The sequence below is a fragment of the Nocardia thraciensis genome (genome assembly GCF_054782435.1).
This window is the reverse complement of record NZ_BAAGSM010000018.1, coordinates 1-461,373: the sequence shown is the minus strand read 5'-3', so window position 1 is coordinate 461,373 and position 461,373 is coordinate 1. Positions and strand designations below refer to the sequence as shown.

Genomic DNA, 461,373 nt, shown 5'->3' with positions numbered 1-461,373 from the left:
TCGGCGTAGCGGGTCAGGGTGCCCGGGCCGATGCGGTCGGCCTGGTCGCGCATGCGCTCGAGGACATCCCCCGGGCCGGTGACCAGGTTACGATCGGCGGCGTCGGGCACCGCGCGCAGCAGAATGAGATCGCGCATACGCTCCAGCAGGTCGGTGGCGAAGCGGCGCGGATCGTGTCCGGCCTCGACCACCCGGTCCACGGCGCCGAACAGCGCGGCGCCGTCGGCAGCGGCCAGCGCCTCGACCGCCTCGTCGATCAGTGCGATATCCGTGACGCCGAGCAGCGCCAGCGCGCGCTGGTAGGCGACGCCCCCCGGCCCGGCGCCGGCCAGCAACTGGTCCAGCACGCTCAGGCTGTCGCGCGGGGAGCCGCCGCCGGCGCGGATCACCAGCGGGTACACCGCCTCCTCGACTCGCACCCCCTCCTGCTCGCAGATCTGGCCGAGCAGGCCGCGCATGGTCGCCGGGGGCAGCAGCCGGAACGGGTAGTGGTGGGTGCGCGAGCGGATCGTGGGCAGCACCTTGTCCGGCTCGGTGGTGGCGAAGACGAAGATCAGATGGGCGGGCGGCTCCTCGACGATCTTGAGCAGCGCGTTGAAGCCCGCGGTGGTGACCATGTGCGCCTCATCGACGATGAACACGCGGTAGCGCGACTCGGCCGGGGCGTAGAAGGCGCGGTCGCGTAGCTCGCGGGTGTCGTCCACACCGCCGTGGCTTGCCGCGTCGAGCTCGATGACGTCCAGGTTCCCCGGGCCGCCCGGGGCGAGCGCCACGCACGACGGGCAGACGCCGCACGGGCGGGACGTCGGCCCCTCCACGCAGTTCAGGGAGCGCGCGAGAATGCGCGCCGACGACGTCTTGCCGCAGCCGCGCGGACCCGAGAACAGGTAGGCATGACTGATCCGGCCGGTGTCGAGTGCGGTGCTCAGCGGTTCGGTGACGTGCTCCTGGCCGATCACCTCTGCGAATGTTGCCGGTCGGTACTTCCGGTACAGAGCCACGGCCCGAGGGTACCGGCGACCCCCGACTGTTTTGAATGTGCGGCTGTTTTCGCCGCTGGCACGCCGACCGCATGCCTCCCCCGCCCGTGGGGGCGGCGGGGCGGCGAAGCACGTACAACCATTCCGGCAACCCGTTAGCGCCCGGGACGACAGACCGATAAGTTCGGTTCAGATCCGAACAAATTCGACCTACAAACCAAATGCACCCGTTTGCCGAGCCACACGCGTTTCCGGACCCTCGTTTTCAAACCGACTCCCCGTTTGAATGTGATTTAGCGAACATAACGATCCCGTAACCCGATTGGCCTTCCACGCAATCGAATGGCTAACGTGAGTTTCGGCAACTTCGGTAGCCAAACCTTCATCAGGTTGGTGGCTCCGGCCGGCCCCTCATCCCGGCCGGAGCACAACCTGAAATCACAGACCTCTCGCTCTGTCCCGGAGGAAATGTCGACCGTGCAGTCGTGTGACGACATCGCCACCGCCTGGCTTTCGCATACCGATTTCGCCGGTAATCCGGACGCCGCAGGCCTGCTGAGCCGCGCGATCAATCCCCAGGAGTTCGCACTCAACCGCGACTCGCTACCGGTGGCGGCGGCCGTGGATCCGAAGACATCGTCCGCCATCCTGGAACTACTCGAACGTGGTCAAGTGCCCACAATGGCGGCCATCCGAACCCTTATCGCGCAGAACGAGATGCGTGCCGAGGCCGAACGCATCGAGCGCATGGGCAAACGCGCCCAGCGCAGTATCGACGAATTCGGGCGCATGCTGGCGACATCCACCCACGAATACTGGGCGGAACACGGAATCGGGCCGACCCGCCGCGACATTCTGCTCACCGATCCGGTGATAACTCTGATCCGCGAACGCGTGGGCGATATCGCGCCGAACGCGGTCAAACATCTGTGGCTGATCGAGCGGGCGCAGCGGGCGGGGTGGATCGCCTACAGCGCCACCCCCCGATCGCTGTGCGCGGCACGGCGGTTCCACTCCGCCAAGTACGGAAAGCGGGTGTCGCTGCGGCCGGTGAACGCCATCGGCACGCTGGTGGCGGGCTATCTCGATGAGTACGAGCGCACCCACGCCCGCCCGCCGCGCTGGTCGCTGCTGGCCCACGATCTGCGCGACGACCGCGGCCGCCGGGTCTTCAACGACACCGCCGACGCCCGCGCCCAGCAACAGTGGCTGGCGACGGCCGAATGGCTGGCCGTCGAGGACGACCTGCCGGTCCCAGGGCCGCGCGGCCGACGAGCCCTGGCGCGCAAAGGCCGCCGTCAGAACGTTCGGTAAGAGCGAGCGCGACAAAACGTAACCGGGATCACCGTGTGCTACCTCTTGCGGACCCCTGAGGTAACAGCGTTACGCTAACGGCGTTACCTTTCGGCCGCACCGAGGAGCGTCCATGCTGACCCGAATCGCTCGGATCGCCACCCGCTACCCCAAGTGGATACTGCTGGCGGCGCTCGCGCTCGCACTGCTGTGCGGCGCGTTCGGCGCGACCGTAACCGATAAGCTGAAGGGCGGCGGCTTCACCTCCGACGGAGCCGAATCCTCGCAGGTCACCAAGGTAATGGCGGACCATTTCGGCGGCGCCGAACCCAATCTGGTGCTGCTGGTCCGATCCGACCACGGCGTCGATGCGGGCGATGTGCGCGCACTGGCCACCGACATCACCGGACGGCTGCAGTCGCGCGGCGACGCCGTCGGCGTCCGGTCCTACTGGACCAGCCCGCCGCAGGTCGCCTCGGCGCTGCGCAGCACCGACGGCAAGAGTGCGCTCGTGGTCGCCTATCTCACCGGCGGTGAGGATCAGGCCCAGAAGGCAGCGGGCGAGATCGTCGAGGGCCTCGACGACACCCCGCCCGGCGTCACCGTCCGGGCGGGCGGCCTGTCGGCGCTGTACCAAGAGGTGAACTCCCAGGTCACCAAGGACCTCGCGATCGCCGAGGGGGTGGCGGTGCCGCTGACGGCGATCGTGCTGATGCTCGTGTTCGGCAGCGTGGTCGCGGCCGCGTTGCCGCTGCTCATCGGGGCCTTCGCGATCCTGGGCACGCTGGCTGTTCTGCAGGCGCTCACCGCGGTCGCCGACGTGTCGATCTACGCGCTGAACATGACCACGGCACTCGGCCTGGCCCTGGCCATCGACTACAGCCTGTTCATCGTCAGCCGTTACCGGGAAGAGCTGGCGGGCGGGCTCGCCCACCGCGACGCGGCGATCCGCGCCGTCCAGACGGCCGGGCGCACGGTGCTGTATTCGACGCTCACCGTGGTGTTGGCGCTCGCGGCGCTCGCGGTCTTCGATCTCTACTTCCTCCGGTCGGTCGCCTTCGCGGGAGTGGCCGTGGTGGCCGTCGCGGCCGCCGCCTCGATCGTGATCCTGCCCGCCGTGCTGGCGCTGCTCGGCGATCGCGTCAACGCCTGGAATCTGCGAGTTCCGCTGCGGCGCCTGCTGCGCCGTCCCGAACCGGCGCCGCGCCCCATCGAACAGTCGGCGTGGTACCGCATGGTCTCGTGGGTGATGCGGCGCGCCGCCCCGGTGGCGCTGGTGATCACCGCGATGCTGCTGGCGATCGGATCGCCGTTCCTCGGCGTGAAATTCGGCTACCCGGACGACCGGGTGCTGCCGGTCGGCGCGGAGAGCCGGGCCGTCGGCGACGTCTTGCGCAGCGACTTCCCCGGCGTCAACGCCGGTACAGCCGCCACCGTCGTACTGGACGGATATCGCGGTGATGCCGGGGGCTATGCGAGCGCGCTGTCACGGGTGAACGGGGTGTCGGCCGTGCTGTCCAATTCGGGCGTGTACGTCTCGGGCGCCCGGGTCGCGCCCACGCCGCCCGGGATGGCCAACGACAACGGCCAATACCTCACCGTCACATCGAAATTCAGCCCGTACACCGGGGACGGCCAAGACCAGCTGGAACAGCTGCGTGCCGTGCCCTCGCCCGCACCGGCACTGTTCGGCGGGTCGGCCGCGGTCAACGCCGACACCCTGCACGCGCTGGGGGCGCGGCTGCCGCTGGCGATCGCGCTGATCGTGCTGTCCACCTTCATCGTGCTGTTCCTGTTCACCGGCAGCGTCGTGCTTCCGCTGAAGGCCCTGGTACTCAACACACTCTCGCTGAGCGCCATGTTCGGGATGATGGTGTGGATCTTCCAGGAGGGGCATCTGTCCGACCTGCTGGACTTCACCGCATCCGGCTATCTGGTGGCGACGATGCCGATCCTGATGTTCTGCCTGGCATTCGGGATGTCGATGGACTACGAGGTGTTCCTGCTCTCGCGGATCCGGGAGGCGTGGCTGGCCTCCGGGCGCACGTCCGCCGACAATGTGCGGTCGGTGGCGCTCGGGGTCGCGCGCACGGGGCGGATCATCACCGCGGCCGCCGTGCTGATGGCCATCGTGTTGGGTGCCATGGTCACGTCCAAGGTGTCGTTCATGCAGATGTTCGGCCTCGGCCTCACCCTGACCGTGCTCGCCGACGCCACCATCATCCGCGGCCTGCTGGTGCCCGCCCTGATGAAACTGATGGGCCGGGCCAATTGGTGGGCGCCCGCGCCACTGGCCCGGCTGCACGCGCGGATCGGGCTGTCGGAGGAGGCATCGCAGCCGCGTGACAAGGCCGCCGAACCGGAACCGGCGGGCCGCACATGATGCGCCCGCGGCGTGCCCGGTCGGCGCGCGGCACCGGCGCCCAGCTGCGCGAGGAGATCCTCGAGGCCACCCGGGACCTGATGGCGCGCACCGGAAACGCCGACTCGGTGTCGATCCGCGAGGTGGGCAAGATCGTCGGCGTGAGTGCCCCGTCGATCTACCGGCACTTCGCCGACAAGGAAACGCTCATCGACGCGGCCCTGGCCCAGGTCTTCGAGAACCTCGACGCGGCCATCGTGGCCGCCACCGACCCCGAGCGCTCGCCGATGACGCAGATGCGTGATCAGGGCATGGCGTACGTGCGCTTCGCCCTGGAGCACCCGGGCCAGTACCGGGTCGCCACCGCCGCCACCTCGGGCCCGGGCCCCAGCGCCGTCGATCAGGTCATGAGCAGTGGTGCGTTCCAACGGTTCTCGCAGACGGTGCGGGCGGCCATGGATGCCGGGACGATCGCCGCCGGCGATCCGCTGCCCGTCGTGCTGGAGTTGTGGGCCGCCGCGCACGGCATCGCGTCGCTGCTGATCACCAAGCCCTATCTCCCGTGGGGCGACGCCGAGGCCATCGCGAATCGGGTGCTCGGCGCCGCCTGCGTTGGCCATGCGGTGGTCGACATCATGGGCGGCGAACCGCTCGAACCCGACGAGACGGCACGGTGGCTGGAGGAGCTACGGCGGCGGACCTGACTGCGCCGCAGGAGGTCAGGAGACGTCGGCCGCGGGCGCGACCCAGGTGTTGCATTGCTGGGTGCGGTTGCTGAAGTACCCGTGCTCGTACCAGGATCCGTAATTCTGTTTGGTGCCATGGTCTCTGGTGTCGCCCGGACCGTCACCGCGCGTGTAGTTGTCGCGGATGGTGCGGCCCGCCTGATCGTTGCTGATCGTCCCCACATGGTTGGACGAGCCGATGAACATGCCGCCGAAGCACTGCGCCTGCAACTCGAGCCGGCGCGAGAGTTCCAGTCCCTTGGCCGAAGTCGGCCCGGCCGCGTACCGCTCCTTGTGCGACTTCTGGGAGATGCCGCTGATCGCCTCGATGTGGTGGCCGTACTCGTGCGCGAAGACCATCAGGTAGATCACCGAATCGTCGCCGTACTCGTCGACCTGGATGGTGTCCAGCGGCATGTAGATGGTGTGGTTGGTCGAGCAGTAGAACGCGGCGAAGCTGCCGCCGGAGCTGGTGCAGGGCGAGGTCGCGCCCGACGCCCGTGCCGGAACCGATACGGTCGGGGTGGAGAACGGCAGATTGGCATCCTGCAGCACCGGCTTCCACATGTTGTCCAGGCAGGTCCTGGCGGCGTCGAAGAAGGCCTGCGCCGCCGCGACGGTGGCGCCCCACCGCGGGTAGCCGCACTCGATATTGACCAGCCCCGAATTCGGGTCGCGGAACAGCGGATTGTCCCCGGTCGCCAGGACCGGCTGCGGCCCAGCGGGTTTCGTCGAGGTCGCGGCGCGGCTGGTGGTGGACCGCGAGGTCGTCGCGCGTTCGGACGTGGTGGTCGAGCTCGCCGACGTGGTCGTGGTCGTGGTCGTCGTGGTGGTGGAACTCGGCGGTGCGAAGGTGAAGCTGGGCGTGTCGTAGGAGTACTTCGACGCGTTGTTGGTGGTGGCGCCGACGGCGGCGAAGACGACCAGCGCACCGACCACGCCGAAGACCAGCAGCACCGCGAACACCACGCCGACGGCGGCGCCGCCGCCCGAGCGCGGGGGCGGGTAGGGCCGCCCGTAGTAGCCCGGGGGCGGCAGCGGCGGACCGTACGGCGACCGCGGTAGCATGCCGGGCGGCGGCAGCGGTGCGCCGTACGGCGGTCGCTGGCCCGGCGGGCCGTAGCCGGGCGCCGCGTATCCGGGCGGCGGGCCGCCATAGCCCGGCGGCGGACCGTAGCCGGGTGGCGGGCCGTAGGGCGGCTGGCCAGGCCGCGGGCCATGCGGCGGTGGATTTCCCGGGGGCTGGTTCATGAGGGAATCAACTCACCTGACTCGCTGGGGCTTTGAATGTGTTGCACTGCGCGGACCGGTTCTGGTCGAAGCCGATGCTGAACCAGTCGCCCATGTGCTGTGCGGAGCCATGATCGCGCATATCGCCGGGGCTGTCGCCGCGACCGTAGGCGTCCTTCTTGGTGTTGCCGGTCTGGGTCGGCGTCAGCGAGCCGCCGCCCGCGGTGGCCGCCAAGAACATGCCGTCGAAACAGTTGGCCTGCAATTCGACTCGCCGCGAGAGTTCCAGCCCCCGCGCGCTGCTGGTGCCGGATTCGCGGCGCTGCTTGTTGGCCTCGAGCAGGACTCCGGACTGGGCCTGGACGTGGTGGCCGTACTCGTGGGCGAACACCGACAGGTAGATCTCCCACCGATCCTTGAACATCTCGGTCTGCAGCTGGCTCACCGGCATGTAGATGGTCTGGTTGGCGCCGCAGTAGAAGGCCGCGAAATTGCTGCTGCTGCCGGTGCAGGGCGTGCTGATCCCGGCGGTGGTCGCGGTGACGCTCAGGTTCGGGGGCGCGAACGACAGTTTCGCGGCCGACATCACCGGCCGCCATGCCTGCTCGAGGCAGGTCGCCGCGCTCTCGAAGAACTTGCGCGCGGCGTCGACCTGGGTGCCCCACGGCGCGTAGTCGCAGCGGGCGGGGCTCAGCGGCGAACCCGGATCCGCCACCAGCGGATTGGCGTCGGTCGCCGCGATCCCCGCCGTCCCCGACGACTTTCCGGTGGTCGGCGCGTAGGTGTAGCTCGGCTGGTCCCCGGAGTTCGCGACGTGCACGCCGGTGCGGATCGCGGTACGCACCAGCCCACTGGTCACCAGCAGAATGAGCACGATCAAGACCGCGGCCGAACCTCCACCCCCGCGCTTGCGCTGCGGCGGCCGCCCCGGCGGACCGTAGGGCGGCGGCGGCCCGATCGGCGGCCGATACCCCGGAACCGGCCGACGCGCACCGTAACCCGGCGGCGGTGCATAACCCGGCGGCGGTGCGGAATACCCCGAGGGCGCACCGTAGCCCAGAGGCCCCGGCGCGTACCCAGGAGGCGCAGCATGCCCCGGGGGTGCGGCGTAACCAGGTGGAGTGCCGTGGCGCGGCGCCTGCGCGGCACGACCGGGCGGAACCGCGGGATAGCCTGGCGGCGGTGCACCATAGCCGGGCGGATTCCCACCATGCCCGTAGGGTGGTTGACTCACTCCCCCGTGCCCCCAGTTCTTCCAGGTCTCCAAACAGCCGCTGACGCAGGATAGCAAGCCGTCTAAGCTACGGCCCATGCTGATCTTTCGGGGGGGCGCCCTGGGCGCTCTGTTGCTGGTTCTGGTGGGGTTGTTCGTGGCCTCGCCCGCGGCCCAGGCTCAGGAGCCGGTCGGTGGCGTCACGATCAACGCCGACATCAAGCTGAGCGAGCAGGGTTTGCTCGAGGTCGCGGAGACTGTCCAGGTGCCGCCGGGTGGCGAGTTCCATATGGCGGTGCCGCTGCGGGTCGCGTTGAAGGACAAAGGGGAACGACGCTTCAGCGTCACCGACGTCTCCGCTACCGGTCCCGGCACGGCGAAGGTGGACGGGGACCGGTTCAGCATCGACGCGCAGCCCGGCGAGTCGTCGTACCGGTACACCGTGCACAACGTGGTCAACGATGCGCCCGGCACCCAGATCTTCCGGTGGAGCGGGGTGCTCAACACCGATGTCGCATCGATCAACGCCTCGGTGATCAGCCCCAGCTATCAGATGGGCATCGTCGACTGCAAGATCGGTCCGGTGGGCACGTCGCAGCCCTGCGCCGATGTGCGGGTGGAGCCGGACGGCGTGCTGACACTGTACAAGGAGGGCCTGCGCAAGGGCGACATGATCGACCTCACGCTGCAGATGCCGCCGGGCACCGTGCCCGCCAATGCCGATATCACCGGCACGGAGCCGAGCGCCTTCGCGATCACGACGCCGGTGCTCGTCGCCTTCGGCGCGCTGCTGCTGGGCCTGGCCGCGGCCGCCGGGTACGTGGCGTGGGCGCGGCGGCAGGACGCGGCGGTGCTGGCCGGGCAGGACACGCTGGATCCGGTGCAGCAGAACGGGAATCAGGCCCAGTTCGCGTCCCCGGGCGGCGTGCTGCCGGGCGAGGCGGGACTGCTGCTCGACGGATCCGCCGATGCGAGCGATCTGGCCGCGACCGTCGTCGATCTCGCGGTGCGCCGCTACATCTGGGTCACCCAGGTCAGCGATTCGGACTGGCGGATCAGCCGCGTGAACCCGGCCGACGATCAACTGCGCGGCTACGAGCAGGCGGTGTACCGGGCGCTGCTGCCCGACGGCACCGAGTCGGTGCTGGTCTCGGAGCTGCGGCAGGCGGGCCGGGTGAGCGGCGAAGCGGCCCGCGCGGCACTGCGCGAGGATGCGCTCACGCGGGGCACGCTGGTCGATCGGACCCGGCGCGGGGCGGCGTTCTGGCTGGGCGCCGCGCTGGTGGTGATCGGGGCCGGGGTGACCGTCACGCTGGCGATCACCGGCGGCCACGCGCTGGTCGGTGTCGCGATCGCGCTCGGCGGTGTGGCGGCGCTGCTGCTGCCGCGCTACCTGCCGGTCCGCACCGCCGCCGGACGACAGCTGGCCGGGCAGGTGCGAGCCCTGCAGCGCGGGCTGGACGCCGTTGGCCCCGACCGGATTCCGCCCGCCGACCGCGAGGTGATCTTCTCCCGGGCGCTGCCGTTCACGATCGTCGGCGGGCGCACGGACAATTGGATCCGCACCTTCCGGGAGCTGAACCCCGGCGCCGACCGGCAGGCGGGCCTGTACTGGTTCGGCGGTTTCGACCGCGATCAGAACCTGCACCGGTTCGCCGGTCACTTCCCGTTCTTCATCACCGCGCTGGACGGCTTGTTCGGCACGAGCAGCCGGTGGTGACGCGCTACCGCGCGGGCGGACGGAACGCCTTGGTGAGGTAGGCCGCGGCGTCCGCGATCATGGGATACGGTGGCGCGACGTCGAATCCGACCCGATCGGTCATGATCGCCAGCACCAGCGGTGCGCCGTCGGGCGGCCAGACGACGGCGACATCGTTGGCGCGGCCGAAATCACCGTGCCCCGTCTTGTTGGCGACGGTCCAACCGGCGGGCACCCCGGCCCGGATGGTTTGCGCGCCGGTGGTGCTGCGCTGCAGCCAATCCTTCAGCAGCGCCTGCTTTTCCGGCGGCAGCGCCCCGCGGAGCACGACCTGCTGGTAGTCGGCGGCGAGCGCGCGCGGCGTGATGGTGTCGCGGGGATCGCCGGGCGGATCGCTGTTCAGCTCCGGCTCGTACTGGTCCATGCGGCCGACGGTGTCGCCCAGACTGCGCAGGTAGGCGGTCAACTGCTCCGGCCCGCCGATATCGCGCATCAGCAGGTTGCCCGCGGTGCCGTCGCTGAATCGAATTGCGGCGTCGCACAGCTCGCGGACGGTCATGCCGGTCTCGATGTGGTCCTGGGTAATCGGCGAGATCGAGTTCACCTCCTCCCGCGTGTACCGGACGACCGTGTCGAGGTAGGACATCGGACGCCGCTGCAGCACGGCGGCCGCCGCGAGCGTCTTGAACGTGGAGCAGAAGGCGAAGCGGTCGTCCGCGTGATAGGCCAGCGACACCGCCGTACCGGTCGACACGGCGTAGACACCCAGGCGCGCATCGTATTTCCGCTCCAGCGCGGCGAAATGCTCCTCGGCAGCGGCCGAGTCGACCCGAGTACTCGACACCGGATCCGCCTCGGGCGGCTGCGATGTCCGGGCGTCGGTGTCCGCGCAGGCGGCCACGGTGAGGCCCAGCGCGCCGAGCATCAGATTCCGGCGGCCTAAGCCGGTTCGCCGGAACACATTACGTTCGTCGGTCACCGTCGCACACTACCTAGCGCGCAGGCCGTCCAGCACGATATCCATCGTGCGCCGTACCGCGCGCTCGTGCGACTCGTCGGGGCGCACGTAGATCTGCAATGTCATCAGACGGGCCATGTCCTGCGCGTCCACATCGGTGCGCAGCTCGCCGTCGACCTGCGCCTGCGCGGTCATCCTGGCCATCTGCTCGGCGATATTCCCGCGAATCGCGGCGAGGCTCCGGTCCGCCTGGATGTCGGCGTGCAGCGCCGGTTCGATCGCCGACGCCGTGGCGCCCAGGCCCAGTTCGGCGCATTCGCGTAGGAAGCGCCCGAGCGCGGGCCAGGCCCGGCCCTCCTCGCGCCAGGCGGCGTCGGCCAGGTCCGCCAGCGCCTGCAGGTACGCCTGGGCCGCCGCACTGATCAGCGCACCCCGATCGGGGAAGCGCCGGTACAGCGTGCCGACTCCCACCCCGGCCCGGTCCGCGATCTCCTTCATCGGCACATCGACGCCCTGCTCCCGAAACACCACCTGGGCCGCCGCCAGGATCTGGTCGCGATTGCTGCGCGCATCGGCCCGCAGATGATCGGCCATCGCCACCACCTCCGAAAGAAATGGACGAATTTCTTCCGGTTAGTGTAGCGTTCGGCCCGTCGCGCCTCAGCGGGCGGTGCGGATGCTGCGGCGCATGGCCGACAGCGGGTCGGCGTAGAAGACGCTCAGGGCGGTCACCGCCGCGGCGTGCTCCTGGACGCGGCCACCGAACCGGCTGATCCGGAGATCGGCGGGAGGCAGGGTGGTGCCCTGCGCGAAAGCCTTGACCACGCGGTCGATTCCGGGCCGGTAACCCGTGAATGCCTGGCCGCCCAGGACGACTCGGTCCGGGTTGAACATGTCCCGCACCAGAGCCGCCGTGTGGCCGAGGATTTCGGCCCGCTCCGCCAGCAGCTCGCGCGCCGGTTCCGAACCGCCCTCGGCAGCGCGGTACAGATCGGCGATCAGCGGACGGCGCGGGGCCTCGCGCTTGGGGACGATGCCCGCCCGCACGGCCCGGCCCAGCAGCGCCGCCTCGCCGATGGTGGCCTCCAGGCAGCCGCGCCGACCGCACGAGCACTCCACGTCGGAACCGGTCGGCAGATGCGCGATGGATCCTGGCCCGTTGGTCGGGGTGTGCACGCGGTCGTGCAGCGTGACCGCGATGCCCGCTGTCTCGCGGGCGTAGATGTAGAGACTCGAACCGGGCCGCGCCTCCCCCGTCCCGTCGTGGGTGAGCAGCAGTTCGGCGGCCGCCATCGCCTCGACGTGCGCGGACACCGAGACGGGCAGGTCGAGCACCGTGCCGAAGGCCGCGGCCACCGGCGCCGTCCGCCAGCCCAGCCGCGGGTGGTCGACCACCCCGGCGGCCGGGTCCACCCGGCCCGCCAGCGCCACCCCGGTCCACAGCGGGCGGCGGCGCGGCAGGCGGTCCAGGAACGCCTTGGCGCTGCGGGCGATGATGGTGAGTGCGGCGTCGACCCCGGCCTGCGGGGTCGCGATCTCCAGGCCGCCGAGGATGCGGCCGGACAGGTCGGCGGCGATGATGCGGGTGACCGTGGCGCCGATGTGCACGCCCACGGTGGCGTAGGTGTCGGTATCGACCTCGAAGGGCACCCGGGGACGCCCGACGGCGCCGGATGCGGTGAGGTCGGCGCGTTCTCGCAGCAGCCCGGCCGAAAGCAGCGCGGACACTTGGCGATTCACCGTCGCAATGCTCAAACCCGTTGTCTGCGCGGCGGTATCGCGGAAGATCGGCCCGCGCACCGCCGCACGCAGGACCGCGGCCGCCGGGTTGTCGGCAATGCGCAATTCGGGTGGCACCGCGGGGCGCGGGGCAACGGCCCGAGAGTTCAGGGTCTGCGAGGACGATCGCTCGAGGGTGGGGCTCGTCATGTGCGTAATCCTTGTTGTGGTCCGCGGGCGCACCGCGGACGTATCGATCCGGAACAGCAACAAGGCAGCGAGAAGGGCCCGGACTCGGGAGACGAGGAGCGGTTCTCAGCTGCGCGGCAGGGAGCAACACAGCTCCCGCTGCCGCGGCAGCCGCACACCGAGCGCGACGGTCATGTACGTGACCCGCGTGGCATTCGGTCGGCTGGAGGACATGCCTTAGAAGCTAACATCCCATGTCTTCTGGACGCCAGACCGGGCGGTACGCATCGGTTGGGATCACCGTGATTTCAACCTCAGGCGACCCGGTCGGCGCCCCAGCTGCGGTGCACGTAGCCGATCACGCGGTCCAGTTCTTCGCGCTCGACCGCGGCCAGTTCGCCGGGCTCCAGCGGGTCGAAATGGAAGATGTAGAGGCGGGAGGCGAACTGCTCGAAGGGCAGGGAGGCTTCACCGAAGCGCTCGCCGTGACCGGCCGTGCCGACGACGATGCCGTCGCCCCAGTCCTGGCCGCTGTCGTTGTTGGGGTTGTAGAAGTAGACCCGCATCGTCTCCTGCGGGTCGAGACTCACGCGCAGCACGGTGATGGCGTGCCAGCCGACGAATCGGGCCGCGCTGTCGGTGACGGCGATACCGGCGGGCTGCGGGTGGATCAGCGGCTGGTTGCCGTTGTAGAAGGGGTGGTATCCGGCGTAGAAGTGCCGCAGGAATTCGTCGAGGTCGGTGAGGTTGCCCGTCGCCACGTCGACATTGATGCGGAATCCGCGGCCGGACCACCAGCCGTGGAATTCGGGATTGATCCAGCGGTGCGGGTCCCCTTCGCGACCGACACAGCGTCGTCCCATTTCCGCGTAGATCCGGTCCAGGTGCGGAACCACCAGCACCGACACCGGGTCCAGGTCCTGCGGCAGGCTGGTGGCGACACCGGCGCCGACTTCCCGCGAGGAAATCGGCTGCCCCTCGAAATGCATGACGATCTCGTCGTCGCGCGCGGCCCATGCCACGGTTTGCAGCAGATAGTCGGGGTCGTTGTAGGACCACATCGACAATGCCCGCGCCGCTTGACAAGTGGGGTTGTCACCCTGGCCGACACCCAGCGGCAATCCCAGCATCGACAACGTGCCCGCCAGTAGCCAGGCCCGGGGTTCGGGGGCGGGCCCGAACACCTCGATGATTCGCTGTTGCGAATACGGCGACAGCTGCAGCGCCAGCTGCCGCCACATCGCGGGCGCGACCGGCGGCTGATAGAGAATGCCGCGCTCCAGCATCAACGCCAGCCCGTAGATGCACTGCGCCGTTTCGACGTGTACGGCCTCCGCGATGAGGCAGCGCACCAATTCGTGGTAGCACAGCAGGCAATCGCGGCCGGTACTGGACAATCCCATCGCCTCGGCGAGCAGGTATTCGCCCCGCCCGAGCAGAAAGCGCAGCAGCACGGCGTGATAGGGCGAGACCAGGCCCGTATCGTGAATCGACCGCGCGAATCCCGCTGCCTCGTACTGCAATGCGGCATCGTCCATGGATTCCAGGCGCGCACGGTAGACCTCGACCCCGGGATCCTCCCGGCACCCGTCGGTGGTGCCGTAGAGGCTGCTGATCAGCCGGTCCGCTCCGAGGCCGCTGGCACCCAGGTCGATATCCGGATTGCTGCGGGCGACGGCGATCTGGGTGATCATCCGCTTGACGGAATCGACCTGGATGGGGCGTTGGCGCAGAATTCGCCAGATCTCGTCGACCAGGTTCTCCAGCACCTTTTCGTATCCCACCGCTTCGACGAGGTAGGCGAGCAACGACCGCGACACCTGGGCCATCCGTCCCTGCCGTTCCCGCTCCGCCTCCGACGGGGGCACGAACAGCAGGGACAGATTGATCGCCAGCACCTGGGACAGATGGTTCTGCGCATGCTCCGCGGAGACCGTCGGGTGCTGGTGTTCACCCTTGGCGATCGCGAGCATCCGCAACTCGCTCACCGTCTCCAGGACCACGGTGTGCGCGTTCGCGCTCTGCAGCGAGCCGGTGCTCAGCGACGGGATCAGGATCTGCGGCCGCGCCCAGTCGGTCCCGGCGAACAGGCCCGCGGCCTCCAGCCCGATCGCACGCGCCCGGACCGCCGCGCACCCCTCGGGGAGCAGCAGCACCCGTCGCAGCGCATCGAGAACCCTCGGCAATTTGACCTGCTTGCCGAAATCGCCCGCCTCCGCGAGGGATTGCGTGGCCTCGTCCAGGGTGGCCAGACGTCTGTCCAGGGTTGCCCTGTCGCTGCTGAGTAGACTCAATCAGGATCCTCCCCGTGAGCCGTTGCTGTCGAACGGATTAGATGTAGAAGTCGAGCTCTTCTTGCCGCTTCAGCAGATCCCGCAGAGTGTACGGGTCGTCGCCGACGAAGTACAAGAGGCCCCAATGGTTTCCGTATGCGGTGCGTTTGGTGACTTTTTCCTCTCTCGGTGCCGTGAGCTCGTGTGAATCGAAGTAATCGTGGTCCTCGGTCTCTTCCGGCAGCGACAACTGATTGACCACCCGCCGCCGCGGGTACACGCCGAAGCAGCCCGCGTGCACCTTCGCGTCCACCACTTCCCGCGGGAAGAACGACGTGATCTCCTCTTCGGTCGTCTTCGGATCGAAGGCCAGGACCAGCGCGTGGTACGCGTTGAACCCGTAGGCCCGCTCGAGCAGTTCGAATACCTTGAATCCCGGTGGACGATAGGCGACTTCGCCGAAGTACATTTCGCCGTCGCTGGTCACGAAATATTCGGGGTGTACGAATCCGAATTCGATGTCGAATGTCTTGATCAGCTTTTCCACCTGCCGGGTGATCTCCGGCCGGTACCGCTCGAGCTCCGGCGTCGCCGGGACGAAGACGGAGTAGCCGAGGGTCACGTATTCGGAGATGTTCAGGAAGCGGATCTTCCCGTCGTGTATCCACGCCTCGACCGCGAACTCCCACCCGTCCAGATGGGATTCCATCAGCACCGGGAAATCCTCGTCCGGGATCGTGTCGACCTCGTCGGGCGTGCGTATGACCCGGTGGCCGAGGCAGCCCGCCTTGTCGAATGCCTTGATGTGGATCGGGTCGTTCGGGTCGCCGTCGAGCTTCAGCAGGGTCTGGTTGACGCGGCGCAGGAATCGGATGACGTCGTCGCGCTCGTGGGCCTCCTCGAAGATTCCCACCCGAATACCGCCGAGTTGTGCACGCCGCTTCATCAGTGCCTTGTCGCGCAGCAGCATCGCCTGCCCGAACAGCCGTGGGTTGTCGAGCAGCACGGAGTTGATCGCACCGGCCCACTCGACGGTCTCCTCGAAGATGGGAATGGCTACGTCGACACCCTTCTCGAGCAGCGTTTCCGCGATCTCCAACGAACGCTCGTTGAGACGTTCGAAATTCCATGGAATATAGGGAATTCCATGCTCTGCACAGTAATCTTTCGCCCACTCCGGAGCCACCACGATATACCTGCGGTCGAATCGGTCGACCGCCTCCACCGCATTCAGACTCCACCCCAGTAGGGCTACATATCCTTTGTTCGGGTCCCGATCTCTCGTTCCCCGTGTTGCAGTTGACAAACCTGTTCCCCTCTCGACCTCTGAGCCGGTCTGGTGATCCGGGGCGTCATCTCTTATGGCGCAGCGCCTTTCCACTCGTCACTGCTCAGGAGTACCCCGGATGTGCCGAAATCAAACCGTCACTCGCCCAAAGACATTGCGGGCGTGGAGAAATATCAAGAAGCGTGTCGGTCGCTCGCCGAGTGTTGTCGGCGTGTGGATTCGGGATTGATGTGGCCGAATGCCACCAGCGTGGTGAATGCGGCTCGTTTGCGCGCGCAACCGTGGTCGCGGTGCAGTTGCAGGGCGCGGTGGGCATCGGCGAGTGTCAGTGGGCGGGTGGGCATATCGCACGTCCACGCCTGCGGCCACTCGATCGGTCGTAGCGGGCGGCGCGCCCCGGGCGGTCGAGTCGCCGGGAGCGAACGGCGCGGTTCTTCGGTGGGCCAGACGCATCCGACCGCGATCACCGCGCAGCCGCACGCGGCGAGGGTCGCCACGATGCTGGACAGCACGTACCAAATACTCACGATCAGCCCACCTCCCTCGGGCGACTCGGATTAGGATGGTGTTCGTCCCACTGTTCGGCGTTCTGTTCGGGTGCATCAGCAACGGGTCCGGTTGGCTGATTCATCGGTACCTCGGTTCGTCGTCGGTCTGGACGCCCGACCCCAAGGAGTAGGGGGGTTCGGGATTCGAATTCGTGGAGCAGCTCCCTCCGAGCGCGCAGTCAGCTCAGCTCAGAGGCGGTCGCAATGGTTGGCATTACGGGGAATCCACTCGAACCGAGGCATTTCGCGAGAGTGGCGTCCGAGCACATCGGAACAAATATCCAGAGATTCCCCAGGGCGATATCCAAATCTGAGCTCTTCGCATCCAGAGCAGGAGGTTCGATGTCCGAAACCAGCTCCACCACGCCCGGGTCCACGGTCCCCCGACGACAGCTCGGGCGGTACCTGCGAGACCTGCGACAACAGGCAGGCATGACGATCGCCGAGGTAGCCCGGCTCATCGAGCGCGGGGCGTCGACGGTGCAGCGGCTCGAGACAGGGGGCGCTGGCACCATCCAACTCGAGGACGTGGAAGCGATCTGCCAGGTCGTGGGGGCCGACCCGACGATCACGGAGGCGCTGAAAGGGTTGGCGCAGCAGGGCAGTACGACGAGTTGGTATCACCAGTACGGAGATCTGATCCCGGTGAGCTTCGATGTCTACATGGGGTTGGAGTCGGCCGCAGCCACATGGACTTCGTATGTGGAGCTGGTACCGGGCATTCTCCAGACGCCCGACTATGCCCGAGTGTTGTACCGAATCGGTCACCCGGGCGATCTCGACAACGAGATCTCCCGCCGCGTCGAGATGCGGATACGCCGTCAGATCTTGATCACACGGAAAACGCGTCCTGCCGCAGTCGATGTGATTCTCGACGAGTCGGTTCTCCATCGTATTGTCGGCAATCGGCGGATCATGGCCGCTCAACTGCGTCACCTTGCCGACCTGAGCACTCGTTCGAACATCGAGATCCGGATCCTGCCGCACTCGGCAGGCATACCTCTCGGAGAGCTGACCGGGCCGTTTATCATTCTCGACTTCGGGATCGGCCCGAATCGCTTGCCCATCGAACCGTCGGTCGTCTACGTCGAGAGTTACCGCGGTGCCCTGTATTACGAGGAGGAGCGAGATGTTCGGGCTTACCGCGACGCCCATAGGGCGCTGGGCCGTGTAGCGTTGACGACACAGACCAGCAGGGATCTGCTCAGGAAGACGGCAAGGGAGTATTCGGTATGAGCGTTGATCTTTCAGACGCCTCCTGGTTCAAGAGCAGCCGCAGCGGAGCCAACCAAGAGTGCGTGGAGGTCGCTTTCCTGGACGACGGCCACGTCGGCATCCGCGACTCCAAGAACCCCACCGGCCCCGCCCTCGTCTTCGCCCCCACCGAGTGGGATGCCCTACTGACCGGCGTGACGAACGGAGATCTCCACCGCGCCAGCTAAATTCAACAGCGACACAGGGCGGCCCCGCCCCACTGTGAGTGGAGCGGGGCCGCTCTCATGCCGAGGAAGGAACACCACCGTGACTACCGGCCCGGCCCCCATCCACTACCCCAGCGACAAGACCATTCGCGAACTCACCCACTGGATGCTCGATCAGCATCAGGGCTGGGATTCGCCGCCGCTGTTCTTCGGGCTCGCCGCGGATTCCAGCGGCGAGCTCGCCGTGCCCGCGGGACCGTTGCACAACGACGAGACCGACGCGTCCCAGATGGATCCGGTGCACTATCTCGCCGCGCAGATGAAGCATTCGGGAATTCCGCTGTGGGGCTTCGGACTTCTCTTCGAGGGCTATTGCGAGGAGTTCACCCCCGAGGAGACCGCCTCGGGCGAGATGCGCCGAATCATGCTCGAGGGCCGCCTCCCCGACCGCCCCATGGCGGAGGAGATGTGCAACGCGGTCATCTACGACGCCCGCGGCAACGAGTGGGTCGCCCTCACCTACCGCTACCTCCCCGAACGCGGCATCTCCGAATTATTCACCCCCGCAATGGAAATCACCCGACCTCCGCTCGGCTTGTCCGGCTACCTCTGGTCCGCGGCCCTCCTCCTCGATCCGGCCAACCGCCCCCGAGTCCTGGAAATGGTCGCCGCCAGCGAAGACGAGTAACCTGTCCCGGGCGTTGCCGGTGGACGCGGGTCAGGACCGGCACAGTTCGCCGACCAGTGGCGCTGCCCTCAACTAGTCGTCGGGGGAGATGCGGCGGTTGCGTTTGGTGATGCCACGCCGCTTCTTCGCGGAGATGCGCCGTTCCTGTGCCCCGCGCGTGGGCTTGGTGGCGCGGCGGACGGGTGGCGGGGCGGCAGCGGCGTCACGCAGTAACGAGGCCAGGCGTTCGCGGGCGGCCGCGCGGTTCTGCGGCTGTGCGCGCTGCTCCGATGCGGCGATGGTGAGAACCCCGTCGACCAGGCGGGTGGCCAGGCGGTCGAGCATCCGGGCGCGCAGCCGGTCCGGCACCGAGGGCGAGTTGGCGAGGTCGAACGACAGCTCGACCCGGCTGTCGGTGGTGTTGACGTGCTGCCCGCCCGGACCGGACGAGCGCGAGAAGCGCTCGCGTAGCTCGGATGCGGGTATCACCAGCGCGCGAGTAACGGCCAGGTCTGCTGCCATGATCCACCGTTCCTCCCGATCAGCGTGTCGACCGGTCTGGTCTCGACCGCCTGGTGACCTCGTCATCCACGATAGCGATGACCTTGTGGGGCCAGGGGTGAGGTAGCCCAGGCCCATGCCGAGCAGCAGGGGCAGGCCGTGGTTGTCGTGCAGGAGCGTGTCGACCACGGCGAGCACCGGGACCACGGAGAGGAGCGGGCGGGATTCATGGCATGTCATCAAGCGGCGCGCACGTGGGACAACCCCCATTCCCGCGCCAGCAGGCGATGTGAGTTCAGGCGGTCCTCGTGGCGGTGGGTCACCGAGGTGACGACCAGTTCGTCGGCGCCGGTCAATTGCTGCAGGGCCGTGAGGCGTTGGGCGACACTTGCCGGGGTGCCGACGAATTGGGTTGTGACGCGGTCGCGTACCAGGCGCTGCTGTTGTTCGGTGAGTGGGGCCGCGGTGTCGGGATCCTGGTATTCGGCCGCGCCCGCGCCGCTGCGGATGCTGTAGACCCAGTGACCGTACGTGGATGCCAGGTGCTTGGCGGCCGCATCGTCCTCGGCGACAACCACATCCGCCGACACCACCAGATACGGTTTCGGGTAGCGCTCCGAGGGTCGAAACGACTCCCGGTATGCGGCAACGGTTTCCAGGATGTTCCCCGGAGAGACGTGGTAGTTGGCGGCGAACGGCAGGCCGAGCTTCCCCGCGAGCTGCGCACTCTCACCGCCGCTCGAGCCGAACAGCCACAGGTCCAGCTCCGCGCCCTCGCCCGGCACCGCGTGCAGCGCAATGCCTTCCGCGGTGCGGTACCGCCCCTCCAGCAGCGCGCGGATCTCCTCGACCTGCTCGGTGTAGTCGATGGACTCCGCGCCCGGCAGCAGCAGCGCTTCGAATGATGCCGCGAGCCGCGAGGTGTCGAGTCGCTGCCCCGGGGTGAACGGCGGCGGCAGTACCACCCCGTCGCGCACCTCGGTCGGGCGTTCCGGCGCGGGCACCGGCGGGACCCCGGCCGAACGGAGCTGGGCGGCCCGGTGCGCCGAACGCCCGAGGCCCAGGTCGAGGCGGCCCGGATACAGCGCGTCTATGGTGCCGAACGCCTCCACCACCGACGCCGACGTGTGATGGCCGAGCTGCACGGCGGCCGAGCCGACGCGAATCGTCTTGGTGGCGGCCGCGATCAGCGCGATCAGCGTCGCGGTCGACGAGCTGGCCACCTGCACGAAATGATGCTCGGCAAGCCAGTAGCGCCGATAGCCCCAGGACTCGGCGTGCCGGGCCAGGTCGACGCTGTTGCGCAGGGCCTGCTGCGGGGTGGAGCCCGCGCTGACCGGCGACAGATCCAGAACCGACAGTGGGACGCTCATCTCGCCACCTCCGGCCGCGGGTTCTTCTCGCCCGCCTCGACGGCGACGGTGAGCCGGTTCTCCGCGGGCGCGACCGGGCAGGTGGCGTAGTCGGTGAAGGCGCACGGCAGATTCTGCGCTCGATTGAAGTCGAGCACGATGCTGCCGTCGACACTGCGCTCACCGACACGGATGGCGAGGCCCGGCGCTCCTTCGCCCGGCGTCAGCTCCGTACGGCCCGCGAGCGGCTCCCCGTTCAGGGTGAGCCCGTCCGCGTAATCCGCTGTCACAACGACGTTCTCGCCGTCGACCCGCCACCTGCCCGGAATGCCCTCGACGGCCTCGTCCGCCTCGCCGAGCCAATGCAATCCGGTCAGGCTCAGCCAGCCCAACGGCTCGCGGGCCCAGGCCTCGCGCTCGGCATGCCAGGTGTGCCATTGCTTTTCGAACTCCTCGGCGGACCTGTTCCCGCTCGCGGTGGTGACCGTGCTCATGACGCCCGTACTCCTTCGCTGCTCTGGTGGGGATGGCGCAGACCCAGGTGCTCCCGCAGGGTCGTGCCGGTGTACTCGGTCCGGAAGCTGCCGCGCTCCTGCAGTTCCGGGACGACCTTCTCGACGAATTCGTCCAACCCGCCGGGAGTCAGGTGCGGGACGAGGATGAAGCCGTCGGCGGCGTCGTTCTGCACATAGCGATCGATCTCGGCCGCCACCTCGCTCGGGGAGCCGACGAACTGCTGCCGTGCGGTGACCTCGATGATGAGTTCGCGAATGCTGAGATCGTCCGCCTCCGCCCTGGCCCGCCAGGCCTCGGCGACGGCGCGCGGATCCTTGGCGTGCCGCACCCGGCCCCGGGTGATGTCGACGTTGTCGGCCGGTTCCACCTCCGGCAGCGGCCCGTCCGGGTCGTAGCCGGAAAGGTCACGGCCCCAGACCTGTTCGAGGAAGGCGATCGCCGTCTGCGGCCCGACCTGCTGGAGCCGGATGTGCCGGGCCCGCTCCTCGGCGTCGTCGCGGTTGTCACCCAGTACGAAGGCCGCCGCGGGCAGGATCTTCAGATCGTCCCGGGCACGGCCGTATTTCGCGAGCCGTCCCTTCACGTCGGCGTAGAACTGCTGCCCGTCCTCGAGTTCGCCGTGGCGGCTGAAGATGGCGTCGGCCTTGGCGGCGCCGAATTCGCGGCCCTCGTCGGAATCGCCCGCCTGCAGCTGCACCGGATAGCCTTGCGGGCTGCGCGGCAAGACGAACCGGCCCTCGATATCGAACTGGTCGCCGTCGATGCGCACGGTCGGCGTCGGTTGCGCGAAGATCCCGCGCTCGCGGTCCACCAGCAGCGCCCGCTCGGGCCAGCTGTCCCACAGCGCCCGGGTGGCATCGACGACCTCGGCGGCCCGCACATACCGCTTGGCGTGCTCGAGGTAGCCGCCGCGGCGGAAGTTCTCGCCGGTGAACGCGTCGGAGGAGGTTACCGCATTCCACGCGGCGCGGCCGCCGGAGAGATGGTCCAAGGTGGCGAATTGCTTTGCCAGTTCGAAGGGTTCGTTGAAGGTGGTGTTGATGGTCCCGGCCAGTCCGAGATGCGTCGTCACCCCGGCGAGCGCCTCCAGCACGGTGGAGGTGTCCGGGCGTCCCACGACGTCCAGATCGAAAATGCGCCCGCGGTGCTCGCGCAGCCGCAGCCCCTCGGCGAGGAAGAAGAAGTCGAACAGGCCGCGCTCGGCGGTGCGGGCCAGATGCACGAACGAGTCGAAGTCGATCTGGCTGTGCGAGTCCGGATCGCTCCAGACCGTGGTGTTGTTGACGCCCGGGAAGTGGGCGGCGAGGTGAATCTGCTTGCGTACCTTGTTGTTAGACATGTCGTCCTCAGGCGGTGGTCGCGTAGCGGTTGGCTGGACGCGGCAGGCCGAGCCGGTCACGCAGGGTCGGGGTGAGGCGGGGCAGCTGGGCGGCGAAGGCGGCCAGCGCGAGCGGGCGCAGCACGATGCCGTCGCCCGCGCATTCGGTGCGCGCCCGCTCGATCAGCTCGCGCAAGGTCTGCGGGGTTCCGATGTGGCGCAGCGTGTTCGGCGCCGGTGTCGGAGTCCATGCCTCGAGTTGCACGATATCCGCTTCGGCTTGGTCGACTGTCCGCGCCACATGCACATCGATATCGACCAGCACCCGAACGAGATTCGGGTCGCGCCCCGCCGCCGCGGCCGCGGCCCGCAGTTCGCCGCGGAGTGTGGCGGCGCTCGCGAGATCGGCGGCGGCGATCCTGATCAGGTCGGCGCGATGCACCGCCACCCGGGTGCTGTGCGGATCCGCGGCACGGACCGCGACCAGCGGCTGTCCCTGCGGTGGGCGCGGTGTGATCGACGGGCCCTTCACCGAGAAGTTGTCTCCGGCGAAGTCGATGTAGTGCAGCCGGTCCCGATCGATGAATCGGCCCGTGGCCTGGTCGCGGATCTCGGCGTCGTCCTCCCAGCTGTCCCACAGGCGGGTCGCGACCTCGATCGCCTCGTCCGCCTCGTGCCACAGCGACGGCTCGTCCTGTTCGCCCTTGCGCCCGAACAGCTTCGACTGCTCCCGCGAGACGGTGACCTCCCAGCCCGCGCGGCCGTAAGTGGCGAAGTCCAGGCTCGCAATGGCTTTGGAGATGTGGAACGGTTCGGTGTGGGTCACGGTGGCCTGCGGGACCAGTCCGATCCGGTGCGTCGCCGCGGCGGCGCGGGCGGCGATGCCGACCGCCTCCAGTCGTCCGGCCGCGCCCTCGCTCTGCAGGGCGAACGAGTCGGGCAGACAGGCGAAATCGATACCGGCGGCGTCGGCGGCGGTGATGGCATCGAGCCAGTAACCCGCGGTGAACAGGTCCTCCGCACGGGAGTCGGCACGCCGCCACGACGCCGGATGCGCGCCGGCGCCGGACAGCTCGACACCGAGCAGGAGCGGATTCGGCAGGGTCATTCAGGCCGTCCTTTCGATCGGGGCGGGCCGGGTGTCGGCGCCCGGGATGGCCGACAGCAGCTCGCGGGTGTACTCGTGCCGCGGTGCGTCGAACAGCGCGGCGGTGGTAGCTGTTTCGACGATCCGGCCCGCGCGCATGACCGCCACCCGGTCGGCGATGCGCCGGACCACGGCCAGGTCGTGGGTGATGAACAGGTAGCTCAGCTCGAGGTCGCGCTGCAGCCGTTCGAGCAGTTCGAGGATCTGCGCCTGGACCGAGACGTCGAGGGCCGACACCGGCTCGTCGAGCACCACCAGGTCGGGGCGCAGGGCCAGGGTGCGCGCGATCGCGACCCGCTGCCGCTGGCCACCCGACAGCGCGGCGGGACGGCGGTTGCGGTAGTCGGTGGGCAGCGCGACCTGCTCGAGCAGTTCGTCCACCCGCTCGGCGCGGTCTCTTCACCTTCCGGCACAGAAGCGTCGAAGCGCAGCGCGCCCAGGACTCGGCTCGGGATGCGCTGGCGCAGAGTCGGAGCCACCTCGGACTGGAACAGTTCGAGGCTTTCTCGGTGCTGTTTGCCGGTGAGGCCGTCGCTGTCGGCGGAGAGGTGGATGACCTCGTGGCCGAACTGGTCGTGGTAGCGCTGGATCTTCTCCAGAATCTGCCGGGGGCTGCCGATCAGGGCGGGACGGAACCGCCCGCTCCACGTGACGCTGTCGCTGCCCCACAGCAACCGGAACAGTTCGTAGCCTTCATGATTACGGTCCCACTGGTCCTTGGCGGTGACGTGGAACAGCTGCGCCTGGGCCGCGCCGTTGTCCTTGCCGATGATCAGCTCCAGCCGCCCGCCGGACAGGTTGTCCAGCGTCGAGTAGTCCTCGAACGCGCGCACCGGATCGAGCAGGCTCAGCGTCGTGACGCCGGTGAACAGGGCGATCCTCGAGGTCACCGCCGCAATGTGGCTGAGCACCACCGGCGGTGCGGAGGAGATGAACGGATTCTCGTGCCGCTCACCGATGGCGAACCCGTCGTATCCGAGTTCCTCGGCGAGCCGGGCACTGTCGACCGCACGCCGCAACCGCCGGGCCGGGGACTCGACAGCGCCGGTCACGGGGTCGGGTTGATGCGTGATCAGGGTCAGCAGCAGAAACTTCATGCGGCGCTCACTTTCTCGAATGGAACCGCTCAGAGCACATGCGCGAGAAACGCCTTGGTGCGCGGATGGTCCGGGTTGTCGAACACCCGGCCGGGCGGCCCCTGCTCGATGATCTCCCCGGAGTCCAAAAGCACCACGGTGTCGGCGATCTCGCGGGCGAAGCCGATCTCGTGCGTGACGATCACCAGGGTCGCGCCGTCGCGGGCCAGGTCTCGGATCACCGCCAGCACCTCACCGACCAGCTCCGGATCCAGCGCGGAGGTGGGCTCGTCGAACAGCACCACGGCGGGACGCAGGGCCAGCGCCCGCGCGATCGCCACCCGCTGCTGCTGCCCGCCGGACAGGCGGCGCGGATACTCCGCGGCCTTATCGCCCAGGCCGACCCGCTCCAGCAGTTCCGCCGCCTCGGACTCCACCTCGGACCGCGGTCGGCCCTGCGCGGAAACCGGTGCCAGCGAGACGTTTTCGAGTGCCGTCAGATGCGGGAAGAGATTGAAGTTCTGGAAGACGAATCCGATGCGCGACCGCTGCCGCAGAATGTCCCGCTCGCTCAGCTCGTACAGCTTGGTGCCCTTGCGCCGGTAGCCGACCAGTTCGCCACCCACCCGCACGGATCCGGCATCGACCTTCTCCAGGTGGTTGATGGTGCGCAACAGGGTCGACTTGCCGGAACCGGACGGGCCGAGGATCGCCGTCACCTCTCCCGGCCGCACCGCCAGGTCGATGCCCCGCAATACCTCCGTCGCTCCGAAATGCTTTCGCAGTCCGCGTAATTCGACCGCGTACTCGCTCATCGGCGCTCCCCGGTGATCTCGGCGATCTTGCCCCGCACGCGCTGCCACGGCGTCGGCGGCAGCTCTCGCTGGCTGCCCTTGGCGAAGTGCCGTTCGATGTAGTACTGGACGATGGTCAGCACCGTGGTGAGCACGATGTACCAGACCGTGGCCACCATCAGCAGCGGCACCACCCGGCCATTGCGTCCGAAGATCACCTGCACCTGATAGAACAGCTCGGCGATGGCCATCACCGACACGATCGAGGTGCCCTTGAACAGGCTGATCACCTCGTTGGCCGCGTTGGGCAGGATGCCGCGCATCGCCTGCGGCGCGATAATGGTGAAGAACTGGCGGCGCCACGGCAGGCCCAGCGATTTCGCCGCCTCCAGCTGACCCGGATCCACCGAGATGATCCCCGCGCGAATGATCTCCGCCGAGTACGCCGCCTGATGCAGCGCCAGCCCGATGACCGCCGCGGTGAATCCACTGATCACGCCGTTGACGTCGAAGGTGAGAAATGCCGGGCCGAACGGGATTCCGATCGACAGCCGCTGATAGAGGTAGGCGATATTGAACCAGAACAGCAGCTGCACGATCAGCGGGATCGACCGGAACGCCCACACGTAGACCCAGGCGATCACCTGCAGCACAGGGATTTTCGACAGTCGGGCCACCGCCAGCCAGATGCCGAGCAGGAAGCCGACCAGCGTGCCCCAGAATGTCAACTCGACGGTCACCTTCAGGGCCTCGAGCACCGAGCGGGCGGTGAAGTAGCGCGCGAACGTCGGCCAGTCCCACCCGGGATTGGTGATCAGGCCGTGCGTGAACTGGGCCACCAGGACCAGGGCGATCGCCGCGGCCAGCCATCGCCACGGATGCCAGGTGCGCGCGACGGGCAGCGTATCCTCATCGTCCGCCGCCACGGCGCGGGTGTCGGCGGACTCGGCTGCCAGTGTGCTCATGGAAATCGCGATCCTCCATCGGTCCTGGCGGTAGCGCTGCGCACCGGTCCTGCATGCACGAACGTAAGGGAGTCCCGACCCGATGTCTGCACTCCCGATCACCGTGAATCCAACTGTTGGCGAACGGTTTTCCCCAGCGGGAACGGGAAATCCACAAACGACCGATGCCCTGTGTACACAGTTGTTCGCAATGCTCTATTGTGAACAGCGTTGTTCTCAGATCTGCTAGGAGATCCGCACATGAAAGACCTGACCGGCCGGAAATGCCTGATCACCGGCGCGGCCAGCGGCATCGGCCGGGCCACCGCGCTGGCCGCGGCGCGCGCGGGAGCGCACCTGGTCCTGACCGATATCGCCGAGCCGGGACTGCACGAGACGGTGCGGTCGGTCGAGGCCGCGGGCGGCCGGGTGCTGACGGCGCAGGCGCTCGACGTATCCGACTACGAGTCCGTCACCGCGTGGGCCGACCGCGTGCACGCCGAACACGGCAGCCTCGACGTGGTCATGAATATCGCGGGCATCGCCACCTGGGGCACTGTGGAGAACCTCGAGCACCGCCACTGGCGCTCGGTCATCGATGTGAACCTGATGGGCCCCATCCACATCATCGAGAACTTCCTGCCGCCGATGGTGCGGGCGGGGCGCGGCGGGCATCTGGTCAACGTCTCCTCGGCCGCCGGTCTGCTGGCGCTGCCGTGGCACGCCGCCTACAGCGCCAGCAAGTTCGGGCTGCGGGGCATCTCGGAGGTGCTCCGGTTCGATCTGGAGCGGCACCGCATCGGCGTGAGCCTGGTGGTGCCCGGGGCGGTGCGCACGCCGCTGGTGGGCACGGTGCAGATCATCGGCGTGGACCGCGACGACCCTCGGGTACGCAAGTTCATCGGCCTGTTCGAGGGGCACGCGGCGACGCCGGAGAAGGTCGCCGATCGGATCATCGCGGGTATCAAGCGCAACCGCTATCTCGTGCACACCTCCTTCGACATCCGCGTGGCCTATTGGTTCGCGCGCAAGTGGGCGCTGCCCTACGAGATCGTCATGCGGATCGCGAACCGCCAGTTCAGCAGGCTGCTCGCGGATCCGGAACGGGCATCCACGACCCCGTAACCCCGGTTTTGCTTGCGCAACTGTGACATTCGTGGCTCAATCCGAATGGATGTGGCAGTTGTACCGAGCGGGGACCGCCGATGATCACTCGGAATTCGCATCGCTGGGTGCCGACCGGCGAAGCGGACATGGTGGAGCTGCGTGACCCGGTGTCCGGGCGCGCGGTGCAGATCGTGCGACCCGCCTCGGACGAGTTGTCCGGCGAGCTGCTGGTCGAGACCGAGGAGCTGGTGTTCCGCTGGGCGAATCTGTCCACCCAGGCCGGCGCCGAGGCCGAACTCGACTCCCGGGACACGCCCTCGGTGCTGCGGACGCTGAGCTGGCTCGGCGCGCTGTGGGCGGTGGTCTGCGAGACCCGGCTGGGCAAGTCGGCCGACGCCATCATCCGCGATCTGGACTACCGCGGCGGGTGGCGGCAGATCCGCGGCGCCGACGAGGCCCGGCTGTGGGACGGCCTCACCCAGCGGGTGCGGCTCGGCGCGCTGGCCGCGCTGACCGAGGACCCGCGGGCGGTGGAGGCTTATCGCAGCGCGTGCGTCGATCCGCCGGACGTCGGTCCGGTCCTGGTGCAGCACACGCTCATTCACCTCGACGCCTTCAGCCAGGACATGCGGCGGCACAAGTTGCACGCGCGGGGCCTGGCGGCCGCGCTGGTGGCGCACACCGACCCCCTACCCGCCCCGCGCCGACGCCTGTGCTTCCGCCCCGCCCACCCCTACTGACCCGAGATACCCCGCCCCTCACAGGCTTTCGGGGCATCTAACCGGTAACCCCGCTTCACAGCGGAGTGGTGCCGAGGACCGCGCCGATCCACGCCGGGTTTACCCAGGACCAGTGTTTGTCATCCGAATCATCTACCGGCATAGGCGATTCGGATGCTGAGCGGCGTAGGAAGCCCGGCAACCCGGGCAGGGTGAAGGTCAGATCGTGCGAGTCAGGCCACGCCATTGCGGGCCTCCTCCGGGTGCAGGCGGCGGAAACGGCTGCCGTGGAAGACCAGCGGGTCGACCTCGGCGCGCGTGGCCAACCGACGTACCCGAAGGATGACCACGTGATGGTCCCCGGCGGGCACCTGGGTCTCGATCACGCCCTCCAGCCACGCGGAGGCACCGTCCACGAACACCGCGTGGCCCGCGCCGTGATATAGATCCAGGTCGCGGAAGCGGTCCCCGTTGCGCGAACTGAGCGAGCGGGCGGCCCCGTGCTGATCGGTGCCCAGCAGGCTCAGGCCCAGGTAGCTCGCCGCGGACAGGCGGGGCCACGTCGTGGAGCTGTTCTGCACGCAGAACGACACCAGCGGCGGATCCAGCGACACCGGAACGAAGGTGCTCACCGCCAAACCGTGTGGGGTACCGCCGATTTCGGCACAGACCGCGACGACCCCACTCGGAAAGGCGGCGAACGCTCGGCGCAGTCCGGCGCCGTCGGCGGGAATCTCGTGCAGCTCAGCCATGATTCACCAGCTCGGTCTCGGAAACGTCGGCCACGGTTCTGCTCATGTGTCGCTCCCCAGTGTGCGCCTCATATGCGCGCCGAGCGCGGCAACCTGCACCCGGCGCACCATCACTACAACATCACCCCGACCCTGCCCGCGAGGGTTTCGCTCGTCGCGATCCCATCCCGCCCACCCCGTCCGTCGGGGTTGACGCCCGGACCGCCGGCACACTTGCCGGGTCTTCCCCACCTACTTCGCCGGAGCCGGGACGAACGGCTGGTTGACGGTGGACAAGTTCAGTTAGTACTGCAACTGCACTCGCGTGATTCGGTGCTGGTAGACCTGTCGGGTGGTGTTGGATCGTGCTGTGGCCGAGCTGGATTCGTTGATGGCGAAGATCGGTGAGTGGTTCACTCGTGCCGAGCCGCGGGGCCGGGCGCGTGAGTACGTGTCCGGGCTGGTCGCGGGCCTGGAACGCAAGAATGGGTGGACGCTCGCCGAACGTTGTGGTGAGGGTAGCCCGGAGGGGATGCAGCGGCTGCTGCGCGCGGCGGATTGGGATGTCGACGGTGTCCGTGACGACGTGCGGGACTATGTGGTCGCCCATCTCGGCGACCCGGAAGCGGTGCTGGCCGGTGACGAGACCGGGTTCCTGAAGAAGGGCATGAAATCCGCTGGCGTGCAACGGCAGTACTCCGGCACGGCCGGGCGGACGGAGAATTGCCGGATCGGGGTGTTTCTGGCGTACGCGTCCAAGCACGGGCACGCTCTGGTCGACCGGGAACTGTATGTTCCCGAGTCGTGGACATCCGATCGGGACCGGTGCCGCGATGCCGGGATACCCGACGAGGTCGAGTTCGCGACCAAGCCGCGGCAGATGATCGCGATGCTCGAGCGGGCGTTGGCCGCGGAGGTGCCGTTTGCGTGGTTCACCGCCGATGAAGCCTACGGTCAGGCCGGTTACTTGCGGGGCTGGTGCGAGGACCACGACGTGTTCTATGTGATGGCCACCCGCTGCGATCACCCGCTGAGCACCCGGGCCGACCGGATCGCCCGTGCCGACGACCTCGTTGCCGAGTTCGGTGACCGCACTGGCAGCGGTTGTCGGTCGGTGCCGGCGCGCACGGCCCGCGCGAATACGACTGGGCACGACGTCAGATCGACGGCACCTGGGCCAGCGGGCGCGGGCACTGGCTGCTGGCTCGGCGCAGCATCAGCGACCCCACCGAGATCGCCTACTACCTCTGCTACGGCCCGGCCACCGCCAGGTTGGTCGATCTGGCCTGGACAGCCGGGTCGCGCTGGCACGTGGAAGAAGCATTTCAGCAGGCCAAAGGCGAGGCCGGGCTCGACCACTACCAGGTCCGCAAATGGCGGGCCTGGTATGCCCACATCACCCTGTCGATGCTCGCTCCGGCCTGGCTCGCGGCAACGAAAACTCTTGCCGCAAAGGGGGACTCGCCGACCGCGAAGTCGGCATGATCACATTCACGCTACCGGAGATCCGTCGCCTGCTCATCGCATTCGTGCTGACCCGGCTCAATCCCGCCGATCACATCTGGGGCTGGTCGACGCCGCCAGCACCAAGCCCGGTTATCGCATTACCGGCGCCGCGGCCACCCACTCACCTGAGTGCAGTTGCAGTACTAAGCGTTCGAGCGTCTGACCCTATGCCGGTGTTTGAGTGAACGACCCAGCGGTTCGAGTTCCGACCCCGTTGTCTCTCAGCGATTCTCGCGCTAGAGCCAGCATGGCAAGTCCCGCGTCGCGGATGATCAGATCCAAATCGTTCAGCACCGCCGCCAGGTCACCGGCGTTGTCGCTCAGCGACTGATCTCCGGTGGCGTCGACTCGTTGGCGGACGGCGTGCAACCGCAGCCCGGCATCGAACAAGTGCCGAACCAGACGGTCGCTGTGCTTCGCGAACGCATCATCCTGGAACGCGAAATTGGGCTCGGCGAAGGAAACTTCCACCAACGGCGAACGAACTACAGCCGCAACGGCGTTGTGCTGTGTCACTGGGGCACCTCGGTCCCACTCAGATCCCACAGCCCCCGGCCACACAACCGCAGCCAGACCGCAAGACGGATACCTGGAGTGTAGGCCCGCCGCATCCCGAACAGCAGGGTTGTCAGGTCACAACCCGCAACGATTCGCCAGACCACTGCCGAACCGCCGAATGGATTGGAGGTGCGCCGACGACGGAGCCCCGGCGCGGAGAGCTATGCTGTCCGACACCGAGGCCCATCTGTGGCCGGAGTCACATTGCTGCGATAACCGCAGGCCACGACTCCGAGAGCGTCTGTTTGCCCAGGTCAGATCACTTCCCCGGGAAAGGCGAATTGACCGTGGTGAAGTATTGCGCAGCGGCCAGGATGGCCACGGGGGCGGTGACCAGGATCTGTCCGGCCAAGGTGCCCAGGGCGCCGATGGCGACGATGCCGCCGAGGCAGCCGACCACCGCGGCGGGCACGAAGGGCCCGAACATGCCGACGATGGTGGCCGCGGCGACGGTCGCGCCCGCGATGCCGCCCAGGACGCAGCCCACCGCGCCGCCCGCGATGCCGCCGACCAGGGTGCCGATGGTGGCTCCCGCGCTGATAGTGCTGGTCATTCGGGTCCAGGCGGCGAGTTCGCGGTCGTAGGGCGTCTTGAACGGCGCCACATCCTCGTACGGCAGGGCCACCGGCTGGTAGACGGCGTGGGCGAGGTCGAACTGCGGGGTCAGGGTCGCGGTGCGGTCGTGGATCTCCGCGGCGATCGGGAAGACGAAATCATCCACACGGAACGATAATTCGGTGCCCGCGACGGTGGTCCCGGTGGCTATCCCCAGGGCCGCGGTCACCAAGGCGGCGACCACGGCGAATTGCGTCAATTTCACAAGCTTGTCCCTCATCAGGCTGCGGCACATCCGCTGCGGTGCATCGGTGGGTGGCGGATTCGCCGGAACTGCCGCTGCGGCACGGGCCGGGCAGCGACTGGCCGCAAGTCTCAGGGAACTCACAGCGACCTGTCAGGCGTAAGAACCAGGCAGATTTCAACCGGTGACCCGGCGCTGCGGGGCGGGCACCATCGGAACCTGGGCTGCCGACCGCTCGGCACCGCCGACACAGTCCACCACTGCATGAGGTTTTCGCTTGTCTTCACTCGCCCTGCGGTCGACGCCCGTCCGACTACCGCGACTGTTCCACGCGCGCTGGGTGCGCCTGGTCAGCCCGGTGCTGCTCATCGCGCTCTGGCAACTGGCCAGCGTCACCGGTGTCCTGCCGGAACGGCTGCTGGCCGCACCGACCGCCGTGGTCGACACCGCCATCGAACTCGTCCGCGACGGCACACTGCCGCAGGCGATCTCGGTGTCGCTACAGCGCGCGGCGATCGGGTTCGCCATCGGCGCGGCGATCGGCATCGGGCTGGCCGTGCTCGCCGGGCTCAGCCTGCTCGGCGAGTACATCGTGGATCCGCCGATGCAGATGTTGCGGACGCTGCCGTTCTACGGTCTGATCCCGCTGTTCATCCTCTGGTTCGGCATCGGCGAGCTGCCGAAGATCGTACTGGTGGCCTTCGGCGTCGCCATCCCGCTGTACCTCAACACCTTCGCCGGAATCCGCGGCGTGGACGGCAAACTCGCCGAGGTCGCGCGGGTGCAGCAGCTGTCCAGGCTCGGGACCATCGGGCATATCGTGCTGCCCGGCGCGCTCCCCCAGACCCTGGTCGGCCTGCGGCAGTCGCTCGGCGTGGCCTGGCTCGCGCTCATCGTCGCCGAACAGGTCAATGCCGATGCGGGCCTGGGCTTTCTGATCAACGACGCGCGCGAATTCCTGCGCACGGATGTCATCGTCGTCGGGCTCCTCGTCTACAGCGTGCTGGGCCTGCTCACGGATGCCGTTGTGCGGCTGATCGAAAGGAGGGCGCTCGCATGGCGACGCGGATTCTTGGGGAACTGACACGAGCCGACGAGGACATCTACCTGGACGGGCCCGACTTCGGCGTCGCCCGAATTCGCAAGCTGACCAAGGCTTTCGGCGAACGCACCGTCCTCGATGACATCAACCTCGACATCGCCCGCGGCGAGTTCGTCGCCCTGCTCGGCCGCAGCGGCACCGGCAAGTCGACGCTGTTGCGCGCGCTGGCCGGACTCGATCGCGACCACGCCGGAGAGCTGACGGTCTCCGGCGATGTCGCCGTCGCCTTCCAGGAACCCCGCCTGGTGCCGTGGAAACGCGTGCACGCCAACGTGACCCTGGGCCTGCGGCGCCGCGACCCGAGGGCGGCCGCGCGCGACGCGCTCGCCGAGGTCGGGCTGGCCGAGCGCGCCGACGCCTGGCCGCTGACCCTGTCCGGCGGCGAGGCACAGCGCGCATCACTGGCCCGGGCGCTGGTCCGCGACCCGGACCTGCTGCTGCTCGACGAACCGTTCAGCGCCCTGGACGCACTGACCCGCATCACGATTCACGCCCTCGTACTCGAGTTGTGGCAGCGGCATCGGCCCGGCGTGCTGCTGGTGACACATGACGTCGACGAGGCGCTGCTGCTGGCAGACAGGGCCCTGGTGCTGGCCGACGGCGACATCGCCGACGAGATCCGCATCGATATGCCCCGCCCGCGCCGCCGCGACGACCCCCGCTTCGCCGCGCTGCGACAGCAACTGCTCACCCGACTCGGGGTGGCCGCCGAAGGAACAGAAGGAACAGCATGATCACCCGCCGCCTCTTCGCCGCCGTAGCCCTCACCGCCGTGGTCGCGACCGCTTGCGGCACCGACGACGGCAAGGACGCGGCGATCCGCCCCGACGGCACCGTCGACCTGGCACAGGTGACGCTGCGCGTCGGCGACCAGAAGGGCACCGCGCTGCAGGCGCTGCTGGAATCCTCCGGTGAACTGCGGTCGGTGCCGTACAAGATCGAATGGTCGCAGTACACCGCGGGTGTGCCGATGCTGGAGGCGATCAATTCCGGCGCAGTCGATTTCGGCGGGGTCGGCAACTCGCCACCGGTATTCGCCGCGGCCGCCAAGTCCTCGATCAAGATCGTCACGGGCTACTACGCGGGCGTCGCCGGGCAGGCGGTCGTGGTGCCCAAGGACTCACCGTTGCGTAGCCCGGGTGACTTGCGCGGCAAGAAGATCGCGGTGACCAAGGGCAGTTCGGCGCATCACCAACTGCTGACGGTACTGACCCGGAACGGGCTGTCGTTCAACGATATTCAGCCGCAATACCTTCAGCCCGCCGATGCGCTCGCCGCGCTCAGCACCGGCCGCGTGGACGCCTGGGCCATCTGGGATCCCTACACCGCCCAGGCACAGCAGCAGGCGAACGCGCGAATCCTGGTCGACGGCGACGGTTACGTCAACGGCGATTCCTTCTACGTCGCGGGGAACAAGGCGCTCGACAGCAAGTCGCGGTCCGCAGCGCTGCGCGACCTGATCGCCCGGATCCAGCGGGCGCACACGTGGGTGAACGAGCACCCTGAGCAGTGGGCGCAGATCTTCGCGCAGCAGACCGGCCTGCCCCCCGATGTGGCGCTGCTCTCGGTGAACCGCAACAAGTATCGCGACCATCCGCTCGACGACGCGACCATCGACGGCGAACAGCAGGTCGCCGACGCCTTTTCCGAGGCCGGGCTGATTCCGCGCGAGGTACGGATCCGCGACTACGTCGACACCCGCTTCAACGACCTCTTCCCCGCCTCCTCCTGAACCATGGCCTCCTGAAGGGAGCAGTTCGAATGACCTTGTCCTTCCACTGGTTTCTGCCGACCTACGGCGATTCCCGCAACCTGGTAGCGGGCGGCCACGGCACCGCGATGGCGGGAGGTCGGCCCGCGTCACTGCGCTACCTGAACCAGATCTCCGGCGCCGCAGAGGAAAACGGCTTCGAGGCCGTCCTCACGCCGACCGGCCTGTGGTGCGAGGACGCCTGGCTGACCACGGCCATGCTCACGGAAACGACTGAGACGCTGAAGTTTCTGGTGGCATTCCGGCCGGGGCTGATCAGCCCGACGCTGGCCGCGCAGATGGCGGGCACCTTCCAGCGGCACTCACGGGGCAGGCTGCTGCTGAACGTCGTGACCGGCGGCGAACCCCACGAGCAGCAGGCCTTCGGCGACTTCCTGGACAAGGACGAGCGCTACCGGCGCACCGGGGAATTTCTGCACGTGGTGCGCGAGCTGTGGCAGTCCCACGAGCCGGTCACCTTCGAGGGCAAGCACATTCACGTCCACAACGCGCTGCTGAACAATCGCCCCGACCCGATCCCGCCGATCTTCTTCGGCGGTTCCTCGCAGGCGGCCGGTCCGGTGGCGGCGCAGTACGCCGACACCTACCTCACCTGGGGCGAGCCGCTGTTCGCGGTGAGCAAGAAGCTGGAGTGGATCCGCCGCCTGGCCGTAGACCAGGGCCGCAAGCTCAGCTACGGCCTGCGTATCCACGTCATCTCCCGCGATACCTCCGAGCAGGCCTGGGCCGAGGCCGACCGGCTGCTGGAGGCGGTCGACCCGGCCGATATCGCACGGGTGCAGGAGAGTCTGGCCCGCAGCGAGTCCGAGGGACAGCGCCGCATGCTCGACCTGCACGGCGGTTCCACCGAGCGCCTGGAGGTCGCCCCGAACCTGTGGGCGGGCGTGGGCCTGGTCCGCGGCGGCGCGGGCACGGCGCTGGTCGGCTCGCACGAGGAGGTCGCCGAGCGGCTGGTCGAATACTCCCGCCTGGGCATCGACCACTTCATCCTCTCCGGCTACCCGCACGTGGAGGAGGCGTACTGGTTCGGCGAGGGCGTCCTGCCCATCCTGCGCCGAAAGGGCCTGTGGAAGCACCCGTCCCAACGCGAAACCGCCCCGCTGGCAACACCTTTCGCCTCAGCGGCAAGCAGCAGCTAGCGGGTACGGGATTCCGGCCGAAAGCATGCCGGCAATGACAGGGTGAATACGGCATGCGGCTGTCGGGCAGAGACTGGGCCGCCCGCTCGGCTGTAGGACGGAGACGAGCGCTCGCTCAGCCCTTTTTCGCTGCTGCCTTTGCCTGCTTCTTGAATTCCCTTACCTGGGAGAGGGATTCGGCGTCGGTGACGTCGGCTACCGAGCGGTGGGAGCCCTCGTCGCCGTATGCTCCGGCGGCCTCGCGCCAGCCCGCGAGTTGCACGCCGCGTTGTTTGCCCAGTAGCGCCAGGAAGATCCGGGCCTTCTGGTCGCCGAAGCCGGGCAGGGCCTCGAGGCGTTTCAGCACCTCCTTGCCGTCCGGGTCGCCCTCGGTCCACAGGTTCTCGACCTTGCCGTCGTAGTTCTCGACGACGAAGCGGGCCAGCTCCTGCACGCGGCGCGCCATCGATCGCCCGTAGCGGTGGATGGCGGGCGGCGTGGCGCCCAGTTCCTCGAACTCCTCCGGATCCGCCTCGGCGATCCGGCGGATATCGAATCCGCCCATCCGGTCGGCCAGCTTCTGCGGCCCGCGGAACGCGTGTTCCATCGGGAACTGCTGATCCAGCAGCATCCCCGTCAGCAGCGCGAAGTTGTCGGTCGACAGCAGTTTGTCCGCCTCCGGGTCCTGCGCGAGGCACAGCTTTCGGCTCACCATGGGACCGATCATCCCATCCCGCTCGGGTGACCGGCGACGCGCCGGGCAACCCGGGGTCCAGTGGCGTATCTCACATGCGTACCGACCCGTAGCTTTTCCCCGCGCATAGAGTGTCGGCATGCCCGACACTCTGGCTACACCCACAGTGGCAACGGTGCCGACAGATAGAACGGCTACGCACATGGCGCCTTCACACAGCACCTCCGGTCTGCGCCCGGACCGTTTCGATCGAGACGGTCAGGACCAGCTCATCGACGTCCGCGATCTACAGGCGGCGCTTCCCGGAATCCGGCGACTGCGGTATTGGGCCCACGAGGCCCTGGCGGCACGGCCCGGCGAGAGCGCGGTCGATATCGGATCCGGCAGTGGTTCCGAAGTCCTGGCCTTCGCCGAGGCCGTCGGCCCGGACGGCACCGCGGTCGGCGTGGAACCCGATCCCGATCTCCTCGCCGCCGCCGAACGCCGCGCGAGCCAGGCCGGATCGGCGGCCCGGTTCCTGCCCGGCGACGCCTACAACCTGCCGCTGAGCAGCGACAGCTTCGATGTCGCCCTGTGCGAGCGGGTATTCCAGCACCTGACCGCACCGCAGCGCGCCGTCGCCGAAATCGCGCGCGTGCTGCGCCCGGGCGGGCGGGTCGTGGTGATGGACAGCGACTGGGGCACGGCCATCGTGCACCCCGGCGACCGGCACGTGGTGCACCAGGTGATCGAGACCCTGATCAGCAGCACCACCGATCCGTTCGCGGGCCGTCGTCTGCCCGGGCTGCTCACCCGGGCCGGTCTGGAGATCGATGACTTCGGCTCGCACGCGCTGGTCCAGGAACACAGTGTCGGCGCCGGTGCGCTGGTCGCGCGGGTCTCCGCGATGGCGGTGGCGCGCGGGGCCATCACGGAAGCTCAGCGCGAACAGTTGCTGGCCGATCTGGAGGATGGCGCCCGGTCCGGGGATATTCACCTGTCGGTCACGATCTTCGCGGTACTCGCCCACAAGCCGGAATAGTCCGCAGTCGCCGCCGTGAACGTGGGCGACCCAGCCGCCGGCCTCACCGTCATTTCCGGCACGCTTTCGGCCGGAATCCCCCTGTGGTCCCTTCCAAAAGCACGCAGGGACCACAGGGGGAACGCGCGGACCTACTTGTCCAGATACTTCTCCGTGGCCGCCAGCAGCACGCAGGTTGCCAGCCCGTTCATCGCGGCATCCAGGTCGGCCAGCGACGGGAAGCTGGGGGCGATGCGAATATTCTTGTCCTCCGGGTCCTTTCCGTACGGGAAGGCCGAACCCGCCGGGGTGAGCGCGATTCCGGCCTCCTTGGCCAGCGCGACCACCCGGGCCGCGGTGCCCTCCAGCACATCCAGGCTGATGAAGTAGCCGCCCTTGGGCTCGGTCCAGGAGGCGACCTTGGAGGCGCCCAGCCGCTCCTCCAAGATCCGCAGCACCAGCTTGAATTTCGGCTCCAGGATGGCGCGGTGCTTCTGCATGTGCGTGCGCACGCCCTCGGCGTCGCCGAAGAACCGCAGGTGCCGCAGCTGGTTCACCTTGTCGGGGCCGATGCTCTTCTTCGACAGGTGCTTCAGGTACCACTCCAGGTTGGCCGTGGACCCCCCGAGGAAGCTGACTCCCGAACCGGCGAAGGTGATCTTCGACGTCGAGGCGAATACGAAGGGACGGTGGGGATTACCGGCGGCGGCCGCCATCCCGAGCACGTCCAGCACCGGGGCGGCGGTATCGGTCAGCGGGTGCACGGCATAGGCGTTGTCCCAGAACAACCGGAACTCCGGCGCCGCGGCGGGCATCGAAACAAGTTCGCGCGCAACGTCTTCGGAGAAGGTGACGCCGGTGGGGTTGGAATAGTTGGGGACCGCCCACAGGCCCTTGATCCGCGGATCGGCGGCCACCAGCTCGGCGATCGCGCGCATGTCCGGGCCGTCGTGGTTCATCGCGATCGGAATCATCTCGATCCCGAGCGATTCGGTGATGGCGAAGTGCCGGTCGTAACCGGGTGCCGGACAGAGGAACTTGATCGGTTCGTCGGCCCAGCGACGGGGCGAGTCGGCCGTGCCGTGCAGCATCGCGAAGGCGATGACGTCGTGCATCAGCTCCAGGCTGGCGTTGTTACCGGCCAGCAGATTCTCCACGGGAATGCCGAGCAGTTCGCCGAAGATGGCCCGCAGCTCCGGAAGTCCGTGCAGCCCACCGTAATTGCGGCAATCGGTGCCGGAACCGTCGCGGAAGTCGTCGGCGCCGGGGAGGGTGAGCAGCTCGGTGGACAGGTCGAGCTGCTCGGGGGAGGGCTTGCCCCGGGTGATGTCCAGCGTGAGCTTCTCGGTCTTCAATTTGCCGTACTCCGCGGTCTGCGTCTCGTGTTCGGACACGAGTTCCGCGTGGCTCATCAAACCGATCTGCGTTTGCCGGGGCATCCTGAGCAGCCTTTCAAGCAGCGAGGTACAGGTTTGCGGACCGGGTGCTCATGGCCGCCGGTCCAGCCGACCACGTTACCTTCCGGACAAGCCGGGCTGCATGGCAGTTTCGGATCTCGCCCGTCATCCCCATCGGGGCGGAAATAAGGGGACCCCGCGCACCCGGCAGAGCCCGTTGACCCTTGCTGCCTTCCGGCCCTGGGGGAGTTCACAGGATGCACGCCGCGCGGGATCCATGGGCCAGTGTAGCGACCGGGTCCGAATCCGCCGCATCGGGCCCCGGCAGCGCGCCTGACCACCGCGGACACGGTGCCCCCACAACTGACTGGCGACGTTCACCGCCCGAATGGCTACGATCTGTGCGACATTTTCGAAGGGGGCTTCCGCGCCACGACCGGAGGAATGAGCAGTGACAGGCACCAACCCACCGCACGACCGGGAGCAGCCGGACCAAGGCGGGCAACCCAACGAGACCGTGCAGTGGTGGTCGACACCGCCTGCATACACGAACCCCGAGACCCCGGTCACGGGCACCGAACCCACGGTGCTCGGCGGCGGTCAGCAGGGCCCGGTGACCGGGACCGATCCGACCGTGCTGGGCGCCGGCTTCGACAGCTATCTCGGCACGTCGCAACCGCCGCCGAGCCAGCCGCAGTACGGGCAGCAGAGTCAACCGCAATATCAGCAGAGCGCACCGCAGTATCCGCAACAGGCCCAGCCACAGGGTGGATATCCGCCGCCGCCGTACGGCAACGCGCCCTACGGGCAGCAGCAGTATCCGGGGCAGCCGTATCCGCCGAAGAAGGGCAGCGCGGCCCCGTGGATCATCGGCGGCGTCGTCGGGCTCGTGGTGATCATCGGCGCGGTGGTCGGCATCGTGGCGCTGGCCGGCCGGGACAGCGGCGGCGATGGCGGCAGCGTGGCCGGCACGGGCAGCAAGGTCGACGGCAACTATTCGATGGCCAACGTCACCGATGCCTGCGCGCTGGTCGACACCACCGTGCTGCGCAAGTGGGCGCCGACTCCCGACGGCACCCCCGAGCACACCGAACGCCAGCCCGCCAGCGCTCTCAGCGGCGGCTCGCTGGAGTGCCGCGCCTCCTACACCGGGGCCGGGAAGTACGGCGACGACGGCTCCGACCTGACCTTCGAGGTCGACTTCCAGTCCGAGTACAGCACCCCCGACTTCAACAGCTGGAAGGACTACGACACCCAGACCACCGGCAGCGGCCGCTCGTCCGGGATCATCACCGGCCTCGGCCAGGACGCCTACTACGCCATCTACGAGCAGAGCTATTCGAGTTTCGTCTCCCTCGACTACACCTGCGCGGTCCTGGACTCCAACCTCTCGGCCAAGGTGAAGTTCTCCATCGACACCCCCACCGCCACCAACAAGGACGACGTGGGAACGGCCTGCAAGGACCAACTCAAGAAGGCCCTCACGGCCCTGCACAAGTAGCCGCCGCAGGCGGCGATGGCCGGGGCGAGATCGACAGCGTGGATCTCGCCCCGCCCTTCGGGCGCGATCAGCCGAATCCACGGCTCACAAACAGTCGGCGCGGTCATGTGCCGTACCGGCCGTGTGTCAAGGGCATTGCCCTCCGGTCACCGGACAGCGATACGGATCGTAATCGGCAGTCAGCCGAGACTGAATGAAGGCACGAGCGCCGGTACGGTCCGGATCCAGCCAGCGACCCACGACCATGATGCTCACTGCGCTTGCCCCGGCTGTCCACAACGCCATAGCTGCAGACTGTGCACTAGCTCCGGATGTCCAGGTGTCGTCGAGGACGAGGACATGCCGTCCGCGGACGGCCTGCGGCGATCGAACGCGGAAACGCTCACCGTCTGGATGCCTGTCGTCCGCCCGCCTCACCGTAGAGAGCATTGGCGGGCCGGAGACGGCGTTGATCCGTCGTGCGATATCTGTGAACGGATGGACGCCGAGGCGTCCCTTCGACGAGGGCACGGTCACGCGAGAGGAAACCGGTTCGCCGACCACGACCTCGAGACATCGCTCATGCAGCGCGAGGCCCGCGTAGAGCACGCCCAGGACCGTGCGCGCATATCGTTCCCGCGCTCGGGCGTCCACGTTGTCCTTGTATTGGCGTAGCACGGCACCGGTCTGTCGTCCGGCGATCCCATAGATCAGGGGAGCGACCACAGTCGCGGCTCCCGGAAGGGCGGAGTGCCCGTGGCAGCGAAAGCACAGTTTGTAACCCTCGCTCGTCGGCCGGGCACATACCTGACAGGTAACAAATAGCTCTTTGACGGTATTGCGGAGGTACGCCCCGGCGGCTTGGACGAGCAGATCGATCGGATCGGCTGCGCTCAAACGCGACCCCGTGAATCCAGACGTGAAGGGAGCGTCGGCGCGGCGTCGTCAGTGGTGATCAGTCCTTCGACAAGCTCCATCATCTCGGAAATGCCCGATGCCACATGGACACCGGGGCGGCGAGCCAACTCGCGCCCCCAAGCGGTCGCATTCACCACCAGATCGGTCAGGATGACGGGGCGACCATGATTCAGGGACAGCCGAGCCTGGATCCGGGAGCCACTGTGCTCGCCGGCCTCGACGACTACGGATGCCACGCCGAGTCCCGACATCGTCGCGTTCCGCATCGGGAAGTTGTGTTTCTGTGGCGACGTCCCGGGGAGGAACTGCGAAACCAGGGCTCCAGCCTCGGCGACCCGAGCATGCAAGGCTCGGTTCGCCGCGGGATACACCTGATCGATGCCCGTACCGATGACACCGACCGGGCGTCCACCCGCCGCTATGGCTGCAGCGTGGGCCGCCGCGTCGATACCGGCCGCCAATCCGGACAGTATGGTGATTCCCCGCTCGGCCAAGCCGCTGGCCACAGCGTCGGCTATCGCAAGACCGCGATCGGTCGCGGCCCGCGAGCCGACCACGGACACCCCAACCTCCTCCGCGAGTAGCTTTCCGCGGACGAACAGGATCGGCGGTAACTGATGGATAGTCCGGAGGCCGACCGGATAATCGGGATCGAGTACTGTCAGGACGTCGAAATTCCCTGTGCGCCAGCCATCGAGCATCGCAGCGGCCTGATCGAGCGGACTCGGCTCGGCCCCGATACCATCCAGCTGCGGCGGATGAAGATCGTTCCAAATTTCGACCGCCGACCCCCGCACCACGATCTCCGATGCCAGTGCCGACCAACTCATCCCGCTCGGGCGCTCGGCCAGCAGAGCCAGCAGGGCGATCCGCTCGTCATCCCTGCCATCGGTCATGCCCGACAGCGTAGAGCCGGGCGGACGAACCTGCCCAGTCGCCAGCTTCTGCTCGAGATTCTCGGTGGTCACAGCCCCTCCGCACAGCATCCGAACTTGTGTTCGAGCCTACCTGAGTTGGCCTCGACGGCTATGAGCCCACGCCATCGACCCTGTCGACAGAATTCGAAACCCCGCCGCCCAGATTTTCTGAGTAGTCCGGGCGGCGGGGTCGTGGCGGAGGATGCGGGATTCGAACCCGCGAGGGCTGTTAACCCAACCCGCGTTCCAGGCGAGCGCCATAGGCCACTAGGCGAATCCTCCGCGGAGGAGCATACCGGCCACCGGCCGTCGAGAACAAAGCGGGCTCTGTCCCGGGTTCCGGCTAGGCGGGGTGACCGCGCTCCAGTGTGGGTCGCGGCCGGTGATGGCGACGATGCGGTCGATCATCGGGGCGTCGGCGGGGGTTTCGACGGCCGGGCTCCAGAGGGCGGGGATCTGGGCGGCGGGGACGAAGACGGTGACATGGTCGAGGCAGGACCGCAGGGTTTCGTCCGGCATCCAGAACGTGCGGCCGAGCGCGACCGCGAGGTCCCAGCCGTGTACGACCAGTTCGGTGAGGGCGATTCGGCCCCAGGTCTCGTTCGGCAGTCGCAGGTCGGCCGGGCCGCCGGCGCCCTCCCATGCCTCGGGATCCGCCCACGCCTCGCCCAGTTCCCACACCTGAGCGGCGACCTTGTGAATATCGGCCGTGCGCACGACGGGCTCATTCGACGGCTGCTTGCGGGCGATTCCGCTGAATCCGTGGGAGAACTCGGCACAGTGGTGGATGAGATCGGCGACGGAGTACTCGGCGCAGGGTGTCGGGTGCTCGACCTGCTCGCCGGAGACGCTCTCCAGCAGGTCGACCACGGTGTGGCAGGCCGGTTTCAGGTCGATCACGACGTTCCTCCAGAGCGGTTCGACCCAGGCGCGCGCGGCACGCCCTCGAGAGTGTGGACCCGCGAACCGACCGGAACTCATCGGTGCCGCAGCCCGACTGGAGTTGACATGGCCGCCGACGCGAAGAACCGAGGGAGCGGGCGCGCACCGGCCGTGCGACCCGCTGCGGTCCACCGCCTCGCCGCCTGGGTATGCGCATGGTCGTACCTCGTCCTACTCGGCGCCCGGTTTCACAGCGTCCAGCACCTCGGTGAGCGCGTTATCCAGTAGGTCGGCGTAGGTATCGATATCGGGGATCACCGCCGGGTCGGCGTGGACCGAGACGGTCACCGTGCCGCCCAGGCCGTGGACGCCGTGGGTCAGGTGCATGACGGCGCCGAGGGCCGGGAAGCCCGCTGTGCAGCGGACCCCGCCGCCGCCGAAGGTCAGATCGGCGGGACCGCGGTTCACGCTCGAGACCACGGTGTGGCCGCCGAGGGCGTCGGGGACCTGATCCATCGGATAGGTGGCGACGTCGCGGCGCAGCACCGGCGCCGGAAGGACGGCGGTGACGCGATCCTGCGCCCGGAGCAGCGGATGGCCCGCCCGGGCCCGGCGGAGTTCGAGGTCCGCGGCGATGCGCTGGGCGCGGCGACGCAGATCCCGTTCCGCGCCGTGCAACTCGATGCCGAGGTCTCGATAGTTGTTGCGCGGACGGCCGTTTCGCTCCGGAAGTGCCATCGAGACCTGGGCGGCCAGGTCGGCCGCGGGCTCGCCGCGCGCCGCGAGGTAGCGCGTCAGCGCCGAGGCGACGGCGGTCAGAACCACCACGGTGACGGTGGAGCCGGGGATCCGGAGGTCGTCACGAACCAGCAGGCGCACCGCGTGCGACTTCGGAGCGGGCGGGCGATTCAGCAGCGTAGGAGGGAAACTCGGCGCGGGCGGTGGTACCTCCCCGCGCTCGGTCCGCTCGGCAAGCTCCCGCCGTGCCCGCTCGGCCGCGAACCCGCGAATCACGGTCCGGCCCAGCCGGACCGGAAAAGTGAGCAGCGAAACCAACTCGGCCACAGGCGGCTGGGCCGTCAGGTGCCGTAGATTCCGGCCAAAAGCGCGCCGGAATGACTGGCGAGGGATCACACGCCGGAATGACCGGGGAGAAATGGTGCGTCGGAAGGACGGCGGGCGCGCTCGCGGTACCGCGGCCTCGGGGGCAATACGTGGTCGAGTCTTGTCATCCGTCCGTTGATCGCCCGTGCGGGGGCGCTCGGTGAACAGTGCGCGGGCTATGGCGGCCGCTCGCTGGCCGTCGGCGAGTGCGTGTGAGATCTGCAGTACGGTGAGCAGGGCGGGAGCGTCGCCGCCGGGGGCGCCACGTACACCGCGGAACACGTGGAGGCGCCACGCCTGCTGGTCTGCCCGAAGGCCGTGCGGTAGCAAGTCCCCCAGTGCGGCAACGACATTCGGCCAGGTGGGTTCGGTGAGGTCGTGCTCGATCACCTGGTCGTCGGTGAATCCGCGGGGCTCCCACACCGGGTAGGCGAAACGCCGTTCCCGCACCCGGACAGACAGATCCGCGATACCCGCACTCCGTTCCGCGACGGCCGCGCGGAGGTCCGCGGACGAGCCCCCGGCGTCGTCGAAGCAGTACAGCAGGAACAGGTCATTGCAGGTGCGACGCGACAGCCAGTACCGCGTGGCGTCCTGAGGCGTCAGCGTCTCCACACGTCGACGATAGGAGTCTCGGTCGGCCTGACCGGACACCGGTTCGCCCAAACCCCTCGATCACCCAGCCCGGAAGTGCTACCGTCTGTAGTAGAAGATCAACCGTTCCTCCCGGGTGGGGTGACTGCCATGGCAGTTCGAGAAGGCGCCGCCGGCCGCAGGCTTGCCGGGCAAGCCGATTCCGCCGATGAGCGATATCAAGCGGCCAAATTCGTCAAGCGGTCCATCAACAAGGTCTTCCCGACCCACTGGTCGTTCCTGCTCGGCGAGATCGCGCTGTACAGCTTCATCATCCTGCTGATATCGGGCATCTACCTGAGCCTGTTCTTCGACCCGTCGATGACCGAGGTCGTCTACGACGGCGAGTTCCAGCCGCTGCGCGGGGTGACTATGTCGCGCGCCTACGAGTCGGCGCTGCAGATCACCTTCGATGTGCGCGGCGGCCTGTTCGTGCGGCAGGTACACCATTGGGCCGCACTGCTTTTCGCCGCCTCCATGATCGTGCACATGTGCCGCACCTTCTTCACCGGCGCCTTCCGCCGCCCGCGCGAAGCGAACTGGGTGATCGGCTCGCTGCTGCTGATCCTGGCGATGTTCGAGGGCTTCTTCGGCTACTCGCTGCCCGACGACCTGCTCTCGGGCACCGGCCTGCGCGCCGCGTTCTCCGGTATCACCATGGGCATGCCGGTGATCGGCACCTGGCTGCACTGGCTGATGTTCGGCGGCGACTTCCCCGGCGACATCATCATTCCGCGCCTGTTCATCGCGCACGTCCTGCTGCTGCCCGGCATCATGCTGGCACTGATCGCTGCGCATATCGCGCTGGTCTGGTATCAGAAGCACACGCAGTACCCGGGCCCGGCGCGCACCGAGAAGAACGTGATCGGCGCGCGCATCGTGCCGGTGTTCTCCCTCGATCAGACGGCGTTCTTCATGTTCACCCTGGGCGTGCTGGCAATGATGGGCGGCGTCCTGCAGATCAATCCGATCTGGAATCTGGGCCCCTACAACCCTTCTCAGGTCTCCGCCGGTACCCAGCCCGACTTCTACATGATGTGGACCGACGGGTTCCTGCGCCTGTTCCCGGCGTGGGAGGGCTACATCTTCGGCCACACCATCCCCGGCTCGCTCTCGATCGCCCTGCTGATGCCGTTGATCTTCGGGCTCATGACGGCCTACCCGTGGATCGAGAAGCGCCTCACCAAGGACTACGCGCACCACAATCTGCTGCAGCGCCCGCGCGACGTGCCGGTGCGCACCGCGATCGGCGCCATGTCGCTGACGTTCTACGTGATCCTCACCCTGGCCTGCGTCAACGACATCATCGCGTTCCAGTTCGACATCTCGCTGAACGCCACGACCTGGTTCTTCCGCATCGCCCTGCTGTTCGGACCGCCGCTGGCCTATTTCCTGGCCTACCGGATGTGCATCGCCCTGCAGCGCAGCGACCGCGCGGTACTCGAGCACGGCATCGAGACCGGAATCGTGCGGCGCCTGCCGCACGGGGAGTACATCGAGATCCATCAGCCGCTGGGCCCGGTGGACGAGCACGGTCACCTGGTCCCGCTGCCGTACCAGGGCGCCCCGGTACCGAAGAAGTTGAACAAGCTCGGTCTGTCCGGCCGTCCCGGCAGCGGCAGCTTCCTGCGCCCGGACCCGGCGGGCCAGAGGGAACAGCTGCGCGTCACCGAGCGCGAGCAGGAGCACGAGCAGCTGAGGGTGCTGCGCCGATATCAGGAGAACGGGGACTGACCGGGCGCACCATCGCGAAGGCCCCGAGTCGCGTCGACCCGGGGCCCGATTCTGCCTGGTTCGGGGCGCCGATCAGGCACGCCCGAACTCCCCCGCGCTCACATCCGTGACAAAGGCGTCCCACTCGCCAGAGGTGAATGCCAACATCGGACCATGTCCACGGTCCTTGGTGTCGCGAACTGCGACATTGCCCTCGACTAGAAACGCAACCTCTACGCAGTTTCCGTCGGGGCCACTATGTGTGCTCTTACGCCACACGGCACCGGTCGAATCAACCTTCACGGCACTAGCTCCTTTGCTGCGTCGAGAACTGAAAAACCCTGGCATCGATTCTGCTTACAGCGGGAAACCGCTCTGTCCAGATCCCGCGATGCGCCTGGTGGTAGCGCGCAATTTTGCGTTGTGCAGGGCTCGCACTGCACATCCGCAGAGTGGATCTTGCGGGGGGCGACCCCGACGTGCACATTAGCAGGTTCCCGCAATGAAGCGGAGTTGTCTTTTCAATTTCAATCATGCGTTCAGGGTTCTACTTTGTACGAATTCTGGGTAGCGGAATAATTGCCACTCGGCGCCGAGTCCAGGTTTGGCAAACATACGAAACCGTCGAGATTTCCGCACGGTCGTACGACCATGCCCCACCGGATAATCCGCGGTCCCGCGCACCGTGGATCATGGAGTTGTGGTGGAACGCGATCGAGACGATGTCGGACGTGCCCGAAATGCCCGCCCCCGTGACCGATTCGGGCGCCCGCTGCCGCCCGGAAGCGTCGGTGTGGAGCGCATACCGGACGATCTCGACCTGCCGCCGGAGGAGACCCTCGCGTACGCGCAGCGCCTGCTCGACGACGGTCTGGCCTTCTACGCCCACGAAGTCCTCGAGGCGGCATGGAAGAACGGACCGTTCGCGGAGCGGATGCTGTGGCAGGGTCTGGCGCAGTACGCGGTCGGGCTCACCCACATCCAGCGCGGCAACAAGAAGGGTGCTCGGACGCTGCTGGAGCGCGCGGCGGGCCGGTTGACCACGGCCGGTCCGGCCCCGTACGGCATCGACGGCCCTGGTCTGGTGGCCCATGCCGAGAGCCTGCTGGCGGATCTGGACGCCGACCGTCCGATTCCGGAGACCCGACTGCGTCCCCGTCTACGGGGCTGAATAGGAATCATCCCTACGATGGGGCATCGTGCCCTCCGATGCGCAGGTCTGCGCCCCGTCGTCGACCAGCGGGTCCCGCGGAGCCGGGCGGTTCGCCCCCAGCCCCTCCGGGGATCTACACCTGGGCAACCTGCGGACCGCCGTTCTGGCCTGGGTGTTCGCCCGATGGACCGGCCGCGCCTTCTATCTCCGCGTCGAAGACCTCGATCGCGTCCGCCCCGGCGCCGAGGAACGGCAGTTGGCCGATCTGACGGCGCTGGGCCTGGAGTGGGACCCCCCGGTGATCCGGCAGTCGCAATGCCGGGATCGACACCTCGCCGCCATCGACACCCTCACCGCGGCCGGTTTGACCTACGAATGCTATTGCACGCGAAGGGAAATCCAGCAGGCGGCGGCCGCCCCGCACGGCCCGATGGGCGCCTACCCGGGAACATGTCGCGACCTCACAGCGGCCGAGCGCACCGCGCGGCGCGCCGAGGGCAGGCCCGCGGCGCTGCGATTGCTTTCACAGACAACGGAATTCGAGGTCGTGGACGAAATCCACGGCCGATTCCGGGGTGTGGTGGACGATCTGGTGCTGCGCCGCGGCGACGGGACGCCCGCCTACAACCTCGCCGTGGTGGTCGACGATGCCGCCCAGGGCATCGATCAGGTGGTGCGCGGCGACGACCTGCTCCCGTCGACCCCGCGGCAGGCGTATCTGGCCACGCTGCTCGGGCTCGCCATCCCGCGATACGCGCATGTTCCCCTGGTGCTCAACAGCGAAGGCAAACGACTGGCCAAACGCGACGGCGCGGTCACCCTGGCCGATCGCAGGGCGCTCGGCGAGACACCGCGGCAGGTAATCGCCCTGCTGATGGACTCCCTCGGCTACTCCGCGGCGGACCCCCGCGCTCTGCTCGATTTGTTCGATCCCGGCACGTTGCCGCGCGAGCCGTGGACACTCGATCCCGACAACGTGGTGAAATTCAGTGGGAATCCGTAACGTACGCAGCAGTCCCAAGCCACAACCATTAACGAGGACGATAGATGACTAGCGGTGGGTACGACCCCAACCAGTTTCCGCAAGGCGGACAGCCGTATCCCCAGGGCGGCGGCCAGCCTTATCCGCAGGGCGGTAGCCAGCAGTTTCCACAGGGCGGGCAGCAGTATCCCCAGGGCGGCCAGCCGCAGCCGGGCCCGTACGGCCAGCCGCAGTACGGGCAGCAGTACCCGCAGGGCGGACAGCCTCAGGGTGGTCAGCCGCCCTACGGGCAGCAGGAGCCGTACCCCCAGCAGCCCTACGGCCAGCAGCCGTACGGTCAGCAGCCGTACGGTCAGCAGCCGTACGGCCAGCCCTACGGCGGGCCGCCGCAGTTCGGGACTCCCGCGAACGTTCCGCCCGGGGCAGTCCCCGGTGATCTGGGTATCCGGTTCGGCGCGCGCCTGATCGACGGCCTGATCATCGGCATTCCGCTCGCGGTCATCATGGCCGTCCTCGGCAACAGCCTGTGGGTGCAGCTCCTCGGCGGCATCGTCGGCGCTCTCATCTACGTCGGCTACTACGTGGCGATGGAGACCTCGCAGGGCGCGACGCTCGGCAAGAAGGTGCTCGGGCTGCGCGTGCTGGCGCCGGGCGGCGGACAGCTGGACGCGGGCACCTCGTTCAAGCGCAACGCCTGGTACCTCGCGGGCATCATCCCCTGCCTGGGCTTCCTGATCGAGCTGGGTCTGGTGATCTACATCGCGGTGACGATCTCCCAGGACCAGAACAAGCAGGGCTGGCACGACAAGTTCGCCGGCGGTACCCAGGTCATCAAGGGCTGATCCGGCCCGCCGCGGGCAATAGCCACGGCAAAAGGCAAGGGGCGCACCCGATTACGGGTGCGCCCCTTGTTGGTCTCGTAGGTGTCAGCTGGAGATCGCGATATTGACCACGACCCAGATGATCTGCAGCACGATGGCCGCGGCGCCGACCCAGATACCGGCCTGCGCCAGTCCGCGCCCCTCGCCGCCGCGCTCCTTGATCTGGTTCAGCGCGATGATGCCGAGCACGATCCCGACGATCGCGCCGATGCAGGTGCACAGGCCCAGGATGGAGGCGATCAGTGAACCGATCGCCAGGCCGTTGGTGCCCTGCGCCTGCTGCTGGGGATAGCCGTAGGGCTGGTAGGCACCGCCGGGCGGATAAGCGGGCTGACCATAGGGGTTCGGCTGGCCGTACTGGCCGGGCTGGCCGTACGGCTGTTGCTGGCCGTAGGGCTGCTGGCCGTACTGCTGTTGCGGTTGCTGCGGATAGCTCGGATACGACTGCTGCGCCTGCCCGCCCTGCGGGTACTGCTGCTGAGGCGGCGGCGTCCCCGGCGGTTGCTGCTGCGGACCCGAGGGCGGCCCCGAAGGCGGCACCTGCGCGTGTCCACCGGACTCGGAAGAGACGCCCTCACCGCCGTACTGCTTCCACCATTCGTCGGAATCGCCGGGATTCGTCATTGACACAGCCTATTCCACCGGGGCCGCGGCCCGGTATCGTCGTCACCTCGTGAGTACTACAACGCATTCCGGGGAGATAGACGAGTCTGGGCGCCCCGCGGCCGAACACGCAGCGTTCGCGCAGGCCGCGGGGGGTCCGTTCACGCTGATCGTGACGCTGTTCACGGCTACCCTGATGATTTCCAACATCTGCGCCACCAAGGGTGTGCAGTTCTTCGCCGACCAGCACCTGTCGCTGGGACCGATCGAGATCCTGCCGATCACCCTCGACGGCGCCTTCTTCCTGTTCCCGCTCGCCTACGTCATCGGCGATGTGCTGAGCGAGGTCTACGGTTTTCGCGCCGCGCGGCGCGCCATCTACTACGGCTTCGGCATGCTGCTGCTGATGGTGGGTTGCTTCTGGATCGCCATCGGACTGCCCGCGGCGGGTTTCTACGAACACCAGGACGCGTTCCGCACCGTGGTCGGCACGACCTGGCAGCTGGTCGCCGCAGGGCTCGCCGGATACGTCGTCGGCCAGTTCCTGAACTCGACGACGTTGATGCTGATCAAGGAGCGCACCAAGGAAAAGCACCTGTGGGCGCGGCTGCTGGGTTCCACCGTCGCGGGCGAATTCGGCGACACCCTGGTGTTCTGCTCGATCGCCGCGACCGCTATCGGCATCTCCACGTGGGGTGCGTTCTTCAACTACGTGATCGTCGGCTTCGTCTGGAAGACGCTGGTGGAGGTCCTGATTCTCCCGGTCAGCTACCGGGTGATCGCACTGCTGAAGAAGCATGAGCCGACGTACCAACCCTTGGATCGCCCGGCGCTCCGCAGCTGATTCCGGCCAAAAGCATGCCGGAATGACGAGGCGGCACGGGGCGTGGCGGAATGACGAGGTGGCACAGGGCGTGGCGGAATGACGAGGTGGCACAGGGCGTGGCGGGATGACGAGGTCACGCCGGGACGAAGTCGCGCTGGGGGAACGACTGCCTAATTATGGGGTTTGATGCGGCCCTGCCAGCGGGCTAGCGTCTCCGTTTTGAATTCGTCGAAATAGCCGCCGTCGATGCTGGCGCGGATGCGGTCCACGAGGCGAACGGTGAAGTGTTCGTTGTGGATCGTGCACAGCGTGGCCGCCAGCATCTCCTTGGCCTTGAACAGGTGGTGGAGGTAGGCGCGGGTGTAGTGCGCGCAGGTGTAGCAGTCGCAGGTCTCGTCGATCGGGGTGAAGTCGCGGCGGAACCGGCTGGTGTTGATATTGAACCGGCCCGCGTCGACGTAGATAGCCGCATTGCGCGCGACCCGGGACGGGTTGACGCAGTCGAAGGTGTCCGCGCCGTTCTCCACCGCGACGAACAGGTCCTCGGGCTCGCTGATCCCCAGCAGGTGACGCGGCTTGTCCTCGGGCAGTTCGTCGCTGCACCAGCCGACGATGGTGCCCAGGTTCTGCTTCTCGAGCGCGCCGCCGATCCCGTACCCGTCGAATTCGGTTCCCGCGCCGCCGCGCATCGCCCGCAGTCCGCTGCAGGCCTTGCGGCGCAGATCCTCGTACTGCGCGCCCTGGATCACCGCGAACAGCGCCTGATACGGCCGGTGGGCGCGCTCGGCGGTCAGCCGCTCGTGCTCATTGATGCAGCGCTGTGCCCACTCGTGGGTGCGCTGCAGCGACTTCTCTTGATAGCCACGGGTATTCAGCAGCGTGGTCAGCTCGTCGAAGGCGAACATGATGTCGGCGCCGAGCCGGTGCTGGATGCCCATGGAGATCTCCGGGGTGAACCGGTGTTTGGATCCGTCCAGATGTGAGCGGAAGGTGACGCCGTCGTCGTCGACGACCGCCAGCCGCTCCTTGCCCTCGGCGATCACGTCGTCGTTCTGCACGCCGACGGCCTCCATCGCCAGCACCTTCTTGAAGCCGACGCCCAGCGACATCACCTGGAAGCCGCCGGAGTCGGTGAAGGTCGGCCCCGGCCAGTTCATGAACTTGCTCAGCCCACCGGCCTCGTCCACGATGTCGGAGCCCGGCTGCAGGTAGAGGTGGTAGGCGTTGGCCAGCAGCGCCTGCGCGCCGAGTTCCTTCATCGTCTCGGGCAGCACCGCCTTCACCGTCGCCTTGGTCCCGACGGGAATGAACGCGGGGGTCGCGATGGCGCCGTGCGGAGTGCTGATCACGCCGGACCTGCCGTGCCGCCCCTCCAGACGGTTACCGACGGCGAACGAGAAGGAGGAAGGATCAGACACCCAGCCATATTGCCAGCACCCGCGAGACATCCAGCGCCCACCTGCCGACACGGCCCACCAGCACCCTCTTTATCCCGGCATGCTTTTGCGGCCGGGATGCGCACCTACACGGCGTCGACCGCTTCCTCGTCGACCGCATCCTGATCTACCGCGGCCCCCGCGAACTGGGCGTTGTAGAGCTTGCGATACGCGCCGCGGCGGGCGAGCAGCTCGTCGTGGGTGCCGTGCTCGACGATGTGGCCCCGCTCCATGACCACGATGGTGTCGGCGTCGCGGATGGTCGAGAGCCGGTGTGCGATGACGAAGCTGGTGCGGTCGCGGCGCAGGGCCGCCATGGCCTGCTGGACCAGCAGTTCGGTGCGAGTGTCGACCGAGCTGGTCGCCTCGTCGAGGATCAGGATCGACGGCTTGGCCAGGAAGGCGCGGGCGATCGTGATGAGCTGCTTCTCCCCGGCGCTCACCCCCGAGCCCTCTTCGTCGATCACCGTGTCGTATCCGTCGGGCAGCGAGTGCACGAAGCGGTCGACGTAGGCGTCGCGCGCGGCGGCGACGATGTCCTCCTCGCTCGCCGTGGTGTTGCCGTAGGCGATGTTCTCGCGGATGGTGCCGCCGAACAGCCAGGTGTCCTGCAGCACCATGCCGATGCGCGAGCGCAGGTGGTCGCGGGTGATGCGGGTGATGTCGACGCCGTCGATGCTGATCACGCCGGAGTCCAGCTCGTAGAAACGCTCCAGCAGATTCACCAGGGTGGTCTTGCCCGCGCCGGTCGGGCCGACGATGGCCACCACGTGGCCGGGCTCGGCGACCAGCGACAGGTCCTCGATCACCGGCTTGTCCGGCTCGTACCGGAACGACACCGACTCGAACTCCACCCGGCCGCGGTCCACCGGCCGCGAATCCTCGACCGCGGGATCCGGGACCTGCTCCTCGGCGTCGAGGATCTCGAAGACGCGCTCGGCGGAGGCGACCCCGGACTGCAGCAGGTTGATCATCGAGCCGATCTGCGTCAGCGGCTGGCTGAACTGACGCGAGTACTGGATGAACGCCTGCACCTCGCCCAGCGACAGGCTGCCCGAGGCCACCTGCAGCCCGCCGACCACCGCGATCAGCACGTAGTTCAGGTTTCCGATGAACATCATCACCGGCATGATCAGGCCGGAGATGAACTGCGCGCGGAAGCTGGCCTCGTAGAGCTTGTCGTTGCGCTTGTCGAATTCCTCGCCGACCTCGCGAACGCGGCCGAAGGCGGTGACGATCTCGTGGCCGGTGTAGGCCTCCTCGACCTGCGCGTTCACCAGGCCGGTGTATTTCCACTGGTTGGCGAAGTGCGGCTTGGAGCGCTTGGCGATCTGCGCGGTGACGACTATCGCCGCCGGGACCGTGAGCAGCGCGATCAGCGCCAGCAGCGGCGAGATCCAGAACATCATGCCCAGGATGCCGAGCACCGACAGCACCGAGATGAGCAGCTGGCTCATGGTCTGGTTCAGGCTCTGCGCGATGTTGTCGACGTCGTTGGTGACCCGGGAGAGCAGGTCGCCGCGCGGGGTGGAGTCGAAGTAGCTCAGCGGCAGGCGGTGGATCTTGTCCTCGATATCGCTGCGCAGCCGCTTCACCGTGCGGTTGATCACGAGGTTCAGCAGGAACGCCTGCAACCAGGTGAAGACCGCCGCCGCCACATACAGCCCGAGCACCAGCAGCAGCACGCGGCCCACCGCGTCGAAATCGACTCCCGCTCCGGGGATTACGTTCATGCCGCCGAGCATGTCGGCGAGCTTGTCCTGGCCCTGCCCGCGCAGCGCCTCGACCGCCTGGTCCTTGGTCAGGCCCGAGGGCAGCTGCTGGCCGATCACGCCGTCGAAAATCAGGTTGGTGGCCTTGCCCAGCAGCTGCGGGCCGAGCGTATTCAGCACGACCGCGGTCACCGCCAGCACGAGAATCGCGAGGAGATACACCCGTTCGGGCGCCAAGCGGCGCAGCAGGCGCTGCAACGAGGGACCGAACGACTTGGCCTTGGTATCCGGCGCACCGGGATTGGGCATCCCGGGCCTCATCGGACATCCTCCACACTGAGCTGGGATTGCACGATCTCCCGATACTCCTCGCAGTCGCGGAGCAACTGGTCGTGCGTGCCGACCCCGACCATCGCGCCGTCCTCCAGTACCACGATCTGGTCGGCGTCGCGGACCGTCGAAATCCGTTGTGCCACAGTAATGACCGCAGCCTCGGCGGTTACCGGCCGCAGGGCGTCGCGGACCCGGCCGTCGGTGGCGACGTCGAGGGCGGAGAAGCAGTCGTCGAACAGGTAGATCTTGGGGCGCTTCACCACCGCGCGCGCGATCGCGAGCCGCTGACGCTGACCGCCGGACACGGTCGTACCGCCCTGTGCGACAGGCGTTTCCAGGCCCTGCGGCATCTCCCGCACGAAGTCGGCGGCCTGCGCGATCTCCAAGGCCCGCCACAGCTGCGCGTTGGTGGCGTCCGGATTGCCGTAGCGCAGATTGGAGGCGACGGTGCCGGAGAACAGGTATGCCCGCTGCGGCACCAGGCCGATCTGGGAGCGCAGCAGATCGAGATCGATGTGGCGCACGTCGGTGCCGCCGACGTAGACCGCGCCGTCGGTAACGTCGATCAGCCGCGGTATCAGGTTGATCAGCGTGGTCTTGCCGGAGCCGGTGGAACCCACGATCGCGGTGGTCTGCCCCGGATCCACCCGGAACCGGATCGCCCGCAGCACGGGCTCGTCCGCGCCCGGGAACTTGAACTCGGCGAACTGCAGGTCCACCGAGCCCGGATCGGATTTGAACGGCTGCGGCAGCGGCGGCGGGGTCACCGACGATTCGGTGTCGAGCACCTCGCCGATGCGCTCGGCCGACACCGCCGCGCGCGGGGCCATCATGGCCAGGAACGAGGCCATCATGACCGCCATCAGGATCTGCATGATGTAGGCCAGCATCGCCGTCAGCGATCCGATCTGCATCTCCCCCGAGTTGATGGCGTGGCCGCCGAACCAGATCACCGCCACGGTGGTGAGATTGCTGATCAGCATCACGGCCGGGAACATCAGCGCCATCAGCCGCCCGACGTACAGCGAGGCCTCGGTCAGCTCGGAATTCGCGACGCCGAAGCGCCAGGTCTCCTGCCGCTCCCGCACGAACGCCCGCACCACGCGGATGCCGGTGATCTGTTCGCGCAGAACGCGATTGACCGCATCGATGCGCTCCTGCATGCGCCGGAAGCCCGGCACCATGCGGGAGATGATGGCCGCCATGGTCAGCGCCAGCGCCGGTACCGCGATCAGCAGCAGCCAGGACAGGCCCAGGTCCTGCCGCACCGCCATGACGATGCCGCCGACGCACATGATCGGCGCCATCACCAGGATGGTCGCGCTCATCACGATCAGCAGCTGTACCTGCTGCACGTCGTTGGTGTTGCGGGTGATCAGCGACGGAGCGCCGAACAGGCCCACCTCGCGCGCGGAGAAGGTACCGACCCGGTGCAGCAGCGCCGCGCGCATATCGCGGCCCGCGCCCATCGCCGCCTGCGCGCCGAGGTAGACCGAGAAGGCCGAGGCGAGGATCTGCACGCCGGTGACCAGCAGCATCCACAGGCCGGTGGTCCAGATGTAGCCGATATCGCCCTTGGTGACGCCGTTGTCGATGATGTCGGCATTCAGGCTGGGTAGATACAGCATCGCGATCACCGAGATCAGCTGCAGCACGACCACCCCGGCCAGTTGGGAGCGGTAGGGGCTCATGAAGCTGCGCAGCAGTCCGATCAACATGATGCGTGCAGGCTACCGCCTCCCGCCGACGCGTGCCGCCATGGTTTCGCTGGACACGACGGGCATCAGGTCAGGTTATCGGGGTGGGGTGGGCCGCCGCGCCCAGGCGCCGGGATCGGCGGTCAATTCGTCGATGAACGTCGGGAGTTCGTCCGTCGCGATCTCGGCGATCGAGACCTGCTCGAGCACCGCGCGGATGTTGACGCGCAGCGCGATCCAGACGCGTTGCAAGGGTTCGGCCGCGCCCGGATAGCTCACGTCCTCCGGGCGCTGCCCACGCACCGAGGCCAGCGGCCCCTCCACCGCACGGATCACGTCGGCGACGCTGATCTCGGCGGCCGGGCGGGCCAGTCGATAGCCGCCCTCGGGACCGCGGCGGCTGGTCACCAGGTCCGCGCGACGCAGCTCGGCCACCGTCGATTCCAGAATCTTCGGCGGGATGGCCTGGGCGGAGGAGATGACGTCGGCCTTGACCGAACCCGCTTGCGCGCGGGCTATTTCCAGCAGAATCCGGACCGCGTAGTCGACCTTAGCGCTGATGTGCACGGCGTCTCCCCGCATCCGCGGCGACCGATTCCCCACCGGCGCCCAGCACACCGAGCGCGGAGTCCAGCAGGACCCGCTCGATGAGCTCGTCGCCGGTGTCGGGGTTCAGCTCCTTCGACCACAGCGCCGTCCCGAGCACCTCGAGCGCGGCGCTCGCCCGCAGCGCCCGTTCCTGGGTGGGATCGGGCCCGGCCAGCCAGGAACTCAGGCTGCGGTGCATTTCGAGCATGTCCGGCTGCCGGTCACCGATCGCGTTGATGATGGCCGCGGCGTCCCGCACACACATCGCGCCCGCGGTGCGATGCCGCAGCAGCGCATGCAACTGCCTGGTCAACACCTCTCGCACGCCCTCGGGGCCATAAGCCACCCCGTCCAATCCCGTCACGACGGCGTTCAGGTCGTCGACGATCGGCTCCAGAATCGCGAGCAGCAGATCTTTTTTCGAGGCGTAGTGATAGTAAAGGGAGGCTTTTGTGATTCCTACCGCATCCGCGACCTCGCGCAGGCTTGTCTGATCGAATCCCTTGCTGGAGAAAAGCCGGATCGCGGCCTCCCGAATCGCCTCTTTAGTCCCGCCACCTGCGACAACGTGTCCGGCAGTACTACGTGCGCTCATGGGATGATCCTCTCATCGCGGTCCGTCCGGGCGGATCAGGCCCCGAATATTGAGGTTGTTCCTCCGCTTACCGCTCGGTAGTCTACCTACCGCACGGTAGGCAGAAGGCGTCAGGTGGAGGCGGTCGCGGGCAGGGCGGCCCGCGAGAGTGCTGTCTACGGAGCCTGAACTCGGCACAAACCGGCAATCGCTAGGAGACCCACTCGTGTCCGTATACCTCTATCGGTGGGGCAAATTCGCCTTCCGCCGGAAATGGATCGTATTACCGGTCTGGCTACTGGCATTCCTGGTCCTCGGGGGACTCGGAACCAGCCTGCAGAAGCAGAGCCAAGACGATTTCAACATGCCCAACCTGCCGTCGCAGCGGGCCACCGACATTCTCGACGAGCAGTTCCCCGGCGCCTCGGCGGAATTCAAGTTCGACGCCGTCACCGGCACCTACGTCATCGCCGCGCCCGCGGGACAGAAACTCACCGATCCCGCCAACCACGCGGCCGTCACGGGGCTGATCCAGCAACTCGGCAGGCTCGACATCGTCGACCACGAGAAGCCGCTGACCGACCCCATCGCCGCCACCACCCAGATGGGCTGTCTCGACGGCGACCGCAACGATCCGGACTTCGTGTCCAAATGCGGCCTCGCACCGCTGAATGTGCTCGGCAAGGGCAATGCGGATTCCGTTGCCTACGTTCAGGTTCCGTTCAAGATCAAATCCTTCTCGGACGTCACAGCCACCGACCGCAGCGCGGCCTACGACGTGGCGAACGCGGCGCGCGACGCCGGGCTCAACGTCGAGCTGAGCGGCACCATCGCCACCGAGCAGGCGCCCCCGGGCGGCCAGGCCGAGATGATCGGCTTCGCCGTCGCGTTCATCGTGATGATCGTGGCCTTCGGCGCGCTCATCGCGGCCTTCGTGCCGATCGTGACCGCCCTGGTCGGCGTCGGGACGGCGTCGGCGCTGGTCATGCTGGGCACCTCGGTGATCGAGATCCCGAGCTTCACGATGGTACTGGCCTCCATGATCGGCATCGCACTGTCGATCGACTACGCGCTGTTCATCGTCTCGCGCTACAAGAGCGAACTGGCCGTACAGGATTCGCCCGAGGAGGCGGCCGGGACCGCGATCGGCACGGCGGGTTCGGCGGTGGTGTTCGCCGGACTCACCGTGATCATCGCCCTGGTCGGACTGAGCATCGTCGGCGTCAGCTTCCTCACCTGGATGGGCCTGGGCGGAGCCATTGCCGCGGCCTTCGCGATCCTCGTCGCGCTGACCCTGCTTCCGGCGCTGCTGGGCGCGTTCGGGCGATTCCTGTTCAAGCCGAAGTTGCCGCTGGTCGCCAAGCACGATCCCGAGGACGACAACTCCGTCACCAACGGCATGCGGGTGGCCCGGCTGATCGGCAAGGCCCCGGCGGTCGCGCTGCTGCTCAGCGTCGTGGTGCTCGGAGCGCTGGCCGCCCCGGCGGTGAATCTCACCCTCGGCCTGCCGGGCGAGGACAGCCAGCCGAAGACCTCCACCGTGCGCAAGGCATACGACCTGCGCACCGAGGGCTTCGGCGAGGGCAGCAACGGCATTCTGACCGTGGTCGCCGACCTCACCGACGTCGCACCCGCCCAGCGCGAGGCGGCGGTGACCGGACTGCGCGACAGGCTGGCCTCCTACGAGGGCATGGACTTCGTCACCCCGGCGATGACCAACGTGTCCGACCCGCAGACGAAGGCCCCCGACTTCGCGCAGAGCACCGGCGCCCGGCTGCTGGCCGTGCCCGATACGGGCCCCAACAACGAGGCCACGCAGGACCTGGTCGAGCACGCCCGCGACGCCGAGGCGGAGTTCAAGTCGCAGTACGGCATGGAGTACGGCATCACCGGCACCACGGCCATCTACGCCGACGTGTCGAACTCCCTCCTCGGCAAGATCGTGCCGTATATGGCGATCGTGGTCGGCGCGGCGTTCATCCTGCTGGTGCTGGTGTTCCGGTCGATCCTGGTGCCGCTCACGGCGGCCCTCGGCTTCGTGCTGTCGATGGCCGCGACGTTCGGCGCCACCGTGCTGATCTTCCAGCAGGACAAGCTGGGGCTGATCGGTGAGACGCAACCGATCGTGAGCTTCCTGCCGATCGTGCTGATCGGGTTGGTATTCGGCCTGGCGATGGACTACCAGGTGTTCCTGGTGACCCGCATGCGCGAGGAATTCGTGCACGGCAAATCGCCGAAGGAGGCCATGATCTCCGGATACCACCACGGCGCCCGGGTGGTGGCCTCGGCCGCGATCATCATGATCTCCGTGTTCGGCGGGTTCATCCTGGAGACCGACGTCACCGCAAAGTCGATGGGCTTCGCACTGGCCGCGGGCGTGCTGTTCGACGCCTTCATCGTCCGGATGGTGCTGATCCCGTCGCTGCTGGTGCTCATGGGCAAGTGGGCCTGGTGGATTCCGGCGTGGCTGGATCGCCTCCTGCCGAATATCGACGTCGAGGGCAGCAAGCTGCGCGAACTGCAGCAGCGTGACCGCGACGCCGCGACCGAGCGGGAACCGATCCCGGTCGGCTGACCCGCAGGTTAGTTGTCAATCCCCAACCGTTCCCCATCGTCAGCCCCCAACCGATCCCTATCGTCAGCCCCCAACCCGCCCGCGGGTTGGGGGCCGACACCTTTTCGGAAGCCCTTGATCTTGTAGCAACAACGCAGCAGACTCGAACCAGTTGTTCTCCAGCTCGTGAATTACCCCGGTCATGCCGGTGGCTGGTGTCTTTCGTGCAGCACGGCCCACAGACGCAAGGAGACGCTCGTGTCCGTATATCTGTACCGCTGGGGCAGGTTCGCATTCCGCCGGAAATGGATCGTGCTCCCCGTATGGATCGTGCTGTTCCTTATCGTCGGCGGTCTCGGCAGCAAGCTCAGCGAGCCGATGAGCAACGACTTCAATATTCCGAATCTGCCGTCGGAGCGCGCCACCGACATTCTGGACGAACACTTCCCGGGCATGTCGCAGGCATTCCAGTTCGACGCCGTCACCGGTACCTACGTCATCGCGGCGCCCGCGGGCCAGAAGCTCACCGACCCGGCGAATCACGCGGCGGTCCAGGGCTTGGTCGCCAAGATCGGCAGCCTCGACATCGTCGACCACAGCAAGCCGCTGGAGGACCCGATCGCGGCCGCCGAGCAGATGGGCTGCCTGGCGCCCGATCGCGATTCCGACGCGTTCTCCTCCACATGCAGCAATGCGCCGCTGAACGTCCTGAACAAGACCAACCCGGATGCCGTCGCGGTGCTGACCGTCCCGTTCACCATCAAGCAGTTCACCGACGTCACGGCCGACAATCGCAAGGCCGCCTACGACATCGCCGACGACGCCCGCGCGGCCGGGCTCACCGTCGAGATGGACGGCACCATCGCGATGGAGAACCAGCAGCCCAGCGGCAAGGCCGAGATGATCGGCATGGGCTTCGCGCTGATCGTCATGATCGTGGCGTTCGGCGCGATCGTCGCCGCCTTCGTCCCGATCATCACCGCGATCGTCGGACTGGGCGTGACCATGTCGGTGATCATGCTGGGCACGTCGTTCGTGGACGTGCCGAGCTTCACCACCTTCCTGGCCTCGATGATCGGCATCGCGCTGTCGATCGACTACGCGCTGTTCATCGTCTCCCGCTACAAACACGAACTGGCCGTGCAGAATTCGGCCGAATCGGCGGCGGGTACGGCACTGGGCACGGCGGGGGCGGCGGTGGTGTTCGCCGGTGGCACCGTGATCATCGCGCTGGTCGGGCTCAGCATCGTCGGCATCCGCTTCCTGACGTTCATGGGCCTGGGCGGCGCGCTGGCGGCCGCGTTCGCCGTACTCACCGCCATCACGCTGATGCCCGCGCTGCTCGGGGCGTTCGGGCGGTTCCTGTTCAAGCCGAAGCTGCCGGTGATCGCCCAGCACGATCCGGAGGACGACAGCTCGGTCACCAACGGCATGCGGGTGGCGCAGCTCATCGGCAAGGCCCCGGCCGTCGCCCTGGTGCTGAGCATCGTCGTGCTCGCGCTGGCCGCCGGCCCCGCCACGCACCTGCAGCTCGGGCTGCCCGGCGAGGACAGCATGCCCGCCGACACCACCGTCCGGAAGGCCTACGACCTGCGCACCGAGGGATTCGGCGAGGGCAGCAACGGCAAACTGATGGTGGTCGCCGAGCTGAGCGGCGTTCCGCAGGAGCAGCGCCAGGCGGCGGTGCGGGCCCTGCACGACGAACTGGCCGCCTATCCCGGCATGGACTACGTGACCGAACCGCAGTTCAGCCAGGACGGCGCGGGTGCGCTACTCAACGCGGTGCCGAAGACCGGGCCGAACAACCAGGACACCAAGGACCTCGTCCGCGACGCGCGCGATGCCGAGAGTTCCCTGCGTTCGCAGTACGGCATCGAATACGGCATCACGGGAACCACGGCCATCTACGCCGACGTCGACCATGCCCTGCTCAGCAAGATCGTGCCGTATCTGGCGATCGTCGCCGGGGCCGCGTTCCTGTTGCTGATCGCGGTGTTCCGGTCGGTGCTGGTGCCGCTGACCGCCGCACTCGGGTTCCTGCTGTCGATGGCCGCGACCTTCGGCGCCACCGTGCTGATCTTCCAGGACGGCAAGCTGGGGCTGGTCGACGAGCCGCGGCCGATCGTGAGCTTCCTGCCGATCATGTTGATCGGCTTGGTATTCGGGCTCGCCATGGACTACCAGGTGTTCCTGGTAACCCGCATGCGCGAGGAATTCGTGCACGGCGCGACGCCGAAGGACGCGGTGATCAAGGGCTATCACCACGGCGCCCGGGTGGTCACCTCCGCCGCGATCATCATGATCTTCGTGTTCGGCTCCTTCATCCTGGAGGCCGATACCACCGCGAAGTCGATGGGCTTCGCGCTGGCCGCGGGCGTGCTGTTCGACGCCTTCCTGGTCCGGATGGTGCTGATCCCCTCACTGCTGATCCTGATGGGCAAGTGGGCCTGGTGGCTCCCCAACTGGCTCAGCAAGATCGTCCCGGACATCGACGTGGAGGGCGCACGCCTCAAGGACCTGAACCTGGCCGACGAGCCGAACCCAACCGTGCCCGTGGGGCCGTAGGCCCAACCGTCATCCCGGCGCCCACAGCACAACCGTCATCCCGGCGTGCTTTTGGCCGGGATCTCACGGTGGATTCCGGCCAAGAGCGCGCCGGAATGACGATTGTCGCTACGCCTCGACTCAGCCGAGCTGCGGGACGACCTCGGAAGCAACCAGCTCCAAGTGGTCGAGGTCGGACAGGTCCAGTGTTTGCAGGTAGAGGCGGGTGATGCCGGTTTCCTCGCGGTAGCAGCCGATCTTGTCGACCAGTTCGGCGGGCGTCCCGGCGAGGCCGTTGCGCTTCAGCTCGTCCACCTTGCGACCGATGGCGGCGGCGCGACGGGCGATCTCGGCGTCGTCGCGCCCCGCGCACAGCACCTGCGCCGCCGACCAGGTGATCTCGCCCGGATCGCGGCCGATTTCCCGCGCGGCCGCGGCCACCCGCTCGAATTGCGCCGCGGCCGTGGCGGAATCGACGAAGGGCAGGTTGAACTCCTGGGCGAAGCGGGCGGCCAGCTCCGGCGTCCGCTTCTTGCCCATGCCGCCGATGATCACCGGTGGGAGCGGGCGCTGCGCCGGTTTCGGCAGCGCGGGTGAATTCTCCAGCTCGTAGTACTTGCCCAGGTAGCTGAAGGTCTCGCCCTCGACGGTCTCCCACAGCCCGGTGACGATCTCGAGTTGCTCGGAGTACCGGTCGAACCGCTCGCCCAGATCCGGCAGCGGGATGCCGTAGGCGCGATGCTCATCCTCGAACCAGCCCGCCCCGAGCCCCAATTCGACTCGGCCGCCGGACATCTGGTCCACCTGCGCCACCGAGATCGCCAGCGCCGACGGGTGCCGGAAGGTGGCGGCGGTGACCAGCGTGCCGAGCCGGATCCGCGAGGTCTCCCGCGCGAGCCCGGCGAGGGTGATCCAGGCGTCGGTGGGGCCCGGCAGCCCGGACACCCCGCCCATCTTCAGATAGTGGTCGGACCGGAAGAACGCGTCGAAGCCCGCGTCCTCGGTCGCCTTCGCGACGCGCAGGAGGTCGTCATAGGTCGCGCCCTGCTGGGGTTCGGTGAAGATCCGTAGGTCCACGGGTCCCAACGTACCGATGATCTTGTCCACCGTCCCGCACGCCCCGCTTCGCAGTGCTCGGAATGCAACATTCCAACCAAGCCGGGCGCGCGGCTCATTGACTCCGGCACGCTTTGACCGGAATCTTGCGAGGTCCCGTCCGAAAGTATGCCCGGACAATGGTGGGGAGGCAGGCTAGCCGAGGTCGAAGAGGTTGGGCTGACCTGCTCGGTAGCGGGCGGCGTCGGCCTGGCGGAACGGTTCCAGCGCCGGGATGGACTCGCGGGTGAAGAGCTGGGGGCGGGCGGCGGGCGAGCCGGACGCGTCCAGGATGGCGTGCACCGCGCGGCGGCCCGCCTCATTGGCGCCCTCCATGGTGGCCAGGTCGAAATCGGTCTGCACGTAGTCGGCGGCCAGGAAGAAGTTCGGGATCGCGGTATCGGCCGTGGGGCGGCGGTCCCAGGAGCCGATCGTATTGACCAGCAGCGGCTCGTCGTTGTGGTTCTGCCCACCCGACCAGGTGATGCCGGGATCGAGCATCCACTCGCGCACGATGCCCTCGGGCAGTCGCACGCCGCCGTCGTCGTTGAGCGCGGCGGTCATCTGCGCCCAGGTCTCCTGGTAGATCTCCTCGTGCGTGCAGTATTTGGCGGCCTTGCCGAACAGAATGCCGGGGGTGTCCCAATCGGCGATATCGATCGTCAGCCCGTCCACGATCGTGCCGTCGCCATAGCTGGACGCGTAATCGACCGGCCAGAAAGCCTTTTGGGTATAGGAGGTGAGCCGCCACGGGGCATCGAGGTAGATGTTGTACCCGCGGCCCAGGTTCAGCTTGCTGGTGACGAATATCTGCAGACCGTTCATCCAGTCCAAGAACAGGCCGTCCATCGCGGCCAGCCGCGGATCCAACTGCCGCATATCCTCCGACCACAGGCCCCGGGCCCGATCGGTCGGCACCGCGCAGACGTACCAGTCCGCGTCGACCGTGCGGATCGAACCGTCCGGGCGGCGGACTCGCGCACCGCCGACGCGGTCGCCGTCCACGTCGAAGCCCCGCACCTCGTGTCCCGCATGAAACCGCACGCCGAGGTTGCGCAGCAACGAGATCCACGGATCCAGCCACACCTCGTTGGTGGGACCGTCGAGCACCTCGTACACCTTCCGGCCGCCGGCCGCCTCCTGCAGCAGTGCGATCAGGAACGCCTCGGCCATATTGCCCATCGAGCGCGCGCTGGCCATCGTCTCCTTGGCGGCCACCAGCGCGCGGGTGAGTCCCGTAGCGGCCAGGCCTCGGTATTCCACGGAACGCGTTGCGGCGCCGACGAAATCCCACCAGCTGGTGTGCTCCCACTGGCCGTGGCGGCGCTCCTCGCTGGAGGTCAGGTAGGCCACGAATCGGCTCGCCAGGTACATCGCCTCAGGCACCGGCACCGCGTGGTTCTTCAGCAACATCTCGACCAGCACCCGCTGCCAGCCCTGCGGGGTGAGCAGTTCCCGCGGCTCGAAGTAGAAGCCGAACATCAGCGGGAAGCCGTCGGGCAGGTTGTGCGCGCGCGGATAGCGCGGATCGCCGACCGAGAACGGCACCAGGTTGTCGTAGACGCCGTTGGCGTTGCCGGGCACCGGAATTCGCCGCATGGTGTCGTGCACGTGGTGGTAGAAGGAGGTGAATCCGCGCGCGCCGTGCTCGCCGGGCAGGGGTGCGCGGCCGCCGGCGGCGCTGCCCGGCAGCCCGATCGTGCGGGACTTGCCGCCGAGCTCCTTGCGGTCGAAGACCGTGACCTCGAAACCACGCTCGGCGAGTTCGTGCGCCGCGGTGAGGCCGCCGATGCCCGCGCCGAACACCGCAACCCGGTTGCGGGACGGGCCGTTTCGCCGCCACCCGCCCGGCGATGCCTGCGCCGTCCCGGCGCCCGTCAGGCCGACCGCACCCGCGGCGGCCGCGCCGCGCAGCAGCGTGCGGCGCGACAGTGGTTGTCCCCCAGCTTCCTTCGACACCCCGACACACCTCTCACAAATCTGACTATTACGATAGTCATATTTACCAGAGTGGCCCCTGCGCCGCGCGAAAATGGAAAACTCGCTGGCAGTCGAAGAGAATGGAGGTCCGGGTGCCCAACCCTGCCGACGCGGGCCGAGACGATTCCGGTAGCCATCCCGGGCTCGACGGCGGCTCGAGCGCTCGACGGCAACCACGGCGCCGGTACGGCGGCATCGATGCGGCGAGCCGCGTCGCGGCCCGCCGCGAGCAGTTGCTGCGGGCCGGATACGAGTTGTTCGGCACGCGCGGCGTCCAGGCCACCGGGGTCAAGGACATCTGCCGGGAGGCCGGGCTGACCGATCGCTACTTCTACGAATCCTTCTCCGGGACAAGAGAATTGTTCGTGGCGGTATTCGACCGGGTGATCGCCGAGCTGTACGGCGCGGTCGCCGCGGGTGTCGAGGCGGCCCCCGCGGCGGGCGCCCGGAAGCTGCGCGCCGGGATCGGCGTCTTCCTGGAGGCGCTGGGCGACGACCGGCGCAAGCTGCGCATCGTCTTCGCCGAACCGGCCGGGGCCGGACCGCAGGCCGAGCAGCACATGCAGGAGTCGCTGCGGCGTTTCACCCGGCTGGTCGCCGACACCGCCCACCGCGCGCGGCCGGACGCGGCGCCCGACGCGCTGGTGGACGTGTTCGCGCACGCGGTGGTCGGCATGCTCGAGCGGGTCATCGTGGAGAAGCAGGAGGGGCATCTGACGGTGCCGATGGCCGACCTCATCGACCACTGCACGGCACTGGCCGCGGCGGGCCTGCGCGCCGTCTACGCCGGGGAACTCGACACGAAGTAATTCGATATCGAACTTATGTTCGAATCGGCGTACTGTGGGCGGCATGCCTCTCGACCGCCACATCCACTTCGCGCAACTGTGGCTGGAACAGGTGCGCGACCACCTCGCCAACGCCGCCGCCACCAGTACGAATCTGTCCCCCGAACAACTCAACGTCATGTCGGGAAAGGTCGCCGAAGGGCTGCGCATCTTCGCCGAACTCGCCGGGCCCGCCGATCCTCCGCCCGACCGCAACGCCCCGCCACCGGTCCGAGCCCCTCGGCGGTCCCCCGCCTGGGACCGCCGCTATCCCGCGATTCCGCCCTGGGGCAGCACCCCGGGCCCGGAGGCGTCCCCCAGCCAGGCCAGTCCATACGCCGAAGCACCCGGCCCACGGGCTGCCAGCTAGGCCTCGAACAAGAGAACCCCTGACCAGATGCATCCGGTCAGGGGTTTGGCGGTGGCGGAGGGATTTGAACCCTCGGAGGGGGGTTACCCCTCACACGCTTTCGAGGCGTGCTCCTTAGGCCGCTCGGACACGCCACCGCCGGTGACTTTACCGGACGGTGCGGCGGATCTCGAAATCGGGGGAGGTGGTGCTAGGGGCGCTGGGTGCGGAAGAAAGCGTCCAGCGTTGCGGCGCATTCGGTTTCGAGGATGCCGCCGCGGACCTGTGGGCGATGGTTGAGGCGACGATCACGGACGACGTCCCAGAGGGAGCCGACCGCGCCGGTCTTCGGCTCCCAAGCGCCGAACAGCAGCCGGTCCACGCGCGCCAAGACCAGGGCGCCCGCGCACATCGTGCACGGCTCCAGCGTCACGGCCAGCGTGGCGCCTTCCAGTCGCCAGCCGTCGCCGGTCACCTCGGCGGCCCGGCGCAGTGCCAGCACCTCGGCGTGCGCCGTCGGGTCGCCGAGCGCCTCGCGGGCATTGGCCGCGCGGGCCAGCTCACGGCCGGAGGCGTCGAATACGACGGCGCCAACCGGCACATCACGCGGATCGGCGGCCGCGGCGGCCGACAATGCCGCGCACACCAGCTCCTCGTCGGAGGGTGGCCCAGCGTCGCCCATCGATCAGCGGGGGAGCTTGTCCAGCACGGCCGACAGCTCGTCCGCGAAGCCCAGCCGCTGGGCGATCATCCCGAGCTGTTCGTCCGGGTAGAGGTCGGTTTCGGCGAGGATCACGCTCAGGACGGGTTCCGGCAGGCCGAGGTCGGCGAGCACACCGAGGTCGCCTTCCTCCCACGGATCGACGTCGTCGAGTTCATCGGGATCGATATCCGGAACCTCGACATTCAATGCCTCGAGCACTTCTTCCGCGATGTCGTAGTCGATCGCGGCCGTGGCATCCGAGAGCAACAGCCGACTGCCGGTGGGGGCGGGCCGCAACACTATGAAGAATTCGTCGTCCACGTCGAGCAGTCCGAACACTGCTCCGGTGCTGCGCAGGGCGCGCAGTTCGTGTTCGGCCGCCGACAAGCTGTTCAATGCCGCGGGACTGAGCGGACTGCATCGCCAAGTGGTTTCTTCGCGGACAACCGCCACTGCGAACCCTTCGACATCGTCGTAATCGTCCGACGCCGCCCTGTTCGTGCTCGAGCGCTGTGCTGCCATGGCCGCAACGGTAGTCCGCTTGGGCGGAAATGTTGAAGTCGTATGCGAATCTGATCGGGTGACGGGCGAGGGAAAATCAGCCGTATGTGTGTTGGGAACGGGTTTGATCGGTGGTTCGGTGCTGCGCGCCGCCGTCGCCGCGGACTATGACGCCTGGGGATACAACCGTTCCGACTTCGGCGCGCGGGCCGCGCGCGCGGACGGATTCGACGTCGACGCGGATATCGAATCGGTACTCGGCCGGGCCGCCGCATCCGATGCCTTGCTCGTGGTCGGCGTGCCGATGCCCGCCCTCGATTCGATTCTGTCCGACGTGAAATTGTTCGCCCCCGGCTGCCCGCTCACCGATGTGGTGAGCGTGAAGGCGCCGGTGGCCGCGGCGATGCGCGACCACGAACTGGGCACGCATTACGTCGGCGGGCACCCGATGGCGGGCACCGCCGAATCCGGGTGGCCGGCCTCGGCGCCCGATCTGTTCCAGGGAGCGGCCTGGGCCATCGGCGTCGACCCGGGCACCCGGGCCGAGCCGTGGACGCGGGTGGCCCGGCTGGCCCTGGACTGCGGCGCGTACCTGGTGCCGGTCGTCGCGGCCGAACACGACCGGGCCGTCGCGCGCATCTCACACCTGCCGCATGTGCTGGCCGAGGCGCTCGCGGTCACCGGCGCGGGCGGCGGCGACCTCGCGCTGGGGCTGGCCGCCGGGTCCTTCCGCGACGGCACCCGGGTCGCGGCCACCGCACCCGAGTTGGTGCGCGCCATCTGCGAACCGAACGCCGCGGCACTGCTGGACGCACTCGACGACACCCTCCGACTGCTCGGCGACGCCCGCGAGACGCTCGCCGCCCGCGGGGCCCTGGGTGAGCTGATCGACGCGGGCTACAGCGAACGGGACCGCTTCGACACCCTCGAGCGCTGGGAAATCACCGGAATCCGGCCGGGCGACCACGACTGGCTGGAGAAATTGCGGGAGGCCGGGCAGCGCGGCGGGGTGATTCGGGGCCTCGACGACTGATCGTGGGCCGTCAGACGCGCTCGGCGAGACCCGGATAGTCGAGGAGGAAGCCATCCGAGTCGACAGTCACGGTCGCGCTCGATACCGGAGACAGCACGTGGATGCCGTCGGCGCCGCTGGAGTACGTCAGGCTCGCCTCCTGCACGAGCAGGTCCGGCAGGCGCACGTAGACGACGGGGACCTGTACGTCCTCGGCGGCGTGTGCCAGGCCGTGACGGCGGATGGGCAGAGTGTTGAAGAAGGGGCTGAGCACGACATCGACGTCGAGCGCGCCGCCGAAGGTGGAGCGGACGTGGGTTCCGCCCGCGTCGATCAGCCAGTAGTTCTCCTCGTCGCGCGCGATCGAGGCCTGCCGCTCGCCCGCCGCGACGGTGCTGCGCAGCGACAGCCGCTTGGTCACCCCGCTCTCGTCGGTGACCAGGTCGTAGGAGGCGCTGAACGCGGGGTAGTCCGCGGAGGCGCCCGCGATGATCCGGCCCGACGCGCGAATCCGGTTGCCGGTGACGATGACCCGCACCGATTCCATGCGGGACGCGTCGTGTGACCGCCAGGTGAGCACCGACGGCCAGCGCGGCCCCGCCGACGCCGCGTCCACGCTGGCGCCGCTCGCCTGGGCGGCCGCCGAATTGCCCGGGGCTGGATTGCTCACACCTCTACCGTAAGTGACGCGCACCCACCCGCCCGCGCGCCGTGCGGTGCGCGAACCTCGGCCGCGGCCACCGCCTACACCAGGGACTCGCGCCACGCCGTGTGGAGGGCGGCGAAACGACCGGTGGCGGCGATCAATTGGTCCGGGGAACCGTCCTCCACGATGCGGCCGTCGTCCAGCACCAGCACGCGGTCGGCGATCGCCACGGTGGACAGGCGGTGCGCGATGATCACCGCGGTGCGGTCGCGCAGGACGGTGTCCAGCGCGCGCTGCACCTGGCGCTCACCGGGGATGTCCAGGCTCGAGGTGGCCTCGTCCAGCACGATCACCGCCGGGTCGGCCAGGAACACCCGCGCGAAGGCGACCAACTGCCGCTGTCCGGCCGACAGTCGGCCGCCACGCTTGCGCACGTCGGTGGCGAACCCCTCGGGCAGCGACATCGCGAAGTCGTACAGCCCGACCGCCCGGGCGGCATCGTGCACCTCCGCCTCGGTGGCATCGGGACGGCCGAGGCGGATGTTGTCGGCCACCGAACCGGAAAACAGATACGACTCCTGGGTCACCATGGCGATCGTGCGGCGCAGGTCGGCATCGGACAGGTCGCGCAGGTCGACGCCGTCCAGGCGAACGGCACCGCCGGAGGGGTCGTAGAAACGTGCGACGAGTTTCGCCATCGTCGATTTCCCGGCGCCGGTGGCACCCACCAGCGCCACCACCTGCCCCGCCGGAATTACCAGCGAGAATTGCGGCAGCACCGGGGCGCCCCCGCCGTTTTCCGACGAATCCTGTCCGCCCTGAGTTTTTCGAGGCGGGTATTCGAAATGCACGTCCTCGAGCCGCAATTCACCGCGGGGCCGATCGATCGGACGAGGTGTGGACGGTTCCGGCACCGTCGGCCGTTCTTCGAGCACCCCCGAGACACGTTCCAGCGCCGCGGCGGCGGACTGGTAGGAATTGAAAACCTGCGCAAGTTCGTCCAGCGGGCCGTAGAACTGCCGCAGATACAGCAGAAAGGCCGCCAGCACGCCGATCTCGGTGTGGCCGTGAATGACCCGCCACGCGCCGACCAGCAGGATCACCACGGTGGTCCCGTTGCTGATCAGCCGCACCAGGCCGATATAGCTCGCCATGCCGCGCAGCGCACCGGCGTTCGCGGCGCGGTATTCGTCGTCCTCGCTCGCCAGGATCGTCTCGTTGCGGTCCTCGCGTCGGAACGCCTGCACCGCGCGGATGCCGCCCATCACTTCCACGAAGTGGACGACGACCTTCGCGATGGCGCCGCGGGTCCGCCGGTACCCGGCACGCTGCCGCCGCTGTGCCCACCGCGTCACGTAGACCAGCGGCACGAAACCGGCCAGCACCACCAGCGCCAGCGGAATGTCGAGCCAGAGCAGGATCGCCGCGATGGTGACCACCGACAGCACGGCGCTCAGCGCGTCGTTGAGGGCGCGGTCGAGCAAGTCCTCGAGCGACTCCAGGTCGCTGGTGAGCCGGGCGACTATCTTGCCCGAGGTGTAGTTCTCGTGGAACTGGATCGACAACCGCTGGACGTGCGTGAACACCCGCATCCGCAGGTCGAACAGGACCTGCTGGCTCAGCCTGCCGGATATGCGCACGAACAGGAACGTGGTGATCCCGCCCAGCACCGCGCACCCCGCGACGCCGCCTACCGCGACCATCAGGGGCAGCCAATCGCCCGAGCCCACACCGGCATCCAGCCCGTACGCCACGAACAGCGGCGCCCCCACCATGGCGGCGTTGTCCACCAGCACCAGAGCCAGCGCCGCCAGCGCCAGCAGCCGGTAGGGCCGCGCCAGCGACCACAGCAGCCGCCGCTGCCGCGCCGCCAGGGCCAGGTTCACCTCGTCGGTGGTCTCGGTTTCCTCTGCGGCGACGCCGCGCCAACCATCGGCGTCGGACATTCCTGTCACCTCCTCTCGCGTGCGGTGGTCCCGTTCGGATCAGCCGCGGCGGATCGCGAAGTCTTCGGCCTCGTCGGATACGTCCGCATCGACCTCACCCCCCATCAGTTCGCGGTAGCGCGGGCTGGTTTCCAGCAGTCGTTCGTGCGGGCCGTCGGCGATGATGCGGCCGCCGTCGAGCACCGCGACGCGATCGGCCCAGGCGGCCGTGGACGGGCGGTGGGCGACCAGCAGCACGGTGGCACCGGCCAACGCCGCGTGCAGGCGGGCCTGCACCAATTCCTCCGTGGTGACGTCCAGCGCCGAGAGCGGGTCGTCCAGCACCACGATGTGGCCGCCCGGGTGCGCCTGCCGGTCGAGTACCGCGCGCGCCAGGGCCAGGCGCTGCCGCTGGCCCCCGGACAGGCTCAGCCCCTGCTCGCCGATGCGGGTGCGCAGGCCCCACGGGAGGTTGTCCACGAATTCGGTGGCGCTGGCGACCTCCAGTGCGGCACGGACCTGGTCGGTGGTGGCGTCCGGATAGCCGAGGGTTATGTTCTCCCGCACGCTCGCCGAGAACAGCACCGGATCCTCGAACGCGACCGACACGATCGAACGCAGCTCCGACAGTCGCAGCGAGCGGATATCGACCCCGTCGATCGTGACCGCACCCCCGGAGGCGTCGAACAGCCGCGGCACCAGCCCCAGCAGAGCCGACTTACCGCTGCCGGTGGCGCCCACCACCGCGACCGTCTCCCCCGGGCGCAGCCGCAGCGAAATATCGTGCAGCAGATCCTGTTCGGCGTCCGGGAAGCGGAAACGCACACTCTCGAACCGCAATTCACCACGCAGCGGCCGCGGCGCCGGCTCCGGCCGCGCGGGATCGGTGATCTCCACCGGGGTGTCGATGATCTCCCAGTACCGCTCGGCCGCGGTACGGGCCTGATTCAGCTCGGCGAGCAGGAATCCGAAGCCGATGATCGGCCACTGCAGGTAGGTGGCCAGACTGATGCCCGCGACCAGCGTGCCCATCGACATCGTGGGCACCGTGACCAGATAGCCGCCGATGGCCAGCGCGGCCGCGATGCCCAGCGCCGATACGGTGTTGAGCGCCATCCACAACCGGGCGGCCAGGCGCACCTTGTCCAGCTCCAGACGCTGGAGTTCCCGGGCCTGGCGCCGGAACCGCTGACCGAGCCACGGGCCCCGGCCGAAGGCCTTGAGCACCCGAATGCCCTGCGCCGATTCCTCCACGGTGGTGGCCAGGTCGCCGGACTGGTCCTGGGCGCGCCGGGCCGCCCGCCCGTACTCCTGCTCGAACCGCAGGGCCAGCAGCACCAGCGGCACCGCGATCAACAGCTCGACCACGCCGATCTGCCACGCGAACGTGAACAGGATGACCACGCCCGCCCCCACCATGATCGACAGCGCGACGATGGTGGGCGCCACGAAGGCGAAGAACCGGCGCAGCGTGGACATATCGGTGATGGCGCGCGAGGTCAGCTGCCCGGACTCCATGCCGTCGTGCACGCCGACCGACAGGATCTGCAGCCGCCGGAACAGGGTGGAGCGCAGGCTCACCTCCAGCTGCGCGGCCGGGCGGGCGATGATCCAGCGACGCAGCCAGGATGTCGCCGTACTCACCAGCGACAGGACGATCACCAGCGACAGCGGCCACCAGATCGCGCCGAAATCATGTCCGGCGATGGGCCCGTCGACGATGCGCGCGGTCAGCACCGGGAGCAGGATGTCGCTGAGCATCCCCAGCCCGGACAGCCCGGCGGCGAAATACAGCATGCGCCGGAACGGCCGGATGTCGGGCCACAGGCGGCGCAGCGGACCCTGACCCGAATCGCGCACCGCCGCAGCGGGTCTGGGACAGTCGGCCTCCGCATCGGACGAGGCCCCCGCCAGCACAACGGACACGGCTTCTCCCCCTTCATCGTTCGCAAAGATTCACCCCGCGCCCAACACAACCCGCGCCCAACACAACGGGGGCATTACACAGCTTCGCACCGGGGTACGACATATCAGGTTGCCAGCAGGCACAGGGCCCCGCCAACCGATTTTCCGGCCCGCCCGCCCCCGGCCCGGATTACAGTGCCCGTGTGCTGATTGTTGCCGGATATCTGCGCGGCCGCGGCCCGGAGCGGCGAGCTGCCCGCGCAGATCACCACCACCGACGTGCGCGAATTCTCCTGCGAGACCGGGGAGAAGCTGTCCTGGGCGGCCTGAGGGGCGCGGTCCTACAGCCAGTCGGGCAGGGTCGGCAGGTCGCCGGTGAGGCCGGTGCCGTCGGAGCGGCCGATGAGCCAGGCCGCGACCAGTGCCGCCGGACCGCTGACCGTCGTGGTCGGCGCGGGACCGATGGTCGCGGTGTAGCCGGTGTCGGTCGTACTCACCGCGAAGGTGGGGGGCTTGGGCTCCGCCGGATCGGACGTCATCGGCTTGGTCCCGGCCGGGACGTTCGGGGTGGCGGCCCGATCCAGTCCCTCGACCACCTCCGACAGCAGCCGGGCGACGAACTCGCCGGGCCAGTCGGCAGGCTGGTAGCCAATGGCCAGGTCGACATGGTGGATTTCGATCTCGCGCAACCGCAACCACGGAATCTGAGCGGCGGGCAACTCCTTGCCGGTGCGGGTGCGTATCGGGGTGAGCCAGCGGTCGGCGGGCATGGCTCGGGCCAGGGCCAGCCAGCGGTCGGAGGCCGCCCGCAGGTCGTCGAGCTGTTCGGCGATCGGGCGGGGCGCGCCCGTCTCGATATCGGTGTCGCGCAGGAATTGGCTTGCGTACTGCGGGGTTTCGATACCGGTGCGCGCCCACAGCAGCAGGTTCACCAGACCGTCGGCGTTGCGCGACAGATGCGCCAGCACGTGACCGCGGGTCCAGCCCTCGCACAGCGACGGACCCGGAACGTCGGCGTCGGTCAGCCTTTCCACGGCATCGAGCAGGCGTCGGGTGGCCGAGTCGACGGTGTCGAGCAGGGCCGGTTGCTCACTGAGCTCCGGTGCATCGCTGGTCACGACTGTGACACTACTCATCGCGGCGCCGGTGCGCCGCCCGCTGTTCAGATGCCGGTCAATCAGCCGTTCCCTCGCCGCGGTAGGTATCGCGAGTGAGATTCGAGCGCAGTATCCGATTCGCGACCCTGGCCGCCGTGTTGTGCGCCGCCGCCTGCTCGTCCGGGGGCGATCCGGCGGCCCTCACCACCGGCGTGGATCGGCCGCTGGAGATCTCGCCGGACGACCTGCTCGCCCGCACCGGCGGCCGCACCGCGGTCGCGGTCGCCGATCCGCGGCACGGCCGGATCGAACGCCGCGCCGACGGCACCCTGGTCTACATTCCGGACCCCGGCTACACCGGCGACGACACCCTCGCGGTGACCACGACCGATGCCGTGCGCCGCTACACGACCGATATCCCGGCGCTCGGCCGATTCGGCGATACGACCGTGCAGGGCAGCGGATTCGGCTCCGCGTTCGCTCCGGTGCCGGGCGCCCCGGGCGAGTTCTACGGGCTCACCGATCGCGGCCCGAATGTGGACGGCCCGAACAAGAACGAAAAGCTCACGCCGACACCGGATTTCGCTCCGAAGATCGGGCGATTCCAGTTGTCCGGCGCCCGGGCGGTGCTGAAATCGACCATCGAGCTGAAAAACCGAGCGGGCGTGCCGTTCAACGGCCTGATCGACACGGCGGCCTCGACCGGAGAGACGATCCGCGACCTCGCCGGGAACCCGCTGACCCCCACCGATCACGGACTCGACACCGAGGGCCTGGTCGCACTGCCCGACGGAACCTTCTGGGTCTCCGACGAATACGGGCCGTTCCTGGTGCATTTCGATGCCTCCGGAACCGAATTGGAGCGGCTTGCGCCGGGTAGCGGTCTGCCGGAAGAACTTTCGCTGCGCAGCCCCAACCAGGGGATGGAGGGCCTGACCGTCACGCCGGACGGCAGCGCCCTGGTCGGGATCATCCAAAGTGGTTTGCAGACACCGGGAGTCGACTCGGCGCGCGAGGTGCCGATGACCCGCATCGTCACCGTCGACCTGAAGACCAAGGCCACCAGGGAGTTCGTGTATCCGCTCGAGGATCCGAAGAGCAAGCTGGCCGTCTCCGACATCACCGCGCTGGGCCCCACCACGTTCGTGGTCGACGAACGCGACGGCAAGCTCGCGCCGAAGGCGAACAAGAAGCTGTGGACCGTCGACCTGTCCGGCGCCACCGACGTCGGCCCCGGAGCGGCCGTGCCCGGCGCGCGCTACGACCCGAAGCTCGGCCTGCTCGTCGGTGACCGGCCGCTGGAAACCTATGTCGGCACGGTGCCCACCGCGGACGGTGTCGCGGCGCTGCGGCGGGCCGGGATCACGCCGGTGGCCAAGCGGTCGAACCTCGATCTGGGCGGGCTCGTCGACGCCCTGGCCGCCGACGGCGGCTTCTTCGGCAACGACAAGATCGAGGGCGTCGCCACCACCGACGGGGGTAAGACGCTGTATATCGCCAACGACTCCGATTTCGGCCTGGACGGCAGCACCGGGCGGCAGCCGCCGTTCGGGCTGCGGGCGAAGACCCTGCCGGACGGCGCCCAGGACACCGGCGAGATCCTCGAGATCGATACCGGCAAACTGCCCGCACGCACCGAGACCACCTCGATCACGGTGACCGTGGGCTGATTCTCAGGATTTACCCATGTGCAGCACGGACCCCTGACAGACGGCGATGGCACGGTGAAGACATGAACATCGTCATCGAACTCGTCGTCATGGCCGCCACCGTGGCCGTCCTGGCCGTCATGGCCATGTCGGGGGCTGTGGCGTCGTCGGCCCCGCGTTCGCTGGTGGCCGTGCGCGCCCGCCGCCGCTGACCCGCTCGGCCACCCCGATCTGCACGGCCAGCGCGATCAGCCACAGCGACATCGAACCCACCTGGATGCGCTGGGCGACGCCGAGCGCGTAGTCGCCGGGTAGGTTGTCGGCGATCAGCATCCAGGCGGTCGCCACCGAACCGAGGACCAGGATCCACAGTCCGGAGTGCCGCAGGATCGGCCAGCGGCGGTAGCGGAACGCGGCCGCGCTGAACGCGATCATGGCCACGAAGATCGAGGTCACCGCGAGCGTGCTGGTCAGGGCGTGCACCTGGCGCAGCTGTGGGAACAGGCTCTGGTCGCACTGCGCCGAACACGGCTGCAGCGGCCAGCGCGCGTCCGCGATCGTCGCGGCTCCGAAGCAGCCCAGCGCGACCCACCCGACCGTCGACAACCGGCGCCGCGAGAATGCGAACAGCCCGCCCGCTGCGGCCGTCAGCGCCAGGATGCCCGTGAGCGTGTCACCCGTGGAGAACACCCAGCGGTACGGCCGCCCCTCCTCGTCCAGCTGGCTGAGAAACGAGTTGACCGGGTTCAGGCCCACCGGCAGCACGAATTCCAGCACCCACGACGAGTAGCAGACTCCGGCCACAGCGATCGCCGCGGCGACGCACCAGCGCAGGGCCCGCTTCCACCGGCACTCCGGCCGCGCGGCGGTCGTCGCCCGAGCACGCTCGTCAGGCGTCATTGCCCTCGCTTCATCGGACTGGTCGGCTGGTTGATTTCCTTCCATCATGACCTATCGGCCCGACAGCGCCGCCTGCACTCGGTCGGCGGCATCCGCGGCGGCCTCGTGCTCCCACACCCGCACCACCAGCCAACCGGCTCCCGACAGCCGGGTATCGGTATCGCGGTCACGTCGGACATTTCCGGCCAGCTTCTCGGACCACCACTCCGCGTTGTTCTTCGGATAGGTGGCGTGCTCCGGGCAGCAGTGCCAGAAACAGCCGTCCACATAAACCGCCACCTTCCGGCGCGGGAACACCAGATCGGCACGCCGCCGCAGGCCCCGCAGCGGAGGCCGGTCGACGAAGAACCGATAGCCGCGGCGATGTAGCTCCTTACGCAGCGCCGTCTCGGGTTTCGTACCGACCCGCCGCTGCCGCGACATCCGCGCACTGGTCTTTGCGTCGGTGGTAGGGCGGCCCACCGTCATGCCTCCACCATCCTCGAGCATTCATACCGCCTCTGCCGTGGCGAACGGACCGCCCAGGCCATTCATGCCGCCTCCTGGGGAAACCCTCCCATGCGGAGCAGGTGGTTTTCCATGTCGGTCAGGAAGCCGGGCGGGAAGCGGAGGGTGCCGCGGGCGGCGCGACGCAGGAATCCAGCGGTGGCCCGGGCCGACAGCAGGCGCGGGTCCTCGAGGAACCAGCGCAGATCCTCGTACGGCTGGTGCACGGGCCAGGTGGAGACCGCCACGCGATGAGCCACTCCGGCTCGGCCCCACGCCGCGACGGGCCAGCGATGCGCGGGCAGCGGCAGCTCGTCGGGGACCGCTTCGACCATCGGATCGGCCAGGCGAGCCCCGGCCCACAGGGCCATGCGCACGCTCACCGCATTGCCGACCAGCTTCCACCGGTGACCCTGCCGAACCCCCGTGGCCGCCAGCGCCGGTTCCGTCCAGCCGCTCGAAAAGCCCTGCAGGCGTTCGGCATCGGTGATCCCCGGGGTGACAATCTCGCCGGACGGCAGCCGGATGGCGGGCGGGCTCGCGATCCCCAGTCCGGAGCCGCCCTTGAGGGTCGGCACGGCATTCACCGCCCAGCCCAGCCCGCGCACGCCCTCGGTCCAGTAGAAGCCGCACGGGTCGGTCTCGGGATCACCGATCACGCGCGGCCCGGCATCGGTGCCGAACAGCACCGGCCGCGGGTCCTCGGTGCGGGAGGCCAGCATCAGCACCCGCTGCCGCCGCTGCGGCAGGCCGAACGCGCGCGCGTCCACCACCCGATAGGCCCAGGTGTAGCCGAGTTCCTCCAGCGCGCCGGTGATGTGCAGCATCGCCCGCCCCCGGTCGAGCTGCAGCATGAACGGGACATTCTCGATCAGCAGCCAGCGCGGCCCCCACTTGCGGCGCACCAGCCGGAAGACCTCGTCCACCAGTCCCGAACGCGCGCCGCTGATTCCGGCGGTGCGTCCGGCCTGGGACAGGTCCTGGCACGGGAAACCGGCGGCCACCAGCTCGGTATCCGCGGGCAGCGCCCGCAGCCGGGTGACATCGGTATGCAGGTCGACCCCGGGAAACCGCGCCGACAGGACCGCCCCCGCCCCCGGATCGATCTCACACAGCAGTTCGGTCCGCCATCCGTGCGCGCTCAACCCGAGTTCCAGCCCGCCGATACCGGCGAACAGCCCGACCATCCGCGCGCCCGTCACTCCAGTCCCTTCCAGTCCGGCCCCCGGGTCCCGCCACCACCGTGCCGGACCCGCGGAAGAACGTTACTCGAGTGCTCGAGGGCGGTATGCGATCAACACCCGGCTCGGGGCTCGCACCTCACGCCACGTGAGGTCCTAGTGTCGGATTCGTGACTGCCGCGAGCTATCTCGAGGTGGGAGACCTGGCCTCCGCGACCGGGATGACGGTGCGGACGCTGCACTACTACACCGAGGGGATGTCTATCGTCGTCGAGGACGTCGACGCGCACTACCGCCATGCGAAATCGGCAGGGGCGCAGGTCATCTACGAGCCCACCGACCAGATCTACGGCTACCGCGACTACAGCGTCTGTTCAGGACCCTCCTGTGCGCAGCTTTTCCCAACGATCCCAGTGGTCGCGCCAGTACTGCACCAGAAAATCGCGGTAGTACTCACCATCAGTGCTTCTACGTTCGCTCCCGTAGAACGAGGAGACCTCGGTGCGCGCCTGTGATCGAGACAGCTCGCCGCGCGCGTACCTGTCGTAGATCTCGATGTATTCCTCGGAGTATCGGCCGCTTATGCCGATGTCCGGACCATCATTGTCCAGTATCTCCCGTCTGGCCTGGGCATTGACGAGCACGGCCTCGCCTTCGCCTCTGAGACGCGCGTCCACGTTCAATCGCAGCCATTCCTCCTTCGTTCTTCGTGCCCTCGACACGTGCGGCTCATGTCCGTAGCGGGCGTGGCCGACCTCATGCGCAAGAGTCCCCGTCGCACGAGGTGAGTTGGTTGCCTTCCTGCCGTCGAGGATGATCTCTTTGTTCTTGGTGTTTCGAGTGCTGTCGAACCCGAGATCTGTGTAGCTACCGTTGGCGAAGCCGTAGCGAATAGACCATCCCTCATGCTGAAGATCGCGAATCGCCGTGGTAAGCATGGGTGATTTCGCTACCAGAGCGTCCACCTCGGAGCCCAAGCCGGTGGGTTTGACGGGGATCTCACCGCGAGGTTCGGGTGTAGCGGTGTCGTTCATGGCGTGTTTCAGCGGTCCAGCGCCGGTCTGGTCGGCATCGGTGAATGTCCGCGCTACGTACCGACAATGGTCCGCGCCGGCAGAGGACGGACGCGCCCCTAGCTCTCCGACGTCGTCCATGTCCTTCGCCAACCTGGTGCGGAGGGCTTGCCACGCTCTACTGAGGCTGTTTCCGGCCACGGCACGACTCGATCGTTAGTTGTGCAGGTCATTCGTCACACCAATACTTTCGATGTGGAACCGTCAGTTGGGCGGCGATAGAAGAGATCGCCCCTCCCCGGTAGGTAGGCCCGGCACATGTGTGCCGGGTCCTATCCACCGCACTTTACTGTCCGGCGGATCTCACCGGAACGTTTCGTACACCCTGACGCCGGTGGCGATCCCGAAATGTCCGGTCGTGAACTCGAAACACTCGGCCTTGGGATGGGTCTGGGTGTGGTCCATTTCGGGATGTTCCCCGGCATAGGCGTGTCGCTGGCTCGCCTGCATGTACGGTCCGACCGCGAGGTGCGGCGCGTTGCGCGTGACATACACGCCGACGCAATCGACTTCCACGGTGAAATACCCATCGCCACCGCAGTGCGCGGAGGCACCGGTGGTCCAGCGATCGGTGACGCAATCCGTCGGCCCGGCCGCCGCGCTACCGGCCGTCACTCCGATCGCTGCCACCGCACCCGCGAACACCATCGCCGCGCCCGCCAGGCGCCGCACCATTACGTTCATGTCAACACACATCCTCTCGGTGATGCCGGAATTAGTTCCGAACGGTTTCATCGACTTTTCTCCCCTTGCGCCTCAGCGAGCGCGCGGGGCCCGATCACATCAGTCGCCAGTAGTAGCCCGGAGTCGTGAGCGGGTGTTCGGTGTTCTGCAATACGAGGGCAATTCCGTTGTCGCGCAGGTACATATTCGGCGCCGAGCGCGGATACAACACCCAATCCGGCGGCTCCTGCGTGCCGAACCCGCCCCAGTCCGCCCGACTGTCGTCACAGGATCCGACGATCACCACTCCCGGGGAGGTGGAGGTGTCGCCGATGAGGCATTTATCGGGATGGTCGGTGAGTTGGAAACGGAGATACGTGTCGGGCATCGTGATCTTGGTGAAAACGTGCGGCGTGTCCGAACGGCAGGTCGATTCGTCCACCGCGTCACCTCGGCCCGCTGCCGTTTCGTTGTAGTAGATACAGGCCGGGTGGGCCGGATCGCCGCGCTGAATGAACCTGAACTGCCAGGGCACCCCGTCTGCCAGAGCACCGGGCGAGGCAGGAGCCACGGGTGCGGCGCCGACCTGCGCCGGTGTCGCGCACAGCATCGCCAGCATGGACGCGACCAGCGCGAGCTTCCTTCTTTGCACAGCTGCTCCTTACGAGAAATCGAATCGGACGCGTGCCAGCGGTGCAGCTGGTACATCCGATACAGACTCGCTCGGGGGCGAAAAGGTTGGGTCGGGGACGGTCAGAGTACCGAACGGTACTGGAAGGAGGGCTTCGCGCCCGCATCCTGGCGAGCGAACTCCTCTTCCCAGAGTCGATAGGTGCGTCGGCGAATCGAACGGATCAGCGCATTCTCGTCGGGGGTCAGGCTTCGTGATTCCCGGTCCGCCTGGTCGTGCAGCGCCCGAACGGTGTCGTATACCGCGAATATCGGGCCGTCGCCCCTCAGGTGGTGCGCACGCCGGGCCTCGGTGAGTTCGATATACCAGCCCTCGTCGACGGTGGAGATCTCGTCCTCCCTGGCATGCAGTACCTTTCGGATATTCGCGTTGTCCTCCTCGATTCGCCCCGATTGCAGGTTCAGTCGGTACCCGACGAGACCGCTGTCGGGAGTCGATTCGATTCGGTACGTCGTGTGGTAGTACTCGAAGTACTTGGGGTACTCACCGGCAGGCGCGGCTACCGGGGGATCGCTCGGGTGAATATCCGCCGCCGACAACTGCTCGCGGTACTCCTCCCAACTCGGGAGGCTGAGTACAGATTCCGCGTGCTCGACAAACGTGAGCTTCATTTCGCCTCGCACGCCATGGCGTCCCAGCTCCGCGTGCGCATCGGAAACGGCACGCCGGAACGCAGCCTTTTCGGGATACCGCAGCGAATCGATCACGAATGCGTCCCGGTGCTCGCCCTCCGACTCGAGGCGGGCCACACAGACCATGTGCTCGGACGGTGGTACCGGGACGGTGCCGACCTGCCTTGCGGCGGTTGGTTTTTGCTGCCCCTCGAGCACCGGCCAGGCCGCCGCGACATCGGCCATCGTGCGGAACTCACTGGCGGGCTCGCCCACGCTGTAGGACACCCGCCGCCCGTTCAGGAAGGTGATCCGCTGGCCCGCCGCGCCGCCGTCCCACCCACAGCAGACACCGCCCGCGGCGACGGTCAGCTCGACGAACATGTCCTGGACGTTGCGCGACCGAGGAAAGGTGGATCCGATCGCAGGACGCAACGCGGTGAACCGCATGACGGCGTATCCCGGTGCATAGCCCGCGAAACGCACGCTGAGAACAATGCCGTCGAGTGCGACCCGACCGGACTCGTCCACCGCACCGAGCGGCAGGTTCTCCCGGCCACCCCACAGCGCGTCGTATACCTCGGCATCGGGCTCGACCAGCAGTGACACGTCGAGAAACAGGTCGTTCCCCGCCGAGCAGTCGATGACGGCGCGGCCGTCGCCATTCGAGAACGGCACCCACAGACCGACCTGCCGAGAAATCACCTTCTCCGGCAGCACCACGACCGTCCCCTGTTCCGGCTCGGACGGCCACCTCGGCGCAAGCTCACCGAGAACCGCCAACGCACTGTGGACGCGGTCGGTGGCAAGACAGATCTCATAACTGAATGCGTCCGACATCGAGCCTCCTTGGTTTCGACCGGGCAGCTGCCCAGTAGCGAACTGGTTGTAGCCCAAGAAAATTCACCCTCCCGAGCACCCCCCTTCGACCGTCCAGTGGACATAGTCGTCATTACCCCGCCGCGGCCGATTCCGTCGGTTGTACCGACGAACCTTCCGAAGTTCCCGCACCACAGCCCCCCGCCGATCCTCCACAACCCCGCAGGCCGACCCCCTCCGCTCCCGCAGCAACCAACCAAGAATTCCCCGAACCCTCATCTCCAGCACCCCCATTCGGTACCCACCCACCCACCCGCGCGCCCGCAGGCGGTATGACGGCAGAGGATCGTGACCATACCCATTCCGACGGTGGAAACGGGCAAAGGGTTGGGGGGTGGTTCCGCTCACCTCAGAGACAGAATCCCCGCTGTCTCCCTCACCAACACCGCCGCACCGCCGGAGGACCTGCGCCCCGCAGTAGCCACACCACCTCAGTTCCCCCTAGACCCCCGTCCCCGTCGGCACGCTGACGACGCACCGGAAACGATCGAAGCCCTATCCGACTCACCGAGTAGCGCTCCTACCCGCCCGCCCGGAGAGACTCGAACTCCCAACCTTCTGATGGGTTCGAGGCGGGTGTTCTCCAGTGATGTTGCGCAGCAGTAGATTTCGGCAACGAGGGTATGGCATCGTGCGTCGAAATCCGGGTTCGTATGCGTACGTTTGTACGGCCAACAGCTGGACCGCAGGCGCGCCGGAGCGTGGTCGATCGAAATCCTCAAGCCGATGCTCGACGGGCGCGTCGTCTACTGCCCACCGGACCGTATCCCGCACGAATTCTCCGGCGGACAAGAACTCACCCTCGCCGTCCTTGTCTACTGTGCGCTGTCCCGCGTGCGGTCGGCCCACCGTCCGGGCGGTGCGCGACCGGCCGGAACACTGCTGCTGGACAACCCATTCGGCGCGGCGTCGGCCGAAGCGCTGATCGACATCCAACATCGGCTCGCCGCCCACTGCGGCGTCCAATTGGTCTGCGCCACCGGCCTCAACGATCCGGCTGTCGAGGCGGCGTTCACCGGCCCCGGCTCGGTCATCGTCAAACTCCGCAACGACGGCGACCTGCGGCGCAACCTCTCGTTCCTCCGGCTGCGGGCCACGGTGGTCGACGGCGTCGACATCACCGCGGCCATCACTGCCGGTCGAGATCCCCGATCGGCCCAGAACTTCCTGAACGCGACCAGCTACGAGATCCGCCGATGACCCCGCCGCGCCCCACGGAAATCGAAACTCTCGGCGCCATGCTGACCACGCTCGGATTAGTTCGCGTTCCGGCCGAAACGGTGTGGACACTGTGGTGCGGCGCGGCACCCCGCCTCAGCGGCGACCGACATCAAGAGGCGGCGCTCCTGGAAACACTCCACACGCTGAACCGTGACGGCACAATCGAACTCCCCGCATACGCACGCGACAAAGCCACCGGAACAATCCCTCGCTCCATCACCGTGCCCATAGCCCGCAAGAATCCGAAGCCACGACCGTGGACGACATTTCCGTGGCGGGTCGAACTGGGCTGGGCGGCATCGCGACCATCGATGCCCGACCAACTGTATGCCGACCTCGTCCTGATCAACTACTGGCTCAACCGGCACGACACTGGGCCCGCGCCGATCGTTCCCATGCGGTATCGCTCGGTCGACATCTTCGGCAGGGAGAAGCGACTGGACGAACTCGTCCGGACCAGCATCTTCGCCCCCGACCGGCTGACCCTCGACATGCTGGCGTGCGCACGGCTCGCCCCACCACTACCAGCAGCAGCAACCGGGAACGGTCAGGATGTTCTCGTCGTCGAAAATAGCGACACGTATTGGGCCGCGGCCCACGCACTGACAACCGCCACAGGCCACCCGATCGGCGCTGTCGCATGGGGCTGCGGCCGCGCATTTCCCAGCCAGGCCAGCTCACTCACCGTCGACCTCGCAGGTCGCGGCCCAGTCGAAGGCAGGGTCTGGTACTGGGGTGACTACGATCCCCCAGGCCTCGCCATCGCTGCCGCCGCAGCAGCGGTCACCGATGCGCCCGCAATCCACCCCGCTGAGGGGCTCTGGGCCGTGATGGGCACGCGTCGAGTGCAGGAATCCGGGGCCATCGACTGGGCTGGCCATGGCGGCCGAGACTGGATGAGCGCGAGACTCGACGACCAACTCGCACACATTCGTGCGGCACGAGGGCGCGTCGCCCAAGAGGCAGTGCCAGCCCAAGCGATCGTTGACTGGGCACTCAGCCTCATGCGAATCGTCCCCGGGTCAGTTACCTGTAATGGACTGGCCCAACGTTCCGAAACATCGAGCATGCGGTGAGAGTCGACCTACCTCGTTGCCTCGGGTGAGCCCGTAGAGTAACTGAAGCGCCGAGACAGACACGGGAGGCAGGGGTGGCGGAACCATTACGGCCGGGATCCCTTGTGCGACTGCCGAATCGACCAGCCGAATGGCTGACGGTGGACTTCATCCGCCCCGACGGCGAGGGCGGATGGATCGTGTACGCCGCAGCACCGGGCAGCGACAATCTCGCCAAGATACATCTGACCGAGGATGAGGCGGCAGCGGTCGAGGCTCTCGAGCCCGACGGTGGCGGATCGTCCGCCGGTGTCGTGGCGGCGATGTGGACCGTCTGGATGGCGACTGCAGATGCGACCGCACTCGCCAACCCCCCTGGCGAAACAGCATTGCGCCCGTACATACACCAGCACAACGCCGTCTATGGGGCCATGCTCCCGCAGCCGCGACTTCGATTCCTGCTCGCGGACGAGCCGGGAACCGGCAAGACGATCATGGCGGGTCTGTACCTGCGCGAGATGCGGAGACGAGGACTCGTCCGCCGCGCGCTCGTCGTCGCCCCTGCCGGGCTGGTGACTAAATGGCAGGCCGATTTCGACCGATTCTTCGGAGGTGGGCTTCGTAGGGTCACCGCGGCGACGATCCGCGAGGGCGGCCTCGAAACCGACCACCCGCTGTGGATCACCTCGCTGGAGCTGGCCGCAGGGAATCCGGCCGTGCAAGACATGATTCACCCGGACCGGAGTGGGTGGGACGTCGTAGTTTTCGACGAAGCGCATCGACTGACACCCACGGCACGATCGCTGTATCAGGTGGGTCGACTGCTCACCCGGCACACCCCACGGATCCTGCTCATGACCGCGACTCCACATCGTGGTTCGGAATGGCTGTTCCGCCACCTGCTCCACCTCGTCGACCACGAGATCTACCCAGATCCCGGAATGGATTCGGCACTATCCTTGCCGCCGCTTCGTCCCGGGCCGACGCATTTTCTGCGTCGAATGAAGGAAGACCTCGTCGATCACGACGGTACGACACCACTGTTCAAGAAGCGCCGTGCCACCAATTTTCGAATCCCCTTGAGCCCCTACGAAGCCAATATCTACACCCAAGCAATTGCCATGGTGGACCAGTTCTTTCCCGTTAGAGCACGAACGCTGGCCCGGATGGTCTACGGCAAGCGAGGTGCGTCCAGCCTGCACGCACTGTCGTGCACGCTGCGGCGACGCGTTTCCGGGATGGGTTTGCAGTCGCCAGCGGAGGCCGCGCTCGAGGCCGATCCCGACGACGAGGATGCGCCCATACAGGACGAGGCCCGAGTCATCTGTGTGGAATCACGCGCTGCGCAGGCGGAGCGGCTAGCCATCCACGAGTTGCTCGACCGCATCCACTCGCGTGCCGCGGACTACATTCCATCGAAGTGGCGGATGTTGGTAGATGATTGCTTGAGCGTCAATGGCATTACGCCGGGCAGGGGCCAGGCGGTAATATTTTCCGAGTATTCTGACACCGCCGAGTGGATCGCGCACTGTCTGACTCTCGACGGATACAGCGCCCGAGTCTACAGCGGCCGCTACTCACACACCGAGCGTGACGATATACGCAAGGCGTTCATGGCGGGACGGTTTCAGATCATCGTATCGACCGATGCGGGCAACGAGGGAATCGACCTACAGGTAGCCCATGTGCTCATCAATTACGATATTCCGTGGTCTCTGGTGCGCTTGGAGCAGCGCATGGGTCGCATCCATCGCGTCGGCCAGACCCGGGATGTGGAGCTGTACAACCTGGTCGCGACGGGAACCAGGGAGGGAGACACGCTGCACAAGCTCCTGGAGAACTTCGTCACGGCCGCAAATGAGCTCGGCGGCATGATGTTCGACAGTCTTTCCGTCGTTGCGGAACTCGCCGAAGTTCCGTACGAGCAGTGGCTGCGCACTCTGTACGCGGACAACGAGTCGGAATGTGCGGACATCGCCGCCGCCGTCGACCGGGTCACGGTATCCCGACTGCTCCAGCAAGCAGAGAGCGCACACCGGCAGGAGGCCCGACTGGCCAGCGAGATCGATTCCAAGACGGGGATGGCCCATGTCCGCGAATCCATTCTCCAACAAGTCAACCCGGCCATCGTGGAGGCGTATCTGCGCCGGCTCGACGCCGCCGGCGTGGTGCAGGCACACCATACCGCGGCCGGTGAAGGCGTCATGCTACTCGAATCGACAAACCAGACGACCACGGCGCTCGGCGCGGGGGTTCGCGTATTTCTGGACACCGAGTGCCGGGGAGCCGCAACGATCGATGCGGCTCCGTTCGGTCCCGGCAGCCTCGCCTTCACCGAGCTGACCGCGCTGGCGTCGAATGCTTTGGCACCCGACGCCTTTCGCGGCTCCGCTGCCGATGACCCGTCAGCTGCTTCGCCGTACTACCTGATCGTGTTCACCTCGTCTCTGCGCGCACTGGCATCCCGCGAACCGTGGTCCGTACTGATCCGGGTCGACTCCGATTGCCGAACTCGTCGAGTGGCCTGGGAGTGCCTGGCACGCCTTGTCCCCATGCAGCGTTCCAGCGGTGTCGTCGATGCGGCCACGATTGCGGTCGCTGCCAGCGAGGCCGCCCGAATACTCAGCGCCGCCGTAGAAGAGCGAAAAGAAGAAGCCAGAAGAGGTTATTCGGGAGCCAAACGAGAACTCGCGAATCTCCCTGTCGATCTGACTCTGGAGGTCGATGACCGGTCGGAACGAATCGCCGCCCGCGACCGGATCGCCCACGCCGTCGAGCAGAGACTCTGTGAACTCGATCGGCTGTATCGGGTCGAAGCCGATCAACCTCAGGTCGCCGCATACCTTTCGGTGGCACCAGCCGCCAGCGCGACAATCGCTGTAGAGCGTCACCAAGCACACTCCATCGCCGCGGAACATGCCGCCGGACTGTTTACCTCGGACGGTTGGACCGTCGAAGACGTTCGGAAACAGCTGCGCGGCTTCGCATTACGCGCCACACATGGCGACCAACAGCTCTTCATCTGCGCATATGGAATGTGGCAAGCCGCCGCGGAGGAGGGGATCACGCTGCGGGGCGACGAGATTCTAATGGCCACCCAGCATCGCGAAAACTACGTACTGTATCTGGTGGAGTACTGCCAGAACGGACATGGGTCTCTGTACGCACGCGTACCTGATCCGGTCGCAGCCTTCCCCGACTTGCTCAAAACTGAAGCGGCGACACACATTACGGGTAAGACTCTTGAGTCATACCTTGCCGGTCGCTACCAGGCCGACCACCACTGACTCGCACCGACAGATGAGGAGCAGCCCTGGTGACCCGCATGATCGAACGGTGGTTCCCGTGCACCGAAGTGAGCGAGGCCTCGGCCAATGGCTGGGGCAGTGGAAACACCGAGTCCAGTCTCTGGGTGTGGTTTGCCAAGCGACCCACGGCCCAGGCCAAGGCCGCGGTGCTCACCAGCCTGCTCCCCTGGCCGGACGACGTGGCCGAGCAGAAGGAACTGCAGAATGCGGTCCGCGCCGTTTTGGGCATCCGGGACGCCAAAACCAGGAAGCAGGCCAGCTACCTCGGTGGGCCGATATCAATCATCCGCAAAGCTCTTGCGGCGGCGCACCCAGACGGCGCAAGGATTCTGGACCCGTTCTCCGGGCGGGCGATGATCCCGTTGGAGGCAGGCCGGCTCGGCGTCACGGCCGACGGGATCGACTACTCGCCTTTCGCGGTACTCGGCGGCTCGCTCCTGGCCGACGCGCCATTTCGCGACTGGTCTGGAGAACCTGAACTCCCGTTCGGGACAGAGCATCTGGACGACAACCGGATCGAGCACGATGTCGCCACCTTTCTCGCGGAGGTCGGGCGGCGATATACCGATCGCATGACTGAGTTCTACCCGCGCCACAACCAACGGTATCCCTGGGGATACCTGTGGGCGTCGACCCTGCCGTGCCAGGAATGCGGGAATCGCTTTCCGCTGGTGGGGGAGCTGTGGCTGCGACTGCCGCGGAAGAAGACCGCCAGGCGACCGGCAGACGAGGGACAGAGCTTCGACATCGAGGTCGACACCGTGTCCGGCACGTTCCGCGCGGTTCCCCATGCCGGTCCGCCACACGGCAGTCCCACGCGGGTGCAGGCCGGCCGCAGCAAGTATGCCTCCGAAGGCCGAGTTGCCGTGTGCCCGTTCTGCAATCACGTTCATCCCAAGTCCGTGCATACCCGGCTCAGCGCCGAGGGCTTGCGCCGCGACGCACTGCTGGTGGCCGCGGACATCGCCGACGATGGGACGAAGGTATTCCGGGAGCCCACCAGGGTGGAGTTCGACGCCGTCGAGCTGGCTGCAAAGGCGCTCGCCACTGAGCTACCCTTCGGAACGCTCAGCGCACGCCCGGATGAACGTATCCCCGCGGGGAACACCTGGACGATCCAGTCGGTGAACTACGGCGACCGGACCTACGGTGATCTTGTCCCTCCGCGGCAAACCCTCGGCCTGATCCAGCTGGCTCGTGCGATCAACGAGCTGTCAGCTGAGTTTCTATCGGCAGGCGCCTCGGCCGCGTACGTTCGTGCACTGGCCAGTTTCGCTACAGCAGCGATGATGCGCAAGATCCGCCGAACCTCGCGCGGATGCCGCCTCGAGGTGAGAGCGCAGAAAGTCGGCGATCTGTTCGTCAATCAATCTGCGGTCACGTTCTCCTACGACTGGTTCGAGTGCGGGCTCTCGGACGGCCCCGGATCGTGGGAATCCCTCGAGAAGAAGACTGTTTCCACGCTGCGCGAAATCCGAGCACGGTTCGGGTCCACCCCCGCGGACATTCAACGCGGCAACGCCACGATGCTCCCGTTCCGGGACGGCGGTATGACCGCCGTAGTAACAGACCCCCCCTACGACGACATGATCGATTACAGCGACTCCAGTGACCTGTTCTACGTGTGGGCCAAACGAGCCATGTACACCGCGGACCCCTCGCTCTCGATGACGATGCATCCGGACGGCGTCCAGGAGAAGACCGACGAGATCACCGTCAAACGTGGTGGGGCGCCGGCGGGAGACCACCGCACCGTCGAACACTACGACGCCATGATCGCCAGGGCCTACGGCGAGATGCAGCGAGTCGTCGCCCGCGACGGCGTCGTGACCATTGTCTTCGGGCACAACGATCTTCGGGTCTGGTATCGGATGCTGTCCGCGCTGGAGCAGGCCGAGCTCGTGATGACCGCGTCGTGGCCGGCCAAGACGGAGGCGGGCGGCGCCGGGGCAGGGGCGAAGAATGTGGTGACCACGTTGACCATGGCATGCCGGTCCGCCTCGGTGAACCGGCTGCCAGGGGCGCTAGCCGCCGTGGAGAATCAGATCCGGTCGGAGATAGCGGACCGCTTCCGGCTGTGGGAGATGTCGGGATTGGCGCCCACCGATATGCTCATGGCCTCCGCAGGCCCGGCGATGGAGGTGGCCGGCCGCTACAGTCGGATCACCGACAACACCGGCACACCAGTGGATTTGGTCGCCCTGCTGGCGACCGCCCGCCGCACGGTGCAAGAGATCGCGCTGGACAAGATCAACTCCGTCCCGATCGAGATGTTCGACGAGAGAACCAAATTCGCATTGTGGTGGGTTGAGTTGTTCGGCCGCGACCTCGTACCGCAGTCCGAATTGCGTTGGCACAGTTTCACTTCCGGTATAGAGTCCAAGGACCTCAACTCCCTGGTGCGCAAGGCCACCGGCGGATGCCGATTCGTCCAGGCCGACCAGTTCACCAATGCTGTCGACACCCACTCGGCCCTGATCGATGTCGTGCTGGCTATCGCGCGGGCTTGGTCGCTCGGAGACAGCGACGATGTCGCCGCGGTGATGGTCGCAGCCGGTCGGGATGTCGACGACGAGCAGCTATGGGCCACAGTCGCATTCCTGATCGAACGGCTGCCCCCAAGCGATCCGGATGTGCGGAGCTGGCAGGCGATGCGCCGCGAGGCCGGCGTGATCGCCGCCGCCGCACGCTCGCGGCGCGACGACCTGACCACCGAGTCGCACAGGCGCAGGGATCGAAACGCACAGGGCTCGCTGTTCTGAACCGAATGCCGCCGTCCTAGTAAATGCCGCTGCACCGGTAGACGCCCCAAACCCATTGTGGCAGGCTGTTTCCCGTAGACGGCCGCGCAAACGCCGGAGTTGGTGCCACACTGGCCACACGAGCGGTGAGCAGCCGCGGGCACAACGCATCGAAATCGAGGGGCACGTGTGGTTGATGTCGAGGCGACCACATGGTGGCGGACACTGCGGCTGCGCGATGAGGTCAGCGGATCGTCCGGAATCGACGACACGGTGGCCTCGCTCTATCGGGTCGTCTACGGCAAGGGCGTGGGAAAGCCGCGCTACGCGAACGCCGACTACTACGGCCAGATCACCTATCCCACAGATCAACTCGTCGAGTTGCTCGCGCGCATCGCGATCCGCTTGGGTGGCGGCAATCGATCGGATCGGGGCTACCGGCTGGTGCGCCTCGATCAGGGCATGGGCGGCGGCAAGTCACACGCGTGCATCGGCGCCTGGCACCTCGCCACGGCGCCGGAGGCGCTGGCGCAGCAGGATATCGGTCGCGCGGTGTTCGACCACGCCCGTGAAATGATCGGCCGCGATCTGCCGGCGGACCTCGACCGGCCGCACGCGGTGGTGCTGTCGTGCGACAATATGACCCCTGGCGCGCCCGATCCTGATCAAGACGGCCCGTGGTCGTTCAACCTCTTCGAACGGTTTCTGTGGCGGCTGTTCGAGCCGTTGGCGGACCGCGAACGGCGGTACGAGGAGTACAAGGCGTACTTCTCGAACAAGGCCAAGATCGCCGAGGCGATCCACCAGGTGGGGCGCCCGGTTCTGATCATCGTCGACGAGATCGTGAACTACATCGGCGACGGCTTGGAGGGCACGAACAACGAGAAGCTCACAGCGCAGGACATGGCCTTCCTGCGGAACATCACCGAGGCGGTCGGCGACGTGCCGAACACCGTAATGGTTGTCGTCATGATCTCCTCCGAGAAGGATCAGACAACGCTCCAGGGCGACGGGGACGCCCGGCGCCAGGATCTGGAGGCCTACCTGCAGCGCAACGGCCGACCGATGGTGGTCAACGAGAATGCCGACTTCACTGCTATTCTCCGCCGTCGACTATTCGACGTATTCGATCAGCAGGCCTTCCTTGATGCGATCACAGCGGCCGTAGACAGCCTCACGCCGGTGTTCGAGCATGACTCCTGGCGCACCAAGGTGATCGCCACGCTCGGGTCTCCGTGGACCCGCCGCTTTGCCGAGGAGGTGCAGCGGACATTTCCGTTCCATCCGCAGCTGATCGACCTGGCCGAGCGGGAATGGGCGAATCTGGCCGCCTACCAACAGGTCCGGTCGACCATCAAGATCTTCGCCGCGACGGTAAGCACACTGGCGGACCGAGCCGAAGCCGGAGAGTGGGTGCCGCTCCTCATCGGAGCGGGGGACGTGCCGCTGTCCGACGAGCGAGTACGTGAGGCGGTGCTGGACTCCGGCCTGGTGAGCGGGACCAAGACCCGGACCAACTATCGATCCATCGCGGTGAACGACGTTGTAGACCTCGACGACAAGGAGGGCGCTGCCCGGCGACAGGACCGTTTTCGCCCCGCCACGCCGTGGCAGACGACGAATCCACGCGCCGCGGAACGCGCCGCGACCCTGATATTCCTCACCTCGATCGTCGGCACCAGAGGCGGCGGATCCCGGCGTGGCGCAAGCGATCCGGAAGTCAAGGCCGCGATGATGGTCCCGGACAACACGTTCGGCTACAACGACGCGGACGCCATCGTCCGCGCGTTGTGCGATTCCGAGGGAACCGGCCTGGCCTGTCTGGAAGTCTACGATGGAAAAGGCGGTCAGCCCCGTCGCTACTACCTGTCGGCGAATCAGCAGCTACCGATGCTTTTCCGCGCCATGCGCAACACCGTCACCGACGCCGACCGCGACGATACGATCGCGGCGCGAACGACGACGATGATAAAACGGGGTTACTTCGCCGACGCGCGGTTCGTGGCCACGGAGCACGACAGCACCCACCGGGACACGCTCATTCATGCAGAGCTGGACAAGGCCCGGACAACCCGGCTGTTCGTGCTCGATCCCGCCATGTTCACCCTCGGCAACGGGACTCAGCAACCAACGCTCGATGCCGTGCGCGCACTGCTCGGACTCGGCGCCGACTCCGTATTCACCGCGTGGGCGTCGTCGATGGTATTTCTCGTCTGCTCCGCGCGCTCGCGGGCTCTGGCGCGCAAGGCTGCGGCCGAATATCTCGCTTACGAACGCGTCCTCGACGGCCCCGAAGTGGAGTCAGACGACGACCTGCGCTCCAAGGCCACCGAACAGCGCGACAGGTCTCGCAAGCGGGTCGACGAATATGTCTCCCGGGGCTTTCAGCACGTACTGTTCCTAGCCCAACCCGATCCGGCCGTGGAACGCGACGTCGAACAGCGCAATCTCGAGGAGGGAACACTCGACGGGGTCAAAGTCTGGGAATTGCTTGCCCAGGTGCAGAAGGCGTTTCCCAAGGACAAGTTCACTGGCCGCGCGCTGGTGCACAATCTCCGCGAAAACGACTACGGCCGACCGCTTCCCGAAGTACGTGACGCGTTCTGGAACACCCCACGCCTAGCACTGCTGCCGGCCGGTGAGGCCGACCTGAAGATCGCGATCCACGAGGCCGTGACGGCCGGCGAGCTACGAATCGTCCGGGCCGCGGACGAAGACGTCGTAATCGACGACCCCGCCAATATCAACCTGAACGCGCCGACCTACCGGTTGGCCAAACCCGCTCCGAAGCCGGAAAAGTCGCCGAAGCCCGGCAAGAATGGGCCGCTCACGACAAAAGCCCCGACCGAACCGTACGGCTCGGATTCGGCCGAGCCGTCCGACGAGACCGGTCCCAGTGAGCAGATCCTGGGCTTCACCGCGATGAAGAATCTGACAACCGACCCCGACGCGGCAGAAGTGCTGGCACAGGTCTTTCGGCGCCTGTTCGACGCGCTGGACCGCCGAAGCATGAGCTACGTACAGTTCACGATTCAGGCACACCTGCCTCCTGACCAGGTCGAGGAGATACGTCAACTGATCGGCGAGCTCGGTGTTCCGGTGACTGTCAGGGACTGTTGAGCCGGGCGTCGAGCAGCAGATGCGCGACCTGCCTGCGTTCAGCCCACAGCACCAGCACCTGTCGTAGCAGGCTCGCCACTGGCCAATAACTGAGGCCGATGGCGTCGATCGTTGCGACGAAAGCGGCGGCAACCCGCGGGTTGTCCAGCGCAGGTCCGACGACTGCCAGGTCAGGCCGATAGAACCGATCGACCTTCACGACGGGATGACCGCCGTCCCATTCGCAGCACTCCGCAGTCGCATCCCCCAGCGCCTCGACAAGCGCCGTCGCTGCCGGAATATCGCCATCCCGCAGTGACGCGTGCCGGGGCAGGTCATCGATCAGTGACGTCAGCCGTACGGTTCGCCGGGACGCTACATCGGTAAGTTCGAATCGGCGAAGCTGCGGCAGCGGGATCGTGAGCGCAAGGCTGGCCACCGCCGCCCGCCAGCCCGGATCCGCATGCGTCAGGCCCGCGAAGGCGTGGTCCAACCCGGCCTGCCCGAACTTGGCGAGCGCCCCGCCACCGGCCCATGCCGCGCTCAGGGCGAGAGCGGACAACCCGGGCCGACCCGAAGAGCTCAGCGCGTCCGTGATCGCCCGCTCCACGACATCGGCCACGGTCGGGTGCCGGTCGACGAGTTCGGCGAGCACCTCTGCCAAACGCAGCACCGTGGCGCCGACCGGGTACTGCATACGCAGCTCCAGCGCCATGCCGGCCAAACTCTTCTGGAATCTTGGCGACGCGTCGGCGACGTTTTCCGCGAGCAGGTCGATCGCTAGCCGGGCCGCAGGCAAGCACACCAGGCTGACCTTGTCTTCCTGGTTCACCGCGATCAGCTCGCTCAGTACCGCGTCACGCAACGCATGCCGCTCGGCGAAAATCTCGCCTGCGGCGAACAACCAGGTATCACGCCAGTGGAGAGACGGCACCAGGCTCATGAGCCGCAAGGTCACGCTGGTCTCATAGACCGACAGCAACGCTCGGGCGGCGAAATACTCTTGCAGGGTGCGCACTTCGAACCCCACTCCATCGTCCGGCCGGGGCACGAGCAGAACCAGGCGACGCTGCGCGAGCTGGACCATCCGCCGCGACCGCTCATCCGCCTCGTCGTCGTCGAACCCTTCGTCGGTCAGCAGAGTGAACGACTCGCCGCGCAGGTCATCCTCGGTCAACATGGATTCGGCATCGCCCTCATGCTCCGCTCGCGCCTGCAATACCAACCCGGCCCGAGCGTGCAGAGCGTCAATGTGCGGCTTGTGGCGTTGCAGTGTCGCCGCATCCGGGGTGTCCTTCGCGGCTTCTCGGTTGTACACCGTCTCGTAGTATCCGCGGTACAACTCGAACCTGTGCCGCGGCGCGCGATGCTGCCGCTCCAGCAACAGCGCCATGATGGTGATCTGCAACGGTGACCGCATGAGCAGCGACGTCACCTCGTTGTCGGCGGCCGCATCGTTGATCCGGTGCAGCATCTGGTCGCGCCTGTCCGGATCGTCGGGATAGCGGGCGGCAGCGAGTCGTTCGGCATACCGAACCGCCTCACCGGGCGTGAGGCCGCGCAAACGCACTTCCCGGAATTCCGCCGCCGAGAATTCTGCTGCATAGCCTTGCGGCCGCGTGGTCACCACCAGCAACACATCGGATTTGGACGCCTTCACGTCGATTCGAAAGTCGCTCACCCGCTGCAACAGAGTCGCGCGGGTCCGCGACTCCGGGACCTCGTCCAGTCCGTCCAATACGACGGCCCAGGGCCAGCGGTGCAACCACGAACCGAGCTGCATCCCGGTTATCGTTCCGGTGGCCACTCGGCTCATTCGATCCGCGATATGTTCGAGTAACGACAGGCCCGGGGTGACTGCCAACGCGTCGGCGTATTGGTCGAGCCGGACCTGACACGGCCAGCGCCGCATCACCGGCACATCGATTCCCAGCTTGCCGATCAAATCCCCGGTGAATCCGTTGCGGAACTTGCGGGCTTCGGCCGTCAGGGAATCATCGGGCACATCCTGCAGCTGAGCCACCCGGTACGCCTGGCATATCAGTTGGGCCACGGTCGTTTTACCCTGCCCTGGTCCGCCCAGGATCACGAGCCCGCCGGGCTCATCGCGCAGCGATCGCTCCCCCTGCTCGATCACGTGCGCCACGACGCCGACGTCATCGTTATCGCCTGCCACCGCCGGCAGATCGACGGCGACCCGCAGCAGCGACAACGATTGCCCGTCGTGATCACCCGCCTGCCCCAAGGTCACATACTGCTCGGACAGCATCTCCTTCGCGCAGTGAGTGAGCAGCGTCGTGCCGAGATCCGGCGTCATGCCGTCGACATACTCGTTCAACCGGGCGAGCAGATCCCCTGGAGCGATGAACCCGAGATACCGCTGGGCGACCGCCGGTGTGCGGTCGAGTAGGCGACAGACAGTCATGTAGTCCCAGACGCACCACCCCTTCAAACCGAGACCGGGAGCTACCTCCTCGCCCATGAAGTGCTCGATCTTCGCGAGTCCACCGTCATCCGGCTTCGGGGAAAGCTCGACGTTCGTGACTACCAAGAAATACTGCGGCAGACGGCCCCGCTTCGAACTCGGCTTCATCCATTCGGCAACTTCTCCCCGAATCTGCTCCCGCAGCCAGCGCACGTTATCGGAACGCCCCTGCGAACGCAGACGATGTTTAACCTGGATAACGCCATATCCGTCCCATGGACCGTCGGGGGCGGGCACAGGGAAGTTCAGCTTCCCCTCGAACTCCGCCTCTCTACCCCCGTCCGGACCATCCCCGAAAACGTGCACCCCGTTGCCGAGCACGTCCAGCGCCAAAGCCTGTGTCAGATGTTCCATCTCGCGCCAGCCAAGCCGGTCGAGGTCGTAGTCCACCGACAATCCCCATCATTCGGTTGCATCACTTCGAAATGTGTTGAGCCAGAGACTACCTCGATGATCCACGTACGACCACAGGGCAGTCGCCTCGACCATGGATTGAATCATGCGACCGGATTGGCCAACATCCTTAGCAGACCACCGATGTCGGCGAGCAGTTCGAGCTTGCCGCCGAGGGCGGACAAATAGGCGGACAGTGACCGGCCTCAGCCCAACCTTTCTACGGTGCGCAACTGCCCGCATGCATCCTTGTTCTTCGCTGCTCCAAGGCAAGCGGAAGCGGGCCGTAGACGAGGTTCGCGCGCCTACCGAGAGCCATACGCCGGGTCGATATTGAGCTCCCGAGTCCCTCGACGAGCTTGTGTTCCGAGGTACCGGGCCGCGGTACCAGGTTCAGGAGTCGCCGCGAGGATCTGGCGGCTTGCACCAGGCCCAACGCCCCGTTCCTCTCGGCGGGTGCGCTGCCCAACGACATACATTACCGGGAAGGCATCGACGGCTCAATGATACCTCTTGTTGGTTGCACCAGTGGCAGACATTGACGCCCGTACACACTGAATGTAACATCTTCTGACTGATCCGAAAGAATCACCGCGGTTCGTTGAAGATATCACCGCCTGCTGGCTGCCGCGGACCTATTACTCGTTCGGGAGAGTTTCCGCATTGGGGAATCGGTGGACGACCTCGATCTTTCCGACGATGTGCCCGTTGAACTCGGGCAGGTCTTCGGCCGGTATCCAGTATTCGAGAATATTTCGACCGCCGACCTGGTGGATTTCGTAGCGGTCGAGGAAGGCGGTCTCGATATTGAAGCTGGTTACGAACCCGGCGCCAGAGGCTGGGACGTTCCAGTCTCGTGCGATCATGATGGCGTATTCCTCGTTGAGGACTGGATAGAAGATCGGCTGCGATGGCAACCGCAGTGGCCACTCCCGCCATCCGGACGCAGCTACCAGGTCCAACTCCTCAGGGCCGGTGGGCCTCCACAGCTGGGTCGTCGGTTCGCCGTTCACCATGCTTATTTTGCCTCGGGGGTGTGGTGAGCGACGTCGCGCACGACCATGGAGGCAACGACCTTCGGCCCTTCCAAAACCAGGATCTCGGCTCCTTCATGGAGGTAGGGGAGCGCGAGATCGGGGGCCAGGAATCCGATATTGACGAGTTCGCCACCGTCGCAGTCTTCTCCGGTGCGCTCGATGAGGATGCTGATGGCCTGGTTGGATTGCGCGGGCCATCCCGGCTGGGTTTCTTCTTCGCCGCCGAGCCGGAAGACTGCCGTTGTCGTATAGACCGGTGCTGTGGGCGGGCCTGTCTGTCGACCTCCTTGTTCGGGTGGTATCCATTGTAGACAGGCGATTGCTTCAGGGTTCTCTATCTTGTTTATGGCCATAGGTTGATCCCGTTCCCGTAGAGGTTGATCAGCCTCATGAGTTCTGTGTCCGCGTACGATGCGGGTCCGATGCCGTCGAGTTTGCCGCCGGGGTGGTGGTGCAGTCGGTCGAACAGCCATTGGGGAATCGACGTCTGGACCGTCAATCCATCGCCTCCGTTGAGGACTTCGCCCCAGCGCTCTGCGTGTTCGCCTTCGTGTGCGAACCATTTTCCTTCCATGTTTCCGGGGCCGTTTGTGAATTCACCGGTTTCCGCAATCGAATTGAATTCGTTGGCGTCAACATTCCGGTACAGCGTCGTGCCAGGGGATTCGACTCTCGGAGTGGTCGAGTTAGTGTCGTGGACGTCTCGGGGCATCAGTCCGAGAGGGTCGGTCCAGGCGGTGGGGTTCAGCGGGTAGCTGTGTGGGTTGTCCGCGGGTGCGAGGCCGATCGGGTCCCGGGTGAGGAATCGTCCGGTGGCCGGGTCGTACATTCGGTGCAGGCTGTGGTGCAGGCCGGTTTCGGGATCGTGGAGCTGGCCCGGCAGCCGCAGCGCAGTTCCTGGCTCCCCGTGCCAGGTGGTGGATCCCCAAAGGTGAACCGTCGCGGTTGCCGTGATGTGTGCGGTGGCTGGATCGATGAGTTCGCTGGGGGTTCCGACGACGTCGGTGATGACCGCTCGGACGGTGCGGGTGCCGGTGTGGTCGTCGACGGCCTGTGTGATCGGCGTGTAGGTATTGGGCTGGTACTGCCAGCGGCTCCGGGTCGCGGCGATGGCCTCTTCGATGAGGTGGGTGCCGTCCCAGGTGTAGTCGACGCGTTGAAGGGTTGTCCCGTCGCTGTCGAGGTGTTGTTTGGTGGTGCGGCGGCCGAGGGCGTCGTAGGTGTAGTGCCACCATTCGCCGGCGGGGGTGCGGACGTCGGTGAGTTGGTCGAAAGCGTTGTACCCGTAGTGCCACACCTCCGGCTGCTGGGAAGGCCGAGTGATCTCTTTGCGGGTGAGTCGGCCCGCCGGGTCGTGGTGGTAGCGGGTGTCACCATCACGGATGAGGAGGTTGCCGTGGTATTCCCGCTCGACCGGTTGGGCGCGGTCGGGAGTTCCCGGCGGTACGGCGGCGGGTTGGGGGAGGCTGGTGGTGATGTTGTGGAGCGGGTCGTAGGTGTATGCCTCGGCTAGCGTGCCATCGCGGGTGATGGCAGTGACGCGTCCGGCCAGATCCAGAACGTAGTCGGATTCGACGGGTTGCCCGTCGTCGGGGCGGGTGAGGGTGTGGCTGGTGAGGTATCCGTCTGGGCGGTAGGCGAATTCGTCGTGGCGGAGCAGCCGTGGTTCTGGCCGCGTGGATGGGCCGATGCCAAGGTTGAGGGCGTGGGCCGGGTGGCCGGTGACCGTTTGTGTGGCGATGTGGCCGATGTTGGTGAGGGACCGTTCGACAGCGATCTCGCCGAGGGTCCAGCCGGTGGGGCGGCTGGCGGGGTCGTAGGTGAACGTGACGGTGTTGTCGTCGGCGGACAGGCTGCGTATGCGCCCGGCATGATCCCACTGCCAGGTGGTAGTGCCGGAACCGGTGGTGCGTTGGATGCGGCGGCTGTGCTGGTCGTAGTCGTGTCTGATCGGGGGCCGGTCATCGAGGTGCTCGGTGGCGATGCGGCCGGTGGAGGTGTAGGTGAATTCCAGTGTGTGCGTGGCGTCTTCGCCGGTTCCGGTGACGGCGGTGAGGATTCGTCCGGTGGGGTCGTGGGTGTAGCGGAGGAATTCGCCGGTGTCGGCGGTGATGTCGGTGAGGCGGCCGAGGATGTCGTGGGTGTGGTGGCGGGTGATGCCGGTCGCGGGGGTGACGGTGGCGATACGGCCGGCGGTGTCGTGGCTGTATCGGGTAGTGGCGCCGCTGTAGTCGGTTTCGGCGATGAGGCGGCCGGCGGTGTCGTAGTCGTAGGTCCAGCGTTGGCCGAGCGGGTTGGTGACGGTGCGCAGCCGTCGCTGGGTGTCCCACGTGTAGCAGGTGACCGTGCCGTCGGGGTCGGTGCGTGAGGCCAGCAGATCGAAAGCGCCGTAGGTGTATTGGGTGATGCCACCGGCGCGGTCGGTGTGGGTGAGGGTGTTGCCCTCCCCGTCGTAGGTCCACTCCTCGTGGTGGCCGTCCGGGTCGATGCGACGCAGTAGTGTCCCGGCGGCCGACCACTCGTACCGGGTTGTGGAGCCGAGGGGGTCGGTGACTGTGGTCGGGCGGCCGAAGCCGTCGCGGTCGATGCGGGTGACCGCACCGTAGGGGTCGGTGATCCGCATCGGCAGCCCGGCGGCGTCGGTGTCCATTGTGGTGCGGGCGCCGGTGGAATGGACGATCTCGGCGACCGCACCGTTAGCGCGGTAGGTGTACTCGGTGCGCGCGCCCGCAGCGTCGACAACCGCGACCAGATCCCCGTGTTTGTTCCATTCCTGGCGACGCACGCTGTCATCGGCGCCGGTGATCGCGGTGGGCCGGTTCCGGAACATGTAGTCGATCGAGACCGTCCGGCCGTCCGGCCGGGTGACCGCCGCGATGTCACCCTCGCCGTTGTAGGCGTATCGGGTGGTACCCCCGTCGGGTGCGACAACCGCCAGCGGTCGCCGGTCGGCGTTGTAGTTGATACGAGTGCGGCCACCGGCCGGGTCCACCAGGTCACGCAGTCGCAGATCAGGGTCGAACCCATGCCGGGTAACTCCGCCGAGGGAATCGGTCACAGTGGTGAGGCTTCCCGTGCCGTCCGGGAATGCGAAGTAGTCGAAGTCGCTGTCCAGGACCCCTGCTGTGCCGCGCTGGAAGATCACACGCCCGGCTTCGTCGTAGGTGTTGACCATCTGGTTGCCGTTGGAATCGATCCACGACATCATCCGATGACCGTCATACGCATACGCCGTCGTCGCGCCGACCGCGTTGGTCACCGACACCAATTCGCCTGCGTTGTACGCGAATCCACGCACTCGGACCGTGGTACCGTGATCTACGACGGACAGCCCGGTGACGCGGCCGGCGGCGGTGTCGACCCGCACCCTGTACCCGCCCGAGTGCGATACCTCGACCGGTGCGCCGTCGCTGTCGTAGTGGAATCGGATGCGGTTGCGGTGCCGGTCGGTGATCGCCGACAGCGCATAGTTCCCCAGCCGGGAGTCCAGCCCGTCGAGGCCGGGCTCGGGCGCGAAGTGCCAGATCAGTTCGCGGCGTTGATCCCACACCCGGTAGCCGCCGGTGTCGGTGCGAGTCAGCGTCCACCGCTGCCCGCCCGTCACCGGCTCGACTGCGGTGCCGGCCTCGGCGTGCGGGTAGGCCAGCATGATGCCGTCCTCCCCGATGAAGGTCACGCCCTCCTGCTCGACCACCAGCCGCATATCGAGAGTCGCCGACCACGACGGGCCGAACCAGCGACCGAACCGATAGTTCGAGCGATGCGCGCGCCGCAATACCAGCCGCAGCACACCCGGCAGCTCGATATCGGTCTCCGGCAACAGGAACTCGCCGGTGGCGATATCGACCGGGTCCTCCGACACCGTCTTCTCATTCTCGGTGCGGTCGTGCTCCGGCCCCGCCTCCCGAGCCGTGTCGTGCGCGCCCTGATCGGCGTGAGCCCGCTCCGCCGGTGTATCCGGGGAATGATCGACCGGTGACTGGTCCGGGGGATGCGCGTCGGGGCCCGTGTGAGGGGAATCGTTGGGGTGTGAGGTGTCTCCGGGCGAGTGGTCGCCGGGGTGCGTGCTGTCGCCTTTCGGGCCGCTGTCGGCCGGAGATTCGGTGTGCGGCGGGTCCGACGGGTGAGATGCGCCGTCGGGTTGGGCGCCGGAATCCGGTGTGGGCTGGCCCGGTTCGTGCCCGTGCGGGCCAGGGGTATCGCCCGCATGCGTGCCGACGGTCTCGGCTTGATCCGGTGCTGGGGCCTCGGGCCGCGCAGCGGAATCGTGTGGCCCGGAGCCTGTGTCGGCGCTGGTTCCAGTCGGTTGGCTTCCGGGATCGTGTGGCGCGGAAGGAGTTTCCGAGCTCGGATGGGGACCGGTCGTGGGGTGAGTGGCCGGTCCCGGGTGGGTTTCCGGTGTGGTCGGGGTGTCGGGAGTGTGTGTTGCAGCGCGGGTGGTGCTGCTGCCGGGAGCGTCCTCGGCGAGGTTCTCGGCCGCGCGGGTCACCGTGCCGATTCGTGAGACTTCGCTGGCTTCCCGCACTGCCGACAGCGCCGGTTTGGCTGCTCCCGCACCACCGGTGCCGACGGTGGTGACCAGGTCCCCGGTTACCGTACCGAGGAATTCCGATGGGTTCTTGCGGGCATCGGACAGGAACGTCGAGACCGTGGCCCCTGGGTCGGCGGCTGCGACGACCATGCCGGTGCCCAGGTCCGACATGCCCTGCATGTACTGGGCGGGGTGGGTCATGTTGTAGGTGTCGATCGGTGACACCTGCCGCACGAACTGGACGATCCCGGTCGCACTGGTCAGCAGGCCCTTGGTGAAGTTCAGTCTCGACTGATCCGTGGCCTGCCCCAGGTCCAGGAAATCGGCCGCCATCCGGGAGGTGAACGGTGGCTCTTCCGGCGCCGTTTCCGTGGCCGCAGACAGTCCCGACACCGCGGTCGCGGCGGCATTGTCACGCTGAGATCGCGCACCCCGCAAGATATCCCGTGCCGTGTCGCGCATCGAGGTCCAGGTGTCGACGAGCGGGGTCTTCTTCTTCGCCTCGTCCGACAGCGCGTTCCACGCGTTCTTCTTGTTGCGCTCCTCGGTGTCGGCCTGCTTCCACTTCGCGATCGCGTCGGCCGCTTTCGTCTGCGCGGCCGTGACCTCGTGATACCACGCCTCAAGTACACCGGCCGCCTTGTGCATGGCGTCCGAGCCCTCCCACCACAGCTTCGGCTGCTTGCCGAACTCGGCATGGAACGCGTCCGCGGACTGGCCGGTCCAGTCCGCGATATTCACCTTGCCCAGCGCGTCGCCGGTCTTCTCGATCGAATCCCCCATCTGCTTCAACTGCTCGGCAGCATGCGTGATCGCCGCCGGCTCCCCGCGGATCAGCTCCTTCGGATCCTCGGTCTCCCCCAACTCCCGCTCATCCACCTCACCGCCGGTCGCATCGACGATCCGGTCACCCAGATCGTCCAGGCCCTCCGCCACACCATCCGCGCCCGCCCACCGCGCCGCCGATGCCGCCTTGTCCAAGCCCGTGTCGGTGATCTCTCCGGCCTTCTCGGTGATCTTCTCGACGGTGTTCTCGACCGCGTCACCGATGCTGTCGAACAACCCCACAGTCAGCTCCCCCCTTGACCATTCATGATCTGCGCAGCCCTCTCCGCCGCGCCGGTGTTCCAGTTCGATGGAAAACCACTGTTACTCAACGCATCCGGTGTGACCGCCTGGATCACCTGCACGTTCTTATCGATATGGGAGAACGCGTCCGAAAAGGACTGCCCGCTGTAATCGGCATGCCGGACCTGGTTGAACCCGTTGTCGGCCAACGTATCTCCCCACAAACGGGCGTCGATCTGCTCCTTCGACAGATGCGGATCACCAGCGATGTGGGAGTACATCTCCTTGAACGTGTTGGAGAAAGTCTCCTCCATCTCGTGATAGCGGCCCGCCGCCAGACCGAGGGTCTCCGCCATCGCGTTACCCGCCTGCACCAGCGCCCGCACACCCCACGACCAGCGCTCGGTGAACGTCTCCATCGCCTGCTGCACCGACGCCTTCCCCGCCTGCAACGGCGACAACGCCAGCACCGAAAACCCCCGACCAACCGCCCCCGTCTCACCGGTCCCCAGCTCCGACAACTCCCCGACAATCCCGTTGATCCCATCGGCAGCCTGCTGCAACACCGCCGGATCGACATTCAGTTGCTCCGCCGCCACCTACAACACCCCCACCCTGGCCGCCGAATCCTCATCGATCATCGGTGGAAATGCCATCGGCGCAGGCCCGACCGCGTCGATCATCACGCCCGTCGGATCCTCGCACTCGGCGGCGTACTCGCCTAACCGCCAACCACACAACGTGTGATACCGAAGCTCACCACCGGAGGCGGCACCACGGCGCGCCAGATAGCGCGCGAACTCCTCCTCGCTAGTGAACGCGGCAATCCACCACACGCCACCGACCTCGCACGTGGAGATCCGGTCATCATCAGTGAGCGGCACCAACAACGCCGCATCACGGAACGCGGCAACCAGGGCATCCGGCTGCCCGAACCCGGCATAGAACGCCGCGATCTCGGCCCGCAACACCGCCAGGCCATCCTCGGTATCGATCACGTCGGCACTCCCCTCCCGGTCGACAACCACCCCCGAGCAACGGCACTCCGAGCATACAGACCAGGTACACGCACGCCATGCACTAGAAGCGGCGCCCACGCCGATAACCCAATGCTCAGCCGGGTGATTACGCGACGGCTGACGCTCAGCCCGGACCTGTGAAAGTGGCCGCATAACAGAGACACCCCACGCCGCTTCTGGTCAGCGCGTCCATAGGCACTTGATTCGCCAGGCTCGCAGTAGCCACAACCGAAAGGAATAGCACTTATGACCAGACCCGTACCTCCCAGAAAGAAGACACGGCGCGCTGAACCTATCGACAAGCGCATCGCAAAGAACGGCACGGTGACCTACACCTTTCAGATCGACATCGGCACCAAACCGGACGGCACCCGCGACAGACAGCGGTTCACCTACCCCACTGCCGCGGTGGCGCGGCGCGAATATCGAAGGATCTCCACGGAGGTCGCCGAGGGCAAGTATGTGCGTTTCACGAACCTCACGGTGGACGAAGCGTGCGACGAGTGGCTCGACGGCCGACGCGGCATCCGCACGATCTCGCTGCGGGGCTTGATCAACGACCTCAAGCCCGTCCGGCGGAAGTTCGGTGGCCGCAAACTGGCCGACCTCACCAAGGCCGACGGCGATGCATTGGTCGAGTGGATGCTCACTGCCGGCCGCGTCGACCGGCACCGCTACGACCCCGAATCCCTCACCACACGCATCGCCGACTTCATCGCCAATCACCCCGACGGAATCTCGACTCGCGCCATCAACGCCGAATTCCCGGACGGCAACGTCCGATCCAGCCTCTCAGCACTGCTGCGCACCGGCCGTATCACCCGTCTACGTCGCGGCGTTTACGCGCCCGGCACGCAGGCGACCTCGATTCCAGCAGGGGGTCAAACCAGTCACCGTCCGCGCCACCTTGACCGCCTTCGGCGCGGTTTTACAGTCCTACGTCGACCAAGGTTTTCTCCCCCGCAACGTGATCGCGCTCGTGGAACGACCACCCGACGACATCGCCGATGATGACGACGACAACGAAACGCGGTCGTGGACCGTCGCCGAGATGGCAGCCTTCCGCGAATACGCCCGCACCCACCGCCTCTACGCCTGCTGGCTGCTGTCGTGCTACGGCATGCGCCGCAGCGAAGTCCTCGCCGCGCGCTGGACACGATTCACCAGCACCACCCTCCGCATCCGGCGCGGCCGCGTTGCGATTGACGGCACCCACACCGAAGAGAACCGGCCCAAGTCCCGTCGCAGCCGCCGCGACCTCCCTCCACCCGCCGATGTCGTCGAAGCCCTCGACGCACTCAAGAAGCTACAAATGGCCGAATGCCAGGCATTGGGCATCGAATGGACCGATGACCGGCTCATCGCCGTCCACGAAGACGGCACACCCGTCCGGCCCGAGTGGTACAGCGACGAGTTCCAGCGTCTCCGCACCCGCGCCGGGCTCCGCCGCATCCCGCTCAAGCACCTGCGCAACACCTCGGTGTCGCTGATGCTGGCCCTCGGCATTCCCCCGCACATCGTCGCAAGCCTGGCACGGCCACGACCCTGCCGTCTCCTGTCCATCTACTCCGACGCACAACCCGAAGACCTCCGCGCCGCCGGCGCCGCACTATTCACCTGAACACACAGACGATCCTCGATTTGGCACACTCTTGGCACACTCGGAAACTGACAGGCACTCAAGGAAATGGAGAGGCACTCCGCTATTACGGCATACGGACAGCTACAAACTCTCAACCTTCTGATTCGGTCCACAATGCGCGATAGCATCGAACGCACTCACAACCCGCGCTGAGCATGCACCAACCAGGCCGCGAACGAGAAAGAATTCATACGAGCAAACTCGCGACCAGCCACACTAAATCAAGGCTCACGACTTGCAGCAAGCGCACGCACAGCCGCCTCGCTTCAGGTCAAACTGGCCCGCTACACAGCCGAAACGCCCTGCAGCAGCGACGATTTCAACACACCGCACCAACAGTCAACCGATCCTCCCCACCATCCCGGAGTTTCGGATCATTTGCCGCCACAGCCCTCTACATCAGTAACCCAGCAACCACATCAAACGCGGACATCCACCGACGGATTCTCACGCACCAGCACCGGCTCTCATCGCGAGAATCGAGGCGATTCCTCCCACCCGCTGGCACACTGACGGTATCGAACACTGCTCGTTAACACCGTTAAAATATGCTCTGAACTGCGCGCCCGGAGAGACTCGAACTCCCAACCTTCTGATCCGTAGTCAGATGCTCTATCCGTTGAGCTACGGGCGCATGTCTATCAAGTTGTAGGTGCCCGGCGGGCCGGGCTTGGCGGAGGCGAGAGGATTTGAACCTCCGGTCCCCGTGAAGGGACAACTCATTAGCAGTGAGTCCCATTCGGCCGCTCTGGCACGCCTCCTGGAGCCTTCTCGTATGAGGGGCCCGGTCCTTTCGAACCGCCGAGAGGCAAGAGTACAGAGCAACCGCTCAGGAAGCAAAACGGCTGGTCATGAGGGTCGCTGTTCAGCGGAGGTGACTGTCGAACCAGTCGAAGATTCTGGTCTGGGCGGCCATCAGGGTCTCCGCGTCCTCGGAGTCGGAGGAGTCGAAGCCGGGACGGTCGGGGCGGTGGTGCAGGCCGGGATAGCTGACGAGGAGGGTGGCCACCGCCGCCGCGGCGGCGTCGCGCAGACGCTCGACCTGGGCCAGGGGGGTGCCGAGATCGTCGTCGCCGTACAGGCCCAGCCACGGCGCCTGGAGCTGCGGCGCGGCCCGGATCAGCGCGTCCGCCCGGTCGGTGAGCGGTTCGGCGATCCCGGGCGCCGCCACGCTGACCGCGGCTCCGATCGGCCGGGTCGTCGCCACCAGGAAGGCGGCGGTCCCGGCGGAGTCGAAGCCGAGCACCCCGATGCAGTCGCCGAATACGCCGCGCGCGACGAGCCAGTCGAAACACGCGTCGAAATCGGCGAACAGGTCGTCTCCGAACACCTTGTCGGTGGCGCCGTTGCGGTGAAAAAGATTGGGTGCCACCACGATCCACCCCTCGCTGGACAGCGAGCTCATCAACTCCAGCAACGCATCGGCGAACTCCCGTGATTCGTGCAGTACCACGATGCCGCCGCGCGCGTACCCTTCCGGCTCGATCACGGTGATGGGCACTCGGGCGGACGCCACGGGCCCTCGGTCGTCTTCCGTCTCCGAACCGCTGTCGCGCAATGGTGCAATATCTCGATAAATGCCCGACATGAATCCAGGGTAGTTCGCCTTTATAAACTTCTGAAGAACTAGCACGTGAGGACCGCTACCCAGAAATTTTCCGGCCGAGCCGACTCTGCGACCGAGCCCGTCCGGCAGGTTCTAGGGTGGTGGGGTGAACGCTCGCATTCGTCCGGACCTCGAGTCGATCCCCGCCTACACTCCCGGCCGCAGCCATCCCGGCGCGGTGAAACTGGCCAGCAACGAGAGCACCCCAGGCCCGTTGCCGACCGTCGCCAAGGCCATCGCGGAGGCGGCGGAGCTCGCCAACCGGTACCCGGACAACATGGCCAGCGAACTTCGCGCGGCCATCGCGGAGTTCCACGGGGTGGACGTGGCCGAGGTCGCGGTCGGCTGCGGCAGCGTCGCGCTGTGCCAGGAGCTGGTCCAGATCACCTGCGCGGCGCCGACCGACGAGGTGCTGTTCGCGTGGCGGTCGTTCGAGGCGTACCCGATCGTCACGCAGGTGGGCAACGCCCGGGCCGTGCAGGTGCCGCTGACCGACGGGTACGCCCACGATCTCGACGCTATGGCCGCGGCCGTCGGCGAGCACACCAAGCTGATCTTCGTCTGCAACCCGAACAACCCCACCGGCACCGCGTACGGCCGCGCCGAGTTGGTCCGGTTCCTCGACGCGGTGCCCGATCACATCCTGGTGGTGCTGGACGAGGCCTACTACGAGTACCTCCGACTGCCCGCGGACGACCACCCGGACGGGGTGCGGATCCGCCGCGATCGCCCGAATGTGCTTGTGCTGCGCACCTTCTCGAAGGCGTACGGGCTGGCCGGGCTGCGCGTGGGCTACGCGGTAGGCGATCCAGAGGTGATCACCGCGCTGCTGAAGGTGCATATCCCGTTCAGCGTCAATCGCCTCGCGCAAGCCGCCGCGATCGCCTCGCTGGACGCCCGGCACGAACTGCTCGAGCGCACCGATAGCGTTGTCGCGGAACGGAAACGGATGCGCGCGGCCCTGGAGGACGCGGGCTACACCGTGCCGCCGAGCGAGGCGAACTTCGTGTGGCTGCCGCTGGGCGCGCGCAGTGCGGAGTTCGGCGAGGCGAGTGCGGAGGCGGGAGTTCTGGTGCGCCCCTACGGAACCGACGGGGTCCGGGTGACAGCGGGCGATCCACACGAGAACGATCTGTTCCTGGCGTTCGCTACCGATCCCGCGACGGTCGCGAGGTTCCTCGGCTGATCGGACCGGCCTTCCCGAGCGTAATCGGGCCTATACGTTCACTTTTCGACTCGGGACGGCAGCACCGATCGCCAAATCGATCAGAATCAGCGAGTACCGAGCGCCTTCGAAATCGTCCGCCAAGCCCGCGGCAGCTCGTCCTTCCAGTACGGCCACGAGTGCGTGCCGACCGGATGCAGGTTCACCTCGGCCGGGATCTGCATCCGCGACAGTCGGTCGGCCAGCGCCATGGTGCAGGCGTTGGCGGCGCCCTCCAGCGGTCCGCCGAAGGTGACCGAGGTGGCCGAGTCCGGGCTGCCCGGAATGTCGTGCGGGCCCGGCATTCCGCTGCCCGACGAGAGGTAGATCGACTCGCCGCGCAGGCCTTCGGCGTTCACCATGACGTCGTGGGCCAGCCATTCGGGGTCGTCCTGATTGCCGAACATATTGTCCGGATTGCCGCCGTAGGTGCGCACCACCGCGCGCGCCTGGGCCTGGCCGAGATCCGAACCCATGGCGTAGCAGCCGCTGTGGGCGGCCACCGCGCGATAGAGCTTCGTATTGCGCATCACCAGCATCATCGCCGCCTCCGCGCCCATCGACACGCCCTCGACGGCATTGCGGCCGTTGCCCTGGAACTTGGCGTCGACCAGCGGGGGCAGCTCCTCGGTGAGAAACGTTTCCCACTTGTTGGTACCGAGCACGGGATCGGTGCGCTGCCAGTCGGTGTAGTACCCGGCCGGACCGCCGATGGTGAAGACCACGTTGACGTTCTTGTCGGCGAAGAACGACAGGGCGTCGCCGCGCTCGATCCAGTTGTTGTAGTCGTTGCTGGCACTGCGGCCGTCGAGCATGTAGAGGGTGGGACGCGGCTTGCTGCGGTCGGCGGGGAGCAGTATCTGCACCTGCACGGTGCGGCCCATCGCGGGCGATTTCACGAACACCCGGAGCAGACGGTCGTTGATCGGCTCGATGCGGTCGATCTCGGGCACCTTCGGAGGCGAAGGTTCCGCCCGAGGCTGAGGTCCGTCGGCGGAACCGGACTCGGCGGGCGGCTGATGTTTGGGCGGCGGCTCGGCCGCACCCGGCGCCGAGAAACTGGCCGCACCGAGGATCAGTGCGGCACAGGCAATGGCGGCGCCGGACAGCCGACGCCCAGCCCGGCGACGAACCATGGCCGATATCCTGCCAGAGGCGGGAGACGACGTCGAAGTTCGTAATGCACAAGTCGCGCGAAAGTGACCCGGGCCACAGGGGTTCGGCGTATCCTCCCCGGCTGGCCCCAGGCCGCACCGCCTATCCAGCGCCGCTCCGGACGCCGTAAACCACCCTGACATGACGACCATCGCCCAGGTCAGCAGGCCTGATCGAACCAAAGCCCCGCCACTTTCACCGGTGCCCGGGCAACCACGCCGAATCCAACCGCCGCTCCCACACCACCGAACTCCGCCCCGCCCTGCCACCGCACAGTCGATTGCGCACCCCGCAGGATCCGCCAGTAGTCTGGGATAGCTCCGGCCGCGCCGGAGCGAGGTGGGTTGCCCGAGCGGCCTAAGGGAACGGTCTTGAAAACCGTCGTGGTTCACGCCACCGTGGGTTCAAATCCCACACCCACCGCAGGTCAGGCGACGTTTCCGCGATCGTCGCCGTCGGTGTTCGGCGATTCGGTCCGCAGTTGGTCCGCAGTAGTCCGCGCAGCGGCAGCCTCGAGCCACCGCTTCCAGCCCTCAGCGGACCGTGCCAACTCCACTGGGGACATGTTCACGTAGAACTCCGGCGCCTCACCGGCCTCGATACGCTCGAGCAATTCATCCAGTACAGCCCGCGCACCCGCATCCATTCCTTCAGCCACCGCATCCAGATCGTCGTCATACAGGTGGCCGTAGAGATCGAGCGTCATGGTCGCCGTCTTGTGTCCGAGCATCTTCTGCACGACCTTGATATTCGCGTTCGCCTTGATCGCCAGCGACGCAGCAGTATGGCGCAGCCAATGCGGGACGAAGCCCTTCAGCTCGACCGCCTCCGCCGCCTGATCAAACACCCAGCGGAACTCGGCGGATTCGAGGTAGTCACCTTTGTGGCTGGGGAACACCAGCGCATCCGGCCCAAGGCCATCGATCAGCCGTTCCAGTTCCTTCACCAAGACACCCGGAACTGGGACGGACCGATTCGTGTGGTTCTTCGTATCGCTGACAACCGTCCCCGAGCCCCGTACGTACGTTGCCGAACGAACGATCCGAATACGCCGCGCTTCCACGTCCACATCCCTCGCCCGTAAAGCAGTGGCCTCTCCGAACCGGATACCGGTATAGGCCAGCACCAGCACCAGCACACGAAATCGGCCGGAGGCCATTCCCAGCCGCAGCGTTTGCACATGCGTGAGATAGACCTTGTCGCTCTGCGTGATAGCCGGTAGCTCGACATCCTCGGCTGGATTCACGGGCAACCGCTTGGATTTGATCGCAAACTTCAGCACCTGACTGAGAACCTGGTAGGACTGCTTGACCCGAGACGCAGACAGGCCGCGGCCCTCGAACCGGACACTGCCCGACTCCGACAAGTTCACGACCCATTCCTGGATGTCCTCGAACTCGATATCCCGCAACGGAGTCGAGCCCCATCGAGGCAGCACCAGGGTGTCCAGGAGCGACCGGTATCCGCCGACTGTCTTGGGTTTGCGCAGCTTCTTTGTGGTGTACCACTTCTCCGCGACCACCGAGAACAGCACGCCGCTACGGTCTGGGTCGACCCATGTACCGGTCACGACCTTCGTAGTTACGTCGCCATCGAGGTACTTCTGAGCCTCCGTCTTGGTGGCGAACGATTGCGCCCGCTCGGTGCCGTTCGGATCGACATAGCGAGCACGCCACCGCTTCCGACAGCCATAGTTCGCCGACTTCGCTCGTTGTCGAGACTTTTCACCTGTGACCGGATCGTCCACGGTAACCGTCTTGTACCAGCGATCTTCAACACCGGAGCGCGGATTACGACGGCCAGCCATCACGCCGCCGCCTTTCCACCGGTGGCTGTCAGCTGTTCCTGCTCATCGATCCAGGCGACTACCGTCGACCACTTCCACACCCGACGCCTTGGACTCATCTTGAAGCTGTCTGGGCCGTATCCGATATGCGCCCACCAGCGCCAGGTAGCCTCCGGTATCCCGGTCCGCTCCTCCAGCTGTCTCGCCCGTAGATATTCCTCCGCCATTGCCATTCCTCCCTATGCCGCATCCGGAGTTGCCGAAGTTTCGTGTAGGCCAGGTGGGTCGGCGGCCATCCGGGCTCGCAGGTATTCCGCACGCCACCGGGAGCGTTTGGAGATCGCGCCCATGATCAGGTGTTCGCGTAGCGGTCTGTCCTTGTCGCCCGGTTCGACCGGCGTCACCTTCAGATGCGAGGTGTCGGGCTTCTCGATGCCGACCGAGGCCAGCAGTTGCCGAACGAATTCCGCGCGATCGGCCTTGTGATCGGGCAGGGTCTTGCCGGACCAGCGACGCGACACCAGCACCCGGCGACCAGGCAGGCCGAGGGTGTCCCGGCGGTGCGCTTTGCCCTTGCAACGGCCCGGCACGGTCTTGTCACTGGCACCGCGGGGGACGATGCCGTATTCGAGCCAGACCGGGCAGCGCGGAGAACACGGCACGTGCCGGAGTTCAGCGTGTAACCGGTCGTAGTGGTCGGCCGCACGGTCCGAGCGCGGTTCCACGATTTCGCTGATGGACTTCACGAGGTACTTGGTGACGTAGCCGATGGTGCGGCCCGCCTTTTCCGCGACCACGCCCTTGATGTGCTTACGGTCCATCTGGTCGCCGAACCGGATGGTGTGCGCAGGCTCCAGGTCGTCAACTGAGTCGAGCTGGTCGAGCGCGTCATCCCAGTAGGTCAGCGGGCGGCCGTCGCCGGGATCGACGAAGGTGGCCTTGCGGTGATCCCACACCGGCTGATGTTCACGACCGTAGATGCGGTTCTGAGGCTCGAAGTGCGGCCACCAGACCTGATGGTAGGTAGCGGCTGTTACTTGCTTGAGGATGTCGCGGGAGATCGCGCCGCGGACGAGGATGTGCAGGTGCGGAGCACCGCGTTTCTGCGGTTCCACCGTGGCGAAATACTGTGCGTCCCAGCCGATCGCGCGGCGTAGGTTCTGAATCCAGCGGTCGACCAGCTTGGAGAAGAACACGATGTCTCGCGCCTGCCCGGCGTAGTCGTAGCTGCCGGGATTCACCGGCGAGCCGTCCGAGCACGGTTCGCCCTGGTCGGTAGTGGCACCATCCTGGTTGATCCGGCCGTAGGAGGGCATGGTGAGGGTGACGAACATGCTCGGTTGGTGCTTGCCCGCGAACACCTTGCCGACCGTGCGCTTCTCCACCTTCTTCCGAGGCAGGTTCGGCACGTCCTGACGCCGACGAGTCGACCGTTTACGCCGATCCTTCACCGTCGCACCCAGGGCCGGGAGACGACCACGCAGCCCGGTCTCCCGCAACTCCTGATCGAGGTCCGCAACGACTTCCCTGATGCCCGCTGCGTTTTCATCGTCACCGTCTTCAATGGCCTGGCGGTAGTCGGCGACGAGATCCGCACGGGCGGTGAGCAATTCGATCTGCTTCTCGGTGGGGTCGGTCTTGTAGTCCACCGGTTCGGACTCCATGTGCCAGCCCTCGCGGCACTGCGCGATCCGGAGTGCCCGGTTGGCCTTGGCGCACGCCGGGCACACCGATTCGATAGTGGACTTGCACGGCGCAGCCTCATAGGTCACGGTGCCCGTGTTCGGGTCTTCCACCCGCATCGGAATCGGCCGCTGGCATACGTCGTACTTCTCCGCAGCAGCCTGCGCCGCCTCGAACAGATTGGGCATGGCGCGACGCTGAGCAGCTGTCAGCCGAGTCGGCCGGTCTAGGTCAACGATCCCCTCACTCATCAGGCTGCCTCCTTGTTTCCGCTCCGGCCGGGACCGTCGATACGGGGCAAGGTGATGGTTTCCGCGAGCGAATCCGATTGCCGGAGAGCCAGTTCCATGACTCCTGGTGCGGCCACGGTGGCGCTGCAGTTCTGAGCGCCGAAGGTGTGTGCGATCCGGTCGACGCGGTTCTCGTAGTCGTCGGGGCATTGCCCGTCGACCATCCGCACCCGCAGCCGGTCGACCGCCTGGCCGATCTCGGCACTCTGTAGCCGCGGGATGAATACGGCTCCGGGCTTGTCGGCACGGCGAACGGTCAGGTTGCAGGCTTCCAACCGCTTGTCCCAGCGACTCCGGTAGCGCCACCAGGTCAGGAACCGGCAGCGTGCCCGCGCGGTGATCCAGCGCTCGAACATCTCCGGACGCTTCCATCGCCACAGCATGATCACCGCGAGGAACACCCCGACCACCACGACACCCAGCACCCACGACACCAGCACTCCGGCAGCCACCGCACCCGCGAGCGGTAGCGAGATCATCGGGAACAGCACCGCCCACCACACCGCGACGAACACCGCCCGAGTGAGCTGCCAGACCACCTTGAGCACCGCTTCGCTGATCTCCTCGAACGGGTCGGTGGTTTGCTTCCGGTTCGATGGCGTAGCCATCACACGGCCCTCCTTCGGGTGTCGGGTAGGTCGAGGGACATCTGAGTCGGTTGCTCGGCTTCAGCGAGCCAGGTACGCCACATGTCCTGATCCGAGTTCCGGTACACCACAGTCTTTTTCGTCATCCGGTTCTTCAGCGCCGCCACGTAGATCCAGGCATCGGCGGCCGTGCGGGCAGTGGGGATGGGCCGGACTACGCGGTCGACCAGGACGCCCCACTGCACGCCTTCAGTGGTGGTCATGCCGCCCAGTCCTCTCCCCCGTCGTCGTCCAGGTGGCCGACGTCCCAGCCGGGCAGCTCACCGGTTTCGGCAAGCACACGCACCGCGACGGAGAGCGGGTCCATGCCGGATCGTTCGAACTGGCAGCGTCGACGCGCCTGGAGATCTACCACCGAGGCGTAGTCATCACCGTTGGTCCGGCGACCAGAGCGGCTGCGGCGAATGTTGTTGTTGTTCATGGCTATTCCTCGATTCCTGCGTTGATTTCGGTGTCGGAGATGCCGCAGACGGCGCAGGCACGCGGAGTCTTCTCGTCACGCGGCCGTCGACTCGATTGCGGGAATTCGTGGCCCTGCTGGGCGCATTTCGCGGAGGCAATGCAGCCGTCGCACCAGACCTTGTCGCCGTCGTAGACCCAACCGACCCCAGCCCCGTGACGGGTGATGTAGGCAATGGCTTGGCTGACCGAGGTGAAACACAGTCCGTCGTCGCGGGTTTCGCTGTAGCGGTCGCCGCAGCCGTCGCAGTGAATGACCACGTGTGCTTGCGTGAGGAATCCCGTGTTCATGCCGCCTCGCCCAGGTCGTCGCCGGTCGACTCGTCGCCGAGGTCATCGGGGTCGAAATCGCTGTAATCGGCTTGCGGGGAAAGATCCGGCTGTTCGGGGGCGTACTGCTCGACAAGGCGGTCTATGTCGTCGTTGGACACCCAAAACGCCCGCACCCGAACGAATTCGGTGGTTCCGTCCTCACCGACGTAGCCGACACCCGGCGTAGTGTCCGGGATCTTGTCGCACAGCGCCCCGCGATCCTTCGCGCCCTGACCGTGCACCATCGTGGTCTGGGTCGGCTCGTCGAGGCGCAGGCCGATACGGACCGGGAACAGCTGCCGGTTGGGCATCGTCTCTTTGGACGGGTCCTGTAGTGCGGCAACCAGGGAAACACCGGCCGCGCGGCCCTGCGACAGCAGCAGCCCTGTCAGCCTCCGGAATTCCTCCTGCTGTTCCCGAGTCGCGTAGGACGACAGGGCAGCTGCCTCATCGATGAGGATCAGGACCAGCGGTGCGTCCTTGGTCGGAATGTGCTTGCGGGAGCCGGTTTGCCGCATCAGCGCGGTCCGTGCCCGCATGACCTCTACGGCCTCGTTGAGCATGCGGAGAATGCCGTCCTCATCCCATTCGAACCGCACCCACAGCTTCTCGCCGCGCCCGAATTCCGCGCCGCCCTTGGGATCTGCGAGCCACACATCCACCAGACCGGTTTTGATGGCAGGCCCGATTCCGGCGATGATCGACCACAACACCGAGCCCTTGCCGGAACCGGTAGCCCCGGCGAGCAGGATGTGGGCGTAGAGCACCCGCAGCAGCCACAGGTAACCGTCTTCTCGGATACCGACTGGGACCGCCTCCAGGTCCACCTCGTTGTGAACCGCTTCCGGCGCCGTTGCCGGATCGGCGAGCGTGTCATACACGCGCACCTGGAGACGGACCCAGCCTGGTTCGAGCAGCGTTGCCGCGACCCGATCCACCCCCATGTACTGGGCCAGCTGGTCAAGGGTGTCGTCGTTGTTCCAGTCCTTGAGCTTCTGACCGCCCACCATCTGAAAATCCACGGTCAGCCCGTGGGTGTCGTAGTCGTAGAAGTCCAGCCGCGGGAAGCCCTTCTCCGGCGAGGCCAGGCCCACGACATGCAGCATCGTGTCGGTTTGCATCGGGTCGCACAGGATGAACACCGCCGCACGCAATTCGGCCGGCGCTTTCGCCGCGATCTCCTCGGCCGACAGGTTGCTTTCGTCCCGCCAGCGACGGCCGGGCCACGGATACATCCAGGCCCCGAAACCCAGCGCCCCTACAGCGGAGACGACAGACGGAATCAAAATCGATGACATATGAAGAACTCCTTGTCAGGAGACCGCGAACGGCAGCGCGTCTTGCTGCGCAGGTCGCGGTGGATGAATAGGACGCACCGGCGGAACCGGGCGAGGTCTGGCAGGAGCCGGGGCCGGACGTGGAGGTGGCACCGGGGCCAGTTCGGGCGCAGGGACCGGATCAGGTTCGGCCACAGACGTTTCCGCCGCCTGGCGGACAGACTCACCTGCTACAGGTGTGGAGGCCGCCGAACTGCGTTGTGCGGCACGGAACAGCACCGCCAGGCCATGGGTGTCGACCAGCAGCGAGATCGGTGCGATAGCGGCCACCACGGCACAGGCGATCGGATGCAACTGCTTGCCCGCCATGGCCGCGTGAATGCTGTTGCCCGCCACCGACACCAGCGCGCCGACGATCAATACCCGGACGAAGAAGATCCGCTCGGGTGATTTCGCCAGCACGAGCGCACCGGCGGTGGCCTGCACGATGGTGCCGTCGATGATCAGCGGGAACAGCCACGCATCCGATACCGGAATGTGCGCCATGATCGCCAGATCTCGCAGGGTCGCGAAGGACAGGCGGAAGGCGGCAGCGCCGACGCCCACGATCACCAGGACCGCGAACACCCGCGCTGCCAGCATTCCCCGCTCAGGCGTGAACATCACGCAGCCCGCTTCCCAACCAACCCGGCTACCGAGAGCTGCAACTCCCCGATCAGGCGGTACACCTCGTAAGGCGACAGCGCGGCCGAGTCGCGACCCACCTGCAGGAACACCACATCCTGATCCAGGTCATAGCCGCACTCGAGCCATACCCGGCCCGGAAGGCGCGGAGGACGAGGCCAGCGCATCACGCCACCGCCTTCTCAGCGGCCAGATGCTCCGCCTGGTCGTGCAGCATGAGAATCTGCGGCAGCCGATCTGCCAGCGTGCGAGCATCCTCGATCGACAGGTTCAGCCAGGCACGGCCGCCCGCGTTCTCCAGCTCCACATCGACGCTGGCCGGAATGCGGTCGTCATACGCACTTCGACGGGACGGCCGGTACTTCGCCTCGATACCGTCGAACTTGCGGACGGTGACATCCATGAACGACATGGCGATCACGCAGCCTTCTCGTCACGAGCCGGACGAGACGCGCCGACGTTGTTCGGAGGCTGCTTCGAACCCGAGTTGTCGCCCTTGATGCCGGTCGCCCGGTACTGGTAGCCCAGGTACTTGAACTCGCCCTGACCCATCACTTTCGGCTCCGCCGTCAGGCCCTCCAACTCGACCGTCCGCATCCCGGTACCCGGAACGATCTCCTCCGTCGCCGGAACCGGCTGCACCTCCGCGATGAAGATGACCTCGAACGAGGCCCGCTTCGCCTTGTCCTGGTGCGGATCGGTCACCGTCGCCTTCCACAACGGCAGACCCGTGCCCTGCCCCTCCCGGTCGATGTCGAACACCGGCTTCGGCTGCGCGTTCGGATTCGGGTTGTACTCCGTCACCTGCGAAATCTCGCCCAACAGGACGAGGCCCTGGGGGAAGGCTGTGCCGAACTGAATCGGGAACTGGTAGCCCCTGCTGATCGCCATTACTGGTCTCCTTGCCTCTACTGACTTCCTTCTCACCGCCCTTCGGGAGCGGCGATAGGCCCATCGTATACGTAGCTTCGTATACGTACAAGCCTTGCGTATACGTAGAGGCCATGGGACACCGAAGCGCCAGGTCACAGACACCATCCGATGGAACGTGCTGGGCACATGAGCGCAGAACGGGGCAGGGACGGGGATCACCCCGCTCGGATCAGCCCACGGGATAGCCGCAACCTTGCTGGCGGCTCAATCGACACAGAGCGCAACACCGCCTTGTACGTATACGCACCTTCGTATACGCTAGCTCAAAATGCATGCCCACCTGGGCAGATGCGACTTCTCGTCATCGACCCTGCCCGTGGGCCGATGGAGCACTGGTGAGGGATGCGCGATGAGATTCCGTCCAACTGCGCTCGGGTGGATAGACCCCGACATCAGCACCGCACTTGAGTGGGACCGTGCCCAGATGTACCGGCTAGCAAGACATTTGGGGTATGTCCTCATTTGGCCGGAACCGTCCTGGATACCTCTCGTCGACCAGGTGCGCGCAGAGGACGTTGACGCGGTCATCGTCCCGTCGCCCACGCACCTCCACCCCATCCTGCTCAATGCGCTGATGGATGTCGCCGACGTCGAGACGGTGTTGCCTCGCATGTCGTTCGCACGCTGGGCGCTGGTCAGTACCGGCGGGAGACCTCTATGAGCGGCTGGGCAACCTTCGGCCTATTTCTTGGAGCACTCGGCCTGTCGGTCATTGTCTTCTGCGCAATCGTTTATTGGCCGCAACGGGTACCGAAAGATCGAACAGTCGAAGCTATTCGGAAACGCATCGAAGAGGAAGACGACGAGTAACAAAATGCCGACTGGCCGCCGCAAACCCGGATTTACGTATACGAAGTACGGTATACTCACCTGGGCGACACACGAACCGAAGGGACTGTGCTCAATGGCGGAACCGGCGTACGTTTCCATTGCGGGCGAATTTGCTCGACGCATTCGAAGCGGAGAGCTACCGCCCGGAATGCAGCTTCCAAGCTATTCCGAAATCGCCGCACAAAACAAGGTCTCTGACATTGTCGTGCGCAAGGCAATCGAGTTGCTTCAAAGCCAGGGGCTCGTTCGCGCTGTCCGGCGGCGCGGAGTATTTGTCGCTGACCGTCCGAACCTGATCCGGATCTCGCCTGAGCGACAGATGGAGGACCCCGAAGTGACCTTCGGAAACGAGGCCGACAGCGATGTCCAGATCAGCCGGACCACTGAGCGGGTTCCTGCAACCGAGGAGCTGGCCGAGGCATTCGGCGTGCCTGTAGGCGAGGAGATCACGCACATCATCACCCGTGCAGCCGACGGCGGCCGACCAATCTCCGTGTCGGACACCTACCAACCCTTGGACATCGCAGACTGGACCAGCGCAGCAGTGCTCGAGGAGACCGTTTCCGATCGCCTTCCTACACCCAGTCATGCCGCCTGGTTGGGTACTACACCCGGCGATCTCGTAAAAACGGTCCACCAGCGGTACATCAATACCGAAGGTCGACTAATTATGGTATCGAATGTCTCTTACCCGCGCGACCGCTACGACGCATTCGTATTTCGCATGACGCTGAATCCAACCTCCGAACTTACGAACGAGACGTAGCAGCGATATCGTGTACGCGCGCTACCGGCCTAACCGATTACACGGTTGGGCCGGTCGTCGAATTAGCGACGAACCCAGCATTGTGCCCGGTCCGACAGATTCCACCACGAAACAAATTGCGTATCTTCGGATTTCAGTTCCCAACGCGCGGCCAGCGCATCAAAGAATGCGTCGTCTCCGGTCTTGCCGCCCTTCGGCTCACCGATATAGACTAGCCGCTCACCGCCATTAGCCTCGAACGCGGTCAACGCCTCCGACGCCATCGCATTGCCCCACCCCGGAGGCCAGCACAGGAACAGCACGTCACCCGGCCTCGCCGACCGTGACGCGAACTCCGTCAAGTCACCCACGCTGTGCCAAACATCCATCTGCCCCGCGGCTTGGGTAAACGAGGGGTTCACCGTCCTATCCGGCGGTTCGGAGTCGTACCCCTCAACGCTCACGCCCGCACCGGCCAGCTGCGCCACCCAGTACCCCCGCCCCGCACCCAGGTCTACAACCACGCCGCCTTGGCTCACCTCCGCCATCCACGCAATCGTCTCGGGCGACGGAATCGCGTAGGCATAGGCGGCCTGCAAGATTGTCTGCGCGAAGCCCAGCCGAGCACTCCCCTGCTCCCGGCCACCGTTCACCACTCGGCGACCCTCGTGCTCGAACACCGATGGAGCAACGATGTCCCAGTACGGATTTGCGCTGACGGCCCGATCCCCGGTCATGTAGTGGACCAACCGGAGATCGAATGCCGCGTCTGCTCTCTCGTCACCCGTCCCCGGCAGCATCGGCGCCGTATCCAGATACTCCGCCACCTTCGGGTAGTCGGCATTCAGCCGTTGCTCGTCCCCCAGCAACGCGGCCAGTTCCTCACGACGGTCCGCCGTCAACGCAAGCTCAGCCATGCATCGATTCTCCCGCGGCGTAGCCAGTTCCGCGATCAGTTCGAACAAGATCGCATAAGCCACGAGAGGCAGGCAACTATCAGACCGAGTGGAATCGCAGAACGTGATAATTCACGGGACCCTTTGGGCCGCAAGCGATTACATGCTACCTACGGGGATCTAGTCATCGCCAAGCGGACTAGCTCCAGCATGACCCCTTAAGGGGTGGGCATCGCTCTCAGGTCTTGGTGATAGTCCCGGAGAAGACCCATGCGGTTCCACCAAACATCTACAAAGTCCACGGCCGTAGCGTTAGCCCATTCCGCGCATCCGGTCGCAAGGCACACATGCGGATACCATGGCTGAACTGGGCCTTTGAAGATAGCACTGCCCGCGAAGAGGCCTTTCAGCTCCTTCTCCTGCGTATGTTGGTCATCATCCGTCTGCCACTCAGGTTTGAAGTGGACCAACGCATTTCGTAGGCCAATCAGCTTCTTCGCCCATTGGTACGGCTTCTGGCCCGACTCCAACAACGGCTGCTGGGCCGCCGCCAAGGCCACCTGATATTTCTCAAGTATCCCGGCCCGCTCCAGGCGGGCCGGGTGCTCCCAAAGCGCCCGGATCATCACGGCGGTAGCTTCACTGACCCCGGCACATCGTGAGTTCACGTTCCCGGGCTCCGATTCTGCAAGGTCTTGCAGCACTTCGTTTACGGAGGCCTCGATGAAGGCCACTGACAGGAGAACCGCATTCGTCGCCACCGCCTCCAGTTCCACGCTCCCCTCATGTGTTCCCGCGAGTCGGCTCTCAATTTCCCTAGCCTCCCGTGCTGCACGACGCGCGGCCCATAGATGTTGGGACGCCCGGTAGCCCCGGACAGCAACACTCGCAGAAAACCCCGCCTCTATCGTTACCGCCGCCTTCGTGACATGGACCGTGGCGTCGTTCTGGTCAGTCATCAGTGCAGTGTGATACCAAAGACCGCAAGTTGTTGCCGAATTCAGCCATACAGGATCAAGGGCGGCGCTGGCGCGCCGCCGAGCGGCGCCGCCACGCGGCGCCGCGCAACCGCCGGGCCTACGCAGGCTCCGGCAGGCGGGCCCGTCGGGCGCGTCGGCGCCGCTTTGGCGACGTGGCAGAACGCCGACCATTCCTGTCTGAGCACTTCTTGCATCACCGAGCAGTGCTGGACACGCTGCCAGCCGTACCCGACTGACCTCCCGCAGCCAATCACGTACCCACCGGCGTCCCAGCCTGGTTACCCGGCTGTGGTCGCGCCCCGACAACTATCAGGTAATTTCCGCGTCCTCTCAGACGATACACATCTCATGACCGGCGAAGAGTGGTTCCGACTCTGGATGACGCTGCTTCAGGCCTTTGGTGGTGGACTCGTAACGCTCGGCGGTGTCTATCTGGGATGGCGGTTCGCGAATCGATCCGCGAAGCAGGAACGGTGGAACGCAGAACTCAACCACTGGATCAACGAGCTAAGCCGAATCCACCGACACCTCCTCGACGCCGATCCGAAAACCCAGCAAGAGGCTTCCGACGCGATCAGCGCAGCGATGGTCGATCTGATACGTTCGCACAAGTCCAGGCCGACTCCCCGAGGCTCAGTAGGCGATGCTCTCATCTCGTCGCTGTTCTTAGCGATCGGCGCTCTCGCCGGGCTGAAACCCGAACCGCCATCCATAAAGGTGCCGCGCGAACCCGGGCCGCCTGAGTCGATCGACCCGGACGCCGACTACTTCAGGACTGTGTACGTGCTCGACCGTTTGTTGACCACCACTCTCGAACTTGCCCTGACATGGAACAAAGATGGCCTCTCCCAAAGGAAGATCAACAGGGCAGAGAAGACCCGCAGAGAACAAATCGGCGGCGGATATATCAGAGTGCCTGACGACCGCAAATCTGGGCCCAGCAGTAAATACGGCGGATGGGCCTGACCCCCATCTAAGTGAGTCGTTCCCCACCTTCCTCATGGCCCAATCGTCTCGCTCCAGCCGAACGAGTCAAGGACCACCCTCGGTGTCCGCTACGCGGTGCCTACGGCATCCTTGACACGCTCGTCTTCCACCGAGAGATGGCCAGTACGAGGAAGGACGGGAGGGAGAAGGCAGGGGCGGGCGGATAGACGACCTATCCGCTTGCGGGTTGGTGCTGGACTCAGCCTGGCACTGCGTTCGCGACGACACTTGACAAGACAGCCGACCCAGCGAGCGCAGTTGCGGACAACACCGAACCGATCGAATCCGAACCGATCATCCTCATCACCTTCCCTTCTTCACAACGGGCCCGAGAACGAGCCCACAGAACAGGAACATGGTTTAGCGTCACGGCCGCCGCGAACAGAAGCAGTGCCAGAACCCGGTTTACCGGGCTCAATCCAGCGATTCCGATTCTACGCCAGCCTGACGTAGCTGAAAGCCGGAACGCCTGGTCCGCAGTTGGTCCGCAGGAGTGCGCAACCGGCCCGACTCCTACCAACGATCCCAACGCAGGAGTTCGCAGGTCAGGCAGGTACAGCCACGGATACCAACCCCAGCCAACGCTCCCAAACGCCAAGAGCGACAATCTTGAAAACCGTCGTGGTTCACGCCACCGTGGGTTCAAATCCCACACCCACCGCAGAGGGCGTTCGCAGTCGTCTGCTGCATGAGTTCGGGTCGTCGTCCTTGACGACCGCTTCGCCTTGCCTGAATACGGCCCCCGCGGCTCACCCACCTGCAACTCGATGACTACTGGTGTAATCGAACCCTGACGATCGGGAGCCCTAGGATTGGTCGTGGGGTAGGCGGCAGCCTGTTCGGGCGGAGATTACCGTTGCGGCGGAGGTGGCTATTTTGATGGTTGCGCCGTCGGCTGGGTTCGAGAACCAGATGTCGTGTTTTCCGGGGTGGTTCTGCATTGCGTCGGGGGCTGTGGCGCCGACTGTGGCGGCTATGGCTCGGGCGCGGTCGAGGAATTGGGGCCATTGGTCGTCGGGGATCGGTTGGCGGGCCCAGTAGTTTTGGAGATTCATCATCTGGCCTGCGGTTCGGTCGAACGGCTCGATGCAGCTGTCGTCGCGCAGTCGGTCATCGACCCAATCCCATTTCAAGCCGGGCACGAGTTCCGAAGCGGCGGCGGCGATCTGTTCGACAACCGCACGCATCTGGGCTTCCGTGTCCTCCAGGCTGGGCCACTGTTGGAGACGCCGCGCGGCCTCGGCGGTCGCCTGATCTCCGGTCTGCTGGTCATGGCTGTCCATAGCGCAACTCCCCACCGTCAGTATCGAGGTCACAGCGATCGCCAATGTGGCGATACCCCTGGTCATCGCCGCGGATCGTCCGCTGCGCGTATTCATTTGTGCACCGATGTCGTCGCGTTGTCGGGAACTCCGGCGACGACGGCGGCGAGGTTGTAGCCGGTGCGGTGCAGGCGGTGCGTCTCGTTGTCGGTGCGCGGATATTCGGCGTGCCCGGACCCCTGCGTATACGTGCTGCCGTCACTGAGCGTGATGGCTTCGGTGTCGAGGTGGTTGATCCAGTCCAACTTGCCCGGGCTGCGGCCGAATCGGTCGGCGTAGGCCACGGGGTCGCCCTTTTCTGTCATCTCGTAGACGTGGCGGTCCCGCAGCCCGAGGTCACCGGCATTGCGCACGGTGTCGTTGAGCCCCGTTTCGGTGATGAGCGCGCCCGCCGGATCGAATACCACCCCCAGCCCGCTGGCGCCGACGGCCGGAACGTGCCCGCCCAATCCCGGCGACCCGTAGAACACGACATCGTCCACACCACCGGCCTTTTCCTGCAACGCCAGACTGGTGGTCAGCGACCCGTAGGAGTGCCCGAGCGCGGTGATGTGCGGATCGTTCCGGGTACTCGCGACATCGAGCCCACTGTAGAAGTCGGCCAGCGGCTTCGCACCCTCCGCCGCCCGGCCCTCCCACAGGACATTGGCGGTATCGGGCCGCGGATTGTCCAACCCACCCTGCGGAGGGTCGTATCCGAACCAGGCGATCGTGGACACGCTGCCGGTGGAATTCTCGGCGCGCAGTTGCCGCTCCGATTCCAATTTCAGATTCTCCGCCTCCCGCACCATGCCGCCGAGCGACTCCCGGGGATTGGAGCCGAGGCCCGGCGTGGACACCGACACATGATCGGCGCGGTCGGGATCACCGACCGCCACGGCCGCGCGACCTTGCCGACCGGACCGCATGTCCAGATACATCAACTTGCGCGGCGGCTTACCGTCCTGCGGTACGACCGACTCCTCGATCGCCTTCAGGTCGTCCAGGCGTTTGCGCGAATCCACCTTCCGCCGCGCCGCGTCCTCGTTGGCCGGATTCGCGGTCAGATCGGCACTCGCCGTGGTGAATTCCTGTTCCAGCCTGGCCCGCTCGACCGGGATTCGATTGCGATTGGCCTGGTCTTTGACGTCCGCCGGAAGCCCGTCGAGATTGCCGACGGAAGCCAGTTGCGTGGACACCATTTCCGCCTGCTCCCGCGGCGTCAGCGAATCCCACCAGGCGCGGTTCTCCTTCGGATTGCCGTCTGCCGGTGGCTGTTTCGGCTCGGACCGCGGCGTGGTGGCATTGCCGAAGGAATCCGCGTCGGGCATATCGGCGAAAGCCCGGCTGATCGCGGTGACGGCCTCGGCGTCGATGGTGGCGGCATTGTCGAGAACCTTCTTCATGAAGGCGGTTTGGCTGTCGCAGTCGAGCTGGAGAGCGGCCAGCGCGGTGTTGTATTTGTTCTCGTCGCCGCCGACCGACGAATACACGGCCTGTTTGGTTTCCTCGGTGATCTGGCAGCTGCCGTCGTCCTCGACGCGCAGGCCCTTGGCTTCCGCGGCCTGCTTCCGATGCTCCACCAGCCCCTGGGCGGCGGCGAAATTCATACTCGCGACCTTCGCGGTGTCGCGGCCTTTCTCCAACGCCTCCAGCACTTTTCGTGCCTTCTCGTACGTCTGGGTGAACCGATCGCGCATCGCGTCACCGGCCCCGCCGCGGAACGTGTCGTGGGAGCCGTCCACGGCCAGATGCTGGGCGTCGACCTCGGTGCGCAGCGCGATCGCCTGCCGGCCCCACCCGTCGCCCTGATCGGCGAGCGAGCCCGGATTCCAGCCGAGCACCTGCGGGACCGTGAGGTGACCGCTCACCGCGCGCCCTGTCCGGTTGCGGCGATACCCGCGACACTCGCGGCCTCGTGCGCGTCGAAGCTCGCGACGGCGCCGACGATCGTGCCGCTCATCTCCAGCAGGGCGGTGCCGACCGCACCCATCGCCCGGTCCGCCGACCGGCTCGCGGCGTGGTACGCATCGGGTGTCTTCGCACCCGCCAGGCCGCCGGTCAGGCTGTTCGCGATCGCGCCGCCCCCGCCGAGCGTCCGCAATTCCTGCCCCGCCGTGCCGAGCCCGTCCGCAAGCGCCCGGCATGCCGGTTTGTCGACCCAGACGATATCCGACCCCACGTCGCGGCCCCCCTCGTTCGCGCCGACCGCGGCTGCAGCCGGCTGGTTGGTGATCTCGGGTCACTATAGGCTGCGGCCAGGGCAATCAGATAAGGGGAGGATTCCGGATGGCCGATATCGACCCGTTGACCGGCAGCATCGAACGGCTGCAGAACGCCGTGTCCGGCCCGGCGACGGCGGCCGCGCCCGAAGCGGCCGTCGACGTGGGCGCCGACGGCACACTGCGCGCTATCAGGCTGACCGACTACGGCCGACGGATCGATCCGGACACCCTCGTCGAGGCGATCGTCCGCCTGCACGCCGCCGCGCTGGCCGACGCCCGCCGATCCGTCGCCGACGCGGTCACCCGGCTGGAGAACGACCCCCGACTGCTGGCCCAGCGCGAACACCTCGTCGACACATTCGCTCGACCGGCCCCGTCACCACCCGAATCCCACCTCCGACGCGAACCGACGCCCGAAGAGGACGAGGAGATGGACCAGTACTACCAGCGCAGGAGCTGGCTGGAATAGCCATGCCCGCCATGCCGCGCGCTTGCGGATGATCCGGACCACGGTCTGACAGGATCGCTGCTGCTCACTCGCGTACGAACCGACGGACAGGAGTAATTGCGATGCCTCTTTTCGGAAGCGCTGTCGCCGATGTGATTCCGTTCGACCGAATCATCCAGGCGCTCCGGGCGTTCATTCTCTGACGGCCGAGACACGGCGCTCAGCGGTCTCCGCGGGCCGTGATCTCCTTGTCGATGGTTTCGAAGACGTCGCCGATCACCTCGAGCTGTTCGGGGGTGAGCAGGTCGACGAAATTGCGGCGGACGGCGTGCACGTGACCCGGTGCGGCGGCGCGCAGGCGGTGCATGCCTTCCTCGGTGAGGTGGGCGCGAACGCCTCGGCCGTCCTCCTCGGCGCTGGTGCGGCGCACCATGCCCTGCTCCTCCATGCGCCGGATCTGGTGTGTGAGACGGCTTCTCGACGACAGTACGCCGTCGGCCAGATCGCTCATGCGCAGCGACCGGCCCTGGGCCTCCGACAGCAGCACCAGGATTCGGTACTCGGCCAGACTGAGGTCACTGTCGCGCTGCAGTTGCCGGTTCAGCTCCGCGAGCAGACGCTGGCCGCCGTCCATATAGGCGCGCCAGGCCCGCTGCTGAGCCGAGCTGAGCCACCTCGGCTCCGGCGCCGTGCGACCGCCCGGTTCGTAAGCCATGCGGTCATTCTATTAGCCGCCCCCGGAACGACTGTCGGCTGGTCAGCGCGCCGTCGACAGCATCGACCGGTTCAGGTCGGCGATCTCGGAACAACCCGAAAGTCCCATCGACGCATCGAGATCCGCGAGCAGCATCCGCAGCGCGTGCCGCACCCCGGCCGCGCCCGCGATCCCGAGACCGTAGGCCCAGGGCCGCCCGTACAGCACGGCCTTGGCGCCCAGCGACAGCGCGATCATCACGTCCGAACCGGTGCGGATCCCGGAATCGAACAGCACGTCGGCGCGGTCGCCGACGGTGGCGACGACCGCGGTCAGCGCGTCCAGCGCGGCGATGGAACCATCCACCTGGCGGCCGCCGTGATTGCTGACCACCACCGCGTCGGCCCCGGCATCGACCAGTTGGCGGGCGTCTTCGGGATGCAGGACGCCCTTCACCGCGATCGGCAGATCGGTCCATTCCCGCAGCCGGGCGATATCCGCGGGGCGCAGGCTGTGATTGCCGAACAGGGCGCTCCAGGTCAGCACCGCCAGCTGCATCGCCTCCTCGCTCTCCTCCGGCGGCACGGACAACTTGGCGCGAAAGACGGGGTCGGACAGGTAGTTCGCGATGCCCTCGGCGCGCAGGAAGGGCAGGTGCGCCAGTGTCAGATCGCGCGGGCGCCAGCCCAGGCTCGGGGTGTCGACGGTGACCACGATGGCCTGCGCGCCCGCTTTCGCGGCGCGGTCGACGAACGAACGAGCCAGCTCGTCGTCATTGGGCCAGTACAGCTGGTACCACCAGGCACCGGCCGCCTCGCCCACCTCCTCGATCGGGGTCGAGGCCGCCGTAGACAGCACCATGCCGATGCCCAGCTCGCGGGTCACCTCGGCGACCGTCACCTCGCCGCGTTCCTGGAGCAGCGCGAGCACGCCCACCGGCGCGGTCAGCACGGGAGCGGCGAGCCGCGTGCCGAGTACCTCCACCGACAGGTCGCGCACGCCGGGACCGCTGGCCCCGCGCCACATCCGCGGGACCAGTCGGTACCGGTCGAACGCCGCCTCGTTCGCCGCGGCGGTCCGCTCGCCCGACGCGCTGCCCGCCACGTAGGCGAACGCCTCCGGTTCCAGCACCTCCCGGGCGCGCTGCGCCAAAGCCGCTGCCGTCATCGGCAATTGGGGTAGCGCGCCGGTGAGCCCGGCCAGATAGATCTCGTTCTGGAAGTCGGCGAAACTGCTCATTCCCGGAACGCTAGAGGAATTGCCGGGCGCGGATCGGGTAATCGACGGGTGATGCGGAAAGGGGATGTGACATAACCGAAGACGACGAACTGCGCGAGCTGCGCCGCCGGGGCGACGCGGCCGGAATTCACGGCACGGCCGAGATGACCGCCGACGAACTCCACGCGGCGCTCGGCAAGATGGCGAAAGGCGTCGACGCCGACACAGCCGAACAGGAAGCCCGAGGTCTGCGGTAGCCGAGGCGCACGACGTAAGGTCGCGGGTATGCACGCGGTGACGCTCGAGGAATTCGGTGAGCCCGAGGTGATGCGCTGGGCGCAGGCGCCGGACCTGCCGGAGCCCGGGCCCGGCGAGGTGTCGATCGACGTCGTTGCGGCGGGGGTCAACCGCGCGGATCTGTTGCAGCGGAAGGGTTTCTATCCACCGCCGCCCGGCGCCAGCGAAATTCTCGGGCTCGAATGTTCGGGTGTGGTCGCGGCGGTCGGCGCGGGTGTGCGGGACTACCGGCCCGGCGATCGGGTGTGCGCGCTGTTGTCCGGCGGCGGATACGCCGAGCGGGTCGTGGCGCCGGCGACTCAGGTGCTGCCGGTCCCGGAGGGGCTCGACCTCGCCGCCGCGGCGGCACTGCCCGAGGTGGCGGCGACCGTCTGGTCGAACCTGGTCCTGCGGGCCGGGCTGCACGCCGGACAGCTGCTGCTGATCCACGGCGGCGGTAGCGGCATCGGGACGCACGCCATTCAAGTGGCGGTGAGCCGGGGCGCGCGGGTCGCGGTCACCGCGGGCTCGCAGCTCAAGCTCGACCGCTGCAAGGAATTGGGCGCGAGCGTTCTGATCAACTACCGCGACGAGGATTTCGTCGCCGTGCTCGGCCAATTCGGCGGGGCCGACATCATTCTCGACAATATGGGCGCGGCCTATCTGCAACGCAATGTCGACGCGCTCGCCGAGGACGGTCAGCTGTGCATCATCGGCATGCAGGGCGGGGTGAACGGTGAGCTGAATGTCGCGGGGCTGCTGGGCAAGCGCGGCACCATTCACGCCACCAATCTGCGCCGCCGCCCCGCCACCGGCCGCTCCGGCAAGGCCGAGATCATCGCCGAACTGCGCCGCCACCTGTGGCCGTTGATCGCCGACGGCAGCGTGGTCCCGATCGTGCACGCCGAGTTGCCGGTGTCCGAGGCCGCCGAGGCGCACCGGCTGCTCGATTCCCCGCAGACCGTCGGCAAGGTGATCCTGCGGATCCGCGCGTCCTGATCCGGCGCGAGCACCCACGATTCAGCGCGATATGTGCCGCCCGAGCACGAATAGTGACCGGACAGGCCGGTTCCAGTGGGCGAACTCAGTCCAGGGCGGCGAGCGCGCGGCCCAGCTGGTCGATCTCGAACTTCGTTGTGTAGGGGGCCAATCCGATGGTGACCGCGCCGCCCTCGTCGTTGACTCCCAGGGCGTCGAGCAGGCGGCTGCCGCCGTGTACGCCGCTGAGCGTGCCGACGTGATGGTCGGCCAGTTTCGCGGAGACCTTCTCGGCCTGCATACCGTCGATGGTGAAACTCACCGTGGGGATGCGGGTGGACGCGCGGCCGATGACGGTCAGGTTCGGGATGCGGTCCAGCACCTCCATCAGGTGCTCGAACAGCTGGTCGTGATAGTCCTGCAGCGAGGTTATCGAGATCTCCAGCCGCTCCCGGCGGGTGCCCGTCGCCCGTTCGTCCAGCCCGGCCAGATACTCGATCGAGGTGGTCAGCCCGGCTAACAGCGCGTACTGATGGTGTCCGACCTCCAGCCGCTCGGCGCCCTTGGCGTAGGGATTCAGCGACATCGACGGAATCCGGTCCAGGAACGCCGGATCGCGGAACACCAGCGCACCGATCTGCGGCCCGCCCCAGGCCGGGGCCGACAGCGCCACCACATCGGCGTTGAGTTCGTCGATATCGATCAGCGCGTACGGTGCGGCGCCGAAGCAGTCGGCCACGAGCAGGCCGCCCACCTGATGCACCCGGTCGGCGGCCACCCGTACGGCCGGCGCCGAGCCGACGATCGGAGACGCGGCCGTCAAGGCGACTAAACGTGCGGTGGGCCCGATCAACTCCTCGAACTGCCACGCGGGCATCTCGCAGGTCTCGATCTCCACCTCGGCCCAACGCACATGGGCCCCATAGCGGTTGGCGATGCGCAGCCACGGCGCGACGTTGGCCTCGTCGTCCAGGCGCGACAGCACGATCCCGGTGCCCAGCCCGAGCCGGGAACTCAGCGATTCGGCCAGCCAGGCCAGCAGTACGGCGCGATCCGGACCCAGCACCACACCCGCCGGGTCGGCGCCGACCAGGTCCGCGACGGCCTCGCGGGCGGCGTCCAAAATGGCCCCGCTGCGCCGGGTGGCGCTGTATCGATTGCCGTGGGTGAATGCGGAAGTGCGGAAACCTGTTGACACGGCGCGCGATACCGAATCCGGGACCAGCATGCCGGCCTGCGGGTCGAGATGGATCCAGCCGTCGCCCAGGGACGGTATCAACCCCCGAACCCTCGCGACGTCGTAAGTCATGCAGGCCACTCTAAGGGCAGCGGGCGAGTAGATGTAACCGTGTCGACGGCTACCACCGAGCACCGATCGGGCGCGCCGACACCCTTCGGGTAACCAGCTGACAGATCATGCGACATGGCAACCGACTTTCAGCAAACCGTCCCACACACGAGGCGAACACGACCGAAACAGAATACTGACCGTCACGGACCGGCATACCCGCAGTGCGTACCCACCCGCTTAGCACATCGCGCGCGGACAAGACATGATGGAGATCATGACGCACTCGGACGGAGCACCGGAATCCATCGTGGTGATCGGCCCCGAAGGCCGACCGATGGTCATCCCGGCAGGCAGCCAGGGCGATGCGCCGCTCGCCGGTCAGGTGGTCGGCGAAGGCGAGGCCGACGCGGAACAGGACCTCGACAACAAGGAATCGCTGGCCGACATGGTCGAACAGCCGGCGAAGGTGATGCGCATCGGCACCATGATCAAACAGTTGCTGGAGGAGGTGCGGGCAGCTCCCCTCGACGATGCCAGCCGCAACCGCCTCAAGGAGATTCACCAGACCTCCGTGCGCGAGCTGGAGCAGGGACTCTCGCCCGAGCTGCGCGACGAACTGGAGCGGCTGGCGCTGCCGTTCGGCGAGGATTCCGTCCCCTCGGATGCCGAGCTGCGCGTCGCCCAGGCCCAGCTGGTGGGCTGGCTGGAGGGCCTGTTCCACGGCATCCAGACCGCGCTGTTCGCCCAGCAGATGGCCGCCCGCCAGCAGTTGGAGCAGATGCGGCACGCGCTGCCGCCCGGGATGCACGCACCCGAGCGCGGGCAGGGCGGCTCGGCCACGGGCGGCAGCGGCCAGTATCTGTGAGGTCACAGCGACATCTGCGAGGTCAACGTCTCTGAACAGGCAGCGTCCGCGGTTTACGGCCCGCACGCGGCGCGGTCGATCGGGCACCGCTACAGTCGGTCACTGTGCCTGCAGCAGCCCCAGCCGAGTCGGCGACCGCCGCCGAACAGAGCCCGGCCGACGCCCCGGTACCGCTGATGCCTGACTCACAGTCGTTCGGACGCGCGTTCAAGGATCTGCGCGACGGGTTCGCGCAGCGTGAACTGTGGCTGTCGCTGGGCTGGCAGGACATCAAGCAGCGCTACCGCCGGTCGGTGCTCGGCCCGTTCTGGATCACCATCGCCACCGCCGTGCAGGCGACGGCGATGGGCATCCTCTACGCGGCGATCCTCGGCCAGGATCTGTGGACCTACCTGCCGTACGTGACCGTCGGCCTGATCATCTGGGGCGTCATCAACGCCAGCATCCTCGAGGGCTCGGATGTGTTCATCGCCAACGAGGGGCTGATCAAACAGCTGCCGTCGGCGTTGAGCGTGCACGTCTATCGCCTGGTGTGGCGGCAGCTCCTGTTCTTCGCGCACAACGCGATCATCTATGTGGTCCTGCTGGCCGGCATGGGGGTGTGGAAGAACCTGCAGTGGACCGCGCTGCTCGCGATTCCGGGCATGCTGCTGCTGTTCATGAACGCGATGTGGGTGTCGATCGCGTTCGGCATCTTCAGCACCCGCTACCGCGATATCGCGCCGATCCTGGGCAGCATGACGCTCATGCTGTTCGTGCTCACGCCGGTCATGTGGACGACCAAGTCGCTGCACGACCAGGGCGGCGCGGTGAGCGAGCGGGCGCGGCTGGTCGAGCTGGTGCCGACCTACCACTACCTGGAAATCGTGCGCGCGCCGCTGCTGGGCGATCCGATCCACGTGCGGAGCTGGTATGTGGTGCTCGCGATCACCGTGCTCGGCTGGTGCGTGGCGCTGCTGGCGTGGAAGCGGTTCCGTTCCCGCGTGCCGTACTGGGTGTAAGGGGCAGTCATGACCGAGCACGTAAGCATCGAAGCCCATGACGCGTGGGTGGAATTCCCCATTTTCGACGCCAAATCACGGTCGCTGAAGAAGGCGGTCCTGGGTAAGGCGGGCGGCGCGATCGGGCGCAATCAATCCGATGTGGTGGTCGTCGAGGCGCTGCGCGAGATCACCATGTCGTTCTCCGAGGGCGACCGCGTCGGCCTGGTCGGCCACAACGGCGCCGGGAAATCGACGCTGCTGCGCCTGCTGGCGGGGATCTACGAACCCACCCGGGGCAGCGCGCGCGTGCGCGGGCGGGTGGCGCCGGTATTCGATCTCGGCGTAGGCATGGATCCGGAGATCTCCGGCTACGAGAACATCATCATCCGCGGCCTGTTCCTCGGGCAGACCCGCAAGCAGATGATGGCCAAGGTGGACGAGATCGCCGAATTCACCGAACTCGGCGAATATCTGAACATGCCGCTGCGCACCTATTCGACCGGTATGCGAGTGCGGCTGGCGATGGGCGTGGTGACCTCCATCGACCCCGAGATCCTGCTGCTGGACGAGGGCATCGGCGCCGTGGATGCCGATTTCATGAAAAAGGCCCGAAATCGCCTGCGGGATCTCGTCGCTCGCTCCGGAATCCTGGTATTTTGCAGCCATTCCAACGAATTCCTGGCGCAACTGTGCGACACCGCGATCTGGATCGACCACGGCCGGATGCGGATGCGCGGCGACATCGAGGAAGTGGTGCGGGCCTATGAGGGGCCCGAGGCCGGTGACCATGTCGCCCAGATTCTGCGCGAGCTGGAACGAGAACGGGAACTGGAGCGGAATCCCACATGAGTGATCAGCCGGCGTCGTCCGAGACGATTGGGGACGGCAGCCGCATCGTCGCGGTCGTCGTCACCCATAAACGCCGGGAACTGCTGGCCGAATCGCTGAAGGTGCTCTGCGCGCAGACGCGTCCGATCGATCACCTGATCGTGGTCGACAACGCCAACGAGCCCGAGGTCGGTGAGCTGGTGCGCCAGCAGCCGGTGGAGCACACGTACCTGGGTTCGGAACACAACCTGGGTGGCGCGGGAGGCTTCGCGCTCGGCATCCTGCACGCGCTGTCGCTGGGTGCGGACTGGGTGTGGCTGGCCGACGACGACGGCCGTCCCGAGGGCCCGGAGGTGCTCGAGACTCTCGTGGATTGCGCTCGGCGGCACGGCCTTTCGGAGGTCTCGCCGGTGGTGGCCGATATCGACGATCCCGACCGCCTGGCGTTCCCGCTGCGCCGCGGGGTGGTGTGGCGGCGGCTGCGCTCCGAACTCGGCGACGAGGACTTCCTACCCGGGATCGCCTCGCTGTTCAACGGCGCGCTGGTGTCCGCCGCGGCCGTCGACGTGATCGGGGTGCCGGATCTGCGGCTGTTCGTGCGCGGCGACGAGGTCGAGATCCATCGTCGGCTGGTGCGCTCCGGGCTGCCGTTCGGCACCTGTCTGCAGGCGGCGTACCTGCACCCCAACGGATCCGCCGAATTCAAGCCGATCCTGGGCGGGCGCATGCACACCCAGTACCCGGACGATCCGGTCAAGCGCTACTTCACCTACCGCAACCGTGGCTACCTGATGGCACAGCCCGGGATGCGCAAGTTGCTGCCGCAGGAGTGGGCCCGGTTCTCCTGGTTCTTCCTTGTGCAGCAACGAGATCCGGCCGGTCTGCGAGAATGGCTGCGACTGCGGCGCCTGGGGCGGCGCGAGCAGTTCCGCAAACCCGGTTAGCACAGCGCTTTTTCGAATATGGAGGTATGGGTGTGAGTAACCCCCACGGCGGGCCACCACCCAACGGACAACCCTGGCAGCCCAGCGGGCAACCCCCGCACCCCGGAGCCCCCCAGCCACCCGACAACCCCGGGGCACCGCAATCCCCCAGCGCGTCGGCGCCACAGCCGCACACACCGAACCCGGCCCAGCCGAGCCCCGCTGCGCCGCAACCGAACAGCACATCGAGCCCGCGCATCCCGCAGGCGAACGGCGCCCCGTCGCACGGATATGGTGCGCCACCGGCCGACAGCGCATCCTCCCCGCGCCTTCCGTCAACGGGCAGCAGGTCCCGGCCGCGCGGTGGGGTGCCACGCACATTCCGGTCGGGGCTGGCCAGTACCATCTGCGGGTGAGCACCCGCTGGATGTGGGATATGGGTCCGGCGGAGACCGTGGTGCCCGTGGCCGAGGGGCAGAGCACCCGGGTCTACTACCGGGCACCGGCGATCGCCTTCATCCGCGGCGCCGTCGGACCGGTCCCGCAATCGACGCCCGGCATGCTGTTCGTGTACCTGATCTGGGGTTTCGCGGCACTGATGATCCTGCTCAACATCGCGCTGATCGCGGCCATGCCGTAGCCCCACGAAAAAACCTTGCGCCCCGCACGGGGGTGCTGTCATCGTTGTATCCGTCCAGAGCGGACGACATCGTCGAAAGGTCGAGGAGGTGGAAGACATGCACGCCAACTATCGGGTTGTCGCGGCCGGGCAGCGGCCGGATATCGAAAGCCGCGCCGCCGCATGCGCTTCCACCCTCTCCCTGATGCACTGAGCCCGCGCCGGGCCCGGTGCCCGACGAATGGACGCTTTCCATCATGGTCGATTACGACCGTCTCATCCCCTACGGCTGGAATCCGGCCGTATCTGCCGCGTACACACGGCTGCTCGACACCGGCTGGGTCCCGGCCCGCGTGATCCGGATGGATCGCAGCGAGTGCGACGTCGCGACACCCGAAGGGCTCGCGCGTGCGCGCTGCCCACGGGCGGATACCAACGTCAACGGCCTGTGTACCGGCGATTGGGTCGCCATAGATGCAGAACTCGTTGTGCGACAACTGGTTCCGCGCAATACCGCCATCGTGCGTGCCTCGGTGTCGGGCCGGTCGGAGGCACAGATCCTGGCCGCGAACGTCGATACGGTCCTGGTGTGCACCGCGGCCGACGCCGATGTCGACCTGGGCCGCATCGAACGAATGTTGGCCCTGGCCTGGGAATCAGGGGCGCAACCGGTGGTCGTGCTGACGAAAGCCGATCTGGCCGTTGATATTCCGCTCGAAGACGTGCGCGCCGTGGCACCGGGAGCGACGACGCTGGCCGTCAGCGCCACCACGGGACTGGGCATGGATGTGCTCGGCGCGGTGCTGGACGGCACGGTCGCGCTGATCGGCCCCTCCGGCGCGGGTAAGTCGACGCTGGCGAACGCGTTGCTCGGCGAGGAGGTGTTCGCCACCAACGAGGTTCGTGCCGCCGACAAACGCGGACGGCACACCACCGCGCACCGCGAGCTGCGACCGCTGCCCGGCGGCGGCACCCTCATCGACACCCCGGGCCTGCGATCCGTCGGCCTGTGGGATGCCACCGAGGGGATCGGCCGCACGTTCAGCGATATCGAATCTCTCGCCGCCGCATGCCGATTCGCCGATTGCGCGCACCGCACCGAACCCGGCTGCGCCGTGCGTGCCGCACTCGAATCGGGTGCGCTCCCGCAGCGGCGCTGGGACAGTTATCGCAAACTCCAGCGCGAGAACGAATGGCTGGCGGCCCGTTCCGATGCCCGGCTGCGAGCGGAACGCCAGCGGGAGTGGAAGAATGTCGAGAAGTCGCAGCGCGCGGTCTACCGCGAGCGTCGATCGCGCAGTTGGTAACGAGAGCACGAACCGCGTCGGGCAGGTCATGCGCTCGAGAACCGGCACGCTGGCGGCGGCGTACTCGTTGGCGTCGATGCCGCCCTGATCCCGGCCTGACACGGCTCCTGATACGAACCTCACTATGCAACTGATTGCATAGTAGCCCAGCTGTCGCCTACTGTGCGAATCGGGCAGAACCCGGACCCGGCGGCCATCCGCCCGGGATGATCGAGTCGGGGACGTCGCAGAGATTGGAGCAGGGGTATGACGGAAGCAGGGAAGCTCGCGGGCCGGACCATGATCATGTCGGGCGGCAGCCGCGGCATCGGGCTGGAGATCGCCAAGCGGGCCGCGGCGGACGGGGCGAACATCACGCTGATCGCGAAGACCGATCAGCCGCATCCGAAGCTGCCCGGCACCATCCACACCGCGGCGGCGGAGCTCGAGCAGGCCGGGGGCACGGTCCTGAAGTTCGTCGGCGACGTGCGCGACGACGAGGCGGTGGCGCGGGCGGTCCAGCAGACCGTGGAGCGGTTCGGCGGAATCGACCTGGTGGTCAACAACGCGTCCGCGATCGACCTGTCGCCCACCGAGACGCTGCCGATGAAGAAGTACGACCTTATGCAGGACATCAACTGCCGCGGCAGCTTCCTGCTGTCCAAGCTGAGCATCCCCGCGCTGAGGCGTTCGGCGGAACTGGGGCGCGACCCGCACATCCTGACGCTGTCGCCGCCGCTGAACCTGGATCCGAAGTGGGCCGGTTCCTCGCTCGGCTACACCATCGCCAAGTACGGAATGTCGCTCACCACTTTGGGTTTGGCCGAAGAGCTGCGCCAGTACGGCGTCGGCGTCAATTCGCTGTGGCCGCGCACCACCATCGCCACCGCCGCGGTCCGCAACCTGCTCGGCGGCGAGGAGATGGTCCGGACCTCGCGCACGCCAGATATCTACGCCGACGCCGCCTACCTGGTGCTCACCTCGCCCGCCAAGGACACCACCGGCAACTTCTTCATCGACGACGAAGTCCTCGCCACTCACGGCCTCACCGACCTCGACAAATACCGCGTGGTCCCCGGCGACGAGCCCCTCACCACCGACCTGTTCCTCTGAGCGCGTTTCCGCGGGGCTTCCGCGCGGCGAGGCTGACACCACCCGGCGGGGTACGGCTACCACGAATGCCGCTGATGCTGGAATCCTTTACACAGCAAGGGATTTCACCTTCGGAGGCGCGATCATCGTCACATACCGGTCATTCGATTTGCCGGTACATTGGACCGCAGGTCGGGCTGTCGATAGGAGTTGATACGCGCATGGGTCAGCGGTTGACGATCGGGCTCGGCTTCGCCGCCCTGTTCGCCGGTACGGTCGGGGTGCTCGCGCCACAGGCGGCGGCGCAGGAGTTGGCGCCCGGCGTCTCGTGCGAGGGGTTCACCTGCCGCAACGATACGGACGACACCTACCGGGTCGAAGGCGTCGCGCACTGTTCGGACGGCACGCCGATCCGGATCGAGAAGTACGTCGCGCCGCATCTGCAATCGGCGCGGGTGGATGTCAACTGCGGGTTCAAGACCGAGCCGGGGACCTGGGAGGACCAGCCCCGACGCATGAGCCCCGGAACCTGGGAGCAACAGCCGCCCACCATCGGGCCGGACGGGAAGCTGGAGTCGAAACCGCCGGTCTTCAAGCCGGGCACCTGGGAAGACCAGCCGCGAGTGTTCCGGCCGGGGCGGAGCATCCCGCAGCACGTGGTGAGCATCGAGTATCGGAGCGCGGTGGTCGACAACGAGCCGCCACCGGTACCGTCCGGCTCGGCCGGTTTCTGACGGGGTCAGCTGTTCGCGGGCCGAGCCGGGGCGCCACCACCTCCCGCTCGGCCAGATCCCGCAGCGTCACCAGTTGCTTGCGGATCATGACGAAGTCGCTCGTCACCACCGGCGCGAGCAGCCAGGCAATTCGGCCGCGATCTCGTCCCGGGTGCCGCCCCAGGTCTGCCCGGGGATCATGCCTGGCCCCGCTCTGCCGCCGTCGCGATGCGGCGCAACATCCGCCGGACCACCATGCGATGTCCGCCGGTGCCGACGACCAGCGCCCGAAAGACACGCCCGGCGGGACCCGGGAACTCGCCCCGGGATTCGGCGGTCAGCGCGGTATGCCCGGAGCCGGCCTCACTCAGCGAGAACACCAGCGCATAACGCGAAAACCGGTGGCGCCCTTCGAAGGCCAGCCGCCGCGGCGGATGCACCTCACCGACGGAGAAACCGGCCGAGGCGGGACGCAGACTATCCGGGTCGCGGCACAGGGACCGCAGCAGCGCGGCCCATGTCCGCTCCCGATCGGCGGTGACTATTCTGGAATATTGATCGATATAGGGCAGTCGCTCCATATAGAAGGAACGTACTAGTACATGGCTCCACCCCGCAAGCACGACACCGACGTGATCCTCGACGCAGCCCGCACCCTGGTGCTGCGCGAGGGTCCGCGCGCGGCCAGCGTGGCTGCCATCGCCGCGGCCAGCGGCGCGCCGGTGGGCACGCTCTACCACCGGTTCGGCAACCGCGACGGCGTGCTCTCCGCGACCTGGATCCGCGCGGTGGAACGCTTTCAGAGCCGCGCGCTGGCGGCCGCCGAGAACCCGGATCCCCTGGAAGCGGCGGTAGGCATGGCGGTCGCCGCCATCGACTTCGCCCGCACCCTCCCCGACGATGCCAAGCTCCTGCTGAACCTGCGCCCGCGCGACCTGCTCGACGGCGCACCGGAAACAGAACTGCGCCAACAACTCGACCGAATGAACGTCCCGCTCATCGAGCAACTCCGCCGCGTCACCAGCGAGCTGACGGGCAGCGACGACGAGCGCGCCATCGACCGCGTCGCCCGCGCCATCGTCGACCTCCCCAACGCCACCCTGCGCCGCCACGCCCGCTTCGGCGACCTCCCCACCTGGCTGGAATCCGACGTCGCCGACGCCGCCCGAACCCTCCTCACCACCCGATCCCGCTGAGCCCGAGCGGGTATCGGCTCTTGCCCGCCCACCGAACTCGCGCGGGTCAACTCATGCGCCCGCCGAACTCGCGCGGGTTCAGTCCCTGCTCGAGATGCCGTACAGGCGTTCCCAGTTCTCGCGGCTGGTGAGTTCGGGCATGGCGGCGCGGTATCGGCGGGACAGGGACGGGAGTTCGCGGCGGAGGCGGCGCAGGACGCGCAGGGTGCGCAGCAGTAGGGCGCGGGCCTTGGCCTTGTCCCGCTTGCGGATTCGGACGCCGGACTGGGAGGCGTCGGTGACCATCACATGGTCGAACAGCCCGATGTGCCACCAGTGCGCGTCCTCGCGGGTGACCGACTTCAGGCCGGGCTGAACCCGGCCGGTCCACTGCTGGATGGCCCGCTTGATCAGCACCAGCACCGGGCGGCTCGGCTCGCCACCCGCGCGGCGCACCTCGATGTCGGCATTGCGGATCGGCGCGGTGGCCGCCGGGTGCTTCACCGTCTCGCCGTATTCGCCGCGGCTGGTGCGCGCCGTCGCCAGCGCGGCCTGGCCGCCGTCGGCCAGCGCCTGCGGGCCCTTCAGGAAGTCCTCTATGCCCTGCAGGGTGGTGTGTGCCAGGCCGTACTGCATACCCACCAGGTATTCGCTGATCTCCCGGAACAGCCTGCGGGACACGACCTTCGGGTCCAGATCGGTGTGCAGCGAGGAGACGATGAGCGAGTTGCGCGAGGAGAAGTAGCGCGCCCAGTCGTCGAAATCCTTCCAGTAGAAGTCGGCGTGCCAGACCGCCGCATTCGGCAGCGTGACGGTGACGAAGCCGTTCTCGCGGGCGCGCAGCCCGTATTCGACGTCGTCCCACTGGAAGAAGATCGGGATGGGCAGCCCGATGCGCGCGACCACCTCGGCGGGGATCAGGCAGGTCCACCAGGCGTTGTACCCGGCATCGACGCGCCGCTCCTGATTGCGCTTGAGCATGCTGGTGTTGCGCAGCGCCTTCGACACCTTCTGGCCGTGCCGCAGCATTCCGAGCTTCGTCTCCTCCGCGCCGACATTGAGATAGTCGGGGTTGAGCAGAAACAGCATCTGCGCGCCCACCAAGGTGGGCTCCACCGTCATGTTGGCGAAAGCGTTGAGCCGCAACACCGTTTCCGGTTCGCAGAGGATGTCGTCGTCCATCAGGATCACGTCGGCGTGCTCGTTGGCCGCCGACACCTCGTACAGCCCGCGCGTAAAGCCGCCCGCCCCACCGAGATTCGGCTGACGCACGTAGCGCAGCTTATCGCCGAACTTCGGCAGCGTCTGCTGATACAGCGGCCGGTCCTGGACCAGGTCGGTGCCCTGATCCACCACGTACACCGCGTCGATCGCGGCCAGCACGGTCGGATCCGAGGCCAGCGCCGACACCGTCTGCGCGCAGTCCTCCGCGCGGTTGAACGTGCAGATCGCGATCGCCACGGGTCGGACCCGCTCCGGCGCGGCGGTGCTCCACTCCAGCTCGCTGATCGCGACTTCGCCTCCGACGGCGTCGAATTCGAGCCACAGCGCACCGCCGTCGACATACTGATCCAGGGGCGCTCGCAACACCACGCGGCCATCCACGCGCACGTCGGCGGTGTCGATGATCCGGCGATGCCCGGCGATATCGGAGGCGGCCAGGCGAATTCGCGCCCGGTCGCCCACCTCGAGGGTCATCGCGACCTCGACCTCGGTCACCGTCGTCCAGCGCTGCCAGTAGCTGGCCGCGAACCGTCCGAAGTAGGTGTTGGTGTGCGCGATCGCGCCCTTCTCCAGCCGCAGCGACATCCGCTCGCGCGCGGCCTTGCCCTTGACCACCGCGTACATCTCGGCGCTGATCTTCGGCGCGGGCCCGGCGAAGACGCCCCGCTGCATCACCAGCCGATCCGGAGCCTGATGGTCGGCCCGCAAGGCGGCGGGAGCGGAATCGGCAAGACGCCGGTCGTTCTCGGTTGCGGTCACGGCCTGCCCAGCCGACTGATCCATAAGGCGGTCCCTTTGTGTTTTTGTGTCTGTGTGCTTCGACGGCGCCGCGAAATCGCCGAGGTTTGTCCGCGCGCTCGCATTCCGGCGAACGGCCCCATTATCTCCATCTCACGAGTCGGCGGCGGATCGGGCCGCCTTCTCCCCCGTGAACACGAACTTGTCGTATGCCCAGTACCGGAAGACGACGGCCACGATCTGACCGACAAGCGTGCCGGAGATGTTGTCCGCCAGCGGCGAGGACAGGTCCAGGACGTACCGGGAAAATCCGAGGCAGCCCAATTGCAGGCCGATCGCGATCACGTTGAACAGCGCGTAGAGCACATATTCGCGGGCCGGGCTGCCACCCTGCTTGTGCGCGAACGTCCACCATTTGTTGCCGAAGTAGGTGACCACGGTCGCGACCACGATCGCGATGATCTTGGCGGGCAGCGGCGCGTGGTACATGACGCCCTCGCCGCCCCAGAAGACCAGCAGATTGTAGGTCCCGGCGTCGACGAGGAAGCCGATCGCGCCGACCACGAGGAACGCCCCGCCCTGCCGCAGCACGGTAACCACCTTCGCCAACAGCGGCACGCCGTTCCGATCCGCCTGCTCGGTCACGGTTTCACTGGTGGACACGAGGCGACGGTACCGCAGGGCGCGGGTAGCCCGCCCCCGCCCGGGTGTGTGACACAGTGAGGGTTAGCGGGCGAGTGCGGGTGCGACCCCTGTACCCTCCCGGTGTTCCGTATTTCACCGTCCGAGCAAACTGAGGACTGACGGGGTGGATTCCACCGAGCTTCGCATCGCCGCAGTGGTGCCCTGCCACAACGAGGAGGCCGCGGTCGCCAAGGTCGTCGGCGACCTGAAGGCCGCCGTGCCGGGCATCGTCGTCTACGTCTACGACAACCTGAGCACGGATGCCACCGCCGATCGCGCGCGGGCGGCGGGCGCGATCGTGCGCACCGAGCACACCAAGGGCAAGGGCAATGTGGTGCGCCGCGCCTTCGCCGATATCGAGGCCGACGTCTACGTGATGATCGACGGCGACGACACCTACGACGCCTTCGCGGCCCCGGTGATGATCAAGACGCTGCTCGAGGGCCCCTACGATCACGTGCTCGGCGTGCGCAAGCAGAACGAGGGCGAGAACGCCTACCGGACCGGCCACGAGACCGGCAACAAGGTGCTCAACGGCGTGGTCGGCAAGGTGTTCGGCGAGAACGTCGAGGACATGCTCTCCGGCTACCGGGTGTTCTCCCGCCGGTTCGTGAAGAGCTTCCCCGCGGTATCGCGCGAATTCGAGATCGAGACGGAACTGACCGTGCATTCGCTGCACCTGCGGGTGCCGCAGACCCAGGTGCGCGTCGGTTTCCGCGACCGCCCCGCGGGCAGCGAGAGCAAGCTGCGCACCTATCACGACGGCTTCAAGATCCTGAACCTGATCGCCGGGCTGGCCCGGCACGAGCGCCCGGTGGCGTTCTACGGACTGTTCGGCACGTTGGCGTGGCTGGTGTCGGTCATCCTGATCACCCCGATCGTCATCGAGTTCTACGAGACCCATGAGGTGCCGCGCTTCCCGACGCTGTTCCTCGGCTTCACGCTGCTGCTGCTGGGCAGCCTGGCCTGGACCGCGGGGCTGATCCTGGACGGCATCCGCCGCTCCCGGCACGAGGCCGCGCGCCTGATGTACTTGCGGTACTCGGCGGTGGGCACGGAGAACGAGGACCGGGTCGGCGAGGCCCGCCGATGACAACCCAGGCCCGACCGGAGACCACCAGCACGGGGCACTCCGAGAACGGGCACGAGGCCGCGGCCGACGCGTCGACGGAGACGCCTCCCAGAGTCGATCCGCTGCGCCGGGCCATGCGCTGGGTGCAGCGCAGACTGGGCGCGGCCACCGCGGTCTTCCTCGTGGTCGCCGGGATCTTCGGGGCCGTCTGGGCCGTGGTGACGCCGCCGTTCTGGGGACACGACGAGATCACCCAGTTCGGGCGGGCCTACCAGGTCGCGCACGGCGGATTCCTGCCGCAGCAGATCCACGACGACCGCGGCGTGGCCTACGGCGGCGACGTACCGCTGAGCATCGACGGCCTGATGGGCTACGCGTTCTACGACTACAACCGCAAGCCCGCCGAGCCCGAGCCGATGGCCGCCGACCGCGTCTCCTACCGGCTGCTGGAGTCGGCGCCGGTCACCACCGACGCCACCAAACCGGTCTGGTTCACCAACACCGCCGCCTACTCACCGGTGCCGTATGTGCCCGCGGCCGTGGGCATCCGGCTCGCGGAGGTTCTCGACCTGGACGTGGGCGGCATGATGCTGATGACCCGGCTGGCGGGACTGGTCGCCTACCTGGCCGTCGTCGGATTCGCGCTGTGGGTGCTGCGCAAGTTCCGGCTGCAGTGGCTGGCGTTCGCCGTCGCCGTATTGCCGATCGCGTTGTTCCAAGCCGGGACCGTCACCGCCGACACCCTCACCAACGCGCTGGCGGTGCTCGTGTCCTGCCTGCTCGTGAAGGGTCTGTTCCTCGGTGAACGGCTGGCGCCCACCGAGATCGCGGTGACGCTCGCCACGACGGTCGCGCTGCCGCTGTGCAAGCCGACCTACGTCCTGCTGGCCATGCTGACGGTGCTGATTCCGGCCCGGCAGTACGGATTCTCGAGCTGGCGGCGTTGGATTCCGTGGTGCTGCGCGGCGATCGGCGGCGGAGCGTTCGCGGTGTGGATGAAGATCGCCGGGCCCACCACCGACGGCATGGGCCTGATGCGCCCTCCCGCGCAATGGCATTCGGTGCGTCCCGGTGATCAGTTGAGCGAAATTCTGGGTCATCCCACGGATTTCCTGACCACCTTCGTCGAGAGCATCTGGTTCCGCGATCAGCGCTGGTTCACACAGTTCTTCGGGGAGTTGGGTTTCGCCTATATCGATGTGCCCGCGGTATCGATTCTGGCCTGCCTGCTGGCATTCGCGGTCGGCCTCGGCATCGCCGAGCGGCTGACCGCGGACCGGCTGCGCACCTGGGCCGTCGCGCTCACGGTGTTGGCCAGCGTCGCAATGATCTACGTGACGCTGTACATGTCGTTCTCGCCGGTCGACTACTACCTGATCGACGGCGTGCAGGGGCGCTATTTCGTACCCTTGGCGATCGCGGCGTTCGCGGTGCTACTGCGCTGGATGCCGTTGCGGCTGACGAACGGTCGCGGGGCGACGCCGTCGCGGGGACCGGCGATCGCGATCGTGGTCGCCACGGTCGTATCGCTAGCCGCCGCGGTCGCCAAGTACCACTTCCTGGTGTGGGGCTGAGCCCACCGCCGCCATTCCGGCCTGCCCACCACCGTCATTCCGGCCTGCTTTTGGCCGGAATCAGAGCACCTTCTCGCCCGCGGCCGCGTAGGCCTGCTCGGTGACCTCCTTCTGCGGGCGCCACCAATCCTCGTGCTCGCGGTACCAGCGAATCGTTGCCGCCAGGCCGGAGCGGAAATCGGAATACCGCGGCTCCCAGCCCAGTTCGGTGCGGAGCAGGGCGGCGTCGATGGCGTAGCGCTGGTCGTGGCCCGGACGGTCGGTGACGTGGTCGAAATCGTCGGGGTCCCGCCCGAATTCGGCGAGGATCAATCGCACCACGGCCTTGTTGTCGAGTTCGCCGTCCGCGCCGATCAGATAGGTCTGCCCGATCCGGCCGCGGTCGAGGATAGCCCAGACCGCACGATTGTGGTCGTCCACGTGGATCCAATCGCGCACCTGATGCCCGGCGCCGTAGAGCCGCGGGCGCACCCCGTCGATCAAATTGGTGATCTGGCGCGGGATGAACTTCTCCACATGCTGATACGGACCGTAATTGTTGCTGCAGTTGGAGATCGTCGCGCGCACCCCGAACGAGCGCACCCAGGCGCGCACCAGCATGTCACTCGAGGCCTTGGAGGCCGAGTACGGGCTGGACGGATTATAGGGAGTGGATTCGCTGAAAGCCGGATCGTCGACCGCGAGATCCCCGTACACCTCATCGGTCGAGATGTGGTGATACCGCACGTCGTGCCGACGCACCGCCTGCAGCAGCGAATAGGTGCCGACGATATTCGTCTGCACGAACGGCCACGGCTGCGCCAGCGAGTTGTCGTTGTGCGATTCGGCGGCGAAATGCACGACCGCGTCGACACCGCCGACGAGCCGGTCCACCAGCTCCAGGTCGGCAATATCGCCGTGGACGAAGTCGATTCGGTCGGCGGCCGGCTCCAGCGAGGCGCGGTTACCGGCATAGGTGAGCTTGTCCAGCACCACCACCCGGCTGTCGGGCCGCTCGGCGAGGGTCTGGTGGACGAAGTTGGCGCCGATGAACCCGGCGCCCCCGGTTACGAGCAATCGCACGATCGTCAACCCTATCGGCTGGCTCCGGATCCGGGTTCACAGACACCGCGGCGGCGGCAGATTTGTGCAACAAAATGACAATTGGTACCAAACGGCCCAACCGGGCAGTCGGTTATTTCTCCAACTCCGCCGATCATAAAGCGATGCAAATCACGATTTTATTAAGCCGCCCATGTGAGCATGTGTGACCTTCGCCACACAGACTCGGCCTGCGCAGCGCTTCGAGGTCTGCTAGCAGCCCCGAAAATGGCACGCGCGCTGCATGTTTCCGGAAACCGACTACCCACAACGTCCCGGTGGTGAACAGAATTTGAATGAACGGTCACGGCAGGTTCACCGCTCGTTAGCTGGCTTCCATTTCGATTCATCATGTCCCCTGAACCACACTCTCTACCGAGGTTCCAAGAAATGCTGATGAGGAAATTCGCCGCGACGTCGGCCCTGCTGATCGCCGCGCTCGGCGTGACCGCCGGTACCGTGAACGCGGCTCCGGCCGCCGATGAAGGCGTCGTCAACTACAAGGCGACCAACACCGGGACCACCGCCGTCATCTCGACCGATGCCGGTTCTCTGGTCAACGAGGACGGCGTCTTCAAGATCAAGGCCGCCAACGGTGCGACCGTGGCCGGTACCCCCCTGAACTTCCGTGTCGACGACTTCGAGTTCCCGATCGCCGCCGACATCTCCGGCAACACCGCCACCCTGACCCCGCAGTTCGACCTGGCGCACGCGACCTACAAGCCGGTCGCCCTGCCGTTCGAGGACCAGGCCCCCTGGAAGACCCCGTACGACCGTGAGCAGGCCGCCTTCAACCGCCTGAAGGACACCATCTCGACCGGCGCCACCATCGGCACCCTGGTCGGCGGTATCGGTGGCGCGACCATCGGCTGCATCGCCGGCGCCGCCCTCGGTGTCGTCGCCACCGGTGCGCTGGCGACCCTGTTCGGCCTCGGCCCGCTCGGTGGATGCATTGCCGGTGCCGCCGCCGTCGGCTTCCTCGGTACCCTCGCGGGCCAGATCTTCATCACGGCTCCGGTCGCGATCGGCGCCGCGATCCAGTACATCACCACCATCAACCAGCCGTTCAACCCTCCGGCCAAGTAATTCGTTACAGCAGCCCGACGGCAAGCACCCCCGCCCAGCAGACGCTGTGCGGGGGTGCTTTTCATTCAGGCCGTGCGCGCCGCGCGTTCGGACTCGATTCGGGCCCGCACGAAACGGGCCACCCGCCCCAGCGCGGCCCGGCTCTCCGGCAGCCCCGGCGCGATGCTCATGAACGCGTGCACCTGCCCGCGCCACAACTCCAGCGAATTCGGCACCCCGGCCGCGGTGAGCCGCCGCGCCATGAGTTCGCAGTCGTAGCGCAGCAATTCGTCCTCGCCGACGATCAGCAACGCGGGCGGCAGACCCGCCAGTTCGCCGTTCACCGGCGACAACGCCGGATCGAGGACGCGGCCTCCGACGTCCGGGTGCGGCGCGCGTGCCGGGTCTCGACCGTTGACGTGCCGTGAGATGTGGTGCACGGGGGCGGCGTGCGAATCGCCCTGTGCCGCCGACATCGCCCCGTAGCGCACCATCCGTTCCATCGCCGACAGCGGGATGTAGGCGTCGCGGCCGATGTTGACGTAGTCGCGCTTGGCCTCGCAGTCCAGATCCAGCGCCGGGGACAGCCCCACCAGTCCGGCGGGCGCGGGCAAGCCGGATGCGATGGCGCGCAACGCGGTAGCGAAGGTGAGGAACCCGCCCGCGGAGTCCCCCGCGAACACCACCCGCGCCGGATCCGCGCCGTGCCGCAGCAGCCAGCGGTAGGCGGTGAGGCAGTCGTCCACCGAACCGGCGATGGGAGTGCTGGGCAGCTGGCGGTATTCGACGTTCACCACCGGCAGCCCGGTGCGCCGGGCCAGCGCGGCCGCCACCGGGCGGTGCGAATCCAGGCCGCAGATGAAGAAGCCGCCACCGTGCATGTACATCACCGCGCCGTCGCGCAGCGCCCGGCGGGCACCGGCCGGTCGCACGATCTCCATGCGGAAACCGTTGAGCCGCACCCCTTCCCGCTCCACTCCGGACGGGCCGGGACGCAGCCGGGCCAGGCCGTCGACGACGGTGCTCGCCAGCGGCATGGTCGACGGGTGGATCGGATAGTGCCGGACGATCGGCCGGACAACGCCACGGCAGGCGAACAGCAGGGCGCGCGAGGCGATGCTGGCCCCGTCCGGATTCGCGACAACCCCTGGCGCCCGCGTGGATTCGCCCGGCTCCCGCCTCCGTACCTGACCGCTTTCGCCGATTCGACTCGCCACCATGGTGCACCTACCTCGCTCCGGGCGCGCCGAGCCGTCGACGACCGGAGTCCGGCGGCGAGCTGTCGGCGCTGACATCTCGCACGGTGTCATTTCAGGACACCACGCGAACGTGACCTACGCAACAATTTGTCTCCGTTCCGCGGTCCGTGTAAACCGGCGTGATCGTTTCGCGGTCTACTCGGAACCTCGCCGAGCCCGAATACGGCGGCAATGGCAGACTGCTGTGACATGCGCGGAATCATCCTGGCCGGTGGCACCGGGTCACGGCTGCACCCGATCACGCGCGGTGTGAGCAAACAGTTGGTCCCGGTGTACGACAAGCCGATGGTGTACTACCCGCTGTCGACGCTCATGCTCGCGGGCATCCGGGACATTCTGGTGATCACCACGCCGGAGGATGCCGACGCGTTCACCCGGCTGCTGGGCGACGGCTCCCGGTTCGGGCTGTCGATCGACTACGTGGTGCAGCCGGAGCCGGACGGGCTCGCTCGCGCGTTCGTACTGGGCGCCGACCACATCGGCGGCGAATCGGCGGCACTGGTGCTGGGCGACAACATCTTTCACGGCCCCGGGCTGGGCACCCGGCTGCGGCGCTTCGAGGGCATCGACGGCGGCGCGGTATTCGCCTACCGGGTATCGGATCCCAGCGCGTACGGCGTCGTCGAATTCGTCGACGGCAAGGCAGTTTCCATCGAGGAGAAGCCGAAGCTACCGCGGTCCAACTACGCGATTCCGGGGCTGTACTTCTACGACAACGACGTGGTCGAGATCGCCCGCGGGCTGCGACCCTCGGCGCGCGGCGAATACGAGATCACCGATATCAATCGCACCTATCTGGAACAGGGCCGACTGTCGGTGGACGTGTTGGCGCGTGGCACCGCCTGGCTGGACACCGGCACCTTCGATTCGCTGCTCGACGCCGCCAACTACGTGCGGACCATCGAGGAGCGGCAGGGCCTGAAGATCGGGGTGCCCGAGGAGGTGGCCTGGCGGATGGGATTCATCGACGACGAGCAGCTGTGTCGGTTGGCCGAGCCGCTGGTGCGCTCCGGCTACGGAAAATACCTGCTCGACCTGCTCCAGCACGGGCGCGACTACGACGGGACGGAGCTGCCGCAATGACGGGCATGCAGATCCGGGAACTCGCCGTTCCGGGCGCGTGGGAGTTCACGCCCACGCTGCGCGGCGACGAGCGCGGAGTGTTCGTCGAGTCGTTCAAGGCATCGGAGTTCGAGAAGGCGGTCGGGCGGCCGTTCGACCTGCTGCAGGTCAACACCTCCACCTCGGCGGCGGGGGTGCTGCGCGGCATCCACTACACCGAGGACCCGCCCGGTCAGGCCAAGTATGTGAGCTGTGTGCGCGGCGCGTTCCTGGACGTGGTGGTGGATTTGCGCCGGAACTCACCGACATTCGGCGGCTGGGACGCCGTGGTGATCGACGATGTGCACCGGCGCTCGGTGTTCCTGGCCGAGGGACTCGGGCACGCGCTGCTGTCGCTGGAGGACGAATCCACCGTCACCTACCTCTGCTCGCTCGAGTACGCCCCCGAATTCGACCGGGACCTGGACGCTTTCGATCCGGAGCTGGGCATCGAATGGCCCACGGAGGGGCGCAACGGTCAGCCGCTGACCTTCATCCGCTCCGCGAAAGACGCTGCGGCACCGAAACTCCGAGACCTGGGAACCTGACCTCGCCTCCCCGACGCCCTCTCCCCTCACCCCCGGCACCTTCTCCCTCATCCCCGCGCCCTCTCCCGTCATCCCCGGCACGCTTTTCGCCGGGGAACCGCGGTGGGCGAATCGTGTTCGCCCACCGCGGTTTCAGACTCCCCGCCGGGCGTGATCAGGCGGCCAGTTCCAGTTCCCGCTCGTCCACGGCGGCCGGTGCGGCCGACCGCTTGGGCAGGAAGTGGGTCAGCGCCACCAGCGCACCGATGATGCAGACCACACCGGCGAAGATCAGGCCGGGCCGGTAGAGGTCGAGCATCGCTCCCGGCGAGGTGGTCGCGGGGGCGTGCGAGGAGATGATCGCGGTGTTGATCGCCAGCACGATGGCCGCGCCGACCTGCATCGAGGTCTGCAGCACACCGGCCGCCAGGCCCTGCTCGTCGTCATGGATGCCGTTGGTCGCCTGGATGTTGATGGCCGGGAAGCCGATCCAGCCGATGCCGATCAGCAGCACCGCGGGCAGGATCACCGCGACGTAGGACGGCGTGGTGTCGATCCGCAGGAACAGCAGGTAGCCGATGCTCATCACGATCATGGTGAACGCGATGATCGGGCCGGTGCCGAACCGGTCGACGATCTTGTCCGAGAACACCGACGACAGCGCGACGAGCATACCCACCGGCAGCAGCGCCATCGCCAGCTTCAGCGGCGACCAGCCCAGGGTGTCCTGTAGGAACAGGGTCACGATGAACTGCCAGCTGAAGTAGGACCCCGCCAGGGCGACGATGACGAGACTGGCCCGCACCAGCGTCACCTTGCGTAGGATGCCGAGCCGGATCAGCGGGTGCGCGACCCGCTTCTCGACCGTGACGAAGGCCACGAACAGCGCCGCGACGGCAGCGAACGAACCCAGCGTGCGGGTCGACGCCCAGCCCACCTCGGGCGCGGTGACAACGGTGTAGACCAGCAGCAGCATGGCGGCGGTGGAGAACAGCGCGCCCAGCAGGTCGTGCCCGCCTTCCTGCGCGGGCTTGTCCCGCGGCAGCAGCACGATGGCGGCGATCAGCGCGGCCACGGCGATCGGCACCGGCAGGAAGAAGGTCCAACGCCAGCCGAGTCCGGTCATCAGGCCGCCGAACAGCAGGCCCATCGAGTAACCGCCCGCACCGAACACCGTGTAGATGGACAGCGCCTTGTTGCGGGCCGGGCCCTCGGCGAAGTTGGTGGTGATGATCGACAGGCCGGTGGGCGCGGTGAACGCCGCGGCCAAGCCCTTGATGAAACGGGTCAGGATCAGCACGAGCGCCGTGCTGGCCAGACCGCCCGCCAGCGAGGCCAGCGCGAACACGGCCAGCGCGATCAGGAAGACCTTGCGCCGCCCGAGCAGGTCCGCGGTGCGCCCGCCCAACAGCAGTAGGCCGCCGTAGCCGAGTACGTAGCCGCTGACCAGCCACTGCAGGGTCGAGGTGTCGAGGCCCAGTTCGGCGCCGATGGACGGCAGCGCGACGCCGATCATCGAGACGTCGAGGCCGTCGAGGAACAGCACGATGCACAGCGTGATCAACATGCCCCACATCCGTGGGGTCCACCGGGTGGTGGTAGCGGCCGCTGGGGCGACCGAAGGTGTTGCCGTGGAAGTCATGAAACGTGACAGTACATGCGCACGCATTAGTTGTCCAAACATTAGATGCGATTGCATGATTGCCCCCGAGGCACTAAGATGACGGCATGTCCAAGTCGACAGCGTCCGTCGACCGCCCTGCCGTCCTCGATCAGGTAGCCCCGGCCGGACTGGTGAGCCAGTGGCGCGATCTGCTGAATCAGCACGCCAACGTGTCCTGTGCGCTGGAGAAGGAGCTGCAGTCCCAGCACCAGATCGGGCTGAGCGAGTTCGAAACCCTGGACCGCCTGGTCGACGCCCGGTGCGAGACCTACCGCATGAGCGATCTCGCGGGCGATATCCATCTGAGCCAGAGCGCGCTCTCGCGCGCCGTGGCCCGGCTGGAGCGCGACGGCCTGGTGAGCCGCAGCATGTGCACCGACGACCGCCGTGCGATCTTCGTCTGCCTCACCGACAAGGGCCGGGCCGTGCACGCCGACGCGGCCCCCACCCACCGCGACGTACTCTTCCGCACGCTGCGCTGATTCCGGCCAGCGACCACGCGCCCAGTAGCCGGACCATCGACTTACAGCGCGGCTAGGGCCTCGTCGATCGCGCCCCGGGCCGCTACCGAGACCGCCTTGATTCTGGCGAAAGTCGATCGGTAGCGGTCGATTTCGTGCTTCTTGTCGAAATAGGCCGAGCCGGTGAAGGTTTCGACATAGGCCACCGGCGGCTCGATGAGACCGTCCGCTGCGTTGCGGAATTCGAGTAATACGAAGCGGCCGGAGTTCATACCGTCGTGGTAGCCGCAGGCGGTCGGAACCACGCGGATCTCGACATTGGGCAGCTCGCTCGCGCGGCGCAGGTGGTCGAGCTGCGCGGCGTGCACCTCGGGGCCGCCGATCCGGTGTCGCAGCAGCGATTCGGTGACAACGGCCTCCAGCCGCACCGGCGAATCGGTGCGGGTGAGCACGCTCTGCCGGGCCGCCCGCAGCGCCACCCGCCGATCCAGCTCCGCCGCCGCCATGCCGGGCCGCGCCGCGGCCAGTACCGCGCGGGTGTAGTCCTCGGTCTGCAGCAGGCCGGGGACCAGCTCGTTCTCATAGGTCGACAGCCGGGCGGCGGCCTCCTCGAGACCGATGTAGACATCGAAGCCCTCGGCGATCACGTCGTTGTACTCGGCCCACCAGCCGCGCGCCTTGGTCTCGCGGGCCAGCGCCGTCAGCGGCTCAAGGACCTCGGTCGGCGCGCCGTAGATCTTGCACATCGCCTCGACATCCAGGCTGCGCAGCGAGGTCTGACCCGTCTCGATGCGCCAGATCTTGGCCTCCGACCACTCCAGCCGACGCGCCGCTACCCGAGTGGTCATGCGGGCGCGATTGCGCAGGTCGCGAAGCTGCCGCCCCAACTGCCGCCGCGGCATCGTCGAACCGGTGATCCCGTACGGTAAAGCCATACTGCTCCCCCTCCGTCCCGTGCGCCGATCGTACTCGCTCATCACAGCCCACCGAACGGCATAAACCTCACGCCGTGCCCGGATCGAAATCGGACACGGGATCGGATTGTTCCACAACCCAACGATCCCCGGATACCGACAAACTCACAACGCGCGCTATCGGCGCGGCGCGCGCTTGCGAAACCGCCAGAACTGCACGGCCCGAACGTCTTCGGAGAGTTGGTTGACCGGTTCGGCCACATCCGACAGCGCCTGGAACAGGTCGTCGGCCAGATCGTTGATGTGCTCGACCCGGTTGGCCAGCCGCGACGCGTTCACCAGAAACTCCAGCGCCAGCCGGACCGCCGCCGCGATCGTCAGTCCCAATGGCACCGCCAGCACCACTGCGAACACCAGCCCCAGCAGCATCGAAATGTGCCACACCGCAACGGTCAGCACGATCGGGACCAGTCCGGCGAAGACGAGGCCGAGTATGTACGCGAGCGGCAGCAGGGTGCGCGTCGCGGGGCGGCGGAACTGCACGTCCGCCAGCCCCCGCAGCGCGGCCAGGCTCCACGCGCCGAATGCGCCGGGGCTGCGAAACGGCTCGGCCCGCTCCTCCTCGTCCGGCGCCTCGCCGACACGGCGCGACAATCGCCTGCTCGTGGGCTCCTTCCAGGCGATGCTGTCTCCGATTGGGGCGTGCTCGGCCTCGTAGTCGTCCGCCCCGGGACCCAGCGGCCCGACAGGCTCGTCAGTCATGCGCCGATCCTCTCCCGCGGGGCGGGCGCGGGCAACGGCGGACCACAAGAGTTCTGTTGGGAAATTTTCAGCCCCAACGTATTCGATACACAGGTGGCGATACGACGCTCGAGCTCGGACGGATGCGACCTCCGGTCCAGCGAAAGTCATAGCAACACGGAATCAAAAGGTGATCTTGTGATGAATTCGACGGCGGGCAAGAAAGTTTCGCAAACGTGTAACGAGCCGTCCCACGTGGCCCGATACGTCCCATGAACACCAACGCAGGACCTAGATATATCCGGGGAATGGAGAAGACAGTGCGCACGACGTTTCCGACTTCCGTCTCGGCGGCAGCACTGGCCGCTACCGCGCAGGACTACATCCAGCGCGGCTGGACGGTCGCCGAAACGGCCAACGGCATCTGCCTCATCACCGACGAGGAAGTTTCGGGCATCGAGGTCACCGGCGAGCTCGCCGGTCAGGTGCGCCGTTTCCTCCGGGCGAACAACCTGTCCGGTCCGGTGATCGAGATCCCGGGCGCCGAGCGTCGCGAGATCCACCTGGTCACCGGCCTCCGCAAGGCCGCCATGGCGCTGGAGGCGCTGCGCGCCGCCGGTGCCACCGTGTACACCGACGGCGCCGGTATCCCGCTGCCGCCGACCCAGCTCTCGGCCGGATCGGCCTGCTGGGGCGTGACGCCCGGCGAGGCCCGCTGGATCCCGCCGGTGGTCGCGATCGCGGCCGCGGTGCGCTCGGCCCGTTCGGGCCGCAAGGCGCAGCTCGCCCGCCTCGCCAGCTGAGGCAGACAGCCTGCCGGATACCTGCGTGCCCGGCGGCCGGCACAACAGCACAGTGACTGCGAACCGCGTCCCGGTGAACCGCCAACCGGGGCGCGGTTTCATGTCGTGAGTAATCGCGCATGTCGGTGCCGCGAGTGATGATGGTGCTATGACGCGCGTCACGGAAGACACCCGGACCCTGCTACGCACCTGCCCGCTGTGCGAGGCGGTGTGCGGGCTCGAGATCACCCTCGATGCCGACGATCACGTGGTCGGGGTCCGCGGCGACCGCGAGGATCCGTTCAGCCGCGGGTTCATCTGCCCGAAGGGCGCCAGCCTCGGCCACCTCGACGAGGATCCGGACCTGCTGACCGAGCCGATGATCCGCGACCGCGCCACCGATACCTGGCGCACGGCGTCCTGGGAGGAGGCCTTCGACCTGATCGCCGAGCGGCTGCCCGCGCTGGTCGCCGCACACGGCCGCCAGGCCACCGCGCTGTACCTGGGAAATCCCAATGCGCACACCGTCGCCGGAGCCCTCTACCTGCCGCCGCTGATCCGCGCGCTGAGCACCCGCAACCTCTACTCCGCCAGTACGGCGGATCAGATGCCCAAGCAGGTGGCCAGTGGCCTGATGTTCGGCGACCCGCTGACGATCCCGGTGCCGGATCTCGACCGCACCGACTATCTGCTGATGCTGGGCGCCAACCCGCTGGAGTCGAACGGATCGCTGTGCACCGCACCGGATTACCCGGGCGGCTGAAGGCGCTGCGCAAGCGCGGCGGCCGGTTCGTGGTGGTCGACCCCCGCCGCACCCGCACCGCGAAACTCGCCGACGAGCACCTGTTCGTCCGGCCCGGCGGCGACGCGTACCTGCTGTTCGGCATCGTGCACACACTGTTCGCCGAGAACCTGACCGCGCCCGGGGTCGAGGCGAACGGGATGGACGAGGTGCGCACGGCCGCAACGGCGTTCCCGCCCGAGGCGGTCGCCGAGCGCACCGGGGTCCCCGCCGAGACCATCGTGCGCATCGCGCGGGAGCTGGCGGCGGCGCCGACTGCTGCCGTGTACGCGCGCATCGGCACCTGCACGGCGGAATTCGGCACGCTGACGCAGTGGCTGGTGGATGTGATCAATGTGCTCACCGGCAATCTGGACCGTCCGGGCGGCGCCATGTTCGCCACCGCCGCCGCGCTCGGCATCGTCCGTACCCGACCGTTCCGCCTGGGCCGCTGGAGCAGCCGAGTGCGCGAATTGCCTGAGGCCATGGGCGAATTCCCGATCGCCACGCTCGCCGACGAGATCCGCACCCCGGGCGAGGGGCAGGTCCGGGCCCTGGTGACGGTGGCCGGGAATCCGGTGCTGTCGGCGCCCAGCGGCGCGCGGCTCGGCGCGGCCCTGGCGGAGCTGGAGTTCATGGTGAGCGTGGACCGCTACCTCAACGAGACCACGCGCCACGCCGATGTCATCCTGCCGCCGCCGCGCACGCTGCAGTCCCCGCACTACGATTTCGCCCTGCTGAACTTCGCGGTCCACAACTACGCGCGGTACTCGCGGCCGCTGCAGCCGCTGGACGGGCGGCCTTCCGAGGCGGAGATCGTGGCGCGGCTGGCCCTCGCGGCGGCCGGGTCGCAGCTCGAACCCGGGCGCGCCCCACTGGAATCGGTCGACGAGTTGATCATCGCGGGCACTCTGCACCGCGCGGGCCTGCTGGATCGCCGCGACGACCTGCGCGGCGCCGACAGCACCGAGCAGCGCATCGATATGATGCTGAGGCTCGGGCCCTACGGCGAATGGAATCCCGCGGCGGCGGAGATTCCCGACGGCGTCGCCCCCGGCGGGCTGAATCTGCAAGTGCTGCTGGACAATCCGCACGGCATCGACCTCGGACCGCTGCGGCCGCGGCTGCCCGGGGTGCTCCGCACGGCTTCCGAGCAGGTCGAACTGGCGCCGCCGGAACTGGTCGCCGATGTCGCCCGGCTGCGCGACCGGCTCGCCGACCCGGCGCCGGGCATGGTGTTGATCGGGCGGCGGCAGCTGCGTTCCAACAACAGCTGGATGCACAACGTGGCGACCCTGGTCGGCGGCTCCAACACCTGCACGCTGCACATCCACCCCGACGATGTCGCCCGCCTGGGGATCGACGGCCGCGCCGTGGTGAAGTCTGCGGCGGGCATGCTCACGGTGCCGGTGGAGCCGACCGACGAGATCATGCCGGGCGTGGTGAGCCTGCCGCACGGCTGGGGCCATGCCGACAGCGCCCAGTCGGTCGCACGGGAGCACGCGGGCGTGAACGCCAACATCCTGACCGACGACTCCCTGGTGGACGCCCCGTCGGGAAACGCGGTATTCAACGGAGTGCCGGTGACCCTGACCCCGGCCTGAGCCAGGGGGATAACATTGCGCTCCCGAAGGTCAGCATCGCAGCAGCTAACGGAGAACATCTCCTTGCGGCACCCGGATTCCGGGAGGATCCTCGGCCCGGAACGCGAAACCGACGACTAGCCGAAGGGGAAATAAACCCCTTTCACCAGCCAGTTTTCGCATTTGCCAAACTGAATGCCGTTCAGGTCTATACGATTTCGACATAGCCACGGTTCAACGCCGAACCTGGCTCGTGCGGACTCCAGCAACCCGAGGCGGCGTGATATGCCCGATGTGCGATGCGGAAGCGACGGCGAGCAGGAACTCCAGGAGCGGTGCGGCACCCGGGACCGGGCCCAGCGCTTCTACCGCGAACAGGTCCTGAACAGGCTCAACGACCGGATGATCGACTTCGTTCACCGGATGGATATGGCGTTCATCGCCACCTCGGACCGGCACGGCGAGTGTGACGCCAGCTTCCGGGCGGGCAAACCCGGCTTCCTGCACGTGATCGATGAACGCACACTCGCGTACCCGGAGTACCGGGGCAACGGGGTCATGGCGGGCCTCGGCAACCTGCTGGAGAATCCGCACATCGGAATCCTGCTGATCGACTTTGTGCGCGACCTCATCGGCCTGCACATCAACGGATCCGCCCGCGTCGTCGAGGATTCGGCCCTGCGCCGCTGGGCGCCCGGCCTGCCCGCCGCCGAGCATGGCCGGGCCGCCGAGCGCTGGGTCGTGGTGGACGTCGAAGAGGCCTATATCCACTGCCGCAAGCACATTCCGCACTTGGTGCCCGCCGCCCGCGAGGAGCGCCGGTGGGGCACCGACAATCCGATCGCCAAGGGCGGGGATTACTTCGGCGCGAGGGCCCAGTTGCGAGCATCGGTCGCCGAATACTGAAATCACCGAATCTTGAAGATCACAGCCCGCTGCACGATGAAGTTGATCACTGTGGCGGTGCCCTGCGCGACTATGAACGCCAGCCAGATCCGCCACCACTCGTCGGGCAACACGTGATAGAGGATCTGATTGATGCCGACCTGCACAGCGAAGGTGAGCGCGTACAACACCACCACCGCCACGAAGCGGGTCCGGCTCGGCGCCGCCTGGAAGGTCCAGCGCCGGTTGATCAGGTAGGCGGTCGTGGTGCCCGCGATGAAGCTGAGCGACTTCGCCACCGCCACCGGCAGGCCCACCACCTGCAGCAGCAGGGTGTAGAGGCCGAAGTCGATGACCGCCGAGAAACCGCCTGACAACGCGAAGCGGATGATCTGCGTCTTCAGCCCGACGTCCGTGCCACCCGGCTCGTCGACCAGGGGCAGCTCGGGCGGCAGAGGAAGGTGGGGTTCCGCGGACACGGGCACGAGCGTAGCGGGTTCGCGATCTCTACACCGGGACCGATGTCCGGTCATACCTGTAGCCTCTATGCCGATGTCCACGAAAGCTCAGACCTCCACCGCCGCGGGTCCTGCGAAAACTGCGGGCGACGGCGCTGCGTCACAGAATGACAGCAATGGGTCGGCCGAACGCTACGACTTGCCCACCCGCACCCGTCGACTGACCGGATGGGGCCGCACCGCACCCACCTCGGCCGAAGTGCTCTCGACCGGCGATCCCGAGCTGATCGCACAGGCCGTGGCGATGGTCGCGGAGGACAACGAGTCCAAGCCCAAGCACCTGCGCCGCGGGGTGATCGCGCGCGGGCTGGGCCGCTCCTATGGCGACAACGCCCAGAACGCGGGCGGTCTGGTCGTCGACATGACCGCGCTGAACAAGATTCACCGCATCGATCGCGACACCCACCTTGTCGATGTCGATGCCGGTGTGAATCTGGATCAGCTGATGAAGGCGGCGCTGCCGTTCGGTCTGTGGGTCCCGGTGCTGCCCGGCACTCGACAGGTGACGATCGGGGGCGCGATCGGGTCCGATATCCACGGCAAGAACCACCACAGCGCGGGCAGTTTCGGCAATCACGTGCGGTCGATGGAGTTGCTCACCGCCGACGGCACCGTGCATCACATCACGCCGAAGCGGAATGCGAAGCTGTTCTGGGCCACCATCGGTGGCTGCGGGCTGACCGGCATCATCCTGCGGGCCACCGTCGAGATGACGCCGACCGAAACCGCGTATTTCATTGCAGACGGCGACGTGACCCAGACCCTCGAGGACACCATCGCCTTCCACAGCGACGGCTCCGAGGATCGCTACGAGTACAGCTCGGCATGGTTCGACGCGATCAGCCCCGAACCGAAGCTGGGCCGCGCCGCGATCTCGCGCGGCAACCTGGCCAAGCTGGACGAGCTACCCGAGAAGCTGCGGAAAGATCCGTTGAAGTTCAACGGCAAGACGTTCTTCACGCTGCCGGACATCTTCCCGAACGGCCTGGCGAACAAGTACACCTTCACCCCGATCGGCGAACTCTGGTACCGGAAGTCGGGCACGTACCGGGGCAAGGTGCAGAACCTCACGCAGTTCTATCACCCGCTGGACATGATGGGCGAATGGAACCGCGGCTACGGCTCCAACGGCTTCCTCCAGTACCAGTTCGTCGTGCCGCCCGAGGCGGTCGAGGAATTCAAGAGCATCATCCGCGACATCCAGGGATCCGGGTTCTACTCGTTCCTCAACGTTTTCAAGCTGTTCGGCCCGGGTAACCAAGCGCCGCTGAGCTTTCCGATGCCGGGTTGGAACATCTGCGTGGACTTCCCGATCAGGGCGGGGCTCAACGAGTTCGTCACCGATCTGGACCGGCGGGTCCTGGAGTTCGGCGGTCGGCTCTACACCGGCAAGGATTCCCGCACCACCGCGGAGACCTTCCACAAGATGTACCCCCGGATCGACGAGTGGATCAAGATCCGCCGAAATGTCGATCCCACAGGCGTTTTCATATCCGATATGGCGAGAAGGCTGGAGCTGCAGTGATCAATGCCGTAGGTAACCCGCAGAACATTCTGCTGCTGGGGGGCACCTCCGAGATCGGCCTGGCGATCTGCGCGGAATATCTGAAGAAGGGCCCGGCCCGCATCGTGCTCGCGGCGCTGCCGAACGATCCGCTGCGCGCCGATTCGGTGGCGCAACTGGAGGCCGCGGGCGCCTCGAAGGTGGAGGTCGTCGACTTCGACGCGCTCGACACCGGCAGCCATCCGAAGGTGGTCGAGCAGGCCTGGGCCGACGGTGATATCGACGTCGCGATCGTCGCCTTCGCGCTGGACGGCGACGCCGAGGAGCTGTGGCAGAACCAACAGCAGGCCGTGCGCGTGGCCGAGGTCAACTACACCGCGTCGGTCTCGGTCGGCGTGCTGGTCGGCGAGAAGATGAAGGCCCAGGGCTACGGCCGGATCGTGGTCATGTCCTCGGTCGCCGGTGAGCGGGTCAAGCGCGCCAACTTCGTCTACGGCTCCACCAAGGCCGGGCTGGACGGCTTCTACCTGGGGCTGGGCGAGGCGCTGCGCCCCTACGGGCCGCGCGTGACGGTGGTCCGCCCCGGCCAGGTGCGCACCAAGTTCTCCGCGCACGTCGACGAGGCCCCGCTCACCGTCAACAAGGAAGACGTTGCGGCCCTTGCGGTCTCGGCCTCCGAGAAAGGCAAGGAGATCGTCTGGGCGCCCGGCGCCTTCCGCTGGGTCATGATGGTCCTCCGCCACGTGCCGCGCGCGATCTTCCGCCGACTCCCCATCTGATCGGGACACCGGCGCACACGGCCGACAGCGATCGCCCGCTGTCGGCCGTTGTCATGTCCCGCGCCGTGAACGTGGTTCTGCGCAACACCGTCCGTCGCCGACGCGGCCGGGTCGCGCGCAGCTGACTAGGCTGACGCACGGCTCGCGTCCAGTGCAGGCGACAGAGAAATCCGGAGGCAGCGTGCGAGTACTTGTCCGGCAGGTTGGCGGCGGTCTTGGCGAGGCGGTGCTCGCGGCGGTGGTCGCGGCCGCGGTGGCCGCCGTCGGGCTCGTGGCGTTCGGGACCGTGCAGTGGCCCGCGTTCAACTCCTCCAATGTGACCCGGGCACTGACCACCGTCGGGCAGGCCGCATCGGTGGCGGTGCTGGTCGCGGCGGTCGTGCTCATCCGGCTGCGGCGCTGGCCGTGGTTGGCGAAAGTGCTGTCCTGGGCCGGGATTTCGAGCTTCGTGACGGTGACCCTGGGCATGCCGCTCGGGGCGACCAAGCTGTATCTGTTCGGCGTCTCCGTCGACCAGGAGTTCCGCACCGAGTACCTGACCCGGCTGACCGACAGCGCGGCGCTACACGATATGACCTATATCGACCTGCCGCCGTACTACCCCGCCGGGTGGTTCTGGATCGGCGGGCGAGTGGCGAACGTGCTCGGGATGCCCGGCTGGGAGACCTTCAAGCCCTACGCCATCGCCTCGCTGGCCGTGGCGGCGGCGCTCGCACTCGTGTTGTGGTCCAAGCTGATTCGCGCCGACTGGGCCGTCGCGGTGGCCGCGGCGACCACCGCCGTGACGGTGGCGTTCGCCGCACCGGAGGCCTACAGCGCCGTCCTGGTGGTCCTGTTCGCCCCGGCCATGATCCTGGCCTGGGGGGCGCTGTACCGTCCGGCGGAGTGGGCCGGAGCGGACAGGTCGGAGACGCCGGGCGTAGCCGACGGCGCTGTTCCTACAGCGGGTGGCTGGGGTGCGGTGGTCGGGGCCGGGCTGTTCCTCGGACTCTGTGCGATGTTCTATCAATTGTTCGCGGGCGTGGCGGTGTTCACGGTGGTGCTGATGGCCGTGGTCGCCTGGGGCGCGCTGCTCTGGCAGCGGCGGGCGGAGGCGGTGCATCAGCCGCGTAAGACCGCGAGCGGGCCCGGAGCGTGGCAGCTGCTGTCGCCGATTCTCGCCCGGTTGGTCGTCATGGGTGTGATCACCGGCGTACTCGCCTTGATCACCTGGGGCCCGTGGCTGTGGAAGGCGCTCACCTCGACGCTGCCCACATCCGGCGGCTCGGCACTGCACTATCTGCCGGAGCCCGGGGCGCGGCTGTCGTTCCCGATGTTCGACTTCGCCGAGCCGCTGCTCGGTGCGCTGTGCCTGATCGGCACCGTCTGGCTGGTGATGCGCGCGGCGAGTTCGCGGCGGGCGCAGGCGCTGGGGATCGGGGTCGTGGCGATCTATCTGTGGTCGCTGGCGTCGATGACGGTCACCGCGGTCGGCATGACCGCGCTGTCGTTCCGACTGGAACCGATTCTGCAGGTGCTGCTCGCCGCCGCCGGGGTGTTCGGGTTCGTGGAGGGTGCGCGGGCCGTCTACCAGGCGCTGAACGAGCCGCAGCGCTTCCGTGTGGTGACGGCGGCGGTGGCGGCGCTCGGCGCGCTGGCCTTCGCCCAGACCATCCCCAGCATTCTGAACACGGAGATCACGACCGCATACACCGACACCGACGGCAACGGGGAACGCGCCGACCAGCGCAGCCCGTCGGCCGTATCGCACTACCGCGCGATCGACGCGGCCCTCATCGCGCAGACCGGGCGGCCCCGCGACGCGTCCGTGGTGCTGACCGCCGACACCAGCTTCCTGGCCTACTACCCGTACTACGGCTTCCAGGCGCTCACCTCGCACTACGCGAACCCGCTGGCCGATTTCGCCGGGCGCTCTGCCGAGATCAAGCGCTGGAGCGAACTGCAGTCCCCGGCCGAGCTGCTCGACGCGCTCGCGCACAGCCCCTGGCGGGCGCCGGACGCCTTCGTCTTCCGACGCAGCGGCGACAGTTACACGCTGCGACTGGCCGAGGACGTCTATCCGAACGATCCCAACGTGCGCCGGTACACGGTGTCGTTCCCCACGACCCTGTTCGAGGACCCGCATTTCCAGCGGACCGATATCGGGCCGTTCACCGTCGTCGTGCGGCGCTGAGGCCGACACCCGCGGCACGGCGACAAGTTCCGGTCACCAGTAGTGGGGATACGGCGACCCGCGGCCCTCGAGCGCCGTAACCGGGCCGCAGGTCGTGCACTGTGTACAAGCCGTTCAAACTGTGGACAAAACTGTGGAATACCTCATTTTCTGTGGATAACTATCCGGTCGACCAGCGCGCTCTCAGGGTGCACCGGTAGCGTGGGCCGTTGAGTTCGTCCAGCAAGAGGAGTTTTGCCTGTGGTATCGGGCGGGGAATCGGAGCGCATCACGCCGACGCGATCGGGGGGAGCCGCGACAGCAGTCCTGGACCTACCGGCGCGCGCCGGTGGGGCGCCGGTCGTCGAATCCACCCGGGAGTCCCGGCGGAGCAGACTGGCTCGGCGACTGTGGGCGTCCCGCCTCGATGCGCTGGCCGGGGCGGTCTACCTCGCCTGCGCCGTCATCGTGCTGTCCGGGCAGTGGCGCGACACCGAGAACGGCTACCTGATCAAGAGCGGCCAGGACCAGTCCATGTGGGAGTGGTTCTTCTCCGTCACCGCGCATTCGGTGGCGAATCTGGAGAGTCCGCTCGGGACCACGCTGCAGAACTTCCCGGCCGGTGTGAACATGATGGCCAATACGGCCATGTTCGGCGTCGGCGTGCCGCTGACCCCGGTCACCCTGCTGTTCGGGCCGACCACCACCTACGTGCTGGTGCTCACCGCCGGTCTGGCCGCCACCGGTTTCGCCTGGTACTGGCTGTTCTCGCGGGAAATGGTGACCTCGCGGTTCGCGGCGTTCGTGGGCGGGGTGTTCTGCGGTTTCGCCCCGGCGATGATCTCGCACGCCAACGCCCACCCGAACTTCGTGATGCTCGCGCTGCTGCCGGTGATCGCGCTCCTGATGATCCGGATGGCCCGCCGCGCGTCGACCGGCCCCGCCCCCACCCGGGCCCGGCGCGCCCGCGAGGCCGCGGTGCTGGGCGTGCTGGTGGCGCTGCAGATCGCGCTCGGTGAGGAACCGCTGCTCATCTTCGCACTCGCCTTCGGGCTGTTCGCGCTCGTCTACTACCTGCACGCTCCGCGCCTGGGCTGGCGGGTGACCCGGACCGTCGCGCCGACGGTCGGGCTGGCGGCGCTGCTCACCCTCGCGCTCACGGCGGTGCCGCTGTGGTGGCAGTTCTTCGGCCCGCAGAGCTACAAGTCCATCGACCACGGCCCGACCGGCAACGATCTCAAGGCGCTGGTGCAGTTCCCGGCCGAATCCCTGGGCGGCGTCTTCGCGCCCGGGCAGAACGTGGGAATCAACCCGACCGAGGACAACTCCTACTTCGGCTGGCCGCTGCTGGCGCTGGTTGCCGTGACCGTGGTGCTGCTGTGGCGCCGCCGCGGCTGGCTGCGCCTCGACGGGCCGGGCGCCGGCGACGACGCGCGCAACCACTACCGCGTGGTGCGGGCGGCCGCCGCGGTGATCGTCGTATTCATCGTGATGTCGCTGGGTGTGTCGGTGTCGTTCGGCAGGCAGATGACCGACGTGAGCCTGCCTTGGAAGTGGCTCGAGCAGGTGCCGCTGCTGAATACGGTGCTGGAGACCCGATTCTCGATGGCCGCCATCCCGGCGATCGCGATCGTGCTGGCGCTGGGCACCGAACGGGCGATCGCCTACGGGCGGCAGTCGCTGGGCGATCCGCGGCCGCTGATCTGGTTCGGCGTCCTGGCCCTGGCGCTGGCGCCGCTGGTGCCGACGATCCTGCCGGTCACCCACCGCACCCCCACCCCGGCCTTCTTCACCGACGACACGGTGCGCCGGTACGTCAGCGGCGGCTCGGTCGTCATCGCACCGCCGCCGTATCGGCTCGACGCGCGCCCGCTGCGCTGGCAGATCGACGCGGATCTCGCATTCCCGCTCGCGGGCGGCTATTTCGTCGGCCCGAACGGAGAGAAGAAGGGCCAGTACGGCGCCGACGACCGGCCCACGGCCACCCTGCTCATGCAGGCCCAGCAGAACGACCGCGTCCCGCAACTCGACGACGCCGCCCGCGACCGCGCCCTCGCCGACCTCGAGTACTGGAAGGCCGACGTCGTCGTCCTCCCACCATCGGTCAACGGCGGCGCCATCCACGCCACCCTCGACCAATTGCTCGGCTTCCCCGGCAAATACGTCGACGGCGTCTGGATCTGGGACGTCCGCCCGCTGCGTTGATCCGCCGCGGTGAGCGAACTCCCTTGTCGTAGACCGCAGGACGGGTGCTGAGTCGAATTCCCAGCCGGGGTGGCTAGCATCGTGCATCGTGCGCGCAGACTCTCCAGCGGTTTCCCCGGTTCGCCTGATCGCCCTCGTGTCGGGTGTGCTCGCCGTGTTGTTCGCGGCGATCTCACCGTTGTTGCCGGTGCGGGAGGACCGCGCGGTGCTCGACTGGCCGCAGCCGCAGTCGGTGAATGTGGATGCGCCGCTGGTGTCGTACGCGCCGCTGGATCTGGCGCTGACCGTCCCGTGCACGGCGTTCCGCGACCTGCCGAGCGGCACCGTGGTGTCCACGGTGCCCGCCGAGGCGCCGGACGCCAGTGCGAAAGGCCTGATGGCCAAGGTCGTCGGGGAACCCGGCGGCGAGCGCACGCTATCGATCCTGCTGCACGACATCCCACTGCTCTCGGCGCCGATGGCCGAGGTCGGCGGCTGCGCCGCCCTGACCGTCGATTCCAGTGCCGCCGTTACCAGCGCCGAACTCACCGGGGTCACGCGCGCCGACGGCAGCCCCTTCCGCAATGCCGTGTCCGGTGATATCCGCCCGCAGGTCGTCGGTGTCTTCACCGATCTGGAGCGCGCCCAGCTGGGTGACGCCCACCTGCACGCGAATATCGACTCGCGGTTCTCCTCCAGCCCCAGCCCGCTGAAGCTGGCGGCCATCATCGCCGCGGTCGTGCTCACCCTCATCGCGCTGGTCTGCCTGCACCTCATCGACACCGCCGACGGGCGGCGGCCGCGCCGGTTCCTGCCCGCGCACTGGTGGCGGTTCGGCATCGCCGACGCGGTGGTGCTCGGCACGCTGCTGCTGTGGCATGTCATCGGCGCCAACACCTCCGACGACGGCTACATCCTGAATATGGCCCGGGCGTCGCGCGAGTCGGGCTATATGGCCAACTACTACCGCTGGTTCGGCGTGGCCGAGGCGCCGTTCGGCTGGCCGTACGAGGTGCTGGCCTGGATGACGCGGGTCAGCGACGCGGGCTGGTGGATGCGGGTGCCCGCGCTGGCGGCCGGGATCGTGTGCTGGCTGGTGATCAGCCGGGAGGTGCTGCCGCGCCTGGGCGCCCGGGTGCGCCGCGACAGGATTGCGATCTGGACGGCGGGCCTGGTGTTCCTGGTCGCCTGGCTGCCCTACGACAACGGCCTGCGGCCGGAACCGCTGATCGCGCTGGGCGCGCTGCTGACCTGGTGCTCGATCGAGCGGGCCATCGCCACCGGACGCCTGCTGCCCGCCGCGATCGCCGTGCTCATCGCTGCGTTCTCGCTGGCGGCCGGGCCGACGGGGCTCATCTGCATCGCCGCGCTGATCGCGGGATCGCGACCGGTGCTGCAGATCATCATCAAACGCGCACGGGGAGAATTGGATTCCGGCGAAAAGCATGCCGGAAAAATGAGGGATCAGCGGCACGCCGGAAAGAGGGAGGATCAGCGGCATGCCGGGACAAGGGGGGACGGCGGGGCTACCAAGCGCGGAGTGTGGTCGATGGTCCTGCGCTACGGCGCGCTGCTGGCGCCCGGCGCCGCCGCCGGGGTCCTGGTGATGGTGGTGGTCTTCGCGGACCAGACGCTGGCCACGGTCATGGAGGCCACCCGGGTCCGCACTACCATCGGGCCGAACGTCGCATGGTTCGACGAGCGCACCCGCTGGGATTCGCTGCTGATGCTCTCCCCCGACGGTTCGCTGGCGCGCCGCTTCGGCATTCTCGGCATGCTGCTGTGCCTGGGCGTGTGCGTGCTCGTGATGCTGCGCAAGAACGGCCGGATCCCGGGCACCTCGCGCGGACCGTCGGCACGCATTCTCGGCATCGTGTTCATGTCGCTGCTGCTGATGATGTTCACCCCGACCAAGTGGACCCACCACTTCGGCGTTTACGCCGGGCTGGCGGGCTCGCTGGCCGCGCTCACCGCGGTCGCGGTGGGAATCAACGGGATTCGCGCGCCCTACAACCGATCGCTGTTCGCCGCGGCCGTATTCTTCCTGCTCGCAGTGACTTTCACCGGATCCAACGGCTGGTGGTACGTGTCCAGCTACGGGATTCCGTGGTGGGACAAGGCGCCGCTGCTGGCGGGCAAGGGCTTCTCGACGGGATTTCTGGGCCTGGCGGTGCTCAGCCTGCTGCTGGCCGCCTGGCAGTACTACCGGGAACCGTACCGAAACGGCGAGTCCGCTCGAAAAGACAACGGCCGCAGGCGTTTCGACAAGTTCGCGATTCAGCCCCTGACGATCGCGGCGGCGGCAATGGTGTTGTTCGAGGTGGCATCGCTGGGCAAGGCCGCAATATCGCAGTACCCCGCGTACTCCGTCACGAAGTCGAATCTGCGCGCCCTGGGCGGCGATTCGTGCGCGATGGCCGAGGACGTACTGGTGGAGACCGACACCGCCGACTCACTGCTGCAGCCCTACACCGGCTCTCCCGCGGACGGATTGGTCGCGGAGAACGTCGGATTCACCCCGGACGGCGTGGCGAGCGACCTGACCGCCGATGCCGAGGAAACCGTCACCGGCGGCGCCAATTCGGTCGACACCAAGTCCGAGAACAAGACCACCAACACCACCCGGTCGGGCACCGGCGGCGGCAGCACGGAGCAGGCGGGCATCAACGGCAGCACGGTGAAGCTGCCCTTCGGCCTGGACCCCGCCCGCACCCCGGTCATGGGCAGCTACACCACCGGCGACAAGCAGCAGGCCCACCTGACCTCCCAGTGGTACCGGCTCGACCTGGCCGACGCCCGCAAGAACCCCGCCTACCGGCTGCTCGCGATCAGCGCGGCCGGGCGGATCAAATCGGTCAACGCCGACGGCGTGGTCACCTACGGCCAGGACCTGCGCGTCGAATTCGCGCACCGGGCCGCGGACGGCTCCGAACAGCCGCTCGGCGAGTTCCAGCCGCTCGACGTCGGCGGCGCACCGTCGTGGCGCAATATGCGGGTGCCGCTGGACCGAATTCCGGAGGGCACCAACGCGGTCCGCATCGTCGCGGTCGCCAACGACCTCACCCCGCGGCAGTGGCTGGCGGTGACGCCGCCGCGGCTGCCCAAGCTCGACACCCTGGATTCGGTAGTGGGTCACCAGGATCCGGTGCTGGAGGACTGGCACGTCGGCCTCGCCTTCCCGTGCCAGCGGCCCTTCGATCACAAAGACGGCGTCGCGGAGGTGCCGAAGTGGCGCATACTGCCCGACCGGGTCGGCGCCGACGCCTCCAATGCCTGGCAGGACAACATCGGCGGCGGCCCGCTCGGCTGGACCGGGCTGCTGCTCGAGGCCCAGACCGTCCCCGGCTACCTGAACCACGACTGGAGCCGGGACTGGGGCTCGCTGGAGCGGTACACGCCCTACGTCCCGTCCGCGACACCGGCGGAGGTCGGCGTCACCGTCGAAAATCGCTGGGGCTGGGCGAAAGACGCTCCGATCAAGACGAGCTGACCCCGGACACCGCCCGGGATGACCCGCCACGCCTGCTCCAATGGTGGTCATCCCGGCGTGTCGTGCAACGTTCCGGCTATGGCGACGGCCCCGCGGGTATCGCCCCGTCCGGACCCGGATGGTGAGGATTCAGCCTCCGGGCGAGCGGTCGCACTGTGGATGTGAACAGCAGGATCCGAGTGAACACAGTCACTCACAGCGCGGGCAGATAACATCACCAACCGTGCCCGACGCCGCAACTGCTGTCTTGACGAAACCGGAGGCCTCCGCGCCCGACGCGACGCCCCGTGACTACCGCAACGCCCGACTGATCGCGCTGGTCGCGGGGTTGCTCGGCGCGCTGTTCGCGATAGCCACCCCGTTCCTGCCGGTCACCCAGACCACCTCCGAGGTGAACTGGCCACAGAACGGCACCGTCGGCAGCGTGCAGGCGCCGCTGATGTCGCAGGTCCCCGTGGATCTGAACGCCACCATTCCCTGCTCGCTGGTCGACGGGCTGCCGCCGCAGGGCGGCATGCTGCTGGCAACCGCGCCGCCGCAGGGCGATCGAGCCTCGCTGGAGGCGATGTTCGTCCGGGTGTCGGATACCTCGGTGGACGTCGTGGACCGCAACGCGGTGGTGGCGTCGGCGGAGCGCTCCCAGCTCGCCGGATGTTCGTCGATCGTCATCTCCTCCGACCACAACCGCACCCACGCGGCGTTCCAGGGGGCAACCAGGGAGGTGGAACAGCCGGTCGAGGGCGCGCCGGGCGCGACCGAAACGGTGACCGCGCCGATCGAGGGCACGCTCGAGGGCGACCTGCGGCCGCAGGTGGTCGGCGTGTTCACCGACCTGAAGGGCGGCGCGCCGGAGGGCCTGTCGTTCGACATGACGGTCGACTCCCGGTTCTCCACCACCCCCACCCTGATCAAACTGGTCGCGATGATCGCGGCGGTGCTGTGCACCCTGATCGCGCTGGCCGCGCTCGGCCGCCTCGACACCGGTGACCGCCGCGGCCACCGCCGGATCCTCCCGGCGCACTGGCTGAAGCCGACCTGGGCCGACGGCGCCGTCGCGGGCACGCTGCTGGTGTGGCATTTCGTCGGCGCCAACACCTCCGACGACGGCTATATCCTCAGCATGGTGCGGGTGGCCCCACACGCGGGTTATCTGGCCAACTACTTCCGCTGGTACGGCGTGCCGGAGGCGCCGTTCGGCTGGTACTACTACGTGATCCAGGCGTTCGCGCAGGTCTCCACGGCCAGCGCGTGGGTGCGGATCCCGGCGCTGCTGTGCGGACTTCTGTGCTGGATGGTGATCAGCCGCGAGGTGGTGCCCCGGCTGGGCCGCGGCGTGCGCACCTCGAAGGTGGCGCTGTGGACCGGCGGCCTGGTCTTCCTCGCGTTCTGGATGCCCTACGACAACGGCCTGCGCTCCGAGCCGATCGTCGCGCTGGGCGCGCTGCTGACCTGGGTGTCGATCGAGCGGGCCATCGCGACCTCCCGGTTGCTGCCTGCCGCGGTCGCGGTGTTGGTCGCGGCATTCACGCTTGCCGCCGCGCCGACCGGTCTGATGTGTGTGGCCGCGTTGCTCGCGGGCATCCGCCCGCTCGTGCGGGTCGCGGTGCGCAGGCGCCGCGAACTCGCCGCGGGCGAATCCGGGTGGAAGAAGACCTGGTGGGGTTCGACACTGCCGCTGCTGGCGCCGATCGCGGCCGCGGGCTTCCTCGTGCTCACCGTCGTCTACAGCGACCAGACCTTCGCCGCGATCCAGGAGGCCAACCGGGTGCGCCGCCTCGCGGGCCCGAACCTGGCCTGGTACGAGGACTATCTGCGCTACTACTACCTGTTCGTCGAGACGGTGGACGGGTCGCTGGCGCGCCGGTTCGCGTTCCTGGTGATGCTGCTGTGCCTGTTCACCACGATGATGGTGCTGCTGCGCCGCGTGAAGGTGCCGGGCATCGCGAGCGGCCCGACGTGGCGGCTGATGGGCGTGGTGTTCGGAACCATCTTCTTCATGATGTTCAACCCGACCAAGTGGACCCACCACTTCGGCGCCTACGCGGGCATCGCCGGTTCGCTGGCCGCGGTGACCGCCGTGGCGGTGTCGGCGACGGCATTGCGCTCGCGCAAGAATCGGTCGATCTTCCTGGCCGCCCTGCTGTTCGCGCTGGCGCTGTCGTTCTCGGGTATCAACGGGTACTGGTACGTATCGAGCTTCGGGGTGCCGTGGTTCGACAAGACGGTGTCGCTGAAGGGCATTCAGTCCAACACCATCATGCTGGTGCTGTTCGGCCTGGCGTTGGCGCTGGTGGCCTGGCAGTCGCTGCGCGAGGGCTACGCGAAGCCGCCCGCGAGCGCGAAGACCGCGCGCGGCAGGCGAATTCGCAAGTTCGCCGCCATCCCGCTCACCGTGGTCGCGGCGGCGATGGTGCTGTTCGAGGTGTTCTCGCTGGTGAAGGGCGCGGTGTGGCAGTACCCCGCGTACTCGCTGGCGCGCTCGAATTTCGATGCGGTGGGCGGCAATTCGTGCGGGCTCGCCAACGACGTGCTGGTCGAGCAGGACGTCAACAGCGGCAACCTGACCCCGATCATCGATCCCGCGCATCCGCCGAAGAACGACGACCCGCTCGCGGGTGGCAATCCGGTCGGCTTCTCCCCCAACGGGGTTCCCACCGATCTGAAGGCCGACTCCGTCGAGGTCAAGCCGGGCACCGGCAACACCTCCACGCAGTCGGTGGGCGCGGCGTTCGCCGAGGGCCAGAACGCGGGCACCGGCGGTGGCCGCACCCAGCAGACCGGCGTGAACGGCAGCACCGTGGCGCTGCCCTTCGGGCTCGATCCGGCGACGACGCCGGTGATGGGCAGCTACCAGGAGAACGTGCAGCAGCCCGCGAACCTGACCTCCAGCTGGTACCAGCTGCCGCCGCGATCGGAGGATTCACCGCTGGTGGTGATTTCGGCGGCGGGCCGCATCCTGTCGGTCGATGACACCGGCAACGTCGACTACGGCCAGTCGTTGACCGTCGACTACGGCAAGACGCAGCCCGACGGCTCGGTCACCAAGCTCGGCAGCTACCTGCCGCGCGATATCGGGCCGTTCCCGACCTGGCGCAACCTGCGGGTGCCGCTGGATCAGATCTCGCCCGAGGCCGATACGGTGCGCATCGTCGCCAACGACCCGATCCTGATCGGTGACCAGTGGCTGGCGTTCACGGCGCCGCGCGTGCCGAAGCTGCAGTCACTGAACACCGTCATCGGCACCGAACAGCCGGTGCTGCTGGACTGGGCCGTGGGCCTGCAGTTCCCGTGCCAGCGGCCGTTCGACCACCTCGACGGCGTCGCCGAGGTACCGAACTACCGCATCCTGCCGGACCGTCCGCTCGCGGTCAGCTCCACCGACACCTGGCAGGCCGAGGAATTCGGTGGGCCCCTGGGCTTCTCGCAGATGCTGGCCAAGTCGACCACCATCCCGACCTACCTGAAGAACGACTGGGCGCGGGACTGGGGTTCGCTGGAACGCTACGACCAGTACTACAAGGCCGCACCGGCCGAGGTGACCACCGGCACGACCATCCGCTCCGGTTTCTGGTCCCCGGGGCAACTGCGGGTGTTCTGAGCAGGGTCGGAATCAGCGGGCGGCGCATGATGATTGCGCCGCCCGCTTTCGTGTGTGGGACCGGTCCGGCGGTGATCGATTCACACTCAGCGGTGGCGTCACAGGATGACGCTCGTGGAACGACCCACGCGGATCGGCGTGAAGGCAGGTAATCATGCACACACGTTCAGTAGTCACATCTATTGCCGCACTGTTGATCGCGGCGGCACCCGCACTGGCTCAGGTGGCCGCCGCACCCACGGCCGTCGCCGACGACGGCTCGCCCCGGTTGGCCTGCACCGAGCAGCGCGCCGGGCAGAAGGCGAAGGGCACGGACGGGCGCATGTGGATCTGCCGCGAGGTGAAAACCACCAACGGAGCACTCACCTATTGGCTTTGGCGTCCGACCGACGACGCCCCACCACCCGGCTACGCGCCACCGCCCGAGGCGTAGGGCTTACCCGGCTGCGTTGATACGCAGGCCCGGCCGTGGATGCCGCCGCGCGACGAGGGGCTCCGGTTCTGGTCGCCGGAGCAACTGCGAGTGTGCTGATCGGATCGATCCCGGACGGGCGGCGCGGTATTCGCGCCGCCCGTTCACGTTCGACACGGAGTCTCAACTAACCTTCGTAGCCAATCACGTACGCGATCCAGTACACTATCAGTAACTGGATGTCGGTCATCCTGATTCACAATGTTGGAGTTGCCCATGCGCGCCATGCATGCCACCGATGCACGCAATAACTTCGCTGCCGTGCTCGACGCCGCCACCGAGGACAACGACGAGGTCGTTATCACCCGCAGTGGTGGGAAGGAGGCCGCCGTCGTCGTCAGCCTCCGAGAATGGGAGGCGATGAAGGAGACGGCCTACCTGCTGTCCAATTCGGCCAATGCCGCCTGGCTCGCGCGCGGCATCGCCCAGGCCGAGGCCGGGCACACTCAGGTCCATGAACTCATCGACGTCGACGACGAGAGCAACGACGAGTGAGCCGTAAACTCACGTTCACCGATACCGGATGGTCCGACTATGTGAGCTGGCAACAGGATCGGGCCATTCTGCGCAAACTCAATCGGCTCATCGATGACATCCGCCGCAACGGCAATGCGGAGGGCACCGGCAAGCCGGAGCCCCTACGGCAAAACCTGTCCGGATGGTGGTCGCGGCGCATCGATCACGAGCACCGAATCGTGTACCGCTGCGATGACGACCAGGTGATCGTCATCGCCTGCCGCGGTCACTACGACGACTGACCACCTGCTGACCGGATTTGCAGAGCCACGGACGTACCTCGGCTCGACGCTGACCCACACCGGGCGCGGTACGTTCAGGTTGACCGGCCGCCCAGTAACCGACCGGGAAACACTGGATCAGATGCACATGGAAGATCACGAAACTCCGATCGAGGTGCCGAAGGCAGAAAGGACGTTCTACGGTGCAGTTCCGGCCGAATCGTGAAGTTCTAGCGGAGGCACGTTACGAGGCATTCCATCTGGAGGTACGGGATTCGTATGGCGTGCCTGCAGAAGATGAGCCCTTCCAGAAGTTCCTGAACAACGAGCCCTTCGACTATCGCGAATGGCACCGTAGTTGGTCCGATTTCGTCCAGGAACATACGGCTCGCGGTGTGTCATTCAAAAGAGTTCGGGTCGTCACTGTTCCGCATAGCGACTATCAGCGCTGGTGCCTGAACGTCGCGGCACTCAATATAGAAGACGGGGAAGATATTCGGTATCTACCTCGGCATCAAGCTGGCGAAGCACCACCAGACGATGGTGGTTGATCGACGACGAATTAGTTGCGTTCAATCTGTCCGACAAGGACGGCCGTTCGGTTGGCAGTTCTGCAGTAACCACCGACCCAGCGCTCGCCCTCTACTGCCGTGGCGTCAGAGATCGGCTCTGGAGCCTGGCAACTCCGTACACCGAGTACACACAAGCGATCTCTACCCGGTGACCAACTCGGTACAAGAAGCACGGGAAGCTCTCGGCAAAAGGCTACGAGAGATACGGCGACGCGCCGGAATATCTGGCCGGGAGGCGTTTCCACATCATACTGAGCGAGCAATCTCTATACACCACCGTCGGGAGCGATCAGGTAATGATCGGACAGCTCGACAGGCTATATTCAGTCATCAGCATGCCTCGGTTGACATTAGGCATTCTGCCGCGCACCGCCGAGGGACTGGTCGTCGTTGAAAACTTCTTTATGTTCGACAACCGAATGGTGAAAGCCGAAGGTCACACCGCGGGAATAACAATCACTCAACCGGGAGAGCTGGCCCTCTATGGCCGGGCATTCGACACGCTCGCAAAACAATCCGTAACCGGAGAGGCGGCCAGAGAGCTGATTCGCAGGGCTCTCGAGGAACGATACGCGTGAACTGCCAGACAGTGGCGGCAAGGAGGCGGCCGTCGTCGGCCTTCGCAAAAGGGAAGCGACGAAGGAGACGGCGTCCCCGCTCGCCAAGTCGACCGGAACTACAAGGTGGCACCGGCCGACGTGAGCACCGGCACGACCAACCGCTCCAATTTCTGGTCACCGGGGCAACTGCGGCTGTTCTGATCGGATCGAAGACGGACGGGCGGCGCATGTACGTGCGCCGCCCGTTTGTGTCGGGTCGGTGCGGCAGGATGGGTGGTATGGCATATGTGCGGTTGGGTGCGGTGAAGACGTGGTACGAGGAGCAGGGCGAGGGGGCGCCGCTGGTCCTGTTGCACGGTGGGCTGGTGGACTCGCGCACGTTCGAATCGGTGATGCCGTTGTTCGCGGAGCACTTTCACACCTATGCCGTCGATCGGCGCGGGCACGGCCGCACCCCGGATGTACCCGGCCCCCTGTCCTATGACCTGATGGCCGAGGACATGATCGCCTTCCTCGAGCAGGTCGTCGGCGCACCGGCCGATCTGGTCGGCTACAGCGACGGCGCCAATGTGGCACTGCTGGTCGCGCGGCAGCGCCCGGACCTGGTCGGCCGGGTGGTGTCGCTCAGCGGCAACTACCACCACGACGGACTGATCCCGGGCACGATGGACGGGTTCGGAGAGGATCCGGATTCGTGGGTCGCGAAGAACCACGCCGAGGTGTCGCCGGATCCCGTCGAGAACTACCCGGGCTTCGTCGAGCGGTTCGACACGATGATCCGGACCCAGCCGACACTCACCGAGCAGCACCTCGGCGATATCCGGGCGCGCACGCTCGTGATGGCCGCCGACGACGACCTGGTCTCCATCGAGCACACGGTGTCGCTGTACCGGAGCATCCCGGATTCCGAGCTGGCCATCGTGCCCGGCACTTCGCACCTGCTGGCCTTCGAGAAGCCGGAGCTGGTCTACGGCCAGATCATCGACTTCCTGACCGTGGCACCGGTGCAGACCCAGCTACCGGTCCGGCGGCCGCTGCCCGCACCCGAGGTTCCGGCTGCCGACTGAAACCCCGCCACTGCCGCTCGGCGAACGAGGAACCGGCCGTGGATGTTCGATCGGTCGGCGCTGTGCCTCCTCGGTCAGGCTGTCGTCGATACCGGAATTCACGGTTCGACGTGTTCGATCCACTCGTAGACCGGCAGGTTGCCTTCGGCGGTGTCCTGCCACCGCGGGGTCACCTTGAAGCGCTCGTAGCCGCCGTGGAACTGCACCCGCAGTTCGATTCCCGGCGGGGTGATCGGAACGATCCGTTGCGGCAGGTCGGCCGGCCCGCCCTCTAGTACGGCCTTCGGTGTGCTACCCATAGCTGAAGGCTCTCACACCAGGGCCTTTCGACCGACCGATTCCGCGAAAGACACCCCGGTCATAGTCTTTTCGACGACTGCCATCGGCACGTTCGCACACAGGATCTCCACATTTGATGCTGATCCTCTGCACAGCGGGTGGCTAGGGTTCCCAAGCATGGAACAGAACGCGGCCGCGGGATCCAGGGCGCGGCGGATTCTGGTGGTGGACGATGAGGTCACCATCGCGGAGTCGGTCGCCGTGCGGCTGCGGGCCGAGGGATTCACCGTCGATATGGCCCACGACGGCCCGGCCGCCGTGGCCGCGGTGAGCACGCTCGAGCCGGATCTGGTGGTGCTCGATGTGATGCTGCCCGGCTTCGATGGGCTGGAGGTGTGCCGCCGGATTCAGGCCGAGCGCCCGGTCCCGGTGCTGATGCTGACCGCCCGCGCGGACGAGACCGATCAGCTGGTCGGGCTCGGCGTCGGCGCCGACGATTATCTGACCAAGCCGTTCTCGCTGCGGGTGCTCGCCGCCCGTGTGCACGCCCTGCTGCGCCGGGTCGACCGAGCCGGTGATCACGGCGGCACCGTCATCGTGGTCGGCGACCTCCGCATCGACGCCGATCAACGGCGAGTCTGGCGCGGTGCGGCGGAGGCGCAACTGACGCCGCTCGAGTTCGACCTGCTCGCCCGCCTGGCCCGCCGCCCGCGCGTGGTGCTGGCCCGCGAGCGGCTCCTCGAGGAGGTGTGGGACTGGGCCGACGCCGCCGGCACCCGGGCGGTCGACAGCCATATCAAGGCGCTGCGCCGCAAGCTCGGCGCCGATCTGATCCGGACCGTGCACGGGGTCGGCTACGCCTTGGAGGCGCGGTGAGCGGGGGCAGTCGGGCGCCCGAGGCTGGTCCGGGCGAGGCACGGTGGACCGAGCTGCAAAGGCTGACCGATCGGGTGGCGGAGGCGCTGCCGCGACCGCTCGACCGGATCCGGTCCATCAAGCTCAAGCTGGCGATTCTGATGATCTTCGCGGGCGGGCTGGCCTTCGGATTCTTCCGATTGCGAATCGGCTGGCTGCCGCCGCTGACGACCCTGTCGGCGATGGTCATCGCGCTCGTGACCTCGCAGTTTCTGGCGCACGGCATTACCCGGCCGCTGCGCGAGATGACCACCGCGGCACAGCGCATGGCGCACGGCGACTACACGCACCGCGTGCGCGCGTCCTCGCGTGACGAGGTCGGGCAGTTGGCGGCGGCGTTCAATCAGATGGCCGCCGATCTCGCCGCCGCCGATCAGCAGCGTCGCGACCTTATCGCCAACGTCTCGCACGAGCTGCGCACGCCGGTCAGCGCGTTGAACGCCGTGCTGGAGAACCTGGTGGACGGGGTCTCCGAGCCCGATCCGAAGACGCTGAAAACCGCTCTCGCCCAGACCGAACGGCTCAGCGTGCTGGTTTCCGAACTGCTGGATCTGTCCAGTATCGAAGCGGGCGCCATGCCGCTGGACCGCGAAGAGCTCTGTGTGGCACCACTTTTCGACGAGGTGATCGCCGAGGCGGAGGTGATGGCGGCGGCAGCGGGCCGCGGCGTTCGCTTCCGCGGCGAGGTGGCGCCCACTACCGCCACCGTCTACGCCGACCGCGCCCGGCTGCACCAAGTCCTGCTCAACCTGTTGGACAACGCCGCCCGCCACGGCCCGGCCGGGGGCGAGGTCCGCATCGACGCGCGCCCGTCGGGTAGCGAACTCGTGATCGACGTCCAGGACGAGGGTCCCGGCATACCGCCCGCCGACCGTGCCCGCGTCTTCGACCGCTTCACCCGCGGCGGCCGCACCGACGGCGGCGGCACCGGCCTGGGCCTGGCGATCTCCCGCTGGGTGGTCGACCTGCACGGCGGCACCATCGCCGTCACCGATCCCGGTTCCCGAATCCGCGTCGCCCTCCCCGCCGCGCCGCCACCGAATCCCTGACTCCCCCGTCCCGATCACCGACCGTCCGGCCCACCTTCGAGGTTCCGGGCCGACAAAGCACACTCAGGAGACCCACCTTGCCAGAACGACCGACACCGGACGATCGCACCACCCCGCAAGCGCCGCCCCCGAAAGAACTGCACGACTCGGCCGATACTTCGAAACCCGCTCTACCGGACACCGATTCGACCCACGGGACCGAACCGGGGCGGACCGTGTCGAATCCGCAAGAGCAGTCGACGCAATCCGGCACTACCGAACCCGTCGCTACGCCTACGGAGTCGGCAACCCAATCGGATGACCCCGCGGAATCGCCCCGGCGATGGACACGCGTCGCCGGTGTGAAGCTCGACCAGGCGGATGCCACGGCCCTCGCGACCGTTGACGATGGCCCGCAACCATCGCCGCACCAAGGCCACACGGCTGTCGCGCCCGGAACTCCCGACACGGCCGCTGCGTGGGCAGAGGTCGGACGGCAGGCACAGGCCGACAGCGAGGCGGACAACGGCGGCGGCGAACGGACAGCACCGCCAGAGGGAAGTTCGTCCGCGACTGACGGTGATTCGTCAACTTCCGGTGAGTCGGATGCGGCGGGGCAGGGGCCGTTGTCCAGTCGGGCGGGGCTTGCGGGGTATCCGATGCACTCGCCGGCGCCCGTGACGCCGCCGCGCTGGCGGCGAGTGATGTGCCCGGCCGGGGTGCTGCCCGCAGCGGGGATTGCGGGAGCCGTTGCGGCCGTGGCGGTTCCGGTTGCTCGGCCGGGGATCGGCTGGCTGATCGCGGGTTTCGCGGCGGTGGTGGCGGTGGTGACCGTCGATCACCGCGCGCGTCGCGAAGCGGCCGCGGTCACGCCGAACCGGAACTGGGAGCGGGTCTGGTGGACCACCGCGACATTGGCGCTGCTGGCGGTCGGGACGTTCCGGGCGGCAGGGTGGCTGTTCGCGCTGTGCGCCCTCGCGGCCTGTGTGACGGCATCGCTGGCCGTGGTCGGGCGGCGGTCGGCCAACGGCGCACTGTATGACGTGATCGCGCTGCCGTTGTCCGCGTTCGGCGCGGTCGCGTGGGTTTATGTGGGGCTCGGCAGGTTTCGGGAAGGGGCCGGGGTCCGTGGCCGCCGCATCGGTGTCTCGGTGGCCGTGACCGTCGCGCTGCTGGCGATCTTCGTACCGCTGCTGGGCAGCGCGGACGCGACCTTCGCATCGCTCGTCGACGGGTTGCTGCCACGCATGAACACCGATTCCGTGGTGCGCTGGATACTGGTCTTCGCACCGGCGGCCGTCGGCTGCACCGCGGCGATGTACCTGCTCGCCGGACCGCCGGCGCCCGCTTCGGCAGGGCGGCAACAGATTCCGGGCCGGAGGCTCACGCTGCTGGAATGGGGACTTCCGGTCGGCGCGCTGACGGTCCTGTTCGCGGCGTTCATCGGCGCGCAGCTGATGGCCTTGTTCGGCGGCGACGACTACGTGCAGCGCACCGCCGGGCTGACCTACGCGGAATACGCCCGCAGCGGGTTCTGGCAGCTGGCGGCGGTCACGGTGCTGACGCTCATCGTCATTCTGGCCGTACTGCGCTGGGCCGCACAGGATTCGGCGGCTGATCGGAGATGGCTGCGGGTGCTGCTGTGTGCGATCACCGCACTCACCCTGGTGATCATCGCCTCGGCGTTCGACCGCATGTGGACCTATCAGCAGGCCTACGGCTTCACCGTGCTGCGGCTGCTGGTCGGCAGCTGCGAGCTGTGGCTCGGCGTCGTCTACGTCCTGGTACTCGTCGCCATTTTCCGCACGGACCGACAATGGCTGCCCCGCACCGCCATCGGCACGGCAGTCGCCACCCTGCTCGCGCTCGCCGCCCTGAACCCCGAGGGCCTGATCGCCGACCGCAATATCGACCGCTGGCAACGCGGGGAGAATTTCGACACCGCCTACCTGTCCTCCCTCTCCCCCGACATCGTCCCCGCCGTCGACCGCCTCCCCGGCCCCCTCCGCGACCACCTGCTCAGGAAACTCCGCAACGACCTCGACCCCGAAACCTGGAACAGCTGGAACCTCTCCCGATCCAACCTCCGCTAACTGGTCATTCCAGCACGCTGACCTCGCTATTCCAGCATGCCGACCTCGTCACTCCAGCACGCCGACCTCGTCACTCCAGCACGCCGACATCGTCACTCCGGCACGCTTTTGGCCGGAATCTACCGAGCCGAGTCGGTCACCGTGGATCCCGGCGAAAAGCGTGCCGGGAAATAAGAGGTGGCCTACGCCGATAATGAAATACGAGGGCGACCTTCGCCGAGATTGAAATAAGAGCACGGCCTATGCCGGGAATAAGGGCGGTATGCCGGGAAGGCCGAGGATCTCTGCCGGGGCAGACGGTCCCTGCCAGGGCAGACGGTCCCCGCCAGGGCAGACGGTCCCCGCCAGGGCAGACGGTCCCCGCCAGGGCAGACGGTCCCCGCCAGGGCAGACGGTCCCTGCCAGGGCAGACGCCGCTTCCGGGGCGGACGTCTCCGCCGGGGCGGACGCCTCCGCCGCACAGGCATCTCCGCCGGACAGACATCTCCGCCGGACAGACATCTCCGCCGGGCGGACGCCTCCGCCGGGGTCGGAGCCCGCTTCGCCAAGGGGGCCGGGGGGGTGGTGTTGCTGGTGGCACTGGTGGCGCCTGGTTTGTCCGGCTTACTGCTGATGGGAACAGCTGGGGGGCCGGGTGCTGGGGATTTGCTTAGGGTGGGGGTGCGTACCAACCGGTACGCACGCTCGGATACGTGGCCCCGGGTCTCTTCGCACCGGGGCCAGCCGAGTATCACGGCGCACCGGCGCCGGTGCGCCCGGACCTGCTGGATGCCACCGTCATTCAGCAGGTAGCAGAGTCCTACAGCGGCAGCAGGTGGTGCTTGCGCGGGTTGCGCTGCAACTTCTTGTCGCGCAGCAGGTGCAGGGCCCGGCGGATCTCCAGCCGCGTCGTGGCAGGCTCGATGACCGCATCGATGAAGCCGCGCTCCGCCGCCACCCACGGATTCGCCATGGTCGCGTTGTAGAAGTCGATCATCTGCTGCCGGATCGCCTCGCGCTGGTCCTCCGGCGCCGCCTCGATCTGCTTGTGCCCGATCAGGCTCACCGCGCTCTCGGCACCCATCACGGCGATGCGCGCGGTCGGCCAGGCCAGGTTGATGTCGGCGCCGAGTTGCTTGGAGCCCATGACCGCGTACCCGCCGCCGTAGGCCTTGCGGATCACCACGGTCACCTTCGGCACCGATGCCTCCACGAACGCGAACAGGAAACGCCCGCCGCGCTTGATGACGCCGATCTTCTCCTGCTCCACACCGGGCATGAAGCCGGGCGTATCGACCACCAGCACCAGCGGGATCTCGAACGCGTCGCACAGCCGCACGAAATGCGAGGCCTTGTCCCCGGCGTGCGCGTCCAGCGCGCCCGCGGAGACCATCGGCTGATTGGCGACCACGCCGACGGTACGCCCGTCCACCCGGGCGAACCCGGTGATCACGTTGAGCGCCGCCGACCCCCCGATCTCGTGGAAATCCCCGTCGTCGAAGATGCGCAGCAGAATCTCGTGCATGTCGTAACCGGCGTTGTCGGAGTCCGGCACGATCGAATTCAGTTCCAGGTCGCTGTCGGTGGTCTCCGGCTCCAGCCCGGGATTCACGATCGGGGGCGACTCCTGGCAGCTGGTCGGCATGTAGCCCAGATACTGGCGCACCCATTCGAAGGCCGCCTTCTCGTCCTTGGCGACATGGTGGATATTGCCGTACTCGGCCTGGCTGCGGGCGCCGCCCAACTCCTCGAGGCTGACGTCCTCGCCGGTCACCTCGCGGATCACCTTCGGGCCGGTGACGAACATGTACGCCTCTTCGGTGGCGACCACGACGTCGGTATTGATCGGCTGGTACACCGCCCCGCCCGCGCAGCTGCCGAGGATCAGCGAGATCTGCGGCACCATACCCGACAGCGGCTCCACCTTCAGCGCCATATTGGCGTACCAGGCCAGCGAGGTCACCGCCTCCTGCACGCGCGCGCCGCCGGAGTCCTGAATGCCGATCACCGGGCACCCGACCTTGCCCGCGAACTCCATGATCGCGCACACCTTGCGGCCGAACATCTCGCCGACCGAACCGCCGTACACGGTCTGATCGTGCGAGAACACGGCCACCGGGCGCCCCTCGACGAGCCCGTGACCGATGACCACACCGTCGCCGTACAGGGCGTTCTTATCGCCCGGATTGCGAACCAGCGCACCGATTTCCACGAATGTGCCCGGATCGAGCAGCATGTTGATCCGGTCGCGCGCGCTCGGAATGCCCTTGCGCTGCCGCTTGGCCACCCCCGCCGCACCCGCCGGCTCCTGCGCTAATTCGAGCTTCTTCCGCAGATCGGCAAGTTTTTCGGCGGTTGTACTCACGGATTCACCTCGCTGGCGCCCGCTGCCGCTGTGTGCGCGGCATGCTGGCGTGGTTGTTCTCACTGCGCTAGTCCGTCATTCCGGCCGAAAGCGTGCCGGAATGACGGGGAAACCGATGGTCCCGCGGGCACATTCACTGCGTACCCTTCGCGATCGCAGCCAGCTTCTGCGTCAGGTCGGCACCGATGGTGGCGATACGGGGCTCGTCGATGATCTGGAGATGCTCGCCCGGGATGTGGATGATCTCCAGGTTCGGGAGGTAGTCGTCCCACCCGCCGTTGGGCTGCCGTTCGGCGAATCGCGGCTCCAGCTCGATCATGCCGTCGTGATAGCGATCGGCCAGGTACAGCACCACATCCCCGTCGTAGTGCGACGGCTGCGCCTTCTCCAGCTCTCGGCTATCGAGCCACGAGGTGCGCTGGTGCTCGATCACGCCGCCGGGAATCTTCACATCGGCGAACTCGAGCAGACCCGTGATGATCTTGTACTGCTCCTCGTCGGAGGCATCCGCCAACTCCTGCAGCATATCGTCGTCGAGTTCGCCCTCGATGCCGTAGGTCTTCTGCGCGAAGGCCTGGAAACGCTCGATCCGGGCACGGCGGCCCTCGGGGCTGGTGTCCTCGGGCTGCGTCGGAATCGCGAGGTCGATCAGGCCGACGAGCCGGACGTCGTCGCCCTCGGCGCGCATGAGCTGCGCGACCTGCAGCGCCGACACGGCTCCCAGCGACCAGCCGTAGAAGATGTACGGACCATCGGGCTGCAGCTCGCGAATCTTCGGAACGTATTGGCGGGCACGCTCTTCCATCGAGCCCTCGACTCGTTCGAAGCCGTACATCGGGGTATCCGCGGGCAACCGCTTCAGCAGCGGCTCGTAGACGAGCGTATTGCCGCCCGACGGGTGGAACACGAAGACCGGTACGGCATTCGAGCCCTCCGCGCGGGCCCGCAGCGTGCGGACGAAGCCGTCGACATCGCCGCCGCTGTCCTGGTGCTGACGCACGATGTCGGACAGCTGCTCGATGGTCTCGCAGTCGAGCACCTCCTCGACATCGATCTCGGCGCCGACGCGCTCGGACAGCCGGGCCGCCAGCTGCTGGGCGGTATCCTCGTCCAGGATCGGCAGGGTGTTGAACACGCCGCCCGCCGACTTGCCGGTGATCTGCGCCCAGGTGCCATAGGTCAGCCGCTCGGCGGCATCGCGCGGGGGCACATTGCCCTCGGTGGACGACCCGCCCGCCTGCTCCGCCGGAGCCTCGGCCTGCTGCTCGGCCAGCTTCTCCTTGACGACCGCCGCCGGATCCGCACCGGACTCCATGGCCGCGCGGGCCGCGTTGACGAAGTTGTCGTCGACGGTCAGCGAGCCGCCCTCGGCGGCCTGCTGTTCGGCCATCGCGGCGACCTCGTCGCGGTGCTCGATGGCGTAGCGCAGTACCTTGGAGACCTCGTTGAGGCTGGCGTCGCGCACGGCCGAGACCTGCAGCTGCGGGATGTCGAACTCGTACTCGACCCGGTTCTTGATGCGCATGGCCATCAGCGAGTCCAGGCCCAGCTCCATCAGCGGGATCTCCATCGGCAGATCCTCGACGGAATAGCCCATGGATTCGGCGACGATGATCGCCAGCCGCTGCTCCACGGTCTGGGAACCGTTCGGGTCCCACCGGTCCCCGAAGGTCTCCACGACCTCCAGATCGGCGGCGTCGCCCGAGTCGTCCCCCATCATTCCGGCGTGCTCTGGGCCGGAATCTCCCTGGCTCCCGGCCAAAGACGCGCCGGGATGACTATTCGTGGACGCGCCGGGGTCAATGGAGGTGGATGCGCCGGGATGACCGGACGCGGACGCGCCGGACGGCGAGCCGGTCACGACGGCCTCGAACAGCAGCCGGAACGCGCCGTCCTGCCTGCCGTGCACCTGCACCGACGCGCCGCCCAGATGCGGTGTGAGCGTGGTGGTCACGGTCCCGGAGGCGGGCAGCGGCGAATGCGCGACCGTGGCGCCCACCGAGACATCCGAAAGCACCTGCGCCGCAGCGGCTCCCACCAGCGCCGGAAGACCGGCGACGGCGCCCGCGGCCACCTCCCAGACATGCCGCCCGTCCGGCAGCGCGACGTGCGCGCCCGGCACCCGGCCGGAACCCGCACCCGAGGCGATGGCGACCTTGGGCCAGTACTCCTTGCGCAGGAACGCCGTTCGCGGGATGTCGGCGTACTCCCCGGCGGGCAGCAGCGACGACAGATCGACCCGGTGCCCCTGCACGTAGAGCTGCGCCAGCGCCGCGATCACACCGGCGGACTCGTCCTCCTTGCGCTTGAGCGTGGGGATGAGCGCCGCGTTGTGCACCCCGGCCGCGAACGTCGTGCCCAGAACCTGCATCAGTGCAACGGAATTCGGCGCCAGCTCCAGGAACGTGGTGATGCCGCTGTCGACCGCCTGCCGCACCGCGTTGGTGAAGTACACCGGGTGGCGCATATTGGTGACCCAGTAGTCCACGTCGTGCACCGGATCCGAGCCCGCGCGGTACACGGTGGCCTTGTGCACGGTCGAGTACAGGTCGACGGTCGGCTTGGTCGGCTCGATCCCGGCCAGCTCGGCGGCCAGCTCGCCCAGCAGCGGATCCATCTGCGAGGTGTGCCCCGCACCGCGGACCTGCAGCACGCGGGCGAACTTGCCCTCGGCCTCGGCGCGGGCGACGACGGCCTGCACCTGGTCCGGCGGGCCGCCGATCACGGTGTTGGTGGGCGCGGCGTAGACGGCGACCTCGAGGTCCGGGTAGTCGGCCAGCACCTTCTCGATATCTTCGGCGCTGTATTCGACCAGCGCCATATTGCGGACATCGGCCTCCGAGAGCATCTGCTCGCCCTCGCCCATCAGCCGCGACCGCGCGCAGATCACCCGCACCGCGTCCGCGAGGTTCATGCCGCCGGAGATGTAGGCGCCGGCGGCCTCACCCTGCGAATGCCCGACCACACCACCCGGCTCGGCGCCGTGCGCGTGCAGGACCGCCGCGAGGCCGACCTGGATGGCGAACACGCCGACCTGCGACGTACCCACATCCCAGTCCTGCGCGTCGTCGAGGATCATCTCCTTGACCGAGTAACCGGCCTCGTCCTGCACCAGTTCGTCGACCTCGTCGACGGTGCGGGCGAAGATCGAATTCTCCCGGTAGAGCTGCTTGGCCATCTTGCGGTGATGCGAGCCGAAGCCCGACAGCACCCACATCGCGCCCTTGGCGGCGGGCGCGTCCGCGGTGAAAACGCCCTGCCCCGGTTTGCCTTCGGCAATGGCGCGCAGCCCGGCAATGGCCTCCTCGCGCGTGGTGGCCAGCACCACGCCGCGCGACCGGCCGTGATTGCGCTTGGCCAGCGACCGCGCCACATCCTCCAGCGAAGCCGCCTGTCCCGCTTCGGATTCCAGCCAGTCGGCCAGGTCCTTGGCGGCACGGCGGCGACGCGACGGCAAATACGCCGAGACCGGCAGGATGACGGGCAGCGGCTCGGTGCGCTCCTCGGTCCACTCCGGAACCTCGGCATCGGCCACCACATCGGTGGTCTCGTCATCGAGGAGTTCGTCCAGTCCGCCCTGGGTCCCGGCATTCGCCGGGATGACCGAATCGGAGGAAGGCACGTACTCCTGGATCACGACGTGCGCGTTGGTGCCGCCGAACCCGAAGCCGGAGACACCGGCGGTGGCCTTGCCGCTGTAGCGCGGGAACTCGGTCGGCTCGTCGACGACCTTCAGATGCGCCTGCTCGAACGGGATGTACGGGTTGGGACCGGCGAATCCGATATTCGGCGGAATGACGTTGTGCTGCAACGCCATAATGATCTTCGCCAGCGAGGCCGCACCGGCGCCCGACTCCAGGTGGCCGAAGTTGGTCTTGGCCGACCCGAGCAGCGCGGGCTTGTTGTCGTCGCGCCCGCGACCGATCACGCGGCCGAGCGCATCGGCCTCGATCGGGTCGCCGAGCAGGGTGCCGGTGCCGTGCGCCTCGATGTAATCGACGGACGACGGCGGGATTCCGGCGTCGCGATAGGCGCGGCGCAGCGCGTCCGCCTGCGCGTCGGGGTTCGGGGCCAGCAGGCCGTTGGAGCGGCCGTCGTTGTTCACCGCGGAACCCTTGATGACGGCCAGGATCCGATCGCCGTCCTTCTCCGCGTCGGCCAGCCGCTTCAGCACGAACATGCCGCCGCCCTCCGAGCGGATCATGCCGTCCGCGTCGGACGAGAACGCCTTGATATGACCGTCTTTCGCGAGGGCGCCCGCCCCATCGAATCCGAGCGTCGCGAACGGAGCCAGCAGCATGTTGACGCCACCGGCGAGCGCGACATCGGCATCACCGCTGCGAAGCGCCTTCACCGCCTCGTGCACCGAGACCAGGGTGGACGAGCACGCGGAATCGACCGAGACCGACGGCCCGCGGAAGTCGAAGAAGTAGGACACCCGGTTGGGAATGATCGACGAGACGCTGCCCGTGATCCCGTAGGCGGCCGCCGTCGCCGGTGTGTTCGCATCGACCGGAGCGCCCGCCGCCATCGCGACGAGGAACATGAAGTCGTTGCCCGAGGAGCCGATGTACACCCCGACCGGCTTCCCCTTGAGGTCGCTGGCGGGAATTCGGGCGTGCTCCAACGCTTCCCAGGTCAGCTCCATCATCAGCCGCTGCTGCGGATCCACCCGCTCGACCTCGACGGGCGACATCGCGAAGAATTCGGCGTCGAAGCCCTTGACCACGTCCTGATCGAGGTAGCCGCCCCGCGTGATCGACTTCTCGACGGCCTCGGCCACCTGCGGTTCGGCGGTGAACTCCGACCACCGCCCCTCGGGCAGCTCCCGGATACCGTCGCCGCGGTTGATCAGGAAATCCCAGGTCGACTCCGGGGTGTCGCCCGCCCCCGGCAGTCGCGTCGACAACCCGACGATGGCGACGTCGTGCGCCTCGCCCGGCCGCAGCCCCGCGGTATAGAAGGAATCGTCCTCCGACGTATCCGGCTCCTCGGGCACCCCGCCCGCCGCGATGACCTCCGCCAGCGACGCGATGGTCGGATGCTGATAGACGACCGTCGCGTTCAGCATCACGCCGGTGAGGTCCTCGATATCGCCGCCGAGGGCCAGCGCATCCCGCGAGGCCAGTCCGAATTCCTCCATCGGCCGGTCCGTCGTGATGTTCTCGACCGGCTGCCCGGTCGCCTCGGCGACCCAGCGCCGCAACCACTCTCGCAATTCGGCCACCGACATCTCGGTGTCCGCGGTGTTCTCGGTGACCGATTCGCTAGCGGGCGAAACGGCGTCGGTCGTCTGGGTGCCCTCGTTGTCAGCCATCAATTCCTCAAGCTACCTGGATGCGGGTGTCGGGTGGGCAGGGATCGATAGCCAGTATCGCAGCGACCGCTCACTCTTCCTCGGGTGCATCGGGGAAGGCCTGCTGCGTGTAACCACCGCGCAGGGTGCCCTCCAGGTACGCGGCCCGGCAGGCGCGACGGGCGATCTTGCCGCTCGAGGTCCGCGGGATCGATCCGGCCGGAACCAGCAGCACGTCGCGCACGGTGACGCCGTGGCGCTGCGAGATCGCCGCCCGCACCGCGTCGGCGATCGGCTGCGGATCGGCCTTGTGCGCGCCCGGGCCGCGCTCGGCGACGACCACCAGCTGCTCGGAGGCGTCGTCGGCGTCGTAGCGAATGCCGGAGTGGCTGTCGGACTCGAACACCTCGGGCGGCAGCTGGTTTGCCGGTACCGAGAAGGCCGCGACGAAACCGGGGCGCAGCAGCTTGCTGGCCTCCTGCGCCGAGTACTCCAGATCCTGCGGGTAGTGATTGCGGCCGTCGACGATCACCAGATCCTTGACGCGGCCGGTGATGTACAGCTCGCCATCGATGTACACGCCGTAGTCGCCGGTCCGCATCCAGGTCGCGTCCGCGGCCGAGCCCTCGGCCTTGCTGCCCTCCGGCAGGCGGTTGGCGAGGATGTTCTTGAAGGTCTTGCGGGTCTCTTCCTCGCGTCCCCAGTAGCCGATGCCGATGTTGTCGCCGTGCAGCCAGATCTCGCCGACCTGGCCCTCGGGCAGTTCGCGGGCGCCCGCCGGGTCGTCCACCGTTTCCGCGTCGACGATGGTGGCCCACTGCGACAGCGCGACATAGCCGCAACTGACCTGCGCGATGGCGTTGGGCGCGTTCTGCTCCACCTTCACGATCCGGCCCGCGTTGAGCTCGTCGCGGTCGACGTAGATGACCTTGGCCTCGTCCTCGGCCCGGGTCGCCGAGACGAACAACGTCGCCTCGGCCATGCCGTAGCACGGCTTGATCGCGGTCTTGGGCAGGCCGTAGGGCGCGAACGCCTCGTTGAACTTCTTCATCGAGGAGGTGGTCACCGGCTCGCTGCCGTTGATCAGGCCGATGACGTTCGACAGGTCCAGCGATTCGCCGTTCTTCGGCAGGCCGCGCGCGGCCGCGTGCTCGAAGGCGAAGTTCGGTGCGGCGGCGAAGGTTCCGGCGCCATCGGAGTGCGCGGCCAGCTCGTGGATCCAGCGGCCCGGGCGCCGGACGAAGGCGCTGGGCGACATGATGGTGATGAACTTGCCGCCGATGGCAGGCAGGATCACGCACAGCAGGCCCATGTCGTGGAACAGCGGCAGCCAGGTGACGCCGCGCGAATTCCAGTCCAGATTGATCGCGTTGATCATCTGCAGCAGGTTGGTGCCCACCGCGCGGTGGGTGATCTCCACACCGGCCGGGGTACGCGTCGATCCCGACGTGTACTGCAGGTACGCGATGTGGTCGACGGTGATGTCGGGATAGGTCCACGACTCGCCGAGCGAGTCCGGCACGGCGTCCACGGCGATCACGCGCGGGCGCTGCGCGGCGGGCAGTGGGCGGAAGAACTGGCGCACCCCAGCGGCGGAGGAGCTCGCCGTGAGGATGGCCGCGGGCTTGCAGTCGCCGAGCACGGCGTGCAGGCGGTCGGTGTGGCCCGGTTCCTCGGGATCGAACAGCGGCACGGCGATGGTGCCCGCGTAGATGGCGGCGAAGAAGGCCACCACGTAGTCCAGGCCCTGGGGCGCCAGGATCGCGACCCGGTCACCGGGCTCGGTCACCTGCTGCAGGCGGGCGGCCACCGCGCGCAGCCGAATGCCGAATTCCTGCCAGTTCAGGTCCTGGTACTCACCGTCGCGCTCACGGGAGTAATCGATGTAGCGGTAAGCAAGCGTCTTCGCGTCGTCGCGAGTGTGCTTCTCGACGTAGTCGACCAGGGTCCGTCCCGGGGGAATTTTGATGTTCCCGGACTCGTCCAGGTAGTCGTCGAAAGTCTCGTCCGTCATTCCTTCTCCTCCGAGGCACACGCAGTACGGCGCCCTGGCCGCTGTTACCCGTGAGGCCCCGACTCTCTTACGCCCGCGGACGCTCTGTGGTGCGAGAGCATGCCCGCAGCTTTTTCCGGCGGTCTGCGCGGTGACCACCTATCGGCTAGATGTACTCAAACCAGGGACATGTTACAGAGCAGGGCCCGAACCAGTACCCGGTGCAAGCGAACATGACCCTCTTACGCCTCCCGCAGCAACGGGATCACCGGCGCGAAGGCATCCATCTGAGTAGGAAACACCCCGACATAGGACATCGAGGTGAGTTTCCGCACGTTACGGATCTGCTCGGCGATCTCGTCGAATGTGCCGATTGCCACATAGGGGGACGTCAGGATGTCGTCCACCGACAGTTGCACGTCCACCTCGAGATCCGGATGCAGACCCTTATCGATGGCCGACAGGGCCATCTCGGCGGTGCGCTCCCGGTCGTCGGTGATCACCACGGCGGTGATGGTCCAGTTCAGCTCGATGTCGGCGAACCGATCACCGGCCGCCTCCTTGATCAGGTTCACCTTCTCGATGGTCTTGGCGAGGGTGATGCCCGACAGCAGGCCCTTCCCATCCTTGGTGGTCCGGGGCACGACCGAGATGATGTCCGCGTGTTTGGCGGCCAGCCGCAGCATCTTCGGGCCGCCGCCACCGGTGACCAGCGGCGGGCGCGGTCCCTGCCGCGGCCGCGGGGTGCCCTTGATGCCGCGCACCTGGTAGTGCTTGCCCTCGAAGTGGCACTCCTGCCCGCGTAACAGCACATCCAGGATGGTCAGCGATTCGTCCAGCTTCTCCAGCCGCACGCCCGGCGACTCGTAGGGGATCCCCGCGGCCTCGAACTCGCCCTTGATCCAGCCCGCGCCCACGCCCAACTCCAGGCGCCCCTTGGACAGCACGTCGATGGTGGCGGCGTCCTTGGCCAGCACCACGGGATGGCGAAAGCCGTTGGCCAGCACCGACGTTCCGATGCGGATCCGCTCGGTGGCCACCGCCAGCGCGCCCAGCGCGGCGATCGGGCCGATCTGCGGGCCGAGATGATCGGGCACGGCGAAGGAGTCGTAGCCGTACTCCTCGGCCTGCTGCGCCAGTTTGACGAACTTGCGCGCCCCGCCCTCTTGCTGATTCCCCTCGCCCGCGGCCGCGAACCGGAACCTGCGCGGCGGCGTACCCAAGGCAGTCACCTCTGCGGTAGCGGCGACTTCTGTCATGAACTCATGCTCCTGGCTGTCCGGAATGGCTGCGACGCCGGGCCGATCCGAGAGGATACGGCTCCGGCGTCGCGATCATCGCTGCACTTTACAGCCTGCCCCCGAAACCTTGGGGTTCTCGGGGTTGACCCCTGTTAATAGTCACGAATGGGGCGGGTGCGGGGCGCCATTGATCAGGTCCGTCGCCCAATTCGTCGTCCACTGCGTGGCGGTGGCGCCGCTGTCGGGATCGACGACGAACGAGTTGTAGCCGTTGTGCACCGGATTCCCGACGGCCCGCACCAGCGTCGCCAGCGCGGGAATCATGTTGAGCGGGTTCAACGCCTGTTTCGGAGCATCGCAGATCAGGTCGCCGGGTGCGCAGATGGTGAAGGTCTTGTCGGCGAGCTTGCCGAAGCCCTGCCGCGGCCCGGTCATGCTGATGCCGGGGACGGTGAGCCCCTTGAGCGCGACCTCCGCGCCCACACCGGGCGGGTTCGGCCCGATCCCGGTGGCCTGGCCGGGCCCGAAATCGCGCCGCCCGTCGGCGATCAGCATCACGCCGAGCACCTGATCGGGCGATACCGGCCCCTTACCCGCGCCGATCTGCGCGGCGAGGTCGCCGCCGATCACGGCGCCCTGCGAGAAGCCCGCGATCACATAGCTGGTCAGCGGGCATTCCTTGGCCATCGAGGTGAGCTCGTCGGTGGCGCGCCGGGTGCCCTCCGAGCGGCTGTTGTTGTAGGACTGCTGGCCGTCCGGCGGGATCGCGATCGGATTGGAGAACTGCGCGACGTACGGGACGGTGTAGACGTCGAGCCGTTCCTGCGGGAACTGCTCGCGCACCGGATTGCTGATGTTCAGCATCAGCGAGGCCGGATTGGCGGTCGGGTTCTCCGGATCGTCGCCGCTGTGGGACTCCCAGGTACCCGGAATCGACAGCAACTGTACGTCCGGGCAATGCGCCGGCTGTGTGACGGGCGGGCGCGGCTTGGGCGGCGTCGGCTTGGGGATGCGCAGCACCCCGGCCAGCAGGTACCACAGCAGCAGCACCACGACGATCAAGACGACGATGCCCGCCAGGAACAGCAGGCAACCCCGGCCCCGCCCGCGCCTGCGGCCGGAGAAGCCCGAACGTCGCGCGTTCACTTGTCGCAGTAGCTCTGGGTCGCGACGTCGACGTAGATCTTGCCCGCCTGCTCGACCGGCATCTTCGCCGGATCGTAGGCCGGATCGGACCCCGCCATGGCATTCACGTAGGTGGTGAGCTGGTCATTGGGCATGCCCGCGGCCTTGCCCTGGCAGACGAAGCTCGCCGTGGTCACCGCGACGTCCGGTGTCGCGGTGACGCCGCGCTTCTTCAGTTCCTCGACCAGCGCCTCGTCCTTGGCCGACAGCGGGGCGGAACCGGCGGCGGTCGTGGGCTGCACCGGCTGCGGGCGCTCGTCGGCGCTGGCGCTCGGCGCGGAGCCGCCCTCCTCCGGCGGGATCTGCACCACGGACGGGAGCGTCGGGGTGGGGCCGGAGGCCGAGGTGGTGGAGGGCTTCAGCGTGGGCGTGCTCGACGCGGTCGAATCGTTGTCACCGCAGGCGGCGAGCAGGCCAGCGGCAACGAGGGCGAGTGCCGCCGTCGCGGCTCCACGGGTCCGAAGCATGAATTCGTATCCTCGATCTGTTCAACAGGAGCAACGGGTCGCCCACCAGGCTAATGGCAGGCCGTGCGATAGTAGCGATCCCGGGACGAACCTTCAGGCAACTCTCATGGCTCCGCCAACGGCCGCGAGGGTCGGTCAGATGCCGTGCACCTCGGGCTTGCCGTCACGGACGACGATGAATCCGGTCTGGAAGTTCTGCTGCACCCCTCCCGGCACCGGGAACTCGTCGCTGATCGGATAGCCGAGCCGACCGTTCTCGAAGCCCTGCTGGGCCCAGGTGTCCATGATCGGCCCGTGGCGCACCGCCCAGGTCCCCGACAGCGGACTCCAGTAGATATTGCCGCCCTCGAACGTGCTGCCGCGCCCCGCGTCCTTCAGCGGCAACTCCTCGCCGGTCGGGAAGCCCAGCTGGCTGTTCTCGAAGCCCAGTTGCGCGTACTTGCCGAGTATCAGCCCCTGCAACCGGTGCGCGCCGGTCTTCTGGCTGAAGTACACGGTGCCGTTCTCGAAGCCCTGCACCACACCGTCCCGGTTCGGCGTCTTCAGTTCCGGCCCGATGGGATAACCGGCGGGACCGTGTTCGAAGCCCTGCGCGCCCCACTCCTGCAGGATCGCGCCGCGCACGATCTGCGCACCGGTCTGCGGAGTCCAATACACCGAACCGCGCTGGAAGGCCTGGAAGCGGCCGCGCCCGTCCGGCAGCAGGGTCTCGGGGCCGACCGGCAGCCCGAGCGGACCGGCGGGACCCGCGGCCGCCTGATAGAGACCGCCGATCGTGCCCGCCGTCGGATACGCGCCCGCGGCCGACGACCAGAACACCCGCCCGGCCTTGAAATCCTGTGCCGTGCCCCCGGCCACCTGGTATTCGGGCGTCACGCAGCCGCCGAGCCACGGGTTCGCCTGTGCCACACCGGCGATCGCCCCGCCGGTCTGGCACGCGGAGGCGGCGGTGTCGACGCCGAGCGCGGCGGCCGCCTGCGGCCAGGACTGCCGCATCTCGAAATCCCAGTACGGCCAGGTGTGGGTGCCGGAGGCCCGGTAGCTCACCTGCACCGGCACCTGCAGCTGGTTCAGCTTGCCGACGAAGTTCTGGGTGGTCAGCCGGGACAGGATCTCGAGCCCCATGCCCGCGTAGTTGGTGCTGATCGCGGGCAGGTCCGGGCTCGGGCTGTCGAAGGCGCCCGTGGTGCCGCTACCGGCCGAGACGTACAGGCTGGTCCCCTTCAGCTTGTCCGCCAGCGCGTACGGGTCGTGCGCCTTCCACTCGTCGGTCCCCGGCGGGCCCCACATGGCGTTGGCGTCGAAGCCGCCCGCGTCGCGCATCGCGAACATGATGGCCTGCGGCATACCCAGCGTGGTCGTGGTGAGGAAGCCCGAGTACGAGGCCGCGTACTTCACCCAGTCGGGATTGCGCCCGGCCAGGAACATCGCGGCCGTCCCGCCCATCGAAAGCCCCTCCACGCCACGCACGTTCGTGGCCCGCCACTGGCTCTCCAGCAGCGGCGGCAGCTCCTTGGTGAGGAACGTCTCCCACTTGTAGTTCTTGCCGTTGTTCTGCTGCGCCCAGTCCGAGTAGAAGCTGGACTGGCCGCCGACCGGCAGCACCACGGTCACGTTCTTGTCGGCGTAGAAGTCGACGGCGCCGGCGTCCTTGGTCCAGCCGCTCTCGTCGTCGGTGGCGCGCAGGCCGTCGAGCATGAACAACAGCGGGAAGCGCGCCTCCGGCCGGATGTTCCAGTCGCGGGCCAGCAGCAGTTGCACCTGGATGGGGGCGCCCATGGACGGCGAATTGACCCACAGCGCCACCCGCCGGTCGCTCAGCCACACCGCGCGCTGCACGGTTGCCCCGGCCGCGGCCGCCACGTTCGCGTCCGGCTGGGCCGCCGCGGGTGTGATCGCGGCGGAATAGCCTGCGGCGAGCGGCAACACGACGACGGCGGCGAGCACCGCCATCCGCCCCCGGCCCGACCGCGCGCGCCGTAATCGAGCGCCCCGCGCTCGCCCCCACCTACCGTCAGCCACACCTGCCACAGGAGTGTTGTACCGCGATGCACACCGGTAACCGCGCAAGACGCGCGGGAACCAGTCAACTTACCCGGCACGACACCGGTCGAACCGTACGAATCCTCACAAACGGCGCGCCGAACCACGAAACGCCGGTTGTCCCGCCCTCCCGGCATCCCTCCAATCATCTCCCGGCATCCCTCCGACTATCTCCCGGCATCCCTCCGACCATCTCCCGGCATCCCTCCGACTATCTCCCGACATGCCTCCGACCATCTCCCGACATGCCTCCGATCATTTCCCGGCATGCTTTTCGCCGGGATCACCGTCTCAGAAAAGCACTGGGGCGCCGCGTGATAGATCACGCGGCGCCCCAGTGGTCGTTTGCCGGGTCAGGCTCCCAGTGCGGCCAGGATGCCCGGGCGGGCCTTGGCCAGTTCGTCCTGCCAGTACTGCCACTTGTGCGTACCGGTGGCCGGGAAGTCGTAGGTGGCCGGGATGCCCAGCGAGTTGAGCCGGGCCTGGAAGGAGCGGCTGCTCACCATCGAGATGGCCTCGAGGGCCATCGCGTTACCGGTGTTGAACATGCCGACCGGCGAGGTGTTGCCGTCCGCCGGGCCGGGGAGGCCGCTGCCCGAGGAGATGAACAGCGGCAGGCCGCGCAGCTGGGGCGCGAACACCATCGGGTCCGACCGCAGCCACTGCGGGCTCCACGGCGCCGCCATCGAGTCCACGTTGAACTTGCCCGCGTCCAGCATCATGATGCGGATCGCCTCGCGCATGCCGGGCGCATTCCAGTTCAGCGGGCCGGAGAAGGCGGATGCGTGCTTGAACTGGTCGCGGTGGAAGGCCGCCAGCCGCAGTGCGGCCGGACCGCTCATCGACAGGCCGGCGACCGCCCAGTTGTTCTTCGAGACGCCGTAGTTTGCCAGGAAGGCGGGCAGCTCCTGGGTGAGGAAGGTCTCCCACTTGTAGGTGAACTTCTGCCCGTTGGTGTTGCTCGGCGCCGCCCAGTCGGCATACCAGCTGGACTGACCGCCGACCGGCATCACCACGGTGACGTCGTCGCCCGCGAACTGCTCCTGCGCATTGGTCTCGAACGACCAGGCGTTGCGGTCGTCGCGGGCGCGCAGGCCGTCGAGCAGCAGCATCGCGGCGTTACCGCCGCCGCGCGCCCACTGCACCTGAACCTTCACCGGGCCCATGCTGGACGGGACCATCAGTTCCTCGTAGCCGCCGGCCGGGGTGCGGTGCACCGGGGCGACAACCGGGTTCGCCAGCGCGATCGCCGGTGTCGCCACAGCGGCCGCGATCGGGAGAGCCAGCGCCGCGGCGCTCACAGCGAAAAGTCGTCTGCGCCAACCGAGCTGAGCATTTCGCCGTCCCTCACGGACGGTCGCCGCCAGCGCGGCGGACCTGCCGAAACGCATGGATCTTGCTCTCTTTCTGCTGCTGTAGCCTGCTGTTGTAGCCGTGCCGCGAGAGCATGTTGCTATCGGCAGCACTTTCAACACCCATCTCGGATCCCGACCTCCGAGCTGAGCGACGGCGCGTCTACGAACTGGTCACACTTGCGCTCGCTGGACGATATTCGACCGCCCAACCGTTAGCAAGGTGGAACGAACCGCGTGACCGAAATCCGCCCGTGCACGTTTCGTAATGGTGCGGAGACCCTATCGCGTCCGACCGGTGATTGTCGCGCGATACGAAAAGCCCACGGCGGTCCCGCGTTTCGATCTTGCGCCGCGGGACCGGTAATCGGCGCCCGCCGGGACTATCCGAGGTTGGCGCTGAGATCCGGCAGCATCTTGTAGACCTGGTCGGTCCAGTAGTGCCAGAAGTGCACGCCGACGGGCGTGTAGTCGAACACCGCGTTGGCGGCGCCGAGGCTGTCCTGGAAGGCGCGGGTGTTGGCCAGCGCGATCGTCTCCAGCACCTCGGCATTGGTCAGGTGGTAGGCGTCGATCGGACTGCGCACCGCATCGCGCGGCCCGGGCAGGCCGTTGCCGGAGGAGATCCACAGCCGGGTGCCGTTCTGGCGCAGCAGCGGCGCGGCGAAGGTGGGGTCGTTGCGCTGCCAGCGCGGATCCCAGGGCGGACCCCACATGGCGTCGATATTGAAGCCCCCCGCGTCCAGCATCGCCGCGCGCAGGGCCTCCCGCATTCCCGGGGCGGAGGTATTGAGATACCCCGAATAGGAAGCGGCATAGCGGAATTGATCGGGGTGATAGGCCGCCAGCGTGAGCGCGGCGCTGCCGCCCATCGACAGTCCGAAGACCCCGTTCCCGGTGGGCTTGAATCCCAGCCGGTCCCGCAGGGCATTGCGCAGATCGCGGGTCAGGAAGGTCTCCCAGGTGTAGCGAACCTGCTGGCCATTGGTATTGCTCGTGGACGCCCAGTCGGTATAAAAGCTGGACTGGCCGCCGATCGGCATCACGACATTGATGTTCCACTGCGGCAGTACCCGCGAGATCTCGGTATCGATCTCCCAGCCGGACAGGTCGTTGCGGGCCCGCAGGCCGTCCAGCGCGTACACCACCCGATCGGTATTGCCGTCGGCGGCGCGGAATACCCGGCTCTTGATCGCGCCCATATCGGAGTCGGCCCAGAAGTCGAACCCCGCGGGGTTGTACGCGGCGGCCGCCGGACCTGCCGTCCCACCCACCACCGTGGCTACCGGAAACGCCAGCGCCAGGGCCATTCCGGCAATCGCGCGACCGAACCGGCGAGACCGCCTGCCACACCGCCGTTGTCGAGCCGATATCTCATTACTGGCAACTGCTCCGCGCACCCGACCAGAACGCAACGACCCGACCTTTCGCCCATGCGATCGACAGTGACCGCAACCGGAGATGCATGACGTGCGACATCCGACAACCGAAACTTCCGTGGTGACCGAACGTTTCGGCGTTACTTCTATAAGGCAGGTATTCGGTGCGGGCACGCTCGAAAACGCCCGCCGAGACCAAATCGTGACGTAAACCACAAATTTGCTGCACCGGCACTCGGTCCACCACGCGAGTGCCGGTGCAGTACTAGCGCCGTTACCCGATATTGGCCGAGAGATCCGGAATCATCCGGTAGGCCTCGTCCTGCCAGTTGAACCAGTCGTGCACGCCGACGGCCGGGAACGAGTACACCGCGTTCTGCGCGCCCAGCGACATCATCCGCACCTGGAAGGCACGGGTATTGGCCAGCGCCAGCGCCTCCAGCGGCGCGCCGCGGATGACCCGGTCGGCGGCCGCGCCCACCGGCGGCGCCAGATCCTGTTGCGACGGAACGGCGCTGCCCGCGGCGATCCACAGTCGGGTGCCGTTCGCGATCAGCTGCGGCGCGAAGACGAACGGGTCCATCCGCAGCCACTGCGGGCCCCACGGCGGGGCCATCGAGTCGACGTTGTAGCCGCCCGCGTCGATCATCGCCGCGCGGATCGCCTCCCGCATACCGGGCGCGGAGATGTTGAGGTAGCCGGAGAAGGAACCGGCGAAGCTGAACATGTCCGGGTGGTAGGCGGCCAGGGTGAGCGAGGCGCTGCCGCCCATGGACAGGCCGAACGTGCCCATGCGGTTCGTGTTGAACCCGAGCCGGTCGCGCAGCGCGTCACGCAGCTGCACGGTCAGGAACGTCTCCCAGTCGTAGCGGTAGCTCTTGCCCGGACCGTCCAGGAAGGTCTCGGTGGCGCCCGAACCGGTCGAGGAGCCGAAGCCAGGGGTCCCGACGCCGAAGAAGTTGCTGGGCGCGTTCCAGTCCGCGTAGAAGCTGGACTGTCCGCCCACCGGCATCACGACATTGATGTTCCAGTCGGTCAGCACCTGGGCGACGTTGGTCTCGATCTCCCAGCCGTTGAGCGTCTGCGGCGCCCGCATGCCGTCCAGGGCGTAGACGACGCGATTGGTGTTGCCGTCCTTGGCGCGGAAGATCCGCGACTTGACCGGGCCCATCGCCGGTGAGTCGACCCAGAAGTCGAAACCGGACGGATCCAAGGCCGCCGATGCGGTCGCGCCGGATCCCGCCACGGATACTCCCAGCGGCAGCATCAGCGCCAGTGCCATGCCCAGTACCGATCGCCTCCGCCACGAACCCTGCCTATGAGGTTTGGGCTTCCTGCGCGCAAATCGCATCGACTTCGACCTTTCACTCGAGAGCCGACCGCGATTCATCCCTCGCCACGCGCCCGGCCCTCACCTTCGGACAACACAGACAAAACCGTCGGCGTCCAGAGCACGCCGTTGTACTGCACGTTCTGCGATACGAATCGAGTATCGGCGATCCGGTGTTGCAACAAAGTGATTCAACTCGGAATTGCCCCAAACAGTGACCTGCGACACATAATCGACCGAAATCGGTTCAGAATCGCGATATCACGACTACCAGCAAATATTCAGCTTCATCGAGCGGAATGGGCCCGGACGGCAAAAAGCCCCACGGCGGACACGCCGCCGTGGGGCTTCGGGGGATCGCGCGATCCCGGAGTATCAGCCGATGTTGGCCGAGAGGTCCGGGAGCATGCGGGAGACCTCGCTTTCCCAGTAGCGCCAGTTGTGCACGCCCACGCTCGGGAAATCGTAGGTGACGTTGTTGGCGCCGAGCGACATCATGCGCACCTGGAACGCGCGGGTGTTGGCCAGCGCCAGCGCCTCCAGGCCCATCGCGTTGAGCGTGTTGAAGTTCGGGCCGTCGACGGGACCGGGCAGGCCGCTACCGGCCGAGATCCACAACCGGGTGCCGTTGGCCTTCAACCGCGGCGCGAACACGAACGGGTCCATGCGCAGCCACGCCGGGCCCCACGGCGGCGCCATCGAGTCGATGTTGTAGCCACCGGCATCGACCATCGCCACGCGCAGCGCCTCCCTCATACCGGGCGCCGAGACATTGAGGTAGCCGGAATACGAACCCGCGTAGCTGAACTGCTCCGGGTGGTAGGCGGCCAGCGTCAGTGCCGCGCTGCCGCCCATGGACAGCCCGAACGCGCCGTTGCGGGTCGAACTGAAGCCCAGCCGGGACGACAGCGCGTTGCGCAGGTCGCGGGTCAGGAAGCTCTCCCAGTCGTACCGGTAGCTCTTGCCGGGACCGGCCGCGAGCACCTGGGTGGCGCCCGAACCCGACGCGGAGCCGGACGACGAGCCCGAGATCGGCGGCAGGCCGAAGAACGAGCTGGGCGCGTTCCAGTCGGCATAGAAGCTGGACTCGCCGCCGATCGGCATCACCACGTTGATGTTCGCGTTGGCGAGCTCGGCGGCGACGTTGGTCTCGATCTCCCAGCCGCTGATGTCCTGCCGGGCGCGCATGCCGTCGAGGGCATAGACCACGCGGTTGGTATTACCGTCGGCCGCTCGGAAGACTCGGGTCTTGATCGGGCCCATCACGGGCGAATCGACCCAGAAGTCGAATCCGGCGGGGTTGAACGCGGCAGACGCGGTACCGGCTCCTGCCACCGAAACCCCGAACGGTAGCAGCGTTGCCAACGCCACCCCCAGGGCGGATCGCTTGACCCAGCCGGCGCGGCGCGAGCCATGCTGCAGCGCCCGTCTCCGACGTCTTTCCTGCGCCCAACGCACAGTCACGCCTCGCATATTCTGTTCGGCCTTTCCCTTGTGCGGCCGGGCCCGGCCGCTTCTTGCGGATCACCGTCGACGCATGCGAACACACGCCCTCGACGGACGTACTCATGGGAGCCTATCGCTTCGGCGATGTCTCCGCGTTACCAAATTGAGACAGAGTGGCGAAAACCGCAGGATCTGCGGTCCCGCACTCCTGCTCAATTCGGAACCGGGGGTGGAATCGGATCGACCAGCTTGCACCGCTGGATCTCGTACTTGGGCACCCGCTCGATGCGGTACTTCGCGAAATCCAGCGATTGGATGATGTTGCTCTTGAACCGCTGGAACGTCAACGGTGCGCGATAGGACGCCAGCAGGTCCTGGGTGGCGGGGCAGCCGAGGGCCGTGCGGGCCTGGATGACCCACTTCTCGTCCATGAACCACGGCATCCACGGGTGCCGATCCACCATGCCGGTATCGACGAGCACCCAGTCCGGGTAGAGGTTCTTGTCGTGCCCGATGCGGCCGTCGACCAGCCGGTCGGTGTGCGCGGCCAGCGGGTAGGCCAAGCCCTCCTGATCGATCACGCGCACGCTCAGCGGGACGTTCATGCTCGTCATGCCGAGATTCAGGAAGTACACCGTGTGCCCGGCGCCGCCCTCGGGGATCGGCAGCGGCGGCGGCGCGACGTACCACATCGTGAACGACGGCGAATTGATCAGCAGCCCGCCGTTCGGGGTGTTCTCGATGGCCTGCACCATCGCGCGCATACGGGGGTAGTCCAGGTAGTCCTCGGACAGGATCGGATGGTCGTGGCCACTGTTGAGGACGTAGTAGATGCGCTCGTCGACGATGCCGGTGGCGCTGAGCTGACTGCCGGAGGTATTGGCGACGGTGCCGGAGACGAACAGTGCCCACCCAACGGTGGCCACCCAGCCCACCAACGGCACCGCGAACGACCACCGCGCCCACCGCCGAGCACCCTCCCCTGCCGAACCCCGCCGCGCGACACCGCCTTCTGCCGAACCCCGCTGCGCGACACCCTCTCCCGCCGAACCCCGCCGCGCGACACCCCCTTCTGCCGAACCCCGCTGCGCGACACCCTCTCCCGCCGAACCCCGCCGCGCGACACCCCCTTCTGCCGAACTCCGCTGCGCGACACCCCCTTCTGTCATTCCGGCATGCTCTCGGCCGGAATCCCGCGCGCGATCCGGCAGCCGGATCGGCAGCACCGCCACCGGCAGCAGCAGGATGAACAGCTGCGGCAGCAGCATCCGGCCGTGCATGAAGTCGCCTCCTACGCGAATGTTGAACAGCACCAGCAGGAGTCCGGCGAACAGCATCAGCGCGACGATGGCACCGGGCGTACGCAGCCGCCGTTGCCACGCCCGCCACCCGGTGACCTCGCCGTCGGTATTCCCGGCGCGCCGGGACGACCGTGCCAGGTGGCTCGCGATCGCCGCCAGGACCAGTACCGGCAGCCAGAGGAAGTACGGGCCGACCAAGTCCCACAGGTAGGTGAAGCCCTGCGCCCACTTGGCGCCGCTGGCCTCCTTGGCGACGGCAGTGTTCGGGTAGGGCAGGCCGTAGTAGCCCATCCGCCAGATCTGATAGCCCACCGGCACGGCCCCGCCGATCGCCACCAGCAGGGCGCGAATCACGATGGGCCGCGACCGCGGCGGAAGCCACGGGTACCGCAGCGAATCCGGCATCGGCGCGCAGAACACCAGCAGCAGCGCCAAGCCGCCGAGGATCGTCATCTCGGGGCGGACCAGCCACGACAGTCCGGCCCAGAACACCAGCCCGAAATAGCTTGCGAGACCGGGCTTCCCGGCCTGGCTCCAGCGCATCAGCAGATACCACAGCACCCCGAGCCAGAAGATGACCAGGCAGTTCTCCAGCCCGGAGCTCGCGTAGTCGCGGGCCGGGGGCACCGCGATGTAGACCAGGGCGCCCGCCGGAAGGAGCAGTTGACCCGGCGAGCGGCCGCCCCACAGCCGAGCCGAGCCGAGCATGGCGAAGACGACGGCCAGCACCGACAGCACCAGCGCGACGGCGAGCACCACGTACTCGAGCCGGGCTTGGGTGAGCCAGCTGAAGAACCAGACGACATAGGTCCAGGCAGCGCTGGTGTTGGTCTCCACCCGCTCGCCCGCGTTGAAGACCGGACCGTTACCGGCCAGCAGGTTGCGCACGGTGCGCAGCACGATGAGCCCGTCGTCGGCGATCCAGCGGCGCTGCCAGGCGCCCGCCGCGAAGAGGACTCCGGTGAGCACGATCCCACCGACGAAGGTGGCCCGGGACAACCGCGCGAAGCGGGAGGCGCTCGCCTCCCGCTCGTATTCGCCGACCGCCAGCGTGCTGGTCGGCGGTCCTTCGCGCTCTTCTCCCGCTACCAACCTCTCGTCAGGTGAGATAGACAGCGACACCTACCGCTCCGATCCAGGCGATGGCCAGTACTTGCAGTACACGATCCTTAAGCGCAATTTCCTCGGGCTCACCGGCCTCGCCCCCGTCCACATCCACCGCATACCGCAGGACCGCAATAGTAAGCGGAACAATAGAAATCGCGTACCACTGCGTGTCTTTGGTTTCCTGCTGCTGGAAGGCCCACAGGCTGTAGAAGATCACCAGAGCCGTGGCGGACAGGGTCCAGATGAACCGCAGATAGGTCGGCGTGTAGTACTGCAGCGACTTGCGGATCTTCGCGCCGGTGTCGAGCGCGATCTTCAACTCGGCGTACCGCTTACCGGCCGCCATGAACAGCGAGCCGAACGCCATGACCAGCAGGAACCACTGCGACGGCTCGATATTCGCCGCCGCGCCACCGGCGACGGCGCGCAGCAGGAAGCCCGAGGACACGATGCAGATGTCCAGCACCGCCTGGTGCTTGAGCCCGAGGCAGTAGGCCAACTGGATGCCGATGTAGATCGCCATCACCACCGCCAGATGCCAGGACGCCACGAACGACACCGCGATGGACCCGACCAGCAGCGCCACCGACAGCGCGTACGCGATGTTCACCGGGAGCACCCCGGCGGCGATCGGGCGATACCGCTTTGTCGGGTGCGCCCGATCGGCCTCGACGTCCAACGCATCGTTGATCAGGTAGATCCCCGAGGCCGCCATGCAGAACACAACGAAGGCGATGCCGACGTACCCGAGCACGGATGCGCTCGAGACCGCATCCCTGCCCGCCGCCAGCGGAGCCGCCAGCACCAGGACGTTCTTCACCCACTGGCGCGGGCGGACGGCCTTGACGATGCCGCCGGCCAGGGACTTCGGCGGTCCCTTGATGACGGCCTCGTCCAGGTCGACGCTGGTCGGCTCTTCACTCATATCAACGAGGGTTCTTTCCTGTGCGGTCACGGGCGGTTCTCTTTTCGGCGGCTAGCACGGCAGCTGCGGAGGCGGCGCCCAGCGCGGACCCGGCAAGCACGTCCGAGGGATAATGCACCCCGAGCACGATCCGAGACAACAGCATCGGCGGCACGAGCACCGCAGGCAAGGGTAGCCCGGTCAGTCTTCCGAGCAATACCGCCGCCGCCGCCGTGGATGTCGCGTGTGAGGACGGGAAGCTCAACTTACTCGGCGTCGACACGTTGACCTGCACCGACGGGTCGTGTGGGCGCGGGCGGCGAACGATGCGCTTGATGACCACCGACGCGGCGTGCGCGCCGAACGCGCCGACGGCGACACCGGCCCACTGGCGGCGGCGCGGCTTGTCCAGCAGCGCCCCGACCGCGCCGATGCCCATCCAGCCGAGCGAATGCTCGCCGAAATGCGACATCCCGCGCGCGGCCTTGATCACCGCGGGATTGCGTCCGATGGCGCCCTGCACCGCATTGATGATCTTGACCTCGGCCGGTGACCCCGCCACCTGTTCGGGCACGACGCGCAGGTGCGGGGCGTCGACCGGCTGGGACGCGGGAGCTGTCATTGTTGGCTGTCTTTCTCGTCGAGGCGTCGGCCGCCGATCCCGAAGGCGTTCTCCCAGGCAGCGGTGCTGGTCAGGCGCGGATGTGCGGCACGATACTGGTCACGCAGCGCGGGGAAGCGGGCGGCCAGCTCCTTGCGCAGTCGCATGGCCTCCTTGAACAGCCCCCAGGCCTGGCGGGGATCGCGCTTGCGGTAGACCACGCCGCGGCCGTCGGCCGTGGTGACGGTGACGCCGTCCACCTGCGAGAGCAGGAACCAGCGCGCGTCGAGGGTCGGGACGTTGAGTTGCGGCCGGTCGTGGTGCTCGGTTTTGGCCGGGCGCAGGTTGTGCAGCACGCCCTTGCCGAGCCGGACGATCTTGGCGATCGGGTTGCCCGGCTCGCCGACCGCGCCCACGTCCGCGCCGCTGGCCAGCGGCAGCTCGGTGGACGAGGCCAGAGTCACCGCGTCGGGGAAGTCCTTGCGCATCTGCGCGACGCTGCCCAGCGCGGTGGGCAGCAGTTCGAACAGCCGGTCCGGTCCGGCCATGAAGTCACGGATCGCCTGGTTCTGGATGGCGACCGTCGAATACTCCAGGCACAGCAGGTGTTTCAGTGTGGCCTTGATGGTGTTGAGCACCATCGGGCGGCCGTCGTTGGGCAGGTGCAGGGTCGCGACGACGAGGCGGTTGCGCAGGTGGAAGTACGCCTGCCAGTCGATGGCGTCGTCCTTGTCGCTCCACGCCATATGCCATACCGCGGCGCCCGGCAGCGTGACCGTCGGGTAGCCCGCGGCGCGGGCGCGCAGGCCGTATTCGACGTCGTCCCACTTCAGGAACAGCGGCAGCGGCTGGCCGAGCTGCTCGGCGACCACGCGCGGGATCACACAGGTCCACCAGCCGTTGAAGTCGACATCGATGCGCCGGTGCAGCAGCTTGGAGTTGTCGCGGTCGCGCAGGGGGTACTTCGAGAAGTCGTGGTCGTATTCGACATTGGGCGCCGCGGTCCACATCCAGATGCCGCGGTCGACCACCTCGCCCATGGTGTGCAGGTGCGAGCGCTCCTGCAGATTCAGCATCTGACCGCCGACAAGCGTTGGCGTGCGGGTGAATCGGGCGAAGGCCAGCGCGCGCAGGATGCAGTCCGGCTCGATCTCGATGTCGTCGTCCATGTAGACGATGTACTGGGCGTCGGTGGTCTTCAGCGCCTCGTACATGACCCGGCTGTAGCCGCCCGAACCGCCCAGATTGGGCTGGTTGTGGATGGCCAGCCGGTCGCCCAGCACGGCCGCGGCCTCGGTGAAGCCGGGCTCGTCGACCACCTTGCGGGTGCCCTGGTCGGGAATGATGACCGCGGTGATCTTCTCCAGCACCAGCGGGTCGGAGCCCAGGGCCGCAAGGGTGTTCACGCAGTCGGTCGGGCGGTTGAAGGTCGGCATGCCGACCGCGATGCTGCCCTCGCCGGGCGCCTCCAGCGGCGCGTACCAGCCGCCGCTGCGCAGGTCGACGTGCGAGTCGGAGGTGATGTCGAACCAGATCCAGCCGCCGTCCTCGAACGGGGCCAGGTCCACCTCGAATTCGACCGTGGTGATGCCCTCGCCCGTGGCCGTGGCGAACTCATTGCCCTGCACGTGAATTCGTGAACCGTCCGCCTTGGAGCGGTACACGTCGACGCGGCCGTGGCCGGACAGCTCCAGCCGCAGCACCACCGACGGCAGGATCGTCCAGCGCCGCCAGTAGCTGGCGGGCACCGCGTTGAAATAGGTGCAGAACGACACCTCGGATTCCGCGCCGATCGACAGCGATGTGCGCGAGGTGGCATGCGCGCGACGGGCGTTGGTCTCTGACTCCTCCAGATAGAGGGTGCGCACGTCCAGCGGTTCGCCCGGCCGGGGCAGGATGATGCGCTGCAGCAGGGACTTCGCGCGGGTCTCGGTGGTGGTCGTCATCTCTTCCAGTGTCGTCGTCATGCGGCCGCGCCTCAGCCTTCCTGATCCACGAGCGGCGCACCGGATTCCAGGTGCGGGCGCAGCACGTTGTCGAACATGCTCAGCGCGCTGCCGATCGCCATATGCATGTCCAGGTATTGGTAGGTGCCCAGGCGGCCGCCGAAAATCACCTTCGCCGCGGCGGTTTCGGCCTTGGCGCGGTCCCGGTAGGCCAGTAGCTTCTCGCGGTCCTCGGGGGTGTTGATCGGGTAGTACGGTTCGTCGCCGGTCTGTGCGAAACGGGAGAACTCCCGCTGGATCACGGTCTTGTCGCGCGGGTAGTAGTCCCGCTCCGGGTGGAAGTGCCGCGGCTCGATGATGCGGGTGTACGGCACGTCCGCATCGTTGTAGTTCATCACCGAAGTGCCTTGGAAGTCACCGGTTTCCAGCACCTCGGTCTCGAAATCGATGGTGCGCCAGCCCAACTCGCCCTCGGCGTAGTCGAAATAGCGGTCCAGCGGGCCGGTGTAGACGACCGGGGCGTCCGGGTTCTGCGCGCGCAACTCTTCGCGCACCTCGAACCAATCGGTATCGAGCCGGACCTCGATGAGATCGGATTCGGCCATCCGGGACAGCCACGCGGTGTAGCCGTCCTTGGGCAGACCCTCGTAGGTGTCGTTGAAGTACCGGTTGTCGAAGGTGTAGCGCACCGGCAGGCGGGTGATGATGTTGCTGGGCAGTTCCTTCGGGTCGGTTTGCCACTGCTTGGCGGTGTAGTCGCGGATGAACGCCTCGTAGAGCGGGCGGCCGATCAGCGAGATCGCCTTCTCCTCCAGGTTGGCCGCCTGCTGGATGTCGACCTCGGAGGACTGCTCGGCGATGAGCTGCCGGGCCTCCTCCGGGCTGTAGTAGCGCCCGAAGAACTGCGAGATCATGCCCAGGCCCATGGGGAGCGGGTACGCCTGCCCCTTGTGCATCCCGAACACGCGATGCTGATACCCGGTGAACTCGGTGAACTGGTTGACGTAGTCCCACACCCGCTTGTTCGAGGTGTGGAACAGGTGGGCTCCGTATTTGTGCACCTCGATCCCGGTCGCCGGATCGGCCTCCGAATACGCGTTGCCGCCCAGGTGATAGCGGCGCTCGACCACCAACACCCGTTTGCCGAGCTGGTTGGCGGCGCGTTCGGCGATGGTCAGCCCGTAGAAGCCGGAGCCGACGATGATGAGATCGAAGGGGGATGCGACGGTCACGGGAGCCCAGCGTATCGGAAGTCTCCGGCGCCGCCGGGCGGAGTCGCGCAGTCCGGCGTCGTGCAGGTCACAGTCGCCGCCCGTCACGCGGAACCGAACTCGCTCGTCTGTAGCTCGTAACCGCGCTTCACCCCGGCAAGGAGGCCACAATGAATCGCTTCGTCACCGTCGTCACCCTCATCGCCGCCGCGTCGATGATCGGCATCGGAGCCTGGTGCCGCGTCGACCCGAGCGGTTTCGCGCAGTGGGCCAACTGGCCCGACCACGAGCACTTCCTGCACGACGCCGGCGTCTTCCAGATCGGCATCGGGCTGACGATGATCTCCGCCCTGCTCTGGCGCGACGTGGTCGCCGTGGTGCTGGGCGGCTTCATCATCGCCAACACCCTGCACGCGTACAACCACGCCGTAGACCACGGCGGCGGGCACGACTCCGATCCCTGGTCCCTGCTGGCGTTCTCGGCGCTCGCCGCCGCCGCGCTGCTCGTCCGACTCCGCGTGCTGCGCGGACGCGCCGGTTCCGCCGCCACGCGGTGAACCCGGGCGGCCCATGGCGCGGCCCGGCCTTCCCGCACCTGGCACACAAGGAGAATGGCCGGGTGGAGTACTTCGATTGCCGCGCGGCGTATCGGGCTGCGCTGCGAGACCGGGTACGGCCCCTACTGCGACAGCGAGGATGGCGTGGCGCTTCCCCGACCTGGACCTTCACGAACGAGGCGGGTAACAGGGCCATCGTCGAGTTTCAGGGCAGCCGGTATTCGGAACGTTTCGCCGTCACAGCCGCAGCGGACTGGGCCACCCATTGCTGCTCGCCGAGTACGGGCCCAGCGAGGAACTCACCGCGGCGTGCCGGGAATTGCTCGAAGCGCCGGAGGACGCCCAGTGGCTGACCCCCGACGCAGGCTCGCTCCATGCGTGGATCATCCACAGAATCGGCTCAGGTTAGGAAGAACCAGCCGAAGATCGCCATCCACATGGCGCCGACCGCGACGCCCGCTATGGCGAGGCCCTTGTCGTCGCGCTCGGTGTCGACCGCCAACGCCACGACACCGAGAACGACGGCCGGAACCGCCGTGATCCCGCAGATGAACCCACAAACCCCCAACACGAATGCGGTGATCCCCAGGCCGCGCTTCCGCCGACGCAGACCCGGTCCGGGATACGCCCCGTACGGCGCCGCCCCCGGAAAGACCGGCGAATTCGGCCGTGCCCAAGGCAATCCCACCATCGCGCGGTCCAGATCTCCGAAGGTCCGCGCGTTGAGCGCCTGCCCGATCCGCTCGGACAGCTCCTCCGCGGTAATCCGCCCCGCCTGAAAGTTCTGCTTCAGCCCCTCGACGGCCAGTTCCCGATCGGCATCACCAGCGAGGAAATGCCCACCCGCCCACTGTGGTCCCATCCCGGTCCTCCCTCGAACCGACGCCGCATCGTCGCCAGTCCGAGTGTATATTCCCTGGTCGCACGGCCACCCCGAATCGAGACACGAACCACATCGGCGCCGGGACCCGATTTTTGCGGCCGTGTGGTCGTGCCGCGATCTCGCTAGAGTGTGTCCAAGATCAGGATCGGCAGTTCGACGAGTTCGACAATCGAGAGGATCCAAGATGTCCTTCAGTTCGTTGTCACGAGTGCTTGCCTTCGGTTTCGCCGGTGCCGCAGCGCTTTTCGCGATAGCCCCGGCCGCAGTCGCCGACCCGCCGGAATGGGAGGTCCCCAAATCCTGCTCCGGAGCCTTCCCGACCAGCGACGGCGTGGCGGACGTCGAGTCCTGCCTCTACGTCTACGAGGGCGCGCTCCGCGCCTACGGCACCCTCACATCCAAGACCGGCAACTCGACCATCGACAACTGCACGATGGTGGTAACGGTCATCGACAAGGACGCCTACGCCAGCGGCCTGCCCGACGAGGTAATAGCCACCAGCGACCCCATGCCCTGCTTCAACGGCAGCTACCCCTCGCCGCCTTTGACAATCGGCAAGGAAAGGGTCATGGCAGGCCACCGCTACACCAGCTTCACCGAAGTCACCCACAACGGCCAGGGCGTCGCCCGCATCTACAGCCCAGAACTGGTCCCCTGATCGAGTTTCACTCGTTGGTCCCCGCGGCTCGAATCTCGAAATTGGCTCAGTAGTGCTGGCGGCCCGCGTCGACCCAGCGTTTGGTGGAACCGGCGAGGGTCAGAGCGAGGATCGAGACCATGAAGAGGACGCCCGCGCCCCCGGGGATCAAGGCGAGCGGAGATTCCATGACAACGAAGGCGACCGCGACGAGGCAGACAAGCAACCCGAGCGATGACAGGCAGATCAGCAGCACGCGGCCCGCATTCTTGCGGGTCAGCAGCAGAATGCCGCCGAGCAGCCAGAGGAAGACAACGATGCCCTGAATGGCCAGCGATATGAAGAGAGGCCCGGAGAAGTCGGAATAATTCTTGTACGAACGGTCGTGCAGGCGGTCGACCGCGGCCAACGACATGACGGTCCCCGCCACACCGAGGTGTGACAGCAGAATCGCGAAAACGCCTGCTGTGATGGCGGTCCCGCCGCTCGCGGACGGTTGCGGCGAGTGACCGGGCTGTGGATAGCCCGGCGGCGGATAGCCGGGCTGGCCGTACGGGTAGTTCATTCGGGCTTCCCCTCCTCGTCCGGGCGCGAAACTCACCCCTGCGGTCCCGCCGCTCCCTGTGTCATTGCGGTGAAGTCTCGCCAGCCGCGCTGAACGAATCCTTATGATCGGGATAATGCGAAGGCGCCCACACGGGTGTTGGCTGTGTGGGCGCTGCCGATCGCACTCGACGAGCGGCCGAATCCTGGTTACTGCAGCCGGGTTTCGGCGTAGGCCCGCATCGCGTCGCGGACGAACTCGGCGCCGCGGGTACCGCCCACGCCGAAGTCGTAGTTCACCGCGAAACGCGGGTCACCGACGTACATTTCGCCCAGACCGGTGAACGACTGCGCGTCGGGTCGCCGACCGCCCCACGAGAGGGCGACCCAGTCGTAGTGCCGCCGTGCGATGTCCTGCACCTCGGCGCTGTCGGGCGCCTGCCCGGCCTCGAACGCCGCGCGGTAGGCGGCGACGAGGTCGATATGGGTCTGCTTGAAGGCCTCCTTGCCGTCCTCGGTCAGCGATCCCCACCAGCGATCGCTGCGCTCGTAGGCGTCCCTACCCCACCGCTCGATCACCTCGTCCTTGTACCGGGTGTGGTCGAAACCGTCGAATACTTCGTCTGCCATGAGTGACTCACCTGCTTCCGTCTTGCGCAATGTGGTGTGCACCGACGCGATCTGACGGGCGATCCGATCCTGCTCCTGGCGCAGCAGATCCAGATGCGTCCGCAACGCGGCCGCCGCATCCTGTTCTCCGGCAAGCACTTCGGCGATGACCGGCAGGCCGAGGCCGAGTTCTCGCAGCAGCAGGATGCGCTGCAACCGCACGAGGGAGTCCTGGTCGTAGTACCGGTACCCGTTGGCGCCGATCCGGCTGGGCGGCAACAGCCCGAGCTCGCCGTAGTGGCGTAGCGTGCGGCTCGTGGTGCCCGCCGCCTTGGCCAGCTCCTGGATGGACCATTCGGTCCTGCCCCCGCGTCCGGATAACGCCCTGACCACCGTTCTTCCTCTCGCTCGCGTCGATGTATCCAGCATGCAAGTTGACGTTACGTAAAGGTCAAGCCTCGATCCTCAGTATCCGACGGCACTTCCTGGCGCGGAAGACCCGTGGTTCAGACGGCTCGGGCGGGGACCGGTAGCAGCGTTCCGACGCGCTCGGGGACGGCATCGGAAAGCGGTTGCGGCACAACACCTTCACGCTTCTCCGCGCGGCCACCCGTCTGCCCGAGCAGGGTGCCGCCGAGCGCGATCGCGATGCCGAGCAGTTGCAGTGGCGTCAGCGCCTGACCGAGCCACGCCCAGCCGATCACCGCCGCCGACAGCGGGCTGAGCAACCCCAGGAAGGCGACCGAGGTGGCGGGCACGCGCGACAGGCCGCGGAACCACATCGCGTAGGCGGCGGCGGTGCCGATCACTCCCAGGTACAGATAGCCGCCCACGGCGCTGCCGTCGAGAGCGGGCGGGGCGCCCTCGGTGACCAGCGCCAGCGGCAGCAGCACCAGACCGCCCGCGGTGAGCTGCCACCCGGTGATCGCGAGCGGGCCGACGCCCTCGGGCCGCCCCCAGCGACCGGCCAGGACGGTGGCCGCGGCCATCGATCCCGCGCCGAACAGCCCGGCGAGCACGCCGACCAGGTCGAGCGCCGCGGTGGCTCGCAGGACCACCAGGGAGACGCCCACGATTCCGATCACGCCCGCGAGCAGCTTGCGTCCGCTCGGACGCTGCCGCATCAGCACGGCCGTGAAGACGACCGCGAACATCGGCGCGGCCGCGCCGAGCACCGCGGCGACGCCGCCGGGCAGCCGGTAGGCGGCGAGGAACAGCAGCGGGAAGAACGCGCCGAAATTCAGCAGTCCGAGAACGGCCGTGCGCCAGATCCATCGACCGCGCGGCAGCACCCGGGTGGCGGCCAGCAGGACCAGTCCGGCGGGCAGCGCCCGCATCAGGGCGGTGAACATCGGCCGGTCCGGGGGCAGGAATTCGGTGGTGACGGCGTAGGTGGAACCCCAGACGAGGGGCGCCAGGCCGGTGAGCGCGAGGGTTCCGACACGCGAGGTGGCGGCGGTGTCCGTGGTTGTCATGCCGGTCTCTCCTGGTTCATAATCTCAATGTTGAAATAAGACACCACAAGTTATCTTGATGTCAAGTATCTTGATGTTGAGGTTTATCGGAGGGGAGCAGGGGCGTGGCCGATGCGGTGGACGAGGTGATTGCGGCCTGGGGCCGGGTGCAACCGGACCTCGACGTGTGGCCGACGCAGGTGATCGGGCGGCTCAAGCGCCTGGGGCGCCTGATCGACCGGGAGATGAAGGAGTTCTTCGCGCAGTTCGGCCTGGAGTACTGGGAATTCGACGTGTTGAGCACGCTGCGCCGGTCCGGCGGCCCCGACGGGCTCACCGCCGGGGCGCTGATCAAGACCACGATGGTCACCTCGGGCGCCATCACCAACCGCATCGACCGGATGGAAGCCAAGGGCTTGGTGCGCCGCGCGGCCGACCCCAAGGACCGCCGCACGGTGCGGATTCAGTTGTCCGACAAGGGCCGCGAACTCATCGACAAGCTCATGCCCCTGCACGCCGACAATCAGTACCGCATCCTCGGCGGCATGGAGCGCGAGGACCTCGACCACCTGGTGGTACTCCTGCGCGGGCTGTCGGAATCGCTGGGCGACACCTCGCTCAGCTGACCGCAGGCGCTTCCGGGGAGGTCGCGTCCAACCGGGTGGTCGGCGACGGCTGCGGCAGTGGTCCCGTCGGGGCCTCGGGCGGTGTGGTGGCGCGGGGTGTCGGCACGGTTGCGGTGTTGGGCGCGACGGTGCCGCCCGGCAGCGCGGCCGCGCCGTCGAGCGCCGCGCCCGCGCGGGCCTGAGGCTCGGCCGCCGCCTCGGGCGCCACCTGCAACAGCGTGCTGAAGTCGACGACCCGGGCGCCCAGCGCCGATGTCGCGATGATGACGCCGCCCGAATACATCCGGTAGGTCCCGATCCGGCCGGGCAGCAACGACTCCGGGCCGAGCGGATCCCCCAGCGGTCCCTCCGGGCCGCCCGTTTGGGCGTACTTCGCCTCGATGACGGTGTCGGCGCGTACGGACCGCTGCGCGCTCTCGTCGGGCGGCGGCGGGGCCGGGGCGAGTTCCTCCGGGGCCGGGCCCACCTCGAGGGTGCCGATGTCGATCGGCTGGCCGCCGCCCGGCGCCGCCGAATATTCGGTGCGCAGAATCCGTCCGTCCCGCATCAGCACTCGGCCCGCGGTCGAGCGCACGGCCGCGGCGGCCCGCGAATCCTCCCGCTCGGTGCCCGGATATGCCTGGCAGTCGGTGGTGTCGCAGGTCTGGGCGTAGGGGTAGCGGTGTTCGGCCAGGGCGTAGGAGCGGGCCGCGATCGCCTGCGCGCGCAGCGCCTCGGCGCCGCCCTGGTCGGCCCAGTTCGCCTGCATCTCGGCGGGCACCACGCCGAGCAGGTAGTCGTCGACGTCGACCTCGTTGACGGTGCGGGGCTCGCCGTTCTCGAGGGTGACGCCGAGCGTGCCGCGATAGGTACCGCCGCCGCACACCTTCAGATGTTCCGCGGGCGGGCGGTCGGTTCCGGAGGCGACCGGATAGGCGACCGGATCGTCGGTGGCGCCCTGCCAGATCACCTCGCCGTCGCACCCGGTGGTGATCACGACATTGGCGCCGCCGTCGGGCATCGGGGTCAGATGGGCGGCCTGACCGGGGACGACCCTGCGGCCCGCGACCGCTAGCCCGGCATCGGCGAAGACGTCGAGGGGTTCGTTGTCGTCGGCCTGCAGCCGCACCCGCACGGTGGTGGGCCCGATCGCGCCCAGCACCGCGCCCGGGTAGTAGTGCTCGAGAATGCGCTCGGCGGTCGCGCCGCCGGTCGCCTGGTCGAAGGCGCCGACCTGGCTCATGCCGCGACCGTGGCCGACACCGGCGAGCGGCCGGTAGCCGGGGCCGGAGCCATCGGGCCAGGTCAGGGTGACCACGACCGCGCCACCCACGAGGGCGACCACGACCAGCCCCACGCCAGCGGCGCGTCTGCGATGGCGGCGCCGCAGGAGATCGCCCTGTCGCACCGCCGCAGCCCATCGTCGTCCCGTGCTTGCCATGTGCACTCCCGAGGTTTGCGCGGATGAGACTCGCCGGTACTTCCGTTCGGCATGTCCTGCCCGCTGCCGGGCTATTTGAAAGCTACATTCAAGCTATCTGGCCTAACGCTCAAGTGAACCTTTAGATTTGTGACGATTGTGACTAGTGTGACCATTGTTCCGTCAGGAATCAACCCTGCTGCACCGCTGACGGTCAACGGTTCTACCTGAATGGGAGATGCTCGTGCCGTACCGCAGACCGAAACGCCCGGTTATCCTCCCGGTTGTCGCGACTCTGGCGGTCACCGCGCCGCTCGCGGGTCTCGTCCTGCGCGACACGCCCGACTATCACTCGGCGAACGAAAGCAATCTCGCTGCGATCCCGGCGCAAATGGCCGAGGTCGCGCTCTCCTCGGCGCCCGACGTGGTGCTGCCGCTGCGCGAGCTCACCGGGCTCAATCTCCCCGACCTGCGACTGTCCGATCTGCGCAAGCTGCCGCTGCCCCGCTCGGTGCACGTGCCGCCCGGCCTACCGCTGCCGCCCGGCGTGCAGCTACCCAGCGAGATCCCACTACCCCAGTTCGGCCAATCCGACCCCACCGCCGTACAGCCGGCGCCACGGCGGCCCGCGGGAACCTCTCCCGGATTCATCGCCGGTCCACTGGACGGTTCGGTCCCCGCCGATCCCGGCCCCGCTCCGGTTCCCGCCGATTCCGGTGTCGCTCCGGTTCCCGCTGCCCCCGGCGCCGCGCCCGCTCCCGCCGATGCCGTGAATCCCGCACCCGGCAGCAGCGGAAACGCCGCGGTCGGCGAACCGGCGCCCGCCCCGGGATTCGCCGCCGACCCCGCCACGCCGGCGCTCGCGCCCGGCGCCATCGCACCCGAGCTTGCCGACCAGGTCGGGGCGGAGGTCAAGGAACTCACCCGCGAGACCCCGTTCAGCATGGTCGCGCTCACCGCCAAGGATCTCGCCGGGACCAGCGCCATGGTCCGGGCGCGCACGGCCGACGGCAGTTGGGGCCCTTGGTTTTCCACCGAGCAGGTCGATACCCGCCGCAACGACCACGCCGCCGCCGAACGCACCGGCACCGAGCCGATCTACGTCGGCCGAACCAACGCCGTGCAGGTGCTGACGACCCGAAAGGCCGCCGCCGCACCGGGCCAGGACGGAACCGTCCCCGCTCAGGATGGCACGGCCGGTACTCAGGGCGAGACCGCCCCCGCACCGACCCAGGACGGAACCGTCCCCGCACCAGTCCATAACGGGGCAACCCCCGCACCAGCCCAGGAAGGGTCCACATCAGCCCAGGACGGGACCGCACCCGACCAGACCACCCCCGCACCGATCCAGGGCGAGGCAGCCCCCGCGCCCGCCCAAGGTGGCGCCGCCCTGACGCCCGGCGGGGTCGCCGCGAGGTCGGGTGATCCGGCGCAGGTGACGGCGGCGGCGCTGTCGGCGGTGCTGATCGACCCGGGGCGTGGGGCGGCCGACGAGAATTTGTCCGCGGTGGCGGCGCCGGTGTCCGGTGGCGGCCCCAAGGTGATCACGCGGCAGCAGTGGGGCGCCGACGAATCACTGCGCACCGAATGCGGGGAGCCGACGGTCTACGACGACGGCGTCGGCGGCATCACCGTGCATCACACCGCCGGGCGCAACGACTACAGCAGGGCGGAATCCGCGGGCATCGTCCGCGCCATCTACGCCTATCACGCCAAGACGCTGAACTGGTGCGACATCGGGTACAACACCCTGGTCGACAAGTACGGGCAGATCTTCGAGGGCCGCTACGGCGGCATGGACAAGGCCGTCCAGGGCGCGCACGCGGGCGGGTTCAACGAGAACACCTCCGGCGTGGCGCTCATGGGCGACTTCGAGACCGAGCCGCCGACAGACGCCGCCCTGCAGGCGGCCGGGCAGTTCATCGGCTGGCGGGCCAGGGTCGCGGGACTCGACCCCCTGGGCAGTACCACCATGTACTCGGAGGGCACCGAATTCACCCCGTACGCCGAGGGTGAGGCCGTGCAGCTGCCGACCGTGTTCGCCCACCGCGACGTCGGCAACACCACCTGCCCGGGCGACGCCGCGTACGAGCTGATGGACCGCATCCGCGAGATCGCCGCGAGCAGCGGCGGATCCGTGGGCACCCGGGCCGGTAACAACACCGCGCCGGGGACCCGGCGCACTCAGTCCGATCTCGCCGCGCTGGCGGATATGACCACGAAACTGCTCGGGATGGTCGGCGAGAACGCCGTGGCCCGGTACTGGTCCACGCAGGGCGGGCCGGACGGACACCTGGGCGCCGCCGCGTCCGAGCCGCAGCCGACCAGGGACGGCGGACAATACGCCAAGTTCGCCAACGGCTATGTCTACGCGAGTCCCGACGGGAAGGTGGTCGAAGTGGTCGGCCATATCCTGGACCGCTTCGTCCAGCTCGGCGCTGAGACCGGGATGCTCGGCCTGCCGCTGGGCAACGCCTATCCCGTCCCGGACGGCCAGCGCTCCGACTTCCAATACGGCTCACTGATTCTCAACCAGGTGACCGGCATAGTAACGACGCTGCTGAAGAACCCCCAGCAGCCGACGCGGAACTCGACGCTGGGCCAGACCGCCGAACCCCTCCCCGGGCAGATCGCCGCACCGGGGCAGGCATCCACATCGAGTCCCGCCCCGGCGCCCGGGCCCGCCTCGGAACCGGGCTACCCGGCCCCGACCGAGTAGCCGCCGACCGAGTCCGGCTACCCTGGGCCGTAACCGTCTGCCCGCCAACGGTATTCGCGGCTGACCGCCGCGTGCCCACCACCATTCCCGACACATCCAGTTCACCGAACACGTTTCCCGACACATCCAGTTCACCGAACACGGTTCCCGGCACGTCCGGTACACCGAACACGTTTCCCGGCACGTCCGGTACACCGAACACGGTTCCCGGCACGTCGGTGCATCGAACACGTTTCCCGGGATGCTTTTGGCCGGGATCTACTGGGCCGACTCGGGATTCCGGCCAAAGCGTGCCGGGATGACGGGGCTTAGTCTTGCGGGGTGACGTGCGTTCTGATCACCGGGATGTCCGGGGTCGGCAAGTCGTCGCTGCTGCGCGAGCTGGCCCGGCGCGGTCATCGGACGGTGGACATTGACTACAGCGACTATTTCGAGACGAGAGGACGCCGCGCTGGAAATCGTGACGACCGTCCCCGTCGCGCGGGTCGCCGACATCCTGCTGACGCACGTGCTCTGCTCGAGCGTCAGCTGACCCACCAGCGCTCGAGGACCTGAGCGACACCGTCGGCGGCATTGGTGCCCGTGATCTCGTCGGCGGCGGCCTGGGCCTCGGGGTGGGCGTTGGCCATGGCGACACCGTGACCGACCATTCGCAGCATCGGGACGTCGTTGGGCATATCGCCGAAGGCGACGATGGTGGCGTGCTGGACGCCGAGCCGCTGCGCGACCGTGGCCAGGCCGGAGGCCTTGCTCACTCCGGGCGCCGACAACTCGATCAGGCCGTTGTCGGTCGAGTAGGTGATATCGGCGCGGCCGGACAGCTCCGGCTCCAGAATCGCTCGCATATCGGCGCTGGTGGCGCCGCGCAACCGGATCAGCATCTTGATCGCCGGGGCGGCGAACACCTCGCGGCGGGCGACCTGGGTGTCGTCCGGGTTCAGCCAGGCGTGTTCGTACTCCGGCGAACTCACGAACTGCGGGGTGGCGGCGTCGTGCGCGCTCGCCCGGACCCGCTCGGCGGCCAGGCCGCAACCGGGCAGCACCCGCTCGGCCAGGTCGGCGATCCAAGCCAGGCTCTCCACGTCGAGGGTGCTGGTGTGCAGGATGCGGTCCGAGGCGCTGTCGTAGATCACCGCGCCGTTGCCGCAGACGCACAGCGGCGCGAATCCGAGGCCGTCGACGACCGGATCGATCCACCGCGGCGGGCGGCCGGTGGCGAGCACGAAGGGCACTCCGTCGGCAATCAGAGCGGCGACCGCGGCCCGGGTGCGAGGCGTCACCTGCTCGCGTTCATCGATCAGCGTGCCATCGACATCGGTGGCCACCATTTTCGGTGTGGGCAGGTGCAGGCGAGTCACCCATTCCATCCTGCCCGAAACCGGACGCTCGGTGTAATCACGATTCGGCGGTCCAACTCCCGACACGCCCGTAGTCAAGCCGTGATCAGCCCCCTTACCTGCGGTGCCGAACCGCCACCGCAGGCCGTCACACTGGTGCACGATGTGCAGACGATCCGTGCTTGTCACTGGCCCTCCATGACGCGCCCCGATCGCCACCTGTCCTTATGATCAGGGGCTAGCAACCGACACGAGGGGACTGATGACCGGCTTCCTGCTACGACGCGCGCTCAACTATGTCGTGCTGCTGGTGCTCGCGTCCTTCCTGACGTTCAGCCTGGCCTCGCTGACCTTTCGTCCGCTGGACAGCCTCGAGCAACGCAATCCGCGGCCGCCGCAATCGGTGATCGATGCCAAGGCCGAGGAACTGCACCTCAACGATCCGATCCCGCAGCGCTACATCACCTGGGTCAGCGGCATCGCGCACGGCGATTTCGGGCAGACGCTCGCGGGTCAGCCGGTCGGCGAGGAACTGCCCCGGCGGATCGGGGTGAGCCTGCGGCTGCTGGTGATCGGCTCGATCGTCGGCACCGTGCTGGGCGTGCTCGTGGGCGCGGCCGGTGCGATCCGGCAGTACAGATTCAGCGATTACTTCACGACGATCGTGTCGCTGCTGGTACTCAGCACGCCGGTATTCCTGCTCGCCACCCTCCTGAAATACGGCGCGCTGGAGATCAATACGCTGTCCGGGCAGCAGATATTCCTCTATACCGGCGAGACCTCGGCGAATGCCGTGCACGGCCTGTGGAATCAGATCGTGGACCGGGCGCAGCACATGATCGTCCCGACGCTGGGCCTGGCGCTCACCGCCATGGCCAGTTACAGCCGCTACCAACGCAATGCGATGTTGGACGTGCTGCAGAGCGATTTCATCCGCACCGCGCGCGCCAAGGGGCTCACCCGCAATCGCGCCCTGTACAAGCACGGCCTGCGCACCGCGCTGATCCCGATGGCGACCCTGTTCGCCTACAGCCTGGGGGCCCTGATCACCGGGGCCACCTTCACCGAGAAGATCTTCGGCTGGCACGGCGTCGGCGAATGGCTGGTGGACGCGATCAACGCGCAGGACATCTATATCGTCGTGACCGTCACGGCGTTCGCCGGATTGGTGGTGCTGGTGTCGGGCCTGCTGTCCGATATCGCCTACGCGATCCTCGATCCACGGGTGCGGGTGGGAGCATGACCGAAGCGGAAATCATTGTCCAGGGCGCACCGGAACCGCAGGCCGCCGGACGCCGGAAACTGGTGTGGCGCAGGTTCCGCCGGAACAAGCCCGCGGTGGTGGGCGCCGTGGTGCTGATCCTGATGGTCGTGCTGGCCTTCGCGCTCCCGCCGTTCCTCGAATACGATTATCAGCAACTCGACTACACGGCGCTGCTGAAGCCCCCGAGCCCCAAACATCCCTTCGGCACCAACCAGATCGGTCAGGACGTGCTGGCGCAGACGCTGCGCGGCCTGCAGAAATCACTCATCATCGGATTCAGTGTCGCGTTGTGCACCAGCATCATCGCGGCCCTGGCCGGATCCGTGGCGGGACTGCTGGGCGGCTGGACGGATCGGGCCATCATGTGGCTGGTCGATCTGCTGCTCGTGGTGCCGAGCTTCATCATCGTCGCGATCTTCGCGCCGCGCACCAAGGGCAGCGGGTCGATTCTGCTGCTGATCGTGCTGCTCGCCGCGTTCAGCTGGATGATCAGCGCGCGCATCGTGCGCGGGCTGACGCTGTCCCTCCGGGAGCGCGAATTCGTCCGCGCCGCACGGTATATGGGCGCGTCGACGTGGACCGTGATCACCACCCACATCGTGCCGAACATCGCCTCGATCCTGATCATCGACACCACGCTCGCGGTCGGTGCGGCGATCATGGCCGAGACCGGTCTCAGCTTCCTCGGCTTCGGCGTGCAGCCGCCGGACGTATCGCTGGGTTCGCTGATCGCCTCGGGAACCAAGTCGGCGCTCACCTTCCCATGGTTGTTCCTGTTCGCCGGTGGCCTGCTGATCACGACCGTGCTGTGCGCCAACCTGGTCGGCGACGGCCTGCGAGATGCGTTCGACCCCAGCGCCAAGCGCGCCCGGGTGCGAACCAAGAAGTCCGACCGGAAGGCGGCGGCGGGGCAGGAGGCGGCGGCATGACGGATGAGACTCCGACCACCGCGCCGCTGCTGGAGGTCTCCGACCTGCGCGTCTCGTTCCCCAGCGAGGAGGGCCGCATCGATGCGGTGCGCGGGGTGAGCTACACGGTGTCCGACGGCGAGGTGCTGGCCATCGTCGGCGAATCCGGTTCGGGCAAATCGGTGTCCTCGCTCGCGGTGATGGGGCTGCTCCCCGACCAGGCCCGGGTGCGCGGCTCGATTCGCTTGCGCGGCAAGGAACTTCTCGGTATGGGTGATCGGCGCCTGTCCGCCCTGCGCGGCGCCCGGATCAGCATGGTGTTCCAGGATCCGCTGTCGGCGCTGACGCCGGTGTACCGCGTCGGCGACCAGATCGCCGAAGCCCTGCTGGCACATAAGAAGATGAGCAAGCAGCAGGCGGCCGAGCGGGCGGTGGAGCTACTGGACCTCGTCGGCATTCCCGAACCGGAGATGCGCGCCAAGGCATTTCCGCACGAGTTCTCCGGTGGCATGCGCCAGCGCGTGGTGATCGCGATGGCGATCGCCAACGATCCGGAGCTGATCATCTGCGACGAGCCGACCACGGCGCTGGACGTGACCGTGCAGAAGCAGATCCTGAACCTGCTGCGCAAGGCCCGCGACATCACCGGCGCCGGCGTCGTGATGATCACCCACGATATGGGCATCGCCGCCACGATCGCCGACCGCGTGGCGGTCATGTACGCCGGGCGGATCGTCGAGACCGCCGGTGCCACAGAGCTTTTCAACTCACCGCGGATGCCGTACACGGTGGGACTACTCGGTTCGATCCCGCGCATGGACGGGCCCGCGCGCAGGCCGCTCATCCCGATCGTCGGCGCACCGCCCGCGATGCACGCACTGCCGCCGGGCTGCCCGTTCGCGCCGCGCTGCCCGGTGTCGATCGACGAATGCCAGGCCGCGGAACCTCCGCTGCAGGACACCGCGCCGGGCCATCGCGCCGCCTGCATTCGCACGGCGGAGGTCGGCACTGACGCCCTGTTCACGGCGTATCGCCGGGAGATCAGTGAGCCTGAGGTCACCGACGAACCGGAGCCTCGCGTGGTGCTTCGGGTTTCGAATCTGGTCAAAACCTTCCCGATCACGTCCGGGATGGTGTTCAAACGACGCCGCGGCGAGGTCCGGGCAGTCGACGGCATCAGCTTCGAGATCGCCACCGGGCGGACGTTGGCGCTGGTCGGCGAGTCGGGCTCCGGCAAGTCCACGACCCTGACCCAGATCCTGGATCTCGTACAGCCGGAGTCGGGCACTGTCGAGGTGCTCGGCAGCGATGTCGCGCAGCTGACGAGGGCGCGCCGACGCGAGATCCGGCGGAAGATGCAGATCGTGTTCCAGGACCCGTCCGCCTCGCTGGATCCGCGGCTGCCGATCTCCGACGCGCTGGCCGAGCCGCTGCGCATCGACGGACGGTCGCGCGAGGAGATCCGCAGGCGGGTACCGGAACTGCTGAAACAGGTCGGCCTGCGCCCCGAACACGCCGACCGCTATCCCGCCGACTTCTCCGGCGGTCAGAAGCAGCGCATCAATATCGCGCGCGCCCTGGCGCTGGACCCCGAGCTGCTGGTACTCGACGAGCCGGTGTCCTCTCTCGACGTCTCCATTCAGGCCGGTGTGCTGAACCTGCTGCGAGAGCTGCAGATCGAGCGCGGGCTGTCGTATCTTTTCGTCTCCCACGATCTTTCGGTGGTCCGCAATCTCGCCCACGATATCGCGGTCATGTACCGCGGCAAGATCGTCGAATCCGGTCCGGCGGAACGGATCTTCTCCGATCCGCAGCACGAGTACACCCGGGCCCTCATCGACGCTGTCCCACTCCCGGTCGTCGCGCGGTAGGAGAAGATCGTGAAGGTTCGCTCGCTGAGCAGGCAGTTCGCCGTACCGCTGGTGGTGGTCGCGCTCGGGCTGGCCGCGTGCGGCTCGGATACCGGCGAGGCGCCCCACGGCGCCGCCGCCGAACTGGGAACCACCAACGACGTCAACCCGCACGATGTCGCCGACCTGCGCGACGGGGGCAACCTGCGGCTCGCGCTCACGGCGCTGCCGCCGCAGTGGAACGTGCTGCACACCGATGCCGACGGCGAGGTGGCGGGCGTGCTACGTCCGATGATGCCGCGGGCGTTCAGAACCGACGCGGCGGGCAACCTCTCGGTCGACACGAACTATTTCACCGGTGTCGAACTCACGAACACCGATCCGCAGCAGGTCGTCTACACCATCAATCCGAAGGCCGTGTGGTCCGATGGCACGCCGATCACCTGGGAGGACATCCGGTCCCAGGCCGCGGCGCTGAGCGGCGCCGATCCGGCGTTTCTCATCAGGATGAACTTCGGGTTCGATCGAGTGGAGAAGGTCGAACGCGGTGCCGACGACAAGCAGGCGATCATCACCTTCCGGCAGCACTGGGCGGATTGGAAGGGGCAGTTCGCGGGCGAGGGATTCCTGTTGCCGAAATCGGTGACGAGCACCCCCGAGGCATTCAACAAGAGCCTCGTCGACAGCATCTCACTGACCGGGGGACCGTTCACGGTGCAGTCGGTGGATCGGGCGCAGGGCCGAATAGTCCTGGGCCGCAATCCGAAATGGTGGGGCGACACCCCGAAACTGGACACGATCACCTTCACCGCCCTGGACAGCAGCGCTTTCATCCCGGCCCTGCAGAACAACGAGATCGACGCCGTGGGCATTGCCACCCGCGACGATCTGAAGACCGCCCAGGGCATTCCCGGGGTGGCCATTCGCCGCGCCCCGGGCAATGTCTGGTCGCATATGACCTTCAACGGCGCACCCGGCTCGCTGCTCGAGGGCCCCGAGGTGCGGGTGGCGATCTCCAAGGCGATCGACCGGCAGGGCATCGCCACGGCGATTCAGAACGGGCTGGTGCAGACCCCGCGGCCGCTGGGAAGTCACGTGTACGTGCAGGGCCAGACCGGATACCGGGACAACAGTCTCGGCTACGATCCGGACGCCGCCGCGCGCGAACTCGACGCACTCGGCTGGAAACTCAACGGCGACGTCCGGGAGAAGGACGGGCGCAGGTTGGAAATCCGCGATGTCATGTACAACGACCAGAACTGGGTACAGATCGCACAGATCATCCAGCAGAACCTGGCGCGCATCGGGGTGAAGCTCGTCATCGACACCAAACCGGGTAAAGGCTTCTTCACCGACAACATCAAGCCCGGCAATTTCGATGTCGCGCACTGGGTGTGGTCCGGCGACGTATTCGTGCTGAAGAACCTGCCGCAGGTCTACCGCTACGATCCGAACGACCTGCAGGGCAATTACGGCCGGGTCGGATCGCCGGAGATCAACGACCTCATCGATCAGGCGCTGGCCGAGTTGGATCCCGCCAAGGCCGTCGAACTGGCCAATCGCATCGACCGGAAGATCTGGGAGATCGGGCATTCGATCCCGCTGATGCAATCGCCCGGAAATCTCGCGGTCCGCGCGGGACTGGCCAACTACGGGGCGCCCGGACTGGCGTCCTACGACTACACCAAGATCGGCTTTGTGAAGTGAGCACCGGTCCCGATGAAAGGAGCGACCCTTGCGGATTCGTTCGACAGTTGTCCGGTTAGCGATCCCGGCGGTCGCATTCGGAATGGTCTTGTCCGGGTGTGCGGGCTCCGATGATCCCGGCACCGGGACCTCCTCCATCGGGACGACCAACGACATCAACCCGCACGACGTCAGCGAACTCCGCGACGGCGGCAATCTGCGGTTGGCCGTCTCCGAGTTCCCGCCCAACTGGAACTCCATCTCCAATGACGGCAACAACGCCGATATAGCCAGTATCGAGCGACTGATGATGCCGCAGTCCTACCGGATCGATCCCTCGGGCAATCCGATCCTCAACACCGACTACTTCACCAGCATCGAGCTGACCAATACCGAGCCGCAGCAGGTGACCTACACGATCAACCCGAACGCGGTGTGGTCGGACGGCAGCCCGATCACCTGGGAGGACATCCGCTCCGAGGCCGAGGCGCTGAGCGGCCGGAACAAGGAGTTCCTGATCGCGGCGAATCAGGGCTTCGACCGGGTGGAGAAGGTCGAGCGGGGCGTCGACGACCGGCAGGCCGTCATGACCTTCAGAACGCACTACGCGGAGTGGCGCGGGCAGTTCGCGGGCAACGGCTTCCTGTTCCCGAAATCGGTGACCGGCACTCCGGAGGCGTTCAACAAGAGCCTGGTGGACAATATCGGGCTGACGGCGGGTCCGTTCACGCTGCAGTCGACCGATCGCGCCCAAGGCCGTATCGTGCTCGGCCGCAACCCGAAATGGTGGGGAGCGACTCCCAAGCTCGACACCGTCACCTTCAGTGTCCTGGACAGCGCCGCGCTGGTACCCGCGCTGCAGAACAACGAGATCGACGCGGTCGGCATCGGTCGGCGCGACGACCTGGCCACGGCGCAGGGCATTCCGGACATCGCGATCCGGCGGGCACCGGCGACCCAGTGGTCGCACCTGACCTTCAATGGCGCGCCCGGTTCGATTCTCTCCGATCCCAAACTGCGCCTCGCCATTTCGAAGGGTATCGATCGGCAGGGCATCGCCACGGCTATCCAGAACGGCCTGGTCGCCGCTCCCAAGCCGCTGAACAACCACATCTACCTGGAAGGCCAGACCGGCTACCAGGACAACAGCCTCGGCTTCGACCCCGGCGCCGCCGCCAAGGAACTCGACGACCTCGGCTGGAAGCTCAACGGCGACGTCCGGGAGAAGGACGGCCGGAAGCTGGAGATCCGCGACGTCATGTACAACGACGAGACCTGGGTCCAGCTGGCACAGATCATCCAGCAGAATCTGGCCCAGATCGGCGTGAAGCTCACCATCGACACCCGGCCCGGCAAGGCGTTCTTCACCGACGTGATCCAGCCGGGTGATTTCGATGTGGCGCAGTGGAGCTGGGTCGGCGACCCGTTCCCGCTGAGTTCGCTCAACCAGATCTGGGGCTACAACCCCAACGACCTGCAGGGCAACTACGGCCGGATCGGCTCGCCGGAACTCAACGCCCTCATCGAGCAGACCATCTCGGAGCTGGATGAGAAGAAGGCGATCGAACTCGCGAACAAGGTGGACCGCGGCATCTTCGAAGAGGGGCATTCGCTTCCGCTGCTGCAGTCGCCCGGCATCGTGGCCGCCAAGGCCAATCTCGCCAACTACGGCGCCCGCGGCCTGGCCACCTTCGACTGGACGAAAGTCGGCTTCCTGAAGTGATTTCCGGCTCGGGCCATCCCCTGGCCTACCCAGTTCTGACGGCGTTCGGCGCCCTGGCGATCTGCCTCGCCTGGGCGCCGTTCGCCGATCTGGAGCAGGCGAGCATGCTGGCGGCGGTGGGGTTGGTCGTGTTGGGGTACACGGCGTTTCGACTCGCGGTGGCGTTCGGCAAGTGGCCGGTGCGCGGCATCGTCGCGGGGACCGCGGAGTGTCGGCGGGTCCGGCAACAGTATCGACTCGCCAGCCACTCCTGGTTGGAATGGGAGGTCGGCGGCCGGAGGCGCTGGCTACCCGTGTATTTCGATCCCGCCCTGGTGACCTTGACCGCGTCGACCCTGCGAATGGGCAACGGAACCATCCGGATCGGCGAGCTGCGCCTGTATCCCGCAGGGCCGCTGCGGGATTCGGAGCCGCCCGGAAAACTGATCGACAATCCCGCCCGCCCGGATCCGGACGGGGCGGCGCACGCCGCACGGTCGGCGCGGTTCGCGCGCAGGCTGGTGCTGGATGCCCAATCCGCCGTCGCCGCGCCGTTCGCCGCGCTGCTGTGGGTGTATGTCGCGGGCGGTGGGTTCCCCGCATTCGTGGGAGCGGTGACGGTCGCCACCTGTGTGGTGGTTTGGTTCGCCGCGATCCGCGGGTCCGATCCGAGCTGAACCTCAGCCCGTGACCAGCGGCTGCTGCTGGGTCGAGCAGTGAATTCCCCCGCCGCCCTCCACGACCGCGTTGTACTCCACCCGGACCACCTCCCGGCCGGGGAACGCGTCGGCCAGAATCCCCGCGGCGCGGTCGTCGCCGCGGGGATCGCCGTAGGCGGGCATGTAGACGGCGTTGTTGCCGATGTAGAAGTTGACGTAGGAGTACAGGAAGTCGGGTCCCCGTTCGCCGCTCAGTTCGGTCGGGTCCGGTTGCGGGAGTTCGATGATCTCGAAGGGCCTGCCCGCGGCGTCGGTGGCCCGGCGCAGGATCTCGCGTGCCTGGACCGCCGCGCGGGCGAAGACGTCGCCCGGATCCGGATGGACCGGCCAATCCACCAGGACCACACCGGGTGCGGCGAAACGAGCGACGGCGTCGACATGGCAATCGGTGACGTCCTCCCCGGCGACCCCTTGCAGCCACACGACTTTCGTGACGCCCAGCATTTCGCCGAGCGCCTTTTCGATGTCCTCGTGATCGAGCCCGGGATTTCGGTTCGGATTGACCAATGCGCTCTCGGTCGTCAGCAGCGTGCCCTCGCCATCCACCTCCAGCGCACCGCCCTCCGTGACGATCGGCGCGACCACGCGGGGAATTTCCGCATGCTCGAGCACTTTTCGCGCCACCTTGGCATCCATGTGGTACTCGGACTTCTGACCCCAGCCGTTGAAGTTGAAGTCAATTCCGGCGGGACCGTCCGGGCCGGACACAAATGTCGGCCCGGTATCGCGCACCCACAGATCGTCCAGCGGGGCCGAGACGACCTCCACGGCCGAACCGCAGGCCCGGCGCGCCTCCTCGACCTGTTCGCGGCGGGACAGCAGCGTCACCGGTTCGTGTTCGGCGATCGCGCGGGCCAGCCGTGTGATATCCGCGCGCACCAGCGGCAGCAGCTCCTCCCACACCGATTCCTTGGCGGGCCAGGCCAGCCAGGTCCGGGCGTGCGGAGCGGTCTCCGCCGGCATTGTGTAGCGCGTCATGGGACCGACGCTACCCACTTTTCGGAGACGCACCAAAAAGTTTCGCCCGTCGAGTTTGCGGATGCGTTTTCGCGGTACCTGCCCATGTCGCGATCGCGAATTTCGGACATCGATGAACGATTCGGCCGCCACAATTCGGCACCGGATACCTAATTCCGTGACCGGTCTGCGCCGCAGACCACCGACGGCCGGTCTGTTCGAATTACATCGGCACGACACAATTCCCGTAGCCACACGGCCGCGTACCTGGCCGGCATGTTCAATCGTCCGTCTCCTGGCCCAGTATCGAGTCCAGCAGTCGGTGCAGGGCCCACTCGAAATCGGCGACGGAATCGGCCGCGGCCAGGTGCGGGCGGGCCGCGGTGAGGGCCGGGAAGGCGTTCGCGTCGACCGCCAGCCCCGGATGCCCGAGGGGATGTTCGTTGACGACATATCCGAGCAGCAGGTGCCAGACGGCGCGATAGGCCCGCGCCGCGACATCCGGGCTCAGACCGGCGTCGAGCAGGGCGCCGATCCCCGACTCCGCGAAGGGCAGCGCGGTGGCCGTCACCGAGGCGGCATCGATGATCACCTTTGCGGCCCACGGATGGTCGAGCAGGACCCGATGCGCCCCGAGCCACTGCCGCACGATCCGTTCCCGCGGCCGCCCCTCCCGGACCACCGGAAACGCGCGGGCGAGGTCGTCGTTGAGCAGGGCGAGCAGTTCACGTCGGTCGGCGATGTGCCGATACAGCGAGGCCTGGCCCGTGGCCAGCTCCTGCGCCACCCGCCGCAGGGTGAGCGCCGACAGGCCTTCCGCGTCGGCGATCCGGCGCGCGGCGGCCACGATCGCGCCGCGAGTCAACGGTTGTTCGCGCACCTCGTTCCTTCCGCCGGGTGCTCCGAGCCTAAGCGGCGGGGTCGACCGCCACGACGCAGCACTTGCGAACGGTGTTCGCATATAGTTAGGTAGGCCTAACGCGAACGTTGTTCGCTGCATAAGGAGGCCGTGTGACCACCCAGACCCTGACCACCACCCCGCCCGCGATCCGCCGCACCGCCGCCATGGTCGCCCTGGCCCTCGGCGTGCTGTCGTACGGGCTGATGCAGACCATGCTGGTTCCCGCGATCGGCGTGCTGCAGCATGCCCTGCACACCAGCGCGACCGGCGCGACCTGGGCCGTGATGAGCGCACCCCTGCTCGCCGGTGCGACCCTGACGCCGCTGGTCAGCCGACTGGGCGATCGGTACGGGCGGCGTCGCATGCTGCTGATCGTGCTCGCGATCTACCTGACCGCCACGCTGGTCGCCCTCGCCGCGCCGCATATCGGCGTACTCATCGCGGCCCGCGCCGGGCAGGGCATCAGCCTCGCGATATTGCCACTGGCCTTCGGCTCGGTTCCCGACATCCTGCCGCCCGAGCGCGTGCACGCGGGGCTGGGACTGCTGTCCGGGCTGGTGGGCGGTGCGGCGGGGATCGCGCTGGTCTGCGGCGGGTTGATCGTCGACCACGCCTCGTGGCGCTGGCTTTTCGTAGTCGGCGCCGGATTGATCACGGCCGCACTGGCGCTCGGCTATCCGGCTGTGCCGGACGGCGCGTCGCGGGGCGCCGGACGGCTCGACATCGGCGGTACCGTCCTGCTCGCGGGCGGGCTCTGCGGAATTCTGCTGGCGCTCACCGTCGGCCCGACCGCCGGGTGGCTTGGCCTTCCGACGCTGGCGCTCACCGTCGGCGGTGTCGTGCTGCTGGCGATATTCGCTCGAGTGGAGCGGCGGCTCCGGGATCCGCTCATCGATATGGACCTGGTACTCCACCGGCCCGTCGGCATCGCACATCTCGCGGCGCTCGCCCTGGGCGCGGTCCAGTTCATGTACTACGTACTGGTACCCAAACTGGTCGAATTGCCCACGGCGGCAGCTGGTTTCGGCGGCTCCGTGACCGCCGCCGGGCTGGTGATGCTGCCGTCCACGCTGGTGGTCCTGCCCGCCGGAGCCGTCGCGGGCCGGATCATCGCGCGCCGGAGCCCGCGCGGTCCCTCGGCCGCCGGATTGCTCCTGACCGCCTGCGGCGCGGCATCGCTGGCCCTCGCGCACGGTTCACCGTGGCAGCTGGCGGTGGGCGCGCTGCCGATCGGACTCGGCACGGGCCTGGTGATGACCGCGCTGCCGTCCCAGCTACACCGGGTCGTCGATCCCGCCCGGGCAGCCACGGCCAACGGCATCAACACCGTATCCCGCACGGTCGGAGGCGCTTTGGGCAGTCAACTGGGCGCGGGACTGATCCTCGGCTCGGTAGCCACCGGATTCACCGCCGCCTTCTGGATCGCCACAGCCGTCGGAATCGCCGGAGCAGCACTGGTACTCACGGCCACGTCCACGCATGCGGGAGGTGCGGGGTTCCGGGCTCAGCCGCCGCGGGCCTCGCGCTTCGCTCGCCGTCGCGCCAGCTCTTCCTGTTCGAGCACGGCCGCCTGCTCCAAGGTGGGCGCGGCGCCGCCGAGACGTGCGGGTACCCAGCGCGCTCCCTCGGGCATGTCGTAGCCCTGCTGTGCCTGGTCGAGCAGGCGCTCCATGCTGGAACGCAGTTCGGCGGTGAGGGCGTCGGCGGGCTCGTACGCCGGGATGGGCGCGCCGATACGGATGTGGATCGGGAAGTTGTGCCGCCCCAGCCGTTTCGGAATGTCCTTGGTCCAGACGCGCTGCGCGCCCCAGATCGTCATCGGCACGATCGGGGCGCCCGAGTCGATCGCCATCCGGGCCGCGCCCGACTTGAACTCCTTGATCTCGAAACTGCGGCTGATAGTGGCCTCCGGGTAGACGACCACGATCTCGCCGTCGCGCAGCGCCGTTACCGCGCGCTCGAAGGATTCGTGCCCGGCGCTGCGGTCCACACCGATCGCCTTGCAGTGCTTCATGAGCCAGCCGACGATGCCGTGCTCCAACTCGGCCTTCATCATGTACCGCACATTGCGGCCCGATTTGCGGCCCACCAGACCGACTTCCATGAAATCCAGGTACGCGGTGTGGTTCACGGCCAGCACCGCCCCGCCGGTGCGCGGAATGTGTTCCTGCCCCGCGATATCGATGCGCAGGCCCTGCGCCCAGAACATCGTGCGGACCAGGCCGGTGAGGACGTCGAAGACGGGCTCTCGCGACATACTCGAAACTCCTGTACTGCTGCGGCCTTTCGGCTATTGCGTCGGGTCACCCGTGGCCGAGCGCCGCGCGGCCTTCTCGGCGGCCTCCGCGGCATCCATCGCATCGGCCTCCTCGAGCGTCGGGGCGCCGCCGCCGAGGCGGGCCGGAACCCAGTATGCGCCCGGCTCGTGCACGTAGTCCCGCTGCAGGTCGCACAGCATCTCCTGCATCGTCGAGCGCAGCCGCCGGGTCAGCTCGGCGGCGGGCTCGGCGATATTGCCCGATTCGACGGCGGGCGGCTGGATGGGCTCGCCGACGGCGATGGAAATCGGAGTATTGGTACGTCCCAGACGCTTCGGGAACCCCTTCGTCCACACCCGCTGCGCGCCCCAGATGGTCATCGGGATCAGCGGCACCCCGGCCTCGATCGCCATCCGCGCGGCGCCCGACTTGAACTCCTTGATCTCGAAGCTGCGGCTGATGGTGGCCTCGGGATAGACGCCCACGAGCTCACCCCGCCGCAGATAGTCGAGCGCGGCCTCGTAGGAGTCCGCTCCCGCCGAGCGGTCCACCGGAATGTGCTTGAGCGCTCGCATGATCGGACCGGAGATCTTGTCGTCGAAGACCTCCTTCTTCGCCATGAACCGGATGTAGCGCTTCGGCGTCCGCGCCGGCAGCCCGGCGTAGGTGAAGTCCATATAGCCGGTGTGGTTGATCGCGATGACGGCGCCACCGGTCGCGGGGATGTTCTCATCCCCTCTGACCTCGAATTTCAGCCCCTGCGCGAAGAAGACGGTGCGGGCCAGGCCGATGATCGTCCGGTAGACGGGTTCCACAATTCAGCTAGCGTAGTCGCAGTCACATTCGCGCCCTCCATCGCACGCGCAGGAAAGAGGTTTGCCGCAGTGAAATGCCCTCGACCAGCACGGTGTACCCGACGCACCCACCCGCGCCTGGGGACGCTACTCGCAGGGCTCGCGCTGCTGGCCGCGGTGGCCGGATGCGATTCGCGGGTCGGGATCGAGGGCACCGACTACGACAGCGGGGCCGAGACGACCTCGTCGGCGGTCCCGTCGACGGCGCCATCGGCCGCCGGTGAGGTGGCGGTCACCGTCTCGCTGGAATCCCCGGACCCCGCGGCCGCCGACGCCCTCACCCGCTTCGCGATCGACCTGCAGGAGCTGCCCCGGCCGCAGCTGGTGGACAAGTGCTGGACGTTGGCGCCGCGCAATGTGGAGACCATGTACGCCGACAAACAGGCCGTCGTGCGGGCGCTCGCCCAGCCCGGCGTCGACGACGGCGCGGCCATCACCTGGCAGAGCCCCGGCACCCCGGATCGTGCGGGGGTCACCCTCGTCGCGCAGCGCGCCGATATCGCCACGGGCTACGCCTGCCCGCGGGTCTACCCCACCGGCGCGGACACCGCGTTCAACGACGCCGACGCCCGCCACACCGTCCGCCGCTACCTGGCCCGCGGTGTCGGCCGACCGTTGAATCCGGCCGATCGGGAGACCACCCACCCGCTGATCTGCGATGCCGCCTGGGATCCCACCGGCAGCGGCCGCACCGCCGTGGCTCCCCTGACGACCAACCCGGACAAGCTCACCGGTGTGCGGTCCTTCGTCGACCAGTCGATCACGTCCAAACCGCTGCGCGGGGACTACTTCTCGGTCTCGGCGCCGGTCACCACCGCCGCCGGGACGCAGGAGCGGACCTTCACCCTGCGACTCACCGACCAGGGTTACTGCCTCGGCGACGTCTCCGGGTAACGCGGAGGGACCCTCGAGCACTCCCGGCCCGACACGGCTACCCTGGGTGGCTGACAACGGTTCAGGAGGGACTTCTTCGTGCAGATCACCAGCGTCGGACACGCCGGATTTCACATCCGTACCCCGGCCGGGACGATTCTCTGCGATCCGTGGGTCAACCCGGCGTACTTCGGTTCGTGGTTCCCGTTTCCGGACAACACCCGGCTCGACTGGGACGAGTTGGGGAACTGCGACTTCCTGTACGTCTCGCACCTGCACCGCGACCATTTCGACGCGAAGAACCTGGCCGAGCGCATCAACAAGGACGCCACGGTCCTGCTGCCCGACTACCCGGTTCCGGACCTGAGGCGCGAGCTGGAGAAGCTCGGGTTCCACAAGTTCTTCGAGACCGAGGATTCGGTCAAGCACACCGTCACCGGGCCGGGCGGCGACCTGGACGTCATGATCATCGCGCTGCGCGCGCCCGCGGACGGCCCGATCGGCGACTCCGGTCTGGTGGTGTCCGACGGCGAGACCGTGTGCTTCAACATGAACGACGCCCGGCCGGTCGACATGGACGTGCTGCACGAGCAGTTCGGCCACGTCGACATCCACCTGCTGCAGTACTCCGGCGCCATCTGGTACCCGATGGTCTACGACATCCCGAAGCGGACGAAGTCGAACTTCGGCAAGCAGAAGCGCCAGCGCGGTATGGACCGGGCGCGCAGCTATATCGAGCAGGTCGGGGCGACCTGGGTGGTCCCGTCGGCGGGCCCGCCGGTGTTCCTGGACGACGAGTTGCGCTATCTGAACGACGACCACGGCGACGAGGGCAACATCTTCCCGGATCAGATGGTGTTCCTGGAGCAGATGCGCATCCACGGCAATACCGGTGGCGTGCTGATGATCCCGGGTTCGGTCGCCGACGTGCGCGGCGCCGAACTGGAGCTGACGCACCCGTTCGATCCAGGCGAGATCTACGACGACAAGGCCGCCTACATCGAGCAGATGGCGCAGCGCATGGCCCCCGTACTGGCGGCGGAGAAGGCCGCCTGGGCCACCGAGGAAGGCCCGCTGCTACCGCAGCTGAAAGAGCTGTTCGAGCCGATCATGGCGCAGAGCGATCTGATCTGCGACGGCATCGGCTACCCGGTCGGCCTGGCGCTGGGCGAGGAGACCGTGGTGCTCGACTTCCCCAAGCGCGTGGTGCGCGGCCCGATCGAGGGAGAAGGGAAGTACCGCTACGGTTTCCGCATCGATCCGCAGTTGGTGCGCACCGTGTTGCGCGACGGCGAGCCCGACTGGGTGAACACCATCTTCCTGTCCACGCGATTCCAGGCGTGGCGCATCGGCGGGTACAACGAGTACCTCTACACCTTCTTCAAATGCCTCAGCGACGAGCGCATCGCCTACGCCGACGGCTGGTTCTCCGAGGCGCACGACGATTCGGCCTCCTGCGAGATCGCGGGCTGGGAGGTGCAGCGGCGCTGCCCGCACCTGAAGGCCGATCTTTCGAAATTCGGTGTGGTGGAAGGCAATACGCTGACCTGCAATCTGCACGGCTGGCAGTGGGACCTGGAGAGCGGGCGCTGCAAGACCTCGAAGGGTCACGAGCTGCGCTCACGCAAGCTGGGTTAGCGGGTCGAGCCGTCGTACGCCGAGGCTCGGGCACGCTCCACGATGCGCAGGGCCGCGACGGCATCGCGGGGATCGACGGGGGTCGGGGCGCCGTCGAGCAGCGCGTCGGCCACGGCGGTGTAGAAGGCCGGGTAGTCGCCGGGCTCGGTCGGAGTCGGGTGCGTGTCCCCTTCGGTACCGAGCAGCCCCCAGCCCTCGGGTTCCACCGTGCCCCAGGGCTTTCCAATCTCCGGACGTTCGCCGGCGCGCAGCGCGGCCTCTTGCGGATCCAGACCGTACGAGACATAGCCGCTGTCGGAACCCAGCACACGGAAGCGCGGGCCCAGCTGCGGGGCAACGGCGCTCATCCACAGGTGTGACCGCACGCCGGAGACGTGCGTCAGTGCTACGAAAGCGTCGTCGTCGGCCTGCACGCCGTCGCGTCGTGTGTCCAGCTCGCAGTACACGCCGGCGACCGGACCGAACAGGCTCAATGCCTGGTCGATCAGGTGACTGCCGAGGTCGTAGAGGATGCCCGCACCGTCGTCGACGCCCCCCGCCTCCCGCCATCCGCCCTTCGTCACCGGCCGCCACCGTTCGAAGCGGGATTCGAACCGCCGCACCTCACCGAGGCTGCCGTCCGCGATCACACGGCGAACCGTGCGAAAGTCGCTGTCCCAGCGCCGGTTCTGGAACACTGTCAACAACTGCCCGGCCCGCTCGGCGGCATCGATCAGGTGCTCGCCCTCGGCGGCGGTAAGCGCGAACGGCTTGTCCACGACCACCGGCAGCCCCGCCGCCAGCGCTCGCGTCGCCAGCGGCGCGTGGGTGCGGTTGGGCGTCGCGACCACCACGAGGTCGATGCCCGCCGGATCCGCGAACACCTCCTCGGCACTGGGCACCACCCGCACCCCGGGGTGTTCGGTCCGCGCCTGCTCGGCTCGCTCCTCGGACGAGGTCACCACCGCAGCGACCCGCAGCCTCGGCTCGGCGGCGATCAGCGGCGCATGAAACACCGACCCGGCCAGCCCATATCCGATCACCGCAACATTCAGTTCCCGCATGCTGTCCTTCCGCCGTCGTCGCCGCACGCCATTGTTCCCGAGTCTCTCCCGCCCCTCTTACCCGCGCGGCGCCATCCCGCCGATCAGACCCATCGACCGAGCCACCATGCCGCGCCGCAGTCGACTCACTCCTTCGACCGGCCGACGGTCACCACGCGCGAATCCGATCGGCGCGCCGCGACACCAACCGCCATCAGGGTCAGCACGCAGCCCCCGAGAGCGGCCGCCGACAGCCCGGACCCGGTGGGCAGCACGACATCCAGTACCACGGCGGCCAGCAGCTGACCGGCGACGGAGGCGAGGCCGAGCAGGAGTACCCCGATCCAACGAACCACCGCGACGGCCAAGGCGATGAATACCACGCCGATGACACCGCCGAGGTACAACCACGGTTCGGCGGGCAAGCGCTCAGGGAGGCCGGTGCGCATGAGGACCAGCGATTCGACGAGGAGCAGGCCGACGACGCCGGTCGCGAAATTGACCAGCGTGGCCGAGTAGGGCCCGCCGACCATCCCGATCTGCCCGTTCATGGCCTGCTGCCAGGCCAGCCCGATCCCGGCGAGCGCGGGGAACGCGATCAGCGCCACGGGCGGAACCGCACCGAGCAGATCCCCCGCCGCAGAGACGGGGTGGCCCGCCCCCGACCCGCCCGCGGCCGAGAGCCCCACCGCGGCCAGCGCAAGCGCCGCGCCCGCGATGCGCGCAACAGTCACCGGCGTGCGCTCGCTCGGCCCGAGCCCGAGCCGATCCACCACCAGGCTGCTCGTCAGCTGCCCCGCCACGACCGCGACGGTGAACGCGGTGACCCCGATCGCCGCCACCGTAAGCCCCTGACACGCAACGAACAACGCCCCGCACAGCCCGCCGAGCAGCTGCCACCACCGCAGCCGGCCGCTCACGACCGCGCGCCACACCGCCCGCACCCCCGCGCGCAATCGCCCACGCAGCACGAATGCGACTCCGAGCACCACCAGCCCGGATCCGAAACTGATGACGGCCGCGGCGATCCCGTCCTGCAACCGCTCCCCCAACGCGCCGTTCACCCGCCCCTGCACGGCCACACCGGCGCCGATACACAGGCCGCAGCCCACACCGAGTTCTCTCCGCATCAGCTCGCGGTCAGTTCTTGCCGAGAGTTCCCGTGTCGTAACCGTTCTCGACCGGGATCCAGCCCTTGGCGGCGAAGTCGCGGTCCGACGTCCCGGCGCCGACCAGACCACGCTGCTCGTTGAGGTCGCTGATCAGCTCCGACACCGGATGCGAATCGCTGTAGTGATACCCCTGCGCCAGCGCGAATCCCAGCTCCGTGAGCACCGCGGCCTGGTATTCGGTCTCCACGCCCTCGGCGATGACCTGCAGATCGAGCGATTTGCTCAGCGCCGCGATGACACCCAGCAGCGGCGGCGCCGGAGTGCCGGAACGGATGGCCGCCACGAACGACTGGTCCACCTTCAGGATATCGCTGGGGATGGTGGCCAGGCGGCTCAGCGAGGAGTAGCCGGTGCCGAAGTCGTCGATGGCGATGCGCACGCCCCGCTCCCGCAGCGTGTGCAGATTCGCGATGGCGATCTGCGATTCGGCGGCCAGCTCGCTCTCGGTGACCTCCAGCACCAGCTGACCCGAGGGCCAGCCGGTATCGGCCAGAATCCCGGAAACCCGATCGGCGTAATCGGATTCGGCCAGCTCCAGGCCGCTGACATTGACGTTCAGGGTGAGGTCGAGCTGGGCGAAGGTCTCCTGCAGCCGGGCGGCGTCGGCGCACGCGCGGCGCAGCACCAGTTCGTCCAGGTCGGAGATCAGGTCGTATTCCTCGGCCACCCGGATCAGGCCCTCGGTGGTGACATCCGGCTGCGCGCTCGACGACCAGCGCAGCAGCGCCTCCACCCCGACGGCCTTGCTGCCGCCCTCGGTGAGGCTGACGATCGGCTGGTAGTGCACGTCCAGCGCGCCCTTGTCGATGGCCTCGCGCAACTCCACCGCCAGCGGCAGCTGCCGCGACGACTCCAGCACCGTGCGGTTGCGCCCGGCCTGCTTGGCCCGGTACAGACCCACATCGGCCCGGCTGACCAGCAGCGATCCGGATTCGCCGGGCTGCCACGAGGTGACTCCCGCCGAACATCCGGTCGTCACCGCGGCGCGGAGTTGCTCGGTGAGCAGGATCGCGGCCTGCTCGGTGGTACCGGGGAGCAGCAGCGCGAAGGCGTCGCCGCCGTAGCGGGCCAGCCGCTGGTCCGGCTCGAGCAGCTTCTGCCAGGTGTCAGCCACCCGCTGCAGGACCGCGTCGCCCGCGCGGTGCCCGAGGTGGTCGTTGATCTTCTGGAAGCGGTCCAGGTCCACCAGCACCAGGGCCAGCCCCTGGCCGGTCCGGGTGGCGTGCGCGATCGCGGAATTGAGGGCGCGGTCGAAGCCGCGCCGGTTCAGCAGACCGGTGAGCACATCGATATCGGCGTCGGACGCCATCCTGGTAAGAATTCCGACGACGATGCCCGCGCCGACCGTCACCCCGGCCGGGATCATGCCCGACCACCACGGCAGCCCGCGCGAGGGCACCACCCACAGGCACAGCAGCACGGCGAACAGCACATGCGCCGCAACCCATTGCCAGCCGAAGAAAATCGCGGCATCGCAGGCGACGAACACATAGAAGGCGGCCAGGCTGATCCCGCCGACGGTATTGGGGAACCAGTGCACCGCGATCGTCACCAGGATCGTCGCCACCGCGACGTAGATGTGGTGCACCGAATGCGGCAGCCGCGGACCCCAGATCAGCAGACTGACCCCCAGCAGCAGGGCGACCGCCGCCGCGGCGCCCACGAGCGGCCGATTTCCCTCGTCACCTGGGGCGATGGCGGTGATCAGCAGGCCGAGCACGCCACCCATCACATAGAACGCACCGGTGGTCCGAGCCATCACCATTGCAGTTGCCAGCGCCGATGCCGTCCGCACCCGCGTGCGGGTATCGCCGCGAGACCCGATTCCTCGCACGCCGCCTAGCCTAGACACAGTTGTCCCGTGCAGTAGTCACATCGGCAGGAATCGACTGGCAAAGTCTGCGATTTCCGTGTTCGCGGCGCACGTGCCGGTGCACGTGCACAAATCTGCGCACCGTGGCGAATCCTTGGCTACCGCAACGGTTCCAGGATCTCGCGGCCGACGAACGGCACCAGCGCCGACGGCACCCGAACCGATCCGTCGGCTTGCTGATGGTTCTCCAGCAGCGCGACGATCCAGCGCGTGGTCGCCAGGGTTCCGTTGAGCGTCGCCGCGATCTGCGGCTTGCCGTTGTCGTCGCGGTAGCGCACCGACAACCGGCGCGCCTGGAAGGTGGTGCAGTTGGAGGTCGAGGTGAGCTCGCGGTAGGTGCCCTGGCTGGGCACCCAGGCCTCGCAGTCGAACTTGCGCGCCGCCGAACTGCCCAGGTCACCCGCGGCGACATCGATCACCCGGTACGGCACCTCGATCGCGGCGAGCATGTCCTGCTCCCAGCCGAGCAGCCGCCGGTGCTCGGCGTCGGCCTCCTCCGGCTTGCAGTAGACGAACATCTCGACCTTGTCGAACTGGTGCACCCGGATGATGCCGCGAGTGTCCTTGCCGTAGCTACCCGCCTCGCGCCGGAAACACGACGACCAGCCCGCATATCGCTTCGGCCCGGCGGCGAGGTCGAGGATCTCACCCGAGTGGTAGCCCGCCAGCGGCACCTCCGAGGTGCCGACCAGATACAGCTCGTCCTCTTCGAGGTGGTAGATCTCGGCGGCGTGCTGGCCCAGGAATCCGGTGCCTGCCATGATCTCCGGGCGCACCAGCACGGGCGGGATCATCATGGTGAACCCGTTCGCGGTCGCCCGCTGCGCCGCCAACTGCAACAACCCCAGCTGCAGCAGCGCACCGTAGCCGGTGAGGAAATAGAACCGCGACCCCGACACCTTGGCGCCACGCTCCATATCGATCAGGCCCAGCGACTCGCCCAACTCCAGGTGGTCTTTGACCACGAAATCGAATTCGGTTGGGGCGCCGACTGTCTCGAGCAGGACAAAGTCGTCCTCGCCGCCCGCCGGGGCGCCCTCCTGCACGACGTTGGACAGGGCGCGCTGCGCGGCGCCCAGTTCGGCGTCGGCGGCGTGCTCGGCCGCCTCGGCCTCCTTCACCTTCGCCGCCAACTCCTGCCCGTGCGTCAACAGCGCGGGACGGTCCTCCGGGGAGGCCTTGCCGACCTTCTTGCCCAGCGCCTTCTGCTCGGCGCGCAGGTTGTCGGCGGTCGCTACCGCGGCCCGGCGCGCGGCATCGGCCTCGAGCAGGGCGTCCACCAGCCCCGGATCCTCGCCGCGGGCCCGCTGGGAGGCACGGACCGCGTCCGGATCATCACGCAGGAATCGGAGGTCGATCATGAGCGCAATCCTAGGCAGCCACGCCAAGGGTTTTTGCTGAGGGCAGGAGTGGAGACAGCATTCGATGCCCGAATCGCCCCGTTTCGGCCCAACGCACCACACCGCCGCCGAGACCGCCCGCAAGCTCACCGAGTTCTACGCCGCGCCGAATCCGCGACAGTTGCCCGGCATCGCCTCCGCGCTGCGCGGGTGAACCGCCGTCGGCACCGCTCCCCCGAGCGTGCCGCATCGGCTCGAAATCGCCCGTACCAGCGGCTGCGGCAGCGGCCGTCGTGCCCTGCCCGTGGCACGGATCGGCCGAGGCTCGTGGCGGCTGCGTAACCGCGCTGTCATGATGGAGCGCGATGTCCACCGAAGATGAGCCCCAGGCATCCGGCACCGAACCGTCCGGCACCCCCGGTAAACCCGGGCGAGCGGCGTCGAGGCGGGCCGCGCGCAGCGCGTCCGGGCGAGTGCACCTGCCCGCGCACAAGCTGCGCTGGGGGCTGCTGGCCGTCGCGGTAGGCGCGATCGTGGCCGCGCTGGTGACGATGTTCATCTCCGGCTTCCGCAGCTCGAACGGCCTGGAGGCGCACGACCCCGCCGCCCCGCACATCGGCGGGCGGGCGGGCAGCGCGTTCGGCAGCGCGAAACCGGGCGACTGCCTGACCTGGACCAACGCCAAGACGCTGGACCTGTCGAAGGTGAACTGCGCGGACAAGCACCTGTTCGAGGTCACCTCCGACATCGACCTGAGTCTGTACCCTGGCCGCGAATTCGGGCCCGGCTCACGGTTCCCGGACTCGCTGCGGTTCGCCGAACTGCGTGACGAGCACTGCACGCCCGCGGCGGCCGCCTATCTCGGCGGACGGCTGGACCCGCGCGGCCGGTACGTCGTGGGCATGATCAACCCGGGCGAGCCCGGCTGGCGCAACGGCGACCGCACCATCCGCTGCGGGCTGCAGCTGGTCAGCGCCACCGGCAACGCCACCCAGCAGACGGTCGGCCAGGTCCGCGACAGCGATCAGTCCCGTGCGTTCGAGGCCGGCGCCTGCATCGGGATCAGCCAGGGACTGCCCACCAACGAATCGATCGACTGCGCCAAACCGCATGCCTACGAGGTGATGTCGGTGGTGGACCTGGGCACGCATTTCACCGGCGCCCCGCCGAACAACGCGGACCAGGACAAGTACATGCAGGACGAGTGCGCCCGCGCCGCAGACGACTACATGGGCGGACAGGACGCGCTGATCAACAAGACGCTCACCATCTTCTGGGACAACCTCGACACCCGCAGCTGGTTGGTCGGCAGCCATCGGCTGAGCTGTCTGGTCGGCAAGGGCACGCAGGACGGCTTCTCCACGATCACCGGATCGGTCAAGGGGGATGTACTCATCGACGGCCAGGCGCCGGTGCCGCCGCCGAACTCCGGCCGCTCCACCCCGTCCCCGCTCCCGGGCGCCCCGCCCGCTCCGATCCCGCCGCAGCCGCGGTAGGTCACGGCTGGTGAGGGACCGAATGTCCGTTTCGATGTCCGATGACCGGTTCGAGGAGCTGGTCGGCGAAGCACTCGACATGATCCCCGAGGAACTGGCCCGCGCCATCGACAACGTGGTGGTGCTGATCGAGCCCCGCAACGCCGAGGACCCGCACCTATTGGGCCTCTACCACGGCATCGCGCTGACCGAACGGGTCGACAGCCAGTACGGAGGGGCGCTGCCGGACACGATCACGGTCTATCGCGAGGCCCTGCTGGAGATGTGCGACAGCGAGGAAGAGGTGGTCGAAGAGGTGGCGATCACAGTGATTCACGAGATTGCGCACTACTTCGGGATTGACGAAGACCGCCTGCATCAGCTGGGATGGGGTTAATCTTGACCCGCGGAGCGGGTCGAGCCGCAAGAAACTTCGGATTCGAGGGAACCCGGCCGGGAGCCGTCGCGTCCTATCACTCGTAGGGGGAATTCTCGTGGTTCCACCGAAGGGCGGGCATGTGCCGGCTCTACTGCTGTATAGACACCACTAGAAGGAGTTCGGGTCATGCTTCTCGTCTCACCTGAAGCCATTCTCGCGGCCTCGGTCGAACTCGATCTGCTCGCCGAGCGGCTCGCCGCCGCCTCCAGCCTGACGGCACCGGCAACCCATGTCATCCCCTCCGGCATCGAGGAGGTCTCGCTGCTCGCCGCGGGCCACTTCAACCACGCCGCGGGCACCCACGACGGCGCGTCGGCGCAGGCGATCCTCGAGCTGCACCACGCCGCCAACACGCTCCGCATGCAACTGGCGCAGTACCTCGGCACCGACATGATGCGCGCCGGCAGCGTCAACGCCGTCGGCGGCGCGATCCAGGCGTAATTCGGATACCACTCGGCTCGGACACACAGGGGAGTACAGAACCATGGTTGCAGGGATCACCGGAGCCATCTGGGGGCTCAGACCCGCCGAAGTCAATTGCGCCACACTCCATTCGGGGGCACATGCGGTGCCGATCGTGGCGGCGAGCACGGCCTGGGGCGGGCTGTCCGCGGCCTGGGCGGAGGCCGGGGCCACCGTGGCCCGCGTGATGGCCGAACTCGGCATCGGCATGGAGGGCATCAACGGCGTCGCGGCCCTGAGCAAGCTGACCGGCTTCCTCGGCTGGGCGGGCCAGCAGACCACCATGGCGGCCACCATGAGCGCCAAGACGGCGGCCAACGCCACGGCCTACGGCGTTGCCGCACTGGTGATGCCGAGCCCGCCGGAGATCGGGGCCACCAACGCCGCCGTGGCGGCGGCCCACACCCCGCCCGGAATCGTCTCGGGCAGCTTCGCCGCGGCCGAGGCCGCGCGGGTCGCTATGGACACCCGCGCCGCGCTGGTGATGGAGACCTACGAGGCCGCTACCACCGCACTGGTCACCACGCCGGGCGAGTTCCTGACCCCGCCGCCCGTCGCGGCCGGCGCCGGGACCGCCCAGGGCGGTGAATCCGCGACCATGCAGGCCACACCGAGCGATCCGCTGCAGGCCACGATCGCCGCCGCGCAGGGCCTCGCGAGCAACCCGTCGGTGGTGAGCGCCGCCACCCAGGCCGCGCAATCGGCGGTGTCGATGGCGGGCACCGGGGTCACCACCGCCGGAAACGTCGCCGGTACGGCGATTTCCTCGGCATTCAACGGCAGCACCGGCGTCCCGAGCTTCGCGGGCCCGATGATGGCCTCGGTCGGCGCGGTCGGCGGCACCGCCGCGGCCACGCGCGCCGTCTCGTTCTCCGGCGGCTCCGTCGGCATCGGGAACAACGCCGGTTCGCTCAAGCTCCCCGACGGCTGGGGCGCGGGCTCGGCGCTCGGAGGCGGCCCGGCCGCGGCCACCGCCGCCGAGTCGGCCGCCGTGAGCCAGTCGGGTGCGCCCGCTCCGGCCCGCGCGAACAACGCCACCGGTAACCCGTTGCTGGGCAACCAGGCTCACAACGACGAGGAAGAGGAAGAGCGTTCGGGCAACGACTACCTGCGCGGGGAGCACTTCGCCGAGGGCGGTGTCATCGCGCCCGGCGTCATCGGCGCCGACGCGTCCGCGGAGAGCACTAGGTGACGGTGCTCGGAGCGGGTAACGGGCCGTCCATGCTGGAGGCGGTCACGCTGTCGTTTCACGAGTTCCAGTTGCTGCAGGAGCGACTGGAACTCACCGACATCCCGGTGGTGCTGAGCGCCAACCGGTATTACGAGAACAACGTCACCTACTCCGAGGCGATGTCCGGCGCGGCCGAATCACTCACCGAGCGAGGTCTGCTGCACGGTGACGCGGTCGCGCCGGAACTCGCGGATCGCATGCGGGCGCTGGACCGGCCGCACTGGGCCCTGGAGATGCGCTGGATCGTCGGCGACGCGGTGAATCGGCTGTGCGTGGCCAAGGCCGACGACCTCGAGGTCGTCGCCCTGCGCGGCCCGGACTCCTTCGTCATCGACCAGTGCGGCCCCGACCTGCCAGGGACGGTGATCGCGGCGCTCGGCTCGCCCCCGGCGCTCGAGCTGTACGGCATGAACGCGCCGACCGAGGAACTGGCCCCGATCCTGGGTGACACCGGCGACTCCGCCGCCACCGCGCGGCGCCTGGCACAGGTCGGCAAGCCGGACCAGGACGCCACCATCCTGGCCGCGGCACTGGTCGAGATCCAGTCCGCGGCGGAGATCGTCGGTGTCATCTACGGCGACGGCGAGCGCGATTTCTCACCCAACCACGTCGCCGTCTTCGACACCCGCAACGGCCGCTTCCTATCGACCACCAGCGTCTCCGACGACGACGTCAAATGGTCGTCCCTGAGCAGCGGCACCCCGGCCCGCCTACGCGCCGCCCTCGAGAACCTGATCGAATCCCTCCCGCTACGCGAGGATTTCAAGCCGACCCCAGGCGTACTGGGCGGCTAGAGCACCGAGCAGCTACCCCTCGGGGCAAGCCAGAGTTGCACCCGACCACTACCCCTCGGGACGAGCCAGAGTTGCAACCCGGCCGCTACCCATCGGGACGAGCCAGAGTTGCGACCCGGCCGTTACCCATGGGGGCGAGCCGGAGTTGCAACCGGCCGTTACTACCCCATGGGGTCGTCTGCCGTGGGTTCGGCGTCGTATTCGAAGGGTGGGGTGTAGCGGCCCCACCGCACGCACTCCCAGCCCTGGAACTCCGGGCCGTGGTAGCGCGGCAGCAATTCGATCGTCTCCGTGTTGTCCAGGTGGTTGTTGGTCGTGAACGGCGGCTCCACGCCGCCGATCGCCCGCGCCACCAAACGCATCGCGGCACCGTGACTGACGAGCAGGATGTCGCCGAGCCGATCGGCACCGGGCCGCAGGAACTCCCGGCGAATCCGGTCCAGTTCGGGCAGATACCGGTCCAGCACCTCCTGCCCGGTCTCGCCGCCGGGCAACCGCACCTGTAGTTCGCCCAGGTGCCAGGCGTGGTAGACATCCTGGAACATCCGATGCGCCGCATCGGAATTCGCGCCCTCCAACTCGCCGACCTGGACCTCGTACAGCCCCTCGAGCACCTCGGCGGGCACACCCGTCACCGATTCGACGTGACCGGCGGTCTGGCGTGCCCGCAGCGCCGCCGAGCAGAACAGCCGCCGCGGCGGCGCGAGGGTGGCCGCGAACGACTTCGCCTGCGCCACACCGCGTTCGGTCAGGGGCAGACCGGGCACGCGGGTATCGAGGATCTTCGCGACATTGCCCTCGGTCTCGCCGTGCCGCACCAGGACCAGTTTGTCGCGCGCAGGCTCGCTCACAGGTCGGCCACCCCCTTCTTCAAGTCTTCCAGCCAGGCCGCCGCGGGCTCGTCCGGCGGCGGCATGCTGCCGCTGGGCGAACTCGCGGGCCACGAACCCAGGTAGCGGATCCGCCCGGCCGTTCGGTGCAGCGCCTTGAGCGCCTCGGCGACCGCGGTGTCGTCGATGTGCCCGACGCAATCCAGATAGAACCGATAGGTGCCCATCCCGGTGCGGGTGGGCCGCGATTCGATGCGGGTGAGATCGACTCCGCGCGTGGCGAATTCCGCGAACACCCGCATCAGCGCGCCCGGTTCGTTGGCCAACTCCAGCACCACCAGCGAGGTCCGGTCGGCGCCGGTGCGCGGCGGCGCCACCCGCGGCCTGGTCACCAGCACGAACCGGGTCACCGCCCGGTCGTGGTCGGCCACTCCGGAGGCCAGCACCGCCAGCCCCAGCCGCTCCCCGGCCAGCGTGGTCGACACCGCGGCCTCGGCGTGACCGTCCACCACGTCCTCCGCCGCGGCCGCGTTGGACGACGAGGTGTACAGCCGTGCCCGCGGCATATGGTTCGACAGCCAGACCCGCACCTGCGCCGCGGCGACCGGGTAGGCGGCGAGTGTCCGCACCTCGTGCAGGGCGACGCCCGGCCGGGCCACGATCGTGAACGCCACGTCGAGTTCGGTCTCGGCCACGATCTGCAGGCGGGGGCCGACAGCGAGCGCGTCGAGCGTCGGCGAGATCGAGCCCTCCACCGAACTCTCGATGGGCACCACCGCACCGTCGACCTCATCGGCCCGGATCAGTTCGAGCGCGGCGCCCTGGCTGGGTGCGGCGACGCGTTCGACCGGTCCGTCGAAGACGTTCGCGGACTCGAACTTGACAAGGGCCATCTCGGTAAAGGTTCCCGACGGCCCGAAATAGGCGATACGCGGCACGGATACGACATTACCGAGGAGTGGGGGGCGGGCCGGGAGTTTGCACGATGTCCGGGGCCAGCACCGCCAGGGTGCGTGCGACCTCGCCGGGCCGGTCCGACTCCACGGCCAGCAACACCTCGCGCAACGCCTGCACCGCCGGGGCTTCGAGTCCGCGCAGGAATTCGATATCCGGTTCGCGCAGCGCAGCCGCGATGTCCTCGCCGCACAGCGCGGCGGCCGTGGCCGCCACCACCGCCAGTGCCCGCTCCCCCGACCCGACACGGGCCACGAATCCGGTATCGGCATGCGCGGCTCCGGCCAGAAAGGCGGCGACCTGCGAGTCCGACGCCGCGCCGTCGAGCAGCGGCGCATCGGACACCCCAGCGGGCGCCCGGACCAGACCTTCCACCAGACCCACGGACGGCTTCGGCGGCACGCTCAGCGGTACCAGGACCGGCTCGGCGGGCGGATTCGAATCGTGCGGCACGTTTCCACCGTAGCGATCGCAACGCTTGCGCAACCCCTCGTCGTCACTTAGCTTAGGTTTACCTAATTACAGCGCCGGGTTCGGACATCTGGAGGTATGCATGCCGCGCACGACCACGACCGCCGCACCGTCCACGGCCGAGCGGGTGCGAAATGCCTGCGCTCACGCCGAGCAGGCAGTGCTCGCCCTCCCCGGCGCCGATCCCGTCCCGACCACCGTGCATCACCTGCGTGCCTGCGGCGATGCGGTGATCGCGGTGCCGGTGGATTCCCCGGCGGTGACGGCGGCATGGGGCCCGCTCGGTTCGCCCGCCGTACTGGAGCTCACCGATATGGCGCCACTGCCGCTGCGTGAGCCGGTCCGCGCGCTGGTATGGCTGCGCGGCCGGGTGCGCGCGGTCCCCGAGCACGCCCAGCGTGTCCTGGCGGGCGAGGTCGCCAAGGAGCACGCGCATCCCGCGCTGCTCGACGTCGGCCACACCACCACCCTGCTGCGGCTGGTGATCGACTCCGCGGTGGTGGCCGATTCCAGCGGCGCGGCCTCGGCCTGCCAGGAGCAGTTGCGCACCGCCCAGGCCGACCCGTTCTGGGAGTTGGAGGCGGCCTGGCTGCAGCATATGGACGCCGACCACGCCGACGTGGTCGCGCAACTGGCCCGGCACCTGCCGGTCCGGCTGCGCGGCGGCGCGGTGCACCCGCTGGCCATCGACCGCTACGGCGTGACCCTGCGCGTGGAGAGCCCCGACGACGGCGACCACGACGTCCGCCTGCCCTTCGAATCCCCCGTCGACGATATCCAGGCCCTCAGCCGCGCGGTCCGCATCCTCGCCGGTTGCCCCTTCCTGCACGGCATGCGCCGCATCTGACAGCGCCCCAACCCCTTTCGCCCAGCCCGGACACGCCCGCGCCGACAGTTCGCACCCGCTGCCCCTTCACGCACCCTCTCCAGCTGCTGGAGGGGGTGCGTGAATACGCACGGGGTGCGTGGAGCCGGGGAGCGGGGGTGATGGGGTGAGGGTGGGCCGCGCATAGATTGGCTGGCATGGTGTCTTCCGCCGATTCCGTGTCCGGCTGGCGCGAGCCCGCTACCGGGCGGCAGCGCACGGCCGTTCGGATCGAGATCGCGATCGTCCTGGTGGTCACGTTCGGGCTGAGTGGGGCCAACGCGGCGCTGTCGCTGCTCGAGAGCGCGCTGGCGCCCGGTGGGGTCGGCGGGCAGACGGTGGCGCTGAATCCGTCGCGGGCGGCGCAGTCGGCCATCGATCTGATGTTCCAGTTGCTGAGCGTGCTGCGGCTGCTGGGCTGGGGCGCGCTCGGCCTGTATCTGTTGTGGCGCAGTGGGATCGGGCCGCGACTGATCGGCCTGGCTCGCATTCGCTGGCGCGGCGACATACTTCCGGGCCTGGCGCTGGCGGCGGTAATCGGCCTGCCCGGGCTGGGGCTGTATCTGGTGGCCCATGCGATGGGATTCAGCGTGACCATCGTGCCGAGTTCGCTCGGCGATCATTGGTGGCGGCTGCCGGTGCTGGTGTTGTCGGCGCTGGCGAACGCCGTGGCCGAGGAGATCCTGGTGGTGGCGTATCTCATCACCCGACTGCGGGCGCTGGGCTGGACGGAGCACCGATCGCTGCTCGCCTCGGCCCTGCTGCGCGGCAGCTATCACCTGTACCAGGGCCTCGGCGGCGGTCTCGGCAATCTGGTGATGGGCCTGGTGTTCGGCAAGTTCTGGCAGCGCACCGACCGGCTGTGGCCGCTGGTGCTGGCCCACGCGACCATCGATACGGTCGCCTATGTCGGCTACGCCCTGCTGCGCGGGCACGCGTCCTGGCTGCCCTGAACGCCTGGGCACCGAAACCGTGAGGATCGTCATCGACTCGAGATGAACCGGCGAGCCCGGCGGATCAGTAGCATCTCGGTGATGAACGGCGACGACCCCCAGCAGTACGCGCGGACGCGCCGGGTCCCGCCGCCGGGCCCCGGCCGACCCGCGCCGCCCCCGCCCGATCAGCGGTACCCGCGCGGCGGGCAGCCGAGGCCACCGCACGAGCCCACCCAGGTGATGCGCCGCGACGGCGCCCGCGAACAGGCCCTGGCCTGGTCCCAGGTACCGCCCACGGACAATCCGCCGCCCCGCTACCGCCCGGGCCCGCCGCGCAGACCCGCAGGTCACGCGCCGACGCAGCGCCCCGTGCCGTATCGCGAACCACCACCGCCCCCACCTCCCGGTCCGCCGCCGCGCCGCCGGGAGCGGCCGCCGCCGGAACCGCGGATGCGCCGCAAGCGGCACTGGGGCCGCTGGCTCGTCGCGCTGTTGCTGGTCGTGCTGATCACGCCGATCGTCGCCGCCATCTATCTGGACCGCTCGCTGCATCGCATCGATGCGCTGAGCGACTACACCGACCGCATCGGCGACACGCCCGGCACGAACTGGCTGCTGACCGGATCCGACAGTCGCCTGGGCTTGACGAAGGATCAGGAGAGCGAACTCTCCACCGGCGACACCTCCGATGCCGGGGGCGAGCGCAGCGACACGATCATGCTGGTGCACGTCCCGAAGTCCGGCGCTACCACCATCGTGAGCCTGCCGCGCGATTCCTACGTGCCCATTCCCGGCATCGGCCGGGACAAACTCAATGCGGCCTATTCCGCGGGCGGCCCGAAACTGCTGGCGCAGACCGTGGAAACGATCACCGGCCTGCACATCGACCATTTCGCGGAAATCGGTTTCGGCGGTTTCGCCGGAATGGTGGACGCGGTGGGCGGTATCGATATGTGCCTGCCCTATCCGATCGACGATCCGCTGGCCGGAATAGATCTGCCCGCCGGATGCCAGCATCTCGGCGGCGCCCAGGCACTCGGCTTCGTGCGCACCCGCGCCACGCCCCGGGCCGACCTCGACCGCATGCAGAACCAGCAGATGTTCATGGCCGCCCTGCTGAAGAAGGCGACCAGCACCGGCACCCTGGTCAATCCGCTGCGCAGCTGGCCGCTGGCACAGGGCCTGACCAACTCGCTGCGGGTCGACAACGGCGACCACATCTGGGATCTGGCCCGGCTGGGGTGGGGCCTGCGCGGCGACACCGTGACCACCACGGTCCCGATCGGCGGCTTCGACGACGTGTCCGGCAGCGGCAACGTGGTGCTGTGGGACAAGGAGAAGGCGGGCCGGTTCTTCGACGCACTCGCATCGGACAAGCCCATCCCCGCGGACCTGATCACGCGGTAACGTCGAGCACATGCCGAACGACGGTCACACCCCGGACAACGTTCCCGCCGCCGACGGCGAACGGTCGTTTCCGGATTCGCTCCGGGACCAGATTCGCCATGAATTCACCGCGGCCCGGCAGTATCTGGCCGCCGCGGTGTACCTGGACACTCAGCGACTGCCGCGGCTGGCGGGTGTCTGCTACCGCGGCGGGGACGACAAACGCGCACACGCGCTGCGCATGATCCAGTACCTGTTGGACCGGGATATCCCGGTCCAGATCGGCGGCCTGGACGAGATCGTGCCCACCTTCGATTCCGCGCGCGCCGCAGTCGACTTCATGCTGCGGCGCGAACAGCGCCTGGCCGATCGGCTGAACGCCCTGGCCCGCACCGCGGCCGGGACCGGCGACTATCTCGGCGAGCAGTTCGTCCAGTGGTTCCTGCGCGACCAATTGGCGGAGGTGGCCCGGATGACGACGCTACTCGCCGTATGCGACCGCGCCGACGGCAACCTTTTCGATGTCGAGGACTTCGTCGCGCGCGAACTGCAACGTCCCTCGAAGCCGGATCCGGCCGCACCGAAAATGGCGGGAACAACTCGCATTTGATTAGGCAATACTTGCCTCAATAAGGTTGTGCTCAATAAGGGTGCACTTGGATGACAAGCGCGATTACCAGCATTAATGTCGTGCTCATGTCCAGCCACCCCGAAACCCCACGCAGCAAGTTCCACAGCTTGCTCCACGATCAGATTCGGCACGAATTCAATGCCGAACATCAGTACATCGCAATCGCGGTATGGTTCGACAATGCCGATCTTCCGGTGTTGGCGAAGTACTTCTACAAGCAGGCCGTCGAGGAACGCAACCACGCGATGATGATCGCGCAGTACTTCCTCGATCGTGATATGAGCATCGACCTGTCCGGCATCGACGGCGCGAAGTCGAAATTCGAGAATGCGCGCGAGCCCATCGCCCTGGCCCTGGCCCAGGAGAAGACGGTCACCGATCAGATCGTCCAGCTGGCCAGCACCGCCCGCGAAGAGGGCGACTACCTGGGCGAGCAGTTCATGCAGTGGTTCCTCAAGGAGCAGGTCGAGGAGGTCGCGCGGATGACGACGCTGCTCACCGTCGCCGACCGCGCGGGCCAGAACCTGTTCGATCTGGAGTACTTCGTCTCCCGCGAGATGAGCGGGCCGGACGACACATCGGGTGCGCCGCACGCGGCGGGTGGAGCGATCTGAGTTTCCCCACAGTGAGTGAGCGACGCTCGGCTCCGCCCGCGCGGAGCCGAGCTTTTCGTTTACTCCGGCCGCTAGCGCAGCGTGACCTGGCGCGACCGCAGCCCGTCGCGGGACCGCCGCTCGTCGGAACTCAACGGCACGTCCGAGGCCGCCGCCTCCGCCAGCCGCGCGCCGAATTCCCGGGCGGGCGTGACCCATTCGCTCGGGTGCCGCTCGCGGTCCAGGTCGAACACCGGCACCAGCAGCCCGTGCGTGCGGAAGGATCCCGCGAACCGGGACCCGTCACCCAGATTCAGCCCGCCCGCGGCGTGCACGCGGGCCAGCGCCAGCATCAGCGCGTCCTCGTCCTCGGGGCGAACCCAGCGCACGTGCGCCTTCTCCCCGGCGTCGACCCACCAGGCCGCGCCGATCGCATCGCCGCCCAGTTCCAGCCGATCCGACGGCATGATCGCCTGGTTCGCCTGCTCGATGGTCGCCGCGACCTGCGGATCCGGGGTCACGCCCGCGGGCACCCACCAGTTGAAGTCTTGGTGCACGGTCAGATCCAGGCTGGCGCCCGGATCGATCACCTCGCCCAGCGCGGGCGCCGCGGCGGCCTCGGCGGCGGCCTGCAGGGATTCGCCGGGCTCGGCGCCCTGCGTCCACAGCACGGCGGCGGCCAGATCGGCCGCCGGATCCTCCGACTGGAACTGCACCTGGGCGCCGACGAAACCGATCGGCTCGTCACCCGCGCGCACCAGGGCGGCGACCGCGCCGGGCAGCACGGTGGCGAGCGTGACGGGGCGCTCGGCGGCAACCCCGCTCGACAGCTTCAGCGTCGCGGTCGCCGACGGCACGAACTCCCGTAACGCGACGAGATCGCATTCGGCGGCCAGACCGGCGAACGGGCGCGCGGCGGCCTGCGCCGCCTGCTCCTGTGCCGCGCGGCGCTCGGCGAGACGCTGGGCCCGTTTGCTGTCGGACTTGGGTTGATTCCGTTTGCTCTTACCCACGAACGGTGAACCTACAGTGTCGGATCGAACACACGGCGCAGGGGCGCACGAGAGTCACACCGTGGCCAGGACCGCTTTGGTGCGACCCGGGTGATTCGTGGCGATCCAGCTGACGCCGAGATCGGCGCAGAGCTTGACGTCCTCCGGCGCGTCGACGGTCCAACAGTAGGTGGCACGCCCGGCCGCGGCCGCCTTGTCGACCAGGTCGGGATGGTCGCGCAGGGTCTTCACCGACGGACCGACGGCGGTGGCGCCGACGGTGGTCGCGGCGCTGCCGCCCAGGTACCGCGACGACTCGCCGAGCAGCACCGTGGGCAGCAGCGGGGCCGAGCGCCGGATGCGCCACACGGCGGTGGCGGCGAACGACATCACCACGGCCCGGGAGTGATCGGCCGAGGCCGGTGTCGCGATGCCGAAGCGCTGCAACTCCGCCAGCACTTTGGCCTCGACCAGCGCGCCGTAGCGCACCGGATGCTTGGTCTCGATGAACAGCTTGGTCGGGCGGCTGCGCCAGTCGAGCACCAGCGAGATCAGCTCGCCGAGGGTGACCACGCCCGCGGGCGCGTCGTCGGCGCCGAAGTCCAGCTCGCGCAGTTCGTCCAGGCTCAGCTCACTGACCAGCCCGGTGCCCGAGGACGTCCGATCCACGGTCCGGTCGTGCACGCACACCAGGTGCCCGTCGCGCGTGAGCCGGACATCGCATTCGACGCCGTCGGCACCCTCCTGCAGCGCCAGCTCGAAGGCCGCCAGGGTGTGCTCCGGGCGCGCGCCCGACGCGCCGCGGTGCGCCACCACGAACGGTGCGCGACTGTCTCGGCTCACTTCGCCATGACCTCCTCCTGCTCGGACCCGGCCTCGGACGCCACCTCGGGCTCCGCATCGGAGCCGCCATTCTTCCCGACCGCCGAATCCGGTGCGCGCCCATGACCTTCCGCCACCGGGTGCACGGGCTCGATGACCGGGGCGACCGGACCCACCGCCGCTAGCCACCGCTTCGGCATCCGGACGCGACCGCGCAGGTCACGCCCCTCGATCAGCCTGACGACCCACAGCGACAGCACGGCGACCGCGGCGGCCGCCAGATCGGTCCAGACGGTGAACATCACACCGTCGGCCTGGGTCTGCAGGGAATCGGCGGTGCGCCACCACAGGGCGGCGACCACCATCGCGCCGTTGCACACCCACGCGCACCACCAGATTCGCGCCGCCCGCACGGCACGGGGGTCCCCGCCGAGCCGCCGGACCAGCTCCATCAGGTACACGCCCGGCCAGATCAGGTTCACCCCGGGAATCACACACCCGCACAGCAGCATCGGCAGCGACCGCGGATCCCGGCGCCCGTCCCGCGCGTACGCGGCCCGGCGGGCGTCGACCAGCCAGCCGATCAGCGCGAGGGCGCCGGCCAGGGCGAACAGCAGCGCCAGCACCGCGCTCGCATAGACCGCGATATCGGAGACCAGCAGCGTCGCGGGGTGAATCAGCCGGGTGCGGTTGACCAGCAGGATCAGATATCGCCCGAGTTCGGCGACGCCCGCCACCGCGAACAGGACCGCCGTGGTCACCAGCAGGCGTTCGAGACGATCGGTCAGCCGGGAGAGCGGATGCCGCACGACCGCCGGCGATCGCGGCGGCTCGTCCCACAGGCCCCAGCGGGGCATCTCGGCATAGCGGGGGGTCGACCGCGCGGGCCGGGCGGCGCGGCTCGACCGGCCGTCGCGCGGATGCTGCCCCGGCGGCCGGGCCACCCAGCGATAGTTGCGGTGCTCGGCGGGGGCGTCGACCGGCGCTGGCGACAGCAGCACGCCGCGGCAGCGCGGGCACCAGTGCATCGGCCTGCCCTGCACCGCCCAGCGCGACCCGCAGCGGGCGCAGGGCTGCACGACCGTACTCATCGGGCGCCGCCCCCTTTCATGAATAGCTGTGTCATCGGAAGCCGTGGGCCATCAGTAGATCTTCGCCTCGTGCTCGTCCGCACCGGCCAGCGGACGGCCGGAGCGCTGCCACGCCACCATGCCGCCGACGACGTGGACGGCGTCGAATCCGACGTGCGTCAGATACTTCACCACCTCGATGGACCGGCCGCCCTGGCGGCAGACGACGTAGATGTCGGAGTCGTAGTCCAGCTCGTCGACCCGGGCGGGCACGTCGGCCATCGGAATATGGCGGGCGCCGGGCGCGTGGCCGAGCTGCCACTCGTCGTCCTCGCGGACGTCGAGGAGGATGGCCGAAACGGTGGGCAGGGCAGCGTCGAACTCGGCGGGCACTTCGTCGACCGGCACCGACGGAACTTCGGGGCTCGTCACGGTGTCGATCCTGCCACGGGCGCCGGACGGGCGGGGAGTTCCGCTGGTCTTCCGCGTCGGGCGGCATGGGCGGACATGCGGTCGGTTCCGCCGGGTCATACCCGGTCACATCCCCTGTGCGGTCGCGAACTGCGCCTATTCCGGCCCTAGTTATCCACATAATCCACAACCTGATCCACAGGTTTAGGGTGAGCCGACCGATCGGTCGCCCGGAACGGGTGCGATGGGCGGACGGAGCGCATGCGGGCGACCGATCCGAGACTCCCCTCCTCATCCCGGAGCGGTCACCCGCCGCCGATGGCGGGGCCACGCCGCAGGTCCAGCACATATCCGAGATCCGCGGCGTGGTCCCGACAACTACTTGGACGGGACGCCCGGCCATTTGGTTCCCTTGTCTCCGAAAAATGTCTCCGAAAAAAACGACAACACTAGCGAGAAACCGAAATCCCGGGCTCTGCCCGGCGCGCTCGGTAGCCTTGGCATATGGACGCGAGCAGGGGGTTACTCGACGGAATGGATGCGGCCGGGCTGAACACCGCGCTTGCCGAGGCCACCTGCCTCGGCGTCGCGGTCGACGCCGCGGCCGCGCGGGTGCGACTCGAACTGGAGGTGCTGACCCTTCCCGTCGACGGGCCGCCGCCCGAGGACCGCCGCGTGATCCTGACCTTGACCGGCGTCAGCCGAGTCGCCGCGTCCCTGCGCAAACAGGAGTGGGACGATCTGGAACCGCAGATCTTCCCCCTGACGCTGGACACCCTGGGCGAGGCGATCGCCGGGTTCGGCGGCGGCGCGCTGCACGGGTGGGATTTCATCGATGTCGACGACAGCGGCTGGGCGCTGTGGCGCGAACTGCTGAGCCTCGACACCACCGTCAGCGACCGGCCCCCGGCACACGTGCTGGAGTTCTCCCAGCAGGAGGGCATCGACCCGCGCGAACTCGACGTCCGGGTGTGGTTCGAGGGCCTCGAGGTCGAGACCTCGGACGGTCGCCCGCTCACCCCCGCCGAATTCGCCGACGGCGGCCGACGCTGGTGGAAGGCGCACGACGCCTGCGATCCGCGCACGATGCTGCCGGATGTCGCGCCGCCCATGTGAGAGCGCAGTTCGTATACCGGCTGTTCACGCGCTGTGACGATGATCCCCGCCGTTCGACGGAGGCGGGCAGGCTCCGCGCTGACTAACGTCGTGCATGCCGGGTACCCGGGTCGCACCGACCCGGTCCATACGGTGAGAAACCGAGCCGGGATCGGAATCCGGGGGCATGGAACCCGGTTGCAACCGAGCGGGTGTACGAATGATGGTTGGGTGCGCCCGAGACACCTCGGGAGCACACGGCCCGACATCATGAGGAAGGGACATCGTGGCTGAGTACACGCTGCCAGATCTGGATTACGACTACGGCGCCCTGGAGCCGCACATCTCCGGGCAGATCAACGAGCTGCACCACTCCAAGCACCACGCGACCTACGTCGCCGGTGCCAACGCGGCGCTCGAGAAGCTGGAGGCCGCCCGCGAGTCCGGTGACCACGGCGCGATCTTCCTGAACGAGAAGAACCTGGCCTTCCACCTGGGTGGGCACGTCAACCACTCGATCTGGTGGAAGAACCTCTCCCCGAACGGCGGCGACAAGCCGGTCGGGGACCTGGCCGCCGCCATCGACGACCAGTTCGGCTCGTTCGACAAGTTCCGCACGCAGTTCACCGCCGCGGCCAACGGCCTGCAGGGCTCCGGCTGGGCGGTGCTGGGTTACGACCAGCTGGGCCAGAAGCTGCTGACGTTCCAGCTGTACGACCAGCAGGCCAACGTTCCCCTGGGCGTCATCCCGCTGCTGCAGGTCGACATGTGGGAGCACGCCTTCTACCTGCAGTACAAGAACGTCAAGGCCGACTACGTCAAGGCCTTCTGGAACGTCGTCAACTGGGCCGATGTGCAGGAGCGCTTCGCCCGGGCGACCTCGCAGGCCAAGGGTCTCGTCTTCGGCTGATCGCGCTCGACCCGCCCCGGGCCCGCGGACTTCGGTCCGCGGGCCCGGTCTTGTGTTTCCGCCCTGTTACCTGGGGCTTGGCACTCTTTGGTACTTGTGTGCCAGACATTGTTTGGGCCAATCTCGGGTACTCACAACTCAAAGGACGGGCTCGCTCGTCACCGAGCGGGCCGCCCCCGTAACCACCTCGGGAGGCAGCGATGCGCACGAACGATCAGGTACTGGTCACGCCCTTCCAGGCGCACGGACTACTGAGGGGTTTCCTCATCGGCGGTCGCTGGCCCGACACCACCAAGGAGTGGGCGCAGCTGCTCGTCCTGGCGGTCCGGGTCGCGAGCCTTCCGGGCCTGCTGGTCACCTCCACGGTCTTCGGGGCCCGCGAGGATCTGCCGGACGACCCGGATCCCGGCACGATCGGCTTGGTGCTGGCCGAGGGGCCCGTGCTGGGCGACGAGGCGGTCGAGCCCGGCCGATTCGCCGATCACGTGCCGCCCGCGCTGATCATGCTGCATCCACCGTCGGAGACCCGGCCCGCGCTGCCCGAATCCACGGGTGCGGCGTCGGGCTGCGTGCTGCTGCCGGGGGTGCCGCATCTGGGCTTGGAGCACCGCGCGGCATGGGTCGAGGCGGAACTGGACGGCACGGTGAACACCATGGTCAGCCGCGTGGGCGTGGATCCGATCAGTGATCCGGACACCGCCGTGCTGGCCATGCTGCTCGCGGCCTGAGCGGGCGATCGCCGCCGGGCTTCTCCCGCGATGGACCCGGCCGTACAGGGTCTGCTGCCCGACCCGTACAGGGTCTGCTGCCGGGTTGCGACGGGTACCCGAAACTTTCGGCGTGGATCGCCAAACTTATTGCGCGCATTGCGATTTCGGCGATATGGGGTTGGCGTTCGGGGGTAACCGGGGGTAGGCTGGCGGACAGCGAAGGGGAGTAGCCCCCAATCACGTGGTCGACATACTGACCCGCCCTGCGAGTTCCGCCGAGCAGGTCCGGCCACGTGAACCGGAAATCCGGTGGGCGAGACCTTCGGCCGATGACAGACCAACCGATTATTCGGATGCGTTGTCGGCTGAGGGCGCATCCGTCTTCGGTCGGCAGGCCGGAGACCTGGGAGCCGATTCATGATCGCCACGATTGCGCTGAGCTTCGGCGTGCTCTTCGTCGCCGAACTGGGCGACAAGTCGCAGCTGATGGCGCTGACCTTCGCGCTGCGCTACCGCTGGTGGATCGTGCTGTCCGGCATCGCGGCCGCCAGCGTCGCGGTCAATCTGATCGCGACCGGTGTGGGCCACTTCCTCGGGGCGGCGCTGCCGACGGAGCTGATCGCGGTGTGCACCGGTGTCATCCTGCTCGCGGTCGGCGGGTGGACGCTGCGTGAGGCGCACGTCCGCGGCGCGGATCCCGAGTCCGCCGCGGCGGACTCCGGCACCCGGCCCCCGGGCCGGGCCTTCTTCGTGGTGCTGTCGGCATTCCTGCTCGCCGAGCTCGGTGACCGGACCATGTTCGCCACCATCGCCCTCGCCTCCAACCGCAGCTGGGTGGCGGTGTGGACCGGATCGGTGCTGGGCATGGTCGCCGCCGGTGCGCTGGCCATCGCGATCGGCATCACCGTCGGCAAACATCTGCCCGAACGCCTGATCGCGATCGGCTCGGGGCTGCTGTTCCTCTACATCGGCACCGCCACCCTGCTGGGCGCACTCGCCCCGACCCTCGGCCAGCTGCCCGAGCTGGCACTCGCCGCCCTCGCCCCCGCCCTGGCAGGCGGCATCCTCTGGCTCCGCCGCCCCACCGACGCCGCCACACCGGACCGTCTCGACACCCACAACTGAGCGCCGGTACCGAGCCAAACCCTTAGTTGTTGGAGCCCACCGTGGCCGGGGCGGCGCCGAACAGGTCGCCGCTGCGGCGCACCAGGTCGAGCATGGGCTCGCGCAGGGCGCGCAGTCCGTCCAGGTCGTCCGCGGCGACGCGGGTGGTGACCATGGCGCTCAGCGCGGCCACCAGGGTCTGGCAGGCGAAGCGCTGCTGCTCGGTGTGGGCGTCGAGGATGTCGGCCAGCATGGTGACGAACGATTCCTGCAGCTGCGCGCGCCGGGCAATCGCCTTGGGCCCCACCGCGTATACCTCGACCAGGTACAGCCGCGCGTTGGCGGGCTCGCTCGCCAACCCGTCCAGATAGGCGGTCAGCAGCGCGTCCATGCGATGTTCCAAATCCAGCGGATCGGCCGAATCCGCTTGCGCCCGTGCCGCTTCCATGATCCGGTCCACCAACAGTTGCACCGCGCGTTCGTAGGCGGCCTCGAAACAATCCTCCTTGGAACGGAATTGCTCGTAGAAGGTCTCCCGAGACACTCCGGCCCGTTTGATGATCACCGCGACAGACGTTCCCACATAGCCGCTTTCGGACATCGACTCGGCCATCGCGCCCAGGATGCGGTCGCGCTGCGCGCGGACCACGGTCTCGCGGGGTAGGCCGTGGCGGCCGCGGGGCAGCTGACGGGCGGTGCTGACCGGCTCTGGCATATCGACGACGGTAGCACCGAAGAACAGGCCTGTTCACAAATGCCTCGACGGCGGCCCGCGGCCGATCGTCACCGGACGCCCGTTATGGTGCTTATTGACGGAAGGCCAGCGAAGGGCCGTCACAAACGAGAGGACCAAAACACCGTGGAGATTTCGGGATCCGCCGCAATCATCACCGGAGCTGCGTCCGGCCTGGGCGCCGCGACCGCCAAGCGCTTCGCCGACCTGGGCGCGACCGTGTTCGGGCTGGACCTGCAGCAGTCCATCGAGCGGGCGGGCGACAGCGTTCCGGCCGGTGTCACCCTGATCCCGACCGACGTGACCAGCGCGGACGATGTCGCCGCCGCGGTCGCCACGGTCGTCGAGTCCGGCGTGCCGCCGCGCATCGTGGTGAACTGCGCCGGCGTCGGCTGGGCCGGTCGCATCCTGTCCAAGAACGGCCCGCACGATCTGGAGCTGTTCCGCACCGTCATCACGGTCAACCTGCTGGGCACGTTCAACGTGATGCGGCTGGCCGCGGACGCCATCGCCAAGACCGAGCCTCTCGACGAGTACGGCCAGCGCGGCGTCGTCATCAACACCGCCTCGGTCGCGGCCTTCGAGGGCCAGATCGGTCAGATCGCCTACTCCGCCTCCAAGGGTGGCGTCGCGGGCATGACCATTCCGGCCGCGCGCGACCTGGCGCAGTTCGGCATTCGCGTCGACACCATCGCCCCCGGCATCATCGACACCCCGATGCTGGCCGGTGTCACCGAGGAGTACCGCAAGGGCCTCGAGGCGGGCGTGCCGTTCCCCTCGCGCCTGGGCCGTCCCGACGAGTACGCGCAGCTGGCGCAGTACATCGTCGAGCACGACTACCTCAACGGCGAGACCATCCGCATGGACGGCGCCCTCCGCATGGCGCCGCGCTGACGCGAGGTCGCGGGGCTTCGCCGCACACTTGTCACCGAAGTCGAAGGCGCCCGGGAGCACGACGTCAGGGCGAGTCGGAGGCGGGGCGCAGCCGGAGGAGGGCGCGGCGAGTGCTGGCGATCGTGGCCTCGGCGACCGCCTTGGTGACGAAATGGCCGACCGCCGTGACCAGGGCCAGCACCACGATCGCGGCGGGCGCCCACGACCAGCTCAGGGCCAGGAGGATACGGTCGACGGTGTCGCGCGGCTGCACCACCGGCTCCCAGCTGTTGAGGCGCGTCCAGCGGCCGAGGAAGATGCCGATCGCACACAGCAGGTGCAGTCCGAGAACGACCGGTACCCGCCAGTGCGCGCGGCCCACCCCGTCCAGGAACCGCCCGACCTCGGCCAGCGCCAGGTAGTAGGCGAGGAATCCGGAGACGATCAATGCCGCGTAGAGCGGCAGCACCGTCGTGACCACCGGCCCGTCTCCCACGAAATGGATGTCCTCCCGCAGGTGCACCAGGTCGGTCACCACATAGGGCGCGTTGGGCAGGAACAGCACGAACAGCGCGACCCCGGCCCACCACACCGGTGACCGCGGAATCTCCTTCGCACCCCGGCGAGTCCGGAACACCAGCAGTGCCAGCAGTACCGGAACCCACGCCAGGACCGTGTTCCAGGCCATCCAGAAGAAGTCCCGACGAACCAGGTCCACCAGGTTCGCCCCCACCGAATCCAGCACGACGTCCATGCCTCCATGATGCGGGATCCTCCGCATCGGCTCTCGCCGTCACGGTCGGGCCGCCCCCCGAATGCGGCAAGGCCCGCACCGGAATCCGGTGCGGGCCTTGTACGTTCGGCCTGTGATTACAGAGCGCGGACGCCGGAGGCCTGCGGGCCCTTCTTGCCCTGGGTGATCTCGAAGCTCACCTGCTGGCCCTCGTCGAGGCCCCGGTAGCCGGTGCCCTCGATCTCGGAGTAGTGGACGAATACGTCCGGGCCGCCCTCATGAGCGATGAAGCCGTAGCCCTTTTCCGCGTTGAACCACTTCACGGTTCCCTGAACCATCTTGTTTCTCCTTGGCAGAGTTGTCATCGGCGCCGCGGTCGCGGCGTCCGAGTCACATCCAGACGGCGACTTGCAACTTGCCTGGCAAGGAGAAGCGACGCCCGCACACTGTTCCGCACGAGCATTTGAACAACAAAAATGCGACTAACAACAATAACGCACCCGGACGGAAAGGGTTCCCACTGCGGGGACGACCATGATCAGCATCACAGCCGCCCCCGCGCGGGCGCTGGGACAGGTTACAACGTGCGCGTCAACCGGTCGGCCAAGACCTGGGCGAAGTGGGCCGGATCCTTCAGCTCGCCGCCCTCGGCGAGAACCGCCGTGCCGTACAGCAATTCGGCGGTTTGGGCGAGATCCTCGGCCTTGCCCTCGTCGGCGTCGGCCTTCTTCTCCCCGTAGGCGTCGCGGAGCCCCGTGACCAGCGGGTGGCCCGGATTGAGCTCGAGAATCCGCTTGGTCTCGGGCAGGATCTGGCCCGAGGCGCGGTACATGCGCTCGAGCTGCGGGGTGAAGTCGAAGGCGTCGCCGACGATGCACGCCGGCGAGGTGGTCAGCCGGGTGGACAGCCGTACCTCCTTGACGCTCTCGCCGAGGGTCTGCCGCAGCCACTTCAGCACGTCGCCGAAGTCCTTCTCCTGCTGTTCGCGCAGCTGCTCGGAGGCCTTCTTCTCCTCCTCGGTCTCCAGATCCACCTCGCCCTTGGCGATGGACTGGAACTGCTTGCCGTCGAATTCCGGCACCGCGCCGACCCACATCTCGTCGACCGGATCGGTGAGGATCAGCACCTCCCGGCCCTTGGCCTTGAACGCCTCCATATGGGGCGAGCTCTCGATCTGCTGCCGGGACTCGCCGGTCATGTAGTAGATCTGATCCTGGCCCTCGGCCATGCGCTCCACGTACTCGGCGAGCGTGGTCGGCTCGGAGTCGGAGTGGGTGGACGCGAACGACGAGACCTGCAGGATGGTCTCGCGGTTGTCGAAGTCCTGCAGCAGGCCCTCCTTGAGGACGCGGCCGAACTCCTTCCAGAAGGTTTCGTACTTCGATGTGTCTTCCGCTCCCTGCAGATCCTTCACGGTGGACAGCACCTTGCGCACCAGCCGCTTGCGGATCATCTGGATCTGCCGGTCCTGCTGCAGGATCTCGCGAGATACGTTGAGCGACAGGTCCTGCGCGTCCACCACGCCCTTGACGAAGCGCAGATATTCCGGCATCAGCTCTTCGCAGTTGTCCATGATGAACACGCGCCGGACGTACAGCTGCACGCCGCGCTGATGCTCGCGCTGGAACAGGTCGAACGGCGCGTGCGACGGGATGAACAGCAGCGCCTGGTATTCGAACGTGCCCTCGGCCTTGAGCGGGATGACCTCCAGCGGATCGTCCCAGGCGTGCGAGACGTGCTTGTAGAACTCCTTGTACTCGTCCTCGGACACCTCGCTCTTGGGCCGCGTCCACAGCGCCTTCTGCGAGTTGAGGGTCTGGTCCTCGAGGATCGTCTTCTCTTGCTTGTCCTCGCCCTCACCCTCGGTGACGGTCCGCTCCACCTGCATGCGGATCGGCCAGGCGATGAAGTCGGAGTACTTCTTGACGATCTCGCGGAGCTTCCACTCCTGGGTGTAGTCGAAAAGGTGGTCGTCCTCGTCGGCGGGCTTGAGGTGCAGCGACACCGCGGTGCCCTGCGGCGCCTCGTCCAGGGTCTCGATGGTGTAGGTGGAACTGCCCGCGGCCGATTCCCAACGGGTGGCGGTGGTTTCGCCCGCGCGGCGGGTGGTGAGGGTGACCTTGTCGGCCACCATGAAGGTCGAGTAGAAGCCGATGCCGAACTGGCCGATCAGCTCCTCGGCCTCGGTCTGCGACTTCTTGGCCTCCAGCAGCTGCTTGCGCAGCTCCGCGGTGCCGGACTTGGCCAGCGTTCCGATCAGGTCCACCACCTCGGCCCGGGACATACCGATGCCGTTGTCGCGCACCGTCAGCGTGCGGCCGTCCTTGTCGACCTCCAGCTCGACGTGCAGGTCGGAGGTGTCGACCTCCAGATCCTTGTCCCGATAGGACTCCAGCCGCAGCTTGTCCAGGGCGTCGGAGGCGTTCGAGATCAGTTCGCGCAGGAAGGTGTCTTTGTTCGAATAGACCGAGTGGATCATCAGTTCCAAGAGCTGATGGGTCTCGGCCTGAAACTCCAGCTGTTCGACGTGCTCAGTCACGGTTCCAGATATTACGACGGATGCGGGGAGGACGAGACAGGGTGTTCGCGAAAGTCCGACATGGCCGGAACCTCGGTCGCGGCGCCCGGGGCGCCGGGGCGGCTCGGGGCCATCCACTCGCGCAGCACCCGGGTGGCGCGCACATCGTCCTCGTTGTACTCCAGCAGGCGGGTGCGCTGGGTGAGGTCGGGCTCGCCGTCGTAGCCGACCGCCTGCCGGTACCAGCTCATCGACGCCTCGCCGCCCGCCTCCGCATCGCGCCAGGCGAATCCGGCCACCGGGGCGATCTTCTTCAGGCCCTTGCCGTTCGGGCAGATGAACTGCTCGGAGACCGCCTGGAACATGTCGACCCACTGCGGGCCGTCGACGAACTCGCGGATCTGGTCCTCGGTCGGCACGCCGGGCAGCCCCGCGAATCGGCGGGCCGACTCGTAGAGCCACTTGTCCTCGGCGGTGCGCGAATAGCAATAGGCGGCAAAGCTTTTCCCGGCGGTGGCGGCCTGCGCGCGCACCTGCATCAGCCAGGCCCAGAACTCGGCGAACGAGCGGGCCTCGTCCTGCGTCGGCAGCGGATCCCAGGTGACGAACGGGCGGTAGACGCCGTCGAGCAGGGTGCCCCACAGGTAGGCGCCGTACTCCTGGAAGCTCTCCAGGTCCACATCGACCTCGACGTCGGCGCGCTGCACCCGCACCTGTTCGAAACGGCGGACCAGCGGGGCGCCGGAGATCCAGGCCCGCGCGGTGACCACGGTCTCGGTGAACGGCTCGTACTGCCAGTCGTCCGGATCGTCACCGGTCCAGCCCGCCAGATCCTCGATGGTCTCGACGCCGTGCCTGCGCAGCAGCTCGGCCCGCGAACCCGGTGCGACCAGGCTGACGTCGCGATGGTCGGTCAGCCAGCGCTCGCAGCTGGGGGCCTCCGGGGTGGCCGAGCGGGACCACCACGGGCAGCGGCGGCATTCGGGCACCTTGGACGGGACCGTCGGCAGCTCCCCGCGCACCACGGCGATCCGATCGGCGTAGCGGCGGTCGTACTCGTCGAGAACCGGGCCCAGGTCGTGCACCAGGATGCGGTCGAAGTGGTAACCGATCGCCCCGCCGACCAGCGCCGGACTCGCCAGGCCGTGCCGCTGCAGCATGCGATACAGGTGGGCCAGGCGCTGCTGGTCGCGCGGCTGGGCACGCACGCGCACATGCCGGTCCGGGCGCGGCTCCCAGCGGTAGAGGTCGGAGGTGAGCGGGTGGAAATCGGCCGGATCGGGCTGGCGCGGATCGGTGACCTTGTGGTTGACCACGATGACCGGGAGGTAGCCGCCGCGGTCCTCGTCGCGCAGCAGCATCTCCACGCCGCCGCGGCGGCCGGTGTCGGCCTCCTGCGGCAGCAGCGCGCCCCAGATTCGCGCCGCCCCGGACTCGCAGGCGCGCATGGTGACCGCCGCGCGCTCGCGCGCCGGGAGCGCCGGATCGACCACGACCCATTGGTCCGGCGCGGCGGCCACGAGCGTGTCACGCACCTTCTCCCGGTGCGCCGTGGCGGCCTCGCGGCGCTGCTGGACCCCAGCGTCCTCCGCGACCCCCACCAATACCCCCGGGTGGGTCGCCTCCAGATGCAGCCGATGCCGACATCCGATCAGCGCCCGCGCGTCGACATAGGCCGCCCGGCCGTTCCCGATATCGCTTGCCGCGGAAGCCATCTCGCGCTCCTCCACCCCCGGCGCCACCGCCCGCGCGGCCATCCCCCCGGCAGTCGCGGCGGCAGCGGCGCCCGCACGCGTCGCGGCCGCCCGCCGCTCCGCGCCGCCGCCCTCTTCCTCGCGCCCATTCCGGTCGCCGCTGCCCGAATACACGTAAGCAGTATGGTCCAGACCCCCGACACCTTCGCGAACCGCACCGCACGCTTCGATTCCGGATCGGCCACCCAACCATCACGATGTGCGGCCCCCGGGGAGGTTTTCGGCGCGACGCCGGAGGCGGCGCCGACAAGCACAGTAAGGTTGGCGCAGACTGTGTGCACCGGAATACACCGCAGGTAGCGGCTGCCTGCGGCGAATCAGCATGACGGAGGGCTTCATGGGGTTGTTCACCAAGCGCAAGCGGCGGCCGGACCGCAAAGCCGAGGCGAAGGCTCTCAAGCACAAGGCCGCCGTGGAGGCCAAGCTCAGCGCCCGCAACGAGCGCAAGCGGGACCGCGCCGAGGCCCGCAACCAGCGCGACGTGACCAAGCAGCAGATCGCGACCCTGAAGGCCGAGGAGAAGGCCGCGCAGAAGGCGGCCGAGAAGGCCGAGCGGGACCTGTTCTCCGCGGGGCAGGTCAAGAAGTACCTGGGCGTGGCCCGAGTGCTGGTGCCGGTGCTGGCCCCGCTCGCCTATCGCGCCGCGACGTTCATTCGCGGGCAGGTCGACGCCCGCCGGGCCCAGCGGCTCGGCATCGGCATGGACCAGCTGACCGACTTCAGCGGCCACGGCGCCAAGCTGCGGGCGCGCATCGCCAACGCCGAAGCCGCCCTCACCGAGATCGAGGGCAAGGCGGATCGATGCGCGGACGGGCAGGAGACCGGAAAGTTCGTGTCCGCCACCCGGGATCGGCTCGAGAGCCTGGCGGCCGCGGTCCGCACCGCCGAGCAGATGCCGCCGCAGCGCCGGCGCGCCGTGCACGGCTCGATCTCCCACGAGCTCTCCGGTATCGAAGCCGATATTCTCGCCCGCCTCGGCGTGCGCTGAATCCCCGGAAACCCGCACCGATGCGCCGCCGTGGCCTGCCACGACTCGGGCCGGTGGGTCACGAACCCACCGGATCCGACGACGGGCACGTGCGCGGACCCGTGGTGGGTGCGGCCGTCATGGCGCTGGCGGTGGCGGCGCACGGCCTGGCCGGAGGCGGATATCCGGGGTCGACGTCGTTGACGCTGGTGCTGCTCGCGGCGGCAGCGGGCGGAGCGGTCACCGCGACACTGCCGACTCGCACCGGAACGCTCAGCCGCGCAATGCTTTTCGCCGCCTTGTTCGGCGGACAACTGGCCGGGCACGCGGCGCTGTCGAGCATGGTCGCGCACGAACACGGCGCACCGATGGGCGAATCCGCCCACGCCGCAGACATTCTCGTCGCCGGTGTGCATCTGCCCGCGGGTCCGATGCTGCTCGCACACGCGCTCGCCACCCTGCTGTGCACGATCCTGATCGGCGCCGCCGACCGGCTGTATGCCGTTGTCTCGCAGACCGTTCGCGCGGTCGTCGGCGCACCGTGCCCGCCGCCGCCCACCCGCTCGGTGCGCTGGCCGGGCGCGGCGGCGCGCTCCTACCGCTTTCTCCGTCGCGGCGCGATCTCCCCACGCGCGCCTCCGGTGCCGGTCCGATAATCCGACCGCACCCCTCGACCGAGAAAGTTCCCATGTCCACTGTGCTTCCGCGCGCCGTCGTCACGGCGGGCCTCGCGACCGGGCTGGCCCTGTTCGGTGCCAATACCGCCGCCGCGCACGTCACGGCCGACGCTCCCGGCGCCGAACAGGGCGGCTACACTGTCGTCACGTTCAAGGTGCCGACCGAATCGACCACCGCCGCCACCACCAAGCTGACCGTCAAGCTCCCGGGATTGTCCTCCGCCCGCACCGAGCCCATGCCCGGGTGGACCGCCACGGTAGACAAGAACGACAAGAACCAGGCGGTCGGCGTCACCTGGACCACCGATCCGGGCAACCCCGGCGTCGGTCCCGGCCAGTTCCAGCGTTTCGTGCTGTCCGCGGGCCCGCTGCCCGAGCAGGCCACGGTCAGTTTTCCGGCCACCCAGTCCTACAGCGACGGCAAGATCGTCGAGTGGAATCAGCCGATGGGTCCCGACGGCGCCGAACCGGAACATCCGGCACCGGAGCTGCGCCTCGCGCCGGGTGGCTCCGGCGACGACCACAGCGTGGCCGCGCGCGGCGCCGCGGCACCGCGCGAATCCGACAGCGCGGCGCGCTGGCTCGGCGGTGTCGGCCTGATCCTGGGCGCGCTCGGCGCGGCGCTCGGGCTCGGCGCCCTGATCCGGGGACGGCGGTCATGACGCGGCGCATACTCTTCGGCTTGGTGAGCGGCCTGCTGCTCGGCGGCCTCGCCCTCGTCGCCGCGGGGCCGGCCGCCGCGCACTCGTCGGTGGTGGGCACCGATCCGGCCGACGGCGCGCAGATCGATGCGAGTCCGGCCCGGGTCAGCGTCACCTTCAACGAGAATCTGCAGCCCAATTTTCCGTCGCTGACCGTGGTCGGCCCCGACGGCAACCGCTGGGACAAGGGCCAGCCGGTCATCGACGGCCCGACGGCGAGCGTCGAGGTCGGCGAGCTGGGACCCGCGGGCCAGTACACGATCGCCTACCGGGTGACCTCCGCCGACGGCCATCCCGTCAGCGGCACCCGCACGTTCACGCTCACCAAGCCCGGCAACGGCGCCCCGGGGCAGCAGGCCGACCCGGCGAGCGATGCCGAGAACGGCAGATCCGTCGGAATCCCCGTGTGGGTCTTCATCGTGGGCGCGGTCGTGGTGCTCGGCGGCGTGCTGGCGGTGCTGCTGCTCGGCCGCGGGAGCACCCGCAAGCGACAGTGAGCAGAGCGGCGACCGGCGGCAGTTCGACCGCCCTGCGTGCGGCGCTGCTGCTGGTCGTCCCTGCCGCACTGCTCGGGGCGGCGCTGGCGTGGGCGCTGGCCGCGCCGGATCCGGTGCAGTCCGAGGCGCCGGTCCGGGCGCTGGCCGACTGCGCCGGCGCCCTCGTGCTGGGCCTGGCCGCGCTGCCCCGGCTGCACGACCGCCTGCGACCGGCGTGGCGGCTGCTGGCCGGATTCGGCGGGCTCTGGGTCGCAACGGAATTCGCGGTGCTGGCCTGCGAGGCGGCGCAGGTGGTGGGGGTGCCGGTGACCCGGCTGCGGCTCCCACGGTTCGGCGACTACCTGATCTATGTCAGCGGCGGTCAGGTGGGCATCGCGATCCTGATCGGCACCTGTGCGGTCACCGGCTACTGCGCGCTGGCGTACCGGCGGCCGCAGCACGCCACCGCCGATCTGGTGCTGGTGTTCGCGGCGGTCGCGCTGGCGCTGCGGCCGATCACCGGACATATGTCGCAGCAGGCGTTCGGTTCGGTGCTGGCGGCCGTGCACGCGCTGGCCGCGGCGGTCTGGTTCGGGCTGCTGCTGGCGCTGGCGCTGGTGACGCGTACGCGCGGCGAGTGGGCGGTGCTGCTGCCCCGGTACTCGGCGTGGGCGCTTCCGGCGCTGGCGGCGGTGACGCTGACCGGCGTGTGCAACGGCCTGGTCCGCCTCGGCGGGCTGACGCCGCTGATCGACACCGGCTACGGCCGCATCCTGCTGGCGAAGACGGCACTGCTCGGCGTGCTGCTGGCGCTGGGCTGGTGGTGGCGCCGGCGCTGGGTCCCGCTGGCGGGCGACCACCGGATGACCGCCGAATCCTCGCTGCGCCGAGCGGTTTCCGAGGTGGTCGTGATGGCGCTGGTGTTCGGGCTGGCGGCGACGCTGGCCGTCACCGCGTGACGCGGATCGGCGCCATGGCAAGCTGGGGTTCGTGACCGATTCAGCAAACCCAGTCGCGACGGCCGACCTCGCCGACGAGATCGGCCCCGAAATCCGCAGCTGCGATACGCAGTTCACGCAGTTCGGCGGCCGCGAGGCGTTCGACGGGCGCATCGTCACAATCCGCTGCTTCCAGGACAACCTACTGGTCAAGCAGACACTGAGCGAACCCGGCGAGGGCCGGGTGCTGGTGGTGGACGGCGGCGCGAGCGTGCACACCGCCCTGGTCGGCGACATCATCGCGGGCCGCGGCGTCGACAACGGTTGGGCGGGGGTCGTCGTGCACGGCGCCGTGCGCGATTCGGCGATCCTGCGCACCCTGGACATCGGCATCAAGGCGCTGGGCACCAACCCGCGCAAGAGCACCCAGACCGGGTCCGGGGAGCGCGATGTGCCGGTGGAGTTCGGCGGGGTCACCTTCGTGCCGGGCGAGATGCTCTACAGCGACCACGACGGCATCGTCGTGCGGGCCTGAGCGCGCTCTCACACGCTGACCACACGCACCTGATGACTGGCCAGGGTGACGACGTCACCGGCATGTAGCTGACGTCCGCGGCGCAGTTCGACCTCATCGTTGACGCGGACCAGACCGGCGGCGATCACCGTCTTGGCCTCCGAGCCGGTTTCGATGAGATTGGCCAGCTTCAGGAACTGTCCGAGTCGAATGACTTCGTCATCGATCGGCACATCGACTGGATCCGACATGGGGTACATCATTACCTTCCGCCGCCGCGGCGGCACATCCCGGCCCCCGGACATGCCCGCCGACCTTCTGTATTCGAGGCCGGTCAACCGCCACACTGATGCGGTGACTTTCACGCAGGACCGGCAACAACCCGATACCGAGCACAGACCGCGGCCGCCGGAGGTGCCGCATCGCGGACACGGGCGGTTGCGCGAAGTCCCGCACATCGTGGGCCTCGTCCTGGGGGTCTTCTCCGTCCTGTGCGGATTGTGGAGCATCTCCCCCGGGCTGCGCTTCATCACCCAGGCGCCCCGGCGCTATATCGACGCCTATTACTTCGACGCCCCCGACACCAGCCTGGTGTGGGCCCTGATCGTGGCCCTGCTGGCCGGAGCGACCGCCAGCCGCAAGCGGATCGCCTGGTGGCTGCTGGTCGGCTACATGACGTTGTTCGTGGTCGCCAACGCGCTCGACTTCGCCGACGAGCGCAGCGTCCACGACCTGATCGCGCTGATCGTGCACGTCGCCGTGATCGGCCTGCTGATCGCGTCCTGGCCGGAGTTCTACACCCACGTGCGCCGCGCCGCCGGATGGAAGGCGCTGGGCGTGCTGATCGGCGGCCTGGCCGTCGGCTGCCTGGTCGGCTGGGGTCTGGTCGAGGTGTTCCCCGGCAACCTGCCGCGCGGCGCGGAGCGTCCCCTGTGGGCGGTCTCGCGGGTGACGGCGGCGGTCGTGGTCAGCAACGACAACTTCGACGGCCATCCGCCGCACCTGGTCAACCTGGCGCTGGGCTTCTTCGGCTTCCTGGCCCTGATGGCCGCGGCCGTCGTGCTGCTGCGCTCGCAGCGCGCGGAGAACGCGATGACCGGCCTCGACGAATCGGCCCTGCGCGGGCTGCTGGAGCGCTCCGACATAGAGGATTCGCTGGGCTACTTCGCCACCCGCCGCGACAAGGCGGTGGTCTTCGCGCCGAGCGGCAAGGCGGCGGTGACCTACCGCGTCGAACTCGGAGTGTGCCTCGCCTCCGGCGATCCGATCGGCGTGCGCGAAGCGTGGCCGCAGGCGATCGACGCCTGGCTGCGGCTGGCCGACCAGTACGGCTGGGCGCCCGCGGTGATGGGCGCCGGGGAACAGGGCGCCACCGCCTATCGGCGCGCCGGGCTGTCGGCGTTGCGGCTGGGCGACGAGGCGATCCTCGAGACCCGCTCGTTCTCGCTGGCGGGCCCCGAGATGAAACAGGTCCGGCAGGCCGCCAACCGGCTTCGCAAGCAGGGCTTCACCGTTCGGATCCGCCGCCACAGCGAACTGACCCCCGACGAGCGGGAGCAGATGGTCGCCCGCGCCGACACCTGGCGCGATACCGAGACCGAGCGCGGATTCTCGATGGCGCTCGGCCGCCTCGGCGATCCCCTGGACGGCAACAGCCTGCTGGTGGAGGCCGCCGACGGCGCGGGCCGGGTGTGGGGGATGCTGTCGCTGGCGCCGTGGGGGCGCAGCGGCGTCTCGCTGGATGTCATGCGGCGAGACCCCAACGGCCCCAACGGGATCATGGAGCTGATGATCTCGCAGCTGGCGCTCAATTCCGGCCAGTACGGCATCACGCGGATATCGCTGAACTTCGCGGTGTTCCGCTCGGTCTTCGAGGAGGGCGGCCGCATCGGCGCCGGGCCGGTGCTGCGGCTGTGGCGCAGCGTGCTGATGTTCTTCTCCCGCTGGTGGCAGCTGGAGGCGCTGTATCGGTCGAATGTGAAGTATCAGCCCCAGTGGGTGCCGCGGTTCTTCATGTTCGAGGAGCGCCGCCAGCTGCCGCGTGTCGCGATGGCCAGCGCGCTCGCCGAGGGCTTCCTCCCCCGGTTCGGCAAACAACCGGATGCCATGGCGCACACCGGTCTTCGCCCGGCCGTTCCGTCCACGATGACCGGCCTGCACGCCGACGGCAGCCCGCCGGAGCTGCCGCCCGCCGAACTGGAGCGGGCGGGCGCCCGGCGCCCGGAACAGGTGCGGGTGCGGATGGACAAGGTCCGGCGGCTCGAGGCCACCGGCGTGGACGTCTATCCGGTCGCCTACCCCCCGACCCACACGGTGGCCTCCGCGCGGCGCTCCCCCAAGGGCACCACGGTGCGAGTGTGCGGTCGGCTGTTGCGCATTCGCGACTACGGCGGGGTGATCTTCGCGGTGTTGCGGGACTGGTCCGCCGACATCCAGCTCGTCATCGACCGCGGCCGCGTGGGCGCCGACCGGTCCGCGGAGTTCGACGAGTACTTCGATCTCGGCGATCTCATCGAGGTCAGCGGCCAGGTCGGGCACAGCCGCCGCGGCGAGCTGTCACTGCTGGCCCAGGACTGGCGGATGATCGGCAAGTGCCTGCATCCGCTGCCGGACAAGTGGAGGGGCCTGGCCGATCCCGAGGCGCGGGTGCGGCAGCGCTACGTCGACATGGCGATCAACACCGAGGCCCGCGAGGTGCTGACCAAGCGCAGCGCGGTGGTGCGGTCGCTGCGGGACACGTTGTCCGGCTGGGGTTTTCTCGAGGTGGAGACGCCGGTGCTGCAGCAGGTGCACGGCGGCGCCAACGCGACGCCGTTCACCACCCACATCAACGCCTACGATCTGGATCTGTACCTGCGCATCGCGCCGGAGCTGTACTTGAAGCGCCTGTGCGTCGGCGGCATGGAGAAGGTTTTCGAACTGGGCCGGGTCTTCCGCAACGAGGGGGTGGACTTCAGCCACAACCCGGAGTTCACGATCCTGGAAGCCTATGAGGCGCACAGTGACTACGAGCGAATGATGCACGCCTGCCGCCAGCTGATCCAGGAGGCCGCCGTCGCCGCGAACGGGAAATGCGTTGCGCTGCGGCCTGATCCGGACGGTTCGATGCGTGAGGTGGACATCTCCGGGGAGTGGCCGGTCAAGACCGTGCACGGCGCCATCTCGGCGGCGATCGGCGAGACGATCACCGCCGAGACCGAGGTGGAACGGCTGCGCGTGCTGTGCGACAAGGCGGGCGTGCCCTACCAGTTCGGCTGGGACGCGGGGCAGATCGTGCTGGAGATGTACGAGCATCTGGTGGAGGACCGCACCGAGGAACCCACGTTCTACATCGACTTCCCCACCTCGGTGTCGCCGCTGACCCGCGCCCACCGCAGCGTCGAGGGCGTCGCCGAGCGGTGGGATCTGGTGGCGTGGGGCGTGGAACTGGGCACCGCCTACAGCGAGCTGACCAACCCGCTCGAGCAGCGCCGCCGCCTCACCGAACAGTCGATGCTGGCCGCGGGCGGCGACCCGGAGGCCATGGAACTCGATGAGGACTTCCTCCAGGCCCTGGAGTTCGCAATGCCCCCAACCGGCGGCCTCGGCGTCGGCGTCGACCGCGTCGTCATGCTGATCACCGGCCGTAGCATCCGCGAAACCCTCCCCTTCCCCCTGGTGAAGCCCCGGACGTAGCAGTCCCGAGCGGGAGGCTCGCGACGGAGTACGGCAGAGTGGGGCGGGTGCAGCTCGTTCTCGTTCGTCACGCGCAACCGGAGCAGATGGTCACCGCAGCAGGGCCCGCCGATCCGCGGCTCACCGAGTTGGGCGGCGAGCAGGCGGCGCGGGTGGCGGGGGCGCTGGCACGGCTGGAGGGCGGCCCGCATCGCATCGCGCGCGTGCTGAGCAGCCCGCAGCGCCGCGCCCGCGAGACGGCCGCGCCGACGGCGGAGAAGCTGGGTCTCGCGGTCGAGATCCACGACGATCTCGCCGAGTACGACCGCGACCTGCCGATCTATATCCCGATCGAGGCCGGGCGGGCGGGATCGTCCCCGGCGGGCGTCGCGCCGAACACTGTACCGGCGCAATCGGATCCGGCATCCGCACAATCGGAAACGGCAGCGGCCCGATCGAGCGGGTCAGCGGCGCGGTCGGACGCGTTCCACCGGGAGTTCCGGGCCGTCTACGAGCGGATCAAGACGGGCTATCTCCCCGAGCAGATCGATGGTCCGGCCTTCATCGCCCGGGTAGGCGCCGCGATCGACGAGATCGTGTCGGCGGCGGCACCGGCCGATACCGTGGTCGTCTTCGCCCACGGCGGCGTGGTCAATGTCACGCTGCAGGATGTCCTGGGCCTGGAGCGTCCGCTGACCTTCCCGATCGACTACTGCTCGATCACCCGAATCCTCTACTCGCGCACCGGCCGCCGCACCGCGGCCACGATCAACGAGAACGGGCACGTCTGGGACCTGCTGCCGCGCAACCTGACCGGCAACGCCTGAGACTCCGGGCACAACTCCCAGCCAGTTGCCAGCCCGGTCGGATCCTCGTCTCAGCAACGACTCGACACGACGACCGCGAATGGCACCGGTCGGACCCGGGCGGCTGGAACGGCCCGGGACGCTGGCACGAGGGCCCGGGTCCCGACGGACCTCGGATCTTCCATCGAGGTCCGGGCGGTCCCGCACTGCCCTCGACCGGCTCCTTCGGCTGAGTCCGCCCCACGCACGCAGGAGGGCCGCTCCGAACGGGAGCGGCCCTCATCGCACATCGGCTCACGCCATGCCGGAGACCCAGTTGTGCATCCAGGAGATGGCCGTCTGGCCGCCGCCGACCCGGTAACTGCCGTAGGCGGTGTGCGCCCCGGACCCGTAGAAGTCCTCGAGCTGCTGCACCCGCTGCTTGTTGGCGCTCTCCGAGAGCTGCGACTGCAGCGTCGGGATGCCGCCGTGCGCGAACAGGTCGCCGATGATCGAACCGGCCTCGAGCTGGTACCGCCACATGTTGGCCGCGTTGGCGCCCGACGCCTGCGCCAGGAAACCGGCGAAGCGGGTGATGAAATCCGTATCCGCGGTCGAGCAGTACAGGTCGCCCTCGGCGCAGATGGTGCGCACGCGGTCGCTGACGAAGCCGAAGCCGCCGACGCGGGGACCACCGGAGCCGGCGCCACCGGCGGGCGGGCCGACCTGGATGTCGGTGGGCGAACGACGCGGATCGGAGATCAGGCCGACGCCGGAGATCTTGTCCGGGGAGACCACGCCGAGCCCGGTGCCGAGCTCCGCCGCGAGGTCACCGGCGGCGTCCGCGCCCTGGCTGTAGCCGACGAGGGCGTAGCGGGTGGCGCCGCACCGCGCGGCCATCGAACCGATCAGGCCCCGGGCCCCATCGATCGCCTGCTTCTTGGACGCACCGTAGACGTCGCCCTCCCACGGGAAGGCCGTGGCGGCGTAGGAGACATAGTCGACCTCCGCCGAACTCGGCAGTCCGCGCGTGACACCGGCCAGCATGCCCGGGCCCGTCATGTCCTCGGGCTTGTGGTCGCCGGTCTCCCAGGTTCCAGGGATCGCCACCACGTACAGGCTCGGGCACCCCGGAGCCGCTGCGGCGGAGCCGGTTCCGAGCGCGGTACCGGTTACCACGCCAGACAACACCGCTGCCGCCGCTCCTGCAGCCGCGACCAACTTCTTCACCCGCATACCGCTCCAGTTCAAGCCCGGCCCCGGCAGGGGCACCCGACTACTTGCTGACAATGGTGAGCGCACCGGATTTCCGGTTGGTTAACGCGGGGCTAACCAAAACTACTCGCTCCTATGAGCTTGGAAACAGACCGATTGCCTGGTCCGATGCCACACCGCTGCCAAGAATAAAGGGCTCTTTGCAGAAGTGCCATTCGACCAGCTGAAGTCGTCCGATTTCCGTCGAATTGTTCGGATACACGAAAAGTGCCCGCGGCCAATGGCTCACGGGCACCTTCGTTGTCGTTCGCTAGCGCTGTGCGACCGTCGTCGGGACGATCGGCGCGGGCAGCGCGGTATCGCCCTCGAGGAACGTGTCCACCGCGGACGCGGCGGCCCGGCCCTCGGCGATGGCCCACACGATCAGCGACTGGCCGCGGCCCATGTCACCGGCGACGAACACGCCGGGCACGGTGGTCTGCCAGTCCTTGTCGCGCTTGACGTTTCCGCGCTGGTCGTAGCCGACGCCCAGATCCTCGAGCAGGCCCGTCTTCTGCGGCCCGGTGAAGCCCATGGCGAGCAGCACCAGGTCGGCCTCGAGGGTGAAGTCGGAGCCTTCGACCTTCTCGAAACGGCCGTTGACCATTGTCACCTCGTGCGCCTGCAGCGCGGTGACCCTGCCGTCCTCGCCGACGAAACGCTCGGTGTTGACCGAGTAGACGCGCTCGCCGCCCTCCTCGTGGGCCGAGGACACCCGGTACATCAGCGGGTAGGTCGGCCACGGCGTCGACTCCGCGCGCTCCTCCGGCGGACGCGGCATGATCTCGAACTGGTGCACGCTCTCCGCGCCGTGCCGGTGCGAGGTGCCCAGGCAGTCGGCGCCGGTGTCACCGCCGCCGATGATGACGACCTTCTTGCCCTGGGCGTTGATCGGGGGCAGGCCGTTCTCGTCGGTGATCGGATCGCCCAGCTGCACCCGGTTCGACAGCGGCAGGAACTCCATCGCCTGATGGATGCCGTCCAGGTCGCGGCCCGGGATCGGGAGATCGCGCGCGATCGTCGAGCCGCCCGCGAGCACGACGGCGTCGAACTTCTCGCGCAGTTGCGCGGCCGTGATGTCCACGCCCACGTTCACGCCGGTCTTGAAGACGGTGCCCTCGGCCTCCATCTGCGCCAGCCGGCGGTCGATGAAGCGCTTCTCCATCTTGAATTCCGGGATGCCGTAGCGCAGCAGGCCGCCGATGCGGTCGTCGCGCTCGAACACCGTCACCGTGTGACCGGCCCGGGTCAGCTGCTGCGCCGCGGCCAGACCCGCCGGGCCCGACCCCACCACGGCGACCTTCTTACCGGTCAGCCGGGTCGGGTACACCGGGGCCACCCAGCCCTCGTCGAAGGCGTTCTCGATGAGCTCGACCTCGACCTGCTTGATGGTCACCGGATCCTGGTTGATGCCGAGTACGCACGACGCCTCGCACGGCGCGGGGCACAGCCGCCCGGTGAACTCCGGGAAGTTGTTGGTGGCGTGCAGGCGATCGATGCCCTCGCGCCAATTGCCCCGGTACACCAGGTCGTTCCACTCGGGAATCAGGTTCCCCAGCGGGCAGCCGTTGTGGCAGAACGGGATTCCGCAGTCCATGCAGCGACTGGCCTGGGTCTTCAGGGTGTCGTGCGAGAAACCCTCCTCGTAGACCTCTTTCCAGTCCATCAGGCGCAGCGGAACCGGCCGCCGCTCGGGCAGCTCCCGCTTCGTGTGCTTCAGAAATCCTTGTGCGTCACCCATGTACGGCCTCTGACCTCCGCGCCTCATCGGCGCACCCAACAAATCCGGTGCGTCTCACGTCAGCCACGGGCGGCCTCCATGATTGCCTCGTCCACATCCCGGCCCGACTTCTCAGCCTCGGAGATAGCCAGCAATACCTTCTTGTAGTCGCGCGGCATAACCTTCACGAAGTGGTTCACCTGCTGCGACCAGTCACCCAGGATGCGTTCCGCGACGGCCGATCCGGTCTCGTCGCGGTGCCGGGTGATGGCGTCCCGCAGCCAGGTGAAGTCGTCGCCGGACAGCGGCTCGACCGCGTCGGCCTGCTCCGGGTTGAGCTGCTTCTCGAAGCTGCCGTTCGGGTTGTAGACGTAGGCGATACCGCCCGACATGCCCGCGCCGAAGTTGCGGCCGGTCTCGCCGAGGATGACCACCTTGCCGCCGGTCATGTACTCGCAGGCATGGTCGCCCACGCCCTCGACGACCGCGGTGGCGCCCGAGTTGCGCACGCAGAACCGCTCGCCCACGACGCCGCGGATGAATACCTCGCCGCTGGTGGCGCCGAACAGGATCACGTTGCCCGCGATGATGTTCTGCTCCGCGACGAACTCCCGCGGGGCGTTCAGCGAGGGCCGCACGACGAGATGACCGCCCGAAAGCCCCTTGCCGACATAGTCGTTCGCGTCACCGAAGACCCGCAGCGTGATACCCGCCGGGACGAACGCGCCGAAGCTGTTACCGGCCGAGCCGGTGAACGTGATGTCGATGGTGTCGTCGGGCAGGCCCGCACCACCGTAGAGCTTGGTCACCTCGTGGCCGAGCATGGTGCCGACGGTCCGGTTCACGTTCGTGATCTTGGTTTCGAACTTCACCGCCTTGCCGCGCTCCAGGGCGTCGGCGGACTGGGCGATGAGCTGGTTGTCCAGCGCCTTGTCCAGGCCGTGGTCCTGCTCCTTGGTGCAGCGCCGATCCTGGTACATGAACGCCGTCTCGACATCGTCGAGGATCGGCGACAGGTCCAGCTTGCTGGCCTTCCAGTGCTCCTTGGCCTTGGTGGTGTCGAGCAGGTCGACGCGGCCGATGGCCTCGTCCAGCGTGCGCAGCCCCAGCGAGGCCAGCAGCTCGCGCACCTCCTCGGCGATGAACAGCATGAAGTTCTCGACGAACTCCGGCTTACCCGTGAAGCGCTGGCGCAGTACGGGATTCTGCGTCGCGACGCCCACCGGGCAGGTGTCGAGGTGGCACACGCGCATCATGATGCAGCCCGAAACCACCAGCGGCGCGGTGGCGAAGCCGTACTCCTCGGCGCCGAGCAGCGCGGCGATCAGCACGTCGCGGCCGGTCTTCATCTGGCCGTCGACCTGCACCACGATGCGGTCGCGCAGGCCGTTGAGCAGCAGCGTCTGCTGGGTCTCGGCGAGGCCGAGCTCCCACGGGCCGCCCGCGTGCTTGAGCGAGGTCAGCGGGGAGGCGCCGGTGCCGCCGTCGTGGCCCGAGATCAGCACCACGTCCGCGTGCGCCTTGGAGACGCCCGCGGCGACGGTGCCGACGCCCGGCTCGGCGACCAGCTTCACGTGAATCCGCGCCTGCGGGTTCGCGTTCTTCAGGTCGTGGATCAGCTGGGCGAGATCCTCGATGGAGTAGATGTCGTGATGCGGCGGCGGGGAGATGAGACCCACCCCCGGCGTGGAGTGCCGCACCTCGGCGACCCACGGATACACCTTGTGCGCCGGAAGCTGGCCGCCCTCACCGGGTTTCGCACCCTGCGCCATCTTGATCTGGATATCGGTGCAGTTGGTCAGGTAGTGCGCGGTCACGCCGAAGCGGCCCGAGGCCACCTGCTTGATCGCAGACCGCCGCCAGTCGCCGTTCTCCTCCGGCTCGAAGCGCGACACCGATTCGCCGCCCTCACCCGAATTCGACCGGCCGCCGAGGCGATTCATCGCGACCGCGAGGGTCTCGTGCGCCTCGGCGGAGATGGAGCCGTAGCTCATCGCGCCGGTGGAGAACCGCTTGGCGATCTCCGACGCGGGCTCGACCTCCTCGATCGGGATCGGGTGCCGTGTCTCGGACTTGAACTTGAACAGCCCGCGCAGCGAGGCCAGCCGCTCGGACTGGTCGTCGACGAGCTTGGTGTACTCCTTGAAGATCTTGTACTGGCCCGTGCGGGTGGCGTGCTGCAGCTTGAACACCGTGTCCGGGTTGAACAGGTGGTATTCGCCCTCTCGCCGCCACTGGTACTCGCCGCCCACCTCGAGCTCGCGGTGCGCGCGCTCGTTGCGGTTCTCCAGGAACGCCACCCGGTGCCGGGCCGCGACCTCGCCCGCGATGTCGTCCAGGCCGATGCCGTTCAGCGGGGAGGTCAGGCCGGTGAAGTACTGGTCGCACAGGTCCTGCGACAGGCCCACGACCTGGAACAGCTGCGCGCCCCGGTAGGAGGCGATGGTGGAGATGCCCATCTTGGACATCACCTTCAGCACACCCTTGCCCGCACCCTTGATGTAGTTCTTGCACGCCTTGTCGTAGTCGGCGGCGAGATCGCCGGTGCTGCCGGGAATGTCGAGCGCATTGCGCTCGAGCATGTCCTCGATCGACTCGAAGGCCATGTACGGGTTGATCGCGGCCGCGCCGAAGCCGACCAGCATGGCCATGTGGTGCACCTCGCGGGCGTCACCGGCCTCCACGACCAGCCCGACCTTGGTGCGGGTGCGCTCGCGCACCAGGTGGTGGTGTACCGACGCGGTGAGCAGCAGCGACGGGATCGGCGCCAGCTTCTCGTTGGATTCGCGGTCGGACAGCACGATGATGCGGGCGCCGCCGTCGATGGCGGTCGAGACCTGCTCGTTGATCGCCTGCAGCGCCTTGCGCAGGCCCTTGCCGCCCTTCTTGACCGGGTACAGGCCGTGCACGACCACCGAACGCAGGCCCGGGTGCGAGCCGTCGTCGTTGATGTGGACGAGCTTGGACAGCTCGTCGTTGTCCAGGATCGGCTGGGTCAGCGTGATCTGACGACAGGATTCCGGACTCGGGTGCAGCAGGTCGGACTCCGGGCCGATCATGCTGCGCAGGCTGGTGACGATCTCCTCGCGGATGGCATCCAGCGGCGGGTTGGTGACCTGCGCGAACAGCTGCGAGAAGTAGTCGAACAGCAGCCGCGGGCGGGCCGACAGCACCGCGATCGGGGTGTCGGTGCCCATCGAGCCGAGCGCTTCGCCGCCGGTTTTGGCCATCGGCGAGATCAGCAGGTTCAGCTCCTCGGTGGTGTACCCGAAGATCTGCTGCCGGATCAGGACGCGATCGTGCGACATATGCACGTGCGGGCGGTCGGGCAGGTCCGACAGCTTGGTCGGGCCGTCGTCCAGCCACTCCTGGTACGGGTGTTCGCCCGCCAGTTGGGTCTTGATCTCGTCGTCGCCGATGATGCGGCCCTGCGAGGTGTCGACCAGGAACATCCGGCCCGGCTGCAGTCGGACCTTCTTGACCACCTTGGACGGCTCGATATCCAGGACGCCGACCTCGGACGCCATCACGACCAGGCCGTCGTCGGTCACCCAGATGCGGGACGGACGCAGGCCGTTGCGGTCCAGCACCGCGCCGATGACGGTGCCGTCGGAGAAGCACACCGACGCCGGGCCGTCCCACGCCTCCATGAGGAACGAGTGGTAGCGGTAGAAGGCCCGGCGCGCCGGGTCCATCGACTCCGCCCGCTCCCAGGCCTCCGGGATCATCATCAGCACGGCGTGCGGCAGGCTGCGGCCGCCCAGGTGCAGCAGCTCCAGCACCTCGTCGAAGCGCGCGGTGTCCGAGGCGCCCGGGGTGCAGACCGGGAAGATCTTCTCCAGCCGGTCCTGCCCCTGCGAATCGGTACCGAACACGTCGGACTTCAGCAGCGCCTCGCGGGCCCGCATCCAGTTCTCGTTGCCGGTGACGGTGTTGATCTCACCGTTGTGGGCCACCCGGCGGAACGGGTGCGCCAGCGGCCAGGACGGGAAGGTGTTGGTGGAGAAGCGCGAGTGCACGATGCCCAGCGCCGATTCCACCCGGTCGTCCTGCAGGTCCAGGTAGAACGCCCGCAGCTGCGGGGTGGTGAACATGCCCTTGTAGACGAAGGTCTGGCCGGACAGGCTCGGGAAGTAGACGGTCTCGCGGCCGACCGCGCCCTCGCCGGGGCCCTGCTTGCCGAGTTCGTGCTCGACGCGCTTGCGCACCACGTAGGCGCGGCGCTCGAGGTCCATCCCCGACAGCTGCTCGGCGGAGTCGGCGGGCGAGGCGATGAAGAGCTGGCGGAAGGTCGGCATCGCGTCGCGCGACAGCGCGCCCAGCGACGACTCGTCGATCGGGACCTCGCGCCAGCCGAGGACGGTCAGTCCCTCTTCCTTGACGATCTTCTCGACGTGGTAGCGGGCCCGGGCCGCCTCGCGGCGGGCCTGCGGCAGGAAGGCGATGCCCGTGGCGTAGGAGCCCTCGGGCGGCAGCTCGAAGTCGACCACGGCGCGGAAGAACCGGTCCGGTACCTGGATCAGGATGCCCGCGCCGTCGCCCGAGTTGGGCTCGGCGCCCGCGGCGCCGCGGTGTTCCAGGTTCAGCAATGCCGTAATGGCCTTGTCGACGATGTCGCGGCTGCGGCGGCCGTGCATGTCGACGACGAACGCGACACCGCAGGCGTCGTGCTCGTACGCCGGGTCGTAGAGACCGGTGGGTCCACGTCCGTAGTCAGCGCCACCGTAACCGGCACCGGACCTGTGGCCAGGAAGTTGCGTCATGCCTCTGCCTTCAAAAAATTCAGGCCTTCGATGAAATCGGGCCTTCGTCGATCGCCTCCGTCTAGACTGCGCCCGGACGTTTCGGAGACCAGCTGCGCTGATGGTCTTCCCGTGCAGTCGACTCTCCAGTTGTCCACCCGCTCCGATGTCGCAGGCGGGTGTTCGGCGGTAACGAAACCCTTATGGTTTTGCTGGCCGCCGCGCCGTTCTCGCCCGCTAGGCTGTTGCCACGGCTCGTGGCCGGGTCGGGCGTTGTAGCCGGACATTTCGTGTCCGGCGCTAAGAGCAAACGATAAGTCAGGACGTGAGCCCAACCAACTTAGGTTGTGCTAAGAACGGCGTCTACCTGGGCTTCTTCATCGGTCCTCCACTACCTGCGCGTTCTCCAGTGTAAAGCAGGTACGGATGATCGCTGAGTCGTGTGTGCCACTGTTCGCCATGGTCGCGTCGTGCCGCCCGGCGAGCCTGCACGTACGCCGCAAGATGCCCTCTTACCTGCATCAACCAAGAATTCCCAGGGCGCGGCTCGAACAAACCGAATGTAAGACGGCTAACTCTCCGGACACCCGCGGGTGACGTTCCGGACACGCAGGCAGCGGGTCGCGGCTGCGTTCAGACCGTACGGCTTCGTTTACCGACTGTGCGTTTCAGCACAGATCCAGCAAACCCTCGCCAGTGGGTTTTCTCACATCCGCCCACGGGCTCACGGCGCCGGGCACAGCGCGACCGCCGCGCGCACCAGCGCCGCCTGGTGCAGGGCGTCGGCCCGGCCGGAGGTCAGCACCGGAAAGACCGCGGCCGCAAGGCGTTCCACGCAGGCGGGACCGTCGAGTTCGCCGCGATGCGCGGCCAACTGCCGCAGCATCGCACCGTTCACCCGGTCGATCACGGGCCGCACCGCGGACAGGTCCGACGGCGTCGCGGGGGCCGAGCCCGGATCGAACCGCCATCGTGCCTGCAGGCCGCGCTGCACCACCTTGTTGGCCTCGATCTGGCCGTAGAACACCTGGCGTACCCAGGATTCGGGCAGGCCGAGGCCGTCGCCCGCGGCGGCCATCGAGTCGTAGACCTCCGCCTCTCGGGCCGGATCGTCGACCACGGGCGGCTGCCCCGTCCGGGCCGCGATGGCCCATTTCGCCGCGGCGACCGCATCGGCGGTGTTCAGGCGCTCGAGCACCAATTCGACGAGCCCGCCCAGCGGCGCGGGCGCCGGAGAGTCGGCGGTCTCCCCGGCCGCCGATGGCACGCGGTCGGCGCTCACCGGCGAGGCCGCGGCAAGCGCCGTCCCGAAGGAGACCGCGAAGGCCAGCACGAGTGTGGCGCCGCGTCTTTGGCGGCGTCCGTGGCGCCGTGGTCTCGCGAGTCTCCGGTCGTCGCTGCCGCCGCGCATATCCGAACCTCCTGTCGCCGAACCCCGAGATCCGGCTCCCCGTAACCGATCACCCACCGAGAGTAGGGATTAGCGCGCGGTCTCGGGGATACACGCGCCGATGATCTGTGAGGCTGACCACAACCCCGGCTCCGTACTCGGTAGAACGCGATCCAGCCTGTCACGCTGAAGTCGATTTTGCGCACGGCCGGGGGTCTCCGTGGTAGCGCGAGGTCCCGCCTCCGGCCCCGCCAGCGAAGTGAGCGACACCGTCGTCGGCATGCGAAAATGCCTGGGACTTAGAGGATGTGAGATCCCATGACCGACCCCCACGTCCCTGAACCGTCCGCTTCCCCCACCGGCCGCGGCGGCGATGTCCTCGGCAAATCCCGCCCGGCCGCGGTCGCCCTGCTGACCTGGCTCGGCGGGGCCGGAAACGAGGTGACCGACCGGCACGAGCGTTCCCACTACGCGGTCGGCGGCGCCGCGGTCCTGCTGTTGGCAGTGGTTTCCGGGGTGGTGGTGACGCTGGCGACCGCCGCCGCCCACTGGCCGCTGGTGATCGTCGTGCTCGCGGCTCTGCTCGCCCCGCTGGTGGTCGCCACGGGTGCGCGGGCACTGGCCGCCGTCCCGGCCGTGCGCGGGCTGACGACGGCTCCGCCGACCGCGCCCGCCAGGCGTCGCGGTGATCTGATCGCCAGGATCGCCGTCGCGGCGCTTGCGGGCGTGGTGCTCGCCGAGTTGGCGAGCACCGTCCTGCTGGGCGGTAACGTCGATCGGGAACTCGACGAAAGGGCAAGGCGCGATACGGAATCCGCGCCCGCGGTGGTCACCGCGCGCACCGAACTGGAGCAGGCGCGCACCGAGCGGGCGGGTCTGGACCAGGCAATCACCAAGGCGCAGGGCGATATCGACCAGAGCCTGACCATCGCGCGCTGTGAATACAACCCGTCGCCGGAGTGCCCGCAGACCAAGATCACCGGAGTGCCCGGCAGCGGCCCCGAGACGCAGACCGCCAACGACATGCTCGCCGACGCGCGCGCCCGGCTTGCCGACGCGCAGGCCCGCGTGCAACCGCTCGACAACCGGATCACCGAGCGGCAGCGGACCTTCGACGAAGCCCGCGCCGACGCCTCCGACACCGGCGATCGGGGGCTCGGCGCCCGCTGGCTCGCCATGAACGACTACACCACCGGCCATGCGGGGGCCCTGCTGCTCCGGCTGGCGACCATCGTCGTCGGCGTGGTCTTGACGCTGCTGCCGCTGCTGCTGCGGTGGTGGCGCGGCGAGACGTCGTTCGACCGGCGGATCGCCGCGCGGGCGGTGGCCGACCGCGCCGAGCAGCAGGCCGCGGTCGCCATCGCGGTGAAGCGGGCCGAGGTGCGCGCCGAGGCCGAGAAGCTGCGCGCCGACCACGAATTGGCCGCCACCCACCTGGCCGTGCACGCCGACACCGCGATCGATCGCGAACGGCAGCGCAAGCGCATCGTCGCCGCGATCGGCAACTTCGAGATCGGCATCACCGAGCCCGCGCGCCGCGCGGTCGCCGATTTCGAGGCCATGGCAGAACTTCCGCCCGCACCCGCGGCCGGAGAACACAGCTCCGCGTCCCAGGAGGGGAACGTGACACAGCCGCACAACCTGCCCGCCCGGCTGCCGTCGGGACAGCTGGCCCCGATGGATCCGCAGGGGGCCGTGGTCTCGGCGAGCGCCGCGCGTCCGGCACCGAAAAAGGGTGGCGGGCTGGAACTTCCGGTGATCGGCACGGTGCCCTTCACCGATACCGCGGCCCGCTGGATCAGGCCGCTGGTGCCGTCGTTCGTCGCCAATGCCGTCGATACCGCCACCCACCCGATGCGCACCGTGCGCCAGGCGTTCGAGGAGGCCGAGGAGATCACCTTCACCCTGCGCCGCACCCGCAGGGTCACGGTGAACTCCGATGATTCGGGCTACGCCGCGCCGGGCGGACAACAACTGTCGGGTGGCTCACCGCAGGGCGGGCAGCGGGTGGTCGACGCGCCCTACCCGGATTCCGCCGAGGGGCGGTACGGCCTCGACGCCCCGCGCCGCGCCGATGCGCTGGCGACTCGCCGAGGCGCCGGCGAACTGGAGGACCGCGGCCCCCGGCAGTTGCCCCCGGGATCGGACGAACACTGAACCACACTCGCGGCGGTACCCGATTGTTTCACGTAGAACATGTAAACGACCAGGTACCAACGGTTCTCGGTTCCTGATTCAGCCACGCACCGCGACGGCGTCCACCTCGAACTGCATGCCGGGCATCGCCAACGCCGCCACACCCGTCAGGGTCTGGGTCGGCGGACGGTCGCCCCAGATCTCGGCGACCTTCTTGCCGATCACGCCGAGCTTGTCTAGATCATGGTCGACGATATGGGTCCGCAGCTGCGCCACATCGGCGAAATCCAGACCCACCGACCCCAGTGCGATCCCGAGATTGTCGAAGGCGCGATCCACCTGCGTGGCGAAGTCGTCGCTGGTGGTGTGCCCGGTGGCATCGGAGTCGTACTGACCGGCGATGAAGACCAGTTCGCCGGTCACCCGGGCGACATGGCTGTAGCCGAACCCGGTCGGATCGTGCAGTTCGGCCGGATTGCTGATTTCGATGGGCATGCGAATTCCTTCGAGTCGGATGACGGCTGACAACACGAAGACGACGGCGCGTATGCCCCGACTGTGACACGACCTCCGATCGCGCACACCCGAAGGCACGGATGCCGAGGCCGAGGCCGCGTTGCCCTGCATCGGGCGGCAGCATCGGGCCGACGTCCGAGAGGAGGCAGCACCTTGTCCGACAAGCCGTTCGCAGGGTGCCACATCGTCGTCACCGGCGAGATCATCGTCATGGACGGCGGCCGCCTCCTGGCCTGATGCCGACCGCCTACCGGCGCGGCGGTGACTCCGTACACTCCCCCGAACGGGTCTCGGCGGGAGCGAGTTCCGGCACGCGACAACGGGTCGCTCGGTCCGTGCCACCGCCCGGATCGGTCGCCGCGGTTCTGGTTCGGAACGCGATCACCGCGGCCACGACCAGGATCACCGCGGTGGCGATCGAGGCCAGGTGGATGCCGGTCACGAAGGACTCGCGGGCCGAGTCCAGCAGCGATGCGGCCGCCTGCTCGGGGAGCCCGCGCGCGGTGTCGACCGCGCCGCCGAGGGATTCACGGGCCGTGGTCAGCTGGGACCCCGGCACCGCGGACACATCGAGGCCGCGCCGGAACACCGACATCACCACGCTGCCGAGCACCGCGACGCCGAGCGCGATACCGGCCTCGTAGGCGGTCTCCGAGACCGCGGCCGCCGCACCGGCGCGCTCGGTCGGAGCCGCGCCGACCACCAGATCCGACGAAACCGTCAGCGCCACACCGACACCCGCGCCCACCAGCAGGAACCCGGCGACGAACGCCGTGACGCCCGCGGCTGGATCGGCGCTCAGCCAGACGAACAATCCGGCGCCGAGCGCGGCCACCACCAGCGCACCGGCGAGCACCCGGGTCGGCCGCCACATCCGGACCAGCCAGGCCGAGATCAGCGCCGTCACCATGCTGGCCAGAGTGCCCGGCAACAGGTGCAGCCCGGCATCCAGCGGCGAACGGCCCTGCACCAGCTGCAGGTACTGCGACCCGAAGAACAGCACACCGGCGAGCGCGAACACCGCCAGCAGGCTGGTCAGCACCGCGGTGCGGAACCGCGGCAGCGCGAACAGCCGCAGGTCCAGCATCGGATCGGCCAGGGTGCGCTGCCGACGCGCGAACAGCACACCGGCGAGCACGCCGACCCCGGCGATACCCAGCATCGACAGGTTCGGACCGTGCGCCGCGATCTCCTTGACCGCGTACACGATCGGCACCATCGCCAGCATCGACAATCCGGCGCTGACCAGATCGAACCGGCCCGGGTTCGGATCACGCGACTCCGGGACCAGCAACGGTCCCAGTGCGACCAGCACCAGCATCACGGGCAGATTGATCAAGAACACCGAGCCCCACCAGAAATGCTCCAGCAGCCAGCCGCCCAGCAGCGGGCCGACCGCGGCGCCACCGGTGGCCGCGGCGCTCCATACCGCGATCGCGGTGGTGCGCTGGCGCGCATCGGTGAACATCGCGCGGATCAGGCCCAGGGTGGCGGGCATCAGCGTGGCGCCCGCGATGCCCTGCAGCACGCGCGCGGCGATCAGCATCTCCGGATTCACCGACCAGGCCGCGACCGCGGAGGCGACGCCGAATCCGGCGGCGCCGATCAGCAGCAGTCGGCGACGGCCGATGCGGTCACCGAGCGTGCCCATGGTGACCAGCAGACCCGCCAGCACGAACGAGTACACGTCGATGATCCACAGCAGTTGCGGCGTGGTCGGCGCGAGGTGGGAACTGATCGCTGGCACCGCGGTGTCCAGCACCGTCGCGTCCACCGAGATGAGCAGCAGCGCCAGCACCAGCACGCCGAGACCGGCCCAGTCCCGGGCGGTCGCCCGGCTCGCGACAGCGGTGGTGTTCATGTCCCTCTCGACTTCCGTCGTGCGCTTTCTATTACCGTCCAGACGGTACAGTAACAGAATAACCGTCCGGACGGTACAGTCGATCGCGTGACAACCACCACTCGCGATCGGATCCTCGACGCCCTCGAGACGCTGTTGCTGGACAAGGGCATGTCCCAGGTGACCCTGGAGAGCGTGGCGGCGGCCGCCGGCGTCTCCAAGGGCGGCCTGCTGTACCACTTCAAGAGCAAGGACGCGCTGCTGGCCGGTCTGGTCCGGCGGCTCGGCGAACGCGCGGAGGAACAGCTGAGCGGCGCCGTGGCGCAGGGCAAGTCGGTCGCCGAGTGGTACCTGCAGACACCGAGCCCCGACGACGACGCCGATGCGCTGGAGATAGCGCTCTTCCGGTCCATGGTCGCCGCCATGCGCACGGTGGATGCCGCACAGGATGTCGGCGACGACGAGGTGCAGCGCGCCCTCGTCGACACCATGGACGCCTGGGGCACGGGCCTCGACCAGGAGATAGCCGACCCGGTCCGCGCGGACATCATCCGACTGGTCGGCGACGGGGTGTATCTGCGCGCCCTGCTCGGTCTGCCACCCGTCGACCCGGAGCGCTATCGGGCAGTCGTCTCCCGACTGTTGCAGCGCTGAACCCGGGCCGCTCCGCGCGCCGGTGAAAGGCCGGGAACCGTGCGCACCGCGATGACCCGGATAAACTCGGGCGCGTGTTTCCAGCCGCGGCCGAGGGGGCCGGTCCGTCGCCGGGTCCGGCCGCGTCCGAGGCGGCTCCGCTGACACCGGCCACCGTCTCCGGTGCGCACGGGCCGGAACCGGCTGGGCCCGCCGCTGCGCTACCGATTCGGCCGCTGTCGTTTCGCGAACTGCTGGATCTGCCCTTCGCGCTGATCCAATCCCGGGTCCGGCTGCTGGCGGCGATGGCGGGAGCCGGGTTCGTGATCGCGTCGGGAGCGGTGGTCGCGATCACCGCGGCCGGATCGGCCCTCACGGCTGGCTCGGATACCGGAACGGCCTGGTCGGCGGTGCTCTCCACACTGGTATTCGCCTGGCTGCTGCGCTCCTACGTGCGCGGGGTGGCCGTTCCCATCGGGTTGGCGAGCGCAAACCGGAGTCCGATCACCTGGCGTGCGACCGCACGACGGCTGGCGGCGAACGCCGGTGGGCTGCTGCGATACCGGGCCGTGTCCACCGGCATCAGCATCGGCGTGCTGATCCCCGGGACGGCGCTGATCATCACGCTGCTGCCCGCGCTGGCCTGGCTGGGTTGGCTGCGGGCGCGCCGCTGCCTCAGCACACCGGCGCTGTTCGACGGGCCGGTGCGGTACCGCGACGCGGCCGCGCGGGCGCGGAACCTGGCCGTCGGGGCGGAATGGCGCCTGTCCGGCGTGTGGCTGACGCTGCGCGCCCTGCTGCTGGTGCTGGTCGTGCCGCTGCTGGGCATCGTGTTGTTCGCCGCCGAGATCTCCGGCACCCATCGCTGGGCGACCATCACGCTGGCGACTTCGACGGTGCTGTTCCTCACGGCGGCGACCGAAATGGTCGAGTCTGCCTCCGACATCGTGGCCTATGTCGACCGCTGCTGTCGCCGCGAGGGCCGCGACATCCGAATCCCCGCCGGGGCCAACGGTATTCGAACGGTCGCGCCGTGACCGGCACCGACCCGCGCGAGCCCTGGCCGCCCGCTCACGCCGCCGAACCGCCCGCCCCACCGCCGCCCGAACTCGGCCCGGCCGCCAGCCACCGCGGGGCCGCCGAGACCGCCGCCGCACGACACGACTACCACACCGCCGTGCGGGAGCGGTTCCGCGCGGTCGTGCGGGGGCTGGAACAAGGTGGCGTCCTCCCGGTGCGCCGAGCACGGACCGCGCACGAGACCGCCGCGGCCGCGGTCCGGGCACTGCCCGACCGAACCGGCGAACTCCCCACCGCCGCACACGATTTCGACGAGGTCGTCTACGGCGCCCGGACCGCCACCGCCGACGAGTACCGGCGGCTCGAGCAGGCCGACATCTTCTCGCTGGCCCCGCCGCCGTCCCCCGAACCGGTCGAGGCGACCGCCCGGCACCGCCGATCGCTGCGGATACCCCCACTGCCGCAACTGATTCGGGACCCGAAGTTCTGGGCCGCCGTGCTCGCGGCGCTGGCGCTCGCGGCGGTGCTGTATCTGCTGATCCGCCTGGCCGCCGCGCCGACGGCGCCACCTCCGCCGACCGCGAACCGGCCGCCCGATCCCGGCGGCTACTCGCCGCCCGATCCGAACCTCGAGGGTTCCGATTCGATCTTCGGCGGACCACCCTGGCTCGTCTACGGTGGCCTGCAGTGGCTGATCTTCGGTGTGATCGTGGTGTGGTGGCGGGCCCGCCGCCGCGGCGCGCTCGTCGGCGAACCGCGTCCGGTGGAGGTCGCCGCGAACGAGCTGCTCAGTGGGCAAGCGGCGCTGTACCGCAGATCGGGCGACCGCGATCATGTGGCCGCCGTCCTGCGCGCGGCGACGCTGCGCCGGATCCGCCCCGCCCTGGGCCTCACCCCCGACGCCCCCGCGCCGCGGGTGGCCGAGGCGGTCGGCCAGCGCACGAGCCTGCCGGTCGAGCAGGCCGGTGCCGTGCTGTTCGGCCCGGTCGGCGACGACGACACGCTGCGGCTGGTGGCCGCGCACCTGGAACGCATCGAATCGGAGATCGGATGACGGAGAGCCAATGACGACGCCGGACAGCGACCAACCCCCGACCGCCGCCGACGCCCACCGGGCCTTCGGCGCGCTGCGCGCCGAGATCGGGAAGGCCGTCGTGGGCAACGACCAGGCCGTCATGTTCCTGGTGCTGGCGCTGCTGTGCCGCGGGCACGTACTGCTCGAAGGCGTTCCGGGCGTGGCGAAGACGCTGCTGGTCCGGTCCCTGGCGACCGCCCTGGACCTGGACCACGCCCGGGTCCAGTTCACCCCGGACCTGATGCCCGGCGACGTCACCGGTTCGCAGATCTACGACCCGCATTCGGCGGAGTTCACCTTCCGCCGCGGCCCGGTGTTCACGAATCTGCTGCTGGCCGACGAGATCAACCGCACCCCGCCGAAAACCCAGTCGGCCCTGCTGGAATCAATGGAGGAGCGGCAGGTCTCCGTCGACGGCGAACCGCAGCCGCTGCCCGACCCGTTCGTGGTGGTGGCCACGCAGAACCCGATCGAACAGGAGGGCACCTATCCGCTGCCCGAGGCGCAGCTGGACCGCTTCCTGTTCAAGGTCGACATCGAATTGCCGGGCCGCGACGACGAATTCCGCATCCTGCAGCGGCATGCGGCGGGATTCGATCCACGCGACCTCGCCGCGGCGGGGCTGCGACCGGTGGCCGGACCGGACCACCTCGCCGCCGCCCGCGCCGCGGCCGCCGGGGTCCAGGTCAATCCCGAGGTGATGGCCTACATCGTCGATCTGTGCCGAGCCACCCGCGCCGCCGCGGCGGTGCGGCACGGCGCCTCGCCCCGCGGCGCGACCGCGCTGCTGGCCGCGGCCCGAGCCTTCGCCTGGCTCACCGGTCGCGACTTCGTCACCCCCGACCACGTGAAAACCGTTGCGGCGCCGGTGCTGCGGCATCGGCTGCAGCTGCGTCCGGAGGCGGAACTGGATGGCGTGACAGCCGAGGGCGTGATGTCCTCGCTGCTGCTGTCCGTGCCGGTCCCGGTGTAGCCCATGGTGGTCACGGGTCGGCTGGCGGCCGTCGCGGCGGTCGCGGCGGTCACGGCCACGGCGGTGCTGTCGTCGTGGTGGGGCGTAGTGCTCCTGACCGGTGTCCTGACGGCCCTGATCGGCGTCGATGTGCTGGCCCTCGGCCGCGTCGACGGGCTGGAACTGTCGCGGCTCCCGGTCACCACCGTGCGACTGGGCCGGTCCGCGGCGGTGGAGCTGACGGTGGTCAACCGCGGCTCGCGTACCGTGCGCGGCGTGCTGTGGGACGACTGGCCCGAGAGCGCTCGGGCGACCACGCGCGCCCATCCGCTGCATCTGCCGCCGAACACCAGGATCCGTCTGACCACCACGCTGCGGCCGAGTTTCCGCGGCGACCGCGCGGCGGGCCCGGTGACCCTGCGCCTGCTCGGCCCGATGGGCTTGGCCGGGCGGCAGTTCCGCCGCACCGTGCCCGCCCGGGTGCGTGCCCTGCCGCCGTTCCGCAGCGAGGGCGTGCTGGCGTCGAAGGTCGCCGAATTGCACCTGCTCGAGGGCAGCACCGTCGTGCACGCCCGCGGCCAAGGCTCGGAGTTCGACTCGTTCCGCGAGTACGTCGCCGGTGACGACGTGCGCGCGATCGATTGGCGCGCCACCGCCCGCGCGGCCGACGTCCTGGTGCGAACCTGGCGACCCGAGCGGCATCGGCGGCTGCTGATACTGCTCGACACCGGCCGCCTCGCTGCGGGCCGGGTCGGCGACGGCACTCGACTCGACGCGAGTATCGAGGCCGCGCTGCTGCTCGGCGGGCTGGCCGCTGCGGCCGGTGACGCCGTCGACCTGCTCGCCTACGACCGCGAGGTCCGAGCCGAGGTACGGGGTGGCAGTGGAAAAGGGTTGCAGCCCAAGCTGTTGCACGCACTGGCCGGTGTGGTTCCCGCCTTGGTCGACACCGACACCGCGGGCCTCGTCCGCACCGCCCTGATGCGCGCGCGCCGCCGCGGCCTGGTGGTGTGGTTCACCAGCCTGGACGGCGCCATGGTGGAGGAGAATCTGCTGCCGGTCCTGCCGGTGCTCGCCCGGCGCCACCGCGTAGTGCTCGTCTCGGTCACCGATCCCGATGTGGCGACGGCGGCCGGACGGCGGGACGCGCTCACCGAGATCTACACCGCGGCCGCCGCCGAGACCCAGCTCGCCGAGCGCGCCCTCATCCAGGAATCGCTGCGCCGCAAGGGCATCGACGTGGTCACCGCCTCTCCCGACCGCCTCCCCGAGGCACTGGCCGACGAATACCTGGAACTCAAACGCTCCGGCGCCATGTGAAGAACCCACACCTACAGCGGCGTGGCCGCCCGCACGTGCGGAACGGGCGGGAGGGTGCGGCGCTGGCGTTCGGCGATCACCGCGCCGAGGATGTGCAACGGCGGGTAGCCCGGCGGTGGCGGCACCCGCAGCTGCGCGCAGACCGCCGTGACCAGGGCGTGGCCGAGGCTGTCCTGTACTTCGGGGCTGAGGCCCCGGAACCGGGTCAGATACTGGCGGACCGGCAGCGCGAGATCCTCGGTGAGGCCGGACAGCTCCAGCCGCTGCGCCCAGCCCGCCAGCCACGGCGGTGCGACGGCCAACGCGGGCACGGGAATTCGGGCGCGATCGTGCACGACCACCGTCCCGGCCAGCACGTCGCCGACCCGCCGCGCGCGCGGCGAGCACAGCGAGGTGACCACCGCGACGGCGCCGAATCCGCCCAGCGCCCAGAAGTCGACGATCGCCCCGGCGAGCCCCCGGGTGACGGCGTGCCGGAAGTCGACGGGACCGCCGTCGCCGCGCACCACCCGCAGCCCCAGCGCCAGCTTGCCGACGGTCCGGCCACGCAGCAGGGTCTCGCAGGTGATCGGATAACCGGCCAATACCGCGACGAGGGTCACCAGCACCGCGACGTCCAGCCACGCCGGATCCGGCCGCAGCCACACCACGACGGCCGAGACCCCGAGCACCAGCAACCAGCCCAGCACCAGTTGCAGCATCACATCGATGAGGAATGCCGCGGCCCGGGTCGGGATGCGCGCGATCGGCAGGTCCAGGGCGACGGCCTCGCCGGTGGTGAAAACGGCCATGCTGTGCACAGACTAGCCTGTTCGGCGTACCCGGGGGCGTTCGATTTCCTCCACCGGCGGCTTGGGAGATGCGGATGGACGTGGACGCGTACGCCTACACGCACAGGCGATCCTGGGACCGGCTCGACCAGCTGACCCGGCAGCGGCGGCTGTCCGGCGCCGAGACCGACGAGCTGGTACTGCTCTACCGCCGTACCTCGCAACACCTGGCCCGGCTGCAATCCCAGTCGCCCGATCCGGAGCTGATCGGAGGGCTCAGCGCGCTGCTGGCGCGGGCACGCGGCCGCACGCTCGGCGCCCGGCCCGATCCGTGGGCCGAGGTGGGGCTGTTCTTCTCCCATCGATTCCCGGCGGCGGTGTATCGGGCCGGACGGTGGTGGGCGGGCGTGGCGGTGGCATTCCTGGCCATGGCGGCCGGGCTCGGCACCTGGGTGTCCGGATCCGCCGCCGCGCGCGACGCGCTGGGTATCCCGGCGGATACCGATGTGCTCACCGGCCCCGGCGGTCAGTTCGAGACGTATTACTCCGAACATCCGCACGACGCGTTCGCCGCGCAGGTGTGGACCAACAACGCCTGGGTGTCCGCGATCGCGCTGTTCACCGGGGTGCTGCTGCTGCCCGCCGCCTACGTGCTGTTCATGAACGCCTTGAATCTGGGCATCTCGTTCGGGCTGATGGCCGACGCCGGGCGCCTGGATGCCTTCTTCGGTTTCATCCTGCCGCACGGGATGCTGGAGCTGACGGCCATCTTCGTGGCCGGGGGCGCGGGGCTGCAGCTCGGCTGGACGCTGATCGATCCGGGCCGGATGAGCCGCGCGCGGGCGCTCGCACGGCAGGGCCGGGCCACCGCGACCATCGCGTTGGGTCTGGTCGCCGTGCTGTTGGTGGCGGGACTCATCGAGGGTTTCGTGACGCCGAGCGGGCTGCCCGCACCGGTGCGCATCACGATCGGGCTGGTGGCCGAGCTGGCCTTCCTCGGATACGCCCTCGGCGCCGGGCGGAGCGCGGTAGTTACCGATCGGCGTACAGCCGACGAACACTCGGAAAATCGGTTGCCAGGAGGGTGACGGCCGACGATGATCTAGGCGGGGGATTTGAGATCCACTGGCCGCAGCGAGTCCAGCTCAGCTGCGGCCAGCGTTACCCCCAACTCTACACAATCGTTATCGCGGCGCAACCCGCCACGCCCAGCTCGCGCGTATAAGTCACGGTTCGAAAAACGACCGCCCGGCACCGCCTCTCACCCCGGTTCGCAAATTCGTAGCGTCCATTGTGCGAACGGGTCGAATTCGGCTCCCATCCGACCGTCCGGACGCTCCCGTTCGACCGATTCGACACTTGCGGTTTCGCCTGGATGGTCCCATTCCGGCGTTTGCCACCACACACTCGCCGATGATGTGGCGCCCACTGAGTACAGTTTCATCTGGGTGTTAATCACTGATACGGCAGATGACTACAAGGTTGCCACCAAAGAAACAAACTCAAAGTTCGTTATAGGTCAAGTTGTCCGAGTCACATCCTGTAATGGGCATTGATTCACGGATACACGCCCGACCGATACCGTGATAATTACGACAAACATCCGAAGAACGACGGCCCGCAACCTCATCCGTGCCGGTACATTCCCGCCTCCGACCCGCCCGAGTGCGGCGAAGATCACACCCTCGACGACCCCGAACGAGCGCGCCGCGGTACACGCGCACTCGACCTTCCCCGCCGCGGACCTCATCGCCGTGTCACGGACCATTGACAGACCGGCGACAGCGAACACGTTCGGCCGCAACGATTCCGGACGTCCGCACCGCTGCCGAGTGCCGGGTTACCGGCGGCGACAACGCTTTTCGGGGGCGAACTGCTGCACGCCCCGAGGCGAACAGAGAAGATAGCCCCCGTGCGGACCAAATTCTCCTCCGAACTCGCGGCGCTGACCGGTGAGCTGACCCGGCTGTCGGGGCTGGCGCACGAGGCGACCGAACGCGTCGCGGTGGCGGTGGCCGAATCCAACCTGACCGCCGCCTACGAGGTCTTCGCCCTCGACGAACAGCTGCAGACCCTGCACGGGACCTGCGAGAACCGGGCGGTGATCCTGCTCGCCCTGGAGGCGCCGGTGGCCCGCGACCTGCGGCACGTGGTGAGCGCGATTCAGATCGCCGACGATCTGTCCCAGATGAGCTGGCTCACCAGCCGCGTCGCCGACAGTGTGGTGCGCCGGTATCCGAATCCGGTGGCGCCGCCGGAGATCCTGTCGCTGCTCGCCGAGATCGGCGGGGGCGTCATCGAACTCGCGGCGGCGGCCCAGCGCGCCATCGCCACCGACGGGCCCGCGACCGAGCACCATGTGGTCGTCCCAGACGGCCGACTCACCGAACTCCAGCAACAGGTGCTGCACGCGATCTCGGCGCCGGAGTGGTCGCACGGCAGTGGCATGGCCGTCGACCTCGCCCTGCTCGTACATCACTACGAACGCTGCGCCGAGCACAGCGTGCGCATCGGCCGCCTGATCCGTTTCTTCCACACCGGAACGCCGCTGTCGGCACAGTCCGGCGAGCACTGACCCCACACCGATTCCCGTGGTCCGTGATTAGAGCACGGCGCCTCGGGAATGCATGAGGCATGCATACCGAACGGGTGTCGAATCTGTTGGGCGCGACGGCACTGGCGGTCAACGACAAGATGATTCGCGAGGTCACCGCCGCCACGCGGCTGAGCCCCAGCGCCTCGGCGAGCCTCGTCGTCCTCCGTGCGGCCGGCCCGATCGGCGTGACGGAACTAGGCCGCCGGGTGGGGCTGACGCAGTCGGCCGCGACCCGCGCGCTCGATTCGCTGGAGGGCGCGGGCCTGGTACGGCGGACCCGGACCGGACGGGACCGGACGGTCGCCCTGACCGGCGCGGGACGGCGCCAGGCCGCGGCCGCGCTGCGAGCCCGCGTCGAATGGCTCGCGGCGCTCACCGCCGCGCTCGACGAGGACGAGCGGCAGTCCCTCGACCGGTTGCTCGGCAAGATCCTCACCAGGATCTACGACGATCTTCCCGCGGCCGCTCTGCTGTGTCGGCTCTGCGATCGGCAGGCGTGCACGCACGACGGGGTGTGCCCGGTCGGACAGGCGGAACGGGACCGGAGCGGGTGAGCGGATGGGCTGGCTACTGGCACTGTCGTCCGCGGTGCTGTACGGCATCTCCGACTTCGTCGGCGGAATCGCCGCGCGCCGAATCCATTTCGCGACCACCGCGGTGCTCGGGCAGGCGGTGGGGCTGACGGTCGCGGTACCGCTGGCGCTCGTCGACGGACTCGGCATGCGGGCCGCGGATCTGGGCTGGGGCGCGCTGTCGGGCCTGGGCACGGCCGCGGGGATGGCGGCGCTGTTTCGCGGCCTCGGCCGCGGCACGATGAGCACGGTCGTTCCGATCAGCACCCTGACGGGAATGGGCCTGCCCGTTCTGTTCGGCGTGCTGGCGGAGGGGCAGCGACCGACCGCGGCCGCGAGCCTGGGAGTCGTGGTTTCGCTGCCCGCGCTGTGGCTGGTCTCCCGGACACCCGACAGCGCATCCGTCGCGGCGCGCGGGGCCCTCACCGACGGGCTCGCCGCCGGAGTGGGTATCGCGATCCAATATCTGGCGCTCGCGCACGCCTCCGCGGCGTCGGGGCTGTGGCCGGTCGCCGCCGGGCGGGTCACGGCCGTCTGCGCTCTGGTGCCGCTGGTCCTGTGGGCCGGGGCGGCGTGGCAGGTCGCGTCCGGTCCGGCCGCTCTCGCCGCGACCGCGGGCGCCACCGCCGCCCTGGCGCTCGCGGCCTACCTCGAGGCCACCCACCGCCAGCTCGCCGTCGTCGCCGTCGCGCTCTCCTCGCTGTATCCCGTGATCCCCGTTGTGCTCGGAATCACCGTGCTGCGCGAACGCCTGACCCGCGGCCAATGCGCCGGGCTGCTGATCGCCGCGGCCGCGGTGGCCCTGCTCGCCCACTGACCCGAAACCCCGGTTGACGACAAACCTACAGATCAGCGCCGGTTCGAGCGATCATGAATCGGTGCACGAAAGCGGTCGGACACGAACAAGGGCCCGAATCCGATGATCCGGGCCCTCGTTGCTGGTGGGCGAAGGGGGACTTGAACCCCCACGTCCCGAAGGACACTGGCACCTGAAGCCAGCGCGTCTGCCATTCCGCCACTCGCCCGAGCGACTGGAAGACAGTATCACGCGGCCACAGTACGGATGAAATCGCCTGGTCAACCTGCCTACCGGCACTCCGTCTCAGACTGGGAACTTCGGCGACCCGCCGAGAGTTACAGGTGTGGACGATCGTGGATATCATGCAATGACCGTGTCCGTCCGACGACACGCCCTATTCGCGTGTCGCGGATTATTGACAGAGGACCGACAGGACGAGCGCACCGAAGGGAGGGCCGGGATGGGAATCGTGTCGCGCTTCGAGCGACGCCTGCAGGGGGCCGTCGGTGATGCCTTCGCCCGGGTCTTCGGAGGCAGTGTCGTTCCCCAGGAGGTGGAGGCTGCGCTGCAGCGCGAGGCCAACGACCGAGTCACCGAACTCGACGGCGGGCATCTGCTGGCTCCCAACAGCTACGTGATCACCATCAACACGTCGGACCTGCAAGAACTCGATGCCGACCACGAGATCACGAGCCGTGCTTTCGCCAGGCATCTGCAGGACTACATCCGCGAGCAGGGGTGGCAGACCTACGGCGAAGTGCACGTCGAATTCCAGGCATCCCCTACGCTGCACACCGGGCAGTTCAGGACGCGCGGTCGGGTCGACCCGGACGCCGACCGCCGCAACCCGCCGGATCGGCGGCCGCCCGACCGGCCTGGACCACCCGCACAACGAAACGCAAACCCGCAACCAGGAGCTGGCCCCATGACGCAGAACTCAGGCTACGACCCCAGCCGTGAGCCCGCGGAGTCCGATCCACGCAACCGCGGGTACGCGCCGCCCGGTGGCCGCCCCGGTCCGGGGAGTTACGACTACGGCCGCGGTGGGCAGTACCCCGCGGCCGGCGATTACGCCGCGCCCGAATCGCAGCAGGCCTACGGCGACTATCAGCAGGCCGACTACCAGAACGGCTACGACTACCAGCAGGGTGGCGTGGCCTACGGCCAGCAGGGCTACGCCGACCAGGCCTACGGCCAGCCGCAGCCGGGCGGATACGACCCGGCCGCCTACAACCAGCAGGGCTACGCCGACCAGGGCTACGGGCAGCAGGGCGGATACGACCAGGGCTACGCCGATCAGGGCTACGACCAGGGCTACGGGCAGCAGGGCTACCCCAACCAGGACTACGGGCAGCAGCAGGCCTACGGCCAGGCTCCGGGCGGGTACGAGCAGGGCTATGCGGGCCAAGGCTACGGCCAGGCCCCCGCGGGCTACGAGCAGGGCTACGCCGACCAGGGCGGGTACGACCAGGCGGGCTATGCCCAGCCGGGCTACGCCGACCAGGCCTACGGCCAGCAGGCAGGGTACGCCGCCGCCCCCGGCGCGCAGCAGCCGCCGCAGCGGGGTGGCTCCGGATACTCGGCGACCCTGCAGCTCGACGACGGCAGCGGCCGCACCTATCAGCTACGAGAAGGCAGCAACATCATCGGCCGCGGCCAGGACGCCCACTTCCGGCTGCCCGACACCGGCGTCTCCCGCCGCCACATAGAGGTGCGCTGGGACGGTCAGGTCGCGATGCTGTCGGACCTCGGATCGACCAATGGAACGCTGGTCAACGGCTCGCCGGTGCAGGATTGGCAGCTCGCGGACGGCGATGTCATCCGCGCCGGGCATTCCGAGATCCTGATCCGGATCGTCTGATCCCGTAAGCTCGCCGGTGCAGGTCACGGTGTGACTCGAGAAACCTCGGTCGTATCGTGATCGCAACCGGTCGTCGGCCCTATTATGCTGCCACCATTCGCTCGGCAGCCGGGCCGTGCTGACCAGCACGCCGGTTGGGGGTGCAACCGTACCGACGGCACCGGTCGAACAGGAGGTGGAGCGCCGTGCAGGGATTGATCCTGCAACTGACCCGTGCGGGGTTCCTGTTGCTGTTGTGGCTGTTCGTCTGGGCGGTCCTACGGACCCTGCGCAGCGACATCTACGCGGCATCCGGCATCCGGATCCAGCCCCGGGCCGCTCGCGGTTCCGCGGTGCTGCCATCCTTCAGCCGTGGCCAGAAGGGCGCCAAATATCTAGTGGTGACTCAGGGTTCACTCGCCGGGACACGAATCACGCTCGGCAGTCAGCCGGTCCTCATCGGCCGCGCCGACGATTCGACACTCGTTCTGACCGACGACTACGCGTCGACCAGGCATGCGCGGCTGTCACCGCGCGGCGACGACTGGTACGTCGAAGATCTAGGCTCCACCAACGGGACCTACCTCGATCGAGCTAAGGTCACCACCCCGGTCCGAGTTTCGCTCGGTACCCCCGTCCGTGTCGGTAAGACAGTGATCGAGCTGCGATCGTGACTCTTGTTCTCCGCTACGCAGCGCGCAGCGACCGTGGTCTCGTGCGGGCCAACAACGAGGATTCCGTCTACGCCGGAGCGCGCCTGCTCGCGCTCGCCGACGGCATGGGCGGCCATGCCGCGGGCGAGGTGGCCTCCCAGTTGATGATCGCCGCGCTCGCCCATCTCGACGACGACGAGCCCGGCGACGACCTGCTCGGCAAGCTCGACCGCGCGGTGCGCGAGGGCAATGCCGCCATCGCCGATCAGGTCGAGGAAGAGCCCGAACTGGACGGCATGGGTACCACGCTCACCGCAATCCTGTTCGCGGGCAAGAAACTCGGCCTCGCGCACATCGGCGACTCCCGCGCCTACATGCTGCGCGGCGGCGAACTCGCGCAGATCACCCGCGACGACACGTTCGTGCAGTCGCTGGTGGACGAGGGCCGCATCACCCCCGAGCAGGCGCACACGCATCCGCAGCGATCGCTGATCATGCGCGCGTTGACCGGCAACGAGATCGAGCCCACGCTGACCATGCGCGAGGCCCGCGCCGGCGACCGCTACCTGCTGTGCTCGGACGGCCTGTCCGATGTGGTCAGCGACGAGACCCTCGCGAATACGTTGCGCGAGGGCAACACCGACGAGGCCGCCGACCGGCTCATCGAGCTGGCGCTGCGCAGCGGCGGCCCCGACAACGTGACCGTCGTCGTCGCCGACGTCATCGACCTCGACTACGGCCAGAGCCATCCGATCGTGGCGGGCGCCGCCTCCGGTGCGGACGAGGACGCCCCGCCGCCGAACACGGCCGCCGGACGCGCCGCCGCCATGCGCCCACCGCGCGCCGCCCCCCGCCGCGCCCCCGTGGCGCCGGAGCCGCCGGCCGCCCACAAGAGTCACAAGCTGCGCTGGATCCTGCTGTCGGTGGCGCTGCTCGCCGCGGTCGCGGTCGGTCTCGTGGTGGGCTACAAGATGATTCGCAGCAACTACTACGTGGGCGCCGACAACGGCAACGTGGTGGTCATGCGCGGCCTACCCGGGTCGGTGCTGGGCTACTCGATCCGCGATGTCGACCAGCTCGCCTGCGTCGACCGGGACGGTCGGCTCACCCTGACCTCGCCCGGTGCGGCCTTCCCGGTCGGCTGCAAGCAGCTGCAGGTCGGCGACCTCAGGCAGTCCGGTCGCGACAAGGTCGTCAACAACGGCCTGCAGCCCGGCACCTTCGGCGACGCCCGCCGCCAGGTCGAGAAGCTCACCACCTCGGAACTGCTGCCGCCGTGCGCGAAACCCGCCGCGCCGCCCGTCCCCCCGGCGCAGCCGGGCGAGAGCCCGAACGGGCCCACCCCGTCGCCCACCGCGACCGCACCCACCAACCCCGGCCCGACCAACGCACCGGCCGAGCAGCCGGTCCCGCCGACGAGCGCCTCGCCGGTCCCTCAGACCCCGGGGGAGAACTGCAGGAAGGCGGACTGATGTCCGCACCGGCACCGCCGTCCGCGGGGGCCTTCCCCAGTCCCCCGGGCGGTTTCGCTCCTGCGCCGCCACCGACCACCCGGCGCAACGCCGAGGCGTTGCTGCTGGCGGGCGCGGTCGTCATCACCACCGCCGCGCTGATGCTGGTGGAGGCCAGCCAGGATCAGGAGATCACCTGGGATCTGGCCAAACTCGGGCTGGCCTATCTGGCGCTGTTCGGCGTCGCGCACCTGGCGGTGCGGCGCTTCGCGCCGTTCGCCGATCCGCTGCTGCTGCCGATCGTGGCGCTGCTCAACGGAATCGGGCTGGTGCTGATCCATCGCGTGGACCTGGCCGACGAGCAGACCGCCGCCTACAACGACTGGCCCATCCCCTCCCCCGACGCCAATCAGCAGGTGCTGTGGACCGCGTTCGGCATCGCGCTGTTCGTCGGGCTGCTGGTGCTGCTGCGCGACTACCGCACGCTGGCCCGCTACAGCTACACGCTCGGCCTGGTCGGCCTGGTCGCCCTCGTCATCCCCGCGCTGCTGCCCAGCGCGCTGTCGGAGACCAACGGCGCCAAGATCTGGATCCGGCTGCCCGGATTCAGCCTGCAGCCGGGCGAGTTCGCCAAGATCCTGCTGATCATCTTCTTCGCGTCGGTGCTGGTGGCCAAGCGCGACCTGTTCACCGCCGCGGGCAAGCACGTCTTCGGGATGGAACTGCCGCGCGCCCGCGATCTCGGGCCGATCCTGGCGGTCTGGTTCGTCTGCCTGCTCGTGCTGGTCTTCGAGAAGGACCTGGGCACCTCGTTGCTGATCTTCGCGACCGTGCTGGCGCTGCTGTACATCGCGACCGAGCGGGTGGGGTGGGTGATCGTCGGCAGCCTGCTGCTGGCGCTCGGATTCTTCATCGCCTACAACTCTTTCGGGCATGTGCGGGTGCGCGTGGCGACCTGGCTGCACCCGTTCGAGGACTACAACAACACCGGCTATCAGATCTCGCAGTCGCTGTTCGGGCTGGCCACCGGCGGGCTGGCGGGCACCGGGCTGGGCAGCGGGCGGCCCTCGCAGGTGCCCTTCGCCAAGACCGACTTCATCGTCGCGACCATCGGTGAGGAACTCGGGCTGATCGGCCTGACGGCGGTACTGATGCTGTTCGCGATCTTCGTGGTGCGCGGGCTGCGCACCGCGCTGGCGGTACGCGACAGCTTCGGCAAGCTGCTGGCCGCCGGGCTGTCGTTCACCATCGCGGTGCAGGTGTTCGTGGTGGTCGGCGGCGTCACGAAGCTGATCCCGCTGACCGGCCTCACCACGCCGTTCGTCTCCTACGGCGGATCCTCGCTGCTGGCGAACTATGCCCTGCTGGCACTGCTGGTCAAGGTCTCCGACGCCGCCCGCGCACCCGCCCCGGCGCGGCGCCGGGAGCAGGCGCCGATCGCGGATGCGCCGACGGAGATGATTCGCGGCTCGGGCGACGGGGGCGCGCGCCCTCCGGCGGCCCGGGAACACGGTCATCAGGCTCATCAGGCCTCGGCGAGAGGGGAAACGGCATGAACACACCGCTGCGCCGCGTCGCCATCGCCGTGATGGTCATGATCGTCGCCCTGCTGGCCAACGCCACCTACGTGCAGGTGATCAAGGCCGACAGCCTGCGCAACGATCCGCGCAACTCGCGCGTGCTGCTCGACGAGTACTCCCGCCAGCGCGGGCAGATCTCCGGCGGCGGGGCCGTCCTGGCCAGCTCGGTCGCCACCGACGACCGCTACAAGTACCTGCGCACCTATCCCACCGATCCGATGGCCTACGCCCCGGTCACCGGCTTCTATTCGATGCAGTACGGCAGCACCGCGCTCGAGCGCGCCGAGGATTCGGTGCTCAACGGTTCCGACAGCCAGCTGTTCGGGAAGCGGCTGGTCGACATGATCTCGGGTCGCGACCCGCGCGGCGGCAACGTGGTCACCACCATCAACCCGGTGATGCAGCAGGTCGCCTACGAGCAGCTGACCAGCAAGGGTTACACCGGTTCGGTCGTCGCGATCGAGCCCGGCACCGGACGCATCCTGACCATGGTGTCCACGCCCAGCTACGACCCCAATCAGCTGTCCGGCCACGACGGTGCGAAGAGCACCCAGGCGTGGGAATCGCTGTCGACCGATCCCGACAAGCCGATGCTCAATCGCGCCGTATCCCAGACCTATCCGCCCGGTTCGACGTTCAAGGTCGTGACGGCCGCCGCCGCGCTGTCGGCGGGGATCAGGCCCGACGATCAGTTCACCGCGGCGCCCAACATCACGCTGCCGGGCACCAGCACCACGCTGGAGAACTACAACGGCTCCAACTGCGGCAGCGGCGGCACGGCCTCGCTGACGGAGGCCTTCGCGCGGTCCTGCAATACGGCCTTCGCCGAGATCGGCATGAAGGTGGGCGCCGCCAAGCTCAAGGACGAGGCCGCCGCGTTCGGAATCGGCCCGCACGCGGGCATCCCGATCCAGTGGGCCGACAGCACCGTCGGGACGATCCCGGACAATCCATCCCTGGCGCAGAGCAGCATCGGTCAGCGCGACGTGGCGCTGACTCCGCTCGACGACGCGGTCATCGCCGCCACCGTCGCCAACGGCGGGGTGCGCATGGAACCGCATCTGGTCGATCAACTGCAGGGCCCCGACCTGAGCGAGCTGTCCAAGACCAAGCCGGTCTCGGTCGGGCAGGCGATCAGCGGGCCCGTGGCGAGCGAACTGACCAACCTGATGATCGCGTCCGAGAAGAACACAGCCGGAGGGAATCAGTCACGCCCCTACCAGATCGCGTCCAAGACCGGGACGGCCGAACACGGCAGCGATCCGCGCAATACCCCGCCGCACGCCTGGTACACGGCCTTCGCGCCGGCCCAGAACCCGAAGATCGCGATCGCGGTCATCGTGGAGAACGGCGGCGACCGTGCGCTCGCGGCCACCGGCGGCTCGGTCGCCGCGCCCGTCGCCCGGGCAGTACTCGACGCCGGACTGCAGGGGGGCTGACCAGATGAACGAGCTAGGACGCCTGAGCAGTCAGGGCCCCGAGGCTTGCGTGCACGCGCAGGGTCTCTGGTCAGGTGCCATGAGACCGCACCTGAGCAGTCAGGGGCCGGAGGCGGAAGCTTGCGTAACCACGCAGGCCCCCTGGTCAGGTGCCATGAGACGAAGCCTACGGGGGCTGCAATGCTGAACAACGGTGCGATGATCGCGGACCGCTACCGACTGCAACGGCTGATCGCCACCGGCGGCATGGGCCAGGTGTGGGAGGCGCTGGACACCCGGCTGGACAGACGGGTGGCGGTGAAGGTGCTCAAGGCGGAGTTCTCCGCCGATCCGACATTCCGGCACCGGTTCCGGACCGAGGCCAAGACCACGGCCCAGCTCAACCATCCCGGGATCGCGGGAATCTACGACTACGGCGAGACCTTCGACCCGCAGGGCGGCGAAACCGCCTACCTGGTCATGGAATTGGTGCAGGGCGAGCCGCTCAACGCGGTGCTGAACCGGATGAACCGGCTGTCGGTGGCTCAGGGCCTGGACATGCTGGAACAGACCGGCCGAGCGCTGGAGGTGGCGCACGCGGCGGGCGTCGTGCACCGCGACGTGAAACCCGGCAACATCCTGGTCACGCCGACCGGACAGGTGAAGATCACCGACTTCGGCATCGCCAAGGCCGTCGACGCGTCCCCGGTGACCAAGACCGGCATGGTGATGGGCACCGCCCAGTACATCGCGCCGGAGCAGGCCACCGGCGAGGACGCCACCTCCGCCAGCGATGTCTACTCGCTCGGCGTGGTCGGCTACGAGGCGCTGTCCGGGCAGCGGCCTTTCACCGGGGACGGCGCGCTCACGGTCGCGATGAAGCATGTGCGCGAGGCGCCGCCGCCGATGCCCGCGGATCTGCCGCCCAACGTGCGCGAACTCGTCGAGACCACGATGGCCAAGGATCCGGCCCAGCGCTATAGCAGCGGTGGCGAATTCGCGGATGCGGTGGCCGCGGTGCGTGCCGGACGGCGGCCGCCGCCGCCGCGCAACGCCGGTGGGCCCGCCTCCCCGCAGACCGGCGCGGCGCGGGTGCTGCCGCCCGCCGCCGGTCCGACCGCGGTGCTGCCGCGCGGCGATTACGACGATGCGACCCTGCGCTATTCGAACCCGACATCGCGGCCGCAGAACTTCGCCGGGACGACGGCCATACCCGGCCACCCGCCCGAGGACGAGCGCAAGGGCCGGTTCACCACCGGCCAGAAGGCGCTCGCGGGCCTGGGTATCGGCGCGCTGGCGCTGGGCGGCATCGCCGCGTGGGTACTGCTGAGCGGCGACCCGCCGGAGCCCACGCCGCAGAAGGCGCCCACATCGGTCGTCGCGCCACCGGCGCCGCCACCGAGCACCAGTTCCGAACCGCCGACCACCACCCGGTATCAGCCGCCTCCGCCGGTCACCACCACCGAGGCGCCGCCGACGACGACCACGGAGCCGCCGACCACCACGCCGGCACCGACGACGACCACGAAACCGCAGCGGTCGACGACCGCGCCGACGACCACGGGTCGCATACCGCGGCCGTCTCTGGAAATACCATTGCCGGGGATCCCCGGTGTCGACAGCACCACCGGCGCCAACGGGCGCCACGGCACCAACGGACGCAACGGCACGTACAGCAACGGCACCACCGACAGCAGCAGTAGTTCCCCGGCCACAGAACCGCAAGGACTGCCATGACAACCCCGAAGAATCTCTCCTCTCGCTACGAGCTGGGCGAGATCATCGGGTTCGGCGGCATGTCCGAGGTGCACAAGGCGCGCGACCTGCGGCTGGGTCGCGACGTGGCGATCAAGGTGCTGCGTGCGGATCTGGCCCGCGACCCGACCTTCTATCTGCGGTTCAAGCGGGAGGCGCAGAACGCGGCCGCGCTGAATCATCCGGCGATCGTCGCGGTGTACGACACCGGCGAGGCCGAGGTCGACGGCGGGCCGCTGCCCTACATCGTGATGGAGTACGTCGACGGCGAGACCCTGCGCGATATCGTGCGCGGGAAGGGCCCGCTGCCGCCGCGCCGCGCGATGGAGGTCATCGCCGACGTCTGCGCCGCACTGGATTTCAGCCACAAGAACGGCATCGTGCATCGCGATATGAAGCCGGCCAACATCATGATCAACCGCCAGGGCGCGGTGAAGGTGATGGACTTCGGCATCGCCCGCGCGATCGCCGACAGCTCCAATCCGATGACCCAGACCGCCGCGGTCATCGGTACCGCGCAATACCTTTCGCCCGAGCAGGCCCGCGGCGAACAGGTCGACGCGCGCTCCGACGTCTACTCCGTCGGCTGCGTGCTCTACGAAATCCTCACCGGCGAACCGCCTTTCACCGGCGATTCCCCGGTCGCCGTCGCGTACCAGCATGTCCGGGAGGATCCGCGGCTACCCTCGCACGTGCATCCCGGGGTGCCCCGCGAGCTCGATTCGGTCGTGCTCAAGGCGATGAGCAAGAACCCCGCCAACCGCTACCAGACGGCCGCGGAGATGCGCGCCGACCTGATCCGGGTGCTCGGCGGGCAGAAGCCGCACGCGCCGATGGTGATGACCGACGAGGACCGCACCACGATCCTCGGCAGCATGGACGCGGCGCCGCGCACCTACCGCACGGTCGAGCGCGACGATATCGAGGAGCCCGAACCCGACGAACCGCGTCGGCGCACCGCCCTGATCGCGGTGGGCGCCCTGGGCGCGCTCGCGGTGATCTTCGCGCTGTTCTGGTTCCTGCTCGGTCCCGGCAGTAGCCCGGAGATGGTGGCCGTGCCCGATGTGTCGAACAAAACGTCGCAGCAGGCGCAGAACGATCTGAGGAACGTCGGCTTCAACGTGTCCACGCAGGACAAGGCGGACAGCAAGGTCGCCATCGGCAACGTCATCGGCACCCAGCCGATCGGCGGCTCGCGTGCGGAGAAGGGCAGCACCGTCACCGTCCTGGTGTCCAAGGGCCCCGAACAGGTGCCGGTACCGCAACTGGCCCAGCAGACGCTTCAGCAAGCCGAGCAACAGCTGAAGGCATCCAATCTTCGGATGGACCCGGAGATCAAGCGGGACTGGTCCAGCGTCGAGGACAAGGACAAGGTGATCAAGCAGGAGCCGACCCCGGGCTCCAGGATCGATGCGGACAGCACGGTGACGATCACCTTGGGCAAGGGCCCCGAACAGGTACGGGTCCCCGATGTCGTCGGCCAGCAGATCGACATCGCCGAACCGAACCTCACGCAGAGCGCGGGCTTCAAGGTCGTCATCCAGAAAGTGACCTCCTCCCGCCCCGGCGGCGAGGTGCTGTCCACCGATCCGGCAGGCGGTTCCATGGCCGACCGCGGTTCGACGATCACCGTGCAGGTGTCCAACGACCAGATCCAGATGCCGCCCCTGGTAGGGATGACGCCGTCGCAGGCCGTGGAGCGGTTGCGCGCCGCAGGCTGGTCCGGAGGTGCCGGCCAGATCGTGCAGACCACCCAGGGCACCTTCGACGCGGGCAATGTCGGGCGCATCGTGGATCAGCAGCCGAAGGCGGGTTCGTCGCTGGCCCGCAACGGCACCGTCACCATCGTGACCGGTGTGCTCGGCCCGCCCTGACGATCACGACAGGTCGAGGTGGCGGTTCATGGACATGGCCTCGGTGGCCAGGTCCGGGAGTTCGATCACCTCGACACCCTGTTCGCGCAGTTTCTCGACGCCCACGCAGTTGTCGACGAAGGTGGGCGGCTCGCGCCAGGCGATGACGACCCGGGCCACTCCCGCCGCCAGGATGCGGTCGGTGCAGGGTGCGCGGTCCGGGGAGGCGCGCTGCGAGCACGGCTCCAGGGTGCTGTAGAGGGTGGCCCGGGGCAGTCGCGGGTCGTCACCGAGCTTGTTCAACGCGGACTCCTCCGCGTGCACCTTCGCATCGGTTTCGCGCGAATAGCCGTGTGCCAGTTCGATATCGTCGGCGCCGACGATCACCGCGCCGACGGAGAAGGCGGTCGGGCTGATGGGGCACAGGCGGGCCAATCCGATCGCGTGATGCATCCAGAACCGGTGTGTCTTACGGTTTTCCGCGCCCCGGTCCGCGAAATGCGATGTCACTGTGGGGCTTCCATATCGTGCGGACCTCCCTCGGTCGGCGCCTCGGTCTGTGTCGGCAGATAGCGCAGCAGCGCGACATCACCGATCCGGGTGACATCCGCCAAGACCATTCTGCGCCCGGAACCGCCGGGAAAGTCGGCCGGATGCAGAAATCGCGGCGCGTCCGGGTCGCCGACCAGCACCGGCGCCAGGGCGAGCAGCAGCTCGTCGGCCAGGCCGTTCGCCAGGAGTGCGGTGTGGATGTGACCGCCGCCCTCCACCATCAGTCGGGTGACGCCGCGATGCCCGAGATCATCGAGCAGCGCGCCGAAATCCACTGTCTCCCCGAGGGATACGACCTCGGCCAGACCCGCGAGCCGCGCACCGAGGCGCACGGCTCCGGCGTCGGTGGTGTAGACCAGCTTGTCCCCGCCGGTGTGGAAGAAGCGCAACCCGGGCTCGAGGTCGCCGCTCGCGCTGACGGTGACCTTGAGCGGATGCTCCGGCTTACCCGCGCCCACCCGCCGGGCCCGGCGTTCCTCGCGGTTGACCAGCAGGCGCGGGTTGTCGCGGCGCAGCGTTCGGGCCCCGACGAGGATGGCGTCGCTGTCGGCGCGCACGACGTCGACCCGCTCGAAATCCTCCGGATTCGACAGCAGCAATCGCTCGGGGCCCGCGTCATCGATGTAGCCGTCGATGCTCACCGCCACCGACAGCAGCACATAGGGGCGGTCCACACCGCTCTCGTCAGCCGTCGGTTTCGCCGCATCGCTGCCACTCATACGATGCATTTTCCCTCCGGTCCGTTCGACGCGCTGCGCCCGCGACGGCTGCTCGCGGCTCCCGCTCAGACCAGCGCCGCGACCTCGGACTCCAGTTGCTGGACGAGGCCTTCCGGCGGACGGTTCCCGCAGACCTCCAGCCAGTTGGCCAGCATCCGGTGCCCGCCCTGGGTGAGCACCGACTCCGGATGGAATTGCACGCCGTGGATCGGCAGTGTGCGGTGGCGCATCGCCATCACGATGCCGGACTCGGTGCGGCCGAGTACCTCGATATCGGCGGGCAGGGTGTCCTCGAGAACGGTCAGCGAGTGGTAGCGGGTGGCGATGAACGGATCCGGCAGCCCGGCCAGCACGCCCGAGCCGATGTGGAAGACGGAGCTGGTCTTGCCGTGCAGCAGTTCCGGGGCGCGGGTGACCGTGGCGCCGAAGGCCGCGCCGATGGCCTGGTGGCCCAGGCAGACGCCGAGCAGCGGGGTGCGCTGCTCGGCGCACGCGCGCACGAGGTCGATGCTCTTGCCCGCACGGTTCGGGGTGCCGGGGCCGGGGCTGATCAGCACGCCGTCGAAGCCGGTGACCACCTCGTCCACATTCGCCAATTGCGGGTCGTCGTTACGCCAGACGATCGCCTCGACACCCAGCTGGCCCAGATACTGCACCAGGTTGAACACGAAGCTGTCGTAATTGTCGACGACCAGTACACGCATGGTTCGAGAGTACGTGGGAGGGATATCCGCAGTCGCGGGAATAGCTGGCAGGGCCGCCGACAACAGTCCCGACCCCGGATGTACACCCAGCTGGGATAGCCTTTAGTCAGACCGGCAGGTGCCCACTCCCCCGCCGGTACGACCTGTACGCCGAATACGAGGACGTCATGCCCAAGTCGAAGGTCCGCCGCAAGAAGACCGACTACACGATCAATCCTGCCAGCCGCACGCCGGTGAAGGTGAAGGGCGGCCCCTCGCCGGTCTGGTACGTCACCATCATGCTCGGCTTCATGCTGGCCGGACTGGTGTGGCTGCTGGTGTACTACCTGGCCAACGACAAGATCGAGTGGATGGCCGAGCTCAACGCCTGGAACTTCCTGATCGGCTTCGGCCTCATGGTGATCGGCCTGATCATGACGATGCGGTGGCGGTGAATCACCGGGTCACGGCGCTACATCCGTGTCATTCATTCACACTTGTGGATGAATCTGTGGACAACTCGAGGAACGATTGGGGACCATGACCGCATCCGATTCGGAGATCCGGCTCAGCTGGTCCACCCCGCCTGCCGCGCTCGCCGCGACGGCGGCGGGCGGGGTGGCATTGGCCGTCGCCGCCGTATTCGCCCCCGACACGCCGAGCCGCCTGCTGATCGGCCTCGCGGCGGTGCTGCTGCTGGGGCTGGCGGGTCTGGGACTGCGCCAGCGGCCGCGGCTGACCATCGTTCCCGGCGACCCGCCCACCCTGGTCGTGCGCGGCCTGCTCGGACCCATGGAGTACCGGCCGCGGCAGATCCTGAAGGCCCGGGTGGTCGGTCTCCGGCGGCTCGGGCGGCGGGTGCCCAATCTCGAGCTCGATGTCGAACACGACGGCAACGAACGGCTGCTGATCTTCGGACGCTGGGATCTCGGCACCCATCCGCAGGATGTCCTCGATGCGATGACCGTGCAGGGGCTCGTTCGCGACTGAACCTCGTCCGCGCGATCAGGCCAGCGACACCGCCGCCGTGCCGATCAGGCCGAGGCTGATCACGATGACGGCCGCCACCGACACCCAACCGGTCGCGCGAGCCAGCTCCGGCGTCCTGGCCTTCAGCCACTGCGGCAGGAACAGGATGCCGCCCGTGGCGAGGGTTCCGGCGGCGAGACCGCCGAGATGCCCCCACAGCGAGATCCCGGGCAGCGAGACGCTGATGACCACGTTGATCACGATCAGCACCAGCATCTGCGTCGGGCTCTGCCGCAGCCGCAGCAGGATCACCGTCATCGCCCCGAACAGGCCGTAGATCGCGCCGGACGCGCCCGCCGTCGCCGCGTCCTGGGCCAGCCACATCACCGCCGCCGATCCGCCCAGCAGCGAGGCCGCGTATACCGCCACGAACCGCAGCCGCCCGAGCACCATCTCGCAGTCGCGGCCCAGGATGTAGAGCGCGAACATGTTGACCAGCAGGTGTACCGGCCCGTAGTGCAGGAACCCCGACCCCAGGACCCGGACCCACTGCCCGTCTGCCACCGCGGGCGGGACCAGCACCCAGTCGAAGAACAGCTGAGATCGCCGATTGTCGCCGATACTGTTCGCCTGCGCGGCGGTGATCGCGTAGATCGCGACGTTGAGCGCGATCAGGGCATAGGTCACGTACGGCACGGCCCGACCGGCCGCGGGCGCGCCCGCCACCGTCCGCACCGGCCGCACATCGGCCTGCCCTTGGCGCACGCAGTCCACGCAGTGCTGGCCGACCGAGGCGGGCCGCAGGCAATCCGGGCAGGCCGACCGCCCGCACCGAGTGCATGCCAGGCCGGTGGGCCGGTCGGGGTGGCGGAAGCAGGTCGGCGCGGGCGGCTGGGGATTCACGGAACTCCGATGAGATTCAGGCGATGGTGACGGAGGATATGACGATCTCGTCCTTCGGACGATCGTTGCGGTCGGTCGCGGTGGCGGCGATGGCGTCGACCACCTTGCGCGAGTCCGGGTCCACCACCTCGCCGAAAATGGTGTGACGGCGGTTCAGGTGCGGCTGCGGTCCGACGGTGATGAAGAACTGCGAGCCGTTGGTGCCCGGTCCGGCGTTGGCCATGGCCAGCAGGTACGGGCGGTCGAAGCGCAGGTCGGGATGGAATTCGTCGCCGAATTCGTAGCCGGGACCGCCGCGTCCGGTGCCGGTCGGGTCACCGCCTTGAATCATGAAACCGTCCATCACGCGGTGAAAGATGCTGCCGTCGTAGAACGGGCCGGACGTACCGCCGCTCGCGTTCTGCGTCGTGTACGACGCCGAACCGTCGGCCAGGCCGACGAAGTTGCGCACCGTTTTCGGGGCGTGGTTACCGAAGAGCGAGATCTTGATATCGCCGTGGTTGGTGTGCAGCGTCGCCACGGCGGTCTGATTCGGTGAGGTCACGCCCAACATCGTGCCACGCAAGCCGCGAACCGAATTGCATCCCACCATCTTCGGGCCGTGCCGCGACGTGCTAGGGCAACCGGGCGGCTTCCGGCGGCATGGACCCGTTGGTCGAGTAGCCCAGGCGCGGCGGTTCCGCCGCGGGCTCCGGAAGCTGGGGGCGGCGGCGGGCCGCCAGCCACGCGGCACTGCCCGCGAATCCGACGAGGACAGCGGCGATGAGCCGGTTGCGCAACCGGCCGGATTTTCCCGAACTCCCCAACTGCATGCGACCACTGTGGCACAGCAACACATTTCGCGCAGGAAAGGCTGGTCACAGTGGTCGCATCGGATCCGGTCAGCGACTGACCGAGCGCTTGAACTGGCGCACGGCCAGCGGCACGAACACCGCCAGGATGACCACCACCCAGATCAGGGTCGTCGCCACCGGATGCTGAATCGGCCAGGCGTCCCCCGGGGGAGCCATCGGGCTGGTGTTGCCGAACAGATCACGGGTGGCCTGGGTGACCGCGGAGACCGGGTTCCATTCGGCGAATACACGCAGCGGACCCGGCAGATTGTTCAGCGGCACGAAGGTGTTGGCCAGGAACGTCAGCGGGAAGATAACCATGAAGCTGGCGTTGTTGAACACCTCGGGCGCCCGCACGATCAGGCCGACCACGGCCATGATCCACGAGATCGCGTAGGCGAACAGCAGCAGCAACACGTATGCCAGTACCGCGTCGAGGAGCGAGCCGCGAATCCGCCAGCCGACCACCAGGCCGGTCAGCGACATCACGACCAGGCTCACCACGTTGATCACGACATCGGCGGCGGTGCGTCCGATGAGCACGGCGACCGGCGCCATCGGCAGCGAGCGGAACCGATCGATGATGCCCTTCTGCATATCCTCGGCCAGGCTCAGACCCGTGAAGGTGGCGCCGAAGACCGAGGTCTGCGCGAAGATGCCCGCGATCAGGAACTCTCGGTACCCGCCCTCCATGCCCGGCACCTGGATGGCCGTGCCGAAGATATAGGCGAACAACAGGACGAACATGATCGGCGACAGCGTGGAGAAGATCAGTACATCGGGGACGCGCCTGATCTTGATGACGTTCCGCTTGGTGATCGTCAGGCTGTCGCTGACCACCATCGACATGCGCTGCCCCAGGGAGGGCAGGTCGGCGAGCGCCGTGGCGGTGCTCATCGGGATTTTCCTTCCGTTGCTTCGACTCGATCGGCGGCGCGCTGACCGTTGGAACTGCCGTTCTCGCTGATCAGCTCCTCGGCCTCGTGGCCGGTCAGGGTGAGGAACACGTCATCGAGCGAGGGACGCCGCAATCCGACGTCATGGATTTGGACCCGATGCTCGGCGAGCTTGCCGATCGCGTTCACCAGCGCCTGCGAACCCTCGCTGACGGGCACCGTGATGCGGCGCAGCCCCGGCTCGAGATGTATCTCGCCGACCGCCAGCCCCGCCAGCGCCTGCTGGGCGACCGCGAGGCTGTCGGCGTGGTCGACGGTCAGTTCGATGCGGTCGCCGCCGACCATGGTCTTGAGCTCGTCGGCCGTGCCGCGGGCGATGACCTTGCCGTGGTCGATGACCGCGATGGCGTCGGCCAGCCGGTCGGCCTCCTCCATGTACTGGGTGGTCAGCAGCAGTGTGGTGCCACCCGCTACCAACTCCTCGATGACATCCCAGAGGTCCAGGCGAGCCCGCGGGTCCAGGCCCGTGGTCGGCTCGTCCAGGAAAAGCACCGGTGGGTTGGCGACCAGCGCGCCCGCCAGGTCGAGGCGGCGGCGCATACCGCCGGAGTATCCCTTCACCGGCCGGTCGGCGGCGTCGGCGAGTCGGAACCGCTCCAGCAGTTCCCGCGCTCGCTCCTTACTGCGCTGTACGCCCATGTGGTACAGCCGACCTACCATCTCCAGATTCTCGAATCCGGTGAGGTATTCGTCGACGGCGGCGTACTGACCGGAGGCGCCGATATGCGCGCGGAGCCGCTGCGGCTCGCCCAGTACGTCGATACCGGCCACGGTGGCGCGGCCCGAGTCCGGGATGAGCAGTGTGGTCAGCACCCGGACCGTGGTGGTCTTACCGGCGCCGTTGGGGCCGAGCAGCGCGGTGACCGTACCCTCCGGAACCGTGAGATCGAGGTGATCGAGGGCGGTCAGTTTTCCGTATGTCTTGACCAGACCCTCGGCGATTATGGCGTCGGGCATGATGCTCCTGCCGTTTATGGATGGATGTGCAGTGACCTGAACGACACTGCCGCCAAGTATTGCCCACCCCACCGACAAGTTCATGTGATTAACGCGGCGCCCCGGTCGGCGCGTCCACCCGCTGTGGCCTCGCACGAAGTACGGACAGCAGGAGGCCGCATCCCGGGGATCCGGCGGTGCTCGGGGGTGCCGGCGGGATGCGGCCGAGTACATCGTCGCCCGCCGGGGCGGGCCGAGTCCTGAGTAGTGCGCTACCTGTTCCGAACCCCGCACAGGTACTCGGCCGCGCCCATCGACACGCCCGGAAATCCGGGCAATCCGGAACGTCGCTACCGAATCGGGCCGGTGCGCGCCGCCGGATCCGGCGCACAGGCGGCCTCTGTTCACTCGCGACCAAACCCTATGTCGACCGTGTAAACCGTTGCGCCCCAACATGTTCGAGTGACATCTGGCGCATGATACGGCCGCCGCGCGACACCCGAATTCGGCGCCGAGGTCCCACCACTCGAAAACTTTCCGAAAGTGGCGGCCCTCATACACCCACAACCGTGGATCGTCGCGTAGGATCATTCACGTCGGCCCCTCCCCCCCGGGCCGACCTTACGCGGGCCTCGGCTAACTCCCCCCCTTCGCCGAGGCCCGCTCTTAATTTTCCGGGAAGTTCGCCGCCGCGCCCGCGCCGCTCAGGCGCGGCGTAGGACGTGCGAACGCAGCCGATTGAACCCGCGCACCCGCACGCTGCGCAGGTGCCGCAGCGCGAATTCCGACTCACCGGCCAGCTGCGCCGCCGCGGCGTCATCGATCAGCACCGTCCCGGGCCGCGCCACGCCGGTCAGCCGGGCGGCCATGTTCACGACCGATCCGTACAGATCTCCGAACCGCTGCAGCACCTCGCCGTATGCCAGCCCGACCCGCAGCTCCGGCGTGGCGCCCGCGGAGAGGGTCGCCTCCTGGACGGCCAGCGCGATGCGGGCGCCCACGACCGCCGATTCGGCGGCGAACATGACCTCGTCGCCGACGTTCTTGATGACCCACCCGCCGTTGCCGGTGATCGCGTCGGTGGTGATCGTCTCGAACGACTCCAGCAGCCGCGTCAGCTCCTCCGGATCGAGGTGGCGGGTCAGCCGGGTGTAACCGACCATATCGGCGAAACCCACGGCCAGGTCCCGCACGGTGTCGCCACCGGTGCCGTCCCCGTCGAGCGAGCGGGCCAGCGCGGCCGCCAGATGTCGCCGCCACGCGTACGCCTGCAGCTGCTGCAGTGTCGACACGACCTCCTCGGTCGCCTCCTGCGCGACGGCCGCCTCGTCCGCGTCGGGGTCGGCGGCGGTGATCGCCCGGATCCGGTCCACGATCTCCTCGGTCACCAGGTCCACCTGCCATTCGGCCAGTCGCGCCATCGACTGGCCGAGAGTCCGCGCGGCCCCCGACTGCTGCCGCAGATCGGTCGACGCCAGCGCCGCCAGGCTCTGAAAGTTGTTGACCGCCTCGATATCCGCGTCGGTGTACTCGATCGCGTGATCGTCCGGGTTGGCCGGGAAGCCGAGCGAGATCCACAGCCTGCGGGTCAGGTCCGCGGGCAGCCCGGACTGCCGCGAGACGTCTGCCCTGGTGTAGCGGCGCGGCCCGTGCAGCAGATACGGCTCGACAACCGATTGCACCAGCTTGGACAACTCCGGAGAGGTCATATTTCGACCTTACGGGCCGCCCGATCGCCCACCGGCGGAGTAGTGACTACTCACAGGCCGTGTCCCGCCCGCGCCAGACGCTGACGCATGTTCGCGATCGCCTGGACGATGTTCGATCCGGGCGATCGCGGATGTACTTGATCCATGACGAACTCGAACAAACCAGTACTCGTTCTCGGTGGCACCGGCAAGACCGGCAGCCGGGTGGCCGCCGCCCTCCGGGCGCGGTCCCTCCCCGTGCGGATCGGATCACGCTCGGCGACACCGCCTTTCGACTGGACCGACCGTGATACCTGGGATGCCACGCTGACCGGGGTGGCGGCCGTCTATATCTCCTACCAGCCGGACCTCGCCGCGCCCGGAGCCCCGGAGGCCATTCACGCCCTGACCGCCGCGGCCCGGCGGCACGGGGTCCGCAAGCTGGTACTGCTGTCCGGCCGCGGTGAGCCGGAGGCCGCGGAATGCGAGGAGATCGTGCGGAATTCGGGTATCCCCTGGACGATCCTGCGCTGCAGCTGGTTCGCCCAGAATTTCAGCGAGGGTGCGTTCACCGACCTCCTCCGGGCCGGTGCGGTGGCCCTGCCCACCGATGCGGTGACCGAGCCGTTCATCGACGCCGCCGACATCGCCGCGGTCGCGGTCGCGGCCCTCACCGACGACCGGCACGCGGGAGCGGTCTACGAACTGACCGGCCCGCGCGCGCTGACCTTTTCGGAGGCGATCGCCGAGATCGCCCGCGCCACCGGCCGCGACATCGCCTTCGTATCGATCACCCGGGCGGACTTCGTCGCGGCGCTGACCACCTACGGCGTGCCCACCGAGGAGATCGGGCTGCTGGACTATCTGTTCGGGACCGTCCTCGACGGCCGCAACTCGGCCACCGCCGACGGTGTGGAACGGGCCCTGGGCCGCAAACCCCAGGATTTCACCGACTACGTCCGCGAGACGGCGGCCACCGGGGTGTGGGCTGCCCTCGAGCCCTCGGGCAGCGCCTGACCGACACCGGAACCCCTGCGGCTCAGAACATTCCGTGTGGGTGCGGCAGCGTGGCAGGCACCGGCTGGACGACGTCCCAGTGCTCGACGACGAGCCCGTCCTCCAGCCGGAACAGGTCGACTATCGCGGTCTCGCCACCATCGGTGGTCAACCGGATGTGCACGGCGACAAGGGTGTCGTCGGCAACGACGCGCACCACATCCTGGGTGGCCCGGGCCAGCGCCACGCCCGGCCGGGGTCGCGAAGAAGGCACGGAACGCCTGTTTGCCCGTGCCGGTCGACCGATCGTGCGGCACCCGCGGATTGTGTGTCACGAATTCGTCGTGCACCAGCGCGAACGCGGCGTCCTGGTCGCCCGCGGCGAAGCGGCTCGGTCATCCGGGCGTGGCCCCGGGGTCTCGCCTGGCGACCGGCGGCGGTCACTTCCGGCCCCGGAGCGGTGTTGACCGCGGGCAGCGCTCCGTACGCCGTACTCTCCTTGGATATCGATGAGGACCAGCGCATCCGCGTCGTACGCCTGATCCTGAATCCCGACAAGCTCGCTCGAATCCTACACGATCATTTCCGACCGCCGTCCTGCACGAATCCGGTCAGCCCAGGGACCACACTGTAGTGATGAAACGCGACGTCTCCGCCCGTCTCGACGTCGAGGTCCACGCGCCCACGGTGCTCGAGTTCCAGATCGCCGTCGCCCGGCTGCCGGGAATCGAGCTGGTCGAGTCGATGGATTTCGTCCTCGACGGCCGCAGCATCGCGGCGCGGGAGGTGCACGGTCCGCACGGCGCCAGAATTCACGTATTCGACTCGCCCGCAGGGAATCTGCGGGCGTACTACAGCGCGACGGTGCTGGGATCCGCTGCGCCGCAACCTGCCTCGGATTACGACCTCGCCGTATATCTGCGTCCGAGCCGGTTCGCCGAGTCCGATCGGCTCCTGGGGTTCGCGGCTACCGAATTCGGTTGTGGCGTAGACGATCCGGACATGCCCGCCCGGATCTCGAGCTGGGTCGCCCGCCGGGTCAGCTATGTCGCGGGCAGCAGCGATCCCTGGGACGGAGCGGTCGAGACGTTGTTGACGGGCAGTGGCGTGTGCCGCGACTACGCACACCTGATGGTGGCGCTGCTGCGCGCGGTCGGCGTACCGGCCAGGATCGCGTCGGTGTACGCGCCCGGGTGCGTTCCGATGGACTTCCACTGCGTCACCGAGGCGTACGTGCGCGGGGTCTGGCAGGCGTTCGACCCGTCCTTCCTCGCCCCGCGCCCGAGCCTGGTCCGCATCGCCACCGGCCGCGATGCCTCCGACATCGCCTTTCTCGACAACCACGGCGGCGCCATCACGGTCAACGACCTCTCGGTGAGCGCCTTCGTCGACGGGCCGCTGCCCCTCGACGACGTCACGCGGCCGGTGTCGATCTCCTGATTCAGCGGGTGGTGACCTCGTGCCACATGTCCGCATCGTTGCGCTGGCGGAACTTGCTGAAGACGACGACAACCGCGGCGACGACACCGATCGTAAGCAGAAGTTTCATGTACCCCACCTTACTGCGATCCCCGACGTTGGGAGCGGGCAGGACGAGGCGCAGGCCGAGGACGCATCGAGCCAGGCCCTTGTCCGCGCGACACGGCACAACCCCGGTGACCGCCTTGCGCCGACAACCGTTCCCGCGATTCGGCCGTTCCCCTCCGAAAGGTCGAGTACACCGGACCGGCAGCGCGGCAATCGAATTGCCGCCGTCGAAGCACACCGCACGACCTCACGCTCCGCGCCTCGTCACGAAAAGGCTAGGGAACGGGGGGATTCGCATCTACCGGATTCGCACGGAATCGTCCGTGTCGTGGAACCTGAAGTCGATTCCGCCGCCGTGGTTTCCGCGGACGTGGTCGACCCCCAACTCCGGGCGCTCTCGCACCGGCACGTCCTCGGTAGTGGAAAGGCCGAGTATGTGCCATGCGCGCTACCCGCACGGCGGGCGACGACCTGGGGGCGACCGGAGAATGTTGCTGCCCACCGGATTGCGGAGCGGCCGGTTTGTTTGTTCTAGAACCAGCATCAATCGTTCTACCTGCGATTTTGTGCCGCTTCGCCGGATAGCCTGCGGGATGCTGTGCGCTTGACTACGCTGTGGGACTGTTGCCCGAAAGGAACTCTCCGGCAACGAGTTTGCATAGTTCGGTGTTACCTGCAAGAGGTTCGACAACCACACACCGTGTCTTGTGTACGTCTGGAGACCACACGTGACCACACCCTCTCGAACGCCAGGTACGACGCAGTCGGCCACCGGCGGCTGCCCCGTCGCGCAGGGTTCACCGATCCGCCCCGACGCACCCCATTTCCTACTGCACAGCGATCAGTTCGCCGCCGACCCGCACGCCGCCTACAGCGAGATGCGCGGCCACCATCGGTCACTGGTCCCGGTCGAGTTGGCTCCGGACGTACCGGCCACCCTGGTGATCGGCTACCGGATGGCCGTGAAGATCCTGCACGACCACGAGCACTTCTCCTCCGATCCGCGCACCTGGCAGAAGGGCGTACCCGAGGACTGCCCGGTGCTGCCGATGCTCGCGTGGCGCCCCAACGCCCTGTTCAACACCGGCTCCGCGCACGAGCGCTATCGGGAGCCGTCGGTCGCGGCCATCGAGCGGATCGACCTGTACGCGATGCACGGCGTCATCGAGCGGATCGCGATTCCGCTGATCAACACCTTCTGCGGATACGGCGAGGTCGACCTCCTCGCGCAGTACATCCGCCCGTTGGTGCGCCACACCCTCGACCACATGCTGGGCTGCTCGCCCGAGATCGGGGAACGGGTGTCGCGGGCGGCGACGATGATCTTCGACGCGCAGGGCGATGCGGAGCTGGGCAACAAGATGCTGCTCGACGCCTTACGGGAGCATGTCGCGCATCGGCGCGCCGAGCCCGGCGCCGACATCACGAGCGACCTGCTCGCCCACCCGGTGGGTTTGGACGACGAAGAGATCGTGCACCAACTGGCCACCATGTACTCCACGGGTCAGGAGCCCGGGGTGAACCTCATCGCGAACACGTTGCGGTACATGCTCACCGACGACAACTTCGCCGACGATCTGCTCAGCGGCAGCCTCGCCACGCGAGACGCGCTCGACACCGTCCTGTCCACCGATCCGCCGCTGGCGAACTATTGCGTCACCTATCCGCGGCAGTCGATGCTGATGAACGACGAGGTCTGGCTCCCCGCCCACCAACCGGTGATGATCAGCATGGCCGCGGCGGGCAACGACCCCGCCGTCAGCACCGACGATCGCACCGGAAACCGGTCGCATCTGGCATGGGGCGCCGGACCACACATGTGTCCCGCGAAGTCGGTGGCCTACCTGGTAGCCCAGGACGCCATCGATCAACTCCTCGATGCCCTGCCCGAGATTCAACTAGCGGTCCCGGCGAACGAATTGATCTGGCGCCCGGGCCCATTCCACCGATCGCTGGCGGAACTGCCGGTGATATTCCCCAAATCCCCACCGCTGACCGTCGTGTGATGGTGGAGCCTAGGGGAATCGAACCCCTAACCCCTGCCTTGCAAAGGCAGTGCTCTGCCAATTGAGCTAAGGCCCCTGATGCCGCCGGTGCGGCAGGTGAATCCCGATCCGGGAGTGGGTCTAGGAGGACTTGAACCTCCGACCTCTTCGTTATCAGCGAAGCGCTCTAACCGCCTGAGCTATAGACCCTGGTTGCGTGCGACCCGGGATGCCCGAGCCGAGAGCAAAGACTACCGGAAGCGACCTCCTTGGACCAAAACGGCTGGTAGACGACTCGTCGCCGCTGGCCTCCGGATTCGGGAATCGGAGCATGCGACCCGACCGGGCGCTTCCGTCACGGGGTTGCTCCGCTCCGCCCTCGCTCGCAGGCAGCGAAGGCTCCGGGTTGACAGGCCCGCCCGTCTCAGGAGATGGCCAGTATGAGGAAGCAGGGGGAAACGCGAGCTACACGACACTCGAGGCGCGGCAACTCGCTGTCGGCGGCTCATGGGGTTCGCTGTTGAGCGTTAATAGGCTGTCCCTGCGTGTCTGAAGGTTCCCTCGAACGATCGGAGACAGCATCATGCGGAAGCTCGGTCGATACGTCGGTCTAGTGATGGCAACGTCCGCGATGGTCACGGTTGCAGGTGTCGCATTGGCTGCCCCCGCCAGTGCAGATCGCGGCGACGCGGCCTACTACTGTGCTCGAGACTCGAGCGACTATCAGCAGTTCAAGAGGTGCCTAAACGACTACGAGGAGCAGATCAAACGAGACAACCGAGAGGAGCGGGAACATTCACAATATTAGAACGGGCGCCCCGCTGGACTGCTGAAACCCCAGGCAGCGAGAAAGCGGCAAGAGGCTCCGGAAACCCGAGCCGGATGCGAAGATCACCGAGCTGCGGTGGTAACGACAAAACGGCTGGTAGAAGGGCCGGTACCCGCCCGCCGACGGGTACCGGCCGCAGCCTGTGAAACTAGTCCGGATCGGCCAACGTGACCTGCACGCCGCCTACCAGATCGGTGCACTGGTTGTAGATGAACACGCCGACCGTGGACAGCGCGGTCAGCAGGACCACGTTGATCAGGCCGACCACCGCCGCGTATCCGAACACCGTGCCGGCGTCGATCAATTCGGTGGAGGTCGAACTGCCGTTGGACATGATGTCGGTGAAGCTGCTGTTCAACCGGTCCCACACACCCATGCCGGACAGCACGATGTAGAGGAATCCGACGGCCAGCATCCACACGAAGAACATCGCCACGCTGATCACCAGCGACACCTTCAGCGTCGACCAGGGATCGACGTGGCGCACCTGCACCGTCGCCCGCAGCGGCTCACCGCCGGCGGCCGCGGCGACCGCCGCCGGGACCGCGGGCGAGACGGCCGTCGGCTGCTGCATACCCATGCCGTGCATGCCCGGCGCCTCCATCGGGGGCAGCGGGTGCCGCAGCTCCGACAGATCCGGCATGTCCTTGACCAGTTCCGGTCTGGCGATGCTGCGGGTGGGCCCGTCGATGCCGACGGACTTCACCATGGCGGCCTCCTTGCGGGCCGCCTTGGCCGCCAGGTCCGCGGTGGTGCGGGCATTGGTCATGCCGCCGCCGAGACCGCCGCCGCTCGGCGCCGCCGGCGGTCGGCCCGCCACCGGCGGCTCGCCCGGACGATGCAGATTCGACTGCGGCTCCCGCTGTGGCAGCTGCGACCAGCCTTTCTCGAATCGTGCTTGGCCGTCGGCGGCGGACTGCTCCCCGCCGTCACCCTGCTTGTCGGACACTTCGGATGCTCCTCCCGAGCCGTTGTCACCTCCCGACCCCGGCCGCGGAACGGGCCGAGGGGGAATCGGAGACGGCGCAATTCGCTCGGTCACACCGTTGGCGTGGTGCCGCTCGTCATTCGGCTGATTCGGAGTGGTCAATGGGATTCCTTCGATCCGTCGTGCCGCCGCTGCCTTGTGAAGAAACTTACTGCTATCCGAACCTACTGCTTGTCAGCACCGCTGGCCTCCTCTTCGAGGGAAACCTGATCGGGCTCATCGGCATTGCGCGCGATCGCAAGCAACGTAACGCCCTCGCCGAGGTTCATCAATCGCACGCCCTTGGTCTGCCGTCCCGCGCGGCGCACCTGATTCGCCGCCGTCCGGATCACGCCGCCGCCGGAGGTGATTGCATAGATCTCATCCTCGTCGTCGACGATGAGTGCGCCCACCAGGTTGCCACGTTTCGGATCGTATTGGATCGTCAATACGCCTTTACCCCCGCGGCCCTGCGCCGTGTACTCCTCGATCGCGGTCCGCTTGGCGTAGCCGCCGGACGTCGCCACCAGCAGGAACGTATCGTCGCGGACCACATTCAGCGACAGCAGCCAATCGTCGGTGTTGAACCGCATGCCCTGCACGCCGGAGGTGGCGCGGCCCATCGGGCGCAGCACCTCGTCGTTGGCGGCGAAGCGGATCGACTGGCCGTGCGCCGATACCAGCAGCAGGTCGTCCTCCGCCGAACACAGTGCGGCGCCGACCAATTCGTCGCTGTCGCGCAGATTCACCGCGACGATACCGCCGGAGCGGTTGGAGTCGAAGTCGGTCAGCCGCGACTTCTTCACCAGGCCGTTGCGCGTCGCCAGCACCAGGTACGGCTGATCCTCGTAGGTCTTGATCTGGATGACCTGGGCGATCTTCTCCTCCGGCTGGAAGGCCAGCAGGTTGGCCACGTGCTGGCCGCGCGCGACGCGGCTGGCCTCGGGCAGCTCGTAGGCCTTCACCCGGTACACCCGGCCGAGGTTGGTGAAGAACAGCAGCCAGTCGTGCGTCGAGGTGATGAAGAAGTGCCGGACCAGGTCGTCCTGTTTGAGCCCGGCGCCCTGCACGCCCTTGCCGCCGCGCTTCTGGCTGCGGTACAGGTCGGTCTTGGTGCGCTTGGCGTAGCCGGTCTCGGTGATGGTGACGACCACGTCCTCGCGGGCGATCAGATCCTCGTCGGCGACGTCCCCGTCCGCTGCGATGATCTTGGTGCGCCGCTCGTCGCCGTACTTCTCGACGATCTCCTGCAGCTCGTCGCGGATGATCGCGCGCTGTCGCTCGGGCTTCTCCAGGATGTCCTTCAGGTCGGCGATCTCGGTCTCGATCTTGGCCAACTCGTCGATGATCTTCTGACGTTCCAACGCCGACAGTCGGCGCAGCTGCATATCCAGGATCGCGGTCGCCTGGATCTCATCGATATCGAGCAGCTCCATCAACCCGGTCCGCGCGGTCTCGGTGTTGGCCGAGCGCCGGATCAGGGCCACGACCTCGTCGAGCGCGTCGAGCGCCTTGACCAGACCGCGCAGGATGTGGGCCCGCTCCTCGGCCTTGCGCAGGCGGTAGCGGGTGCGCCGGACGATGACGTCCATCTGGTGGGCGACGTAGAGCCGGATCATCTGGTCCAGCCGCAGCGTGCGCGGCACGCCGTCGACGATGGACAGCATGTTGGCGCCGAAGCTGGTCTGCAGCTGGGTGTGCTTGTACAGGTTGTTCAGCACGACCTTGGCAACGGCGTCGCGCTTGACCGTCACCACGATGCGCAGGCCCGCGCGATCCGACGACTCGTCGTGGACGTCGGAGATACCGGCGATCTTGCCGTCGCGCACCTGCTCGGCGATCGAGTTGACGAAGTTGTCGGTATTGACCTGATAGGGCAGCTCGGTGATGACGATCGTGGTGCGGCCCTTGTTGTCCTCCTCGATCTCCACCACGCCGCGCATGCGGATCGCCCCGCGGCCGGTCCGGTAGGCGTCCTGGATGCCCGTCGTGCCGACGATCAGGCCGCTGGTCGGGAAGTCCGGGCCCTTGACCCGCTCCATGCAGGCCTCGAGCGTGGTCTCCTCGTCGGCCTCGTGGTTGGCCAGCGCCCAGTAGATCGCCTCCGCCACCTCGTTGAGGTTGTGCGGCGGGATGTTGGTGGCCATGCCGACGGCGATACCGCCGGAACCGTTCATCAACAGGCTCGGGACACGGCTGGGGAGAACGACCGGTTCCATGGACCGGCCGTCGTAGTTCGGGATGAAATCGACCGTCTCCTCGTCGATTTCACGCAGCAGTTCCATCGCGAGCGGCGTGAGGCGGCACTCGGTGTAGCGCATGGCGGCCGGGCCGTCGTTGCCCCGCGAACCGAAATTGCCCTGGGGATCGACCAGCGGGTAGCGCATCGACCAGGGCTGCGCCATGCGCACGAGGGCGTCGTAGATGGCCGAGTCGCCGTGCGGGTGGTAGTTGCCCATGGTCTCGGCGACCGGGCGAGCCGACTTCACGTAGCCGCGATCGGGCCGATACCCGTTGTCGTGCATCGCGTACAGGATGCGACGGTGCACCGGCTTGAGGCCGTCGCGCACCTCGGGCAGCGCGCGGCCCACGATCACGCTCATCGCGTAATCGATGTAGCTGTTCTGCATCTCCTGCTGGATGTCGACCGGTTCGATCCGGTCGCCGCCGTCGGGAGGCAATGTGGTCTCGGTCATGAATCAGTCTCCGTAAGAAGTCTTTTCAAAGTGGTCTCGGTGCGGGCCGCGCGCTTTTTGGCCGGGATCACAGGTCGAGGAAGCGGACATCCTTGGCGTTGCGGGTGATGAAGCTGCGCCGGGCCTCGACGTCCTCACCCATCAGGATGCTGAACAGCTCGTCGGCCGCGGCCGCGTCGTCCAGCGTCACCAGCCGCAGCAGGCGGGTCGAGGGATCCATGGTGGTCTCCCACAGCTCTTTCGGGTTCATCTCACCGAGACCCTTGTAGCGCTGCACGCCGTCGTCCTTGTTGATCTTCTTACCGGCTGCCAGCCCCTGCTCCAGCAGCGCGTCGCGCTCACGATCGGAGTAGGCGAACTCGGGATCGCTGCGCTGCCACTTGAGCTTGTACAGCGGCGGGCAGGACAGATACACGTGCCCGTGCTCGACCAGCGGACGCATGAACCGGAACAGCAGCGTCAGCAGCAGCGTGGAGATGTGCTGACCGTCCACATCGGCGTCGGACATCAGGATGATCTTGTGGTACCGCAGTTTCGCGATATCGAACTCATCGTGGATACCGGTGCCGAACGCGGTGATGATCGACTGGACCTCGTTGTTCTTGAGGACCCTGTCGATACGCGCCTTCTCGACGTTGATGATCTTGCCGCGCAGCGGCAGGATCGCCTGGTACATCGAATCGCGACCGGATTTCGCCGAGCCACCGGCGGAGTCACCCTCGACGATGTAGATCTCGGACAGCCGCGGATCCTTCGACCGGCAGTCGGCGAGCTTGCCGGGCAGGCCGCCCAGGTCCGTAGCGCTCTTGCGCCGCACCAACTCTCGCGCCTTGCGCGCGGCGACCCGAGCCTGTGCCGACGAGACGGCTTTCTGCACAATCGTTTTCGCATCGGCCGGGTTGGCCTCGAACCAGTGCGCCAGATTCTCGTTGCAGGTGCGCTGCACGAACGACTTGACCTCGGTATTGCCGAGCTTGGTCTTGGTCTGGCCCTCGAACTGCGGCTCGCCGACCTTCACGCTCACGATGGCGGCCAGGCCCTCCCGGATATCGTCACCGGTGAGGTTGCCGTCCTTCTCCTTGATGAGCTTCTTGTCCTTGGCGTACTTGTTCACGACCGAGGTGAGCGCCGCACGGAAGCCCTCCTCGTGCGTGCCGCCCTCGTGGGTGTTGATCGTGTTGGCGAAGGTGTGCACCGACTCGGAGTAGCCCGAGTTCCACTGCATCGCCACCTCGAGCTCGTGGCCGGTGCCCTTGCTCGTGAAGCCCACCACCGTGTTGTGGATGGCCTGCTTGGTGCGGTTGATGTGCTTGACGAAGTCCTCGAGCCCGCCCGGGTAGTGGTACGTGCGGGTCTTGACCTTCTGCTCGGTCGCGGCCGCCGCCTCGTCCTCGGCGTGCTTGGGCGCCTCGGCGGTCTCGCTGACCACCTCCTCGGTGACGTCCGACTCGCTCACCCGCTGATCGGTGAGGGTGATGGTGAGGCCCTTGTTCAGGAACGCCATCTCCTGCAGCCGCCGCGACACCGTCTCGAAGTTGTAGAAGGTGGTCTCGAAAATATCCGGATCGGCCCAGAATCGGATCGTGGTGCCGGTGCGCTTGGTCGGATCGCCCTGTACCAGCTTGCCGGGCTTGGCGTCCTTGTACTCCTGGGTCCAGTGAAATCCGCCGTAGTCGATATCGGCCTGCAGGCGAGTCGACAGCGCGTTCACCACCGAGATACCCACGCCGTGTAGACCACCCGACACCGCATAGGACTCGGAGTCGAACTTGCCACCGGCGTGCAGTTGCGTCATGACCACCTCGATGGTGGGGATGCCCTGCGCGTGCATGCTGGTGGGGATGCCGCGGCCGTCGTCGACCACCTCGACGCCGCCGTCGGCCAGCAAGGTCACATCGACGCGGCTGGCATAGCCCGCCATCGCCTCATCGACGGAGTTGTCCACAACCTCCCAGATCAGGTGGTGCAGACCGCGCTCGCCGGTGGAACCGATGTACATACCGGGGCGCTTGCGGACCGCCTCCAGTCCCTCCAGGACCGTGATGCTGGAGGCATCGTAATCCTGCTGTTTGCCCTTGGTCGAGCTTGCGTTGGAGTCGTTGGCAGCCACTGCTCGGTAGCTCTCCTTACTTGCTGATCCCTCGACGCAGCGTCGAGCAGCACACAGGGGACCCCGAGTGACATCTGCTCGAGAATTACGGGTCCTTGCGCGGGCTTGCCCGGAACGCGTCGAAGGTATCGCCGCTAGTTACCCCACCATCCTACTGGTACACCTGGCTCAGGATGCACCTATGACACCCCTGAGAGGGTCGTGAGTGCGTGAAATCGGTCGCTGCCGGGTCTGGTTGTAGGGTTCGGCGCTCCGGCGGGCCTCAGTGGCTCGTCGAGAGGCGGCCGGAAAAGTTTGCGGAAGGGGTTGAGCGATCTTCGAGCGACCGTCCGATTCCGCCGCGGCCGACCGGTTCCACGTGAAACCCTCATCCGTAGGTGTCCCGCGGACCGCGGCCCTTGATGTGGCGCTCGCCCTTGCGCCAGCTCGGTGCGGCCGGACCGCTGATCTTCAGCGAGGTGACCACGCCCTGGCCCACCGCGGCGACGATCTTCGCCAGGATCTGGGACTGCAGCATGCGCAGCTGGGTCGCCCACGCGGTGGATTCGGCCTGAACGCTCAAGACGCCGTCGGTCAGCGACACCGGGGTGGCGTGTGCCGCGACATCCTCCCCGACCACGCTCGCCCACCGGCCGAACACCATGCCCTCGGCCACCTTGCCGGACCAGCCGCGGCTCTTCGCCAGGGCTCCGGCGAGTGCGGACAACGGCTGCGGATCGCGCTCGTCCGGCCGGGCCCCCGACCATCCGGAGCGGCGCCGCAGCGCGCGAACCCCACCCTTGCGCGGCGACGCCCGCCCCTGGCCGACCGCCTTGCCGCTGGCCTTGGCCGCGGCCCGCGCCTCCTCCAGGGCACGCCGCGCCAGATCGACTCCACGCAGCTCGGTGCCCGACTCGGCCGGAGCGGCCGCTTCCGCGTCGCCGTACTCGGGTCCGTCCACCACCACTCCCTCACTCGATACCCTTCGTAGCCCAGCGGATTCCGCGCGAGCCGGGCCGGACACTGCTGGACAGGCTAGCCGGTCGGCACCCGTCTTCCGGCGCGCCGCGACCGGTGTCACGTGACATTGTTGCGACATCCGCGACCGAGTTCGTCTCGGCCACAACGATCATCAGGGCAACGCCGAGCCCGCGCCGGGTTCGACACCCTCCGATACCGCCGCCGGAGGGACACCGGACCGATCCGCCAGATAGGACGTGCGCGCGTCTGCCTCGCCGGTGGTTTCCACACACAGCGGGGTCGCCTCGAGTTCGGGCGGGACGTCTTCCGAGACCGCCGCGGTGATCAGGACCTGTTCCGCCGTGGCGGCCACCGCGGCCAATGCGGCGCGGCGGCGGCGATCCAGTTCGGCGAAGACGTCGTCCAGGAGCAGCACCGGATCGGTGCCGACGCTGCGCAGCAGTTCGAAGGCCGCCAGCCGCAGGGCCAGGGCGAACGACCACGATTCCCCATGGCTGGCAAAGCCTTTCGCCGGCGCCGAGCCGAGCACCAGCTCCAGATCGTCGCGATGCGGGCCGACGAGGCACACCCCGCGCTCGAGTTCCCTGGCTCGGGCGGCGGCCAGTTCCCGCACCATGATCGACTCCAGGGCCGCCGTATCGTCCGGCTGCGGCGCGCGGCCGGTGTCGAGGAATTCCGGCGGCAGATACGCACTGCGGTAGCGGATGGCCGCGGTGCGCGATTCCGGGGCGATCGAGCGGTACGACCGCTCCAGATAGGGATGCAGTTCGTGCACCAGGCGCAGCCGCTGCGCCAGCAGTTCCGCACCGTGCGCGGCGAGGTGACCGTCCCACACATCCAGCGTGCTCAGGTCGGCGGGCGTGCCCGCGCGCGAACGTGCCTGTCGGCCCGCGGTTTTCAACAGGGCCGACCGCTGCCGCAGCACACGGTCGTAATCCGAGCGCACCCCGGCCAGCCGGGGCAGCCGCGCGGTGCACAGCTCGTCCAGGAAGCGCCGGCGCTCCGACGGGTCGCCCCGCACCAGCGCCAGGTCCTCGGGCGCGAACAGCACCGTCTGCAGGATTCCGAGGATCTCCCGCGGCCGCCGCACCGGCGACCGGTTGATCTGGGCGCGGTTGGCGGAGCCCTGGTTCAGCTCGATATCGATCCGCAGCTCCCGGCCCGCGTTCACCACCGTGGCACCGATCCGGGAGCGCTGGGCGCCCAGCCGGATCAGCGGCGCGTCGGTGGACACCCGGTGCGAACCGAGAGTGGCGAGATAGCCGAGGGCCTCGACCAGATTCGTCTTCCCGTTGCCGTTCGAACCCAGGAAAACCGTTCGGCCCGTGGTCAGTTCGAGTTCGGTCTGCTCCCACGAGCGAAAGTCCCGCAGGCTCAACGCCCGGACGTGCATCGCTCAGTTCACCGTCCCCGCGGGCGTGATGCACGACTCGGTATGCGGCATGAGTTGTCCACGTGCCCAGAGTTTTTCACAGAGTTATCAACATTGTTCACAAAGGTCCGGCAGGGATCCGGCGCACCGCGAAACTCAGCCCGGCAGTCGAACGGGCATCAGCAGGTAGGTGTACGTGCCGCCCAGCGCCGCGAAGGCGCCGGACTCGAGCACCTCCGGGTCCTCGTCGGTGGTCGGGCACAGCACGGCCGGACGGCTGGGCGTGGTGAACCCGAAGGTCACCCGCTCGGAGTGCAGCGCGGACAGACCATCGTTGAGGTAACCAGGATTGAAGGCGATCGTCAGCGGCTCGCCGCGGAATTCGACCTCCAGCCACTCCTCGGCGCGGCCCGCGTCGTCGCCACCCGCGGACAGCAGCAGGCCCTGCTCGGAGAACTCCAGGCGCACCTGGGCGCCGCGCTCGGCTACCAGCGCCACGCGCTTGATGGCCTCGATCAGCGCACTCACCTGCAGCGTGGCGATCGAGGTGTGTTCCTTGGGGAGCAATTGGCGGAACTTGGGGAATTCCGCGTCGAGCAGCCGCGTGGTGGTGCGGCGGCCGCCGTTGACGATGCCGAGCAGACCGTCGGTGCCGGTGCCGAAGGCGAGCTGCACCGGCTGGTCGCTGGTGCCCAGCGTCTTGGCGGCCTCCGACAGGGTGCGCGCGGGCACCAGGACGGCCGTCTCCACGTCGTCGCGTCCGGGCTCCCACTCCAGGTGCCGGACCGCGAGGCGGAAGCGGTCGGTGGCCGCGAGAACGATCTTGGAGCCCTCGATCTCGACCCGGATGCCCGTCAGCATCGGGAGCGTATCGTCGCGACCGGCGGCGACGGCCACCTGGCCGACCGCCCCGGAGAACAGATCCACCCCGAGCTCACCGGTCTGCGGGGGCAGTTCGGGCAACTGTGGATAATCCTCGACCGGCATGGTCGGTAGCGAGAACTTCGCGCTGCCGCAGGCGATCAGCACGCGAGTGCCGTCGACGGAGACATCCACCGGCTTGTTGGACAGCGCCTTGGTGATATCGGCCAGCAGGCGGCCGGAGACGAGCACCTGCCCCGGACCGGCGACCTCGGCGGCCACGCGCATCTGGGCGGAGACCTCGTAGTCGAAACCGGAGACCGTCAGCCCGTCCTCGTCGGCGACGAGGAGGACACCGCCGAGCACCGGCACCGGCGGGCGAGACGGCAGACTGCGGGCCACCCAGGCGACGGATTCCGCGAAATCCTCGCGAGCGACCCGAAACTTCATGCTTGCAAGCTCCATCGCCCGGTATGTCCTCTCCCAAGTCTCGATCGGTCGTGATCCGTTCGGCTCGACGCCGTTTCATGCAGGGGTACTGGATCGGCCGCCCCGTCGTCCCACCGCAGTGTGTCACAGGCGACCGACATCAAACCGTACCCGCGCAGGCGCCGAATGACCACGCCGCCCTCCCGGTGCGTCGCCCTGCGGTCTGCCGCCCCTTCTCCTCATGGCTCGAACGTTCACCGAGTCCGGGGAGTCCGATCGCGCCGCTGCTCCACGATCCGAGTTTCCACACATCCTGTTTTGAAAGAAGTTATTGAAGAAGAAGAACTGAAACAGTAGTAGGCACTGTGGATTCTGTGGACCACGGGTGAATCCGCTGCTCGCGGGGCGTGGCGGCGTGGGGATGTCCGATGGGTGACTCGAGGATGAACGTGGAGTCGCTGTGGAGCCGACAAATCTGTCCCACCCCCATCCTCGAGCGGTCCTCGAGTTGTTCCAGCACGATGCCCGGTTTGTACACATCTGTGCGCAAACCAGTGGACAACTCGAGGATTCCTCGAGGACCTGACAGGGACTCCTCGAGGAATCCACAAGCACAACTTCCGATCGGTGCAGGTGAGAGCCCGTGGATGAGCCGGTCTGTGCGAACTGTGCACCAACGGGTGTGAATGGCGGTGTCAACACCCCTGCCGACAAACTGTGGGTAAAACGGTGGAGAACAGGGGGATTCCTCGAGGACTCCCCAGGGATTCCTCGAGGAATCCACAACACGAAAAAGCCGATCCACCCAGGTCACTCGGTGGATCGGCTTGGGGAGAAGGATCAGCGGGAGCGCTGCTTGATTCGGGCTGTGAGTTCTTGAACCTGGTCGTACACGCGGCGCCGCTCGGTCATTTCCTTGCGCACCTTTTTCTCGGCGTACATGACCGTGGTGTGGTCGCGGCCGAACGCCTGACCGATCTTCGGCAGGGACAGGTCGGTCAGCTCGCGGCACAGATACATCGCGATCTGCCGCGCCTGGGCCAGCGGTCGGGCCTTGCCCGGCCCGGTCAGCTCCTCGAGCGTGGTGTTGAAGTACTCCGCGGTGACGGCCATGATCGTCGACGCGGTGATCTCGATCGTGGTGGTGTCGGGCATCAGGTCGCGCAGCACCACCTCGGCCAGCGACAGATCCAGCGGCTGCCCGTTCAGCGAGGCGAAGGCCGTGACCCGGATCAGCGCGCCCTCCAGTTCGCGGATATTGCGTTCCACCCGGCTGGCGATGAGTTCGAGCACGTCGTGCGGGACGTCGAGGCGATCCATCCGCGCCTTCTTGCGAAGGATCGCTATCCGCGTCTCGAGCTCCGGCGGCTGCACGTCGGTGATCAGGCCCCATTCGAACCGGGTGCGCAGCCGTTCCTCCAGCGTGGCCAACTGCTTGGGCGGCCGGTCGGACGAGACCACGATCTGCTTGTTGGCGTTGTGCAGCGTGTTGAAGGTGTGGAAGAACTCCTCCTGGATGCCTTCCTTACCCTCGATGAACTGGATGTCGTCCACCAGCAGGATGTCGGTCTCGCGGTAGCGGCGCTTGAACGCGACCTTGCGGTCGTCGCGGAGGCTGTTGATGAAGTCGTTGGTGAATTCCTCGGTGGATACGTATTTCACCCGCATCCCCGGGAACAGCCGCTGGGCGTAGTGACCGGCCGCGTGCAGCAGATGGGTCTTGCCCAAACCGGAAGCCCCCCAGACGAACAGCGGGTTGTAGGCCCGGGCGGGAGCCTCGGCGATCGCGACGGCGGCCGCGTGCGCGAACCGGTTGGAGGCGCCGATGACGAATGTCTCGAAGGTGTACTTCGCATTGAGGCTGGCCGAGGAGGCCGGGGGTGTCGGGGTCGGCTCCGGCGATTTGGCGAAGTAGGTCGGCCAGGAGTTGCGCACGTTGACCACGGGTTCGTCATTGTCCGCGCGCTCCGGCTCGGAGGCGAACAGCGACTCCTGGCCCGGTGATCCGTTGCCGCCCGGGCCCGGAGACAGTTCCCTGTCGCGTCGAGGCGGGGCGGGTTCATCCGGTCCGGCGTCGCCTGGCAATTCTCCGGCCACCGGTTGAGCGGCGAACTCGTGCTGGGGATAGTCGGCACGACCGGGGAACTCGGCTGGGGAGAGATAGCGTGGCGGGGCATATTCCGGGGGCGCCGAGTAGTCCGGCTGCGCCGGATAACCCACAGGTTCGCGGGGGGCCTCCCGCACCCGCTCGGGGCGGGAGGTCAGCCGGGCGTGGCGGGGCGGACCGGCGGGCCGGTCGGCCGGTGGCGCGGCCGGTGCGGCGATCCGGACGCCGAGGCCCTCGACCTGTGGACCGAGCCGACGGGCCAGCGACCGCAGGATGGGCTCGCGCAGATCGCGTTCGATCGCCTCCTGCGCCAAAGAGGAAGGTACCGAGAGCAGCGCGAATCCCTGAGCCACCGTCAGCGGTTTGACCAGGCCCAACCACGCCTTCTGGGCGTTGGTGACCGGTGGAATGGCGCCGTCGGTGGAGCCCGCGGTGAGCTCGGCGACCACCTCTGGCCACACGCCGGTCAACACGTTCTGCTCGTCGTCCACGTACGTTTCCTCCCCGGAATAGGTAGATAGGAGCAGACGGTCGGGCACCACCCGCATCCCCCCGCAGCGCGAGCGTAGGCGTGGCCGTCGGCCATACGAATATGCCACTCCAGGGGTCTTTCCACACAATTATCCACAGATGTGGAGAACCACAGTGATGTGAGTCGAGCTGCCATGCGCCCCCACGCGGCGCTTCAACCAGCGCTTCTGCAGCAATCTTCTGGCTATGTACTCTAGTGGCTCGGGTGAGTCGTCGGCAAGGGTGGTTCACGGCCGTGTCGTTCGCCACCGGGACCCCGGTTTGACCTGGCCGGAGCCGGTCAGTACTCTCGTACAGTCACCCATTGACGTGGTGGCGGCTGCGTGCTGCCCGTGTCTCGATGGGCGCTGCGCCGAAGACGACCTTGTCGCTCGTCGCAGACCAGCATTACCCACAAGCTTCGGGCGCCGCCGGGCGCCCACCAACTCGAGGAGTGTTGACCGTGGCCAAGGGCAAGCGGACGTTCCAGCCGAACAACCGTCGTCGGGCGCGGGTCCACGGGTTCCGCCTCCGGATGCGCACCCGTGCGGGCCGCGCCATCGTGTCGGCGCGGCGGCAAAAGGGCCGCGCCAAGCTCACGGCCTGATCCATCGGTACCGGCATCGGCGCCATGCCCCGTTCGCCGTTCGGTCCGCCGAACCCCGCCATCCGTTACGCGCTCGGACACTCGGGTGTTGCCTGAACCGTATCGGCTGCACCATCGTGCCGATTTCTCCCGGACGGTGCGGCGTGGCAGGCGAATCGGGAGGCGCGATCTGGTCGTGCATGCGTTATCGACAACTCCGGTGTCCGACGACGCCGGAGAGGAAACCGCTGGGCCGTCGATTCGTATCGGCGGTCCGCGGTTCGGTTTGATCGTCAGCAAGGCGGTGGGCAACGCGGTGGTACGTCACCGCGTCGCCCGCCGCCTGCGTCATATCTGTGCTCCCCTGGCAAGCGAGGTGTCGGCGGAGGCGGACATCGTGATCCGGGCGCTGCCGGGTGCCGCGACCGCGTCCTCGGCCGAACTCGATCGGCAGGTGCGTGCCGCGCTCCGCAAGCTGTTACTCGAAAGCGCCACACCCGATCTCGCGGGCAGGTCGTCATGAGCCGTCTCGCGGTGCTGATTCGGCTGCCCGCCACCGTGCTCATCTTTCTCATCGAGCTGTACCGGACCTATGTCTCCCCCACCCGCATGCCGGTGTGCCGCTTCACCCCGACCTGTAGCGAGTACGCGGTGACCGCGCTGCGTACCCGGGGGCTGTTCGTCGGTGTCGGATTGACAGCCGTGCGTCTGGCCAAATGCGCACCCTGGCACCCTGGTGGGTGGGACCCCGTTCCGGAGCCGAAACGGAGCGGGGCGGCGGCGAGCCGCGAGTCGGAGCCGGCCGCACACGAGCTTTGTAATGGGTCGCCGCGTGCGGTGGCCGGTGATACGACCGACGGGAGTACATAGAGCCGTGCTCGATTTCATCTACTATCCGGTGTCTTGGATCTTGTGGTTCTGGCACCGTGTCTTCGGGTTCGCGCTGGGCGCCGACAACGGTCTGGCCTGGGCGCTGGCCGTGGTGTTCCTGGTGTTCACCCTGCGGCTGGTGCTCTACAAGCCGTTCGTCAAGCAGGTGCGGACCACCCGGCAGATGCAGGAATTGCAGCCCCAGATCAAGGAGCTGCAGAAGAAGTACAAGAACGATCGCCAGAAGATGGCGACCGAGATGCAGAAGCTGCAGAAGGACCACGGCTTCAATCCGCTCATGGGCTGTCTGCCCGTGCTGGCGCAGGTGCCGGTGTTCCTCGGTCTCTACCACGTGCTGCGGTCGTTCAACCGGACCGGCACGGGCTTCGGCCAGTTGGGCATGTCGGCCTACGACAACGCGCACACCCCGAACTACGTCTTCAACGCCGAGGATGTGCAGTCGTTCCTGAGCGCCCGCATCTTCGGCGCGCCGATCTCGGTGGCGATCACGACGCCCAGGACGCAGCTGGATGCCTTCCTCGACTATGGCGGTATCCCCCAGGTTCTGAACATCGCCGCGGTCGCGATTCCGCTGATGGTGATCGCCGGTCTGGCAACGCATTTCAACGCTCGTGCCTCGGTGGCGCGGCAGAGCCCGGAGGCGGCCGCCAACCCGCAGGCCGCGCTGATGAACAAGATGGCGCTGTGGGTGTTCCCACTGGGCGTGATCGTGGGTGGTCCCTTCCTCCCGATCGCCATCCTGATCTACTGGGTCTCCAACAACATCTGGACCTACGGACAGCAGCATCTCGTCTTCGGCCGCATCGAGAAGGAAGAGGAAGCGAAGAAGCAGCAGGCGATCGAGCGGCGCGCGTCGAACGCGCCCAAGCCGGGTGCCAAGCCGAATCCGAAGAACAAGCAGAAGGCCGGATCGGCCGACGAGCCGACGGACGAGCCGATCGATGCTCCGGTGGATGCGTCGGCGACCGACGGCGATGTCTCCCCCGCGACCCGCAACGGCGCCGGATCGGGTAAGTCGGGCAAGGCGACCGCCTCGTCGCGCAAGGGTGGACAGGGCAATCGGAAGCGATCCGGAAACCGCGGCCGTGCGAATCAGAAGCGGCGTCGCTAGCCGACTCACGCGACCGGCCGGATACGACGGATGATTCAGATCGAAGGAAACGACACACATGACTGTTGAGACCGATGGAGGGGACGCCACTGTGGCCCTCGGCGCAAACGGCACAACCGTGGCGGGCACCGCGGAGAGCCATGATCCGGAAACCGCGACCGATCGCGCATCGGATGCCGCGGAAAACCGCGAGCCCGAATCGGAGGCGGCGAGCGGGGATGTGAGCGAGGCGGAGGAAGCGCTCATCGAAGAGGGCGAGATCGCCGGCGACTATCTCGAACAGTTGCTGGACGTGCTCGACTTCGACGGTGATATTGATCTGGACGTCGAGGGCGACCGGGCGGTCGTGAGCATCGACGGCGGTCGCGATCTGTCGAAGCTGGTGGGCCGGCGCGGTGAGGTCCTGGATGCCTTGCAGGAGCTGACCCGGTTGGCCGTGCAGCAGACGACCGGTGTGCGCAGTCGGCTGATGCTGGACGTGGCGGGCTGGCGGGCGAAGCGCCGGGAGGAGCTGAGCGCCCTGGGTGCGGCGGCGGCGCAGCGCGTCCTGGACTCCGGCAAGCCGGAGTCCCTGTCGCCGATGACGCCGTTCGAGCGCAAGATCGTGCACGATGCCGTGGCCGAGGTCGACGGGGTCGAGAGCGAGAGCGAGGGCGTCGAGCCGAATCGGCACGTGGTGGTGCTGCCGTCCTGAGCGCTGTGCGATGCGGGTTGGGCCCCTGGTTCGCGGAACCGGGGGCCCTAGCCTTGTGTGGGCCCGTGTGTGACGATCTGTCGCGAATCCGGAAGGATGTTTCACGTGGAACGAGGAACCGGCGTGAGTAACCCGGAGCACTCCCCTACCCCGGATGCGGCGCCGCCGGAGCCGCCGGCGGCGGCCGAGCGGATATTCGGCGACCGGCTTCCGCTGGCCCGTCGATACTGTGCGGCGTTGGCGACGGCCGGGGTGCAGCGCGGGCTGATCGGACCGCGCGAGGTGCCTCGGCTCTGGGATCGGCACATCCTGAACTGTGCGGTGCTCGGCGAGCTAATCCCGACCGGAGCGGCCGTCGTGGACATCGGCAGTGGGGCGGGACTGCCCGGAATCCCCCTCGCCATCGCCCGGCCGGATCTCCGCGTGACCCTTGTCGAACCGTTGCTGCGTCGGACCATTTTCCTGGCGGGGTTCATCGAGGAGGAGGCGGGACTCGAGGTGACGGTCGTGCGCGGCCGGGCGGAGCAGTCGGACGTGCGGAAGGTGGCGGGCGGCGCGGATGTGGTGACCTCGCGGGCGGTGGCGCCGTTGAGCAAGCTCGCGAAGTGGTCGCTCCCCCTGGTGCACCACCACGGTCGGATGCTGGCGCTCAAAGGGTCGAGCGCGGCCGAGGAGTTGGAGCGCGACCGTACCGAGTTGCTGCGCGCGGGCGGCGGCCACGCCCAGGTGTTGGAGTGCGGCGCCGGAATCGTGGATCCGCCGACCGTCGTGCTGAGCGTCGAGCGCCTCCCCCGCGCCGAGCGGAAGGCAGAGGGCGGCAAGCCGAAGCGGCGTCGGTGAGGCGGTCTCCCGGCGGGCCCGAATCTTGCGCGAGGCACCGTTTCATGTGAAACATGACGGGGCGGCAGGAACGCGATCTCGATCCCGGCGTCCCGCCCCGACAGTTGAGTGCCCGCCCCGCGGCAGTTGTTTCATGTGAAACCTCGCCCCCTGACCCGTCCGGTCGAGCCGCTGAGCCAGCTGGCCAAGAGTGGAGTGCGGGTGCCGCGGGGCTTATTGCGCAATGTGACCGAGTGGACGCGGATGACGATGGTTGTCAGGCGGGCGGCGGCGTTGGCTCGTTTCACGTGAAACCGGTCGCGGACGCGGGTGGGTTCCTTGGCGCGCGGGGGGCCGCGAAAACGCCCTTTGGGCAACAAAGTTTGCGTATCGGGGTGTGATCGCCGCGGTTCAACTTCCGTAATGTGCGCGGTGCTGGCAAGCTAGGTGCAGTCGAGCGTGAGCGCAGATTCGAGGTGCCCGACAGGCTCGCGCTCCGCTTGCTCGAGCCAATGCGGCGCCGATGCTGCTTGGGCACGTGTCTGAAGTTCTCGGGGTTAGGAGCCTGTATGTCGAACGGTCCGGCGAATGTTTCACGGGAAACAACGTCGCGGGTGCCCGGAATGCTGGACGGTAGTGGCTTCGATCTGGACGAGCTCGGCCGCCCGTTCGGGAGCATCACCGCCGACACGCCCATCGCGGCCGAGGCGCAGCGAGCCAGCCAGGTGTTGCATCCTGGTTCGATGACCATCCCGAAGCCGCGCGAACAACGAATCATCACCATCGCGAATCAGAAGGGCGGCGTAGGGAAGACGACGACGGCGGTGAATCTCGCAGCGGCACTTGCGCTACAGGGGATGACCGTCCTCGTCATCGATCTCGATCCGCAGGGCAACGCCAGCACGGCACTCGGCGTCGAGCACCATTCCGGCGTGCCCTCCTCCTACGAGCTGCTCATCGGCGAAGCGTCTGTGCAAGAGGCGATTCAGCAGAGTCCACACAACGAGCGGCTGCTGTGCATTCCCGCCACCATCGATCTGGCCGGTGCCGAGATCGAACTGGTGTCGATGGTCGCCCGCGAGGGACGGCTCAAGGCGGCGATCCAGGATGCGAACTTCGCGGGCTACGACATCGACTACGTGATGATCGACTGCCCCCCCTCGCTCGGTCTGCTCACCGTCAACGCGCTGGTGGCCGCCAAGGAGGTACTGATCCCGATTCAGTGCGAGTACTACGCGCTGGAGGGTGTGGGGCAGCTGATCCGCAATATCGGTCTGGTGCAGGCGCACCTGAATCCAGAGCTGCACGTGTCGACCGTCGTGCTCACGATGTACGACGGGCGGACCAAGCTGGCCGATCAGGTCGCCGAGGAGGTGCGCGGTCACTTCGGTGATGTGGTGCTGCGGTCGGTGATCCCCCGCAGCGTAAAGGTCTCGGAGGCACCGGGTTACGGCATGACGGTGCTGGATTACGATCCGGGTTCCCGGGGTGCGATGAGCTATTTGGATGCTGGTCGCGAGATGGCCGCCAGGTCGGTCGCGGTGGTTGGTGGAGTGAACGAGGAAAGGGGCCGGTAGGTTGACTCAGGCGAAGAAGGGTGGACTGGGGCGTGGGCTCGCCGCGCTGATCCCGACCGGACCGACCGATGTGCAGGGGCTCGGCAGTGCCGCGGCGAATGCCGTCATCGGACTGGACCCGATCGGCCCGCATCCGGCCTCGGCGTACCTGCACCGGGTCCCCGACCCCGCGGAGGGATCCGACGCCGGAGCCGTGTATCGGGAGATTCCGCCGGATCAGATTCAGCCCAACCCGAAGCAGCCGCGTCAGGTCTTCGAGGAAGACGCGCTGAACGAATTGATCCACTCGGTCCGCGAATTCGGGCTCATGCAGCCGATCGTGGTCCGACTGCTGGAGTCCTCCCCCACCCCGCGCTACCAGATCGTCATGGGCGAGCGCCGGTGGCGGGCCTGCCAGGACGCGGGTCTGGAAACCATTCCGGCCATCGTCCGGGAGACTACCGACGACGCGATGCTTCGCGACGCCCTGTTGGAGAACATCCACCGGGTGCAGCTCAACCCGCTCGAGGAGGCGGCAGCGTACCAGCAGCTGCTGGAGGAGTTCGACGTCACCCACGAGGAGCTGGCGACTCGGATCGGCCGGTCCCGACCGGTCGTCACGAATATGATCCGGCTGCTGAAGCTTCCGATTCCGGTACAGCGCCGGGTGGCGGCGGGGGTGTTGTCCGCCGGGCACGCCCGTGCGCTGCTAGGCCTGGAGTCCGGCGCGGAGGCACAGGAGCGGCTCGCGGAACGGATTGTCGCCGAGGGCCTTTCGGTCCGCGCCACCGAGGAGGCGGTCACTCTCGCGAACCGCTACCCCGACGAGGAGAAGAAGCGTCCCGTCGAACGGAAACCGGTCCAGATGCCGGGTCTGGATCGGCTGGCCGAGCGTCTTGCCGATTCGTTCGATACCCGTGTAACCGTGAGCATGGGAAAGAAGAAAGGCAAGATCGTCGTCGAATTCGGGGACGTGGCCGATCTGGAACGCATCGTGGCAATGATGGAGCAGCAGCGCTAGTGCGACGAGTGATCACGGCCGAAATCCGCGTGATCACCGGAGATACTTGGACCTTGGCGGGAAAACGTCACTGTGACGGTGCCTTTCTGAGTCGCGTCTGCGATCCCGATGGACGGCACAGCTACCGAAATGAGGCGGTTCGCTTTGATCGCTTATTCTTGCTGGCGAGTAGATACTGATGCAGCGTGAGTCTGGATGAATCGGAGAGCTGGAGGCTGAGCAGAGCGGTGTCGACCAGCGTTACCGCACTTACCCTCGGCGGACTCGACAAACTCCCGGCGCATGCCCGTCGGTGTGTGTTCTGGGAGATCGATCCCGCCGTGGCCGAGGATTCGCGCGAATTCAGCGACCCGGTCTTCGAGAAGGAGGCGTGGCTGTCCACGGTGCTCCTCGAGTGGGGTTCGTGCGGCCAGATCGCGCTCGTCGACGGCCAGCCCGCCGGGTGCGCGCTGTACTCGCCACCCAGCGCGGTACCCCGGGCTGCCCTCTTCCCCACCTCCCCGGTGAGTGCCGACGCGGTCCTGCTGACCACGCTGCGGACCGATCTCCCCTACCGGGACAGCGGGATAGCCGACCGGTTGATCCAGGCGGTGGTGGCCGATCTGATGCGCCGTGGGGTGCGGGCCATCGAGGCCTTCGGCATCCGCAAGGATCCGGCGGCCACGTCGATGTCGACGCGCTCGATCAGCTCCATGTTCCTGATGGAACGCATCGATACGCCCGCACACGGCATCCCGTCGGCGCCGCGTCAGCACACCGACTCCCGATGCTCCCCCGAGAGCTGCATGATCGACGCCGAATTCTTGGAGGATGTCGGATTCACCGTGGTGGCGCAGCATCATCGGTTTCCGCGCCTGCGCCTGGAGCTCGACAGCGACCACCTCTGGAAGGAGGATGTCGAGCGCGCGCTGGACCAGCTGTTGGCCGCCGCGTCGGCCGAGGCGAAGCCCCGGGTCGGCTGCCCCTGAGCGCTGAGCGGTTCCGGCGAAAAGCATGCCGGAAATAGGGAGGGCAGCCGGAAGGTGGGAGGGGAACTGGCGGGGCCGTTACATGCGGTCCGCGGCGGCCAGTTCCTCTGCCAGCAGCTCGGCGAAAGTGTATGTGCCCGTGGGCTGATCGTCCTGGCCGAGCAGGTACAGCCGCTTGACCGAGATCAGGATGGCCTCGGCGATCACATCGCGCATGCGCGGATTGGTCAGCACCGAGGCGTCGTATTCGTTGGTCAGATAACCGATGTCGACCTGGACGGTCGGCATCTTGGTCAGCCGCAGCAGATCCCAGGTGCGCGAATGGGTCCGGCAGTCCTGCAGCGAGGTGCGCGCCACGATCTCACGCTGGATGAATCCGGCCAGCACCTGCCCGATCATCGACACCGAACCGTGCGAATTGCCGAAGTGGAAGCTGGCGACGCCGCTCGCCACGGGGCTGGGGTTGGTGGCGCAGCGCAGCGAGATCATGAGATCGGCGTCGAAAGTGTTGGAGGTCTCGGCGCGTTCGGCATCTGAGAGGTTGGCGCCCCACGGCCGGGACAGGAAGGTCTCCATACCGGTGGCGGCCATCCGGCCCTCGAGACGGCTCGCCAGATCCCAGAGGATCTCCGATTCGTAGACGTCACCGAACTCGGTGGGGACCGCGAATCCCTTGTCCGGCCCGCCCATTCCCGGGTCGATGACGATTCGCTTCCCGGTGAGCTGCGGTCCGGCGCGGTGCACGACCTCCTCCTCCGCGATCCGGTGCGGATTCCCGCCCGTCACGCGGGCGCCGAGCAGATCCAGCGAGCGCAGTGTGTCCGGGCCGCAGATGCCGTCGGCGGACAGGCCGATCTCGCGCTGGAACGCGGTCAGGGCGTCGTGGGTGTGCGGGCCGAAATAGCCGTCGATGCGGTGCACATAGAAGCCGAGGTCCTGTAGGCGCCGCTGCAGCGTGGCCACGTCGTCGCCGTACAGCGGGGCCGACAGCTGGTAGATCAGCGTGCGGGCGCCGAGGCGATAGGACGCCTCCTTCAGTGCCCGATAGGTGGCGGGGCCGACGACACCGTCCACGAGAAGCCCGCGATGCTGCTGGAAGGCGCGCACCGCGGAGTCGAGACCGTGGTCGAATACGGCGTCGGAATCCTTCCAGTACTCGCCGTGCCCGTCGGATCGATCGGCGCCGTTGGGGCGGATGTGCAGGAATCCGAGACTTGCCAGGGTGCTCCGAACCTCAGCGACGGCTGGTCCAGTATCGCCGTGACGAAGTCGGTGCATGCGTGAGAGCCCTTTCCTTCCGCCAACCCGGGTACCCACTCATACGACGGCTCACACCCTCGCACGACCGGAGCGTCGGTCGATTGTCTCAGACCCGGACCGAATTTCAGCAATTCTCCAGGTGCAGAGATCCTACTCCCGGCATTCGCGCCGAAATACTACAGCGCCGACCGAGTTCCCGTAGGCGCAGTACTGCTTTCAGAGAACGTCTTCGAGTTCGCGCAGCAGGGCCGCCTTGCCCTTGGCGCCGACGATCCGCTTGGTCTCCTTGCCACCGGAGAACAGGATCATCGTGGGCAGCGAGAGAATGCCGTAATCCTTCGAGGTCACCGGATTGGCGTCGGCGTCCACCTTGGCGATGGTCAGCTTGTCGGAGTTCGCGGCGGCGATCTCCTCGAGCACCGGGGCGACCATCTTGCAGGGACCGCACCAGGCCGCCCAGAAATCGACGAGGACCGGCTTGTCACTGCCCAGCACGACCCGCGCGAACGTGTCGTCGGTGACGGTCTTGGTGGCGGTTTCGGACATGATTGAACTCCTCGAGCTCGACTGGCGATGAATCAGTGTGCGGAGACTTCGACCGGCTGTCCGGCGTGGTCCAGGGTGTTGGCGGTGATGTCGCCCTTGTCGGCCAGCCAGCGCTCGGCATCCATGGCCGCGCGGCAGCCGGTGCCCGCGGCGGTGATTGCCTGGCGGTAGATGTGGTCGACGAGATCGCCGGCCGCGAAGACGCCCTCGACGGAGGTGGCGGTGGTGGGCTGGTTCACCAGCACGTAGCCCTCGCCGTCCAGATCGACCTGGCCGCGCACCAGTTCGCTGCGCGGATCGTGACCGATGGCGACGAACAGTCCGGTCGCGGCCAGTTCGGAGGTTTCGCCGGTCTTGGTGTCGCGCAGGGTCAGGCTCGTGACGCTGTCCTCGCCGTGCACCTCGAGGATCTCGGCATTGGTGCGGAAGCGGATCTTCTCGTTGCTCTTGGCCCGCTCCAGCATGATCCGGGAGGCGCGGAACTCCTCGCGGCGGTGCACGATGGTGACGCTGGCGGCGAACTTGGTGAGAAATGTCGCCTCCTCCATCGCCGAATCGCCGCCACCGACGACCACGATGTCCTGGCCCTTGAAGAAGAAGCCGTCGCAGGTGGCGCAGGCGCTGACGCCGCGGCCGAGCAGTCGCTGCTCCCCCGGGACGCCGAGGTAGCGCGCCGCCGAACCCATGGCGAGCACCACCGCGTAGGCCTGGTGCGTCTCGCCGCCGACGGTGACGCTCTTGATGGGGCCGGACAGGTCGATCGCCTCGACATCCTCGGTGCGGATGTCGGCACCGAAGCGCTTGGCTTGCTCGCGCATCTCCTCCATCAGGTCCGGGCCCATGATGCCGTCGCGGAAGCCGGGGAAGTTCTCCACCTCGGTGGTCGTCATCAGTGCGCCGCCGAACTGGGTGCCCTCGAACAGCAAGGGTTCGAGTTCGGCCCGGGCCGCGTAGACGGCGGCGGTGTAGCCGGCGGGGCCGGAGCCGACGATGATGAGATCGCGAACAGGCGTGTTCATGAGGCCCTTCCGAGGGAGTGTGTCATCAGGCTTGTCAGTCAACAACAGGGTAAACGGTGTTGTTCCCCGGCCCGCGCCGCTCACCCGATATCGCGCTGCTCCAACACCTGGGCATCGCCTGGGCCGCAACCGGTTCCGACGACGAGGGCGGTGATCTTGGGCGGTCGCGCGCTGGTGAGCAGTATCACCACGGCGGGGCGGTCGCGGAAGGTGACATCCATCGAGCCGAGAACGGTGCGGTCCAGCCCGGCGGCGGCGACGCAGCGCGTCATCGCGCCCGGGAGGCCCAGCGGGCCGGCGACATCGTTGCGCCCGAGCGCGCTGAGCAAGACCGCGTCGGACGGGTCGCCGTCGAGTGCGGGGGGGCCGGATCGCGTTGTGGGTGATGCCTTCTGGTCGGTATCGCTCTCGCGGACGGCATCGACCGCGATCAGCGAGCCGACGATGACCGCCACGGTGGCGGCCACTGCGGTGAGCCAGCGCAGCCGACGGGACCGCCGCTCGTCGAGCCGGATCGGCTCGGGCGGCACCTCGCTCGGCACGGCGGGCATCGGGCGCGTGGGCGGGGTGGCTTCGCCGGTCGGCTCGCTGAATGGCAGGTGATGCACCGTGGCCACGTGTTCGCCGGGTGCGGCCTGCTCGGGGTGGTCGCCGCGGGCCAGCTCGTCGAGCAGGCTGTCCATCCGGGCGCCGACGTCGGCGGGCATCGGATGCAGGAGCCGGGAGTCTCGGCTCAGGGCTTGCAGCTCGGAGGTGACGTCGTCCAGCGAGCGCACGAAGCGCAATGCCTCCGGGTCGTTGCGGACCTGCGGCCACAGCTGTTCGGACAGCTCCGGGGGCACATTGTCCGCGTGGAGGTCGGCCAGCAGGTCCGTGGAGAAGGGAGGTTGCGGCATTGAACGGGCTGCCATCGCACCTCCTGTCTCTTCTTCGTCGCGCGGTCCGGGCCCGCGCCGCCGAGGGGCGGCTGGTTTTCGTTCGTCTCTAGTAATGACGCATCTCAACTACTTCCGGTTCCCCGGATTGCGCAGGAATCCCAACTCTTGTTGCAGTCGCTTGCGTCCGCGCGCGCAGCGGCTCTTGATCGTCCCCTCGGCAACATCCAGCAACTGTGCCGCTTCCGCCACCGTATACCCTTGCATATCGATCGCGACCAGGGCCGCGCGCTGGTCGTCGGGCAGCGTGAACAGTGCGGCGTCGACCACCATCGAGACCTCGCGGTGGGCGATGTCGTCGCGTTCGACGGCGGGTTCGGCCACCGTTTCCTCGGACAGCGAGACGCTGGCGCGGGCCTTGTTGCGCCGCATGCGATCCAGGCAGGCGTTGACGACGATCCGATGCAGCCAGCTGCGGACCTCGGCGTCGCCGCGGAAGCCCGCGGCGTTCCGGTGTGCCGACAGCAGCGCGTCCTGCAGGCAGTCGGCGGCATCCTCGGGGGTTCGGCAGGTGCGCAGGGCGAGCTGCCACAGATGGTTGTAATGGCGCCGGAACAGCACCCCGAAGGCGTCGCGGTCGCCCTCGATGTGCGCGCGGAGCAACCGGCGGTCGGACGCGTCTTCGAGATCGAACGCGCGGCGTCGGACGCCAGGCGAATCGGACGTCCCCCCGCTGGATCGCTCGACCGCATCAAACGACAACACAAACCCCTTGGATCAGCGCTCACGGCGGCACGCCACGACCATGGTCGGAAAGCACCGCAAATTTCGCGTCATCCAGGACCGAGGACACCAGATCCCAGGAAGCTCCCTGCCGAGAGCGCGCTGAGAATCATATCGGCTGCCATGAATTCGCGGCAACAAGAGTCGAAGTGGCGCCCCGGGTCAGGGCGCGGCTTCGAATCGGATGTCGGCGAGCGACGTTTGGAACTGGCCGCCGGAGTTGGCCAGTGAGGTGATCCAGACCAGTACGTAGCGGGCCGGCTGGTCGGCGCGGAGCGGGATCTCGGTGGTGCCGTCGGCCAGGGTCGCCTGGCCGACCAGCTGCGTCTGGTCCAGCGTGGGCGTGGCGGTGGGCGAGGTGCGGACCTCCACCACCGAGCCTGGACTCGGGGATTCGATGATCGCCTTGTTCAGCTTGCTGGGACTGCCGAGGGTGGCCACGACGCCCACCCCCTTCTTCAGTGCGGGGAACTGCTGGAAGTACTGGTCGGTGTGCCACACCGTGGTCGGATTGCCGTCCAGTACCGCCGCCGCGCTGCCCGCCCCGTCCGGGGTGCCCTCCGGCGAGAAGACCGTCGCCCCGGTGGCGCGGACCGGGGCCGCACCGCCGGAGGTGGCCGATGGTTCCGGCGAACCCGCGCTCGGGTTCACCGGGGCCGTATTGGGGGTGGTGAGGCCGAGTTTCTGCTCGTTGAGCGGAGCATCGGAGTCACCCGGGGCGAAAATGCTCAGCAGCCACCAGATGATCACGCCGACCACCAGCGCGGCCAGCACGCCGAGCCCGACCAGAATCCACATCATCCGCTGCGACCGCTCCTTCTCGGCCGCCAGCAGCTCCGGATCGGCCAGCGACTCGTCCGGCGCGCTGGTTGCCCGCTGGCCCAGCCGCAGGACCGGGATGAAATCGGTCTTCTGGTCGACCACCGAGGCCTGTTCCAGCACGTGCTGCACGGTCGCGGCGGTTCGCACGCCCTTGTTGGACTCCAGCGAGCGCACCGCCACCGCGGAGATCTCGAACGGGGTCTCGGGCCGGATCTGCCGCGGCTCGACGGGGGTGCCGTCGGAGCCGAAATCGGCCAGCCGCAGCCCGCCGACCGTGGCGGCCGCACCGCTCATGCCGCCCGAGCGAATCGGCCAGCGGGCCGTGATCAGCGCGTACAGCATGGCGCCGAGGCCGCGTACGTCGGACTGGGCGTCGGAGTCGGCCAGTGTGCCCGGGAACGCGAGCACGGCGTCGCCGGAGGCGCTGATGCGCACCCGGTCGGGGTGGTCGATCGACAGCGAACCGCCGCCGCGGTGGGCGAGTTCCGCCGCGGCCGCCAGCGCCCGGATCGAGCGCGCCGCGCCGATCGGAGACGGCATGGTCTCGGCCATCTCGCGCAGTGATCGGCCGGGTGTCCATTCCGCCACCACGATGCCGCCGGAGCTGCCGCGCACCACGTCGAGCACGCGCGCCAGGCCCGGCGAATTGATCCGGCCCAGGCGCAGCGTCCGCGACAGGATCGCCTGCGGCCCATCGTGTCCGGCGTTCTCGGCGGCCTTCTGATCGGCATCGACGAAGGTCAGCGCGACCTCGCGGTCGAGCTTCACATCCAGTGCCTGCCAGAACTGCAGACCGCGGGCCCCGCCGTGCCCGGCCAGCAGGCGGTAGCGGCCGCCCGCCACCGACGCGCCCGGCATCAGCTTGGGACCGCGCTGGCCGGTGCGCTTCGCCGCGGCGGGCTCGACCCGCATCGGCGGCATCTCCGGCGACCCGACCGGCAGCATGCCCGTGTCGTACACCGGATCGCGCGGCGGCGCCGACCGATCGTCGGCCGGTGGCTCGGTACCAGGCGGCGGTGCGCCCTGCTCGGCGTCGCCCGAGTCCGGGTCCGCGGCGTGACCCGCCGGCACCTTCCCGGGCGAGACGTCGTCGGTGCGCACTGCGCCTGCCGCATCGGCAGGGTCGGCGGCCGGGACGCCGCCCGCCGCGTCGTCGCTCACCCTCGTGCCTCCTTCGCCCTGGTGTGTCGAAGTTCTATGAACCGGCGGCGCACCGGGCCCGTCGCCGACTCGGCCGACCTCCGGCTCCGCACGGGAACCGGCATCGCCGGCTCCGCGGGTGCCGGAACCGGCGTTTGCGTTTCTCTGCCGAACAGGGTACGGGAACTCACCCATGCCGGTGCGGTCAACGGCACCGGGTCGGATAACAGGTAGGACCATGGTCTGCTGACCGTCGAGATATGGGTCGTACTGGTAGTAGTACGGCGAGTCGGGCCGCGGCAGCACCGTCGTCGGGTGCATGTCCTCGTCGGTCTCGTCGAGGCCGAGGTCCGGGGCGGGCGGCGTCAGGCCGAGGCGGCGCGAGATGGCCACGGTGATCGCCACGATCTCGGGGATTCCGGCGAGTCGCATCAGGCCGAAGGCGACGCCGAACATGACGATGGCGTCCACGGCGACCCGGAACAGCACGCCGATGCCGTTGTGCAGGTTCGACAGCCCGACCACCTGGTCGATGATCAGCGTGACCGCGGCGCCGGCCACCGATGCGAGCACTACCCGGGTGACGGTCCGCCCGACGTTCACCATGCGCAGGTCGCCCAGGCTCTGGTGCAACAGATAGCCGCCGATCACGGCGCCCACCGCATAGCCCAGCCCCGTGGCCACGCCGAGCACGATGACGACCTGGTCGGCGGAGCTGGCCACCACCGGCGCCAGCGCCGAGAACAGCACCTTGACGGTCGTGATCCCGAGCACGATCCAGGTGGGCGTCCACACCTGTTCCCTGGCGTAGAACACCCGCAGGTGGATGAGCACCAGGGCGTACGGGATGAGCGTGAACGCGGACCAGCTCACGGCCGTGCCGAGTCGTTCGGCGTCCTCGGAGAACCGTGCGTATCCGAAGAGCGCCTCGCCGACCTGCGGTCCGGCCATGGTCAGGAAGATGACGACCGGGATCAGCGCGATCATGGTGAGGCGGGTCGCCACCGAGAGATCGTCGACGACGGCCGGGGTGTCGTCGGCGGCGGCGTTACGACTGAGCCGGGGCATGATCGCGGTCAACAGCGTGACGCCGAGGACGCCGTACGGCAGTTGCAGCAGCAGCCAGGCGTTCTGGTAGATCGTCGGTCCCGCCGCGTCCGCGTGCGAGGAGATGTTGTTCGCGAAGATCATGCCGAGCTGGCTGATCAGCACGTACAGGATGATCGCGGCGCCCATGGTGCCGAACTGCTTGAGCCGGGCGTCGAGTCCCCACAGGGGGCGCAGGTCGATGTTGTGCCGACGGATCGCGGGCAGCAGGCTGAGGGCCTGCACGACCACGCCCGCCGTGACGCCGACGCCCAGCAGCAACACCTTCGGATCGCTCATCCGGACCGGATCGAGCGTGATCTCGCCCGGGGTCAGCGCGTAGAGCGCCAGGACCACCAGCACCACGACGTTGTTCATCACCGGTGCCCAGGCGCCCGGTTTGAATGCCTGCCGAGTGTTGAGGATCGCCGTGAGCAGGGCCGATAGCCCGTAGAAGAGGATCGCGGGCAGCAACAGGAAGGTGAGCGCCGTCGTCAGCATGGTGTTGACCTGGCCGTCCGACGACACGAACACATGCGTCGCGAGGATCGGCGCGGCCGCGACCGCCAGCACGGTGGCGAACGCCAATACGGTGAATGCCGCCGTGACCAGGCGGCGGATGAACGCCGCGCCCCCGTCCGCGTCCTCCTGCTCCGCGCGCACCAGGGTCGGCACCACGATCGCCGTGAGGACGGCGCCGAGCACCAGCTCGGCGATCATGTTCGGCATCAGGCTGGCCGACGCGAACGCACTGGCGATCGCGGGGCCGAGCACGGTGACCAGCAGCAGCTGCTTGCCGAAGCCGGTGATGCGGCTGATCAGCGTCGCGAACGCGATGGAGCCGGAGTCGCGGACCAGGCGCGCGTTCGAATTCTCGCGCGGAGCGACCGCGGCCTGCGGCGCCGTGCGGTGTGGTGCGGGTCGCTCGCTGCGAGGCGGCCGCTCGGGGCGTGCGGGACCGCCCTGCCGCGGTCGCGGCCGGGGTTCGGGACGCGGTGCGCCTCCGAGGTTTTCGGGCCGCGGAATGCGCCGGGTGGGACCGCTCGCCGGATCGGCGGGATGCGGTCCGCGGCCAGGCGGTGGCCCACCGGCGGGTCGTCCGCGCTGCGGTGGGCCGCCCTGCCCGGGCGGTGGTGGCGGTCCACCCTGGTGGGGGCCGGGTGGGACGCGTCGCATCGGCCCGCTCGGAGGTACGCGGTTCGGCCCGCCGGGCGGTGGCTGTTGCCGCGGGGGCGGCATCCGACGATCGTTCGGGTACATGCCGCGGTTGTTCGGCGGCGGCGCCGGGCGGCCGGAATCATTGGGCGGAGCCGGGCGGTTCGGATGGTTCGGCGGCGCTGGGCGGTTCGGGTGGTTCGGCGGTGCCGGGTGGTTCGGGTGGTTCGGCGGTGCCGGGTGGCCGGAATCGTTCGGCGGTACCCGGCGCATCGGTCCGCTCGGTGGCACCTGGGGAATCGGGCCGCTCAGCGGTACCGGGCGGCGCGGGCCCTGGGGCTGGCCAGGGCGCGGTGGTTCACTCGGTGGTGGCCCACCGGGCTGCGGCGGCGCCGGGCGCGGGCGGTTGCGTTCCCACGGGGCCGCCGGGGCACGCCGTAGCGGAGGACCCTCGTCGGCGGGATCGTCGGGGCGGCGGCTTTCGTAGTCACTCACGACTCCACCTCGCTGACGCTCGGTTCCGTCGTGCGCGAGGCGCGCTGTGTCGTCGGTTCGCTCGGACGCAAGCTCACGCTGCCCCCTGAACCGAACGGATCACGGGTAACAGGATGCGGTCGTGACGAAAGCCGTTGTCCTGTAGAGGACATGCGCCGAGATGTGACAGGGCACCGCGCGTGGCGGCGCCCGAGGGACCCGAGCCGTCGCTCATGGCCACGCCTCGCCGACGCCCGGCACCGGGACGTGCGACGACTCGGCTGTGCCTACTGGTCGCTCGCTCACGGTGCCTCCTGTTGCTGCAGGACCCGCTTCCGTGCGCGCAGGTATCGGTTCAGCCTGCGGCGCTTCCCCGGGTCCAGCCCCTCGTCGGCCGGATCGGGCTGTCCCCGGAAGCGGCGCCACAAGCGACGCCCGGCCAACAGGAACAGCAGTGCACCGGCACATGCGGTAATTATCGCCAACGCTGGACCGTACGCGTTCGACCGCACCGAAACCGAGGTGGCATTGCCCAGCGGGACTCCGTCCGGTGTGCTGATGGAGATCGGAATCGTCAGGTTGCGGCTGTCGCTCACCTGCGTCGGGATCTGGAACGACCGGCTGCCCTCCGCGGGCAACTGCTGCTCGCCGATATCGGTGATATTCGTTTCGGCCGGTGCACCGATCCGGAACCGGATCCGGATCGCGACCGGCAGCTCGTTGCGGGCCACCAGCAGCAGCGGACTCTGCTCCGACGCCAGGGTGTACACCCCGCCCGGCGGCAGCACCGTCACCGAGCGGTAGAGGTTGTCCATCGTGCGGGTGACCTGGTCGATCCGGCGTTGCGCGGCGGTGTCGGCCTGGGCGCCGGTGCTGGTGCGGTCGGACATCGTCAGCGCCCGGACCAGATCGTCGCGCAGCGGCGTGAGGAACGTCCGCGGCGTCGGCTCCTGCTGCGGGACCTCGACCAGCGCGCTCATCAGATCGGCGATGCGCCGCTCCTGCTCCTGAATAGGCGGGACGAACGACGCGGGCACCGCGGCCTCGGCCACCTCCGACCGGTAGTCCACATCGAACGGCTGCGGGTCCGGCGACAGCGCCATCAGATCCTGGAAAGGCCGGGGCGTGGCCAGCCCACTGCGGAACATCAGATCCAGCTGGCTCAGCAGCGCCGTCGCCTCGTCCCGGTTCGCCCCCCACTGCTGCGGCGGCATGAGCAGCGCCGAACGGGGGCGGTCGGGCTGCGGGTTGAGCGCCGACCACGACACCGCGCCGAGCGCGTCCTGCAGCCGCGCGGCCCGCGAATCGTTGGTGACCTCGTAACGCACCCGATCGGGGGTGAACGGCGGCGTCGGCGGATTGGACCCGACCGCGGCCAGCGCCGTGGCCGACCAGACGTCGAACGTGGCGACCTTCAGCCCCGCATCTGGCCCCTGGGGCGTTGTTCCGTTCGCGGCGGGCACGGGCGGGGGCAGGCGCACCATCTCCGGACTCGACACCTCGGCGGCCGCCGAGACCGCCGCGGTGCTGCGGACCGTGGCGCCGTCGGAGACGCCCGAACCCGTTGCGGTACTGCGGGAATCGGCGGGCGCGACGGCATTGTCGGCCAGCACCGCGGTGGTGTGTCCGCGCTCGGAGAGCAGCGCCGCGGCATCGGAGTCGATACTCCCGGCGGCGGGCATCGACACTCCGCGCACGGATTTGATCGACAGGATCGAATCGATGATGTCGGCGGGAGCCTGCACCGCGCGGGTGGTCAGGTCCGAATCGTTCACGGCGGCCAGCGTGTCGAGGTCGACCTGCGCGAACGGCAGCGCCACCGTGCACAGCGACGGCGCCAGCGTGCGCAGCCGATCCAGCCAGGCCTGGGCGGCGCTGGCCCCCGCGCCGTCACGGGTCGGGCCGTCCGGATCCGACGGGCTGGCCAGCACCCGGTAGCCCTCGGTCATATCCGACACCGTGAGCAGCAGATCGGGATCCACGGCCAGGCAGACCGATCCCGCCAATCCGGGGCCCCCGCGGGCCGCATCCCGGCCGCCGTCGGGCCGCAGCGAGGATTCCAAGGCCGAAACCAGCTGGTCGAGGCGGCCGCCCGGAGCGAGTTCACCGGCCAGCTCGTCGTCGGTCAGCAGTTCCTTGCCGTCGACCGAGCCCGGGATGCCGCCGACCCGCCGCGGGCGATCGGCCAAGGGCCACACCAGCGTCGTGGCGACCGGGGAATCGGTCGCCGGCGGAACGGCCTGCGCCCCGGTGGTTTTCGCATCGGTCGAGGTCGGCGGCAGGCCCAGCACCGGCAGCAGGAAGCGCGCGTCGTCCAGGCGGGCCTGATTGCCGTAGGCCGGTTCGCCGTTCACATTCAGCAACAGCGGGTAGATGCCCGGGTCGGTGATGTCCAGCGACGAGGTGACCGGCGCGCTCCCGGCCGTCCCGCGCGCGTCCTCGCGCACCCCGATGCGCACCGTGAACTGCTTGCGCTGCCCAGGGCTCAGGCGGTCGGCGACATCCTGAAACGGTCCGACCATCTCGTAGTTGGCCTGATCCAGGCGCAGCGAGGACCGCAGGGCGCTGGGATTGCCGATGGCGTTCGCGCGCTGAATCCGCACGCTGATGTCGTCGACGACCCGGTCCCCGATATTGGTGACCGTACCGGCCACGGTCAGCACCGAATCGCTGCTGGTGGTCACCGAATTCGGGGTCACCGAATCGAGGGTGAGCTTGAGAAACTTCGGCGTCGAGGTCGACGACTCGCCGTCCGAGGACTGTGCGGCGGCCGGACCCGCGAGCGGCGCGGCCAGCACCGCCAGTGCCAGCGCGACGAGCATCGGCACCCAGCGGCGCCGAGGGCGCTGGGTGCTGCGGGACACCCGCATCCGGTCGGCGTCGATGAGCGCTGCGCGATTGTGCCTCACCGACGCCTCCACGTCGCACGCGTCATTGTCTGCCGTTCTCCATCCGGTCGATCAGGCGGTTCGCAACCTCCGCCAGTCGGCGCTCGTCGGCGTAGGCGAGCCGAGACTCGAGCTCGCTCAACAGCACCCATTCCACCTTCGTGACCTCGACGTCGGCATCGGACAGCTCGCCACCCACGTACCGCATCAAATAGTGATGCACGGTCTTGTGTACCCGTCGGCCGTCGGTGACGAACCAGTAGTCGATACTGCCGAGTTCGGCGACGACGAGACCATTGATACCGGTCTCCTCGGCGACCTCGCGGACGGCCGTCTGCTCGGCGGTCTCCCCCTCTTCTATATGTCCCTTGGGCAGCGACCACAGTAACCGACCCCGCCGATCGGTGCGCCCGATGAGGGCGGCGCGGCGCTTGTCCCGCGGACCGTCCAGACCGTCGACGACCAGGCCGCCCGCGGAGGTCTCGCGCACTGTGCGCATGCGGGGTTTGCTCTTGCGGTTATCCGCCGCATTACCGCCCGAACCGCGGCGCCGGGGCTGGCGGCGTCGACTGTTCGCGCGATCGGCCGGAGACACTGCGTCAGTCTAGCGGTGATGGGTCTGTGGCCTCCGCATCGCTCGCGCGGGGAGGTGTGCTGTGTTGTCGGCCTCCGGCGCGGCGTCGTTGGGTATGAGGGGACCAACTAAGCTGCGTATCCGTGGTCTCGCCGAAGTCCGAGGATGTTGCCTTGTCTGATCCGAGTGAGGATCGTCGTACTCGTTTGCTCGCGGCGGCGGCGATCACGGTGGGGCGGCTGTCGGATGTGCTGACGCCGCTGGGCGAGATGTTCGCGGCGCGGGGGCACCAGCTCTACCTGGTGGGCGGCAGTGTGCGGGATGCGGTGCTGGGGCGGCTGGGTACCGATCTGGACTTCACCACCGATGCGCGGCCGGAGGTCGTGCAGCAGATGCTGCGGGGGTGGGCGGACAACCTGTGGGACACAGGGGGTTTGGCGTTCGGGACGGTGAGCGCGTCGAAGTCCGGCTGGCAGCTGGAGATCACCACCTTCCGCAGCGACGCCTACGATCGGATCTCGCGCAACCCCGAGGTGACCTTCGGCGACACCCTCGAAGCCGATCTGGTCCGTCGCGACTTCACCGTCAACGCCATGGCGGTGCGGATCGGCGCCGCGGGCGAGCTCGAATTCGTCGACCCGCTCGACGGCATGGACGCGCTGCTGGCCGGTGTACTGGATACGCCTGCGGCGCCGGAGGACTCGTTCGACGACGATCCGCTGCGGATGCTGCGCGCCGCCCGGTTCGTCGCGCAGCTCGGCTTCGACCTGGCGCCACGGGTGCGCGCGGCTATCGCCGTCATGGCCGACGAGATCGACCGGATCACCGCCGAGCGGGTCCGCGCCGAGCTGGACAAACTGATCGCCGGGGAGCATCCCACCGAGGGCATCGATGTGATGTGCGAGACCGGCCTGGCCGAGCGGGTCCTGCCCGAGGTACCGGCCATGCGGCTCGAAATCGACGAGCACCACCAGCACAAGGACGTCTACCAGCATTCGCTGACGGTGCTGCGGCAGGCCATCGACCAGGAGGAGGGCGACCCCGACCTGGTGCTGCGCTGGGCGGCGCTGCTCCACGACATCGGCAAGCCGCCGACCAAGCGCAACGAGCCCGGCGGCGGGGTGAGCTTCCACCACCACGAGGTGGTCGGCGCCAAGATGGTGCGCCGGCGGATGCGCGCGCTGAAGTATCCGAAGCAGTTCACCGAGGACGTGGCCCGGCTGGTGTACCTGCACCTGCGCTTCCACGGCTACGGCAAGGGGCAGTGGACCGATTCGGCGGTGCGGCGCTACGTCGCCGACGCCGCCGAGCTGTTGCCGCGGCTGCACAAGCTGGTCCGCGCCGACTGCACCACGCGCAACAAGCGGCGCGCCGCTCAATTACAGGCCACCTACGACGACCTGGAAGCCCGCATCGAGCGCCTGCGGCAGCAGGAGGATCTGGACCGGGTGCGGCCCGACCTGGACGGCAACTCGATCATGGAGCTGCTGGGCTTGGAGCCGGGCCCGCAGGTGGGGCGCGCGTGGCGCTATTTGAAGGAACTACGCCTCGATCGCGGGCCGATGTCGCGCGACGAGGCCGAGGCGGCGCTGCTCGAGTGGTGGAACGCGGGCGCGCCCTAGCCTTTTCGTAATCGGGGCGCCGCGATCAGAAGATGACCAGCGTGGTTCCGGCGACGATGGCCGAGCGGATCTGGGCGAGATCGAAGGAACCGGTGATCTCGGGGATGTCGATGCGGAACGACACCCGGTCGCCGTCGCGGTCGGCGCGCACGATCCGAATGTTCTCGGGCAGTTCGGTCAGCGGCACGGGCGCGACCTTGACCCAGCGCCGGGGTATCCGCACCCCCAGCCAACTGGCGCGATGCATGGCGACGCGGAGCAGGTTCTCCCCCACCGACGCGTCCACCAGGGCCCGAATCTTGCGGCGGCGGTGCCGGGCGGTGATCAGCCCGCTGTCGGCGTCGACCCCGAGCTCCCAATCCAGCCGCCAGTCGTTGAGCCAGCCGACCAGCGCCGCGGTGGTCACGGTGCCGGTGATGTCGAGGTTGGTGGTGCGGACCTTGGTCGGCACGCCAGGCACCAGGCGGACACCGTGCGCGATGACCGTCATCTCCTCGATCGGGTGGCCGTTCCAGACCAGCCCGGTCAGCACCGTCTTGGTCTGGAAGTGCGCGCCGCGGCGGCGGGCCTCGAGGGTCCGCAGCGTGGCCTTCATCTCGTGGCCCAGCAGGGTGGCGCTGACCTCCTGCCCGCCGAACTGGCTGAGGATGCCCTCGCTGAGGAGCGTCATCAGCGTATCCGGCAGCAGCGCTGTGACGGTACCGGCGCCCAGATCGGCGACCGGGTCCAGCCAGGCGGTGGTGAAGGTGCTCCACTGATCCAGCCAGCCCAGGTCCAGCAGGCGTTTCCCGATGTCGACCGCTCGCAGCGGCGACCAAGACCTGGGGTCGAAATAGGTGGCCATGATTGCATCGAGCGTACTGGCCGGTAGTGACAAGACCGGTGTGTCGTTGGTGACTTCTCCGGAAACGGGCCCGAACATATCCGCGGATTCGGATGTTCGACCATTGTTTCATCCGATTATGCGGACATATGCTGCTCCCGTGCCCAGCTTGCGTATACGCGACGCCGCCGAACTGCTCGGCGTCAGCGACGACACGGTGCGCCGATGGATCGACACCGGCGCGCTCGACGCGCACAAGGACGACGCGGGGCGGCTGGTGCTCGACGGCCAAGAACTCGCGGCTTTCGCCGTGGATCACGCGCGGCCGCCGCAGACCCGGCTGGGCAGTGCCAGCTCGGCCCGCAATCGGTTACCCGGACTGGTCACCCGCGTGGTGGCGGACGGGGTGATGGCACAGGTGGAGATGCAATGCGGGCCGTTCACGGTCGTATCCCTGATGAGCAGCGAGTCGGTGCGGGCGCTCGGACTGGAGCCGGGCAGCGTGGCGGTGGCGAGCGTGAAGGCGACCACCGTGGTCGTGGAGACGCCGCGGTGACCACGACGGCAGGTCCGGCTGCCGCCCGCCGCGTCCGACGGGCCGGAATGCTGTGTGCGGCGGCGGTTCTGACGGCGGCGCTGGCGGGCTGCGGGGCGTCGGACTCCGGAAATGGCACGTCCACGGTGACCGTCTTCGCGGCGGCCTCGCTGAAGCAGGTCTTCACCGATCTCGGGGCGCGGTTCGAGGCCGCGCACCCGGAGGCGAAGATGGTCTTCTCCTTTGCCGGTTCGTCCGACCTGGCCGCACAGTTGAACCAGGGTGCGCCCGCCGACGTGTTCGCCTCCGCGGATACGGCGAATATGGCCAAGGTGGTCGAGGGTGGGCGGATCACCGAGCAGCCGCTGCCCTTCGCGACGAATGTGCTCACCATCGTCACGCCGCCGGGAAATCCGAAAAACATTGCGACATTGGCCGATTTGGGACAGCCGGGCGTACGCGCGGTGGTGTGCGCGCCGCAGGTGCCGTGTGGTGCGGCGACGAAGCAGGTGACGGCGGCGGCGCGGGTGACGCTCAGCCCGGTCAGCGAGGAATCCGCGGTGACGGATGTGCTGGCGAAGGTGACCTCCGGCGAGGCCGACGCCGGTCTGGTGTACGTCACCGACGCCGCCGGTGCGGGCAGTACGGTGACGGCCGTCGCCTTCCCCGAGTCCGCGAGCGCGGTCAACACCTATCCCATTGCCGCGGTGGCGGATTCGACGCACGCCGACCTGGCGCACGGATTCGAGGAGCTGGTCACGGGACCACAGGGCCGCGCGGCCCTGTCGAAGGCCGGTTTCGGGGCACCATGAGATCGGATTCGGGCGTCCGAGCGTTGCTGCGGGGGCCGGGGCTTGCGGTGCCGCGGTGGTTGCTGGCGCCCGCCGTGTTCGGGTTCGCCTTCGTGGCCGCGCCGCTGGTGGCGCTGGCGGGGGCCGTGGACTGGTCGAACTTCTTCGGGCTGGTGACCTCGACCGCGTCGCGGGAGGCGTTGTCGCTGAGCCTGCGTACCGCGCTGTCGAGCACCGCGCTGTGCGTGCTGCTCGGTGTTCCGATGGCGGTCGCGCTCGCTCGGCTGCGGTGGCGGATCCTGCCGGTGCTGCGCGCGATGATATTGCTGCCCTTGGTGTTACCGCCGGTCGTGGGCGGCCTGGCGCTGCTGTATCTGTTCGGCCGGTACGGCCTGCTCGGCAGGCATCTGGAGGCGGCCGGAATCCGGATCGCGTTCAGCACCACCGCCGTCGTGCTGGCGCAGGCGTTCGTGGCGTTGCCGTTTCTGGTGATCACGCTGGAGGGTGCGATGCGCACCGCCGGGGATCGGTACGAGCGCATCGCCGCGACCCTCGGCGCCGCGCCCGCCACCGTGTGGTGGCGAATCACGGTGCCGCTGCTGCGCCCGGCACTCGTCTCGGGTGCGGTGCTGGCATTCGCCCGGGCCCTGGGCGAGTTCGGGGCGACGCTCACCTTCGCGGGCAGCCTGCAGGGCCGCACCCGCACCCTGCCGCTGGAGATCTACCTGCAGCGCGAGGCCGATCCGGATGCGGCGGTGGCGCTTTCGCTGCTGCTCGTGCTGGTCGCCGTCCTGATCGTGCTGGTCGCCTATCGCCGCGTCGGCGTGGCCGAGGGGCGCGAGGTGGCGGGCGGACTCTGGCGCTGGGGTGGATCCGGTCGAGGTGGTCCCCGGTGATGCGGTCGAGGACGTCGCATCGGTTCGTATTGCCGACCGTGAGGGTGATGGATGGCTGTGGATCGGCCTGAAGCGAGTGCCGGGCTGGAGATTTCGGTTCGGGTGGCCGACCGTGGGCTCGATGTGGAGTTGAGCGTCGCGCCCGGTGAGGTGCTGGCCGTGCTGGGACCGAACGGGGCGGGTAAGTCGACGCTGCTGGAGGTGGTGGCCGGGTTGGTGCGGCCGGACGACGGGTGGGTCCGGCTGGACGGGCGCGAACTCACCGATACCGCGAAAGGCGTCGCGGTGCCGCCGCATCGGCGGGAGGTCTCGCTGCTCGCGCAGGATCCGCTGCTGTTCCCGCATCTGTCGGCGGGGGCGAATGTGGCGTTCGGTCCGCGCGGCCGGGGCATGCGGCCGGGGGCGGCACGCGAGGTCGCCCGGGACTGGCTGGCCGCGGTCGATGCCGCCGATCTGGCCGAGCGCGGGCCGGGCGAGCTGTCGGGCGGACAGGCACAGCGGGTGGCACTGGCGCGGGCGCTGGCGGTCGAGCCGCGCGTGGTGCTGCTGGACGAGCCGATGGCCGCCCTGGATGTGACCGCCGCCCCGGCCATGCGCTCGCTACTGCGCCGGGTGCTGCGGGCCGAGGTCCGAAAAACGATCCGCACCAACACAATTCTGATCACCCACGACATCGTGGATGCTCTCACCCTGGCCGATCGCGTCGTGGTCCTGGAGTCCGGCCGGATCGTCGAGCAGGGACCGGTCGCCGCCGTACTGTCACGTCCCCGAAGCGCTTTCGCGGCCCGCATCGCCGGGGTGAATCTGATGGTCGGCACCGCGGTCGCGGATGAGGACTCCGTGCCGGTCGAGAGGGTGCCGCGTGACGGCCGACAGCTCACGGGTGCGGTGCGGTGCGGGGAAGAGAACGTGCACGGGTGCCGCGCGGACGGCTGGTCGCCCGGCGCGCCCGCGGCGGCGGTGTTCTCCCCCGCCGCCGTGGCCGTGCATCGTGAATATCCGACCGGCAGTCCCCGCAACGTCTTTCGGGTGCGGATCGCGGAACTCACCGATCGGGGCGGCATCGTCCGGGTGCATGCCGCCGACGGTCCCGGCGGTACGCCTGGGCCGGTCGCGGACCTGACCCCCGCCTCCGTGGCAGAACTCGAGCTGGCGCCCGGCGCCGAGGTGTTCTTCGCCGTGAAAACCACCGAGGTGCAGGTCTATCCGTGCTGAGGGCCGATCAGCGCGGCTCGTCCAGCTTGGCGTGCATGAGGTACACGTTGTAGCTGTCCCAGGCGGAGATGGTGAAGTACAGGTCCCGCCCGGTCGACCACGGGTGGATGAAGCCGCCGTAGCTCTTCGGATAGTCGTTGGTGTTGATCAGCGGCACCCCGTCGGTCCAGATGCCCTGCGGTTCGGCCGCGGTGCGCAGCACGATGGTCTGCCTGGCCGGGTCCAGGTACACCATCTGCCACTGCTCGGTGGCCTCGTCGTAGCGCACCGAGATCTCCCCGGCGATGCCGGGCAGCACCGGGGTGGCGTCGTTCTCGGCGGCGGGCGCCCACGTGCCGTTCACCCAGTACTGGTACGCGCCCTTGTTCAGCACGTCCGCCTTGGGCACCCGGGCGAGGGCGATGATGCCGACGCGGCCGTTGGGCGTGCCGAACATGTAGACGTAGTCGCCCTGCGGGACCATGGTCGTGACCTGGAAGCGATGCAGGCCGAACATGTTGTCCCACTTGGCATACTGGTCCTTGACCCAGGTGCGGCCGTTGTCGTCGGAGTAGGCCAGGCCGCCGTTGTTGGTCCACCACATGCCGGGGATGCGATCCCAGTGATTGACCGACATGTAGCTCATGTACTGCCGCGCGCCGAGCGCGAAGCCGGAGGTCGGGATGACGGTGGTCTCGAAGTTCTTGACCTTGCGGCTGTCCAGCAGTTCGGCGGCGTGGCAGCGGCTGTCCTGCACCATCGAGTCGATGATCAGCCCCTTGGACAGGTCGCGCTCGGTGCTGTAGCCCATCACGTTGCTGCGCCAGTCCTGGCCCGCGCCACCGGCTCCGCCGGGCGCCCAGCCCTTGCCGAAGGTGTCGCCGAACAGCACGGCGACCTCGCCCGGCTTGGTCTCCCACATGATGCCCAGGTCGGTGCCGTCGACCTGCCAGCGCATATCGGTGCGGTTGGTGGAGCCGGGGCCGGTCACCTGGTTCACCAGGTCCACCGATTCCACTCGGCGTGGCGCCACGGGCGCCACGACCGGTCCGGGTTCGGCCGGGTGCACGACCGGCGGCGGCGGGGTCTGCGGTGCGGGCGGCTCGCCGCCGGGCACCGGGATCGGAATCGGTTCGGGTTCGGGCTTGATCCGGATGGTGGGCAGGTTGAGCGGCCCGGATCCCGATCCCCCGGACCCGCTGCCGGAGCCGGAGTTCGAACCGGATCCCGAGCCGGACGAACCCGACCCCGACGATCCCGATCCGGACGAGCCCTGCTCCGAATCGCCGGGGGTCGGGGGCTCCTGGGCGGGCTCGGGTTTCGGGGTGTCCCGGACGTCCGGGCACGGGTTCTGGCACGGATCCGGCGGCAGCGGCACGGAATCGATGCGGGTGTTGTCCGGCTGCGGTCCCGGCACCGGAACCGGGACGAACTCCGGATACGGGATCGGGATATCGATGTTCGGCGGCAGCACGGGCGGCGGCGGCGCCTTCGGGTCGGGCTCGCGGGCCAGCGGGTCGAATCCCGTTTCGCCACAGGCGTTCACCGGCGGTGGCGCCCAGGGCGCGGGCGCGGCGACGGCCGGAGCCGCGATGGTCACCGCGCTCGCCAGCGCGGCGAAAAGTGCAGGTACCCAGGCATGTTCGAGACGAGAGCGCACGTCGACGCCGCCGTTACCGAGCGCCGAGGGTGAGGTCGAGTGCGGCGAGCGACCACTCACCCGGACGAAACGCCAGCAACCCCATGCTCACTCTGTTCTCCTCGGTACCGCTCGCGGTGCGGTGATATCGCACAGTCGGCCGCCACAGTCGCTGGGGCCGAGCACAGCCCGTCCAATCTAACCGACCGATTTACCGGTTGGCAGGATGGCGCGGCGGGAACCTGAGAACTATCGGCGGCGTCCAAGGGTTATGACCGAGATCGAGTACGTCTTCGGCACGGGCGACGGCGTCCGCAACGTCTGGTCGTCGCAGACCGATCTGGATCTGTCCGACACCGGTGTGTACGACGCGGTGGCACTCGATTTCGACGGCGACGGGCTGTTCGACGACGCGCTGTGGGATTCGGACGGCGACGGTATCGCCGAGATCGCCGCGCTGGATCTCGACGAGGACGGCGTCCTCGAGAGCTACTTCACCGACCCCCGTGGCCAGGGCGTCTGGGATCAGCAGATCGAGCCGGTCACCGAATGACGGTGTGCCGCCGGGCATTGACCGCGACCGCCGCGATGCCCATCCCATAGACCACCGCGCCCGCCGACACCACCGCCAGCGACCGCCCGTCGTCCGGGATCACCAGTGCCGCCATCGCGATGGCCAGCACGAACGTGATGTTGAAGACGGTGTCCTGCAGCGCGAACACCTGGCCGCGCCGGGCGTCGTCGATATCGATCTGCAAGGTGGCGTCGCCGGTGAGCTTGATGGTCTGACCGGCAAGTCCCAACAGGAAGGCGCCGACTAGCAGCAGGTGGTGGGCCCGGCCCTCGTCCGCGCCGGTGGCCACCGCGATCGGCGTGACCAGCGTCAGCTGCACCACCACCGCGGTGGCCAGCCCCGCCAGCACCGTGCGCGGGCGGCCCAGCCGCGGGATCAGCAGCGGCGCGACCAGGGCGGCGACCAGCATGCCGGAGGCGGCGGCCGCGATCGCCACCCCGAATCCGATCAGGCCGCTGCTGAGCGACAACCCCTCGGCCGGGGAGCGCCGCAGCACCAGCACCATCAGCAGGGTGTTGGCGCCGAACACGATCCGGTGCACGCCGATTCCGATCATGGCCGTGGTGCATTCGCGCGATTCCCACACCGCCCGGGCGCCGGTGCGCAGGCCCGCCAGCACGGCGTGCACCGAACCCTGCCGGACCGCCACGGCCGGGCCGCTCGTATCGGGCAGCCCGGGCGGCGCGGACTCGCGCCATTGCGGTCCGAGTTGGTGGCGGCGGAATCCGGCGGCCGCGAGCGCGCCCGCCACCGATCCGGAGGCGCTGGCCGCCACGGCCACCGCGGAGCCGAAATCCCCGGCGCCGATACCGCCGATGATCGACACCGCGGCGGCCGCCCCCAGCCCCGCACAGCCCGAGGCCGCCGTCGCGAGCACCGAATTCATCGGGACCAGCCAGCGCTGCTCGAGGACGCGCGGCAGCGCCGCCCCCACCCCGGCCGATACGAAACGGCTGATGCCGACCACCGCGAGCGCCAACAGCAGCAGCGGAGTCTCCGGGACCCCCGCCAGCAGGCCGGCCGATGTCACCGCGATCAACACACCGCGCAGGAGGTTCGCCACCAGCAGCACCGCGCGCCGATCCCAGCGGTCCAGCAGCGCCCCCGCGAACGGGCCGATCACCGAATACGGCAGCAGCAGCACGGTGAAACCGGCCGCGATGGCCAAGGGATCGGTGGCTCGCTCGGGATTGAACAGGATCGCGCCCGACAGCGCCGCCTGGAACATCCCGTCGCCGAACTGCCCGGCGAAGCGCACCAGCGCCAGCCGCAGCATGCCGGGACTGCGGGCGATGGCGGCCAGCGCCGCGCGCAGGGCCTCGAGCCGACGGGCCGCCGGACGATCGGTCATGTTCAGTGCCCGCTGTTCGCGGTCACCAGGGTGTAGACCGTCTCGCGCATATCGGCCGCCATCGGCAGTCCCACCAGCGACTGCTCGTCGATCCAGCGGAATTCGTCGTGTTCACCCGGCGCCAGCGAGACCTCGCCCGGCTCCGCCTCCACCACGAAGCTGTACTTGCGCACCCGCGCCTTGGTGCGGGTGGCGTAGTCGAAGCCGCCGACCACGTCGATGATGCGGCGCAGCCGTAATCCGGTCTCCTCGTACAGCTCCCGCGCCACACAGTCGGCGAACGACTCACCGGACTCCACACCGCCGCCGGGAAGCTCGTACATACCGCCCTGCCAGTCGTTGGCGACACGCCGTACCACCAGCAGTTTTCGTTCCCGGAACACCGCTACCCCGACCACGAAGTCCTCGATGCCGTCGGTGCGGGCCTGCTCCCGGAGTTCGCGCTCGATGCCCGCGAATGCCTCGGGTCGCATCGGCGATTCACCTCCGGTTCGGGTTGCGGCACACCATGATACGGTCGTGCCCGTTCACGCGGTGCGCCCGGTGGTCCGGGCCGAGCGCCGAACATTTGCGGTCGTCCGCCCGGCCGCCCCGGAGCTTACCGTGGTCGCGGCGGCCGTCGCGGCATCCGGGCCAGGCGCTGCCGCACGGTAGAATTTACTGGGAATTCAGGGTCTGGTCCGAGATGTGCTCCTACCCTGAAAGGTGATCGGTGCTCGGCCGGAGAGGAGGACCACGGTGTCCATACTCACGACACCACACATCGATGTACATCGCGGCGGCGACCGCATGAAAACCCGTGTGGCGTGGCTGGATTCGAAGCACTCTTTCTCTTTCGGCGAGCACTATGACCCCGAAAACACCCACCACGGCCTGTTGCTGGTGAATAACGAGGATATTGTCGCGCCGGATCGGGGTTTCGACACCCATCCCCATCGGGATATGGAGATCGTCACCTGGGTCCTGAGTGGCGCGCTGGTACACCAGGATTCGCTCGGGCACAGCGGTGTGATCTATCCGGGCCTGGCGCAGCGAATGAGCGCGGGCACGGGAATTCTGCACTCGGAGAAGAACGACGCGTGGCGGCTGGCGCCGGAGCAGGGCGGCACCGCCGAGCAGACCGAGCCGGTGCATTTCGTCCAGATGTGGGTGGTGCCCGACGAGCCGGGTCTGACCCCCGGCTACCAGCAATTGGAGGTCGACGACGAACTGGCGGGCGGCGGCCTGGTGACGGTGGCCGCGGGCCTGCCGCGCTACCGGGACCGCACCGCGATCGCCATCAACAGCAGCCATTCCGCCCTGCATGTCGCGCGCATGCCCGGCGCGGGCGAGGGACCGGCGGTCCACCTCCCCGAGGCGCCGTACCTGCACCTGTTCGTCCCGCGCGGCGAGGTCGAGCTGGAGGGCGTCGGGGTGCTGTACGAGGGCGATGCGGTGCGGCTGGCGCGCAGCGGCGGTCAGCGGGTGATCGCGAAGTCGCCGTCGGAGATTCTGGTGTGGGAGATGCACGCGCGGCTCGGAGCGCAATAACATTCCAGAGCGCCCGAAACCCGGCATTTCAGGCCCCGGGTGAACGAGAGGACAGGCATGTCGGAGTACCCGCCGCCCGGTCAGTACCCCCCGCCCGGGCAATACCAGCCCCCGCCCGGCCAATATCCGCCGCCGCCGTCGGGCGACTCTCCGCCGCCGTCGGGCAATTACCCGGGCGAGCAATACTGGCAGGAGTCGCCCAAGCGCAAGGGCCTGGCGATCACCGCCCTCGTGCTGGGCATTCTCGCCGTGCTCGGCCTGCTCATCTTCTTCGGCGCGGTGATTCTCGGGCCGTTCGCGCTGCTGTTCGGCATCATCGCGGCGGTGAAGGCGCGCCGCGGGACCGCCGGTGGTTTCGGCATGGCCGTGGCGGGCATCGTGCTCGGCGTGCTGGCGCTCGCGGGTGCGGTCGTGGAGGCGATCGTCGGCTACAACTTCTTCGTCGACCACGGCGGCCAGGACTACCTGGACTGCATCCGCGACGCCGGTAGCGATCAGGCCCAGATCCAGCAGTGCGAGGACAACTTCCGGGACACCCTGGAGAACAAGCTGAGCGTCACGCCCGAGCCGCCGCGCTGAGCGCGGCGATGACCGCGCCCGGCTCCGGGCGGAAGTCGCCCTCGGGCGAGTCGATCCACACCCGGTAACCGGTGCGTTCGTCGGCCGGGGACGGAAGCACGATCCGGGTGCCGGGCAGGGCTAACGAGGTGTCGCGGTGCAGCAGCTCCGTCAGTACCGTCATGTCCTCCAGCGCCGCGTCGGCGGGCCCGGTGAGGAAGGTCCAGCGCGCGGAGCGCGGGTGACCGATGATCGGGCCGCGCCGCCGCTCGGCCGACAGGTGCTCGCGCACGCGGCCGCCCAGGGCGGCGGGCATGGTGAGGGCGCCGATCGCGCCGACCTCCAGCATGATCCGGCCGAGCGACGGCTCGACGACGCCGTAGAGCCCGTATTCCTTGCGGTACCGGCGGCAGCGGGCCAGGGCCTCCTGGGTGGTGGCGTAGGCCGCCGGGTCCGGGCGGGAGACCTGGCTCATAGGCAGACCGTATCGTCGCGCAATTAAAATGACAATAGTCACACGCCCGCGAATCTCGCGGCGTACCATCGCCTCTCATGGCCCCCCTGTCCCCGACGGTCGCCCGGTGGGAATTGGTCCTTCGCCTTCGTGAACTGCGTGAACAACGCGGATTCGATTCGGCCACGTTCGCCAAGCGGGTCGGTTTCACCCCGGCGAACTGGTCGCACGTCGAGAAGGGCCGGCGCGTGCTCACCCTCAACACGATCGGCCCCGTGCTGGATCTGCTGGAGGTGAACGACGAGGAGCGCGGCGAGTTGTTGACGCTGCTGGGGGCCAGTAAGGACCGCGGCTGGTGGGCCAAGTCGTCGGCGCTGATCGGCCTGGAGCTGCAGCGCTACTACGGCATGGAGTACGGCGCGGAGTACATCCGCAGCTACGACAGTCTGGTGGTGCCGGGCCTGCTGCAGACCGAGGACTACGCCCGCGCGCTGATCAGCGCCGATGTGATGATCCGGCCGGTGCAGGTCGAACAGTTGGTGGCGGTGCGGATGCGGCGGCAGCAGCGGCTGCGCGGCCCCGATCGGTTGGAGCTGACCGCAGTGATGAGCGAGGCGACGCTGCTGCAGCAGATCGGCGGGCCGAAGGTGCTGCGGGGGCAGCTGGAGTATCTGGCGGATGTGCTCGAGGAGCTCGACTCCGTGGAGATGCGGGTGATCCCGTTCAGCGCTCCGGCGGGCGCGGTGCTCGGCGGCTCCAGCTTCCATCTGCTCGACTTCGCGGGTGAGAGCCTGCCGACCTTCGCCTGGGCGGAGAGCGCGGTATTCGGCGGCGCCGTCGATAACCCGGAGCAGGTGCGCGATCTGGCGTTCGCATACGTGCGTGCGCTCGACCAATCCCTCAGTCGCACTGAATCATTGGCGCTGATCAGAAAGCATGCGCGCGTGTAAAATCCTGCGCATGTCAACCGCCAGGTACCGGCCGGAGACCACCGGCTGGTTCACGTCGACCCGCACCAACAACGGGAATCAGTGTGTCGAGGTCCGGTTCGACGGCGATGCGGTGCTCATCCGAGACAGCAAGTTCCGGCGCAATCCGGCCCATCGCCCCGAAGACGAGCCCGTCATCACCGTCACCGCGAGCGAATGGATGAGCTTCCTGGACGTCGTGCGCGGCCGGGGGGATGCGACCACCCCCCTCGCCGCGGAGACCGCCGCGGCAGGTGAGACCTCGCTGCGCTGCGGCGATACCGTGCTCACCTACACCGCGGGCGAGTGGTCCGCATTCGTCGCGGGCGTGCGCGAGGGAGAGTTCGACCGGGTCCCGATGCCCGTGTAGGCCCTCGGGCAGCGCGAGTGGCGACGGGCCAGCACTCGCGCGTGTCGGCATACTGGAGATCGTGACTTCCGACGTGACGACTCCCTCCGGTATCGATCTGACCTATCGCGACGACGCTGTGCGGGTACAGGACGACCTGTTCGCGCACGTCAACGGGAAGTGGCTGGAAACCTCGGAGATACCGGCCGACCGCGCGGTCGACGGGGCCTTCCGGGCGCTGTACGACCAGGCGGAACTCGACGTCCAGCGGATCATCGAGAATGCCGCCGCCTCCGACGCCGCGCCCGGCAGCGAGGAGCGCAAGATCGGGGACCTGTTCAACAGCTTCATGGACGAGGCCGCCGTGGAGGCCGCGGGCCTGGCCCCGATCGCCGACGAGCTGGCCGCGGTCCGCGCCGTGACCGATCGCGCCGAATTCGCGGCGCTGCTGGGACGGCTGCAGCGCGTCGGCGTCGGCGGCGCGGTGGCGTTCTTCGTCGATACCGACGACAAGAACTCGCAGCGCTACCTGGTGCAGCTCACCCAGTCCGGCATCGGCCTGCCCGACGAGTCCTACTACCGCGGCGACGACTACGCGGAGATCCGCACCAAGTACGTCGAGCACATCGGGCGCATGTTCGCCCTCGCCGGGATCGAGCACGACCCCGAGCGGGTGTTCGAGCTGGAGCGCAAGCTCGCCGCCGGGCACTGGGATGTGGTGCGCCGCCGCGACGCCGAATTGAGCTACAACCTCACCACTTTCGACGCGCTGGCCGCCGAGCATCCGGAATTCGACTGGGCCGCTTGGTCTTCGGCGACGGCCGCCGGAATCGATCGGCCGGGGCCGGAGCTGTTCGCCGAAATCGTGGTGCGCCAACCGGATTACCTGCGCGCCTTCGCCCAGCTGTGGGCGTCGGAGTCGCTGGAGGACTGGCGGGCGTGGGCGAGTTGGCGGGTGCTGCGGGCGCGGGCGGCCTATCTGACCGCCGCGCTGGTCGAGGAGAACTTCGATTTCTACGGCCGCACGCTGTCCGGAACCCAGGAGAATCGCGAGCGCTGGAAGCGCGGGGTGTCGCTGGTCCAGGATCTGCTCGGCGAGGCGGTCGGGAAACTGTATGTGGCGCAACACTTCCCGCCCGAGGCCAAGCAGCGCATGCAGCAGCTGGTGGCCAACCTGACCGAGGCGTACCGGCGCAATATCGCCGACCTGGACTGGATGGGCCCCGATACCCGGCGGGCCGCGCTGGCGAAGCTGGAGAAGTTCACCCCGAAGATCGGCTACCCGGACCGCTGGCGCGACTACTCGGCCGTGCGGATCGACCCAGCCGACCTGGTCGGCAACTACCGCAGCGGCTATGCCGCCGAGCACGACCGCGACCTGAACAAGCTCGGCGGCCCGGTCGATCGCGACGAATGGTTCATGACCCCGCAGACGGTGAACGCCTACTACAACCCGGGCATGAACGAGATCGTCTTCCCCGCGGCGATCCTGCAGCCGCCGTTCTTCGATATGAACGCCGACGACGCCGCCAACTACGGCGGCATCGGCGCGGTGATCGGTCACGAGATCGGCCACGGCTTCGACGACCAGGGCAGCAAGTACGACGGCGACGGCAATATGGTCGACTGGTGGACCGATGCCGACCGCGCCGAGTTCAGCAAGCGGACCAAGGCGCTGATCGACCAGTACAACCGGTTCTCGCCCGCGGACCTGCCCGACAACCACACGGTGAACGGCGAATTCACGATCGGCGAGAACATCGGCGACCTCGGTGGCCTCTCGATCGCCCTGCAGGCGTACAAGATCTCCCTGGAGGGCGCCGAGCCTCCGGCCATCGACGGGCTGACCGGTCTGCAGCGCGTGTTCTTCGGCTGGGCGCAGGTGTGGCGCGCCAAGTCTCGCAAGGAGGAGGCGATTCGCCGCCTGGCGGTCGACCCGCACTCGCCGCCGGAGTTCCGCTGCAACGGCGTGGTCCGCAACCTGGACGGCTTTCACGAGGCGTTCGAGGTGGGGCCGGGTGACGCGTTGTATCTGGAACCTGGTGAGCGCGTGCGGATCTGGTAGGTAGGCGAGCCTGCCCGCCATCGCCATGGTCCGGAGACCCTCGCGGGATACGGCCCGCGCGGATTCATCGGTCCCGTCAGGTCCGCATCGCACCCGAGGTGAGGCCTCTGATCATGTGCCGCTGCAGGATCAGGAAGATCACCAGCATGGGCAGCATCGTGAGCAGCGTGCCTGCCAGCACCGGCCCCCAGTTGGTGAACGAGGGATTCTCGCTGTGCTGCAACTGGGTGAGGCCGACCGGCAGGGTGGCGACCCGGGCATCGTCGGCCATCAGATACGGCCACAGATATTCGTTCCACTCATTGACGAGTGTGACCACCGCGAAGGCCGCCATCACCGGCCCCGACATCGGCACCACGATCCGGATGAGCAACTGCCACCGGCCCGCCCCGTCGATCCGCGCCGCATCGATCGTCTCCGCGGGCAGCGACAGGAAGTGATTGCGCAGCAGGAAGGTGCCGAAGGCGACGCCGCACAGCGGAACGATGATGCCCTGCAGGGTGTTTCGCCAGCCGAGCTGATCTATCAGCGCGTAGTTGGAGATCACCGTCACCTGGTTCGGCACCAGCAGTGCGGCGACGATCACCAGGAAGACGAGATTCTTGCCCGGAAAACGCAGGAACACCAGCCCGTAGGCACCGAGGAGACCGAGCACGAACTTCACCGTGGCGACGAGGGCGGTGATGATCAGGGAATTCCGCAGGAACGTCCAGAACGGTTGCGCGGTCGTGGCTTCCGCGTAATTGCCCGGATGCCAGCCGTGCGGCCACCACACCGCGGGCTGGGTGTAGATGTCCGGGCGGGCCTTGAAGGATGTGACGACGACCCAGAACAGCGGTACCCCGATGATGATCAGCACGCACAGCATCGCCGCACAGCCGAGCAGGGTGGCAGCTCGGCGCCGACGCCGACAGTGCGTGGCGAGAGGTACAACGTCGGAAGCCGAGTGCGCCACGACGATGGTCGTGCTCACCGGTCACCTCGATCCATGGCGCGGACCTGAAGCAGCGTCACGATCAGCAACATCACGAACAACACCGTGGCCACCGTGGCGCCGTAGCCCGCCCGGGAGTTGCGGAAGGATTCCTGGTAGAGCTGGTAGGCCATCGTGGTGGTGCCGGTGCCCACCGGTCCGCCGCGGGTCATCACATTGATGAGGTCGAAGACCTGCAGCGAGTTCAGCGTCACCGTGATCGAGAGGAAGTACGTGGTCGGCCGCAACTGTGGCAGCACCACCCGCGTGACCGTAATCCACCGGCTCGCACCGTCTATCGCGGCCGCCTCGATCAGCTCGCGCCGAACGCCTTGCAGCGCAGCCAGATACAGCATGAAGGTGAAGCCGAGGTTCTTCCAGATGTAGGTCACGGAGACCATGACCATCGCCCAGTGCGAATTCTGGTAGAAGTCCGGCACATCCGTCACTCCGAGGCGCCGCAGCAGATCCTGCGCCAGGCCGAAGCCGGGATCGAAGAGGAATTGGAACGCCACCCCGACGGCCGCGCCGGAGATCACGACCGGCGCGCAGATCGCCGAACGGATCGCGTTGCGTCCGAACAGCTTCCGATTCAGCAGCAGCGCGAGGGCCAGGCCCAGTGCCAGGCTGCCGACCACGGCGGCCAGCGTGAAAACGACGGTGTTGGTGACGATCTGCCAGGAATCGTCGCGCCCCCACCACTCCCGGTAGTTCGCGAGGCCGAGATAGCTCGCCGCCGGATCGGAGAGCGTCCGATCGGTGAACGACATCCGGACGGTATCGCCCAGCGGCCGGAAGACGAACAGCCCGAGCAGCACGAGATTCGGCGCCACCAGCACGACGAACAGCGCGTAGTCGCTCCAGGGCCGCCCCCGCACGCCACGGCCGCGCGGCCACGGCAGCACTCGTTCGGGCCGAGATCGCACGGCCGCAGCTTGACGGCCACGGGCAGCCGAACGGTTAACTGAGGATGCCCGGTCCCTGAACTGTCGGTGCATGCCGGAATGCCGAACGGCCCACCACAGGTGGGCCGTTCGAACCTTGCCGTCTATCCCGGCACGTGGACTCTCATCTACTATCCCGGCACGCTTTTGGCCGGGATCAGTTCCAGTCGCCCATGCCGTCGCTGGCGCTGAAGTCGCCCGTGGAGTTCTGCACGACGACCGGGTCGCCCTTCTGCGCATTCTCGAAGAACCACTGGGCATCCGCGGGGCTGACGTTCAGGCAGCCGTGGCTGACGTTCGAAACGCCCTGCTGCGCAACCGACCACGGGGCGGAGTGCACGAAGATGCCGCTGTTGGACAGGCGGGTGGCGTACTCGACCTCGAGCTTGTAGCCCTCCGGATCGGTGGTCGGGACCCCGTAGGTGGAGGAGTCCATGATCATCTTCCGGTTCTTCTCGCCGACGTAGTAGGTGCCGTTCGGCGTCTCGTGCTTGGGCTTGCCCATCGAGGTGGGCATCTCCCGGATCACCTCGCCGTTGCGGGTGACGGTGATCGTGTGGGTGGTGTCGTCCGCGGTGGCGACGACCTCGTCGCCGATCTTGTACGCCACCTTGGTGCCGCCCGCCTCGACGGTGATGTCGGAGTTGGCGGGCCAGAAGTTCTCCGGCCGCCAGCGCACCTGCTTGTCACCGAACCAGTAGAAGTGGCCCTGCGTCGGGTTGCTGGAGGTGATCCGGATGGCCTTCTCGGCGGCGGCGTGGTCGCCGACCGGCTCCTTGAAGTTGACGATGATCGGCTGCGCCACGCCGACGACCTCACCGTCGCCGGGGCCGATGTTCGGGGCGGCGAAATTGGCGGGCGGCAACGCCGGCGGGTTCTTCAGTGGTGCCGCGCCCGGCTCGGGCTGCGGCTGCGGAACCGCGGCCGGGGCGCCGACCTCGGGGCCGCCGGGCCACAGCGGCGCGGCCGAGGCGGGGGCGAAGGCGATCGCTCCGGCGGCCGCCGCCGCCAGCGATAGGACTCCGATTCTCATGATTCGGGTCGCCTCCCGGCCGGATCTCCGACACGTAGTGGTGCGCACAGCCGTTCGTCCTCTCCATCCTCATTTCGCACGCAGACACGCGAGCAGGAAGATATGTCGTGCCCCAACCCGGCATCCATTACTACATCTCACGCCGTCGGGCGCCAATTGCCTTCTGGCAGTTATGAAGATCAACCAACCGGTGTGCGACGCGTCACCCGGTCGGCGGCGGACCGGCCCCGCGCGACGTCTGCGCCGTTCGCATCGGCGAGTCGGGTTTGCCGGTGCGGACCGAGGTTGAAAATAACACCGATACCTCAGCAAACATCATTGTGATGCAAATCACTCGACACTGGCGGATCGTGGACATTCCGAGACGATGTCGAAGGTGATTCCGGTGCGTGGCCCGGTGGCGATGTTGTGCGGTACTGCCAGCGGAATTCGGCCGCGCGCGGAGCGTGGCGGCAGCGCCAGCTCCACCCGGGCGAGCACCGTCGCCAGCACCACGCGCAGCTCGTAATCCGCCAGTGCCGCGCCCGCGCAACGCCGGTGGCCGCCGCCGTAGGGAGCGAGTTCGAAGGGCCCGAAGCGGCGCTCGAGAAAGCGCTCGGGGCGGAATGCGTCCGGCTCGCCCCAGACGCCTGGGTCGGAATGCAGCAGCGGCAGGGAGATCCCCATGGTGTCGCCCGCGCCCAGTTCCACGCCGGACAGTGTGAACGGCCCGGTCAGCCGCCGCAGCACGATCGGTACGGGGGGATGCAGCCGCAGCGTCTCCTGGCACACCGCGTCCAGGTACGGCAGCCGGGCGGTCTCGTCGGGCTGGAGGCGATCGCCCGCGTCGTGCAGTTCGGCCCGCAGCCGCCGCAGCGCCGCCGGATTCCGGTGCAGTCGGAACAGCGCCCACACCAGGCTGGTGGCGGTGGTTTCGTGCCCGGCCACCAGCAGCGTCCGCAACTGGTCGATCAGATCGGTATCGTCGCGTATGCCGTCGCCGCTGGTCAGCAGCATGCCCAGGACGTCGGGCCCGGTCTCGCCACTGTCGCGGCGGCGCGCGATATCGGCGGCGATCAGTTGGTCGAGCCGGTCCCGCGCGGACCGGAACCGGTCCCACGGCGCGAGCCCGAAGGCGCTGTGCCGCAGGGCCGGAACGAGCAGCAGCGGTCCGGTGAAGGCGTTCAGGAACGCCACGACGGCCCCGGTGTACTCGGCGCGCCGCGCGGGGTCCTGCAGGCCGAACACCGCGGTCAGGATGACGCGCAGCGTGATAGCGCGCGCCGCCACCCGGGCATCGACGCGGGTCCCCGCCCGCCAGGCGGCGCCGGTGCCGTCGCCCAGCAGTTCGGCCACGGTCGAATCGCGAATAACGGTGCCGTACCGCCGAATTCGGTCACCGTGAAATGCGGGCGCCAATATTGTGCGATCGTGCTTGTGCCGGGACCCCCGGGCCAGAATCAGCGAGGACGAACCGACAAGCGGCTCAATGGGATTCGGAAGCGGAGGTTCCAGGATCTCGACCGGGGCCCGCAACAATTCCTTTGCGCCCGAACTTGTTCCAGTGAACAGCGCCATGCCGAATCCCGGAAATCGCACGAAGAAGGGATCTCCCTCCCGTGCCCGGCGCCACCGGAAATATCGGTCGAAGTCGACTCCCGCGGCCAGCGCATGCAACAGGGTCAACCGCGGCGCCCGCGGTCGGCCGTCCGTTGCCCCAGCACCCATATGGACGAATACGATCGGCCGGCCCGCACGGTTCGATAACCGCGGTGACGGTGACGTCCCGGGCCGCTTCCGGACCCGGGCTAGGACAGGCCCAGCACCGCGGCGGCGTGCGCCATGCCGGCCAGGCGCGCGAGTCGTCCGTCGCCCACGGTGGTCAGCGAATTGCCGAGCCGGTTGGTGACGAAGGCGACCGCGATGCCCGAGTCCGGATCGGCGAAGGCGCCGGAACCGCCGACCCCGTAGTGGCCGAAGGCCTTTCGCGGCGGGCGGCGCGACAACATCGGGGGCCGGTGATATCCCAGCGTGAACGGCGTCGGCACCCCGAGCACGTAATCGCGATGTTCGGTGCGCTGCAGCCGGTTGACCACCGCGATCGTCTCGGGCCGCAGCAGCGGCGTGTCGTCGGTGGCGTGCGTCGGCGCGTCCGCGGCCAGCCGCCCGCCGTTGGCCAGCGCGCCGTACATCCGCGCCAGCGCCCGGGCCGAGAACACGCCGTTGAACCCGGGCATCACCGCGTCGTGCACCCGCGGATCGACGATCAGCGCGTCCAGCCCGGCGGGCATCCCGGCCTCGGCGACGGCGCCCAGCGCGCGGGAGCGCGCGAGCACGGCGGAGGCGGTGTCCCAGCGCATTCCCGGCACGCGCAGGCGCGGAAAGGTGCGGGCGATGCGATGCCGCTCGGGTTCCGGCACCCGGTACCAGAACTCCTCGGTCCGCAGCGGTTCGGCGATCTCGCGGCGCAGCACCTCGGTGAAGTCGTCGCCGGTCACGCGCTGCACGAGCTCGGCGACCAGCCAGCCGAAGGTCACCGCGTGATAGCCGGAGGCCTGCGGCCGCCGCGGGTCGGGGACAGCGTCGGCCAGGGCCGCCACCATCGCGTCGTAGTCGAGAATGCCGTCGGTGGCCGCGGCCAGCCCCCGCACCCGGTGCAGCCCGGCGCGATGAGCCAGCACGTCCCGCACGGTGATCGCGTCCTTGCCGTGCACGGCGAATTCGGGCCAGTAGTCGGCCACCGGCGCGTCGTAGTCGATGAGGCCGCGTTCGGCGAGTCGATGCAGCAGCGTCGCCGCCACGCCCTTGCCGGTGGAGAAGCTCAGCGCCACGGTGTCGCGCTGCCAGCGCCGGTCGGGCGCCGCCCAGCCGGTCCACACGTCGACCACGGGGCGGCCGTGCAGATAGACGGCGAAGGCGCCGCCGCCGCGCACGGGCCGGGCGAACATCCGGAAGAATCTGTGCACGACGGGCACGAAGCGTGGATCGATCACCATCTGCCCTGTTGCCGGGGCGGATTCGCCCCCGGAATACGGCACTGTCGCGACCATTCGCCGCCCCTCCTGACGCCGCTGCGCCGCGGCAGATCCTGTGCGTGTCAGGGTAACGCGGACGACGCGGTGTGCCAGAGCCCCACCGGCGTCGCCAGGCAGCCGTTGCCGCTGAGCGAATCCCAGGCGAGCGCCGCCGACCCCAGGCAGACCACCGCGTGCTCCTGCGAATCCAACTGCGCCCGGGAGCCGCTCATCGCCACCGTGATCCCGACCCGGTCACCGCCCGGAGCAGCGCCGATCGACGTCAGCGCGTAGGCGTCCGGGCCGAGACCGATGGCCACCGGCACGCCGGTCACGCCCTGGCTGGCCCCGACGCCGCCGGATGCCCCGACCCCCAAGGCGATTGCCCCCGCGGCGGCCCGCGCGTATCCGACGCCGTCGAGGCCGGCGGCACGGGCGTGGCCGGAGTCCGCGGCGGCACGGCAGGCGGTCCGACCGTCGACGATCGTCACGTCCCCACCTGTGGCGGAGTCGCAATGCACGTCGGTTGCCGAGGCGGTCCCCGCGGCGCAGGCGCACACTCCGACCGCCGTCGCCGAGCACAAGATTGCGCTGATCAGCTTCACGGAGAACTCCCTTCAGGCCGACACCCTCACCATACTCAGATCATTTGCTGGAACGCCGAATCCGGCGTCGACGCGCGGCCGTTCGTGACGGATCACACCACCGCGGCGGTGCGCAGTACGATCGATGGGTCGTTAGCATGGCCCGCGATCGGTGCGACTTCGAAATCCTCCGCGCGAGTTCGAAGCAGGACGGCTCGGGAGGATGCCTTGGCACACGCTTGGATTCCGGTGCGGATCGTATTGCCAGTGTTGGCGATCGCCGCCGTCGCCGGGCTCGCCGCCTGCGGTTCGACCGTCAGCGGGAACCCACGGGCGGCCCACACCGGCCCGGCCGCGACCGGTACCGCGACCACCTCGGCGCCGACCTCGGGAAAGGCGCGGCCGACCACCCCGTCCCCCACCACCACCGGCGGCAGCGTCGACTTCCGGGCCGAGATAGGTGACTGCGTGGCGCTGGGGGGCACGAACGAGGACGCGACCATCGAGAAGGCGGTGTGCGGCAGCCCCGAGTCGAACTACCGGGTCGTGGGCAAGGCGCCGACCTCCGACCAGTGCGTCTCCGATGCGGACAGCGTCTACTACGAGAGTCGGCGTGGCCAGGAAACCGGCGCCCTGTGCCTGGACCGCGATTGGGTGGTCGGCGGCTGCATGGATATCGCCGGTAACGACACCAAGCGGGTGGATTGTGCCGGATCGGCCGTGGAGGGGGTGCGGGTCCTGCGCATTCTGCAGAACACCGACAGCGTCGACGCCTGCCACAGCGACGGATTCGTCTACCACCAGCGACGTTTCGTGGTCTGCGTGCAAGACATGTGACGAATCGAAATCCCGCCGCGCGGACCGGCTCGCCGTAGCGTATGGCGGGTGAGCACTACAGAGCTGCCGCGGCTGAGTTCGGTGACCGGCCGGTGGATCGTGCTGGCCACCGTCCTCGGCTCCTCGGTCGCCGCACTGGATGCGACGGTCGTCAATATCGCGCTGCCTCGCATCGGTGAGTCCCTGCACACCGGGGTGTCCGGTCTGCAATGGACACTCAGCGGATACACCCTCACTCTGGCCTCGTTCATCCTGCTCGGCGGCTCGCTCGGCGACCGGCTCGGCCGCCGTCGGGTCTTCGTCTGGGGCACAATCGGTTTCGCCGTCGCGTCGGTGCTGTGCGGGGCGGCGGTGAATATCGAGATGCTGGTGCTGGCGCGCGTCCTGCAGGGCGTGGCCGGCGCCCTGCTCACGCCCGGCAGCCTGGCGCTGATCTCGGCCTCCATCGATGAGCGCGATCAGGGCGCGGCGATCGGCCTCTGGTCCGGGTTCGGCGGTGTCGCCGGTGCGCTCGGACCCTTTCTCGGCGGCTGGCTGATCGAGGTGGCGGGCTGGCGCTCCATTTTCCTCATCAACGTGCCGCTGGCCGCGGTGGTAGTCGCGGTGGCCGTGCGGCACGTGCCCGAGAGCCGCGATCCCGATGCCTCCGACCGGCTGGACGTGCCGGGTGCGCTGGTGGTCGCGGTCGCGCTGGGCGCGCTGACGTTCGGGCTGATCCAGGCGCTGCCGCTGTTGACGATCGCCGGGTCGGCGCTACTGGGGGTCTTCGTCGTCATCGAGGTGCGCAGTGACCACCCGCTGGTGCCGCCCGCGCTGTTCACCGGCAAGCCGGTGGGCGCGTCGTCGGCGGCGCGGCGCGATCCGCGCTCGGGTCGCATCTTCACCGCGGCCAACCTGGTGACGCTGGCGGTCTACGCGGCGCTGGGCGGTGTGTTCTTCCTGCTGGTGTTGCAGTTGCAGCAGGTCGCCGGGTACTCCCCGCTGCTGTCGGGCGTGGCGACGCTGCCGGTCACCGTGCTGATGCTGCTGCTCTCGGCGCGCGCCGGGCGGTGGGCGCAGGAGCACGGCCCGCGCCTGCCGATGACGGCCGGGCCGCTGCTGGCCGCGGCCGGTGTCCTGCTGCTGCTGCGCATCGGGCCCGAGTCGTCGGGCGTCGCAGGCTATCTGCGCGATGTGCTGCCCGGGGTGGTGGTGTTCGGTCTGGGGCTGTCCGCGCTGGTCGCGCCGTTGACCGGTGCGGTGCTGGGCGCGGTGCCCGCGGGTGAGGCCGGTATCGCCTCGGGAGTGAACAATGCCGTGGCCCGCACCGCGCAGCTGCTCGCGGTGGCCGCGCTGCCCGGCCTGGCCGGGATCTCCGGATCGATCGAGAACGCCGCGGCGCTCGACCACGGATTCACGGTGGCGATGCGGATCTGCGCGGGCCTGCTGGTCGTCGGCGCGGTGGTGGCGGCGGCGCTGCTCGGCGCGCGGCGGAGGCCGCGCGCGGCGGAGGTCAGCGTGGACTGCCTGCCGAATTGCGCCGCGGTCAGCGGCCCGGCGATCCAGCCCAGCCTGTCCGACCGGGCGACGGGCAACTGATACCGCGAGCTGGCCTGGACATGGCGCGGGGCGGTGAGGATTGTCCTCACCGCCCCGCGGTTCGTCTTCCGGCGGGCGCCCGTCAGATCGGGGCGTAGCCCGCGCCCGCCCGGCCGCGTCCGTTCATATCGTCCATGATGGCCGTCATGTTGGTGCCGACCTCCGGGCCGAAGCAGGCCACGGCGAGGTAGGCGTTCACCATGGCGACCAGGGTGTTCCCGACCACCACGGGCGCGCCGGAATCGCCCTCCACGACGCACATCTGGGTCCAGGTCTCATCGGTCTGGAAGATGTCGCCCCAGGTGATGCCGCAGGTATTGCCGGTGGTGCGGCCCTCCTTGCAGGCGATCATCGGGAACTGCGCGGGCGCGCCGAGGCCGGTGATCGTGACGTTGCCGATCCGGTTGACCGGGACGACCTTGCCGGGCTCGAACTCGATGACCGCGTAGTCCAGTTCGTGATTCGAGTAGGCGAACCGGCCGATCACGCCCGCGCCGCGATCGTGCTCGGACCACACCTGCGAACCCGCCTCGCCGCAATGCCCCGCGGTGAGCCCGACCAGCCGACCCGCGCCGTCGCGTCCGATGGTGGTGACGGTGCACTCGAACTGGTTGTCGATGATGATTCCGGAGCCGCCCCCGATGACGACGCCGGGATCTGCGTGCGCGACTCCCGCGCCCGTCCCGAGCAGCGCCGTACCCAGGACGACGGCGAAGGCGGCCTGAGCCACCTTGGCGAGTTTGTTGAACATGTCCCTCCAGACGTCGGAAGCCCGCACGATATCAGCCTTGTAGTACTACATCCTGTCAGTATTCGGGCCCAGGCGCGCCTCGTATCGGCGTCCCGTTTGCCGGATCGGGGTGGATCTCAGCGCCGTTACGGCCGGGTCGGCCGGGTCCCGGGTTCCCCCTCGTGACCGGCGCGTCGCGGCGGGGCGACACCCGGGCCGCGGTGACGCCGTCGCGCGCGCCCGCGCGGATACGCTTATGAGGACTTGCGGATCGAACCGCGGTTTTCGACTAATTCAATCCGGGAAATTAATCGGAAGCGGCAAAGCTGGTCGCCGGTTCAAAACCTGTAACTCGTTCTAGAACGCCAACGTTGTCATTGTGATTTGCCCCAACGGTATGTCGCCGATCACAGCCTTATGACGGGCGTGATCTGGGTCTATGACCGTGGCCACACATTGTGGTGTGTTTTTTCTAACTCCGTAGTAAGGTGCGTCAGGCAAACAGTCGTCGGGGCGGGTAACCGGCGTCGAGAGGGGTTAGTCAGTGCAGTTCACCAACAGTCCGCCGGCAGGGTCACGGATGAGTGGGGCGGTCGATTGGACCAAGGCGTACTGGCAGGACCATCCCAAGCGTTCGCTCGAGACCTTCGGTCGCCAGATCACCATGGGCATCGCGGCCGTCGCCGAGTTGTTCATCGCCATCTTCCGTCGGCGCTTCCCGTTCGGTGAGTTCGTCCGGCAGTGCGCCTTCATGGCCTCGGTCGCGGCCGCGCCCACGCTGTTGGTCGCGATCCCGATCGGCGTCATCGTCTCGATCCAGGTCGGTTCGGTCGCCGGACAGGTCGGCGCGACCTCGTTCATCGGCGCCGCCAACGGCCTGGGCATCATCCAGCAGGGCGCCCCGCTGGTCACCTCGCTGATGATCGCCGGCGCGGTCGGCTCGGCCATCTGTGCCGATCTCGGCTCGCGCACCATCCGCGAGGAGATCGACGCCATGAAGGTGATGGGCGTCGACCCGCTGCGCCGGCTGGTCGCGCCGCGGCTGGGTGCGGCCATGCTGGTGTCGGTGCTGCTGTGCGGCTTCGTCGTCTTCGTGGGCTTCGTGACCGGCTATATCTTCAACGTCTTCGCCCAGAACGGTACGCCCGGTTCCTACATCGGCACCTTCTCCTCGTTCGCCGTTGTCGCGGATCTGCTTGCCGCGCTGGTGAAGTCGCTGATCTTCGGCCTGCTCGCGGCGATCATCGCATGCGATTCCGGGCTCAACACGCGCGGCGGCCCGGGTGGCGTCGCCAATTCGGTGAATACCGCCGTGGTGCTGTCCGCGGTGATGTTGTTCGGTGTGAATCTGATCATCACGCAGATCTACAACACCCTGTTCCCCTCACAGATGGTCTGAGTCGGTGTCGTCAACGTATGTACCGCCGCTGCTGCGGCCCTTCCAGCGGATCCGGTCATCCGCCACCGCCCCGCGCGACTGGCTCGCGCGGATCGGGCACCAGGTGTTCTTCTTCCTGCGGTCGATCGGGTCGATGCCGTTGGCGTTCAAGCACTATCCGAAGGAAGTGTGGCGTCTGCTCTCGGATGTCACCTGGGGAAACGGAAATATCGTCGTCGGCGGCGGAACGATCGGCGTGGTGCTCATCCTGAGCGCGTTCGGCGGTATCACCGTCGGCATTCAGGGCTACAACTCGCTGGACCTACTGGGGCTCGGGCCGATCACCGGCGCGGTCTCGGCCTTCGCTACCACGCGCGAACTCGGGCCGATGCTGGCGACGGTGGCGTTCGCCTCGCAGGCGGGCTGCCGGTTCACCGCGCAACTGGGCGCCATGCGCATCTCCGAGGAGATCGACGCGCTGGAATCGCAGGCCATCCGGCCGCTGCCGTATCTGGTGAGCACCCGGATGATCGCCGCGATGATCGCGATCGTCCCGCTGTACTGCCTGGCGCTGCCGTTCGCCTACATCTCCTGCTCGCTGACCGTGCAGCTGGTCGGCGGTACCGCGGCCGGGACCTTCCAGCACTACTTCTACCAATTCCTCATCCCGGGGGATGTGCTCTGGTCGCTGCTGAAAGCCATGGTGTTCGTGGCGATCACGACGTTCATCCAGTGCTACTACGGGTTCTTCGCCTCCGGTGGTCCGGAGGGTGTCGGCGTGGCCGCCGGGCGGGCGATCAAGTACTGCATCATCGCCGTCGTCTTCGCGGACCTGTTCATCACCTTGGCCGTCTGGGGTATCAACCCGGGCATCAGGATCTCGGGGTAGGGGGCAGACGATGATCATCGATCCGAGTGGCCGCGGACCGACGATGCGGCAGTTGCTCATCGCCGGTGCCTGCGGGCTGGTGGTATTCGCTCTGGTGCTGGCGTTCCTGATGGCGCGCTACCAGGGCAAGATCATGCATCCGAAGGTGGATGTCGTCGCGAATATGACGACGACCGGCGACGGACTGCCGGAAAACGCCGACGTGAAGTTCCGCGGCGTGCTGGTCGGTGTCGTCAAGGACGTCTCGGTGGCGGCCAAGGGCGAACTGCAGCAGGTGAATATCGAGATGAAGCCGGAGTACATCGGCGACATCCCGGCCAATGTCACCGCGCGCGTGATTCCGAGCAACCTGTTCGCGGTCACCGCCGTCGAACTGCTCTACAACGGTCCCGATACCGCGTCGCTGCACGCGGGGTCGGAGATCCCCGAGGATCGCAGCCAGGGCACCATCGCGCTGCAGGACACGCTGACCACCGTCCGCACCATCCTGAACAAGATCGACCCGATGCAACTGGGCCGGGTGCTGAGCACCCTGTCCTATTCGCTCGAAGGTACGGGCCGGATGCCGGGTTCGACCGTGGAACGGCTGGACAACTGGCTGACCCAGGTGCGCTCATCGGTGCCGAATGTGGACCAGACGTTCGATGACTTCTCCTCGTCGTTCCACGCGCTCAACCAGTCGGCGCCGGAACTGATGGAGGTGCTGGCGGATTCGGTGAAGACCGCGCAGACGGTGGTCGACAAGCGGCAGCAACTGGTCGATCTGCTGGCCGGAACCTCCGGAACCGTCGACAAGGTCAACGCGCTGTTCGCGCGCAACCCGGATCTCGGCAAGGAGATCACCGTCGGCACCAGCGATATGTTCGGCGCGATGTCCGACAACCCCCAGGCCATTCCGCAGGCGATCGCGAGCCTGAACACCTCGGTCCGCGCTCTGGCCACGACCTTCCACTGGGGACCACAGCGCCAGATGGTGTGGAACATGGGCATTACGTTCACCCCCTACAAGCCGTACGACCGGTCGGACTGCCCGCGCTACGGCGAGATGGCCGCGCCCAGTTGTGCGACCGCGCCGCTGGTGGCCGAACTCCCGCCGCTGCCCGATTCGATGAAGCCGCGCGCGCTGGATTCCGCACAGGGTCTGCCGCCGGTGGCGCCGATGCCGGGTCTGCCCGACATCCTGGGCGCCACCACCGGTCAGCCCGAGGTTCCGGCGGCGGCCCCGGCGCCGGGCCCGGCCAACCCGTTCGCGGGTACGCCGCTGGGTGGACTGTTCGCGCCGTTCTTCCCCGGCGCCCCGGCTCCGCAGCCCGCGCCGCCGCCCGCCCCCGCGGCGAGCGACCAGCCCGCGCGGCATCCTGCCGCCGGTCCGATCGCGGCCGGGTCCTACACCGGAGACGCCGCCGTCAGCGCGCTGCTCGGTCGCCAACCCACCACCGCCGAATATCTCCTGCTGAGCTCGATCCTGAGGGGTGGAACCTTGCAAGTCACCGAAAGTGGTGAGAGCCGATGAGCATTCGCAAACCGCTGATCGGCTTCGGGATCTTCGCGATCGTGTCGATCCTGGTGACGGTCGTCGTGTGGAATACGTTGGCGCGCAGCGTCTCCGGTTCCACCAACACCTACACCGCGACCATCGGTGACGTGCTCGGCCTGCGGGTCAACGACGACGTCCGGATGGCCGGCGTGCGAGTCGGCAAGATCAAGAAAATCGAACTCGACAAGCAGCACGATGCCAAGGTCACTTTCGTGGTGCAGCGCAACCAGACGGTGTTCGGCAACACCAAAGCCCTTGTCCGGTACCAGAATCTGATCGGGCAGCGGTATCTGGCGCTGGCGCCGGGCACCAAGGGCGACGCGTCGCCGCTGCGGAACAACGGCTCGATCCCGATCGATCAGACCGAGCCGTCGTTCGATATCTCGGGTCTGCTCAACGGATTCCAGCCGCTGTTCGACGTGCTGCAACCCGAGCAGGTGAACAACCTGTCCAATACCTTCGTCATGGCGATGCAGGGCGACGGGGTGTCGCTGAGCACCTTCCTCACCCAGGCCGCGGCGCTGGCCGGGGACTTCCAGCGCCGCGACGCCATTCTCGCCGACGTGATCACGAACCTGTCGGCGACGATGCAGGGGCTGGCCAAGCGGGGCGACGAATTGGAGACGCTGGTGACCCAGACCCGCGCATTGATCGGCGGGCTGTACGAGCAGGGCCAATCCCTGCAGCAGTCCACGGTGCAGATCGCGGACGCGACAACGGGATTGGTGAATATGGTCGGTAACGTGCAGCCGAAGCTGGCGACCGCGCAACGGTCCACCCGGGACGCGCTCACGCTGCTGCTCGACAACGGCGCCAGGCTCGATCAGGCGGCCGTCGACTTCCCGTCCATCCTCGCCGATATCGGCAGGTTCACGCAGAACGGCGCGTACGCCGACGCCTATGTGTGCAGCCTGGACGTCTCGCTGTACAACGTCCTGCTCCCCCGCGGCCTGCTCACGCAGATCGGCGGGCACTCGCACTCGGCGGTGTGCCGACCATGACGACAATCAAGAACCGCTTCGACAACAACCGCTACTTCTGGCTCGGCATCATCGGTGCGGCGCTGATCGTCGTGCTGCTGATCGTCTCCACCGGCTACAAGAAACTCGGTGTCGGCACCCACGACGTGAAGGCCGAGTTCGCGCAGGCGGCGGGTCTCAGGGTCGGTGACAAGGTCGATGTGTCCGGGGTTCCGGTCGGCGAGGTCTCCGCCGCCAAGATCGAGGGCGACCACGTCCTGATGACCCTGCAGATCAACAGCGATGTGAAGCTGAGTTCCGACGCCAAGGCCTCGATCAAACTGTCGACTCTGCTCGGCAACCGCTACATCGCCCTGGAGCCGGGCGACGGCTCCGGCCCGGAGATCGAGCGGATCCCCAAGAGCAACACGGTGGTTCCGTACGACGTGCTGGGGACCGGCACGCCGAAGCTCGAGGGCCTGGACACCGAGAAGCTGGTCGAGTCGTTCAAGGTGATCGGCGATCAGATGAACGGCGCGCCGCAGCTGACCGCCCAGGCGCTCGACAGCGTCGGCGCTCTCGCCAAGACCATCAACGACCGCCGCGACCAGGTCGACCAGTTGCTGAAGGATCTGGATCGCGTCACCCGGATCCTGGGTGACAACCGCAACAGCGTGTTGCTGGTGATCACCCAGGGCCAGGCGATCGCGGGCCGCGTGATGGAGCGGCAGGCGCTGCTGCGCCAGCTGCTCGACAACGTCGCGGGGCTGACCAGGCAGTTGCAGGAGATCGGCGCGGAGAACGAGGGGCAGCTCGGCCCGACGATCGAGCAGCTCAACACCATGGCCGAGGGCCTGCAGAAGAACAAGGACAATCTGGACCGAATGCTGCAGATCATGCCGGTGTCGTTGCGGCAGTTCAACAATGCCTTCGGCAACGGCCCCTACGGCGAGGTCGGCCTCCCGTGGCTGTTCCCCGACAACTGGTTGTGCTTCGCCCGAATCGTCGAGGGGTGCCAGGGATGAGAATGACCAAGCCCCGGCTGCGCGCCGCGAAGGCGGCCGCGATCGGCGTCGTCGCGCTGGCGGTGGGCAGTTGCTCGCTCGTGCCCACCGACGTCCAGGACGCGGTCGGCGCGACCACCCACATCACCGCCGACTTCCGCAATATCGCGGGCATGTACGAGAACAACCCGGTCATGGTGCTCGGGCTGCAGGTGGGCAAGGTCGACAAGATCGTGCCCAAGGGTCTGTACGCCGAGGTCTTCATGACCATCGACGGCGATGTCAAGCTGCCGAAGAACGTGACCGCATCGCTGATGACGAAATCCGTTGTGACCGACCGGCATATCGAGCTGAGCCCGCCCTACACCGGCGGGCCGGAATTGCCGGACGACGCGCACCTGACCGTCGAGCAGACCCGCACCCCGGTCGAGCTGGACACGGTGATCAAGACCATCGATCAGTTCGCCGAGGCGCTGAAGCCCCCGCCCGGCCAGAAAGAGGGCCCGATGTCGGGCACCCTGCTGTACGACATGGTCAACGGGCAGGGCGAAAAGATCCGCGACACCCTGAACGCGCTGTCGGGCGCGTTGAAGGTGGGCGTCGACAACAAGGACGCGGTGGCCACCATCATCGTCAAGCTGAACGAGCTGACGACGATGCTGGCGGAGAACGACCAGTCGGTGCGGGACTTCAGCGATCAGGTCACCCAGATGACCTCGCTGCTGGCCGAGCAGGCGCCGGGCCTGCAGGCGACGCTGACCCAGATGAACGACTTCCTGAACAACACCAGCGGTGTGTTCAACGAATACCAGGATCAGTTGGCGTCCAGCCTGACCGGCCTGACGGCGGTCACCGATCAGCTGCGCGCCAACGCCGCCGGCGTCACGGAGGTCGTCGATGTCGCTCCGCTGCTGCTGCAGAACCTGGATCGGGTGATGGACCGGAACCGCCGCTTCGTCCGGCTGCGTGGCGTGCTCGGCACCTCGCTGTCGGGCGAGATCGTCAGCTTGTTCTGCGAGCGGATCCAGATGCGTGCGGACGGCTGCCGAACCGGAAAGGTCGAAGACCTCGGACCCGATCTCGGGTTGACCGCGGCGCTGATGGGGATGACGAATTGACCGCGGCATCGATGGGAATGGCGAAATGATCCCGAAACTCTTGTCGCACAGTCGGTTTAGCCGAACGCGGCGCAACACGGTGGTGTTCGCGGCCGCGGCCGCCGTGCTGGCGGTCCCGGGCTGCGGCCTCACCGTGGACAAGGTGCCGCTGCCCAAGCCGGGCCCCGGCGGGGACACCTATACGGTGCAGGCGGTCTTCACCAACGCGCTCAATCTGCCCGATCAGGCCAAGGTGAAGATCGGCGGTTCGGACGTCGGCGTGGTCACCCACATCGAGACGAAGAACTACCAGGCCATCGTCGATCTGGACATTCGCAAGGATATTCAGCTCCCGAAGAACTCCACCGCCGAGCTGCGCCAGGCCACTCCGCTCGGCGACGTCTTCGTCGCGGTGGCCATGCCCAAGGCGGAACCGGGAAGCGAGATGCTGCGCGACGGCGACACCCTCCCGGTCAGCCAGACCTCGGCCGGTGCGACCGTCGAGGAACTGCTGCTGTCGGTCTCGACGCTGTTCAACGGCGGCGGCCTGGCGGCGCTGACCAAGGTGACCGCGGAGCTGGACTCGATCGTCGGCGGCCGCCCGGAGCAACTGGCCAACCTGATCCGGCAGATGACCAGCGTGACCACCACACTGCATGCGAACAGCGATCGGATCGACAGCACGCTCAACGGTTTCAGTTCGCTGGCCAACACCATCGAGTCGCGGCACAACGAGCTGGGCCAGGTCGCCGACACGCTGCCGTCGATGATCGGCACCATCGCCGAGAACAACAGGCAGATCGGTGACCTGCTGACCAAGGTGTCCACCACCAGCGCCGCCCTCGGCGACTACGCCAACACGACCTCCGATCAGCTGTCGGACCTACTCGACAATGTGCACAAGCTGATGGGCGCCCTGGCGGAGACGAGGAACGACTTCGCTCCCCTGCTGGATGCCATGCACGAGGTGCGGCCCGGTGTGGACGCGTCGTTCAAGGGCAACACCCTCGCGGTCGCCGCGACCCTGACCAATCTCGATGTCGGCTTGATCACCGATCCGGCGCACAGCAAGTTCTTCGACCTGCGCGACGCCCAGGACATGGTGGGCAGCCTGATCCAGGTGCTGCAGATCGTGTACGGCCGAGTGACGGGGGGCCACCGATGAACTGGTTGAAGCAGCACAAGCTGCTGCTGTCGGGCCTGGGCCTGGTCGTCGCCTTCGTGATCGGGGCGTCGTATCTGCTGGTGAGCGTGATGCGGGTCAATCCGCTGCAGTCCACCTACACGGTCACGGTGAGCCTGAATCGCTCGGGCGGCCTGCAGCCGGGCAACGATGTGACGCTGCGCGGATATCGGGTCGGGAAGGTCAACTCCATCAAGCTGACCGACCACGGCGCCGGGATCGCCGCCGAAGCCGAGATCTACAGCAAGTACCGCATTCCGGTCGATACCCGGGTCGCGGTGCAGGCGTTGTCCGGCGCCGGTGAGCAGTATGTCGATTTCCGGCCGGACACCGATCAGGGGCCGTTCCTGGCCGACGGGGCGGTCATCGCGTTCGATGCGCAGCGGGTGACGACCCCGACCCCGGTGTACTCGGTGCTCGACAATGCCAGCGATTTCATCGCCCAGATCGATCCCGACCGCTACAGCACGGTCCTGACCGAGCTGGACACCGCCCTGTCCGGCGGGCCCGATCAGCTGCGCAGCATGATCGACGCGTTGAGCGTGGTGAGCACGGGGTTGGACAACCTGCTTCCGCAGACCACCAATCTCCTCGCGAATCTGCAGACGATCGCGTCCACCACCGCCCTGGCGCAGCCCGATCTGAGCACTCTGACCAGCAATTCGCAGACGCTGTTCGATCAGTTCAGCAAGGCCGACGAGGAGCTGCGCGGGATCCTGGATTCGGCGCCCGGCCAGATGCAGCAGTTGGGGGCCGTGCTCGACAAGACGGCCGATCCGATCACCAGCCTGGCGGCGAACTTCTCCGCGATCACCAAGGCGGCGCAACTGCGCAAACCCGCCCTGCGGGCGCTGTTCCCGTCGCTGGTCATCGGCAGTTCGGCGATGGGCGTCCCGGCACACGACGGCGAGTTCCATACCATTGTCGATATCTGGCCGCGGCCGTTCTGCCAGTACAACAACGCGCCCACCGCGCCCTACGTGGTCCAGGACGGCACACTGCCGAAGTGGAACTACTGCACGAACCCGCCGCCGGATCAGCAGATCCGCGGTTCGGCGAATGCGCCGCGGCCCGATATACCCAACAATGGCGCACAGATGCCGGCGGGGGCCGATCCGAACGACCGGACCCCACCGCCGGTGCGATGAGCGTGGGCCCGCATCGGCGGCGACACCGCCGATGCGGGCATACTCGCTGACAGACTCCGTCCGGCCCGGACCTCGTCCGGGCCGATCCGGCTATTCGGTGTGTCGAGCACGCCGGGAAAGTGACTGATCAGTTCATGTCCGAAGATGACGCTGCCAAGGACGAGAAGACTACCGAGGCGGCAGCCGAGGCCGATCGGCCGCAAGACAGCACAGACGCGGACGTGACGGCCGAAAGCACAACCGAGCCGACCGCGCGGCCGGGGGCGCAGGCAGCGCCCGACCGGTCGAACGGCGGCGGCCCGAGCTGGCTGCCGATTGCGGCCGCCTTCGCCGCGGGTGTGCTGCTGGTCGCGGCGATCACCGCGGTGGTGGTGTTCTGGATGCAGGCCAGCGATCGCGGCGACCAGCTCGACGCGCGCGACGAATCGACCAAGGCGGCCTGCGACTTCGGTCGGCAGGTCGGCACCTACGACGCGAAGAACTTCGACGACTACGTCAAGCGCGTGAAGGATCGCTCCACCGGCGACTGGGCGACCCAGTTCGACGCCGCCTCGTCCGCGCTGAAGGACATCACGACGCAGGCGCAGGCGCGTTCGGGCATCGATGAGATCCATTGCGCCTGGGAGTCCGGTGACGACAGCAAGGCCACCATCATCATGCTGATCACCCAGAACCAGTCGAAGGCGGCCACCCCCCAGCCGCAGCACATGACCATCGGCGTGGTCGCGACGATGGAGAAGAAGGGCGACAAGTGGCTCGCCTCGAGCTTCCAGTCGCCCATGATGAACGATATGGGCCCGATCCCCGCCCCCGGCGGCGAACCGGCTCCGGGCGGCCAGGCCCCCGCGCCGCAGCCGGGCGGCTGACCTTAGGGTTCGAACAATCCAGCCAGATTGGCGCCCTCCTCACGCACATGGCGTCGCATGTCCGAAATCGGCAGCGCCACGCGGAGGAGGGCGTCGGCGATTCGGCCGAGCACCGGGATCGGGTAACCGAGCGTCGCGGTCTCGTCCACAGCGAACTCGGAAATCCGATGCGGTAGGCGAAATCGGTCGCGCTGGTGTGCGTGGTCTCGGCCGTGATCGCATTCGGTCCGGCGAGGAGGAGCGTCGCCGGGGCCGACCGATGACCAGCGGGCGGGGTCAGAAGAGTGTGAAGGCGTCCGTATCCACGGGCTTGGGGCGGGATTTCGGTTGTGCGGCGGTCTTTTTCGGTTCTGGTGCGCCGATCGGCTCCGTCGCGGCCAGCGGGGGCAGGTCGGCGATGCCCGAGGCGACCGCGTCCGTCGCCGCGGCGGCCGCCCGCGCCGCCTCGCCCGCGAGCTTGTCGGCCTGCTCGTTGAAATAGTTGCCGACGTGCCCGCGCACCCAGCGGAACCGAACCGGCCCGGGGCGGGTGGCGATGTGGTGATCGATGTGCCGGACGAGTTCGACGTTCTTCACCGCGCCGCCGGTCGAGGTCTTCCAGCCGTTGAGCCGCCAGCCCGAGATCCATTCCGAGGCGCACTTGATCGCGTACAGCGAATCGCTCTCGATGAGCAGCGGTTCCGCGCCGGGGTGCGCGACGATCGCCTCGAGCACCGCGCGTAGCTCGGCCACCTGATTCGTGCCGCTGGCGGCGCCGCCGCTGGCCGAGCTGCCCTGATGACCCACCCAGGCCCAGCCGATGGCGCCGCCCGGGTTGCGGAGGCAGGATCCGTCGGTGCTCACGATGATCATGGTCGGTACCCTACGCAATCCGGCCGACAAGATCGGCGTCGTGGAATTCCTCGATCCCCCTGCGCAATCGCGATTCGCTGCGCCGCACCGCCGAGTGCAGCACGGCGTCGACGAGTCTGCCGCACAGGCGCCCCGCGAAGCCGGTGGGTGAGTGATAGTCGGCCTCGGAGGTGAGCGCGGAGCGGCCGTAGCCGAGCGGATCGAAGCGCAGCGTCAGGGTGCCCAGCGCGGAATCCGGTGGCCCCGGGTGCGAATGCGCAGGCGCCACCTTCCCCGGCCGGCGCCTGCGCAGCGTGAATCCGATGACCGCGTGGTGGCGGTACTCGGTGACCTCACACTCGACCGTGGGATGCCACATCGGCAGCCGGAGCGTGGCGGTGAACCGCATCCCGGGCCCGTGGCCGGGCTCGCCGACCGGCTCGAAGGCTGCGACACCGAACATCCAGTCCGGCACGAACATATGGTTGCCTGCGTATGCGAAAGCAACCTCCACCGGCGCACCGATATCGCTCGCGTACCTGATGTGGCCCATAGGCATACTCCCTGTTCCACGGCTGCCGATAAAAGTACTACAGAAATCCTCTTTAATGAACGGATATCGGCAATAGATCAATTGTCCAATTGCGTGACGATGTGGTCGGCGATCGGGAGGGCCGAGGTGGCCGCCGGGGACGGCGCGTTCAGGACGTGGACCGAGCGTGGCGTGCGCTCGATCAGGAAGTCGTGCGCCAGCGTGCCGTCGGGCAGCACGGCCTGGGCGCGGATGCCCGCCTCGCGCGGCAGCAGATCGTCGATCGTCAGGTCGGGGCAGTACTTCCGGCACTGCGCCAGGTAACCGCGCCGGAACAGCGAATTGCGCAGTTCCCGCAGGCCGGTTCGGACGTTGGCCGCCGCGACCCGGTGGAAACCGCGGTAGCCCAGCACTTCCCGGGCGTCGCGCAGCGCGATGCTGCCCTTGCGGTAGCCCTCGCGGGACAGGCCCAGCACGGCGTTCGGCCCGACTGTCAGCGCGCCGTCGATGGTCGGGCTCAGATGTACGCCCAGGAACGGCAGATCGGGATCCGGGATCGGATAGATCAGCGTCCGCACCAAATCCGCGCGCCCGGGCGGCAACTGGTAGTACTCGCCGCGAAACGGGACGATGCGCAGGTCGATCCGCAGTCCGGCGAGCCGGGCCAGGCGGTCCGCCTGCAGTCCGGCGCAGGCGACCAGCCGCCGGGCCCGCCAACTCCCGGCCGGACCGGAAATCGTTACGGCGTCCGAATTCTCGTCGATCGCCGTGATCTCGGTGCCGAGCGCTATCGTGCCGCCGGCGGCGCGCACGCGGTCGGCCAGCGCCTCGGTGACGCGGGTGAAGTCGATGATGCCGGTATCGGGTACGAACAGCGCCCCCACGCCGGTGACGTGCGGTTCGCGCCGGATCAGTTCGGCCCCATCGATCTTCTCGACCGCGACGCCGTTGGCGACCGAACGCTCGTACAGCGTGAGCATCCGGGCGTGTTCGGCGGCATCCGTGGCCACCAGCAGCTTTCCGCACACCCGGTACGGAATGTCGTGTGCGGCAGCGAATTCCTTGGTCCACCGCGCCCCCCGGCGGCAGTACCGGGCCTTGAGGCTGCCGGGCTCGTAGTAGATGCCCGAGTGGATCACCCCGCTGTTGTGCCCGGTCTGATGCGCGGCCAGCGACGCGGCCTTGTCCACCAGCACCAGGCTCGCACCGGGCCGCGACTCCAGTATCCGATGTGCGGTCGCCACCCCGACGATCCCGCCCCCGATCACGCAGTAGTCGTACACGCCAGGCAGTCTCACACAGCCGCGCCACCCGCCACGGCCGGACCGTCGCTACTCGGTCCAGGGCCGGGCGCGCGGCAGGTCGGCCTCACGCCACCGTGAAGCCGGACCCTTGTGGTGCGGGGTGATCGGATTCGGCCGTATCGGGTGTGCCGGATTCGGTGCCGACCGGAACGCCGGTGTGCCCGAGGGGGTTCGGCGCCGGAGCCGGGCGGGCGTGGCGCTGCAGCTGGACGTCGTGCTGTCCCAGCAGCGGATCCGAGACCGCCACGGTGACCTCGCCGTGCTTGGTGTCGAGGTCGGTGCGGAACCGGGTCACGTCGTCTCGCGTGCCCCCGGGGCGTTCGCCCAGCCGCCGGGACAGCGCCGCGAACACGTTCGTATCCACCGTCATCGAGACCGAATCCGGTTGGGTGGTGGCGACATTCGCGCCCACATAGGTCCCGCCGAAAAGCCCCACCCGCCCGTTCACGCCGGTCGGGGTCACGGCGCTCTGCGCCGGTGCGGTGGGCGCCACGGCGCGGTCGAGCAGCTGGATCGGCGCCGGTGCTCCGGGGACCGGCGCGACGGGCGGCAGCGCGCGGGATTCGGCCCGGAGCCCGACCACGCCGACAATGGCTGCGGCGCTGGGCGATTCGGTCATCGCGTCCCCGGCCGGTGCGGCGGCGATCGGTGCCGCGGGTCCGGGCGCGGGTCGATGGGTGGAATCGGCGATCTGATTGACGATGTAGGTGCCTGCCGCCACGGTGAGTCCGATGCTCGCCATACCGGCGAATACGACGGCGGTGTGCTGGAAGATCTGGGCCGTGCGACGGTGCGTCGCCGGGTGTTGCGACATCACGGTGCGTTCCTTTCCCTCTCCCCTGGGGGTCCCCTGCGGCGTCGACCCGCACCGTTGAAAGTCGTACGCACGTCCAGGTTACTGTGCCGCCGAGTACGTTCCCGGCGGGTTGCGGTCAAGATCACAACGCGTGCCGTGCACCAGCGGTTCCCCAGGTGCCAAATCCAGTCCTGAATCCGGCAATCGCCGCTGCTGATAGGCAATTTCCCGATCGTCGGGATAACCCAGAATTCTTTGTATTGCCGGTGTTTCCAGTCGACAACACCTGGGTAAACAGTCTCTTAGCTGGCGGAGCGTCTGCTTCGACTGCCATCTGACAAACCTCCGGCCAACGGCGTCCGGTCGGCACAGGCACGGCGCACCCAAAGTCGGCGCCCGCCAGCTCCACGCTCCGTCACTCGATGTACCAGTGCATTCCGGCCGATCGCAGCAGGCATCAGGCGAATTGACCCGCGGCCCGGCCCGAGCCCGCGGGACCCGCGAAGGCCTGCGCGATGGTGAGCCAGTCCGCGGCCTCGTCGCCGAGCGCGGTGAGCGCCAGGTCGTCACGGTGGCGACGCTGCGTCACCAGCAGGCAGAAGTCTACGGCCGGACCGGTGATTCGCTGCGTGGCCCCGGCCGGGCCCCAGGTCCAGGTCGTGCCGTCCGGTGCGGCCAGCTCGACCCGGAACTCCTCGGCCGGCGCGGTGCGGCCGTGCACCATGTACGCGAAATTCCGGGTGCGCACGCCGATATGCGCGATATTGCGCAACCTCGCGGTGGGAGTGCGGGTCACGCCGAGCGTGTCCGCCACATCCTGGCCGTGCGCCCAGGTCTCCATGAGCCGGGCGCTCACCATCGACGCCGCGCTCATCGGCGGCCCGAACCAGGGCAGTTTCACTCCGGCCGGAAGGGCGCGCACCGCCTCGGCCAGGGCGACCCGGCCCCGCCGCCACCGGTCGAGCAGGTCCGGCGGAGGTGTGGCGGCGGCCGCCTCCGCGGCCTCGTCGACGAAGGTGAACGCCTTCGGTTCGGCAGCCCGCACCAGTGCGGCGAACGCCTCCGGATCGGTGGCCGATACCGTGGCGACCTCGTCGGTCCAGGTCAGGTGGCCGATCTGATGGGCGACGGTCCACCCTGCCGCCGGGGTGTCGCGCTGCCAGTCCGTCGGCGACAGCGGCGCCACGATACCGTCGAGGTCCGCGCATTCCGCGAGGAAGTCCCGCAGCAGCGCGTCCAGGTCCGCCATGTTGTCCCTACCTCAACTCGTACAGCCCGAATTCGATCGAGGGGTGCGCACGCCATTGTGCGCACCCGTGCGGGGCTGATCGGCCCGCGGTTCAGCATCGCAACCGGGCCAGAAAAATGCAAGCACGCGTGCTTGTTATTGGTTCACCAGCCGAAGAGCACCAGGTGTACGCCGCCGACGGCCAGGCCCAGTACCGCGCCGTGCAGGTAGAGCAGCCAGGCGTCCTGTTCCACGGACGCGTAGAACATCTCCATGAACTCGCCCGGCGTGAGCTGTTTGAGCTTGCGGGCGGCGAACTCATCGATCTTCTGGGCCTGTTCCTTCGCGAACATCTCGTCCTCGACCAGGCTCGGCGCCAGGCCGACCGCCGCCCCCGCGGCGCCCACCTTGAGGTTGTCGAACTGGCGGCGGCCGAACGCCGCGCGCACCACCGAGGTGGTGCGGCCGAGCTGGTGATGGATCTCGTCCGCGATCAGGTGCTCGATCAGCTGGCGGGTCTTGTCGCCGTTGGGCCCGTCCAGCAGTTCCTCGGCCAGATTCGGCAGCGTCAGCACCTGGTAGGCGAGAATGTGGGCGAGGTCGGCGGCGGCTTGCGGCTGCCGCTTGGCCAGCAGCGCCTGTTTCCACAGGTACTTGTAGCGCGGCTGGGGGTCGCCCGGCTCGAACACCATCTTGATCGCGATGACGTTGACGATCACGCCGATCGCCGCGGCCGCCGTGAGGATGACGACCCAGGCCGGGATCCAGCCGAGGACCGGAATGCTGTGGTGCACCTGCAGATACAGCGCCAGCAGTACGCCGAAGGGAGCGCCGAGCAGCCCGATGCGCACCATGAATCGCAGCTCCGGGGCCGCTATCGTGGTGGTGAGGTCCTTGAGGATGTGCGGGTTGGCCTGCAGGTACCGGATCACGAAGCTCTTGATATCGATGAGCTGATCGACATTGTCGCCCAGCCGCTCGAAACCGCGCCGGGTCAGATCCGGCAGCTCGCGCTCCACCCGCTGATAGAGAATCTGCCGGGCCGGTCGGGGAATCGCGCGCCAGAGATCCGGGTTCTCGCGGTACATCACGTCGTCGACGATCGGCCGGACCTGTTTGCGCGCCACCTCCGCGATGTAGTCGGCGATGCCCTCCAGATCGAGTTCGTGGATGAAGTCCCGGGGACTGCCGATCCGCATGATCGCCATATCGACGCAGATGCTGGCCATCTTCTCCGCGCGCGCCGGAATGAATCCCTGGAAACCCAGCCGCTTGCCGTCACCGGAGAATGTCGGCAATACCTGCACCCGGCGCGGGAAGTACGGGTACAGCAGTGGCAGGCCGGGAATCCGGACGCCGCGGAACAGCAGTGGCCAGAACAGCATCAGCACGCCGGTCCAGTTGGTGAGCCAGCCCGCGATCGCGCTGAAGATCGGAAAGGTCACCAGGTCCACGACGAACTTGGACTGACCGGTCAGCTGTTCCCAATCGATGAACACCCCACCGGCCAGCGTCGTCATCGTGCGGGTCCCCCTAGAGCCGATGGTGAGATGTCGGGACTAGAACATTCTCATCGGTTCCGATCAAGTGTCAACGCGGGGCGGATGGGGAATCGACGAGACGTCTCCCCGTCGGACGCTACGGCTTCAGGACGATCCGAATCGGGTTGCCCTGCTTGGATTCCAGCGCGTGCACGGCCTTCTCCGCATCGGCCAGCGGCAGCACGGCGCTGACCGAGCGGGCGAAGTCGATGCGGTGCCGCCGCTGCAGCTGCACCAGCTGGACGACGTGCTCGGGGGTGGAGCCGTAGTGCCCGCGCAGCTGCTGCTGGAAGAAGCTGAACGCGGTACCGCCGGTGATCGTGATCGGCTTGTCGGTCAGGCCCACCAGCACCAGCCGACCGGCCGGGCCCAGGCACACGACGGCCTGTTCGCGGACCGCCTCGACCCCGGCGAAATCGAATGCGGCGGCCAGACCGGCGCCGTCGGTGGCGGCGTAGATCTTGCGGCGCAGATCGGGCTCGGCGGGATCGAAGACCAGGTCGGCGCCAAGCTCCAGGGCGCGCTGCCGGGCCGCGGGCAGCGGGTCGACCGCGATGATCGGCGCGGCGCCGATGAGCCGCAGCAACTGCACGCCATGCGCGCCCAGCCCGCCGACACCCCAGACGCCGACCGGTTCCGCCGGGCGGACCTGGGCGGTCGCGGTGATGGCCGCCCACGGCGTGGATACCGCGTCGGGGATGAAGCAGGCCTGTTCGAAGGGCAGATCGTCCGGGATCGGGACCAGGGTGTCGAGGCGGGCCAGCGTGTACTCCGCCCAGCCGCCGTCGTAGTCGACGCCGCGGGTGAAGACCTGGTCGTTGCGCTGCTCTCCGGCCTGCAGCAACACCCGGTCCCCCACCTTCACGCCGGTGACTCCCGGACCCAGCGTGTGCACCGTCCCGGCCACCTCGTGGCCCAGTGTCACCACGTCGCCGTTCAGGAACAGCGGCGTCAGCATCCCGTCGATCAGGTGCACGTCCGACAGGCACACCCCGGCCGCCTCGACCTTGATCAATACGTGCTCCGGACCGGGCTCGGGCACCGGAACCTCGTCCAGCTGTAGTCGGCGGTTCGATCCCAGGTGCAGTCGTCCTGCCAGCATCGGCCCAGCTCCTCGTCGTCCGGCGAATCCCGTCGGCCGCCATCGTAGTCTCGCGGTGGGCCCGCGAGGGGCCCGAACGGGTGGGGCTCCGGCGTGGCGGCGTCGGCGGAACTGTCGTTGCGGGTGAAGGGGGTTCGCCGCGCTCTGCCTGCCCGAAGACCCGTTTCGCCGGGGGCGAACACCGGGTTCGGAACAACATCCGGAGCCGCCGGGTTGAGTAGGTAACGCTCAACCTTGGATGAGAAGAGTTCCAGGGCACGCTTTGGAAGGGGCTGAATCTGTGAGTACCCCACAACGTCTACCGGTGTTGTTCCTGACCGACCCGGTCGTGCTGCCGGGCATGGTCGTCCCGATCGAGCTGGACGAGTCGGCCCAGGCCGCCATCGATGCCGCGCGTGCCGCGAACCTGGAGTCGGTGCTGCTCGCGCCGCGCCTGACCGAGGGTTACGCCGCCTACGGCGTGGTCGCCACCATCGAGCAGGTCGGCCGGATGCGCGGCGGCGCCCCAGCCGCGGTCCTCAAGGCCGAGCGCCGCGCCCGGATCGGGCACGGGGTGACCGGGCCCGGCGCCGCACTGTGGGTCGAGGCCGAGGAGGTCGAGGGCGCGGAGCCGGACGACCGCACCAAGGAGCTTGCCGCCGAATACAAGAAGCTGGTCGTCTCGGTCCTGCAGCGCCGCGAGGCCTGGCAGGTCATCGATGTGGTGAACCGGCTGACCGATCCCTCCGCGCTCGCCGATACCGCGGGCTACGCGCCCTACCTGTCCGACGAGCAGAAGCGCGAACTGCTCGAAACCCCCGATGTCACAACGCGTCTGACCAAGCTGATCGGGTGGACCACCGACTACATCGCGGAGGTCGAGGTCACCGAGAAGATCAGCGAGGACGTGCGCGAGGGTATGGAAAAGTCCCAGCGCGAATTCCTGCTGCGCCAGCAGCTCAACGCGATTCGCAAGGAGTTGGGCGAGGGCGAGCCCGACGGCGCCGACGACTACCGCACCCGGGTCGAGAACGCGGATCTTCCGGAAGGCGTCCGCGACGCGGCGCTGCGCGAGGTCGACCGGCTGGAGCGCGGCAGCGACCAGAGCCCGGAGACGGGCTGGATCCGCACCTGGCTGGACACCGTGCTGGACCTGCCGTGGGGCGTGAAAACCACGGACTCGACCGATATTTCGGCCGCCCGTACGGTGCTGGACGCCGATCACCACGGGCTGGACGAGGTGAAGGACCGCATGGTCGAGTACCTGGCGGTGCGGGCCCGGCGGGCCGCGCGCGGCCTGGAGGTCGTCGGCGGCCGCGGCTCCGGCGCGGTGCTGGTGCTGGCCGGTCCGCCCGGCGTCGGCAAGACCTCGCTGGGTGAGAGCGTGGCACGGGCCCTGGGCCGCAAGTTCGTTCGCGTCGCCCTGGGCGGCGTGCGGGACGAGGCGGAGATCCGCGGGCACCGGCGCACCTACGTCGGCGCGCTCCCCGGCCGCATCGTGCGCGCGGTCAAGGAGGCGGGGTCGATGAATCCCGTTGTCCTGCTGGACGAGATCGACAAGGTCGGCTCGGACTTCCGGGGCGATCCGGCGGCCGCGCTGCTCGAGGTGCTGGATCCCGCGCAGAACCACACCTTCCGCGACCACTATCTGGATCTGGACCTCGACCTGTCGGACGTGCTGTTCATCGCGACCGCGAACGTCGTGGAGACGATTCCCGGCCCGCTGCTGGACCGCCTGGAACTGATCACGGTCGACGGCTACACCGAGGACGACAAGGTGGCCATCGCCCGCGACTTCCTGGTGCCGCGGCAGCTGGAACGCAATGCGCTGACGCCGGAGGAGGTTTCGATCAGCGAGGAGGCGTTGCGCGAGATCGCGGCGAACTACACCCGGGAGGCCGGTGTTCGCCAGATGGAGCGGTTGATCGCAAAAGCCTTGCGCAAGGCGGCAACCCGGCTGTCGGAGGGATCGATCCCCGAATCGGGACCGTCGTCCGGTGACAGTCCGACGCTGGGGTACGACCCGGAACTGGGCTACGACGCCCTGATTCAGACCGAAACCGGTTCCGCGCCCGCACCTTCCGATCCGCTCATCATCGGCCTGGACGACCTGACCGACTATCTGGGCCGCCCCCGGTTCACCCCGGATTCGGTGGAGCGCACCGCCGTTCCCGGCGTGGCCACCGGCCTGGCGGTCACCGGCGCGGGCGGCGATGTCCTCTACATCGAGGCCAATGCCGCCGAGGGCGAGCGCTCGCTGACCCTGACCGGCCAGCTGGGCGACGTCATGAAGGAGTCCGCGCAGATCGCCCTGACCTACGTCCGCTCACACCTGGAAGAGATCGGCATCGAGCCGAAGATGCTGGACCGCAACATCCACATCCACTTCCCGGCGGGCGCGGTGCCCAAGGACGGACCGTCGGCGGGCGTCACCATGGTTACCGCCCTGGTGTCGCTGGCGCTGGACCGGCAGGTGCGCGGGGACGTCGGCATGACCGGCGAGGTCACGCTGAACGGCCGGGTGCTGCCGATCGGCGGCGTGAAGCAGAAGCTGCTCGCCGCGCAGCGGGCGGGCCTGAAGACCGTGTTCATCCCGGCGCGCAACGAGCCGGATCTGGACGAGGTCCCGGCCGAGGTGCTCGCGGCGCTGGATGTCCGGCCCGTGGCCGACGTGGCCGACATCCTGGCCTTCGCGATAGAGCCGATCGCCGAACCGGCCTACGACCGGCCGCTGGCCGCCTCGGCCTGAGCGATCGCGCGACAGGGGCCGTGCGCCGTCCTTCGTGACGGTGCACGGCCCCTTTTGTCACCTATGCGACATCCGACTTCTCTGTGACATCCAGGGTCTTCGCGGTGTCGTCGGCGGCGGGCGGGAGATCACCCTCGGGCGGCGCGACGTCGGCGCGTCGTGTCCGCCGCAGCATTACTCCGGCCCCCGCCAGTACCACGGCGTAGATGAACACGTATGCGTTCATCAACAGCGGGGCGACCGTCCACCACGGCGGCAGCAGGAAGATTCCGACGCTCACATAGGTGTCGCTCCAGTGGTAGGCCCAGGCGCCGATCGCGAGCATCAGCGCCACGGCGGCGGCCCACCAGCCCGGCCGGGATTGGGCCCGGTGCGCGATATAGACCAGCAGCGGCACGAACCACACCCAGTGGTGTCCCCAGGCGAACGGCGAGATCGCGCAGGCGGTCATCCCGGCGAGGGTGACCGCCAGCAGGCGCTCCCCGTGCCGGTACAACCCGGCCGTGAGGGCCAGGCTCACCGCCGTCGTGGCGCCCGCGATGAGGATCCACAGCCACATCGGCGCCGAATGCAGACCGAGCAGATGCGCGATCGCGCCGCGAATGGACTGGTTGGCGGGGTGCGCGTCCTCGCCGATCCGATTGGACTGGAAGAAGGTCGAGCCCCAGTACTGCCGGGAGTCACCGGGCAGCGCCAGCGCGGACAGCAGGATCGTGGCCACGAAGGTGCCCGCCGCGGTGGCGGCCGAACGCCACTGCCGCATCGCGAGGAACTGCACGACGAAATAGAGCGGGACGAGCTTGATGCCCGCCGCCACGCCCACGCCGATCCCGCGCAGCCGGCTGCGGTCCCCGCGCGAGAAGTCCCAGAGCACCAGCGCCATGAGCATGAGGTTGATCTGCCCGTAGTACAGGGTGGTGCGTACGGGCTCGATGAATACGCAGGTGAGCGCCATCAGCGCGCTGGCCGCGGCCAGTTTGCGGTCGATCCGATAGCCCAGCAGCCGCCAGCTCAGCAGCACGCAGCCGAACAGCACACCGAGATTGACCGCCATCCACGTATTGGTGACCCAGCCCCACGGAAACAGCGCGATGGGGATGAACGCGAGCGTCGAGAACGGCGTATAGGTGTACAGCAGGCCGAAGTAGGTCTCCTCGGTGTACAGCGAATGCCCGTGCAGGATCTTCCAGGCACCGTCGCGGTAGATATGCGCGTCGAGGCCGCCATCCAGCATCCCGGCCTTGTCCAGCCAGGGATCGACCGTCGTGAAGATGAACACCACGGCCGCGACGGCGGTGACGGCCAGCACGAACAATGTCGGGCGCAGGTGCGACAACCTGGGTGGATGCGAACCTTTCTCTAGATTTCCGTCATTCACCTGCTATCACTTCGTTCCCCGACCTGTTGCGCACCTGTTGCCGATCTCCAAACCTATCCATTCGGTCGGATGTCTACATGCCCCAAACGTTCCGGTTCAAATCGTGTGATGTGCAACTGATCGGGCACATCCAGTTGCGCGGCCGTCACGGTAGTGGCATCGCGGGTGGTCCGGGACCGAATCACCGCGAACGTCTCGAACCGGGCAGACTGTCAGTCATGCCCCGGTGGCTGCTGCATGTCGATCTCGACCAGTTCCAGGCGGCGGTGGAATTCCGCCGACACCCGGACCTGCGGGGTCGGCCGGTCATCGTGGGCGGGAACGGGGATCCGGCCGAACCGCGCAAGGTGGTGACCTGCGCGTCGTATCCGGCCCGGGCCTTCGGGGTGCGCGCGGGTATGCCGCTGCGCACCGCGGCCCGCAAATGCCCCGAGGGTGTCTTCCTGCCGCTGGACATGACCACCTACGAGGAGGCTTCCGAGGAGGTCATGGATCTGCTGCGCACCTTCCCCGTCCGGGTCGAGGTACTCGGCTGGGACGAGGCGTTCCTCGCCGCCGACACCGACGATCCGGAAAGGCTCGCCGCCGAGATCCGCGCCGCCATCGCCGAACTGGACCTCACCTGCGCGATCGGCATCGGCGACAACAAGCTTCGGGCCAAACTCGCCACGGGGTTCGCCAAGGCGGTGGGCAAGAGCGGTTCCGGCGGCGATGCGGAGTCCACGGGAGCCGGGGTCTTCCGGCTCACCGCCGACAACTGGACCGAGCTGATGGCCCACCGCCCGACCACCGCCCTGTGGGGCGTCGGTGCGCGCATCGCCAAACGGATGGCGGAACTCGGCATCGAGACGATCGCGGACCTGGCCGCCGCCGACCGCGCCGTGCTCGCCGCCGAGTTCGGCCCCAATACCGGCCCGTACCTGCGCGTGCTCGGCCACGGTCGCGGTGACACCGACGTGGTGACCGAGCCGCGAATACCGGTGGGCCGCAGCAAGTCCGAGACCTTTCCCAGCGACCTCACCGACCGCGCCGAGATCGAGACCCAGGTGGCCCGCCTCGCCGCGGAGGTCGCCGAGGAGATGGCCGCGGCGGGCCGAATCACCCAGCGTGTGGGGGTCACGGTGCGCAGCAGTACGTTCTTCACGCGTACCAAACAGCGCAAACTTCCGGCGCCGACCACCGATGTCGACGAGATCGTGCAGGCCGCGCGTGAGGTGCTGGGCCGGTTCGAACTCGATCGGCCGGTCCGGCTGCTGGGCGTTCGTCTCGAGCTGGTGCCGCAGTGAATCCGGCGACCGGAACGGACGTTTCGAACCAGCACGGTGCGGCAAGATCAGATAGCAGGAAATACACGGAAGGCAGCGCATGAGCCAGTACCAGACCCTGCGGTTCGAGCAGAGCGGCAGCATCGCCAGGATCACCCTGAACAAGCCGGACGCGGCCAACGGCATCGATGACCTGCTGGCCCGGGAGCTGGCGCAGGCGGCCAGCCGGTGCGCCGACGATCCGACGCTGAAGGTGGTCACGCTGACCGGCGCGGGCAAGTTCTTCTCCGCGGGCGGCGATCTGAAGGCGATGGCGGCCGAGGAGGCGGGCGCCGGCAGCTACGTCAAACATCTGGCCGAGGACCTGCACGAGGCGATCTCGTCCTTCGCCCGGATGGACGCGCTGCTGATCACCGCGGTCAACGGCATCGCCGCCGGGGCCGGTTTCAGCCTCGCCGTAGTCGGTGACCTGGTGATCGCCGGTGAATCGGCCTCGTTCACGATGGCCTACACCCGCGCCGGGCTGAGCCCGGACGGCGGCGCGTCCTACTACCTGCCCCGCCTGATCGGACTGCGCCGCACCCAGGACCTGATGCTCACCAACCGCGCGCTGTCCGCGGGCGAGGCCCTGGACTGGGGCCTGGCGCACCGGGTCGTGCCCGACGCCGAACTCACCGCCGTCGTCGACGAACTGGCCGAACGCTTCGCCATCGGGCCCAGGCACGCCAATGCGAACGTCAAGAAGCTGCTGCTGGTCAGCTCCAGCCACAATCTGGAGGAGCAGCTCGCCCGCGAGGCGGCGTTCATCTCCGCCTGCGCCGATTCCGCCGACGGGCGCGAGGGCATCGCCGCCTTCCTGGGCAAGCGCACGCCGACCTTCGACTGACCTCAGCGGTCGGCGCGGGAATCCCGGTCCGCGTTGGCCAGATCGAGCAGGACGTCGCCGTGGCACGGGTCGCCCGGGGTGCACCAGCAGGCCAAATCCCGTCCCCGCAGTTCGTGCGGGGCCGTGCGCATCGCGACCGCGTCGGCGTCGTCGCTGCGCACCAGCCACATGCGGAACTGCTCGGTGACGACTTCGCGGGTGGCGCCGGGGTGCGCCCCCGCGCGGAACGGATCGGCCCACCGGCTGGGCTCGGCGACGACCACCGCGCTGCCGTCGCGGCTGCCCAGCTCATGCGTCAACTGCACACGTTTCGGCATCACTCACCTCTCCGGTTGTCGGGGCAGCCGCGCCTGCCGCACCGAAGTGCGCTGGCGTGCACGGCAACTCGGCTGCCGCTGTGGTCCCCGACCCAGATCGGTCACAGTATCTGTGACAGATTGACACAGCAAGTTTTCGATACCGTGGGTGCCCATGAACGCCACCCCTGTCGCCGCTCCGGTGCGCGGGTCTGTCCGGCGGTCGCGCGACGGCGTGCGACTGCCCTCGCCGCTGGTGGTCGCCGCGGGTCTCATCGCGGTGCAGCTGGGGATTCGGGGCTGGGTGGCGGGGAGCGGGTACTTCTACTGGGACGACCTCATTCTGGTGGGGCGGGCCGGTACGTATCCGCTGCTGTCCTCGGATCTGTTGATGTACAACCACGACGGGCACTTCATGCCTTTGGCCTTCGCCGTGGCTTGGCTCGTCACGAAGGTGGCGCCGCTGGTGTGGGGCGGGCCGGTGGTCTCGATGCTGGTGTTGCAACTCGCGGCATCGGTGGCCGTGCTCCGGATGCTCGTCGTGCTGGATCGGAGCGCCGGTGTCCGGCGCACTCGCTGGGTGAGCCTGCTGCCGCTGGTCTTCTATCTGTGCTGCCCGCTGACGCTGCCGTCGTTCGCCTGGTGGGCCGCGGCGCTGAACGCGCTGCCGCTGCAGATCGCCCTGGCGTGGGTGGTCGGCGACGCGGTGCTGCTGGTGCGCACCGGACGCCGCCGCCACGCGGTGTCCGGGAGCGTCGTGCTCGCCGTCGCACTGCTGTTCTTCGAAAAGTCGGTCGTGGTCCCGTTCGTGGCCTTCGCGGTGGCGGCACTGGTCGGTCATATCGACGGGCGCACCGGGGTGCTGCGGGCCGTGGCGCGGCGCGGCGCGGCGCTGTGGGCCGGTTCGGCGGTGGTGTTGATGTGCTGGGCGGCTGTATACCTCACGGTCTTCGACACCTCCGGGGTCCACAGCGACCCGGGTGGTCTCCGGAACCTGCTGCACAGTGCGACCTCGCTGGGCATCGTGCCCGCGCTGCTGGGCGGTCCCTGGGCGTGGGCGCGCTGGCTGCCGTCGACGCCCTGGGCGGTGCCGCCGGGCTGGGCCGTCGCCCTGTCCTGGTTCGCGCTGAGCGCCGCGGCCGTGCTGACCATCCGGACCCGGACCCGGGTGGCGCCCGTGTGGATCCTGGTGGCGGCCTACGTGATCGCCGCCCAGCTACCGGTGGCGCTGATCCGGGGCGGCCCGAACACCGCGGCCGAACTCATGCAGTCTCTGCGGTACCTGGCCGACGTGACGGTGGTGCTGACGGCGGCGGGCGCCCTACTCCTGCGCACGCATCGGCGCGCGACCGTGCCGCGTTCGATTCCCGCACGTGTGCGGTCGATTCTCCAGAACGGACCACGGTCGCGTGCTGCGCGCGATGACAGCGGGCCCGCGGCCGCTCGGGAGGCGCGGGGAACTGGCCGACGAGCACCGCGGGCCGTTGCCGTCACGTTGGCGGCCTGCTTCGTGGTCAGCAGTCTGTGGTCGACCGCCTCCTATACGCGGTCCTGGTCGGTCAGTCCGACGCGGACCTATCTCACGAATGTGGCGCCTGCGCTCGCCGCGGATCGGACTCCGCTGTTGGATCAGGAGGTGCCGTGGGGGGTGCTGACCCCGCTCGCGTATCCGCAGAATCTGGCCCGGCGAGTGTTGTCGCCCGTGGCGCCGGACGCGTTCGCGGATTCGACGCCGCGGCTGCGGATGATCACCGACACCGGCGAGGTCGTCCCGGCGCAGGTGTGGTGGAACCGCGGGATCCGGCCCGGCCCCGAACCGGGTTGCGGATATCGCGTCGCGGGCGAGGCGCCCGTCGAGCTCCCGCTCGACGGCCCGATGCTCGACAGCGGCTGGACCGCCCAGCTCAACTACTTCGCCGACCGTGACGGCCGCATCGTGGTCGGGCTCGAGCACGGGCGTGCCGTCGCCGTCCCCGTGCGGGCGGGCCTGCACACGGCGTTCGTGCGCGTGGTGGGCGGCGGATCGGTGCTGCGAATCGCCTCGCGCACACCGGGTTTGGATCTGTGTGTCGGAGCCGGACCGGTCGGCGTCGCGTCTTACGACCGCTGACGACGGCAACCGATACCGGCCGCGCACACCGGGAACGCCGCCACGGTCCGCTCCTTCGGCCCGGACGGGTTCGGAATCCGCGCTCGGCTCGCGGTCCACACCTATGCTCGGACGCATGCGGTTCTGGGCGATGGTGGCGCACGAGACGGACAGCGGCGTGGTGCTGGCGCGCGAGGAGGTCGGCGACGACTTCCTGGGCGCGGGCACGGTGACGATCAAGGTGCACTTCTCCAGTGCCAATTTCAAGGACGGGCTGGCGATCACGCCGGGTGGCGGGGTGGTGCGCGACTATCCGATCATCCCGGGCATCGATCTGACCGGCGAGGTGGTGAGTTCCGAGGATCCCGAATTCGCGCCCGGCGACCTCGTGGTCGCGCACGGCTACGACATCGGCGTGGCGCACAACGGCGGATTCGCTGAATATGCCCGCGTCCCGGCGGAATGGGTGGTGCGGCTCGACGGCCTGACCACCCGCGAGGCCGCGGCCCTCGGCACCGCCGGTTTCACTGCGGCGATGAGCGTGCAGGCCCTGCTGGAGCGCGGCGTGACCCCCGCGTCCGGCCCGGTGCTGGTGACGGGTGCGACCGGCGGGGTCGGCACCGTGGCCGTGGATATTCTGGCCGGTCTCGGATTCGAGGTGGTCGCCTCGACCGGCAAGACGGATGCGGGCGAGCGGCTGTCCGCACTCGGCGCGAAGTCGGTGATCGGGCGGCTGCCGGAGGACCCGGAGGCCAAGATTCGCCCGCTGGGCAAGGCGCAGTGGGCGGGCGCGGTGGACAGCGTGGGCGGGAAATCCCTTGCCTACGTGCTGAGTTCGATCCGGTACGGCGGCGCGGCCGCGGTCAGCGGCCTGACCGGCGGCACCGCGCTGCCCACCACCGTCATGCCCTTCATCCTGCGCGGCGTCGCGCTGCTGGGGATCGACTCGGCCCACTTCACGATCGACGAGCGCCGGAAGCTGTGGGCGCGCCTGGGTAAAGACTTGAAGCCGCAACACCTATCGGACTACGAGAATTACGCCCCGGTGACCGAGGCCGAACAGGTGCTGTCCGCGATCAGCGCCGGACGCCATTCCGGCCGGACGGTGCTCGGGGTCGCCGGAGAGTTCTGACAGTTTTGGACTGAAGTATCCAAAACGTGTTACGGTCGCCCCATGGCGCGACCCAAGCAGTTCGACGAGGAGCGGGCGGTGGACGCGGCACTGCGCGCCTTCTGGACCGCCGGTTACGAAGGCACCTCCACGCAGGACCTCTGCGCGGCCACGGGCCTGGGCCGTAGCAGCATCTACAACACCTTCACCAGCAAACACGATCTTTTCGAGCGGGCGCTGCGGCTGTACATGGCCGAGAAGAACGCCCGCATGTTCGAACTGCTCGACGGGGAGGGCACGGCCAAGGACAAGATCCGGGCGCTGCTGTGGCTGAGTGTGGACGCGCCCTCGGATGATCCGGTGGGCTGCCTCGTCGTGAACGCGACCGTCGAGCTGGGTCAGCGGGACGCGGCGATCCGCCGGCTGCTACGTGCCGACGAGGACGAGCGACTGGCCGCGCTGACCGCACTGATCCGCGCCGCCCAGCGCGCCGGTGAAATCGACAAGGCCGGGGACGCGAAGGATCTCGCGCATTTCGTGATCGCAACGATCGGCGGCATGCGCGTGGCTGCCCGCGGTGGCGCCACGCGAAAGGCCTTGGAGGGCATCGCGAATGTCGCGCTGACTTGCCTGTGAGGCGCCGCGCGCGGTGACCGATCCGGCGATGTGATCGCCGCGCCGAACGTGCGCCACGTGTGCGCCAATTATGGACTGAACGATCCAAAACAGGAGGGAAATCTATGCCTGCCGCCGTCTACATCCTGGGTCTGGCAATTTTCGCCCAGGGCACCTCGGAGCTGATGCTCTCGGGCCTGCTCACCGAGTTGTCCGGCAGCTTGGGGATTTCGGTGCCCCAAGCCGGTTGGCTGATTTCGGCGTTCGCGATCGGGATGCTGCTGGGCGCGCCGGTGCTGGCCGTCGTGACCGCGCGCTGGTCCCGGCGCACCGCCCTGGTGTCGTTCATCGCGGTGTTCATCGCCGCGCACGTGGTGGCCGCGATGACCTCCGACTATCGCGTACTGCTCGCCACCCGGGTGGTGTCCGCGTTCGTCTACGCCGGGTGCTGGGCGGTGGCCTCCCTGACCGCCGTCGGGCTGGTCCGGGAGAACGAGCGGGGCAAGGCGATGAGCATCGTCGCGGGCGGATTCGCCGTCGCCAATATCGCCGGACTTCCCGCCGGTACCTTCATCGGCCAGCATCTGGGCTGGCGGGCCGCCTTCTGGGCGGTCGCGGTGCTGTCGGCGGTCGCGATGATCTGTGTACTGGCGGTGATCCCGAATGCCCGCTCCGCCGAGGCGCCACGAGTGGGCCGCGAGCTGCGCGGCCTGGCCACCAGGCCGGTCGGGCTGCTCTACGGAACCACGATTCTGGCGACGTCCGCGCAGATGGCGGCCTTCGCGTACCTGGGCGCTCTGGTGACGGAGAAGACGGGACTGTCCGACGGCTGGGTGCCGGTGGTGCTGCTCGTCTATGGAGTCGGTGCGGTCGGGGGCATCATCGTCGGCGGCCGGACCGCCGACGCCTACCCCATGCGGACGCTGGTCGTCGGAGTGTCCGCGCTCACCCTCACCCTGGCCCTGCTGGCCCTTACGGCGCAGTACGCGATTTCCGTTGTGCCGCTGGCCTTCCTGCTGGGCGCGTTCGCTCTCGCCATCAACCCGCTGCTCAACAGCCGGGTCTTCGCGCTGGCGCCGACCGCGCCCACCCTCGGCGCCGCGGGTAACACGGTGGCCTTCAACGTCGGCATCACCGTGGGCCCGTGGGTCGGGGGCCTCGCGATCGGTGCGGGACTGGGTTATCCGTCCGTGGCGTGGATCGGCGCGGCGCTGGGGGTAGCCGCGCTGGGTGTCGTCGCGTGGTCCCGGGTGCTGGAACGCCGGAGCCACGCGGTCGCACCGGTGGCGCCCCGCTTGGCCGAGGTCGATGCCTGAGTTCGAATCGCTAGAACACGAAGGATCGGCCGCCGCGGCACGAAGGCGGAGGCCGCCTACGAGGACAGCTTCGCGCTGGCCTACGGAGCCCGGCACTAGCCGCCCTGTGCCGCCAGCTGGAAGGTCGCTAGCGCCGCATCGATGGGATGGGGCTGCGGCATTCCGGACTCGGAGAGACTGTTCCACCGCTGCAGGTTCACCGCGACCGACAGCTGCCGCTCGCCGTCGGCGCGGGTCATGGAGATCGCTCCGCTTCCCCACGCCGAGCCGTCGTGACCCCACCATGTGCCGTGGCCGGGAATCTCCCACCGGTGCAGCCCGAGACCGTAATTGATGATCTTGCCCTCGAAGGAGACGACGGGGACGGCGCGCTGCATCTCCGTCAGCGCCGAGCGGCTGACGATCTCCCCGGCCAGCAGCAGGCCGAAGAAGCGGTTGAGATCCGCGACGGTCGAGATCAGCGAGGCCGCCGGGCTCACCCAGGACATGTCGTAGACGCTGTAGTCGCGCGGCGGGTCGATCATGCCGAACCATGCCTCGTAGTGCAGCGAATGCGGCCCCTGGATATGCGGACCATCCGGAAGCTCGGTGTCCCGGAGCCCGGCGCGCTCGATGACGTCGCGGGTGACGCACTTCTCCGCCGCGGTGCCGGTCACCTGCTCCAGGAGTTGGCCCATGAGCAGGTAGTTGGTGTTGGAGTACGCCCCCGGCGTCGCGCCCGGATCTCCGACGGCGGGTGCGGCGACGCCCATTCCGATCAGCTCGGCCGGGTGGAATCGCGTAAACCTGTTGTCGTCCAGGCTTTTCGGGGTCGTCTTCGCCACGACGGGAAACCCCGCGAGGGACGGGTAGGCGTACGGGAGGTATTCGGCGAGACCGCTGGTGTGGTTCATCAGCATCCGGACCGTGATGTCGGCGCCGCGCGCGCCGGGGACCAATCGCGGCAGATAGTGGCCGATCGGGGTATCCAGGCCGGTCTCGCCGGTGTCGACCAACTGCAGTACGGCCGCGGCGGTGAACGACTTGGTGATGCTGCCTACCCGGTGCCGCATGTCCGGGGTGACGGCTCGGCCGGTGGCGAGATCGGCGACCCCGGCGGCCCCGCGCCAGATCTCGTCGCCCTCGCGGACTTCGGCGAATGCTCCCGGCATGCCCGCACTGTGGATTGTGGCGAGGGCGGCTTCCAGTGCCGCGGATTCGAGGGGGGTGGTCACGACGGCAGTCCTCTCGTAGGTGTTCGGGCGAGGGTCGGCGTTGCCGACTCCGGCCGAGGTGAACACCACTATCGGCTGACCGGTGCCGCCTGATATTGGAAGAATGTTCCCCAGGCCCGGTAGCGCTCCCGGGCGATCGCGGGCAGGTAGTTCGCCGTCAGCGCGCCCGGCGTGTGGTTCGCGAAGATCGACACATCCCGGCACAGATGTGCCTGATCGGTATACCCGCACGTCGCCGCCACGTCGGCGGCTGGTCGGCCCGCCAGCAGGCCGTCGACCGCATACCGGAACCGGACGAGCATCGCCGCGCGCTTGGGCGTCAGGCCGATCTGCGATTCGAACCTGGCCCACAATCGTTGACGACTCCACGCGAGGGATTCGGCGAGTTCAGCGACCCGCACCTGGCCGCGCGAGGCGAGGACGCGATGCCACCCTGCGATAACCTCCGGGTCGGGCACCCGCATCGGTCTGACCCGCTGTGTCAGAAACGATTTCGTCAGTGCGAAGCGTTCCTCCCAGGTCGTGGCGGCCGCTAGTTGCTCGCGCAGCTGTCGCGCCTGCCGTCCCCACAGCTCTTCCATGCCGACGGCGGCCCGGCCCAACTCGGCCGGGGGAACACCCAGCAGCGAATACGCCTGTATCGGCGAGAGGCGCACCTCGATGCACTCTGCCCGCTGGGTACGGATGCGCATGGCCTCGGCGGGCAGCCCTACCACGAATCCACCGAGTGCCCGGCTGCCGTCCGCATCGTCGACGACCAGTTCGCCGTCCCCGAATTCGATCACCAGGGTGACCGCCGGCACCCCGGCGACGCGCAGATCCAGCCCACCGCCGTCGCGATACCCGATCATCGCGGCACCCGCCGGCGACGCGGCGAACGGACCTGCGAAGTCCCGCTCCACCACGCGCCTGCGGCCGAGGTCGATCGCACTCACTCGTCCAGATTACGCACGCGGGCGGGCCGGTACGGCGAGGCGACCTCCGCATCACCGGACGCCGCCGCGCCGTTGTCGGTGCGCCTCACGCCGCGACGGGCGCGCTGCTGGCGTCGGCGAATTGGGTGCGGTACAGCTCGGCGTAGCGGCCGCCCGCGGCGAGCAGTTGTGCGTGCGTCCCGCGTTCCACGATGCGGCCCTCCTCGAGGACCAGGATCTGGTCGGCGTTGCGGATGGTGGACAGGCGGTGCGCGATGACGAGGGCCGTTCTGCCCTCGAGGGCCTCGGCGAGGGCCTCCTGCACGGCCGCCTCGGAGGTGGAGTCCAGCGAGGCGGTGGCCTCGTCGAGGATCACCACGCGCGGCTGCTTGAGCAGCAGGCGGGCGATGGTCAGGCGCTGGCGCTCACCGCCGGAGAGCCGGTAGCCGCGCTCGCCGACCACCGTGTCCAGGCCATCGGGCATCGAGCCGACCAGATCCAGCAGGCGGGCGCGCCCCAGCGCATCCCACAGCTCGGCCTCGGTCGCCTCGGGGCGGGCCAACAGCAGATTGGCGCGGATGGTGTCGTGGAACAGATGACCGTCCTGCGTGACCAGGCCGACCGTGTCGTGGATGGAGCGTCCGGTCAGCTCGCGCACGTCCACTCCGTTGATCCGCACGGCGCCGGAATCCACATCGTAGAGCCGCGAAACCAGTTGGGCGATGGTCGATTTCCCCGCCCCGGAGGATCCGACGAGCGCGACCATCTGCCCGGGCTCGGCGCGCAGCGAAATCCCGTGCAGCACTTCGTGTCCGCCGCGGGTATCCAGGGTCGCGACATCCTCCAGCGAGGCCAGCGACACCTTGTCGGCCGAGGGGTAGCCGAAGTGCACGGAATCGAACTCCACCGAAACCGGGCCCGCCGGAACGGAAGTCGCGCCCGGGGCATCGTGGATCAGCGGTTTCAGATCCAGCACCTCGAAGACCCGCTCGAAGCTCACCAGCGCCGACATGATGTCGACCCGGGCGCTGGCCAGCGCGGTGAGCGGGGTGTACAGGCGGGTCAGCAGCAGCGACAGCGCCACCACCGAACCGGCGTCCAGCTGCCCGCGCAGCGCGTACCAGCCGCCGAGGCCGTACACCAGCGCCACCGCCAGCGCAGACACCAGTGTCAGCGCGGTCACGAACACCGTCTGCAACATGGCGGTGCGAACCCCGATATCGCGAACCCGGCTCGCCCGCAGCGCGAATTCGGCCGACTCCTGCCGGGGGCGGCCGAACAGCTTCACCAGCGTGGCGCCGGGCGCGGAGAACCGCTCCGTCATCTGGGTGCTCATGGCGGCATTGAGCTGCGCGGCCTCGCGCTGGATCCCGGCCACCCGCACGCCCATGCGCCGCGCGGGAATCATGAACAACGGCAGCATGACCAGCGCCAGCAGCGTGATCTGCCAGGACAGCTGCACCATCACCACCAGGGTGAGCAGCAGCGTCACCACGTTGGTGACCACGCCCGACAGGGTGGTGCTGAACGCGCGCTGCGCGCCGATCACATCGCTGTTCAGCCTGCTCACCAGGGCGCCGGTGCGGGTGCGGGTGAAGAAGGCGATCGGCAGCCGCTGCACGTGGTCGAACACGGCCGTGCGCAGGTCCAGGATCAGGCCCTCACCGATGCGCGAGGACAGCCACCTGACCACCACGCCGAGCCCGGCGTCGGCCACCGCGACCGCGCCGATCACCAGCGCCAGCAGCACCACCGAGTTCGGCGCGGCGTGCCCGACGATATTGTTGACCACGCGCCCGGCCAGCACCGGATTCGCCACCGCCAGCACCGCCGAGACGATGCTGAACGCCAGGAATCCGATCAGCGCCCGACGATGCGGCCGCGCGAACCGCAGGATGCGCAGAGCCGTGGCGCGGCTGAGCGCGCGCCGTTCCTGTGGCGCGTGCGCCTGCCGGTAGAGCTGACTCCACGCCTCCGACTCGATACTCATCTGTTCGCTCCTTCGTCGTCGGGCTATTGAACCCGAGGGCACCGACACTAGGACCTCAACAATGGTTGAGGGCAAGCCATCCCTCGCCGGGCCTCGATTCGCCCAGGGCGAAACTCGATCGGCGCACTCGAAGTCCGGTTTCGATATCGGCCGATGTACCTATTACCTACCGATGACCGCACGGTACTCGAGCGACAAACTGTCTTCCGGCTCATATCAGCGCCGGGTATGCGATTCGAACGCAATGGCGGACGGTGCAGTCCGCACCGAATGCAGCGGAACCATATATCCCCGAAAGGTGACAGGAAATACCGCATGTGGCAGGGCTGCCAAGACGCTCGACATCCGGTTGACCGCGCTCGCGGCGGAGTGCGGGTATCGGCGCGAGTGCCAGTGACTGAATGAGGGGCGTACCCGGGTTGCAGCAGTGGCAGCTGTTGCAGCGGGTGCGGGACGACATGGTCGAACTGATCAGCCGCCGGGCCGGTCCGCATTTGCACGTCAAGTTGGGCGAGGTGGCCGAGGAGGTCCGCTCGGCACGCAGAATACTGGGTGATGCGGACGAGGACGGCTCCCGACAGGTCCAGCGCATCGGAAGCGAGGGGAATCTCTACCGCCCCGGGGAATTGTCGCTCGGACAGTTCCGTGGCCGTAGTCTTCCGCCTGAAGTCCAGATCCGTGGGGGGTACCTGCATTTCGAAACAAATGCGGCAGCGGAACGGTATGGTGAAGAAGTTCTCGGCCCGATCCGGGACAGTTTACCGCCCGAACAACTCCATGCGGTGAGAAAATACACCGAATGGGGGTACCCCTTCAAATTCCTGCGGGATGCAGACCCTCCGACGGCCCGGGTCGAACAACAGATCGAACAATGGTCGAAAGCGCAGTTGGTTTACAAGCACCTGGCTCCGCTCACCGGTGAAAGACCCGTCCCGACCCCTGCTTTGCTGCACTCGCTGAGCATCAGGAGCGGCCTCACCGACCAGCAGAGGAGAATCATAACAGAAATATTGAATAGCCCCGAACCGCAGGGAAAAATAGATGAAACATGGATCGACGCCTTCGGCTTCAGGCGAGCCGAAAAATTCTTCGAAGGCGACCTCACTCCTGAGGCTGTGCTCCGAGATGCAAAATTGATCGAACGTGCTGTGGATCGCCCTCTACCCGATCCCGTCCATGCAACTCGCGAATTGCAAGACATCGATTTCCTTGTCGACGCGGACGGAAACAGAATAGGCTCCCGCCCCATCACTCCGGAACTGATGGAGTCGTTGCGTGGAGTCGTTCAGACCGAAAGCCGTTTCATCTCGACGAGTCTGGGTGCGAATCGGGCAAGTATCGATATGGATGCATCCAAATTTGCGAACAAGGAATTAGCAGAGATCGAAGGCATTGGAAAGGAGGAGAAAAAGTACCAATTGGATTTGGATATACCGGCGGGTAGTCATGGTCTTTGGATCGGGACATGGAGCGTCTATCCGGATCAGCGGGAGCTGATCTTGGCGTCCGAAACGCGATACCTGGTACACGAGGCGCTGCCCAATTATCTAGGAGGGTATAACATTGTAGGGGAAGTGCTTCCACGATAGGAGGGTCGTCCTGGAAATCTGAAAACAGAGGTTTGTCATGAGCGTAGCAGGACCTGGTGATGATGAGTATCCGGTAATCGAGCGATATGAGAGGTGGACCAGAAAGCCGTTGATCTACCTGCCGGTGTCGTCGCGGGGCGATCTTATCGGCTATTTGTGGGGTTCGAGACGTTATATTTCTGCGGGATTTATGCGACGCTTCCCGACCCCCGGGCCGAATTTCGGATCCCTATTCTTCTGGGATGAACGTCTCGGGCGCTGCTACCGGGAGGGACTTACACCGCCGGAAGCGGTCAGGCGGTGGATCGGCGCCCCCGAGGATCCCATCGGGGGCGGGATCTCGGATACTCGCGAACGAGAAGCGCCGAATCTGCATGCGCTGTGGAACCAGCTCAACCCTACCGGCCCGCCGCTCGGACCGGGGCCGGACATCCAGGACGGCATGTTCGAAGACGGCACACCCCTGGACCGCTCCGAGGACTGGGGTCCACTGGTCGGCGCACCCCCACCACCGACCTACCGCACCGAAACCGACACGGCCGTCCGATATCTGCTGGTCACGAAGGACGGCGAACCGATCGGCTACATATGGTCTTCGGTTTCCGGCGACGCCGCCGGATACCTGCCCCACGCCGCCGCAGGGCACTCCGGAACGATTGCTGCGGGACTGTGGAAAACGAGACTGAGCGACGCCTGTGTCCGAGGAGAATCACCACTCGCCGCCCTACGAAGTTGTCGAACATTCCCCGCACACCGCCTGGCGGGCGGTATCGCGGAAAACGCGATCGAGCACGAAATCGCGAGTCTCGCCGAACTTGGAAACATCGCTCGGCAATGAGGGGTAGTCGGCCAGCGGTTCGACCCGCGGAACCGGCGATGCGTCGCGCGGCGGACGTATGGTCGAACCATGAAGGCGATCCAGTACGAACGTGTCGGCGGGCCCGAGGTGTTGGAGCTGGTCGAGGTGCCGGTCCCCGAGCCGATCGGCGAACAGGTCCGGGTGGCGGTGCTGGCGGCCGGGGTGAACCCGGCCGACTGGAAGTTCCGCGAGGGGCTGATGCCCGGCGCGCCGGACTTTCCGCGCCGCCCCGGATTCGAGATCGCAGGATTCGTCGAGGCCGCCGGGCCCGAGGCCGCGTGGCGCGTCGGCGACGAGGTGATCGGCTGGTCGCAGACCGGCGGCTATGCGGAGTACGCACTGGCCATCCAGCTGGCGGCGAAACCGGCGGGTCTGCCCTACCCCGACGCGGTGGCCGTACCCGTCGCGGCGAACACCGCCGACGGCGCGCTCCGCGCGCTCGAGCTGAAGCCCGGGGAGACACTGGTGGTGAACGGCGCGTCCGGTGCGGTCGGCGCGATGGCCGTGCAGCTGGCCCGCGAGGCGGGTGCCGAGGTGATCGGCACGGCGTCGGCCGCGAACCAGGAGGTGGTCCGCGCCCTCGGTGCGACGCCGACCGTCTACGGCGACGGCGTCGCCGACCGTATCCGGTCGCTCGCACCGAACGGCGTCGATGCGGTATTCGACTGCGCGGGCCACGGATTCCTCGACGCCGCCATCGAATTGCGTGGCGGTACGGAACGCGTCGTCACCATCGCCGACGGGGATGCGGCGGCGAAGGGTGTCGCCTTCTACTCCCGCACGGGCGGCGCCGCACTGGATGTGGTCGAGCGGGTGGCGCGGCTGGTGGCGACCGGTGCGTTCCGCCTGCCCGGCCGGGCCCGCACGTACCCGCTGGCCGAGGCCGCCGCCGCGCAGCGCGAGAGCGAAACCGGCCATGGGCTCGGCAAGATCGTGCTCACCATCGGTTGATCGGGAATCCCCTACCAGCGGAAGCGCCTTCGGGCCGCGCACGAGCAGCCCGGCCTTTCACGGCACCTCGTCGAGCGATTCTGCTGGTCCGGTGAGGTTGCGGGTTGGTGGCTCAGCTACCGAACGGCAGGGTTCCCGGCGGGATCTGGTAGCCGGAGCTACCGGCGAAGACCGAACCCCAGGCGCCGAGCAGCCAGTTCAGAACGTTGGTGAGCATGGAAACCTCCGTGGGCGTATGCAAGCCCTTTGCCGACATGACCAGTCGGTAGCTGTAAAAGTCGAAACTGAAATCGCCGGTATCGATTCGTTCGTTACAAGCTACTGGTCGTGGCGCCGGAGGTGTTCCCAGTCGTGGACCTCACGAAACATGGTGTGGCGCACGTCACTTCTGAATCACACGGGCCGGTGTCCGGCCCTAGTGCCGGCGGGGAGCACAATGTCCCGGTGGTTTCGAAGATCGACGGCGCGGCGCGCACGGTGACGGCCGACCGTCCGATCGATCTCGCGCACACCGTCGCGCCGCTGCGGCGCGGCGCCGGGGATCCCTGCCACCGCACGACCTCCGACGGGGCGCACTGGCACGCGTCGCGGATGCCGTCCGGGCCGGTCACCTATCGGCTCGTCCAGGGCGGGCCGTGCGCGGTGGCGGCGCGGGCGTGGGGGCCCGGCGCCGCGGAATTCCTGGAACGGCTGCCCGCCGTGCTGTGCCTCGACGAGGACGTGGCCGGATTCGCGCCGGAGCATCCGAAGATCGCCGAGGCGCACCGCCGCCACCCCGGGCTGCGGATGCTGCGCACCGGCCTGGTGTTCGAGACGCTGGTGCCGACGATCCTGGAGCAGCGGGTGCACACCATCTCGGCCCGAGCCTCGTGGCGAAAGCTGGTGTGGCAGTTCGGTGAACCCGCCCCGGGCCCGGTGCCCGCGCCGATGCGGCTGGCGCCCGACGCCGAGACCTGGCGCTACATCCCGTCGTGGACCTATCACCGCGCCAATGTCGATCCCCAGCGCGCCAAGACCATCGTGCTGGCCGCGCGCATGGCCGACAAGCTCGAACAGGCGGCCGCCATGGACCGCGCGGCGGCCGCGCGCCGGCTGTGCACGGTGCCCGGTATCGGCGTGTGGACCGCCGCCGAGGTGGCCCAACGCGCGTTCGGCGACCCGGACGCGCTATCGGTCGGCGACTACAACCTGTCCGACATCCTCGGCTGGACCCTCCTCGGCCGCCCCATCGACGACGACACCATGATCGAATACCTGGAACCCCTGCGCCCGCACCGCTACCGCGCCGTCCGCCTCCTCGAAATCTCCGGCCAGGCCCGCAAACCCAAATTCGGTCCGCGCACGCCACTGGTCGACATCACGCGCATCTGAAGACTGCTCGTCACTGCCGGGCTGCCCGGCCCCCGGCGGCGCAGGCTCGAGAGAGGGCCTGCGGCACGGGGATTCGGCCGAGGAACATCTCACCGAGAATCGGCTCGATGGCGTCCAGGGCGGCGGCGAAGCCGGGACCACCGCCGGAGGAGATGCGCGGACCCGACAGGACGTCGAAGAACGGGGATACGTCGATTCCCTTGGCCGCCCAGTGATCTCGGTACAGCGGCTGATTCGCGACAACGGCGGGGATGGTGGCGCCGTCCTGCGCGAGATACCGATTGCCCTCGGCGCCGCCCAGCCAGGCCAGCACCCGGCGCACCGCCTCGGGATGCGGGCTGTCGGCATTGCCCGCGACACCGATCGCGTTGTTGGTGCTCACCCGCCCCGCGGGGCCCTGCGGCACCATCGCGATGCCCCAGCCGAAGCGCGCCTGCTCGGCGATCTGTGCGAGGTTGTAGGTCCCGGACTGGAACAGTGCCAACTTGCCTTGGAGGAAGGCAGTTTTCGCGAAGTCGCTGTTGGTGCTGGTATCGGCGGCCGAGGGGGAGAGCCGATCGGCGACGAGCCGCACCAGGTAGTCGAATGCCTCGACGCCCCGCGGACTGTCGAAGACGAAGCGGCCGTCGCGCTGGAACTGGCCGCCCGCGGAACCCAGATACGGCAGTTCGATGGACTGCAGATCGTTGGCCGCGTTGTACGCCCACGGTGCGACGGCCGAAAGACGTTGCAGCAGTGGCCGGAACGTATCGCCCCCGCCGGGGCTCCACCGGACGGCAGCCAGTTCCGCGGAATCGACCCCGGCCGCCGCCAGCAGGTCGCGGTTGAAATACACCGCGGTGCCGCCGTCGACGAATTGCGGTACGGCCCAGAGCGTTCCGTTGCGGGTGTACTGGGTGACGGCGGATGGATCCCACTCCCGCGCGGCCTCCGGGCCCAGTGCCTCGCCGATATCGACCAACCGCCCCGCATCGGCGTAGTCCTCGTAGAGGTTGGTCCAGAACAGGTCGTCGCCCGTCCCGCCCGCCACATCCAGTCGCAGCTTCTGCTGATAGGAGGCCCACGGCACCACCGTGATCCGGACCTCGAGATCCGGATTCGCCCGCTGGAAGGCATCCAGCGACGCGCGGTACGCGGGAACGAACAGTTCGTCCCAGATGCGCAGCTTCACCACCGTGCGCCCCGAACCGTCGCCGGAATCGCCGAGCCACAGCGCCGCCGCGATCAGCAGTACCGCGCTGAGCGCGACACCCAGGATCGCCCGCGTCGACGTCCTCATCGCCGCCCCGTCCACGCGATCGAGCGCGCGACCTGTCGCTGGAACACCAGGAACAGCACCACCAGCGGCACGATGGCCAGCGTCGTCGCCGCCATGACCAGCGTCCACTGCGTGTTGTACTGCGTCTGCAGGTCGGCCGTCGCCACGGTCAGTACCTGCCAGGTGCGGCCGCTGCTCGCGACCAGCGGCCACATGAAGCTGTTCCACTGCGTGACGATCGTGATCAGGGACAACGTGGCCAGGATCGGTCGGCTCATCGGCGCCACCACGTGCACCAGGATGTCGGCCGTGTCGGCGCCGTCGAGGCGGGCGGCCCCGATCAGCTCCTCCGGAATCGTGCGAAAGTACTGGCGCAGCAGGAAGATCGCGTACGGCGAGCCGAATACGAACGGCAGCACCAGCGCCCAGAACGTGTTGAGCAGGTCCAGCTTCGCGAACATCAGGTACAGGGGAATCAGGGTCACCATGGACGGCACCATCATCGTGCCCAGATATACCCAGAACAGCAGATCGCGTCCCGGAAACTCGGTGCGCGCGAACGCGTATGCCGCCAGAATCGAGGTGACGAGCTGCCCTCCGGTGATGAAGACGGTCATCAGCGCCGTCACCACCGCGGCCCGTCCCATGCCGCCCTGGTCCAGCACGGCGTGAAAGTTGGCTCCTGTCAACGGATTCGGCAGAGCGAGTGGAGACCGGCCCGCGAACTGCGCCGGGGTCTTCACCGCCGTCATCGCGCTGAGCACCAGGGGAGCCACCGTCAGCAGCGCCCCCGCGCTCAGCACCAGATAGACGCCGCCCGCGCGAAGTGTGCTGCGCGAACCGCGTCGCGGCAAAATCTCAGTACTCATAGGTGGTCTTGCCCCTGAAGTACCGGTGCTGCACCACCGTGACGGCGAACATGACGGCGAAAACCACGATCGCCATCACCGCGGCTCGGCCGGGCCGCGCGGCGTCGAAGGCCTCGGCGAACATGCGCATCGCCACCACATCCGTGCGATCGCCCGGTCCGCCCTTGGTGAGGGCGTACACCGTGTCGAAGGTCTGGAACGCGGTCAGCGCGCCGGTGACCAGGACGAAGAACATGGTGGGCCGCAGCAGCGGCAGCATCAGCCATCGGATCCGCCGCCAGCCCGTCGCGCCGTCCAATTCCCCGGCATCGAGGATCTCGCGCGGTATCGCGCGGATCCCCGCCACGAAGAACAGCGCCACATATCCGAAGTTCGCCCAGATGCTCACCGCCGCAACCGAAGGCAGCGCCAACGCCGGATCCGACAGCCATTCGATCCGCCGCCCCAGCACCGCGTTCAGGGCGCCGTCGGTCGGTGCGAACATCCACTGCCACACCACGCCGACCGCGACCGGCGCGCACATCCAGGGCAGCGCGAAGACCACCCGCAGCGCCGATCCGCCCCGCCGCCGGGCCAGCGGCGCCGCCACCGCGAAACCCAGCACGGTCTGTACCGGCACCACGATCGCCGTCAACGCCAGCGTCACCAGCAGCGAATGCCCGAAATTACGGTCGCCCAGCACCGACCGCCAGTTCTCGAACCCCACGAAACGCATGGGCCCCAGCAGATTCCAGCTGTGCAGGCTCAACCACGCCACCACCACGATCGGCAACAGCAGAAAGCAGCCGACCCCGACCAGACTCGGCGCCAGCAGCACATAACTCGTCACGGCACGACGAACCGCCCGTCGGTTCATGATCACCGACGCTACCGGCGCGGGCGGCGCCTCAGTCCTTGGGCCCGCCCGCGACGTAGACCACCTGACCGGAGACGAATCCCGCGCCCTCGCTCACCAGGAACGAGGCGGTGTGGGCGATATCCTCGGGGCGGCCGACCCGCTGCACCGGGATCTGCGCGGCGGCGGCCTGCTGGAAGTCGTCGAAGTCCACGCCGACGCGGGCCGCCGTCGCCGCGGTCATATCGGTGACGATGAATCCCGGGGCGATGGCATTGGCGGTGATGCCGAACTTGCCCAGCTCGAAGGCCAGCGTCTTGGTGAAGCCCTGCATGCCCGCCTTGGCGGCGGAATAGTTGGCCTGGCCGCGATTGCCGAGCGCCGACGTGCTGGACATGTTCACGATACGACCCCACTTGGCGTCGACCATATGCTTCTGCACCGCGCGCGTGAGCAGGAAAGCGCCGCGCAGATGCACGTTCAGCACCGCGTCCCAATCGTCGACGCTCATCTTGAACAGCAGGTTGTCGCGCAGAATGCCCGCGTTGTTGACCACCACGGTCGGTGGGCCGAGCTCGCTCTCCAATCGCTCGACCGCCGCCGCCACCGACGCCTCGTCGGAGACGTCCGCACCGAGCGCCACCGCCTGGCCACCGGCGTCGTTGATCGCCTGCACGGTGTCGGCGCAGCTCGCGGCGTCCAGATCCAGCACGCCGACCCGCAGGCCGTCCGCCGCCAGCCGCTTGGCGATCGCCGCGCCGATGCCGCGCGCGGCGCCGGAAACTACCGCAACTCGTTCGGCCATGGAGTTCCTCCGTCCTCGATTCGGGAGTTATCCGGACACTACGCGGATCATTCCACCCACAGCGACCAGGTGCCGCCACGTCCCTGCCCCTCGCAGACCAGCGCGTGCCCGTCGGTCGTGCGGGCCGTGGTGTCGGTTCCCGGAATGCACTTCGAGCCGCCCTCATGGACGGCCGTCGATACGGTGTTCGGGCCCGCCCAGCGGTACCCGCCGGTGCCGCGCAGACACAGCAGGGTGCTGCCGTCGGCGGCGGCGCCGATCAGTCCGGCCTGGGTCTGGCTGCACGGCTCGCCCTTGACGACGGCGGGCGGACCCGCGGCGGCCGGGGGCGCGGCCGACGCGGTGGGAACGGGCGGCGGAGGTGTCGCGGCGACGGTCACGACGGTGGTGGCGGCCGTCGGCGTCGGATCGCTGCCGAATGCCGTGCGCGGCAACGTCACTCCGGACAGCACGACGACACCGGCGAGGACGACCACCTCGAGCATCCCGATCAGCAGCGCGAACATCGCCATGGCCCGCCCGCGGGGATGGCCGAAGGAGATGAGGCCGAATACGAGTGCCACCGGGAACAATCCGATCAGTGCCGCGATCAGCGCGATGATGGCATACGGGTTGACGATCGGCGGGACCTCCACGCGCAACCGCCCCGTGCGCCGACGGCTCTGGGTGCTCTCCCAGCGCTCCTCGTCGGCCTCGACCGGTTCCGCGCGCCGCCTGCCCCGCTCGGCTTCCCAGTAGTCGTCCTCGGGTTCCGCGGTCTGGGCGCGTCTTCGGTTCCGCGCGGCCTCCCACCGGTCCTGATCCGGATCGGCCGCTGGCGTGTAGCGATCCTCGGATGCGCCCTGCCAGTGCTCCTCCGGCGGCGGCATCGGAGGCCGCCGGGCCGGGCCGCTCGCCCAGCGTTCCTCGTCGGGTCCCGCCGCGGGCGCGTACCGGCCGTCGGGCGGCGGTGGCGGCGGCGCCCAGCCCTCGTCGGATTCGGCGACCGGCCACCGTTGATCGTCCGGCGCCTCCGGGCGCCCGGGCTTCGCGGGTAGCCTGCGGACCATACCGAGTTCCTCTCACCTCACTCGTGCAGGAACCTCGATCGATGGACCCGCCCCGATACCGAGAAAGGATAGGGGCCCCCACAGCCCCCGCAACCTGTGCAGCTCAGAGGGCACAACTCTGATCTTGATCGGAAGAGGAGCGACCCGATCGCACGCGTGTCACAGCGACGCCACGCACACCACGAATCTGCGCTGGTTGTAGACGAATCCGCGATCACCGGACGAGCACTCGTTCACATTGGTGGTGCCCTGCTTGATCTCCGTGACGCGCACCCCTTTGCTGGGCGGCCTGGTGCAGTCGGCAGGTTTCGGGGCGTCGCTCGCCATATCCATGCAGTTGCCGACCACCCAGTTGATATCCAGGCACAGTGGGCCCTGTTCCGGAGCCTGGCCCGGTTCCGGATGCGCGGGCGGCGGCATCGAGAACGAGCGATCCGCGTCGCCCGGGCAGCGGCCGTTCGGAGGCGCCTTGCTGGTGACCTTGTAGCCCGAGCCGCCGGGCGAACAGGTGGCCTTGGTGGGGGCCGCGCCGCCGAATTCCACGCAGTCGCCGACGTTCAGTTCGATCGCGGCGGGATCCTTGCGCTCGGCGGCGTCCTTGTTCACGGCGGTCGCGGCGGTGGGCTCGGGGCCGGATTCGCTCGGCGGGGCGGCGATCTCCACCGGCGGCGCCGCCGATGCCGAAACCGGTGCGGCGGTTGTCGTCGCGACCTGCGCGGCGCGCGGCCGCACGGGGGTCGAATCGTCGTCGTCGCTCATCAGCGAGAGCGCGGCGGCGGCCAGGCACGCGGTCGACAGCGCGGCGGCGATGACGAAGCCCGTCAGGGTGACTCCGGCATGGAGACGTCGTCTGCCCACGAAACCAAACCTCCTGGATGCAGCTCCCACCGACTACGAGACCCGAAGCGTCGGAGCGCAATTGCGTCGACGTAGTGCATACACGATGTGGGCGTTACGCGCGACTCGAGCAAGCAGGCATGGTCACGATTCTGCAACGAACGCTTTGTGCATCTCGCCAACCATGCGGTCTGCCAACGAGAGTCGTTCGCTGTATCTCGCCACCGGGCGTTACCGAGCCCGGAGAATAAAACGTATAAAAAGGATAACAGAGGATGAAGCTCGGCACGTTCGCCGCCACCGCCCTCATGGTCGTCGCCGCTGTGGGGATCACTGCGGGAACCGTGAATGCCAGTCCGGCCACCCCCGATCGAGAACTCGCGTCGTCCGGAGTCGACCAGGGAGTCGGCTACCGCGCCACACTGTCCGAGGACGATCGCGTCCTGACCACCGTCGTCGACAACGGCAGGTTCGAGACCGTCGCCGACGGCTCCCGGGTCGTCCTGCGCTCGGCCGCCGACACCGTAATCGCCGAGGTCCCACTGACTTTCGACGTCAAGGGACACCGGCTGCCCGTCGCCCAGCAGATCAGCGCGGACGGCCGCACCCTGTCGCTCACCCCGCGGGTGACCGCCGCCGATATCGGCGAGATGCAGCCGATCGACCCCATGGGTCGGCTCGTCACCGAACTCAACAAGAACGTCGTCGGGATGGTGGTCGGTGGCGTGCTGGGCGGCCTGATCGGGGCCGTCCTCGGCATGTTCTTCCTGAGCTGGCTCACCGGACCGATCGGCTTGCTCGTCGGTGCGCTGGCCGGTGGCGCGATCATGGGCGGGCAGCCGTTCGTCGACGCGCTGGCGGGCATGGTCACCGGAGTGGGCTGACTCCTGCCGCCGCCCTGCACGATTCGTCGATCATGCGCTCCCCGACCAGTGCGATCCGGACGCTGAGCAGCCATCCGGCGAACCAGAGCAGTAGCCGGTCGTAACGGTCGAGGCCCCGATGCGCGCGACGGCGCCGAATTCCTCTGCGCCGCACGGGTGCGGCGTGCCGGGGCCGCCCGGTGCGGGCCACCACCAGCGGCGGCGCCTGCCGCCCGGGTGCGATGGCGTGCCGGGCCGGGCCGCCGTGCTGACCAGCGGCGTGCCGGGCCTTGGTGCGCTCGCGGGGAGGCGCCAGCCGCACCACCTTCCGCCCGTGCGCGGGGGCCGTCATGGCAGCGCCCGTTCGTCGAGGACGCAGCGGCCCGACTCGACCAGCACGGTCCGTGCGCGGCGCCGCACCCGGCAGGTGTCGACCGTGCAATCTATGTGCAACTGCATTGCGGCGTGGGCCTGTTCGGCGTCCAGGACGCCCGGATCGCTCCCGCAGCGCAGGAGTCCGGCAACCGGGAGATGCAGACTGGTCAGTTGCATGCCGGCACCTCCCAGGGCTGCTGATGAATAGCCATACCCACGGCTTCCATGGGTGTCAGGCCGACCTCGTCGGCGAGGCCGCCGACGGCGTGTAGCAGGGATGGCACCACCTCGGCAACCTGCAGTGCGGCCACCGCCTGCGTGCAGGTCAGGGTGCGGCCGGGCAGATAGGACACCACCCACCCGGCCTGTCCGACGCTGCGGGCGCGGTGCGGGGTTAGATCGCTGGTCATCAACGACGATCCGATGACGTGTACAGCCATGACTCCTCGTTCCTGCGTGCGATTCCTGAAGGGCGCCCGGATGTCTCAGGAGGTAGAAAGGGGTCGAGCACTGCGATGCGACCGTCGAGCTCCGGCCGCGCCATCCCCTTGCATCCAGCTCCGAGCACACTTCCAGCATCCACCAACTGGACGTTCGCCAAGCCCGATTTGGATATCCACAGAGAATTCGCGCGAATCTCCAGCAGCGAATCCACCTGGGGGAGCAAGATTCTCCATAGTGGACGAAAGGCTCCCTGCCGAGGCGATGGGCGGGTCGGGGTGGGGGCTCGCGGGCCAGACACCCGACCCGTCGCAGTCGAACCGACAGGCATCCGAAGAGAACGGAGTGCGCTGTGTCTGAGAGTTCTGCGAACACGTCGTCGACCCTCCCCCGTCGCCAGCTCGGAAGATACCTGCGGGACTGGCGAACTCAGGCGGGTCTGACCATCGCCGAGGCCGCGCGGCTGATGGAGTGGGGTGCCAGCACCCTGCAGCGCCTGGAGAAGGGCCAGGCAGATCGCATCCGCACCATAGACATTCAGGAACTGTGCCGTATCTACGGCATCCCCGACGACATCGCCGAGGGCCTCAAGGGCCTGGCCCAACAGGCCGCCGTCAAGAGCTGGTGGCACGCCTACGGCGACCTCATCCCCGAAAACTTCGACGTCTACGTGGGTTTGGAGGCCTCGGCACACCGGCTGACGGCCTCCCAGACCGAGTTGGTCCCTGGCCTGTTGCAGACCGCCGACTACGCGCGGGCGCTGAACCTGCTCGGCTTTCCCGACGACAGCGAGGCCGAACTGGAGCGCCGCGTGCAGCTGCGACTTCAGCGCCAGGCCTTGATAACTCGCAAGAACCAGCCCGCGACCGTGGATGTGGTGCTCGGTGAATCGGTCTTGCGTCGCGTCGTCGGAAGTGCAAGGGTGATGGCGGCGCAGCTGCGGCACCTGGCCGACTTGAGCACTCGGGACAATGTCACGCTGCGCGTCCTGCCCTTCGCAGCCGGTGTGCCCCTGGGCCTTTCGACCGGCCCGTTCGTGATTCTCGAGTTCGGAAACGACAGCAAGGGGCAGCCGGTGGAGCCGCCGGTGGTGTACGTGGAGGGCTTCACCGGCGATCTGTATCTCGAAAGACCAGGCGACGTGCGGCGGTATCGGCGGGCGCACGAGGGTCTGTTGCGCTGTGCGCTGGACGTCCCGACAAGTAGGAACCTGCTGCGGCAGGTCGCTAAGGAATACATGGCATGAGTCGCGCTCCGAGAGGACACAGGATGAGCAGTGAGTTGGTCGGTGCCCATTGGTTCAAGAGCAGTCGCAGCGGTGCCGGTAAGGAATGCGTCGAGGTCGCGTTCCTGGCCGGTGGGCTAGTCGGCGTACGCGACAGCAAGAACCCCGGCGGTCCCGCGTTGATCTTCGGCCCGAACGAGTGGACCGGTTTCGTCGAGGGTGTGCGCGACGGTCGAGTCGACCGGGCCTGACCATCTCGCGGGCGGGTCGCTTCGTCGTTCGGCCGGGCGACCCGCCACCCTGTCCGCGGAAGATCACGAATCGGTGGCCGTTGTGCAACGAACGGATGTTTGCCTGCGCAAAGGACGGGTACCCAACATTTTGTGGACCGTGGGATCAGGAACGCCACGCCCCGGTACCGCAAGCTGCTTCCCGGCGATTGGGTGGAACGTCTGATCGTAGGTCTGCTCTTCGCGGTGTCCGCGGGGGGCGTATATGTGTTGACCGGGGCCGTGTTGTCGGCCTTGCTGGTCGGCATACTGGTCGCGGTGGTCGCCATAGGCGTAGTGACACAGCTCTAACCGGCATGCACCGCAACCCGGCACGCAACTCGAACCGAGCACGCAACTCGAACCCGGCACGGAGTGCCGGGTCTCGGCCCGTTGTCGACTAGCGGCGGAAGAGTTTGTTGCCCAGCCAGACGATCGGGTCGTACTTCTTGTCGACTACGCGTTCCTTCATCGGGATGAGGGCGTTATCGGTGATCTTGATGTGTTCGGGGCATACCTCGGTGCAGCACTTGGTGATATTGCAATAGCCGAGGCCGAAATCCTCCTGGGCCATGTCGCGGCGGTCGGCCACATCCAGGGGATGCATTTCCAGCTCCGCGATCCGCATCAGGTAGCGGGGGCCCGCGAAGGCCTCCTTGTTGTCCTCGTGATCGCGCACCACGTGGCAGGTGTTCTGGCACAGAAAACATTCGATGCATTTGCGGAACTCCTGCGAGCGCTCGACGTCGCGCTGCTGCATCCGGTACTCGCCCGGCTTCAGGTCCGCGGGCGGCGTGAACGAGGGGATCTCGCGCGCCTTCTTGTAATTCAGCGATACGTCCGTCACCAGGTCGCGGACGATCGGAAAGGTGCGCAGCGGCGTCACCGTGATCACCTCGTCCGCCTGGAAGGTCGACATCCGCGTCATGCACAGCAGCCGCGGGCGGCCGTTGATCTCCGCCGAGCAGGATCCGCACTTACCGGCCTTGCAGTTCCAGCGCACCGCCAGATCGGGCGCCTGGGTGGCCTGCAGGCGGTGGATGATGTCGAGCACGACCTCGCCCTCGTTCACCTCGACAGTGAAGTCCTGCAGGTCGCCACCGTCGGTGTCGCCGCGCCATACTCGGAACCGGGCGTCGTAACCCATTGCTACGCATCCCCTTTCGCGGAGGGGCCCGTCGCCGACGGATGTCCGGCGAGTTCCTCCGAGGTGTAATACTTTTCGAGCTCGCTCAGATCGAACAGGGCGAGCAGTTCGGCGCGCATCGGCGCCTGCTCGGCCGGTGTCACCGTCACCGCGGGCACCGTCTGGCCCACTTCGTCCGGATCCGTGCGGCACACCAGCAGCGTGTGTCGCCAGGTGGGGTCCATCTGCGGGTGGTCGTCGCGGGTGTGGCCGCCCCGGCTCTCGGTGCGCAGCAGCGCCGCCTGCGCCACGCATTCACTGACCAGCAGCATGTTGCGCAGGTCCACGGCGAGATGCCAGCCGGGGTTGAACTGCCGGTGGCCCTCTACGGTGACGTTGTCGTAGCGCTCGCGCAGTTCGGCGAGCCGCTCGATCGCCTGCCGCAGCTCGTGTTCCTTGCGGATGATGCCGACCAGGTCGTTCATCGCCTGCTGCATATCGGTGTGCAGGGTATAGGGATTCTCGCCCGGGCCGCTGCTCGGCGGATCGAACGGCACCAGAGCGGTTTTCGCGGCCTCGGCGATATCCGCGTCGGCAACGGCCGGGCGCTCGTCGCCGAGTTGCTCGACATAGGTGGCGGCGCCGAGCCCGGCCCGCCGCCCGAACACCAACAGATCCGACAGCGAGTTGCCGCCCAGCCGGTTGGACCCGTGCATGCCGCCGGAACACTCACCGGCCGCGAACAGGCCGGGAACGGTGGCGGCGCCGGTGTCGGGATCGACCTCCACCCCGCCCATCACGTAGTGACAAGTGGGACCGACCTCCATCGGCTCCTTCGTGATGTCCACGTCCGCGAGTTCTTTGAACTGGTGGTGCATGGACGGCAGCCGCCGCATGATCTCCGCGGCGGGCATCCGGGAGGCGATATCGAGGTAGACGCCGCCGTGCGGGGTGCCGCGGCCCGCCTTGACCTCTTCGTTGATGGCGCGGGCCACCTCGTCGCGCGGCAGCAGATCCGGTGTGCGGCGCGCGGAATCGTTGTCGCGCAACCACTGATCGGCCTCGTCCTCGGTTTCGGCGTACTGTCCCTTGAACACCGGGGGGATGTAGTCGAACATGAACCGCTTGCCCTCGGTGTTCTTCAGCACCCCGCCGTCGCCGCGCACGCCCTCGGTGACGAGGATGCCCTTCACGCTGGGCGGCCAGACCATACCGGTCGGATGGAACTGCAGGAACTCCATATTGATCAGCGTCGCCCCAGCGCGCAGCGCCAGCGCGTGCCCGTCGCCGGTGTACTCCCAGGAGTTCGAGGTCACCTTGTAGGACTTGCCGATTCCGCCCGTGGCCAGCACCACCGCCGGGGTCTCGAACAGGACGAACCGGCCCGACTCCCGCCAGTACCCGAACGCACCGGAGATGCGGTCGCCGTCCTTCAGCAGATCGGTGATCGTGCACTCGGCGAACACCTTGATGCGCGACTCGTAGTCGCCGGTCTCCGCGAAGTCCTCCTGCTGCAGCGAGACGATCTTCTGCTGCATGGTGCGGATGATCTCGAGACCGGTACGGTCGCCGACGTGTGCCAGCCGGGGGTAGGTGTGGCCGCCGAAGTTGCGCTGGCTGATCCGGCCGTCGGCGGTCCGATCGAACAGCGCCCCATAGGTTTCCAGCTCCCAGACCCGCTCCGGGGCCTCCTGGGCGTGCAGTTCGGCCATGCGCCAGTTGTTGAGGAACTTGCCGCCCCGCATCGTGTCCTTGAAATGCGTTTGCCAGCTGTCCTTTTCGTTGGCGTTGCCCATGGACGCGGCGCAGCCGCCCTCGGCCATCACGGTGTGCGCCTTGCCGAACAGCGACTTGCACACCACCGCCACCGACAGCCCGTGCTCGCGGGCCTCGATGACCGCGCGTAGTCCGGCGCCGCCGGCACCGATCACGACGACGTCGTACTTGTGCCGTTCGACTTCAGGCATGGAACCGAATACTCCTGGGGGACGGGGTGTTTGGGAGTCTGGGGATCAATTGACGAACCGCAGATCGGAGATGGCGCCGCTGGCGACGAGCATGACGTAGAAGTCGGTGAGCATCAGCGTGCCCAGCGTAGTCCACGCCAGCGCCATGTGGCGGGTGTTCAACCGCGACACCTGGGTCCAGAACCAGTAGCGGACCGGGTGCGCGGAGAAGTGCTTGAGCCGACCGCCCGCGATGTGGCGACAGGAGTGACACGACAGCGTGTAGGCCCACAGCAGCACCACATTCACCAGCAGCACGAGGTTGCCGAGGCCGAAGCCGAAGCCACCCGACTTGCCGTGGAAGGCGACGATCGCGTCGTAGGTGTTGACCACCGAGACGATGCACGCGACATAGAAGAAGTAGCGGTGCACGTTCTGGATGATCAGCGGAAGCCGCGTCTCCCCCGTGTATTTCGCGTGCGGTTCGGCCACCGCGCAGGCGGGCGGGGAGAACCACACCGCACGGTAGTAGGCCTTGCGGTAGTAGTAGCAGGTCAGCCGGAACAGCAGCAGGAAGGGCAGCACCAGGAACCCCAGCGGGATCCACATCGGGAGCTCGCCCACCCAGTGGCCGAAGTGCGCGGAGCCCTCCACGCACGAGGTGCTCACGCAGGGTGAGTAGAACGGCGTCAGATAGTGGTAGTCGGCCACCCAATACGCCGACCGCACAAAGGCTCTCACGGTCGCGTAGATGATGAACGCGGACAGCCCCAGCACGGTGATCAGCGGCGGCAGCCACCAGCGGTCGGTGCGTAGCGTCCGCGCCGCGATGGCCGCGCGGCCGAGGCCGAATACTCCCGTGCCCGAATCGGGCGTGCGTGTAGGTGCGGCACTCACTGCAGGATGCCTCGCTGATCTACCCCGTGGAACGTCATCGTTACCTCCGGCATCGGATGTGATGGTGAGCACCATACGGCACCCCTGCTATGACCGGTGCCCGGTCGCGGCAATATCACCCCGCCTCGACAGCTATGATTTGCGACACATTTTCTGATCATGTGGCGTGGCGGGCTCGACAGTGAACCGTAAGCAAACCTCATGAACTGTGCTGGACCACAGCACCTTCGAGCCATGTCCGGAAGCGGCGTGTTCAGGCCGCATCCGCGCCGGTCGGGCCGTCACATGCCAGCAACAACACTGGGGTGCGCTGCTCCCCCCGCGGATGACCGCGGTCGCGGCGGACGCCCGAATCCGAGTGTGCCCCGGGAATGCGCGACGGTTGCGCGCCGTGGCATGTGCACGGCGTTGCGGCGCCCGCGAGTTCGGGCCGCGAACTGGGCTACCCCGGCTCGCGGCTGAACAGAGCTGTGGACTACTTGGTGCGGGGGCGGGAGTGGAAGCCCAGGCCCTCGTCCTGCGCGCCCATCCAGGCGGCCTCGTCGGACTTGCTGTCCGGGACGTAGATGGTGTCCTGTGCGCGGCGCGTGGCGACCTCCGGCGGGGGCGACTTCTCGAACTCGTCGGCGTCGATGGCGAGCCGCTCGAGGTCGTTCTCCAGGCGCCGCACCGAATTGGAGTCGCCGTAGTGGGACCGCAGTGCGCCGATGCACTGCCGGAGCTGTCCGACCGCGAAGTGCAACTCCGCAATCTCGCTGCGTGTCATCGAAACCCTCCTCGAGCCCTGTGACTGACCACACATCGTGATCTACAACACAGTACGTGATCTTTTCCGACCTGGCTCGTCCGAATTCGAAAAAGGCACATTTACCTTGGATTCGCGGGGTTGTGGAGCCGGGCGGGATGCGGCCTCAGCCCGCGACCGCGTACGCTTTTACGCCGCTCACGGTCGTGACGGCCCGGTCGACCAGGGCGGCGACCGCGGCCGCCACCTCGTCGGCGCGTTCGAGGATGACACTGTGGCCCGCACCGTCGAGGCGGACCAGTTCGGCCCCGCCGAGCTGCGAGGCCAGCACCACCGAGTGCGCGAACGGGATCATGATGTCGGCCGAACCGGCCAGCACCAGCGCGGGCAGATCGGCCAGCAGCCGCAGCGTCGGGGTCTCGTCGAAGCGGATCAGCGAGTCCAGGAAGCTGGCCATGGTCAGCAGCGGCGTGTCGTTGAGCATCGCCGTCGCGACGGCGACCATGCGCGGGCTCACCCGGCGGGCTCCGAAGCCCGCGTCGCGCACGATCGGCTCGAAGATGCGGCGGCTCAGCCGTTTCGACGCCTGCATCACCCGCGGCGCGCGCCGCACCGCCAGCTGCAGCGAGGAGACCGCCCGCCGGTTCAGAAAACGGGCGAGGCCGACGGTGGTCAGGCCGCCTGCCGCCCCGGCGAGCAGGCCGATCCCGATGATCCGGGCTCCGATCGCCGCCGGGAACAGACGGGCGTAGGCGAGCACCACCATCGCTCCCATCGAATGCCCCACGAGCACAACGGGACCCGCCGCCGCCACGGCGCGCAGCACGGAGTCGAGATCGTGCCCGAGCTGATCGATGGTGTAGGTGGCCGGATCGGCGGCGCCCGACTCGCCGTGACCGCGATGGTCGTAGAACACCATGCGGGTGTCCTCGCCCCACTGCCGATACAGCTGCTCGCGCAGGAACCACCAGGATTCGGTGCGCAGGCAGTGGCCGTGCACGAACACCACGGTCAACGGCGCGGTGGGCGAGCCGAATACGCGCACGGCGAGTGTGGTGCCGTCGTCGGCGCTGACGGTGACACGGTGGCCGTCGTAGTCGGCGGCGCGAAATGCGATCGTGGACATAACGTCCCCCTCGGGAGTCCGCTCTTGCCCGGTTGTCGATAGAGATTTCCAGCGCGTTAACCGCTCGAACCTGGCGTTATGCAGGTGTTGCCAAACCGCCCGTCTCTCCGCGATCTTCGAGCGGCGGTGGGTGTTCCGAGGTCGTCAGCAGAATCTAGGAAAGTCTAGTTCTTGGTCGAGATAGAGGTATCTATTGGTTTCGAGGATTCTGCCGAGTTCGTTCTATCTAGGACATGAATGGTCCTAGATGGCTCTTAGGGTTCTGGTCATGAGCTTCGAGAGCACAGAGATTCGCCCCTTCCGCATCGCCATTCCGCAGACCGATCTGGATGACCTGCGGCGACGGCTGGCCGAGACGCGGTGGGCGCCACAGCTTCCCGGCGTGGGGCGCGAGCGCGGCGTGCCCGTCGCAGAGCTGCGGGCGTTGGCGCAGTACTGGCGGTCCGAGTTCGATTGGCGGGCGCAGGAGGCGCGGCTCAACGAGTTCCCGCAGTTCCGCACCGAAATCGACGGTACCGACGTGCATTTCCTGCATGTGCGCTCGGGCGAGCCGGAGGCGTTGCCGCTGGTGCTCAATCATGGCTGGCCCAACTCGTTCGTGGAGTTCATGGAGCTGATCGGCAGGCTGACCGATCCCCGCGCGCACGGCGACGATCCGGCTCGGGCCTTTCACGTGGTGGTGCCGTCGGTGCCCGGCTACGGCTTCTCCGCGGCGCCGCGCGATACCGACTGGAGCGCCGAACGGGTCGCCGGGATGTGGGTCGAGCTGATGGCCCGGCTCGGTTACGGCCGCTACGGCGTGCAGGGCGGTGACTTCGGCAGCTATGTCGCCACGGCGATGGCCGCGGCGGCGCCCGATCGCGTGACGGGCCTGTATATCACCGGCGGCCTGGGCTTTCCGACGCCGCAGGACCTGCCGGAGCTGACCGACGCGGAACGCGCGACCTACCAGGCGCTCATGTCGGCGGACTGGATGAACGGCGTCGACCACCATGCGCTGTTGCGTTCGGCGCCGCAGACCTTCTCCTACGGCTGGAACGACTCGCCGGTCGCGGCGCTGGGCTGGATGTTGCAGAAGTTCCACGACTTCAGCGCCGCCGGGGCGCTCGACGAGGCGATCGACCGCGATGCGCTGCTGACCAATGCCAGCCTCTACTGGTTCACCGAGACGTTCGGCACCTCGGCCTGGTCCTATTACGCGACAGGCGAATTCGCCTGGCCGACGGGTTCGGCGACGGTACCGACCGGCGTGTACAGCGGCGACGCCCCCAGCATCCGCAGGCTCGCCGAGCGCACCGCGAAGATCGTGCACTGGCCGCAGGGCAATCCGGCGGGGCATCACTTCATCGCGATGGATCGGCCCGATGCGTACGCCACCGACCTGCGAACCTTCTTCGGCGTCGTCGACGGATAGAGCTTGCGATGAGAATCTACGGCTAGCTAGTCATCCAGCTAGATAGCCATAGATTTTCATATCCTCCGGTCGGCGTCCGGAGTCCTACGGCGCCGCCTCCGTGCGGGTCGACGGCAGGAACGGGGCCAGCAGATTCTCCTCGGTGGACGGCCCGAACTGCCATTCGGCGATCCACGGACCGGTGCCCTCGCTGGGATCGAGCACGCCCGTCTCCAGCCACTGGTAGCGGCCGTCGAGTACGCCGCGGGCGACCGCGGTGTCGGCGTCGTCGGTGTTGTCCCACAGCGCGTCGAACAGCCGCTGCACCCGCAGGCGGGCCTGTCGGCAGAAGGTGTCGGCCAGTTCCTCCGCCGCGGCGCCCTCCGGGCCGCCTTCCACCCGCAGCGCCTGCGCGCGCACACACGCCGCCGAGATCGCGAACAGCTCGGCCCCGATATCGACGACTCGGCCCAGGAAGCCCTGCCGGTACTCGAGTTTCGCCTGCCAGCGGCCCATCGCGTACATCAGCGCCCGCGCCTGCTTGCGCGACATCCGCTCGACGAAGCGCAGATGCTTTGCCAGCGGGCCGAATTCGTTGTAAGTGGCGGGGACCGAGCCGCGGCCGACCGCCAGCTGCGGGAACCACTTGGCATAGAAGCCGGTGGCCCCGACCGCCGCCTTCGCCTTGTCCTTGAACTCGGCGTTCCGGTCGACCAGCGCGCCTGCGGCCGTCATGTGCGCATCGGCCATCTCGCGGGCGATCAGCAGGCGCATGATCTCGCTGGAACCCTCGAAGATCCGGTTGATCCGCAGGTCGCGCAGCAATTGTTCGGCATTCACGGCACGTTCGCCGCGCGCCCGCAGCGACGCCGCGGTCTCGTAGCCGCGCCCGCCGCGGATCTGCACCAGTTCGTCGGCGATCTCGCAACTCCTCTCGGAGGCCCACAGCTTCGCCAGCGCCGCCTCGATGCGGATGTCGTTGCGGTCCTCGTCGCACATAGTGCCGGACAGGTCCAGCGCCGCCTCGAGTGCGAAAGTCGTCGCGGCGATGAAGGACAGCTTCGAGCCGACGGCGCCGTGCTCGCCGACGGGCCGCCCCCACTGCACGCGGGTGGCGCTCCATTCACGGCCGATCTTCAGCGACCATTTGGCCGCCGCCGTGCACAGCGCGGGGATGGCCAGCCGACCGGCGTTGAGGGTGGTCAGCGCGATCTTGAGGCCGTCGCCCTCGCGGCCGATCAGGCTGCTCCTGGGCACCCGCACGTCATGCATGCGGGTGACGCCGTTCTCGATGCCGCGCAGGCCCATGAACGCGTTGCGCCGCTCCACGGTGATGCCCGGCGAATCCGCCTCGACCACGAAGGCGGAGATGCCGCCGCGGTGCCCCTCGCCGCGCGGCACCCGGGCCATCACGACCAGCAGTTCGGCCACGACACCGTTGGTGGTCCACAGCTTCACGCCGTTGAGTCGGTAGGCCTCGCCGTCCTCGGTCGGGGTGGCGGTGCTGGCCATGCGGGCCGGATCGGAGCCCACGTCGGGCTCGGTGAGCAGGAACGCGCTCACGGCGCCTTTCGCGCAGCGCGGCAGGAACTCTCGCTTCTGCTCGGGGGTGCCCGCCAGCTTCAGCGGCTCCGGCACGCCGATCGACTGGTGTGCCGACAGCAGCACGCCCAGGCTGGGATGGGCGGAGCCGACGATCATCAGCGCCTTGTTGTACCCGATTTGCGAAAGCCCTTGCCCGCCATACTCTTCGGGGATCTTGAGCCCAAAGCAGCCGAGTTCGGCCAGGCCCTTCACATAATCGGCGGGAATCTTCGATTCGGCCTCGATGACGGAGCCGTCGATGGTCTCCACATAGGCGCGCAGCCGCTTCAGATAGGCCTCGGTCTTGGCCGTGTCCTCGGCCGACGGCCGCGGATAGGGATGGATCAGATCGAGCCGGAACCGCCCGAGGAACATCTCCTTCGCGAACGACGGTTTGGCCCAGGTGGTTTCCCGAGATTCTTCGACGAGTGCGCGGGCCTGTTCTTCGGTGGCGTCGACTTTCGCGGTGGTCGCCATGATGCCCTCCATCGGACGTGATCAGAATCACATCCGAGTGTAGGAAACTTTGTTACTCGCCGGTAGGCCTGGAAGGCGACAGATCCGCACCGAAATCCGGATGATCTTGCTGCGCAACCCGCGCCACTCGCACTCGGCGGTTTGGCGATCCGGGTCGTTAGCTCGGGGTGGACCGGAGGTAACGTCCGAAGTGCGGCACCGTGAATCCGATCGTCCCGCGCTCCGCCGAGTAGATCAGCCCCTTCTTGATCAGCCCGTCGCGCGCCGGGGACAGTGACGCGGGCTTGCGGCCCAGCTCCTTGGCGACCGTGGCGGTGGCCACCGGACCGTCGTCGCCCGCCAGATCGGCCATGGCGCGCATGTATTCTCGCTCGGCCGGGGTGGCGCGCTCGTAGCGGGAACCGAAGAAGCCGACCGCCAACTCCTCCTCGGCGGCGGGCGCGGCGAGTTCCACGTCCTCGACGCCGATCGGGCTCTGCGCGGCGACATCCCAGGTGGCCTTGCCGTAGGCCTGCACGAAATACGGATAGCCGTCGGCCTTGTGGTACAGCACATCCAGCGCGGCCTCGGTGAACTCGACCTGCTCCCGCTCGGCCGGTGCGATCAGCGCCAGATCGGCGGAGGCGCGGTCCAGCCGGTCGATCCGGTGGTAGCCGAACAGCCGTTCCGAGTAGCTCTTCTGCGCCGACAGCACCGCGGGCAGATGCGGCAGGCCCGCCCCGACCACGATCAAGGGCGTGGCCTCCTGACTCAGTTCGTGGCAGGCGCCGCAGATCGCGGAGATGTCGGCGGGGCCCAGGTCCTGCATCTCGTCGATGAAGATCGCGATGCCGACGCCGATGTCGTGGGCCAGCTGCCCGGCCTCCATCAGCAGTTCGACGAGATCGATCTCGATATCGCCGGAGTCGGCGCGCCCGGTGACGGCCGGGACGTCGATGCCCGGCTGCCAGCGATCGCGCATGCCCTTATCGGCCGTGGCGCGCAGCGCGAAGGCCTTGAGAATGCCCAGGAAGTCGTCGACCATCTCCGGATTGCGATGTGCCACAGCGATCTGCCGCACCGCCATGTGCAGCGCCGAGGCCAGCGGGCGGCGCAGCTCCTGATCCGGCCGGGCCTCCATCTTGCCGGTGCCCCAGCCGCGCGAGCGGGCGGTCGAGCGAAGCTGGTTGAGCAGCACGGTCTTTCCGACTCCGCGCAGCCCGGTCAGCATCACGCTGCGCTCCGGTCGGCCGCGCGAGACGCGTTCGAGCACGATGTCGAAGGCGTCGAGCTGCTTGGCGCGACCGGCGAGTTCGGGGGGCCGCTGTCCGGCTCCGGGTGCATACGGATTCCGCACGGGGTCCATGCCCGTACACCGTAGCGCGTCGCAATCGGATTATGGGGACATCTATCGAATGTCCTAGAAATGACTATCGTTCGGCAGCGAGGTCGGGGATAGTCGACCACACCCTATGCCCGACTCTTTACGCTTGTCTTGTTCGCGAACCGGTCCCAGCGCAGGGAGAGGGTCATGTCGGAGGAGTCCATTCCCACTGTCGCCGAGGTGGTCGAGTCCTGGACCGTGCCGGAGAACGCTCCGGTCGCGGCACAGATCCGCAAAAACATCCTGGTGGCGATCGAGCGCGGTTACGACGATCCCCAACTGGTCGCCGATCTCGCGGTCGGCCCGCTGGTGATGGCGCTGGGCGAGCTCGAGATCGGGCTGGCCGATGCCCGGCGGCGAATCAGCGAGTTGGAGCAGGCGTTGGACGCGCGCGGCGGTTCGGAGAACTGAGTCGTCGGCCGGATTGTGTCGTCCAGTCCGGTAACGCCCGCGCTTCTCGGTTCGATAACACCGTTGTCCGAGTCGTTACCGCGCCGTGACCAACCGGCGTGAGCACGCGAAATCGCGAGTCGTCCTGGGGATTTGTGGACGGCGATCAAGACACGGCCGTGTGGGGTGGACAACACAGCCGGGTAGTCGTAATCTCTTCGTGACCGATGGAGTCAGTCGCTTCGCAGGCGGGGCGGCCCATCGCGTCGCCGCCTAATCGGAGGTCGGGTGGGCAGCCCGATCGCCGAGCCGGGGACCCATGTTTGTGGGGTGAATCCCCTTCGGCCACACGGCCGATGGGGTAGGGCCGATCTTCCCGGCCCGAACCCGTCAGCTAACCCGGTCGGCGGTGGGCAGGAAGAAACAGGAGACTCAGCTCGGTGGGTAAACACAGTTTGCAACGGGAATCTCGGCTCCCGAATTCCGTGAAGGGTGCGCTGGTTTTCGGCGCCGTCGCCGCTTCCACCGGCGCCATGCCGGCGATCTCGGCACAGGCAGCCACTATCAACGTCCCCGGCTTCGGCAACTTCGATGTGCCGGTCGGTCCGGAGTTCGATCAGCAGGTCGCTCAGGCCAACCAGGCCCTCGCCGACCATGCCGACCAGATCAAGGGCGCCCAGCAGGCGTTGTCGGCGCCGGCGATGCCCGCCCCGAATGCCGCTCCGTCGACGCCCGGCTTCATGCAGCAGCAGCTCACCCCCGCGGGTGAAGCGCTCGATGCGGCCAAGACCAAGATCGGTGCCCAGTATGTCTGGGGCGGCAACGGCCCGAACGGGTTCGACTGCTCCGGTCTGGTGAAGTGGGCCTACAAGCAGGTCGGCATCGACCTGCCGCGCACCAGCTTCGAGCAGTCGCACGTCGGTAAGCCGGTCGCCTACGAGGATCTGCAGCCCGGCGACCTGATCATCCAGAACGGCGGCGGCCACGTGGCCATGTACGCCGGCGACGGTCAGATCCTGCACGCGCCCCAGGCCGGCGACCCGGTCGAGTACGCGCACCTGAACCCCGACTCGATCGTCACCGCTCGCCGGGTCGGCTAGGTTCCGTCCCGCTCGGCGCGCGCGTAACCTATTCGCACGTATGCGCGGAGAGACGGATCAGCAACGGTCACAGCCCGGTACGGCCCGGGTCGATTCCTGGGTGTGGGCCGTGCGTTTGTTCAAGACCCGCTCGGCGGCCGCTGCCGCCTGTCGGGGTGGGCATGTCCGCGTCAACGGCGTCGCGGTCAAACCCGCACATCAGATCAAGCCCGGCGACGAGGTTCGCGTCCGTGTCAACGGAGTCGAGCGCATAGTCGTCGTGGAGCGAATCATTCTCAAACGGGTAGGCGCGGCTATCGCCGTCCAATGCCTGATCGATAAGTCTCCGCCCCCGCCTGCCCCTGAAATCGTCGCCTCCATGCCCCGCCGCGATCGCGGCACCGGCCGCCCCACCAAACGCGAACGGCGCGAAACGGACCGGCTACTCGGCCGCACTCCGGATTGACCGTCGGCGTCCTCGCGACGGTACGGGATGAAATTTGGGTGCAGCGCGCAGCGATGCCTCGCCCGCTCGGGGCAGATGGGGTCATGGGCGCGCTTGGCCGGATAAGGCGTTTGTCGGTGGGTGCGAAACCGGCTTGACGCGCTGCGAGTCGACAATAACCCGACATTTGCTATCAAGGGAAGGCTTTCGGGGTAATTGAGTCGACCCGCAGTCGGTTACGTCGCCACCTCGGTGAATCTGCTGTCAGCATCGTGCGCGGACATTCTGAAACCAGTTGCTACTGCGCCCGAGTGGAGGGCCGGGAGAGACCGCGGTGCAGGCCGTCGGTCAGGGCCGTGGTGAGCCCGAGAGCCGTCGGCGCCACCGGCGGCGGGGTGGCTCGCCCCGGCAGTACGCCGCGAAGACGAGCGGACATCGGCGAGGCGTCGTCGGTGGGTGCGTAGTCGACGGCCAATATCGACGGCGCCCGGTGGCCCAGGACGACCGACAGCACGGCGGTGCCGCGCGCGACGTCGAACGGTGTGCTTCCGGCGCGGCGGAGCGGGGCGTCGTCGCGGGCCGCTGCCGGGCCGGATACCCAGTCGCCCCAGCCGATGCTGCTGACGCGCTCATCGATTCGGTTGTGCGCCAGCGTATCCAGCGCGGCATGGGCGGCGGCCTCGGCGGCCCGTCCGGGTGCGCCGAGGGTGCCGCTCGCCGAGGAGGAGAGCAGCACGAAGTCGATCGGGTCGCTGCCGGTGAGGTCGAGCAGATTCGCGGCCGCGCCGATGCCCGACTCGAAGGACGCCGCAAGCAATCGCGGTGTGACAGAACGGAATTCGGCATGGTGTCGAATGCCCGCCGCGTGCACCACCCCGCGAATCGTCGAACCGCAGGCGCGAATGTCGAACAGCGCGTTGGCGAGATCGGCGCGGTCGGTGACATCGCAGCGGACCACGACGATGCGGTCGCTGAAGCCCTCGTGCAGCCGCGGCAACGGGCGTGGGGTTCGGGTGAGCACAACGACATCCCGGGCCCCGGCGTCGAGCAGCCAGCGGACGGCCACCGCGCCGAGCGTGCCGAGTCCGCCCGTCACCACGTACGTGCCCCGGGGTCGGATGCCGACGGGGGCGGGCGAGGTAGGCGCGGGCTGGAAGCGGCGGGTATGGAGCGCGCGCCCGTCGATCAGCACCTCTTCCGGCCCAGCGGGATTCAGGATCAGGCCACCGAGGGGTATCGGATCGTCGCCGGTGGTCCAGACCAGCCGAATCGGTCGGCCGGACTCCAGTTGCAGCGATCGGGTCAGCCCGGCGATCGCGTTCTGGGTAAGGGAGGCGCGATCCCGCAGCACCACCGTCGCCGTCGCTGTCGCGGCGTTGTCGTCGACTCGCTGCAGCAGATCGAGGACTCCCGCGACGCCCGTCAGAGGCGAATCGGGCCGATCCGCGTCGGGCCATACCAGCGTGACCGCCGTCGGGCTCGCGTGATCGGCCATCATCGAGGAGACGATCGGGCCCGCATCCGCCGGATCACGCGCCACGCGTAGTGTCGGGAGCTGTCGATCGAGGCGCCGTTCCAGCGCGGTGGCCAGGGCGGAGTCGCCGACGACCAGCGCGCGGTGGATCCGTGGATTCTCCTGTGCCGCCGCATGTTCCGGATCTTCGATGCGGAACCAGCACTCTTCGCTCAGTATCGACCGCGCCCATTCGGCGGCCGTCGCCACGGTGGGGTCGTAAACGGCCGCGCCGCGGAGTATTTCGAATGTCGCGTCGTCGGTTCCCGCGTCGGGTTCGGCCGGATTCGTAGCGAGAGTCGAACACCCGGCCGCGAACTCGTGATCGCCAGCGCCGTTATCCGTGCGTTCTCGCGTGGTCGACGCGGCGATGTCCGCGTCGGCGCGCCGGACCCGCCCCTCGGCGTACATCCTGGCCACGGCGCCGAGAAATGCCTCGGCCTCGCCGTCTCGGTCCGCCATGGGGTACGTCGAGTCACGGAAGTTCGTGTATTCGCGTACCGAGGCGGCCAGGACCGGATGCGGGGACAGCTCCACCACGGTCGAGAGCCCGTCGGCCGCCGCGGCTTCCAGGGCCGCCGCGAGATCCACCGGCCCGCAGACGTTCTCGGACCAGTAGTCGACCGTCAGTTCGGCGGTGGTGATCACCTTCGCGCGGCGGGTGGTCGAGTAGACCGGCAGGCGCGGAACGGTGGGAGCCAGGCCGTCGACTTCGATTGCGAAGTCCGGCACCGTATTCCGCCTCGAGCGTCGCAGGGCGGAACCGGCGGCGATGCGGCGAGCCGCCAACCCCCGTCGCCGGGCGCGGCGTATCAGCGTCTCCACATAGCGCGGCACCCCGCACACCACCACCGAGCGCGGACCGTCCACCGCCGCGACGGCGACCGACCCGCGCATCGGTTCTATCAGGCGCCGCACCTCCCCCGGAGTCGCCGTCAGCACGGCCGCCGCGCCCGGATCGTCCGCCTGCCGCCGCGCCCTGCCGTGCGCCACCGCGACCCGCGCGCCGTCGGACAGCGTCAGCGCCTCGCTCACCACGGCGGCGGCGATCTCGCCTCCACCGTGACCGGCTACCGCATCCGCGCGAAGCCCCCAGATATGCAACAGCTTCGACAATGCCAGCTGGTAGGCGAACAGTGCCGGCTGGGCGACGTCGGGGGTCTCGAGGCTCTTGGCGAATCCGTGCCGGGGAGTCCATACCCGGCGTCCCCCGGCGCGGGTCACCGCATCGGTCGCCGCCTCCAGCGCCTGCGCGAACACCGGATACCGCGCCGCCAGCGCCCGGCCCATCCGGGCATGCTCGCCGCCCTGCCCGGAGAACAGGAACAAGACGCCGCCCGGTGGATCCGACGACTCCCGGCCCGCCGCCGCGGGCCCGGCAGGGTGTGCGGGCGTGCGGTGCCCCATGTCGGTGCTCCCTCCCCGCGTTCGGCGGAGATCACCGGCGCTCCGGTGTCCCCCGGCGATTATGCCGAGAACTTGCCCGGCACAGAAGAGGCTTCCGGGTGGCGTCGGCTATCGCCTACCGTGGCGTCGTGAGGAATGAACCGTCAACACGGTGTGTCTCGTGCACGGCGAGCCGCGGTGAGGTGACGCCGTGAGTGAACCGACCGCGCTGGATCTGAGCGCCGGGCGCCGCGGGGCCATGAACGCGCTGACCGACTGCTGCGCCGCGCTGGTCGCCACACCGCGCCGCCTGCTCCGCCCGCGCCGACCCGACCCGCTGTTTCTCGCGGGCCTGGAGGTGGCCCCGCTGCCCGCGGCTCGCACGACCGTCGCGCTGACCGCCTTGGCCCAGGCTCGCATGTCGGCTCCGGCTGCCGTCGTCGCCGAGGGCACGCGCAGCCTGCGATCGCTTCCGCTGGCGATGGGCGCCTTCCTGATCGAGCATCCGCAGGCTCGTTTCCTGGTGGATCCGGCGCTCTGCGCGGGCGTGCACAAGCGAGTGCTGCCGGGCATGCCGTTCCCGGTCGGCCTGCTGGTCTCGCCCGAGAAGCCGGTGCTGGGCCTGGCGGACGCGCTGGCGGGCCGGGATCTGTCCGGCGACGATATCGATTTCACCCTGGCCACACATCTGCACTGGGACCATGTCTCGGGCCTGCTGGAGCTACCCGAATCTGTCGAATTACGGGTTCCCCGAATCGAATACGAATGGGCGATGAACGGCGAAATCGCGCCCTACGGCGTGGTGCGCGCGCCCCTGCGCGGCCGCCGCATCGGCGCCGTCGAGTTCGACGGCCCGCCCGTGCTCACCTTCACCCGCAGCCATGATCTGTTCGGCGACGGTGCGGTGCTTCTGGTCGACATGCCCGGCCACACGCCCGGCAGCCTCGGCGTGCTGCTCGCGGTGGACGACGGCACCCGGGTCCTGCTGGCGGGCGATGCGATCTGGAACACCCTGCAGATCACGATGATTCGCGAGAAGGCACCCATGCCCGGCGAGCTCTTCGACGACGACCGCGACCAGACGTTCGAAACCATCCAGCGCCTGCACGCGCTGCCGTCGGGCGTCGAAGTGATCGCGAGCCACGATTACAACGCGGTGCTCGCACGGGCGTGATGTGGCGGGCGTCACAGCAGGCTGGCTGTCACAAGGCCCGGGTCACCGGCATCTCTTGTTCGTTCGGATCGACAGCAACGAGCAAGGACGAAGCGATGGAACCCCGTATCAACCTGATGGACAACGAAATCGGCGCCAAGTTCGCCAAGCGTTTCGGCAATGCCAGCCTGGCGATCATGCAGTCGTCGCTGCCGAAGGTCACCCAGGATCTGGTGATGCTGCGTGTCAGCCAGATCAACGGCTGCGGTTACTGCACCGACGCGCACAGCAAGGACCTCGCGCACGCCGGGGAACCCGCGGTACGCGTCAACCTGGTCGCCGCCTGGCGCGAGTCCACCGTGTTCACCGAGGCCGAGCGGGCCGCCCTCGCCCTGGGCGAGGAGGGCACCCGCATAGCCGACGGGCACGGCGGCGTATCGGACGAAACCTGGGCCGAAGTGCGCAAACACTACGACGAAGATCAAACCGCGGCCCTGGTGGCCCTGGTGGCCCAGATCAACGCCGCCAACCGCCTCGGCGTAATCGCCCGCCAACAGGGCGGCTCCTATGAGCCCGGTGCCTTCGGCCAGTCGAGCTGACCGGCAAGCAAATCCCGGCCCCTGAGAGCGGCAGAGGGACTGCGAACAGTTCCGGAGGCTATCATTGACTGATCAGACAGTTAAAGAATATCCTCGCTAGCGAGTCAGGTTGGGGGGTGAGGTCCTTGCTTCCGTTGCGGAACCGCGTGTGGCCGTTATTGGGTGTGTTCTTCGGTGCGCCGGTATGCGCCGAGTACCTGTACGCCTACGTGTCCTTCACCGGCGACGCGATCCGGATGTTGGCCGGGCTGCTGTTCCTCGGGCCGTTGTACGGCGGTGCCGCGTTGCTCATCCGGGAGATCGTCGTGCGTACCCGCAGGGGCTGGGGCGCGACGTTACTGCTGGCTGCCGCGTTCGGCGTAGCAATGCCGGGAATAGTGGACCTGTCGTTGTTCGGCGAACACCACGGCGAGGTCGCCTTCTGGGACGAGTTGCGGCTGCCCACCCTCGTCGAGCCGCTCGGAATCAGCATGTACAACGCCGTGATGTATGTGGCCCTGCACGTGTCGATGAGCATCGGTGCGCCGCTGGCACTGCTGGCTGTCTTGGCTCCTGGCCAGCGTGGTCGACCACTGGTCGGTCGCGTCGGACTCGGTGTGCTCTCGGCGCTGTGGTTGATCGCGGCGATCATGGTGCATTTCGACGGCCGGCGCATCTTTGGCTATACGCCGAACCTCGGGCAGATCGCGGGTGTCGGGGCGGTTGTCGCGATCCTCGTCGCGCTCGCGTTCACCCCGTTGGGCCGCCCAGGCCGGTATCGGGCTGCCGCCCAGAGGGTCTCGCCCTGGATCGTGTTGTCGATCGCGTTGCTCGCCACGATCATTCTCGCTCTCGTACCGCCGACCTGGCTTGGTTTTGCCGCCATGCTGGCACTGCTGCTCGCCGTGTCCGGCGTGATCGGGTGGCTGGCCCGAACACGGGTATGGACCGACTACGAGATCGGGGTCTTCGCCGCGGGAGGCGTCATCGGTCAAACCATCATGGGCTTCCTCACCCCTATCCCGGCGGGTGTCTCCGCGGCGGCGAAGTACGGTTCGAGCATCGTGCTGCTTGCTCTGGCCGCGGCTCTGGCGTGGGCGGTGCTGCGGTCCCGGGTGGTGGCATCGCCGATGGCTACCTCTCGGCAATAATGCACAGGCTGTCAGCGCAAACCGGCTCGTGGGCTCAGGCGACGAACGAGCCCAGGCGGGAGTTGATCAGGGCCTCCGCCTCGGACACCATGCGGGAGATCAGTTCGTCGCAGGTGGGGATGTCGTCGATCAGGCCCTGGACCTGACCGGCGGACCAGATGCCCGCGTCGAGGTCGCCCTCCTCGAAGACCCGGCGGCCGCGGGCGCCCGCGACCAGGTCGCGGACGTCCTCGAACGTGCCCCCGGCGGCCTCGATCTCGACGACCTTGCGGCTGATCTCATTGTCGGCCACGCGGGCGGTGTTGCGCATGGTGCGGAAGATGAGCTGGGTGTCGCGCTCGGTGTGGGCGACGATCTGCTCCTTGACCTTCTGGTGCACCGCCGACTCCTGGGTGCACAGGAAGCGGGTCCCCATGTTGACGCCGTCGGCGCCCAGTGCCAGCGCGGCGACCAGGCCGCGGGCGTCGGCGATACCGCCGGAGGCGACGATCGGGATCCGCAGCGCCTTGGCCGCGGCGGGGATCAGGATCAGGCCGGGAACATCGTCCTCGCCCGGATGCCCGGCGCACTCGAAGCCGTCGATGGAGACGCCGTCGACGCCGATCTTCTGCGCCTTGAGCGCGTGCCGGACGCTGGTGCACTTGTGCAGCACCTTGATCCCGGCTTCCTTGTAGTACGGCAGGAAGGGCTCCGGGTTGCTGCCCGCTGTCTCGACGATCTTCACGCCCGACTCGATGATCACCTTGACGTACTCCTCGTACGGCGGCGGGTTGATCGAGGGCAGGATCGTCACGTTCACGCCGAACGGCTTGTCGGTGAGTTCGCGGGTGCGGGCGATCTCGTTGCGCAGATCCTCGGGGGTGGGCTGGGTGAGCGCGGTGATGAATCCGAGGCCACCGGCGTTGGCGACGGCCGCGACGAGCTCGGCCCGGCCGACCCACATCATGCCGCCCTGCACGATCGGATGTTCGATGCCGAATTCCTCGGTGAACCTGGTGCGCAACATCGGTAGTCCTCCTGCGGTGTTCGACGGCGGTACCCGCGGTCGCGGTCGATAGTCGCACGGGCGCGACGCCCGGGACAACCTCGATGTAAGCCGCAGTTTGCCACCTTATCGACGACTGGCCGGAATCGGACATCCTCAGAAGAGGCTTCAAGCGGTCTAAATACCAGCTTTGAACTGGAAACTGACGGAATGAGAAGCGATGTGCTGATTCTTCTCTGTAACCCTTGTCACGATGAAAAGTTAGTTGCTATTCTCGCAGATGTTCAGCCGAAGGCCTGAGAGGACTACAGCATGACCACCGGTACCCAGTCGCTCGACGAGCCGATCCGGTCGCGCCGCAACCACTGGAACAACCAGATTGCGGCGCACGCGCTCATGCGGCCGGACGCCGTCGCGATCCGGTTCCGGGGCCGGGATACCACCTGGAAGCAACTGCACGAGCGCTCGCTGAAGTTCGCGGACGCGCTCGCCCGTCGAGGGGTCGGGTTCGGTGATCGGGTGCTCATCCTCGCGTTGAACCACCCGGAGTACCTGGAGGCGGTCTTCGGCATCAACGCGCTCGGCGCGATCGCGGTGCCGGTGAACTTCCGGCTGACCCCGCCCGAGGTGGCCTACATCGTCGCCGACTCGGGCGCGAAGGCCGTCGTCACCGACGCCGTGCTGCAGCCCCTGGCGACCGGTGTCATGGCGCAGTCCCCGGCCCTCGAGACCTGCATCTCGATCGGCGGGCAGAGTGCCGACGGTGTGACCGGCTACGACGATGCGCTCGCGGAGGAGGGCGAACCGCATGTGCCGCTGGACATTCCGGAGGACACGCCCTGTCTGATCATGTACACCTCGGGCACCACCGGCAGCCCCAAGGGCGCGATCCTGTCGCACGCCAACATGACCGCGCAGGCGCTCACCTGTATCCGCGCCATGAACACCACCCCCGAGTCGGTCGGCTTCTGCACCTCCCCGCTGTTCCACATCGCCGGATTGGGCAGTCTCGCACCGGCTTTCCAGCTCGGTTGCAAGACCGTGCTGCATCCGCTGGGCGCGTTCGACGCCAAGGAATTCCTCGATGCTGTCGAGGCCGAGCAGGCCACCACGGCGTTCTGCGTCCCGGCGCAGTGGCAGCTGATCTGCGAGGAGCCGACGGTCAAGCAGCGCAAGCTGGCGCTGGAGATGCTCAGCTGGGGCGCCGCGCCCGCCTCGAACACGGTGCTGCAGGCGATGGCCGACTGCTTCCCCGACGCGCAGAATGTCGCGGTGTTCGGCCAGACCGAGATGTCGCCGATCACCTGCGTGCTGGAGGGCCGCGACGCGCTGCGCAAGCTCGGTTCGGTGGGCAAGCCCATCCCGACCATTCAGGCCCGCATCGTCGACGACGAGATGAACGATGTCGCGCCCGGCGAGATCGGCGAAATCGTCTATCGCGGACCGACTCTCATGCAAGGCTACTGGAACAAGCCGGAGGCCACCGCGGAGGCGTTCGCGGGGGGCTGGTTCCATTCCGGCGATCTGGTCCGCACCGACGAGGAGGGCTTCGTCTACGTGGTGGACCGCAAGAAGGACATGATCATCTCCGGCGGTGAGAACATCTACTGCGCCGAGGTGGAGAACGTGCTGTTCGCGCATCCGAAGATCCACGAGGCCGCGGTCATCGGCCGCGCCCACGAGAAGTGGGGCGAGGTCCCGGTCGCCGTCGTCGCCCTGCTGAATCCGGACGACACCCTCACGCTGGAGGACCTCGCGCCCTTCCTCAACGAGAACCTGGCCCGCTACAAGCACCCCAAGGATCTGGTGATCGTCCCGGAGCTGCCGCGCAACGCCAGCGGCAAGGTCGTGAAAGTCCAGCTGCGCAAGGACTATTCGGGATAATCAGAACCCACAGGCGGTGTCGACCGCGGCCATGGAGTTGCGGAACTCCGGGCCGTCGAGCAGCGCCTGGCGGTCTCCGTCCGGGGCGGCGGCCGCGCGGTTCACCTGTGCGACCGCGCCGCTGAGCGCGGTCTTCACCTTGCCCTCGTCGGCCGTCGCCGCGACGCCGTCGAGGTTTGCGCCGAGTTCGGACCACAGTGCGGACGAGCCCGCCATGGCGGCGGGATCGGAGCCGTGGGCCGCATCGTGTTTGGCGCTGAAATCATTGACCGCGGTCTTGACGGCCGCGCAGGTCTCCGGCTCGCTCACCGCGCTCGCCGGTCCGGCCGCCGCCAGACAACCTCCGACCACGCCCAGGAATACCGCCGTGACAACCGTTCCGCGCATCTGAAATCCTTTCTCACAAGGTGTTTTCGAAATACCAGGGTCATCGGCGTACACGCCGTCGCGCCGACGCTCCCACAAGTGGTGGCAGCATGTCATCTAACGGCTCGCGGCGCGAATCGTGTGTCGTGATCAGCGCCGTACCGGCGCGGGGAGGTCGAGATCGGCCAGCAGGTCCCGCACGCGCCGGTGGATATCGTCGCGGATCGGCCGCACCTCGGCCACCGGCAGCCCGGCGGGGTCGTCCACGATCCAGTCCTCCTGCCGGATCTCGGGCAGCAGCGGGCATTCGTCGCCGCACCCCATGGTGACGATGACGTCGGCGGCCAAGATGATCTCGTCGGTCCAGGTCTTGGGGAACTCGTGGGAGATGTCGATGCCCACCTCGGCCATGGCCGCGACCGCCGCGGCGTTGAGCGCACCGCTCGGCTCCGACCCGCCGGACCAGGCCAGCGCCCGGCCCTGGGCGTAGTGTTCGAAGAAACCCAGCGCCATCTGCGAGCGCCCGGCGTTGAACGTGCACAGGAACAGCACAACGGGCACGGCGTGGTCTATGCGGCCCTCCACCTTGGCGCGGGCGTGCAGTTGCTGCCGGGCGAACCGCTCGGCCAGCAGCGGCAGATAGAGCTGCACCGCGGCCCGCTCCTCGAGCTGGGCGTAGGAGTCGTGCAGGAAACGGTGAATCGTATTGGCGTCGAACAGGATCGTGAACTCGCGCTGCAGCCGCCGCTCGGCACGGGCGAGCGCCGTATCGTGCACGATGTCGAGAAGTCGGTAGGCCGGGGTGATTTCGATGAACCCCGCCCGGGTGGTCCGCTCCGGCGTAGACACATCGATCAGCGTGACAGCGTGGCTCTCCGGCGGCAACAAACTAGGGGTGAACCGGATCGAACCCGCAGGCCACACAGGGGCATATCGCCGACGAAACACCGGGTCGCCGCGTACCGGACGGTGGAATCGAATGTCCCGCAATGCGATTCGAAAAAGCGTCAAGGGCTGTGGACATGGGGTATCCGGCGACCCCGATCGGCATACACTCGGCATTATGGGCCGCGAACACTGGGAGACGCCCGAGCAGCAGGCGATTCGCCGCAGGAATCGACTGCGCTTCGCGATCGTCGCGCCCATCGCCATCCTGCTGGTGGCGTGGGCGGTCGTGGCGTATCTGCGCAGCCCGGAGCGCGACGATGCGGCGGCGTCGATCGCACCGGCCTTCCAGGGCGAATGGCAGGGGTTGGCCGACAACAGCCGCGGCAGCTTCGACGTCGTCGTCACGATCCGGGGTGACAATTCCGAGGAGGCCGTCACCGCGTCGTACACCGACAAGGCCTCCGGCGCTCGCTGTGAGCGGGCCGAACGCGTGGTCCGGGGCACCGAGACCGAGCTGACCCTGGCGGCCCGGTCGACCAACGGCGCGGGGTGCGATGGCGCCGCCGAATCGACGATTCAGCTCCACACCGACGGATCGCTCGCCTACCGCGTCGGTGCACCGGACGGAGCCCTCACCGGCATCCTGCGCAAGGTGTAGCCGAGTCGTATTGCCTGCGGCAGTATGGGTTTCATGCCACTCGATCGAACTCGTACCGCCGTCCTCGCCCTGCACTGGCAGGTGAATGTCATCGAGCCCGAGGGATTCTTCGGGCCCATGCTCGCCGAACCGGTTGCGGCGAGCGGAGTGGTCGAACGCGCGACCGCCTTCCACGCCGCGGCGCGGGAGGCGGGACTGCCGCTGATCTTCACCCGCTTCACCATCCCCCTCGGCGAGGGCGGCCTGGTGCGCAACACCGGATTCATGCGGTCGGTGGCCTCCGCGCAGACCGAGTTCCGCCCGGACGCGAAGGGTTCGCCGATCATCGCGGCGATGGCCGAGCAGGCGGCGCAGGGCACGGTGTTCGACAATCAGAAGCTGTCCGGCCTGTCCGGTAGCGCGCTGCCGGACTGGCTGGCCGCCCGCGGCGTCGACACGCTGCTGATCACTGGTGTCGCAACGAATCTCACCGTGGAGCAGACGGCCCGGCACGGCACCGACCTCGGTTTCACCGTGCACCCGATCGCGGACTGCGTGGCCGCCGCCGCCCCGGAGGCGCACGAGGCGTCGCTGGCGAACCTCGACCTGACCACCGCGGGCCGCCTGTCGGCGGAGGAGGCGATCGAAGAGCTGGGCGTGTAACGAGCCACAACCCTGAGAAGGGTTGTGGCACAGCGGAGTTCAGACCAATTTGTTCGAAGTGAGCCATCGCATGATCGGCCACCCGCAGAAAACCGGCAGCCAGCAGGTCAACACCCGGTAGAGCAGTACCGCCGGAACCCCGATCGAGGCGGGCACCCCGAACGCGGCGAGGCCACCGATGAGCGCGGCCTCCACCGCGCCGACGCCGCCGGGAGTCGGCGCGGCCGAGGCCAGCGTGCCGCCGATCATGGTGACCACCGTGACGGTGACGAACGTGGCACTGCCGCCGAACGCCTCGATGCTGGCCCACAGCGCCCCGGCCATGCCGAGAGTGATTGCGGCACAGCCGCCCACGATCATCGCCAGCCGCGACGGGCTGTGCGCGAGATCGCGCAGTTCGTGCACCACCTCGGTCAGCTGGGGGCGGACCTCGGTGCGCAGCCAGCGCCGCACCGTCGGGACGAACATGGTCGCGCCGAGCAGGCCGAGCAGCGCGCCCGCCACCAGATACAGCACCGTCGCGTCCGGGACGAAATGCGCCAGGTTCGCCGAAACCCCCGCCGCCACACTGAAGAACAGCAGCAGCACCACGTGCGTGATCACCTGCATCGACTGTTGCAGCGCCACGGCCGCGGTGGCCCGCACCGTGCCCAGGCCGTTCTGCTGCAGGAACCGCACGTTCAGCGCGAGACCGCCGACTCCGGCGGGCGTGGTGGTGGCGGCGAAGGTGTTGGCCACCTGGGCGAGCAGCAGTTTTGGGAAGTTCACCGACTCCGACGTGCAGCCCCACAGCGCCATGGCCGCGCCGAGATAGGTGCCCATCGACACCGCGAGCCCGAGCAGCGCCCACCACCAGTTGGCTGTGCGCAGTTCGGTGACGAAGGTCGGCACCTGGCTGATGTAGGGATACGCGACATAGACCAGGCCTATGAGCAGGACCAACTGGATGATCTGGCCGCGCGAGTACCGGGTGATGCGCGCGGCCTCGATGCGGTCCTCGCCGGTCTGCTGCTGGACCTCCGCCCGCACCTTCTTCATCAGAGCGCCCGGATCGGGCACGGACTTGCGCACGGGCGCGGGCAGCGCCGACTTCGTCAGCCGCCGTGAGGCATTGAGCACCGCCTGCTCGCCGCAGACGTGAATCGCGGTGCGCACCACCGGTTCCACCCCGAACAGCGCGCTCGTCGACAGCAGCAGCTGCGCCCTGTCGGAGGAGAATCGCGGCTCGTTGGCGCCGAACTCGGCGGACATGAAGCCGCCGAACAGCACTCGCCCCTCGACCACGCGGATCTCCTCTGCCCGCAGGTCGCCGTGCGAGATCTGCGCGCGGTGCATGTTCTGCAGGGCGTGCCACACATTGGTGAGCACGGCCTCGCCGTCCGACGCCAACAGCGCCGTGCCGCGCGGCACCGTGTGCGCGTACAGCGTCCACCCGCGCTCCAGCGCGGCGACGGTCAGCGGCTTGTTGCTGGCCAGGCCCACGTCCCCGATCGCGATGCCCAGCAGTGCGCGATGCTCGACCGCGCGGCGCAGCGAGGCGAAGGCCGGGGCCCGCTCGCTGCTGCGGAAGGTCGCCCAGCGGCGCAGCTGCCGCAGCATGCCCCAGCTGCGTTGGTTCTGGCCGTACAGCTCCACGGTCAGTCGGTGTGCGGGCCCGGTCTCCGCCGACAGCAGCAGTGGTCCGGGTCCGGCGGGGCGCAGCACCGTGAATCCGGTGACCGTGTAGCCGCGTTTGGCCAGCACCCGCACGGCGGCGTCGAGCGGCACCTCGAGCGCGGGCGTGCCGACCAGCAGCACGATCACCGCGCCGACGCACCAGCCGACGGCCAGGCCGAACATCGCCCGCGACGGCACCACCAGGCTCACGAACAGATGCAGCGGCACGAATGCCAGCAGCAGCGCCCACCACCAGCGTCGCCACGACGCGGGCAGCCACGGGCTGGCCACGGTCAGCATGGCGGTGAGCATCGCGATCCAGCGCGGGTCGTCGAGGAATTGAGACAGGAAGGTGTTCAGCTGCTTGGGCACGGCCAGATGCCATTGCGGCGCCGAGAGCCCGGTGCCGGTGATCGACAGCAGCACCACCGCGATCAGACCGGCCGTCAGGTAGCCGAACAGCAGCGTCCACTGCCATCGGAAGATCAGCCGGACCAGGATCGCGAAGGGCAGCGCCACGATGGCGACGCCGTAGCACAGATAGACGAGGTTCGACTGGTCCGGCGTGAGGATGCCGACGATATCGGAGACGGAGCGCTCCAGCGCCTCCCACCGCGACCGGGTGATCAGCGATCCGGCGACGACGAGCGCCACCAGCAGAGCCGACAGCACCACGCGGAGGATATCGCTGGTGCGCCGGATCCGTGGCTGCAGCAGGCTGCCGGAGACGGGAATTTCCCGCCCGTCGACTCGCATGTCGTATCGGATCTTTCGGATCGAGGGAGCGGCGTCGGTCCCGGGGTCGGCTCGCGTGTGAGTATGCAGCAGTGCCGCGAGGCGACCGGTGACAACACGCCGCTGCCAGCGCGCCGGTGCCGATTGCGGCCGGTTATCGTGCCGCAACTGCCCGGCCCGGGCGTCGTCGGCCGCCGCCGAATCGCGACGGTCCCGATCGCGGGAGCGCCGATCGTCATGGCCGCGCGGGCTCACACCGGCGGCTCGGGCCGGGCATGCCGCCCGCCGCCGGTCGGGGGTGCCGCGGTTGCGGTCATGGCCCTGCTATCCGTCGGCAGCGGCCCGCCCTGCGCTGCGGGACCGAGTGGTGCCGACGCCCCGGCGACCGTTCCGCCGCCCGCGGCCCCGTTACCGGAGGGCGACCCCTCGGGCACGCCCACGCTGTAGATGCCGCCGGTCATCGTGCCCGCGTCGAGTTCCGCGATGGACGCGGCCACCTGCTCGGTGGACACCAGTGCGGGAAAGGTGTTGGGGGCGATGGCATTCGCGCGCACGCCGAATTCGGCGAACTCGGCGGCCAGGTGCCGGGTGAGCTGGTTCAGCGCGGCCTTCGAGGCCGAATACATCGCCTGCCCGCCCGGATAGACCTCGGAGCCGGAGATGCTCGACACGTTCACGATATTGCGATTGCGGCGGCGATTCTCGATATCGTCGTGCAGCCAGCACCGCTGCGCGAGCCGAGCCGCCAGGCGCAGCGGCACACCGACATTCGTCGCGAAGTGCGGTTTGAACTCGTCCAGCGCGGCGTCGCCGTCGACGATGCCGTGTGGCTGCCAGCGGGCGTGCGCGGCATTGTTCACCAGCAGATCCACGGTCCCGAACTTCGCCAGCGCCAGGTCGACCACCCGCTCCACCTCACCCTCGCGGGTCAGGTCGGCACGCACCACGTGGATGCGCGAGGCGTTCTCCGGCAGCGGCGTCGACGGCTCCAGCGGATCGATGAACCACTCGTCTTGCGACGGGGCCGCGGGCACCCGGGTGCGGCACACCGCGAGGATGTCGTAGCGGGTGTAGAAGGCGCGGCAGAAAGCGTCGCCCAGCGTGCCGCCCGCTCCGGTCAGCAGGCAGACGCGGCGGTCGTCACCAGTCGGCAATGCGATCTCCTCCCCAGCGGCGCGCCGCCTCGCTCTTGGGCCGGTGCAGCCACATCACCACGCAGTTGCGGGCGGCGGCGTTGGCGCCGACGAAGGTGTGCCACGACCGCGGCGTGCACTCGAATACCACCATCGAATTGTTCAGCGGCGGAACCGATACCGTCGACCCCGGCGCGCCGACGTCGGAGCCGCCCGCATGCGCGAACAACGCGGTCTCCCCGCCGTCGCCCGTCCGCCACTCCTCGTTGTTCAGATAGAACAGCACCGCGACCGCCCGCACCAGCTCGCGCGCGCCCGTCCCCGCGGGCCGCTCGCCGGTGCGCAGATCGATGGTGGCGTCGGGCAGTCCGACCTCGCCGGGTTCCGGCGGCGCCGCGGGAAACCAGGCCGGGGTCAGGTCGTGGTGCGGCCAGCCCCGCGGACTGTCCGGTTCGTGATGATGCAGCGACCCCTCCACGTCTCCGCTGGCGCGCACCCCCGCGACGCGCTCGATCAGGTCGTGCCAGGCGCGCGACAGGAACACCTCCATCGGACCGTCGCGCACCGCGGCCAGGCTCACCCCGGTCGCGCTGTAGCCCTCGGCGACCGGCGTGAACCGACCCTGCTCCCGATGCACGCGCTCGAATTCCTCGGCCAGCCGCCGATAGAACGCCGCCACGAACACGTCGCGGACGTACACGTGCGGAAACGGCCGAGCCCGGCGGATCCAGCGGCGGTGCGCCAGTAGATCGGTGAACCACCGCGGTAGCGGCGCCTCCGTTGCCATGCGTACTCCCTCCCGGACAATTCACCGTGATCCTATTGCGTGCACGTTGTGGGTGGATTCCGGCCTTTGTCCCGACAATGAGCGTTGAGCGTGCAACGATCACTCTGTGGTTCGTGACGTCCGTATCTGCTTCGTGGGGGATTCGCTGGTTGCCGGATTGGGGGATCGGCAGTGCCTGGGCTGGGCGGGTCGTCTCGCGGCGCGGGCGGCCGGGGCCGGGCAACCGCTGACCTACTACAACCTCGGTGTCCGCGGCCAGACCTCCGCCGAGATCGCGGAGCGCTGGGAGCGGGAGTGCGCGTTGCGGTTACCGGTCGGCGTCGACGGCCGCGTGGTGTTCTCCTTCGGGGTCAACGACACCATGTCCGAGGACGGCCGGGCCTGGGTTGCGACGGACCGGTCGGTGGCGAACCTGGCCGCGATGCTGCGTCGTACCCGCGAACTCGGCTGGCCGACACTGATGGTCGCGCCGCCACCGGTCGACGACGACGAACACAACAGCCGCACCGAGAAATTGGATGCGGAATTCTCCGATGTCTGTGATGCCGAAGGCGTTTCGTACGTGCGGGTGCATCAGCCGCTGCGGCAGAGCGGGACCTGGATGCGGGAGGTCGCCGCCGAAGACGGCTACCACCCCAGCGCCGACGGGTACGAGGAATTCGCCGCGCTCATCGTGCCGCACTGGCTGCTGTGGCTGTCCGAACCCGGGTCAGGACTGCCCGCCGTCCGGTGACACCCCCGTCGCGATCGACGAAGAGGGGAGGATGGCGGTTCACCGATTGGTTACCACGAGGCCGATGCGCTGCTGCTCCGGGGTGCGGCCGAGTTTCGACTGACCGCCCGGCGGATAGCATGGACCGGATGGGCGAGACCGGTGAATCGCGGACGGACGAGGCCGAATTGCACGCGCGGCGAGCGAGTTCGTTCGGCGCGGAGGCCGCTGCCTACGCCACCCACCGCCCCGACTATCCACCGGCGGGGATCCGGTGGGCACTGGAACCGCTCGGCCACATCGCCGCGCCCGAGGTCGTCGATCTCGGCGCGGGCACCGGAAAGCTCACCGCGGGCCTCGTGGACACCGGTGCGCGGGTAACGGCGGTGGAACCGGACGCGGCCATGCGGGCCGAGTTCACGCGGCGTCACCCCGGCGTCGCCGTTCTGGACGGGAGCGCGGAAAGTATTCCGCTGCCGGACAATTCGGTACACGCGCTGGTGGCCGGGCAGGCCTTCCACTGGTTCGATCTGCCGCGGGCCTTCCCGGAGTTCGCGCGGGTGCTGCGGCCCGGCGGGGTGCTGGCGGCCTTCTGGAACATGCACGACTCGTCGGTCGAGTGGGTGGCGGAGCTGGACCGGCTGTCCCGGTCGGAGGTGTCGTTCCAGCGTCGCGCCCAGGATCCGGAGCCGTCGCATCCGCTGTTCCGGCCGTTCGAGCGGTCCTATTTTCCACACGCCCACCGGCGCACCGCCGAGAGTCTCGCGGAGACGATCGGCACCCACTCGCATGTCCTCGTAGTATCGCCGCAGGAGCGGGCCGCGGTTCTCGGCCGTATCACGGAGTATCTGCGCGGGCAGCCGGAGACGCGGGCCGGAGAGTTCGATCTGCCGTTGCGCACCTTGGTCATTCGCGCCGTGCTGCGCTGAGGTCAGCGCGTCTGTAGGACCGCCATGGCCGCGTTGTGTCCGCCGATGCCGCTCACGCCACCACCGCGCACCGCCCCGGCGCCGCAGCGGAACACATTGCGGTGTGCGGTGCCCACGCCCCAGCGGGCGGCGGCGTCGTCGGCGTCGTCGTCCGCGCGGAACGGGAATGCGAGATCGCGGTGGAAGATGTGCCCGCCGGGCAGACCCAGCTCCCGTTCGAGGTCCACCGGGCTCTTGGCCTCGAGGCAGGGGCGGCCGTCGCCATCGACCGCCAGGCAGTCGCGGATCGGTTCGGCGAGCACCGAATCCAGCTGTGCCAGTGTCGAGTCGACGATCTCGGTTTTGGCGGTATCGGGATCGGTGGTGAAAAGCCTTGCCGGAGTGTGTAACCCGAACAGGGTGAGGGTGTGCGCGCCGCGCTCGGACAGCTCTGCGCCGAGGATCGAGGGATCGGTGAGGGTGTGGCAGTAGATCTCCGACGGCGGGACGGTCGGGAAGCTTCCGGCCGCGGCCTCGCGGTAGGCCCGCTCGAGCTGCGCGTAGCCCTCGGCGACGTGGAAGGTGCCCGCGAACGCGTCGCCGGGATCGACCGAATCCCGCAGTCGGGGCAGCCTGCGCAGCAGCATATTGATCTTGAGTTGGGCGCCCTCGGCGCGCTCCGGCGCATCCGTGCCGAGCAGCCGTGACATCTCCTCCGGCGCGGCGTTCACCAGCACGTGCCGCGCGCCCACGGCACCGCCCGGATAGCGGACTTCGGCTGTGCCGCCGTCGGTTTCGACGGCGGTGACCGCGCGGCCGGTGAGCAGTTCGGCTCCGGCGGCGCGGGCGGCCGACGCCAGCGCGTCGGTCAGCGCGCCCATGCCGCCGATCGGCACATCCCAGTCGCCCGTGCCGCCGCCGATCACGTGGTACAGGAAGCAGCGGTTCTGGCGCAGCGCCGGATCGTGGGCGTGGGTGAAGGTGCCGATCAGCGCGTCGGTGAACACGACTCCGCGCACCGTATCGTTGGCGAAGCGCGCCTCGATCGTCTCGCCCAGCGGGCGTTCGAAGATCGCCTCCCAGGCGGCGGAATCGTCGACCAGGCGCTGCAATTCGGCGCGCGTGGGCAGCGGATCGGTCAGCGTGGGGAAGATCCGCTCGGCGAGGCGGCCGGTCATCCCGTAGAACTTCTCCCACGCCCGGTGGTCGGCCTCGCCGCCGGTCACACGGAGAAAGCTTGCGCGCGTGCGGTATTCATCGGCCGAGTCGATCAGCAGGCCGGTCTCGCCGACCGGCGTGTACGACGAGATCCGGCGGCGCCGCGTCTCGAATCGCAGGTCCAGATCCCGCACGATCGCCCGGGGCAGCAGGCTCACCAGATACGAATACCGCGACAGCCGCGCGTCCACGCCCGCGAAGACGCGCTCGGACACCGCCGCGCCGCCGGTGTGGTCGCGGCGCTCCAGTACCAGCACCGAGCGCCCGGCCCGGGCCAGGTAGGCGGCCGCCACCAGTCCGTTGTGGCCGCCGCCGACGATGACGACGTCGTAGGACGCGCGTGTCGGCTGCATCTGGCCTGGATATCACGAAATCCGGCCCGCCGGGCCGCTCAACGGGCCGGTGTCGCCGACTTCCTCGCCAGCAGGTACGCGTGCGGGCACCGCTCGTCCGGATCGGGCGCGCGGCGCAGTTGCGCCACGGTCTCGAAACCGCCCTCGCCCAGCACCTCCGCCATCCGGCGCAGCGACCAGCGGTATACCGGCGCCACCTTGTGGTCGTACGGCTGGATGTCGTGGAACTCGTCGTCGGCGGCCTGGAAGCCCAGCAGCAGCGGAGCCCCCGCGGTCAGCACCCGGCCGAATTCGGCGACGATGCCCGGCACCCGTTCCGGTGGCGTGTGAATCATGCTGTACCAGGCCACGATCGCGCCGAGCGAGGCATCGGGCAGATCGAGCCGCTCCATCGATCCGATCTCGAATCGCAGGTTCGGATGCGCGGCCCGGGCCAGTCGGATCATCTCCGGCGACAGATCCAGGCCGAAGACATCCAGGCCCAGGTCGTGCAGGTGAATGGTGACCCGCCCCGGCCCGCAGCCGATATCGGCGACGGCGCCGCGCCCGTGCGCCAACTCGGCGAAGACGCCGAACATGGCGCGATCCAGCGGCTGGGCCGCCATGACCCCCGCGCTGATCTCGGCGTACAGCTCGGCCACCTCGTCGTACGCCGCTCGGGTCCGCGCCACATCCTCTACTCCCGTCACGGCCGCGAGTCTACGGATCCGGTCCGACATGCTCCCGGCGGCCGCGGCCGACGGCCTGCGCTATTACGGTGTTATCGGAATCGTCGGCCAGGGTAGTTGACTGTTCGAGCGAAAAACGTTCTGCTGTAATACAGTTCGCGCTCCACGAAGATCAGGCATCATGGGCGGATGGGATCGAGAGCAGACCGCTGGGACACCTTCGTCGAGCACCTCCGAACGGCCCCCGCCGCCCTACCGGCCGATCTCCGGCGCTCGATATTCGAAGCCGCGTCCGAGGGGGATGTGTCGACATTGCCGGAGGATCTGGCGCCGTTCGTCGACACCGTGGCCCGCCACGCCTACCGCGTCACCGACGAACAGGTAGCCGCGCTGACGGCGGGGCGATCCCAGGACGAGGTGTTCGAGACCACGGTGGTCGCCGCGGCCGGTGCGGCCGACCACCGGCTGCGGGCGGCCCTGCGAGCGATGGAGGACCGGACATGAGACTCGACGTCGTCGACCACGGGCACGACCTTCCGGGGCGGTGGACGCTGCGCGCCATGCGCGTACTCGGCCGTACCGAGGTCCCCGACGTGATCAAGGTGCTGTTCTACCGGCACCGCTACTTCAGCACCCCCTTCGGCGACCTGCTGCAGGACCTGATGCGCGGCCCGTCGGCGTGGAGCGTCGGCGAGCGCGAACTGTTCGCCGCCTACACCTCCGCCCGCAACCAGTGCGACTTCTGCCGCACCTGTCACCAGACCGTCGCCGAGAGCTACCAGACGCCGGATCTGGTGATCCGCGCGCTGGAGCGGCCCGCCGACTCCGGGCAGCGCATCGAAATCGTTGTGGTACTGGACTTTCTGGCGAAGCTGGCCGACGCTCCCGACGATGTGAAACCGGCCGATGTGGAGCGGGTGCGCGTCGCCGGGGTGACCGATGCGGCGCTGCAGGAGGCGGTGCGGATCAGCGTGGCGTTCCACACCATCAACCGCATCATGGACACGATGGGCGGGGTCCCGCCGGAGGGCCGGGGGCTGACGCTGACCCGGTGGTTCCTGCGCCGGATGGGGTATGCCACGCCGCCGACGGTCAAGTTCCTGTCGTCCGCGGGCTAGCAGGCGCGCGGCTGCGGCACAATCCGGGTATGGAGACGCTCGGATCGCAGACTGTCTACAGCAATCGCTGGATGGAGGTGCACGAGGACACCATTCGCCGCTCCGACGGCTCCACCGGCATCTACGGGTTCGTGGACCGGCCCGATTTCGTCCTGGTCGTGCCGCTGGACGGCGACCGCTTCCACCTCGTCGAGCAATTCAGATATCCACTGGGACACCGGTGTTGGGAGTTCCCCGCGGGCACGCTGCCCGACCGCGCGGTCGGCGAACCGGTCGACCTGGCCCACCGTGAGCTGCGCGAGGAGACCGGACTGCGGGCGGGGCGGCTGACCTATCTGGGCCCGGTCGACGCCGCGCCCGCCACGCTGCGCCAGCGCGGGCGCGTCTATCTCGCGACCGAGCTGACACCCGGCGAACCCGAGCGCGAGCCGGAGGAGCAGGACATGCGGTCGGACTGGTTCGACCGCGCGGCGCTGGAGCAGATGATCCGCACGGGCGAGATCACCGATTCCGGCACGCTCGCCGCGTATTCGCTGCTGTTGCTGCACGAGCGGGCGTGAATCCGTTGCGGTCGCGAGAATCGTTGCGCCGCAACGACTATGCGTTATCGGCGTACGCCGGGATGCCGTGCGGATTCGCGCGCGCCAGCCGCACGGCCGGACCGGCACCGATCCGAACGGTGAGCGGGAATCCGCTGCCGCTCCGCGCCACCGGCTCGAACGCGATGTGGGCGAATCCGGCCTCGGGGCCGCTCGCCGCGGCGAGCCGGTCCAATTCGGCCTCCACCAGTACCCACTGATCCCGCGGAACATATTGGCGCATCACCGAATGCCATACGACGGTGAGGGTGCCCGGCGCCGGTTCGACCGTCGCCAGGAATTCGGCGGCGCCGACGGCGGCCACCGTCGCGGGCACCTGCGCGGCGACGCGAAGGGCGCCGTCCAAGCGTGCGGCGCGCTCGCGCTGATCCGGCCACACGTACGACCGCAGCGCCAGCGCGCCGCGCGGCGAGAGCGGGTCCAGGGGCGACGGGTCGCAGCCGCGGCGCTCGACGACGGTGAGCCGCCGATGGCGTCGTGCGGCGGCGGTCAGCCAGTCGGGTACCGGGCCGGTCCATGCGTTGCCCAGCGAGACCGGGGAATCCGCCGGCCCCCAGTCGAAATCGTCTGTGTACCAGTGGTATTTATCGGCACGCAGATTCAGCCCCGCGCTGCTGCCCAGCTCGAGCAGCCGCACCGGCAGCGGGATCGCGTCGACGGCCGCCAGCAGCCCGGCCAGCAGCGGTACGGCACGGCCCACCTCATTGGTCTGGGGCGGCCGGGTCAGCCAGTCCCGAATCCATTCGGGATGAGACGCGACGACCTCCCGAAACGCCTCCCGGACACCGGATTCGGAGCGAGCCGTCGGCGTGGCGCTCGGGTAGTAGGCCGACAGTTCCGGTGCCTCGCCCGTCAGGACCAGCGCGTGCACGGCTCCCATGAACCGCAGCGGAACGGCGTCGACGAGCGGCGCGTCCGTGTAGTCGGCGAGTGCCCCGGTACACGGCCCGCCGTCCTCGATGTCTCGCGCTACTGCGGTCAGCAGCGTGGAATACAGCGGGGAGCCCAGCTTGGCGCAGGCCCGGGCCTGGAGTTCGAACTGCGATACCAGCGACATGATTGCACTATGCCCCAGGCGAAGTCGGCCGGATCTCCCGCGATCGAGGTCGCCATCGCCTGGCACCCCGCGCAACGACGGAGACTCCGCGCACCGTGGTTCTCTACCGGCTGTCCACGCCGTTCGCCGCCGCGGGTGCGGGCCGAAAGCCAATTGGGTTGACGGACGGCATATTCGGATGCCATTATTAAAGGGGAAGGCACCGAAGATTCGAGTGTCTATTTTTCTTTGTGCCCTCGACATCAGTCGATTCCGGGTGTAATTTGATTCTTCGCGCCGGGGTGTGCGCTGTCCGACTCTCGAAATGTATCGACCGTAGAAAGCGGTGCTGTCCGTGCACCGTTTTCTACCCGTTGCTGTCGAGTCGAGGTTCGGGCGGCGCCCGCCGCGGTGCGCAATATCGATACAGCCTGGAAGGACGCATCTTGGCAATCTCGAATCGGACCAATGCCGAATTTTCCGCCGATACCGGGGTTCCTGGCGCGCCGCGGCGGGTCTCGTTCGCCACACTCCGCGAGCCCCTGGATGTTCCGGGCCTGCTGGATATCCAAACCGAGTCCTTCGAGTGGTTGATCGGCGCGCCCGCGGGCGGGTTGGCGGAGGTGCTCGAGGAGATCAGCCCGATCGAGGACTTCGCCGGGACCATGTCGCTGTCGCTGTCCGACCCGCGCTTCGAGGAGGTCAAGGCCTCCATCGAGGAGTGCCGGGACAAGGACATGACCTACGCGGCGCCGTTGTTCGTGACCGCGGAGTTCATCAACAACAACACCGGTGAGATCAAGTCTCAGACGGTCTTCATGGGCGATTTCCCGATGATGACCGAAGTGGGCACCTTCGTCATCAACGGCACGGAGCGCGTGGTGGTCTCGCAACTCGTGCGTTCGCCGGGTGTGTATTTCGACGAGTCGGTCGACAAGGGCACGGAGAAGGTGCTGCACAGCGTCCGGGTGATCCCGAGCCGGGGCGCGTGGCTGGAGTTCGATATCGACAAGCGCGACACCGTGGGTGTGCGCATCGACCGCAAGCGCCGCCAGCCCGTGACGGTGCTGCTCAAGGCGCTCGGCTGGACCAGCGAGCGGATCGCCGAGCGCTTCGGCTTCTCCGAGATCATGCTGACGTCGCTGGAGAAGGACAACACCGCCAACACCGACGAGGCGCTGCTCGATATCCATCGCAAGTTGCGTCCGGGCGAGCCGCCGACGAAGGAGTCGGCGCAGACCCTGCTGGAGAACCTGTTCTTCAAGGAGAAGCGTTATGACCTGGCCAAGGTCGGGCGCTACAAGGTCGACAAGAAGCTGGGCATCCACAGCGGCGGTTCGCGGGTCCTCACCGAGGAGGATCTCGTCACGATCATCGAGTACCTGCTGCACCTGCACGCGGGTGATCGGGTGATGACCGCGCCGGGCGGAGTCGAGGTGCCGGTCGAGGTCGACGACATCGACCACTTCGGCAATCGCCGGCTGCGCAGTGTCGGCGAGCTGATCCAGAACCAGTTCCGGGTGGGGCTGTCGCGCATGGAGCGCGTGGTCCGCGAACGGATGACGACCCAGGATGCCGAGGCCATCACGCCGCAGTCGCTGATGAATATTCGTCCCGTCGTCGCCGGGATCAAGGAGTTCTTCGGCACGTCGCAGATGTCGGTGTTCCTGGACCAGCGCAATCCGCTCGCCAGCCTGACCCAGAAGCGCCGCCTGTCGGCGCTGGGGCCGGGCGGCCTGACCCGCGAACGCGCCGGGCTCGACGTTCGCGACGTGCATTACAGCCACTACGGCCGGATGTGCCCGATCGAGACGCCCGAGGGCCCGAACATCGGCCTGATCGGCTACCTGTCGGTGTACGCGCGGGTGAATCCGTTCGGCTTCATCGAGACGCCGTACCGAAAAGTGGTCGATGGCAAGGTGACCGACGAGGTCGTCTACCTGACCGCCGACGAGGAAGACCGGCATGTCGTGGCGCAGGCGAACGAGTCACTCGATACCGCAGGGCGTTTCATCGCATCGCGAATCCCGGTGCGCCGCAAGGGATCCGAGGTAGAGCTGGTCGACCCCGTCCGGGTGGACTACATGGATGTGTCGCCGCGCCAGATGGTGTCGGCGGCGACGGCCATGATCCCGTTCCTGGAGCACGATGATGCCAACCGTGCCCTGATGGGTGCGAATATGCAGAAGCAGGCGGTGCCGCTGATCCGCGCGGAGTCGCCGTTGGTCGGTACGGGTATGGAGCTGCGTGCGGCGGTGGATGCGGGCGATATGGTGGTGAACGAGAAAGCTGGTGTGGTGGAGGAGGTTTCGGCTGACTACATCACTGTGATGCACGATGATGGTACTCGTAAGTCTTATCGGATGCGTAAGTTCTCGCGTTCCAATCAGGGCACCTGTGCCAACCAGCGTCCGATCGTGGATGAGGGGCAGCGGGTCGAGGTCGGTCAGGTGTTGGCCGATGGTCCGTCCACCGACAACGGTGAGATGGCCCTCGGTAAGAACCTGCTCGTCGCGGTGATGCCGTGGGAGGGTCACAACTACGAGGACGCGATCATTCTGTCGCAGCGTCTCGTGGAGGAGGATGTGCTGACCTCGATCCATATCGAGGAGCACGAGATCGATGCTCGCGATACGAAGCTCGGTGCCGAGGAGATCACCCGGGATATCCCGAACGTGTCCGACGAGGTCCTCGCCGACCTCGATGAGCGGGGCATCGTGCGTATCGGTGCGGAGGTCCGTGACGGTGACATCCTGGTCGGCAAGGTCACTCCGAAGGGTGAGACCGAGCTGACGCCGGAGGAGCGGTTGTTGCGCGCGATCTTCGGTGAGAAGGCGCGCGAGGTGCGCGACACCTCCCTGAAGGTGCCCCACGGTGAGTCGGGCAAGGTCATCGGTATCCGCGTGTTCTCCCGTGAGGACGACGACGATCTGCCGCCGGGCGTCAACGAGTTGGTGCGTGTGTATGTGGCGCAGAAGCGCAAGATCCAGGATGGTGACAAGCTCGCCGGTCGGCACGGCAACAAGGGCGTCATCGGCAAGATCCTCCCCAAGGAGGACATGCCGTTCATGCCCGACGGCACGCCGGTGGACATTATTTTGAACACCCATGGTGTGCCGCGTCGTATGAACATCGGACAGATCCTGGAAACCCATCTCGGCTGGGTGGCCAAGGCGGGCTGGAAGGTCGAGGGCAATCCGG

At 68.1% G+C, this 461,373-nt stretch carries 404 protein-coding genes, 8 tRNA genes, 1 other RNA gene, 6 pseudogenes and 1 riboswitch (1 of these 420 only partly in view); of the genes and pseudogenes, 196 read left to right on the top strand and 223 right to left on the bottom strand.

Features of this window, described 5'->3' with window-relative positions; all coding sequences use genetic code 11:
* A protein-coding gene (locus tag ACYVLQ_RS11525) for a DNA polymerase III subunit gamma and tau (protein WP_460697380.1) crosses the window boundary here: on the bottom strand, window positions 1–1,001 show its 5' end (the start). 1,639 nt of this gene lie to the left of the window's left edge; the window shows 1,001 of its 2,640 coding nt (coding positions 1–1,001); its start codon is at window positions 999–1,001; its stop codon lies off the left edge, out of view.
* A 447-nt stretch (window positions 1,002–1,448) separates the two neighbouring features.
* Between ACYVLQ_RS11525 and ACYVLQ_RS11520 the strand changes: the two genes are divergently transcribed.
* From ACYVLQ_RS11520 to ACYVLQ_RS11510, 3 genes are all read left to right on the top strand, one after another.
* Window positions 1,449–2,294 carry a hypothetical protein gene (locus ACYVLQ_RS11520; RefSeq protein WP_460697379.1) on the top strand — a complete coding sequence of 282 codons (846 nt, stop codon included), beginning with the start codon at window positions 1,449–1,451 and terminating at the stop codon, window positions 2,292–2,294.
* A gap of 112 nt (window positions 2,295–2,406) precedes the next feature.
* Complete coding sequence (locus tag ACYVLQ_RS11515) at window positions 2,407–4,656, top strand: MMPL family transporter (protein ID WP_460697378.1); 2,250 nt, start codon at window positions 2,407–2,409, stop codon at window positions 4,654–4,656.
* Window positions 4,653–5,339 carry a TetR/AcrR family transcriptional regulator gene (locus tag ACYVLQ_RS11510; RefSeq protein WP_460697377.1) on the top strand — a complete coding sequence of 229 codons (687 nt, stop codon included), beginning with the start codon at window positions 4,653–4,655 and terminating at the stop codon, window positions 5,337–5,339. Before ACYVLQ_RS11515 ends, ACYVLQ_RS11510 begins: the two co-directional genes overlap by 4 nt.
* Window positions 5,340–5,354: 15 nt before the next feature.
* Here ACYVLQ_RS11510 and ACYVLQ_RS11505 read toward each other — a convergent pair whose 3' ends face one another.
* On the bottom strand, window positions 5,355–6,611 hold the full coding sequence (locus tag ACYVLQ_RS11505; protein WP_460697376.1) for a neutral zinc metallopeptidase: 1,257 nt from the start codon (window positions 6,609–6,611) through the stop codon (window positions 5,355–5,357).
* A 7-nt stretch (window positions 6,612–6,618) separates the two neighbouring features.
* Window positions 6,619–7,464: a neutral zinc metallopeptidase gene (locus ACYVLQ_RS11500; RefSeq protein WP_460697458.1), complete on the bottom strand. Its 846-nt coding sequence runs from the start codon at window positions 7,462–7,464 to the stop codon at window positions 6,619–6,621.
* A gap of 436 nt (window positions 7,465–7,900) precedes the next feature.
* Here ACYVLQ_RS11500 and ACYVLQ_RS11495 point away from each other — a divergent pair, with 436 nt between their 5' ends.
* Window positions 7,901–9,523: a DUF2207 family protein gene (locus tag ACYVLQ_RS11495; RefSeq protein WP_460697375.1), complete on the top strand. Its 1,623-nt coding sequence runs from the start codon at window positions 7,901–7,903 to the stop codon at window positions 9,521–9,523.
* Between the two features lie 4 nt (window positions 9,524–9,527).
* Here the strand turns inward: ACYVLQ_RS11495 and bla are convergent, their stop codons facing one another.
* The 6 genes from bla to ACYVLQ_RS11465 form a co-directional block, all read right to left on the bottom strand.
* On the bottom strand, window positions 9,528–10,427 hold the full coding sequence (gene bla / locus ACYVLQ_RS11490; protein ID WP_460697457.1) for a class A beta-lactamase: 900 nt from the start codon (window positions 10,425–10,427) through the stop codon (window positions 9,528–9,530).
* A 63-nt stretch (window positions 10,428–10,490) separates the two neighbouring features.
* Window positions 10,491–11,054 (bottom strand): TetR/AcrR family transcriptional regulator, encoded by a 564-nt coding sequence (locus ACYVLQ_RS11485; protein WP_460697374.1) that lies wholly within the window; start codon window positions 11,052–11,054, stop codon window positions 10,491–10,493.
* Between the two features lie 66 nt (window positions 11,055–11,120).
* The gene (locus ACYVLQ_RS11480; RefSeq protein WP_460697373.1) at window positions 11,121–12,389 is read right to left on the bottom strand and encodes an ROK family protein; all 1,269 of its coding nucleotides are present in this window, start codon (window positions 12,387–12,389) and stop codon (window positions 11,121–11,123) included.
* A 293-nt stretch (window positions 12,390–12,682) separates the two neighbouring features.
* The gene (locus ACYVLQ_RS11475; RefSeq protein WP_460697372.1) at window positions 12,683–14,662 is read right to left on the bottom strand and encodes a hypothetical protein; all 1,980 of its coding nucleotides are present in this window, start codon (window positions 14,660–14,662) and stop codon (window positions 12,683–12,685) included.
* 37 nt (window positions 14,663–14,699) lie between these two features.
* The gene (locus tag ACYVLQ_RS11470) at window positions 14,700–15,947 is read right to left on the bottom strand and encodes an ATP-grasp domain-containing protein (protein ID WP_460697456.1); all 1,248 of its coding nucleotides are present in this window, start codon (window positions 15,945–15,947) and stop codon (window positions 14,700–14,702) included.
* A gap of 155 nt (window positions 15,948–16,102) precedes the next feature.
* Window positions 16,103–16,456, bottom strand: a complete 354-nt coding sequence (locus ACYVLQ_RS11465) for a hypothetical protein (RefSeq protein ID WP_460697371.1) — start codon at window positions 16,454–16,456, stop codon at window positions 16,103–16,105.
* Between the two features lie 363 nt (window positions 16,457–16,819).
* Here ACYVLQ_RS11465 and ACYVLQ_RS11460 point away from each other — a divergent pair, with 363 nt between their 5' ends.
* From ACYVLQ_RS11460 to ACYVLQ_RS11450, 3 genes are all read left to right on the top strand, one after another.
* Entirely contained in the window at window positions 16,820–17,713 is an 894-nt protein-coding gene (locus tag ACYVLQ_RS11460) for a helix-turn-helix domain-containing protein (RefSeq protein WP_460697370.1), read from the top strand.
* A complete protein-coding gene (locus ACYVLQ_RS11455; protein WP_460697369.1) occupies window positions 17,710–17,919 on the top strand; it encodes a DUF397 domain-containing protein in 210 nt (69 codons plus the stop codon). Before ACYVLQ_RS11460 ends, ACYVLQ_RS11455 begins: the two co-directional genes overlap by 4 nt.
* 79 nt (window positions 17,920–17,998) lie before the next feature.
* Entirely contained in the window at window positions 17,999–18,586 is a 588-nt protein-coding gene (locus tag ACYVLQ_RS11450) for a hypothetical protein (RefSeq protein WP_460697368.1), read from the top strand.
* 72 nt (window positions 18,587–18,658) lie between these two features.
* On the opposite strand, the gene arfB is transcribed toward ACYVLQ_RS11450, so the two are convergent.
* The 9 genes and pseudogenes from arfB to ACYVLQ_RS11405 all read right to left on the bottom strand — a co-directional run bounded on the left by arfB (window position 18,659) and on the right by ACYVLQ_RS11405 (window position 26,234).
* Window positions 18,659–19,087, bottom strand: coding sequence for an alternative ribosome rescue aminoacyl-tRNA hydrolase ArfB (gene arfB / locus ACYVLQ_RS11445; protein WP_460697367.1), 429 nt, complete (start codon window positions 19,085–19,087; stop codon window positions 18,659–18,661).
* 218 nt (window positions 19,088–19,305) lie between these two features.
* On the bottom strand, window positions 19,306–20,439 hold the full coding sequence (locus ACYVLQ_RS11440; protein WP_460697366.1) for an LLM class flavin-dependent oxidoreductase: 1,134 nt from the start codon (window positions 20,437–20,439) through the stop codon (window positions 19,306–19,308).
* Entirely contained in the window at window positions 20,436–20,912 is a 477-nt protein-coding gene (locus tag ACYVLQ_RS11435) for a DUF1684 domain-containing protein (protein ID WP_460697365.1), read from the bottom strand. The genes ACYVLQ_RS11440 and ACYVLQ_RS11435 overlap by 4 nt, the downstream gene beginning before the upstream one ends.
* Window positions 20,909–22,273, bottom strand: coding sequence for an NtaA/DmoA family FMN-dependent monooxygenase (locus tag ACYVLQ_RS11430; RefSeq protein WP_460697364.1), 1,365 nt, complete (start codon window positions 22,271–22,273; stop codon window positions 20,909–20,911). The genes ACYVLQ_RS11435 and ACYVLQ_RS11430 overlap by 4 nt, the downstream gene beginning before the upstream one ends.
* A 7-nt stretch (window positions 22,274–22,280) precedes the next feature.
* Window positions 22,281–23,360: an LLM class flavin-dependent oxidoreductase gene (locus ACYVLQ_RS11425; RefSeq protein WP_460697363.1), complete on the bottom strand. Its 1,080-nt coding sequence runs from the start codon at window positions 23,358–23,360 to the stop codon at window positions 22,281–22,283.
* Window positions 23,361–23,795, bottom strand: a pseudogene (locus tag ACYVLQ_RS11420) (ATP-binding cassette domain-containing protein); the annotation flags it as partial.
* Window positions 23,796–24,037: 242 nt separating this feature from the next.
* Window positions 24,038–24,496: pseudogene (locus ACYVLQ_RS11415) on the bottom strand (LLM class flavin-dependent oxidoreductase); the annotation flags it as partial.
* A gap of 29 nt (window positions 24,497–24,525) precedes the next feature.
* Entirely contained in the window at window positions 24,526–25,290 is a 765-nt protein-coding gene (locus ACYVLQ_RS11410; RefSeq protein WP_460697362.1) for an amino acid ABC transporter ATP-binding protein, read from the bottom strand.
* On the bottom strand, window positions 25,287–26,234 hold the full coding sequence (locus ACYVLQ_RS11405) for an amino acid ABC transporter permease (RefSeq protein WP_460697361.1): 948 nt from the start codon (window positions 26,232–26,234) through the stop codon (window positions 25,287–25,289). Before ACYVLQ_RS11405 ends, ACYVLQ_RS11410 begins: the two co-directional genes overlap by 4 nt.
* A gap of 240 nt (window positions 26,235–26,474) precedes the next feature.
* Between ACYVLQ_RS11405 and ACYVLQ_RS11400 the strand changes: the two genes are divergently transcribed.
* Complete coding sequence (locus ACYVLQ_RS11400; RefSeq protein WP_460697360.1) at window positions 26,475–27,338, top strand: SDR family oxidoreductase; 864 nt, start codon at window positions 26,475–26,477, stop codon at window positions 27,336–27,338.
* Between the two features lie 80 nt (window positions 27,339–27,418).
* Window positions 27,419–28,060 (top strand): hypothetical protein, encoded by a 642-nt coding sequence (locus ACYVLQ_RS11395; RefSeq protein ID WP_460697359.1) that lies wholly within the window; start codon window positions 27,419–27,421, stop codon window positions 28,058–28,060.
* A gap of 212 nt (window positions 28,061–28,272) precedes the next feature.
* Here ACYVLQ_RS11395 and ACYVLQ_RS11390 read toward each other — a convergent pair whose 3' ends face one another.
* Window positions 28,273–28,791, bottom strand: coding sequence for a flavin reductase family protein (locus ACYVLQ_RS11390; protein WP_068024074.1), 519 nt, complete (start codon window positions 28,789–28,791; stop codon window positions 28,273–28,275).
* A 370-nt stretch (window positions 28,792–29,161) separates the two neighbouring features.
* Here ACYVLQ_RS11390 and ACYVLQ_RS11385 point away from each other — a divergent pair, with 370 nt between their 5' ends.
* On the top strand, window positions 29,162–30,439 hold the full coding sequence (locus ACYVLQ_RS11385) for an IS701 family transposase (RefSeq protein ID WP_460697455.1): 1,278 nt from the start codon (window positions 29,162–29,164) through the stop codon (window positions 30,437–30,439).
* 2 nt (window positions 30,440–30,441) lie between these two features.
* Here the strand turns inward: ACYVLQ_RS11385 and ACYVLQ_RS11380 are convergent, their stop codons facing one another.
* The gene (locus ACYVLQ_RS11380) at window positions 30,442–30,792 is read right to left on the bottom strand and encodes a hypothetical protein (protein WP_460697358.1); all 351 of its coding nucleotides are present in this window, start codon (window positions 30,790–30,792) and stop codon (window positions 30,442–30,444) included.
* Between the two features lie 301 nt (window positions 30,793–31,093).
* Window positions 31,094–31,669: a hypothetical protein gene (locus ACYVLQ_RS11375; RefSeq protein WP_460697357.1), complete on the bottom strand. Its 576-nt coding sequence runs from the start codon at window positions 31,667–31,669 to the stop codon at window positions 31,094–31,096.
* A 241-nt stretch (window positions 31,670–31,910) separates the two neighbouring features.
* Between ACYVLQ_RS11375 and ACYVLQ_RS11370 the strand changes: the two genes are divergently transcribed.
* From ACYVLQ_RS11370 to ACYVLQ_RS11355, 4 genes are read left to right on the top strand one after another with little or no spacing between them, the layout of a single operon-like run.
* Complete coding sequence (locus ACYVLQ_RS11370) at window positions 31,911–32,717, top strand: ABC transporter permease (RefSeq protein WP_460697356.1); 807 nt, start codon at window positions 31,911–31,913, stop codon at window positions 32,715–32,717.
* Window positions 32,690–33,469 carry an ABC transporter ATP-binding protein gene (locus ACYVLQ_RS11365; protein WP_460697355.1) on the top strand — a complete coding sequence of 260 codons (780 nt, stop codon included), beginning with the start codon at window positions 32,690–32,692 and terminating at the stop codon, window positions 33,467–33,469. The genes ACYVLQ_RS11370 and ACYVLQ_RS11365 overlap by 28 nt, the downstream gene beginning before the upstream one ends.
* A complete protein-coding gene (locus ACYVLQ_RS11360; RefSeq protein ID WP_460697354.1) occupies window positions 33,466–34,467 on the top strand; it encodes an ABC transporter substrate-binding protein in 1,002 nt (333 codons plus the stop codon). Before ACYVLQ_RS11365 ends, ACYVLQ_RS11360 begins: the two co-directional genes overlap by 4 nt.
* A gap of 29 nt (window positions 34,468–34,496) precedes the next feature.
* Entirely contained in the window at window positions 34,497–35,645 is a 1,149-nt protein-coding gene (locus ACYVLQ_RS11355; RefSeq protein ID WP_460697353.1) for an LLM class flavin-dependent oxidoreductase, read from the top strand.
* Window positions 35,646–35,760: 115 nt separating this feature from the next.
* Here ACYVLQ_RS11355 and ACYVLQ_RS11350 read toward each other — a convergent pair whose 3' ends face one another.
* Window positions 35,761–36,336: an HhH-GPD-type base excision DNA repair protein gene (locus ACYVLQ_RS11350; protein ID WP_460697454.1), complete on the bottom strand. Its 576-nt coding sequence runs from the start codon at window positions 36,334–36,336 to the stop codon at window positions 35,761–35,763.
* A gap of 184 nt (window positions 36,337–36,520) precedes the next feature.
* On the opposite strand from ACYVLQ_RS11350, the gene ACYVLQ_RS11345 reads away from it, so the two are divergent.
* On the top strand, window positions 36,521–37,339 hold the full coding sequence (locus tag ACYVLQ_RS11345) for a methyltransferase domain-containing protein (protein WP_460697352.1): 819 nt from the start codon (window positions 36,521–36,523) through the stop codon (window positions 37,337–37,339).
* A gap of 131 nt (window positions 37,340–37,470) precedes the next feature.
* Here ACYVLQ_RS11345 and ACYVLQ_RS11340 read toward each other — a convergent pair whose 3' ends face one another.
* Complete coding sequence (locus ACYVLQ_RS11340; RefSeq protein ID WP_460697351.1) at window positions 37,471–38,757, bottom strand: aminotransferase class I/II-fold pyridoxal phosphate-dependent enzyme; 1,287 nt, start codon at window positions 38,755–38,757, stop codon at window positions 37,471–37,473.
* 143 nt (window positions 38,758–38,900) lie between these two features.
* Window positions 38,901–38,995: signal recognition particle sRNA small type (gene ffs, locus ACYVLQ_RS11335), an RNA gene on the bottom strand.
* Between the two features lie 171 nt (window positions 38,996–39,166).
* Between ffs and ACYVLQ_RS11330 the strand changes: the two genes are divergently transcribed.
* Window positions 39,167–40,216: a hypothetical protein gene (locus tag ACYVLQ_RS11330; RefSeq protein ID WP_460697350.1), complete on the top strand. Its 1,050-nt coding sequence runs from the start codon at window positions 39,167–39,169 to the stop codon at window positions 40,214–40,216.
* A gap of 126 nt (window positions 40,217–40,342) precedes the next feature.
* On the opposite strand, the gene ACYVLQ_RS11325 is transcribed toward ACYVLQ_RS11330, so the two are convergent.
* The 5 genes from ACYVLQ_RS11325 to ACYVLQ_RS11305 all read right to left on the bottom strand — a co-directional run bounded on the left by ACYVLQ_RS11325 (window position 40,343) and on the right by ACYVLQ_RS11305 (window position 44,631).
* Window positions 40,343–40,921: a ComF family protein gene (locus ACYVLQ_RS11325; protein ID WP_460697349.1), complete on the bottom strand. Its 579-nt coding sequence runs from the start codon at window positions 40,919–40,921 to the stop codon at window positions 40,343–40,345.
* 167 nt (window positions 40,922–41,088) lie between these two features.
* A complete protein-coding gene (locus tag ACYVLQ_RS11320; RefSeq protein WP_460697348.1) occupies window positions 41,089–42,081 on the bottom strand; it encodes a DNA-processing protein DprA in 993 nt (330 codons plus the stop codon).
* 142 nt (window positions 42,082–42,223) lie between these two features.
* Window positions 42,224–42,312 (bottom strand) — tRNA-Ser (locus tag ACYVLQ_RS11315).
* Complete coding sequence (locus tag ACYVLQ_RS11310; protein WP_460697347.1) at window positions 42,298–42,930, bottom strand: TIGR03086 family metal-binding protein; 633 nt, start codon at window positions 42,928–42,930, stop codon at window positions 42,298–42,300. Before ACYVLQ_RS11310 ends, ACYVLQ_RS11315 begins: the two co-directional genes overlap by 15 nt.
* Window positions 42,931–43,143: 213 nt before the next feature.
* Complete coding sequence (locus tag ACYVLQ_RS11305; RefSeq protein WP_460697346.1) at window positions 43,144–44,631, bottom strand: WS/DGAT domain-containing protein; 1,488 nt, start codon at window positions 44,629–44,631, stop codon at window positions 43,144–43,146.
* 129 nt (window positions 44,632–44,760) lie between these two features.
* On the opposite strand from ACYVLQ_RS11305, the gene qcrB reads away from it, so the two are divergent.
* Window positions 44,761–46,383 carry a cytochrome bc1 complex cytochrome b subunit gene (gene qcrB / locus ACYVLQ_RS11300; RefSeq protein ID WP_460697345.1) on the top strand — a complete coding sequence of 541 codons (1,623 nt, stop codon included), beginning with the start codon at window positions 44,761–44,763 and terminating at the stop codon, window positions 46,381–46,383.
* Window positions 46,384–46,455: 72 nt separating this feature from the next.
* Here qcrB and ACYVLQ_RS11295 read toward each other — a convergent pair whose 3' ends face one another.
* Window positions 46,456–46,710 carry a DUF397 domain-containing protein gene (locus tag ACYVLQ_RS11295; RefSeq protein WP_460697344.1) on the bottom strand — a complete coding sequence of 85 codons (255 nt, stop codon included), beginning with the start codon at window positions 46,708–46,710 and terminating at the stop codon, window positions 46,456–46,458.
* A gap of 352 nt (window positions 46,711–47,062) precedes the next feature.
* Here ACYVLQ_RS11295 and ACYVLQ_RS11290 point away from each other — a divergent pair, with 352 nt between their 5' ends.
* From ACYVLQ_RS11290 to ACYVLQ_RS11280, 3 genes are read left to right on the top strand one after another with little or no spacing between them, the layout of a single operon-like run.
* The gene (locus ACYVLQ_RS11290; RefSeq protein ID WP_460697343.1) at window positions 47,063–47,533 is read left to right on the top strand and encodes a DUF309 domain-containing protein; all 471 of its coding nucleotides are present in this window, start codon (window positions 47,063–47,065) and stop codon (window positions 47,531–47,533) included.
* Window positions 47,534–47,561: 28 nt separating this feature from the next.
* Entirely contained in the window at window positions 47,562–48,518 is a 957-nt protein-coding gene (gene gluQRS / locus ACYVLQ_RS11285; protein WP_460697342.1) for a tRNA glutamyl-Q(34) synthetase GluQRS, read from the top strand.
* A gap of 44 nt (window positions 48,519–48,562) precedes the next feature.
* Window positions 48,563–49,339 (top strand): RDD family protein, encoded by a 777-nt coding sequence (locus tag ACYVLQ_RS11280; protein ID WP_460697341.1) that lies wholly within the window; start codon window positions 48,563–48,565, stop codon window positions 49,337–49,339.
* Between the two features lie 84 nt (window positions 49,340–49,423).
* Here the strand turns inward: ACYVLQ_RS11280 and ACYVLQ_RS11275 are convergent, their stop codons facing one another.
* On the bottom strand, window positions 49,424–50,002 hold the full coding sequence (locus ACYVLQ_RS11275; RefSeq protein ID WP_460697340.1) for a DUF4190 domain-containing protein: 579 nt from the start codon (window positions 50,000–50,002) through the stop codon (window positions 49,424–49,426).
* 49 nt (window positions 50,003–50,051) lie between these two features.
* On the opposite strand from ACYVLQ_RS11275, the gene ACYVLQ_RS11270 reads away from it, so the two are divergent.
* Window positions 50,052–50,825 (top strand): queuosine precursor transporter, encoded by a 774-nt coding sequence (locus ACYVLQ_RS11270; RefSeq protein WP_460697339.1) that lies wholly within the window; start codon window positions 50,052–50,054, stop codon window positions 50,823–50,825.
* A gap of 152 nt (window positions 50,826–50,977) precedes the next feature.
* Here the strand turns inward: ACYVLQ_RS11270 and tgt are convergent, their stop codons facing one another.
* The 5 genes from tgt to ACYVLQ_RS11245 all read right to left on the bottom strand — a co-directional run bounded on the left by tgt (window position 50,978) and on the right by ACYVLQ_RS11245 (window position 57,168).
* Window positions 50,978–52,255, bottom strand: a complete 1,278-nt coding sequence (gene tgt, locus ACYVLQ_RS11265) for a tRNA guanosine(34) transglycosylase Tgt (RefSeq protein WP_460697338.1) — start codon at window positions 52,253–52,255, stop codon at window positions 50,978–50,980.
* A gap of 74 nt (window positions 52,256–52,329) precedes the next feature.
* Entirely contained in the window at window positions 52,330–54,276 is a 1,947-nt protein-coding gene (locus ACYVLQ_RS11260) for an ABC transporter ATP-binding protein (protein ID WP_460697337.1), read from the bottom strand.
* Complete coding sequence (locus tag ACYVLQ_RS11255) at window positions 54,273–56,006, bottom strand: ABC transporter ATP-binding protein (protein ID WP_460697336.1); 1,734 nt, start codon at window positions 56,004–56,006, stop codon at window positions 54,273–54,275. Before ACYVLQ_RS11255 ends, ACYVLQ_RS11260 begins: the two co-directional genes overlap by 4 nt.
* Before the next feature lie 75 nt (window positions 56,007–56,081).
* Complete coding sequence (locus ACYVLQ_RS11250) at window positions 56,082–56,552, bottom strand: RrF2 family transcriptional regulator (RefSeq protein ID WP_460697335.1); 471 nt, start codon at window positions 56,550–56,552, stop codon at window positions 56,082–56,084.
* A complete protein-coding gene (locus ACYVLQ_RS11245) occupies window positions 56,536–57,168 on the bottom strand; it encodes a TetR/AcrR family transcriptional regulator (protein WP_460697334.1) in 633 nt (210 codons plus the stop codon). The genes ACYVLQ_RS11250 and ACYVLQ_RS11245 overlap by 17 nt, the downstream gene beginning before the upstream one ends.
* Window positions 57,169–57,373: 205 nt before the next feature.
* Between ACYVLQ_RS11245 and ACYVLQ_RS11240 the strand changes: the two genes are divergently transcribed.
* Entirely contained in the window at window positions 57,374–59,722 is a 2,349-nt protein-coding gene (locus ACYVLQ_RS11240; RefSeq protein WP_460697333.1) for an MMPL family transporter, read from the top strand.
* 237 nt (window positions 59,723–59,959) lie between these two features.
* Window positions 59,960–62,266 (top strand): MMPL family transporter, encoded by a 2,307-nt coding sequence (locus ACYVLQ_RS11235; RefSeq protein WP_460697332.1) that lies wholly within the window; start codon window positions 59,960–59,962, stop codon window positions 62,264–62,266.
* A gap of 120 nt (window positions 62,267–62,386) precedes the next feature.
* On the opposite strand, the gene ACYVLQ_RS11230 is transcribed toward ACYVLQ_RS11235, so the two are convergent.
* Entirely contained in the window at window positions 62,387–63,322 is a 936-nt protein-coding gene (locus ACYVLQ_RS11230) for an LLM class F420-dependent oxidoreductase (protein WP_460697331.1), read from the bottom strand.
* Between the two features lie 174 nt (window positions 63,323–63,496).
* Entirely contained in the window at window positions 63,497–65,299 is a 1,803-nt protein-coding gene (locus ACYVLQ_RS11225; protein WP_460697330.1) for a hydroxysqualene dehydroxylase, read from the bottom strand.
* A gap of 113 nt (window positions 65,300–65,412) precedes the next feature.
* Between ACYVLQ_RS11225 and ACYVLQ_RS11220 the strand changes: the two genes are divergently transcribed.
* Together ACYVLQ_RS11220 and ACYVLQ_RS11215 are read left to right on the top strand one after the other, a co-directional pair.
* Complete coding sequence (locus tag ACYVLQ_RS11220) at window positions 65,413–66,129, top strand: TetR/AcrR family transcriptional regulator (protein WP_460697329.1); 717 nt, start codon at window positions 65,413–65,415, stop codon at window positions 66,127–66,129.
* A gap of 43 nt (window positions 66,130–66,172) precedes the next feature.
* Entirely contained in the window at window positions 66,173–66,517 is a 345-nt protein-coding gene (locus ACYVLQ_RS11215; protein ID WP_460697328.1) for a DUF6374 family protein, read from the top strand.
* 46 nt (window positions 66,518–66,563) lie between these two features.
* Here ACYVLQ_RS11215 and ACYVLQ_RS11210 read toward each other — a convergent pair.
* The 3 genes from ACYVLQ_RS11210 to ACYVLQ_RS11200 form a co-directional block, all read right to left on the bottom strand.
* Window positions 66,564–66,654, bottom strand: a tRNA-Ser gene (locus tag ACYVLQ_RS11210).
* 53 nt (window positions 66,655–66,707) lie between these two features.
* Window positions 66,708–67,178: a nucleoside deaminase gene (locus ACYVLQ_RS11205; protein ID WP_460697327.1), complete on the bottom strand. Its 471-nt coding sequence runs from the start codon at window positions 67,176–67,178 to the stop codon at window positions 66,708–66,710.
* A 3-nt stretch (window positions 67,179–67,181) separates the two neighbouring features.
* Window positions 67,182–67,721, bottom strand: coding sequence for a tRNA adenosine deaminase-associated protein (locus ACYVLQ_RS11200; protein ID WP_460697326.1), 540 nt, complete (start codon window positions 67,719–67,721; stop codon window positions 67,182–67,184).
* Here ACYVLQ_RS11200 and ACYVLQ_RS11195 point away from each other — a divergent pair.
* Entirely contained in the window at window positions 67,720–68,733 is a 1,014-nt protein-coding gene (locus tag ACYVLQ_RS11195) for a prephenate dehydrogenase (RefSeq protein ID WP_460697325.1), read from the top strand. The two genes, ACYVLQ_RS11200 and ACYVLQ_RS11195, sit on opposite strands and share 2 nt — an antisense overlap.
* Before the next feature lie 10 nt (window positions 68,734–68,743).
* Here the strand turns inward: ACYVLQ_RS11195 and ACYVLQ_RS11190 are convergent, their stop codons facing one another.
* The 4 genes from ACYVLQ_RS11190 to ACYVLQ_RS11175 form a co-directional block, all read right to left on the bottom strand.
* Window positions 68,744–69,328, bottom strand: coding sequence for a putative glycolipid-binding domain-containing protein (locus tag ACYVLQ_RS11190; protein WP_460697453.1), 585 nt, complete (start codon window positions 69,326–69,328; stop codon window positions 68,744–68,746).
* A 128-nt stretch (window positions 69,329–69,456) separates the two neighbouring features.
* The gene (locus ACYVLQ_RS11185) at window positions 69,457–71,304 is read right to left on the bottom strand and encodes an ABC transporter ATP-binding protein (RefSeq protein ID WP_460697324.1); all 1,848 of its coding nucleotides are present in this window, start codon (window positions 71,302–71,304) and stop codon (window positions 69,457–69,459) included.
* A gap of 39 nt (window positions 71,305–71,343) precedes the next feature.
* Window positions 71,344–73,209, bottom strand: a complete 1,866-nt coding sequence (locus tag ACYVLQ_RS11180; protein WP_460697323.1) for an ABC transporter ATP-binding protein — start codon at window positions 73,207–73,209, stop codon at window positions 71,344–71,346.
* Between the two features lie 320 nt (window positions 73,210–73,529).
* The gene (locus ACYVLQ_RS11175) at window positions 73,530–74,306 is read right to left on the bottom strand and encodes a maleylpyruvate isomerase family mycothiol-dependent enzyme (protein WP_460697322.1); all 777 of its coding nucleotides are present in this window, start codon (window positions 74,304–74,306) and stop codon (window positions 73,530–73,532) included.
* Window positions 74,307–74,398: 92 nt separating this feature from the next.
* On the opposite strand from ACYVLQ_RS11175, the gene ACYVLQ_RS11170 reads away from it, so the two are divergent.
* Window positions 74,399–75,955 (top strand): esterase-like activity of phytase family protein, encoded by a 1,557-nt coding sequence (locus ACYVLQ_RS11170; protein WP_460697321.1) that lies wholly within the window; start codon window positions 74,399–74,401, stop codon window positions 75,953–75,955.
* A 117-nt stretch (window positions 75,956–76,072) separates the two neighbouring features.
* Here ACYVLQ_RS11170 and ACYVLQ_RS11165 read toward each other — a convergent pair whose 3' ends face one another.
* From ACYVLQ_RS11165 to ACYVLQ_RS11135, 7 genes are all read right to left on the bottom strand, one after another.
* A complete protein-coding gene (locus ACYVLQ_RS11165; RefSeq protein WP_460697320.1) occupies window positions 76,073–76,834 on the bottom strand; it encodes a DUF998 domain-containing protein in 762 nt (253 codons plus the stop codon).
* 51 nt (window positions 76,835–76,885) lie between these two features.
* On the bottom strand, window positions 76,886–77,302 hold the full coding sequence (locus tag ACYVLQ_RS11160) for a very short patch repair endonuclease (RefSeq protein WP_460697319.1): 417 nt from the start codon (window positions 77,300–77,302) through the stop codon (window positions 76,886–76,888).
* Between the two features lie 62 nt (window positions 77,303–77,364).
* Window positions 77,365–78,507 (bottom strand): DNA cytosine methyltransferase, encoded by a 1,143-nt coding sequence (locus tag ACYVLQ_RS11155; RefSeq protein ID WP_460697452.1) that lies wholly within the window; start codon window positions 78,505–78,507, stop codon window positions 77,365–77,367.
* A gap of 368 nt (window positions 78,508–78,875) precedes the next feature.
* Entirely contained in the window at window positions 78,876–79,655 is a 780-nt protein-coding gene (locus tag ACYVLQ_RS11150) for a hypothetical protein (RefSeq protein ID WP_460697318.1), read from the bottom strand.
* A gap of 222 nt (window positions 79,656–79,877) precedes the next feature.
* Window positions 79,878–80,258: a hypothetical protein gene (locus ACYVLQ_RS11145; protein ID WP_460697317.1), complete on the bottom strand. Its 381-nt coding sequence runs from the start codon at window positions 80,256–80,258 to the stop codon at window positions 79,878–79,880.
* A 94-nt stretch (window positions 80,259–80,352) separates the two neighbouring features.
* The gene (locus tag ACYVLQ_RS11140; protein WP_460697316.1) at window positions 80,353–80,889 is read right to left on the bottom strand and encodes a hypothetical protein; all 537 of its coding nucleotides are present in this window, start codon (window positions 80,887–80,889) and stop codon (window positions 80,353–80,355) included.
* A 101-nt stretch (window positions 80,890–80,990) separates the two neighbouring features.
* Complete coding sequence (locus ACYVLQ_RS11135; protein WP_460697315.1) at window positions 80,991–82,379, bottom strand: hypothetical protein; 1,389 nt, start codon at window positions 82,377–82,379, stop codon at window positions 80,991–80,993.
* 702 nt (window positions 82,380–83,081) lie between these two features.
* Between ACYVLQ_RS11135 and ACYVLQ_RS11130 the strand changes: the two genes are divergently transcribed.
* From ACYVLQ_RS11130 to ACYVLQ_RS11110, 5 genes are all read left to right on the top strand, one after another.
* Window positions 83,082–83,618: a hypothetical protein gene (locus ACYVLQ_RS11130; protein ID WP_460697314.1), complete on the top strand. Its 537-nt coding sequence runs from the start codon at window positions 83,082–83,084 to the stop codon at window positions 83,616–83,618.
* Window positions 83,619–83,656: 38 nt separating this feature from the next.
* Complete coding sequence (locus tag ACYVLQ_RS11125; protein ID WP_460697313.1) at window positions 83,657–84,715, top strand: Wadjet anti-phage system protein JetD domain-containing protein; 1,059 nt, start codon at window positions 83,657–83,659, stop codon at window positions 84,713–84,715.
* Window positions 84,716–84,819: 104 nt separating this feature from the next.
* On the top strand, window positions 84,820–87,981 hold the full coding sequence (locus ACYVLQ_RS11120; protein ID WP_460697312.1) for a DEAD/DEAH box helicase: 3,162 nt from the start codon (window positions 84,820–84,822) through the stop codon (window positions 87,979–87,981).
* A 38-nt stretch (window positions 87,982–88,019) separates the two neighbouring features.
* Window positions 88,020–90,764: a DUF1156 domain-containing protein gene (locus ACYVLQ_RS11115; RefSeq protein WP_460697451.1), complete on the top strand. Its 2,745-nt coding sequence runs from the start codon at window positions 88,020–88,022 to the stop codon at window positions 90,762–90,764.
* A 252-nt stretch (window positions 90,765–91,016) separates the two neighbouring features.
* Window positions 91,017–93,863: a DUF499 domain-containing protein gene (locus ACYVLQ_RS11110; RefSeq protein WP_460697311.1), complete on the top strand. Its 2,847-nt coding sequence runs from the start codon at window positions 91,017–91,019 to the stop codon at window positions 93,861–93,863.
* Here the strand turns inward: ACYVLQ_RS11110 and ACYVLQ_RS11105 are convergent.
* The 6 genes from ACYVLQ_RS11105 to ACYVLQ_RS11080 all read right to left on the bottom strand — a co-directional run bounded on the left by ACYVLQ_RS11105 (window position 93,850) and on the right by ACYVLQ_RS11080 (window position 104,354).
* Window positions 93,850–96,717, bottom strand: coding sequence for an NACHT domain-containing protein (locus tag ACYVLQ_RS11105; protein ID WP_460697310.1), 2,868 nt, complete (start codon window positions 96,715–96,717; stop codon window positions 93,850–93,852). The two genes, ACYVLQ_RS11110 and ACYVLQ_RS11105, sit on opposite strands and share 14 nt — an antisense overlap.
* A 641-nt stretch (window positions 96,718–97,358) precedes the next feature.
* A complete protein-coding gene (locus ACYVLQ_RS11100) occupies window positions 97,359–97,733 on the bottom strand; it encodes an ADP-ribosylation/crystallin J1 (protein WP_460697309.1) in 375 nt (124 codons plus the stop codon).
* Window positions 97,734–97,738: 5 nt separating this feature from the next.
* Window positions 97,739–98,110, bottom strand: a complete 372-nt coding sequence (locus ACYVLQ_RS11095; protein WP_460697308.1) for a hypothetical protein — start codon at window positions 98,108–98,110, stop codon at window positions 97,739–97,741.
* The gene (locus ACYVLQ_RS11090) at window positions 98,101–103,356 is read right to left on the bottom strand and encodes a putative T7SS-secreted protein (protein WP_460697307.1); all 5,256 of its coding nucleotides are present in this window, start codon (window positions 103,354–103,356) and stop codon (window positions 98,101–98,103) included. The genes ACYVLQ_RS11095 and ACYVLQ_RS11090 overlap by 10 nt, the downstream gene beginning before the upstream one ends.
* Window positions 103,357–103,358: 2 nt before the next feature.
* Window positions 103,359–103,955, bottom strand: a complete 597-nt coding sequence (locus tag ACYVLQ_RS11085; protein WP_460697306.1) for a type VII secretion target — start codon at window positions 103,953–103,955, stop codon at window positions 103,359–103,361.
* Window positions 103,956–104,354: an SseB family protein gene (locus ACYVLQ_RS11080; RefSeq protein ID WP_460697305.1), complete on the bottom strand. Its 399-nt coding sequence runs from the start codon at window positions 104,352–104,354 to the stop codon at window positions 103,956–103,958.
* A 345-nt stretch (window positions 104,355–104,699) separates the two neighbouring features.
* Here ACYVLQ_RS11080 and ACYVLQ_RS11075 point away from each other — a divergent pair, with 345 nt between their 5' ends.
* Both ACYVLQ_RS11075 and ACYVLQ_RS11070 read left to right on the top strand, forming a co-directional pair.
* Window positions 104,700–105,386, top strand: a complete 687-nt coding sequence (locus ACYVLQ_RS11075) for a hypothetical protein (protein WP_460697304.1) — start codon at window positions 104,700–104,702, stop codon at window positions 105,384–105,386.
* On the top strand, window positions 105,283–105,996 hold the full coding sequence (locus ACYVLQ_RS11070; RefSeq protein WP_460697303.1) for a site-specific integrase: 714 nt from the start codon (window positions 105,283–105,285) through the stop codon (window positions 105,994–105,996). Before ACYVLQ_RS11075 ends, ACYVLQ_RS11070 begins: the two co-directional genes overlap by 104 nt.
* Before the next feature lie 582 nt (window positions 105,997–106,578).
* Here the strand turns inward: ACYVLQ_RS11070 and ACYVLQ_RS11065 are convergent.
* The 3 genes from ACYVLQ_RS11065 to ACYVLQ_RS11055 all read right to left on the bottom strand — a co-directional run bounded on the left by ACYVLQ_RS11065 (window position 106,579) and on the right by ACYVLQ_RS11055 (window position 107,605).
* Window positions 106,579–106,651, bottom strand: a tRNA-Arg gene (locus tag ACYVLQ_RS11065).
* 37 nt (window positions 106,652–106,688) lie between these two features.
* Window positions 106,689–106,778: transfer RNA gene (locus ACYVLQ_RS11060), tRNA-Ser, on the bottom strand.
* A gap of 104 nt (window positions 106,779–106,882) precedes the next feature.
* On the bottom strand, window positions 106,883–107,605 hold the full coding sequence (locus ACYVLQ_RS11055) for a dienelactone hydrolase family protein (RefSeq protein ID WP_460697302.1): 723 nt from the start codon (window positions 107,603–107,605) through the stop codon (window positions 106,883–106,885).
* Window positions 107,606–107,729: 124 nt separating this feature from the next.
* Here ACYVLQ_RS11055 and hisC point away from each other — a divergent pair, with 124 nt between their 5' ends.
* On the top strand, window positions 107,730–108,809 hold the full coding sequence (hisC, locus tag ACYVLQ_RS11050) for a histidinol-phosphate transaminase (RefSeq protein WP_460697301.1): 1,080 nt from the start codon (window positions 107,730–107,732) through the stop codon (window positions 108,807–108,809).
* Between the two features lie 86 nt (window positions 108,810–108,895).
* On the opposite strand, the gene ACYVLQ_RS11045 is transcribed toward hisC, so the two are convergent.
* Complete coding sequence (locus ACYVLQ_RS11045) at window positions 108,896–109,963, bottom strand: alpha/beta hydrolase (RefSeq protein ID WP_460697300.1); 1,068 nt, start codon at window positions 109,961–109,963, stop codon at window positions 108,896–108,898.
* A 357-nt stretch (window positions 109,964–110,320) separates the two neighbouring features.
* Here ACYVLQ_RS11045 and ACYVLQ_RS11040 point away from each other — a divergent pair.
* Window positions 110,321–110,405 (top strand) — tRNA-Ser (locus ACYVLQ_RS11040).
* Between the two features lie 4 nt (window positions 110,406–110,409).
* Here the strand turns inward: ACYVLQ_RS11040 and ACYVLQ_RS11035 are convergent.
* The 12 genes from ACYVLQ_RS11035 to ACYVLQ_RS10980 are packed head-to-tail and all read right to left on the bottom strand — an operon-like array spanning window position 110,410 to window position 118,011.
* On the bottom strand, window positions 110,410–111,789 hold the full coding sequence (locus tag ACYVLQ_RS11035; RefSeq protein ID WP_460697450.1) for a tyrosine-type recombinase/integrase: 1,380 nt from the start codon (window positions 111,787–111,789) through the stop codon (window positions 110,410–110,412).
* Entirely contained in the window at window positions 111,789–111,995 is a 207-nt protein-coding gene (locus tag ACYVLQ_RS11030) for a helix-turn-helix transcriptional regulator (protein ID WP_460697299.1), read from the bottom strand. Before ACYVLQ_RS11030 ends, ACYVLQ_RS11035 begins: the two co-directional genes overlap by 1 nt.
* 12 nt (window positions 111,996–112,007) lie before the next feature.
* Window positions 112,008–113,702 carry a replication initiator gene (locus ACYVLQ_RS11025; RefSeq protein WP_460697298.1) on the bottom strand — a complete coding sequence of 565 codons (1,695 nt, stop codon included), beginning with the start codon at window positions 113,700–113,702 and terminating at the stop codon, window positions 112,008–112,010.
* The gene (locus ACYVLQ_RS11020; RefSeq protein ID WP_460697297.1) at window positions 113,702–114,349 is read right to left on the bottom strand and encodes a hypothetical protein; all 648 of its coding nucleotides are present in this window, start codon (window positions 114,347–114,349) and stop codon (window positions 113,702–113,704) included. The genes ACYVLQ_RS11025 and ACYVLQ_RS11020 overlap by 1 nt, the downstream gene beginning before the upstream one ends.
* Entirely contained in the window at window positions 114,349–114,591 is a 243-nt protein-coding gene (locus ACYVLQ_RS11015; protein WP_460697296.1) for a hypothetical protein, read from the bottom strand. Before ACYVLQ_RS11015 ends, ACYVLQ_RS11020 begins: the two co-directional genes overlap by 1 nt.
* On the bottom strand, window positions 114,588–114,809 hold the full coding sequence (locus ACYVLQ_RS11010) for a hypothetical protein (RefSeq protein WP_460697295.1): 222 nt from the start codon (window positions 114,807–114,809) through the stop codon (window positions 114,588–114,590). The genes ACYVLQ_RS11015 and ACYVLQ_RS11010 overlap by 4 nt, the downstream gene beginning before the upstream one ends.
* Window positions 114,810–114,811: 2 nt before the next feature.
* Complete coding sequence (locus tag ACYVLQ_RS11005; protein ID WP_460697294.1) at window positions 114,812–115,138, bottom strand: hypothetical protein; 327 nt, start codon at window positions 115,136–115,138, stop codon at window positions 114,812–114,814.
* Window positions 115,135–116,457: an FtsK/SpoIIIE domain-containing protein gene (locus tag ACYVLQ_RS11000; protein ID WP_460697293.1), complete on the bottom strand. Its 1,323-nt coding sequence runs from the start codon at window positions 116,455–116,457 to the stop codon at window positions 115,135–115,137. The genes ACYVLQ_RS11005 and ACYVLQ_RS11000 overlap by 4 nt, the downstream gene beginning before the upstream one ends.
* Before the next feature lie 15 nt (window positions 116,458–116,472).
* Window positions 116,473–117,099: a DUF2637 domain-containing protein gene (locus ACYVLQ_RS10995; protein ID WP_460697449.1), complete on the bottom strand. Its 627-nt coding sequence runs from the start codon at window positions 117,097–117,099 to the stop codon at window positions 116,473–116,475.
* Window positions 117,099–117,290, bottom strand: a complete 192-nt coding sequence (locus tag ACYVLQ_RS10990) for a hypothetical protein (RefSeq protein WP_460697292.1) — start codon at window positions 117,288–117,290, stop codon at window positions 117,099–117,101. Before ACYVLQ_RS10990 ends, ACYVLQ_RS10995 begins: the two co-directional genes overlap by 1 nt.
* Entirely contained in the window at window positions 117,287–117,541 is a 255-nt protein-coding gene (locus ACYVLQ_RS10985; protein WP_460697291.1) for a hypothetical protein, read from the bottom strand. The genes ACYVLQ_RS10990 and ACYVLQ_RS10985 overlap by 4 nt, the downstream gene beginning before the upstream one ends.
* Window positions 117,538–118,011 carry a hypothetical protein gene (locus ACYVLQ_RS10980; protein WP_460697290.1) on the bottom strand — a complete coding sequence of 158 codons (474 nt, stop codon included), beginning with the start codon at window positions 118,009–118,011 and terminating at the stop codon, window positions 117,538–117,540. Before ACYVLQ_RS10980 ends, ACYVLQ_RS10985 begins: the two co-directional genes overlap by 4 nt.
* A gap of 541 nt (window positions 118,012–118,552) precedes the next feature.
* On the opposite strand from ACYVLQ_RS10980, the gene ACYVLQ_RS10975 reads away from it, so the two are divergent.
* Both ACYVLQ_RS10975 and ACYVLQ_RS10970 read left to right on the top strand, forming a co-directional pair.
* A complete protein-coding gene (locus ACYVLQ_RS10975; RefSeq protein ID WP_460697289.1) occupies window positions 118,553–118,714 on the top strand; it encodes a hypothetical protein in 162 nt (53 codons plus the stop codon).
* Window positions 118,715–118,957: 243 nt separating this feature from the next.
* Window positions 118,958–119,650 (top strand): GntR family transcriptional regulator, encoded by a 693-nt coding sequence (locus ACYVLQ_RS10970; RefSeq protein ID WP_460697288.1) that lies wholly within the window; start codon window positions 118,958–118,960, stop codon window positions 119,648–119,650.
* A gap of 62 nt (window positions 119,651–119,712) precedes the next feature.
* On the opposite strand, the gene ACYVLQ_RS10965 is transcribed toward ACYVLQ_RS10970, so the two are convergent.
* Window positions 119,713–120,609 (bottom strand): hypothetical protein, encoded by an 897-nt coding sequence (locus tag ACYVLQ_RS10965; protein WP_460697287.1) that lies wholly within the window; start codon window positions 120,607–120,609, stop codon window positions 119,713–119,715.
* A 134-nt stretch (window positions 120,610–120,743) separates the two neighbouring features.
* Entirely contained in the window at window positions 120,744–121,484 is a 741-nt protein-coding gene (locus tag ACYVLQ_RS10960) for a hypothetical protein (protein ID WP_460697286.1), read from the bottom strand.
* Window positions 121,485–121,853: 369 nt separating this feature from the next.
* On the opposite strand from ACYVLQ_RS10960, the gene ACYVLQ_RS10955 reads away from it, so the two are divergent.
* Window positions 121,854–122,471 carry a hypothetical protein gene (locus ACYVLQ_RS10955; protein WP_460697285.1) on the top strand — a complete coding sequence of 206 codons (618 nt, stop codon included), beginning with the start codon at window positions 121,854–121,856 and terminating at the stop codon, window positions 122,469–122,471.
* An 827-nt stretch (window positions 122,472–123,298) separates the two neighbouring features.
* Here ACYVLQ_RS10955 and ACYVLQ_RS10950 read toward each other — a convergent pair.
* From ACYVLQ_RS10950 to ACYVLQ_RS10940, 3 genes are all read right to left on the bottom strand, one after another.
* On the bottom strand, window positions 123,299–123,775 hold the full coding sequence (locus ACYVLQ_RS10950; protein WP_460697284.1) for an LppA family lipoprotein: 477 nt from the start codon (window positions 123,773–123,775) through the stop codon (window positions 123,299–123,301).
* A gap of 92 nt (window positions 123,776–123,867) precedes the next feature.
* Window positions 123,868–125,664: an alpha/beta hydrolase gene (locus ACYVLQ_RS10945; RefSeq protein ID WP_460697283.1), complete on the bottom strand. Its 1,797-nt coding sequence runs from the start codon at window positions 125,662–125,664 to the stop codon at window positions 123,868–123,870.
* Window positions 125,661–125,975, bottom strand: coding sequence for a hypothetical protein (locus ACYVLQ_RS10940; protein WP_460697282.1), 315 nt, complete (start codon window positions 125,973–125,975; stop codon window positions 125,661–125,663). The genes ACYVLQ_RS10945 and ACYVLQ_RS10940 overlap by 4 nt, the downstream gene beginning before the upstream one ends.
* 107 nt (window positions 125,976–126,082) lie before the next feature.
* Between ACYVLQ_RS10940 and ACYVLQ_RS10935 the strand changes: the two genes are divergently transcribed.
* Entirely contained in the window at window positions 126,083–126,487 is a 405-nt protein-coding gene (locus ACYVLQ_RS10935; protein ID WP_460697281.1) for a hypothetical protein, read from the top strand.
* 199 nt (window positions 126,488–126,686) lie between these two features.
* On the opposite strand, the gene ACYVLQ_RS10930 is transcribed toward ACYVLQ_RS10935, so the two are convergent.
* Genes ACYVLQ_RS10930 through ACYVLQ_RS10920 form a run of 3 tightly spaced genes read right to left on the bottom strand, consistent with a single transcriptional unit; the run spans window position 126,687 to window position 128,563 of the window.
* On the bottom strand, window positions 126,687–127,181 hold the full coding sequence (locus ACYVLQ_RS10930; protein WP_460697280.1) for a MarR family winged helix-turn-helix transcriptional regulator: 495 nt from the start codon (window positions 127,179–127,181) through the stop codon (window positions 126,687–126,689).
* Between the two features lie 42 nt (window positions 127,182–127,223).
* Window positions 127,224–128,399: an alpha-hydroxy-acid oxidizing protein gene (locus tag ACYVLQ_RS10925; protein WP_460697279.1), complete on the bottom strand. Its 1,176-nt coding sequence runs from the start codon at window positions 128,397–128,399 to the stop codon at window positions 127,224–127,226.
* Window positions 128,396–128,563, bottom strand: coding sequence for a hypothetical protein (locus ACYVLQ_RS10920; RefSeq protein WP_460697278.1), 168 nt, complete (start codon window positions 128,561–128,563; stop codon window positions 128,396–128,398). The genes ACYVLQ_RS10925 and ACYVLQ_RS10920 overlap by 4 nt, the downstream gene beginning before the upstream one ends.
* Window positions 128,564–128,663: 100 nt before the next feature.
* On the opposite strand from ACYVLQ_RS10920, the gene ACYVLQ_RS10915 reads away from it, so the two are divergent.
* Window positions 128,664–129,653 carry an NAD(P)H-quinone oxidoreductase gene (locus ACYVLQ_RS10915; RefSeq protein ID WP_460697277.1) on the top strand — a complete coding sequence of 330 codons (990 nt, stop codon included), beginning with the start codon at window positions 128,664–128,666 and terminating at the stop codon, window positions 129,651–129,653.
* A gap of 85 nt (window positions 129,654–129,738) precedes the next feature.
* On the opposite strand, the gene ACYVLQ_RS10910 is transcribed toward ACYVLQ_RS10915, so the two are convergent.
* Entirely contained in the window at window positions 129,739–130,941 is a 1,203-nt protein-coding gene (locus ACYVLQ_RS10910) for a cysteine desulfurase-like protein (protein ID WP_460697276.1), read from the bottom strand.
* Window positions 130,942–131,197: 256 nt separating this feature from the next.
* On the opposite strand from ACYVLQ_RS10910, the gene ACYVLQ_RS10905 reads away from it, so the two are divergent.
* The 8 genes from ACYVLQ_RS10905 to ACYVLQ_RS10870 all read left to right on the top strand — a co-directional run bounded on the left by ACYVLQ_RS10905 (window position 131,198) and on the right by ACYVLQ_RS10870 (window position 138,253).
* Complete coding sequence (locus ACYVLQ_RS10905) at window positions 131,198–131,788, top strand: bacterial proteasome activator family protein (protein WP_460697275.1); 591 nt, start codon at window positions 131,198–131,200, stop codon at window positions 131,786–131,788.
* Window positions 131,789–131,964: 176 nt separating this feature from the next.
* Window positions 131,965–132,789 (top strand): galactan export ABC transporter permease subunit Wzm/RfbD, encoded by an 825-nt coding sequence (gene wzm / locus ACYVLQ_RS10900; protein ID WP_460697448.1) that lies wholly within the window; start codon window positions 131,965–131,967, stop codon window positions 132,787–132,789.
* Between the two features lie 9 nt (window positions 132,790–132,798).
* Window positions 132,799–133,620 carry a galactan export ABC transporter ATP-binding subunit Wzt/RfbE gene (wzt, locus tag ACYVLQ_RS10895; RefSeq protein WP_460697274.1) on the top strand — a complete coding sequence of 274 codons (822 nt, stop codon included), beginning with the start codon at window positions 132,799–132,801 and terminating at the stop codon, window positions 133,618–133,620.
* A complete protein-coding gene (gene glfT1 / locus ACYVLQ_RS10890; RefSeq protein WP_460697273.1) occupies window positions 133,617–134,543 on the top strand; it encodes a galactofuranosyltransferase GlfT1 in 927 nt (308 codons plus the stop codon). The genes wzt and glfT1 overlap by 4 nt, the downstream gene beginning before the upstream one ends.
* Before the next feature lie 391 nt (window positions 134,544–134,934).
* Window positions 134,935–135,162 carry a hypothetical protein gene (locus ACYVLQ_RS10885; RefSeq protein ID WP_460697272.1) on the top strand — a complete coding sequence of 76 codons (228 nt, stop codon included), beginning with the start codon at window positions 134,935–134,937 and terminating at the stop codon, window positions 135,160–135,162.
* 236 nt (window positions 135,163–135,398) lie between these two features.
* Window positions 135,399–136,448 (top strand): ribosome small subunit-dependent GTPase A, encoded by a 1,050-nt coding sequence (rsgA, locus tag ACYVLQ_RS10880; RefSeq protein ID WP_460697271.1) that lies wholly within the window; start codon window positions 135,399–135,401, stop codon window positions 136,446–136,448.
* Between the two features lie 246 nt (window positions 136,449–136,694).
* The gene (locus tag ACYVLQ_RS10875; protein WP_460697270.1) at window positions 136,695–137,540 is read left to right on the top strand and encodes an SDR family oxidoreductase; all 846 of its coding nucleotides are present in this window, start codon (window positions 136,695–136,697) and stop codon (window positions 137,538–137,540) included.
* A 200-nt stretch (window positions 137,541–137,740) separates the two neighbouring features.
* On the top strand, window positions 137,741–138,253 hold the full coding sequence (locus tag ACYVLQ_RS10870; RefSeq protein WP_460697269.1) for a hypothetical protein: 513 nt from the start codon (window positions 137,741–137,743) through the stop codon (window positions 138,251–138,253).
* A 176-nt stretch (window positions 138,254–138,429) separates the two neighbouring features.
* Here ACYVLQ_RS10870 and ACYVLQ_RS10865 read toward each other — a convergent pair whose 3' ends face one another.
* Entirely contained in the window at window positions 138,430–138,813 is a 384-nt protein-coding gene (locus ACYVLQ_RS10865) for a hypothetical protein (protein ID WP_460697268.1), read from the bottom strand.
* A 21-nt stretch (window positions 138,814–138,834) separates the two neighbouring features.
* Here ACYVLQ_RS10865 and ACYVLQ_RS10860 point away from each other — a divergent pair, with 21 nt between their 5' ends.
* Window positions 138,835–139,428, top strand: coding sequence for a TetR/AcrR family transcriptional regulator (locus ACYVLQ_RS10860; protein ID WP_460697267.1), 594 nt, complete (start codon window positions 138,835–138,837; stop codon window positions 139,426–139,428).
* A 78-nt stretch (window positions 139,429–139,506) separates the two neighbouring features.
* Here the strand turns inward: ACYVLQ_RS10860 and ACYVLQ_RS10855 are convergent, their stop codons facing one another.
* Together ACYVLQ_RS10855 and ACYVLQ_RS10850 are read right to left on the bottom strand one after the other, a co-directional pair.
* Window positions 139,507–141,414 (bottom strand): glycosyltransferase, encoded by a 1,908-nt coding sequence (locus ACYVLQ_RS10855; RefSeq protein WP_460697266.1) that lies wholly within the window; start codon window positions 141,412–141,414, stop codon window positions 139,507–139,509.
* A gap of 108 nt (window positions 141,415–141,522) precedes the next feature.
* A complete protein-coding gene (locus ACYVLQ_RS10850) occupies window positions 141,523–142,032 on the bottom strand; it encodes a GtrA family protein (RefSeq protein ID WP_460697265.1) in 510 nt (169 codons plus the stop codon).
* 145 nt (window positions 142,033–142,177) lie between these two features.
* Here ACYVLQ_RS10850 and ACYVLQ_RS10845 point away from each other — a divergent pair, with 145 nt between their 5' ends.
* A complete protein-coding gene (locus ACYVLQ_RS10845; RefSeq protein ID WP_460697264.1) occupies window positions 142,178–143,146 on the top strand; it encodes a glycosyltransferase in 969 nt (322 codons plus the stop codon).
* On the top strand, window positions 143,143–144,699 hold the full coding sequence (locus ACYVLQ_RS10840; RefSeq protein ID WP_460697263.1) for a DUF2142 domain-containing protein: 1,557 nt from the start codon (window positions 143,143–143,145) through the stop codon (window positions 144,697–144,699). Before ACYVLQ_RS10845 ends, ACYVLQ_RS10840 begins: the two co-directional genes overlap by 4 nt.
* A gap of 60 nt (window positions 144,700–144,759) precedes the next feature.
* On the opposite strand, the gene rfbB is transcribed toward ACYVLQ_RS10840, so the two are convergent.
* Complete coding sequence (rfbB, locus tag ACYVLQ_RS10835) at window positions 144,760–145,761, bottom strand: dTDP-glucose 4,6-dehydratase (RefSeq protein ID WP_460697262.1); 1,002 nt, start codon at window positions 145,759–145,761, stop codon at window positions 144,760–144,762.
* Window positions 145,762–146,169: 408 nt separating this feature from the next.
* Here rfbB and ACYVLQ_RS10830 point away from each other — a divergent pair, with 408 nt between their 5' ends.
* Window positions 146,170–146,865: a hypothetical protein gene (locus ACYVLQ_RS10830; RefSeq protein WP_460697261.1), complete on the top strand. Its 696-nt coding sequence runs from the start codon at window positions 146,170–146,172 to the stop codon at window positions 146,863–146,865.
* A 65-nt stretch (window positions 146,866–146,930) separates the two neighbouring features.
* On the opposite strand, the gene ACYVLQ_RS10825 is transcribed toward ACYVLQ_RS10830, so the two are convergent.
* On the bottom strand, window positions 146,931–148,064 hold the full coding sequence (locus tag ACYVLQ_RS10825) for an alpha/beta hydrolase (protein ID WP_460697260.1): 1,134 nt from the start codon (window positions 148,062–148,064) through the stop codon (window positions 146,931–146,933).
* A 228-nt stretch (window positions 148,065–148,292) separates the two neighbouring features.
* On the opposite strand from ACYVLQ_RS10825, the gene rfbA reads away from it, so the two are divergent.
* Window positions 148,293–149,186: a glucose-1-phosphate thymidylyltransferase RfbA gene (gene rfbA / locus ACYVLQ_RS10820; protein ID WP_460697259.1), complete on the top strand. Its 894-nt coding sequence runs from the start codon at window positions 148,293–148,295 to the stop codon at window positions 149,184–149,186.
* 5 nt (window positions 149,187–149,191) lie between these two features.
* Complete coding sequence (locus ACYVLQ_RS10815; protein ID WP_460697447.1) at window positions 149,192–149,752, top strand: dTDP-4-dehydrorhamnose 3,5-epimerase family protein; 561 nt, start codon at window positions 149,192–149,194, stop codon at window positions 149,750–149,752.
* 154 nt (window positions 149,753–149,906) lie between these two features.
* Here the strand turns inward: ACYVLQ_RS10815 and ACYVLQ_RS10810 are convergent, their stop codons facing one another.
* On the bottom strand, window positions 149,907–151,373 hold the full coding sequence (locus tag ACYVLQ_RS10810; protein ID WP_460697258.1) for an MFS transporter: 1,467 nt from the start codon (window positions 151,371–151,373) through the stop codon (window positions 149,907–149,909).
* 86 nt (window positions 151,374–151,459) lie between these two features.
* Between ACYVLQ_RS10810 and ACYVLQ_RS10805 the strand changes: the two genes are divergently transcribed.
* Window positions 151,460–151,876: a MarR family winged helix-turn-helix transcriptional regulator gene (locus ACYVLQ_RS10805; RefSeq protein WP_460697257.1), complete on the top strand. Its 417-nt coding sequence runs from the start codon at window positions 151,460–151,462 to the stop codon at window positions 151,874–151,876.
* Between the two features lie 41 nt (window positions 151,877–151,917).
* Here ACYVLQ_RS10805 and ACYVLQ_RS10800 read toward each other — a convergent pair whose 3' ends face one another.
* Both ACYVLQ_RS10800 and ACYVLQ_RS10795 read right to left on the bottom strand, forming a co-directional pair.
* Window positions 151,918–152,790 (bottom strand): helix-turn-helix domain-containing protein, encoded by an 873-nt coding sequence (locus tag ACYVLQ_RS10800; RefSeq protein WP_460697256.1) that lies wholly within the window; start codon window positions 152,788–152,790, stop codon window positions 151,918–151,920.
* A 156-nt stretch (window positions 152,791–152,946) separates the two neighbouring features.
* Window positions 152,947–153,531 carry a DUF4282 domain-containing protein gene (locus ACYVLQ_RS10795; RefSeq protein WP_460697255.1) on the bottom strand — a complete coding sequence of 195 codons (585 nt, stop codon included), beginning with the start codon at window positions 153,529–153,531 and terminating at the stop codon, window positions 152,947–152,949.
* Window positions 153,532–153,830: 299 nt separating this feature from the next.
* Between ACYVLQ_RS10795 and ACYVLQ_RS10790 the strand changes: the two genes are divergently transcribed.
* From ACYVLQ_RS10790 to ACYVLQ_RS10780, 3 genes and pseudogenes are all read left to right on the top strand, one after another.
* On the top strand, window positions 153,831–154,313 hold the full coding sequence (locus ACYVLQ_RS10790; protein ID WP_460697254.1) for a hypothetical protein: 483 nt from the start codon (window positions 153,831–153,833) through the stop codon (window positions 154,311–154,313).
* 148 nt (window positions 154,314–154,461) lie between these two features.
* A pseudogene (locus tag ACYVLQ_RS10785) lies at window positions 154,462–156,677 on the top strand (molybdopterin-dependent oxidoreductase).
* A 264-nt stretch (window positions 156,678–156,941) separates the two neighbouring features.
* Window positions 156,942–157,562: a pyridoxamine 5'-phosphate oxidase family protein gene (locus tag ACYVLQ_RS10780; protein ID WP_460697253.1), complete on the top strand. Its 621-nt coding sequence runs from the start codon at window positions 156,942–156,944 to the stop codon at window positions 157,560–157,562.
* Window positions 157,563–157,564: 2 nt separating this feature from the next.
* Here the strand turns inward: ACYVLQ_RS10780 and ACYVLQ_RS10775 are convergent, their stop codons facing one another.
* A complete protein-coding gene (locus ACYVLQ_RS10775) occupies window positions 157,565–158,020 on the bottom strand; it encodes a GtrA family protein (protein WP_460697252.1) in 456 nt (151 codons plus the stop codon).
* Window positions 158,021–158,093: 73 nt separating this feature from the next.
* Between ACYVLQ_RS10775 and ACYVLQ_RS10770 the strand changes: the two genes are divergently transcribed.
* The 12 genes and pseudogenes from ACYVLQ_RS10770 (at window position 158,094) to ACYVLQ_RS10715 (ending at window position 175,174) form a co-directional block, all read left to right on the top strand.
* Window positions 158,094–159,584 carry an FAD-binding oxidoreductase gene (locus ACYVLQ_RS10770; RefSeq protein ID WP_460697251.1) on the top strand — a complete coding sequence of 497 codons (1,491 nt, stop codon included), beginning with the start codon at window positions 158,094–158,096 and terminating at the stop codon, window positions 159,582–159,584.
* Window positions 159,581–160,342: a decaprenylphospho-beta-D-erythro-pentofuranosid-2-ulose 2-reductase gene (locus ACYVLQ_RS10765; protein WP_460697250.1), complete on the top strand. Its 762-nt coding sequence runs from the start codon at window positions 159,581–159,583 to the stop codon at window positions 160,340–160,342. Before ACYVLQ_RS10770 ends, ACYVLQ_RS10765 begins: the two co-directional genes overlap by 4 nt.
* Window positions 160,343–160,523: 181 nt before the next feature.
* Complete coding sequence (locus ACYVLQ_RS10760; protein ID WP_460697249.1) at window positions 160,524–162,515, top strand: arabinofuranosyltransferase; 1,992 nt, start codon at window positions 160,524–160,526, stop codon at window positions 162,513–162,515.
* A gap of 306 nt (window positions 162,516–162,821) precedes the next feature.
* A complete protein-coding gene (locus tag ACYVLQ_RS10755) occupies window positions 162,822–164,699 on the top strand; it encodes a DUF6541 family protein (protein ID WP_460697446.1) in 1,878 nt (625 codons plus the stop codon).
* An 88-nt stretch (window positions 164,700–164,787) separates the two neighbouring features.
* Window positions 164,788–168,168 (top strand): arabinosyltransferase domain-containing protein, encoded by a 3,381-nt coding sequence (locus ACYVLQ_RS10750; RefSeq protein WP_460697248.1) that lies wholly within the window; start codon window positions 164,788–164,790, stop codon window positions 168,166–168,168.
* 223 nt (window positions 168,169–168,391) lie between these two features.
* Window positions 168,392–171,766 carry an arabinosyltransferase domain-containing protein gene (locus tag ACYVLQ_RS10745; RefSeq protein WP_460697247.1) on the top strand — a complete coding sequence of 1,125 codons (3,375 nt, stop codon included), beginning with the start codon at window positions 168,392–168,394 and terminating at the stop codon, window positions 171,764–171,766.
* A 154-nt stretch (window positions 171,767–171,920) separates the two neighbouring features.
* Window positions 171,921–172,199 carry a hypothetical protein gene (locus ACYVLQ_RS10740; protein ID WP_460697246.1) on the top strand — a complete coding sequence of 93 codons (279 nt, stop codon included), beginning with the start codon at window positions 171,921–171,923 and terminating at the stop codon, window positions 172,197–172,199.
* 255 nt (window positions 172,200–172,454) lie between these two features.
* Window positions 172,455–172,733, top strand: a complete 279-nt coding sequence (locus ACYVLQ_RS10735; protein WP_460697245.1) for a type II toxin-antitoxin system Phd/YefM family antitoxin — start codon at window positions 172,455–172,457, stop codon at window positions 172,731–172,733.
* Window positions 172,730–172,996: a Txe/YoeB family addiction module toxin gene (locus ACYVLQ_RS10730; RefSeq protein WP_460697244.1), complete on the top strand. Its 267-nt coding sequence runs from the start codon at window positions 172,730–172,732 to the stop codon at window positions 172,994–172,996. Before ACYVLQ_RS10735 ends, ACYVLQ_RS10730 begins: the two co-directional genes overlap by 4 nt.
* Window positions 172,997–173,178: 182 nt before the next feature.
* Window positions 173,179–173,699: pseudogene (locus tag ACYVLQ_RS10725) on the top strand (DUF6879 family protein).
* Between the two features lie 72 nt (window positions 173,700–173,771).
* Entirely contained in the window at window positions 173,772–174,125 is a 354-nt protein-coding gene (locus ACYVLQ_RS10720) for a Scr1 family TA system antitoxin-like transcriptional regulator (RefSeq protein WP_460697445.1), read from the top strand.
* A 260-nt stretch (window positions 174,126–174,385) separates the two neighbouring features.
* Complete coding sequence (locus tag ACYVLQ_RS10715; protein ID WP_460697243.1) at window positions 174,386–175,174, top strand: alpha/beta fold hydrolase; 789 nt, start codon at window positions 174,386–174,388, stop codon at window positions 175,172–175,174.
* Between the two features lie 98 nt (window positions 175,175–175,272).
* Here the strand turns inward: ACYVLQ_RS10715 and ACYVLQ_RS10710 are convergent, their stop codons facing one another.
* A complete protein-coding gene (locus ACYVLQ_RS10710; protein WP_460697242.1) occupies window positions 175,273–175,473 on the bottom strand; it encodes a DUF5988 family protein in 201 nt (66 codons plus the stop codon).
* Window positions 175,474–175,630: 157 nt separating this feature from the next.
* Between ACYVLQ_RS10710 and ACYVLQ_RS10705 the strand changes: the two genes are divergently transcribed.
* The 3 genes from ACYVLQ_RS10705 to ACYVLQ_RS10695 all read left to right on the top strand — a co-directional run bounded on the left by ACYVLQ_RS10705 (window position 175,631) and on the right by ACYVLQ_RS10695 (window position 179,489).
* Window positions 175,631–176,329 (top strand): response regulator, encoded by a 699-nt coding sequence (locus tag ACYVLQ_RS10705; RefSeq protein WP_460697241.1) that lies wholly within the window; start codon window positions 175,631–175,633, stop codon window positions 176,327–176,329.
* A complete protein-coding gene (locus tag ACYVLQ_RS10700) occupies window positions 176,326–177,417 on the top strand; it encodes a HAMP domain-containing sensor histidine kinase (RefSeq protein ID WP_460697240.1) in 1,092 nt (363 codons plus the stop codon). The genes ACYVLQ_RS10705 and ACYVLQ_RS10700 overlap by 4 nt, the downstream gene beginning before the upstream one ends.
* 638 nt (window positions 177,418–178,055) lie before the next feature.
* Window positions 178,056–179,489 carry a DUF4153 domain-containing protein gene (locus ACYVLQ_RS10695; protein ID WP_460697239.1) on the top strand — a complete coding sequence of 478 codons (1,434 nt, stop codon included), beginning with the start codon at window positions 178,056–178,058 and terminating at the stop codon, window positions 179,487–179,489.
* A gap of 799 nt (window positions 179,490–180,288) precedes the next feature.
* Here the strand turns inward: ACYVLQ_RS10695 and ACYVLQ_RS10690 are convergent.
* From ACYVLQ_RS10690 to glf, 16 genes are all read right to left on the bottom strand, one after another.
* Window positions 180,289–181,833, bottom strand: coding sequence for an acyl-CoA carboxylase subunit beta (locus ACYVLQ_RS10690; RefSeq protein WP_460697238.1), 1,545 nt, complete (start codon window positions 181,831–181,833; stop codon window positions 180,289–180,291).
* 133 nt (window positions 181,834–181,966) lie between these two features.
* A complete protein-coding gene (gene pks13, locus ACYVLQ_RS10685) occupies window positions 181,967–187,150 on the bottom strand; it encodes a polyketide synthase Pks13 (protein WP_460697237.1) in 5,184 nt (1,727 codons plus the stop codon).
* A gap of 70 nt (window positions 187,151–187,220) precedes the next feature.
* Window positions 187,221–189,143 carry a long-chain-fatty-acid--AMP ligase FadD32 gene (fadD32, locus tag ACYVLQ_RS10680; RefSeq protein ID WP_460697236.1) on the bottom strand — a complete coding sequence of 641 codons (1,923 nt, stop codon included), beginning with the start codon at window positions 189,141–189,143 and terminating at the stop codon, window positions 187,221–187,223.
* 221 nt (window positions 189,144–189,364) lie between these two features.
* On the bottom strand, window positions 189,365–190,381 hold the full coding sequence (locus tag ACYVLQ_RS10675; protein WP_460697235.1) for an LLM class F420-dependent oxidoreductase: 1,017 nt from the start codon (window positions 190,379–190,381) through the stop codon (window positions 189,365–189,367).
* 141 nt (window positions 190,382–190,522) lie between these two features.
* Entirely contained in the window at window positions 190,523–191,509 is a 987-nt protein-coding gene (locus ACYVLQ_RS10670; RefSeq protein ID WP_460697234.1) for a cutinase family protein, read from the bottom strand.
* Entirely contained in the window at window positions 191,506–192,015 is a 510-nt protein-coding gene (locus ACYVLQ_RS10665) for a DUF732 domain-containing protein (protein WP_460697233.1), read from the bottom strand. The genes ACYVLQ_RS10670 and ACYVLQ_RS10665 overlap by 4 nt, the downstream gene beginning before the upstream one ends.
* 135 nt (window positions 192,016–192,150) lie before the next feature.
* Entirely contained in the window at window positions 192,151–193,968 is a 1,818-nt protein-coding gene (locus ACYVLQ_RS10660) for an alpha/beta hydrolase-fold protein (protein WP_460697444.1), read from the bottom strand.
* Between the two features lie 443 nt (window positions 193,969–194,411).
* Entirely contained in the window at window positions 194,412–195,449 is a 1,038-nt protein-coding gene (locus ACYVLQ_RS10655; protein ID WP_460697232.1) for an alpha/beta hydrolase, read from the bottom strand.
* Window positions 195,450–195,793: 344 nt separating this feature from the next.
* Window positions 195,794–196,720 (bottom strand): alpha/beta hydrolase, encoded by a 927-nt coding sequence (locus ACYVLQ_RS10650; RefSeq protein ID WP_460697231.1) that lies wholly within the window; start codon window positions 196,718–196,720, stop codon window positions 195,794–195,796.
* Window positions 196,721–197,063: 343 nt separating this feature from the next.
* A complete protein-coding gene (locus ACYVLQ_RS10645) occupies window positions 197,064–198,140 on the bottom strand; it encodes an alpha/beta hydrolase (protein ID WP_460697230.1) in 1,077 nt (358 codons plus the stop codon).
* 354 nt (window positions 198,141–198,494) lie between these two features.
* Entirely contained in the window at window positions 198,495–199,592 is a 1,098-nt protein-coding gene (locus ACYVLQ_RS10640; protein WP_460697229.1) for an alpha/beta hydrolase, read from the bottom strand.
* Between the two features lie 185 nt (window positions 199,593–199,777).
* The gene (locus tag ACYVLQ_RS10635; protein ID WP_460697443.1) at window positions 199,778–201,982 is read right to left on the bottom strand and encodes a hypothetical protein; all 2,205 of its coding nucleotides are present in this window, start codon (window positions 201,980–201,982) and stop codon (window positions 199,778–199,780) included.
* Window positions 201,966–202,898, bottom strand: coding sequence for a decaprenyl-phosphate phosphoribosyltransferase (locus ACYVLQ_RS10630; protein WP_460697228.1), 933 nt, complete (start codon window positions 202,896–202,898; stop codon window positions 201,966–201,968). The genes ACYVLQ_RS10635 and ACYVLQ_RS10630 overlap by 17 nt, the downstream gene beginning before the upstream one ends.
* Before the next feature lies 1 nt (window position 202,899).
* Window positions 202,900–203,499, bottom strand: a complete 600-nt coding sequence (locus ACYVLQ_RS10625) for a phosphatase PAP2 family protein (protein WP_460697227.1) — start codon at window positions 203,497–203,499, stop codon at window positions 202,900–202,902.
* Window positions 203,496–205,445 (bottom strand): glycosyltransferase, encoded by a 1,950-nt coding sequence (locus ACYVLQ_RS10620; RefSeq protein ID WP_460697226.1) that lies wholly within the window; start codon window positions 205,443–205,445, stop codon window positions 203,496–203,498. The genes ACYVLQ_RS10625 and ACYVLQ_RS10620 overlap by 4 nt, the downstream gene beginning before the upstream one ends.
* Window positions 205,446–205,456: 11 nt before the next feature.
* The gene (glf, locus tag ACYVLQ_RS10615) at window positions 205,457–206,656 is read right to left on the bottom strand and encodes a UDP-galactopyranose mutase (RefSeq protein ID WP_460697225.1); all 1,200 of its coding nucleotides are present in this window, start codon (window positions 206,654–206,656) and stop codon (window positions 205,457–205,459) included.
* 149 nt (window positions 206,657–206,805) lie between these two features.
* On the opposite strand from glf, the gene ACYVLQ_RS10610 reads away from it, so the two are divergent.
* The gene (locus ACYVLQ_RS10610; protein ID WP_460697224.1) at window positions 206,806–207,192 is read left to right on the top strand and encodes a hypothetical protein; all 387 of its coding nucleotides are present in this window, start codon (window positions 206,806–206,808) and stop codon (window positions 207,190–207,192) included.
* A gap of 400 nt (window positions 207,193–207,592) precedes the next feature.
* Here the strand turns inward: ACYVLQ_RS10610 and ACYVLQ_RS10605 are convergent, their stop codons facing one another.
* Window positions 207,593–208,054, bottom strand: coding sequence for a DUF1707 SHOCT-like domain-containing protein (locus tag ACYVLQ_RS10605; protein ID WP_460697223.1), 462 nt, complete (start codon window positions 208,052–208,054; stop codon window positions 207,593–207,595).
* 205 nt (window positions 208,055–208,259) lie between these two features.
* Between ACYVLQ_RS10605 and ACYVLQ_RS10600 the strand changes: the two genes are divergently transcribed.
* The gene (locus ACYVLQ_RS10600) at window positions 208,260–208,733 is read left to right on the top strand and encodes a hypothetical protein (RefSeq protein WP_460697222.1); all 474 of its coding nucleotides are present in this window, start codon (window positions 208,260–208,262) and stop codon (window positions 208,731–208,733) included.
* A gap of 46 nt (window positions 208,734–208,779) precedes the next feature.
* Here the strand turns inward: ACYVLQ_RS10600 and ACYVLQ_RS10595 are convergent, their stop codons facing one another.
* The 3 genes from ACYVLQ_RS10595 to ACYVLQ_RS10585 form a co-directional block, all read right to left on the bottom strand.
* On the bottom strand, window positions 208,780–209,277 hold the full coding sequence (locus tag ACYVLQ_RS10595; protein WP_460697221.1) for a hypothetical protein: 498 nt from the start codon (window positions 209,275–209,277) through the stop codon (window positions 208,780–208,782).
* A 188-nt stretch (window positions 209,278–209,465) separates the two neighbouring features.
* Window positions 209,466–210,257 (bottom strand): MerR family transcriptional regulator, encoded by a 792-nt coding sequence (locus tag ACYVLQ_RS10590; protein WP_460697220.1) that lies wholly within the window; start codon window positions 210,255–210,257, stop codon window positions 209,466–209,468.
* Window positions 210,258–210,370: 113 nt separating this feature from the next.
* Entirely contained in the window at window positions 210,371–211,339 is a 969-nt protein-coding gene (locus ACYVLQ_RS10585) for an EamA family transporter (protein WP_460697219.1), read from the bottom strand.
* A 104-nt stretch (window positions 211,340–211,443) separates the two neighbouring features.
* Between ACYVLQ_RS10585 and ACYVLQ_RS10580 the strand changes: the two genes are divergently transcribed.
* On the top strand, window positions 211,444–211,944 hold the full coding sequence (locus ACYVLQ_RS10580; protein ID WP_460697218.1) for a MarR family winged helix-turn-helix transcriptional regulator: 501 nt from the start codon (window positions 211,444–211,446) through the stop codon (window positions 211,942–211,944).
* On the opposite strand, the gene ACYVLQ_RS10575 is transcribed toward ACYVLQ_RS10580, so the two are convergent.
* Window positions 211,937–213,364: a SpoIID/LytB domain-containing protein gene (locus ACYVLQ_RS10575; RefSeq protein WP_460697217.1), complete on the bottom strand. Its 1,428-nt coding sequence runs from the start codon at window positions 213,362–213,364 to the stop codon at window positions 211,937–211,939. The two genes, ACYVLQ_RS10580 and ACYVLQ_RS10575, sit on opposite strands and share 8 nt — an antisense overlap.
* Before the next feature lie 217 nt (window positions 213,365–213,581).
* On the opposite strand from ACYVLQ_RS10575, the gene ACYVLQ_RS10570 reads away from it, so the two are divergent.
* Window positions 213,582–216,062, top strand: coding sequence for an N-acetylmuramoyl-L-alanine amidase (locus tag ACYVLQ_RS10570; protein ID WP_460697216.1), 2,481 nt, complete (start codon window positions 213,582–213,584; stop codon window positions 216,060–216,062).
* Between the two features lie 345 nt (window positions 216,063–216,407).
* Complete coding sequence (locus tag ACYVLQ_RS10565; protein ID WP_460697442.1) at window positions 216,408–216,617, top strand: hypothetical protein; 210 nt, start codon at window positions 216,408–216,410, stop codon at window positions 216,615–216,617.
* Here ACYVLQ_RS10565 and ACYVLQ_RS10560 read toward each other — a convergent pair.
* Entirely contained in the window at window positions 216,587–217,429 is an 843-nt protein-coding gene (locus tag ACYVLQ_RS10560) for an HAD family hydrolase (RefSeq protein WP_460697215.1), read from the bottom strand. The genes ACYVLQ_RS10565 and ACYVLQ_RS10560 overlap by 31 nt on opposite strands.
* 232 nt (window positions 217,430–217,661) lie before the next feature.
* Between ACYVLQ_RS10560 and ACYVLQ_RS10555 the strand changes: the two genes are divergently transcribed.
* From ACYVLQ_RS10555 to ACYVLQ_RS10530, 6 genes are read left to right on the top strand one after another with little or no spacing between them, the layout of a single operon-like run.
* On the top strand, window positions 217,662–218,642 hold the full coding sequence (locus tag ACYVLQ_RS10555; RefSeq protein ID WP_460697214.1) for an ABC transporter permease: 981 nt from the start codon (window positions 217,662–217,664) through the stop codon (window positions 218,640–218,642).
* The gene (locus ACYVLQ_RS10550; protein ID WP_460697213.1) at window positions 218,639–219,592 is read left to right on the top strand and encodes an ABC transporter permease; all 954 of its coding nucleotides are present in this window, start codon (window positions 218,639–218,641) and stop codon (window positions 219,590–219,592) included. Before ACYVLQ_RS10555 ends, ACYVLQ_RS10550 begins: the two co-directional genes overlap by 4 nt.
* Complete coding sequence (locus ACYVLQ_RS10545) at window positions 219,589–221,442, top strand: ABC transporter ATP-binding protein (RefSeq protein WP_460697212.1); 1,854 nt, start codon at window positions 219,589–219,591, stop codon at window positions 221,440–221,442. The genes ACYVLQ_RS10550 and ACYVLQ_RS10545 overlap by 4 nt, the downstream gene beginning before the upstream one ends.
* 9 nt (window positions 221,443–221,451) lie before the next feature.
* A complete protein-coding gene (locus ACYVLQ_RS10540; RefSeq protein WP_460697211.1) occupies window positions 221,452–223,128 on the top strand; it encodes an ABC transporter family substrate-binding protein in 1,677 nt (558 codons plus the stop codon).
* A gap of 28 nt (window positions 223,129–223,156) precedes the next feature.
* Entirely contained in the window at window positions 223,157–224,830 is a 1,674-nt protein-coding gene (locus ACYVLQ_RS10535; protein WP_460697210.1) for an ABC transporter family substrate-binding protein, read from the top strand.
* Window positions 224,827–225,486 (top strand): hypothetical protein, encoded by a 660-nt coding sequence (locus ACYVLQ_RS10530; RefSeq protein WP_460697209.1) that lies wholly within the window; start codon window positions 224,827–224,829, stop codon window positions 225,484–225,486. Before ACYVLQ_RS10535 ends, ACYVLQ_RS10530 begins: the two co-directional genes overlap by 4 nt.
* Window positions 225,487–225,489: 3 nt before the next feature.
* On the opposite strand, the gene ACYVLQ_RS10525 is transcribed toward ACYVLQ_RS10530, so the two are convergent.
* Window positions 225,490–226,506 (bottom strand): agmatine deiminase family protein, encoded by a 1,017-nt coding sequence (locus tag ACYVLQ_RS10525; RefSeq protein ID WP_460697208.1) that lies wholly within the window; start codon window positions 226,504–226,506, stop codon window positions 225,490–225,492.
* Window positions 226,507–226,765: 259 nt separating this feature from the next.
* The gene (locus ACYVLQ_RS10520) at window positions 226,766–227,365 is read right to left on the bottom strand and encodes a TetR/AcrR family transcriptional regulator C-terminal domain-containing protein (protein WP_460697207.1); all 600 of its coding nucleotides are present in this window, start codon (window positions 227,363–227,365) and stop codon (window positions 226,766–226,768) included.
* A 185-nt stretch (window positions 227,366–227,550) separates the two neighbouring features.
* Between ACYVLQ_RS10520 and ACYVLQ_RS10515 the strand changes: the two are divergent.
* Window positions 227,551–228,732, top strand: a pseudogene (locus ACYVLQ_RS10515) (MFS transporter); the annotation flags it as partial.
* Between the two features lie 158 nt (window positions 228,733–228,890).
* Here the strand turns inward: ACYVLQ_RS10515 and ACYVLQ_RS10510 are convergent.
* Window positions 228,891–229,643: a lysophospholipid acyltransferase family protein gene (locus ACYVLQ_RS10510; protein WP_460697206.1), complete on the bottom strand. Its 753-nt coding sequence runs from the start codon at window positions 229,641–229,643 to the stop codon at window positions 228,891–228,893.
* A 33-nt stretch (window positions 229,644–229,676) separates the two neighbouring features.
* On the bottom strand, window positions 229,677–230,459 hold the full coding sequence (locus ACYVLQ_RS10505; protein ID WP_460697205.1) for a lysophospholipid acyltransferase family protein: 783 nt from the start codon (window positions 230,457–230,459) through the stop codon (window positions 229,677–229,679).
* Between the two features lie 69 nt (window positions 230,460–230,528).
* On the opposite strand from ACYVLQ_RS10505, the gene ACYVLQ_RS10500 reads away from it, so the two are divergent.
* Complete coding sequence (locus ACYVLQ_RS10500) at window positions 230,529–231,392, top strand: hypothetical protein (RefSeq protein WP_460697204.1); 864 nt, start codon at window positions 230,529–230,531, stop codon at window positions 231,390–231,392.
* A 78-nt stretch (window positions 231,393–231,470) separates the two neighbouring features.
* Window positions 231,471–233,009 (top strand): Rieske 2Fe-2S domain-containing protein, encoded by a 1,539-nt coding sequence (locus tag ACYVLQ_RS10495; RefSeq protein ID WP_460697203.1) that lies wholly within the window; start codon window positions 231,471–231,473, stop codon window positions 233,007–233,009.
* On the opposite strand, the gene ACYVLQ_RS10490 is transcribed toward ACYVLQ_RS10495, so the two are convergent.
* The 4 genes from ACYVLQ_RS10490 to serS all read right to left on the bottom strand — a co-directional run bounded on the left by ACYVLQ_RS10490 (window position 233,006) and on the right by serS (window position 238,437).
* On the bottom strand, window positions 233,006–234,052 hold the full coding sequence (locus ACYVLQ_RS10490; RefSeq protein WP_460697202.1) for a Gfo/Idh/MocA family protein: 1,047 nt from the start codon (window positions 234,050–234,052) through the stop codon (window positions 233,006–233,008). The genes ACYVLQ_RS10495 and ACYVLQ_RS10490 overlap by 4 nt on opposite strands.
* 125 nt (window positions 234,053–234,177) lie before the next feature.
* Window positions 234,178–235,161 (bottom strand): DMT family transporter, encoded by a 984-nt coding sequence (locus ACYVLQ_RS10485; RefSeq protein ID WP_460697201.1) that lies wholly within the window; start codon window positions 235,159–235,161, stop codon window positions 234,178–234,180.
* Window positions 235,162–235,171: 10 nt separating this feature from the next.
* Window positions 235,172–236,962 carry a putative bifunctional diguanylate cyclase/phosphodiesterase gene (locus ACYVLQ_RS10480; protein WP_460697200.1) on the bottom strand — a complete coding sequence of 597 codons (1,791 nt, stop codon included), beginning with the start codon at window positions 236,960–236,962 and terminating at the stop codon, window positions 235,172–235,174.
* Between the two features lie 212 nt (window positions 236,963–237,174).
* Window positions 237,175–238,437 (bottom strand): serine--tRNA ligase, encoded by a 1,263-nt coding sequence (gene serS / locus ACYVLQ_RS10475; protein ID WP_460697199.1) that lies wholly within the window; start codon window positions 238,435–238,437, stop codon window positions 237,175–237,177.
* Window positions 238,438–238,501: 64 nt separating this feature from the next.
* On the opposite strand from serS, the gene ACYVLQ_RS10470 reads away from it, so the two are divergent.
* The 6 genes from ACYVLQ_RS10470 to ACYVLQ_RS10445 all read left to right on the top strand — a co-directional run bounded on the left by ACYVLQ_RS10470 (window position 238,502) and on the right by ACYVLQ_RS10445 (window position 242,817).
* Window positions 238,502–238,630, top strand: a complete 129-nt coding sequence (locus tag ACYVLQ_RS10470) for a hypothetical protein (protein WP_460697198.1) — start codon at window positions 238,502–238,504, stop codon at window positions 238,628–238,630.
* 151 nt (window positions 238,631–238,781) lie between these two features.
* The gene (locus ACYVLQ_RS10465; protein WP_460697197.1) at window positions 238,782–239,912 is read left to right on the top strand and encodes a septum formation family protein; all 1,131 of its coding nucleotides are present in this window, start codon (window positions 238,782–238,784) and stop codon (window positions 239,910–239,912) included.
* Between the two features lie 22 nt (window positions 239,913–239,934).
* Window positions 239,935–240,288, top strand: a complete 354-nt coding sequence (locus ACYVLQ_RS10460; protein WP_460697196.1) for a metallopeptidase family protein — start codon at window positions 239,935–239,937, stop codon at window positions 240,286–240,288.
* A gap of 168 nt (window positions 240,289–240,456) precedes the next feature.
* On the top strand, window positions 240,457–240,771 hold the full coding sequence (locus ACYVLQ_RS10455; protein ID WP_460697195.1) for a PE family protein: 315 nt from the start codon (window positions 240,457–240,459) through the stop codon (window positions 240,769–240,771).
* A gap of 43 nt (window positions 240,772–240,814) precedes the next feature.
* Window positions 240,815–241,984, top strand: a complete 1,170-nt coding sequence (locus tag ACYVLQ_RS10450) for a PPE domain-containing protein (RefSeq protein ID WP_460697194.1) — start codon at window positions 240,815–240,817, stop codon at window positions 241,982–241,984.
* A complete protein-coding gene (locus tag ACYVLQ_RS10445; RefSeq protein ID WP_460697193.1) occupies window positions 241,981–242,817 on the top strand; it encodes an ESX secretion-associated protein EspG in 837 nt (278 codons plus the stop codon). The genes ACYVLQ_RS10450 and ACYVLQ_RS10445 overlap by 4 nt, the downstream gene beginning before the upstream one ends.
* 161 nt (window positions 242,818–242,978) lie before the next feature.
* Here ACYVLQ_RS10445 and ACYVLQ_RS10440 read toward each other — a convergent pair whose 3' ends face one another.
* From ACYVLQ_RS10440 to ACYVLQ_RS10430, 3 genes are read right to left on the bottom strand one after another with little or no spacing between them, the layout of a single operon-like run.
* On the bottom strand, window positions 242,979–243,668 hold the full coding sequence (locus ACYVLQ_RS10440; protein WP_460697192.1) for a histidine phosphatase family protein: 690 nt from the start codon (window positions 243,666–243,668) through the stop codon (window positions 242,979–242,981).
* Complete coding sequence (gene pheA / locus ACYVLQ_RS10435) at window positions 243,665–244,585, bottom strand: prephenate dehydratase (RefSeq protein WP_460697191.1); 921 nt, start codon at window positions 244,583–244,585, stop codon at window positions 243,665–243,667. Before pheA ends, ACYVLQ_RS10440 begins: the two co-directional genes overlap by 4 nt.
* Window positions 244,586–244,595: 10 nt before the next feature.
* A complete protein-coding gene (locus ACYVLQ_RS10430; RefSeq protein ID WP_460697190.1) occupies window positions 244,596–245,054 on the bottom strand; it encodes a hypothetical protein in 459 nt (152 codons plus the stop codon).
* 100 nt (window positions 245,055–245,154) lie between these two features.
* On the opposite strand from ACYVLQ_RS10430, the gene ACYVLQ_RS10425 reads away from it, so the two are divergent.
* The 5 genes from ACYVLQ_RS10425 (at window position 245,155) to ACYVLQ_RS10405 (ending at window position 249,503) form a co-directional block, all read left to right on the top strand.
* Entirely contained in the window at window positions 245,155–245,919 is a 765-nt protein-coding gene (locus ACYVLQ_RS10425; RefSeq protein ID WP_460697189.1) for a DUF2470 domain-containing protein, read from the top strand.
* A 176-nt stretch (window positions 245,920–246,095) separates the two neighbouring features.
* Window positions 246,096–246,890, top strand: coding sequence for a CPBP family intramembrane glutamic endopeptidase (locus ACYVLQ_RS10420; protein WP_460697188.1), 795 nt, complete (start codon window positions 246,096–246,098; stop codon window positions 246,888–246,890).
* Window positions 246,891–246,971: 81 nt separating this feature from the next.
* Window positions 246,972–248,279 (top strand): LCP family protein, encoded by a 1,308-nt coding sequence (locus ACYVLQ_RS10415; protein WP_460697187.1) that lies wholly within the window; start codon window positions 246,972–246,974, stop codon window positions 248,277–248,279.
* A 10-nt stretch (window positions 248,280–248,289) separates the two neighbouring features.
* Entirely contained in the window at window positions 248,290–248,868 is a 579-nt protein-coding gene (locus ACYVLQ_RS10410; RefSeq protein ID WP_460697186.1) for a ferritin, read from the top strand.
* A gap of 86 nt (window positions 248,869–248,954) precedes the next feature.
* Window positions 248,955–249,503 carry a ferritin gene (locus ACYVLQ_RS10405; RefSeq protein ID WP_460697441.1) on the top strand — a complete coding sequence of 183 codons (549 nt, stop codon included), beginning with the start codon at window positions 248,955–248,957 and terminating at the stop codon, window positions 249,501–249,503.
* A gap of 71 nt (window positions 249,504–249,574) precedes the next feature.
* Here ACYVLQ_RS10405 and ACYVLQ_RS10400 read toward each other — a convergent pair whose 3' ends face one another.
* From ACYVLQ_RS10400 to ACYVLQ_RS10385, 4 genes are read right to left on the bottom strand one after another with little or no spacing between them, the layout of a single operon-like run.
* A complete protein-coding gene (locus ACYVLQ_RS10400) occupies window positions 249,575–250,495 on the bottom strand; it encodes a DUF5926 family protein (protein ID WP_460697185.1) in 921 nt (306 codons plus the stop codon).
* Window positions 250,496–250,549: 54 nt separating this feature from the next.
* The gene (locus ACYVLQ_RS10395) at window positions 250,550–251,317 is read right to left on the bottom strand and encodes a glycerophosphodiester phosphodiesterase (protein WP_460697184.1); all 768 of its coding nucleotides are present in this window, start codon (window positions 251,315–251,317) and stop codon (window positions 250,550–250,552) included.
* On the bottom strand, window positions 251,314–252,387 hold the full coding sequence (locus ACYVLQ_RS10390; protein ID WP_460697183.1) for a DUF4328 domain-containing protein: 1,074 nt from the start codon (window positions 252,385–252,387) through the stop codon (window positions 251,314–251,316). Before ACYVLQ_RS10390 ends, ACYVLQ_RS10395 begins: the two co-directional genes overlap by 4 nt.
* Before the next feature lie 51 nt (window positions 252,388–252,438).
* Window positions 252,439–252,798, bottom strand: a complete 360-nt coding sequence (locus ACYVLQ_RS10385) for a rhodanese-like domain-containing protein (protein WP_460697182.1) — start codon at window positions 252,796–252,798, stop codon at window positions 252,439–252,441.
* 483 nt (window positions 252,799–253,281) lie between these two features.
* Between ACYVLQ_RS10385 and ACYVLQ_RS10380 the strand changes: the two genes are divergently transcribed.
* From ACYVLQ_RS10380 to ACYVLQ_RS10365, 4 genes are all read left to right on the top strand, one after another.
* Window positions 253,282–253,893, top strand: coding sequence for a hypothetical protein (locus ACYVLQ_RS10380; protein ID WP_460697181.1), 612 nt, complete (start codon window positions 253,282–253,284; stop codon window positions 253,891–253,893).
* A 265-nt stretch (window positions 253,894–254,158) separates the two neighbouring features.
* Complete coding sequence (locus ACYVLQ_RS10375) at window positions 254,159–254,782, top strand: superoxide dismutase (protein WP_460697180.1); 624 nt, start codon at window positions 254,159–254,161, stop codon at window positions 254,780–254,782.
* A 200-nt stretch (window positions 254,783–254,982) separates the two neighbouring features.
* Entirely contained in the window at window positions 254,983–255,510 is a 528-nt protein-coding gene (locus tag ACYVLQ_RS10370) for a peptidase (RefSeq protein WP_460697179.1), read from the top strand.
* A 399-nt stretch (window positions 255,511–255,909) separates the two neighbouring features.
* The gene (locus ACYVLQ_RS10365; RefSeq protein WP_460697178.1) at window positions 255,910–256,617 is read left to right on the top strand and encodes a TMEM165/GDT1 family protein; all 708 of its coding nucleotides are present in this window, start codon (window positions 255,910–255,912) and stop codon (window positions 256,615–256,617) included.
* A gap of 22 nt (window positions 256,618–256,639) precedes the next feature.
* Here the strand turns inward: ACYVLQ_RS10365 and ACYVLQ_RS10360 are convergent, their stop codons facing one another.
* Window positions 256,640–257,311, bottom strand: a complete 672-nt coding sequence (locus ACYVLQ_RS10360; protein ID WP_460697177.1) for a TetR/AcrR family transcriptional regulator — start codon at window positions 257,309–257,311, stop codon at window positions 256,640–256,642.
* 144 nt (window positions 257,312–257,455) lie between these two features.
* Between ACYVLQ_RS10360 and ACYVLQ_RS10355 the strand changes: the two genes are divergently transcribed.
* Window positions 257,456–258,223 carry an SDR family NAD(P)-dependent oxidoreductase gene (locus ACYVLQ_RS10355; protein WP_068029999.1) on the top strand — a complete coding sequence of 256 codons (768 nt, stop codon included), beginning with the start codon at window positions 257,456–257,458 and terminating at the stop codon, window positions 258,221–258,223.
* 64 nt (window positions 258,224–258,287) lie between these two features.
* Here ACYVLQ_RS10355 and ACYVLQ_RS10350 read toward each other — a convergent pair whose 3' ends face one another.
* The 4 genes from ACYVLQ_RS10350 to ACYVLQ_RS10335 all read right to left on the bottom strand — a co-directional run bounded on the left by ACYVLQ_RS10350 (window position 258,288) and on the right by ACYVLQ_RS10335 (window position 263,168).
* Window positions 258,288–258,956, bottom strand: a complete 669-nt coding sequence (locus ACYVLQ_RS10350; protein WP_460697176.1) for a DUF1361 domain-containing protein — start codon at window positions 258,954–258,956, stop codon at window positions 258,288–258,290.
* A gap of 116 nt (window positions 258,957–259,072) precedes the next feature.
* Complete coding sequence (locus ACYVLQ_RS10345) at window positions 259,073–259,273, bottom strand: cold-shock protein (RefSeq protein ID WP_068029993.1); 201 nt, start codon at window positions 259,271–259,273, stop codon at window positions 259,073–259,075.
* Window positions 259,274–259,512: 239 nt separating this feature from the next.
* Complete coding sequence (htpG, locus tag ACYVLQ_RS10340) at window positions 259,513–261,474, bottom strand: molecular chaperone HtpG (protein ID WP_460697175.1); 1,962 nt, start codon at window positions 261,472–261,474, stop codon at window positions 259,513–259,515.
* Window positions 261,475–261,485: 11 nt separating this feature from the next.
* Window positions 261,486–263,168, bottom strand: coding sequence for a TM0106 family RecB-like putative nuclease (locus ACYVLQ_RS10335; RefSeq protein ID WP_460697440.1), 1,683 nt, complete (start codon window positions 263,166–263,168; stop codon window positions 261,486–261,488).
* Window positions 263,169–263,544: 376 nt separating this feature from the next.
* On the opposite strand from ACYVLQ_RS10335, the gene ACYVLQ_RS10330 reads away from it, so the two are divergent.
* From ACYVLQ_RS10330 to rraA, 6 genes are read left to right on the top strand one after another with little or no spacing between them, the layout of a single operon-like run.
* A complete protein-coding gene (locus ACYVLQ_RS10330) occupies window positions 263,545–264,195 on the top strand; it encodes a DUF6474 family protein (RefSeq protein ID WP_460697439.1) in 651 nt (216 codons plus the stop codon).
* A gap of 53 nt (window positions 264,196–264,248) precedes the next feature.
* Window positions 264,249–264,830, top strand: coding sequence for a hypothetical protein (locus ACYVLQ_RS10325; RefSeq protein WP_460697174.1), 582 nt, complete (start codon window positions 264,249–264,251; stop codon window positions 264,828–264,830).
* A 32-nt stretch (window positions 264,831–264,862) separates the two neighbouring features.
* Window positions 264,863–265,513 carry a YcnI family copper-binding membrane protein gene (locus tag ACYVLQ_RS10320; protein WP_460697173.1) on the top strand — a complete coding sequence of 217 codons (651 nt, stop codon included), beginning with the start codon at window positions 264,863–264,865 and terminating at the stop codon, window positions 265,511–265,513.
* On the top strand, window positions 265,510–266,049 hold the full coding sequence (locus tag ACYVLQ_RS10315; RefSeq protein WP_460697172.1) for a copper resistance CopC family protein: 540 nt from the start codon (window positions 265,510–265,512) through the stop codon (window positions 266,047–266,049). Before ACYVLQ_RS10320 ends, ACYVLQ_RS10315 begins: the two co-directional genes overlap by 4 nt.
* Window positions 266,046–266,987, top strand: a complete 942-nt coding sequence (locus tag ACYVLQ_RS10310) for a copper resistance D family protein (protein WP_460697171.1) — start codon at window positions 266,046–266,048, stop codon at window positions 266,985–266,987. The genes ACYVLQ_RS10315 and ACYVLQ_RS10310 overlap by 4 nt, the downstream gene beginning before the upstream one ends.
* 31 nt (window positions 266,988–267,018) lie before the next feature.
* Window positions 267,019–267,501: a ribonuclease E activity regulator RraA gene (gene rraA, locus ACYVLQ_RS10305; protein ID WP_460697170.1), complete on the top strand. Its 483-nt coding sequence runs from the start codon at window positions 267,019–267,021 to the stop codon at window positions 267,499–267,501.
* Window positions 267,502–267,509: 8 nt separating this feature from the next.
* Here the strand turns inward: rraA and ACYVLQ_RS10300 are convergent, their stop codons facing one another.
* A complete protein-coding gene (locus ACYVLQ_RS10300) occupies window positions 267,510–267,731 on the bottom strand; it encodes an RNA-binding S4 domain-containing protein (protein WP_460697169.1) in 222 nt (73 codons plus the stop codon).
* 52 nt (window positions 267,732–267,783) lie between these two features.
* Between ACYVLQ_RS10300 and lysX the strand changes: the two genes are divergently transcribed.
* Complete coding sequence (gene lysX, locus ACYVLQ_RS10295; RefSeq protein WP_460697438.1) at window positions 267,784–271,155, top strand: bifunctional lysylphosphatidylglycerol synthetase/lysine--tRNA ligase LysX; 3,372 nt, start codon at window positions 267,784–267,786, stop codon at window positions 271,153–271,155.
* Between the two features lie 47 nt (window positions 271,156–271,202).
* On the top strand, window positions 271,203–271,961 hold the full coding sequence (locus ACYVLQ_RS10290) for a histidine phosphatase family protein (protein WP_460697168.1): 759 nt from the start codon (window positions 271,203–271,205) through the stop codon (window positions 271,959–271,961).
* Between the two features lie 273 nt (window positions 271,962–272,234).
* Here the strand turns inward: ACYVLQ_RS10290 and ACYVLQ_RS10285 are convergent, their stop codons facing one another.
* The 4 genes from ACYVLQ_RS10285 to aroQ form a co-directional block, all read right to left on the bottom strand.
* On the bottom strand, window positions 272,235–273,155 hold the full coding sequence (locus tag ACYVLQ_RS10285) for a cutinase family protein (protein ID WP_460697167.1): 921 nt from the start codon (window positions 273,153–273,155) through the stop codon (window positions 272,235–272,237).
* A 289-nt stretch (window positions 273,156–273,444) separates the two neighbouring features.
* Window positions 273,445–274,914, bottom strand: coding sequence for a glutamate synthase subunit beta (locus ACYVLQ_RS10280; protein WP_460697166.1), 1,470 nt, complete (start codon window positions 274,912–274,914; stop codon window positions 273,445–273,447).
* Window positions 274,915–274,973: 59 nt separating this feature from the next.
* Window positions 274,974–279,656 carry a glutamate synthase large subunit gene (gltB, locus tag ACYVLQ_RS10275; RefSeq protein ID WP_460697165.1) on the bottom strand — a complete coding sequence of 1,561 codons (4,683 nt, stop codon included), beginning with the start codon at window positions 279,654–279,656 and terminating at the stop codon, window positions 274,974–274,976.
* Between the two features lie 703 nt (window positions 279,657–280,359).
* A complete protein-coding gene (gene aroQ, locus ACYVLQ_RS10270; protein ID WP_460697164.1) occupies window positions 280,360–281,046 on the bottom strand; it encodes a gamma subclass chorismate mutase AroQ in 687 nt (228 codons plus the stop codon).
* Window positions 281,047–281,343: 297 nt separating this feature from the next.
* On the opposite strand from aroQ, the gene ACYVLQ_RS10265 reads away from it, so the two are divergent.
* On the top strand, window positions 281,344–283,182 hold the full coding sequence (locus ACYVLQ_RS10265) for a DUF4407 domain-containing protein (protein ID WP_460697163.1): 1,839 nt from the start codon (window positions 281,344–281,346) through the stop codon (window positions 283,180–283,182).
* A 78-nt stretch (window positions 283,183–283,260) separates the two neighbouring features.
* Here the strand turns inward: ACYVLQ_RS10265 and ACYVLQ_RS10260 are convergent, their stop codons facing one another.
* Both ACYVLQ_RS10260 and ACYVLQ_RS10255 read right to left on the bottom strand, forming a co-directional pair.
* Window positions 283,261–283,656 carry a RidA family protein gene (locus ACYVLQ_RS10260; RefSeq protein ID WP_460697162.1) on the bottom strand — a complete coding sequence of 132 codons (396 nt, stop codon included), beginning with the start codon at window positions 283,654–283,656 and terminating at the stop codon, window positions 283,261–283,263.
* Window positions 283,657–283,924: 268 nt separating this feature from the next.
* Window positions 283,925–285,538 (bottom strand): MFS transporter, encoded by a 1,614-nt coding sequence (locus ACYVLQ_RS10255; protein WP_460697161.1) that lies wholly within the window; start codon window positions 285,536–285,538, stop codon window positions 283,925–283,927.
* A gap of 87 nt (window positions 285,539–285,625) precedes the next feature.
* Between ACYVLQ_RS10255 and ACYVLQ_RS10250 the strand changes: the two genes are divergently transcribed.
* From ACYVLQ_RS10250 to ACYVLQ_RS10230, 5 genes are all read left to right on the top strand, one after another.
* Entirely contained in the window at window positions 285,626–286,171 is a 546-nt protein-coding gene (locus tag ACYVLQ_RS10250) for a TetR/AcrR family transcriptional regulator (RefSeq protein ID WP_460697160.1), read from the top strand.
* A gap of 74 nt (window positions 286,172–286,245) precedes the next feature.
* Window positions 286,246–287,187, top strand: coding sequence for a hypothetical protein (locus tag ACYVLQ_RS10245; RefSeq protein WP_460697159.1), 942 nt, complete (start codon window positions 286,246–286,248; stop codon window positions 287,185–287,187).
* Entirely contained in the window at window positions 287,184–288,224 is a 1,041-nt protein-coding gene (locus ACYVLQ_RS10240; RefSeq protein ID WP_460697158.1) for a DUF4129 domain-containing protein, read from the top strand. Before ACYVLQ_RS10245 ends, ACYVLQ_RS10240 begins: the two co-directional genes overlap by 4 nt.
* A gap of 10 nt (window positions 288,225–288,234) precedes the next feature.
* Window positions 288,235–289,218 (top strand): AAA family ATPase, encoded by a 984-nt coding sequence (locus tag ACYVLQ_RS10235; RefSeq protein WP_460697157.1) that lies wholly within the window; start codon window positions 288,235–288,237, stop codon window positions 289,216–289,218.
* 3 nt (window positions 289,219–289,221) lie between these two features.
* Window positions 289,222–290,517 carry a DUF58 domain-containing protein gene (locus ACYVLQ_RS10230; RefSeq protein WP_460697156.1) on the top strand — a complete coding sequence of 432 codons (1,296 nt, stop codon included), beginning with the start codon at window positions 289,222–289,224 and terminating at the stop codon, window positions 290,515–290,517.
* An 11-nt stretch (window positions 290,518–290,528) separates the two neighbouring features.
* On the opposite strand, the gene ACYVLQ_RS10225 is transcribed toward ACYVLQ_RS10230, so the two are convergent.
* Window positions 290,529–291,308: an RDD family protein gene (locus tag ACYVLQ_RS10225; RefSeq protein WP_460697155.1), complete on the bottom strand. Its 780-nt coding sequence runs from the start codon at window positions 291,306–291,308 to the stop codon at window positions 290,529–290,531.
* 74 nt (window positions 291,309–291,382) lie between these two features.
* On the opposite strand from ACYVLQ_RS10225, the gene ACYVLQ_RS10220 reads away from it, so the two are divergent.
* The 4 genes from ACYVLQ_RS10220 (at window position 291,383) to ACYVLQ_RS10205 (ending at window position 295,272) form a co-directional block, all read left to right on the top strand.
* A complete protein-coding gene (locus ACYVLQ_RS10220; RefSeq protein WP_460697154.1) occupies window positions 291,383–292,375 on the top strand; it encodes a stage II sporulation protein M in 993 nt (330 codons plus the stop codon).
* A gap of 824 nt (window positions 292,376–293,199) precedes the next feature.
* Window positions 293,200–293,862 carry a phosphate signaling complex PhoU family protein gene (locus tag ACYVLQ_RS10215; RefSeq protein WP_460697153.1) on the top strand — a complete coding sequence of 221 codons (663 nt, stop codon included), beginning with the start codon at window positions 293,200–293,202 and terminating at the stop codon, window positions 293,860–293,862.
* A gap of 59 nt (window positions 293,863–293,921) precedes the next feature.
* Complete coding sequence (locus tag ACYVLQ_RS10210; protein WP_460697152.1) at window positions 293,922–294,437, top strand: MarR family winged helix-turn-helix transcriptional regulator; 516 nt, start codon at window positions 293,922–293,924, stop codon at window positions 294,435–294,437.
* A 4-nt stretch (window positions 294,438–294,441) separates the two neighbouring features.
* Window positions 294,442–295,272 (top strand): EamA family transporter, encoded by an 831-nt coding sequence (locus ACYVLQ_RS10205; protein WP_460697151.1) that lies wholly within the window; start codon window positions 294,442–294,444, stop codon window positions 295,270–295,272.
* A gap of 122 nt (window positions 295,273–295,394) precedes the next feature.
* Here the strand turns inward: ACYVLQ_RS10205 and ACYVLQ_RS10200 are convergent.
* Window positions 295,395–295,480, bottom strand: a tRNA-Leu gene (locus tag ACYVLQ_RS10200).
* A gap of 234 nt (window positions 295,481–295,714) precedes the next feature.
* On the opposite strand from ACYVLQ_RS10200, the gene ACYVLQ_RS10195 reads away from it, so the two are divergent.
* The 7 genes and pseudogenes from ACYVLQ_RS10195 (at window position 295,715) to pknB (ending at window position 305,825) form a co-directional block, all read left to right on the top strand.
* Window positions 295,715–297,115: a DUF3662 and FHA domain-containing protein gene (locus tag ACYVLQ_RS10195; protein WP_460697150.1), complete on the top strand. Its 1,401-nt coding sequence runs from the start codon at window positions 295,715–295,717 to the stop codon at window positions 297,113–297,115.
* A gap of 185 nt (window positions 297,116–297,300) precedes the next feature.
* Window positions 297,301–297,768, top strand: a complete 468-nt coding sequence (locus ACYVLQ_RS10190) for an FHA domain-containing protein FhaB/FipA (RefSeq protein ID WP_068025579.1) — start codon at window positions 297,301–297,303, stop codon at window positions 297,766–297,768.
* A complete protein-coding gene (locus tag ACYVLQ_RS10185) occupies window positions 297,765–299,219 on the top strand; it encodes a PP2C family protein-serine/threonine phosphatase (RefSeq protein ID WP_460697149.1) in 1,455 nt (484 codons plus the stop codon). Before ACYVLQ_RS10190 ends, ACYVLQ_RS10185 begins: the two co-directional genes overlap by 4 nt.
* Window positions 299,219–300,661: pseudogene (locus tag ACYVLQ_RS10180) on the top strand (FtsW/RodA/SpoVE family cell cycle protein); the annotation flags it as partial. The gene ACYVLQ_RS10185 and the pseudogene ACYVLQ_RS10180, both read left to right, overlap by 1 nt.
* Before the next feature lie 89 nt (window positions 300,662–300,750).
* Complete coding sequence (locus ACYVLQ_RS10175; RefSeq protein ID WP_460697148.1) at window positions 300,751–302,217, top strand: peptidoglycan D,D-transpeptidase FtsI family protein; 1,467 nt, start codon at window positions 300,751–300,753, stop codon at window positions 302,215–302,217.
* Window positions 302,218–302,397: 180 nt separating this feature from the next.
* Window positions 302,398–303,933 carry a protein kinase domain-containing protein gene (locus tag ACYVLQ_RS10170; RefSeq protein ID WP_460697147.1) on the top strand — a complete coding sequence of 512 codons (1,536 nt, stop codon included), beginning with the start codon at window positions 302,398–302,400 and terminating at the stop codon, window positions 303,931–303,933.
* Window positions 303,930–305,825, top strand: a complete 1,896-nt coding sequence (pknB, locus tag ACYVLQ_RS10165) for a Stk1 family PASTA domain-containing Ser/Thr kinase (protein ID WP_460697146.1) — start codon at window positions 303,930–303,932, stop codon at window positions 305,823–305,825. The genes ACYVLQ_RS10170 and pknB overlap by 4 nt, the downstream gene beginning before the upstream one ends.
* 3 nt (window positions 305,826–305,828) lie before the next feature.
* Here pknB and ACYVLQ_RS10160 read toward each other — a convergent pair whose 3' ends face one another.
* From ACYVLQ_RS10160 to ACYVLQ_RS10150, 3 genes are all read right to left on the bottom strand, one after another.
* Entirely contained in the window at window positions 305,829–306,314 is a 486-nt protein-coding gene (locus ACYVLQ_RS10160) for a dCMP deaminase (protein WP_460697145.1), read from the bottom strand.
* Complete coding sequence (locus ACYVLQ_RS10155; protein ID WP_460697144.1) at window positions 306,311–307,075, bottom strand: RibD family protein; 765 nt, start codon at window positions 307,073–307,075, stop codon at window positions 306,311–306,313. Before ACYVLQ_RS10155 ends, ACYVLQ_RS10160 begins: the two co-directional genes overlap by 4 nt.
* Window positions 307,076–307,140: 65 nt before the next feature.
* Window positions 307,141–307,779 carry an aminodeoxychorismate/anthranilate synthase component II gene (locus ACYVLQ_RS10150; protein ID WP_460697143.1) on the bottom strand — a complete coding sequence of 213 codons (639 nt, stop codon included), beginning with the start codon at window positions 307,777–307,779 and terminating at the stop codon, window positions 307,141–307,143.
* A 167-nt stretch (window positions 307,780–307,946) separates the two neighbouring features.
* Here ACYVLQ_RS10150 and crgA point away from each other — a divergent pair, with 167 nt between their 5' ends.
* Together crgA and ACYVLQ_RS10140 are read left to right on the top strand one after the other, a co-directional pair.
* A complete protein-coding gene (gene crgA / locus ACYVLQ_RS10145) occupies window positions 307,947–308,213 on the top strand; it encodes a cell division protein CrgA (protein WP_460697142.1) in 267 nt (88 codons plus the stop codon).
* Window positions 308,214–308,298: 85 nt separating this feature from the next.
* Window positions 308,299–308,748 carry a PH domain-containing protein gene (locus ACYVLQ_RS10140; RefSeq protein ID WP_460697141.1) on the top strand — a complete coding sequence of 150 codons (450 nt, stop codon included), beginning with the start codon at window positions 308,299–308,301 and terminating at the stop codon, window positions 308,746–308,748.
* A 15-nt stretch (window positions 308,749–308,763) separates the two neighbouring features.
* On the opposite strand, the gene ACYVLQ_RS10135 is transcribed toward ACYVLQ_RS10140, so the two are convergent.
* The 6 genes from ACYVLQ_RS10135 to ACYVLQ_RS10110 all read right to left on the bottom strand — a co-directional run bounded on the left by ACYVLQ_RS10135 (window position 308,764) and on the right by ACYVLQ_RS10110 (window position 314,064).
* On the bottom strand, window positions 308,764–309,630 hold the full coding sequence (locus tag ACYVLQ_RS10135; protein ID WP_460697140.1) for a rhomboid family intramembrane serine protease: 867 nt from the start codon (window positions 309,628–309,630) through the stop codon (window positions 308,764–308,766).
* 16 nt (window positions 309,631–309,646) lie between these two features.
* Complete coding sequence (locus ACYVLQ_RS10130) at window positions 309,647–310,174, bottom strand: peptidylprolyl isomerase (protein ID WP_460697139.1); 528 nt, start codon at window positions 310,172–310,174, stop codon at window positions 309,647–309,649.
* Window positions 310,175–310,244: 70 nt separating this feature from the next.
* Complete coding sequence (locus ACYVLQ_RS10125) at window positions 310,245–310,442, bottom strand: hypothetical protein (protein ID WP_460697138.1); 198 nt, start codon at window positions 310,440–310,442, stop codon at window positions 310,245–310,247.
* Window positions 310,443–310,511: 69 nt separating this feature from the next.
* Entirely contained in the window at window positions 310,512–311,360 is an 849-nt protein-coding gene (locus tag ACYVLQ_RS10120) for an ABC transporter permease (protein WP_460697137.1), read from the bottom strand.
* Window positions 311,357–312,376, bottom strand: coding sequence for an ATP-binding cassette domain-containing protein (locus tag ACYVLQ_RS10115; protein WP_460697136.1), 1,020 nt, complete (start codon window positions 312,374–312,376; stop codon window positions 311,357–311,359). Before ACYVLQ_RS10115 ends, ACYVLQ_RS10120 begins: the two co-directional genes overlap by 4 nt.
* Before the next feature lie 683 nt (window positions 312,377–313,059).
* Window positions 313,060–314,064 (bottom strand): adenylate/guanylate cyclase domain-containing protein, encoded by a 1,005-nt coding sequence (locus ACYVLQ_RS10110; RefSeq protein WP_460697135.1) that lies wholly within the window; start codon window positions 314,062–314,064, stop codon window positions 313,060–313,062.
* A gap of 144 nt (window positions 314,065–314,208) precedes the next feature.
* On the opposite strand from ACYVLQ_RS10110, the gene ACYVLQ_RS10105 reads away from it, so the two are divergent.
* Window positions 314,209–315,060 (top strand): SDR family oxidoreductase, encoded by an 852-nt coding sequence (locus tag ACYVLQ_RS10105; protein ID WP_460697134.1) that lies wholly within the window; start codon window positions 314,209–314,211, stop codon window positions 315,058–315,060.
* A gap of 22 nt (window positions 315,061–315,082) precedes the next feature.
* On the opposite strand, the gene ACYVLQ_RS10100 is transcribed toward ACYVLQ_RS10105, so the two are convergent.
* Window positions 315,083–315,313 (bottom strand): nuclear transport factor 2 family protein, encoded by a 231-nt coding sequence (locus ACYVLQ_RS10100; protein ID WP_460697133.1) that lies wholly within the window; start codon window positions 315,311–315,313, stop codon window positions 315,083–315,085.
* Window positions 315,314–315,675: 362 nt separating this feature from the next.
* Between ACYVLQ_RS10100 and ACYVLQ_RS10095 the strand changes: the two genes are divergently transcribed.
* Window positions 315,676–316,479, top strand: coding sequence for a transglutaminase-like domain-containing protein (locus tag ACYVLQ_RS10095; protein ID WP_460697132.1), 804 nt, complete (start codon window positions 315,676–315,678; stop codon window positions 316,477–316,479).
* Window position 316,480: 1 nt separating this feature from the next.
* Here ACYVLQ_RS10095 and ACYVLQ_RS10090 read toward each other — a convergent pair whose 3' ends face one another.
* Window positions 316,481–316,588 carry a DLW-39 family protein gene (locus ACYVLQ_RS10090; protein ID WP_460697131.1) on the bottom strand — a complete coding sequence of 36 codons (108 nt, stop codon included), beginning with the start codon at window positions 316,586–316,588 and terminating at the stop codon, window positions 316,481–316,483.
* Window positions 316,589–317,294: 706 nt separating this feature from the next.
* Here ACYVLQ_RS10090 and ACYVLQ_RS10085 point away from each other — a divergent pair.
* On the top strand, window positions 317,295–318,572 hold the full coding sequence (locus tag ACYVLQ_RS10085; RefSeq protein WP_460697130.1) for a cytochrome P450 family protein: 1,278 nt from the start codon (window positions 317,295–317,297) through the stop codon (window positions 318,570–318,572).
* Here ACYVLQ_RS10085 and ACYVLQ_RS10080 read toward each other — a convergent pair.
* The 9 genes from ACYVLQ_RS10080 to dnaA form a co-directional block, all read right to left on the bottom strand.
* Window positions 318,573–318,648, bottom strand: a tRNA-Ala gene (locus ACYVLQ_RS10080).
* A 39-nt stretch (window positions 318,649–318,687) separates the two neighbouring features.
* A tRNA-Ile gene (locus tag ACYVLQ_RS10075) sits at window positions 318,688–318,761 on the bottom strand.
* 767 nt (window positions 318,762–319,528) lie between these two features.
* Window positions 319,529–320,329: a DUF3566 domain-containing protein gene (locus ACYVLQ_RS10070; protein WP_460697129.1), complete on the bottom strand. Its 801-nt coding sequence runs from the start codon at window positions 320,327–320,329 to the stop codon at window positions 319,529–319,531.
* Between the two features lie 203 nt (window positions 320,330–320,532).
* Window positions 320,533–323,043 carry a DNA gyrase subunit A gene (gyrA, locus tag ACYVLQ_RS10065; RefSeq protein ID WP_460697128.1) on the bottom strand — a complete coding sequence of 837 codons (2,511 nt, stop codon included), beginning with the start codon at window positions 323,041–323,043 and terminating at the stop codon, window positions 320,533–320,535.
* 67 nt (window positions 323,044–323,110) lie between these two features.
* Window positions 323,111–325,153: a DNA topoisomerase (ATP-hydrolyzing) subunit B gene (gyrB, locus tag ACYVLQ_RS10060; protein WP_460697127.1), complete on the bottom strand. Its 2,043-nt coding sequence runs from the start codon at window positions 325,151–325,153 to the stop codon at window positions 323,111–323,113.
* Between the two features lie 367 nt (window positions 325,154–325,520).
* Window positions 325,521–326,096, bottom strand: coding sequence for a DUF721 family protein (locus ACYVLQ_RS10055; RefSeq protein WP_460697126.1), 576 nt, complete (start codon window positions 326,094–326,096; stop codon window positions 325,521–325,523).
* 168 nt (window positions 326,097–326,264) lie between these two features.
* On the bottom strand, window positions 326,265–327,506 hold the full coding sequence (recF, locus tag ACYVLQ_RS10050; RefSeq protein ID WP_460697125.1) for a DNA replication/repair protein RecF: 1,242 nt from the start codon (window positions 327,504–327,506) through the stop codon (window positions 326,265–326,267).
* 135 nt (window positions 327,507–327,641) lie between these two features.
* The gene (gene dnaN / locus ACYVLQ_RS10045) at window positions 327,642–328,811 is read right to left on the bottom strand and encodes a DNA polymerase III subunit beta (RefSeq protein WP_460697124.1); all 1,170 of its coding nucleotides are present in this window, start codon (window positions 328,809–328,811) and stop codon (window positions 327,642–327,644) included.
* An 804-nt stretch (window positions 328,812–329,615) separates the two neighbouring features.
* Window positions 329,616–331,373, bottom strand: coding sequence for a chromosomal replication initiator protein DnaA (gene dnaA / locus ACYVLQ_RS10040; protein ID WP_460697123.1), 1,758 nt, complete (start codon window positions 331,371–331,373; stop codon window positions 329,616–329,618).
* A gap of 482 nt (window positions 331,374–331,855) precedes the next feature.
* On the opposite strand from dnaA, the gene rpmH reads away from it, so the two are divergent.
* From rpmH to ACYVLQ_RS09995, 9 genes are all read left to right on the top strand, one after another.
* A complete protein-coding gene (gene rpmH, locus ACYVLQ_RS10035) occupies window positions 331,856–331,999 on the top strand; it encodes a 50S ribosomal protein L34 (RefSeq protein ID WP_068025505.1) in 144 nt (47 codons plus the stop codon).
* Between the two features lie 85 nt (window positions 332,000–332,084).
* Complete coding sequence (gene rnpA, locus ACYVLQ_RS10030; RefSeq protein WP_460697122.1) at window positions 332,085–332,501, top strand: ribonuclease P protein component; 417 nt, start codon at window positions 332,085–332,087, stop codon at window positions 332,499–332,501.
* The gene (gene yidD / locus ACYVLQ_RS10025) at window positions 332,498–332,848 is read left to right on the top strand and encodes a membrane protein insertion efficiency factor YidD (protein ID WP_460697121.1); all 351 of its coding nucleotides are present in this window, start codon (window positions 332,498–332,500) and stop codon (window positions 332,846–332,848) included. Before rnpA ends, yidD begins: the two co-directional genes overlap by 4 nt.
* A 4-nt stretch (window positions 332,849–332,852) precedes the next feature.
* Complete coding sequence (gene yidC, locus ACYVLQ_RS10020; RefSeq protein ID WP_460697120.1) at window positions 332,853–333,980, top strand: membrane protein insertase YidC; 1,128 nt, start codon at window positions 332,853–332,855, stop codon at window positions 333,978–333,980.
* Between the two features lie 58 nt (window positions 333,981–334,038).
* Window positions 334,039–334,674 carry a Jag family protein gene (locus ACYVLQ_RS10015; protein ID WP_460697119.1) on the top strand — a complete coding sequence of 212 codons (636 nt, stop codon included), beginning with the start codon at window positions 334,039–334,041 and terminating at the stop codon, window positions 334,672–334,674.
* Window positions 334,675–334,770: 96 nt separating this feature from the next.
* Complete coding sequence (rsmG, locus tag ACYVLQ_RS10010) at window positions 334,771–335,514, top strand: 16S rRNA (guanine(527)-N(7))-methyltransferase RsmG (RefSeq protein ID WP_460697118.1); 744 nt, start codon at window positions 334,771–334,773, stop codon at window positions 335,512–335,514.
* Between the two features lie 602 nt (window positions 335,515–336,116).
* Window positions 336,117–337,070 carry a ParA family protein gene (locus ACYVLQ_RS10005; protein WP_460697437.1) on the top strand — a complete coding sequence of 318 codons (954 nt, stop codon included), beginning with the start codon at window positions 336,117–336,119 and terminating at the stop codon, window positions 337,068–337,070.
* A 1-nt stretch (window position 337,071) separates the two neighbouring features.
* Window positions 337,072–338,070 (top strand): ParB/RepB/Spo0J family partition protein, encoded by a 999-nt coding sequence (locus ACYVLQ_RS10000; protein WP_460697117.1) that lies wholly within the window; start codon window positions 337,072–337,074, stop codon window positions 338,068–338,070.
* Window positions 338,071–338,297: 227 nt separating this feature from the next.
* Window positions 338,298–339,038, top strand: coding sequence for a GNAT family N-acetyltransferase (locus tag ACYVLQ_RS09995; protein ID WP_460697436.1), 741 nt, complete (start codon window positions 338,298–338,300; stop codon window positions 339,036–339,038).
* 78 nt (window positions 339,039–339,116) lie between these two features.
* Here ACYVLQ_RS09995 and ACYVLQ_RS09990 read toward each other — a convergent pair whose 3' ends face one another.
* The 8 genes from ACYVLQ_RS09990 to ACYVLQ_RS09955 all read right to left on the bottom strand — a co-directional run bounded on the left by ACYVLQ_RS09990 (window position 339,117) and on the right by ACYVLQ_RS09955 (window position 351,681).
* Window positions 339,117–340,316, bottom strand: a complete 1,200-nt coding sequence (locus tag ACYVLQ_RS09990) for an N-acetylmuramoyl-L-alanine amidase (protein WP_460697116.1) — start codon at window positions 340,314–340,316, stop codon at window positions 339,117–339,119.
* Window positions 340,317–340,514: 198 nt separating this feature from the next.
* A complete protein-coding gene (gene trxA / locus ACYVLQ_RS09985; protein ID WP_460697115.1) occupies window positions 340,515–340,844 on the bottom strand; it encodes a thioredoxin in 330 nt (109 codons plus the stop codon).
* Window positions 340,845–340,876: 32 nt separating this feature from the next.
* Complete coding sequence (trxB, locus tag ACYVLQ_RS09980; protein ID WP_460697114.1) at window positions 340,877–341,863, bottom strand: thioredoxin-disulfide reductase; 987 nt, start codon at window positions 341,861–341,863, stop codon at window positions 340,877–340,879.
* 80 nt (window positions 341,864–341,943) lie between these two features.
* On the bottom strand, window positions 341,944–342,774 hold the full coding sequence (locus ACYVLQ_RS09975; RefSeq protein ID WP_460697113.1) for a hypothetical protein: 831 nt from the start codon (window positions 342,772–342,774) through the stop codon (window positions 341,944–341,946).
* A 93-nt stretch (window positions 342,775–342,867) separates the two neighbouring features.
* On the bottom strand, window positions 342,868–343,401 hold the full coding sequence (sigM, locus tag ACYVLQ_RS09970) for an RNA polymerase sigma factor SigM (RefSeq protein ID WP_068025491.1): 534 nt from the start codon (window positions 343,399–343,401) through the stop codon (window positions 342,868–342,870).
* 282 nt (window positions 343,402–343,683) lie between these two features.
* Window positions 343,684–347,745, bottom strand: a complete 4,062-nt coding sequence (locus ACYVLQ_RS09965) for a murein biosynthesis integral membrane protein MurJ (RefSeq protein ID WP_460697112.1) — start codon at window positions 347,743–347,745, stop codon at window positions 343,684–343,686.
* A 755-nt stretch (window positions 347,746–348,500) separates the two neighbouring features.
* The gene (locus ACYVLQ_RS09960) at window positions 348,501–351,068 is read right to left on the bottom strand and encodes a hypothetical protein (protein ID WP_460697435.1); all 2,568 of its coding nucleotides are present in this window, start codon (window positions 351,066–351,068) and stop codon (window positions 348,501–348,503) included.
* Window positions 351,069–351,129: 61 nt separating this feature from the next.
* On the bottom strand, window positions 351,130–351,681 hold the full coding sequence (locus ACYVLQ_RS09955) for an NUDIX hydrolase (RefSeq protein WP_460697111.1): 552 nt from the start codon (window positions 351,679–351,681) through the stop codon (window positions 351,130–351,132).
* A gap of 152 nt (window positions 351,682–351,833) precedes the next feature.
* On the opposite strand from ACYVLQ_RS09955, the gene ACYVLQ_RS09950 reads away from it, so the two are divergent.
* Window positions 351,834–353,282: a CCA tRNA nucleotidyltransferase gene (locus tag ACYVLQ_RS09950; protein WP_460697110.1), complete on the top strand. Its 1,449-nt coding sequence runs from the start codon at window positions 351,834–351,836 to the stop codon at window positions 353,280–353,282.
* Window positions 353,283–353,307: 25 nt separating this feature from the next.
* Here the strand turns inward: ACYVLQ_RS09950 and ACYVLQ_RS09945 are convergent, their stop codons facing one another.
* A complete protein-coding gene (locus tag ACYVLQ_RS09945; RefSeq protein WP_460697109.1) occupies window positions 353,308–354,126 on the bottom strand; it encodes a hypothetical protein in 819 nt (272 codons plus the stop codon).
* A 139-nt stretch (window positions 354,127–354,265) separates the two neighbouring features.
* On the opposite strand from ACYVLQ_RS09945, the gene ACYVLQ_RS09940 reads away from it, so the two are divergent.
* The 4 genes from ACYVLQ_RS09940 to ACYVLQ_RS09925 are packed head-to-tail and all read left to right on the top strand — an operon-like array spanning window position 354,266 to window position 357,542.
* On the top strand, window positions 354,266–354,661 hold the full coding sequence (locus ACYVLQ_RS09940; protein WP_460697108.1) for a TOBE domain-containing protein: 396 nt from the start codon (window positions 354,266–354,268) through the stop codon (window positions 354,659–354,661).
* 47 nt (window positions 354,662–354,708) lie between these two features.
* Window positions 354,709–355,452, top strand: coding sequence for a molybdate ABC transporter substrate-binding protein (gene modA, locus ACYVLQ_RS09935; RefSeq protein ID WP_460697434.1), 744 nt, complete (start codon window positions 354,709–354,711; stop codon window positions 355,450–355,452).
* Window positions 355,449–356,327, top strand: coding sequence for an ABC transporter permease (locus ACYVLQ_RS09930; protein WP_460697107.1), 879 nt, complete (start codon window positions 355,449–355,451; stop codon window positions 356,325–356,327). Before modA ends, ACYVLQ_RS09930 begins: the two co-directional genes overlap by 4 nt.
* Before the next feature lie 57 nt (window positions 356,328–356,384).
* Window positions 356,385–357,542 carry a sulfate/molybdate ABC transporter ATP-binding protein gene (locus ACYVLQ_RS09925; RefSeq protein ID WP_460697106.1) on the top strand — a complete coding sequence of 386 codons (1,158 nt, stop codon included), beginning with the start codon at window positions 356,385–356,387 and terminating at the stop codon, window positions 357,540–357,542.
* A 7-nt stretch (window positions 357,543–357,549) separates the two neighbouring features.
* Here the strand turns inward: ACYVLQ_RS09925 and ACYVLQ_RS09920 are convergent, their stop codons facing one another.
* Window positions 357,550–359,181 carry a DUF4185 domain-containing protein gene (locus ACYVLQ_RS09920; protein ID WP_460697433.1) on the bottom strand — a complete coding sequence of 544 codons (1,632 nt, stop codon included), beginning with the start codon at window positions 359,179–359,181 and terminating at the stop codon, window positions 357,550–357,552.
* Between the two features lie 250 nt (window positions 359,182–359,431).
* On the opposite strand from ACYVLQ_RS09920, the gene ACYVLQ_RS09915 reads away from it, so the two are divergent.
* Window positions 359,432–359,713 carry a hypothetical protein gene (locus tag ACYVLQ_RS09915; RefSeq protein ID WP_460697105.1) on the top strand — a complete coding sequence of 94 codons (282 nt, stop codon included), beginning with the start codon at window positions 359,432–359,434 and terminating at the stop codon, window positions 359,711–359,713.
* Here the strand turns inward: ACYVLQ_RS09915 and ACYVLQ_RS09910 are convergent.
* Together ACYVLQ_RS09910 and ACYVLQ_RS09905 are read right to left on the bottom strand one after the other, a co-directional pair.
* Window positions 359,703–361,085 carry an MFS transporter gene (locus tag ACYVLQ_RS09910; protein ID WP_460697104.1) on the bottom strand — a complete coding sequence of 461 codons (1,383 nt, stop codon included), beginning with the start codon at window positions 361,083–361,085 and terminating at the stop codon, window positions 359,703–359,705. The genes ACYVLQ_RS09915 and ACYVLQ_RS09910 overlap by 11 nt on opposite strands.
* A 2-nt stretch (window positions 361,086–361,087) precedes the next feature.
* The gene (locus ACYVLQ_RS09905) at window positions 361,088–361,558 is read right to left on the bottom strand and encodes an NUDIX hydrolase (RefSeq protein WP_460697103.1); all 471 of its coding nucleotides are present in this window, start codon (window positions 361,556–361,558) and stop codon (window positions 361,088–361,090) included.
* Window positions 361,559–361,823: 265 nt separating this feature from the next.
* On the opposite strand from ACYVLQ_RS09905, the gene ACYVLQ_RS09900 reads away from it, so the two are divergent.
* Complete coding sequence (locus ACYVLQ_RS09900; protein WP_460697102.1) at window positions 361,824–362,615, top strand: pirin family protein; 792 nt, start codon at window positions 361,824–361,826, stop codon at window positions 362,613–362,615.
* A gap of 57 nt (window positions 362,616–362,672) precedes the next feature.
* A complete protein-coding gene (locus ACYVLQ_RS09895; protein ID WP_460697101.1) occupies window positions 362,673–363,194 on the top strand; it encodes a DUF4190 domain-containing protein in 522 nt (173 codons plus the stop codon).
* Here ACYVLQ_RS09895 and ACYVLQ_RS09890 read toward each other — a convergent pair.
* Window positions 363,172–363,648, bottom strand: coding sequence for a hypothetical protein (locus ACYVLQ_RS09890; protein ID WP_460697100.1), 477 nt, complete (start codon window positions 363,646–363,648; stop codon window positions 363,172–363,174). The two genes, ACYVLQ_RS09895 and ACYVLQ_RS09890, sit on opposite strands and share 23 nt — an antisense overlap.
* 77 nt (window positions 363,649–363,725) lie before the next feature.
* On the opposite strand from ACYVLQ_RS09890, the gene ACYVLQ_RS09885 reads away from it, so the two are divergent.
* From ACYVLQ_RS09885 to ACYVLQ_RS09875, 3 genes are all read left to right on the top strand, one after another.
* Window positions 363,726–364,577 (top strand): helix-turn-helix domain-containing protein, encoded by an 852-nt coding sequence (locus ACYVLQ_RS09885; RefSeq protein WP_460697099.1) that lies wholly within the window; start codon window positions 363,726–363,728, stop codon window positions 364,575–364,577.
* Between the two features lie 10 nt (window positions 364,578–364,587).
* A complete protein-coding gene (locus tag ACYVLQ_RS09880) occupies window positions 364,588–364,965 on the top strand; it encodes a DUF397 domain-containing protein (protein WP_460697098.1) in 378 nt (125 codons plus the stop codon).
* A 61-nt stretch (window positions 364,966–365,026) separates the two neighbouring features.
* Window positions 365,027–367,009, top strand: coding sequence for a M13 family metallopeptidase (locus ACYVLQ_RS09875; protein ID WP_460697097.1), 1,983 nt, complete (start codon window positions 365,027–365,029; stop codon window positions 367,007–367,009).
* A gap of 76 nt (window positions 367,010–367,085) precedes the next feature.
* Here the strand turns inward: ACYVLQ_RS09875 and ACYVLQ_RS09870 are convergent, their stop codons facing one another.
* The 6 genes from ACYVLQ_RS09870 to ACYVLQ_RS09845 form a co-directional block, all read right to left on the bottom strand.
* The gene (locus tag ACYVLQ_RS09870; protein ID WP_460697432.1) at window positions 367,086–367,877 is read right to left on the bottom strand and encodes a carbohydrate ABC transporter permease; all 792 of its coding nucleotides are present in this window, start codon (window positions 367,875–367,877) and stop codon (window positions 367,086–367,088) included.
* Window positions 367,878–367,978: 101 nt separating this feature from the next.
* The gene (locus tag ACYVLQ_RS09865) at window positions 367,979–368,908 is read right to left on the bottom strand and encodes a carbohydrate ABC transporter permease (protein ID WP_460697096.1); all 930 of its coding nucleotides are present in this window, start codon (window positions 368,906–368,908) and stop codon (window positions 367,979–367,981) included.
* 175 nt (window positions 368,909–369,083) lie between these two features.
* Complete coding sequence (locus ACYVLQ_RS09860) at window positions 369,084–369,959, bottom strand: L,D-transpeptidase (protein ID WP_460697095.1); 876 nt, start codon at window positions 369,957–369,959, stop codon at window positions 369,084–369,086.
* Between the two features lie 330 nt (window positions 369,960–370,289).
* Entirely contained in the window at window positions 370,290–371,624 is a 1,335-nt protein-coding gene (locus tag ACYVLQ_RS09855) for a cytochrome P450 (protein WP_460697094.1), read from the bottom strand.
* A gap of 122 nt (window positions 371,625–371,746) precedes the next feature.
* Window positions 371,747–372,988 carry a serine hydrolase domain-containing protein gene (locus ACYVLQ_RS09850; protein WP_460697093.1) on the bottom strand — a complete coding sequence of 414 codons (1,242 nt, stop codon included), beginning with the start codon at window positions 372,986–372,988 and terminating at the stop codon, window positions 371,747–371,749.
* A gap of 47 nt (window positions 372,989–373,035) precedes the next feature.
* The gene (locus ACYVLQ_RS09845; protein ID WP_460697431.1) at window positions 373,036–373,512 is read right to left on the bottom strand and encodes a DUF6764 family protein; all 477 of its coding nucleotides are present in this window, start codon (window positions 373,510–373,512) and stop codon (window positions 373,036–373,038) included.
* Here ACYVLQ_RS09845 and ACYVLQ_RS09840 point away from each other — a divergent pair.
* The 3 genes from ACYVLQ_RS09840 (at window position 373,454) to ACYVLQ_RS09830 (ending at window position 375,951) form a co-directional block, all read left to right on the top strand.
* Complete coding sequence (locus ACYVLQ_RS09840) at window positions 373,454–373,645, top strand: hypothetical protein (RefSeq protein ID WP_460697464.1); 192 nt, start codon at window positions 373,454–373,456, stop codon at window positions 373,643–373,645. The genes ACYVLQ_RS09845 and ACYVLQ_RS09840 overlap by 59 nt on opposite strands.
* A 152-nt stretch (window positions 373,646–373,797) precedes the next feature.
* The gene (gene lppU / locus ACYVLQ_RS09835; RefSeq protein WP_460697092.1) at window positions 373,798–374,373 is read left to right on the top strand and encodes an LppU family putative lipoprotein; all 576 of its coding nucleotides are present in this window, start codon (window positions 373,798–373,800) and stop codon (window positions 374,371–374,373) included.
* A 48-nt stretch (window positions 374,374–374,421) separates the two neighbouring features.
* Window positions 374,422–375,951: an MFS transporter gene (locus ACYVLQ_RS09830; RefSeq protein ID WP_460697091.1), complete on the top strand. Its 1,530-nt coding sequence runs from the start codon at window positions 374,422–374,424 to the stop codon at window positions 375,949–375,951.
* A gap of 82 nt (window positions 375,952–376,033) precedes the next feature.
* On the opposite strand, the gene ACYVLQ_RS09825 is transcribed toward ACYVLQ_RS09830, so the two are convergent.
* A complete protein-coding gene (locus tag ACYVLQ_RS09825; protein WP_460697090.1) occupies window positions 376,034–376,702 on the bottom strand; it encodes a chymotrypsin family serine protease in 669 nt (222 codons plus the stop codon).
* A gap of 559 nt (window positions 376,703–377,261) precedes the next feature.
* Here ACYVLQ_RS09825 and ACYVLQ_RS09820 point away from each other — a divergent pair.
* From ACYVLQ_RS09820 to ACYVLQ_RS09780, 9 genes are all read left to right on the top strand, one after another.
* Window positions 377,262–378,080, top strand: coding sequence for an MlaE family ABC transporter permease (locus tag ACYVLQ_RS09820; RefSeq protein WP_280268918.1), 819 nt, complete (start codon window positions 377,262–377,264; stop codon window positions 378,078–378,080).
* 4 nt (window positions 378,081–378,084) lie between these two features.
* Complete coding sequence (locus tag ACYVLQ_RS09815) at window positions 378,085–378,948, top strand: ABC transporter permease (protein WP_460697089.1); 864 nt, start codon at window positions 378,085–378,087, stop codon at window positions 378,946–378,948.
* Between the two features lie 10 nt (window positions 378,949–378,958).
* Window positions 378,959–380,461, top strand: a complete 1,503-nt coding sequence (locus tag ACYVLQ_RS09810; protein ID WP_460697088.1) for an MlaD family protein — start codon at window positions 378,959–378,961, stop codon at window positions 380,459–380,461.
* The gene (locus ACYVLQ_RS09805) at window positions 380,458–381,486 is read left to right on the top strand and encodes an MCE family protein (RefSeq protein WP_460697087.1); all 1,029 of its coding nucleotides are present in this window, start codon (window positions 380,458–380,460) and stop codon (window positions 381,484–381,486) included. Before ACYVLQ_RS09810 ends, ACYVLQ_RS09805 begins: the two co-directional genes overlap by 4 nt.
* A complete protein-coding gene (locus tag ACYVLQ_RS09800; RefSeq protein WP_460697086.1) occupies window positions 381,483–382,469 on the top strand; it encodes an MCE family protein in 987 nt (328 codons plus the stop codon). The genes ACYVLQ_RS09805 and ACYVLQ_RS09800 overlap by 4 nt, the downstream gene beginning before the upstream one ends.
* Window positions 382,470–382,471: 2 nt before the next feature.
* The gene (locus ACYVLQ_RS09795) at window positions 382,472–383,566 is read left to right on the top strand and encodes an MCE family protein (RefSeq protein WP_460697085.1); all 1,095 of its coding nucleotides are present in this window, start codon (window positions 382,472–382,474) and stop codon (window positions 383,564–383,566) included.
* Between the two features lie 79 nt (window positions 383,567–383,645).
* Entirely contained in the window at window positions 383,646–384,710 is a 1,065-nt protein-coding gene (locus tag ACYVLQ_RS09790) for an MCE family protein (RefSeq protein ID WP_460697084.1), read from the top strand.
* Window positions 384,707–385,876, top strand: a complete 1,170-nt coding sequence (locus tag ACYVLQ_RS09785) for an MlaD family protein (RefSeq protein ID WP_460697083.1) — start codon at window positions 384,707–384,709, stop codon at window positions 385,874–385,876. The genes ACYVLQ_RS09790 and ACYVLQ_RS09785 overlap by 4 nt, the downstream gene beginning before the upstream one ends.
* Window positions 385,877–386,010: 134 nt before the next feature.
* On the top strand, window positions 386,011–386,742 hold the full coding sequence (locus ACYVLQ_RS09780) for a hypothetical protein (RefSeq protein ID WP_460697082.1): 732 nt from the start codon (window positions 386,011–386,013) through the stop codon (window positions 386,740–386,742).
* Window positions 386,743–386,744: 2 nt separating this feature from the next.
* Here ACYVLQ_RS09780 and ACYVLQ_RS09775 read toward each other — a convergent pair whose 3' ends face one another.
* From ACYVLQ_RS09775 to ACYVLQ_RS09740, 8 genes are all read right to left on the bottom strand, one after another.
* Window positions 386,745–386,891 (bottom strand): hypothetical protein, encoded by a 147-nt coding sequence (locus tag ACYVLQ_RS09775; RefSeq protein ID WP_460697081.1) that lies wholly within the window; start codon window positions 386,889–386,891, stop codon window positions 386,745–386,747.
* A 127-nt stretch (window positions 386,892–387,018) separates the two neighbouring features.
* Complete coding sequence (locus ACYVLQ_RS09770; protein WP_460697080.1) at window positions 387,019–387,594, bottom strand: ribonuclease H family protein; 576 nt, start codon at window positions 387,592–387,594, stop codon at window positions 387,019–387,021.
* Window positions 387,595–387,604: 10 nt separating this feature from the next.
* Window positions 387,605–388,126: an SRPBCC family protein gene (locus ACYVLQ_RS09765; protein WP_460697079.1), complete on the bottom strand. Its 522-nt coding sequence runs from the start codon at window positions 388,124–388,126 to the stop codon at window positions 387,605–387,607.
* A 77-nt stretch (window positions 388,127–388,203) separates the two neighbouring features.
* Complete coding sequence (gene lhgO / locus ACYVLQ_RS09760) at window positions 388,204–389,397, bottom strand: L-2-hydroxyglutarate oxidase (protein WP_460697430.1); 1,194 nt, start codon at window positions 389,395–389,397, stop codon at window positions 388,204–388,206.
* Between the two features lie 76 nt (window positions 389,398–389,473).
* Window positions 389,474–390,226 (bottom strand): hypothetical protein, encoded by a 753-nt coding sequence (locus ACYVLQ_RS09755; RefSeq protein WP_460697078.1) that lies wholly within the window; start codon window positions 390,224–390,226, stop codon window positions 389,474–389,476.
* 436 nt (window positions 390,227–390,662) lie between these two features.
* Window positions 390,663–391,454, bottom strand: a complete 792-nt coding sequence (locus ACYVLQ_RS09750; protein WP_460697077.1) for a TIGR03084 family metal-binding protein — start codon at window positions 391,452–391,454, stop codon at window positions 390,663–390,665.
* Between the two features lie 143 nt (window positions 391,455–391,597).
* Window positions 391,598–392,953 (bottom strand): hypothetical protein, encoded by a 1,356-nt coding sequence (locus tag ACYVLQ_RS09745; protein ID WP_460697076.1) that lies wholly within the window; start codon window positions 392,951–392,953, stop codon window positions 391,598–391,600.
* A gap of 118 nt (window positions 392,954–393,071) precedes the next feature.
* Complete coding sequence (locus ACYVLQ_RS09740; RefSeq protein WP_460697075.1) at window positions 393,072–394,076, bottom strand: zinc-binding dehydrogenase; 1,005 nt, start codon at window positions 394,074–394,076, stop codon at window positions 393,072–393,074.
* 304 nt (window positions 394,077–394,380) lie between these two features.
* Here ACYVLQ_RS09740 and lon point away from each other — a divergent pair, with 304 nt between their 5' ends.
* Window positions 394,381–396,804: an endopeptidase La gene (gene lon / locus ACYVLQ_RS09735; protein ID WP_460697429.1), complete on the top strand. Its 2,424-nt coding sequence runs from the start codon at window positions 394,381–394,383 to the stop codon at window positions 396,802–396,804.
* A gap of 61 nt (window positions 396,805–396,865) precedes the next feature.
* Here lon and ACYVLQ_RS09730 read toward each other — a convergent pair whose 3' ends face one another.
* Window positions 396,866–398,140: a glycosyltransferase 87 family protein gene (locus ACYVLQ_RS09730; RefSeq protein WP_460697074.1), complete on the bottom strand. Its 1,275-nt coding sequence runs from the start codon at window positions 398,138–398,140 to the stop codon at window positions 396,866–396,868.
* Between the two features lie 260 nt (window positions 398,141–398,400).
* Between ACYVLQ_RS09730 and ACYVLQ_RS09725 the strand changes: the two genes are divergently transcribed.
* Complete coding sequence (locus ACYVLQ_RS09725) at window positions 398,401–399,468, top strand: DNA polymerase IV (RefSeq protein WP_460697073.1); 1,068 nt, start codon at window positions 398,401–398,403, stop codon at window positions 399,466–399,468.
* A 79-nt stretch (window positions 399,469–399,547) separates the two neighbouring features.
* On the top strand, window positions 399,548–400,333 hold the full coding sequence (locus ACYVLQ_RS09720) for an enoyl-CoA hydratase/isomerase family protein (RefSeq protein WP_460697072.1): 786 nt from the start codon (window positions 399,548–399,550) through the stop codon (window positions 400,331–400,333).
* Between the two features lie 2 nt (window positions 400,334–400,335).
* On the opposite strand, the gene ACYVLQ_RS09715 is transcribed toward ACYVLQ_RS09720, so the two are convergent.
* The gene (locus ACYVLQ_RS09715; RefSeq protein WP_460697071.1) at window positions 400,336–400,650 is read right to left on the bottom strand and encodes a DUF4326 domain-containing protein; all 315 of its coding nucleotides are present in this window, start codon (window positions 400,648–400,650) and stop codon (window positions 400,336–400,338) included.
* Window positions 400,651–400,804: 154 nt separating this feature from the next.
* Between ACYVLQ_RS09715 and ACYVLQ_RS09710 the strand changes: the two genes are divergently transcribed.
* The 4 genes from ACYVLQ_RS09710 (at window position 400,805) to ACYVLQ_RS09695 (ending at window position 405,760) form a co-directional block, all read left to right on the top strand.
* The gene (locus ACYVLQ_RS09710; RefSeq protein WP_460697070.1) at window positions 400,805–402,739 is read left to right on the top strand and encodes a hypothetical protein; all 1,935 of its coding nucleotides are present in this window, start codon (window positions 400,805–400,807) and stop codon (window positions 402,737–402,739) included.
* Window positions 402,740–402,854: 115 nt separating this feature from the next.
* On the top strand, window positions 402,855–403,850 hold the full coding sequence (locus ACYVLQ_RS09705; RefSeq protein ID WP_460697069.1) for an acrylyl-CoA reductase family protein: 996 nt from the start codon (window positions 402,855–402,857) through the stop codon (window positions 403,848–403,850).
* 42 nt (window positions 403,851–403,892) lie between these two features.
* The gene (locus ACYVLQ_RS09700; protein ID WP_460697068.1) at window positions 403,893–404,465 is read left to right on the top strand and encodes a TetR/AcrR family transcriptional regulator; all 573 of its coding nucleotides are present in this window, start codon (window positions 403,893–403,895) and stop codon (window positions 404,463–404,465) included.
* A gap of 104 nt (window positions 404,466–404,569) precedes the next feature.
* Window positions 404,570–405,760 carry a Cmx/CmrA family chloramphenicol efflux MFS transporter gene (locus tag ACYVLQ_RS09695; protein WP_460697067.1) on the top strand — a complete coding sequence of 397 codons (1,191 nt, stop codon included), beginning with the start codon at window positions 404,570–404,572 and terminating at the stop codon, window positions 405,758–405,760.
* A gap of 95 nt (window positions 405,761–405,855) precedes the next feature.
* Here ACYVLQ_RS09695 and ACYVLQ_RS09690 read toward each other — a convergent pair whose 3' ends face one another.
* From ACYVLQ_RS09690 to ACYVLQ_RS09680, 3 genes are all read right to left on the bottom strand, one after another.
* Window positions 405,856–406,974 (bottom strand): serine hydrolase domain-containing protein, encoded by a 1,119-nt coding sequence (locus ACYVLQ_RS09690; protein ID WP_460697066.1) that lies wholly within the window; start codon window positions 406,972–406,974, stop codon window positions 405,856–405,858.
* 68 nt (window positions 406,975–407,042) lie between these two features.
* Window positions 407,043–407,909 (bottom strand): helix-turn-helix domain-containing protein, encoded by an 867-nt coding sequence (locus ACYVLQ_RS09685; RefSeq protein ID WP_460697065.1) that lies wholly within the window; start codon window positions 407,907–407,909, stop codon window positions 407,043–407,045.
* Between the two features lie 85 nt (window positions 407,910–407,994).
* Window positions 407,995–409,878, bottom strand: a complete 1,884-nt coding sequence (locus tag ACYVLQ_RS09680) for an ABC transporter ATP-binding protein (protein ID WP_460697064.1) — start codon at window positions 409,876–409,878, stop codon at window positions 407,995–407,997.
* A gap of 458 nt (window positions 409,879–410,336) precedes the next feature.
* On the opposite strand from ACYVLQ_RS09680, the gene ACYVLQ_RS09675 reads away from it, so the two are divergent.
* From ACYVLQ_RS09675 to ACYVLQ_RS09660, 4 genes are all read left to right on the top strand, one after another.
* Window positions 410,337–411,467 carry an ADP-ribosyltransferase gene (locus ACYVLQ_RS09675; RefSeq protein WP_460697063.1) on the top strand — a complete coding sequence of 377 codons (1,131 nt, stop codon included), beginning with the start codon at window positions 410,337–410,339 and terminating at the stop codon, window positions 411,465–411,467.
* 37 nt (window positions 411,468–411,504) lie between these two features.
* Entirely contained in the window at window positions 411,505–412,305 is an 801-nt protein-coding gene (locus ACYVLQ_RS09670) for a hypothetical protein (protein WP_460697062.1), read from the top strand.
* Between the two features lie 69 nt (window positions 412,306–412,374).
* A complete protein-coding gene (locus ACYVLQ_RS09665; RefSeq protein ID WP_460697061.1) occupies window positions 412,375–413,277 on the top strand; it encodes an NADP-dependent oxidoreductase in 903 nt (300 codons plus the stop codon).
* Window positions 413,278–413,721: 444 nt separating this feature from the next.
* The gene (locus ACYVLQ_RS09660; RefSeq protein ID WP_460697060.1) at window positions 413,722–414,648 is read left to right on the top strand and encodes a DNA-3-methyladenine glycosylase family protein; all 927 of its coding nucleotides are present in this window, start codon (window positions 413,722–413,724) and stop codon (window positions 414,646–414,648) included.
* A gap of 10 nt (window positions 414,649–414,658) precedes the next feature.
* Here the strand turns inward: ACYVLQ_RS09660 and ACYVLQ_RS09655 are convergent, their stop codons facing one another.
* The 6 genes from ACYVLQ_RS09655 to lppU (ACYVLQ_RS09630) all read right to left on the bottom strand — a co-directional run bounded on the left by ACYVLQ_RS09655 (window position 414,659) and on the right by lppU (ACYVLQ_RS09630) (window position 420,322).
* Window positions 414,659–415,927, bottom strand: coding sequence for an ABC transporter substrate-binding protein (locus ACYVLQ_RS09655; RefSeq protein ID WP_460697059.1), 1,269 nt, complete (start codon window positions 415,925–415,927; stop codon window positions 414,659–414,661).
* Window positions 415,924–416,775: a carbohydrate ABC transporter permease gene (locus tag ACYVLQ_RS09650; RefSeq protein WP_460697058.1), complete on the bottom strand. Its 852-nt coding sequence runs from the start codon at window positions 416,773–416,775 to the stop codon at window positions 415,924–415,926. Before ACYVLQ_RS09650 ends, ACYVLQ_RS09655 begins: the two co-directional genes overlap by 4 nt.
* Entirely contained in the window at window positions 416,765–417,631 is an 867-nt protein-coding gene (locus tag ACYVLQ_RS09645) for a carbohydrate ABC transporter permease (RefSeq protein ID WP_460697057.1), read from the bottom strand. Before ACYVLQ_RS09645 ends, ACYVLQ_RS09650 begins: the two co-directional genes overlap by 11 nt.
* Before the next feature lie 31 nt (window positions 417,632–417,662).
* The gene (gene fabG / locus ACYVLQ_RS09640; RefSeq protein WP_460697056.1) at window positions 417,663–418,415 is read right to left on the bottom strand and encodes a 3-oxoacyl-ACP reductase FabG; all 753 of its coding nucleotides are present in this window, start codon (window positions 418,413–418,415) and stop codon (window positions 417,663–417,665) included.
* 47 nt (window positions 418,416–418,462) lie between these two features.
* Complete coding sequence (locus ACYVLQ_RS09635; RefSeq protein WP_460697055.1) at window positions 418,463–419,464, bottom strand: hypothetical protein; 1,002 nt, start codon at window positions 419,462–419,464, stop codon at window positions 418,463–418,465.
* Window positions 419,465–419,623: 159 nt separating this feature from the next.
* Window positions 419,624–420,322: an LppU family putative lipoprotein gene (lppU, locus tag ACYVLQ_RS09630; RefSeq protein ID WP_460697054.1), complete on the bottom strand. Its 699-nt coding sequence runs from the start codon at window positions 420,320–420,322 to the stop codon at window positions 419,624–419,626.
* A gap of 254 nt (window positions 420,323–420,576) precedes the next feature.
* Here lppU (ACYVLQ_RS09630) and ACYVLQ_RS09625 point away from each other — a divergent pair, with 254 nt between their 5' ends.
* Window positions 420,577–421,185 carry a hypothetical protein gene (locus tag ACYVLQ_RS09625; protein WP_460697053.1) on the top strand — a complete coding sequence of 203 codons (609 nt, stop codon included), beginning with the start codon at window positions 420,577–420,579 and terminating at the stop codon, window positions 421,183–421,185.
* Here ACYVLQ_RS09625 and ACYVLQ_RS09620 read toward each other — a convergent pair.
* The 3 genes from ACYVLQ_RS09620 to ACYVLQ_RS09610 are packed head-to-tail and all read right to left on the bottom strand — an operon-like array spanning window position 421,169 to window position 421,979.
* Complete coding sequence (locus tag ACYVLQ_RS09620; RefSeq protein WP_460697052.1) at window positions 421,169–421,516, bottom strand: hypothetical protein; 348 nt, start codon at window positions 421,514–421,516, stop codon at window positions 421,169–421,171. The genes ACYVLQ_RS09625 and ACYVLQ_RS09620 overlap by 17 nt on opposite strands.
* Entirely contained in the window at window positions 421,513–421,716 is a 204-nt protein-coding gene (locus ACYVLQ_RS09615) for a hypothetical protein (protein ID WP_460697051.1), read from the bottom strand. The genes ACYVLQ_RS09620 and ACYVLQ_RS09615 overlap by 4 nt, the downstream gene beginning before the upstream one ends.
* Window positions 421,707–421,979: a hypothetical protein gene (locus tag ACYVLQ_RS09610; RefSeq protein WP_460697050.1), complete on the bottom strand. Its 273-nt coding sequence runs from the start codon at window positions 421,977–421,979 to the stop codon at window positions 421,707–421,709. Before ACYVLQ_RS09610 ends, ACYVLQ_RS09615 begins: the two co-directional genes overlap by 10 nt.
* A gap of 353 nt (window positions 421,980–422,332) precedes the next feature.
* Here ACYVLQ_RS09610 and ACYVLQ_RS09605 point away from each other — a divergent pair, with 353 nt between their 5' ends.
* Together ACYVLQ_RS09605 and ACYVLQ_RS09600 are read left to right on the top strand one after the other, a co-directional pair.
* Window positions 422,333–423,226 carry a helix-turn-helix domain-containing protein gene (locus tag ACYVLQ_RS09605; RefSeq protein WP_460697049.1) on the top strand — a complete coding sequence of 298 codons (894 nt, stop codon included), beginning with the start codon at window positions 422,333–422,335 and terminating at the stop codon, window positions 423,224–423,226.
* A 23-nt stretch (window positions 423,227–423,249) separates the two neighbouring features.
* Entirely contained in the window at window positions 423,250–423,456 is a 207-nt protein-coding gene (locus tag ACYVLQ_RS09600) for a DUF397 domain-containing protein (RefSeq protein WP_460697048.1), read from the top strand.
* A gap of 418 nt (window positions 423,457–423,874) precedes the next feature.
* Here the strand turns inward: ACYVLQ_RS09600 and ACYVLQ_RS09595 are convergent, their stop codons facing one another.
* The 5 genes from ACYVLQ_RS09595 to ACYVLQ_RS09575 form a co-directional block, all read right to left on the bottom strand.
* Window positions 423,875–424,621: a succinate dehydrogenase/fumarate reductase iron-sulfur subunit gene (locus ACYVLQ_RS09595; RefSeq protein WP_460697047.1), complete on the bottom strand. Its 747-nt coding sequence runs from the start codon at window positions 424,619–424,621 to the stop codon at window positions 423,875–423,877.
* A 2-nt stretch (window positions 424,622–424,623) separates the two neighbouring features.
* On the bottom strand, window positions 424,624–426,567 hold the full coding sequence (locus ACYVLQ_RS09590; RefSeq protein ID WP_460697046.1) for a fumarate reductase/succinate dehydrogenase flavoprotein subunit: 1,944 nt from the start codon (window positions 426,565–426,567) through the stop codon (window positions 424,624–424,626).
* 45 nt (window positions 426,568–426,612) lie between these two features.
* Window positions 426,613–427,443, bottom strand: a complete 831-nt coding sequence (locus tag ACYVLQ_RS09585) for a hypothetical protein (RefSeq protein WP_460697045.1) — start codon at window positions 427,441–427,443, stop codon at window positions 426,613–426,615.
* Between the two features lie 475 nt (window positions 427,444–427,918).
* Window positions 427,919–428,209, bottom strand: a complete 291-nt coding sequence (locus tag ACYVLQ_RS09580; protein WP_460697044.1) for a hypothetical protein — start codon at window positions 428,207–428,209, stop codon at window positions 427,919–427,921.
* A gap of 145 nt (window positions 428,210–428,354) precedes the next feature.
* Window positions 428,355–429,314: an alpha/beta fold hydrolase gene (locus ACYVLQ_RS09575; protein WP_460697043.1), complete on the bottom strand. Its 960-nt coding sequence runs from the start codon at window positions 429,312–429,314 to the stop codon at window positions 428,355–428,357.
* 268 nt (window positions 429,315–429,582) lie between these two features.
* Between ACYVLQ_RS09575 and ACYVLQ_RS09570 the strand changes: the two genes are divergently transcribed.
* Window positions 429,583–430,728, top strand: a complete 1,146-nt coding sequence (locus ACYVLQ_RS09570) for an epoxide hydrolase family protein (RefSeq protein WP_460697042.1) — start codon at window positions 429,583–429,585, stop codon at window positions 430,726–430,728.
* An 84-nt stretch (window positions 430,729–430,812) separates the two neighbouring features.
* Here the strand turns inward: ACYVLQ_RS09570 and ACYVLQ_RS09565 are convergent, their stop codons facing one another.
* Together ACYVLQ_RS09565 and ACYVLQ_RS09560 are read right to left on the bottom strand one after the other, a co-directional pair.
* The gene (locus ACYVLQ_RS09565) at window positions 430,813–432,768 is read right to left on the bottom strand and encodes an acyl-CoA dehydrogenase family protein (RefSeq protein WP_460697041.1); all 1,956 of its coding nucleotides are present in this window, start codon (window positions 432,766–432,768) and stop codon (window positions 430,813–430,815) included.
* 157 nt (window positions 432,769–432,925) lie between these two features.
* Complete coding sequence (locus tag ACYVLQ_RS09560) at window positions 432,926–434,113, bottom strand: AAA family ATPase (RefSeq protein ID WP_460697040.1); 1,188 nt, start codon at window positions 434,111–434,113, stop codon at window positions 432,926–432,928.
* 165 nt (window positions 434,114–434,278) lie between these two features.
* On the opposite strand from ACYVLQ_RS09560, the gene ACYVLQ_RS09555 reads away from it, so the two are divergent.
* The 3 genes from ACYVLQ_RS09555 to ACYVLQ_RS09545 all read left to right on the top strand — a co-directional run bounded on the left by ACYVLQ_RS09555 (window position 434,279) and on the right by ACYVLQ_RS09545 (window position 436,066).
* Window positions 434,279–434,542, top strand: coding sequence for a hypothetical protein (locus tag ACYVLQ_RS09555; protein WP_460697039.1), 264 nt, complete (start codon window positions 434,279–434,281; stop codon window positions 434,540–434,542).
* Between the two features lie 239 nt (window positions 434,543–434,781).
* Window positions 434,782–434,945, top strand: a riboswitch (cyclic di-AMP (ydaO/yuaA leader).
* 16 nt (window positions 434,946–434,961) lie between these two features.
* A complete protein-coding gene (locus ACYVLQ_RS09550; RefSeq protein WP_460697038.1) occupies window positions 434,962–435,621 on the top strand; it encodes a C40 family peptidase in 660 nt (219 codons plus the stop codon).
* Between the two features lie 40 nt (window positions 435,622–435,661).
* Window positions 435,662–436,066: an RNA-binding S4 domain-containing protein gene (locus ACYVLQ_RS09545; protein WP_460697037.1), complete on the top strand. Its 405-nt coding sequence runs from the start codon at window positions 435,662–435,664 to the stop codon at window positions 436,064–436,066.
* Window positions 436,067–436,343: 277 nt separating this feature from the next.
* Here the strand turns inward: ACYVLQ_RS09545 and ACYVLQ_RS09540 are convergent, their stop codons facing one another.
* Entirely contained in the window at window positions 436,344–438,965 is a 2,622-nt protein-coding gene (locus ACYVLQ_RS09540) for an SDR family NAD(P)-dependent oxidoreductase (RefSeq protein ID WP_460697036.1), read from the bottom strand.
* 190 nt (window positions 438,966–439,155) lie between these two features.
* Here ACYVLQ_RS09540 and ACYVLQ_RS09535 point away from each other — a divergent pair, with 190 nt between their 5' ends.
* From ACYVLQ_RS09535 to ACYVLQ_RS09525, 3 genes are all read left to right on the top strand, one after another.
* Window positions 439,156–440,118: an MBL fold metallo-hydrolase gene (locus ACYVLQ_RS09535; RefSeq protein ID WP_460697035.1), complete on the top strand. Its 963-nt coding sequence runs from the start codon at window positions 439,156–439,158 to the stop codon at window positions 440,116–440,118.
* A gap of 95 nt (window positions 440,119–440,213) precedes the next feature.
* Window positions 440,214–440,696 (top strand): carboxymuconolactone decarboxylase family protein, encoded by a 483-nt coding sequence (locus tag ACYVLQ_RS09530; RefSeq protein ID WP_460697034.1) that lies wholly within the window; start codon window positions 440,214–440,216, stop codon window positions 440,694–440,696.
* Window positions 440,697–440,812: 116 nt separating this feature from the next.
* Window positions 440,813–441,826, top strand: coding sequence for a hypothetical protein (locus ACYVLQ_RS09525; RefSeq protein WP_460697033.1), 1,014 nt, complete (start codon window positions 440,813–440,815; stop codon window positions 441,824–441,826).
* Window positions 441,827–441,860: 34 nt separating this feature from the next.
* On the opposite strand, the gene ACYVLQ_RS09520 is transcribed toward ACYVLQ_RS09525, so the two are convergent.
* Window positions 441,861–442,832, bottom strand: a complete 972-nt coding sequence (locus ACYVLQ_RS09520) for an NAD(P)H-dependent flavin oxidoreductase (RefSeq protein WP_460697032.1) — start codon at window positions 442,830–442,832, stop codon at window positions 441,861–441,863.
* A 291-nt stretch (window positions 442,833–443,123) separates the two neighbouring features.
* Between ACYVLQ_RS09520 and fadD5 the strand changes: the two genes are divergently transcribed.
* On the top strand, window positions 443,124–444,695 hold the full coding sequence (gene fadD5 / locus ACYVLQ_RS09515; protein WP_460697031.1) for a fatty-acid--CoA ligase FadD5: 1,572 nt from the start codon (window positions 443,124–443,126) through the stop codon (window positions 444,693–444,695).
* Here fadD5 and ACYVLQ_RS09510 read toward each other — a convergent pair whose 3' ends face one another.
* Window positions 444,696–445,082 carry a hypothetical protein gene (locus ACYVLQ_RS09510; RefSeq protein WP_460697030.1) on the bottom strand — a complete coding sequence of 129 codons (387 nt, stop codon included), beginning with the start codon at window positions 445,080–445,082 and terminating at the stop codon, window positions 444,696–444,698.
* Window positions 445,083–445,211: 129 nt separating this feature from the next.
* Complete coding sequence (locus ACYVLQ_RS09505) at window positions 445,212–445,874, bottom strand: arsenate reductase/protein-tyrosine-phosphatase family protein (protein ID WP_460697428.1); 663 nt, start codon at window positions 445,872–445,874, stop codon at window positions 445,212–445,214.
* A 250-nt stretch (window positions 445,875–446,124) separates the two neighbouring features.
* Here ACYVLQ_RS09505 and ACYVLQ_RS09500 point away from each other — a divergent pair, with 250 nt between their 5' ends.
* Entirely contained in the window at window positions 446,125–446,607 is a 483-nt protein-coding gene (locus tag ACYVLQ_RS09500) for a hypothetical protein (protein ID WP_460697029.1), read from the top strand.
* Between the two features lie 33 nt (window positions 446,608–446,640).
* On the top strand, window positions 446,641–447,249 hold the full coding sequence (locus ACYVLQ_RS09495; RefSeq protein ID WP_460697028.1) for a cysteine hydrolase family protein: 609 nt from the start codon (window positions 446,641–446,643) through the stop codon (window positions 447,247–447,249).
* A gap of 39 nt (window positions 447,250–447,288) precedes the next feature.
* Here ACYVLQ_RS09495 and ACYVLQ_RS09490 read toward each other — a convergent pair whose 3' ends face one another.
* From ACYVLQ_RS09490 to ACYVLQ_RS09480, 3 genes are all read right to left on the bottom strand, one after another.
* On the bottom strand, window positions 447,289–449,661 hold the full coding sequence (locus ACYVLQ_RS09490; RefSeq protein WP_460697027.1) for a lysylphosphatidylglycerol synthase transmembrane domain-containing protein: 2,373 nt from the start codon (window positions 449,659–449,661) through the stop codon (window positions 447,289–447,291).
* 230 nt (window positions 449,662–449,891) lie between these two features.
* Window positions 449,892–450,794, bottom strand: coding sequence for an SDR family oxidoreductase (locus tag ACYVLQ_RS09485; RefSeq protein ID WP_460697026.1), 903 nt, complete (start codon window positions 450,792–450,794; stop codon window positions 449,892–449,894).
* Window positions 450,781–451,560 carry a 2OG-Fe(II) oxygenase family protein gene (locus ACYVLQ_RS09480; protein WP_460697025.1) on the bottom strand — a complete coding sequence of 260 codons (780 nt, stop codon included), beginning with the start codon at window positions 451,558–451,560 and terminating at the stop codon, window positions 450,781–450,783. Before ACYVLQ_RS09480 ends, ACYVLQ_RS09485 begins: the two co-directional genes overlap by 14 nt.
* A 106-nt stretch (window positions 451,561–451,666) precedes the next feature.
* On the opposite strand from ACYVLQ_RS09480, the gene ACYVLQ_RS09475 reads away from it, so the two are divergent.
* Together ACYVLQ_RS09475 and ACYVLQ_RS09470 are read left to right on the top strand one after the other, a co-directional pair.
* Entirely contained in the window at window positions 451,667–452,293 is a 627-nt protein-coding gene (locus ACYVLQ_RS09475; RefSeq protein WP_460697024.1) for a GDSL-type esterase/lipase family protein, read from the top strand.
* A 128-nt stretch (window positions 452,294–452,421) separates the two neighbouring features.
* Window positions 452,422–453,201, top strand: coding sequence for a class I SAM-dependent methyltransferase (locus ACYVLQ_RS09470; protein WP_460697023.1), 780 nt, complete (start codon window positions 452,422–452,424; stop codon window positions 453,199–453,201).
* A 2-nt stretch (window positions 453,202–453,203) separates the two neighbouring features.
* Here the strand turns inward: ACYVLQ_RS09470 and ACYVLQ_RS09465 are convergent, their stop codons facing one another.
* Together ACYVLQ_RS09465 and ACYVLQ_RS09460 are read right to left on the bottom strand one after the other, a co-directional pair.
* Window positions 453,204–454,751 (bottom strand): phytoene desaturase family protein, encoded by a 1,548-nt coding sequence (locus ACYVLQ_RS09465; protein WP_460697022.1) that lies wholly within the window; start codon window positions 454,749–454,751, stop codon window positions 453,204–453,206.
* Window positions 454,752–454,789: 38 nt separating this feature from the next.
* Window positions 454,790–455,440, bottom strand: a complete 651-nt coding sequence (locus ACYVLQ_RS09460; protein ID WP_460697021.1) for a class I SAM-dependent methyltransferase — start codon at window positions 455,438–455,440, stop codon at window positions 454,790–454,792.
* Between the two features lie 168 nt (window positions 455,441–455,608).
* Between ACYVLQ_RS09460 and ACYVLQ_RS09455 the strand changes: the two genes are divergently transcribed.
* The 3 genes from ACYVLQ_RS09455 to ACYVLQ_RS09445 are packed head-to-tail and all read left to right on the top strand — an operon-like array spanning window position 455,609 to window position 457,097.
* Window positions 455,609–455,923 (top strand): hypothetical protein, encoded by a 315-nt coding sequence (locus tag ACYVLQ_RS09455; RefSeq protein WP_460697020.1) that lies wholly within the window; start codon window positions 455,609–455,611, stop codon window positions 455,921–455,923.
* The gene (locus ACYVLQ_RS09450; RefSeq protein ID WP_460697019.1) at window positions 455,920–456,537 is read left to right on the top strand and encodes a carboxymuconolactone decarboxylase family protein; all 618 of its coding nucleotides are present in this window, start codon (window positions 455,920–455,922) and stop codon (window positions 456,535–456,537) included. Before ACYVLQ_RS09455 ends, ACYVLQ_RS09450 begins: the two co-directional genes overlap by 4 nt.
* 29 nt (window positions 456,538–456,566) lie before the next feature.
* Complete coding sequence (locus ACYVLQ_RS09445) at window positions 456,567–457,097, top strand: NUDIX domain-containing protein (protein ID WP_460697018.1); 531 nt, start codon at window positions 456,567–456,569, stop codon at window positions 457,095–457,097.
* A gap of 37 nt (window positions 457,098–457,134) precedes the next feature.
* Here the strand turns inward: ACYVLQ_RS09445 and ACYVLQ_RS09440 are convergent, their stop codons facing one another.
* A complete protein-coding gene (locus ACYVLQ_RS09440; protein WP_460697017.1) occupies window positions 457,135–458,193 on the bottom strand; it encodes a DUF2332 domain-containing protein in 1,059 nt (352 codons plus the stop codon).
* Between the two features lie 410 nt (window positions 458,194–458,603).
* Between ACYVLQ_RS09440 and rpoB the strand changes: the two genes are divergently transcribed.
* Window positions 458,604–461,373 (top strand): DNA-directed RNA polymerase subunit beta (gene rpoB / locus ACYVLQ_RS09435; protein WP_460697427.1); only part of this gene is annotated, 2,770 nt, incomplete at its 3' end.

Bases quoted from the DNA above. Each gene is read 5' to 3' on its own strand.
- ACYVLQ_RS10910 (WP_460697276.1), bottom strand. From the start codon at position 130,941: ATGACTTACGACGTCGCGAGGGTTCGGGGGTTGATACCGTCCCTGGGC.
- ACYVLQ_RS11005 (WP_460697294.1), bottom strand. From the start codon at position 115,138: ATGAACACGGGATTCCTCACGCAAGCACACGTGGTCATTCACTGCGAC.
- trxB (WP_460697114.1), bottom strand. From the start codon at position 341,863: ATGAACACGCCTGTTCGCGATCTCATCATCGTCGGCTCCGGCCCCGCC.
- ACYVLQ_RS10235 (WP_460697157.1), top strand. From the start codon at position 288,235: ATGACGACGCCGGACAGCGACCAACCCCCGACCGCCGCCGACGCCCAC.
- ACYVLQ_RS10230 (WP_460697156.1), top strand. From the start codon at position 289,222: ATGGTGGTCACGGGTCGGCTGGCGGCCGTCGCGGCGGTCGCGGCGGTC.
- ACYVLQ_RS10425 (WP_460697189.1), top strand. From the start codon at position 245,155: ATGCCGCGCACGACCACGACCGCCGCACCGTCCACGGCCGAGCGGGTG.
- ACYVLQ_RS10315 (WP_460697172.1), top strand. From the start codon at position 265,510: ATGACGCGGCGCATACTCTTCGGCTTGGTGAGCGGCCTGCTGCTCGGC.
- ACYVLQ_RS10140 (WP_460697141.1), top strand. From the start codon at position 308,299: ATGACCGCATCCGATTCGGAGATCCGGCTCAGCTGGTCCACCCCGCCT.
- ACYVLQ_RS09820 (WP_280268918.1), top strand. From the start codon at position 377,262: ATGAGTGGGGCGGTCGATTGGACCAAGGCGTACTGGCAGGACCATCCC.
- ACYVLQ_RS09470 (WP_460697023.1), top strand. From the start codon at position 452,422: ATGGGCGAGACCGGTGAATCGCGGACGGACGAGGCCGAATTGCACGCG.
- ACYVLQ_RS10150 (WP_460697143.1), bottom strand. From the start codon at position 307,779: ATGCGTGTACTGGTCGTCGACAATTACGACAGCTTCGTGTTCAACCTG.
- ACYVLQ_RS10855 (WP_460697266.1), bottom strand. From the start codon at position 141,414: ATGGATCAGTCGGCTGGGCAGGCCGTGACCGCAACCGAGAACGACCGG.
- ACYVLQ_RS11025 (WP_460697298.1), bottom strand. From the start codon at position 113,702: ATGAGTGAGGGGATCGTTGACCTAGACCGGCCGACTCGGCTGACAGCT.
- ACYVLQ_RS10800 (WP_460697256.1), bottom strand. From the start codon at position 152,790: ATGGCTTTACCGTACGGGATCACCGGTTCGACGATGCCGCGGCGGCAG.
- ACYVLQ_RS09965 (WP_460697112.1), bottom strand. From the start codon at position 347,745: ATGCGACGCGTCCCACCCGGCCCCCACCAGGGTGGACCGCCACCACCG.
- ACYVLQ_RS10120 (WP_460697137.1), bottom strand. From the start codon at position 311,360: ATGAGCACCGCCACGGCGCTCGCCGACCTGCCCTCCCTGGGGCAGCGC.
- ACYVLQ_RS09800 (WP_460697086.1), top strand. From the start codon at position 381,483: ATGACGACAATCAAGAACCGCTTCGACAACAACCGCTACTTCTGGCTC.
- ACYVLQ_RS09680 (WP_460697064.1), bottom strand. From the start codon at position 409,878: ATGAGTATCGAGTCGGAGGCGTGGAGTCAGCTCTACCGGCAGGCGCAC.
- ACYVLQ_RS10995 (WP_460697449.1), bottom strand. From the start codon at position 117,099: ATGTTCACGCCTGAGCGGGGAATGCTGGCAGCGCGGGTGTTCGCGGTC.
- ACYVLQ_RS10565 (WP_460697442.1), top strand. From the start codon at position 216,408: ATGTCCGGGGTCGGCAAGTCGTCGCTGCTGCGCGAGCTGGCCCGGCGC.
- ACYVLQ_RS09765 (WP_460697079.1), bottom strand. From the start codon at position 388,126: ATGGGCCACATCAGGTACGCGAGCGATATCGGTGCGCCGGTGGAGGTT.
- ACYVLQ_RS11430 (WP_460697364.1), bottom strand. From the start codon at position 22,273: ATGTCTAACAACAAGGTACGCAAGCAGATTCACCTCGCCGCCCACTTC.
- ACYVLQ_RS10415 (WP_460697187.1), top strand. From the start codon at position 246,972: ATGAACGGCGACGACCCCCAGCAGTACGCGCGGACGCGCCGGGTCCCG.
- ACYVLQ_RS11010 (WP_460697295.1), bottom strand. From the start codon at position 114,809: ATGAACAACAACAACATTCGCCGCAGCCGCTCTGGTCGCCGGACCAAC.
- ACYVLQ_RS11215 (WP_460697328.1), top strand. From the start codon at position 66,173: ATGCCTCTCGACCGCCACATCCACTTCGCGCAACTGTGGCTGGAACAG.
- ACYVLQ_RS09545 (WP_460697037.1), top strand. From the start codon at position 435,662: ATGCGCGGAGAGACGGATCAGCAACGGTCACAGCCCGGTACGGCCCGG.
- ACYVLQ_RS10825 (WP_460697260.1), bottom strand. From the start codon at position 148,064: ATGGTGGCGAGTCGAATCGGCGAAAGCGGTCAGGTACGGAGGCGGGAG.
- ACYVLQ_RS11185 (WP_460697324.1), bottom strand. From the start codon at position 71,304: ATGTCCGACGCCGATGGTTGGCGCGGCGTCGCCGCAGAGGAAACCGAG.
- ACYVLQ_RS10350 (WP_460697176.1), bottom strand. From the start codon at position 258,956: ATGGACGTCGTGCTGGATTCGGTGGGGGCGAACCTGGTGGACCTGGTT.
- ACYVLQ_RS11505 (WP_460697376.1), bottom strand. From the start codon at position 6,611: ATGAACCAGCCCCCGGGAAATCCACCGCCGCATGGCCCGCGGCCTGGC.
- ACYVLQ_RS10110 (WP_460697135.1), bottom strand. From the start codon at position 314,064: ATGACCTCTCCGGAGTTGTCCAAGCTGGTGCAATCGGTTGTCGAGCCG.
- ACYVLQ_RS09780 (WP_460697082.1), top strand. From the start codon at position 386,011: ATGTCCGAAGATGACGCTGCCAAGGACGAGAAGACTACCGAGGCGGCA.
- ACYVLQ_RS09465 (WP_460697022.1), bottom strand. From the start codon at position 454,751: ATGCAGCCGACACGCGCGTCCTACGACGTCGTCATCGTCGGCGGCGGC.
- ACYVLQ_RS10015 (WP_460697119.1), top strand. From the start codon at position 334,039: ATGACTGTTGAGACCGATGGAGGGGACGCCACTGTGGCCCTCGGCGCA.
- ACYVLQ_RS11195 (WP_460697325.1), top strand. From the start codon at position 67,720: ATGGCCGCAACGGTAGTCCGCTTGGGCGGAAATGTTGAAGTCGTATGC.
- ACYVLQ_RS10280 (WP_460697166.1), bottom strand. From the start codon at position 274,914: ATGGGTGACGCACAAGGATTTCTGAAGCACACGAAGCGGGAGCTGCCC.
- ACYVLQ_RS10210 (WP_460697152.1), top strand. From the start codon at position 293,922: ATGCATACCGAACGGGTGTCGAATCTGTTGGGCGCGACGGCACTGGCG.
- ACYVLQ_RS10865 (WP_460697268.1), bottom strand. From the start codon at position 138,813: ATGGAGCGACTGCCCTATATCGATCAATATTCCAGAATAGTCACCGCC.
- crgA (WP_460697142.1), top strand. From the start codon at position 307,947: ATGCCCAAGTCGAAGGTCCGCCGCAAGAAGACCGACTACACGATCAAT.
- ACYVLQ_RS10770 (WP_460697251.1), top strand. From the start codon at position 158,094: ATGTCCACGAAAGCTCAGACCTCCACCGCCGCGGGTCCTGCGAAAACT.
- ACYVLQ_RS11425 (WP_460697363.1), bottom strand. From the start codon at position 23,360: ATGACCCTGCCGAATCCGCTCCTGCTCGGTGTCGAGCTGTCCGGCGCC.
- ACYVLQ_RS10705 (WP_460697241.1), top strand. From the start codon at position 175,631: ATGGAACAGAACGCGGCCGCGGGATCCAGGGCGCGGCGGATTCTGGTG.
- ACYVLQ_RS10490 (WP_460697202.1), bottom strand. From the start codon at position 234,052: ATGCGGGAACTGAATGTTGCGGTGATCGGATATGGGCTGGCCGGGTCG.
- ACYVLQ_RS09890 (WP_460697100.1), bottom strand. From the start codon at position 363,648: ATGAGCCAGGTCTCCCGCCCGGACCCGGCGGCCTACGCCACCACCCAG.
- ACYVLQ_RS10450 (WP_460697194.1), top strand. From the start codon at position 240,815: ATGGTTGCAGGGATCACCGGAGCCATCTGGGGGCTCAGACCCGCCGAA.
- ACYVLQ_RS10905 (WP_460697275.1), top strand. From the start codon at position 131,198: ATGACGCACTCGGACGGAGCACCGGAATCCATCGTGGTGATCGGCCCC.
- trxA (WP_460697115.1), bottom strand. From the start codon at position 340,844: ATGTCCGAAACCGCCACCAAGACCGTCACCGACGACACGTTCGCGCGG.
- ACYVLQ_RS10525 (WP_460697208.1), bottom strand. From the start codon at position 226,506: ATGACGCGCTACACAATGCCGGCGGAGACCGCTCCGCACGCCCGGACC.
- dnaN (WP_460697124.1), bottom strand. From the start codon at position 328,811: ATGGAGCTTGCAAGCATGAAGTTTCGGGTCGCTCGCGAGGATTTCGCG.
- ACYVLQ_RS11135 (WP_460697315.1), bottom strand. From the start codon at position 82,379: ATGTCGGACGCATTCAGTTATGAGATCTGTCTTGCCACCGACCGCGTC.
- ACYVLQ_RS11200 (WP_460697326.1), bottom strand. From the start codon at position 67,721: ATGGCAGCACAGCGCTCGAGCACGAACAGGGCGGCGTCGGACGATTAC.
- ACYVLQ_RS09905 (WP_460697103.1), bottom strand. From the start codon at position 361,558: ATGCGACCCGAGGCATTCGCGGGCATCGAGCGCGAACTCCGGGAGCAG.
- ACYVLQ_RS11145 (WP_460697317.1), bottom strand. From the start codon at position 80,258: ATGAACGTAATGGTGCGGCGCCTGGCGGGCGCGGCGATGGTGTTCGCG.
- ACYVLQ_RS09945 (WP_460697109.1), bottom strand. From the start codon at position 354,126: ATGGCCACCTATTTCGACCCCAGGTCTTGGTCGCCGCTGCGAGCGGTC.
- ACYVLQ_RS10465 (WP_460697197.1), top strand. From the start codon at position 238,782: ATGTCCACCGAAGATGAGCCCCAGGCATCCGGCACCGAACCGTCCGGC.
- ACYVLQ_RS11115 (WP_460697451.1), top strand. From the start codon at position 88,020: ATGATCGAACGGTGGTTCCCGTGCACCGAAGTGAGCGAGGCCTCGGCC.
- ACYVLQ_RS09645 (WP_460697057.1), bottom strand. From the start codon at position 417,631: ATGAACCGACGGGCGGTTCGTCGTGCCGTGACGAGTTATGTGCTGCTG.
- ACYVLQ_RS11395 (WP_460697359.1), top strand. From the start codon at position 27,419: ATGATCACTCGGAATTCGCATCGCTGGGTGCCGACCGGCGAAGCGGAC.
- ACYVLQ_RS11355 (WP_460697353.1), top strand. From the start codon at position 34,497: ATGACCTTGTCCTTCCACTGGTTTCTGCCGACCTACGGCGATTCCCGC.
- ACYVLQ_RS09590 (WP_460697046.1), bottom strand. From the start codon at position 426,567: ATGCCTGAAGTCGAACGGCACAAGTACGACGTCGTCGTGATCGGTGCC.
- arfB (WP_460697367.1), bottom strand. From the start codon at position 19,087: ATGGCAGCAGACCTGGCCGTTACTCGCGCGCTGGTGATACCCGCATCC.
- ACYVLQ_RS09700 (WP_460697068.1), top strand. From the start codon at position 403,893: ATGGCGCGACCCAAGCAGTTCGACGAGGAGCGGGCGGTGGACGCGGCA.
- ACYVLQ_RS10570 (WP_460697216.1), top strand. From the start codon at position 213,582: ATGCTCGTGCCGTACCGCAGACCGAAACGCCCGGTTATCCTCCCGGTT.
- ACYVLQ_RS09655 (WP_460697059.1), bottom strand. From the start codon at position 415,927: ATGAGGACGTCGACGCGGGCGATCCTGGGTGTCGCGCTCAGCGCGGTA.
- ACYVLQ_RS10195 (WP_460697150.1), top strand. From the start codon at position 295,715: ATGGGAATCGTGTCGCGCTTCGAGCGACGCCTGCAGGGGGCCGTCGGT.
- ACYVLQ_RS10220 (WP_460697154.1), top strand. From the start codon at position 291,383: ATGGACGTGGACGCGTACGCCTACACGCACAGGCGATCCTGGGACCGG.
- serS (WP_460697199.1), bottom strand. From the start codon at position 238,437: ATGATCGACCTCCGATTCCTGCGTGATGATCCGGACGCGGTCCGTGCC.
- ACYVLQ_RS10365 (WP_460697178.1), top strand. From the start codon at position 255,910: ATGATCGCCACGATTGCGCTGAGCTTCGGCGTGCTCTTCGTCGCCGAA.
- ACYVLQ_RS09555 (WP_460697039.1), top strand. From the start codon at position 434,279: ATGTCGGAGGAGTCCATTCCCACTGTCGCCGAGGTGGTCGAGTCCTGG.
- ACYVLQ_RS10735 (WP_460697245.1), top strand. From the start codon at position 172,455: ATGCGCGCCATGCATGCCACCGATGCACGCAATAACTTCGCTGCCGTG.
- ACYVLQ_RS11510 (WP_460697377.1), top strand. From the start codon at position 4,653: ATGATGCGCCCGCGGCGTGCCCGGTCGGCGCGCGGCACCGGCGCCCAG.
- ACYVLQ_RS10665 (WP_460697233.1), bottom strand. From the start codon at position 192,015: ATGCTTCGGACCCGTGGAGCCGCGACGGCGGCACTCGCCCTCGTTGCC.
- ACYVLQ_RS09565 (WP_460697041.1), bottom strand. From the start codon at position 432,768: ATGGCGACCACCGCGAAAGTCGACGCCACCGAAGAACAGGCCCGCGCA.
- wzt (WP_460697274.1), top strand. From the start codon at position 132,799: ATGACCGAGCACGTAAGCATCGAAGCCCATGACGCGTGGGTGGAATTC.
- ACYVLQ_RS09990 (WP_460697116.1), bottom strand. From the start codon at position 340,316: ATGCACCGACTTCGTCACGGCGATACTGGACCAGCCGTCGCTGAGGTT.
- ACYVLQ_RS09610 (WP_460697050.1), bottom strand. From the start codon at position 421,979: ATGGCTGTACACGTCATCGGATCGTCGTTGATGACCAGCGATCTAACC.
- ACYVLQ_RS11155 (WP_460697452.1), bottom strand. From the start codon at position 78,507: ATGGTCGGGCTGTTCGCCGGTATCGGCGGGCTGGAACTCGGGTTGAGC.
- ACYVLQ_RS10585 (WP_460697219.1), bottom strand. From the start codon at position 211,339: ATGACAACCACGGACACCGCCGCCACCTCGCGTGTCGGAACCCTCGCG.
- ACYVLQ_RS09930 (WP_460697107.1), top strand. From the start codon at position 355,449: ATGAGATCGGATTCGGGCGTCCGAGCGTTGCTGCGGGGGCCGGGGCTT.
- ACYVLQ_RS10815 (WP_460697447.1), top strand. From the start codon at position 149,192: ATGCAGATCCGGGAACTCGCCGTTCCGGGCGCGTGGGAGTTCACGCCC.
- ACYVLQ_RS10370 (WP_460697179.1), top strand. From the start codon at position 254,983: ATGCGCACGAACGATCAGGTACTGGTCACGCCCTTCCAGGCGCACGGA.
- tgt (WP_460697338.1), bottom strand. From the start codon at position 52,255: ATGTCTCGCGGGTGCTGGCAATATGGCTGGGTGTCTGATCCTTCCTCC.
- ACYVLQ_RS09695 (WP_460697067.1), top strand. From the start codon at position 404,570: ATGCCTGCCGCCGTCTACATCCTGGGTCTGGCAATTTTCGCCCAGGGC.
- ACYVLQ_RS09560 (WP_460697040.1), bottom strand. From the start codon at position 434,113: ATGGACCCCGTGCGGAATCCGTATGCACCCGGAGCCGGACAGCGGCCC.
- ACYVLQ_RS10485 (WP_460697201.1), bottom strand. From the start codon at position 235,161: ATGCGGAGAGAACTCGGTGTGGGCTGCGGCCTGTGTATCGGCGCCGGT.
- ACYVLQ_RS11455 (WP_460697369.1), top strand. From the start codon at position 17,710: ATGAGCGTTGATCTTTCAGACGCCTCCTGGTTCAAGAGCAGCCGCAGC.
- recF (WP_460697125.1), bottom strand. From the start codon at position 327,506: ATGCACGTCCGGGCGTTGAGCCTGCGGGACTTTCGCTCGTGGGAGCAG.
- ACYVLQ_RS10980 (WP_460697290.1), bottom strand. From the start codon at position 118,011: ATGGCGATCAGCAGGGGCTACCAGTTCCCGATTCAGTTCGGCACAGCC.
- ACYVLQ_RS10115 (WP_460697136.1), bottom strand. From the start codon at position 312,376: ATGCCCGACGCCATAATCGCCGAGGGTCTGGTCAAGACATACGGAAAA.
- ACYVLQ_RS09870 (WP_460697432.1), bottom strand. From the start codon at position 367,877: ATGCTGTGCGTGCTGATCATCATCGGGGTACCGCTGTTCTGGGTCGTC.
- ACYVLQ_RS10335 (WP_460697440.1), bottom strand. From the start codon at position 263,168: ATGGCTTCCGCGGCAAGCGATATCGGGAACGGCCGGGCGGCCTATGTC.
- ACYVLQ_RS09885 (WP_460697099.1), top strand. From the start codon at position 363,726: ATGGCCCCCCTGTCCCCGACGGTCGCCCGGTGGGAATTGGTCCTTCGC.
- fadD5 (WP_460697031.1), top strand. From the start codon at position 443,124: ATGACCACCGGTACCCAGTCGCTCGACGAGCCGATCCGGTCGCGCCGC.
- ACYVLQ_RS11245 (WP_460697334.1), bottom strand. From the start codon at position 57,168: ATGAGCGCACGTAGTACTGCCGGACACGTTGTCGCAGGTGGCGGGACT.
- ACYVLQ_RS11015 (WP_460697296.1), bottom strand. From the start codon at position 114,591: ATGACCACCACTGAAGGCGTGCAGTGGGGCGTCCTGGTCGACCGCGTA.
- ACYVLQ_RS11515 (WP_460697378.1), top strand. From the start codon at position 2,407: ATGCTGACCCGAATCGCTCGGATCGCCACCCGCTACCCCAAGTGGATA.
- ACYVLQ_RS09495 (WP_460697028.1), top strand. From the start codon at position 446,641: ATGCCACTCGATCGAACTCGTACCGCCGTCCTCGCCCTGCACTGGCAG.
- ACYVLQ_RS10810 (WP_460697258.1), bottom strand. From the start codon at position 151,373: ATGACTTCCACGGCAACACCTTCGGTCGCCCCAGCGGCCGCTACCACC.
- ACYVLQ_RS11460 (WP_460697370.1), top strand. From the start codon at position 16,820: ATGTCCGAAACCAGCTCCACCACGCCCGGGTCCACGGTCCCCCGACGA.
- ACYVLQ_RS10095 (WP_460697132.1), top strand. From the start codon at position 315,676: ATGAAACGCGACGTCTCCGCCCGTCTCGACGTCGAGGTCCACGCGCCC.
- yidD (WP_460697121.1), top strand. From the start codon at position 332,498: ATGAGCCGTCTCGCGGTGCTGATTCGGCTGCCCGCCACCGTGCTCATC.
- ACYVLQ_RS10875 (WP_460697270.1), top strand. From the start codon at position 136,695: ATGACGGAAGCAGGGAAGCTCGCGGGCCGGACCATGATCATGTCGGGC.
- ACYVLQ_RS10405 (WP_460697441.1), top strand. From the start codon at position 248,955: ATGTCCAGCCACCCCGAAACCCCACGCAGCAAGTTCCACAGCTTGCTC.
- ACYVLQ_RS10545 (WP_460697212.1), top strand. From the start codon at position 219,589: ATGACGGATGAGACTCCGACCACCGCGCCGCTGCTGGAGGTCTCCGAC.
- ACYVLQ_RS09580 (WP_460697044.1), bottom strand. From the start codon at position 428,209: ATGACACGCAGCGAGATTGCGGAGTTGCACTTCGCGGTCGGACAGCTC.
- ACYVLQ_RS11375 (WP_460697357.1), bottom strand. From the start codon at position 31,669: ATGAGGGACAAGCTTGTGAAATTGACGCAATTCGCCGTGGTCGCCGCC.
- ACYVLQ_RS10660 (WP_460697444.1), bottom strand. From the start codon at position 193,968: ATGGCGGTGCTCGCCGCCGTCGTCGTGTTGCCGCTCGCCGCAGGCTAT.
- ACYVLQ_RS10470 (WP_460697198.1), top strand. From the start codon at position 238,502: ATGCCCGAATCGCCCCGTTTCGGCCCAACGCACCACACCGCCGCCGAG.
- ACYVLQ_RS10600 (WP_460697222.1), top strand. From the start codon at position 208,260: ATGTCCTTCAGTTCGTTGTCACGAGTGCTTGCCTTCGGTTTCGCCGGT.
- ACYVLQ_RS09785 (WP_460697083.1), top strand. From the start codon at position 384,707: ATGAACTGGTTGAAGCAGCACAAGCTGCTGCTGTCGGGCCTGGGCCTG.
- ACYVLQ_RS11485 (WP_460697374.1), bottom strand. From the start codon at position 11,054: ATGGCCGATCATCTGCGGGCCGATGCGCGCAGCAATCGCGACCAGATC.
- ACYVLQ_RS11020 (WP_460697297.1), bottom strand. From the start codon at position 114,349: ATGGCTACGCCATCGAACCGGAAGCAAACCACCGACCCGTTCGAGGAG.
- ACYVLQ_RS11440 (WP_460697366.1), bottom strand. From the start codon at position 20,439: ATGAGCGTCCCACTGTCGGTTCTGGATCTGTCGCCGGTCAGCGCGGGC.
- ACYVLQ_RS10455 (WP_460697195.1), top strand. From the start codon at position 240,457: ATGCTTCTCGTCTCACCTGAAGCCATTCTCGCGGCCTCGGTCGAACTC.
- ACYVLQ_RS10595 (WP_460697221.1), bottom strand. From the start codon at position 209,277: ATGAACTACCCGTACGGCCAGCCCGGCTATCCGCCGCCGGGCTATCCA.
- ACYVLQ_RS11410 (WP_460697362.1), bottom strand. From the start codon at position 25,290: ATGAGCGAGTACGCGGTCGAATTACGCGGACTGCGAAAGCATTTCGGA.
- ACYVLQ_RS10830 (WP_460697261.1), top strand. From the start codon at position 146,170: ATGCTGATGAGGAAATTCGCCGCGACGTCGGCCCTGCTGATCGCCGCG.
- ACYVLQ_RS11280 (WP_460697341.1), top strand. From the start codon at position 48,563: ATGACTAGCGGTGGGTACGACCCCAACCAGTTTCCGCAAGGCGGACAG.
- ACYVLQ_RS11360 (WP_460697354.1), top strand. From the start codon at position 33,466: ATGATCACCCGCCGCCTCTTCGCCGCCGTAGCCCTCACCGCCGTGGTC.
- ACYVLQ_RS09665 (WP_460697061.1), top strand. From the start codon at position 412,375: ATGAAGGCGATCCAGTACGAACGTGTCGGCGGGCCCGAGGTGTTGGAG.
- ACYVLQ_RS11520 (WP_460697379.1), top strand. From the start codon at position 1,449: ATGTCGACCGTGCAGTCGTGTGACGACATCGCCACCGCCTGGCTTTCG.
- ACYVLQ_RS10285 (WP_460697167.1), bottom strand. From the start codon at position 273,155: ATGCGGGTGAAGAAGTTGGTCGCGGCTGCAGGAGCGGCGGCAGCGGTG.
- ACYVLQ_RS09770 (WP_460697080.1), bottom strand. From the start codon at position 387,594: ATGATCATCGTGAGCACCGACGGATCCTGCCTCCGCAACCCGGGCGGC.
- ACYVLQ_RS09625 (WP_460697053.1), top strand. From the start codon at position 420,577: ATGAAGCTCGGCACGTTCGCCGCCACCGCCCTCATGGTCGTCGCCGCT.
- fabG (WP_460697056.1), bottom strand. From the start codon at position 418,415: ATGGCCGAACGAGTTGCGGTAGTTTCCGGCGCCGCGCGCGGCATCGGC.
- ACYVLQ_RS10870 (WP_460697269.1), top strand. From the start codon at position 137,741: ATGGGTCAGCGGTTGACGATCGGGCTCGGCTTCGCCGCCCTGTTCGCC.
- ACYVLQ_RS10715 (WP_460697243.1), top strand. From the start codon at position 174,386: ATGGCATATGTGCGGTTGGGTGCGGTGAAGACGTGGTACGAGGAGCAG.
- ACYVLQ_RS11480 (WP_460697373.1), bottom strand. From the start codon at position 12,389: ATGACGAGCCCCACCCTCGAGCGATCGTCCTCGCAGACCCTGAACTCT.
- pknB (WP_460697146.1), top strand. From the start codon at position 303,930: ATGACAACCCCGAAGAATCTCTCCTCTCGCTACGAGCTGGGCGAGATC.
- ACYVLQ_RS10460 (WP_460697196.1), top strand. From the start codon at position 239,935: ATGTCCGTTTCGATGTCCGATGACCGGTTCGAGGAGCTGGTCGGCGAA.
- ACYVLQ_RS10480 (WP_460697200.1), bottom strand. From the start codon at position 236,962: ATGGCTCGGACCACCGGTGCGTTCTATGTGATGGGTGGCGTGCTCGGC.
- ACYVLQ_RS11035 (WP_460697450.1), bottom strand. From the start codon at position 111,789: ATGGCTGGCCGTCGTAATCCGCGCTCCGGTGTTGAAGATCGCTGGTAC.
- ACYVLQ_RS09740 (WP_460697075.1), bottom strand. From the start codon at position 394,076: ATGCTGGCAGGACGACTGCACCTGGGATCGAACCGCCGACTACAGCTG.
- ACYVLQ_RS09915 (WP_460697105.1), top strand. From the start codon at position 359,432: ATGACCGAGATCGAGTACGTCTTCGGCACGGGCGACGGCGTCCGCAAC.
- modA (WP_460697434.1), top strand. From the start codon at position 354,709: ATGCTGTGTGCGGCGGCGGTTCTGACGGCGGCGCTGGCGGGCTGCGGG.
- ACYVLQ_RS10925 (WP_460697279.1), bottom strand. From the start codon at position 128,399: ATGAGCAGTTTCGCCGACTTCCAGAACGAGATCTATCTGGCCGGGCTC.
- ACYVLQ_RS10575 (WP_460697217.1), bottom strand. From the start codon at position 213,364: ATGGCAAGCACGGGACGACGATGGGCTGCGGCGGTGCGACAGGGCGAT.
- aroQ (WP_460697164.1), bottom strand. From the start codon at position 281,046: ATGCGCGGCGGCAGCGACGACCGGAGACTCGCGAGACCACGGCGCCAC.
- ACYVLQ_RS10625 (WP_460697227.1), bottom strand. From the start codon at position 203,499: ATGACAGCTCCCGCGTCCCAGCCGGTCGACGCCCCGCACCTGCGCGTC.
- lysX (WP_460697438.1), top strand. From the start codon at position 267,784: ATGCCCGCCGACCTTCTGTATTCGAGGCCGGTCAACCGCCACACTGAT.
- ACYVLQ_RS10645 (WP_460697230.1), bottom strand. From the start codon at position 198,140: ATGCGATTTGCGCGCAGGAAGCCCAAACCTCATAGGCAGGGTTCGTGG.
- ACYVLQ_RS09745 (WP_460697076.1), bottom strand. From the start codon at position 392,953: ATGACGACGCTGGCCGGTGGGGTGTTCATCGATTGGGAACAGCTGACC.
- ACYVLQ_RS10935 (WP_460697281.1), top strand. From the start codon at position 126,083: ATGGCCGATATCGACCCGTTGACCGGCAGCATCGAACGGCTGCAGAAC.
- ACYVLQ_RS10740 (WP_460697246.1), top strand. From the start codon at position 171,921: ATGCACACACGTTCAGTAGTCACATCTATTGCCGCACTGTTGATCGCG.
- ACYVLQ_RS09615 (WP_460697051.1), bottom strand. From the start codon at position 421,716: ATGCAACTGACCAGTCTGCATCTCCCGGTTGCCGGACTCCTGCGCTGC.
- ACYVLQ_RS11385 (WP_460697455.1), top strand. From the start codon at position 29,162: ATGGCGAAGATCGGTGAGTGGTTCACTCGTGCCGAGCCGCGGGGCCGG.
- ACYVLQ_RS09600 (WP_460697048.1), top strand. From the start codon at position 423,250: ATGAGCAGTGAGTTGGTCGGTGCCCATTGGTTCAAGAGCAGTCGCAGC.
- ACYVLQ_RS10630 (WP_460697228.1), bottom strand. From the start codon at position 202,898: ATGAGTGAAGAGCCGACCAGCGTCGACCTGGACGAGGCCGTCATCAAG.
- ACYVLQ_RS10090 (WP_460697131.1), bottom strand. From the start codon at position 316,588: ATGAAACTTCTGCTTACGATCGGTGTCGTCGCCGCGGTTGTCGTCGTC.
- ACYVLQ_RS09710 (WP_460697070.1), top strand. From the start codon at position 400,805: ATGAACGCCACCCCTGTCGCCGCTCCGGTGCGCGGGTCTGTCCGGCGG.
- ACYVLQ_RS11435 (WP_460697365.1), bottom strand. From the start codon at position 20,912: ATGAGCACGGTCACCACCGCGAGCGGGAACAGGTCCGCCGAGGAGTTC.
- ACYVLQ_RS10840 (WP_460697263.1), top strand. From the start codon at position 143,143: ATGACAACCCAGGCCCGACCGGAGACCACCAGCACGGGGCACTCCGAG.
- ACYVLQ_RS09480 (WP_460697025.1), bottom strand. From the start codon at position 451,560: ATGGCAACGGAGGCGCCGCTACCGCGGTGGTTCACCGATCTACTGGCG.
- ACYVLQ_RS11150 (WP_460697318.1), bottom strand. From the start codon at position 79,655: ATGGACGACGTCGGAGAGCTAGGGGCGCGTCCGTCCTCTGCCGGCGCG.
- ACYVLQ_RS11030 (WP_460697299.1), bottom strand. From the start codon at position 111,995: ATGGCGGAGGAATATCTACGGGCGAGACAGCTGGAGGAGCGGACCGGG.
- ACYVLQ_RS09720 (WP_460697072.1), top strand. From the start codon at position 399,548: ATGAGCCAGTACCAGACCCTGCGGTTCGAGCAGAGCGGCAGCATCGCC.
- ACYVLQ_RS11165 (WP_460697320.1), bottom strand. From the start codon at position 76,834: ATGACGCCTGACGAGCGTGCTCGGGCGACGACCGCCGCGCGGCCGGAG.
- ACYVLQ_RS09500 (WP_460697029.1), top strand. From the start codon at position 446,125: ATGGGCCGCGAACACTGGGAGACGCCCGAGCAGCAGGCGATTCGCCGC.
- bla (WP_460697457.1), bottom strand. From the start codon at position 10,427: ATGCTCGGCGCGCTGGGCCTCACCGTGGCCGCCTGCGCGGACACCGAC.
- ACYVLQ_RS11400 (WP_460697360.1), top strand. From the start codon at position 26,475: ATGAAAGACCTGACCGGCCGGAAATGCCTGATCACCGGCGCGGCCAGC.
- ACYVLQ_RS09490 (WP_460697027.1), bottom strand. From the start codon at position 449,661: ATGCGAGTCGACGGGCGGGAAATTCCCGTCTCCGGCAGCCTGCTGCAG.
- ACYVLQ_RS11045 (WP_460697300.1), bottom strand. From the start codon at position 109,963: ATGGTTCGTCGCCGGGCTGGGCGTCGGCTGTCCGGCGCCGCCATTGCC.
- ACYVLQ_RS09675 (WP_460697063.1), top strand. From the start codon at position 410,337: ATGGTCGAACTGATCAGCCGCCGGGCCGGTCCGCATTTGCACGTCAAG.
- ACYVLQ_RS11125 (WP_460697313.1), top strand. From the start codon at position 83,657: ATGCTGACCACGCTCGGATTAGTTCGCGTTCCGGCCGAAACGGTGTGG.
- ACYVLQ_RS10620 (WP_460697226.1), bottom strand. From the start codon at position 205,445: ATGACGACGACACTGGAAGAGATGACGACCACCACCGAGACCCGCGCG.
- ACYVLQ_RS09575 (WP_460697043.1), bottom strand. From the start codon at position 429,314: ATGTCCACGATCGCATTTCGCGCCGCCGACTACGACGGCCACCGTGTC.
- ACYVLQ_RS11365 (WP_460697355.1), top strand. From the start codon at position 32,690: ATGGCGACGCGGATTCTTGGGGAACTGACACGAGCCGACGAGGACATC.
- ACYVLQ_RS09750 (WP_460697077.1), bottom strand. From the start codon at position 391,454: ATGGCGGACCTGGACGCGCTGCTGCGGGACTTCCTCGCGGAATGCGCG.
- ACYVLQ_RS09805 (WP_460697087.1), top strand. From the start codon at position 380,458: ATGAGCATTCGCAAACCGCTGATCGGCTTCGGGATCTTCGCGATCGTG.
- ACYVLQ_RS10265 (WP_460697163.1), top strand. From the start codon at position 281,344: ATGACCGACCCCCACGTCCCTGAACCGTCCGCTTCCCCCACCGGCCGC.
- ACYVLQ_RS10950 (WP_460697284.1), bottom strand. From the start codon at position 123,775: ATGGACAGCCATGACCAGCAGACCGGAGATCAGGCGACCGCCGAGGCC.
- ACYVLQ_RS10650 (WP_460697231.1), bottom strand. From the start codon at position 196,720: ATGGCCCTGGCGCTGGCGTTTCCGGTAGCCACGGTGGTGGGTGGGACG.
- ACYVLQ_RS09540 (WP_460697036.1), bottom strand. From the start codon at position 438,965: ATGGGGCACCGCACGCCCGCACACCCTGCCGGGCCCGCGGCGGCGGGC.
- ACYVLQ_RS09650 (WP_460697058.1), bottom strand. From the start codon at position 416,775: ATGAGTACTGAGATTTTGCCGCGACGCGGTTCGCGCAGCACACTTCGC.
- gltB (WP_460697165.1), bottom strand. From the start codon at position 279,656: ATGACGCAACTTCCTGGCCACAGGTCCGGTGCCGGTTACGGTGGCGCT.
- ACYVLQ_RS09850 (WP_460697093.1), bottom strand. From the start codon at position 372,988: ATGGTCGCGACAGTGCCGTATTCCGGGGGCGAATCCGCCCCGGCAACA.
- ACYVLQ_RS10960 (WP_460697286.1), bottom strand. From the start codon at position 121,484: ATGACTGACCAGAACGACGCCACGGTCCATGTCACGAAGGCGGCGGTA.
- ACYVLQ_RS10205 (WP_460697151.1), top strand. From the start codon at position 294,442: ATGGGCTGGCTACTGGCACTGTCGTCCGCGGTGCTGTACGGCATCTCC.
- ACYVLQ_RS09880 (WP_460697098.1), top strand. From the start codon at position 364,588: ATGTCAACCGCCAGGTACCGGCCGGAGACCACCGGCTGGTTCACGTCG.
- ACYVLQ_RS10175 (WP_460697148.1), top strand. From the start codon at position 300,751: ATGAACACACCGCTGCGCCGCGTCGCCATCGCCGTGATGGTCATGATC.
- ACYVLQ_RS09910 (WP_460697104.1), bottom strand. From the start codon at position 361,085: ATGACCGATCGTCCGGCGGCCCGTCGGCTCGAGGCCCTGCGCGCGGCG.
- ACYVLQ_RS10105 (WP_460697134.1), top strand. From the start codon at position 314,209: ATGACGAACTCGAACAAACCAGTACTCGTTCTCGGTGGCACCGGCAAG.
- ACYVLQ_RS10780 (WP_460697253.1), top strand. From the start codon at position 156,942: ATGCCCGATGTGCGATGCGGAAGCGACGGCGAGCAGGAACTCCAGGAG.
- ACYVLQ_RS09570 (WP_460697042.1), top strand. From the start codon at position 429,583: ATGAGCTTCGAGAGCACAGAGATTCGCCCCTTCCGCATCGCCATTCCG.
- ACYVLQ_RS10930 (WP_460697280.1), bottom strand. From the start codon at position 127,181: ATGGCTTACGAACCGGGCGGTCGCACGGCGCCGGAGCCGAGGTGGCTC.
- ACYVLQ_RS10420 (WP_460697188.1), top strand. From the start codon at position 246,096: ATGGTGTCTTCCGCCGATTCCGTGTCCGGCTGGCGCGAGCCCGCTACC.
- ACYVLQ_RS11000 (WP_460697293.1), bottom strand. From the start codon at position 116,457: ATGTCATCGATTTTGATTCCGTCTGTCGTCTCCGCTGTAGGGGCGCTG.
- ACYVLQ_RS10330 (WP_460697439.1), top strand. From the start codon at position 263,545: ATGGGGTTGTTCACCAAGCGCAAGCGGCGGCCGGACCGCAAAGCCGAG.
- ACYVLQ_RS09620 (WP_460697052.1), bottom strand. From the start codon at position 421,516: ATGACGGCCCCCGCGCACGGGCGGAAGGTGGTGCGGCTGGCGCCTCCC.
- ACYVLQ_RS09725 (WP_460697073.1), top strand. From the start codon at position 398,401: ATGCCCCGGTGGCTGCTGCATGTCGATCTCGACCAGTTCCAGGCGGCG.
- ACYVLQ_RS10380 (WP_460697181.1), top strand. From the start codon at position 253,282: ATGGACGCGAGCAGGGGGTTACTCGACGGAATGGATGCGGCCGGGCTG.
- ACYVLQ_RS10805 (WP_460697257.1), top strand. From the start codon at position 151,460: ATGTCCAAGTCGACAGCGTCCGTCGACCGCCCTGCCGTCCTCGATCAG.
- ACYVLQ_RS09440 (WP_460697017.1), bottom strand. From the start codon at position 458,193: ATGTCGCTGGTATCGCAGTTCGAACTCCAGGCCCGGGCCTGCGCCAAG.
- ACYVLQ_RS10410 (WP_460697186.1), top strand. From the start codon at position 248,290: ATGCCGAACGACGGTCACACCCCGGACAACGTTCCCGCCGCCGACGGC.
- ACYVLQ_RS09670 (WP_460697062.1), top strand. From the start codon at position 411,505: ATGAGCGTAGCAGGACCTGGTGATGATGAGTATCCGGTAATCGAGCGA.
- ACYVLQ_RS11255 (WP_460697336.1), bottom strand. From the start codon at position 56,006: ATGTTGATCGGACTGCTGCGCAGCTTCATGAGCCCCTACCGCTCCCAA.
- ACYVLQ_RS09960 (WP_460697435.1), bottom strand. From the start codon at position 351,068: ATGCGGGTGTCCCGCAGCACCCAGCGCCCTCGGCGCCGCTGGGTGCCG.
- ACYVLQ_RS09455 (WP_460697020.1), top strand. From the start codon at position 455,609: ATGGGATCGAGAGCAGACCGCTGGGACACCTTCGTCGAGCACCTCCGA.
- ACYVLQ_RS09530 (WP_460697034.1), top strand. From the start codon at position 440,214: ATGGAACCCCGTATCAACCTGATGGACAACGAAATCGGCGCCAAGTTC.
- ACYVLQ_RS09975 (WP_460697113.1), bottom strand. From the start codon at position 342,774: ATGGCAGCCCGTTCAATGCCGCAACCTCCCTTCTCCACGGACCTGCTG.
- ACYVLQ_RS09860 (WP_460697095.1), bottom strand. From the start codon at position 369,959: ATGAGAATCGGAGTCCTATCGCTGGCGGCGGCGGCCGCCGGAGCGATC.
- ACYVLQ_RS10320 (WP_460697173.1), top strand. From the start codon at position 264,863: ATGTCCACTGTGCTTCCGCGCGCCGTCGTCACGGCGGGCCTCGCGACC.
- ACYVLQ_RS09595 (WP_460697047.1), bottom strand. From the start codon at position 424,621: ATGGGTTACGACGCCCGGTTCCGAGTATGGCGCGGCGACACCGACGGT.
- ACYVLQ_RS11345 (WP_460697352.1), top strand. From the start codon at position 36,521: ATGGCGCCTTCACACAGCACCTCCGGTCTGCGCCCGGACCGTTTCGAT.
- ACYVLQ_RS10955 (WP_460697285.1), top strand. From the start codon at position 121,854: ATGACCGGCGAAGAGTGGTTCCGACTCTGGATGACGCTGCTTCAGGCC.
- ACYVLQ_RS10695 (WP_460697239.1), top strand. From the start codon at position 178,056: ATGCACTCGCCGGCGCCCGTGACGCCGCCGCGCTGGCGGCGAGTGATG.
- ACYVLQ_RS09715 (WP_460697071.1), bottom strand. From the start codon at position 400,650: ATGCCGAAACGTGTGCAGTTGACGCATGAGCTGGGCAGCCGCGACGGC.
- ACYVLQ_RS11390 (WP_068024074.1), bottom strand. From the start codon at position 28,791: ATGGCTGAGCTGCACGAGATTCCCGCCGACGGCGCCGGACTGCGCCGA.
- ACYVLQ_RS10510 (WP_460697206.1), bottom strand. From the start codon at position 229,643: ATGTCGCGAGAGCCCGTCTTCGACGTCCTCACCGGCCTGGTCCGCACG.
- ACYVLQ_RS09450 (WP_460697019.1), top strand. From the start codon at position 455,920: ATGAGACTCGACGTCGTCGACCACGGGCACGACCTTCCGGGGCGGTGG.
- glfT1 (WP_460697273.1), top strand. From the start codon at position 133,617: ATGAGTGATCAGCCGGCGTCGTCCGAGACGATTGGGGACGGCAGCCGC.
- ACYVLQ_RS10260 (WP_460697162.1), bottom strand. From the start codon at position 283,656: ATGCCCATCGAAATCAGCAATCCGGCCGAACTGCACGATCCGACCGGG.
- ACYVLQ_RS11340 (WP_460697351.1), bottom strand. From the start codon at position 38,757: ATGCCCCGGCAAACGCAGATCGGTTTGATGAGCCACGCGGAACTCGTG.
- ACYVLQ_RS11405 (WP_460697361.1), bottom strand. From the start codon at position 26,234: ATGAGCACACTGGCAGCCGAGTCCGCCGACACCCGCGCCGTGGCGGCG.
- ACYVLQ_RS10360 (WP_460697177.1), bottom strand. From the start codon at position 257,311: ATGCCAGAGCCGGTCAGCACCGCCCGTCAGCTGCCCCGCGGCCGCCAC.
- ACYVLQ_RS11205 (WP_460697327.1), bottom strand. From the start codon at position 67,178: ATGGGCGACGCTGGGCCACCCTCCGACGAGGAGCTGGTGTGCGCGGCA.
- ACYVLQ_RS10225 (WP_460697155.1), bottom strand. From the start codon at position 291,308: ATGGCCGTTTTCACCACCGGCGAGGCCGTCGCCCTGGACCTGCCGATC.
- ACYVLQ_RS10155 (WP_460697144.1), bottom strand. From the start codon at position 307,075: ATGAGTGGCAGCGATGCGGCGAAACCGACGGCTGACGAGAGCGGTGTG.
- ACYVLQ_RS09635 (WP_460697055.1), bottom strand. From the start codon at position 419,464: ATGGTCCGCAGGCTACCCGCGAAGCCCGGGCGCCCGGAGGCGCCGGAC.
- ACYVLQ_RS10710 (WP_460697242.1), bottom strand. From the start codon at position 175,473: ATGGGTAGCACACCGAAGGCCGTACTAGAGGGCGGGCCGGCCGACCTG.
- ACYVLQ_RS10005 (WP_460697437.1), top strand. From the start codon at position 336,117: ATGCTGGACGGTAGTGGCTTCGATCTGGACGAGCTCGGCCGCCCGTTC.
- ACYVLQ_RS11275 (WP_460697340.1), bottom strand. From the start codon at position 50,002: ATGACGAATCCCGGCGATTCCGACGAATGGTGGAAGCAGTACGGCGGT.
- ACYVLQ_RS09520 (WP_460697032.1), bottom strand. From the start codon at position 442,832: ATGTTGCGCACCAGGTTCACCGAGGAATTCGGCATCGAACATCCGATC.
- rsmG (WP_460697118.1), top strand. From the start codon at position 334,771: ATGTTTCACGTGGAACGAGGAACCGGCGTGAGTAACCCGGAGCACTCC.
- ACYVLQ_RS11095 (WP_460697308.1), bottom strand. From the start codon at position 98,110: ATGGCCATAAACAAGATAGAGAACCCTGAAGCAATCGCCTGTCTACAA.
- ACYVLQ_RS09825 (WP_460697090.1), bottom strand. From the start codon at position 376,702: ATGTTCAACAAACTCGCCAAGGTGGCTCAGGCCGCCTTCGCCGTCGTC.
- wzm (WP_460697448.1), top strand. From the start codon at position 131,965: ATGCCTGACTCACAGTCGTTCGGACGCGCGTTCAAGGATCTGCGCGAC.
- ACYVLQ_RS11055 (WP_460697302.1), bottom strand. From the start codon at position 107,605: ATGTCGGGCATTTATCGAGATATTGCACCATTGCGCGACAGCGGTTCG.
- ACYVLQ_RS09795 (WP_460697085.1), top strand. From the start codon at position 382,472: ATGACCAAGCCCCGGCTGCGCGCCGCGAAGGCGGCCGCGATCGGCGTC.
- ACYVLQ_RS10255 (WP_460697161.1), bottom strand. From the start codon at position 285,538: ATGAACACCACCGCTGTCGCGAGCCGGGCGACCGCCCGGGACTGGGCC.
- ACYVLQ_RS10970 (WP_460697288.1), top strand. From the start codon at position 118,958: ATGGCGGAACCGGCGTACGTTTCCATTGCGGGCGAATTTGCTCGACGC.
- pks13 (WP_460697237.1), bottom strand. From the start codon at position 187,150: ATGGCTGACAACGAGGGCACCCAGACGACCGACGCCGTTTCGCCCGCT.
- ACYVLQ_RS09510 (WP_460697030.1), bottom strand. From the start codon at position 445,082: ATGCGCGGAACGGTTGTCACGGCGGTATTCCTGGGCGTGGTCGGAGGT.
- ACYVLQ_RS10860 (WP_460697267.1), top strand. From the start codon at position 138,835: ATGGCTCCACCCCGCAAGCACGACACCGACGTGATCCTCGACGCAGCC.
- ACYVLQ_RS10605 (WP_460697223.1), bottom strand. From the start codon at position 208,054: ATGGGACCACAGTGGGCGGGTGGGCATTTCCTCGCTGGTGATGCCGAT.
- ACYVLQ_RS11260 (WP_460697337.1), bottom strand. From the start codon at position 54,276: ATGAGGCCCGGGATGCCCAATCCCGGTGCGCCGGATACCAAGGCCAAG.
- ACYVLQ_RS11295 (WP_460697344.1), bottom strand. From the start codon at position 46,710: ATGCCAGGGTTTTTCAGTTCTCGACGCAGCAAAGGAGCTAGTGCCGTG.
- ACYVLQ_RS11495 (WP_460697375.1), top strand. From the start codon at position 7,901: ATGCTGATCTTTCGGGGGGGCGCCCTGGGCGCTCTGTTGCTGGTTCTG.
- rfbA (WP_460697259.1), top strand. From the start codon at position 148,293: ATGCGCGGAATCATCCTGGCCGGTGGCACCGGGTCACGGCTGCACCCG.
- ACYVLQ_RS10640 (WP_460697229.1), bottom strand. From the start codon at position 199,592: ATGCGAGGCGTGACTGTGCGTTGGGCGCAGGAAAGACGTCGGAGACGG.
- ACYVLQ_RS09445 (WP_460697018.1), top strand. From the start codon at position 456,567: ATGGAGACGCTCGGATCGCAGACTGTCTACAGCAATCGCTGGATGGAG.
- ACYVLQ_RS09705 (WP_460697069.1), top strand. From the start codon at position 402,855: ATGCGGTTCTGGGCGATGGTGGCGCACGAGACGGACAGCGGCGTGGTG.
- gyrA (WP_460697128.1), bottom strand. From the start codon at position 323,043: ATGACCGAGACCACATTGCCTCCCGACGGCGGCGACCGGATCGAACCG.
- ACYVLQ_RS10555 (WP_460697214.1), top strand. From the start codon at position 217,662: ATGACCGGCTTCCTGCTACGACGCGCGCTCAACTATGTCGTGCTGCTG.
- rsgA (WP_460697271.1), top strand. From the start codon at position 135,399: ATGGTCGATTACGACCGTCTCATCCCCTACGGCTGGAATCCGGCCGTA.
- ACYVLQ_RS09810 (WP_460697088.1), top strand. From the start codon at position 378,959: ATGATCATCGATCCGAGTGGCCGCGGACCGACGATGCGGCAGTTGCTC.
- ACYVLQ_RS10345 (WP_068029993.1), bottom strand. From the start codon at position 259,273: ATGGTTCAGGGAACCGTGAAGTGGTTCAACGCGGAAAAGGGCTACGGC.
- ACYVLQ_RS11160 (WP_460697319.1), bottom strand. From the start codon at position 77,302: ATGACGGTGGGCCGCCCTACCACCGACGCAAAGACCAGTGCGCGGATG.
- ACYVLQ_RS10655 (WP_460697232.1), bottom strand. From the start codon at position 195,449: ATGCGTTTCGGCAGGTCCGCCGCGCTGGCGGCGACCGTCCGTGAGGGA.
- ACYVLQ_RS10610 (WP_460697224.1), top strand. From the start codon at position 206,806: ATGAATCGCTTCGTCACCGTCGTCACCCTCATCGCCGCCGCGTCGATG.
- ACYVLQ_RS10915 (WP_460697277.1), top strand. From the start codon at position 128,664: ATGCACGCGGTGACGCTCGAGGAATTCGGTGAGCCCGAGGTGATGCGC.
- ACYVLQ_RS10795 (WP_460697255.1), bottom strand. From the start codon at position 153,531: ATGACTGACGAGCCTGTCGGGCCGCTGGGTCCCGGGGCGGACGACTAC.
- ACYVLQ_RS10560 (WP_460697215.1), bottom strand. From the start codon at position 217,429: ATGGAATGGGTGACTCGCCTGCACCTGCCCACACCGAAAATGGTGGCC.
- qcrB (WP_460697345.1), top strand. From the start codon at position 44,761: ATGGCAGTTCGAGAAGGCGCCGCCGGCCGCAGGCTTGCCGGGCAAGCC.
- ACYVLQ_RS09895 (WP_460697101.1), top strand. From the start codon at position 362,673: ATGTCGGAGTACCCGCCGCCCGGTCAGTACCCCCCGCCCGGGCAATAC.
- ACYVLQ_RS10170 (WP_460697147.1), top strand. From the start codon at position 302,398: ATGCTGAACAACGGTGCGATGATCGCGGACCGCTACCGACTGCAACGG.
- ACYVLQ_RS10675 (WP_460697235.1), bottom strand. From the start codon at position 190,381: ATGACAGAAGTCGCCGCTACCGCAGAGGTGACTGCCTTGGGTACGCCG.
- fadD32 (WP_460697236.1), bottom strand. From the start codon at position 189,143: ATGACGGACGAGACTTTCGACGACTACCTGGACGAGTCCGGGAACATC.
- ACYVLQ_RS10300 (WP_460697169.1), bottom strand. From the start codon at position 267,731: ATGTCGGATCCAGTCGATGTGCCGATCGATGACGAAGTCATTCGACTC.
- ACYVLQ_RS10550 (WP_460697213.1), top strand. From the start codon at position 218,639: ATGACCGAAGCGGAAATCATTGTCCAGGGCGCACCGGAACCGCAGGCC.
- ACYVLQ_RS10125 (WP_460697138.1), bottom strand. From the start codon at position 310,442: ATGCAGTTGGGGAGTTCGGGAAAATCCGGCCGGTTGCGCAACCGGCTC.
- ACYVLQ_RS10390 (WP_460697183.1), bottom strand. From the start codon at position 252,387: ATGAGTACGGTCGTGCAGCCCTGCGCCCGCTGCGGGTCGCGCTGGGCG.